General features: G+C 39.7%; 375 protein-coding genes, 9 tRNA genes and 3 rRNA genes (2 of these 387 running past the window's edge). 210 read left to right on the forward strand and 177 right to left on the reverse strand.

Annotated features, from left to right (window positions below; translation table 11 throughout):
- A protein-coding gene (locus OK025_RS07200) for a carboxy terminal-processing peptidase (protein WP_317668913.1) crosses the window boundary here: on the forward strand, nt 1–1,930 show its 3' portion. The gene continues 191 nt to the left of window position 1, outside the view; only the last 1,930 of its 2,121 coding nucleotides appear in the window; its start codon lies off the left edge, out of view; its stop codon occupies nt 1,928–1,930.
- A 247-nt stretch (nt 1,931–2,177) separates the two neighbouring features.
- Nucleotides 2,178–3,008: a universal stress protein gene (locus tag OK025_RS07205; protein WP_317668914.1), complete on the forward strand. Its 831-nt coding sequence runs from the start codon at nt 2,178–2,180 to the stop codon at nt 3,006–3,008.
- 171 nt (nt 3,009–3,179) lie between these two features.
- Here OK025_RS07205 and OK025_RS07210 read toward each other — a convergent pair whose 3' ends face one another.
- Nucleotides 3,180–3,587: a DoxX family protein gene (locus OK025_RS07210; protein ID WP_046673771.1), complete on the reverse strand. Its 408-nt coding sequence runs from the start codon at nt 3,585–3,587 to the stop codon at nt 3,180–3,182.
- A gap of 241 nt (nt 3,588–3,828) precedes the next feature.
- On the opposite strand from OK025_RS07210, the gene OK025_RS07215 reads away from it, so the two are divergent.
- Nucleotides 3,829–4,659, forward strand: a complete 831-nt coding sequence (locus tag OK025_RS07215) for a universal stress protein (protein ID WP_317668915.1) — start codon at nt 3,829–3,831, stop codon at nt 4,657–4,659.
- Between the two features lie 39 nt (nt 4,660–4,698).
- Here OK025_RS07215 and OK025_RS07220 read toward each other — a convergent pair whose 3' ends face one another.
- The gene (locus OK025_RS07220; protein WP_317668916.1) at nt 4,699–5,601 is read right to left on the reverse strand and encodes an LD-carboxypeptidase; all 903 of its coding nucleotides are present in this window, start codon (nt 5,599–5,601) and stop codon (nt 4,699–4,701) included.
- Nucleotides 5,602–5,924: 323 nt separating this feature from the next.
- Between OK025_RS07220 and metG the strand changes: the two genes are divergently transcribed.
- Nucleotides 5,925–7,994 (forward strand): methionine--tRNA ligase, encoded by a 2,070-nt coding sequence (metG, locus tag OK025_RS07225; protein ID WP_317668917.1) that lies wholly within the window; start codon nt 5,925–5,927, stop codon nt 7,992–7,994.
- A 76-nt stretch (nt 7,995–8,070) separates the two neighbouring features.
- Here metG and OK025_RS07230 read toward each other — a convergent pair whose 3' ends face one another.
- The 5 genes from OK025_RS07230 to uvrA form a co-directional block, all read right to left on the reverse strand.
- Complete coding sequence (locus OK025_RS07230; RefSeq protein ID WP_317668918.1) at nt 8,071–8,853, reverse strand: GLPGLI family protein; 783 nt, start codon at nt 8,851–8,853, stop codon at nt 8,071–8,073.
- An 8-nt stretch (nt 8,854–8,861) separates the two neighbouring features.
- Nucleotides 8,862–11,651 (reverse strand): outer membrane beta-barrel protein, encoded by a 2,790-nt coding sequence (locus tag OK025_RS07235; protein WP_317668919.1) that lies wholly within the window; start codon nt 11,649–11,651, stop codon nt 8,862–8,864.
- 217 nt (nt 11,652–11,868) lie between these two features.
- Nucleotides 11,869–12,309, reverse strand: coding sequence for an RrF2 family transcriptional regulator (locus OK025_RS07240; RefSeq protein ID WP_046673766.1), 441 nt, complete (start codon nt 12,307–12,309; stop codon nt 11,869–11,871).
- Nucleotides 12,310–12,399: 90 nt separating this feature from the next.
- Nucleotides 12,400–14,043, reverse strand: coding sequence for an alkaline phosphatase PafA (pafA, locus tag OK025_RS07245; protein ID WP_317668920.1), 1,644 nt, complete (start codon nt 14,041–14,043; stop codon nt 12,400–12,402).
- Nucleotides 14,044–14,184: 141 nt separating this feature from the next.
- Nucleotides 14,185–16,986, reverse strand: a complete 2,802-nt coding sequence (uvrA, locus tag OK025_RS07250; RefSeq protein WP_317668921.1) for an excinuclease ABC subunit UvrA — start codon at nt 16,984–16,986, stop codon at nt 14,185–14,187.
- 420 nt (nt 16,987–17,406) lie between these two features.
- On the opposite strand from uvrA, the gene OK025_RS07255 reads away from it, so the two are divergent.
- A complete protein-coding gene (locus OK025_RS07255; protein WP_317668922.1) occupies nt 17,407–17,913 on the forward strand; it encodes an ecotin family protein in 507 nt (168 codons plus the stop codon).
- 95 nt (nt 17,914–18,008) lie between these two features.
- On the opposite strand, the gene typA is transcribed toward OK025_RS07255, so the two are convergent.
- The 4 genes from typA to OK025_RS07275 form a co-directional block, all read right to left on the reverse strand.
- Nucleotides 18,009–19,814 carry a translational GTPase TypA gene (gene typA, locus OK025_RS07260; protein ID WP_317668923.1) on the reverse strand — a complete coding sequence of 602 codons (1,806 nt, stop codon included), beginning with the start codon at nt 19,812–19,814 and terminating at the stop codon, nt 18,009–18,011.
- A gap of 78 nt (nt 19,815–19,892) precedes the next feature.
- Nucleotides 19,893–21,083, reverse strand: coding sequence for a glycine C-acetyltransferase (gene kbl / locus OK025_RS07265; RefSeq protein ID WP_075990514.1), 1,191 nt, complete (start codon nt 21,081–21,083; stop codon nt 19,893–19,895).
- A 488-nt stretch (nt 21,084–21,571) separates the two neighbouring features.
- On the reverse strand, nt 21,572–22,819 hold the full coding sequence (locus OK025_RS07270; RefSeq protein WP_317668924.1) for an ABC transporter permease: 1,248 nt from the start codon (nt 22,817–22,819) through the stop codon (nt 21,572–21,574).
- A 154-nt stretch (nt 22,820–22,973) separates the two neighbouring features.
- Nucleotides 22,974–23,399 (reverse strand): DUF2147 domain-containing protein, encoded by a 426-nt coding sequence (locus OK025_RS07275; protein ID WP_317668925.1) that lies wholly within the window; start codon nt 23,397–23,399, stop codon nt 22,974–22,976.
- Between the two features lie 392 nt (nt 23,400–23,791).
- On the opposite strand from OK025_RS07275, the gene OK025_RS07280 reads away from it, so the two are divergent.
- On the forward strand, nt 23,792–24,133 hold the full coding sequence (locus OK025_RS07280) for a phage holin family protein (RefSeq protein ID WP_317668926.1): 342 nt from the start codon (nt 23,792–23,794) through the stop codon (nt 24,131–24,133).
- A gap of 62 nt (nt 24,134–24,195) precedes the next feature.
- On the opposite strand, the gene OK025_RS07285 is transcribed toward OK025_RS07280, so the two are convergent.
- Nucleotides 24,196–24,336 carry a hypothetical protein gene (locus OK025_RS07285; RefSeq protein ID WP_317668927.1) on the reverse strand — a complete coding sequence of 47 codons (141 nt, stop codon included), beginning with the start codon at nt 24,334–24,336 and terminating at the stop codon, nt 24,196–24,198.
- Between the two features lie 60 nt (nt 24,337–24,396).
- On the opposite strand from OK025_RS07285, the gene OK025_RS07290 reads away from it, so the two are divergent.
- Nucleotides 24,397–26,313 (forward strand): heavy metal translocating P-type ATPase, encoded by a 1,917-nt coding sequence (locus OK025_RS07290; RefSeq protein ID WP_317668928.1) that lies wholly within the window; start codon nt 24,397–24,399, stop codon nt 26,311–26,313.
- Between the two features lie 108 nt (nt 26,314–26,421).
- On the opposite strand, the gene pgi is transcribed toward OK025_RS07290, so the two are convergent.
- Complete coding sequence (gene pgi / locus OK025_RS07295) at nt 26,422–28,092, reverse strand: glucose-6-phosphate isomerase (protein WP_317668929.1); 1,671 nt, start codon at nt 28,090–28,092, stop codon at nt 26,422–26,424.
- A gap of 218 nt (nt 28,093–28,310) precedes the next feature.
- On the opposite strand from pgi, the gene prfB reads away from it, so the two are divergent.
- The 4 genes from prfB to OK025_RS07315 all read left to right on the forward strand — a co-directional run bounded on the left by prfB (nt 28,311) and on the right by OK025_RS07315 (nt 33,527).
- Nucleotides 28,311–29,394, forward strand: a protein-coding gene (gene prfB, locus OK025_RS07300; RefSeq protein ID WP_317668930.1) for a peptide chain release factor 2 whose coding sequence is annotated in 2 segments (ribosomal slippage) — nt 28,311–28,370 and nt 28,372–29,394 — 1,083 coding nt in all. Because the reading frame shifts where the segments join, the coding sequence is not laid out codon by codon here.
- A gap of 453 nt (nt 29,395–29,847) precedes the next feature.
- Nucleotides 29,848–31,293, forward strand: coding sequence for a glycosyltransferase (locus tag OK025_RS07305; protein ID WP_317668931.1), 1,446 nt, complete (start codon nt 29,848–29,850; stop codon nt 31,291–31,293).
- A 228-nt stretch (nt 31,294–31,521) separates the two neighbouring features.
- Complete coding sequence (locus OK025_RS07310; protein WP_317668932.1) at nt 31,522–31,887, forward strand: metallophosphoesterase family protein; 366 nt, start codon at nt 31,522–31,524, stop codon at nt 31,885–31,887.
- Nucleotides 31,884–33,527: a PQQ-binding-like beta-propeller repeat protein gene (locus OK025_RS07315; RefSeq protein WP_317668933.1), complete on the forward strand. Its 1,644-nt coding sequence runs from the start codon at nt 31,884–31,886 to the stop codon at nt 33,525–33,527. Before OK025_RS07310 ends, OK025_RS07315 begins: the two co-directional genes overlap by 4 nt.
- Before the next feature lie 197 nt (nt 33,528–33,724).
- Here OK025_RS07315 and OK025_RS07320 read toward each other — a convergent pair whose 3' ends face one another.
- Both OK025_RS07320 and OK025_RS07325 read right to left on the reverse strand, forming a co-directional pair.
- Nucleotides 33,725–34,360 (reverse strand): carbonic anhydrase family protein, encoded by a 636-nt coding sequence (locus OK025_RS07320; RefSeq protein WP_120335688.1) that lies wholly within the window; start codon nt 34,358–34,360, stop codon nt 33,725–33,727.
- Nucleotides 34,361–34,442: 82 nt separating this feature from the next.
- Nucleotides 34,443–35,429 carry a phosphotransferase gene (locus OK025_RS07325; RefSeq protein ID WP_317668934.1) on the reverse strand — a complete coding sequence of 329 codons (987 nt, stop codon included), beginning with the start codon at nt 35,427–35,429 and terminating at the stop codon, nt 34,443–34,445.
- Between the two features lie 1,310 nt (nt 35,430–36,739).
- Between OK025_RS07325 and OK025_RS07330 the strand changes: the two genes are divergently transcribed.
- The 4 genes from OK025_RS07330 (at nt 36,740) to OK025_RS07345 (ending at nt 44,978) form a co-directional block, all read left to right on the forward strand.
- Nucleotides 36,740–40,276: a DUF5977 domain-containing protein gene (locus tag OK025_RS07330; RefSeq protein WP_317668935.1), complete on the forward strand. Its 3,537-nt coding sequence runs from the start codon at nt 36,740–36,742 to the stop codon at nt 40,274–40,276.
- An 11-nt stretch (nt 40,277–40,287) separates the two neighbouring features.
- A complete protein-coding gene (locus tag OK025_RS07335) occupies nt 40,288–43,662 on the forward strand; it encodes a DUF6443 domain-containing protein (RefSeq protein ID WP_317668936.1) in 3,375 nt (1,124 codons plus the stop codon).
- 5 nt (nt 43,663–43,667) lie between these two features.
- A complete protein-coding gene (locus tag OK025_RS07340) occupies nt 43,668–44,282 on the forward strand; it encodes a hypothetical protein (protein ID WP_317668937.1) in 615 nt (204 codons plus the stop codon).
- Between the two features lie 117 nt (nt 44,283–44,399).
- The gene (locus OK025_RS07345; protein ID WP_317668938.1) at nt 44,400–44,978 is read left to right on the forward strand and encodes a transposase; all 579 of its coding nucleotides are present in this window, start codon (nt 44,400–44,402) and stop codon (nt 44,976–44,978) included.
- Nucleotides 44,979–45,116: 138 nt separating this feature from the next.
- On the opposite strand, the gene OK025_RS07350 is transcribed toward OK025_RS07345, so the two are convergent.
- Nucleotides 45,117–45,188, reverse strand: a tRNA-Glu gene (locus OK025_RS07350).
- A 140-nt stretch (nt 45,189–45,328) separates the two neighbouring features.
- Here OK025_RS07350 and OK025_RS07355 point away from each other — a divergent pair.
- Nucleotides 45,329–47,845, forward strand: coding sequence for a family 20 glycosylhydrolase (locus OK025_RS07355; protein ID WP_317668939.1), 2,517 nt, complete (start codon nt 45,329–45,331; stop codon nt 47,843–47,845).
- A 189-nt stretch (nt 47,846–48,034) separates the two neighbouring features.
- Here OK025_RS07355 and OK025_RS07360 read toward each other — a convergent pair whose 3' ends face one another.
- The 3 genes from OK025_RS07360 to OK025_RS07370 form a co-directional block, all read right to left on the reverse strand.
- Nucleotides 48,035–50,524, reverse strand: a complete 2,490-nt coding sequence (locus OK025_RS07360) for a TonB-dependent receptor (RefSeq protein ID WP_317668940.1) — start codon at nt 50,522–50,524, stop codon at nt 48,035–48,037.
- Nucleotides 50,525–50,686: 162 nt separating this feature from the next.
- The gene (gene nagB, locus OK025_RS07365) at nt 50,687–52,615 is read right to left on the reverse strand and encodes a glucosamine-6-phosphate deaminase (protein WP_201669845.1); all 1,929 of its coding nucleotides are present in this window, start codon (nt 52,613–52,615) and stop codon (nt 50,687–50,689) included.
- Nucleotides 52,616–52,756: 141 nt separating this feature from the next.
- On the reverse strand, nt 52,757–53,905 hold the full coding sequence (locus OK025_RS07370) for a methionine aminotransferase (RefSeq protein WP_317668941.1): 1,149 nt from the start codon (nt 53,903–53,905) through the stop codon (nt 52,757–52,759).
- A 72-nt stretch (nt 53,906–53,977) separates the two neighbouring features.
- On the opposite strand from OK025_RS07370, the gene OK025_RS07375 reads away from it, so the two are divergent.
- Complete coding sequence (locus OK025_RS07375; protein WP_317668942.1) at nt 53,978–54,661, forward strand: TlpA disulfide reductase family protein; 684 nt, start codon at nt 53,978–53,980, stop codon at nt 54,659–54,661.
- Between the two features lie 153 nt (nt 54,662–54,814).
- On the opposite strand, the gene radA is transcribed toward OK025_RS07375, so the two are convergent.
- The 3 genes from radA to OK025_RS07390 all read right to left on the reverse strand — a co-directional run bounded on the left by radA (nt 54,815) and on the right by OK025_RS07390 (nt 59,323).
- Nucleotides 54,815–56,200 (reverse strand): DNA repair protein RadA, encoded by a 1,386-nt coding sequence (radA, locus tag OK025_RS07380; RefSeq protein ID WP_317668943.1) that lies wholly within the window; start codon nt 56,198–56,200, stop codon nt 54,815–54,817.
- Nucleotides 56,201–56,441: 241 nt separating this feature from the next.
- Nucleotides 56,442–57,602 (reverse strand): dipeptidase, encoded by a 1,161-nt coding sequence (locus OK025_RS07385; RefSeq protein ID WP_317668944.1) that lies wholly within the window; start codon nt 57,600–57,602, stop codon nt 56,442–56,444.
- Nucleotides 57,599–59,323, reverse strand: a complete 1,725-nt coding sequence (locus OK025_RS07390) for a serine hydrolase domain-containing protein (RefSeq protein ID WP_317668945.1) — start codon at nt 59,321–59,323, stop codon at nt 57,599–57,601. Before OK025_RS07390 ends, OK025_RS07385 begins: the two co-directional genes overlap by 4 nt.
- A gap of 215 nt (nt 59,324–59,538) precedes the next feature.
- Between OK025_RS07390 and xseA the strand changes: the two genes are divergently transcribed.
- Entirely contained in the window at nt 59,539–60,825 is a 1,287-nt protein-coding gene (gene xseA / locus OK025_RS07395) for an exodeoxyribonuclease VII large subunit (RefSeq protein WP_317668946.1), read from the forward strand.
- Between the two features lie 42 nt (nt 60,826–60,867).
- Nucleotides 60,868–61,098, forward strand: a complete 231-nt coding sequence (gene xseB, locus OK025_RS07400; protein ID WP_317668947.1) for an exodeoxyribonuclease VII small subunit — start codon at nt 60,868–60,870, stop codon at nt 61,096–61,098.
- Here the strand turns inward: xseB and OK025_RS07405 are convergent.
- The 8 genes from OK025_RS07405 to OK025_RS07440 form a co-directional block, all read right to left on the reverse strand.
- Complete coding sequence (locus tag OK025_RS07405; RefSeq protein WP_153845333.1) at nt 61,090–61,467, reverse strand: hypothetical protein; 378 nt, start codon at nt 61,465–61,467, stop codon at nt 61,090–61,092. The two genes, xseB and OK025_RS07405, sit on opposite strands and share 9 nt — an antisense overlap.
- 47 nt (nt 61,468–61,514) lie before the next feature.
- Nucleotides 61,515–62,159: an MgtC/SapB family protein gene (locus OK025_RS07410; RefSeq protein ID WP_317668948.1), complete on the reverse strand. Its 645-nt coding sequence runs from the start codon at nt 62,157–62,159 to the stop codon at nt 61,515–61,517.
- Nucleotides 62,160–62,244: 85 nt separating this feature from the next.
- A complete protein-coding gene (locus OK025_RS07415; RefSeq protein ID WP_317668949.1) occupies nt 62,245–62,958 on the reverse strand; it encodes a pirin family protein in 714 nt (237 codons plus the stop codon).
- A gap of 99 nt (nt 62,959–63,057) precedes the next feature.
- On the reverse strand, nt 63,058–63,804 hold the full coding sequence (locus OK025_RS07420; RefSeq protein WP_317668950.1) for an aspartate/glutamate racemase family protein: 747 nt from the start codon (nt 63,802–63,804) through the stop codon (nt 63,058–63,060).
- A 55-nt stretch (nt 63,805–63,859) separates the two neighbouring features.
- Nucleotides 63,860–64,843: a DUF4973 domain-containing protein gene (locus tag OK025_RS07425; RefSeq protein WP_317668951.1), complete on the reverse strand. Its 984-nt coding sequence runs from the start codon at nt 64,841–64,843 to the stop codon at nt 63,860–63,862.
- A 15-nt stretch (nt 64,844–64,858) separates the two neighbouring features.
- Nucleotides 64,859–66,916, reverse strand: a complete 2,058-nt coding sequence (locus OK025_RS07430; protein ID WP_317668952.1) for a RagB/SusD family nutrient uptake outer membrane protein — start codon at nt 66,914–66,916, stop codon at nt 64,859–64,861.
- 10 nt (nt 66,917–66,926) lie between these two features.
- The gene (locus tag OK025_RS07435; protein ID WP_317668953.1) at nt 66,927–70,043 is read right to left on the reverse strand and encodes a TonB-dependent receptor; all 3,117 of its coding nucleotides are present in this window, start codon (nt 70,041–70,043) and stop codon (nt 66,927–66,929) included.
- 11 nt (nt 70,044–70,054) lie between these two features.
- Nucleotides 70,055–71,506 (reverse strand): IPT/TIG domain-containing protein, encoded by a 1,452-nt coding sequence (locus OK025_RS07440; protein WP_317668954.1) that lies wholly within the window; start codon nt 71,504–71,506, stop codon nt 70,055–70,057.
- A 644-nt stretch (nt 71,507–72,150) separates the two neighbouring features.
- Between OK025_RS07440 and OK025_RS07445 the strand changes: the two genes are divergently transcribed.
- From OK025_RS07445 to OK025_RS07455, 3 genes are read left to right on the forward strand one after another with little or no spacing between them, the layout of a single operon-like run.
- Entirely contained in the window at nt 72,151–73,908 is a 1,758-nt protein-coding gene (locus tag OK025_RS07445) for a sensor histidine kinase (protein ID WP_317668955.1), read from the forward strand.
- 4 nt (nt 73,909–73,912) lie between these two features.
- Nucleotides 73,913–74,680 carry a LytTR family DNA-binding domain-containing protein gene (locus OK025_RS07450; protein ID WP_317668956.1) on the forward strand — a complete coding sequence of 256 codons (768 nt, stop codon included), beginning with the start codon at nt 73,913–73,915 and terminating at the stop codon, nt 74,678–74,680.
- Nucleotides 74,670–76,199, forward strand: coding sequence for a TlpA family protein disulfide reductase (locus OK025_RS07455; protein ID WP_317668957.1), 1,530 nt, complete (start codon nt 74,670–74,672; stop codon nt 76,197–76,199). The genes OK025_RS07450 and OK025_RS07455 overlap by 11 nt, the downstream gene beginning before the upstream one ends.
- Before the next feature lie 65 nt (nt 76,200–76,264).
- On the opposite strand, the gene OK025_RS07460 is transcribed toward OK025_RS07455, so the two are convergent.
- Together OK025_RS07460 and purD are read right to left on the reverse strand one after the other, a co-directional pair.
- A tRNA-Glu gene (locus OK025_RS07460) sits at nt 76,265–76,336 on the reverse strand.
- Between the two features lie 88 nt (nt 76,337–76,424).
- Complete coding sequence (gene purD / locus OK025_RS07465) at nt 76,425–77,699, reverse strand: phosphoribosylamine--glycine ligase (RefSeq protein ID WP_317668958.1); 1,275 nt, start codon at nt 77,697–77,699, stop codon at nt 76,425–76,427.
- 123 nt (nt 77,700–77,822) lie between these two features.
- On the opposite strand from purD, the gene OK025_RS07470 reads away from it, so the two are divergent.
- From OK025_RS07470 to idi, 7 genes are all read left to right on the forward strand, one after another.
- On the forward strand, nt 77,823–80,507 hold the full coding sequence (locus tag OK025_RS07470) for a carboxypeptidase-like regulatory domain-containing protein (RefSeq protein WP_317668959.1): 2,685 nt from the start codon (nt 77,823–77,825) through the stop codon (nt 80,505–80,507).
- Nucleotides 80,508–80,543: 36 nt separating this feature from the next.
- Nucleotides 80,544–81,308 carry an enoyl-CoA hydratase/isomerase family protein gene (locus OK025_RS07475; RefSeq protein ID WP_317668960.1) on the forward strand — a complete coding sequence of 255 codons (765 nt, stop codon included), beginning with the start codon at nt 80,544–80,546 and terminating at the stop codon, nt 81,306–81,308.
- 17 nt (nt 81,309–81,325) lie between these two features.
- Nucleotides 81,326–82,009, forward strand: a complete 684-nt coding sequence (locus OK025_RS07480) for a hypothetical protein (protein ID WP_317668961.1) — start codon at nt 81,326–81,328, stop codon at nt 82,007–82,009.
- Nucleotides 82,010–82,041: 32 nt separating this feature from the next.
- Nucleotides 82,042–83,778 (forward strand): phospho-sugar mutase, encoded by a 1,737-nt coding sequence (locus tag OK025_RS07485; protein WP_317668962.1) that lies wholly within the window; start codon nt 82,042–82,044, stop codon nt 83,776–83,778.
- On the forward strand, nt 83,778–84,320 hold the full coding sequence (locus OK025_RS07490) for an NUDIX hydrolase (protein ID WP_317668963.1): 543 nt from the start codon (nt 83,778–83,780) through the stop codon (nt 84,318–84,320). Before OK025_RS07485 ends, OK025_RS07490 begins: the two co-directional genes overlap by 1 nt.
- Before the next feature lie 79 nt (nt 84,321–84,399).
- A complete protein-coding gene (locus tag OK025_RS07495) occupies nt 84,400–85,713 on the forward strand; it encodes a nicotinamide mononucleotide adenylyltransferase (RefSeq protein ID WP_201639933.1) in 1,314 nt (437 codons plus the stop codon).
- Nucleotides 85,714–85,789: 76 nt separating this feature from the next.
- Nucleotides 85,790–86,329: an isopentenyl-diphosphate Delta-isomerase gene (idi, locus tag OK025_RS07500; protein WP_317668964.1), complete on the forward strand. Its 540-nt coding sequence runs from the start codon at nt 85,790–85,792 to the stop codon at nt 86,327–86,329.
- A gap of 76 nt (nt 86,330–86,405) precedes the next feature.
- Here the strand turns inward: idi and OK025_RS07505 are convergent, their stop codons facing one another.
- The 3 genes from OK025_RS07505 to gcvP all read right to left on the reverse strand — a co-directional run bounded on the left by OK025_RS07505 (nt 86,406) and on the right by gcvP (nt 91,183).
- A complete protein-coding gene (locus OK025_RS07505; RefSeq protein WP_317668965.1) occupies nt 86,406–87,233 on the reverse strand; it encodes an N-acetylmuramoyl-L-alanine amidase in 828 nt (275 codons plus the stop codon).
- A 208-nt stretch (nt 87,234–87,441) separates the two neighbouring features.
- Nucleotides 87,442–88,098: a hypothetical protein gene (locus OK025_RS07510; protein WP_317668966.1), complete on the reverse strand. Its 657-nt coding sequence runs from the start codon at nt 88,096–88,098 to the stop codon at nt 87,442–87,444.
- Between the two features lie 211 nt (nt 88,099–88,309).
- On the reverse strand, nt 88,310–91,183 hold the full coding sequence (gcvP, locus tag OK025_RS07515; RefSeq protein ID WP_317668967.1) for an aminomethyl-transferring glycine dehydrogenase: 2,874 nt from the start codon (nt 91,181–91,183) through the stop codon (nt 88,310–88,312).
- A 575-nt stretch (nt 91,184–91,758) separates the two neighbouring features.
- Here gcvP and ctlX point away from each other — a divergent pair.
- Nucleotides 91,759–92,709, forward strand: a complete 951-nt coding sequence (ctlX, locus tag OK025_RS07520) for a citrulline utilization hydrolase CtlX (protein WP_317668968.1) — start codon at nt 91,759–91,761, stop codon at nt 92,707–92,709.
- A 141-nt stretch (nt 92,710–92,850) separates the two neighbouring features.
- On the opposite strand, the gene OK025_RS07525 is transcribed toward ctlX, so the two are convergent.
- From OK025_RS07525 to rpmB, 7 genes are all read right to left on the reverse strand, one after another.
- Nucleotides 92,851–96,030, reverse strand: coding sequence for a TonB-dependent receptor (locus tag OK025_RS07525; protein ID WP_317668969.1), 3,180 nt, complete (start codon nt 96,028–96,030; stop codon nt 92,851–92,853).
- Nucleotides 96,031–96,328: 298 nt separating this feature from the next.
- Nucleotides 96,329–97,918, reverse strand: coding sequence for a bacillithiol biosynthesis cysteine-adding enzyme BshC (gene bshC / locus OK025_RS07530; protein ID WP_317668970.1), 1,590 nt, complete (start codon nt 97,916–97,918; stop codon nt 96,329–96,331).
- Between the two features lie 363 nt (nt 97,919–98,281).
- Entirely contained in the window at nt 98,282–99,619 is a 1,338-nt protein-coding gene (gene rimO / locus OK025_RS07535) for a 30S ribosomal protein S12 methylthiotransferase RimO (protein ID WP_317668971.1), read from the reverse strand.
- Nucleotides 99,620–99,637: 18 nt separating this feature from the next.
- Nucleotides 99,638–100,600 carry a signal recognition particle-docking protein FtsY gene (ftsY, locus tag OK025_RS07540; RefSeq protein ID WP_317668972.1) on the reverse strand — a complete coding sequence of 321 codons (963 nt, stop codon included), beginning with the start codon at nt 100,598–100,600 and terminating at the stop codon, nt 99,638–99,640.
- A gap of 139 nt (nt 100,601–100,739) precedes the next feature.
- A complete protein-coding gene (locus OK025_RS07545; protein WP_075990464.1) occupies nt 100,740–100,901 on the reverse strand; it encodes a DUF4295 domain-containing protein in 162 nt (53 codons plus the stop codon).
- Nucleotides 100,902–100,952: 51 nt separating this feature from the next.
- Nucleotides 100,953–101,135, reverse strand: coding sequence for a 50S ribosomal protein L33 (gene rpmG, locus OK025_RS07550; protein ID WP_002998409.1), 183 nt, complete (start codon nt 101,133–101,135; stop codon nt 100,953–100,955).
- 75 nt (nt 101,136–101,210) lie between these two features.
- Entirely contained in the window at nt 101,211–101,444 is a 234-nt protein-coding gene (gene rpmB, locus OK025_RS07555) for a 50S ribosomal protein L28 (RefSeq protein ID WP_046672597.1), read from the reverse strand.
- A 217-nt stretch (nt 101,445–101,661) separates the two neighbouring features.
- Here rpmB and OK025_RS07560 point away from each other — a divergent pair, with 217 nt between their 5' ends.
- The 3 genes from OK025_RS07560 (at nt 101,662) to OK025_RS07570 (ending at nt 103,369) form a co-directional block, all read left to right on the forward strand.
- On the forward strand, nt 101,662–101,913 hold the full coding sequence (locus OK025_RS07560; protein ID WP_075990463.1) for a hypothetical protein: 252 nt from the start codon (nt 101,662–101,664) through the stop codon (nt 101,911–101,913).
- Nucleotides 101,897–102,619, forward strand: a complete 723-nt coding sequence (gene recO, locus OK025_RS07565) for a DNA repair protein RecO (protein WP_317668973.1) — start codon at nt 101,897–101,899, stop codon at nt 102,617–102,619. The genes OK025_RS07560 and recO overlap by 17 nt, the downstream gene beginning before the upstream one ends.
- Nucleotides 102,620–102,856: 237 nt before the next feature.
- Nucleotides 102,857–103,369 carry a DUF805 domain-containing protein gene (locus OK025_RS07570; RefSeq protein ID WP_317668974.1) on the forward strand — a complete coding sequence of 171 codons (513 nt, stop codon included), beginning with the start codon at nt 102,857–102,859 and terminating at the stop codon, nt 103,367–103,369.
- Nucleotides 103,370–103,912: 543 nt separating this feature from the next.
- On the opposite strand, the gene OK025_RS07575 is transcribed toward OK025_RS07570, so the two are convergent.
- Complete coding sequence (locus OK025_RS07575; RefSeq protein WP_046672593.1) at nt 103,913–104,104, reverse strand: cold-shock protein; 192 nt, start codon at nt 104,102–104,104, stop codon at nt 103,913–103,915.
- Between the two features lie 162 nt (nt 104,105–104,266).
- Here OK025_RS07575 and OK025_RS07580 point away from each other — a divergent pair, with 162 nt between their 5' ends.
- From OK025_RS07580 to gcvT, 6 genes are all read left to right on the forward strand, one after another.
- Nucleotides 104,267–104,983, forward strand: a complete 717-nt coding sequence (locus OK025_RS07580; RefSeq protein ID WP_075990460.1) for an SIMPL domain-containing protein — start codon at nt 104,267–104,269, stop codon at nt 104,981–104,983.
- Between the two features lie 2 nt (nt 104,984–104,985).
- A complete protein-coding gene (locus tag OK025_RS07585; RefSeq protein ID WP_075990459.1) occupies nt 104,986–105,477 on the forward strand; it encodes a DUF4112 domain-containing protein in 492 nt (163 codons plus the stop codon).
- 145 nt (nt 105,478–105,622) lie between these two features.
- On the forward strand, nt 105,623–105,991 hold the full coding sequence (locus tag OK025_RS07590) for a DUF4359 domain-containing protein (protein ID WP_317668975.1): 369 nt from the start codon (nt 105,623–105,625) through the stop codon (nt 105,989–105,991).
- Nucleotide 105,992: 1 nt separating this feature from the next.
- Nucleotides 105,993–106,685 (forward strand): pseudouridine synthase, encoded by a 693-nt coding sequence (locus OK025_RS07595; RefSeq protein ID WP_317668976.1) that lies wholly within the window; start codon nt 105,993–105,995, stop codon nt 106,683–106,685.
- Entirely contained in the window at nt 106,679–107,497 is an 819-nt protein-coding gene (locus tag OK025_RS07600) for a DUF6929 family protein (RefSeq protein WP_317668977.1), read from the forward strand. The genes OK025_RS07595 and OK025_RS07600 overlap by 7 nt, the downstream gene beginning before the upstream one ends.
- A gap of 80 nt (nt 107,498–107,577) precedes the next feature.
- Entirely contained in the window at nt 107,578–108,660 is a 1,083-nt protein-coding gene (gene gcvT / locus OK025_RS07605) for a glycine cleavage system aminomethyltransferase GcvT (RefSeq protein ID WP_075990455.1), read from the forward strand.
- Nucleotides 108,661–108,693: 33 nt separating this feature from the next.
- Here gcvT and OK025_RS07610 read toward each other — a convergent pair whose 3' ends face one another.
- Genes OK025_RS07610 through OK025_RS07620 form a run of 3 tightly spaced genes read right to left on the reverse strand, consistent with a single transcriptional unit; the run spans nt 108,694 to nt 109,541 of the window.
- Nucleotides 108,694–108,924, reverse strand: coding sequence for a DUF6358 family protein (locus OK025_RS07610; RefSeq protein ID WP_046672586.1), 231 nt, complete (start codon nt 108,922–108,924; stop codon nt 108,694–108,696).
- 1 nt (nt 108,925) lies between these two features.
- A complete protein-coding gene (locus OK025_RS07615) occupies nt 108,926–109,225 on the reverse strand; it encodes a hypothetical protein (RefSeq protein WP_046672585.1) in 300 nt (99 codons plus the stop codon).
- Nucleotide 109,226: 1 nt separating this feature from the next.
- Nucleotides 109,227–109,541: a rhodanese-like domain-containing protein gene (locus tag OK025_RS07620; protein ID WP_070562591.1), complete on the reverse strand. Its 315-nt coding sequence runs from the start codon at nt 109,539–109,541 to the stop codon at nt 109,227–109,229.
- A gap of 257 nt (nt 109,542–109,798) precedes the next feature.
- Between OK025_RS07620 and OK025_RS07625 the strand changes: the two genes are divergently transcribed.
- Nucleotides 109,799–111,103 carry a M20/M25/M40 family metallo-hydrolase gene (locus OK025_RS07625; protein ID WP_317668978.1) on the forward strand — a complete coding sequence of 435 codons (1,305 nt, stop codon included), beginning with the start codon at nt 109,799–109,801 and terminating at the stop codon, nt 111,101–111,103.
- On the opposite strand, the gene OK025_RS07630 is transcribed toward OK025_RS07625, so the two are convergent.
- The 8 genes from OK025_RS07630 to surE all read right to left on the reverse strand — a co-directional run bounded on the left by OK025_RS07630 (nt 111,100) and on the right by surE (nt 119,379).
- A complete protein-coding gene (locus OK025_RS07630) occupies nt 111,100–111,600 on the reverse strand; it encodes a GNAT family N-acetyltransferase (RefSeq protein ID WP_317668979.1) in 501 nt (166 codons plus the stop codon). The genes OK025_RS07625 and OK025_RS07630 overlap by 4 nt on opposite strands.
- Nucleotides 111,597–112,175 carry a thiamine diphosphokinase gene (locus OK025_RS07635; RefSeq protein WP_317668980.1) on the reverse strand — a complete coding sequence of 193 codons (579 nt, stop codon included), beginning with the start codon at nt 112,173–112,175 and terminating at the stop codon, nt 111,597–111,599. The genes OK025_RS07630 and OK025_RS07635 overlap by 4 nt, the downstream gene beginning before the upstream one ends.
- 7 nt (nt 112,176–112,182) lie before the next feature.
- Nucleotides 112,183–113,373 (reverse strand): M20 family metallopeptidase, encoded by a 1,191-nt coding sequence (locus OK025_RS07640; RefSeq protein ID WP_317668981.1) that lies wholly within the window; start codon nt 113,371–113,373, stop codon nt 112,183–112,185.
- A gap of 13 nt (nt 113,374–113,386) precedes the next feature.
- On the reverse strand, nt 113,387–113,845 hold the full coding sequence (locus OK025_RS07645; RefSeq protein ID WP_317668982.1) for an SPOR domain-containing protein: 459 nt from the start codon (nt 113,843–113,845) through the stop codon (nt 113,387–113,389).
- 20 nt (nt 113,846–113,865) lie between these two features.
- Nucleotides 113,866–117,153, reverse strand: coding sequence for a preprotein translocase subunit SecA (gene secA, locus OK025_RS07650; protein ID WP_317668983.1), 3,288 nt, complete (start codon nt 117,151–117,153; stop codon nt 113,866–113,868).
- A gap of 257 nt (nt 117,154–117,410) precedes the next feature.
- Nucleotides 117,411–118,280 (reverse strand): menaquinone biosynthesis family protein, encoded by an 870-nt coding sequence (locus OK025_RS07655; RefSeq protein ID WP_088159757.1) that lies wholly within the window; start codon nt 118,278–118,280, stop codon nt 117,411–117,413.
- A 48-nt stretch (nt 118,281–118,328) separates the two neighbouring features.
- Nucleotides 118,329–118,589 carry a hypothetical protein gene (locus OK025_RS07660; RefSeq protein ID WP_317668984.1) on the reverse strand — a complete coding sequence of 87 codons (261 nt, stop codon included), beginning with the start codon at nt 118,587–118,589 and terminating at the stop codon, nt 118,329–118,331.
- The gene (gene surE / locus OK025_RS07665) at nt 118,579–119,379 is read right to left on the reverse strand and encodes a 5'/3'-nucleotidase SurE (RefSeq protein WP_317668985.1); all 801 of its coding nucleotides are present in this window, start codon (nt 119,377–119,379) and stop codon (nt 118,579–118,581) included. The genes OK025_RS07660 and surE overlap by 11 nt, the downstream gene beginning before the upstream one ends.
- Before the next feature lie 539 nt (nt 119,380–119,918).
- Between surE and kduI the strand changes: the two genes are divergently transcribed.
- From kduI to OK025_RS07680, 3 genes are read left to right on the forward strand one after another with little or no spacing between them, the layout of a single operon-like run.
- Nucleotides 119,919–120,764: a 5-dehydro-4-deoxy-D-glucuronate isomerase gene (kduI, locus tag OK025_RS07670; RefSeq protein ID WP_120335649.1), complete on the forward strand. Its 846-nt coding sequence runs from the start codon at nt 119,919–119,921 to the stop codon at nt 120,762–120,764.
- A gap of 1 nt (nt 120,765) precedes the next feature.
- The gene (locus tag OK025_RS07675) at nt 120,766–121,887 is read left to right on the forward strand and encodes a DUF4861 family protein (RefSeq protein WP_317668987.1); all 1,122 of its coding nucleotides are present in this window, start codon (nt 120,766–120,768) and stop codon (nt 121,885–121,887) included.
- Between the two features lie 5 nt (nt 121,888–121,892).
- The gene (locus OK025_RS07680; protein WP_317669762.1) at nt 121,893–122,657 is read left to right on the forward strand and encodes an SDR family oxidoreductase; all 765 of its coding nucleotides are present in this window, start codon (nt 121,893–121,895) and stop codon (nt 122,655–122,657) included.
- 26 nt (nt 122,658–122,683) lie between these two features.
- Here OK025_RS07680 and OK025_RS07685 read toward each other — a convergent pair whose 3' ends face one another.
- The 9 genes from OK025_RS07685 to dnaN form a co-directional block, all read right to left on the reverse strand.
- Complete coding sequence (locus OK025_RS07685; RefSeq protein ID WP_317668988.1) at nt 122,684–123,523, reverse strand: formylglycine-generating enzyme family protein; 840 nt, start codon at nt 123,521–123,523, stop codon at nt 122,684–122,686.
- Nucleotides 123,524–123,583: 60 nt separating this feature from the next.
- Complete coding sequence (locus OK025_RS07690; RefSeq protein ID WP_317668989.1) at nt 123,584–124,339, reverse strand: hypothetical protein; 756 nt, start codon at nt 124,337–124,339, stop codon at nt 123,584–123,586.
- A gap of 222 nt (nt 124,340–124,561) precedes the next feature.
- Nucleotides 124,562–125,137, reverse strand: a complete 576-nt coding sequence (gene nadD, locus OK025_RS07695) for a nicotinate (nicotinamide) nucleotide adenylyltransferase (protein WP_075990440.1) — start codon at nt 125,135–125,137, stop codon at nt 124,562–124,564.
- A gap of 4 nt (nt 125,138–125,141) precedes the next feature.
- Entirely contained in the window at nt 125,142–125,711 is a 570-nt protein-coding gene (gene gmk, locus OK025_RS07700) for a guanylate kinase (protein WP_075990439.1), read from the reverse strand.
- 2 nt (nt 125,712–125,713) lie between these two features.
- The gene (locus OK025_RS07705; RefSeq protein ID WP_317668990.1) at nt 125,714–126,589 is read right to left on the reverse strand and encodes a YicC/YloC family endoribonuclease; all 876 of its coding nucleotides are present in this window, start codon (nt 126,587–126,589) and stop codon (nt 125,714–125,716) included.
- A gap of 85 nt (nt 126,590–126,674) precedes the next feature.
- The gene (locus tag OK025_RS07710) at nt 126,675–127,247 is read right to left on the reverse strand and encodes a CAP domain-containing protein (RefSeq protein ID WP_317668991.1); all 573 of its coding nucleotides are present in this window, start codon (nt 127,245–127,247) and stop codon (nt 126,675–126,677) included.
- 363 nt (nt 127,248–127,610) lie between these two features.
- Complete coding sequence (locus tag OK025_RS07715) at nt 127,611–128,066, reverse strand: VTT domain-containing protein (protein WP_317668992.1); 456 nt, start codon at nt 128,064–128,066, stop codon at nt 127,611–127,613.
- 27 nt (nt 128,067–128,093) lie between these two features.
- Nucleotides 128,094–128,756 carry a DedA family protein gene (locus tag OK025_RS07720; protein ID WP_317668993.1) on the reverse strand — a complete coding sequence of 221 codons (663 nt, stop codon included), beginning with the start codon at nt 128,754–128,756 and terminating at the stop codon, nt 128,094–128,096.
- Between the two features lie 13 nt (nt 128,757–128,769).
- Nucleotides 128,770–129,891, reverse strand: a complete 1,122-nt coding sequence (gene dnaN, locus OK025_RS07725; RefSeq protein ID WP_088159749.1) for a DNA polymerase III subunit beta — start codon at nt 129,889–129,891, stop codon at nt 128,770–128,772.
- Between the two features lie 209 nt (nt 129,892–130,100).
- Between dnaN and OK025_RS07730 the strand changes: the two genes are divergently transcribed.
- The 7 genes from OK025_RS07730 to OK025_RS07760 all read left to right on the forward strand — a co-directional run bounded on the left by OK025_RS07730 (nt 130,101) and on the right by OK025_RS07760 (nt 135,873).
- Entirely contained in the window at nt 130,101–131,246 is a 1,146-nt protein-coding gene (locus OK025_RS07730) for a hypothetical protein (protein ID WP_317668994.1), read from the forward strand.
- A 6-nt stretch (nt 131,247–131,252) separates the two neighbouring features.
- Nucleotides 131,253–132,629: a regulatory iron-sulfur-containing complex subunit RicT gene (locus OK025_RS07735; protein ID WP_317668995.1), complete on the forward strand. Its 1,377-nt coding sequence runs from the start codon at nt 131,253–131,255 to the stop codon at nt 132,627–132,629.
- Between the two features lie 51 nt (nt 132,630–132,680).
- Nucleotides 132,681–133,151, forward strand: coding sequence for a gliding motility lipoprotein GldH (locus OK025_RS07740; RefSeq protein WP_317668996.1), 471 nt, complete (start codon nt 132,681–132,683; stop codon nt 133,149–133,151).
- Complete coding sequence (gene lpxK / locus OK025_RS07745) at nt 133,148–134,197, forward strand: tetraacyldisaccharide 4'-kinase (RefSeq protein WP_317668997.1); 1,050 nt, start codon at nt 133,148–133,150, stop codon at nt 134,195–134,197. Before OK025_RS07740 ends, lpxK begins: the two co-directional genes overlap by 4 nt.
- Before the next feature lie 151 nt (nt 134,198–134,348).
- Nucleotides 134,349–134,717 (forward strand): hypothetical protein, encoded by a 369-nt coding sequence (locus OK025_RS07750; protein ID WP_317668998.1) that lies wholly within the window; start codon nt 134,349–134,351, stop codon nt 134,715–134,717.
- A gap of 306 nt (nt 134,718–135,023) precedes the next feature.
- Complete coding sequence (locus OK025_RS07755; RefSeq protein WP_317668999.1) at nt 135,024–135,407, forward strand: hypothetical protein; 384 nt, start codon at nt 135,024–135,026, stop codon at nt 135,405–135,407.
- A 64-nt stretch (nt 135,408–135,471) separates the two neighbouring features.
- A complete protein-coding gene (locus OK025_RS07760) occupies nt 135,472–135,873 on the forward strand; it encodes a hypothetical protein (RefSeq protein ID WP_317669000.1) in 402 nt (133 codons plus the stop codon).
- A 151-nt stretch (nt 135,874–136,024) separates the two neighbouring features.
- Here the strand turns inward: OK025_RS07760 and dnaA are convergent, their stop codons facing one another.
- The gene (gene dnaA, locus OK025_RS07765) at nt 136,025–137,449 is read right to left on the reverse strand and encodes a chromosomal replication initiator protein DnaA (RefSeq protein WP_046672557.1); all 1,425 of its coding nucleotides are present in this window, start codon (nt 137,447–137,449) and stop codon (nt 136,025–136,027) included.
- A 549-nt stretch (nt 137,450–137,998) separates the two neighbouring features.
- Entirely contained in the window at nt 137,999–139,927 is a 1,929-nt protein-coding gene (gene dxs / locus OK025_RS07770) for a 1-deoxy-D-xylulose-5-phosphate synthase (RefSeq protein WP_317669001.1), read from the reverse strand.
- A gap of 160 nt (nt 139,928–140,087) precedes the next feature.
- Between dxs and OK025_RS07775 the strand changes: the two genes are divergently transcribed.
- Nucleotides 140,088–140,876, forward strand: a complete 789-nt coding sequence (locus tag OK025_RS07775) for a segregation and condensation protein A (protein WP_286735536.1) — start codon at nt 140,088–140,090, stop codon at nt 140,874–140,876.
- A gap of 33 nt (nt 140,877–140,909) precedes the next feature.
- Here OK025_RS07775 and thiL read toward each other — a convergent pair whose 3' ends face one another.
- Nucleotides 140,910–141,962: a thiamine-phosphate kinase gene (gene thiL, locus OK025_RS07780; RefSeq protein ID WP_317669002.1), complete on the reverse strand. Its 1,053-nt coding sequence runs from the start codon at nt 141,960–141,962 to the stop codon at nt 140,910–140,912.
- A gap of 224 nt (nt 141,963–142,186) precedes the next feature.
- On the reverse strand, nt 142,187–143,182 hold the full coding sequence (gene nadA / locus OK025_RS07785; RefSeq protein ID WP_088163401.1) for a quinolinate synthase NadA: 996 nt from the start codon (nt 143,180–143,182) through the stop codon (nt 142,187–142,189).
- A 3,142-nt stretch (nt 143,183–146,324) separates the two neighbouring features.
- Between nadA and nadB the strand changes: the two genes are divergently transcribed.
- Nucleotides 146,325–147,917: an L-aspartate oxidase gene (nadB, locus tag OK025_RS07790; RefSeq protein WP_317669003.1), complete on the forward strand. Its 1,593-nt coding sequence runs from the start codon at nt 146,325–146,327 to the stop codon at nt 147,915–147,917.
- 5 nt (nt 147,918–147,922) lie between these two features.
- Nucleotides 147,923–148,429: a gamma carbonic anhydrase family protein gene (locus OK025_RS07795; protein WP_317669004.1), complete on the forward strand. Its 507-nt coding sequence runs from the start codon at nt 147,923–147,925 to the stop codon at nt 148,427–148,429.
- A gap of 49 nt (nt 148,430–148,478) precedes the next feature.
- Here the strand turns inward: OK025_RS07795 and OK025_RS07800 are convergent, their stop codons facing one another.
- The 4 genes from OK025_RS07800 to apaG form a co-directional block, all read right to left on the reverse strand.
- Nucleotides 148,479–150,068, reverse strand: coding sequence for an Ig-like domain-containing protein (locus OK025_RS07800; RefSeq protein ID WP_317669005.1), 1,590 nt, complete (start codon nt 150,066–150,068; stop codon nt 148,479–148,481).
- 168 nt (nt 150,069–150,236) lie between these two features.
- Nucleotides 150,237–152,096: a tRNA uridine-5-carboxymethylaminomethyl(34) synthesis enzyme MnmG gene (mnmG, locus tag OK025_RS07805; RefSeq protein WP_317669006.1), complete on the reverse strand. Its 1,860-nt coding sequence runs from the start codon at nt 152,094–152,096 to the stop codon at nt 150,237–150,239.
- A gap of 93 nt (nt 152,097–152,189) precedes the next feature.
- Nucleotides 152,190–154,055, reverse strand: coding sequence for an ABC-F family ATP-binding cassette domain-containing protein (locus OK025_RS07810; protein WP_317669007.1), 1,866 nt, complete (start codon nt 154,053–154,055; stop codon nt 152,190–152,192).
- 348 nt (nt 154,056–154,403) lie between these two features.
- Complete coding sequence (gene apaG / locus OK025_RS07815; protein WP_046673176.1) at nt 154,404–154,790, reverse strand: Co2+/Mg2+ efflux protein ApaG; 387 nt, start codon at nt 154,788–154,790, stop codon at nt 154,404–154,406.
- A 149-nt stretch (nt 154,791–154,939) separates the two neighbouring features.
- On the opposite strand from apaG, the gene OK025_RS07820 reads away from it, so the two are divergent.
- The 6 genes from OK025_RS07820 to OK025_RS07845 all read left to right on the forward strand — a co-directional run bounded on the left by OK025_RS07820 (nt 154,940) and on the right by OK025_RS07845 (nt 162,420).
- Nucleotides 154,940–155,650 carry an SAM-dependent methyltransferase gene (locus OK025_RS07820; RefSeq protein ID WP_317669008.1) on the forward strand — a complete coding sequence of 237 codons (711 nt, stop codon included), beginning with the start codon at nt 154,940–154,942 and terminating at the stop codon, nt 155,648–155,650.
- Between the two features lie 204 nt (nt 155,651–155,854).
- Complete coding sequence (locus tag OK025_RS07825) at nt 155,855–156,610, forward strand: alpha/beta hydrolase (protein WP_317669009.1); 756 nt, start codon at nt 155,855–155,857, stop codon at nt 156,608–156,610.
- Nucleotides 156,611–156,632: 22 nt separating this feature from the next.
- Nucleotides 156,633–157,118, forward strand: coding sequence for a hypothetical protein (locus OK025_RS07830; RefSeq protein WP_317669010.1), 486 nt, complete (start codon nt 156,633–156,635; stop codon nt 157,116–157,118).
- The gene (locus OK025_RS07835) at nt 157,108–158,208 is read left to right on the forward strand and encodes a Nif3-like dinuclear metal center hexameric protein (RefSeq protein WP_317669011.1); all 1,101 of its coding nucleotides are present in this window, start codon (nt 157,108–157,110) and stop codon (nt 158,206–158,208) included. The genes OK025_RS07830 and OK025_RS07835 overlap by 11 nt, the downstream gene beginning before the upstream one ends.
- Nucleotides 158,208–158,960: a zinc ribbon domain-containing protein gene (locus OK025_RS07840; protein ID WP_046673181.1), complete on the forward strand. Its 753-nt coding sequence runs from the start codon at nt 158,208–158,210 to the stop codon at nt 158,958–158,960. Before OK025_RS07835 ends, OK025_RS07840 begins: the two co-directional genes overlap by 1 nt.
- Before the next feature lie 142 nt (nt 158,961–159,102).
- Nucleotides 159,103–162,420 (forward strand): PDZ domain-containing protein, encoded by a 3,318-nt coding sequence (locus tag OK025_RS07845; RefSeq protein WP_317669012.1) that lies wholly within the window; start codon nt 159,103–159,105, stop codon nt 162,418–162,420.
- Between the two features lie 58 nt (nt 162,421–162,478).
- On the opposite strand, the gene OK025_RS07850 is transcribed toward OK025_RS07845, so the two are convergent.
- Together OK025_RS07850 and OK025_RS07855 are read right to left on the reverse strand one after the other, a co-directional pair.
- Nucleotides 162,479–163,327, reverse strand: a complete 849-nt coding sequence (locus OK025_RS07850; protein ID WP_317669013.1) for an IS3 family transposase — start codon at nt 163,325–163,327, stop codon at nt 162,479–162,481.
- 14 nt (nt 163,328–163,341) lie between these two features.
- The gene (locus OK025_RS07855; protein ID WP_289011629.1) at nt 163,342–163,770 is read right to left on the reverse strand and encodes a helix-turn-helix domain-containing protein; all 429 of its coding nucleotides are present in this window, start codon (nt 163,768–163,770) and stop codon (nt 163,342–163,344) included.
- A 277-nt stretch (nt 163,771–164,047) separates the two neighbouring features.
- Here OK025_RS07855 and OK025_RS07860 point away from each other — a divergent pair, with 277 nt between their 5' ends.
- Genes OK025_RS07860 through OK025_RS07875 form a run of 4 tightly spaced genes read left to right on the forward strand, consistent with a single transcriptional unit; the run spans nt 164,048 to nt 166,637 of the window.
- A complete protein-coding gene (locus OK025_RS07860; protein ID WP_317669014.1) occupies nt 164,048–164,971 on the forward strand; it encodes a CPBP family intramembrane glutamic endopeptidase in 924 nt (307 codons plus the stop codon).
- A complete protein-coding gene (locus OK025_RS07865; protein ID WP_083663420.1) occupies nt 164,946–165,161 on the forward strand; it encodes a DUF2007 domain-containing protein in 216 nt (71 codons plus the stop codon). The genes OK025_RS07860 and OK025_RS07865 overlap by 26 nt, the downstream gene beginning before the upstream one ends.
- Nucleotides 165,158–165,958, forward strand: coding sequence for a phosphatidate cytidylyltransferase (locus OK025_RS07870; RefSeq protein ID WP_317669015.1), 801 nt, complete (start codon nt 165,158–165,160; stop codon nt 165,956–165,958). Before OK025_RS07865 ends, OK025_RS07870 begins: the two co-directional genes overlap by 4 nt.
- A 7-nt stretch (nt 165,959–165,965) precedes the next feature.
- Nucleotides 165,966–166,637, forward strand: a complete 672-nt coding sequence (locus OK025_RS07875; RefSeq protein ID WP_317669016.1) for a DUF2461 domain-containing protein — start codon at nt 165,966–165,968, stop codon at nt 166,635–166,637.
- On the opposite strand, the gene OK025_RS07880 is transcribed toward OK025_RS07875, so the two are convergent.
- Complete coding sequence (locus OK025_RS07880; RefSeq protein WP_317669017.1) at nt 166,638–167,834, reverse strand: anhydro-N-acetylmuramic acid kinase; 1,197 nt, start codon at nt 167,832–167,834, stop codon at nt 166,638–166,640.
- A gap of 100 nt (nt 167,835–167,934) precedes the next feature.
- On the opposite strand from OK025_RS07880, the gene gcvH reads away from it, so the two are divergent.
- A complete protein-coding gene (gcvH, locus tag OK025_RS07885) occupies nt 167,935–168,315 on the forward strand; it encodes a glycine cleavage system protein GcvH (protein ID WP_317669018.1) in 381 nt (126 codons plus the stop codon).
- Nucleotides 168,316–168,373: 58 nt separating this feature from the next.
- Here the strand turns inward: gcvH and OK025_RS07890 are convergent, their stop codons facing one another.
- The 3 genes from OK025_RS07890 to mqnB all read right to left on the reverse strand — a co-directional run bounded on the left by OK025_RS07890 (nt 168,374) and on the right by mqnB (nt 170,991).
- Nucleotides 168,374–169,129, reverse strand: a complete 756-nt coding sequence (locus tag OK025_RS07890; RefSeq protein ID WP_317669019.1) for a DUF6263 family protein — start codon at nt 169,127–169,129, stop codon at nt 168,374–168,376.
- 110 nt (nt 169,130–169,239) lie between these two features.
- Entirely contained in the window at nt 169,240–170,226 is a 987-nt protein-coding gene (locus OK025_RS07895) for a pyruvate dehydrogenase complex E1 component subunit beta (RefSeq protein WP_112375156.1), read from the reverse strand.
- A gap of 123 nt (nt 170,227–170,349) precedes the next feature.
- A complete protein-coding gene (gene mqnB, locus OK025_RS07900) occupies nt 170,350–170,991 on the reverse strand; it encodes a futalosine hydrolase (protein ID WP_317669020.1) in 642 nt (213 codons plus the stop codon).
- Between the two features lie 591 nt (nt 170,992–171,582).
- Here mqnB and OK025_RS07905 point away from each other — a divergent pair.
- The 8 genes from OK025_RS07905 (at nt 171,583) to OK025_RS07940 (ending at nt 177,706) form a co-directional block, all read left to right on the forward strand.
- Complete coding sequence (locus OK025_RS07905) at nt 171,583–171,996, forward strand: 6-pyruvoyl trahydropterin synthase family protein (RefSeq protein ID WP_070562714.1); 414 nt, start codon at nt 171,583–171,585, stop codon at nt 171,994–171,996.
- Nucleotides 171,997–172,024: 28 nt separating this feature from the next.
- Nucleotides 172,025–172,654 carry a GTP cyclohydrolase I FolE gene (folE, locus tag OK025_RS07910; RefSeq protein WP_046673193.1) on the forward strand — a complete coding sequence of 210 codons (630 nt, stop codon included), beginning with the start codon at nt 172,025–172,027 and terminating at the stop codon, nt 172,652–172,654.
- Nucleotides 172,655–172,895: 241 nt separating this feature from the next.
- On the forward strand, nt 172,896–173,531 hold the full coding sequence (locus OK025_RS07915; protein WP_317669763.1) for an O-methyltransferase: 636 nt from the start codon (nt 172,896–172,898) through the stop codon (nt 173,529–173,531).
- 22 nt (nt 173,532–173,553) lie between these two features.
- The gene (locus tag OK025_RS07920) at nt 173,554–174,078 is read left to right on the forward strand and encodes a glucosaminidase domain-containing protein (protein WP_046673195.1); all 525 of its coding nucleotides are present in this window, start codon (nt 173,554–173,556) and stop codon (nt 174,076–174,078) included.
- Between the two features lie 15 nt (nt 174,079–174,093).
- Nucleotides 174,094–174,927 (forward strand): glucosaminidase domain-containing protein, encoded by an 834-nt coding sequence (locus OK025_RS07925; RefSeq protein WP_317669021.1) that lies wholly within the window; start codon nt 174,094–174,096, stop codon nt 174,925–174,927.
- A 70-nt stretch (nt 174,928–174,997) separates the two neighbouring features.
- Nucleotides 174,998–175,750, forward strand: a complete 753-nt coding sequence (locus OK025_RS07930; protein ID WP_317669022.1) for a hypothetical protein — start codon at nt 174,998–175,000, stop codon at nt 175,748–175,750.
- A gap of 22 nt (nt 175,751–175,772) precedes the next feature.
- Entirely contained in the window at nt 175,773–176,840 is a 1,068-nt protein-coding gene (locus OK025_RS07935) for a DUF3078 domain-containing protein (protein WP_317669023.1), read from the forward strand.
- A gap of 11 nt (nt 176,841–176,851) precedes the next feature.
- Entirely contained in the window at nt 176,852–177,706 is an 855-nt protein-coding gene (locus OK025_RS07940; RefSeq protein WP_232475646.1) for an N-acetylmuramoyl-L-alanine amidase, read from the forward strand.
- A 25-nt stretch (nt 177,707–177,731) separates the two neighbouring features.
- On the opposite strand, the gene OK025_RS07945 is transcribed toward OK025_RS07940, so the two are convergent.
- The 6 genes from OK025_RS07945 to OK025_RS07970 form a co-directional block, all read right to left on the reverse strand.
- Nucleotides 177,732–179,447 carry a sodium:solute symporter gene (locus tag OK025_RS07945; RefSeq protein ID WP_317669024.1) on the reverse strand — a complete coding sequence of 572 codons (1,716 nt, stop codon included), beginning with the start codon at nt 179,445–179,447 and terminating at the stop codon, nt 177,732–177,734.
- Between the two features lie 94 nt (nt 179,448–179,541).
- Nucleotides 179,542–179,751 carry a hypothetical protein gene (locus tag OK025_RS07950; protein ID WP_075990403.1) on the reverse strand — a complete coding sequence of 70 codons (210 nt, stop codon included), beginning with the start codon at nt 179,749–179,751 and terminating at the stop codon, nt 179,542–179,544.
- A 7-nt stretch (nt 179,752–179,758) separates the two neighbouring features.
- Entirely contained in the window at nt 179,759–182,212 is a 2,454-nt protein-coding gene (locus OK025_RS07955) for a PIG-L family deacetylase (protein WP_317669025.1), read from the reverse strand.
- A 642-nt stretch (nt 182,213–182,854) separates the two neighbouring features.
- Entirely contained in the window at nt 182,855–183,109 is a 255-nt protein-coding gene (locus OK025_RS07960) for a DUF6952 family protein (RefSeq protein WP_046673203.1), read from the reverse strand.
- Entirely contained in the window at nt 183,090–183,404 is a 315-nt protein-coding gene (locus OK025_RS07965; protein ID WP_046673204.1) for a thioredoxin family protein, read from the reverse strand. Before OK025_RS07965 ends, OK025_RS07960 begins: the two co-directional genes overlap by 20 nt.
- Nucleotides 183,405–183,488: 84 nt before the next feature.
- The gene (locus tag OK025_RS07970) at nt 183,489–184,121 is read right to left on the reverse strand and encodes a peroxiredoxin (RefSeq protein ID WP_317669026.1); all 633 of its coding nucleotides are present in this window, start codon (nt 184,119–184,121) and stop codon (nt 183,489–183,491) included.
- Between the two features lie 289 nt (nt 184,122–184,410).
- Here OK025_RS07970 and OK025_RS07975 point away from each other — a divergent pair.
- The 3 genes from OK025_RS07975 (at nt 184,411) to OK025_RS07985 (ending at nt 185,653) form a co-directional block, all read left to right on the forward strand.
- Nucleotides 184,411–184,494: transfer RNA gene (locus OK025_RS07975), tRNA-Tyr, on the forward strand.
- A gap of 234 nt (nt 184,495–184,728) precedes the next feature.
- Nucleotides 184,729–184,800: transfer RNA gene (locus tag OK025_RS07980), tRNA-Arg, on the forward strand.
- A 178-nt stretch (nt 184,801–184,978) separates the two neighbouring features.
- Nucleotides 184,979–185,653, forward strand: a complete 675-nt coding sequence (locus OK025_RS07985) for a phosphatase PAP2 family protein (RefSeq protein ID WP_317669027.1) — start codon at nt 184,979–184,981, stop codon at nt 185,651–185,653.
- 33 nt (nt 185,654–185,686) lie between these two features.
- Here OK025_RS07985 and OK025_RS07990 read toward each other — a convergent pair whose 3' ends face one another.
- Nucleotides 185,687–186,874 carry an MFS transporter gene (locus OK025_RS07990; protein ID WP_317669028.1) on the reverse strand — a complete coding sequence of 396 codons (1,188 nt, stop codon included), beginning with the start codon at nt 186,872–186,874 and terminating at the stop codon, nt 185,687–185,689.
- A 542-nt stretch (nt 186,875–187,416) separates the two neighbouring features.
- Between OK025_RS07990 and OK025_RS07995 the strand changes: the two genes are divergently transcribed.
- The 4 genes from OK025_RS07995 (at nt 187,417) to OK025_RS08010 (ending at nt 192,617) form a co-directional block, all read left to right on the forward strand.
- Nucleotides 187,417–190,620: a S41 family peptidase gene (locus OK025_RS07995; protein ID WP_317669029.1), complete on the forward strand. Its 3,204-nt coding sequence runs from the start codon at nt 187,417–187,419 to the stop codon at nt 190,618–190,620.
- 314 nt (nt 190,621–190,934) lie between these two features.
- Complete coding sequence (locus OK025_RS08000) at nt 190,935–191,696, forward strand: hypothetical protein (protein ID WP_317669030.1); 762 nt, start codon at nt 190,935–190,937, stop codon at nt 191,694–191,696.
- Nucleotides 191,697–191,830: 134 nt separating this feature from the next.
- Nucleotides 191,831–191,903, forward strand: a tRNA-Lys gene (locus OK025_RS08005).
- Between the two features lie 249 nt (nt 191,904–192,152).
- Nucleotides 192,153–192,617 (forward strand): response regulator, encoded by a 465-nt coding sequence (locus OK025_RS08010; RefSeq protein ID WP_046673283.1) that lies wholly within the window; start codon nt 192,153–192,155, stop codon nt 192,615–192,617.
- Between the two features lie 97 nt (nt 192,618–192,714).
- Here OK025_RS08010 and OK025_RS08015 read toward each other — a convergent pair whose 3' ends face one another.
- The 5 genes from OK025_RS08015 to OK025_RS08035 all read right to left on the reverse strand — a co-directional run bounded on the left by OK025_RS08015 (nt 192,715) and on the right by OK025_RS08035 (nt 199,191).
- Nucleotides 192,715–193,800 carry a hybrid sensor histidine kinase/response regulator gene (locus tag OK025_RS08015; RefSeq protein ID WP_317669031.1) on the reverse strand — a complete coding sequence of 362 codons (1,086 nt, stop codon included), beginning with the start codon at nt 193,798–193,800 and terminating at the stop codon, nt 192,715–192,717.
- 81 nt (nt 193,801–193,881) lie between these two features.
- Nucleotides 193,882–196,032 (reverse strand): 7TM diverse intracellular signaling domain-containing protein, encoded by a 2,151-nt coding sequence (locus OK025_RS08020; RefSeq protein ID WP_317669032.1) that lies wholly within the window; start codon nt 196,030–196,032, stop codon nt 193,882–193,884.
- A gap of 9 nt (nt 196,033–196,041) precedes the next feature.
- Nucleotides 196,042–196,806 carry a methyltransferase domain-containing protein gene (locus OK025_RS08025; protein WP_317669033.1) on the reverse strand — a complete coding sequence of 255 codons (765 nt, stop codon included), beginning with the start codon at nt 196,804–196,806 and terminating at the stop codon, nt 196,042–196,044.
- Nucleotides 196,806–197,615, reverse strand: a complete 810-nt coding sequence (locus OK025_RS08030; RefSeq protein WP_070562848.1) for a hypothetical protein — start codon at nt 197,613–197,615, stop codon at nt 196,806–196,808. The genes OK025_RS08025 and OK025_RS08030 overlap by 1 nt, the downstream gene beginning before the upstream one ends.
- A gap of 241 nt (nt 197,616–197,856) precedes the next feature.
- On the reverse strand, nt 197,857–199,191 hold the full coding sequence (locus OK025_RS08035; RefSeq protein WP_075990369.1) for an amidohydrolase family protein: 1,335 nt from the start codon (nt 199,189–199,191) through the stop codon (nt 197,857–197,859).
- A gap of 211 nt (nt 199,192–199,402) precedes the next feature.
- On the opposite strand from OK025_RS08035, the gene OK025_RS08040 reads away from it, so the two are divergent.
- The 6 genes from OK025_RS08040 (at nt 199,403) to OK025_RS08065 (ending at nt 203,551) form a co-directional block, all read left to right on the forward strand.
- Nucleotides 199,403–199,900: a hypothetical protein gene (locus OK025_RS08040; protein ID WP_317669034.1), complete on the forward strand. Its 498-nt coding sequence runs from the start codon at nt 199,403–199,405 to the stop codon at nt 199,898–199,900.
- Nucleotides 199,897–200,265, forward strand: coding sequence for a LytTR family DNA-binding domain-containing protein (locus OK025_RS08045; protein WP_317669035.1), 369 nt, complete (start codon nt 199,897–199,899; stop codon nt 200,263–200,265). Before OK025_RS08040 ends, OK025_RS08045 begins: the two co-directional genes overlap by 4 nt.
- Before the next feature lie 95 nt (nt 200,266–200,360).
- Nucleotides 200,361–201,143, forward strand: coding sequence for a CPBP family intramembrane glutamic endopeptidase (locus tag OK025_RS08050; RefSeq protein WP_317669036.1), 783 nt, complete (start codon nt 200,361–200,363; stop codon nt 201,141–201,143).
- 169 nt (nt 201,144–201,312) lie between these two features.
- A complete protein-coding gene (locus OK025_RS08055; protein ID WP_317669037.1) occupies nt 201,313–202,467 on the forward strand; it encodes an SH3 domain-containing protein in 1,155 nt (384 codons plus the stop codon).
- A 132-nt stretch (nt 202,468–202,599) separates the two neighbouring features.
- The gene (locus OK025_RS08060; RefSeq protein ID WP_317669038.1) at nt 202,600–203,076 is read left to right on the forward strand and encodes a hypothetical protein; all 477 of its coding nucleotides are present in this window, start codon (nt 202,600–202,602) and stop codon (nt 203,074–203,076) included.
- Between the two features lie 7 nt (nt 203,077–203,083).
- Nucleotides 203,084–203,551: a hypothetical protein gene (locus OK025_RS08065; protein WP_317669039.1), complete on the forward strand. Its 468-nt coding sequence runs from the start codon at nt 203,084–203,086 to the stop codon at nt 203,549–203,551.
- Between the two features lie 131 nt (nt 203,552–203,682).
- Here the strand turns inward: OK025_RS08065 and OK025_RS08070 are convergent, their stop codons facing one another.
- The 4 genes from OK025_RS08070 to OK025_RS08085 all read right to left on the reverse strand — a co-directional run bounded on the left by OK025_RS08070 (nt 203,683) and on the right by OK025_RS08085 (nt 208,544).
- Nucleotides 203,683–204,432, reverse strand: coding sequence for a LytTR family DNA-binding domain-containing protein (locus tag OK025_RS08070; RefSeq protein WP_317669040.1), 750 nt, complete (start codon nt 204,430–204,432; stop codon nt 203,683–203,685).
- 126 nt (nt 204,433–204,558) lie between these two features.
- On the reverse strand, nt 204,559–205,620 hold the full coding sequence (locus OK025_RS08075; RefSeq protein WP_317669041.1) for a histidine kinase: 1,062 nt from the start codon (nt 205,618–205,620) through the stop codon (nt 204,559–204,561).
- 8 nt (nt 205,621–205,628) lie between these two features.
- The gene (locus OK025_RS08080) at nt 205,629–206,243 is read right to left on the reverse strand and encodes a hypothetical protein (RefSeq protein ID WP_317669042.1); all 615 of its coding nucleotides are present in this window, start codon (nt 206,241–206,243) and stop codon (nt 205,629–205,631) included.
- A gap of 153 nt (nt 206,244–206,396) precedes the next feature.
- The gene (locus OK025_RS08085; protein WP_317669043.1) at nt 206,397–208,544 is read right to left on the reverse strand and encodes a carboxypeptidase-like regulatory domain-containing protein; all 2,148 of its coding nucleotides are present in this window, start codon (nt 208,542–208,544) and stop codon (nt 206,397–206,399) included.
- Between the two features lie 273 nt (nt 208,545–208,817).
- On the opposite strand from OK025_RS08085, the gene OK025_RS08090 reads away from it, so the two are divergent.
- The 5 genes from OK025_RS08090 (at nt 208,818) to OK025_RS08110 (ending at nt 214,101) form a co-directional block, all read left to right on the forward strand.
- Entirely contained in the window at nt 208,818–209,786 is a 969-nt protein-coding gene (locus OK025_RS08090; RefSeq protein WP_317669044.1) for a D-2-hydroxyacid dehydrogenase family protein, read from the forward strand.
- Nucleotides 209,787–209,809: 23 nt separating this feature from the next.
- Entirely contained in the window at nt 209,810–210,856 is a 1,047-nt protein-coding gene (locus OK025_RS08095) for an 8-amino-7-oxononanoate synthase (protein ID WP_317669045.1), read from the forward strand.
- Between the two features lie 247 nt (nt 210,857–211,103).
- Entirely contained in the window at nt 211,104–211,388 is a 285-nt protein-coding gene (locus tag OK025_RS08100; RefSeq protein ID WP_046673299.1) for an HU family DNA-binding protein, read from the forward strand.
- A gap of 18 nt (nt 211,389–211,406) precedes the next feature.
- Nucleotides 211,407–212,243 (forward strand): tetratricopeptide repeat protein, encoded by an 837-nt coding sequence (locus OK025_RS08105; protein WP_070562796.1) that lies wholly within the window; start codon nt 211,407–211,409, stop codon nt 212,241–212,243.
- A 304-nt stretch (nt 212,244–212,547) separates the two neighbouring features.
- A complete protein-coding gene (locus OK025_RS08110) occupies nt 212,548–214,101 on the forward strand; it encodes an Rne/Rng family ribonuclease (protein ID WP_317669046.1) in 1,554 nt (517 codons plus the stop codon).
- 69 nt (nt 214,102–214,170) lie between these two features.
- On the opposite strand, the gene miaA is transcribed toward OK025_RS08110, so the two are convergent.
- The 3 genes from miaA to OK025_RS08125 form a co-directional block, all read right to left on the reverse strand.
- Nucleotides 214,171–215,070, reverse strand: a complete 900-nt coding sequence (miaA, locus tag OK025_RS08115) for a tRNA (adenosine(37)-N6)-dimethylallyltransferase MiaA (RefSeq protein ID WP_317669047.1) — start codon at nt 215,068–215,070, stop codon at nt 214,171–214,173.
- Nucleotides 215,067–216,239, reverse strand: coding sequence for a Gfo/Idh/MocA family protein (locus OK025_RS08120; RefSeq protein ID WP_075990358.1), 1,173 nt, complete (start codon nt 216,237–216,239; stop codon nt 215,067–215,069). The genes miaA and OK025_RS08120 overlap by 4 nt, the downstream gene beginning before the upstream one ends.
- 64 nt (nt 216,240–216,303) lie before the next feature.
- Nucleotides 216,304–217,083 carry a hypothetical protein gene (locus OK025_RS08125; protein ID WP_317669048.1) on the reverse strand — a complete coding sequence of 260 codons (780 nt, stop codon included), beginning with the start codon at nt 217,081–217,083 and terminating at the stop codon, nt 216,304–216,306.
- Nucleotides 217,084–217,344: 261 nt separating this feature from the next.
- On the opposite strand from OK025_RS08125, the gene def (OK025_RS08130) reads away from it, so the two are divergent.
- Nucleotides 217,345–217,926, forward strand: a complete 582-nt coding sequence (gene def, locus OK025_RS08130; RefSeq protein ID WP_317669049.1) for a peptide deformylase — start codon at nt 217,345–217,347, stop codon at nt 217,924–217,926.
- A gap of 184 nt (nt 217,927–218,110) precedes the next feature.
- On the opposite strand, the gene OK025_RS08135 is transcribed toward def (OK025_RS08130), so the two are convergent.
- The 6 genes from OK025_RS08135 to OK025_RS08160 all read right to left on the reverse strand — a co-directional run bounded on the left by OK025_RS08135 (nt 218,111) and on the right by OK025_RS08160 (nt 228,194).
- On the reverse strand, nt 218,111–218,722 hold the full coding sequence (locus OK025_RS08135; protein ID WP_317669050.1) for a trimeric intracellular cation channel family protein: 612 nt from the start codon (nt 218,720–218,722) through the stop codon (nt 218,111–218,113).
- Nucleotides 218,723–218,821: 99 nt separating this feature from the next.
- Entirely contained in the window at nt 218,822–221,182 is a 2,361-nt protein-coding gene (locus OK025_RS08140; protein WP_317669051.1) for a GAF domain-containing protein, read from the reverse strand.
- Between the two features lie 12 nt (nt 221,183–221,194).
- Nucleotides 221,195–223,795 (reverse strand): hypothetical protein, encoded by a 2,601-nt coding sequence (locus tag OK025_RS08145; RefSeq protein WP_317669052.1) that lies wholly within the window; start codon nt 223,793–223,795, stop codon nt 221,195–221,197.
- 2 nt (nt 223,796–223,797) lie between these two features.
- Complete coding sequence (locus OK025_RS08150) at nt 223,798–224,694, reverse strand: hypothetical protein (RefSeq protein ID WP_317669053.1); 897 nt, start codon at nt 224,692–224,694, stop codon at nt 223,798–223,800.
- A gap of 119 nt (nt 224,695–224,813) precedes the next feature.
- Complete coding sequence (gene ppk1, locus OK025_RS08155; protein WP_317669054.1) at nt 224,814–226,835, reverse strand: polyphosphate kinase 1; 2,022 nt, start codon at nt 226,833–226,835, stop codon at nt 224,814–224,816.
- 174 nt (nt 226,836–227,009) lie between these two features.
- On the reverse strand, nt 227,010–228,194 hold the full coding sequence (locus OK025_RS08160) for a Pycsar system effector family protein (RefSeq protein WP_317669055.1): 1,185 nt from the start codon (nt 228,192–228,194) through the stop codon (nt 227,010–227,012).
- A gap of 1,271 nt (nt 228,195–229,465) precedes the next feature.
- On the opposite strand from OK025_RS08160, the gene OK025_RS08165 reads away from it, so the two are divergent.
- From OK025_RS08165 to rrf, 6 genes are all read left to right on the forward strand, one after another.
- Nucleotides 229,466–229,627, forward strand: a complete 162-nt coding sequence (locus OK025_RS08165) for a hypothetical protein (RefSeq protein WP_317667786.1) — start codon at nt 229,466–229,468, stop codon at nt 229,625–229,627.
- A 113-nt stretch (nt 229,628–229,740) separates the two neighbouring features.
- Nucleotides 229,741–231,270, forward strand: a 16S ribosomal RNA gene (locus tag OK025_RS08170).
- A gap of 120 nt (nt 231,271–231,390) precedes the next feature.
- Nucleotides 231,391–231,464: transfer RNA gene (locus OK025_RS08175), tRNA-Ile, on the forward strand.
- A gap of 11 nt (nt 231,465–231,475) precedes the next feature.
- Nucleotides 231,476–231,549, forward strand: a tRNA-Ala gene (locus OK025_RS08180).
- Nucleotides 231,550–231,777: 228 nt separating this feature from the next.
- A 23S ribosomal RNA gene (locus OK025_RS08185) occupies nt 231,778–234,658 on the forward strand.
- A 125-nt stretch (nt 234,659–234,783) separates the two neighbouring features.
- Nucleotides 234,784–234,895 (forward strand): 5S ribosomal RNA (rrf, locus tag OK025_RS08190).
- Together the 16S, 23S and 5S rRNA genes with 2 tRNA genes alongside form the textbook arrangement of a ribosomal RNA operon.
- A 768-nt stretch (nt 234,896–235,663) precedes the next feature.
- Here rrf and OK025_RS08195 read toward each other — a convergent pair.
- Nucleotides 235,664–236,050, reverse strand: coding sequence for an SRPBCC domain-containing protein (locus OK025_RS08195; RefSeq protein ID WP_317669056.1), 387 nt, complete (start codon nt 236,048–236,050; stop codon nt 235,664–235,666).
- 88 nt (nt 236,051–236,138) lie between these two features.
- Between OK025_RS08195 and OK025_RS08200 the strand changes: the two genes are divergently transcribed.
- Complete coding sequence (locus OK025_RS08200) at nt 236,139–237,506, forward strand: methyltransferase RsmF C-terminal domain-like protein (RefSeq protein ID WP_317669057.1); 1,368 nt, start codon at nt 236,139–236,141, stop codon at nt 237,504–237,506.
- Nucleotides 237,507–237,566: 60 nt separating this feature from the next.
- Here OK025_RS08200 and coaBC read toward each other — a convergent pair whose 3' ends face one another.
- From coaBC to OK025_RS08215, 3 genes are read right to left on the reverse strand one after another with little or no spacing between them, the layout of a single operon-like run.
- Complete coding sequence (coaBC, locus tag OK025_RS08205; RefSeq protein WP_317669058.1) at nt 237,567–238,763, reverse strand: bifunctional phosphopantothenoylcysteine decarboxylase/phosphopantothenate--cysteine ligase CoaBC; 1,197 nt, start codon at nt 238,761–238,763, stop codon at nt 237,567–237,569.
- A 10-nt stretch (nt 238,764–238,773) separates the two neighbouring features.
- Nucleotides 238,774–239,103, reverse strand: a complete 330-nt coding sequence (locus OK025_RS08210) for a DNA-directed RNA polymerase subunit omega (protein ID WP_075990346.1) — start codon at nt 239,101–239,103, stop codon at nt 238,774–238,776.
- Nucleotides 239,087–240,016 carry an outer membrane protein assembly factor BamD gene (locus OK025_RS08215; protein WP_317669059.1) on the reverse strand — a complete coding sequence of 310 codons (930 nt, stop codon included), beginning with the start codon at nt 240,014–240,016 and terminating at the stop codon, nt 239,087–239,089. The genes OK025_RS08210 and OK025_RS08215 overlap by 17 nt, the downstream gene beginning before the upstream one ends.
- A 242-nt stretch (nt 240,017–240,258) precedes the next feature.
- On the opposite strand from OK025_RS08215, the gene OK025_RS08220 reads away from it, so the two are divergent.
- Nucleotides 240,259–240,534, forward strand: coding sequence for a NifU family protein (locus tag OK025_RS08220; RefSeq protein ID WP_075990344.1), 276 nt, complete (start codon nt 240,259–240,261; stop codon nt 240,532–240,534).
- A 57-nt stretch (nt 240,535–240,591) separates the two neighbouring features.
- On the forward strand, nt 240,592–241,239 hold the full coding sequence (locus tag OK025_RS08225; protein ID WP_317669060.1) for a hypothetical protein: 648 nt from the start codon (nt 240,592–240,594) through the stop codon (nt 241,237–241,239).
- On the opposite strand, the gene OK025_RS08230 is transcribed toward OK025_RS08225, so the two are convergent.
- From OK025_RS08230 to polA, 11 genes are all read right to left on the reverse strand, one after another.
- Nucleotides 241,236–242,465 (reverse strand): FtsX-like permease family protein, encoded by a 1,230-nt coding sequence (locus tag OK025_RS08230; protein ID WP_317669061.1) that lies wholly within the window; start codon nt 242,463–242,465, stop codon nt 241,236–241,238. The genes OK025_RS08225 and OK025_RS08230 overlap by 4 nt on opposite strands.
- A 5-nt stretch (nt 242,466–242,470) precedes the next feature.
- Nucleotides 242,471–243,112, reverse strand: coding sequence for an MBL fold metallo-hydrolase (locus OK025_RS08235; RefSeq protein ID WP_317669062.1), 642 nt, complete (start codon nt 243,110–243,112; stop codon nt 242,471–242,473).
- Nucleotides 243,113–243,156: 44 nt separating this feature from the next.
- Nucleotides 243,157–243,903 (reverse strand): shikimate dehydrogenase, encoded by a 747-nt coding sequence (aroE, locus tag OK025_RS08240; RefSeq protein ID WP_317669063.1) that lies wholly within the window; start codon nt 243,901–243,903, stop codon nt 243,157–243,159.
- A gap of 97 nt (nt 243,904–244,000) precedes the next feature.
- Nucleotides 244,001–245,413, reverse strand: a complete 1,413-nt coding sequence (locus OK025_RS08245) for a tetratricopeptide repeat protein (RefSeq protein WP_317669064.1) — start codon at nt 245,411–245,413, stop codon at nt 244,001–244,003.
- 180 nt (nt 245,414–245,593) lie between these two features.
- Nucleotides 245,594–246,967 (reverse strand): OmpA family protein, encoded by a 1,374-nt coding sequence (locus OK025_RS08250; protein WP_317669764.1) that lies wholly within the window; start codon nt 246,965–246,967, stop codon nt 245,594–245,596.
- 240 nt (nt 246,968–247,207) lie between these two features.
- A complete protein-coding gene (locus tag OK025_RS08255) occupies nt 247,208–248,218 on the reverse strand; it encodes an inorganic phosphate transporter (protein WP_317669065.1) in 1,011 nt (336 codons plus the stop codon).
- A gap of 36 nt (nt 248,219–248,254) precedes the next feature.
- Complete coding sequence (locus tag OK025_RS08260) at nt 248,255–248,902, reverse strand: DUF47 domain-containing protein (protein WP_046671637.1); 648 nt, start codon at nt 248,900–248,902, stop codon at nt 248,255–248,257.
- Between the two features lie 90 nt (nt 248,903–248,992).
- Entirely contained in the window at nt 248,993–250,030 is a 1,038-nt protein-coding gene (locus OK025_RS08265; RefSeq protein WP_317669066.1) for a sensor histidine kinase, read from the reverse strand.
- Nucleotides 250,031–250,093: 63 nt separating this feature from the next.
- Nucleotides 250,094–250,747 (reverse strand): phosphatidylserine decarboxylase family protein, encoded by a 654-nt coding sequence (locus OK025_RS08270; protein ID WP_317669067.1) that lies wholly within the window; start codon nt 250,745–250,747, stop codon nt 250,094–250,096.
- Between the two features lie 24 nt (nt 250,748–250,771).
- Complete coding sequence (locus OK025_RS08275) at nt 250,772–251,902, reverse strand: hypothetical protein (protein WP_317669068.1); 1,131 nt, start codon at nt 251,900–251,902, stop codon at nt 250,772–250,774.
- Nucleotides 251,903–251,906: 4 nt separating this feature from the next.
- Nucleotides 251,907–254,705, reverse strand: a complete 2,799-nt coding sequence (gene polA, locus OK025_RS08280) for a DNA polymerase I (RefSeq protein WP_317669069.1) — start codon at nt 254,703–254,705, stop codon at nt 251,907–251,909.
- A gap of 107 nt (nt 254,706–254,812) precedes the next feature.
- Here polA and rsgA point away from each other — a divergent pair, with 107 nt between their 5' ends.
- On the forward strand, nt 254,813–255,733 hold the full coding sequence (gene rsgA, locus OK025_RS08285; RefSeq protein WP_317669070.1) for a ribosome small subunit-dependent GTPase A: 921 nt from the start codon (nt 254,813–254,815) through the stop codon (nt 255,731–255,733).
- Between the two features lie 69 nt (nt 255,734–255,802).
- Here rsgA and OK025_RS08290 read toward each other — a convergent pair whose 3' ends face one another.
- Complete coding sequence (locus OK025_RS08290; RefSeq protein ID WP_317669071.1) at nt 255,803–258,256, reverse strand: hypothetical protein; 2,454 nt, start codon at nt 258,254–258,256, stop codon at nt 255,803–255,805.
- On the reverse strand, nt 258,216–259,253 hold the full coding sequence (locus tag OK025_RS08295) for a hypothetical protein (protein ID WP_317669072.1): 1,038 nt from the start codon (nt 259,251–259,253) through the stop codon (nt 258,216–258,218). Before OK025_RS08295 ends, OK025_RS08290 begins: the two co-directional genes overlap by 41 nt.
- Before the next feature lie 95 nt (nt 259,254–259,348).
- Here OK025_RS08295 and OK025_RS08300 point away from each other — a divergent pair, with 95 nt between their 5' ends.
- The 5 genes from OK025_RS08300 (at nt 259,349) to OK025_RS08320 (ending at nt 267,163) form a co-directional block, all read left to right on the forward strand.
- Entirely contained in the window at nt 259,349–261,244 is a 1,896-nt protein-coding gene (locus tag OK025_RS08300; protein ID WP_317669073.1) for a hypothetical protein, read from the forward strand.
- A gap of 204 nt (nt 261,245–261,448) precedes the next feature.
- The gene (locus OK025_RS08305; RefSeq protein WP_317669074.1) at nt 261,449–263,239 is read left to right on the forward strand and encodes a TrkH family potassium uptake protein; all 1,791 of its coding nucleotides are present in this window, start codon (nt 261,449–261,451) and stop codon (nt 263,237–263,239) included.
- A gap of 110 nt (nt 263,240–263,349) precedes the next feature.
- Entirely contained in the window at nt 263,350–264,036 is a 687-nt protein-coding gene (locus OK025_RS08310; RefSeq protein ID WP_317669075.1) for a TrkA family potassium uptake protein, read from the forward strand.
- A 3-nt stretch (nt 264,037–264,039) separates the two neighbouring features.
- Nucleotides 264,040–264,360 (forward strand): YbjQ family protein, encoded by a 321-nt coding sequence (locus OK025_RS08315; RefSeq protein WP_046673052.1) that lies wholly within the window; start codon nt 264,040–264,042, stop codon nt 264,358–264,360.
- Nucleotides 264,361–264,682: 322 nt separating this feature from the next.
- Nucleotides 264,683–267,163: a YfhO family protein gene (locus OK025_RS08320; RefSeq protein ID WP_317669076.1), complete on the forward strand. Its 2,481-nt coding sequence runs from the start codon at nt 264,683–264,685 to the stop codon at nt 267,161–267,163.
- Nucleotides 267,164–267,193: 30 nt separating this feature from the next.
- Here the strand turns inward: OK025_RS08320 and OK025_RS08325 are convergent, their stop codons facing one another.
- Nucleotides 267,194–267,790 carry a ribonuclease HII gene (locus OK025_RS08325; RefSeq protein WP_075990330.1) on the reverse strand — a complete coding sequence of 199 codons (597 nt, stop codon included), beginning with the start codon at nt 267,788–267,790 and terminating at the stop codon, nt 267,194–267,196.
- 269 nt (nt 267,791–268,059) lie between these two features.
- Between OK025_RS08325 and OK025_RS08330 the strand changes: the two genes are divergently transcribed.
- The 3 genes from OK025_RS08330 (at nt 268,060) to fabD (ending at nt 273,463) form a co-directional block, all read left to right on the forward strand.
- Nucleotides 268,060–270,897 carry an outer membrane beta-barrel protein gene (locus OK025_RS08330; RefSeq protein WP_317669077.1) on the forward strand — a complete coding sequence of 946 codons (2,838 nt, stop codon included), beginning with the start codon at nt 268,060–268,062 and terminating at the stop codon, nt 270,895–270,897.
- Nucleotides 270,898–271,122: 225 nt separating this feature from the next.
- Nucleotides 271,123–272,352 carry a pitrilysin family protein gene (locus OK025_RS08335; RefSeq protein ID WP_317669078.1) on the forward strand — a complete coding sequence of 410 codons (1,230 nt, stop codon included), beginning with the start codon at nt 271,123–271,125 and terminating at the stop codon, nt 272,350–272,352.
- Nucleotides 272,353–272,572: 220 nt separating this feature from the next.
- On the forward strand, nt 272,573–273,463 hold the full coding sequence (gene fabD / locus OK025_RS08340) for an ACP S-malonyltransferase (RefSeq protein WP_317669079.1): 891 nt from the start codon (nt 272,573–272,575) through the stop codon (nt 273,461–273,463).
- 300 nt (nt 273,464–273,763) lie between these two features.
- Here the strand turns inward: fabD and OK025_RS08345 are convergent, their stop codons facing one another.
- Nucleotides 273,764–274,495 (reverse strand): RDD family protein, encoded by a 732-nt coding sequence (locus OK025_RS08345; RefSeq protein ID WP_317669080.1) that lies wholly within the window; start codon nt 274,493–274,495, stop codon nt 273,764–273,766.
- Nucleotides 274,496–274,609: 114 nt separating this feature from the next.
- Between OK025_RS08345 and OK025_RS08350 the strand changes: the two genes are divergently transcribed.
- The 6 genes from OK025_RS08350 to OK025_RS08375 are packed head-to-tail and all read left to right on the forward strand — an operon-like array spanning nt 274,610 to nt 280,849.
- Nucleotides 274,610–275,572 carry a stage II sporulation protein M gene (locus OK025_RS08350; RefSeq protein WP_317669081.1) on the forward strand — a complete coding sequence of 321 codons (963 nt, stop codon included), beginning with the start codon at nt 274,610–274,612 and terminating at the stop codon, nt 275,570–275,572.
- Nucleotides 275,563–276,474 carry an ABC transporter permease gene (locus OK025_RS08355; RefSeq protein ID WP_317669082.1) on the forward strand — a complete coding sequence of 304 codons (912 nt, stop codon included), beginning with the start codon at nt 275,563–275,565 and terminating at the stop codon, nt 276,472–276,474. The genes OK025_RS08350 and OK025_RS08355 overlap by 10 nt, the downstream gene beginning before the upstream one ends.
- Nucleotides 276,467–277,345, forward strand: a complete 879-nt coding sequence (locus OK025_RS08360) for a DUF4129 domain-containing protein (protein ID WP_317669083.1) — start codon at nt 276,467–276,469, stop codon at nt 277,343–277,345. Before OK025_RS08355 ends, OK025_RS08360 begins: the two co-directional genes overlap by 8 nt.
- Nucleotides 277,342–278,535, forward strand: a complete 1,194-nt coding sequence (locus OK025_RS08365; RefSeq protein WP_317669084.1) for a DUF4350 domain-containing protein — start codon at nt 277,342–277,344, stop codon at nt 278,533–278,535. The genes OK025_RS08360 and OK025_RS08365 overlap by 4 nt, the downstream gene beginning before the upstream one ends.
- A complete protein-coding gene (locus OK025_RS08370) occupies nt 278,532–279,521 on the forward strand; it encodes a MoxR family ATPase (protein WP_317669085.1) in 990 nt (329 codons plus the stop codon). Before OK025_RS08365 ends, OK025_RS08370 begins: the two co-directional genes overlap by 4 nt.
- On the forward strand, nt 279,521–280,849 hold the full coding sequence (locus OK025_RS08375; protein WP_317669086.1) for a DUF58 domain-containing protein: 1,329 nt from the start codon (nt 279,521–279,523) through the stop codon (nt 280,847–280,849). The genes OK025_RS08370 and OK025_RS08375 overlap by 1 nt, the downstream gene beginning before the upstream one ends.
- Here the strand turns inward: OK025_RS08375 and OK025_RS08380 are convergent.
- Entirely contained in the window at nt 280,842–281,246 is a 405-nt protein-coding gene (locus OK025_RS08380) for a Dabb family protein (RefSeq protein WP_317669087.1), read from the reverse strand. The two genes, OK025_RS08375 and OK025_RS08380, sit on opposite strands and share 8 nt — an antisense overlap.
- A 169-nt stretch (nt 281,247–281,415) precedes the next feature.
- On the reverse strand, nt 281,416–282,669 hold the full coding sequence (gene metK, locus OK025_RS08385) for a methionine adenosyltransferase (RefSeq protein WP_317669088.1): 1,254 nt from the start codon (nt 282,667–282,669) through the stop codon (nt 281,416–281,418).
- A 304-nt stretch (nt 282,670–282,973) separates the two neighbouring features.
- Here metK and OK025_RS08390 point away from each other — a divergent pair, with 304 nt between their 5' ends.
- The 24 genes from OK025_RS08390 to OK025_RS08505 all read left to right on the forward strand — a co-directional run bounded on the left by OK025_RS08390 (nt 282,974) and on the right by OK025_RS08505 (nt 307,251).
- Nucleotides 282,974–283,852, forward strand: a complete 879-nt coding sequence (locus OK025_RS08390) for a diacylglycerol kinase family lipid kinase (RefSeq protein ID WP_317669089.1) — start codon at nt 282,974–282,976, stop codon at nt 283,850–283,852.
- A 4-nt stretch (nt 283,853–283,856) separates the two neighbouring features.
- The gene (locus OK025_RS08395) at nt 283,857–284,207 is read left to right on the forward strand and encodes a translation initiation factor (RefSeq protein ID WP_317669090.1); all 351 of its coding nucleotides are present in this window, start codon (nt 283,857–283,859) and stop codon (nt 284,205–284,207) included.
- Nucleotides 284,208–284,639: 432 nt separating this feature from the next.
- Nucleotides 284,640–285,476 carry a MotA/TolQ/ExbB proton channel family protein gene (locus tag OK025_RS08400; protein WP_286843400.1) on the forward strand — a complete coding sequence of 279 codons (837 nt, stop codon included), beginning with the start codon at nt 284,640–284,642 and terminating at the stop codon, nt 285,474–285,476.
- A gap of 101 nt (nt 285,477–285,577) precedes the next feature.
- Nucleotides 285,578–286,240: a biopolymer transporter ExbD gene (locus OK025_RS08405; protein ID WP_317669091.1), complete on the forward strand. Its 663-nt coding sequence runs from the start codon at nt 285,578–285,580 to the stop codon at nt 286,238–286,240.
- Nucleotides 286,241–286,264: 24 nt separating this feature from the next.
- Complete coding sequence (locus OK025_RS08410) at nt 286,265–286,822, forward strand: biopolymer transporter ExbD (protein WP_312334938.1); 558 nt, start codon at nt 286,265–286,267, stop codon at nt 286,820–286,822.
- 31 nt (nt 286,823–286,853) lie between these two features.
- On the forward strand, nt 286,854–287,741 hold the full coding sequence (locus OK025_RS08415) for an energy transducer TonB (RefSeq protein WP_286843375.1): 888 nt from the start codon (nt 286,854–286,856) through the stop codon (nt 287,739–287,741).
- Between the two features lie 330 nt (nt 287,742–288,071).
- Nucleotides 288,072–288,998 (forward strand): substrate-binding domain-containing protein, encoded by a 927-nt coding sequence (locus OK025_RS08420; protein ID WP_317669092.1) that lies wholly within the window; start codon nt 288,072–288,074, stop codon nt 288,996–288,998.
- A 25-nt stretch (nt 288,999–289,023) separates the two neighbouring features.
- Nucleotides 289,024–290,823 (forward strand): tetratricopeptide repeat protein, encoded by a 1,800-nt coding sequence (locus tag OK025_RS08425; protein WP_317669093.1) that lies wholly within the window; start codon nt 289,024–289,026, stop codon nt 290,821–290,823.
- A 118-nt stretch (nt 290,824–290,941) separates the two neighbouring features.
- Complete coding sequence (locus tag OK025_RS08430) at nt 290,942–291,316, forward strand: NADH-quinone oxidoreductase subunit A (RefSeq protein ID WP_088163316.1); 375 nt, start codon at nt 290,942–290,944, stop codon at nt 291,314–291,316.
- A gap of 60 nt (nt 291,317–291,376) precedes the next feature.
- Nucleotides 291,377–291,928 carry an NADH-quinone oxidoreductase subunit B gene (locus OK025_RS08435; RefSeq protein ID WP_075990308.1) on the forward strand — a complete coding sequence of 184 codons (552 nt, stop codon included), beginning with the start codon at nt 291,377–291,379 and terminating at the stop codon, nt 291,926–291,928.
- The gene (locus tag OK025_RS08440) at nt 291,929–292,426 is read left to right on the forward strand and encodes an NADH-quinone oxidoreductase subunit C (protein ID WP_075990307.1); all 498 of its coding nucleotides are present in this window, start codon (nt 291,929–291,931) and stop codon (nt 292,424–292,426) included.
- 10 nt (nt 292,427–292,436) lie between these two features.
- Complete coding sequence (locus OK025_RS08445; RefSeq protein ID WP_317669094.1) at nt 292,437–293,672, forward strand: NADH-quinone oxidoreductase subunit D; 1,236 nt, start codon at nt 292,437–292,439, stop codon at nt 293,670–293,672.
- Nucleotides 293,665–294,186 carry a complex I 24 kDa subunit family protein gene (gene nuoE, locus OK025_RS08450; protein ID WP_075990305.1) on the forward strand — a complete coding sequence of 174 codons (522 nt, stop codon included), beginning with the start codon at nt 293,665–293,667 and terminating at the stop codon, nt 294,184–294,186. Before OK025_RS08445 ends, nuoE begins: the two co-directional genes overlap by 8 nt.
- Before the next feature lies 1 nt (nt 294,187).
- Nucleotides 294,188–295,543: an NADH-quinone oxidoreductase subunit NuoF gene (nuoF, locus tag OK025_RS08455; RefSeq protein WP_317669095.1), complete on the forward strand. Its 1,356-nt coding sequence runs from the start codon at nt 294,188–294,190 to the stop codon at nt 295,541–295,543.
- 30 nt (nt 295,544–295,573) lie between these two features.
- Complete coding sequence (locus OK025_RS08460) at nt 295,574–296,593, forward strand: 2Fe-2S iron-sulfur cluster-binding protein (RefSeq protein ID WP_317669096.1); 1,020 nt, start codon at nt 295,574–295,576, stop codon at nt 296,591–296,593.
- A gap of 8 nt (nt 296,594–296,601) precedes the next feature.
- Nucleotides 296,602–297,645, forward strand: coding sequence for an NADH-quinone oxidoreductase subunit NuoH (gene nuoH / locus OK025_RS08465; protein ID WP_317669097.1), 1,044 nt, complete (start codon nt 296,602–296,604; stop codon nt 297,643–297,645).
- A gap of 13 nt (nt 297,646–297,658) precedes the next feature.
- Nucleotides 297,659–298,168 carry a NuoI/complex I 23 kDa subunit family protein gene (locus OK025_RS08470; RefSeq protein ID WP_046673082.1) on the forward strand — a complete coding sequence of 170 codons (510 nt, stop codon included), beginning with the start codon at nt 297,659–297,661 and terminating at the stop codon, nt 298,166–298,168.
- 11 nt (nt 298,169–298,179) lie between these two features.
- Nucleotides 298,180–298,677, forward strand: a complete 498-nt coding sequence (locus tag OK025_RS08475; RefSeq protein WP_317669098.1) for an NADH-quinone oxidoreductase subunit J — start codon at nt 298,180–298,182, stop codon at nt 298,675–298,677.
- Nucleotides 298,677–299,006 (forward strand): NADH-quinone oxidoreductase subunit NuoK, encoded by a 330-nt coding sequence (gene nuoK, locus OK025_RS08480; RefSeq protein ID WP_046673084.1) that lies wholly within the window; start codon nt 298,677–298,679, stop codon nt 299,004–299,006. The genes OK025_RS08475 and nuoK overlap by 1 nt, the downstream gene beginning before the upstream one ends.
- 19 nt (nt 299,007–299,025) lie before the next feature.
- Nucleotides 299,026–300,948, forward strand: a complete 1,923-nt coding sequence (nuoL, locus tag OK025_RS08485) for an NADH-quinone oxidoreductase subunit L (RefSeq protein ID WP_317669099.1) — start codon at nt 299,026–299,028, stop codon at nt 300,946–300,948.
- A gap of 14 nt (nt 300,949–300,962) precedes the next feature.
- Entirely contained in the window at nt 300,963–302,405 is a 1,443-nt protein-coding gene (locus tag OK025_RS08490) for an NADH-quinone oxidoreductase subunit M (protein ID WP_317669100.1), read from the forward strand.
- A 17-nt stretch (nt 302,406–302,422) separates the two neighbouring features.
- Complete coding sequence (locus OK025_RS08495) at nt 302,423–303,799, forward strand: NADH-quinone oxidoreductase subunit N (RefSeq protein WP_317669101.1); 1,377 nt, start codon at nt 302,423–302,425, stop codon at nt 303,797–303,799.
- Nucleotides 303,800–303,925: 126 nt separating this feature from the next.
- Nucleotides 303,926–306,466, forward strand: a complete 2,541-nt coding sequence (locus OK025_RS08500) for a DUF5686 family protein (RefSeq protein WP_317669102.1) — start codon at nt 303,926–303,928, stop codon at nt 306,464–306,466.
- Nucleotides 306,467–306,471: 5 nt separating this feature from the next.
- Nucleotides 306,472–307,251, forward strand: a complete 780-nt coding sequence (locus tag OK025_RS08505; RefSeq protein WP_317669103.1) for an enoyl-CoA hydratase/isomerase family protein — start codon at nt 306,472–306,474, stop codon at nt 307,249–307,251.
- 173 nt (nt 307,252–307,424) lie between these two features.
- Here OK025_RS08505 and OK025_RS08510 read toward each other — a convergent pair whose 3' ends face one another.
- On the reverse strand, nt 307,425–308,318 hold the full coding sequence (locus tag OK025_RS08510; protein ID WP_317669104.1) for an AraC family transcriptional regulator: 894 nt from the start codon (nt 308,316–308,318) through the stop codon (nt 307,425–307,427).
- A 129-nt stretch (nt 308,319–308,447) separates the two neighbouring features.
- On the opposite strand from OK025_RS08510, the gene OK025_RS08515 reads away from it, so the two are divergent.
- The 8 genes from OK025_RS08515 to OK025_RS08550 all read left to right on the forward strand — a co-directional run bounded on the left by OK025_RS08515 (nt 308,448) and on the right by OK025_RS08550 (nt 324,856).
- On the forward strand, nt 308,448–309,824 hold the full coding sequence (locus tag OK025_RS08515) for a sugar porter family MFS transporter (RefSeq protein WP_317669105.1): 1,377 nt from the start codon (nt 308,448–308,450) through the stop codon (nt 309,822–309,824).
- A 54-nt stretch (nt 309,825–309,878) separates the two neighbouring features.
- Nucleotides 309,879–313,247, forward strand: a complete 3,369-nt coding sequence (locus tag OK025_RS08520; protein WP_317669106.1) for a DUF5107 domain-containing protein — start codon at nt 309,879–309,881, stop codon at nt 313,245–313,247.
- 6 nt (nt 313,248–313,253) lie between these two features.
- Nucleotides 313,254–316,037: a sugar-binding domain-containing protein gene (locus OK025_RS08525; RefSeq protein WP_317669107.1), complete on the forward strand. Its 2,784-nt coding sequence runs from the start codon at nt 313,254–313,256 to the stop codon at nt 316,035–316,037.
- 141 nt (nt 316,038–316,178) lie between these two features.
- A complete protein-coding gene (locus OK025_RS08530; protein WP_317669108.1) occupies nt 316,179–316,757 on the forward strand; it encodes an RNA polymerase sigma-70 factor in 579 nt (192 codons plus the stop codon).
- A 209-nt stretch (nt 316,758–316,966) separates the two neighbouring features.
- Nucleotides 316,967–318,139 (forward strand): FecR family protein, encoded by a 1,173-nt coding sequence (locus OK025_RS08535; protein WP_317669109.1) that lies wholly within the window; start codon nt 316,967–316,969, stop codon nt 318,137–318,139.
- Nucleotides 318,140–318,319: 180 nt separating this feature from the next.
- Nucleotides 318,320–321,637: a TonB-dependent receptor gene (locus tag OK025_RS08540; protein ID WP_317669110.1), complete on the forward strand. Its 3,318-nt coding sequence runs from the start codon at nt 318,320–318,322 to the stop codon at nt 321,635–321,637.
- A gap of 11 nt (nt 321,638–321,648) precedes the next feature.
- Entirely contained in the window at nt 321,649–323,487 is a 1,839-nt protein-coding gene (locus OK025_RS08545) for a RagB/SusD family nutrient uptake outer membrane protein (protein ID WP_317669111.1), read from the forward strand.
- Between the two features lie 22 nt (nt 323,488–323,509).
- Complete coding sequence (locus OK025_RS08550; protein WP_317669112.1) at nt 323,510–324,856, forward strand: BT_3987 domain-containing protein; 1,347 nt, start codon at nt 323,510–323,512, stop codon at nt 324,854–324,856.
- Between the two features lie 146 nt (nt 324,857–325,002).
- On the opposite strand, the gene OK025_RS08555 is transcribed toward OK025_RS08550, so the two are convergent.
- Both OK025_RS08555 and OK025_RS08560 read right to left on the reverse strand, forming a co-directional pair.
- Entirely contained in the window at nt 325,003–326,349 is a 1,347-nt protein-coding gene (locus OK025_RS08555; protein ID WP_317669113.1) for an ankyrin repeat domain-containing protein, read from the reverse strand.
- 19 nt (nt 326,350–326,368) lie between these two features.
- Entirely contained in the window at nt 326,369–327,565 is a 1,197-nt protein-coding gene (locus OK025_RS08560; RefSeq protein ID WP_317669114.1) for an ankyrin repeat domain-containing protein, read from the reverse strand.
- A 302-nt stretch (nt 327,566–327,867) separates the two neighbouring features.
- Between OK025_RS08560 and OK025_RS08565 the strand changes: the two genes are divergently transcribed.
- Complete coding sequence (locus OK025_RS08565; RefSeq protein WP_317669115.1) at nt 327,868–328,491, forward strand: hypothetical protein; 624 nt, start codon at nt 327,868–327,870, stop codon at nt 328,489–328,491.
- Between the two features lie 138 nt (nt 328,492–328,629).
- Here OK025_RS08565 and OK025_RS08570 read toward each other — a convergent pair.
- Nucleotides 328,630–328,701: transfer RNA gene (locus OK025_RS08570), tRNA-Glu, on the reverse strand.
- A gap of 110 nt (nt 328,702–328,811) precedes the next feature.
- A complete protein-coding gene (locus OK025_RS08575) occupies nt 328,812–329,453 on the reverse strand; it encodes a 4'-phosphopantetheinyl transferase family protein (protein WP_317669116.1) in 642 nt (213 codons plus the stop codon).
- Between the two features lie 119 nt (nt 329,454–329,572).
- Here OK025_RS08575 and dcd point away from each other — a divergent pair, with 119 nt between their 5' ends.
- Together dcd and OK025_RS08585 are read left to right on the forward strand one after the other, a co-directional pair.
- A complete protein-coding gene (gene dcd, locus OK025_RS08580; protein WP_046673098.1) occupies nt 329,573–330,109 on the forward strand; it encodes a dCTP deaminase in 537 nt (178 codons plus the stop codon).
- An 8-nt stretch (nt 330,110–330,117) separates the two neighbouring features.
- Entirely contained in the window at nt 330,118–331,218 is a 1,101-nt protein-coding gene (locus OK025_RS08585) for an MBL fold metallo-hydrolase (RefSeq protein WP_317669117.1), read from the forward strand.
- Nucleotides 331,219–331,222: 4 nt separating this feature from the next.
- Here OK025_RS08585 and OK025_RS08590 read toward each other — a convergent pair whose 3' ends face one another.
- Nucleotides 331,223–332,458, reverse strand: coding sequence for a glycosyltransferase family 4 protein (locus OK025_RS08590; protein WP_317669118.1), 1,236 nt, complete (start codon nt 332,456–332,458; stop codon nt 331,223–331,225).
- A 125-nt stretch (nt 332,459–332,583) separates the two neighbouring features.
- Here OK025_RS08590 and OK025_RS08595 point away from each other — a divergent pair, with 125 nt between their 5' ends.
- From OK025_RS08595 to OK025_RS08620, 6 genes are all read left to right on the forward strand, one after another.
- Nucleotides 332,584–335,178, forward strand: a complete 2,595-nt coding sequence (locus OK025_RS08595) for a phosphatidylglycerol lysyltransferase domain-containing protein (protein ID WP_317669119.1) — start codon at nt 332,584–332,586, stop codon at nt 335,176–335,178.
- 21 nt (nt 335,179–335,199) lie between these two features.
- Nucleotides 335,200–335,868, forward strand: a complete 669-nt coding sequence (locus tag OK025_RS08600; protein WP_317669120.1) for an AcvB/VirJ family lysyl-phosphatidylglycerol hydrolase — start codon at nt 335,200–335,202, stop codon at nt 335,866–335,868.
- 174 nt (nt 335,869–336,042) lie between these two features.
- Nucleotides 336,043–337,083, forward strand: coding sequence for an Atu2307/SP_0267 family LLM class monooxygenase (locus tag OK025_RS08605; protein WP_317669121.1), 1,041 nt, complete (start codon nt 336,043–336,045; stop codon nt 337,081–337,083).
- A 70-nt stretch (nt 337,084–337,153) separates the two neighbouring features.
- Complete coding sequence (locus OK025_RS08610) at nt 337,154–337,735, forward strand: tRNA-(ms[2]io[6]A)-hydroxylase (protein WP_317669122.1); 582 nt, start codon at nt 337,154–337,156, stop codon at nt 337,733–337,735.
- Nucleotides 337,736–337,809: 74 nt separating this feature from the next.
- Nucleotides 337,810–338,910, forward strand: a complete 1,101-nt coding sequence (gene rlmN / locus OK025_RS08615; RefSeq protein ID WP_411567691.1) for a 23S rRNA (adenine(2503)-C(2))-methyltransferase RlmN — start codon at nt 337,810–337,812, stop codon at nt 338,908–338,910.
- 41 nt (nt 338,911–338,951) lie between these two features.
- Complete coding sequence (locus OK025_RS08620; protein WP_317669123.1) at nt 338,952–339,650, forward strand: ComF family protein; 699 nt, start codon at nt 338,952–338,954, stop codon at nt 339,648–339,650.
- Between the two features lie 86 nt (nt 339,651–339,736).
- On the opposite strand, the gene OK025_RS08625 is transcribed toward OK025_RS08620, so the two are convergent.
- Nucleotides 339,737–340,117: a VanZ family protein gene (locus OK025_RS08625; RefSeq protein ID WP_317669124.1), complete on the reverse strand. Its 381-nt coding sequence runs from the start codon at nt 340,115–340,117 to the stop codon at nt 339,737–339,739.
- Between the two features lie 154 nt (nt 340,118–340,271).
- On the opposite strand from OK025_RS08625, the gene OK025_RS08630 reads away from it, so the two are divergent.
- The 3 genes from OK025_RS08630 (at nt 340,272) to OK025_RS08640 (ending at nt 344,852) form a co-directional block, all read left to right on the forward strand.
- Entirely contained in the window at nt 340,272–340,643 is a 372-nt protein-coding gene (locus OK025_RS08630) for a PadR family transcriptional regulator (RefSeq protein ID WP_317669125.1), read from the forward strand.
- Nucleotides 340,636–342,306, forward strand: coding sequence for a PspC domain-containing protein (locus OK025_RS08635; RefSeq protein ID WP_317669126.1), 1,671 nt, complete (start codon nt 340,636–340,638; stop codon nt 342,304–342,306). The genes OK025_RS08630 and OK025_RS08635 overlap by 8 nt, the downstream gene beginning before the upstream one ends.
- Before the next feature lie 137 nt (nt 342,307–342,443).
- Nucleotides 342,444–344,852, forward strand: coding sequence for a TonB-dependent receptor domain-containing protein (locus OK025_RS08640; RefSeq protein ID WP_317669127.1), 2,409 nt, complete (start codon nt 342,444–342,446; stop codon nt 344,850–344,852).
- A 60-nt stretch (nt 344,853–344,912) separates the two neighbouring features.
- Here the strand turns inward: OK025_RS08640 and OK025_RS08645 are convergent, their stop codons facing one another.
- Nucleotides 344,913–345,923 carry a LacI family DNA-binding transcriptional regulator gene (locus OK025_RS08645; protein ID WP_317669128.1) on the reverse strand — a complete coding sequence of 337 codons (1,011 nt, stop codon included), beginning with the start codon at nt 345,921–345,923 and terminating at the stop codon, nt 344,913–344,915.
- 23 nt (nt 345,924–345,946) lie between these two features.
- Complete coding sequence (locus OK025_RS08650; protein WP_317669129.1) at nt 345,947–346,120, reverse strand: hypothetical protein; 174 nt, start codon at nt 346,118–346,120, stop codon at nt 345,947–345,949.
- 21 nt (nt 346,121–346,141) lie between these two features.
- Between OK025_RS08650 and OK025_RS08655 the strand changes: the two genes are divergently transcribed.
- From OK025_RS08655 to OK025_RS08675, 5 genes are all read left to right on the forward strand, one after another.
- Entirely contained in the window at nt 346,142–347,143 is a 1,002-nt protein-coding gene (locus OK025_RS08655; RefSeq protein ID WP_317669130.1) for a TonB-dependent receptor plug domain-containing protein, read from the forward strand.
- Complete coding sequence (locus OK025_RS08660; protein ID WP_317669131.1) at nt 347,140–349,335, forward strand: SusC/RagA family TonB-linked outer membrane protein; 2,196 nt, start codon at nt 347,140–347,142, stop codon at nt 349,333–349,335. Before OK025_RS08655 ends, OK025_RS08660 begins: the two co-directional genes overlap by 4 nt.
- A 4-nt stretch (nt 349,336–349,339) precedes the next feature.
- Nucleotides 349,340–351,121 carry a RagB/SusD family nutrient uptake outer membrane protein gene (locus OK025_RS08665; RefSeq protein ID WP_317669132.1) on the forward strand — a complete coding sequence of 594 codons (1,782 nt, stop codon included), beginning with the start codon at nt 349,340–349,342 and terminating at the stop codon, nt 351,119–351,121.
- Between the two features lie 15 nt (nt 351,122–351,136).
- Nucleotides 351,137–352,693, forward strand: coding sequence for a DUF4957 domain-containing protein (locus OK025_RS08670; RefSeq protein WP_317669133.1), 1,557 nt, complete (start codon nt 351,137–351,139; stop codon nt 352,691–352,693).
- A gap of 67 nt (nt 352,694–352,760) precedes the next feature.
- A complete protein-coding gene (locus tag OK025_RS08675; RefSeq protein ID WP_317669134.1) occupies nt 352,761–353,528 on the forward strand; it encodes a rhamnogalacturonan acetylesterase in 768 nt (255 codons plus the stop codon).
- A 118-nt stretch (nt 353,529–353,646) separates the two neighbouring features.
- On the opposite strand, the gene OK025_RS08680 is transcribed toward OK025_RS08675, so the two are convergent.
- The 11 genes from OK025_RS08680 to OK025_RS08730 form a co-directional block, all read right to left on the reverse strand.
- A complete protein-coding gene (locus OK025_RS08680; RefSeq protein WP_317669135.1) occupies nt 353,647–355,266 on the reverse strand; it encodes an NADP-dependent glyceraldehyde-3-phosphate dehydrogenase in 1,620 nt (539 codons plus the stop codon).
- 71 nt (nt 355,267–355,337) lie between these two features.
- Nucleotides 355,338–356,774, reverse strand: a complete 1,437-nt coding sequence (locus OK025_RS08685; protein ID WP_411567692.1) for an MFS transporter — start codon at nt 356,772–356,774, stop codon at nt 355,338–355,340.
- Nucleotides 356,775–356,874: 100 nt separating this feature from the next.
- Nucleotides 356,875–357,519 carry a bifunctional 4-hydroxy-2-oxoglutarate aldolase/2-dehydro-3-deoxy-phosphogluconate aldolase gene (locus OK025_RS08690; protein ID WP_317669136.1) on the reverse strand — a complete coding sequence of 215 codons (645 nt, stop codon included), beginning with the start codon at nt 357,517–357,519 and terminating at the stop codon, nt 356,875–356,877.
- Complete coding sequence (locus OK025_RS08695) at nt 357,516–358,541, reverse strand: sugar kinase (RefSeq protein ID WP_317669137.1); 1,026 nt, start codon at nt 358,539–358,541, stop codon at nt 357,516–357,518. Before OK025_RS08695 ends, OK025_RS08690 begins: the two co-directional genes overlap by 4 nt.
- Before the next feature lie 5 nt (nt 358,542–358,546).
- Nucleotides 358,547–359,947 (reverse strand): glucuronate isomerase, encoded by a 1,401-nt coding sequence (uxaC, locus tag OK025_RS08700; RefSeq protein WP_317669138.1) that lies wholly within the window; start codon nt 359,945–359,947, stop codon nt 358,547–358,549.
- Nucleotides 359,948–359,960: 13 nt separating this feature from the next.
- On the reverse strand, nt 359,961–361,607 hold the full coding sequence (locus OK025_RS08705; RefSeq protein ID WP_317669139.1) for an altronate dehydratase family protein: 1,647 nt from the start codon (nt 361,605–361,607) through the stop codon (nt 359,961–359,963).
- A gap of 12 nt (nt 361,608–361,619) precedes the next feature.
- The gene (locus OK025_RS08710) at nt 361,620–363,137 is read right to left on the reverse strand and encodes a tagaturonate reductase (protein ID WP_317669140.1); all 1,518 of its coding nucleotides are present in this window, start codon (nt 363,135–363,137) and stop codon (nt 361,620–361,622) included.
- 12 nt (nt 363,138–363,149) lie between these two features.
- Nucleotides 363,150–364,187, reverse strand: coding sequence for a pectate lyase (gene pelA / locus OK025_RS08715; RefSeq protein WP_317669141.1), 1,038 nt, complete (start codon nt 364,185–364,187; stop codon nt 363,150–363,152).
- 5 nt (nt 364,188–364,192) lie between these two features.
- Entirely contained in the window at nt 364,193–366,109 is a 1,917-nt protein-coding gene (locus OK025_RS08720; protein WP_317669142.1) for a glycoside hydrolase family 88 protein, read from the reverse strand.
- 7 nt (nt 366,110–366,116) lie between these two features.
- Complete coding sequence (locus OK025_RS08725; protein ID WP_317669143.1) at nt 366,117–367,787, reverse strand: glycoside hydrolase family 28 protein; 1,671 nt, start codon at nt 367,785–367,787, stop codon at nt 366,117–366,119.
- 101 nt (nt 367,788–367,888) lie between these two features.
- Nucleotides 367,889–368,854 (reverse strand): pectinesterase family protein, encoded by a 966-nt coding sequence (locus OK025_RS08730; protein WP_317669144.1) that lies wholly within the window; start codon nt 368,852–368,854, stop codon nt 367,889–367,891.
- A gap of 316 nt (nt 368,855–369,170) precedes the next feature.
- Here OK025_RS08730 and OK025_RS08735 point away from each other — a divergent pair, with 316 nt between their 5' ends.
- The 3 genes from OK025_RS08735 (at nt 369,171) to OK025_RS08745 (ending at nt 373,347) form a co-directional block, all read left to right on the forward strand.
- Complete coding sequence (locus OK025_RS08735; protein ID WP_317669145.1) at nt 369,171–370,472, forward strand: UDP-N-acetylmuramoyl-tripeptide--D-alanyl-D-alanine ligase; 1,302 nt, start codon at nt 369,171–369,173, stop codon at nt 370,470–370,472.
- Between the two features lie 331 nt (nt 370,473–370,803).
- Nucleotides 370,804–371,559 carry a tRNA pseudouridine(38-40) synthase TruA gene (truA, locus tag OK025_RS08740; RefSeq protein WP_201669754.1) on the forward strand — a complete coding sequence of 252 codons (756 nt, stop codon included), beginning with the start codon at nt 370,804–370,806 and terminating at the stop codon, nt 371,557–371,559.
- A 24-nt stretch (nt 371,560–371,583) separates the two neighbouring features.
- A complete protein-coding gene (locus tag OK025_RS08745) occupies nt 371,584–373,347 on the forward strand; it encodes an ABC transporter ATP-binding protein (protein ID WP_317669146.1) in 1,764 nt (587 codons plus the stop codon).
- Here the strand turns inward: OK025_RS08745 and OK025_RS08750 are convergent, their stop codons facing one another.
- A complete protein-coding gene (locus OK025_RS08750; protein ID WP_317669147.1) occupies nt 373,348–373,869 on the reverse strand; it encodes a hypothetical protein in 522 nt (173 codons plus the stop codon). It abuts the gene before it with no gap.
- A 195-nt stretch (nt 373,870–374,064) separates the two neighbouring features.
- Between OK025_RS08750 and OK025_RS08755 the strand changes: the two genes are divergently transcribed.
- Together OK025_RS08755 and OK025_RS08760 are read left to right on the forward strand one after the other, a co-directional pair.
- A complete protein-coding gene (locus tag OK025_RS08755; RefSeq protein WP_317669148.1) occupies nt 374,065–374,547 on the forward strand; it encodes a DUF4293 domain-containing protein in 483 nt (160 codons plus the stop codon).
- A gap of 67 nt (nt 374,548–374,614) precedes the next feature.
- Complete coding sequence (locus tag OK025_RS08760; RefSeq protein ID WP_317669149.1) at nt 374,615–375,079, forward strand: hypothetical protein; 465 nt, start codon at nt 374,615–374,617, stop codon at nt 375,077–375,079.
- 72 nt (nt 375,080–375,151) lie between these two features.
- On the opposite strand, the gene OK025_RS08765 is transcribed toward OK025_RS08760, so the two are convergent.
- Nucleotides 375,152–375,691 (reverse strand): hypothetical protein, encoded by a 540-nt coding sequence (locus OK025_RS08765; RefSeq protein WP_075990263.1) that lies wholly within the window; start codon nt 375,689–375,691, stop codon nt 375,152–375,154.
- A 222-nt stretch (nt 375,692–375,913) separates the two neighbouring features.
- Here OK025_RS08765 and ung point away from each other — a divergent pair, with 222 nt between their 5' ends.
- Entirely contained in the window at nt 375,914–376,588 is a 675-nt protein-coding gene (gene ung / locus OK025_RS08770) for a uracil-DNA glycosylase (RefSeq protein ID WP_317669150.1), read from the forward strand.
- Nucleotides 376,589–376,697: 109 nt separating this feature from the next.
- Here ung and OK025_RS08775 read toward each other — a convergent pair whose 3' ends face one another.
- Entirely contained in the window at nt 376,698–377,168 is a 471-nt protein-coding gene (locus OK025_RS08775) for an Lrp/AsnC family transcriptional regulator (protein ID WP_046673117.1), read from the reverse strand.
- A gap of 332 nt (nt 377,169–377,500) precedes the next feature.
- On the opposite strand from OK025_RS08775, the gene sufB reads away from it, so the two are divergent.
- The 3 genes from sufB to sufD all read left to right on the forward strand — a co-directional run bounded on the left by sufB (nt 377,501) and on the right by sufD (nt 381,140).
- Nucleotides 377,501–378,952: a Fe-S cluster assembly protein SufB gene (sufB, locus tag OK025_RS08780; RefSeq protein WP_317669151.1), complete on the forward strand. Its 1,452-nt coding sequence runs from the start codon at nt 377,501–377,503 to the stop codon at nt 378,950–378,952.
- Nucleotides 378,953–379,014: 62 nt separating this feature from the next.
- On the forward strand, nt 379,015–379,773 hold the full coding sequence (gene sufC, locus OK025_RS08785) for a Fe-S cluster assembly ATPase SufC (RefSeq protein ID WP_317669152.1): 759 nt from the start codon (nt 379,015–379,017) through the stop codon (nt 379,771–379,773).
- Nucleotides 379,774–379,832: 59 nt separating this feature from the next.
- Nucleotides 379,833–381,140, forward strand: a complete 1,308-nt coding sequence (sufD, locus tag OK025_RS08790; RefSeq protein ID WP_317669153.1) for a Fe-S cluster assembly protein SufD — start codon at nt 379,833–379,835, stop codon at nt 381,138–381,140.
- Nucleotides 381,141–381,462: 322 nt separating this feature from the next.
- Here sufD and OK025_RS08795 read toward each other — a convergent pair.
- Together OK025_RS08795 and OK025_RS08800 are read right to left on the reverse strand one after the other, a co-directional pair.
- A tRNA-Gly gene (locus OK025_RS08795) sits at nt 381,463–381,535 on the reverse strand.
- A 59-nt stretch (nt 381,536–381,594) separates the two neighbouring features.
- Nucleotides 381,595–383,139, reverse strand: a complete 1,545-nt coding sequence (locus OK025_RS08800) for an NAD(P)/FAD-dependent oxidoreductase (protein WP_317669154.1) — start codon at nt 383,137–383,139, stop codon at nt 381,595–381,597.
- 165 nt (nt 383,140–383,304) lie between these two features.
- Here OK025_RS08800 and OK025_RS08805 point away from each other — a divergent pair, with 165 nt between their 5' ends.
- From OK025_RS08805 to OK025_RS08825, 5 genes are all read left to right on the forward strand, one after another.
- The gene (locus tag OK025_RS08805; protein ID WP_046673163.1) at nt 383,305–383,883 is read left to right on the forward strand and encodes a LemA family protein; all 579 of its coding nucleotides are present in this window, start codon (nt 383,305–383,307) and stop codon (nt 383,881–383,883) included.
- A 155-nt stretch (nt 383,884–384,038) separates the two neighbouring features.
- Nucleotides 384,039–384,467: a TPM domain-containing protein gene (locus OK025_RS08810; protein WP_317669155.1), complete on the forward strand. Its 429-nt coding sequence runs from the start codon at nt 384,039–384,041 to the stop codon at nt 384,465–384,467.
- A gap of 157 nt (nt 384,468–384,624) precedes the next feature.
- Nucleotides 384,625–385,431 carry a TPM domain-containing protein gene (locus OK025_RS08815; RefSeq protein ID WP_411567693.1) on the forward strand — a complete coding sequence of 269 codons (807 nt, stop codon included), beginning with the start codon at nt 384,625–384,627 and terminating at the stop codon, nt 385,429–385,431.
- 74 nt (nt 385,432–385,505) lie between these two features.
- Nucleotides 385,506–386,645 (forward strand): TlpA disulfide reductase family protein, encoded by a 1,140-nt coding sequence (locus OK025_RS08820; protein WP_317669156.1) that lies wholly within the window; start codon nt 385,506–385,508, stop codon nt 386,643–386,645.
- Nucleotides 386,646–386,949: 304 nt separating this feature from the next.
- Complete coding sequence (locus OK025_RS08825; RefSeq protein ID WP_317669158.1) at nt 386,950–387,396, forward strand: hypothetical protein; 447 nt, start codon at nt 386,950–386,952, stop codon at nt 387,394–387,396.
- A gap of 170 nt (nt 387,397–387,566) precedes the next feature.
- Here the strand turns inward: OK025_RS08825 and pfkA are convergent, their stop codons facing one another.
- The 4 genes from pfkA to OK025_RS08845 all read right to left on the reverse strand — a co-directional run bounded on the left by pfkA (nt 387,567) and on the right by OK025_RS08845 (nt 391,907).
- Nucleotides 387,567–388,541, reverse strand: a complete 975-nt coding sequence (pfkA, locus tag OK025_RS08830) for a 6-phosphofructokinase (protein WP_075990255.1) — start codon at nt 388,539–388,541, stop codon at nt 387,567–387,569.
- 197 nt (nt 388,542–388,738) lie between these two features.
- On the reverse strand, nt 388,739–390,445 hold the full coding sequence (locus OK025_RS08835) for a protein-disulfide reductase DsbD family protein (protein WP_317669159.1): 1,707 nt from the start codon (nt 390,443–390,445) through the stop codon (nt 388,739–388,741).
- A gap of 86 nt (nt 390,446–390,531) precedes the next feature.
- Complete coding sequence (locus OK025_RS08840) at nt 390,532–390,981, reverse strand: protein-disulfide reductase DsbD domain-containing protein (RefSeq protein ID WP_075990253.1); 450 nt, start codon at nt 390,979–390,981, stop codon at nt 390,532–390,534.
- A 155-nt stretch (nt 390,982–391,136) separates the two neighbouring features.
- Nucleotides 391,137–391,907, reverse strand: a complete 771-nt coding sequence (locus tag OK025_RS08845) for a biotin--[acetyl-CoA-carboxylase] ligase (RefSeq protein ID WP_317669160.1) — start codon at nt 391,905–391,907, stop codon at nt 391,137–391,139.
- Nucleotides 391,908–391,954: 47 nt separating this feature from the next.
- Here OK025_RS08845 and rsfS point away from each other — a divergent pair, with 47 nt between their 5' ends.
- Genes rsfS through OK025_RS08865 form a run of 4 tightly spaced genes read left to right on the forward strand, consistent with a single transcriptional unit; the run spans nt 391,955 to nt 395,792 of the window.
- On the forward strand, nt 391,955–392,329 hold the full coding sequence (gene rsfS, locus OK025_RS08850; protein ID WP_312335034.1) for a ribosome silencing factor: 375 nt from the start codon (nt 391,955–391,957) through the stop codon (nt 392,327–392,329).
- 46 nt (nt 392,330–392,375) lie between these two features.
- Nucleotides 392,376–394,457 carry an ATP-dependent zinc metalloprotease FtsH gene (gene ftsH / locus OK025_RS08855; protein ID WP_317669161.1) on the forward strand — a complete coding sequence of 694 codons (2,082 nt, stop codon included), beginning with the start codon at nt 392,376–392,378 and terminating at the stop codon, nt 394,455–394,457.
- Nucleotides 394,458–394,512: 55 nt separating this feature from the next.
- A complete protein-coding gene (locus OK025_RS08860; RefSeq protein ID WP_317669162.1) occupies nt 394,513–395,160 on the forward strand; it encodes a lactate utilization protein in 648 nt (215 codons plus the stop codon).
- A gap of 8 nt (nt 395,161–395,168) precedes the next feature.
- Nucleotides 395,169–395,792, forward strand: a complete 624-nt coding sequence (locus OK025_RS08865) for a rhomboid family intramembrane serine protease (protein ID WP_317669163.1) — start codon at nt 395,169–395,171, stop codon at nt 395,790–395,792.
- Here the strand turns inward: OK025_RS08865 and OK025_RS08870 are convergent.
- A complete protein-coding gene (locus OK025_RS08870) occupies nt 395,789–397,333 on the reverse strand; it encodes a YifB family Mg chelatase-like AAA ATPase (protein WP_317669164.1) in 1,545 nt (514 codons plus the stop codon). The genes OK025_RS08865 and OK025_RS08870 overlap by 4 nt on opposite strands.
- Before the next feature lie 234 nt (nt 397,334–397,567).
- Between OK025_RS08870 and OK025_RS08875 the strand changes: the two genes are divergently transcribed.
- From OK025_RS08875 to OK025_RS08885, 3 genes are all read left to right on the forward strand, one after another.
- Nucleotides 397,568–397,837: a YtxH domain-containing protein gene (locus tag OK025_RS08875; protein ID WP_075990249.1), complete on the forward strand. Its 270-nt coding sequence runs from the start codon at nt 397,568–397,570 to the stop codon at nt 397,835–397,837.
- A gap of 178 nt (nt 397,838–398,015) precedes the next feature.
- Nucleotides 398,016–398,435, forward strand: a complete 420-nt coding sequence (locus OK025_RS08880) for a hypothetical protein (RefSeq protein ID WP_120335171.1) — start codon at nt 398,016–398,018, stop codon at nt 398,433–398,435.
- The gene (locus OK025_RS08885; protein WP_317669165.1) at nt 398,425–398,925 is read left to right on the forward strand and encodes a hypothetical protein; all 501 of its coding nucleotides are present in this window, start codon (nt 398,425–398,427) and stop codon (nt 398,923–398,925) included. Before OK025_RS08880 ends, OK025_RS08885 begins: the two co-directional genes overlap by 11 nt.
- Nucleotides 398,926–398,934: 9 nt before the next feature.
- Here OK025_RS08885 and fcl read toward each other — a convergent pair whose 3' ends face one another.
- On the reverse strand, nt 398,935–399,876 hold the full coding sequence (gene fcl, locus OK025_RS08890; protein WP_317669166.1) for a GDP-L-fucose synthase: 942 nt from the start codon (nt 399,874–399,876) through the stop codon (nt 398,935–398,937).
- 203 nt (nt 399,877–400,079) lie between these two features.
- Between fcl and trmB the strand changes: the two genes are divergently transcribed.
- The 5 genes from trmB (at nt 400,080) to OK025_RS08915 (ending at nt 408,366) form a co-directional block, all read left to right on the forward strand.
- The gene (gene trmB / locus OK025_RS08895; protein ID WP_317669167.1) at nt 400,080–400,736 is read left to right on the forward strand and encodes a tRNA (guanosine(46)-N7)-methyltransferase TrmB; all 657 of its coding nucleotides are present in this window, start codon (nt 400,080–400,082) and stop codon (nt 400,734–400,736) included.
- Nucleotides 400,737–401,174: 438 nt separating this feature from the next.
- Nucleotides 401,175–404,441 carry a SusC/RagA family TonB-linked outer membrane protein gene (locus tag OK025_RS08900; protein ID WP_317669168.1) on the forward strand — a complete coding sequence of 1,089 codons (3,267 nt, stop codon included), beginning with the start codon at nt 401,175–401,177 and terminating at the stop codon, nt 404,439–404,441.
- An 11-nt stretch (nt 404,442–404,452) separates the two neighbouring features.
- Entirely contained in the window at nt 404,453–405,991 is a 1,539-nt protein-coding gene (locus tag OK025_RS08905) for a SusD/RagB family nutrient-binding outer membrane lipoprotein (RefSeq protein WP_317669169.1), read from the forward strand.
- Nucleotides 405,992–406,055: 64 nt separating this feature from the next.
- Entirely contained in the window at nt 406,056–407,546 is a 1,491-nt protein-coding gene (locus OK025_RS08910; RefSeq protein ID WP_317669170.1) for a DUF5689 domain-containing protein, read from the forward strand.
- 124 nt (nt 407,547–407,670) lie between these two features.
- The gene (locus OK025_RS08915) at nt 407,671–408,366 is read left to right on the forward strand and encodes a DUF937 domain-containing protein (protein WP_317669171.1); all 696 of its coding nucleotides are present in this window, start codon (nt 407,671–407,673) and stop codon (nt 408,364–408,366) included.
- Between the two features lie 128 nt (nt 408,367–408,494).
- On the opposite strand, the gene OK025_RS08920 is transcribed toward OK025_RS08915, so the two are convergent.
- The 10 genes from OK025_RS08920 to OK025_RS08965 all read right to left on the reverse strand — a co-directional run bounded on the left by OK025_RS08920 (nt 408,495) and on the right by OK025_RS08965 (nt 417,858).
- On the reverse strand, nt 408,495–409,481 hold the full coding sequence (locus tag OK025_RS08920; protein WP_317669768.1) for a rhodanese-related sulfurtransferase: 987 nt from the start codon (nt 409,479–409,481) through the stop codon (nt 408,495–408,497).
- A gap of 95 nt (nt 409,482–409,576) precedes the next feature.
- Nucleotides 409,577–409,792: a DUF3820 family protein gene (locus OK025_RS08925; protein ID WP_046673143.1), complete on the reverse strand. Its 216-nt coding sequence runs from the start codon at nt 409,790–409,792 to the stop codon at nt 409,577–409,579.
- The gene (locus OK025_RS08930) at nt 409,792–410,547 is read right to left on the reverse strand and encodes a glycosyltransferase family 2 protein (protein WP_317669172.1); all 756 of its coding nucleotides are present in this window, start codon (nt 410,545–410,547) and stop codon (nt 409,792–409,794) included. Before OK025_RS08930 ends, OK025_RS08925 begins: the two co-directional genes overlap by 1 nt.
- Nucleotides 410,548–410,552: 5 nt before the next feature.
- Nucleotides 410,553–411,467 carry a glycosyltransferase gene (locus tag OK025_RS08935; RefSeq protein ID WP_317669173.1) on the reverse strand — a complete coding sequence of 305 codons (915 nt, stop codon included), beginning with the start codon at nt 411,465–411,467 and terminating at the stop codon, nt 410,553–410,555.
- 3 nt (nt 411,468–411,470) lie between these two features.
- Nucleotides 411,471–412,343 carry a glycosyltransferase family 2 protein gene (locus OK025_RS08940; protein ID WP_317669174.1) on the reverse strand — a complete coding sequence of 291 codons (873 nt, stop codon included), beginning with the start codon at nt 412,341–412,343 and terminating at the stop codon, nt 411,471–411,473.
- A complete protein-coding gene (locus OK025_RS08945) occupies nt 412,344–413,804 on the reverse strand; it encodes a lipopolysaccharide biosynthesis protein (protein ID WP_317669175.1) in 1,461 nt (486 codons plus the stop codon). It lies immediately after the preceding gene.
- A gap of 23 nt (nt 413,805–413,827) precedes the next feature.
- Complete coding sequence (locus OK025_RS08950; RefSeq protein ID WP_046673148.1) at nt 413,828–414,571, reverse strand: DeoR/GlpR family DNA-binding transcription regulator; 744 nt, start codon at nt 414,569–414,571, stop codon at nt 413,828–413,830.
- 64 nt (nt 414,572–414,635) lie between these two features.
- Nucleotides 414,636–416,063, reverse strand: a complete 1,428-nt coding sequence (locus tag OK025_RS08955) for a hypothetical protein (RefSeq protein WP_317669176.1) — start codon at nt 416,061–416,063, stop codon at nt 414,636–414,638.
- Between the two features lie 119 nt (nt 416,064–416,182).
- Nucleotides 416,183–416,908: a YebC/PmpR family DNA-binding transcriptional regulator gene (locus OK025_RS08960; protein ID WP_317669177.1), complete on the reverse strand. Its 726-nt coding sequence runs from the start codon at nt 416,906–416,908 to the stop codon at nt 416,183–416,185.
- Nucleotides 416,909–416,910: 2 nt separating this feature from the next.
- Nucleotides 416,911–417,858, reverse strand: coding sequence for an NAD-dependent epimerase/dehydratase family protein (locus tag OK025_RS08965; RefSeq protein ID WP_317669178.1), 948 nt, complete (start codon nt 417,856–417,858; stop codon nt 416,911–416,913).
- 575 nt (nt 417,859–418,433) lie between these two features.
- On the opposite strand from OK025_RS08965, the gene OK025_RS08970 reads away from it, so the two are divergent.
- Complete coding sequence (locus tag OK025_RS08970; RefSeq protein WP_317669179.1) at nt 418,434–419,423, forward strand: aspartate-semialdehyde dehydrogenase; 990 nt, start codon at nt 418,434–418,436, stop codon at nt 419,421–419,423.
- 123 nt (nt 419,424–419,546) lie between these two features.
- On the opposite strand, the gene def (OK025_RS08975) is transcribed toward OK025_RS08970, so the two are convergent.
- Entirely contained in the window at nt 419,547–420,773 is a 1,227-nt protein-coding gene (gene def, locus OK025_RS08975) for a peptide deformylase (protein ID WP_317669180.1), read from the reverse strand.
- Between the two features lie 320 nt (nt 420,774–421,093).
- On the opposite strand from def (OK025_RS08975), the gene ruvX reads away from it, so the two are divergent.
- A complete protein-coding gene (ruvX, locus tag OK025_RS08980; RefSeq protein ID WP_070561409.1) occupies nt 421,094–421,507 on the forward strand; it encodes a Holliday junction resolvase RuvX in 414 nt (137 codons plus the stop codon).
- A gap of 49 nt (nt 421,508–421,556) precedes the next feature.
- Nucleotides 421,557–421,985: an rRNA maturation RNase YbeY gene (ybeY, locus tag OK025_RS08985; protein WP_317669181.1), complete on the forward strand. Its 429-nt coding sequence runs from the start codon at nt 421,557–421,559 to the stop codon at nt 421,983–421,985.
- 141 nt (nt 421,986–422,126) lie between these two features.
- On the opposite strand, the gene OK025_RS08990 is transcribed toward ybeY, so the two are convergent.
- Nucleotides 422,127–422,546, reverse strand: coding sequence for a nucleoside-diphosphate kinase (locus OK025_RS08990; RefSeq protein ID WP_075994543.1), 420 nt, complete (start codon nt 422,544–422,546; stop codon nt 422,127–422,129).
- Between the two features lie 285 nt (nt 422,547–422,831).
- Here OK025_RS08990 and OK025_RS08995 point away from each other — a divergent pair, with 285 nt between their 5' ends.
- The 5 genes from OK025_RS08995 (at nt 422,832) to galK (ending at nt 428,354) form a co-directional block, all read left to right on the forward strand.
- Nucleotides 422,832–423,680 carry a 4-hydroxy-3-methylbut-2-enyl diphosphate reductase gene (locus OK025_RS08995; protein WP_075994542.1) on the forward strand — a complete coding sequence of 283 codons (849 nt, stop codon included), beginning with the start codon at nt 422,832–422,834 and terminating at the stop codon, nt 423,678–423,680.
- 81 nt (nt 423,681–423,761) lie between these two features.
- Nucleotides 423,762–424,796: a ferrochelatase gene (hemH, locus tag OK025_RS09000; RefSeq protein ID WP_317669182.1), complete on the forward strand. Its 1,035-nt coding sequence runs from the start codon at nt 423,762–423,764 to the stop codon at nt 424,794–424,796.
- A gap of 12 nt (nt 424,797–424,808) precedes the next feature.
- A complete protein-coding gene (locus OK025_RS09005; RefSeq protein ID WP_317669183.1) occupies nt 424,809–426,083 on the forward strand; it encodes a metallophosphoesterase in 1,275 nt (424 codons plus the stop codon).
- 68 nt (nt 426,084–426,151) lie between these two features.
- Entirely contained in the window at nt 426,152–427,201 is a 1,050-nt protein-coding gene (locus tag OK025_RS09010; RefSeq protein ID WP_075994539.1) for a UDP-glucose--hexose-1-phosphate uridylyltransferase, read from the forward strand.
- 1 nt (nt 427,202) lies between these two features.
- Complete coding sequence (gene galK, locus OK025_RS09015; protein WP_317669184.1) at nt 427,203–428,354, forward strand: galactokinase; 1,152 nt, start codon at nt 427,203–427,205, stop codon at nt 428,352–428,354.
- Nucleotides 428,355–428,439: 85 nt separating this feature from the next.
- On the opposite strand, the gene OK025_RS09020 is transcribed toward galK, so the two are convergent.
- The 5 genes from OK025_RS09020 to OK025_RS09040 form a co-directional block, all read right to left on the reverse strand.
- Nucleotides 428,440–429,630, reverse strand: coding sequence for an aminotransferase class I/II-fold pyridoxal phosphate-dependent enzyme (locus OK025_RS09020; protein WP_317669185.1), 1,191 nt, complete (start codon nt 429,628–429,630; stop codon nt 428,440–428,442).
- A 201-nt stretch (nt 429,631–429,831) separates the two neighbouring features.
- Nucleotides 429,832–433,167 (reverse strand): transcription-repair coupling factor, encoded by a 3,336-nt coding sequence (mfd, locus tag OK025_RS09025; RefSeq protein ID WP_317669186.1) that lies wholly within the window; start codon nt 433,165–433,167, stop codon nt 429,832–429,834.
- Between the two features lie 291 nt (nt 433,168–433,458).
- On the reverse strand, nt 433,459–434,043 hold the full coding sequence (locus OK025_RS09030; protein WP_075994535.1) for a hypothetical protein: 585 nt from the start codon (nt 434,041–434,043) through the stop codon (nt 433,459–433,461).
- 138 nt (nt 434,044–434,181) lie between these two features.
- Nucleotides 434,182–435,474 carry an HAD-IB family phosphatase gene (locus OK025_RS09035; protein ID WP_317669187.1) on the reverse strand — a complete coding sequence of 431 codons (1,293 nt, stop codon included), beginning with the start codon at nt 435,472–435,474 and terminating at the stop codon, nt 434,182–434,184.
- A 196-nt stretch (nt 435,475–435,670) separates the two neighbouring features.
- Nucleotides 435,671–436,642: an NAD-dependent epimerase/dehydratase family protein gene (locus tag OK025_RS09040; protein WP_317669188.1), complete on the reverse strand. Its 972-nt coding sequence runs from the start codon at nt 436,640–436,642 to the stop codon at nt 435,671–435,673.
- Nucleotides 436,643–436,832: 190 nt separating this feature from the next.
- Here OK025_RS09040 and OK025_RS09045 point away from each other — a divergent pair, with 190 nt between their 5' ends.
- Nucleotides 436,833–438,020 (forward strand): formimidoylglutamase, encoded by a 1,188-nt coding sequence (locus OK025_RS09045; RefSeq protein ID WP_317669189.1) that lies wholly within the window; start codon nt 436,833–436,835, stop codon nt 438,018–438,020.
- Nucleotides 438,021–438,224: 204 nt separating this feature from the next.
- Entirely contained in the window at nt 438,225–439,547 is a 1,323-nt protein-coding gene (gene rmuC, locus OK025_RS09050) for a DNA recombination protein RmuC (protein ID WP_317669190.1), read from the forward strand.
- 90 nt (nt 439,548–439,637) lie between these two features.
- Here rmuC and OK025_RS09055 read toward each other — a convergent pair whose 3' ends face one another.
- Nucleotides 439,638–440,714 (reverse strand): DUF4407 domain-containing protein, encoded by a 1,077-nt coding sequence (locus OK025_RS09055; RefSeq protein ID WP_120335147.1) that lies wholly within the window; start codon nt 440,712–440,714, stop codon nt 439,638–439,640.
- A 174-nt stretch (nt 440,715–440,888) separates the two neighbouring features.
- On the opposite strand from OK025_RS09055, the gene OK025_RS09060 reads away from it, so the two are divergent.
- On the forward strand, nt 440,889–443,000 hold the full coding sequence (locus tag OK025_RS09060; protein WP_317669191.1) for a M3 family metallopeptidase: 2,112 nt from the start codon (nt 440,889–440,891) through the stop codon (nt 442,998–443,000).
- Between the two features lie 256 nt (nt 443,001–443,256).
- The gene (locus tag OK025_RS09065) at nt 443,257–443,448 is read left to right on the forward strand and encodes a hypothetical protein (RefSeq protein ID WP_228280105.1); all 192 of its coding nucleotides are present in this window, start codon (nt 443,257–443,259) and stop codon (nt 443,446–443,448) included.
- A gap of 139 nt (nt 443,449–443,587) precedes the next feature.
- On the opposite strand, the gene OK025_RS09070 is transcribed toward OK025_RS09065, so the two are convergent.
- Nucleotides 443,588–444,973: a nucleotide sugar dehydrogenase gene (locus OK025_RS09070; RefSeq protein WP_317669192.1), complete on the reverse strand. Its 1,386-nt coding sequence runs from the start codon at nt 444,971–444,973 to the stop codon at nt 443,588–443,590.
- Between the two features lie 226 nt (nt 444,974–445,199).
- Between OK025_RS09070 and dnaG the strand changes: the two genes are divergently transcribed.
- Genes dnaG through OK025_RS09085 form a run of 3 tightly spaced genes read left to right on the forward strand, consistent with a single transcriptional unit; the run spans nt 445,200 to nt 448,627 of the window.
- Nucleotides 445,200–447,203: a DNA primase gene (gene dnaG, locus OK025_RS09075; protein WP_317669193.1), complete on the forward strand. Its 2,004-nt coding sequence runs from the start codon at nt 445,200–445,202 to the stop codon at nt 447,201–447,203.
- Nucleotides 447,204–447,211: 8 nt separating this feature from the next.
- Nucleotides 447,212–447,568 (forward strand): YraN family protein, encoded by a 357-nt coding sequence (locus OK025_RS09080; RefSeq protein ID WP_317669194.1) that lies wholly within the window; start codon nt 447,212–447,214, stop codon nt 447,566–447,568.
- A gap of 30 nt (nt 447,569–447,598) precedes the next feature.
- Nucleotides 447,599–448,627 carry a glutaminyl-peptide cyclotransferase gene (locus tag OK025_RS09085; RefSeq protein WP_317669195.1) on the forward strand — a complete coding sequence of 343 codons (1,029 nt, stop codon included), beginning with the start codon at nt 447,599–447,601 and terminating at the stop codon, nt 448,625–448,627.
- A 497-nt stretch (nt 448,628–449,124) separates the two neighbouring features.
- Here the strand turns inward: OK025_RS09085 and OK025_RS09090 are convergent, their stop codons facing one another.
- Both OK025_RS09090 and OK025_RS09095 read right to left on the reverse strand, forming a co-directional pair.
- Nucleotides 449,125–450,147, reverse strand: coding sequence for a Kelch repeat-containing protein (locus OK025_RS09090; protein ID WP_317669196.1), 1,023 nt, complete (start codon nt 450,145–450,147; stop codon nt 449,125–449,127).
- Nucleotides 450,148–450,150: 3 nt separating this feature from the next.
- Nucleotides 450,151–451,518, reverse strand: a complete 1,368-nt coding sequence (locus OK025_RS09095; RefSeq protein WP_317669197.1) for a DUF4270 family protein — start codon at nt 451,516–451,518, stop codon at nt 450,151–450,153.
- A gap of 119 nt (nt 451,519–451,637) precedes the next feature.
- Here OK025_RS09095 and OK025_RS09100 point away from each other — a divergent pair, with 119 nt between their 5' ends.
- Nucleotides 451,638–453,074: a sensor histidine kinase gene (locus tag OK025_RS09100; RefSeq protein ID WP_317669198.1), complete on the forward strand. Its 1,437-nt coding sequence runs from the start codon at nt 451,638–451,640 to the stop codon at nt 453,072–453,074.
- Nucleotides 453,075–453,196: 122 nt separating this feature from the next.
- Entirely contained in the window at nt 453,197–453,871 is a 675-nt protein-coding gene (locus OK025_RS09105; protein WP_317669199.1) for a response regulator transcription factor, read from the forward strand.
- Nucleotides 453,872–453,911: 40 nt separating this feature from the next.
- Here the strand turns inward: OK025_RS09105 and OK025_RS09110 are convergent, their stop codons facing one another.
- Nucleotides 453,912–456,653, reverse strand: a complete 2,742-nt coding sequence (locus OK025_RS09110) for an outer membrane beta-barrel protein (RefSeq protein WP_317669200.1) — start codon at nt 456,651–456,653, stop codon at nt 453,912–453,914.
- A gap of 218 nt (nt 456,654–456,871) precedes the next feature.
- Between OK025_RS09110 and OK025_RS09115 the strand changes: the two genes are divergently transcribed.
- The gene (locus tag OK025_RS09115) at nt 456,872–457,414 is read left to right on the forward strand and encodes a TetR/AcrR family transcriptional regulator (protein WP_286851784.1); all 543 of its coding nucleotides are present in this window, start codon (nt 456,872–456,874) and stop codon (nt 457,412–457,414) included.
- A 304-nt stretch (nt 457,415–457,718) separates the two neighbouring features.
- The gene (locus OK025_RS09120) at nt 457,719–459,425 is read left to right on the forward strand and encodes a glycoside hydrolase family 3 protein (RefSeq protein WP_317669201.1); all 1,707 of its coding nucleotides are present in this window, start codon (nt 457,719–457,721) and stop codon (nt 459,423–459,425) included.
- 92 nt (nt 459,426–459,517) lie between these two features.
- Here OK025_RS09120 and OK025_RS09125 read toward each other — a convergent pair whose 3' ends face one another.
- Entirely contained in the window at nt 459,518–461,065 is a 1,548-nt protein-coding gene (locus tag OK025_RS09125; protein WP_317669202.1) for a glycoside hydrolase family 10 protein, read from the reverse strand.
- 215 nt (nt 461,066–461,280) lie between these two features.
- On the opposite strand from OK025_RS09125, the gene OK025_RS09130 reads away from it, so the two are divergent.
- Nucleotides 461,281–461,373 carry the beginning of an L-serine ammonia-lyase gene (locus OK025_RS09130; protein ID WP_317669203.1) on the forward strand. 1,335 nt of this gene lie beyond the right edge of the window, so only the first 93 of its 1,428 coding nucleotides appear in the window; its start codon is at nt 461,281–461,283; its stop codon lies beyond the right edge, outside the window.

Below are 461,373 nucleotides of genomic sequence, written 5' to 3' on the forward strand. Positions count from 1 at the left end.
CATCATATACGATAATCTGATCAAAAGTTTGGATCAAGGAAAAAATTACTTACTTCAATCGGATATTGATGAATTTCAAGCGTACAGAAACAATCTTGCGCAGGATATCAAAAATGGAGATCTTTCGGCCGCATTCCATATTTTTAATGTCTATTCAAAGAGATACCTGGACAGAATGCAATATGCGCTTTCAGAAATCGACAAGAAACAGGATTATACAAAAGATGAGTATTACCAACCTAATCGTGAAAAACTGGGCTGGTTTAAAACTGCTGATGAAGCGAACGACCAATGGCGTAAACGCGTAAAATACGACCTCCTGAACTTAGAAACTGCCAGTGGAAAATCTACGGATAGTGCGAAGACCAAACAGGTGGAAACACTAAAAAAACGTTATGTTAATTTGATCTCGCAGGCGAAGAAAACCAATGCCAACGATGCTTTTCAAGTGGTCATGCAAGCATTGACCGATGCTGTTGATCCACATACCTCCTATTTTAACCCATCCTTTGCCCAGGCATTCAATGAAGGAATGGCCAATACGTTTGAAGGCATCGGAGCAAGACTTGTCGTCGACAACGAAGCTGTAAGCATCTTCGAAATTATCCCGGGTGGCCCAATATTCAAAGACAAGAGCATTCACGTCAATGATAAGATCATTGCAGTGGCTCAAGGAAAAGATGGTGAATTTGAAGACATTATTGGTTGGAGACTTGATGCTGCGGTAGCAAAAATCAAGGGGCCAAAAGGAACCATTGTTCGCCTGAAAATTATACCTGCTGGTCAGCCAATGAACTCTCATCCGCGCATTGTCTCTTTAGTACGTGAGAAAATCGTCGTTGAAGAAGAGTCTGCAAAGAAAGAGATTATGAACGTCAAAGGCGCCGATGGAAAAACCTACAAAGTAGGTATCATCAATATTCCGAAGTTCTACATGGATTTTGAAGCGTACAGAAGACGCGATCCAAACTATAAGAGCACAACGAGAGACGTTAGATTAATCTTAGATACCTTGAAACAGGAGAAAGTAGATGCTGTTGTCATCGACTTGCGATTCAATGGTGGTGGATCCTTACCTGAAGCAATTGATCTAACTGGTTTATTTATCGATAAAGGCCCAGTTGTACAAGTAAGAGACACAAAAAATAACATCGATGTCGAAGAAGATAAAAATGCCGGCGTATCCTGGGATGGCCCATTAGGTATTATGATCAACCGCTTCTCGGCTTCGGCTTCTGAAATCTTTGCCGGTGCTATCCAAGATTACGGAAGAGGTATTATCTTAGGCTCTCAAAGTTATGGCAAAGGAACCGTGCAATCGGCGATCGACATGTCACGCGTTATCAGTCCGACCAGCCGCTTACTCCTAAAAGCCTCAGGTGAAAAAGATCCAGATACCCCAGAAGGTGCTCCTCAATATGGACAGATCAATATTACATTGGGTAAATTTTATCGTGTAAACGGTAGCAGTACACAACATAAAGGGGTTACACCTGATATCGTATTCCCTTCCCAGTTCTCCGCAGAGAAATTTGGCGAGAGCTCAGAAAAATCAGCACTCCCTTGGGATCAAATCCAATCGAGCAACTTCAAAAAAGTAGCTGACCTAAGTACTGTTGACAAAAAATTAGAAGCGATGCATGAAGCACGTATTAAAAACTCATTGGAATATAAGTATCTGAAAGAGGATATTGAAGAAGCTCAAAAAGATGAGGATGTTAAAATTCCATTGGAACTCAACAAATTCAAAAAAGAAAAAGATGACAACCTCAAGAAAAATAGAGACCGCATCAACGCTTTATTGAAATTGCAGGGTAAACCAGCATGGGAGGAAGGCAAGTCCCAACCTAAAATCGATCTTGACTTTGTGAAAGATGAAAGTGCCAAAGTGATGACCGATTATATCATCAATTTTGGAACTAAAAAATAGAAGATCGCTTCTTCTCAAAAAAGGCAACCGTAATCGCGGTTGCCTTTTTTTATGATACTCATCACAATAGGATGGGTTTAACATTAAATTCACGTTTTCTTTGTAACTTATCGCTACATTCATTGTTTTAGTAATATACCGGTACTGCTTGAAGTCCGAATGATTCCCATAGCTCATACGCTAAAGATTTTGCAGGACAGGATGCACCAACCAGGTTATAGAAGTTAAACGTATAAAAAAGAACATCATGAAACGTATCCTCCTGTTAACTGACTTTTCAGAAAATGCGCTACTAGCAGCAAAACAAGTTGCCCTATGTACAGAAGCCTGGAAAACGCAAAAGGTTATTGTCTACCATACTTACAATAGTGTCACCATTGTCAATAACGAACCTATTGTTATCGTCAATGATGAAGTGAAAGAGAGCAAAGAAAAGGAACTCATAGCATGGTTTGATCAAATTAGACTATTGTTTCCACCGCAAGTAGAATTATCTCATCAGATGGAAGATGTTGATCTGCCAATGGGAGTCAATGACATGTGTAAATCCCAGCATATTGACCTTGTCGCCTTGGGTATCACCGGACAAACAGGTTTCGCAAAGATCCTGGTCGGTAGCAATGCCATTACATTGATGGATATCTGCAATAAGCCTATGCTGATCGTTTCCCATAAGGTAAATCCTGCCGTCCCCAAAAATGTGTTGGCGACAACAGATCTCAAAGAAGTCGATCGAAAGCTTGATTTATTCAATTTAGATCAGGTGTTGGAAACCTTCGACGCACAACTTTATGTATTGAATGTCGCTAAAAAAGAGGGCTCTGCAGCCGATCTAGCACAGGAACTAAAGCACCTCCATGAACGCCTGGACAAATATCATCCGATTTATGACTACATCAGCCATGATGATATTGCACTAGGTATTGAAGAATATGCCAAAGAGAAACATATTGATCTCATACTTTCATTCCATAAAAAGCAAGGCCTATTAGCGAGCCTATTCAAAACGAGCATATCTAAGAAGATAGCCTGGAATGGCGCGGCCAACTTACTGGTTATTCCGATGGATAGATCGTAGAAACTTTTATGGTTTCGCAGGAGCGCTCCATTGATGTTGGTGAACCAAAGATCTATTTGAACGAATAGGAACAGACTAAGCAGAAAAAATAGCAAAGCCGCAATCTATCCTTAATTGCGGCTTTTTTGTGGTATCGTTCTTCCTCCTGGAAATCTCTTACCGGGAAGTCTTTTATTTCTTGTCAACCGAATGTTTACCCGGTCCAATAAGGATAAGTCCTAGAAACACAAAGCAAAGCTCAATTGCATGTGATGCTCCAGAGATACCGTCTCCTTTAGAAAGATGCATTAATCCAGCAATGACCATCGTAAAAGCAAGCAATAATGCCGCAGGTCGGAAAAAGAGTCCCAGCAGTAAAAATAGCCCCCCAACAGTTTCGGTTGCGGCAGCCATAAAACCCCAAAATGTAGGCATAAAATGAATACCAATATTACCCATTGATTTTCCGACACCTGCCCAGAGCTCAGGACCGCCCTGTAACTTGGGCAGACCATGCATGATCATCATCACCCCCAGTCCGACACGTAGTATCAACAGTCCTGTATCCCGATATTTACCCAATGAATTCCAAATTGCCATAAAAAACGTTTAATTTATTAAAACTTAAATTACCGATCTCCCTAAATTAATGAAATTATTTAGATTGAGCAGATATTAACAGCTTCGGTTTTCATAAAAACTATTGCATTTATAATACTTAATGTGTAATTTAAAGGCTATAGACCCGATTATAACGCGATGAATCTCAACATATATCCTGTCTAAGAACGTGTAAAAACACCTTAGCCAAGGGTTATGGACAAACAAATAACGAAAAAGGATGAAAAATCTACTCTTGTTAACAGACTTTTCGGACAATGCCTATGCTGCTGCGCGATATGCCGCGCAATTGGCTCCGCTCTGGGGAATTGAAAAGGTTGTCTTATACCATACATACGAAGTAATCCCTACCGTGGGAACCGAACCTGTTGTCATAAGCAATTCAGAAATCTTGGAAGAAAAGCAAAAGGATCTCAATACCTGGCAGCAGGAACTGATGTTACTTTTCCCTGATGGCATTGCCTGGAAATCAGTTCTTGAGGAATACGAGCTTAGCTACGGCGTAAACCGCACCTGTGCTGAGGAGGACATTGACCTTGTCATCGTCGGGACAGCTGGTAAAAGCGGCTTAAAAAAGCTACTCCTTGGTAGCAATACCCTCAAGCTGATCGAAAATTGTCACACACCATTGCTGGTGGTCCCCGCACGGGCAGAATTTCGGGTACCCAAAAAGATGTTGATCGCCACCAATCTCAAAGAGGTAAAACTGAAATTAAACCGTCTTTTGGTTAATGCCGCAGAAGTCTTACGTAAAAGTGAGGTCTATGTGGTTCATGTGACCAAAGAAGACCCTGCAAATAAGGCGGTAAATGCCGAAATAACAGCCATGCAAGATTTACTGGCGCCTTATCATCCCATCTATAGTTATATCCTCAATGCAGACATTGCTTCTGGAATCAACCAATACATCAACGAAAATCATATCGACATGATGGTCACTTTCCATCGGGACAAGGGCTTATTAAGCAGAATATTCAATACAAGTATAGCGCAGAAGATGGCTTGGAAAAGCCATGCTGCGATGATGGTCATCCCCGTACATTCGGGTTAATCAAGATATATGGTCTGGAAAAGTTCTGTTCAGTTTCCCCTACAAATAGGTTAACTGAACAGAATTATCGGTAGTTTCCAATGTTACTCTTCGGCCAAATACAAGGGCATGATTGTCATCAATATGCCCGGCAGGGTAGCCAAAAGCCACCGGAAAATCATATTCTTTCACTTTATCCCACACAATTTCTTCAACACTTTGCCCAAAAGTAGGATCATTGTCTTTCATGGCAGAGAACCCTCCCACAATCAGACCTTTTAATTTTTTTAGTTTTCCTGCGCGTTTCAACGCCCATAACATTCTGTCTATGGAATAATAGGCTTCACCGACGTCTTCAATAAATAAAATTTTATTCTTGTAATTGACATCCGAATCCGACGCAAGTACAGACAATAAAATCGCCAAATTTCCACCGACCAATTTGCCTTCGCCTTTACCCGCGCGGTTGGGAAATAAGGTTTGCTCATAGGTAAAGTCCATATTATGACCGAACAATGCATTTCTTAAGGTTTCAAGAGAGGCTTTTGTCCCGGTTTCAAAGGATTTGGGCATCTGTCCATGTATTGTTGCAATTTTATAGTTGCGTTGAATATGACTATGCAATACGGTAATATCACTAAAGCCCACCAACCATTTGGGATTCTTTTCAAAGCTTGAAAAATCTATCTGATCGACAATACGAACACAACCGTAACCCCCGCGCGCGGCAAAAACAGCTTTAATCGACGGATCATCCAGTGCCCACTGCAGATCTGCTGCCCGCAACTTGTCATCGCCGGCAAACTGATGGAACGATGTCCCGACGGTTTTCCCGACCACAACTTCCAGTCCCCAGCTCTCCAATGTTTTTATGCCTACATCAATAGATCCACGAATAAAACTCGCAGGGCATACAATAGCGACTTTATCGCCTTCTTTCAGAAAATCAGGTATTTTGGACATATTTTTTATTGCTAATGATCAAACAAAATCGCCTCCTCACGATAGAGTCCGATGATAAATTTACTTGATATATGGTGCTTATATGTACAAATAAACGTAAATTTATCTAAGTTTTCTACCGCTATTTTGAATAATATTTCTACGATAACAAGCAATTAAACAGTAGCGCATTTTGATCAGATTGCAACAACCCGAGGAATCGGCCGGCACAAGAATTCAAGAATAAATTGTTCGATATGACACGCATTTATATTGCATATAAACAGCAATTTATCTAAGTTTGCCAAAGAAAACATGTACACACTTTAATATACTTTCAAGCATTGAGTATTCTAGATAAAAAACGTTATACCATCACATCGGCATTACCATATGCCAATGGTCCTTTACATATCGGACACCTTGCCGGAGCTTATATCCCAGGGGATATTTTTGTCCGTTATTTACGTCTGAATCAAAAAGATGTAGTTTATGTATGTGGTTCAGATGAGCATGGTGCGGCGATTACCATCCGTGCAAAAAAAGAGGGCATCACCCCGCAACAAATCATTGACAAATACAACAAACAAATCAAAGAAAGCTTTGAGGAGTTTGGTATCTCTTTCGATATATATCACCGTACATCGGAGCCCATACATCACCAGTTATCGCAGGATTTCTTCTTAAACCTTTACAACAAAGGCGAATTTGTGGAGAAATTTTCCGAGCAGTACTACGATGAGGAATACCATCAGTTTTTGGCCGACCGCTACATTACGGGAACTTGCCCAAATTGTAAGTCCGAAGGTGCCTATGGGGACCAATGTGAAAAGTGTGGTACATCACTGAGTCCCACAGACCTGATCAACCCGATTTCAACATTAAGTGGAAAGACACCAGTGTTGAAAGAGACGAAACACTGGTATCTTCCTTTGGATAAATACCAACCTTGGCTTGAAAAATGGTTGATCGAAGGAAAGAAAAATATTCTTAAATCCAACGTCTTTGGCCAATGTCAATCCTGGCTTAAATCCGGTTTGCAACCACGTTCAATGACAAGAGATTTGGACTGGGGGGTTGATGTTCCTTTGGCTGAGGCTCAAGGTAAAAAGCTATATGTCTGGCTAGATGCACCTATCGGTTATATCTCTGCAACTAAACAGTGGGCCTTAGACCATGGTAAAAACTGGGAAGATTATTGGAAAACCCATGAGAACCCCGCAGACGACTCTACACTGATCCATTTTATCGGAAAAGATAATATTGTTTTTCACTGTATTATTTTCCCGGCAATTCTTCATGCACACGGCGGCTATATTTTACCAGAAAATATTCCGGCCAACGAATTCCTGAACTTAGAGGGTGATAAACTATCTACGTCTAGAAATCATGCGGTATGGTTACATGAGTATCTGCAAGAGTTTCCTGACAAACAGGATGAATTGCGCTATGTATTAACATCCATATTACCAGAGACTTCAGATGCAGAGTTCACCTGGAAAGATTTCCAGGCCAGAATCAACAATGAGCTCGTTGCTATCTTTGGAAATTTTGTCAACCGCGTGATGGTACTTTCGCATAAATATTTTGATGGTAAGGTATTAAAAGGTTCGGCACTGACAACGGTAGACCAAGCGGTATTGGATGAATTAAAAGCATACCCGGCTTCTATTAAATCGTCTTTAGAACAATTCCGCTTCCGCGAAGCTTTGGCAGAGTTCATGAATGTTGCTCGTCTTGGCAACAAATATCTTGCGGACGAGGAGCCATGGAAAATTATTAAAACGGATGAAGAACGCGTCAAAACCATTTTAAATGTAGCGGCACAGATTGTTGCTAACCTTGCTGTTCTTGCACAGCCGTTTTTACCGAAAACAGCGATCAAATTATTTGAAATGCTCAATTTCCCACAAGGGAACTGGAATGACGCAGGTTCAGATGCTTTAATTCAAGACAACCATCAATTGGGTGAAGTACAATTGTTATTTGACAAAATAACTGACGAACAAGTCGACTTCCAATTGAATAAGCTTGCCGAAGCAAAAGCAAAAAATCTAGCTGATAATGCAAAAGTTGCTCCTGCGAAAGAAAACATCAGTTTTGACGATTTTGTTAAAATGGATATCCGCGTCGGAACGATTACAGCAGCCGAAAAAGTTGCGAAAACAAAAAAATTGTTGAAATTAACAATCGATACTGGTATTGATACACGCACAGTCGTTTCGGGCATCGCAGAGTTCTTTAGTCCGGAAGAGATCGTAGGTCGTCAGGTATCCATCCTGGTCAATCTTGAGCCTCGCGAAATAAAAGGAATTATGTCACAGGGCATGATTCTTATGGCCGAAGATGCAGATGGTCGATTGGATTTCGTTAAACCCGACACCGCAATTAAAGTAGGAAGCACAGTACGTTAATAGAAAACGTGCATTCCTTTTATAAAAAAAAGCCTGTTCATACGAACAGGCTTTTTTGGTTTATCATTGTAACCGGCTAAAAGAATATGCTCTGCATACGCTTTTTAAATTCCTTATCATCCAGATAATCATAAACGGTCTCTTTCAATTTTTTGAGGACTTCTGTTCTCGATTCTGCCACAACTTTTTTCTTTTTGGTCAGCACATTTGAAACCGGGGCGTTTGTGATCTCGACCTTTGTCGCAAACATATTTACATTCATACTAGGAATGGATACCCCCATCACCAGGCCAGGGAGACCGTGTATAAGTTCAGGACCACCGGAGACAGGTATTTGTCCCGCAAAAAAGGCAACCACATAGACCGAATCTTGGATGATTCCATTGGCTCTTCTGCAGTCATATCCCGCGATATTGCGGTATTCGTCAGTATACTTCCACTTTACTGTAGGCAAAGAATCTTTGAGCAAGAGCTGATCATCTCCGAAAGGGAGTAGTTTTAGGAATTCCTGATTTTGAAAATTAATATATGTTTTTGAATCCGGAAGAATAGAATTATATCTGGTCACATTACGGTAAGTCGCAGGATAGTCTTCCTGAACTGTCTCAAACAAGGTTTCATTATCGTAAAATTTCAGAATATGATGGGTCACAACCTCCGTAGGACCATTTTTTACGGCATTGTCGACCATCAGCTTATCCCAGGTATCCAAGTCCGGCTTGCTCAGATAATTCCGTTTTAAAAAGTTCTGTACATGAAACTTCCGTTCATAAGTCACTATTCCACTACTGGGGAAATAGGCATGCTGTGCCTGTGCTGTACTCATGCACAGCAATAATACCCAAATCATCAACTTCATAGACTTACTCATTTGGCATCTCCTTTCATTGTTGTAAAATTGTAGATTACTTTTAGCATTCCATAACGACGTAATACAGTGTTGCTTGTCTGGATAAATGACGTTCCGTTTTGATAACGATATACGCCGTTATTTTTATTTAGGATATCATTGACAAATACCTGCGCTTCCAATGATTTATCCTTCAAGAATTTCTTAGAAATATATCCATTCATATTGATAATATTAATGGACTGTAATGTCTTTGTCGCAGCTTGATAATTTTGATCTGTAGACAACGAAATTTTGAAATCTTTTGGCAAATAATAAGTGAACTGCGAATAAGAACGGAATTTAAACGTTGTACGGTTCAATTCGGGCTGCAAAAACGAGCTCATTTGCTCGACGCCAGGCATCAACGAGATGTAAAAGTCCATCTTATTTGCTTTATATCTATTAAAGCCGATTTCTGGTGTTATACTCTTCGTCTGATTTCTATTAAGCTTTGGTTCTTCATTAAACGACGATAAATAACTAAACTGGCTATTGTATTGTCCGTTGAGACCGATATTCATTTTCAAACCCCATTTCTTCTGTAGCACAAAACTGTAAGATCCGCCACCATAAATACGCCAGTTGTCCTTATCAATATTGACATAGGAAATTTGTTGCGTCCCCTCGTCTAGATTATAGCGTACATTGGTGTTAATATTCTTCTTGCCCTGATCTGCACTGGCATAAAAATAGAATCCCTGATCTTTCAACTGCTTATAGCTGTTGTAATTGATCGAATAAGAGTTGTTAAAGCCCGCTTTTAAGTTTGGATTGTCCAAATATTCGATAAGCGGCTGTGCATTTTGCTTAAGGGGTTCGATTTGAGTCAAAGAAGGTTGAATGGTACGTCCACTATAGCGGAAACCGATATTTTTACTTTTTGAGATCTTGTAATTCACAGAGAGATTTGGGTTAACCGAAGTCTGATTACGCTGCAATGTTGTATTTAGATTATTATATGTTCTCTTCACATCCTCAAAATCGACCCTGTTGCTTAGATTGACCGTTAAGGTACTAGACTTGTAATTGAGGGAAGCATTGACGCCATTTTTCAAGCTGGTAAAATCGAAATCATTTAATAGATTTTGATCCAGTACAGTGTATTTACCTGTAACAGGATCTTTATCGAAGGACTGATTAAGGGTCTCCGATTTATTGCTATTGAATGCGTAGCCAATAGCAGCAGTCAGTCGTTTTGACAAAGGCTCAGAATAAGTTACCGATGCCCCGTACATATTGTTGCCCAACTTATCATTTTTATATTGATCGATCAGTGTCGTATCGCCCGAACTTTGGAAATAGTTCTGGGAAAAATATTGCGTTTTTGACCTATTTTGATCAGTATTTGCATTGATATTAAAGGTTACAGAGCGACGGTCCTTTTTGAAACGACGGGTAAGCATTGCATTTACATTGAACTTATCCTGATCGCTATTTTGATCAGTGGTAGATAAGGTCTGTGTAATCAATGTTCTATCCAATTTACGCTGGTCTGCTTCTGAATTGGATAAATTGTCGCGGCTAGATTTGGTGAATCCCATATTAATGGTCAAATCGGACAGTGAATCTAACTTCAGATCATATCGTAAATTTGCAATATTTGCCTGTGTTTCGGTTTCAGATGCTGTCACATTATTATCGACCTGTGCGCGTTCAGGAAGGTTATTCTGCGCGTTATACGTACTTGTATTGTTGACATTGATCTGATTGCGTTTGAAGTTTGCATTGATCTTATGCTTATCATCTTTGGATTTGTCGGAATAGCTAGCCCCCATATTTATTGCTTTGGGCACGCCACCACCATAGTATTTACCATCCCATCCCCCATCAGAACCATCACCACCGGAAATCATAATGCCACCACCGTCCATCATCTGCACATTGCTACTTCCGCCCACACCATATTTTTGGCTATCTTCAAATCCTAATCCGACCATTCCATCATTGGCCAGAATACCATAAGCGGCAATTTTTTGTGAGCCTTTAAACTTATTGAGCATGACTTTTCCGCCATAATATTTATCTGTACCAGCTCCTGCGACAGCCTGGCCGAACATTCCTTTTTTCTTATCTTCCTTGAGTTTGATATCAATCGTCTGTGTACGTTCACCGTCATCCACCCCAGTGCGTACAGCAAGGTCTGATTTCTTTTCATAAACCTGTACTTTGCTGACCATATCTGAACGGATGTTCTTGGTGATCAACGTTGGATCATCGCCAAAAAACTCTTCGCCATCGAGCAGCACTTTTTTCACTTCCTTGCCTTGCGCGATGATCTTACCTGATCCATCCATCGTAATACCCGGCAAAACCTTCAATAGGTCCTCTACTTTAGCATCCTTCTCGACTTTAAAACTAGCGGCATCATATTCGACGGTATCGCCTTTAATAACCACAGGAATTTTGCCGTTCACTTGGACCTCTTCCAATAGTAGAGCTGCTTTAGATAGTTTTACAATACCAATATCTAAATCTTCGGCGGCCACATGGATATCTTTTACCAAGTCAGCATACTGCGGATAGGAAACTACCATTTTATAGCTGCCTGTGTCGAGATTGGCAATTTGGAATGTCCCGTTTTCTTTCGTTCGACCAAATTTAATCAAAATCGAATCTTTGGGACTGAGCAGCGCGATTGAAGCCTGGTGTAGTTTTGCAAGATCTTTGATATCGGCCACCGATCCCACAAGTTTATGTTGCGCATAAGACTTGGAACTCAGTACGGATAATAAAAGAAACAAAACTAGGGAATAGGTTAGTTTCATAAATTTCGTTTATATATTGTCGGAGTAAATATATAAATGTTGCTACGGAAAATTCGTAAAATAATGTTAAATAATTATGCAATTAATAAATTAACCTTACTCCGCGCAAATAAAACCTGATAATTCACTCTATACCAGTAATTTTATCTCATAAAAAAAGAGGCGTAACTTATTTGTTACGCCTCCAATCTAAATAGAAAAATATATTTTATTTCCTTTAATCTACATTCAGGTTCAATTCTTTTTCCTTATTGATTAAATGGGCAATACTCGTATCATTTAAAATCTGCAACATGGCATTTCTCACCTCAACAAAAGTATCGCGTATGCCACAGGCATGCTCCTGTGTACACTCTTCGCAGGAGCGGTAGAAGTTCAAGCTCACGCATGGCAGCAAGGCTATGGGGCCATCAATCAGGCGCATCACCTGCGATAAAAAAACATCTTCGGGAGCCTTATTGAGGCTATAACCACCTCCAGCACCTTTTTTGCTATAGAGAATTCCGGCATTTCGCATTTCAAGTAGAATTTGTTCCAGGAATTTTTTTGGAATATTCTCCTCCTGCGCAATCTTCACGATCTGCATAGGCTCATTACCGTAATTACGACCAAGCACCATCAGTGCCTTTATTGCATATTTTGTCTTTTTGGAAAGCATATTTGTTAACCCCCTGTTGAATTGCAAATTTACGTTTTTTATTCAATAGAATAAAACCTTCATGATCTCACGCTTGCAGCAACAGTCTCCTTATTGCCCCAATACCGCCGTGATCGGTTTTCCGATGCTACCATTGGGCTCTGTAATGTGCAAGAGCGAGGAAATCGTCGGTGCTATATCCACAATATGCACCTCTGTATTCGATACACCCGGTTTAATTCCCCAGCCCATAAATACCAAAGGAATATGGGAATCATAGCCAGACCAGGTACCATGTGTCGTACCAGTCGAGCGCGGCGTACCATCGTACCATTGTGGCTCACAAACGATCTGAATAGCACCACTACGTTTAAAGTTGTAACCATTGATCATTTTTTCGCGAATAGGCGCCGGGATCATCAAACTTTCCCCTTTTTCCATATCAGCAACATAAGCGACACCTTCGGTATGGCGAAGCTCACGAATGATGGTCTCTTTTATTTTATCACGATCCAAGTTTAAAGAATCAATCAATTGATTATTTAAGTGCACCTGGTAATTCATCATGCTTTTAACAAGCTTCTCCTGTCCAAATTTTTCTTTAAGGGTTTTGTTAAGTCCTGTGATGATCTGACGGGAATAGAAATAACCACCATTTCCTTTCATATCCATAAAGAACCGAGAGTTGTAAGAAGCGCCATGATCTGCTGTCAGGAAGAACGTATAGTTACCCTTGCCCACCGTCTTATCGAGGTAGTTGAAGAAATCAGCAAGCTGTTTATCAAGCTGCAGATAGATATCTTCAATCTCCACTGCTGTCAATGAGTAACGGTGCCCCACATAGTCTGTCGCCGAAAGGCTCACACAAAGGAAGTCGGTATTTTTAGTCGGGTTATTTCCCATCTGCTCATTTTTAATTGCTTCCATAGCCAGATCCAACGTAAACTGATTTCCCATTGGTGTGGTTTTGATCAGCTCATAGCCTTCGTCTTTCATTAGCTTGGAAGTCGCACGCGGCAAAGTCGGTTTTTCTTCACCGGGGAATTTCCCTTCGTAGATGTTATCATCTGCAATACTGTTGGCAGCATAGGTGCTGATATCATACATTGGTTTCCAGTCGCCTTTCAGGTATTTTTCAGCCAATTTTTTCTTGTTGAAGTCTACCACCCATTTTGGCAGTTTATCCATGTAGAAATTAGAGGTGATCCAATCGCCTGATTTAGCTTCGAACCAATACGCTGCATCGGCAAAATGCCCCGCCGGTAGAATACCGCCACGGTCTTTGATCGCGATACCGATCACTTTGGATTTAAAGTTAGAGGCGAGCTTCAATTGGTCCGTTACGGTCGATGCAAGCAAATTACGTGGCGACTGCTGTCCTTCTTTGGCAGTGGTACCGACACCAACGACATTATCGTCCTGCGTACAGTACATATTCTTCCCTGTCTGTTCTTCAATCCAGTCATTGCCTGCAATTCCGTGTATGGAAGGAACGGATCCTGTATAGACCGAACTGTGTCCAATAGCGGTATATGTCGGAATATAATTAATCAACGTATTTTCACAGGAGAATCCTTCTTTCAAAAGTCGTTTGAAACCATCATTTCCATATCGATCTGCAAAACGATATAAATAATCCCAACGCATTTGATCCACCATCAGGCCGACAACCAATTTTGGTCTTTCCGGTTGTTGCGCCATGGACGAAAGCGCCGCTATTCCAAGGACGACACTTAAAAAAAATCTTTTAATCATAATCGTATTAAGTATTGAAATATTAGTTTTTTATTTACTGCATAGTATTCTATCATACCTTAACAACAGGAACAATAAATCGGAACTTATTGGCAGCCCAGTTGCCCTGATTCAGATTACTTCACTTTGCTAAAGTAGGGTTTAATCTTTTAAATGTGCTTTTAAAAATTGGCCTGTATAAGAATCTTTACAATGAATAAGTTCTTCCGGAAGCCCCGCAAAGACTAGCTTTCCACCTTTATTGCCGCCCTCAGGACCAATATCGATGACCCAATCTGCCGATTTGATCATATCCATATTGTGCTCGATCACCAAGATACTGTTTCCGAGGGCAATCAGTGCATCAAATGATTTCAATAACTTCTTAATATCCTGAAAGTGCAAGCCTGTCGTTGGCTCATCAAAGATAAAAAGTGTCTTCTTGCTGTTATTTCCCTTAATGAGGAAGGAGGCCAGTTTAATCCGCTGTGCTTCACCGCCAGACAATGTACTTGACGATTGCCCGAGCTTAACGTAGCCTAGTCCAACATCCTGTAAAGGCTGCAATTTTGCCAATATTTTAGGCTGGTCTGCAAAGAATACGATCGCTTCATCAACACTCAGCTCGAGTATGTCGGCCACCGACTTGTTCTTGTAGTGTACATCAAGCACAAATTGTTTAAATCGTTTGCCCCCACATGCCTCACATGGCAAAACGATATCGGCCATAAATTGCATTTCAATTTTAACTTCACCTTCGCCCTGACAGACATCACAACGTCCACCTTCAACATTAAATGAAAATGCGGCCGGCTTCAATCCAGCAGCCTTGGCAGGTGCCTGGTTGGCATATAAAGCCCTGATTTCATCCCAGGCTTTCACATAAGTCACCGGGTTGGATCGCGAAGAACGACCGATCGGGTTCTGATCCACCATTTCAACTTGTTCGACTTGGGCAATATCGCCTTCGATTGTATCGTAAACACCTGTTTGCTCGCCAGAGTAGTTTCCTATAGATTTCTGTAATGCGGGGTACAGGATACGTTTGACCAGAGAGGTCTTACCCGATCCCGAGACCCCAGTTACCACGGTAAACGTATTTAATGGAAATTGCACATCAATCCCTTTGAGGTTATTTTCATGTGCTCCTTTAATGGTCACACTATTGGACCATGGACGACGTTTTTGGGGTACCTCAATCTGGTCTTTTCCGCTAAGGTATCGGCCCGTAAGGCTTTTTGTATCTTTCAGAATCTGCTGGTATGTACCTGCGAAGACCATTTCGCCGCCATTGATCCCGGCTTCTGGCCCGATATCGATCAGGTAATCAGCCGCCTCCATCATCTCCTGCTCATGCTCGACCACTACAACCGTATTACCAACATCGCGCAGAGATTTCAGCACAGAAATGAGGCGCTGCGTATCACGTGGGTGGAGCCCAATACTTGGCTCGTCCAACACATAAATAGAGCCGACGAGCGAACTTCCTAATGAAGTTGCCAGATTGATCCGCTGTGATTCCCCTCCGGAAAGCGTATTCGATAGCCGGTTCAAGGTTAGGTAACTTAATCCAACATCGCACAAAAATTGCAATCTGTTATTAATTTCGGCAAGAAGTCTTTTGGCAATGACCAGTTCATTACCCACCAGTGGTAAAGTTTTAAAAAATTCCAAGGCTTCCTCAAGCGGCATCAAAACGATATCGGTGATAGACTTGCCCCCTACTTTCACGTAAGTGGCGTCTTTACGTAATCGGGTCCCACGGCAGTCCGGGCAATCTGTCTTCCCGCGATAGCGAGACAACATCACCCGATATTGAATTTTATAGGTCTGAGCTTCGAGCTCTTCAAAGAATTGGGTAAGACCCGCAAAATATTTATTTCCCGTCCACAGCAGCTCTTTCTGCGCCGCAGTCAGGTCCATGTAGGCACGATGTATGGGAAAATCAAATTTCAGTGAACTTTTAACAAGCACCTGTAACCACTCCCCCATTTTCTCCCCTCGCCAGGGAGCAATTGCACCATCGTAGACCGAACGGCTTTTGTCTGGAATAACAAGATCAGGGTCAATACCAATGATCTTTCCATAACCTTCACATCGGCGACAGGCACCATACGGATTATTAAAACTGAAGAAATTTGGTGTAGGTTCTTCAAATGTTATTCCATCAAGTTCAAATTTATGGGAGAAATGATGTCTTTGCCCATTTTCTTCCATATAGAGCTCTCCCTTACCCTCGAAAAAACCTGTTTGGACAGAATCAGAAAGCCGATTGACTGTATCATCGTCCTGTTCAATGCGAACCCGGTCGACGACAATAAGCACTTCCCCATCCTGGAGGTCTTTATTGGCGACGGCCTTATCATCAATAATAGCTTCGATTTTCTGCATGCTATCCCCATAGACGACACGCACAAAACCTTTCTGCAATAAAAGAGACAACTCTTCCTTGAGTTTACGCCCATGAGAAGGAATAAGTGGCGCGAGAAGTGTCACCGTTGTCCCCTCTTCTAAATTCAGCGCAAAATCCACCACTGAACTCACACTGTCTTTGGTCACCTCGCGACCAGATATAGGAGAAATTGTCTTTCCGATTCGGGCGTATAACAATTTCAGATAATCATAGATCTCGGTGGATGTTCCTACCGTCGAACGGGGGTTGGAAGTAATGACACGTTGCTCAATGGCAATTGCAGGGGCGATACCTTTGATGTAATCCACCTCCGGTTTATTCATCCGTCCCATAAATTGTCTAGCGTACGAAGAGAGACTTTCGACATAACGTCGCTGTCCTTCGGCATACAGCGTATCAAAAGCTAAGGAGGATTTTCCTGAGCCCGACATTCCAGTGATAACAACTAATTTATTTTTAGGGATATCAACGTCAATATTCTTTAAGTTATTAACTCTTGCGCCCTTTATCTGAATATATTCTTTCGGAGTGTGCTCCACCTGTTTACTCATAATAATCCTTATCTCACACAAAGTTACGTATTCTTGGCTGATTATATTCCTGCGAATTAAAAAGCAATTCGGTTTTCTATCACCTGAATTTCAAAAAAAGAGAAACTGTTCCAAAGTCGGCAAAATTTTGATGAAAGGCTTCATACACGGCAAACAGGCAAATCTAGGACCAGCTATAAAATGAAATACATCAAACAATTTAGTTTCCCAAACAATTATTTTTTAACATTTTGCGATTTACGATTAATCCTTCCAAAAACAATACAGTCCTATAGGTGTTATATCTGTTATAAGCGTGTAGCATTTTTTGCAGATAGCGCGTTTAAAAAACAAATAAAAATAAGAAAATGGGATATTCGAGTTTATAACACATACAAAACCGGAATATTTCATGGCCATTAAAATTAAATAATTACATATATGAAAAAAAATGTATTTCAAGTAATGATGCTATTGATGATCGCATTAGTATCCTCAACAACTATTAGTAAAGCGCAAATGGTTATCGACAAAATTGACTTAGGCATTTTTCCTAGCCCAGAAAAAGGGTATAAAAAAATGGTGATTGAAGTTCCCTATTCAGAAAGTGACAAAAACAAAAAAATAGAGTTTTCGGTAGGGAAATGGATGGAAGTAGACGGATGTAATACCTTTAATTTATCGGGCACTTTAGAGAAGAAGGATCTTCAAGGCTGGGGTTATGACTATTATGTATTCAAAACAAATGGCAATGTCGCCAGCGCCATGATGTCTTGCCCAGACAAAGAAAAAAGAAACCTTTTTGTTTCAGCTCAACCGGAGACTGTACGTTACAATGGCAGAATGCCGATTGTGATTTATGTACCAGAAGCTTACGATGTGCAATTCAAAATCTATACAACTGACGGTGACACCTACCGTGCAGCAGAGGTAAGAACAAAAAAATAAACTGCTAAGCTATTTGGCGCATCAAATAGCTAGGCAATAAAAAAGCCCTCGAACAATGTTCGAGGGCTTTTTTTTATATCGCGTTTCGCTATTGACTATTGAAATTTCTTCGCGTTAACTTTACGCTCGTTTTCCGTCAAATAGATTTTACGTAGACGCATTGATTGTGGTGTAACCTCAATATACTCGTCAGCTTGAATATACTCCATACATTCTTCCAATGAGAATTTGATTGCCGGTGCAATACGTGTGTTATCATCAGAACCAGAAGCACGCATATTTGTCAACTGTTTTCCTTTAGTAACGTTGATCGTTAAATCATTATCACGGATGTGCTCACCTAAAATTTGTCCTTCGTATACATCCACACCTGGATCTACGAAGAAACGACCACGGTCTTGTAATTTATCAATGGAGTACGCAGTTGTTGAACCTGTATCCAAAGAGATCAATACACCTGCCAAACGACCAGGAATTGTACCTTTCCAAGGCTCGTAACCTTTCAAACGATGCGCCATAACAGCTTCACCAGCTGTTGCTGTCAACACGTTGTTACGTAAACCGATGATACCACGAGAAGGAATAGAGAACTCAAGATGTTGCATATCTCCTCTAGCTTCCATAATCAACAACTCACCTTTACGTTGCGTAACCAACTCAATTACTTTTCCTGAGACATCAGAAGGAACATCAACAACAAGTTCTTCGATAGGTTCACATTTTTGACCATCGATTTCTTTGATGATAACTTGTGGCTGACCTACTTGCAATTCATAACCCTCACGACGCATTGTTTCGATCAATACGGACAAGTGAAGGATACCACGTCCGTATACCAACCAAGCATCTGGAGATTCTGTAGGAACTACACGTAGTGCCAAGTTTTTCTCCAACTCTTTTTGCAAACGATCGTAAATGTTACGTGATGTTACCAATTTACCTTCTTTACCGAAGAAAGGAGAGTTATTGATCGTGAACAACATGTTCATTGTTGGTTCATCAATGCTGATAACTTCCAATTGCTCAGGATTTTCGAAATCTGCGATTGTATCACCGATATCGAAACCTTCGATACCTACTACAGCACAGATATCACCTGCATGTACTTCAGATACTTTGATACGACCTAGGCCTTCAAATACCTGTAGCTCTTTAACTCTTGATTTCACAACTTTTCCGTCGCGTTTTACCAAAGAAACCGGTTGGTTTTCTTTGATTGTACCACGGGCAACACGACCGATAGCGATACGTCCTACGAAAGTTGAGTAATCCAACGATGTTACCTGCATTTGCAAAGTACCTTCAGATACTTGTGGTGCAGGGATATATTTGATGATAGCTTCCAATAAGTCAGTGAAGTCTTCAGTACGATTTTTCCAATCGGTAGACATCCAACCTTGTTTTGAAGAACCGTACAATACTGGGAAATCCAATTGCTCTTCAGTAGCGCCCAAGTTGAAGAATAAGTCAAAAACATGTTCGTAAACTTCCTCAGGACGACAGTTTTCTTTATCGACTTTATTGACAACGACAATAGGTTTGATACCTAAACCTAAAGCTTTACCTGTAACGAAACGTGTTTGAGGCATTGGGCCTTCAAAAGCATCGACCAATAGTACTACACCATCGGCCATCTTCAATACACGTTCAACCTCACCACCGAAATCGGCGTGACCTGGTGTATCGATGATGTTGATTTTAACACCTTTATATGTTACTGATACGTTCTTAGATACAATAGTGATCCCGCGTTCACGCTCTAAATCATTATTGTCTAGGATTAATTCACCAGCATTTTCATTTTCTCTGAATTGATTGGTAAAATATAAAATTTTGTCTACAAGCGTAGTTTTACCGTGGTCGACGTGAGCGATGATCGCAATGTTTCTAATGTTTTGCATTGAGCAAGAATATTTTTATAAAATTTTAGGGTGCAAAGATAAACATTTTGCACCATAAAATTTATAACTATGTGTATTTTATTTAATTACACCTAATTCTTTACCTACTTTGGTAAAGGCGGCGATTGCTTTATCCAGGTGAGCAACTTCATGTCCTGCCGAAATCTGCACACGGATACGGGCTTTTCCCTGAGGTACAACAGGATAGTAAAAACCGATCACATAAATTCCCTCGTCCAACATCTTGGCTGCGAACTCCTGCGCTAATTTCGCGTCATACAGCATCACAGGCACGATTGGATGGAAACCGGGTTTGATATCAAATCCAGCAGCGGTCATTTTTTCACGGAAGTAGATCGTATTGGATTCCAGTTTATCACGCAATGCAGTTGTCTCACTCAGCATGTCCAAGACCGCAACAGAAGCGCCTGCAATTGCGGGTGCTAGGGTATTCGAAAATAAATAAGGCCGTGAACGCTGACGTAACAAATCGATGATTTCTTTTTTACCAGAAGTAAAACCACCGGAAGCACCACCTAGCGCCTTACCCAAGGTACCTGTAATAATATCTACACGATCAATTACATTGAAAAGCTCGTGTGTACCACGTCCAGTTGCACCGATAAATCCTGTACAATGCGATTCATCGATCATCACTAACGCCTGGTATTTATCGGCTAGATCACAGATCTGGTCCAATGGAGCTACAGATCCATCCATCGAAAACGCTCCATCTGTAACAATGATTTTATGCCGAGCACCGGATGCAGCCTGCAATTGCGCTTCCAGATCAGCCATATCCGCATTTTTATAACGGAAACGTTGTGCTTTACATAAACGAACGCCATCTATGATAGAAGCATGATTTAATTCGTCGGAAATGATGGCATCTTCGGCACCAAATAATGGTTCAAACACCCCACCATTCGCGTCGAATGCTGCCGCATATAAAATAGTATCTTCTGTTCCGAGGAACGTAGATATTTTTGCTTCTAATTCTTTATGCACATCTTGGGTACCGCAGATGAAACGTACGGAAGACATTCCATAACCGTGTGTATCAATCGCTTTCTTAGCAGCTTCGATTACTTTTGGATGTGAGGAAAGTCCCAAATAATTGTTCGCACAAAAATTGACAACTTCCTGTCCTGTGCTCACTTTGATGTCTGCTCCTTGTGGAGTAACGATCACCCGCTCTTGTTTATACAATCCCGCTTCTTTGATTGCTTCCAATTCCTTTTCTAAAACTGGTTGTAATGTATTGTACATAATTCGATTTTATTTTTTTATACAATATTACAGTTTTTTCATTGGAATAAGTTGCTTTACCTTTCGAGAAAAGGGCTATTCACGGAGAATTCACCCCAAATCAATGATTTGGTAACATTAAACCGATTGCATAAAATTCCTTTTTTCAACCGATCTATTTTTCCTCTTGCTTTGATAGCGACCAACTGGGCGATAAGCCCTAGACATCTTCGCCCTGCAAGCAGGGTGCTTGCGCGGTGCCTCAATAGTAAATCCACCTGAAAAAGGTGGACTCAACGTGGACTCAAGGTGGACTCATTGTGCTTGCAGTCCGAAGTTGGTATAACCTTATCTCAACTTTGGGCTCTCGCATTTTAAATGAAAAGTGCCGGAATTTTAATAACAGATCGGAGCGAAAGCCAACGGACTCAAGCTATAGCCTAACAAAAGACTTTATCCACAAAAATTTCGTAAAGATGGCGCGATATAGCGAGATGCGCCAATAGGAACTACTCGTAACGAAGCGCATCGACCGGATCCAGTTTAGATGCTTTTGAGGCCGGGTAATAACCTGACAGCATTCCGACCAATCCACAGACGGCAAAACCAAGTATAATTGCCCCCCAAGGTATAATAAACGATGTCCCGAGCTGTAGCGCCAGAATATTACCAATCAGGATACCAATAAATATCCCTGCGATCCCCCCCATCATACAGATCACAATTGCTTCCATCAGAAATTGCTTGCGTATAACACTCGGCGTTGCACCGATTGCTTTGCGTATACCGATCTCTCGGGTACGTTCGGTAACAGAAACCAGCATAATATTCATCAATCCGATTGAGGCTCCCACAAGGGTTATAAAAGCGATCACGACTGCTCCCAAAGTAACCATAGCCATATTTTGCATCAGCATCTGGGCAACCGCATCTGATTTGGTGATTTCAAAATCATTTGACTGCCGTGATGACAGTCCGCGAATATTTCGAAATACGATTGTCGCTTCTCCGATTGCTGCCTCCAATCGCATTGGATCATTCGACGATACGGTTATTACATAAGAGGGCTCTGTACCCTGCATCACAGCCCGGGCCTTGACCAGCGGAATAAAGCAGGCTCTATCTCCACCCATACCCGCAGAAGAACCTTTACTTTTTAAGACTCCTATCACCAAATAGCGGATATTGTTAACAGTAATAAACTGTCCTATTGGATCAATAATTTCGTTGAAAAGCATTTTACTCACTTCACTACCGATGATGATCACGCCACTACCTGTTTCTACCTCTCGCGTAGAAAAATTACGACCTTCACTGACAACATACCCTGATGTCTGCAGATAATTTTCATCGGTTCCGATCAGGCCGATATTGGGGTTTGTCTTTTTGGATTGAAATTTTGCGGTTGTATTCCAGCTCACATTGGCACTAATTGATGTCAGTGCATTAAAGTGAAAATCCTGTCTGAATCTTGCAGATTGTGCGTAGGTGATATTAGCAAAGACTTTTGAGCGAGTGCCTTCATTGCCGATCCGAACATTCAACCCCCTGTTGCGGATGTTGAAGGAGTTTGATCCCATCGATGAAAAGGAATCTGTCAGTGAGTTTTTCATGGCATCGATGGAGGTCAACACCCCTATTAACGCCATCATCCCTATGGCAATGATCAGTGCTGTTAAAAATGTCCGCAGCTTATTCCCTACAATAGACTGTAGCGCAAGCTTGACATTTTCAACATAAGACATTTTTACGGCCATAGAGCTGGTATTTATAATTTGTAGGGATGAAAATACTGTAATTCCAGCACAAAACCAAAAAGGCAATTTACTTCGTAGAAATAAATTGCCTTTTTGGTGGAACTAGACCAATCCATGCAAGCGGACTATGCTAATTTTGCGGTCATTTTCCTTCTTAATTGATTCTTTTCCAGGTCTCGGTCCGTCCAAGCAAGCTCACACCGACATAGCCTCTTATGTCGAGTTTATCCCCTTTTAAGGTCATCTTACAGCTATACGTTTTGCCCGACTTCGGATCATAGATCTTTCCATCAGCATAGGTATTGCCATCTTTATCAAAATTAGTCAGGATTTCGAGTCCTTGTACATTTCTGCTTTGGAGCGCTTTATCTGGATTCTTTATATCTTTCTTGGGCTGACCGGCTTCGTTATTTGGAAATTTCAGCCAATAGAGCTTGCCAAAAAACTTATCTCCTTTTTTGTAAATTTCAACACGACCTTCACCGCTTGGGTTTTCCCACTTTCCGATGATAGGATCTGTTTGTGCAAATAATGCCACTGTGGTAAATAGCATTATAAATGACATCATAATTTTCTTCATGGGTCTATTATTTTATGAACTTAATTCTTTCCATTTTTCACGTTATTGTCTATCTGACCGTTCGTTCAAACGCCTCAGCAAGCACCTCTTGGCAACACTTCCCCGACAGCAGCAGTCGCCCTACTTAACAAGCATAATGACTGACAACCAAACGACAAGAGCAACATAACTTCTGAATAAATATACAAAATATTTACTATGCTTGCATATATTTTATTTCAAAATACTGGTCCTTCCCGATCAGACAGCCCCTAATAATTCACATTGAAGGCTGCTCCAAGCCCATTTTTCCAAAAGACTTAAATTCAAAATCTAAACAAAGTTTGGCATCGGGTTTGCACGATAGTTATTATATTATTACTTTATTTACTCTTTATAAATTAGCACATATTATGAAATTTATTATTAGTCTTTTACTTACTGGTGTGGTCGTCGCTGTTGCGTGCTGGATTGTCCCCGGCGCTCATGTTGCTGGATTCGGTTGGGCTATCGTTACAGGGCTCGTCATTGGATTTGTCAATGCGACTGTGGGATCGATTTTAAGGTTATTTACGTTCCCGTTGAATTGGCTTACCCTCGGCCTGGTTTCCTTTATTATTACCGTATTGATGGTCTTGTTGTCTGATTCGCTCCTCGGTTCGAAATTTGATGTCGATGGATTCTGGACTGCAGCGCTGTTTGCTATTGTTGTCGCCATATTGGAAATGATCATTGGCAGTACTTCAAAAGATTAGAAATACATTCATAAAATAGCAGCGGGCGTCCACATCAATACATGTGGACGCCTTTTCATTGCTCAGCGATTGTCCCCTTCCTTGCTGGCATCATCTTCCCTTGTTGACATCACCTGTCGTTTGAAAAATAGATTGTTTACTGTTCCAATTCCTTTAAAATAATCGTCTAAAATAATCGTCCTTATGGGTGATTTTCTCCTCATTTTCCTCGCTTTTCACAGCAGAATTCGCTAAATTTAATTCTTTAAAAGAACCGCTGATATATGTGTGAACACAACCACGAGCATAGCCATGACACACAGGAGCACTGTCATTCGACAAAGAATCGCCCTTGGTGGATCGCTCAAAGTAAGCTCATTATAGCTCTATTCATCCTACTTACGTTGCTCCTATTGAAATATGCTTTTAAGATCAGCCTTCCCTTTGGCATCAACTTGACCGTAAATAGCATCGCCTATCTTCTCGCCGGTATCCCCGTTATTCAAATGGCATTCCGTAAGGCAAGCCGTGGCGATATTTTCAATGAGTTCTTTTTGATGACGGTAGCGACCTTGGGTGCTTTCGCCATTGGAGAATTTGAAGAGGGCGTCGCTGTAATGGTGTTCTATCAAATCGGAGAATGGTTTCAGGATACTGCCGTCGACAATGCCAAGAAATCAATCAAATCCTTATTGGATATCCGCCCTGACACAGTAACGGTCATACGGAATGGGCAACAAGATCAGGTAAATCCAAAAACTGTCACAATTGGCGAAACTATCCTTGTAAAAGCTGGAGAAAAAGTGGCTTTGGACGGCAAACTTAAAACGGAGAAAGCGGCATTTAACACTGCTGCTTTGACTGGGGAGAGTAAACCCGATACAAAATATTCTGGTGATGCTGTTTTTGCAGGTATGATCAACTTGGAAACAGTTGTTGAAATCGAGGTATCCAGCGTATTTGAAGACAGCAAGTTGAGCAAAATTCTCGAAATGGTTCAGGACGCCACGGCACGAAAATCCAAAACACAATTGTTTATCGCCAGATTTGCTAAGATATATGTTCCTATTATTTTCGGCCTTGCGCTTTTAGTTCTTATTGTACCCCTATTTTTTGTTCATGACTATAGTTTTAAGGACTGGTTCTACCGGAGTTTAGTCTTCCTGGTGATCAGCTGCCCCTGCGCCCTGGTCGTTTCTATTCCCCTGGGTTATTTTGGTGGTATAGGCTTAGCGTCCCGAAATGGCATATTATTTAAGGGCGGGAACTTCCTCGATGCCATTACCACGGTCGATACCGTTGTTATGGATAAAACGGGCACGCTTACAGCCGGTGTCTTTGAGGTAACGGAAGTTTTTGCCGTCAATGGAGATCGAGAGGAATTACTGAACTATGCGAAAGCCATTGAGGCACATTCAACACACCCCATTGCAAAGGCGATCGCCAGTTATCATCCCGGCAGTGCCGCATTGCAAGCTGAGAAAATCCAGGAAATAGCAGGCCACGGACTTTTCGCCACTGTTAACGGAAAGCCCACACTCGCGGGCAACAGTAAATTACTGGACAAATTCGATATTGGCTATCCGGCAGATCTAAGGCAAATGGCCTACTCCATAGTATTACTTGCCATCGAAGGTCAATATGCGGGTTATATTACTGTTGCAGATCGAATTAAACCAGATGCCAGGACTGTGATCCAAGCCATGCATGCTCAAGGTTTGTATACAGTCATGTTATCTGGAGATAAAACAGCGGTGGTGGATGAAGTCGCCAAAGAACTTGGACTCGACAAAGCCTATGGCGATCTTCTTCCTGAGGATAAAGTAAGCCATGTACAGCAGCTGATTGACCAAGGACGCCGCGTTGCCTTTGCCGGCGATGGCGTAAACGATGCCCCTGTAGTTGCCTTAGCACATGTAGGTATTGCTATGGGTGGACTGGGAGCTGATGCAACCATTGAAACTGCTGATGTTGTGATCCAAAACGATGAGCCCCACAAGATCCTTTCTGCTATAAAAATCGGTAAAATAACCCGAAGCATTGTCTGGCAGAACGTCATCCTGGCGATGGGAATAAAAATCATTGTGTTGATCTTGGGCGCCGGAGGTATTGCAACACTATGGGAAGCAGTCATTGCTGATGTGGGGGTAGCTCTTCTGGCGATTTTAAATGCCATTCGGATCCAGCATAAAAAAGTCTGAATAAAGACGATTATTCAAACCCCAAAAAGCACTGCCCCCAAAAAGTGAGATACTTTCTGAGGGCAGTCCTGTTGTATAAAGGATCTCTTTTAGATCCTAGTTAGAAATTTAATCCCGCCAAGCTTTATACGCATTGATCAATCCATTGGTAGAAGAGTCATGACTCGTAACCGTATTCGCGTCACTTAATTCCGGAAGGATTTGATTGGCCAATTGTTTACCTAGCTCCACACCCCATTGATCAAAACTATAAATATTCCAGATCACACCCTGCACAAAAATCTTATGCTCATAAAATGCGATAAGTCGTCCTAAAGTACGTGGTGTCATTATTTTGAACAGGATGGAATTCGTCGGGCGATTGCCTTCAAAGACTTTATAGGCTTTAAGCGCTTCTATTTCTTGATCCGATTTGCCTGCTTTCTTGAATTCGGCAACTACTTCTTCCTCCGTTTTGCCATTCATCAAAGCCTCAGTCTGTGCAAAAAAGTTGGACAATAGCAATTGGTGGTGGTTTCCGATCGGATTAAGACTATTGGCAGGCGCAATGAAATCACAAGGAATCAATTTGGTTCCCTGGTGAATCAACTGATAGAAGGCATGCTGCCCATTCGTACCAGGTTCACCCCAGATAATCGGTCCGGTCTGATAGTCCACCTGTTGGCCATTACGGTCAACATATTTTCCATTACTCTCCATATCCCCTTGTTGGAAATATGCAGCAAAACGGTGCAGATATTGATCGTAAGGGAGAATTGCATGGCTCTCGGCCTGGAAAAAATTATTGTACCATACACCAAGCAAAGCTAATATCACGGGAATATTGGATTCGAAGGGCGTTTCCTTAAAATGAACGTCCGCATCGTAGGCACCTTTCAAAAGTTCCTCGAAATTATCAAAGCCTATTGCCAAGCTAATGGAAAGACCAATAGCAGACCACAGGGAATAACGTCCGCCTACCCAGTCCCAAAACTCAAACATATTTTGAGTATCTATGCCAAAGGCACGTACTGCCTCTGTATTCGTGCTCAATGCTGCAAAATGCTTAGCGACATCCTCCTGAAGGGCTCCACTCGCCAAAAACCAGTCTTTAGCTGTATGCGCATTGGCCATCGTTTCCTGCGTTGTGAAAGTTTTTGAAGCAATCAGAAACAAGGTTGTTTCAGGATCCACAGCTTTCAATGTTTCAGCAATGTGTGTACCGTCTACGTTGGAGACAAAATGTACATTTAAGCGCGTTTTATACGCTTTTAATGCTTCTGTTACCATCACAGGACCGAGGTCTGAACCACCGATACCGATATTCACCACATCTGTAATTTCTTTACCCGTATATCCTTTCCACTCACCAGATATAATCTTTTCCGTGAAGGCTTTCATTTGTGCCAGCACGCGTTTAACGTCGGGCATGACATCCTTTCCGTCCACATAAACGGGCTGATCGGATTGATTTCGCAAAGCGGTGTGTAACACCGGTCTGTTTTCGGTTACGTTGATGCGCTCGCCCGAGAACATCGCTGCCATCGCTTCTTCGAGGCCACATTCTTTCGCCAGCTGTACCAAGAGCGCCTTTGTTTCTGCAGTAATCCGATTTTTGGAGTAATCCAAAAGTATATCTTCAAAAGTGATCGAAAACTTCTCAAAACGTGCGGGATCTGCGGCAAAAAGTGCGCGTAGATCATTTTTTTCGCTATTGCTAGATAGACCTGAAAAAGAACCAAAATGCTGCGCTAGATTCTTATAGGCCTCAGTCTTTGTAAAATTAATTTTTGGGAACATACTGTTTTTACTGAAATTATTTGTTTTAAACATCAATAAGAGCCTTCAGTATTTCATTGTTACACATCGTGTAGCTCCTTAAATGAAGGTTTATTCCGTTGACAATACCAAAACTAAAAAAAAAAGGTCAAATTATCCCTATTGGGCAATCTATATTGGGCGCGAAGTTATTCGATAGAAGCACGAATTTGTTAATTAAAATTTCTACTTTAGCAGCTATGACAAAAGAACAAATTCAAGACTTGAGGGATCGTGTTACTTCCCTGAGGAGGCATCTTTGACATCGATGCACGCAAAGAAGAAATAGAAAGAGATCAAGCTATTACGCTTGAAGCAAGTTTTTGGGATGATTCCAAAACTGCAGAGAAAATACTCTTGGCCATAAAAAACCAAAAGGTATGGACAGACCACTTCGACGAAGTTGCAGCGGCGGTTGAAGACGCCTATGTCATGTATGAATTCTTCCAATCTGGCGACGCAAATGAAAAGGAAGTGGACGACCAATATAAACTAGCGCTAGAGAAAGTCGAAGAGCTCGAATTCAAAAACATGCTTAGCGCCGAAGAAGATCAGCTGGATGCAATTTTACAGATTACAGCTGGTGCCGGGGGGACTGAAAGTTGTGACTGGGCTGCCATGCTGATGCGTATGTATATTATGTGGGGCGAAAAAAATGGGTATAAAGTGACCGAACAAGATTCGCAGGAAGGTGATGTTGCAGGCATTAAGAGTGTAACTTTACAGATATCAGGCGATTTTGCTTATGGCTACCTTAAGGGAGAAAACGGTGTACACAGGCTCGTTCGGATTTCTCCGTTTGATTCCAATGCAAAACGCCATACCTCCTTCGCGTCTGTTTATGTCTATCCCTTGATTGATGATAATATTGAGATTGATGTGAAGGATTCCGAAATCGAGTGGGATACTTTCCGATCAGGTGGTGCAGGTGGTCAGAACGTAAATAAGGTGGAAACAGCTGTTCGATTACATCACAAACCTACTGGCATTATTATTAAAAATCAGGAATCCAGATCGCAATTACAAAACAAAGAAAATGCGATGCGCTTATTGAAATCGCAGTTATATGAGATTGAAATGCGTAAACGCCAGGAAGCTACCGCTGCTATTGAAGGAAACAAAAAGAAAATAGAATGGGGATCCCAAATTCGAAATTATGTCCTACATCCTTACAAGTTAATTAAAGATCTACGGACCAATTACGAAACATCCAATACACAAGCTGTCCTGGACGGTGATCTGAATGATTTTCTAAAAAATTATCTGATGGAATTTGGCGGATAAAGACGATTTAGAAACTCAATCATAGTGTAGACGCTCTCTTTTGGGAGCGTCTTTTTTTTTCTCCATCCCTTGCATTGTTTTATTTGGTTTCAGCCGAATTCTTCACCTGACCGATTGCCCCCTTTCCTACACAGTTTGTCACAAAAATTGTCAATTTCTCTTAACAATCAGCAGGCAAATGTTAAAAAACCTTAAAAGTCTACTGCCCATATCGTTATTATATTTTAATCGATTTTTATTACAAAATAAAATTAAAACGCTGAAAAAGAACAACTTACTTAGTATTAATTTGTATCAAGAACGTTACAATTTGAGCAATGGGGTCATTTTTGGCACAAAATAAAGGCATGTCTTTTGCGTTTATGCAATCGTAATATTTTCATTACAAATGATACCGATTGCGGTATCGATTAAATATAGAATGAACGAATGTATATCTAAAATAGAACGGTTATGAATTACATGAAAGAAAACTCGATCGTATCCAAGCAGATGACCAAACAATGGAAGCCTGCTGTATATGATGTAAATGCAGGAGAAAAGCGATCTGATCATACAGTGAGCAAAAACGAGGAAAGCAACTTTGGTCCAAAAGAATATGGTATTTTTGGAGCGACTTTTTTTATACTATTTGCGTCTGTTTTTGGCGTATACATGCTTCAGCCTGATTTTGATGCGTTACGTTTCCAACGTTTGGACAGCATCGGCGGAACATTTTTGATCGCCTTAGGTATATTTTTAGCGGCTATTGCCATCAGTTTTTTGATTTTTTTGATTGTACTTCACCGTAAATATAAGCCCATTGCTTCTGTATCGGACGATGAGTTACCTACTTGTACGATTATTGTTCCGGCATATAACGAAGGACAGTTAGTCTATGATACCTTACATAGTTTGGCTAGCAGCGATTATCCGGAGAAGAAACTTCAGATCATTGCTATTGACGACGGTAGTAAGGACAATACCTTTGCCTGGATACAACGTGCCAAAATGGAATTGGGCGATCGTGTTGAAATTTATCAGCAGCCCAAGAATATGGGTAAGAGACATGCTTTGTACCGTGGATTTAAATTAGGTACGGGAGAAATCTTTATTACGGTTGATAGTGATTCTATTGTACGGAAGGATACCATACGTAATATGGCGAGTCCTTTTGTAACAAACAAGGAATGTGGAGCAGTTGCGGGTAACGTGCGTGTTTTGAATACTAAAAAAGCGATTATACCCCGTATGTTGAATGTTAGCTTCGTATTCAGCTTTGAGTTTGTACGTTCTGCGCAAAGTATGTTGGGCACGGTCATGTGTACACCAGGAGCTTTGTCCGGCTATCGCAAAGAGGCTGTCATGAACTGTTTGGAGGATTGGATCAACCAGACTTTTATGGGGCAACCGTCTGATATCGGTGAAGATCGCGCGATGACCAATATGATCCTAAAACAAGGTTATCATGTGTTATTTCAATCCAATGCATACGTTTATACCGACACTCCTGTACGTTACAAAAATCTGTACAAGATGTTTATCCGTTGGGAACGGAGCAACGTGCGCGAAAATATCGCAATGAGTAAATTTGCGTTTAAGAATTTCCGTCAAGGACCTAAATGGGGAGCCCGTATCTTATTGCTTATGCAATGGAAAAAAGTATTATTGTCTTACCCAATGATGTTATTGATGCTATGGACAGTATTTCATTATCCATTGATGTTCTTAAGCTCAACGTTGGTCGGTATCTTAATATTTTCCAGCATTCAGGCCTATTTCTTTGCTTCGAAAAACTCCGACGCCAAAGAAGCTTTCTGGGCTTATAGTTACAGTATATTTTATGCCTTCAGTTTATTTTGGATTACACCTTATGCCATTGCAACAGCTGGACGCAGAGGTTGGTTGACAAGGGGTTAAAATGATAAGACCACGCGGCGGTTTTCATGTTACTTTCTATGATATGTAACAGGAAAACCGCCGTTTTTTTATATTAAAAATCCAATGCAATCGTTGATTAAAAAAACATTATCATATTTTTTGTTTTTAATACTAACTTAATACACACTACCTAATAACCCCAATGCCCGCTTTTTATCTGTCACTGTACCCAGTGGTTACAAGGCGACGAAAACACATTATATTCCATTGCGCGCGGATGCCAAAAATCTAGATTTCGCTTTAGTCAAAGATGCGGTTCAACAAAACGATTTTCTACGCTTTATCCAAATCACAGATACAGAAACGCCGTTGTATGGACCCTGGATTGATAATGTCAGAAACTACGCCAAGCAACAGCGTGCAAGTCTGATCATGCATACCGGAGACATCTGCTATGAACCGGGTATGCTTTTTCATGCCAAGCAGGTCAACAGTGAACTCATGGGCAGACCGACCTATTATACCGTCGGCAATCACGATCTTGTCAAAGGTGAATATGGCGAGAAGCTATTTGAGGATCTTTTTGGACCGACTTATTACTCGTTCGATGCCGGGCCGGCTCACTTTGTGTGATCTTTATTAACCATGACTACTTTGTAGGGCCTGACTTTGTCCTTAAAGGAGAAAAAGAACAGATCGATTTAAAGCCATATAACCTTAAGGCTTGGTTCTATGGACACTGGCACAACAATTTCGTCTTCAAACAAAATGGTGTCTATGTGGTTTGTTCCAATGCCCCTAACAAAGGTGGTATTGATAATTCTGCCGCACAGTTTGTTGTCGTCGATATTGACAAACAAGGTATCAAGAATATCAAGCCGATCTACACAAACTTACGTGATCACGTCCAGTTGGTACGGCCCATGGGCAATCAGTCGTTAAATGCTGACCAAACGCTGCCTATACTGGTCAACGCCTACGATAGTGAGCGACAAATACAGGGCGTAGACCTCACTGTATACGCACATGAGACCGGAAATCGCATAAGCTCGATTTCGCTGAAAGCCTCCGGAGATTGGACATGGCAAGCAAATGTTCCTTTCCAAAAACAAAATCACAAAGGACAATACGATGCGCTTATCACGATTCGCTACGAGAATGGCGAACAGACCTTAAAGAAAGAAACGTTTAGCCTCGCGCCAGCAGAACATGATAAGATCAAACTACAGTGGTCCACTTCAGTCAATGGAAATATCTGGAAAACAAGCCCTCTGGTAGTTGGCGATAAACTTTTTATAGCCACAATGGATGATGGCATAGGAACCAATCATGCAATCAAAGCCCTGGATAGACGGAGTGGAAAAGTATTGTGGTCTCTGCCAACGATAAATTCCATTAAGCATAAATTACGTTTCAGTGATGGTATATTGTTGGCCACCGATGTTGAAACCAATGTCTATGCGATAGATGCAAATACAGGTAAAATCCTGTGGACAAAGAAACCTTCGGCCCCAAGTCTCCCGACCTTTGTTTCTGGCGCTGCGCTTGACAACGGGATCTATTATACTGGATTAGGAAAACGAATGTCTGCGATTGATATCCATACAGGCAAACCGTTATGGGAAGGTGTAGAACCGTCAGGCGGAGAGGCTACTCCAGCAGAGCTATCGGTTGTCGGTCAAGTTCTTTTAGCTGGATACAACTGGAATGCACTCTGTGCTTATGATATCCATACCGGAAAACTGCTCTGGAAACGTCAGGAAGATGGTTTACGTTTTAGAAGTGGCGGGGTAACAGCTCAAAAGGATTACATCTATACGACCGGCCTCAATGGCATCTTTAAGATCGATCTAAAAACGGGAGAAATCTCACAGAAGAGCATTAAAACCGACGATTTTAAGGTGATGACTGCACCAAAGATCAGTGAAAACCTTTTGGTTATGCCAACTTCCACCAACGGAATAAAAGCCTATGATCTACAGACTCTGGAAGAGAAGTGGCATTTTCCCACTGGAGAAGCGCTAGTTTATTCTTCTGCATACAGTAGTCCTGATAACCATAAACTGGTCGGCACAGTTGAATCTGCAGTTATTGAAGTCAAAGACAAGTTAGTTTTTGGTGCTTCAGACGGCTATGTCTACGTCCTTAATAAAGCGGGTAAACTCCTATCAAAATTCAACCTGGGTTCGCCCATATTTTCAGACATCACAGTGGATGGCGATTTGATTTATGTGGCTGATTTCGCAGGAAATGTTTCGTGCTTTAAACTCTAGCATTTATACATAGAACAAAAAAGGGAGGTGCTAACTTTAAAATGAGTTAGCACCTCCCTTTTTCTTTTATTCTTAAAAAGTGTACACTCCCATTCGACTTATGATCAGCGAATCTTGGGATACCTAATCTTACCTAAAGTTAGCTACGGTTGTTCATCTTTTATAAGCGACAAAACCTGCTTGTCAGTTTCTACAACTTACAACCAACTTACGCTACCGGTCTCAACGTCATAGTTTGCACCAACAATCTTAATTTTACCCTCTTCTTCAAGTTTACGGAGCGTTGAACTTTGTCTGCGAATGTCACGGATCGCATGTTTAATGTTCTGTTGATTTAGTTTTTCAAGCAACACACTATTTTTAGAAGAACGTTCTTCCCCCTGATCGATCACCTCATTAATGATCGGGTCGAAATGATTAATCAAATGATTTAGGTTATCCATTCCCATGCCCTCGATCTGTGCCGCATCCAATCCTCCTTTTAATGCTCCACATTTGGTATGCCCTAGAACGACAACAAGTTTAGAACCGGCCACATTGCAACCAAACTCCATCGAACCTAAAATATCCTGGTTGACAAAATTTCCGGCAATCCGGATACTGAAGATGTCGCCCAATCCCTGATCAAATATAAGTTCAGCTGAAGTACGGCTATCGATGCAGCTTAGCACCACGGCAAATGGCCATTGTCCCTCACGCGTAGCGTTCACCTGTTCGAGTAGATCGCGGTTAGCTTTCAGATTATTAACAAAGCGCTGGTTTCCCTCCTTCAGGAAATCTAATGCTTTTTCAGGTGTAATCGTCGATTGTGTTTCGTACGTATGTGCCTTCATAAAATTTTATTATTTGGAATATTAAAGGTAAAATTAATACGTTACATTTTAATTACCAATAGGAGAAAATACCTGTAATTTCTTACATAGCCCCAGTGATTTCGTTCTTTGTGTAATAATCCATCCAAGCTTTAATTCTTCCAACAAACATTTTAAGATAGTTTTCTGTCAAAAATATGTTGGACCAATCAAATCTTTGTGCCTGTACGCCCAGATAAAAAATAAAAATAGAAGCGCCGGCTTTTGGTATTAAGCTGAGCTCTTTTTCAGATAAAAATCTAGTGCTCTGGTACCCCCGCAAGAAGCTTTGCATTTTTAATTCATACTGCGCTTTATCTGATTCTATGAAAAACAGTTGTTTACAGAAATATCCAACATCTAAAATTTGCCATCCATTTCCACAAAAGTCAAAGTCAAAAATCGTAATCTCCTTTTCGTCTGTAATGGCCATATTATCATACCATATATCCATATGTATAATTCCGGTTTTCGTATTATCGAAATCTGAATTTTGAAAATTTTCTCCAAACTCCCTAATGAATTCCATTTCTGGCAAGTTGTCTGAAAAGAATTGTCTTAAATACGCATAAGGTAGTTCTATAAGAGACGTCTTATGATAAGATACTCGGTTAATGTTCTTGTTTTCGGTATGGTTGTGCATATTCGCCATTAGAACACCTATTCGAAAACAAGTTTCCTTGTCCATAAATCGAATTTTCTCACCTTGAGCAAAGGAAAAAAGTACAACATATCGGATTCCTTCAGGTGCATTTATTTCTTGAATGAATGCTCCGTCTTTATCTTCAATTGGAAAAGAAACACTTAAATTTTTATTCTTCAATGACTTCAAAAGTTCAATCTCTTCAATAATTTCGATTTTTGACCTCCAATTATGACTATAAACGCGCAAAACATATTTCGTTTCGGTATTGGAAAGAAAATACGTGTGATTCATTCCTGTTCTGAATAGGGTACAATTGTATTTGTCGTCTAGGCCATATCTATCTTTCACAAAATCTCCTAATTGTTTGGCAGAAAGAGTAGAGGCTATAACCGGAAATGTTGTCATTTTTTTTTCTGGAAGTTAGTATTGGTTTTTTTAGATACTAAAAGACAAAAAAAGCTTGCAATTCATATTGCAAGCTTTTTTTAAGTTTTAATCTTTCGATCTGTAGCCCGTAGGGGAATCGAACCCTACTTGCATCAATCTATTTATCAGTATTTTACAAACCTTCTATTTCCCTACTCACCGAATAACTCACTGGTTTGATATACATTTTAGCTGCAAGTGATTATAAATAAAGATAACGCAAAAAACTAAGATATTCACCTTAAAAGATAAAAAATATAGCCTTTTGTTTCTTTCAGTAAGATATATTATTTGCTGGCTACGGAAGTTTCGCACTAATATAGATTTCTTATAGGTTTTGAACTGATTAAGATTATTGTTAGAATATATAAATCGCAGTAAGTCACATAAAAAGCCCCATAAATATGGATTTTGGTAGGAACAAAAAAACGAGAATCTTAATAAGAGTAGTTCTCATAAAATTCATTGAAGTTGAAGCACTATATTTGAATAGTATATACACAATATTATAAATGCCATATAGTTAGAAAAGTCCAATCCCAGCTTTCGAAAAAAATAGTGTACTTACTCAAGTTATAAAGCATACAGAATACCAAACTTCGGTTGCAAAGTATCTAGCTGATAATTATAATCTAAAATACTTTACTCTCTTATTACTGCCCGAAATAATTTCTGTTAAAAAAACTCGAATGCCAGAAGATGCCTTCCGTGCCTGAAAACTCTAAGAATAATACAGACGCGACACTAACATCAACGTAAAATTATTTATCTGTAACCTAGTTAATTAATTAAAGTAATGAGGTGGTATTGCAAGAAATATATTTAAACAATTTGAATTGCAAAATATATTTATTAAATTCAAATATGAATTTTGGTGTCAAGGTCTATTTATCATAATTGATATCCTTTAACCTTAATTATCAATCTATACGATTTAAAAAAGTAAGCCGTAACCTGTTTTTCCAGTTTTCACGTTCGTATCACCTGGTATTAGTATAATATCTCTATTGTTTCTTTTGTTTATCTGAAAAGAATATTAATTGAGATGAAAGTGATTTAAATCAGTTAATTATTGACTTTAATTTTCTTAAAATGATTAAATACACTTATTACTCAAACTTTTTGCTGTTAGTGTCCTCACGCCTGCAGTATTGTTTAATAATATCAAGGGGTAAAAAAGTAGAATATTTGACACTTTTCCTTTCAGGATAACAAACCCAGTTTCTTTTCGTCAACGATTATCTGTCAATTTCTTTAGATAAATAAATTCTCTAATCAACTAATTATTTATGAAAAAGACCATCAAACTTAGGTTAATGGGATTAAGGATATTTTTAAGAGCCAATTACATAATTGCAGGCTTTATTTTACTATTTTCCGGCCAGCTTTCAGCACAGCACAATAACCAATTGAATTTCGTAAATATTCCTCCTAATCCGATAGTCGCCAAATTACCGGTATTTGATAAATATGAACCGATTTTGTCTTCGGGAATGGTCAACGTTCCCATAGATATTTTTGACCTCAAGATTGGCGATTATGCTATGCCCATAAAACTTGTGTATAGCACAAAGGGTATTTCTATTGAAGATTCGCCCATACCTTATGGATATGGATGGGCGCTTAATCTCAATCCAAAAGTAACCAGACGCGTCGTTGGAAGGAAAGATGAAGGTTTTCCTTTTAAGGACACTTATAATTCTAGTAATAGTAACTGGGGAAGCCGGATTCCCGGTGGTGGTGGTGATTATGGAGACTTTTATGAACCTCTCAAAGGTATCGTTAGGCCGGAAGAAGGCCTTGCTTACTATCAAATGCAATACAGTGATTTTTACGATAGTCAGCGGGATATTTTCACGCTACAACTGCCAAATAAGAGCATTACATTTATTATTTTAAATATAAATGGAATTTTTGAGGCTAGAGCCTATGGTAATAATATCAAAATACAGATCACCACGACTTCAGGGCAATATTCCGATATTGTTGGATTTAAAGTCATCGATGAAGACGGAACTGAATATATCTTTGGAAACAATACTGGAGATACAACCAATACTTTCCTTGAGAATAATGACAATGTCAATGTTACCTGGCTATTGCGTGAAATCACCTTGATCAACAAACAGAAGATCAAATTTACCTGGGTGGAAAACAACGTCAGCTCCACGAAGCCATCAACTAATGTACCAGTAACATTAAACGATAACAAGAGTGAAGATAATGGAGACGGTACAGCAAGTTCTCCTTTTGTAGGTGATTACGGAGGCATTATAAATATTGCATCCTATGGCAATAATTATATAAAAATGTTGAAAACCATCGAGTTTAGCAATGGAGATGTGACATTCAATTATTTTACTGGTTTGGAAACGATGATCAGCTCCATTGAAATTAAGGATGCAACGAAAACTGTAATAAGCAAGGCTACGTTTACCTATGGCGCAAAGGATGGTACGATGGGGTATCTACTTTTGCAGTCGTTGAAAGTAAACACTGAAACCTATTCCTTTGTATATGATGCGAACCGCTTTGACAAATCGTCTCCAAAAATTGATTACTGGGGGTTTTACAATGGTAAAAATAATGTAAATCAGGTTCCAAAGGTTAACCTAAATACTTATACCAATTACTCCTATGTCAGTGAGAGTATTAGTCCCTATGGCATACCAATCGGTTACGCGGACAAAACCGTGGATACAGCCAAGATGAAAGCTTTTATGCTGCAACGGGTTAATTTGCCCACTGGTGGATATGTCAAATATGATTACGAGCCACATCAATTTAATTACACAGTTAGCTCTCCAGGTTTTTCAGATATCCCGTTGGTACCAAATACAGGTGGCGGACTCCGCGTAAAATCCATTAAATTCTATAATGCTAATGGCTCCCTTCAGTTCGATAAATCCTACAAATATGGAAAGAATGAAAGTGGACTAGCCAATATCAAACTCGTTCCAACCTTGGCCGATTTCATCGATGAACATTATATATTTAGTTATTATAGTAGTTATAATGGAAATATGCCTTTTATTAAGACTATAGCCAACAGAACCGTTGCTATAAAATCCCTTTCGGATCATAATGCCTATGATTTTGGCAATTCCGGATTTTGGTACGATCAGGTGACAGAGTACAGTGCAGGAGGCAAGAAAACAAGTTACTTTGAATTTAAGGATGATGATATCGGCAAGCTGGAAGCAACCAAACTCTTCAATAAAAGATTTACGACATCTGTTCATACTTTATTTCAAAATGGCCCCAAAATTAAGCGGGAAGAAATCTTTAAAGGAAATGGAGCTTCTTTTGACACTGTAAGTATCAAGGATTATCTCAACGAGGGCTATTACTATCAAGGTGACCTCCCAATAAAAAATATGCTTATTGATAGGAAAATTACTGCGATTTTTATATCTGGGACATCTGGGGGAAGAGATCCAATACATCCTTCGAATTCATCACTCTTCCCCATCGCATATGGTGGCAACTTTGGTTTTAATGTAGGTACTTATTACATCTATCCGTACATTAACAGATTGATCAAGGAAACGACTACTGATTTTACAGTTAACGGTAAAGTTATCAGCACTCAGTCTTACGAATATTCGTTAACTAAACCTAATACTGTCATAAAGACTACGAAAATTGCAAGCAAACTGAACGAGACTATTTTGACGACTTTTAAGTTTCCGTGGGATTTCTCAACCACAATAGCTCAGGCGATGGTCAGCCAGAATGTAATTTCATCGCCGTTGGAGACAGAAACAACGAAAAATACGTCAAAAGTGTTAGAGAGAAATACTTTTTCCAACACACTTTCTGTAACTAATGGTCTGCTCTTATTAAATAAAAAAGAACGTCTTATTAACAGTATACTTTCCGAACAAGTACAGGTCACAAAATTCGATTCTTATGGAAACCCGATGGAGGTAGTCGGACTTTCAGGTAAAAAAGACACATATCTCTGGGGATATAGCGGAAATTATCTCATAGCCAAGTTTGAGAATACCACTAATTCAGAACTTCAGACAGCTCTGGGAGTGAACTACCAATCTATTGTTGATAATCTCAACAAAGCAGCGGTGATGGACAATTATATCACAACTGTAGTCAGTGGTCTCCGTACTTCCCTGCCTTATAAACTCATTACTAGTTATACTTATCGTCTTTTGTATGGAGTGTCGAGTAAAACCGATCCTAGTGGTAAAACCGAATTTTATGAATACGATAATTATGGAAGACTGAGTACGATCAAGGATTATAATGGTTATATCATAAAAGCATTCTGTTATAATTATGCAGGTGAAAATGTAAATTGTCATCCAATATTAACGGTATATAAGAATGCTACATTAAGCAAATCGTTTACACGCGACTGCGGTGTTGGATACCAGGGAAGTACAGTCTCGTATAATGTGCCTGCAGGAAAATATTCATCAACAATATCGCAGCAGTATGCTGATCAAATGGCGCAAGATGATATAGATACAAACGGACAGAATTATGCTAATGCTAATGGTATTTGCAATGCGTTAGCAGTTAATTTCTATGCCTATAATTTTACAGTATATCCAGTAACTATAACTTTCAGTCCAACATTTTCTGGTGGAACTTATACACAGATTAGTGTTCCTGCCAACTCGAGCTACCAGGTACAGATCAAGGCGGGAAACTATTATCTCGACATGAACACGGCATACAATTTTAATGCGGCCTATATGATGAGCTGTGGATTCTATGCTTTTGGACCCTCCGCTTCCTTTCAAAATGTGAATATCTCAGATTCGGGCTGTTCCTCACTTGATGTTGATAATTATACACCTTAAAAGCCTGTACAATGAAAAAGATATATTTAAAAAAGTTGTTATCATGGGCAATAAACACCGGTAACAAACTTAAAGAGCGAAAGTGTTTTTCTGATCAGGTTATTGGAATAAAAGTAATTAGATACAAGGTGTTGATGCTTTTACTCTTATTGTTTTCATCGTTCCTTGCTCAGTTAGTTTATTCGCAGACACCTACTGGTACGGTCGCATATACCATGGAAATTGTACCAAGACAACCCTACAAAACTCTTGCTGCGATGGCTGGTAAACCTGTCGATTCAGTAAACCGTACAATCAGGTACTTAGATGGTCTTGGAAGGCCCTCTCAAATACTGGATTGGCGCGGAAGCCCTTCTGCGAAAGATTTTGTAACCCATATTGAGTACGATACAAAAGGAAGAGAGACTACGAAGTATCTACCCTATGCAGAGAAAACAGCTAACGACGGAAGTTTTAAAACCGCTGCAAAGGCGACTCAGCTTGCTTTTTATTTGCCAGGAGGAAGCGACACTACATTCAAGCAGACAAACAATCCATTTTCTTTGACTGTATTCGAAAATAGTATATCAAACCGGATTCAGGAACAGGGATTTCCGGGGGACGTTTGGCAGCCAGCTGCCAGCAGATCAACTAATGGACGTACAATTGTTACAGAATACGGGACAAATGTAGCCAATGAAGTGAGGGCTTGGACAATAAACGCATCTGGAGCTTCTAGCACAACTTTTTATCCAGCAGGTAAGCTTTTTAAGACTGTAACAAAAGACGAAAATTGGATAACAGATAGTGTTAAGGGCAGAACTGTGGAAGAATTTAAGGATTTTGAGGATCGAATTGTCCTCAAAAGAACCTGGGAAACTAAAACAAAGTCACAGAGTACCTATTATGTCTATAATGACTTTGGAGATCTTAAATATGTTCTTCCGCCCAATTTTACAGGGACGACTTTTCAGGATAATGTCGGTGATTTTAACGAACTCATTTACGCTTATCGTTATGATAATAGAAGGCGTCTTGCTGAGAAGAAGATTCCTGGAAGTGGATGGCAATATATGGTATACAATGAGGATAATTTAATGGTATTGATACAGGATGCAAATCAGCGAATTTTGAATCAATGGACCTTTATTAAATATGACTCTTTTGGACGTATCGCGATAACAGGCAAATTTATACAGAATTATGCGAGCCAGAAGGCTGCGCAGGATTCTGTCAATAAAGTACCTAAGTATTACGAGGAAAGGCTCGGTACAGGAGAATATACTAATAACGCTTTTCCAACTATTTCTGGGGTTACAAATGCTTATTTAACGAATTTTTATGATGATTATCTATTTACAGGAAATAATAATAGCGCTTTACAAGCTGTTGGAATCACTAAAAGCTTAAAGACGAAAGGTCTTGTAACAGCGGTTCGGAAAACAAGGGATGATGGAACTGCGCCGATGTTAGCAATATATTACTACGATGATTATGGTCGTATAATACAAAAGGCGACACAGAGTCATATAGGGGGTACAGATCTCGAAACGATTACTTACAATTTCATAGGGAATATCTTAATTAATAAAAGAGAGCACCGCACTACACCGACTGGAACGCCAACGACTATCCTGACAACAAATATTTATGACCATAGAGGTCGGCCTCTTATCGTGAAGAAAAAGATTGGTACGCAGGCAGAAATTATTCAAAGTAAATCAATATACAATGAACTTGGGCAATTATTGAGCAAAGGATTTCACAGTGAAGACAATGGAACAACATTTCTATCTACTACTAAATATAAATACACCGAGCGGGGATGGTTAAAAGGAATGTATTCCAATGAATTCAGTGAAACTCTTTTTTATGTAGATGGTGGCACAGTACAATATAATGGTAATATAGCTCAGCAACGTTACAAAAATGGTACACCTGCAGCTGGCATCATGGATTATCAATATGATGGATTGAACCGCTTGAAAAGTGGTTCAGGTACCGGAGCTATGTTAATAACTGAAAATTTAAAATATGATGACGTTGGGAATCTAACTAGTCTAAAAAGAGAGTCGGGAAGTGAAATAATTTATAAATATTTAAGTTCTGGAAAGAGTAATAAAATAGACAGCTTAAAAGGAGGCATTATCGCTAAATATAGCTATGATGCCAATGGCAATACATTGAAGGACAGAACTGGTCTCGATTTCACTTATAATTATCTAAATTTGACAAAAACAGCAAGTAAAACCGGAACCAATGTAACCTATCTATATGATGCCACAGGGATTAAACTTCGTAAAAATACTACTGTAAACTCGATTTCTTCCGAACGAAATTATGTTGACGGCATCGAATACAATATGAATGGAACTGGTTTAGGCTCGATTGAACGAATTTCGACGGAAGAAGGCTTTCTCTTAAATAGTTCAGGAACATTTAGCTATCATTATTACTTAAAAGATCATCTCGGCAATGTCAGAGTTGTGCTAAAAAAAGATGTCAGTCCAACTATTCCGGTAATTGTTCAAAGACAGAATTATTATCCTTTCGGTAAGACAAAATCAATTTTGGTTGGGACGAATAATAATTATCTTTACAATGGCAAGGAAATGCAGCAAGATGTTGGGAGCCAATTGGATTATGGAGCCCGTTTCTATGACGCGGAGATAGGTAGATGGAATGTAATTGACCCTTTGGCGGAGAAATATAGGAGATGGTCACCATATAATTATGCGATAGACAATCCAATAGTATATGTTGACCCAGACGGAAAAGATATTATTAATATTGCTGGAGGAGTTCAATTTACCCTAAATGACGCTCAAATAGCTCTTACTGCAATGCAACAGCAATCTAGTTCCAACGGCTCTTTAGATTTGAACAAAATTCATTTCGTTTACGAAAAACTAACTCCAAATATTTACAATCATACCTTAAGTTCTTTTAGAAAGGGAAAGCCAACTGTTTTGCATTATGACTCTGATAAATCACGACGAAATGACAGAAGAAAAGCGGCACTCAAAGGAAAAGATTATATGAGAGAGCCAGGCAAATCTTTAGATGAATATCCTTACGCTTCTACTTTCGAGGGCGGAGAAGGTGCTGAGGTTGCAGCTGTCCCTATCAGAGAGCAAAGTATACAAGGAGGGCAGCTTGGAGGATTTGGAGGTTTATATTCTAAATTGAAGCAAGGAGACGCCTTTACGGTAATTCCCATACCGAAAGATAGGGAACCTGAAGATGTAACAGTGCCCGCAACTCAACCTGTTTCTACCGCGCTTAAAGTTGGAACTGGCGTGGCAGCAGGTATAATATTATGGGAAGTGGTAAAATGGGGCGGGGCAATATTATTAGTACCGGAAACAGGAGGAGCATCTATTCCTGCTGCGATGGCATTACCATAATTTATATGATAAATATTCAGATGAAAGGTTTAATTTGGTTTGCAATCCTAAGTATGGTTGCTAATATTAGTTCTAGTAATATTAATACAAGCGCAATGAGAATTTATAGCTTTAAATTTAATACAGATTATCATCAGTTTTACATTGAAGATGGCAACGATGAGAATAAAGGAAGTGCTTCATCAGAGGAGTTTTGGGATGAAAAAGCTTTTAATGAGAGACTTGCAATAACAAATAAAGTTATCGGTGTAGGTGTAGAAAGTTTTGGCAACGATATCAAAGGTGATATAACACTATTAGAAGGACCTAGTAACAATATAGATTACGACAAATATGATCATATAGTAGAGGGAGGAATTGATATTCAATCCGGTGAGCTCCAGTTATTAGACTGTCCATATCACAAAATACAACTATCCATAAAGGTAATTCCGGGAAAATATAGAGTCCGAGTTTACTCTTCTAATTTGGGGAGTGTAAAGGATCCAGATATTGCTAATGAGACAGATAATGATTATTACCATATCGAAATTTGGAAAAATGAAGAAATGGAACGAAAAGTTTTAAAACAATACACGAGGAGAGATTTCGGCGATATTGACCGCCTGAGTTCGGAATAAGGTGACCAGTAGTCAACGTTTGTAAACCCATTCTGTACTACCAATAATAGGACGATACAATTACGACAAAGTTGTAAACCTATAATCGAACGATACAATAGAGCAAGCAGAAGGCGTGTGGTCGACCGGTTCCATGTTCAAAAGTTAGCTTACGATGCAGTGCAGGAACTTCGTATTAAGTATCGTTGGGAAGTATTGGATGCGGAAAGCAAGAAGATAATGGAATCGCGAAAGAGAGGAATCCCATATGAACCCGAGTTGTTGCCTAATGGAGACACGCTCAAACAGCTACTGGCTAGATCCAGACACCTCTTGTTCAAGCACCCAAGCCGATGGTCCGAAAACCAGAAACACCGAGCTGAATTGTTGTTCATGCGGTTTCCCAGGCTAAAGCTCGCTTATGACCTTGGAATTGCCCTGGGTGACATATTCAATAAATGCCAGGACAAAAAGATAGCATTTACCAAACTAGGACTGTGGCATAATCAGGTTGAAAATGCGGGCATCGCTTCATTTGAGAGCGTAGCAAGATCCATTCCAGCGCATCATCAATACATTCTACACTACTTCGACAATAGAAGCACCAATGCTTCAGCAGAATCTTTCAATGCAAAGCTCAAAGCGTTCAGGGGTGTCTTTCGCGGTGTAAGGGACACCACATTCTTCCTATATAGAGTAATGAAATTGTATGCTTAAAAACTTCTCCTCCCCCAAACTTTCGGTATGATCCACTTTTTTCTTTGGATTTATTATAGGTTTTGTAGATACTGAAAAACAAAAAAGCCTGCAAATGTTTAATTTGCAGGCTTTTGTACGTTTTGACTTTTAGATCTGTAGCCCGTAGGGGAATCGAACCCCTGTTTCAAGAATGAAAATCTTGCGTCCTAACCCCTAGACGAACGGGCCGTTTTCTGTTTCGGTGTGCAAATATAGAAATATTTATAAATGTGTCAAAATTTTTATCTTTTTTTTATTCATATTTTTTAAAATAGATCATAAAACCCTCTAGAATAGCTATATTTAGAGTCATTGAAAAAGTAACCAACATGACTAATTTTAAAAAAATCAAAAACCCGCTACTCTATGCCGGACTGGGCTTGGCTTTATTAAGCCAGGAAGCCTATGCTCAAAAGTCGAGTGCAATCGCGGATCAACTGCAACTTACCTGGAAGGTTAAAGACGGACAGAATATCCGTAAAAATCCGGTATCCACCCTAATTTTAAAAAACAAGGGGAAAAGTGCTGTTCAACTCAACGACTGGAGCCTCTGGTTTAATTTTATCCGATCTATTGATCCCGATAAGGTCGACAAACGTTTTGCGATAGACCACCGAAACGGAGATCTCTTTCAGGTTAGCTTTAAGAAAAATAACTTTTTATTAAATGCGCAAGATACAGTCCACATCGATTTTATCACGACTGGACTGGTCAATTATACGGATGGGCCAATTGGTCTATACCTAAAAAATAATAAGACTGGGCTTGCAACAAATATTTCGGATTATTCTGCGGTTAAAATTGCTCCCCAGTCGGACGCTGAAAAAATCGATTACTTTGCTTATAAATACGATCAAAACAAGCTGGTAGAGGGTGCAGTAGCACAGCATATCATCCCTTTACCAAGCAATATCAGCATCAATAATAACGAGAAATTCAACCTATCGACAGGTACAAAACTGTTTGTTGACCATGAATTTGCTAGCGAAGGAGGCTTTCTGACAGATTTCCTGACCAGCTATTCAGGCGTTAAGCTAGCAGCTTCATCCAGTCCACAAGGCGGCATTGAAATTGTCAAAACAAACAACTTAAAGCCCGAATCCTATCACTTGACGATTGGTGCTAAAGGTATACAAATAGAGGCTTCTGATAAAGCGGGTGCATTTTATGCCATACAGTCGTTAAAATCGTTGATCAATCACAGCCAATGGAATAAAGCCACAAAATCGATCACATTACCATTCGGTAACATTGAAGATAGCCCGCGCTATGGTTACCGTGGATTTATGCTGGATGCTGCCCGTAATTTCCATAGCAAAGCCGAGGTTTTAAGAATATTGGATCTCATGGCTTCCTACAAATTGAACAAGTTCCATTTCCACTTCATTGACGACGAAGGTTGGCGACTGGAAATCCCATCTTTACCCGAATTAACGGCTATCGGAGCCAACCGTTCCGCTAATTTTGAAGATGGAAAGGCAATACAGTCTGCTTATGGATCTGGCGCTACCGCTAAGCCGCATCAATTCTACAGTGTTGCTGACTATATCGAAATTTTAAAATATGCTCAGGCAAGACATATAGACGTCATACCAGAGGTAGAAACTCCTGGTCATGCCCGCGCAGCGATCAAAGCAATGCGCGCGCGTTTTGCACATTACTCAAAACTTGGCGATAAACAGAAGGCGGAGGAATTCCTGCTGGACGATGCAGAGGACAAATCCGTTTACAATTCTGCACAAAACTGGAATGACAATGTCATGAACCCTGCCCTACCTTCAACCTATCACTTCCTGAGCAAGGTGATCGATGAAATCAAAGCGATGCATGATCAAGCTGGAGTTCCGTTGAAAATTATCGATTTGGGAGGCGACGAGACGCCAAGTGGTGTTTGGGAAAAATCGCCAAAGGTATTAGCCTTTATGAAGGAAAATAATATCGCTAATGTACTCGATGTATGGCCACTGTATATTACCAAAATTAATACCCTTGTTCAAGAAAAAGGGTTGACGATGTCTGGATGGGAAGAAATGGGTATGCGCAATAAAGGAAAAGGCATGGTTGTCAATGCCGATCTAGGAAAATCCGGCATCCATTTGAATGTATGGAACAATCTCCCGGGCCAAGGACAGGAAGACCTCGCTTATCGATTGGCAAATGCAGGATATAAAGTTGTTTACACGAGCGCTGCAAACAACTACCTGGATATGTCTTGGGACCGTGATTTTGCTGATCCAGGACACAGTTGGGTCGGTACGGTTAATCTGAATAGAACATATTCATTTTCTCCTGAAAATTTCTTCATCAATCTGCGCAAGGATGACACCGGAAAAGATCTTAGACCAGAGGCATACACCAATAAAGAACAGCTTACAGCGGAAGGGAAGAAAAACCTCCTCGGTATCAAAGGTGCCTTATGGGCAGAAAAGGTATCTACTGACCAACGTCTTGAAGAAATGATATTTCCACGTTTAATAGCGATTGCTGATCGCGCGTGGGCACCCGAACAACCCTGGGAAAAAGGGAATTCTTTTGACGAGGCTACTTATCGTAAATCGTATACCTCCTTTATCAAAAAATTAGGTGAGGATGAATTGAGAAAACTGGATAGGATAAATGGAGGCTATACCTATCGACTTCCTAAAATTGGAATCAAGAAAGAGGGTAGCCAACTCCTTATCAATACCGATTATCCCGGTTTCAAAGTCTATTACAGCGACAACGGCACTACGCCAACATTGAAATCCAAAATAGTGAACGGTCCGATACCATTCCAGACTGGAAAGAAATACTTATTTAAAGTATTTGATGCAAAAGGACGATCAGGTGATGTAATCAGCTATTAATTCATTGGGACGCAAAATGATAAACGCTATTATCGTTGACAATAAAAAAAAGCTGCCTAAAATAACATCAGTCACTTCAAAAATCGACTGTTTGAACCGGCACTTAAGCTGATAAAGGCAAAATAGAATAAAAAAAGGGCTGTCCAAAGAAGTTGGACAGCCCTTCTGTTTTATATAGATATTGTATTCTTAAAACTTATAACTCAATGCAACAGCAGCATTTCTTGGATCGATCTGATTAATAAAACCACCTCGGAAGTATGAATTCAATCCAATCTCATTGGTGATATTATTCACAAAGACTTTCGCATCAAATTTGCGCCATTTGTATCCCACCTGTGCATTTAATGTGGTATAAGCTGGCATATTGAAAGGTTCTGTACCATAATATTCGCCATGTCCATTTGGCGTTAAGCTATATTCATTGACAGGTCGGTCTCCAACATAATAAACGCCCGCACTTAAACTCAGGTTCCGAAGAGCTCCTTGATCAAATACATATTGTATCCATGCATTTGCCGTATGTTTTGGCGCATTCATCGGTGCCGATCCATCCATATAAGATGGTGAATTTTTATATCGTGCATCTAAATAAGCATAGCCCAACATCACAGTCAAATTTTCCAATACGCGACCGTTCAACTCAGCCTCAATACCATCGCGTACCAAATCCCCAGCCTTAAAGTATAATCCTGTAGGATCATTGGTTCCGGCCTTATACTCCGCATTGGTCAAGTTAGAGGTATAAATATGGAAATAGGTTAAATTGAAACGTAACCGATTATTCAGCCAATCGGATTTAATTCCCCCCTCAAATTGTTCGGTTTTAGAAGCACCTGCTGCTGTACCATCGGTTAATGGATTCGCAGCATTCCTTAAATTCGTTGAGTTTGTATAAGACCCAAATACATTAAAATTCTCAAATGGCGTAACTATCACCCCCGCCATTGGATTCCATGCAGACTCCCTTTTATTACCGTTTGATGTGAAATCTTTTGTTGTAATTTCGGAATAACGTAAACCTAATACAGCCTTAATGTATTTATTAAATTCAATAACATCCTGCCCCATAAATCCGATAGAAGAATAATAACTTCGTACGGGAGTTCCTGCCGTATAAGCAATTTGCTTTCCTTTTCGCTGGTTACCCAATGAATCGACATAGACAACCTCGGATAGGTCATTTACCCAATCGCCGTGAATATCAATAATATCAATTACAGAACTATTTTGATCGGCTTTTTTCAAAAGAACATTTTTCTCCAGCGGACTTAATTTTCCTGTGAAAGAAGTTGTTGTCGCATCAGCAATACGATAGTCCACCCCGGCTTGAACCAAATGTTTTACTTTGCCCGTATAAAGATCTTTTCCGATCAAGTCAAATTGAAAAGTTTTATTCTTGTCATCGCGCAGGTTTTTGCTCATTGAGCGCGAGAATGTATTATATTGTTTTGCATCGTCTTTAATCAATGAGGAAGAAGATGATTGGTTATCAACCTGGTAAGATGATGTTGCAATAGAAGCTCTGATGCTCCAGCGATCGGTCAATTCATGATTGATCTGAGCCATAAAGCTCTTCATCTCTGTATTATTATTATCGGAATTGAAGCCCAAAAACTTATTGTTCGGGATAACATATAACGCATTCACGCCTTGCGAAGGATTTAAATTGACTGCGGAATTAACCGGCGTGCGATTATCGTTAAAATAATCACCCTCCAAAGTAATTGTCGTCTTATCCGTTGGTTTCCAAGCTAAGGATGGATTTAGATAAACACGGTTGGAAGATACACTTTTGCGGTAGCTATCGCTACGTTCATAAGCGCCATCCATTCGAAAAGCAACGGTCTCTTTCTTATCTAGTACCGTTTGGAAATCAAAGGTTGGGCGGAATTGCCCCCAGCTTCCTGCACGGACACCAACCTCTCCAGAATTCGTGAAATTAGGGGTTTTAGTGACCACATTAATTACCCCACCAGCATTACCAATATCCGTAATAACGCCCTGTGTAACCGCAGCAGACCCTTTAATCATTTGAATAGACTCCACACCTTGCATATCCACGACTCCAGATGCAGTCTGAAATTGAGAGTCCATCCGCACACCGTTCTTCAATACAGGTACCCCTCTGAAACCACGTGTTGACAAAGATTCTTTAACACCCCCATAAGAACCAAACAAGGTTACCCCCGGAATATTTCTTACAGCATCCGTCAACGTCAGAATACCCTGATCTTGAATGACCTTATTGGAGATGACAGAAATACTCTGAATTTGATCCGAAGGTTTCAATGGCATACGTGTAATCATTTCCAAGCCTTTTGGCTTTTTGTTGCGTTCACCAAACACTTCTACCTCATCAATTGCCTGCTCATTGCTCACTAGGGTGATTGGATCAATAATCACTTCAGGGCTCTTCGTGCTAAAAACATAATCAATAACGGTGGTTTGGTAGCCCATATAAGTGAATTTAATCACCGTATTTTGGTCGATGCCATGTAGTCTAAAATGACCTCTATGGTCTGTACGGACCTTTTTATCTCCGATTGAAACGGTTACTGAACTTAAGGGATTATTTTGTATATCGACGACTTTACCTTTGACGATTCCCGAGGTTTGACCATATACTGCACCTCCGATTAAAAATGTAGAAGCAAGAGCTAGTAAGTGTTTGTCCATGTTAATAATTTTGGGTAATTATTTTTAATTATTCTAAATAACACCGCAAAGGTATAAAAAATAACTTATTTAGAATGATTAAAAATAAAAAAGTCCCGAACCACCTCAGGTTCAGGACTTTTTTATGTCGTCAGACAGTTATTTTATAGTCAGACAATTATTCTAGTCAAATTTCCATCTTACGAACGCTTCAATAGCTTCATAATTTGCAAGACCTAATTGGTCATATAAAGCTGCGGTTTCGCTTGTACGGTCTTCAGCACGTACCCAGAATTCACGTGGATCATCTCCAGGGAATACAGGTAAATCTTTTTGAGATTGGTGTTTGAAGATGGCTAAACGTTTGCGATAAACTTCTTGTGGAGATAACGGAACGGCCATTTGGATCTCGTGGATCGGGTATTCATGCCATGCTCCTCTGTATAACCATAACCAACAATCTTTGGTCCACTCATCTGTCTTGCTCAATCTGCTCAATGCTTCAAACAAGATATCGAAACATACTTTATGCGTACCGTGTGGGTCAGCAAAGTCACCTGCAGCAAATACCTGGTGTGGTTTTACCTGACGCAACAATTCCATTGTTTGTTGAATATCATCTTCAAAAGATACATTTTTTGAAAACTTCTGTCTATCATAGAAGGGTAGATCCTGGAAATGGATATTTTCATCGGGCAAACCAACCAAACGAGCTCCTGCGATCGCCTCACCCTTACGGATCAATGCTTTGATTTTACGCACAAGTTCAGTATCGATCTGATTTGGTTTTTTTGTCGCAAAAATTGCTCTTTCCTCATCATAAATTCGACCGATCTGAGAAGCTTCCGCCTCTGCCCCTATTTGTTTAGCTAAATCTTCAGCAAACTCCAGATAACGTACCACGTCATCATCCCAAACAGCTGTATTACCACAAGTTTGGTAAGCAACATGGACATTGTGTCCTTGGTCTGCCAGACGAATAAATGTACCCCCCATCGAGATGACATCATCATCCGGGTGTGGAGAAAATACAATTACATTTTTCTTCGCCGGATTGGCACGCTCAGGACGTTGTGAATCGTCAACATTGGGTTTACCTCCTGGCCATCCCGTGATCGTATGTTGAAGTTCGTTGAATATACGGATGTTGATATTATATGCCGGACCGGTTTCTGTAACCAACTTGGCCATCCCGTGTGCATTATAATCCTCGTCGGTAAGTTTCAGGATTGGTTTTTTGATCTCTAACGCTAACCAAACGACTGCTTTTTTAATTAACGAAGGTGTCCAGGTAACATCTTCAGCCAACCAAGGAAGATCAAAACGTGTCAACAATGAAGCAGCAGCTTCATCAAGAATAAATTCAACGTTATCTGATAATTGAAGATAAGTTGCAGGAATCTCTGCGGAGATTTCACCCTCAACTGCTTTTTTAATGATCTCAGCCTTTGTCTCGGTCCAAGCCATCAAAATGATCTCTCTCGCTTTAAAAATTGTACCTACACCCATGGTAATCGCTTTTGTTGGTACATTTTCTTTTCCACCAAAAGCACGTGAAGCATCGCGACGGGTCAAATCGTCCAACGTTACGACACGTGTACCTGAGTTAGGTGCAGAACCTGGCTCATTGAAACCGATATGGCCGGTACGGCCAATACCTAATAATTGAATATCTAAACCTCCAGCAGCTGTAATTTTCTGTTCGTAAGCCTCACAGAATGCATTTACTTGGTCAGGAGCTAAGGTACCATCTGGAATATTTACATTGGCTGCATCAATATCTACGTGGTCGAACAGGTTTTTGTTCATAAAGGTCACATAGCTCTGATCAGCGTCAGGTTGCATCGGGTAGTATTCGTCAAGATTGAAGGTAATCACGTTCTTAAAGCTTAAACCTTCTTCTTTATGCAAACGAATCAATTCTTGATAGACTTTTACCGGTGTGGCACCAGTAGCAAGGCCCAGAACAGCTTTCTCACCTTTCTCTTGCTTTGCACGAATAATTTCAGCAATACGATTTGCAACGTTTTTCGAAGCTGAATTTTGATCTGGATAGACGCTCACAGGGACTTTTTCGAAGCGCGTTTCTTCCAATAAATTTAATCTAGCCATTTTATGGGTATGTTGATAAACGTGAATTACAAATTTATAAAATTAGTACCTCAAGTTGAAGTAAAATTTTAATAAAGTCGTTCTTTCTTAGCGATATTTTAAATAAAACCTTTTAGCTATTCTGTTAGCTCAATAATAGGGTTATACCTTATTCAAAATCTCGACGGCTTTTAATAGCGTTTCATCCTTTTTAGCGAAACAGACCCGCAAAACTTGTTGATTTGTAGCTTCTTTATAGAACGCCGAAAGTGGGATTGTTGCAATTTTGTGTTGTCTAGTTAACGAACAAGCAAATTCAAATTCCTTCTCCTGACTGATAGCACTATAATCTATATTAAGGAAATAAGTTCCTTCGCAAGGAAGAATCTTAAACCGGGATCCCTTTAATCCATCCTTCAACAAATTCCTTTTCCGCTCAAAAAAATCCGATAGGCCTTTGACATAGCTTATATCCTCCAGATATGCTGCGATAGCGAATTGCATGGGCGTATTTACGCTAAACACATTGAACTGATGTACTTTTCTAAATTCTTGCGTTAATTGCTCCGGGGCGATGCAATAACCAATTTTCCAACCTGTTGTATGCAATAACTTTCCAAAGGAAGCAATAACAAAACTTCGCTCCCGCAAGGTGGGTATCTCCAGTACCGATTGGGGCGAAACACCATCGAAAACAATATGCTCGTATACCTCATCGCTCAGCAACAACGCATGGGTACCTGATAACAAATCTCCAAGTTTAATCAATTCTTCTCTACCAAGTACTTTGCCTGTTGGATTATTCGGATTATTGATGATGATTAAACGGGTTTTGGAATTAATTAACGTAGCTACGTAATCCCAGTCAATCTGAAAATCCGGAGCTAATAATCGCACGGGAATAACTTTACCACCGAACAACTCGATCGTCGGCGCATAACAATCGTATGCCGGTTCAAAGATAATAACCTCATCTTGTGGCCTTACAACTGTGGCAATAGCTGTAAAAATTGCTTGTGTGCCGCCAGACGTCACAGTAAGCTCCGTTGTAGCATCAACCGACACGTCATAAACTTCACGATATTTTTTGGCGATAGTATCACGTAATGTCTGTGCCCCAATCATTGGCGCATACTGGTTATGCCCCTGTTCCATTGCCTTAGAAACCAATTGAACCAACTTCGGATCGGTCTCAAAGTCAGGAAAACCTTGCGACAGATTTAAGGCTTGCTGCTCATTGGCAAGCATCGTCATTTTGGTAAAGATCGTCGTACCGACATGTGGAAGTTTAGAAGTTAGGTTGAAGTTCATTTTTTGACATTTTATTAATCTACTAAATTAGTGGATTTTCTTATATTTGTAAATATATATAAGAATAATAACATGATAAAATACATCACACTACTTTTTTTAGTTCTGCCATTCTTTGGTTCTGCACAAAAAAAAGAACTTACCAAAGAGGAGTATATTGCACGCGTTAAGGCTGCTCCGGATTCTATATCGACATTGGTTGACTTGCGTAGAGTCGGCGGTTATGATCCAGTATATACCGAGCTTCAGGCGCTCTATAATACCTTGGGTAAAAATGTCAAGAATTCAAGTGAAGGGAAAGAGTTCCAAGACTACTTAAATACGTTGGAAACGGTTCAAATTGGGAAAATAGCACCCGCGTTTACGCAAAATGACACTACTGGTAACCCTGTAAAGCTTTCGGACTTTAAAGGAAAGTATGTTCTCCTTGATTTTTGGGCATCTTGGTGTCCCGATTGCCGTGTCGAAAGCCCAGATCTTGTAAAAACATATCAACAATTTAAAGGTGAAAACTTTGAAATATTGGGTATATCCTTTGACAAGGATCGCAATTCCTGGATTAAAGCCATCCATGCAGATAAATTGCACTGGCGTCATGTTTCGGATCTTAAACGTTGGCAAAATGACGTCGGAACATTATACGGCGTAAAATCTATTCCTCAGAATGTACTGATCGATCCCAATGGGAAAATCGTCGCCAAGAATTTACATGGTGATGCTTTACGCGCGAAATTGAAAGAAGTCCTGAAAAAGTAAACTATAGATGATCCATAAAAAAGACCATGCTTTAGTAAAAGCATGGTCTTTTTATTTTTATTCTTTGGAAAACCCCATTTTTCTGAAAAAATCTATTTTAAGATGATCCCGGTAAATTAGGATATTAAACCATTGATTGCCCCTTTTTCTCGCTTAGCCAAACAAAGCACTGAAGATGTCCTCCAATTTGGCAACCGGACGAATGGCAATATTATATTTTTTAGCATCCAATCCTTTGGTATTGAATTTAGAAATAAAAATACCATCAAAGCCCAACTTCTCGGCCTCCTGTATACGCTGTTCAATGCGATTTACGGCCCTTATCTCGCCCGATAAACCAACCTCACCGGCAAAAGTCAGATTGGATCGAATCGCGATATCTTGTTGTGAAGAAATAATTGCAACAACAACAGCCAAATCGATCGCAGGATCTTCAACACGCAAGCCACCCGCAATATTCAAAAACACATCCTGTGCACTTAACCTAAAACCAAAGCGTTTCTCCAAAACAGCCAACAGCATATTTAATCGCTTCGTATCGTAACCTGTAGAAGAGCGTTGGGCATTTCCAAACGCCGAGTTACTCACCAGTGCCTGTACTTCAATCATCATAGGGCGCATTCCTTCGAGCATCGCCGCAATGGAAACACCACTAACAGGTTCATCGCGCTGGGAAATCATAATCTCCGAAGGATTCGACACTTCCCTTAGCCCCGACCCCTGCATTTCATAAATACCGAGTTCTGAAGCAGATCCAAAGCGATTTTTTACAGCCCGTAAAATTCGGTATACATGATGACGATCACCCTCGAATTGAAGCACCGTATCCACCATATGCTCTAAAACCTTGGGGCCTGCTATAGACCCGTCCTTCGTAATATGCCCTACAATAAAAACAGGTGTACTGGTTTCCTTTGCAAACCGCAGCAATTCTGCGGTACATTCGCGTACCTGAGAAACCGACCCTGGCGCCGATTCAATTTGTGCGGAATGTAAAGTCTGTATAGAATCTATGACAATGACATTCGGCTGTACTGTCTCAATCTGCTTGAAAATATTTTGAGTCGATGTCTCGGTAAGGATATAACAATTTGCTTTAGAAGATTGTGACAATCGCTCGGCCCGCATCTTAATTTGCTGTTCGCTTTCTTCTCCAGATATATAAAGTGTCTTGACTTGGGGGATCGATAAAGCGAGCTGTAACATCAACGTAGACTTCCCAATACCGGGTTCGCCTCCGATAAGTACCAAGGATCCCGGAACGATACCACCACCAAGAACCCGGTTAAATTCCTGATCAGGAGTCAATATCCGTAATTCATCCTGATAGACAATTTCGTGGATGATCGCAGCTTTATTCGCTCTTTTCGTGCTTCCACCTGTGGTAGAACTGCGCCATTCGGGCACTTTTGAGCTCGTCTTTTCGACGACTTCCTCAACAAAACTATTCCATTGCTTACAAGAAGGGCATTGTCCCATCCATTTGGGAGACTCGTAGCCACAGTTTTGACAGAAGTATGCTGATTTTGATTTTGCCATGCTACGAAATTACAAATTTATAGCTGTTAAAAGCGTAATATCATGCCCCATACGTATTATATTACCCAGGATATTACGCAAGGACTGATCAACCTTTCCATAATGCTACTTCTATGGCGGCTTAAGTCAATATACAGTATATTACATATTACTAGCTACCACATCACTATTTTAACAATACGTGAACAATGCTGCGTGTATACTGAAACCTTACTGACAAACCTTAAAAAAAACGAAGTGTTTATTCTTCATTTTCTTTTAAGATGCGCAAGAAATTTTGTCCCATGATCTTCGCAACATCCGTTTTTGTATAACCTCTCTCCAACAGCGCTTTGGTCAGTAGTGGAAATTTAGAAACATCTTCCAGACCTTGCGGTGAGGATTCTATGCCATCGAAGTCCGAGCCTACAGCCACATGATCAATACCTACTTTTTTGACCAGATAGTCGATATGATCCAATAGTTTCGAAAGTGGAGCATCGGCTTGCCGTTGAAGTTCTTTTGGCAACTTTTCATACATGGACCAGGTACTCAATGTTGTATCCCCCTTATCACCAAATTTGCCTACATACAAATCCTTAAGTCTTGTTTCATAGGATGGATCCAAAAAACCTGAATAAAAATTGACACCAACAACGCCGCCATTTTTTTTCAATGCCTCCAATTGTGCATCTTTCAGATTGCGGAAATGTGGACATAATTCATAGGCGTTGCTATGGGAAACCAAGATCGGTTTCGTCGTTGTCGCCAGCACATCATAGAAAGTCTGCTCTCCGCCATGGGACAGATCAACCATCATCCCTAATGCGTTCATCTTCCGAATAATTGCTCGACCTTCTACTGTCAGCCCTTTATCCTTGGGATTCATACGCCCTGATTCCATTGCAGCGCAACTCGCCCAGGACAAATTGTAGTTCCAGGTTAAAGTGAGGTATCTGGCACCACGCGCATAGAGTCGCACGAGATTATCAATTTTTCCTTCAATCATATTTCCACCTTCCACACCGATTAAAGCAACTATTTTACCTGATTTCAATATAGCCTCAATGTCACGTGAAGATTTTGCCAAGCTTATTTTATCGGCATTTTCTGCAATCATCTTTTCCAATGCATCGATCTGGTCATTGGCGTGCTTAAATGCCCCGGATTTCCATTTCGCATCATCAGACCAAACAGCAAACACCTGTACATCGACACCTCCCTCCCGCAGTCGCGGTAAATCAGTAGCTCCTGTACTTATTCGCTGGCCGATATTTTTCCCGGGGAAAATGGATTCGTAAATCACATCATTGTGTCCGTCGACGACCACCAAATCTTGGTGTATCTGTTTATAGTCTTGACTATATCCAACATTGTTGAGTGTCGTCATTGCTAGTCCAAGTAATAGCAGGCTTTTTATCATTTTTGACTTTCATTGATCGTTTCATAAATAGCGTCCTGAATCCTGCTTCTGATATTCAGATCCAACAGCTTGGTACTCACCTGAGGATGTACTCGATTAGACAAGAAGATATAGATCAGTTGATTCTGCGGATCAATCCAGATGCACGTTCCTGTATAGCCAGTATGTCCAAAAACAGCGCTATTCGCTAACTTAGATGGATATTCATTTTTTGGGTTTGGATCCCAACGGTCAAAACCTAAGCCCCGGCGACTGCTTGTCGATTGCCTGGAGGTAAATAAATCTACTGTTTCCGTTTTAAAGTAGCGCTCCCCCCCGTACTCTCCTCTATTCAATAGCAATTGACCGTAGATTGCCAAATCGTTTGCGGTAGCAAATAATCCCGCATGCCCGGCAATACCGCCAGCCATTGCCGCACCCTGATCGTGGACATAGCCTTCTAGCAATGTTTTCCGAAAGGAGGTATCCTGCTCGGTAGGAACGATTTCATCCTTTGCAAAACGCTCTCGGGGAAGGTACCCCGCGCGCGTCATTCCCAATGGCCTATAAAAGTTCTCCTGCACATAATCTTGCAGAGGTTCAGCGGTCTGATGTTCTGCAACTTCCTTCATCACGTACATACTGATATCACTATACACATAATTTCCAGTGGGTTTTACAGGTGACTTTAGCATCTCGGGCCACATGACATCGCGGTAATAATTGTTGAGGATATAGCTATTGTCGGCCATTTTTACTTGATGGTTATCATCGCGGACTGAAACAACGTCTCCTGCTTTCAGATATTTATAGAAGGGAATAAAAGGTGTAAATCCAGCTTCATGCAACATGACCGAACGAAGCTTGATATCCTTTTTATTGGTATACTTTGCCTGCCATAGGTAATGTCCCATGGTACTATCCAAATTAATAATATTCCGCTCGGCAAGACGCATAATGACAGGAGTAGTGCCGGCAATCTTACTCACAGATGCGAGATCAAAAATATCAGTTGTTTTGGTAGGAATATCTTTGGAATATGTGTGAAATCCGTAAGATTTCTCCAAGAGCACCTGTCCGTCTTTCACGATCATCACAACAGCTCCCGGTGTTGCTTGCTTATCGATGGCTTCTTGTGCAATAGCATCAATTTTCTTCGTCAATTTGGTCAGGTTCAGATTAGAACTTGATGCAGCGCCATATTGCAGCCTTGTCTGTGTGGTTTTGACATGACCGGCGGTTATAGGAATCCCACCAAAAATAGACATTGCCATCTGACGCTGTCCCATTTCTGAAAAAGGAGCAAGTAATTCGATCAAATCAGACTGTGGGTGCTCCGATAAACTCTTTTTGTTCTTTTCGTTTTCAAAAAAATGACAAAGGATAACTTTTTTATTGTTTAATACGGCCTGCTTCAACTGTGCTAGACAATCTGCATCTAAGTCATCTTCCTTTCCAGCCACAATAATGGTGTTATAATATTTGATGTCCTCATCAAATTTATTAAAATCAAAGATTTTGGTGTTTGCATAGCGGGCCAACTGTTCTGTGAACATCGCATATTTTGCCGCATTAGGAACGACAACTGCAATGTGGTGTTGATCCAGATTCTTTAAAGGCAACACTTGATCGAGGTTATTAAACAGTATTGTTTCGTTTTTGATCGTCGACTTATATTGAGCAAACAGGGGGCTAATACAGAACAAACCTGCAAATAAAGCCCCAAAAAATCGTTTTTTCATTCTGCTTTTATCGTTTTTTAGGTTCTATCAAATAAAAATACGAATTAAATAACGAAGGAATATGACCACTCGAAAAAAAATCAATTTTGTTACTCAACTTTTGTTAATCTACTTAACGATTTGAATTAATACAATCCGTTCACCCTATTGGCCATAACTGCCGATTCAACTATCCCCGGATTGCATCATGAAGGTTTTTTCTGTAAGTTTGACTAATGCCAGAATTGATTCAAGATAAAACAATATTTTCCTTGCTGGAAGTCAGCCGCAGTATCCAAAAGACACTTGCAGAGCGGTATAAGAGCTTGTATTGGATCAAAGCCGAAATGAACAAGCTCAATCATTATACGCATTCTGGCCACTGTTATCCTGAACTGGTTGAAAAACAGGATGGTAAAATTGTCGCTGAAATTCGGTCTATCTTATGGAAAGCTGATTACAATCGTATCAACAACAATTTTCTTAAAGTCGCCCAAGAACCTTTGCGGGAAGGGATTACAATGTTATTTCAGGCAAGTATTTCCTATGACCCCATGTACGGATTAAGCTTGCGCATTGTTGATATTGATCCGACTTTTACCTTAGGTGAACTTGAAAAGGAGAAGTTAGACAGTATTCGAAAGCTGAAAGCAGAGGGCATATATGAGTCCAATAAATTATTGGGCTTTCCGGTGGTTCCCAAAAGATTGGCGATTATTTCAGTAGAAACAAGTAAGGGGCTTTCTGATTTTTACAAAATCATTAATCAAAACCCTTGGGGTTACCGCATAGAATGCACGCTCTTTCCGGCATTATTACAAGGAGACAAGTCAGTACCTTCTATTATCAATCAGCTTGCAGTTATTGCTGAAAAAATCGACACGTACGATGTCGTCGCCATCATACGTGGAGGGGGTGGCGAGGTTGGGCTTTCCAGTTATAACAATTACTTATTGGCACGTGCTATCGCTATCTTCCCCATCCCTGTGTTGACGGGCATTGGGCATTCGACGAATTACACGGTTAGCGAAATGGTCGCCTATAAAAACGCGATTACGCCCAGTGAGCTGGCCGATTTTCTGATCCAGAAGTTTCATAACTTTGCTATTCCGGTCGATAAGGCATCGGAAAGTATACAGCAACTTATTCATTCTCGGTTTAAAGAAGAGCGCAATGTACTCTCCCAGCTCGCAACGCATATACAATGGATCGGAAAAAGGGAAATTCAGACCTCGAGAACCACTGTTCAGCAATTTCAACGTGAGCTGAACTCCTTGATAAAATTGCGGTTTTACGAGCACAAAACAGCTTTGGCTCATACCGAACGAATTATTCAGCTGTCTGATCCAATTCGGTTATTGAAACAAGGTTTTTCAATTACTAAGGTTAACGGAAAACTACTGCAGTCGGTGACACAGGTATCACCGGGCGATGTGATACAGACGATACTCGAATATGGCGAACTTACCAGTACTGTAACGGATAAATCTCCGAAAGAAGGTTTGGATGCGGACCAAGCTTAATTTGGCCATCGGTACACAAAATTTTAAAGAAAGCATATCATAATGGAACAGAATTATACCTATACAGATGCCTTTAACGAGTTGCAAACAATCGTAAAGGAAATTGAGAATGGCACAACAAATATTGATGAGCTCGCTGGAAAAATCAGGAGAGCTTCAGACCTCATTCAAGTCTGCAAAGCCAAGTTAACAGCGACAGAGGACGAAGTAAACAGTTTATTACAGAAAATATCCCCTGCTCAGGAAACGGATGATGACGAATCGTTAAACTAAACGACAAGGCACATCAAGATCCTCGGTAAAATAATAACTGGCACATAAGCGGTGGTAACCATCTGCTATGATAAGTTTCCCATTTGCCCGAACCAACAGAATTGGAGATAGCTTTTCTTTCTTCTTGATCTTTCTTAGATTTTCCTTGACGTGGCGATTGGTATCAGGAAGCAGCGGAAGTGCACTAGCCCGCAAAATATCCTTGGATTTCTTTTTTATCGTAGTTGCCCGTCTAAGTTTGTCAACAAAGGCTTTACATTCTTCCGGAACAAATAAAAGCTCCAAATAATCGTAAGCTGCGGGGAAGTCATGTTCCTGGGGATCTGCTAACCAAAAAGCCTGTCCTTTTTCAATTTTAACTGTACTCATAATATAGCTATCATTTTCTAATACATTTCAGCTCATCCTAAAGCTTGCTAATATTGATAAGCCACGACCTGCCTATCACGGCGTACTGTTTCTACAAACTCTCGATGTTTGGTCACATTGCCCGTCAATCGCCAAATGGTATTCAAACTTTCTTTATTATAGCGTTGACTTACAATGACTGCCTTAAAACCCATCCGCCTGATTAACTGCTCGGTATGTTCAAAATCTGCCTCAGATGAGGTCTGCAGTTCATAGTCTTTTATTTTGTGACAATTGTCAATATAGGTCTGTAAATAAGTTAACAATGCCAAAATCGCCAAAACCAACCCTACACCAATAAACGCTAAAAATATATATCCTGCCCCCACACACATACCCAAAGAAGCTGCAGCCCAAATTGTCGTAGCAGTGGTTATACCACTTACCTTATTGTCTTCTTTAAAAATCACGCCTGCACCAAGAAATCCGATACCAGTAATAATATTTGCTGCCAATCGATCTGGATTTGCCAATCCAATTTTTAACGAAAGAATAGTAAAAAGACAAGATCCAAAGCTCACCAATATAAATGTCCTCAGACCTGCGGATTTATTGCGATATTCACGTTCAATCCCAATCAGCAGACCTATTAAGACTGATAACATAATCAGTAAGACGTCGCGCGATTGGAAGGGCTGTAATAGGTTATCCATGAGTTTATTTCTTCTTCATCCAATTTAAGAAAAATAGGGAGATCTATCAAATGACCTCCCTATTAAAGAATAGCTTTTCTTCGTCCTAATACATTGGTACTTCAATTAGCAGTAATGATGTATCATAGTAAGCTTCAATCGCTATTTTTTCTGTTTCGTATAAACCAATGGCATCCCTTCTTGAAAGCATTTCATTTGCTACAGCGATCTTTCCTTCCAAAACAAAAAGATAAAGCCCATTTTGCTCCGAATGAACAGTATATTCTATCTTTTTACCCGCCTCTATGTCTGCCAAATTAAAATATGCATCCTGATGTATGTGTACAGCATTGTGATCCATTTTATCCGGTGAAACAATCGTTGCAAATTTATTGTGCCGATCTAATTGAAGGTAGGATTTCTGATCGTATCTGGGCTCCAACCCTATTTCGTTGGGGATTACCCAAATTTGTAGAAATTTAACAAGATCCTTCTGATCGTTATTAAACTCGGCGTGCTGCACCCCGGTACCTGCAGACATGATCTGCACATCACCTGTTTGGATCGTACGGCCATTGCCCATACTATCCTGATGTGCCAGTGCCCCCTCCAGTGGTATGCTAACAATTTCCATATTGTCGTGTCCATGCCGATCAAAACCTTGACCACCTTCCACCTGATCATCATTCAATACCCTCAGGGCACCAAAATTCATCCTTTCGGGATCAAGATACTGTCCAAAACTGAATGAATGCGCACTTTTCAGCCAGCCGAAATCGACGTGGCCACGATCACTTTCCCGATGTATAATCTTTTGCATGTTGTCCTCCTTACTGCATAAGCTTCTAACTATCAGGAGACAAAACCCATACCAACAGGAATATAAACCCAAAATCTGACAATTTGTCAAAAGAGAAGACTACAGTGGCTTTAATTTATCTGGAGCAAGCGAATGAACGAGTGCACGCGCAAGAATTCTATTCGGATCAATAACAATCATACCATTATAATCCCGTTCCGGAATAGCTAAAGGCAACTCTGCACAACCCAAAATAATGATCTGTGCACCCTTTTTCTTCAGGTCATCGATGACCAACAATAAATCCTCCCTTGCTTTATTCGCGATCGGTACCGGCTGTGCTTTTATGCCATAGTCCGCATCATAGATTGCATTATTTACCTTTTCTTGCTGCGCCCCTTCTGGCTCGACAACAACGAAACCTTTTCGAATAAATGCTTCCCGATATAAACTGCAGATCTGCTCGCCAGCAGTAGACAAAATACCTACTGCCGTATCGGGATAGTTTTCGTCCACAAACCGGACCGTTTCATGAACGATATGCACTATTTTCAACGCACTCCCCATACGAGCCATCTCATCTTGAACAACAGAAAAAATAGGTTCTGCGTGTGCCGTATTGGACGGAATCGCCGCAATGGTCGCACCGGCCATTTCAAGCTGCCTTAAAATTGCAGCGATAGCTTTACCAGGGTTAACCTTGGATTTATCCAATAAATACGCCGTTCGGTCAGGGATTAAATTTGGACATGAGAATAACAATAGCGGCAAGTGTTCCTGATCGGATCTTGCCGCCGTCTCATCTATAATTTTCTTTGTAATATCCAAGCCGCCATAAGGGCCTAGTCCACCTACTATTCCAATCATAAAACTATTTTATATCATAGATATAACCAATAGCCTTACAAATGGTTTGTAGAAATTACCATTCTATGGACTGATCTTCGTCAGGAATCTGCGTGTTCAATTGCCGTTCCAAGATCAATGAGCCCGAAACCTTAAATTTAATGGCTGTCGTTGAAACCAAGGTATAATCCGTAAATTCATAATCCACATTATTTACCGTAATATAACGATGCAATAGGTATGGACGTACAGCATCCATCTGTTCAGAAACAGTATAACTTGCATCCTTTTTAACAGCAAATTTCATATTTGGATTTTCAGCCCGAAATGTAACCCCTCCTGTTTCATTAAACGTTGCAAATACTTTATAATTTTTCCTGTCTTTACGATCTTCATCAATGTTCCCTGCATAAAAGAAAATTGTGTTTTCATCAACCACGTAGCTTCTTATTTGACTCTTGACGATCGGAGTCTCACTTTCATGCCCATCCATCACAACTTTTAGGGCTGTCCCACTGTAAGTACCTGAATAATTATTGAAAGGATTTACACGCAGCAATGCTTTCTTATAGTATTTCCTGGGGTTTATTTTGTATTTGGCCGCCGGATCCTCTAAAATAGTCAGTGGCAGCACCCATTTTTCGGCCATATCAATCCCTTTAAGCGAAAAATCAATCGCCATTAATGCCGTGTTTTCTCCTGACTTAATATTCACGGTCTGGGGAATTGAAAAATAACTGTTATTCAGCTGTTTGTAGTAGAAGTCCTCTCTAGTCTGAAAACGCTCATAATTCAGTATGCCCAATGTGTCCGGATCTACCGCAACACGTACTGAAAGGTCCGTATTATTTGTGGTCGATCCACTTACTTCCAACGGCTGTAGAAATGTAGTTTTTTGCCCCTCTTTATAACGGACATAAATATTTGCTACACCCTCATTTTCCAGAGGGGCTTTAAATGAAACGTAATGTTCAAATTGTTCCTCTTTCCATTCATCGTTGCAAGCATTACAAACGAATAACACCATCAGGAACAAAAGCTGTATAGATGACTTTTTCATAAATTGCATAGTTGATTAATCGTTATAAGTCCAACCAGGGTTTTGTGTTAAATTCTTGTTGCGTTTAAGCTCCGTATGGCTAATCGGCCAGAACCACATTTTATCCGCAAAGGTCGTTTTCAATGTCCAGATCGCGACTGGTTGGTAGAAAAGATCACGTTCTTTTTCATTCATCAAGACATTACACCCATAAACCGGCAAAGCTTCTTCAACCGGAGCATCCATCCAACGACGCAAATCATAGTAGCGTTGTCCCTCACCCATAAGCTCTATAAACCGTTCACGCTTTATTGACTTACGTAATTCATTCTTACTTCCGTATACACTCGCGGAATAATCAGGAACTCCACCCCGAATGCGAACAGGCTGAATACCCTTTTTAATTTCAGCGATGTCGCGGTTTATCGTATAACTTCCACCTCGCCAGGACGGAATCGTAAAAGAACTACTTAATTCATTTAATGCTTCGGCATACATCAGTAGTATATCGGCATAACGTATCGCGGGTTCTGCTTTGGGGACGACACGCGATTCCACACCGCCCTCATAAGTATCACTTGGGTGAACAAATTTTTTAACCCCAAATCCTGTGCGTAACCAATATCCATTGGCCGAGTTAAAACCATTGCCTTTTGGATCTGCACTATAATAAAAAATTTGTTTATTGCGATTTTCTTCCTTGGTTTCATTGAGCAAAGTCCAAAAACTACCACTATACGAAACGGACGCATAAAACCTAGGCTCACGATTTGCATATTGCAGGGACACGCCAGGGCGTAATGGTCTATATCTTTTTGCATCATAATCCTCCTGGGTAACATATCCCATACTTCTGTTAGAGCCATTACCACGTCCTATCTCTTTATCTTTACCCGGTACATCAGTCCCATCATTCATATAATAGGCGTCGACCAGTTTCTGCGTAAGTCCATGTGTATTCCACCCTGTTGCAGAGCGTGGCAACTGATGGATAACCATTTGGTCAATCCCCTCATTGGGCTGATTACTACCACGTGTAAATATAAGCTCAGGATTACCCGAGGCAGATAATGTACCGTCAAAGACCTGTGCATAGGATTTCATTGGATCAATATTTGCCCATCCTTCCGGCCAGCTTTTATCGGAAAAATTATGATCCTCAGGTGGTTTTACTGTCGCATCGCCTCCTGTTTCCTGAAAAGGCGCTGTATAAAGTTTATACACTCCTAGTTCGATCACATCTCGGGCAGCAGCAGCGGCCTTGGCCCATTTCTCTTCCTTGAAGTCTGCTGAAAGTAATCGTTTACCCTGTTTATCTACCAACAGTGCCGCATACCCTGAATTATTGCCATTAGCTAATGGACTTGCCGCATACAGTAGTACTTTGGCACGTGCAGCCAATGCAGCACCAACAGTTGGCCGTGCAGAACCGTCCTGCCCACGCTTCATCCCCAAGGTTTCCATTTCTTTGGCCGCCTGTAACAGCTCATCGCTTATATAGGTTGCACATTCCTCATAGGTACTTCGCGGGATTGCCAGATCATCATAACTCTCGGTATAATCTAACCCTTCATCAGGCAATAAAGGAACCGGGCCGTATTTCCGGAGTAACAACCAGTAAAGATAAGCTCTTGCAAAACGCGCCTGTCCCCGATAGTCTGAGATCTCAGCTGCAGACATCTCGCCATTCATATAAATATTCTGAATAAAGGTTGATGCATTGCGAATTCCGCGATAAGATTGAGTCCATGTTCCTTGCTTATCATTTTCGGTGTACTGCCCCATTTTGAACATATTGTAGGACAATTCATTTTTTGAAGGATCGTAATCCCGATCCCGGTCACCATAATACATATCATCTGCGAAACAATGAGGCGTATTCCCCTTACTGGCAACATCTGCATTTTCGCCCCGGAATTCTTCAAAGACATGCGCCAACCATTCCTCTGAATATACTTTACTTTTAAAGGTCTTCTCTATGTTAAGCCGATCCTTAAAATATTGGTCGGACTTCAGATAATCCTTTTTACAGGACAAAGCAAAACTTGCTCCCAACACAAGCAGCATTGCAATGCATATTTTATTTCTTTGCATCTTTTTTAATTTAAAGGTTGACATTGATACCAAATGTAAACGACTTAGGCAATGGATAATCTTCGCCCCTTGGAGTCGCCAATTCCGGATCCCAAAGCTTGAATTTAGACCAGGTCAGCAAATTTGAACCAACTAAAAACAAACGAATGCTATTAATCTTAATCTGATTGGTTAATTGTTTTGGCAACGTATACCCAATATCTAAAGTTTTCAAACGAAGATATTGACCATTCTTCAACCAAAATGTTGACTCCCTAAAGTTATTAGGATTTGCGCCATAGCTTAATCTTGGATAAGAAGCATTGGGATCTTCTGTTGATGGGTCGCCAGATAGATCTGATGAAATCCAACGGTTATCGCCCATTACTCCTTTCAATACTTGTCCCCATTCCCCTTCGCTAAAAGCATAGACAGTCTTTCCATAAGTAAAGAAAGTCGATTTACCAGATCCTTGGAAATGAACACTGATATCAAGATTTTTCCAGCTCGCTGATGCCCCCACACCGTAAACCAGGTTAGGACGTCGCGTAGCACCTATAGCAACACGGTCACCGTCGTCTATGATACCATCGCCATTCACATCCTTATATTTGATGTCTCCCGGCTGATAAGTACCAAATGTTTGTTTGGGACTATTACGTATATCATCATAATCTTTAAACAATCCCAAAGCTATGAGCCCTTTCGCCTGATCCACCCGATATCCTTTTTGGTTTTGATAACCATACACGTTGTATTCCTCATCGATCTCTGTAATTTCATTTTTACTATAGATAATATTACTTCTGGCAGTTAAATTCACTTCCCCCAATTTCTGATTATACAATAGACGACCATCGAAACCTTTTGACTTTACCGCTCCCACATTCGCGCTTGGTACGGACTCCAATCCGACCAGCGCCGGCAGATAATTTCGTGCCATATATATGCCAGTACGTTTTTCATTAAAGAAATCCAAATTAGCAATGATCTTATCTTTAAAGAGTGCTAGGTCAAAACCCAGATTCTTCTTGGTTGCCATCTCCCAGGTCACATTTGATGAGGATACCTGACTGTATTTCATTCCCCCATAGTATCGATTGAAGCCGTAATCCGCCCATTGATAACCGCCTTCAGGAACCCAAATACCTTCATTGTTAAAATGTCCGATTTCACTAATTGTAGATAAATAAGGGAATCGTGCTCCTCCGGCTAATTGATCGTTACCTACCTTACCCCAGGAATACCGAATCTTAAACATGTTCATCCAGGAAATATTTTCCTTCACAAAGGGTTCTTCGCCAATATTCCAGGCTGCTGAAACCGCCGGGAAAAAACCATATTGTCGACCCGGAGCAAAGTTTTCCGAACCATTATATCCAAAGTTAAAATCGGCGATATAACGTGATTTCCAGTTATAGGTTAGGCGGCCGGCTAGGGCCTGATTTCTTTTTGCTATACCATTTTTTATATCATCGCCAAGATTAACTGTCCGAATAAGCGCATCGCGCGTAAAACGGGCAACTGCACCAATATTATGATTTCCTATACTGCGGTCATAGTTAAACATCATATCATAAAATTCGCGCCTTTCGCCACTTGCACTACTAGCCTGATACAACTCCTGCGGGTTGGAAATATGCGTGAAGATCAAATTTCCATTCTCATCCCTTGCTCGTTCAGCCCGCCATTGTTCAGGCCATTTTCGACGGGAAATACTATTATCATTATTTGTATCGTAACCAATAATTCCCCTAAATCGCAATCCTTTGGTTATAAAATCAAAATTTTGCTCAATAGAGATATTTGTCTGTATCTTGTTTTGCCAATTTTCATTATACCCGGTCTGCGTAGCAACGACCCAAGGATTGGTCTGATTTCCTGTACCGATTGCTGGAACATAACCATTCGAGTACATCACTGGCGTACGGATTGGCGAATAACCGAATAATACACCCCAAAAATCATTATCTCCCAACCCCGGACTGTTCCTTTTATCAAGGGAGCCGGCAACGCCTATTTTTAAGACCGTACTTTTGGTTACATTGATATCTGTATTCAGGCGGTAATTATACCTTTTGTAATTTGCATTCGTATTATAATCGTTCCGTAACGTTTCGTCCGTTTTGTACATCCCGCCTTCATCGATATAACTTCCAGACAGAAAATAACGCGCTGTCGCCCCACCACCTGTCATATTCAGATTGGCACGATAAGTCATCGCTCCATCTTTGAGCAATAAATCTTTCCAGTTGACATTGGGGTAAAGGTCAGGATCCAGTCCCAAGCGCAATATTTCCAATTCCTCAGGTTGGTAAATTGGAGCAAAATTCCGCGTAATACGCGCTTCATTCAGGAGATTGGCATAGGTAACACCGTCTTCAAATTCAGGTGTAATGGTACGTGTATTATAAATATTTTCATCTTTGAAATTAATATTGATTTTACCGTCTTTACCGCGCTTGGTTGTGATCAAAACGACACCATTTGCACCTTTCGAACCATAGATTGCCGTTACAGCGGCATCTTTAAGGATATTAATGGTCTCAATATCTTCAATATTTATATCATTAATATCGCGTTCAATGTTATCCACCAATACAAGAGCCGACGCTCCTCCACCAAAGGTAGAAATACCACGGATCCAGAACTCGGTAATATTCTTCCCCGGCTGGCCGGACTGCATCATCCCTAAAACTCCGGGTGCATTTCCAATCAATGCATTACTTATGCTCGACGTTGGATTTCCTTTCATAGTGCCGACATCAACACTACTGGTTGCAGCAGTAGATGTCAGTGTTCTTTGTGTGCCTGTACCCGTTACGACAACTTCATCGAGCACACTCGTCTCTGATTCTTTAAGTGTAACATCGATTATGCGATTATCTTTCACAAGTATTTCCTGCCTTTTATAACCGACTGAAGAGAACACGAGCGTCTTGTAACGCTCCACTTTGATCTTATAAGTTCCTTTATTATCAGTTGTTGTTCCCAAACCCGGCGCATCCTTAACAAAGATGCTGACACCAACAATTGGTGTTTTTTGCGCATCAACAATAACACCCGTTACTTCCAAAATATCCTGTGCCAGTGCACCGAAAGTGGCACAGAAGAGTAACATACAGGTAAGTACTATTTTATTCATCATCTTATCACAGGTTAATCTTGGTTATTTTCATCCATTTCTTCCAATGCTATTTTGCGGATACGTCGATTCTCGCGATCCCCAATATAAAAAGCACCTTCTTTCTCGTTGTATGCGATACCCGACGGTCGGTCAAACCTCGCCTCTTCTCTCAAGTCACCATTGACATAACCATAAGGGTTGTTGTTAAGACTTGAGCTTCCCCTACCAGCAAATGTTGTTACAGCCCCTTCCGGTGTAAGCACACGGATCGCATGATTCATGAGGTCTGTAAAATAGAAATCATACTGATCTGGCTTACCTGCTAATACATAGGCTTGATTTTTTACAAACACCCCCTGATAAGGTTGATTGACACGAGCGGAGGAACCAACACCATCTTTGTAACCCGATTCCCTTACTTTCCCACAAACAAGATAAGGCTGGTTAAACCTTTTTTTCTCCCAGTTGTAATCGGCACGCATAATATAGCCCTGGTTGATGACTAAAATATAAGCGTAATTTCCACTCGGATGAATTAATGCGCGGTACTCCCATTCCGGATCCTGAATAACGTAAAGAAACTCTGATTTAGTCGTTTTATCTACGAAATATTGATTCAAGTCAAAACGGTAAAACTCCCCTTTCGCATAACTATTAAAGTACATTTCACCATTGACCGGATGAATCGAAGCGCCATTACATTGTTTACTTCGTGTCAGGACTTCTTTATCCAGAAAATTTCTTGCGCGCGAAAATAATAAGGTAGATTCATCATTTTCTCCACCGCGATCTTGGGCCACAATCATATAATTGCCATCTAAAGAAAAGTCAACACTACGCGGACGATCAAAGTCAGAACGTTTTTTTGTGATTGTACTATCCTCGAAATTAATCAGATAAAGGCCATTATTATTATCAAAAGTGACCCAAAGATGCTTTGGATTAAGGGGATCAAACTTCATGAAAGAAGAAAGCCAAAAACCACTGGCCATTTTGTTTTGGTCATTATCTTTAAACTTTCCGTCTTTCCAAGGCTCATCACCACGTGAATTTCTATAACCAGCCAAGGTTGATACAACAAGTTTACGTTGATAATCAAAAGGTGCTTCCGCCTTGCCGATGACAGGTTTGGCCTCGCCCCCAACACGCACTTCAATATCACCTTTGAAAGCCTGTTTGGGCACAAGACAATAGAGCGACTCCCCTAGAGCATTAATGACAACAGCCTTTTTCCCGCCAATAAAAACAGCCACATTTTTGGGGTCGTTGCCGAAGTTTTTTCCATAGATTACAAGTCGTTGCCCCATGCCTCCTGATTTGGGAGCGAAATCAGAAACGATCACAGGTTGCGATGGATCAAAGGGCACACCTTCTGGAATACTGCCAAGATTGTCATTCTTACAGCCTCCAATGCCCAAAATAAGCACCATAACGGCCCAAATCATCCGATTTACAGACCAACTATTAGTCGCTATTTGTTTCATTATCATAAGGTTTATTTAATTGGTTAGAATTTATTCTATAAATGTTACTATATCACCGTCAGTGAATCCCAAACTCATTGATCGCGTGATATCCATTAAAATTTCGTCAGCATAACAGCAATTTCATCGGATAATTTTTAGGATGAACGAATTGACACCCGTCTCATCATAGAGCGAACGCTTGGTTTTAATTTCCACATAATTGGTTACTTTTATATATAGCTAAATGGTATTAGCTATCTTTAGCTAAAAAAAGACTTTAGGACAATTGCTTCAAAGTCTTCCGGTTTTAAAATTACTTTTCTACTTATTTTCTGTTTTAAACTCACAATAGCTGTCGACCTTAATCCTTTTTCATTTCGACGGTTTGTCTACTCTTCTTTTTACCGAGGAAATGAATGGATAAATTTTATCTTGACGTTCTAAATGCTTCTCTAAGGTTTTCTTTCTATAATTGATTACTCAAATTTAGGGATTGTAAAGATTCTGATACTATAAAATTATCTCAATAAACTGCTTATTTGTATCAATAAAGTGATGCTATTGAACTGTTTATTTTCCAAATACTCAGCAAATCATTCCAATCCCTCAATCTTATTCGCAGTTTCAATATATTTTGAGGACTTTCGGTTTATAAACTATAAATGATGAAAAGGTTGCTTTTAATATTTTTATTCATTCACATTTTCAGCGCTTCAGCACAAGACTCTCAGGGCAATGACTATTATTTTGGAGAAAATTTTCATTTTAATGGCTATTCTACAGATAAGCGGATGATGGTAAGAAGCGATATTGTCTTTGTAATATCTGATAAATATATATCGCATATCTTCGAGGACTTTGACAACAACAAAACACTGCCGGGCAAAGGCTTAAAGCAAATGCCTAATTCACCGATTCTTTTAGGCATAAAGCTAAACCCGAAGCTTAAAAACTTTATCTCGCCTAAGGTTCAAAATCTTTCTAAGACCTATCATAGCTATTTTATACCAGACAGTTCTGATGCTACAATCATAGCTATGGGTATCAACAAGGACAATTATAAGGATTTTCTTTATCGAGTTGTAGAAAATGATAGCATCGAACTCACACCTTGGACTCCTATCTCCACACTTTCTATGAAGTATGGCGCCAAAGTCCCCTATGGCTCAATTGGCACATTCAATTATCCGGGAAAGTTAATTTTAGTTGAGGTCAGACACAGGAAAATTTACGGCATTAGAGACGGCTACATCTTGGATTGGCGGAAAAACAAGCGCCCTATACTCGAGCAAATCATTGCTCGTGGACCGAGTGAATATGGTTATTTCAATCTGCTCGATCGATCATTTAATAAAGGTTATGTACATCAATACGACGAATATACCGGCGCGCCGTTAGATCTTACTTTCAATAAAGACAGTATTACTTCGCTGAATCTCGAATTTGAGAACCATGCTACGACTCCTTATTCTATCCAATTGATCAAAAAGATAAAAAACGGCGCTGACACCATTCAGCTTGAATGGTGGACACAAGCTAAAAATTTTGAAGTGTCCAATAAATATCTGAATGAAATAGGGGAATACGAATTGCTGATCCATAAAACAGGGGACATTAATACCTATAATACCAATGAGATTCTGAGAATACCCTATCATATTGTACAGGCTCCACAACAATTTTCCTCCACACTCTGGCCCGTCTTATGGCCGACAACTCTCATTAGCCTAACAGTCATTGCGATTGTTTTTTTTACACTTCGATATAGAACGCGTAAACGTCTTGCAAAGGTTGAACAAAAACGACAAACGCTTACTCTTCAAATCAAAAATATACAATCTCAACTAAATCCTCATTTTATGTTTAATGCCATTAACTCTATACAGAACTTAATCCAAAAAAATGACTTCAAAGGGACCAATCATTACCTGACTAAATTCTCTTCATTAACCAGGGCCACTTTAGAGAATGCCGAAAAAGAAATGAATACACTCAGCGAAGAGCTCCAATTACTAGATGACTACTTACAGATGGAGCAATTGAGATTTGGGTTCCAGTATGACATATTGAATAATTTAAAAATCCATAACGATTTGATTGACATTCCAAACTTATTACTTCAGCCAATTGTAGAAAATGCTGTAAAACATGGCATTTCAACGCTAGGTTCTAAGGGAAGAATTGTGATCACAATCGACCAACAAGGGCAGGATCTAGTACTCGGCGTAGCTGACAACGGAGCGAAATTTAATTCGGAGACCACCGAAGCCTCCGGTGGGTATGGCCTAAGATTAACAAAACAACGATTGGCTCTTTTGGAACAGCTTTATCCTGAAAACTCCTTCCAAATACAAATCACAGCAAGTTCAAACATTACAGAAATCTGTATTGTCATTTCCCATTGGATAACTAACATGTAATACCATGATTGACTATATAATTGTAGACGATGAGATCAACAACATCGAGATATTAAAAAGATACTTAGATAAATTTGAGGGTATTTTACATTTAGTAGGCACCGCAATAAACGCTGAAGAGGCAACTGTTTTGATTAATGATCAAAAACCTGAATTGGTTTTTCTTGATATCCAAATGCCAGATAAAAATGGCTTTGATTTATTACAAGCGCTAGAGAACAGAGATTTCGAAGTTATTTTCGTCACAGCTTATGACAAATTTGGTATTCAGGCAATTAAATTTTCAGCATTGGATTACCTCTTAAAGCCACTTAATTTTGTGGAGTTAGAAACTGCGTTAGATAAAGCCATATCGAAAATTAAATTAAAAAAATACAATTTAAGTCTAGAAAACCTGATTCAAAATCTTACGAACAAACAGCGAAAGACCCACAAAATAGCTCTGCCTTCAGGAAGAGAAACGCTATATGTTTCTATTTCGAATATCATCCGCTGTAAGGCAGACAATAATTACACAGAAATATATCTTATTGACCGTAGACCGATCATTATCAGTAAGACACTTAAAGAATATGATGATATGCTGTATGCATACGGTTTTATCCGTACACATCAAAGCCATCTTATAAATTCAGAACATATTTTATCGATCAACAAGGCGCAATCCGCCTATATTTTAATGAAAGATAATTCAATAGTGCCTATCGCAAGACAAAAGAAGGAATACGTATTTCGAACTTTAAGTAAATCAAAAACAAATTATGAAAATTAATCTATTTTACCTACTCATCTTTATTATCCCTTTAAGAACCTTAGGGCAAACGAAATCGGATGATTTTCCAATAACGGCCCCTAATTATAGTCAATATTCTTTGAAAAGGTCATACCCTCAAATTAAGGGTCGCGTAGTCAATTGGTCCGCTAATGATCTACAGGAAATAAAGATAAAGTACAGTCTTGTAAATATCGGAAATCCAATGCAATCATCCTATCACATCAAGCTAGATCAAGATGGATCCTTTCTTATTACATTACCCGATAAACTTCCAAATCGTCAGATCTGGTTTACATTTGGTGATTATGTATATACCTGCCTCTATAGTGATGAATACCTTGAAATCACTTTTGATCTAGATAAATTAAAGAAGAAACTTGTTTATATGACAGGTGATGGGCTAAAATTCGGAGGAAAAGATGGTGATAAAAATCGGATTATGAATGAGTATATCCTGTTCAATAAAAGATATAATGAAAATTTTTCCGGTAAAATAAGTTCACTCGCTACTGAAGATAATGACTATATAGCAAAATTAGACAGCATTTTTGCCTTTCAACAACAGATCAATAAGAAATTTTATACTGAATTTAGCAACACTTATCAAACATTGATTGATGGGGAAACAAAATCAAGCTACTACGCAAAGAAGCTTAAATATTTATTTCGGAATTCAATACAAGTAGATACAATCAGTGAATTGCTCACTCCTGTCTATTCCATATCAAATGATTCGCATGAATACTTCCAGTTTCTGAATTATTACATGCAAGGTGTAGGCTTTAAGAAAACAAAGAAAAAATTTAGTTTCATAAATCTAGCGTTATATTACGACGAAGTGCTGCCCTCCTTTTATGCAGATCTGCTAAAGTTACAATTTGAAGATAGAGATATCAAAGAACAATGTAAGCTCTATAAACAATTAAGACCGACGCTACATACTGATTGGAGCAAAGATTATTTAGATTCACAAATTAAGGCATTAGCAAGAAAAATCGCTCAAATTGATTCTATCAGTGCTGCATCTGCAATTCTTCAACCTAAGAATTCTACTTTGGGAAAATTAATTATAAAGACGGGCTCTGGCAGCAGTCTTTATATTGATCAACATAAGTCTGGAGAGGACCTTCTTAAGACATTAAAGGCTGTCTTCGCAGAAAAATTGGTTATTATTGATCTATGGGCGACTTGGTGTATTCCATGCATTCAAGCTATGCCCTCTAGTAAAAAATTACATGCTGAATCACAAGTCGCCGAATTACCAATTGAATTTGTATATCTATGTACCTCCTCGGGATCAAATGAACAAAAATGGCAAAATAAAGTATTGGAATTAAATCAGCCGGGCACACATATTTTTGTTGATTCAAAAGTTGTGACTGAGATCATGAATATCTTCGACAAAGGAGGGTTCCCCTCATATATCCTACTTACCCCTAGAGGTCAATATGACTACAAGTCGATTTCGAGCATACAGGGATTGAGTTTGGATCTGCTAAAGCAAAAGCTCTTATAGTGTAACCGCCAGCATTCATTAAAAACAAAAAAACCTGCAAAAATATTTGCAGGTTTTATCTTTAGTAGCCCGTAGGGGAATCGAACCCCTGTTTCAAGAATGAAAATCTTGCGTCCTAACCCCTAGACGAACGGGCCTTTTTATGCAACTCCAATAACATTGTTGTTTTTGGAGTTGCAAATATAGATCTTAAAATCAGTATTCCAAAAAAAAATTAAATATTTTTTAAATAAGGTCAAAACCGATATCTCTTCTGAAGTATTTTCCTTCAAAATAGATCCTCCCAGCATCTGCTGTGGCCTGTTGAAGGGCTTCAAACAGCGTATCTTGCAATGTGGTAACAGCAATTACACGTCCGCCTGCAGTAACAATCTTACCATCCACCTCCTTCGTACCTGCTTGAAATACGATGGATTCTTTAACATTTTCAATATTGGCGATCTCTTTTCCCGACTCGTAATCTCCGGGATAACCTCCAGCAACCAACATCACCGTCACGGCTGTTTTAGGAGATACTGTATAAGAACGTTGATCCAAATTGCCTTGTGCAACACCTTCCAGTAAATCCAACAGATCCGATTCAATACGTGGCAATACGGATTCAGTCTCCGGATCCCCCATACGAACATTATACTCGATGACATAAGGTTCCCCTTCCACATTCATCAAACCGATAAAAATAAATCCTTTATACGGAATACCATCTTTTTTAAGTCCTTCAACTGTTGGTCTGATAATACGCTCTTCTACTTTATTTAAAAATGTCTCATCGGCAAATGGAACCGGAGATATAGATCCCATACCACCCGTGTTTAGGCCTGTATCACCTTCCCCAATACGTTTATAATCTTTTGCAGAAGGAAGCACTTTATATGAATTACCATCTGTCAAAACAAAAACAGACAATTCAATTCCTTTTAAAAATTCTTCAACAACCACAACCCGGCTAGCTTCTCCAAACTTTGAATCTGCAATCATCGCTTTTAGCTCAGCTTTAGCATCTTCCAGCGTCTCGCAGATCAACACTCCTTTACCTGCTGCTAAGCCATCAGCTTTAAGCACAATCGGCAATTTTTGCGTTTCAAGGTAAGCCAATCCCTCTTCCAATGATGTCGCATCAAACGACCTTGAAGCGGCTGTAGGTACGCCATGGCGATCCATAAATTGCTTTGAAAAATCTTTCGAACCCTCCAATTGAGCGCCCTCCTGTTGTGGCCCTATTACGGGGATATGCTTTAAATCTTCCCGATTTAAAAAGTAATCATGAATACCTTTTACCAAAGGCTCTTCTGGACCAACGAGCACCATTTGCACGTTATTCTCCAAAACGAAGGTTGCAATAGCGGCAAAGTCGGTAACTTTAATATTTACATTCTGACCATACGCACCTGTTCCAGCATTTCCTGGAGCAATAAACAACTGATCTAAACGTGGACTTTTCGACAATTTATAGGCGAAGGCTGATTCACGACCTCCTGAACCGATTATTAGGATATTCATAAGACAAAGATATTTTTTTTATGCTAATTTTAAGGTATCAGATCGTTTAAAATGAGACTAATATTTTGATTTATAAATTGATTAAAGGAAAATATTTTCTAATTTTCATAAAACATTAGTCATATGTACCCTAAATTACTGCTTTTAGTAAACTGCCTCCTATTCGCTTTGTTGGCGTCGGCCCAGATCGATCAGACGTTGCAGAAACTGGATACTTACCATAGCCAGCACATTAAGGAAAAAATCTATCTCCATTTGGACAAAAATGATTATTCGGCTGGAGAAACCATCTGGTTTAAATTATACTGCAGCACCGCCCCTTTTAATTATTTGAGCAACATGAGTAAAATTGCGAATGTCGAATTGATTTCTCCAACCAATAAGATCATTAAAAGTATCAAAATTCCAATTACACTCGGTCTAAGTATTGGCGACTTCAATCTGCCGGACACCTTGGAAGAAGGCTCCTATCGCGTTAGATCATTTACCAGGTGGATGCAAAATGACTCTATAGCGAATTTTTATGAACGCGTTATTCCGATCACGAATGGCCGATCCGATAATATCATAACCAAAAGTGAACTGGTCAAAAACGGAACAGAAAACATGTTCCAGATTAATCTCAAAACCATTCAGGGAGCCCCGCTAATTAATAACAGCATCAATTATACCCTACAACCAAACAATAATAAAGAAAAATCCGGCCGATTAAAATCAAACGATAATGGAACAATAGCTTTGGAATTGAAAGATGACTTTAAAGGTGGAACACTGTCTTTACAATTTCTTTCTTTGGATAAAAGACGTATCCTAAAAAGTTTTGTTATCCCCGATCCAAAAAGCCAAAATAGCATTCAAATTTTCCCCGAAAGTGGCGAACTGATCAGCAACATATTATGCAAAACAGGTTTCAAAATCCTTACTCCTGCTGGATTGGGGAAAAAAGCCAAAATAATCGTGGTGGAAGAAAATCAAACGACTATTGCAGACTTTGAAACAAATTCACTGGGGATGGGAAGTATCCCGCTCGTCCTACAGGCAGGAAAAAAATACGTCGCTACAGCCCTTTTCGAAGACGGGTCTTCCACGAGCACAGCCTTACCGCCAGTGCTGAATTCCGGATATGTTCTTACGGTAAATTCCGGACTAAAGGATAAGATTGCAGCACAACTATCCGCGACAGCGGATCTGGTCAACGGCAAAGATATATATCTGGTAGCTCAATATAACGGCCTTGTATTCCATGCCGCAAAGCAGAAATTGAATGGCACAGACATCTTATTCAATATCCCCAAAAAAAACCTACCTTCTGGAGTTTTACAATTATCCATCTTAACAGATCAAATGGTTCCTATTGCGGAAAGATTGGTGTTTAACTACAATACGACATCGACCTTACTTCCTGTTTCCGTAGCACTCAACAAATCCAGCTTCACAACACGCGATAAAGTGATGGCAGATCTTTCCGTCAAATATGACGATAGTGACACGTCAAGATTTGCAGCCCTCTCGGCCTCTGTGGTAAACCTCAGCAAGGTTGATTCCACGACAGATCGTTATTATTCATCTATTGTCTCGGAGCTGCTATTGAAATCTGATCTTCGTGGCTTTATTGAACGGCCCAACTATTACTTTGAGGATTTAACGAACATTAAACTGACAGAACTGGACAATCTTATGTTGATCCAAGGTTGGCGCAAGTTGGACTGGAAGAATTACGCAATTACATCAACCACTTCGTTGCTTCCTGAAAAAGGACTTACCATAGCTGGGACAATCAAGAAAACGGCCCGAAAGGCTGTGGTGCCAAATGCCAAAGTAACGCTGATACCGACGAGCAATATGTTGCTGAGTGTGGATACACTGACAGACAATAATGGCCGATTTTCATTTGACGAACTTTTATTTGCAGATAGTGTCAAGTTTATTGTGACAGGTGATGGCCCCAAAGAGAAAAAAAGAGTTGATATCGTTATCGACAACGCACTCACTCCTCCTCCAAATCCGAGTAAAGATCAACCCTTGCTGGTTAACGACATCAATACCACGCTACTAACACAACTGAAAAATAGCCAAAAATTCCTTGGCGAATTGGAAGCTGCGGGCATAATCCAGAAGAGCATTCGATTGGAAGAGGTACAGGTCAATAGGGTACGAACAAATAAGGCAGACAAGAACTCCAGAAACCTCAACGGCCCAGGAAATGCCGATCAGGTGATTTCGGCCGAGGACCTTTCCACTTGTACGACACTGGAGCAGTGTCTTGCGGGTAGATTAGTTGGTGTCATGTTTCGAAATGGTGTCCCTTACAGCACAAGATCCATGGGGTTAAACGGCGGAAGTCCCATGCAAATTGTTCTTGATGGGATGTATATTGAAGCAGATCAAATAAGCATGATCAATGTAGCGGATATTTCTAGTATCGAGGTTCTTCGTAGTGCAAGCAATACGGCCATATATGGTATGTATGGGGGCAACGGTGTTATCGTGATTACCAGTAAATCGGGAGATGCCATCTCCTCATCTTATACCCCTACAGGAATACTAACGATCACGCCAAAAGGATTATATGTACCTCGAACCTTTTTCAAACCTCAATATGATGCCACAGTCCAACATAAGCTTACACACGATCTACGGACAACAATTGCATGGGAACCAAATCTGATCACGCAGAAAGAAGGAAAAACACATTTCGAATTCTTTACTTCTGACGAACCTGGGACCTACAAACTAACCGTTGAGGGAATAAGCATGGATGGAAAAATTGCTCATCTGGAGTATTTAATAGAGGTAAAATCACAATAGCAGCGCAAACAAATCGTTATATTTAAAGACAAGGTTATGGAACATATTAAAACCAAAATAGAAGATCATATTTTAAGTATTTTCCTCGACAGGGGGAAGTCAAATGCCATCGACACTCAGTTATTGAAGGAACTGATAGACACCCTGGAATCTTCCCAGCAAAATGAAGCTATTTACGGTGCAATATTGATTGGCAAAGAAAACTTCTTTAGCGCAGGGCTCGATCTAATTACCTTATTCCAATACGATGAAGATCAAATTCGGGAATTCTGGAATTTATTCCTGGAAGCGACATCATTACTCGCGGCTTTTCCAAAACCAATAGTCGCCGCAATATCTGGTCATAGCCCAGCTGGAGGCTGCGTACTAGCGCTCTGCTGCGATTATCGCATTATGGCCGAAGGGAATTTTGTGATCGGTCTTAACGAGATTCCAGTCGGACTCATCGTCCCTGAAAGTATATTTCAGCTTTATGCATTTTGGATCGGAAAACGGAATGCTTATCAGAATTTGCTCGAAGGTAAATTGCTTTCTCCTGTAGAAGCAAAAACACAGGGTCTTATCGATGACATTGTTCCCGCCAATATACTCTTCAATACCGCAACAAAAAAAATAAAACAGATCACGCAGTTCAACCAAAAGACCTGGCAGACATCCAAATTGAACTTCCGAAAGGAAATAATCCTTAAATTGCGCGAGAATAGGGAAGAGACAATCCAGCGCATCCTCGAACAATGGTGGCTTCCGTCAACACGCTCTATTTTAAAGTCAATCATTGAAAACTTGACTTCAAAGAAGTAATATTAAACAAAATCATCATGAGAAATCTCTTTTTCTTTATTCTTATTTGTCTCACTGCGAGCACGATCTCCTGTAGAAATAGCAAAAAAGAGGATAAGGCTGTAAAAATCATTCAGGATTCAATTCCTGTGGATACCCTTCAAAAACGTGACACGACTGAAAAGGAAGTAAAGAAAGAGAACTCCGAAACGCTGGAGGAGGTACTGGAGAAACTTGCCAAGGCATATGCAGAACAGGACAGTAAAACAATAAATTCCTATGTACAGCCCAAATTGGGAATTTATATTATCTATCGTCCCGGCGCGCTAGACTCTTATGTGCACCAAAATAGCTTTAATTTTTCTAAACCTGTGCCAGAGTACCATTCTTATGAAAAGTTAACGTACAAGGGCCCTTTGAAGTCCGGAAAACTACCTATTTTTGATTGTGGTACGATGAAGTGGGATAAAGCCGGATTCTATTATGATAAAAAGTCCCGCCCTAATGAACTATCGCAAACAGCAAAGTTCATGAATGAAATTCTTGATGCCAAAATTAGTAATACTGAATTACAGCGACTAAGAAATATAGAATCCAAAAGTTATAGAGCCATTATGACCTCCAATGAACATGAAGAACCCTTTGTTTTTCATGTGACAAAAGAGGGAGAAAAATGGTATATTACAGTTATAGACCGTGCTTATGCCGGATGTGACGCATAATATTTTGTACATTTTAGCCAAACTTAACGATAATGAAAAATTTAGATAAAGACATACAAAAGAAAATCGAAGATTGGTTAACCCCAAGTTATGATGAAGGAACTCGAAAGGCAGTTCAGGATTTAATCGACAATAATGAAGAGACAGAACTTACAGATTCTTTTTACAAGGATCTCGAGTTCGGAACTGGAGGCCTAAGGGGTATTATGGGCGTAGGCTCCAATCGGATGAATAAGTATACGATCGGCAAAGCCACGCAAGGATTAGCCAACTATCTAAAGAAACAGTTCCCAGATCAGGAGATTAAAGTAGCGGTATCTTATGATAGCCGCAACAATTCGCAGGCATTTGGCCAGCTGGTTGCCAACGTGTTTGCCGCCAACGGGATCAAGGTACATCTGTTCACCGCATTGCGCCCGACCCCAATGCTGTCGTTTGCCATCCGCCATTTCGGCTGTCAGAGCGGTGTTATGCTAACGGCTTCACACAACCCAAAGGAATACAATGGTTATAAGGCTTACTGGAACGATGGCTGCCAGCTGACTGCACCTCATGATAAAAATGTAATCGACGAAGTAAATGCAATCAGCTCAGTTAGCGCTATTAAATTTGACGGGAATACGCAAAATATCATTCCTGTCGGGGAAGAAATCGATCAGCTCTATATCAATGCCAATAAGACATTAAGTATTCATCCGGAAGCGGTAAGGGCTCAAAAAAACTTGAAAATTGTTTTTTCACCAATACATGGTACCGGAATTACCATTGTTCCTAAAATGCTAGCAGCATGGGGATTTGAAAATGTATCAGTCGTTGCTGAACAGGCCACGCCTGATGGCAACTTTCCAACGGTAATCTATCCAAACCCCGAAGAGGAAGATGCAATGGCTTTAGCAAAGAAAAAAGGGGAAGAAATTGATGCTGACCTTGTATTGGCGACAGACCCCGATGCCGATCGTGTAGGAATCGCCGTAAAAAATAATAAGGGACAGTTTCAACTACTCAATGGTAATCAGATCGGCAGTTTATTGATATACTATGTCCTCAGTGCAAAAAGTGAACTAAAACAACTCGGATCGAATCCATATATTGTAAAAACTATCGTAACCAGTAATTTACAAGCCGATATCGCAGATCGCTATGGTGTAACGCATTATGAAACACTTACAGGCTTCAAATATATTGGTGAATTGATTACTAGTTTAGGCGATTCAGCGCAATATCTGGCCGGCGGCGAAGAAAGTTATGGCTATCTTGTTGGTGATCTTGTGCGGGATAAGGACGCTCCAAACGCTTGTGCTTTCCTTGCCGAAATGACCGCCTATTTCAAAACAAAAGGAAAAACTGTTTACGAGGTTCTATTAGATATCTACAAAGAATTTGGCTGCTATCAAGAAAAGCTCATTTCCCTAACCAAAAAAGGAAAGGCTGGTGCCGAAGAAATTCAGGCCATGATGAATGGCTTACGTCATAATCTACCAACCACACTCGGTGGAATTAAAGTCAGAGAAATCAGGGATTATCAGCTTTCCCAAACCACAGATATGAGTACAGGAGAGCAAAGAGCGATTGCATTGCCTAAATCTGATGTTTTACAATTTATTACCGTAGATGGGGACGTGATTTCTGCCAGACCATCGGGAACGGAACCCAAGATTAAATTCTACTGTTCTGTAAAAGAAAGCTTAAAAGACACCGCTGATTATGTCGGTGTACAGGCTATTTTGGAAGAGAAAGTAGGCCGTATGATGAAAGATATTGTAAACTAATGGAAAAGTGGAAACGATTATCCTCTGAATATATCTGTAAAGAGCCTTGGGCTACCCTGCGTAGAGACACTTGTGAGCTTCCAGATGGACGCATCAATGACCATTATTACGTACTGGAGTATCCAGATTGGGTAAATATGGTTGGAATTACTGAACAGAACGAACTGCTGGTCATTAAGCAATACCGCCATGGAGCAGGCATTATTTCATTGGAGATTCCCGCAGGGACAACGGAACCAGGAGAAGATCCCAAACATGCTGCTGTGCGTGAAATGCTTGAAGAAACAGGCTATCAATTTGATCAGATTGAAGAAATCGCCACGCTTTATGCCAACCCGGCGACAAGTGGCAATATTACCTATACCTATCTGATGACGGGGGGTAAAAAAGTTCAGGAACAGGCTTTAGATGAACATGAAGAAATCGATGTTTATCGTATACCGCTTGAAGAAGCAAAAAGCATGTTGCTGGACAACAAATTCAGTCAGGCACTACATGCCAGTGCGCTATTCTATGCTTTCAACAAATTAGGCTTGTTATAAAACAAGCCTAATTTTATTCTGTTTTTTTCATTCATACTTTTAATTTTCACTAGCTTGCTGATTTTTGTACCTTTGCATCATGGCAAGAGAAATTTTTGAAACCAAGCGAAAGGCCCTGAAAATAAATCTAAACCCAGAGATTTATGGAACCTTTGCAGAGATCGGTGCTGGACAGGAAGTCGCACGTAACTTTTTCAACGCAGGTGCAGCATCAGGCACAATTGCTAAAACAATGTCAGCTTACGACATGGCTTTCAGTGATGCAATTTATGGTGAAGAAGCTGATGGTCGTTATGTCAGCAGAACACGTTTAAAGAAAATGCTCTCCCATGAATTCGATCTTCTTACCCAACGACTTCATGGCGATAAATACTGCAACAAAAAATTCTTCGCCTTTGCAGATACCGTAACAACCCTCAATTTCACCAAGACAAATGAACCGCACGGCTGGATCGGACTTCGCTTCCAACATGAAGTTGGAGGCCCTACAAATGATATCATTGTCCATGTAAGACTGCTAGACAGCGACAACCAATTGCAACAAAAGGTTTTAGGTATAATTGGTGTAAATCTATTATTTGCGGCTTATTATTATACAGACAATGTGCAGACCATGATCGAATCATTGGTCGATAACCTTTCTGTTGGTTCCGTTGAGATTGACCTGGTTAAACTAAACGGGCCTCTATTTGAAAACGTCAACCAACGCCTCATCAACTTATACCTGATTGCAAAAGGATTTGCTAAAGCCGCAATATTCCAGCCTGATGGTAAAGCGGTACAAATCAAAGATTATCTGTACAAAAAGAACATTATTTTACTTCGCACCAAATACCGTCAAAAATCCCTTCCAAACTTTGACCTCTTCAATCTTGCCGTTGAACAGTTCAAAAAAAATACAGGTGCAACTGACGCAGACACCATTGTATTAATTGAAGTCCTGATGGGAAATGTGTTGGAAGATACGCATGAAATTACAGGTGAAGACCTGCAAGAATTTGCTTCAAGAGCTGACGAGCTATGTGCAACAGGCAATAATATTATCGTCAGCAACTTTAGAAGAAATAATCATTTAGCAGAGTTTATTAGCAACTTTAAGCCTAAGAACATTGGTATTGCAACCAACGTTTACAATTTAAAGAACATTTTCAATTCAGATAATTATAATAAAGAGTTATACACCAATGAACTTCTTTCCTATATTTCGGGGATGTTCAATAAAAATGTGAAACTCTACGCATATCCTTATCTCTTGAAAAAAGAAAATAAGATTATTACAACGCACAATATGCCGGTTTCTGAAGAAGCCAAACCTTTATTTGAATTCTTAATTAAAAACGGCTATATCATAGATATTGAAAATTACGACGAAAAATTTGTAAAAACCGTATAAGCAGATCGTCTCCAAAATTTAAATTTATTATATAGCCCAATTTTCTTAAATTGGGCTATATTTATTTTTGTGCCTTATGAAGCAAGAGAATGTCATACTGGTTGACAGCAATGATAAGATGATTGGCAGCATGGAGAAATATGAAGCCCATGAAAAGGGGCTATTGCACCGTGCTTTTAGTGTATTTTTGTTCAATGACCAAGACGAATTGCTCCTGCAACAAAGAGCATTAAGTAAATACCACTGTGGCGGACTTTGGACCAATAGCTGCTGCTCGCATCAGCGTCTGGAAGAAAGTAACATAGAAGCCGCCAAAAGGCGCTTAATGGAAGAATTGGGAATTACTGCAACAGCCCTTCAAGATGTCTTCTCGTTCGTTTATAAAGCTCAATTTGATAACGGGCTTACGGAGCATGAATTCGATTATGTCTTATTCGGAAAATTTAATGGAACTCCAGAAATTAACGAAGAAGAGGTTGCCACAACAAAATATATGAATCAACAGGAAATTCAAGATGAAATACAACATTCACCCGAACAGTTTACCCCTTGGTTCAAACTAATCTATCAACGTGCTTTTGATACTTACTTTAGTATATATAAAAACAAATTATAACAATCTTGTACCGTGCAAAAAAAGATCCTGCCTTTTAAAAAGCAGGATCTTTTTTTGTCTTTGGTTTAGCGGATCGCTATAAGAATTTTTTATAGATGGAATACAGAATTTTAAGGTCATTCTCACTCATGAAGGCTGTATTTACGTCCTGCTGAATGTAGTGAATCTTAAAAGCTTTTATTGCCGCATCGAGATTACTCACATCGTAACCGATAATACGTAAGGCCATTTTTGGGTTAAAGTCTGCTGGAGGCGTCTCTAAATAGTCCTCATACCAAAAGCCGAATCCTTGATCAGCCAGTTTTTTCCAAGGAAAACGTGACGGATCATTTTTTCGGGTTGGTGCCAAATCCATATGTCCAATAAAATTTGCCTGTGGGATTCTATAGGTCGTTTTTAAATAAGTCAACAACTGCGTCAAGGCGTTGATCTGGGCATCAGTCCAAGGATCTGTAGTCCCATTATTGTCGAGCTCAATGCCAATGGAAGAAGAATTGAGGTCCGTATCATTGCCCCATTTCCCCAAGCCCGCATGATGTGCACGATAGAGGTCATTGACCATCTGCACGACTTTCCCATCTCTACCTACCACATAATGGGAACTTACACCTGCTTTCGCGGAATGAAATGTACGGATGGTCTGTCCCAAAGAATCCTGTGCAGTATGATGAATGACAACAAAATTTGGTTTACGGATGCCGAAATTAATCGAAGCAACCCATTGTTGTTCTTTGACATTCACCTGCTCCAATTGACCGGTGACAGGCGATTGTTTATAGAGTTTCGAAAATTCTTTTGCTTGCTTCTTATATACCTTTTCAGTCTTTGCGTATTTCCCTCCCGCACAGGAAGCCAATAATGCTGTTGCGACACAAAGATTGATGGAAAATTTGAGTATCTTCATATTGAAATGTTTCAGCACAAACTAAGGCAAATTTGCCAACAAAAGCAAATTTATTAGCTTCGTCCTATAGTTTGACATAATTTCCAAATATCCTTTTCGTATAGATTTCGGAACAACACCGTCTGCTTTAAAAAAAAGCCCAAACCAATGTTTGAGCTTTTCCATGTCAACTATGCATTTTCTGCTTGTGCTAAAATTACATGCTTTATTATTTCAGTGCGCTGAGGTTCAATTTTGCCAAAAAGCCTTTCAGCTCATCCAGGCTGTAGTCATTTCCCCGAAGGGTAATTAGATAGCGGTCTTTCTCGAGATAACTTATTTCAGAACTTTTTGTCGTTGAACCTTCCACTCCTTTGCTATCTGTTGTTTTTGCCCGTTTACCTTCAAATTCGCCAGTTTTCTCTATTTCAGTATCTGTAATTTTCTCTGAATCTACCATGAAGCCCATTTGCGCCAAACCCACGATTGCCGAAGCAGTTTCGCCCGCGCCATCAATGATATTGACTTTAATTTCCTTCTGGTTATCGACAGTATACGTAGCCTCGCCAGACACAACTTCTGCTCCATACATTGATCCAGCAGAATAAGAGGTTCTTTTTAAACCATCTAAGCTCTCTGGTAAAAAAGCCTTTAGCTCCTCCGAACTTAATGGTTTCTCGGATTTAAGTTTGGCTTGAAGCTCTTCCAATTTTTTTGCTCCATCACTCAGATTGCCCAAATTGGATACTCCTTTAACTACATCCGAAATCCCAGCCTCTTTCTCCTTAGCATCTTCACCCTCTTCACTGGATTTGCTGTTGCCGCAACTCGCGACCAAAAGGCCCAGTCCTAAAAGAACAGGCATTACTTTCCATTGTCTTTTCATGATTATCAGTTTTAATTAAAACGCTAAAAAGAACAAAATAATATAATTAATCTAAATTTTAAAATCTGTTTGCATACGATCTTTAGACCTTAAAGCGCGACTTAAATTTCTATCTGTTACCTGTATTACCGAGATACTGCCGAATGGGACTGCGCTACACAAAAAAAGGCCTCTATACGAGTATAGAGGCCTTTCATTATAGCTACCGAGATTATGCTTCGGCGTATTCTTCAATTGAAGGACACGAACAAATCAATGTACGGTCACCTTGAGAATCGTTCACACGACCTACTGAAGGCCAGAATTTACGTTCTCTTACATACTCCAATGGGTATGCGGCCGTTTGACGGCTGTAAGGTCTGTCCCACTCATCTGCAGTTACAACCGAAGCTGTATGTGGTGCATGTTTCAATACATTGTTAGCTTGGTCCACGTCTCCTGCTTCAACCGCAGCGATCTCTTCACGGATAGCAACTAATGCATCACAGAAACGATCCAATTCAGCCTTAGACTCCGATTCAGTAGGCTCAACCATCAATGTTCCTGCAACAGGGAAAGAAACCGTCGGCGCGTGGAAACCATAATCCATCAAACGTTTTGCAATATCTGCAACCTCGATACCGAAATTTTTGAATCCACGGCAATCTAAGATCATTTCGTGTGCACAACGTCCGTTAGTACCTGAATAAAGTACTGGATATGCATTTTCTAAACGTGCTTTAATATAGTTTGCATTTAATATTGCTGTTCTTGTCGCATTTGTCAAGCCTTCACCACCCATCATTGAAATATAAGCATGGGAAATAAGCAAAATTGACGCTGAACCAAATGGAGCAGCAGAAACAGCAGAGATACCTTCCGCACCGGAAGTAGAAACCACTTCGTGGTTAGGCAAGAAAGGAACTAAGTGTTTCGCAACACCGATAGGTCCCATACCTGGACCTCCACCACCGTGAGGAATACAGAATGTTTTATGGAGGTTCAAGTGACAAACATCGGCACCAATATGCCCTGGGCTTGTCAATCCAACCTGTGCATTCATGTTCGCACCGTCCATATAAACCTGACCACCATTTGCATGAACAATTTCACAGACTTCAATGATCGACTCTTCAAATACACCGTGTGTAGAAGGGTAAGTCACCATCAGTGAGTTCAAATTTGCAGCATGTTCAGTCGCTTTTGCTCTTAAATCCGGAATATCGATATTTCCTAATTCATCACATTTCACAACCACCACTTTTAAGCCTGCCATCGAAGCAGAAGCAGGGTTTGTTCCATGTGCAGAAGCAGGGATCAAACAGATATTACGTCCATGATCACCACGGCTCTCATGGTAAGCGCGGATAACCATCAGACCAGCGTACTCACCTTGTGCTCCTGAATTTGGTTGAAAACTCATCTTCGCAAAACCGGTAATTTCAGACAACCAATCATTCAATTCGCCAATCATCTGCATATATCCAGAAGTTTGATCTGCAGGAGCAAATGGATGCAAACCGCCAAATCTCGCCCAAGTAACCGGCACCATTTCAGCTGTAGCATTCAATTTCATCGTACATGAGCCCAATGGGATCATCGAGTGGCAAAGCGATAAATCTTTTGCTTCCAACGATTTGATATAGCGCAACATCTCATGTTCAGAATGATAGCTATTAAAGTTTGGATGTGTTAGGTAGGCAGAAGTACGTACTAAATCGGCAGGAATTGAAGAACTTAAATTCTCTTCTAAAGTATCAAAATCTACGTCATTCAATGTTTTACCTTGAATTTTAGCAAATACTTTGACGATTGTCTTAATATCTTCGTATGTGGTTGTTTCGTCGATAGCAATTGAAACTTCCGAACCATTATAATAGAAGTTTAATTCGTTATTTAATGCTTCAGATTTCAATGCACCAGCATGTGCACCTAAGTCTACACGTAGTGTATCAAAATAAGCTGCATTCAATTGCGTATAACCCAACGACTGTAATGCTTGATCCAACAGATTGGCCAATGCATTGATACGTGATGCTATATTCTTAATTCCTTCTGGGCCATGGTACACGGCATAGAAAGAAGCCATAATCGCTAAAAGAGCTTGTGCAGTACAAATATTTGAAGAAGCTTTGTCACGGCGGATATGTTGCTCACGAGTCTGCAAAGCCATGCGCAATGCATATTTACCATTTGAATCGGAAGTAACACCGATAATACGACCAGGGATATTACGTTTAAAGCTGTCGCGTGTTGCAAAATAGGCCGCGTGAGGACCACCAAAGCCCATCGGTACGCCAAAACGTTGTGAATTACCAACAACAACATCTGCACCCCATTCTCCTGGAGGCGTTAGTAATGCTAAACTCATCAAATCTGCCGCAGCACACACGGTAATATTTCTACTGTGCGCTGTAGCGGTAAATGATTTATAATCAACAATTGAACCATCAGCTGCAGGATATTGAACAAATGCCGCAAAAACATCATCTGTTAATTCTGATTCAGCAATAGCCGCAATTTTAAGTTCAATACCAAAAGACAAGGCACGGGTCTTCAATACATCAACCGTCTGCGCATAGGCGTTGTCCGACACCAAGAATACATTAGCATCTTTATTTTTCCGAGCTGAATAAAGCATAAACATGGCTTCAGCTGCAGCCGTAGCCTCATCCAACAAAGAAGCATTTGCAATTTCTAAACCTGTGAAATCACAAATTACAGTCTGGAAGTTCAATAAAGCTTGTAACCTACCTTGTGCAATCTCCGCCTGATAAGGTGTATACTGCGTATACCATCCTGGGTTTTCAAATACATTTCGTTGAATTACGCCCGGAAGGATTACATCGTAGTAACCTTGACCAATAAAAGATTTAAAAACTTTATTTTTCTCAGCGATTTCCGCAATACGCTTTAAATAGGCTACCTCAGACAATGCTTTAGGAAGATTTAAAGGTTTTGGAGCACGAATTTGAGAAGGGACCGTTTGGTCAATAAGTTGGTCAATTGACGAAACGCCTAATTTAGCCAACATTTCATTCGCTTCAACTGGACTTGGGCCATTGTGGCGACTTTCGAATTTTTCTTGGAAGTGTATATTGCTCATGTGTGCAAAAAGTTAACGCTTATAGATAGTTAGCGACATAATAATTAGGCAATTAACTCTCTTATAAACAGTCGTTTTTTGGATGAGCAAAGATAGCAAAATAAATGACTGAAAACGAAGCAAAAAAGTGGATAAAAAGTCAGTTTTACGGTGCTACCCAAATGCAATCGATTGTCTTTGTGAAATGAATTTTGGAATAAACTCAAACATACAGATTGTTCATTATAAATATAGTAAACAATACAATAATCCCTTGCTACAATTTTAAAAAAACACACTATTATCTGCTATCTCTTCCACACATTTCTTTCTTTACATCACTATTCTTTTTTGCAATGCCAATGAATTTTCAATAAATTAGTATATGTACCAATTGTAAAGTGACTTCGAAATAACGATATACACTTTTTTGCTAAGAACAACTGATATCAAGGGTATTTTGCTATCAGGAATCTTAACAAAGAAAACATTATCCAGCTAGGGAAGCATCTCTTTTGACAAATGTAAATTATCACAAAAAACGAATATCATTTCTTTTTAACGAATATAAAACAGCGAAGTAACGATTATAAACCATGAGAAAACAGGTAACAGACAGCGTTCTTTTAGTAAGACCCTCTGTCTTCCGTAAAAATGAACAGACTGCGGTCAACAATTTCTTCCAAAAGGATATCGAAAATCTCAGTATAGAAGAAGTCAACAAAGAAGCGCAAGGAGAGTTCGACGCACTAGTAAATGAATTGAAGTCACATGGAATTTTGGTGACTGTCATTCAGGACGACGAGAAATCAGAAAGTCCCGACAGTATATTCCCCAATAATATTGTCTCCTTTCATCAGGATGGAAAAATAATTTTTTATCCCATGTTTGCTCCCAATCGTCGAAAAGAACATTTATTGGATTTCGAAGGTCCATTGAAGCAAAACGGTTATTATGTAAAACTAACGAAGGATCTCAGTGAAGCCGAAAACAATAAACAATATTTGGAGGGCACTGGCGCACTTGTCTTGGACCGCGCTCACCGTATAGCCTATTGTGCCTTATCCGAAAGAGCAGACCGGGATATGCTCGACGAATACTGCAGGACTGAAAACTACACACCTGTTGTATTTCACGCCTTCCAAACTGTCCATGGAGAGCGGAGACCTATCTATCACACCAATGTGGTGCTAGCCGTAGGCGAAGACTTTGCCATCTTATGCCCACAGGCAATCGATAATCAGGCTGAACTCCAAACCCTGCTGAAGAGTCTAAAAGATACAGGCAAAGAGATCATTGAAATCAATGAGAACCAACTCGAATCTTTTGCAGCAAACTGCCTCCAGGTGAGAAATAAATATGGTAATCGTTTTATTGTCCTGAGCAATCAGGCGTTATCCTCACTGACTTTATACCAAACAGCACAATTAGAAAAGCATGGTAAAATCATCCATCAAGATCTACATGTTATCGAGACATGTGGCGGCGGAAGTGTGCGCCACATGATGGCCGAAGTTTTTCTTCCGAAAGAAAAAGTCCTTGTATAGCGATTAAAGATCTGCCTACAAATCCTATTGCAGGTAGATTTCCATAAGCTTAGATCTAATGACTGTAAAAGACGAATCCCCCAAAACTATTGCTTTTGGGGGATTCGCTATACAAAGTGTCTTTTACATCGTTTTATGCGATTAGAACGAATACCTTAATCCCAATTGGAATTGATAAGGGTTACCCGAAGGTGACACGATACCAGAGTTGTTTACATTATAATTAAACTGCTGTTTCGTAACATCAAAAGGCACTAATTTCTCTCCAGCGGCGTCCTTTCCGCCTAAAGCATATAGATTTTGATTACCCAAAGACTCATTTATGCCCCAAGTCTTCTTAAATAAGTTGGCAACATTGAAAAGATCTCCCGATAATTCCAATGCATGGTTTTTATATAAATTGAATTTTTTAGCAATTCTAAGGTCTATCAAACCGTAAAAACCATTCACTCCACCATTACGTTCAGCTATTTTACCTTGATATTTTTTAATAAAATCTTTAAGGCTCTGACTCGCTTCTGGATTATTCAACAAATTGTTCAATCCAGTAATCAACTGTTTTGATGTATTGGGATTATTGGGATCAAAGATAAAGGCCAGATCATTGTCTCCAGCAACAAAGTCTCCATTTATATTTCCTCCGGCAAGTAAACTGTATCGTGTACCACCAATCCCTGAGTAACGTACTCCAACACTCACACCATAAAATGTTGGCAAAGTACCATAGATCACAATCTTATTGCGGAATTGATTATTCGAATAACTCATCTTACTCAAATCGCGGGGATCGTCTTTCACAGCCAAAGATAAGGTCGCTGTGTTCGCCACGTTTCCGTTGAAAGAAGTATTATCTTTCGCATCATTCCACGTATAGCTAACGGATATAGATCCGTCTTTGTAATATTGATAACTCGCATCCAACACAACTGCAAACTGATTTACTTTCCCTTCCGAGTTCAATTCCAGCACGCGGCCAAATTTATCGGAAATTCGTCCTTTTTTCCAATCCGGAGCTCCGTCAACAATCGATGCCGCGGGAACGAAAACACCTCTGTTGTCCTCATTCACTAATCTGAAGAACGGATCTTTGACCATGTTACGATCAACATACATATAGTTATTACGCCCTAAATTCATATACCCTGAAAGACTGGCTTTCAATTTTTCGGTAAAGAAATGCGTGTAAGATACATTAGCCTTGTAAACCACTGGTATTTTCGCATCAGCTCCATAGGTGTTGATCGTTGGCACTTGAAATTGTGCCAGGGTTGGCGTTGTTGACGGATCTTTTCTGTATCCCACAAAATTAGGTGTAGGCACATCGTTACCACGAACATCTACTGTCGCAAAATGTTTTCCATCAAAAGTTAGGTTATTGATGGTCATATAATTGTTAATATCAGACGCAAAGATACCTGCTCCTACACGGAAAAAGTCCTTTCGTTCTTCATTCACATCCCAAGTCATCTGGAAACGCGGCTGTACAACAAACGATTTTAATTTGTGATCTGTACGCACCCCCACTTCTTTCAACAATTCTTCATTCAAAGGAGAGGTTGGATAATGACCATAATCCAAGCGTAGTCCCGCAACCAGATCTAATCCTTTCGCCAATTTGGTTTGCAATTGACCATATGCGCCGGCATTAAATATCTTACCTACCACAGCCGGATCACTTACCAAAGGAACTTCACGATAGTAAGCATACGGCTTCATGTCGTCAAAGTTTTGCATAGCAGTCTTTCCATCACTCGGTCTAAAGTGAAAGCGACCATTGACCTCACTTCCATAAATCGAATTTGCGTGGGTATACATCAAATCGACCCCAAAAGTATAATTGATATTATCAGTACTATAATAGATATTATCGACAAGCTGAAATACATTATTTTTAAATGATTCCTGCGCAAAACGATGTCCGCCCAACTGCAATGTGGTCTTTTTATCTTCTCCAGCAACCTTAGATACTGCATCTTCTACAATTGCACGGGGAATATTTTGACTAGGCAAAAGATCACCTGGACTACTTTTTTGATAGGTATAGAGATGTTGTACTTTCAATTCATTGGTTACCTTAGGGGAAATGGTCGTACGCAAAGTTGCCAATAAACTATTATCAATGTTTTTATCATTTCCATAAGACTCATATAGGGTAATTGGCTTATTATCCTGTAATCCCAACTTATTATTGTCACTTGTAAAGTTATTTCGGATAGTCAATAAATTTTTTTCATTAATTTGCCAGTCAATTCGCCCAAAAATCGCATCAGACCCTCGCTTCTTATCAAAAGTACCATATTGACGTTCATTGCCCAATCCATACTTGCTACGCCCAATATTGACAAACTCATCCAAGGTGGCATTAGTAACATTAAATCTCTTCTCGTCGGCTTCAGAATTAATATCCGCAATAATCAACGGACGTGCATCGCGTTGATGATCCCAAGCTACAAAATAATGCAACTTGTCTTTAATGATGGGACCGCCTAATGTAAATCCATATTGATAGGTAGAGAAATCATTACTTCGTTTGTTTCCTCTAATATCGTATGGGCTGGACAACCAATCGGCCCTTGAATAAAGCCATGCGCTTCCGTGCGTTTGATTTGTTCCTTGTTTGGTTACCGCACTAACTGTTCCTCCCCCTGCTCTTCCATAAGTCACATCATATTGGTTGGTAACCACTTTAAATTCACGAACGGCTTCTATCGAAATGGAGAACGGAGCACCACTACGACTGGTTGTTGAACCTGCAGAAGTCGGGTTTTTTGCATTCATACCATCAATCGTAAAATTAGTAGAGGAACCCAACTGACCACCGATATTATCGCCCTTACTCAAAGGAGACAGGTCCATCAGCGAAGTAAAATTCCGACCGTTGACAGGCAACTTCGCAATATCCTTGGCTGTAACCGCTGTAGCGGCACCTAGATTTTCAATTTTGTTCTTTAGGGTACTTACTCCTGTTAATTCAACCGTTTCTAATACATTTGAGGTATTTTGGATAGGAATCTTCAGGCGGACGATATCGCCTTGATTTAAATTAAATCCCGAACGCACTTGTTCGCCATAGCCTATATAAGTTACTTTGATCGTGTAGGGGCCGCCTAAAGGCAACTCCTTAAAGTTGAAATCACCATTTGCATTGGTCGAAGTCTTCGTTGTGAAACCCGTTGATTCATTACGTACTTCAATTGAAGCTCCGTGAACTCCTTTATCATTTTCGTCCGTAATTTTACCAGAAAATCCCGCTTGGGTCGTTTGGGCGTACAAACCTGTTCCAAGTGCAATGGCACATGTTGTGAGTAAAAATTCTTTCATTTAGTTGTTGGTTGTGATAATGAAAGCAAAACTACACCGGAACTGTTAACAGGAGCTAAACGAAATATTATGAAATTATAAACAAAGCATTTTAAAATATATATTAATAAAAATGAAAGCGCTTTTAAAAAACAAGGCAATATCGGAACATGCAACAAAAGTATTTTAAATAGGGATAGAAATAGACCGGTATCTGCAAAAAGCCTACATGATTCGTAAAACACCAACAGAGATGATCCGAACCGAAGGTCTTTCTTGCGAATAACATCACAAAAAAAAGTCAGCCGAAGCTGACTTGCTAATATAAAATTGTAAACTTAAAATCCAACGGATTAAAGTATTTGTAAAGATCCCTAAATAGGTTATCTCCGTATTTGACATAGAGTAATGCGAAATTTTCGGATCTTTCCTGTAGTCCTCCGCCAGGAAAGAGCTTTTCCTTCACATTATCAATATCGGTTAAAGCATGTTGATGATTTCGCTTTTCGGCTTTCATCAGCTTTTTCTCTAAATTATTGATCGCTTTTTTTAACCGCGCTTTTACCGCTTCCGTACTAGGGCCTAAACTTGGATCTATTTTGTGGGTTCGTAACCTTATCTTACCAAAAATAGCGTTCAGCTCCATCCATTCGTCATTGAGATTGAGACGTTCTTTGGTATGACGTCGAACATATTCTTTTTTCAGTACTTCTGCTGGACGAAAGATACTCTTAAAGGTTAGATCAACGCGAAATAATTTCGCCGCGACGTTGTCCTCAGTTATCATCGCTGAATTGCGCGGTATCAAAATTGGAAAATCTACCTGGTATTGGTCAAAGTTAGACTTCAATTGCATCCAATAGACCATTTCGGCGCCACCACCAATATAAGCAAGATTGGGAAGTATAATTTCCTGATACATCGGACGCATAACCACATTTGGACTGAAGCGTTCTGGATAATGATCAATCTCCTGTTCAAGCTCAGCCTTCGTAAAATAAATATTCTGGTGCAATACTTCGTATCGACCATCGGCAGCGAGCACCAAGCGCTCCCTAAAGTCATCCGTCAAATAAAAGAAATTAATCTCACGAGCATGCACTTGGGTAGAGAAACCATTTGATTCCAGCTCTTCCGATCGCGCTGTTATTGCCTTAAAGCTTTTTTCAGATAAGATATCTTCCTTAATAATTGCCTTGAACAGTTCCTTCAATTCCCGGTCATCCGCATCGACGATCAAAAGACCGTACGACTTAAACAACGCATTGACCATATACCGTGTTGCATCTGCTAATCGATCATGGTTCAAATAGGCTTCTTCCACAATGCGTGTAAGTTTAGTCGAATTTTCGGAAAGCCCTAAAATATTTGTGTACTGCTTCACAGCATCAACGATTGTTGCTGTATCCATTCGCCCGGTAGCAGAAACAGCAGGCGTATCCCAACTAATTTTCTTACCGAAGACTTTCGTATGGTTGATTTCTTCAAAATCATGATCTTCGGTCGCCATCCAATATACTGGAACAAAATTTTTATCGGGGTGTTTGCTCTTCAAATCTTCGGACAAACGTATTGCCGTCATGATTTTAAAAATAAAATACAAAGGTCCGGTAAAAATATTGAGCTGATGTCCCGTCGTGATGGTATAAGAATTCTGGTCGAGCAACAGCTCTATGTTGGCAGCTACAGCAGGAGAATCCTTTAATAGCTCGCCATATTGCTTTTTAAGACGCTCAACAAGAATCTCCCGGTGTTCAAATTTCTTCTTTTCGTTCAATTGCTTTTCAAAACCAGCCCAGGTAGGCCAGTTTCCTACAAAAGATTTTAAGGCTTCATCATGCGCCAAATAAGCCAATAAAGTCTTAGAGAAGCTATTTGTTTCACTATATTCAATATAAGTTGCCTTCATCTGCAAATTTTATTAATTATTCTCTATTCTTAATTGATAACGAAAATCCCCCAAAGCAAGCTGACATGGCAGTGCATCTTTTTCGCTAAATAGAACCTATTTTCAATTTTAATCAGAAGAATGATTCACCATAAGACCATAGGCTTTCTTGAATCTGATTTTAAACGGCTATAGATTGTTTAAAATGGGGATTGTACGCTTACAAATGTATCTAGTTTGCGTCGACAAAATAGTGAATTTTCACAAAAAGCTTGTCCCGCTTTTAAATTATATCATTTTACTGACAATTGTCTATAAACAAACGGGCCTCCTTTGAATAAAGGAGGCCCGTTTGTTTATATTATCATCTATAAGCTTTTAAGCTTATTTCCTTACAATCTCACCATATAGATCGAAATCTTCAGCTCGGTCGATTTTTACCTGAACAAAATCACCAATACGTGCATAAGAATCTGCAGCAGGAATCAAAACTTCATTGTCGACTTCTGGAGAATCGTATTCTGTGCGGCCAATAAAGTAATCGCCGTCTACCCGATCAACCAATACTTTATACGTATTGCCCACTTTGGACTGATTGATATCATACGAAATACCTTGCTGTACTTCCATAATAGCTTCCACGCGTTCTTCTTTTACTTCCTGTGGCACATTATCCTCTAGCGAATGTGCGTGCGTCTTTTCTTCATGAGAATAGGTAAAACAGCCTAACCTGTCAAAACGGGTCTCTTCAACCCAATCCAACATCTCCTGGAAATCCTGTTCAGTTTCACCTGGATAACCACAAATTAAAGTCGTACGCAAGGCGATATCTGGAACTCTGTCACGTATGGCATTGACAAGATCAATCTGTTTCTGTTTCGTTGTACCTCTTCGCATAGACTTCAACATCGGATCAGATATATGTTGCAATGGCATATCCAAGTAATTACAGATATTTGAACGTTCATTCATGGCGTCCAAAATATCCATTGGGAAACCCGAAGGATAGGCGTACTGCAATCTGATCCATTCGATACCGTCAACATCTGACAAATGGCGCATTAAATCAGAAAGATTGCGCTTTCCATAGATATCTAAGCCATAATAGGTCAGGTCTTGTGCAATCAGAATCAATTCTTTCGTGCCGTTCGACGCGAGAAATTTTGCTTCTTTCACAAGATCGTCAATGGATTTGGAAACGTGTTTACCACGCATCAAGGGAATTGCACAGAAAGAGCAGGGACGGTTACATCCTTCGGCAATCTTAAAGTAAGAAAAATGCGAAGGTGTTGTCAATAAGCGTTCACCCAACAATTCATGCCGATAATCAGCTCCAATGGATGACAACAGATCCGGCAAATCATTCGTACCGAAAAAGGCATCAACATTGGGAATTTCAGACTGTAACTCTGGCTTATATCGTTCAGAAAGACAACCTGTAACGATCACCTTATTGATTTTACCCTGATCTTTTAAATCCGAATATTGTAAGATCGCATCAATAGATTCCTGTTTGGCATTATCAATAAAACCGCAGGTATTGATGACGACGATATCATTCGCCTGTATATTGGATGCTTCATGCACGACTTCCATCTGATTGCCCTTTAACTGGCCCATCAGGACTTCACTATCGTGAATATTTTTCGAACAGCCCAAAGTCACCACATTGACACGTGGTTTATTGATCAAAGGCGCTGGTTTCGCGTATTTTGTCTTCATATGATTAGAAGGTAGACTCTATTTGAAAAGGGAGTCCACAAATTCCTTTTTGTTAAACAACTGAAGATCACCTATTTTCTCTCCTACACCAATGTATTTCACCGGGATCTTAAATTGATCAGATATACCAATAACCACCCCACCCTTAGCTGTTCCATCGAGTTTAGTCAATGCTAAGGCATTTACATCAGTCGCCTGCGTAAACTGCGTACATTGCTCAATGGCGTTTTGCCCTGTCGATGCATCCAAGACCAACAAGATTTCATGTGGCGCACCTGGAACAACCTTCTGCATCACATTTTTGATCTTCGTGAGCTCATTCATTAGGCCAACCTTATTGTGCAAACGGCCTGCGGTATCAATGATACACACGTCTTCACCATTTGCCACTGCCGATTTCACGGTATCATAGGCCACTGAAGCAGGATCCGAGCCCATTGCCTGAGCGACAACACGCACGCCAACACGCTCACCCCACAATTTAAGTTGATCAACAGCCGCGGCCCGAAAGGTATCCGCTGCCCCCAATACAACTTTGCTTCCAGCTTGTTTCAACTGATGAGCCAGTTTGCCAATGGTGGTTGTTTTGCCAACCCCATTAACACCTACAACCATAATAACGTATGGTTTATGATCGCCATAATTGAAATTCTCGAAATCAGCACTATTGTTCTCTGCCAGTAGCGTCTGAATCTCCTCTTTCAGGAGATTGTTTAGCTCAGAAGTAGAAACGTACTTATCGCGGGCAACACGGGCTTGTATGCGATCAATGATTTTTAAGGTAGTTGTAACCCCAACATCAGAAGTAACCAAAACTTCTTCCAGATTATCCATCACATCGTCATCTACTGTTGACTTACCAACGACAGCTTTTGTAATCTTGGAAAGAAAGCCTTCTTTTGTTTTTTCCAAACCTTTATCTAAGGCCTGTTCTTCTTCTTGTGTTTGTGGTTTTTTCTTAAAAAAATCAAATAATCCCATGGAGTGTAGTAGTGAAAATTGATGTTCAAATATAAACAAATGTCCTCAACAAAAAAAGCCCTTTCGGTAGGATACCAAAACGGCTATTTTTATCGAATTCTTTTTAAAGAAAAACTTTAAAAAAGGAAAATGCTACTAGTTATTTTTGAGCTGCTGCAACTACGTCTTTCACTTTATCGTTGTGAACCATACCTTCTTTGAAAGTATACGCGCCAGTTTTTGCAGATTTAGTAGTAACAATAACCTTTGTAAATTCTTTACCGCCACCTTTTTGTAACGATGCAACTGCTTTCTTTGCCATGGTATATTAATATTTTACTTAGCTTCTCTTTCAAGGGCTAAGATGTGTGACTTACTTAATTTCTTTATGAACAGTAACTTTTCTCAATACTGGGTTGAATTTTTTCAATTCCAAACGCTCAGTTGTGTTCTTTTTGTTTTTAGTAGTGATGTAACGAGACATTCCCGGAAGACCACTTTCTTTGTGTTCAGTACATTCTAAGATAACTTGTACTCTATTTCCTTTTTTAGCCATTGTTTTACTTTATTTTGATCCTATTATAGGATTGAAATTCATGAATAATCTTAATGTAACAGGCGCGACAATCAATTAGATTGACCCTTTAACGATAAATTTATTGATCGCTGCTGTAATCCCGTTCTTGTTGATAGTCTTGATAGCAGAAGTAGATACTTTTAACGTAATCCAACGATCTTCTTCTGGAATGTAAAAACGTTTAGTTTGTAAATTTGGATAGAATTTACGTTTAGTTTTAACGTTTGAGTGAGAAACGTTATTTCCTGTTAACGCCGCTTTGCCTGTTAAATCACAAATTCTTGACATGATATTATTTTTTTGTTGTCTTTATTACAATATGTTAATCCTTTGCACTCTCTGCAAAGAGTTTGCAAATATCTATATTTTTTTTGGGATAAGCAACAAGATAATTGGAATTATTTTTAAAAATAGTTCTACACAGGAATGGTAAGGGCAAAAATAAAGGATTTTATTGTATTATATTTGCTCTGTAAAGAAAAATAGTTTTCAACAATTCACATTTATGAACAAATATCTTCGCAAGGGCTTAAGGGAAATAATCATCGGTGTCGTACTTGTCATCTTGGGATATTACCTCATGGAACAGCGCTCCAATTGGTATAAACTAGCGATGCTTGTCGGAGTTATTGTATTTAGTATCGGTTTTCTAACTTTAATCTATCGCATGATTCGCAAGGTAGACCGAAATGCCATTATTGAGATGCGTGAAGAAGCGCATAAAAAAGATAAAGAAGGGAATGCTGAACAAAACTAGAGGTATCGTCTTAAAAACAACCAACTATTCGGAAAGTAGCCTTGTGGTACAGCTCTACACCGAACAGTTTGGCATGCAATCTTATCTCATTACCGGCGCAAGGAAGCCTAAAGCAAAGATCAAGGCCAATATCCTTCAACCTTTACATTTATTAGAGATTGTCGCTACTCATAAAGATAATGGATCATTACAGCGGATTGCCGAAGCTCGTCAGGTCCCTGTCCTGCAAGAAATCCCTTACGATATTGTCAAAAGCTCCCTCGCTCTTTTTCTGAATGAAATACTCTATAAAATTCTGAAGGAACAGGAAAACGACCCCTACCTTTTTGAATTCATCCACCAATCTATCCGTTGGCTGGATGAAACGCATTTAAATCTGGCCAATTTTCATCTTGTGTTTTTAATCAAGCTAACCCGTTTTCTCGGGTTTTATCCGGCTGAATCTAAGCAGGCCCACCCTTATTTTAATCTTCATGAAGCGACCTTCTCCAATAGCCTTCCTGAACATCCACTCGTATTACAAGAACCCCACACATCACTTTTTAGAAATTTAATCGAATCCGAATATTCGAATTGCGACCGCATCAAAATGAGCAGTTCTGATCGACAATTCCTACTGGAAAAAGTGCTCGACTTCTATCGTCTCCACCGCACAAATTTTAAAGAAATAAAATCGCTCTATATACTCGAAGAGATCTTTAGATAAATAATTTCAGCTTTCTGTTTAAAAGCTTCAACTGGAACCTTTGGATAACAGGAAACAAATATCTCCTCTGAAAGGGAAACACCCTAAACAAAAAACACGGCAACCACACATTGACAATCAACCACTTGCCAACATAAACTATCCTCTCAGATAAATTCTTGGTACATTTATTGTAACAAAATTGAAATAACATTTGGTTTACTAACATCATTTTTCACCTAAAAAACTCTTAAAGATATGGAACTTAAAGAAGCCTTTTTAAAAGTTGTCCGAGACAACTACGCAAATTTTGAGGGGCGAGCCCGCCGAAAAGAATATTGGATGTATGTGCTGGCCGAATTTGTATTAATCATAGGCCTCTGTATTGTGGGCGGGATTTTCTACATGATAAGCAGCACACTTGGAAGTTTAATTTTCGGGATCCTCAGCTTACTGAGTTTGGCCCTCATTATTCCTGGTCTAGCGGTCACCGTAAGAAGACTTCATGACACCAATAAATCAGGCTGGTTTATATTAGTTGCCCTGATACCCTTTGTTGGCGCACTGTATCTCCTTTATCTGGAAATTCTTGAAGGTGACAAAGGCCCAAATCAATACGGCCCTGATCCCAAAGCGCTGGAAAACGCAACAAATCATCCTTTTACCCAAAGCCAAGATCCATTCGGTTCTTCTCGGCCACAGGATCCATTCGGAAGTTCACAACCGTCAAATCCTACGCCACCAGCTCCGGATAAAGATCCCTTTGCTTAAGGATAGCCCATATAAAAAGCGCTTTCACAAAATTGTGAAAGCGCTTTTTATTTAAATTCTATTTTTGATCTTTCCCGATCAACTAACGAAAATTCACCGCCCCAAGAATGGTAACGGATTTGATTCTCTAGCATCCAACTAGAATTAATGTCTGTGTTTTTTCTTTTGTTGCCCGGGAGCAAAATCACGAGCAGACTGCTCTCCATAGTATTTCTTAGCCTGACCTGGCGGCATTTTTTTCGGACCTCGGCCATGGCTGTGCCCATGGTGGTGAGTGGAATAACATGCCGACATGGAAACCGCTATGACAATAGAAAGAACCAATAACAAAGTGCGTTTCATCTTAATCTCCATATTTTTAACACTTCATTACAATTATCAGTCCAAAATGTTTAACCGACCATAACAACCACCCCCGCACCTACTCTTTGGAATTGACAATGCTAAAGGATAATATTGATCCTGGATTATGAAATACAGCTGCATAAAAAAGCCCATGCTGTTCGCATAGGCCTTTTCACAATAAATATATCTTCAATCTAATTAGATAACTCTTACATTTACCGCATTAAGACCTTTACGGCCTTGTTCAACTTCGTAAGATACATTGTCATTCTCACGAACTTTGTCTACTAATCCCGAAACGTGAACAAAAATTTCGCTCTCGCCTGAGTTAGGGATGATGAAACCGAAACCTTTGGTCTCATTAAAGAATTTTACTTTACCTTCTTGCATGGCACTATATTATTAATTTCCCTAAAGGTATAGAAATAAAATCAAAAATCTTAACCTTTTTATTTTTTTTATCCGTTAAACTTTTTCATCAACTTTGGCTCCAATCTTGTAGCAAAGCGATAATAGCAATCGTATTATTATAAAAACTTTAAGACAAAAAACATGAAAAAAATACTTTTAGGACTTGCCTTTTTAGGTTTGATGACTCAATTAAACGCACAACAAATGGTTAATAAAGAATTTGTATCCACGGTAGGCCGTGCCGAAGAGGAAGTAACTCCCGATATCATCTACATTGATGTAACACTGAAAGAGTTTTATGAGAATGGCAACACCAAGAAAAAAGCTGCAATAGACAAATTAGAAAAGGATCTGTTTGATTCGGCAACAAAAGCTGGCGTTAAAAAAGAGGATTTTACCATCCAAAATATCTGGAGTTATAACGTCCCGGACAAAAAGAAAAAAGATACCGATATCTTACTGTCAAGACAGTACCGTATCAAGGTAACCAACTTGAATAATTTGGATCAATTACTAGATGGAGTCGACAAAGCGGGTATCCAAAGCACTTATATCAGTGAATATGACTATTCGAAGAAAAAAGAACTGGAAAAAAGTTTAAAAACCAAAGCAGTGTTGGATGCCAAAGCTAATGCACAGATTCTAGCAGAAGCAGCAGGTCAAAAAATTGGCAAAGCCATCGTATTATCTGAAACACCGCAACAAATTATATTTGGCGTTCAACCGATGATGCGTAACGCTATGTATAAAGGCGCCATGGCCGAAGCTGCAGATAGTGCTGCTGGCAATGGGCTTGATTTAAATATCAGACCGATGAAGGTAACGAGTGAGATCAGCGCTTCGTTCGAGTTATTGTAATCATGCACAGAGAAAAAACTCCAGCAGATAAATTAAAACAAATTGACCAAGATTTCGGTTGGATAGACCGAATATCTTGGTTAATGGATAACCAGTTTAAAATTGGAGGCTTTCGGTTTGGCTTAGATCCGCTGTTAAACCTTATTCCCTTGGGAGGAGCAATAGCGGGTTTTGGGACATCGCTAGTCTTAGTCATAGCCATGTGGCGTAATGGCGCCAGTCCCAAGCTCGTCATACGCATGCTCCTCAATATTTCCCTGGATGCAATTCTTGGGAGCATTCCTTTCCTCGGAAACCTGCTCGATTTTTTTAGCAAAGCCAACGAAAAGAATATCAAATTACTCAGACAACATTATTATGAAGGAAAACATACGGGTTCGGGTATCGGAATCGTCATCAGTATCCTGATTGTCTTTTTCCTCCTCATCGCTGTTACATTGTATCTTATCTGGACATTATTCTCCTGGGCTTTTTCGCTGCTGAATGGTATCTAATGCCAACAATTCCTGTCATTCTCCCACTAAGATGGAATCCTGGGTATTTCTGGGGAAACAATGCGCTATATCTAATATCTATTTAATAATTTTGATGTCGATAGTCATCCCGTTATGACATCCAGAACTTAATCTCGAATTTAAAATGAGTAAAAAAAGAATATTTGCACTGATTTTGATCGTCGTCATGCTGGCCGCAATTTTGACTAACCCCAGCAAAGAGGAGCATGAAAAGGTCGTACGTGCGAAAGCTGAACAGCTCCTGAAAAACCAGCTGCATGCCAAAGATCAAGAATTTTTCGGATTGGGGATGCAGCTTTTTGGAAATGACATCGTCGATAAATTTATCCAAAGTTCTGTTATTGTAGACAACTACTATTTGTTTTCTTTAACAAAAATAAAATGGCAGGGCACTGAACAGATCATAGGCGGAGGAGCTTTTAAACACATCTGGCTGAGCCCAAAAATTAATGAAAAAGCAGACGAAATTATTGCTGCATTGAAAAAGATCTAATATGCCTTTAGAAATACTTTACGAAGACGAATCTATCGTTGCTATCAATAAACCGCATGGACTATTGGTACACCGATCTTCTATCGCGCGCGATGCTTCAGAATTTGCGCTACAGCTCCTTCGGGATCAACTAGGAAAAACAGTTTATCCGGCACATCGTCTGGACAGGAAGACTGGAGGCATACTGCTATTTTCGCTAAATAAGGAGACTGACCAATATTTACAAAAAAGTTTTCAGGAGCGCAAGGTCGACAAAAAATACCTCGCTGTACTCAGGGGCTTCGCGCCAGCGGAAGGTCTGATTGATTATCCCTTAAAAAGGGACGATGGTACGGTTCAGGAAGCGCAAACATCTTTTCGTTTACTTGCTCAAGGCGAGCTTGCCGTTCCCTTTGGAAAATTTCCAACATCACGATACAGTCTCGTTGAAGCCAATCCAATTACAGGTCGTATGCATCAGTTACGCCGCCATTTCGCGCATATCTTCCATCCAATTATCGGCGATCGCCCACACGGATGCAACAAACAAAATAAGTTATGGAAAGAAACGTACCAGATGGATACCATGCTTTTGCATGCCTCGGAGCTGACCTTTAAACATCCGTTATCGGGCGAAGAGGTTCATATCAAAGCGCCCCTACAACCCGATTTCATCAGGGCATTGGAAATATTAAACCTCAATGAAGTATGTTAAAATTGATTCTCGAAGCTTTCATAAGCATATCCGGTATCACCGCAGCTTCTGGTATTGTCTATCAGGATAGGCAGATCCATATCGTTTCTGACAATAGCAATTACATCTACAGCTATCATATCGCAGACCAAAAGTTGTCTAAAACGGTACTACGCCAGTCTGATCCGATGGAAAACATTGCTAAAGCAGCTAAATTGGATTTGGAATCGATCACTTTCGATGGAAGCCGCTATTATCTTTATTGTTCTGGTTCTACCCCAAACAGAAACAATCGTTTTATTTGGGACGGCAAAACAGTCCTCGAGGAAGACGTCAGTAAAATCTATTCTTCCTTAATGGAAAAATTCAGTATTTCCAAAGAAGACTTCAATATTGAAGGCGTTGTTCATGTAAAAGATAAGATCTTATTTTTTAACCGCGGAAATGGTCCTAAAGGTGTAAATGCCATTTTGGAGTACCACCCGCTTTCTCCTGGCCAGTCGCGATGTATCCCGATTGAACTACCCAAGCTAAATGGTATCTCGACAGGCTTCTCAGATGCGACCCTCGTTGGAAATGAAATCTATTTTATCGCTACCGCCGAAGATGCAAAATCGACCTATCTGGATGGAGAAATCGGAGGTTCCCTTCTTGGAAAAATACCTTCAGATCTTTCTGGCAAACCCGAGACACTCGAAATTCCTGAAAAGCATAAATTTGAAGGAATCACGTTAAAAGAGAAGACGGCCCAAGGCCTTGTATTCCTGCTGTGTGAGGATACCGATAGCGAAGATGATCATATGACCATCTATTCGCTCCAGGTAAGCAATTAAATCGATTGTTCTAAAATGGATTCACCGTGAGGAATCACGTATATTTTATTAAATTTGTAGCTGATTAAAACTTAATTTTTATGTTAAAAAATACTGCCCTTTCGGAGACGCACATTGCTTTAGGAGCAAAGATGGTTCCCTTTGCAGGCTTCAACATGCCCGTACAATACACAGGCATCAATGATGAGCACGAAACAGTTCGCACAGGTGTAGGAGTTTTTGATGTAAGCCACATGGGTGAATTCATCCTAAAAGGGGAAAAAGCCCTGGATCTACTTCAAAAAATCTCTTCCAATGATGTGTCAAAATTATACGATGGCAAAGTTCAATATGCTTATATCCCCAATGAAACTGGCGGTGTAGTTGATGACTTCCTAACATACCGTATAGACGATAAGACATATTTTTTGGTTGTGAATGCGTCAAATATTGAGAAAGATTGGAACTGGATCTCCAAATACAATACAGATGGTGTGGAGATGAAGAATATCTCTGATCAAACCTCTTTATTTGCGGTACAAGGTCCTAAGGCTGCAGATGCACTTCAATCGCTTACAGATATCGAATTAGCTCCAATGGAATACTATACCTTTGCAAAAGGTACATTTGCGGGAGTAGAAAATGTGTTGGTTTCTGCAACAGGATATACAGGAGCTGGAGGTTTTGAAATCTATGTTGCCAATGAAGATGCCCAAAAAGTATGGGATGCTATTTTTGAAGCAGGTAAAGCTTATGGAATCAAACCAATTGGTTTAGGTGCCCGTGATACTTTACGTCTAGAAATGGGTTTCTGCCTTTACGGAAATGATATCGACGATAATACATCTCCTTTAGAAGGCGGTTTAGGCTGGGTAACGAAGTTTACAAAAGACTTTGTGAATTCTGCAGCGCTTAAAGCGGAAAAAGAAGCTGGTCTAAAGAAAAAGCTTGTTGGTTTCGAAATGATTGACAGAGGCATTCCTCGTCATGATTACGAAATTGTTGATGCTGATGGAAATGTAATTGGACGTGTTACTTCGGGAACGCAATCACCAACATTGAAAAAATCAATCGGTTTGGGTTATGTGGATACAGCCTTTTCAAAAGACGGCACCGAGATCTTTATTCTGATCCGCAATCAAAAAATAAAAGCAAAAGTAACAAAACCACCATTTGTGAAGTAATAAAAAAAGCCTGCTTAAAGCAGGCTTTTTTTATTACTTCTTCTTTTGTTTTGTAGTAGGTTGCTGTTTACCGCTTTCTTTTTGTTGAATAAGCGATCGAACGCGTTTGCTTAAAACAACGCGGAGGTAGATCAAAACCACCAAAAAGGCGATAGATAATCCGGTTACCAACATGTTGCCGGCCTTATACCCTTCAAAACCACTGTAAACTAAAAATACAATAGCCAAACTCAACACTATATTTAGAAAAAAATACTTTAACATATTACTTTTTTATTAATCCCAATACCCGTTGTCTCCATCCTCCAAAGAAATAGAATGCCCCCCCAACAATGTTTAATAAAACGATCGTCAAAGCCATCAGCATCCTTTCTGTGTTAGAAATTGTCCTCGAAAGCATGATTTCCCGTAGAACCAATATTACCCATAGGAGAGACAATAAAATGGAAAGGCTACCTAAAATAGGGAATATACCAAGGTTAAATAATCGCGCTAAAATAGCTACGCTATAAAAAGCAAGACTAAACAAGAAAGCTTGTTTAGTCTGATGCTCCAAATTCTTCATCTTAATAAACGTCTAACTCTGGATCGATTTCCTCTTTCCAAGCTAAAATTCCGCCTTTTAAGTTTGCAAGATTGTCAAAACCTTGTTGCTCCAATAACATAATCGCCTGTGCAGAACGTTTTCCCGAACGACATTGTACGATAACAGGTTTATCTTTCGCAATCTTATCCGCTTCGATCAATATACCTGAAAGTGGAATATTCAATCCATTTAAATTTGATACTTCATACTCAAAGGATTCACGAACGTCTATCAACTGAAAATCTTCGTTGTTATCGATTTTATTCTTTAATTCTTGTACAGATACTTCTTTCATTTTCAAACTATTTAATAGTCAAATATACTACATTTTTTCCGAAAGTGTTCGCTTTCATGGATGCTCAAATCAGTCATTGTTCGTGAGAATAGTATAAAATATACTTCAATTTTTAGTGTATTAACGGCGTTAGAAATGCTAGACGGGTTTTCCCTATCTCCACATCATTTTATCTGGATCATTTTAGGAAGTTTTTTGCATGCACAATTCGCTTGTAGAATTTTCCTTATCTTCACCCAGACTTTACTAAGCTTTATATGAATTCAATACCTAAAATTATACTGTCTATATCTTTACTAGCACTCTCGGCAGTAACTTATGGCCAGCAAGTCATTTCCGCACAGGAACGCCAAGATGTGAGCCGTATACTCAATACCTTAGCCGCCGATGATATGCGCGGTAGGTCTGCGCTGACAAAAGACATCGAACCTGCTGCAGATTTTATCGCTGCTGAAATGAAGAGAATAGGCCTTACCCCCTACGCAGAACAAAATTATAGGCAAACATTCCAATTGGATAAAATCTCTCCGATAAGCAAATCAGCAACCATCAATAAGCAGATTATTGCAGCTGACCATATTATTTCACTTGGAAATCACGTGGATTTACAGTGGGATAATCAAAGTAGCCTTAACATCGTCGAAATAAAATCGGGCGATGATTTTGCGAAGGTATTTAGAGAACATTCACTGGCCAAAGAAAATACACTTGTCTTGGTAGATCCTTCCTTCGAAAGCTATTTTGTACGTTTTGGTCAAATGCTCAACGCTCCAAAATTTATAGAGGAATCCACCAAACAAAAACCATCGATTGTCTACCTTTTGACAGCGGAAAAGCCCAAAACATTTCAAATTCATATTGAACGGAAACTTCAAAATTTCCCCTTGTTTAATGTGGCGGGAATTATTCCCGGCAAAAGTAAACCGAACGAATACGTCATCTTTTCGGGACATTACGATCATATTGGCATCCTTCCCGCAGTAGGCCAAGATTCTATTGCTAATGGCGCTGATGACGATGCCTCCGGTGTGACAGCAATGTTGACCCTGGCAGATTACTACAAAAAACAGAATAAGAATGAAAGGACCCTTATTTTTGTTGCCTTTACCGCTGAAGAGCTTGGCATGTATGGCTCAAAATATTTTTCCAACCATATCAATGCAGATCAGGTAGTCGCGATGATCAATATGGAAATGATCGGAAAAGATTCAAAATTCGGTCCCAATACGGTATATATCACGGGATATGATCAATCCAATCTGGGCGAATTGATGCAGGAGAATCTAAAAAATACAACCTTCAGATTCTACCCAGATCCTTATACCAAACAGAATCTGTTTTACCGTAGTGACAATGCAGTATTAGCGGCCAAGGGAGTTCCGGCACATTCGTTCTCAACCTCTCAAATGGACAAGGATGAATACTACCACACCGTAAAAGATGAGGTATCTACGCTAAACGTTCAGAACATTATTTCCAGTATAGAAGCTATTGCGATAGGTACCTCGGGAATTGTAGAAGGCAGACAAACACCTTCCCGCGTCGAAAAACTAAAAGATTAAGAAACAGCCGAAGCTTTGACGTCCTTTTGCATAACATAGTCGTTTAGCACATAATCATAATAAGGAATATCAATAGTTTCAACCACCTCAAAGCCCTGCTTTAAATAGAAATGGTAAGCAGGGTTATTTCTATTTACATTTAGTTCAAGAATACCTTTACCTTTTAGTCGTGTTTTTTCTGAAGCGAAGTCTATCAGTGCCTTTCCGAAACCTTTTCCTTGAACATTAGGCATTAAGTAGAGCTTTTCAATACGGACGCGATCTTCAAGAGTTCTCAAGGCAATAAATCCCTGTCCTATACCATCTTCTTTCAAAACATAAAAAAATTGGCCATTCACCATGCTTTCTGCAAGTCCTTCAACAGTATAACTTTTTTCTAGCATAAAGTCAATCTGATCCTGTGAAAGTATCTCTCCATAAGTAACTGGCCAAATAATATGCGCCATATTGGAAATGCTTCTGATATCGCTTTGCTCTGCCAATTCTATTGTTATCATGCAATCTTTTCTCCTATTAAAATGTATTTTACATGGGAAAATTCAAGAACAAATAAGCCATCATTTTCCATTTCGTATTCGTTGTCACCGATCTTAATCAGACCCTCGTATGTGTTTTTTTCATCCGTATCAAGCCCATCGATTCGGATTTTTTCGCCCGCAGGCTTCCATTTGGTGAATCCCGTTGTCACAAAACAATGGCGCACCCCCGTCGTGATAAGGACAATATTAATCTGCTCAAGATAGGGCTGGTAATAAGCCACATCAAGCTGATCAGTCAAGATATTCACCGCTTTGTATTGATGTGCTATAAGGTATTCTATAGCCGTCTTTAGAAAATCATTATCATAGGAAATTACCTTTAAATTTTCCTGTGAATCGTTAATGGATTTTTTTGTAAAAACGATATCGAACTTATAACCACGCGCATCCAATAAATCGATGGTTTCCGCCTCAATTACAATAGTTGGGCTCCATTCCAGCAGCTGTCCCAAGTCCTCTTCATCGATAAGGAAAAGATCTTCAATCAGTAATGCGGGTTCCTGATTTTCACGGACAATATGATGAGATGACATATATAATTTAATAACCGAGCCTACGCAAGGTAATGTATGCCATCAACCCCGTACTGATCTCCAACGAGCTTTCATCCACATCAAAGGTAGGCGTATGGACGGCTGAAGAAATTCCTCGTGCCGCATTACCTGTACCCAAACGATAGAAACAAGCATTAATTTCTTGTGAATAATAGGAAAAATCCTCCGCGGCAGGCCATAGATCTAAGTCTACAACATTTTCCTTACCAAGATATTCTTCTGCAAAAGTTCGTGCACTTTTAGTCAATTGAGGCTCGTTTATTAAAAAAGGATATCCTTTACGGACCTCAAATTCACAAGTTGCCCCCATACTTTCAGCAATGCCGACAGCAATTTTCACCATTCTCTCATGCGCCTCAGCACGCCATTCTTCGTCAAATGTGCGAAATGTACCTTCCAGATAAACCTGATCAGGAATAATATTTGTCGCTCCATTGGCTATAATCTTTCCGAAAGATAACACTGTTGGGGTACGAGGATCTGCAAATCGACTAGCGATCTGTTGCAAAGCAGTAATGATCTGTGCTGTAATAACAATTGGATCAATATTTTGATGCGGATGTGCGCCATGCCCGCCTCTGCCTTTGACTGTCATAAACAGTTCATCGCAGGAAGCCATGTATTTTCCCTCACGGAAGCCAACTTTTCCTACCTCAATAAAAGGCATCACATGCTGTCCTATTATAGCCGAAGGCGCTGGATTTTGCAGAGCCCCCTCTTTGATCATTAGGGAAGCTCCTCCTGGCAAGCGCTCCTCACCGGGCTGGAAGATCAATTTGATCGTTCCTCCAAATTCGGCTTTCAGGCTATTCAATATTTTAGCTGTCCCCAAAAGAGAAGAGGTATGTACATCATGGCCACAGGCATGCATCACTCCTGGATTTTTGGAACCATATGAACGGCCCTCCACTTCTTGGATTGGTAAAGCATCCATATCTGCGCGTAACGCAATAACTTCATCTGATGGTAGGTCACCTTTGATTAAAGCGACAATACCCGTATCGGCTTTAGCCTCATAAGGAATTCCCAATTCATCCAATTGCGCTTTTACAAATGCCGAGGTATTGTATTCTTCGAAGGAAAGTTCAGGATTCTGATGAAGATGTCTACGATTGGAAACCGTATCTTCAAAATATTGATGAGCTAAGGCCAGGACTTTTTCTTTCGTACTTGCCATAAGGTTGATTGATTTATTGATATACAAAAACGTTCTCTGAAAAAACAAAGACGTTGCTAAAATATTGACGCAACTCGCGCATGAAGGCATTTGCTTCAGAGCGGCTTCTAAAATCACCTACCTTAACGCGATAATTGGGTTCATCATAGGTGATATAGGTATCAATATCCTTATACATGCTTCGGAAACGTGTCTGCTCCGAAAATGCCTGATTGCGACTTGATCCAGCGAAGATCTGTACGCGGAATCCCCTTACTTTGACCCGCGTTGCCGCTGAGCGGACGACGGGTTTAGAAGGAACTACTGTCGTTTTGCTTTCGACAGGATTGATCCCCATAGCTGCCCTGAAATTTTGAAGCTGTGTAATCAACGAATCTTTGGTTACAATTACTCCACCTTTTTCTTGTGCGTTCACCTGAACTAGCGCAAACAACACAAGTGCATGTATGAAAATCAATCCTCTCTTCAGCATAGTTTAACCTTTCTTATCGATTAGTTATTTGCGCCGTGGCAATTTTTATATTTTTTTCCTGAACCACAAGGACATTCGTCATTGCGTCCCACAGTATTCTCATTACGGACAGGTTCTTTTGCACCCTCATTCACATCCTCTTCACTTACACCTGTAGGCGAAGCCAATTCAGCTTTGCTTTCAACAGTTTTCACTGGCGCCTGCTGTACTTGTCTCGCTTGCATAGAAGTCGGTTCTTGACCTGGAATCTCTCCTTTGAAAATAAAGCTAACGACATCTTTATTCATGGAAGCTAACATCGATTTAAACAAATCAAATGCCTCCATTTTATAAATGATAATCGGATCCTTTTGTTCATAAACAGCATTTTGAACGGATTGTTTCAAATCATCCATTTCACGCAAGTGCTCTTTCCAAGCCTCGTCGATTAATGCTAATACGATTCCTTTTTCAAAAGATTTGAAAACTTCTTTACCGTTGCTTTCGATCGCTTTTTTCAAATTCGCCGACACTTGAATGCCACGGATACCATCCGTAAATGGAATAACGACATTTTCGACAATTTGACCTCTTTCCGCATATACATTATTCAATACAGGAACTGTCAAAGCGCCAACGGCTTCAATTTTATGGTGGTAAGCATTAATTGCATGCTCAAATAGACGATCGGTCAAGCCTTCAATTTTGCCTTGCGCAAATTCTTCCGCAGTAATTTCTGGTGTAATCGCAAAAATACGGATTACTTCGATTTGGAAATCTTCATAGTTACCTTGCTCTTTTGCTTCAACGACAATTTCTTCAGCTACATCAAAAATCATGTTGTTCAAATCCACATCCAAACGTTCTCCAAACAATGCGTTTTTACGCTTCGAATAGATTACAGTACGTTGTGAATTCATGACATCATCGTATTCCAATAGACGTTTACGGATACCAAAGTTATTCTCCTCCACTTTACGTTGTGCACGTTCGATGGATTTAGTCAACATACTATGTTGCATCACTTCACCTTCTTCAACACCCATTTTCACCATGATGTTAGAGATTCGCTCTGAAGCAAATAAACGCATCAAGTTATCTTCCAAAGAAACGAAGAATTGCGAAGAACCTGGGTCTCCCTGACGACCTGCACGACCACGTAACTGACGGTCAACACGACGAGATTCGTGTCTTTCGGTACCGATAATTGCAAGACCGCCAGCATTTTTAACTTCTTCGGTCAATTTAATATCCGTACCACGACCAGCCATGTTCGTTGCGATGGTTACTTGTCCTGGGCGTCCAGCTTCAGCTACGATATCAGCTTCTTTTTGGTGTAACTTCGCATTTAATACATTATGTTTAATCTTACGCAATTGAAGCATACGGCTCAATAACTCCGAAATTTCAACCGATGTCGTACCAACCAATACCGGGCGTCCTTGCTCTGTCAACCGTTGGATTTCTTCAGCTACTGCATTGTACTTTTCACGTGCCGTACGATAAATCAGATCCTGACGGTCATCGCGTTGGATTCCACGGTTCGTCGGAATTTCAACAACATCAAGTTTATAAATTTCCCAAAGCTCACCGGCCTCTGTCGACGCTGTACCTGTCATACCCGAAAGCTTATGGTACATACGGAAGTAATTTTGCAGTGTAATCGTTGCGTAAGTTTGTGTTGCATCTTCTACTTTCACATTCTCTTTCGCTTCGATCGCCTGGTGCAAACCATCGGAGTAACGACGGCCGTCCATGATACGACCTGTTTGCTCATCAACAATTTTCACTTTACCTTCATCAACGATATATTCAACATCATTTTCAAACAAGGTATATGCTTTTAACAGCTGGTTAATCGAGTGAATACGCTCTGCTTTAATTGAATAATCGCGCAGCATGTCTTCTTTCTGAGCTGCCTTTTCTTCCAAAGTCAAAGCAGACTTTTCAATTTCGGCAATCTCAGTACCAACATCTGGTAAAATAAAGAATGAAGGATCTTCACCTGTTGCTGTAATCAACTCGATACCTTTTTCTGTTAATTCTACTTGATTATTCTTTTCATCAATCACAAAATAAAGTTCTGCATCTACTTTAGGCATATTTTTATTTTGCTCTTGCATATAGTAGTTTTCTACTTTTTGTAAGATAGAACGATTAGCACCTTCGCTTAAGAACTTGATTAATGCTTTATTTTTAGGTAAACCTCTATAAGCTCTTAATAATGCTAAACCTCCGCCTTCAACATCAGAATCTCCTGCCGCCAGCGCTTTTTTAGCATCATTCAAGACTGTATTGATGTAAGCTTTCTGTACATGTACCAAACGTTCGATACGCGGTTTTAATTGGTAGAATTCGTGTTGATCGCCACGAGGAATAGGACCTGAGATAATTAATGGTGTACGCGCATCATCAATCAATACAGAGTCAACCTCATCGACCATGGCAAAGTGTAATTTTCCTTGCACCAATGCGTCTGGCGTCTGAACCATATTATCACGTAGATAATCGAAGCCAAACTCATTATTCGTACCATATACGATATCCGATTGATAAGCTTTACGACGTTGCGGGGAATTTGGTTGATGTTTATCGATACAGTCAACAGATAGTCCGTGGAACTCAAATAACGGTGCATTCCACTCCGAGTCACGACGAGCAAGGTAATCATTCACCGTTACGATGTGTACTCCTTGGCCAGAAAGCGCATTTAGATATGTCGGTAATGTTCCTACCAACGTTTTACCCTCACCTGTAGCCATCTCGGCAATTTTACCGCTGTGCAATACAATACCACCGATTAACTGGACATCATAGTGTACCATGTTCCAAGTGACCTCCGTACCTGCAGCCATCCATTTGTTTTTCCAAATCGCCTTATCACCATTGATGATAACGTTTGATTTGTAAACAGCCAATTCTCTGTCAAAATCGTTGGCAGTAACTTCTAATTCTTCGTTTTCTGTCAAACGTCTTGAAGTTTCTTTTACCACAGCAAATGCCTCCGGTAAAATATCCTTCAATACCTCTTCCAACTTCTTGTCACGGTCTTTGGACAATTTGTCCACTTGCTCGTAAATAGAAGTTTTCTTTGCCATATCGTCCTCGTCTTGATCCGCTTCTTTTTTAAGCGTATCAATTTCTTGGTCAATATCTGCTAGGTAATTTTTAATTCTTTCTTTGAAATCAACGGTCTTGGCACGTAACTCGTCATTGGTTAGATTTGAAAGCTTCTCATATTCAGCTTTGATTTGGTCTACCACAGGCTGAATTCCCTTGATATCTCTCTCGGATTTACTTCCAAATAATTTACTTAAAAACTTTAACATAATTTTTTTTCTATCTCAACTTAAGATTTTGTACAATAATGACTCCAAAGTAAAATTGCAGACAATTTGACACTAATCGGGCAAATTTAGTTATTAGATATGATATCTAACAGCTTACATCCATTTTTTTTACGTTATTTTTATTGAAAATGTCAGTTCCTTTCAGCCAGCAAGAATCCGATATATATTTATCCCCTATTAGGCTACCTTTACGTGAAGTTTTTCTGGATAATATATGCCTCTAAACCGTCAGCTGATTATGATAAAAACAACTTTTGGTCTGATTGCGGAATGAATCCCAGTTCCTGAGCCTTTTCAAACATCTTCGTAATCGCATCACGTCCTTCAAGCCCCAACTCTACTGAATATTTATTGACGTAAAGTTCAATATGTTTGTACATCACCTCTTCACTCATTTCCTGTGCATGCGCACGAATAAATTCAAGTCCAGATTTCGGATTGGCAAATGCGAATTCTACACTTTCCTTTAAAATTGTATTCAATGTATCCTTCACCTCTTGTGGCAAACTACGTTTTACGACAATTCCGCCAAGAGGAATCGGAAATTTTGTCGTCTTCTCCCAGTACTCCCCCAGATCGACGACTTTATGCAGTCCTTTTTCGGCGTAGGTGAATCTATTTTCATGAATAATCAATCCCAAATCAATGGATCCATCAAGTAAGGCTCCCTCAATATCCGAAAAAACAAGCTCTACTTTATTTTTTAATTCGGGGAATGCCAAGCTTAATAAAAAGTTAGCAGTTGTATATTTTCCTGGATAACCCACTTTCAGTTGATCGAATCCCTCCAGGCTTTCAGCTCTTTCTAATTTTTGCTGAAGTAATTTCGCTAATTTCGGATCCTTCGTAATCAGCATAGGCCCTACACCAAATCCTAAAGCACTACCTGCATCGAGCAGTTCATAATCTTCAACCGCGTAGGCAAAGGCATGATAGCTCAGTTTGGTGATGTCAAGATCGCCTTGAAAAGCTTTCAGGTTCAAGGTCTCCACATCTTGATATTCCACCTCAAAATCCAGTCCTTTGGTATCTATCTTATGATGAATCAATGCATCAAAAATAAATGTATCGTTTGGACATGGAGAAAATCCTAATGTTAATTTCATGTTGTACAAAATTTTTCCCATCCGTCAGATGGGATTTATGAATTTTAATCAAACCGTAATTCTATGCGTGATCAGGTAAAGTATCATTGCCAAAAAAGTACTGGCAATAATTCCTTTTCCGAGATGATCATTCCCCGATCGATACGCAAAACGCAAAAGCACTAAATTAACCAATACGGCTATGGTATAGATAGCCATGGGTTTCTCGGGTAAAAAATGAAGTTCAAGATCCGTAAAACGTACTAAAATATGAGCCAATACTGGAGATACAGTACCGATACCCAATCCTATCCAGAGCTTATTTTTCACGGTTATCGTCTCCCCTTGTATTTCCCAGATGATCAAAGCTCCATGAATTCAATTCTGGGATAGCGTGATGTGCCGTCATATCGAACTGTGTCGGAACGACAGATACATAACCATTGGCCAATGCAAAACTATCGGTATCTTCGCCCCTGTCCTGCAAGACAAATTTACCCGTTGTCCAATAATAATCGCGATTGTGTGGATCAATACGTTCATCAAATTCTTCTACCCAATGCCCGCCAGCCTGTCTACAAATTTTAATACCTTTAAAACCTGCTGTTTGCGGAAAATTAACATTCAGCAATGTGTTTTTAGGAAGACCATTCGCCAGCACCTGCTCGGCAATAGAAATCACGTAAGGTCTGCAATAGCTAAAATCCGCATCATGGGAAAAGTTATCGAGCGAAAAACCAACAGAAGGAATCCCTTCAATAGCCCCTTCTACCGCAGCAGACATCGTACCGGAATACAACACATTGATTGAATTGTTGAGCCCATGATTGATCCCCGAGACGCATATATCTGGCTTTTGTCCTTTAAAAACTTTATTCACCGCAAGTTTCACACAATCTACCGGTGTTCCTGAACACTGATACATTTCAACCCCTTCATATAAATTGATTTTATCCAAACGTAGCGGTCTACCAAGTGTAATGGCATGCCCCATTCCAGATTGCGCCGAATCAGGAGCAACGACAACTACATTTCCTATTTTCTGCATCTCCTCCAATAGCACCTTAATCCCCGGCGCTGTGATACCATCGTCATTAACAACTAAAATATTGGGCTTCATATGTAAATAATTTCTTTTTTAAAGGTCTTCAGGAATCCTCAGTGCTCTCCATCTGTGTGTATGCTTTTAGAATATGAGGATTTCTTCTTTACCATATACGAAGTTAGTAAATCTGAAACCGAGATGTAAATAATATTGACACAACAGGCAATTATTATCTGTAAAGGTCGCTCATTAGGACATGACAACGGCTTAAGCGACTGTGAAAACAGGGGTTCACACGAACAAAGGAAGCTGCAAATGATCGATGAGTTTAGATGCAGCAAACGGAAATAAGATGGTAACCAAGTTATATGATTTAACAGTGCTTGTTCAGTGCTTGTTCAGTGCTCGTTCAGTGCTTGCTCAGTAACGACTGAATAAATACCGATTATTCACTGTCTAAACATTGGTTAAATATTGTTATTAGGTATATTTTGGTAGGGGTATGATTTACCACCGATCACTACGACATCGTTTGCGTAAGATTGTGTCGTTATTGACAAATATTAGCCCTAAATTTAGCATTCAAACAGACAAACAAAGATAATAATTCAGTTATGAGCATTAATTTTGAATCCCGTTATGCAATAGGGCCAAAGGAATACAAAACTTTAGATACACAAGGGTTAAGGGAGAATTTTCTAATTGAAACAGTTTTTGAAGCAGACAAAATTAATTTTGTCTATACCCACTATGATCGCTATATGGCTGGTGGAGCAATGCCTGTAAGCTCAAAAATCAAATTAGATACCATTCCCGCATTATTAAAAGAACCTTACTTCCTTTCGAGAAGAGAGTTGGGTATTATCAATGTCGGTGGGAACGGTCAAGTTGAAGTTGACGGCATTACTTATGATCTCAATACCAAAGAAGCCCTTTATATCGGCCAGGGTGCTCAAGAGGTTTATTTTTCAAGCAAGGACGCCGCACAGCCCGCAAAATTCTATTTAAACTCCACTCCTGCACATTGCAGCTACCCAACTAAAAAGGTAACGAAAGAAGATGCAAATAAAATAGAATTGGGTTCATTGGAAACAGCTAACCACCGTACGATCAACCAGATGTTATTGAACAAAGTGGTACAAACCTGCCAATTACAGATGGGAATGACCGAGTTAAAACCGGGTTCTGTATGGAATACAATGCCATCCCATACCCACGATCGTCGTATGGAAGTCTATTTTTATTTTGAATTACCAGAGGGACAGGCGGTATCACATTTTATGGGACCCATCGATGAGACCCGCCATATCTGGATGCACAACGATCAGGCTGTAATTTCTCCACCATGGTCAATTCACTCCGGAGCTGGAACTTCCAATTATACCTTTATATGGGGGATGGCGGGTGAAAATTTAGATTATGACGATATGGACAAATGTGCCATCACAGAATTGAAGTAATATGAAAAAAACACTCGTATTAAGTTTAGCGCTAGGACTTTCAACACTTGCTTTTGCGCAGAACAACAAAACCATTACTGTAAACAACTCTTCCGCTAGCGCAAGAACAGAGTTGATCAGTATCCCTTATGCAACATTCGAGAAACACTTCGAGTTAAAAAACAGTGTATTTACGATTGTGGATAAGGATAAAAAGGAACTCGCCTATCAGCTTGAGAAACTTGGAAAACCAACGGCACAAAATATTTTAATCCAAATAACCGTTGCTCCTAAAAGTTCAACAACCTTTGGTGTTAATGGGAATAAACCTACAGCTATTGCTTCCAAGACCTATGCAAGATACGTCCCCGAACGCAAAGATGACTTTGCATGGGAAAACGATATTGCGGCTTTTAGAGCCTATGGAAAGGCTTTAGAAGGCAGCTCAGAAGATGCACAGGGCTTTGACTTCTGGGCAAAACGTAGCAATGACCTTGTTGTTGACGAATGGTATAAAACTGGGGATTATCATGCCGATCATGGCAAAGGCTTAGATTATTATTCCGTTGGACAAACCTTGGGCGTTGGCGATGCAACTCCGTTTATTGACGAACAGGTTGTTTACCATAAGCATTATCGCCAATACGAGGTATTGGACAATGGTCCGCTACGCTCCACATTCAAACTTATCTATGAACCGGAGAATGTAAAGGGTCAGCAGCTACAGGTTGAAAAGACCGTTTCCTTAGATGCTGGGAGTCAATTGAACAAAATAAGCTATTCTATCAAAAACGCAACCTCTGCCTCTACGCCAATTGTTGTGGGGATAGCTAAAAGAAAAGAGGAAAAACCTCAAATTCTAAATGATGTAAAGAATGGCATTTTAGCGTATTGGGAACCTGCAGAAGGAGATAAAATTACAGGAACTGCGGTTATTCTACCAAAAGTAAAATATGTATTCAAAGATAGTCCAAAACAATTTTTACTGGCAACCACCGTCAAAAATGATAAACCACTGGTTTATTTTGCGGGGGCTGCGTTCAATAAAGCGGGTAAAATAGGTAGTTTTGAGCAATGGCAATCTTATGTAAAAACATTTAAAAATAATTTAGATCAACCATTAACAATAAAATATTCAAAATAATGTCCATACTGCAATCTTTTGACTTAAGTGGGAAAGTAGCCTTGGTAACAGGCTGCAAAAGAGGAATTGGCAAGGCAATTGCCGAAGCATTGGCTGAAGCCGGAGCAGATATTATCGGCGTTTCAGCGTCATTGGAAACTGAAGGCTCTGCAGTAGAAAAATCCGTAAAAGCATTAGGCAAAAATTTCTATGCCTATCAGTGTGATTTCTCTAAACGGACAGAACTTTACAAATTTATCGAAAAAGTAAAATCAGCGCATCCGACGATTGACATTCTGTTTAACAATGCCGGAAATATCCTTCGTAAACCTGCTGCCGAGCATCCAGATGAATATTGGGATGAAATTATCGAGATCAATCAAAATGCGCAATTTATATTAACACGTGAAATTGGAAAGGACATGATTTCACGTGGAACTGGAAAGATCGTATTTACAGCATCTTTGTTAACTTTCCAAGGTGGTATCAATGTTCCGGGATATGCCGCTTCAAAAGGTGCTGTAGGATCTATGGTAAAGGCTTTTGCGAATGAGTGGGCTTCCAAAGGTGTCAACGTAAACGGATTTGCTCCAGGATATATCGCCACGGATAATACCGAAGCACTTAGGGACGACCCTGAACGCTCTAAGTCCATTTTGGACCGTATACCTGCAGGTCGCTGGGGAACTCCAGAAGATTTTAAGGGGCCAGCCGTATTCCTCGCTTCAAAAGCTTCTGACTATGTACATGGAACCATCCTTACCGTGGATGGTGGTTGGATGGGAAGATAATAATCAACCTTTACGATAAGTTTGTTTTAAGAGTCTTTATCCGAAGGGGTAAAGACTTTTTTTACAATTCTAAACCCCAAATTACTAAAAGATGCATTGGGACTAACTGCACCTATATATATCGTATTAAAAGCAGCACAGCTATTTTTACTACACCACCAGGAGCCTCCTCGGGCATGGGCAATAGAGCGATCACCATCTCTTTCAAGCTTTCCGGTGCAAAATTCAAAGACATTTCCAAAGATGTCATAAAGCCCCCATGGATTGGGTTTGAATTTTCCAACAGGAGAAGTATACAGATAGCCATCAGAATAATCCGCTTTCAAATGATCTTTTCCATGCCATACATTTGCATATTCACCCATATTCTCTTTACTGAAACCTGCAAAATAATAGCCTTCGCTACCCGCTCTGGCCGCCACCTCCCATTCGTCAAAAGAGGGTAATCTACAGTTTGCCCAGGTACAATATGCCAGCGCATCCTTATAGGAGATACAGGTAACAGGATGATCCATCTTAGCCTCAATGCCGCCACGACTTACCCCATTCGGAAAGCGCCAATAGGCTGTACTATCCTGTAGCCAACGAAACTCTGCCAAGCCAGGCTCAAAGACCATGGCATTGTGATAGCGTTCTGCTAATGTTTTATAGCCTGTTGCTTGAACGAATTTCTCAAATTCAGCATTCGTTAGCTCAAACTTAGCGATCCAAAACGATTCAACTTTTACAACTCTTTTGGGATTGTCTAGACTACCTGTATCACCCAAAGGATAGTCTCCGGCCGGAATCTGGATATAGTTTCCAGCTTGGGCTTCACATTGAAGATGTAAAACAATCAATCCTATTAAATAGAGTAACTTCCTCATTCTCCTTGCCGTTTGTTATAATACAAATTTGAAGTTTCGAATACTAAAAATCCAACTGCGCTACTTGCTTTTTTTCTCTTCGTAATATTTTAGCGCCCGACTAAAGATCAGCGCCTCATTTTCTTTATTGTAATTTAGATAGGAGTAATAATTGCTATTTTCTCCATATAACTTTTTAAAAGACGTAGACTTTATAAATTCACTATATTCACCACGTTTCATCAGCAACATCAATAAGGTCAGGGCATCTTTGTCTTTCGGTGTCTTCTTGGCATAATCAATAATAAAAGGAATCATTTGCCAGCCGTTGAGCTCCACTAGGGCATGCTTATAATTTACCCCCATCCGTTTGCTTCGGATAACAGATTCCTGGATAAGTTTGATTACTGAATCCCTATTCTCCTGCAAAAAATCGGTCTGTCTTTGCGACCAGGACGACTCATTAAAACCGTCCAATAAGGTGCCAAAGATTTTTTTGTCGATCTGCGTTTGGTATTCAGGTATAGCGCAATTCTGTGCATATAATTCTGCGTGAATCATGGTATAGGTAAACTTTTCGCGCAGGGACAGCTTTTTGAAATCAGTAGCCGAAATTGCATTTGTTCCAGCATCGGTCGTTTCTTTATCTTCTTCGGGGATTATTTTTGCGATTAACGCCTTTACTTTGTCCAAACCATAGGGCGGGATGGTCATTTTGTTCCGCATTTCGATAGCAGCAGGATCCATAAAAAGACTCTCGTCATCCTCCGAATTCGTTTGTGCAAAAACACCTGCCCAACACAGGAAAGAAATAAAAAATAAAAGTCCCCTTTTCATATCGTATGATTTAATATCTTTTAAAAATAAAGAAATTACTGCTACAAAAATTATTCCTCTTTATTATATAGAACTCCCTTTCGCCCCGATCTGCCTTTTCCTAATTGCAATGATTTCTACATACAATAATTCCTTTTTGTAATGAATACCCTCTGCTCCTAACAAAAATCCCCAGATTTAATAAAACCCAGGGATACTATATTTCTTTTACTTTTGTCGATATCAAGAATATAAACCTTTCTTATCGATAAACTCTATCACCTTTTGCGGTACAAAAAATTGAATATTTTTATTTTCCTTGATTGCCTTTCGCAAAAAGGTAGAAGACAATTCCATCAGTGGTGTAGCTGTAATGGTGATTGAAGGATGATCCTTAAGCTTTCCACCATCATATCCAGGACGTGGGTAGACATAAATCTGGTAGTCACGTAAGATAATATCCGCATTTTTCCATTTTTCCAAAGATTCCAAACTATCTTCTCCCATGAGGAGCACAAATTCACGATTGGGATATTTTGCTTTTAAATGAGTGAGTGTATCTATCGTATATGACGGTATTGGTAAATGGAATTCAATATCTGTTACCCGCAGGTGTTCAGCACCTTCCAAAGCCAGATTTAACATCTCCAGACGATCATAGGGATCTGCCAATGTAGATTTCTTCTTAAATGGATTTTGAGGAGAGACCACAAACCAAACTTCATCCAATTCAGTGAAACTGGCCATATAATTAGCGATGATCAGGTGCCCTATGTGCACCGGATTAAAAGAACCAAAATACAAACCAATTTTTCGCATGGACTTATTTATTGATAAATCCCATAACAATTTCTTCAGCTTCGGCACATGCAGTAGCTAAATCAAAGTTATTCAATATGACATCAAATTTATTGGCATAGGTAAGTTCCAGTTCAGCTTTGGCAAAACGTTCTTTCAATTTTTCTTCTGAATCCGTTCCACGCCCTGTCAAACGCTCCTTAAGCACCTCCAATGATGGTGGCTGTACGAAAATAGAAATTGCCTGTTCTGGGAATTTTGATTTCAAACGTAGTCCACCAACCACATCGATATCAAAAATAACATGTTTACCTTCTTTCCAAATACGTTCAATTTCTGAACGCAACGTACCGTAAAATGTTCCTGAATATACTTCTTCAAACTCGATGAACTCCTGTTTAGCGACCTTATGTAGAAACTCCTCCTTTGACATAAAATAATAATCTTTTCCGTCTACTTCCTGTCCTCTAGGGTCACGTGTACTCGCCGAAATGGAAAACTCTATTTTATCGCCATGTTTGCTTAAAAGATCTCTTACTATGGTTGTTTTACCCGCTCCTGATGGGGCCGAGAATATAATTAATTTACCGCTCATCCTTATAATACGTTGAGCAATTGCTCTTTTATTTTTTCTAATTCTTCTTTCATTCTAATCACAATCTGTTGGATTCCGGCATGATTGGCTTTAGAACCAAGGGTATTGATTTCTCTACCCATTTCTTGTGAGATAAAACCTAATTTTTTACCATTTGAATCGGCTGAATCAAACGCTTTTAAAAAGTAGTTGCAATGGGCGCGCAATCTCACTTTCTCCTCAGTCACATCCAATTTGTCGATGTAGTAAACCAGTTCCTGCTCAAATCGATTTTGATCGACATTTTCTTTACCAACCGTATCATTCAAAAATTGCTCGATACGCTGTCTGATCAAAGGTATACGTTCTACTTCCAAAGCCTCTACCTCAGCAAGGTAAACTAAAATAAGCTCAGCCCGCTTTTTTAAGTCTCCAGCAAGTACAGTTCCCTCATCTTCACGAAATGTATTAAAACGTTTGACAGCATTATAAAAAGCATCCATCAATACCTTAGACTCCTCATCATCAACCGAATCATCATTGTTCGTGATTACCTCAGGCATATTTAATGCGAGTTCAAACAGGTTGACATTCGTATCGTTGAGCTCTACAGCAATCTGCTGCAATTGACTATAATATTTTTTGAGTAAATCAGCATTAATGGAAGACGCCTTCGCAGTTTGATCCGTGTATTCAACCGTTACATTCATGTTAACTTTACCACGTTCAATAAGTTTGCTGCTTTCAGTACGCAGGGTTAATTCTTTGTCCGAAACAACTTTGGGCAAACGAAGATTTAATTCAAGGAATTTTGAATTTAAGGACTTTATTTCGACACTATATTTAACTTTACCGTTATCAGCGGAGGCTGTGCCATATCCTGTCATGGATTTTATCATATGCAAAGGTATGACTTTTCAGTAAAAATTAAATACACTGTATCGATTAATTGCTGATACTCGCCAAATTACCTTTCTTTTTATTTTACCAATCGTGTTTGGCGATGATAACTACTAAGTAACTTTCATAAGGTTTGGCACCTTTGCATTCAACATAACCAATCCCAATATCATAGAGCGAAGCGTTCCACTGATCCATGCCCAATAAATGGGTACGATGATGATAACCCGGAGCTTCCTTTCCGATAATCAAGGCCTTAATGCCAGCGGTAGCACTGGATCGGTTGGCCGCAATGGACTCAAAATTGTTTGCATTTCGTTTGGACAGCCATGCCGGATTAAGCTGATATCCTGCCTCGTCAATGAAATAATTAGGTCCATAGCCCTCAGGTGAGACATGGTCAAAATAAGAACGTTTAGCCATATCTTTTGCACGATAAACCGCAACCTCGGCCAACTGTTTATTCCAATTGAGCTTGGTTCGTTTAATCTTCTGTAGATTAAAAAGCTTCAGTTCCTTCTTATACTTTTCGGGATTTGTACGAATTTTGTTCAATAGCTCATAGGCCTCGATGGCTTGACCATGATCAACAACCACACGTTGGGCGAAAATAGACTGTGTAAAAAGCAGGGTAAATGCTAAAACCAAATAGTTCATACGTAAAAAATCTCTTCTTCAATGACCTTACGAAATATCCAGACGATCTTGCCCACTTAACTCAATTTTATCGCCTCCAAACTACATTTGGGCAGAGTGCCTGTACTTTTTCAATAGGAATATTTCGTATCAATCCTTTAACCCTAAAAGACGATATTTAGTATGCAGCGTTTAATCTTTTTTTGATTTATTTGCAGTCAGAAACTGTATAAGCATGGGTATTAGGCTAATAAAGATAACGGCCAAAATAACAAGGGAGAAATTATGCTTAAAGAATGGCAGCTGTCCAAAAAAATAACCTGCAAGCATAAACAATGAAACCCATACTACACCGCCAACTATATTATATTTTCCGAAGACCCTCTAGGGCATTTTACCAATACCGGCTACAAATGGCGCAAAAGTTCGAACAATGGGCACAAATCGCGCATAAATAATGGTTTTTGTTCCATGTTTTGCATAAAAATCCTGTGTTCTTTGTAAGTAAGTCGGCTTAAATATCCTTGATCCCGGCTTAAAAACATGGATTCCAACATATTTGCCAATTTCATAATTCACAAAATCCCCGGAAATAGCAGCAAAAACTAAGATGACTATAAATAGTAGCAAAGAAAGCTGACAGTCAGGATGCGCAATTATCGCACCCAAGGCAAACAAAACTGAGTCACCAGGAAGGAATGGTGTAACAACAAATCCTGTTTCCGCAAAGATGATTAAAAACAAAATCAGATAAGTCCAGTTTTCATAACTATTGATCAGTTGCAAAAGATGCTGATCGATATGCACTATAAAATCAATAAACTGTGAAATGATTTCCATTTTTTTGATCTATAAAAAAAGGGAATCTTATTGGACTCCCTTTTTAGTTTTTATCTTTTCTTTAATAAGCTCGAAGATTATTGGTAATATCGATATAAAAATAATGACCAATACGACCTTCGAGAAATTATCTCTGATAATCGGAATATTTCCTAAAAAGTATCCTGCAAGGGTTATACCACCCACCCACAAGACAGCTCCTACGACATTATACGTAATGAAGGTACCATAATTCATCTTTCCAATCCCCCCAACGAAAGGCGCCAAGGTACGTACGATAGGTACAAATCGAGCGATAACGATTGTTTTACTGCCATATTTCTCATAAAAAGAATGAGTCTTGGCAATTTGCTCATCTTTGACTACCTGCTTACCAAAGAGCTTAAATTTCGTTAGGCGCATACCAAAATGCTTACCAATAGCATAATTTAAAGAATCCCCAGAAACCGCGGCTACCAATAAAATGAAAATCATCAACCATACGTTAAGATCATTTGGTTGTGCGGCTAGCATGCCCGCTGCGAACAACAATGAATCTCCTGGTAAAAAAGGCATCACAACCACTCCTGTTTCTACAAAAATAATAAGAAACAGAATAAGGTACGTCCAAGTCTGATAATCATTGACTATTTCAACCAAATGTTTATCAATATGGAGAATAAAGTCTATAAGATGCGTAATTAGTTCCAAACCCTGATGAAGATTAAGCGTTGTTTAACATAACAGGCATCACCAACATCAAAATATCTTCATGATCTTCAGATACGGCCGGAATCAATAAACCGGCACGATTTGGCGTACTCATCTCCAAAACAACTTCTTCACTCTCTAAGTTATTTAACATCTCCACAAGGAATTTGGCGTTAAAACCGATTTCCATATCATCCCCTTCAAATTGACAGGATAAGCGTTCATGCGCTTCATTAGAGAAATCTAAATCTTCTGCAGAGATATGCAATTCACTTCCTGAGATCTTCAGACGAACCTGATGGGTTGTTTTATTAGCAAAAATCACCACCCGTCTCAAGGTATTTAAAAACAATAATCGATCTACAGTTAACTTGTTAGGGTTGACTTGAGGGATTACAGCAGCATAATCTGGGTAACGTTCATCAATCAAACGACAGATCAAATTAATATTGCCAAAGCTAAAGAACGCATTGGTTTGATTATATTCTATCGATACTGTAACATCATCGGATGGTAGCGACGATTTGAGCAATGAAAGTGCCTTTTTCGGCAAAATAAGTGATGCTGGTTTTTCAGCACCAATATCAGTTCTCGAATAACGCACCAACTTGTGTGCATCGGTAGAGACAAAAGTCACATTCTTTTCAGCTAATTGCACCAAAACACCAGACATCGCCGGTCTCAATTCGTCGTTACTGACAGCAAAGATCGTTTTACTGATCGCTTCTGACAAAATAGGAGCTGGCATCTGAATAACTGACCCGTTATCGATTGAAGGAATTTTAGGAAAATCGTCGGCATTTTCTCCACTCAACTTATATTTTCCATCACCTGCACTGATCTCAATAGCCAAGGTATTCATATCTACTGAAAATGCTACTGGCTGATCTGGTAAGGTTTTTAACGTCTCGATCAAAATCTTCGAAGGCATGGCTACTCTTCCCTCTTCTTTTGCTTCGATCTGTAAAGAAGTAACCATACTTGTTTGCAGATCCGTAGCAGAAATAGTCAAGTTATTGTCTTTTATTTCAAAAAGAAAGTTTTCCAAGATAGGCAAAACAGTACTTGTACTGGATGCGCCATTGATAGCTTGTAACTGCTTTAATAAAATTGATGTTGATACAATGAATCTCATTTCCTGAATACTAATTATTATGTGCAATAATACACAAATTAATCAATATTTTTCAGTTTTACAGGCCGCTTTCTTTCCACATAAAGAGATTTCGATCGCTCAAATAAGCAATTGTATTTCAATTAATAAGCACAGCGCCAAAAGTATAGAAAGCAAATTCGGCCCGATAAATCACAATATTTATTACATTTGTATAATAGCAGTAGTGTATGCAGTTTAAAGAGATCATTGGGCACAAAGACATCAAAGAACATTTAGTTCGCACGGTTCATGAAAATCGTGTGAGTCATGCGCAATTATTTCTTGGTCCAGAGGGCTCCGGCAGCCTTGCATTAGCCTATGCTTATGCACAGTTTTTGAATTGTGAAAACCGACAGTCAACCGACAGTTGTGGCGAATGCCCCTCTTGTCGAAAATATAATAAGCTGATCCATCCCGATCTCCACATGTCCTATCCTTTCATAGCCAAACATAAGGAAGATACGGCATCCGATTATGCGGACAGCTGGAGAAAATCTTTTTTATCTAATCCGTATATGGGATTGGAATATTGGCGCAATCAATTGGATGCGGACAACAAACAGGTCAATATCAATATCGCTGAAGCCCATGCGATCATCAAGAAATTAAGCCTCAAATCCTTCGAAGCTGAATATAAGGTTTTAATTATGTGGCTTCCCGAATACCTGGACACACAAGGTAATGCGCTGTTAAAGTTAATCGAAGAACCACCCGAAAAAACGCTCTTTATTCTGGTTGCAGAAAATCAGGACAAAATATTAAATACAATCATATCACGTACGCAATTGGTCAAAATAAAGAAGCTGGATCATGGTGAGGTCACGCAGTACTTAAAAACGGCACATCAACTTTCGGATGAAGAGGCATCAGAGATTGCTTTTATTGCAGATGGAAATCTCCAGGAAGCAAATAACCTATTGCACGCGCAGACAAATAATCATTTTGGCATTTTGGTAAACTGGCTGCGCTTTATCGTTTCGGACGCAGGGACCAATATGATTTCCCTGGTAGAAGAAGAGCTCTCAAAAATGGGGCGAGAAAACCAAAAAAGCTTTCTTTTTTATGCAATTAATATGATGCGTCAGATTATATTAATCAAAGAAGGTCTTTCCAGCTTAGTGTTCTTACCGGCCAAAGAATTGGATTTTGTCCAAAAATTTGCCGTACACTATACCGTTGAACAAATTGAAGCAACAATAAATCTATTTGAGGAAACACATTATTTTGTAGAAAGAAATGCAAATCCCAAAATATTATTTTTAGATTTATCTTTGCAGTTAACATTAATATACAAGTACAAAACGTTTCCGAAAGGAACTCAATATATAATATAGAAAACTATGGGATGTGGCAGTTGCTCATCCGGCGGAGGTTGCGGTACTACCACGACAAATGGTACACCGGCAGGATGTCAGAACAATGGCTCTTGCATGACTAGCGGATGTAATAAATTAGATGTATATGACTGGCTTTCCGACATGGATATGCCTTCAAACTATAAACCATTTAATATCGTCGAAGTACGATTCAAGGGATCACGAAAAGATTTCTTTATTAATGTAGACAATACCTACCTTGAAATGGGGGAAATGGTCGTTGTAGAACCTTCTACTGGTGGCTATGATGTCGGACATGTCTCCTTAACGGGTGAATTGGTCAGACTACAATTAAAAAAGAACAATGTTACCCCAGAGATGGTAACTAAAAAAATCTATCGGAAGCCCAATGAAGTGGATGTAGAGAAGTATAACGCAGCAAAAGATCTCGAATGGGAAACGATGCACAAAGCACGTAAACTGGCTTTGGACCTAGGTTTGTCCATGAAGATTTCTGATGTTGACTACCAGGGTGATAAAACCAAGGCTACCTTCTACTACACTGCTGAGGGCCGCGTGGATTTCCGTGAGCTTATCAAAAAAATGGCCGAAGCTTTCAGAATACGCATTGAGATGCGCCAGATCGGTATGCGACAAGAAGCTAGCCGCCTCGGTGGAATCGGTTCCTGTGGCCGCGAACTCTGCTGTTCAACCTGGTTAACGGATTTCAAAACAGTATCCACGTCGGCAGCACGCTATCAAAATCTTTCTTTGAATACGTTAAAGCTAGCGGGACAATGCGGTAAATTAAAATGCTGTCTCAATTATGAATTAGATAGTTACATGGATGCTTTAAAAGACATCCCGAATAATATCGACCGCATCGAAACGCTAAAAGGGGTTGCTTATCTTCAAAAGACCGATATTTTCAAGAAAATGATGTGGTTCTCTTTTCCTGGAGCAGAAAACTGGATTGCATTGCCTGTTCAACAAGTTAAAGAGCTTGTCGATATGAATAAACAGGGGATCAAACCGGAAGCAATTTCGAGTGCAGTAGATAACGATGAAGTCAGAGAAGAGAAAAATATCAATTACGATTACGAAAATGTAGTCGGACAAGATAGCTTAACTCGACTTGATGACCGGAATAAACGAAAGAAAAAAAGAAAATCCAAAAGCAATACGGTCAAACCTGAAAGTAAGGATGGACAAAAAACTGAGAAGTCCGAACAAAGTACACCTAGACAAAGTACTAAACCTCAGATTTCGACCGATGCCGCAGCTTCGGCCGCGAATAAAGAGAATAAAGAAGGATCTAATAACAGACCCAAAAAGCGCTTCAATCGCCATCGGAATAAAAACAAAGGTAATAACAACAATGCTGCACCGAAAGCAGAATAAAAAAATATGCCTAATTTTAACCCATTAGGCATATTCTTTTTATAAATAAACATGAAACTCAAAAGCTCTCCTCTCCTGATTGGTTTGTTATGTATCGGCATAGGGTGTTCTTGTGACCAAACTTTTGTCATAAATGAAAATAAACCCATTGATAATAAAGCTTGGCTGAATACATCACCGCCTAGTTTTCAATTTCATATCGGCGACAATACCAAACGATATGATGTATTGATGGATGTCCGTCATACACCGGAATATGCTTTTTCCAATCTTTTTGTACTTATTTACCAACGAGGCCCAGGTAAAAAGCAATATACTTTTCGTAAAGAAATAAAAATGGCCCGATCGGATGGAAAATGGCTAGGAAAATCCTCTGGTAGCTTGTATAACAATCAATCCATCATTCATAAAGATTACCTATTTCCGGACACAGGAATTTACACAATTTCCATCGAACAGAACATGAAAGAAAATCCGTTGAAAGAAATCACAGACGTAGGGTTAACCATTGTTCCAAAATGATACGCTTATTACGATATCTATTATTTCCTTTTACCATCATCTACGCCCTTGTGGTGTGGATAAGAAATAGATTATATGATCTTAAGCTGCTTCCATCGCAGTCTTTTGACATTCCAACCGTAGTTATAGGAAATCTTGCCGTAGGTGGGACAGGAAAAAGCCCAATGACAGAATTTATTGTCTCAAGTCTTAAAGACCACTTTAAAACGGCAATACTCAGTCGAGGATATGGACGTAGCACCAAAGGTTTCTTTTTGGTACAGACGAATTCATCGGCCACGGACGTCGGTGACGAGCCCTTGCAGTTCAAAAATAAATTTCCGGCTGTCACTGTTGCAGTTTGTGAGGATCGTTGTACTGGAATTGAAAAACTTCAGTCAACTCATCAACTTATTATTCTGGATGACGCTTATCAACACCGAAAATTATCACCTCTTTTCAATATATTATTATTTGATTTTTTATCATTTTCTCAACCTATGCTCGTATTTCCCACAGGAAACTTTAGGGATCTCCTGATGGAGGCCAAACGAGCACAGATCATAGTAATTACGAAATGTCCTATTGATCTTTCGACCGAAGAAAAAAAACGGATAGAAAACAAAATCAGGTATTATAACAAAGAAGCTTTAATTGTATTTAGCTATATCGACTATCTTGAACCCATCAATAGTAAAGGAAGTCTAATCGATATCAAAGGCAAAGACATTATTTTGGTTACCGGTATTGCTAAACCTCAACCCTTAGTAGATTATCTCCAAAACAAAGCCAATTCAATCCAACACATTTCCTTTGGAGATCATCATTCTTTTACTGAATCGGATATCAATCAAATTGCAAAATCTTACCACAATCTGGCAAGTAGCAACAAGATCGTATTGACAACTGAAAAGGACTTTCAGCGATTAAAACCTTTTAAACAGAAATTTACAGCAATTGATTTGGCTTATCTACCGATCGGTCTTCAATTTCACGACCCTATCCAACAGGAAATATTCCATGAAAGGCTATATGATGCAGTGGTTCAAAGTGTTAATCAACCTTAAATTTTGTTAAGATCAGATACTATACTAAACTTTTTCATCAAATTTATATTCTATATGTAAACAGAGAATCTCAGAAGTTTTCGCTCTGTCTATCATGAACAAATTGAGTGTATACCCGATATTCGGCACTCATGATATAAACTATACAAAGATGAAAAAGAAAATTTTAATGGCAGTAGCTTGTCTATTTTTAAGTGCTACAGGAGTTTTTGCCCAACAACGTCAGCAACGTAGTCCTGAAGAACAAGCTAAAATGCGCGTAGAGCATTTAGACAAATTATTAAGCCTCAATCAAACGCAAAAAGATTCGATCTATAACCTTACCTTAAGTCAGGCTCAACAACGGGCTGCACTTCGAAATGAGGGGGGAGATCGAAAAGCGAACATGGAAAAATATAAACAGCTTCAGGAAATACAAACAACCAAAATCAAATCATGGCTTACCGCTGACCAAGCTAAGCTATTTGACGAACAACAGGAAAAAATGAAGGAAAGAATGTCTAAACGTTCCGACAATTAATTAAAACTACTTTAGAAAAGCCCTTGTATTATTTACAAGGGCTTTTCTATTTCCCCTTCAATTTGATTCTGGCGCTGTCATCAGCAGTTAGCTCATCTAACTTTATGGAGCTTATTAACAGCATAAATGTGAATAATAGCATCGAAGTTATTGCATTCACGCATCTATAAAAGCCCATATCCACATGAATAACAATTCGTTAATGTTAAAACTTTGTTAAAGTAACATAGTTGATACAATATAAACACCCTTTCCTTAGTTTTTATAGCAAGATCGTTTAATTGTAACTTTTTAAATACAATAGATATGAAAAAGCTAATTTTAACAGGAATCGGATTTTGTTTGGCACTCAGCCTGACATTTGCCCAACAGGGCACTCCAGAGGAAGTCGCAGCTAAAGCAACGACCGAACTTGTACAGAAACTACATCTGAATGATGAGCAAAAAACTGCGGTATCGACCATTCTATTGGATCAGGCAAAAGCAGAACAGACGATAGTAAAAGATAGTGGATCTTCTGCCCAAGCAAAAAGTGAAGCACTTCATAAGCTACAGACTGAAGTAGATACCAAAGTCAGTCAATTACTTACTGAAGATCAGAAATCGCTTTATCAAAAAGTCATCACTGAAAGACCAGCTAAAGCTGTGCCGACCGCAGCTGAGCCTACGAAAACTGAATCTGGTCAATAATCGACAACAACGTAAAATTAAGTAGCAAAAAAACATTGAATAATTTCATCTAAAATTGAACATCATGAAAAAGTTATTTTTAGCAGGCATAGGTTTCTTCCTAGCGATGAGCCTAACATTTGCACAACAAACAACACCGGAAGAAAATGCAACAAAGGTAGTGACTGAATTAGTTACAAAGCTGACATTAAATGACGAGCAGAAAACTGCGGTATCAACAATCGTATTGGATCAAGAAAAGGCTATTGCAGCCGTTATTCAGGACACGACAGCTACAGCAGATGCCAAAAAGGAAAGCATATCCAAAATTCAAGGTGAATCAGATACTAAAATAGCTCAGTTGCTAACAGATGAACAAAAGACAGCTTATCAGAAATATGTTACTGAGCGACCTCCGGTAAATATTCCGGCAACGCAAGAAACAACAGAACAAAAAGAATCCGGTAACGGACAGAGCAATCAATAACAATAATCATTCGAGAACGAATGAAAAGCCTCTGGACATGCAATGCATGCCCAGAGGCTTTTTTATGCCTTACAGGGCCTTAAATACATTAAAAAAGGCTGTCCAAGTGATATGGACAGCCCTTTTAGTGCTTTGCTTACGATAATTGACATTAAGATTTTAATTTTTTCATAATGTCACTTACATAAGTTTTAAATTTCTTGTCAGTTTCAATTAAATCCTCTACGGTTTGACAGGCATAAATGACTGTCGAGTGGTCTCTTCCTCCGAAGAATGCTCCGATCGATTTCAGTGAAGATTTGGTATGTGCTTTTGCTAAGTACATCGAAATTTGCCTGGCCTGCACGATTTCACGCTTTCTAACTTTCGATTTAACCATATCCACAGGAACTTCAAAATATTCACAGACTAATTTTTGAATAAAGTCCATTGAAATTTCCTTATGGGTATTCTTCACAAAATTCTTCAACATCGATTTTGCCAAGCCCAAATCGATCTCTTTTTTGTTCAAAGTAGACTGAGCCAATAATGAAACCATGGCTCCTTCCAATTCACGAACGCTGTTATCGATCTGTGTTGCGACGTATTCCACTACATTTTCAGGTAAATCAATACCATCGGAATACATCTTCTTCTTCAAAATTGCCATTCTCGTCTCAAGATCAGGAATCTGAATATCTGCAGATAATCCCCATTTAAAACGACTAAGCAAACGTTCCTCCAAACCAGCTAAATCCTTAGGTGCTTTGTCTGAAGTCAAAATAATTTGCTTTCCAGATTGATGCAAATGATTAAAAATATGGAAGAAAATATCCTGTGTTTTTTCTTTACCGGCAAAGTTATGTACATCATCCATAATGATGACATCCATTGCCTGATAAAAGTTAACGAAATCATTGATTGTATTATTTTTCAATGAATCCACAAACTGCTGACAGAATTTCTCACAAGACACATAAATGACCAGTTTATCGGGAAGATTTCTCTTGATTTCATTTCCGATTGCTTGGGCAAGGTGTGTCTTTCCCAAACCAACATCACCATAAATCATCAAAGGGTTGAATGAAGTACCACCTGGCTTATTCGCTACAGCATAACCTGCTGAACGAGCAAGACGATTACATTCACCTTCGATAAAATTTTCGAATGTGTAGTTTTGATTCAATTGCGGATCAACCTGCAATTTTTTCAATCCAGGAATAACAAATGGATTTTTGATATCTCTATTTAAAGATACCGGTACAGGGATAGATTGTCTTTTCCCTTCTGCTCCATTGCCATTCGATGGAAGATTAGTCGTATAGGGATGAGAAGCTGAAGACTTCTCCACTACAATATTGTATTCCAATCTACCTTGTTCTCCTAAAAATTTCTTTACGGTCTTACGAAGAATTCCTACATAGTGTTCTTCCAGCCACTCATAAAAAAATAAGCTAGGCACTTGAATAGTCAAAACGTCACCCTCCAAACGGACTGCTTTCACAGGTTCAAACCAGGTCTTGAAACTTTGCGCTGGTATATTATCTTTGATAATCGAAAGACAATTATTCCAGACACTTGAATACGTTTTTTCCATTCTAAAATTGTTAATAAGTTGATTTACAATACGCGACAAAAAATATGTTGATAACTTTCTCTGAGAACGAAGATGACAAAAAAAAATCAGCTAAAAAACTAAAATATAAAATAATTAATAAACCATTATATATCAGATGTTTACTATGTAAAATTGTGGAAAACTAGCGCTAAAATTGATCTCTAAAAATAATTATTAACATTCCAAATTTATTTGAAAAAAAAGAACAAAAAAAGTAGCAAACTAACTACGTCTCAGTCCTTAAGGTCTAAATCTAAATTAACCAAAATAATAGCTAATTACAATCTTTAGTTCATATATTTTTAATATTAAATTTATAAGAATTTAAAGCCAACTTAACATCCTTGCTAATGGACGATTCAACTTATTTATGTCCAACTGTAAAACAAAAATCTGTTTAATTTATCCGAAAGAAAAAAACACATTGTAACATATGAGATTAATTGTGAGCTCCAAAAATGCGATACTATAGAAACAAAAAAGGAGGTCCATAGGGATCTCCTTTTTTGTTTCTATAGTGTATAACTTTTATCCGACCATTGAACTGGTCAATTTTCCATTACAAAGTTTTTTAGCTTCTGCTACGATCGCATTCGCATCGTAGTGTGCATTCTTCCACTGTGCATTTTGTTCAGCATGCTCAATGATCTTATCCGGAATACCTAAACGAACCACTTGGCTATGATAACCATGATCTGCCATAAACTCCAATACAGCCGAACCTATGCCCCCTTGCAAACTTCCATCTTCAACCGTGATAATTTTATCAAACTTTTTAAAGACCTGATGGAGTAAGACTTCATCTAATGGTTTAGCAAATCGAAGATCATAATGTGCTGGGTGTATCCCCAATTCATTTAACTGCTGTACCGCTTTAACGGCTTCATTTCCTATAGCGCCAAAGCTCAATATAGCAAGCTCTTCCCCATCCGTTATAAGACGTCCTTTTCCAATTTCAATTTCCGTAAATGGACGACGCCAGTCTGGCATAACACCATTCCCTCTCGGATATCTAATAACAAATGGACCTTTATTGGGTAACTGAGCTGTATACATTAAATTTCGTAACTCTTCCTCATTCATCGGCGCAGAAACCGTCATATTTGGAACACAGCGCATAAAAGCGATATCGTAAGCTCCATGGTGTGTTGCACCATCTGCTCCTACCACGCCCGCACGGTCCAAACAGAAAACGACGTTCAGATTTTGCAATGCAACATCATGGATTACCTGATCATAGGCCCGTTGCATAAATGATGAATAAATATTACAAAATGGCAATAGTCCCTGAGTTGCAAGTCCAGCACTAAAAGTAACAGCATGTTGTTCGGCAATACCAACGTCAAATGCACGCTCAGGCATAGCTTTCATCATAATATTCATGGAAGAACCGGATGGCATTGCAGGTGTTATACCCACAATCTTATCATTCTCTTCTGCAAGCTCCACCAAGGTATGTCCAAAGACATCCTGAAATTTGGGAGCCACTGGTTTGTCACTTGATGATTTCTTGATCTCACCGGTAATTTTATCAAATAAACCTGGAGCGTGCCACTTCGTCTGGTCTTTCTCCGCCAATGCGAAGCCCTTTCCTTTGATAGTGACAGCATGTAATAATTTGGGACCTGGTATGTGTTTAAGATCTTCAAGCGTTTTCGCCAATTTTTTGACATCGTGCCCGTCAACTGGTCCAAAGTATCTAAAATTTAAAGATTCAAATAGATTAGCATTTTTCAGCAAAGTGCCCTTTATGCTTTTTTCAAGTTTTTTGGCAATGCCAAGTGCATTGGGACCAACTTCTGAAATCTTTGTCAATACTGCTGCTATATCGTCTCTAAATCTGTTGTATCGCTTAGAGGTGGTAATGCTTGTTAAATACTCCTTTAATGCACCAACATTCGGATCTATCGACATGCAGTTATCATTTAAGATCACCAAAAGATTTGATTTAGAAATTCCAGCATGATTCAATGCTTCAAATGCCATTCCTCCCGTCAATGCACCATCACCGATTACAGCAATATGCTGACGGTCTTTCTCACCTTTTATCTGAGAGGCAACAGCCATACCCAGCGCAGCAGAAATAGATGTTGACGAGTGACCAACACCAAATGCATCGTATTTAGATTCAAAACGGTTCGGAAAGCCCGAAATCCCGTTCTCAATTCGATTTGTATGAAATATATCGCGGCGACCTGTTAGGATTTTATGCCCATAAGCCTGATGACCCACATCCCAGATCAATTGATCGTATGGGGTATTCATTACGTAATGTAACGCCACCGTTAACTCGACGACTCCCAAACTTGCTGCAAAGTGACCACCATTAACCGAAACCTGATCAATAATAAATTGACGTAATTCCTGACTTAACTGTTCTAATTGGTCTTCCTTTAGCTTTTTAAGATCAGAGGGATCGTTTATTTTACTTAATAGTTCTCCAGCCTCAAACTGCATAGTACTGCTATTTACATGATATGTTCGTACAAAGTAACGACAATTTTATTTAATCTTTAAAATTAAATCGCATTTACATATTGAGGTACAACAAATAAAATAATGAATAGTTTGTCCCGAAGTTATTCCAAAAGATTTTATATGTAAATTTGTATAAGATATGCAAGTAGAAGAAGGCTACGAAATCAAGCTTCCTCAATTTGAGGGACCTTTTGATTTATTATTATTTTTTATCGAACGGGATGAATTAAATATCCACGATATACCGATTTCAAAGATTACAGATGATTTTTTATCGTATGTGAGCCAAATGCAAGCGCTTAATATGGAAATGGCAAGCGAGTTTATCTTTGTTGCTTCGACACTGATGCGTATTAAAGCTAAAATGCTCTTGCCTCGTCTAGATCTAGATGAAAATGAGAATGAAATCGATCTTAGAGAAGATCTTGTTCAAAAACTTATTCTCTATAAGCAATTTAAAGAGACCTGTGAAGATTTGAGAGTCTTGGAGGAGGATCGTCTCAAACTATACAATCGAGGCAACATACGCTATGATATCCAACAAAGACTAAAATTAGATTCTACCGGAGAAAATTTGGATAGCTTCGACCTTTATAGTCTAATGATGATTTACGAGCAAATGATGTATCAATTCCGTAATCGTCCCCCAGAAGTAACACATACAGTTGTCAAATATCCATACACCATTGAACAACAGAAGAAAGCAATAGCCGAACTGATTGAAATCAATAAAAAGTTGGATTTTCAAGAAATTCTTAAAAACTCAGAAAATAAAATACAGTTTGTCTATAACTTTTTAGCAATTCTTGAAATGCTGCAACAGAGATTATTACAGATCGAAGTGGGCTTAGGCTATAACAATTTCAATGTAGGTGAAAGAGATCCAAATGAGGTAGAGGAACTCCGGCTTGAGGAGCAAGAAGCATAAAAAAAGACCTGTTTTGAACAGGTCTTTTTCGTATTAATCTTTTTTCTTAAAAGCATTCCAACCCTGGGCTGTTATCGGATAAAGATTCCCTGATTTGGAAATCATTTCACAGCCTTCAGTACTTGGGGTCATATAACCAATAATGCTAATATCCGGTAAGTTTTTGATTTTATCATGATCAGCCTGAGCTATTGTGAACAGTAGTTCATAATCTTCACCACCATTTAGTGCAGCTACCGTTGGATCAATACCAAATTCCCGCCCCGTATCATAAGTCATCTGATCCAATGGAATCTTTTCCTCATATAATCTGCAACCTTTGTCAGATTGCCTACAAATATGTAGAATTTCCGATGCAAGCCCGTCTGAAATATCCATCATCGCTGTTGGCTTGATCCCTAGCTTGGCAAATAATTCAACAATGTCTTTCCGGGCTTCAGGTTTCAATTGACGTTCAACGATATAATCCTTTCCCTCTAAATCAGGCTGTACATTGGGATTTTCTAAATAGATATCCTTTTCGCGCTCCAAGAGCTGTAAGCCCATATAAGCTGCCCCTAGATCACCAGACACACACAAGAGATCACCTTCCTGAGCACCACTACGATAAACGATCTGATCTGCATCAGCATAACCTATGCTTGTCACAGAAATAACCAAGCCTTGGGCTGAAGCCGAAGTGTCTCCGCCAATTAAGTCAACATTATATTTCTTACAGGCAATCAATGCTCCCTGATAAATCTCTTCTACAGCTTCCAATGGAAATTTTGAGGACAGACCTATCGAAAAGGTAATTTGTGAAGCTATTCCATTCATCGCGTAAATATCGCTCAAATTGACCTGAACAGCTTTGTAACCTAAATGTTTTAACGGAACATATCTAAGATCAAAATGAATTCCTTCCAAAAGTAAATCTGTAGATATCAAGGTTTTCTTACCTCCAAAATCTAGAACAGCAGCATCATCGCCAATCCCTTTAATTGTAGATTTTTCTGTTAATTCTACAGCTTTATTTATATAATCAATCAAACCGAATTCACCCATTTCTTCCAAATTGGTTCGCTCGGTGTTATCAAAATCAAACATGCTAAAAAGTTTAAAAGTTTAATATAGATAATGCCAGCTGATAATCATCTCCCAGAGATATATCCGGATGGCATTACAAAATAAGTTTTACTATAAGACCAATGCCCCCTGCTTATACATTGGACTCTTTTCGTTAAGCTGTTTATATGCAGTTCAACGAAATCATTAGTGATCATTGAAAACCAATCAGTTATTATTCTGGTGATCAAAAATTATGCAGATTTCTATAAGCCTAAACTTGCCGATATTTCCAACATACGTTCAATAGGACGCTGGGCTCGGAGAATAACATCCTCTGGAAGGAGGATTTCGGGTGACTCATACTTTAGACAGTTGTATAGCTTCTCAAGCGTATTAAGCTTCATATGCGGGCAATCATTACATGCACAGGCATTATTAGGAGGTGCAGGAATAAAAGTCTTATGTGGACTTGCTTTTTGCATTTGGTAGAGAATACCTGATTCTGTAGCAACAATATAAGCTTGGGCCGTATCGGTCTGGGTAAATTTAAGCATGCCCGCAGTCGATCCCACATAATCGGCTATCGCCAGTATATGATCTTCACACTCCGGATGGGCAATAAACTTAGCATCGGGGTGCTCGCTTTTCAAACGATCAATTTTATCTTGAGAAAAAATTTCATGGACCATACATGCACCATTCCAAAGCACAAGATCTCGTCCTGTTTTCTTTTTAACGTATGCTCCGAGATTACGATCGGGGCCAAAAATGATCTTCTGATCCGCTGGCAGGCTCTCTACGATCTGAACAGCGTTACTAGAGGTACATACGATATCGGAAAGCGCTTTCAATTCCGCCGTACAGTTTACATAAGTGATGACCAAATGATCAGGATATTGTTCCTTAAATTTAGCGAAAAGATGCGGTGGGCAAGAATCTGATAGTGAACAACCTGCTTTGGCATCTGGCAGAAGAACCTTTTTCGTCGGTGAAAGTATTTTAGCCGTCTCAGCCATGAAATGTACTCCAGCAAAAACAATTACATCTGCATCAGTTTTCGCAGCTTCCTGGGATAAACCAAGGCTATCTCCTATATAATCCGCTATATCTTGAATTTCAGACTCTTGATAATAGTGAGCCAAGATGACAGCGTTCTTTTCTTTCTTTAATCGTTGGATCTCTTTAATCAAATCCAGTGAGGGATCAATCGGAGCATCGATATAACCTTTTGCTTGAAGCTCATAATTTACAATTTCCATGCGAGTAGTTTCAACTTTTATGAACAGCAAAAATAAGCATTGTTAGATATATAAAAGTCAATTAAAAGCAAATTAATCCGGTCGTAGTAATATACCGCTCGCCTGGATGTGATTCATTATTAGATAATAACAGATAAAACACTGATATAAAGCCTCTTATTAATCAATAATAGATTACAGCGGATCTTCCAAGCGCAGCTTATTGGATAATGTCAGTTTTCAAATTTGATCGAACAACTGCAACTGCTGCCCAATTCATGATCTTGCAGCACTGACAGCGAAATACCTATTAAAAAATACAAAACAAACGTTTATAAGTATTAATAGTTAAATTAATTTATATAAAGTTTAATTACAGAATATTACGCCCATATAAACTCTTTTAGACTTGAATATTTAGGAAACTATTCAAACTCTTTGTTTATACCAAAAGCTGAAGGGATTTATTTCACATTATTTCGATCTTCGAAAATCAGTTTCATACAGAGCCAACCTTCATAGCCTAAGGAACGTTTTTAGTCATATTACAAAACAATGAAAAATATAGCACAAAAGGAAGCTTTATTTATTAACATTTCAGATTAAAAAACGTTTTTAAGCTCATATAGGAGAGATTAATGGATTCTGGATTGATCTAAAATTTTATATCAAATTCTCAGCGGGTTTATTTTGTAAAATTGAAGCAAACTGTATCTGCCTGCAGCATTGAACGCCTATAAAATATCTTCGAAAACAAAATAAACGCTCTGAGAATCGTCTATAGCATATTGTATCATTACCTTCCCTAAATATGCCATTCTAATCGCAAATATTTGAAGTTTATATATTTTTTGTTTACCAACCACAAACAGCAACGAAGGCCAGAATTGGGCGAAAATCTATTTTCGGCAATAAAAATACGTCAGAGACAATCAATACAAAACAATAATTTCTGGAATAAGTGCTGTTACATTTGCGTATAAAAATACTAGCAGCTTGTAGAAATAAATATAGGAATGTAGCGAGGTAAATTTACGCTAATTCAGGGTCAATAGCGTTGAATCAAATAATTCAAATAAACCCTATAAGAATTGGATATTTATAAGAAAATCTAAAAGAGTCGAGTAGAAGCGAATCTAAAAGAGACTAATTCGCGGAAATTGAAATAAACAACTAAATGACACTTACAGCATCCAAAATAAAGTGGATGAGAATTAAATATTGGCCACAATAACCTAAGATTGTGCATTTATCTAATTCTAAGAGGGTTTGATAAAACTTTTACAATTTAATATTACAAAATTTAAGAATCAATGATGAATTCTGCCAAAATAAAATCAATTATACCTAGTATCCGGATAAAACCCAGTAAATAGCCCCCTCAAGAACTCAATATAACAAAATCGGAACGTATATCCGGTTAAACCGAGCATTTAGCGATAATTATCGCATAAATTACAAAAAAATCAGTAAATACAATTTAAAAGTAATTAATTTATATAAAAACGAAATATAAATTCTTTAAAAATATACATTCTCAAATTTATATTAAATTTGGTGAATTAAACCGATTCATACTCAAATAGATAAATAATATTAAAAGATAACACTAAATATGCGATTGACAAAGCACTTTCAAAGCATGTTAGTCGCTTAGAATTAAATATTCCAAACAAACAGCGAAAGAAGTCAATATATTCAATCTATAAGAGCTTTATTTTAGAAAAATACGCCCTGAGAATGATATAAAAAGATTCTTTATAACAATGATCCAGAATATTCGAATCTCACAGATCTAAATTTGGACAATTACTCCATCTAATGGATGGTGGGCTGCAAATATAGTAAGATTGTTTGTTCTACAATAAACTATTTGAAGAAATTATTTGCAATCCAAAATTATAAACAAGCTAATCTTAAAATTTCACTTAGATCGCAAACAGTTCACTATTTAAACGCATAGAATGCAATAAAAAGCACTGAAAACAAATTTTGTAAAAATATCCAATTTTGAGCGGGTTTATTTTTAAACAATAACCTTGAGATTCTGTTTAAAATTCAATTACGCCAAAACCAAACGGATATTATAGCCAATCCGAATACAATAACCCGATCCAGGAATAAGAAATTCCAATAAGCATTACCGTTCATTTTGAAAAATTTGCTGATAAAGTTATAAAAATTCAGCATTCAAATTTTAACTCGTTCACAAGACCATATTCAAATATTTTTTTTAAAAAAAAGCAAATAAGCAAACCTAAAGCGACTTAAAATCGAAATAGTAAAATCAACTAAATTACCTTTTTCAAAAAAATTTTTAAAGCAAAAATTAGTAGCTATTAGAATTGAATAAAAGAATTTATCTCGTTGAAAGCTAGAAATATTGAAATCTCATAGCACCAAAATGAGAGTTAAACCTTTTCTTTATCGATTTCCATCAGTTACAATCCCATAAAATTGAAATAAGATCCCATAAGAGAAAATATCCAAGTATAAAACGGCTTAAATCAATTTTTTCTTAAAAAAAATTATAAATAACGCGCTGAAACTACTTTAAATCCATATGTAAAAAAAAATAAAATAAATATCCGATCCTAAAGCGCTTTAAAAGCCAATAGGAAATTTAAAAAATAATATAAACTCAATTAGAATTAAATATTTCAATAGGGGACTCCATAATTCCCGGATATCGAAACCTAACGGACTCTAATCGAACTTGACAAAACTAAACAAAGATTTTCGAACGTATTCCACAATCTTTTTTTTCAATAAATACTAATTATTTAAAATAGAAAATCTCTTATTGTTTATTATGGTGTGGAAAAGTGGTATAAATTAGGTTATTTCAATTTTGATTTTAGGTTTTTAAAGAGTTTTCAACAATTTTTCAACAGGATTTATCTATTAAAGAGCTGATTTTTAAAATTCTAATTTATCGTATTTTTTATTTTCCATATATTTTTGTTGAATAGTTTTTGTTTAGAAAATGTGGAAATCTATGGATTTTTGTGCGGAAAAATTTTAGAAATAAGGCTTCAAAATAGGGGATTTGTGAATTGTTAAATACTTTTCATTTTTATTTAACCTTTTATTTACACGTTTTCCACATTTTTCGTTAATTTGAATCGTCACTTTTGGGGATAGTTTGTGAATTTTAATTTATATGGCAGATAGAAAGGTAGATTTTTTGGTCATTGGATCAGGTATTGCTGGATTGAGCTTTGCTTTAAAGGCATCGAAATTCGGTAAAGTATTGATAGTCACTAAGTCCAATGAGGATGAGTCTAATACAAAATATGCGCAAGGGGGAGTGGCTGCCGTTGTGGATAAGTCAGATAGCTTTGAAAAGCATATCATTGATACTCAGATTGCTGGGGATGGTTTATGCGATGTTGAAATTGTGGAAAACGTAGTAAGAGAAGCACCGGAACGGATAGCAGAACTTATTTCATATGGGACATCATTTGACAAGGAGGAATCGGGCTTGTATGACCTTGCAAAAGAGGGGGGACATTCAGCTCATCGTATTTTACATTATAAAGATATAACTGGCTACGAAATAGAGCGTGCATTATTGGCTCAAGCACATAGTGATCCTAATATTGAAATTGTAACACATTACTTTGCCATTGATTTGATTACACAGCATCATCTGGGTGAGTACGTGGATAAAAATAGGGAAGACATCACCTGTTATGGAATTTACGCTTTTAATACCTCATCACATTTAGTAGATCAGATTTTGAGTAAGGTCACCGTGATGGCCTCTGGCGGAGCCGGTCATGTTTATTCAAGTACAACAAATCCAACTATTGCGACTGGAGATGGTATAGCAATGGTGTATCGGGCAAAAGGTAAGGTGCGTAATATGGAGTTTATGCAATTTCACCCTACTTCTTTATATAATCCAAAGGATTCGCCTGCATTTTTGGTATCCGAAGCTGTACGTGGATTTGGGGGGATTTTAAGGAGGGTCAATGGTGAATCTTTTATGGAGGAGTACGATGAACGTGCTTCTTTGGCACCGAGAGACATCGTTGCTAGAGCGATTGATGCCGAGATGAAGAAATCAGGTATAGATTATGTTTACCTCGATATTACGCATCGGGATAAACAGGATATCATCAAGCATTTTCCAAATATTTATGAAAAGTGCCTGTCGATCGGACTGGATATGGCGAAGGATTTTATACCAGTTACGCCGGCGGCGCATTACCTCTGTGGCGGTATCTATGTAGATGATTTTGGACGCAGTAGCCTTGTTAATTTATATGCTTGCGGTGAGTGTTCTTCTACTGGACTACACGGTGCAAATCGATTGGCTTCTAATTCGCTTCTTGAAGCACTTGTTTATGCACATCGTATTTTCTTAGACGCCACAAAGTCGATAGGATTGATTAACCATGTGGTTGACGTCCCGGAATGGGATGACTCTAAAACCTCACTTTCAAATGAGGATATTTTAGTAAGTCATAATTTGCGCGAATGCCAAAAGATTATGAGTGACTATGTTGGTATTGTGCGTTCCGATTTTAGACTGGAAAGAGCCCTAAAGCGTTTACATTTATTGTATGAGGAGACAGAAGAATTCTATCGAAATACCAGGCTTTCTGTTAAATTGTGTGAATTGCGTAATGTTATTCAAGTAGCTTATATTGTGACAAAATCAGCTATGTTGAGGAAAGAAAGTAGGGGATTGCATTATACAACAGACTACCCGAAACATTCGAAAGTACTACAGGACACAATTTTTTAAGGAATATGGCACTTATTTTACCTGTTTTGGATAAATCTCCAGTGATAGCCGAAGAATGCTTCTTAGCACCTAATTCAACGATTGTAGGCGATGTAGAGATTGGGCATCACTGTTCGGTATGGTTTAACGCTGTAATACGTGGAGATGTCAATTATATTCGTATTGGTAATTATACGAATATTCAAGATGGTGCTGTTATACATTGTACCTATAAGAAATGCGGTACAACGATTGGAAATTATGTGAGTATAGGCCACCAGGCTATGGTACATGGATGTATTTTGGAAGACCATGTACTCATTGGTATGGGAGCTATCGTTATGGATAATGCTATTGTTGAATCGAATGTTATTGTAGCAGCTGGGGCAGTAGTTTTGGAAAATACACGTTGTGAATCGGGATTTTTATATGCTGGAGTACCTGCGAAAAAGATAAAGGCACTTACTGAAGAGCAGAAAGGTCTATTGCAGCAGCTACCACATAATTATGTTCTGTACAGCTCCTGGTTTTAGCTTAATCGAATTAGCAGTGCTTTAAATTATTATTTTAGAATGGCCTCAATTATTCTTTTTTGAGGCCACTCAATGAAAAACTGTCTTTTTGTTCCCAATTAGCACGTATAGTAAATACCTTATTTAAATATATAACAGGTTCCGGAAAGGTTTTCTTTTCGACATCTCCGGTATCCCAGATTCCATTATCGTTGTCGTCGCGAATTACACGTATGCTATACTTTCCTCCTGGATACTGTTTGTATACGACGGTCGGATTGTTCATGTTTATTTTGTCGACGCGATAGACTTTATCTTTTTTCTCATTGATTAGCTCTACCAAATATGTGGTATTGCTATCTAGATCTGTAAAATCAAATGTCAGATCCCCATAGTTTTCACTATCGTCATAGGTCAAATCCAGCTTTTTCTCTTTATTTTGCTCGCCAAAATAGCCTGTTATGGCGCCTTCTGTAAACTCAATTTGGTACTTTTTATCTTTTCTCCAATTATATCGAATATGGTAGATATTGGTATTCGCTGTATCAACGGCAAGTTGGTAATTGGTTCGGACCAATGAGTCTTCTTTGAATTTCAACTTGGTTTTATCGATATTCTTGATCGGTGTAAATGCAGATACCTGAAGGTGCGTAATCCGATCGACTCGCCCATTATTTGGGGTAAAAATTGGCTCAATTGTCTGCTCTATTTTTACATTCCCTTTTCTGATTAGAATGGTGTCCAATGGTCTTTCATTTTCTGTCAGAACTATCTTTAGGGAGTCTATTTTTAAATTTGGAATAAACAAAGTAGCGGAGTCTGATGTATTTGAAAAGCGTACTATTTTATCCTTGTTGTTTACTTCATCATTTAGGATATTGAGCTTGGGTTTGTCCACTCGCCTGTTAAAAATAAGAAGTATACTTCCATTTTTTTCAAATTTCTTCTCTTGCGTTCTAAACTTTTTTGGGGTTCCTTTGAATATCTCCAAATTGATATTGTTTAAGTCCCGCGCTAGCACGATAGAGTCTTTTAGGAAACCTATTTCTTCATCAGCGCCATTATAGATCCTGTCATTGTTCTTTTCTTGAAGTGCGTAAATGCGATAGGTTCCTTCTCTTAAATTGTTTAGTTTGTAATTGCCTGCAGTATCCGTTGTCGTAAATATATTCGCTTTCTTCTTCCCGAAAATGGAGTCTTGGCTAATGGGGATCAATAAGACTTTAACATCTTTTTGGACCTCTTTGGTCACAGCGCTTTTTACATTACCGGATATACTGAGTGAATCTATTTTGTCTCCTGTTGCGAATACATAAGCATAATTGACCAGTGCATTTCCTGCATTATAGTCGACTAGTCCTTTACCGAAATATATGCTGTAAGTTGTATTTTTTTCTAGGGAATCAGGTAAGGTAATTTCTAGATTTTTTTTCTTGACCTTGAATTCTGGGTTACTCCCCATGTCTGGTGTGATACTAAATTCTTTTTGTTGATTTGCCAGTTTGATATATTCGTCGAAGGTAATAACTATTTTTTTTGCTGTAAAATTCTTCGAAAAATTCGTAGGGCTTTCCAGTAGTATTTTCGGCGGAATGGAATCTTTTGGTCCTCCCGTAGGTTGCTGTATGCTTGCACATTGTATAGACAAGCCAATAAGCATAATAAACATGCTTAAAATAAGTAATCTTGTTTTTAAGCTACTTTTTAGCCTTTTTGAACCACTTTTATTTTCTCTTAAAGAAGTTGTCATAAAAAATAGAATATTGTCTTAAATCGCTTATTTTAAGCTATGTGATGTTTTGTGTGTAAATATTTGTATATCAGTTATTTAGCTCATGTGTACCATCAATACTGTGATATCAGAGGGTGAAACACCCGAGATTCTTGAAGCTTGCCCCAATGTACGTGGTTTAACCTTTGACAGCTTTTGTCTCGCCTCAATGGATAGTGATGTTAGCAAGCTGTAGTCGAAGTCGGGGTTTATTTCTCTATCTTCCATCTTCTTCATACGATTGACTATTTCCATTTCTTTATCGAAATAGCTTTCATATTTGAGATTGATCTCTGCTTGTTCGATGGTATCGTTATCAAATTGGGATACATAATGCGCAAAGCCTTCGTCTCCTTTCAGAATATCTTGGATACCAACTTGTGGTCTTGCAAGTACATTACTCAGCCTTGTTTTCTGAGGAAGTGCGCTCGAACCAACTTCCGCTAAAACAGTATTCATCTTTTCGACATTGGTTGAATTTTGTTTTAGATACTCGATTATTTTAGTTGAGTTATCAATTTTGTGTTGTACTTTTTTGAGTCTTTCTTCTCCTACTAATCCCAATTTGTAAGCTAATGGGGTTAGGCGAATATCAGCATTGTCCTGGCGTAAAAGTAGGCGATGTTCTGCTCTTGATGTAAACATACGGTACGGCTCTTCAGTTCCTTTTGTTACGAGATCGTCGACCAATACACCTATATAAGATTCGGATCTTTTTAGAATAAGTTCCTTATCATCGTTGATGCGTTGATGCGCATTAATCCCTGCTAGGAAGCCTTGAGCAGCGGCCTCTTCATAGCCAGTAGTCCCATTGATTTGTCCTGCAAAAAATAGATGCTTCACCAATTGGGTTTCTAGGGTTAGATCCAATTGCATTGGTGGAAAGTAGTCGTATTCTATGGCATAACCTGGTCGGTACATCTTCGCATTTTCGAAGCCAGGAATTAATTGCAAAGCTTTTAATTGTACATCTTCCGGCAATGAGGTCGAGAATCCATTGACATAGATTTCTACTGTTTTAAAACCTTCGGGCTCCACGAATATCTGATGTCTTTCACGCTCGGCAAAACGATTTATTTTATCTTCTATTGAAGGGCAATAACGCGGGCCCAATCCTTTGATACGTCCCGTAAACATAGGTGATTTTTCAAACCCAGTACGAAGCATTTCGTGAACTTTATCATTTGTGTAGGTAATCCAACAACAGCGTTGTTCAGTTGGTATTTCTACATCTGTATAAGAAAACCGCCCTCTTTTTTCGTCGCCCCACTGTTCTTCCATCAATGTATAGTTGAGGCTTCTTCCATCTATACGAGGTGGTGTACCTGTCTTCATTCTTCCTGATTCGAAACCAAGGGAAACAAGTTGTTCGGTTAAACCTGTGGCTGCCTTCTCTCCTGTTCTACCGCCTCCAAATTTCTTATCGCCAATGTGAATTACACCATTTAGAAAAGTTCCATTGGTTAGTACCACAGCGTCCGATTCTATTTTTATTCCCATCGAAGTGATGACACCGCAAGCTTTTCCATTTTTGACGATAACTTCTTTTACGGTATCTTGCCACATATCTAAATTTGGAAGAGACTCCAATTGTAACCTCCATTCTTCAGCAAAACGCATTCGGTCATTTTGTGTACGTGGACTCCACATAGCTGGACCTTTCGAAAGATTGAGCATTCGGAATTGAATGGTTGATTTATCTGCTATGATACCCGTATACCCGCCCATAGCATCAATTTCTCTTACAATTTGTCCTTTTGCTACACCACCGATAGCGGGGTTGCAACTCATTTGGGCTATCACCCCCATATTCATTGTGATGAGTAAAGTGGACGAACCTAAGTTGGCTGCTGCCGCCGCTGCCTCACATCCGGCATGCCCTGCACCAACGACAATTACATTATATTTTTTAAACATTGTTCTATTCTTGTTCCACGTGAAACGTGGCGTTTTTATTTCTTTGTAAATTTACGTTTTCTTTATGTTTCACGTGAAACCTCTGATGAAATTTTACATAAAATCAGCAAGATATAACCATCTTTCGGATTTGTCGTCTATCTGTTTTTGGATAGATTGAATTTCTTCCGCTAAGGAAGAAAGTTTCAGATGATCTGTTACCTGGTTTAGTTCCTCCGTTTTTAATATTACTTGTGTTTCCAGTTTTTCGATTTCTTCTTCTAGTTTATTATACTCCAATTGTTCCTTGTACGAGAGTTTTTTCTTTTCCTCTTTTACAATTGGCTTTACCTGTTCTTGGGTTATCCTTTTTTGTTTCTCCTTCTCTAATTTTTGGATTTCCTCCTGTTCAAGTTTAAAGTCGGCATAATTTCCATTGTATATCTGTACGCTCCCCTTTCCTTCAAAGATGAAAAGTTGATCGGTCAATTTATCTAATAGATACCTGTCGTGTGATACTAATATGAGTACCCCTTTGTAGTTGTCAAGAAAATCTTCCAGCACGTTTAATGTATCAATATCCAGATCATTGGATGGCTCATCCAGAATTAGGAAATTAGGATTCTTCATTAAAACTCGCATGAGCTGAAGTCTTTTTTTCTCTCCTCCGCTTAATTTGTTAACGAAACCAAATTGTTTTTCAGGAGGAAATAAAAAATGGGTTAGCAACTGTGAAGCCGTGATTACTTCCCCATTTGCCATTTCAATATAGTCTGCTATATTTTTTACAACATCTAATACTCGATCGTTTTCATTTACTTCCAATCCACCCTGTTTATAGTAGCCATATACTGTGGTTTCCCCTACCGCTATAGATCCTGTATCAGGTTTTTCTTCTCCCGTGATTAAATTAAGAAAGGTTGATTTTCCAGTGCCATTTTTTCCAGCTAGACCAATACGATCACCTTTTTTAAAAGTGTATGAAAAATCATGTATGATTTCTTTTGCTCCATAACGTTTGGCAACATGTTCTAGTTCGAGTATTTTTGAGCCCTGTCTGCTTACTTTTACACTGAGTTGTACCGACTCGTTTCCTTTAATTGCTTTAGATTTTTCTTCCAAGTCATAGTATGCTTCAATACGTGATTTGGATTTGGTACCACGTGCCTGTGGTTGACGACGCATCCACTCCAATTCACGGCGAAGTAGATTTCTGCTTTTCTCAACCATAACCGCATCAATAGTTTCGCGTTCGGACTTCTTTTCTAGAAAATAAGAATAGTTACCTTTATAGGTAAAGAGATTGCCCCTATCCAGCTCTCGAATCTCAGTACAGATATTATCCAAGAAGTAGCGATCGTGCGTTACTAAAAGAACGGTTTTGCTACCTGTTGTTAGTAGTTTTTCAAGCCATTCAATAGTCTCTATATCCAAATGGTTGGTGGGTTCATCTAATATATAAATATCCGGCTCGTCTATCAAAAGCTTGGCTAGCGCAAGGCGTTTTCGTTGGCCTCCTGATAGACTTTTGATGTCTTGATGGAAATCCATAATATTTAAACGATTAAGAATCGTCTTAATATTATGCTCATACTCCCAGGCATTCAATGAACTTATTTTTTCTGTAAGATCTTCTAATTTTTTCTGATCGATATCAGTCTCCAATAGCAGCTCCTCGTACTCTCGGATAAGACGCTGTTGATCGTTGTCTGTACTATAAATAAAATCATTGATTGATTTTAATCCTGTGAAATCAGGATCCTGTTCTAAGAAACCAATTTTTATACCTTTTTCTTTTACAACTTTTCCTGAGGTTGGTAAGATTCGCTCTGCTAAAATGGCGAGTAAGGTTGATTTACCTGTGCCATTGATTCCGACCAAGGCCACACGGTCACCCTTTTGGAGACCAAAATGTAAATCTTTAAAAAGCCATCGATCATGGAAGGAATGGCTTACTTGTTCTGTAGCTAAAATACTCACGTTATATCACCCTAAATTATATTCAGTCAATTTACACGTCAAAACACGACCAAGAGGTTTCTTCCCTTGGTTGCGCATACTGTGTTGATAATCAGTGCTTTAATACTTTATTGTTGATTATCAGTTATTTATATATTGAATCAATAATCGTTTTGATTGCTGACTAATTTAATCTATCGGGTGGCATACGATCAAATGCTAGCATTTGCCATCGGGTAAAATGATAATACCCCGAGGTTAGCTTGTTCATTTGGAATGCTCGCAAAAATAAAGAAATAGTTTCTTATTCGATGCGAAAAAAGCTTCGTTATTTGATTAATTGGCAATAATGATACTGCCTTGATAAAATTAATTCAATGCGTAATCAGCTATCAGATTGAAACGTGGTATTTCAACTTGAAAGCTGCCGTTGTCCAGTGTTCGGATCATATTGTAATATCCTTCCATGAATCCGAATTCGCTATTGAGATTGCAACCTGAGGTATACTGATGAGTCTGGCCAGGTTCTATAATAGGTTGTTCGCCTACTACCCCTTCTCCAGATACCTCTCTATAGTCTCCTTTTGCGTCAAAGATTTTCCAATAGCGACTTATCAATTGAACCGTGTAATCGCTGAGATTTTCTATGCTGATATGATAAGCAAACATGAAATGTTCACGGTCCGGATTCGAATACTCTGATTGATAGATGGTTTCAACCGAGATTTTTACGCCTTCTGTAATTTGTGTGATCATTTGAATGATGTTTATTGTTGCAATGAATATTTACGCTAAAATACTAATAATGAGTTTAAAAATCGAAATTATAATCATTTTAAAAGGTTAAATAATGCTAAGTTTAAAATTAGTATAGCCAAATGGACCTTAATTAGTAGGTTTGTATTATGGCAAATGGTATCTTATATTTAATTCCTGTTCCATTGAGTGATGACGCAGCTTTCCAATCGTTTACTGCATATTTAGTGGAAACAATTAATTCATTGGACGAGTATATTGTAGAAAATGAAAAAACGGCTCGTAAGTTTTTAAAACTTGCAGGTTTAAAGATTCCGCAGAGCGAACTAAAAATTCATGATTATGGAAAACATGTGCGGGATAAAGGAAATATAAATGATTTCTTTGGAGGCTTGAAACACGGCAAAAATGTTGGTTTAATGTCTGAGGCAGGATGTCCTGGCGTTGCTGACCCTGGAGCTTCTATTGTAGCACGGGCACATCAATTGGGTATTAAAGTCGTTCCTCTTGTTGGACCAAGCTCTATTTTACTAGCGCTTATGGCTTCTGGATTTAGCGGTCAGAAATTTGCTTTTCATGGGTATTTACCTATCGATAAAATTGATCGAGCTAAGGAAATTAAAAATCTCGAACAACAATCAGCACGCGAAAAGCAGACTCAGATTTTTATTGAAACTCCATTTAGAAATAATCAGCTTTTGGCTGATCTACTAAAAATATGTAAACCTTCCAGCTTACTCTGTGTTGCGTCAAATGTAACTGCGACCGATGAAAATATACAAAGTTTGACGGTTGCTGAGTGGAGAAAACGATCGTATGATTATCATAAAAAGCCTACTATTTTTTTACTTTATGCATGATGTTTTTATAGCTCTCCCCTACCCTATCTTCATTGATGAGGCTTAGATGAGAAGCTAAAAGCTGTTTTTAGCAGATTGAATCATATTTTAGTAAAGTAAGTAAGTGCTTACGTCTTGTTTTTGGATAAAAATGTAAACTGGGTTATCAATATATTTTCTCAACAGATTTTGTTAAGTGTAAAGGATGTTTTAAGATATAACACAATGAATTACTGTAAATTACTGTTTATTATATTTTTCTTTTCATTAGTTGGATTCGGTAAAGATGTTTCTGCGCAGTCTTCTACGTATGTGATCGTCCATGGAGCTTGGGGTGGAGCTTGGCAGTTTAAAAATACTGCTGTTGAGTTAGCGAAGAATGGAAATGAGGTTTACCGCCCTACACTAACAGGCTTGGGCGAGCGTTACCATTTAGCAGATACTTCTATTCGATTGCAAACTCATGTCAATGATGTTGTAAATACGATTCTGTTTGAAGATCTTCATGATATTATACTGGTGGGACATAGTTATGGTGGTATGGTAATTACGGCTGTGGCCGATAGTCTTCCGGATAGAATACGTAAATTGGTTTACTTGGATGCTATACTTCCGGAGGATCAGCAATCGGTCATAAACTTAATGGGGAAATCTACTGCAGCAAATGGACTGTTAAAATTAGAAAAGGATGGTTATATTTTTCCGTTCTGGGTGAAGGACGTTAAGAAGCTTCCTAGAGATGTCCCCCACCCGCTAAAAACAATGACAGATAAGATTAATTTAAAAAATCCGAAACGACTTAAGATCCCAAGTACATACATTTTGACTTATACGGATGGTACAGCAATTGAGGAGGACGATTTTTACCCGTTTTATAAGAAAGCTAAAACCATGGGTTTTAAAACAATTGAATTTGTTGGAGATCATAATCCACAAATAAAAAGGTTGAAAGAATTAGTAGATTTGTTGGAACAGGAATAATAAATAAGCAATAAATAGTTCAATGACGCAAGAGGAATTAATAAAAGAGTTAAGTAAGCCCGAAGTAATTTATACCGCTATGGCTATTGTGGCTATACGTATTATTGTATGGCTTTTATTTGCGAATACAATTCGAAAGACCTTAAAATTGGTCGCCAAAGAAAATAGATTAATGACGCCTAACCAATCCTGGTTAGTTGCCATTCCGCTGGTTAATATTTATTGGAATTTTCAGGTTGCGTCGCGTCTAAGGGATTCTTTGATCAATGAGTTTTATGATCGGAAAATAGCTGTGGAAGAAAACCCTACGTTTAGGAAAGGATCGCTATATGCATGGATTTACTTGGCCACAAATATTCCTCTCCCACTTTCCATTTCCGGTGTACTGATCATTATGCATTTTGTGACCTTGGCTAATTATTGGTTTGAAATTAACGCGAATAGAAGAATTTTGGAAGAACATAATAAATTTAGAGAAAAGGAGGTAATTGTAGACCATGAAAATTAAAGAAGTCATTGATTATTTGGAGCAATTGGCTCCTTTAGATCTGCAGGAGTCTTATGACAATGCTGGGCTTATTGTGGGCGACGCCAATAGAGAGATTACAAAAGTGCTCATTTCTTTGGACTGCACAGAAGCTGTTGTAAAAGAAGCCATTGATAAAGGATGTAATTTAATTATTTCGCATCATCCTATTGTGTTCAAGGGCCTAAAAAAATTTAATGGAAAAAATTATGTGGAGCGTACGGTTATTAAAGCAATTGAACATAAAGTTGCATTATATGCCATTCATACAAATCTCGACAATGTTACCGGTGGAGTGAACACGAAAATTGCCGATAAATTGGGATTAGAAAATCAGGCTATATTGGAATCTAAAACAGATATATTGCGGAAAATGGTCGTTTTTGTACCAAGGAGTCATGTTGAAGATGTCCGACAGGCATTGTTTGATGCGGGTGCAGGTAAAATCGGAAAACACTATGATCAATGTAGTTTTAATACGGCAGGTTATGGTAGTTTTAGACCTTTAAAAGGGGCCGATCCTACCATTGGAGAGATTGATGTTCAAGAGCGTGTAGAGGAAACACGAATTGAGGTTATCTACCTGAAATCTAATGAAAGGAAGCTACTTTTAGCACTCTATGAAGCTCATCCCTACGAGGAAGTAGCTTATGATTTGTTTGATATTCAAAATACGGCTACCGAAATTGGTGCTGGAATGATTGGAAATTTGGCTGAACCAATGGCTGAATTGGAATTTTTAGCTTATCTTAAGGACAAACTGAGGTTGAATGTCATTCGTCATACAGCCTTATTAGATAAAAAAGTTAGTCGTGTAGCTGTCTGTGGTGGCTCAGGTGGATTTTTACTTGGTGCAGCCAAACGTTCTGGCGCTGATTTTTTTGTTACAGCAGACTATAAATATCATGAATTTTTTGATGCTGAAGGTGAAATAGTGATTGCAGATACGGGACATTTTGAGAGCGAACAATTTACGCAAGAATTATTGTACGACATTATTACGAAAAAATTTCCTAACTTTGCAACCTTAACAACAGAAATAGATACAAATCCTATAAAATACTACAGTTGATGGAACAAACCGTAGAACAAAAATTGAAAGCATTATGGCTTTTACAAGCCATACATACTAAAATAGACAAAATTCGCCAAGTTCGTGGTGAATTGCCTATGGAAGTTGCAGATCTTGAAGATGAGATTGCGGGTTTAGAAACTCGTATTGAGAAGATCAGAATAGACTTAGACGATTTAGAAGATTCGATCGTTAAGCGTAAAAACATGATTAAGGATGCCCAAGCTGCTATCAAAAAATATGAGTCGCAGTTAAATGAGGTAAAAAATAATCGTGAATACGACGCTATTTCGAAAGAAATCGAAATTCAAGGTCTTGAGATTCAGGTTTGTGAAAAAAGAATTAAAGAAGCAGAATTCGAAATTCGCAACAAGACAGAAAACTACGATACTACTGTAGGTAATCTTGAGTATAGCAAAAACGAGCTTGAGGGAAAAAAGAAAGAATTGGAAACAATTACTTCTGAAACTCAAAAGGAAGAAGATGCATTATTGGCTAAAGCTGCTGAAGCTGAAGCTAATATCGAAGAACGTTTGGTAAAGGTATATTACCGTTTACGTAACTCGTTCAAAAACGGACTTGCTGTTGTGTCGATTGATCGCGATAGCTGTTCAGGGTGTCATAATAAGATTCCTGCTCAAATGCAATCAGAAATACGTCAACGTAAGAAAATCATCATTTGTGAGCACTGTGGTCGCGTTTTGGTCGATGAAGGAATTGTGTTAGAAATCGAACAAGAGTACGGTTTCTAATCTTCAATAGCTAAAGAAAAGTCCTGCTGAAAGCAGGACTTTTTTTTTATCATATTTTTTATGCAACTTTGTGGATATACTAACTAGGTCCACTTTACAAAAGTGTAGTTTTGTGTGTGGTAAATTTAACCGTTAAACGTTTATGAATAAAACTCATTTCAAGTTATTTGCTGCCTTTTTGCTCGGGACATCCTTTCTGCAAACAAAAGCGCAAGAAACCCTATTACTTCGAAACCCAAGTATCAGCGCCAACAATATCGCTTTTGTGTATGGTGGAGATATTTGGATTGCCGACAAAAGCGGAGCAAATCCGAGACGCCTTACAACAAATCCAGGGGTGGAACAGAATCCAATGTTTTCTCCAGACGGCAAGAAAGTAGCATTCACAGGAAATTATGATGGAAATACAGACGTATATGTAATCCCTGTAACGGGTGGAGAGCCAAAACGTATCACTTATCATCCCTCTTCGGATGTATTGCGCGGATGGCTCAATAATGATGAAGTATATTATACCACATCTCGTGATTTCACCTATGCTTTAAGTCCACGGTTATACAGTTCCAATATTCAAATGTCGGGAATGGACAAAGCGCTCATTATGCCTGAGGCTACTCAGGGAAGCCCTTCTGCCGATGGTCGTTATTGGGCTTACATCAAGAATACTGACCCTACTGAAAGGGATCGAGTAGCCTTTAAGCGTTACCGGGGTGGTGGTATGCCAACCATTTGGATCTTTGATACCAAAACAAAAGAAATCGAGACTATTCCGAATGTTAAAAGTAATGATGTTAAGCCATTATGGTTGGGAACGAAGGTTTATTTCCTATCTGACCGCGATAAAATTGTCAATATTTTTAGTTACGACACCAAAACTAAAAAGGTTGAAAAACTAACAGATTTCAAAGATTATGACGTACGTTCCTTGAATGGGAATGGTAACGACTTGATTTTTGAATATGCTGGAGTATTGAATATACTGAATCTAAACGGAAATAAAATTACTCCTTTGCACATCACTGTGAATACAGATGTCATGTACAAAAGACCTTATTATAAAGATATCAAGGACGATATACGTTATGCTACATTATCCCCTACGGGGCAGCGAGCGTTATTTGAAGCACGTGGGGAGATCTTTACCGTACCAAAGGAAAAAGGAGAAGCTCGAAATTTATCTAATTCACCAGGTTCGCATGAACGTTTTCCAGATTGGTCTCCTAATGGCAAATGGGTCTCCTATATTTCAGATAAGAATGGGACCTATCAGTTGGTACTGATGGATCAGTTCGGAAAAGATCAGCCCTTATACTTTAATTTAGGGGAAACCAATTTCTATTTTGAACCGACTTGGTCACCAGATTCAAAGAAGCTTTTTTACAATGATGCGCATCTTAATCTGTACTATATTGATATTGCCTCCAAGGCTGTTGTCAAAGTCGCTGATGACAAATTAAGTGGTCAAACCGGGCGTGTATCCAATCATTTCCAACCAAGTTGGTCTCCAGATTCAAAATGGATATCCTTTATACGTACACTGGAAAACGGGGCACCTGCTGTGTTCATGTATAACTTAGATACAAAGAAAACTCAGCAGATTACGGATGGTATGAGCTCTGCCCGCAGTACTGCATTTTCGCAAGATGGTAAATATTTATTTTTCACGGCGAGTACAAATACAGGTTTAACAAATTCTGGTTTACATATGTCCGCTGTACAGCGTAATGTAGATTATGCAGTCTATGCTTTTATCCTGTCGAGCAAAACACCATCATTCTTTAAAAACGATAGTGATGATGAGCAAATCCGTGAAGATAAACCTGATAAAAAGGAAGAGGGAGAGAATAATAAAAAGGAACGTGTAAAAGAGAATGATAAAAAAGCTCCTAAAAAGGATAAGAAGGAAGAGTCAGTTGCAAGCAAGCCGGTTGACAAATCTATTCAGGTAGATTTCGATCGTATCGAGAATCGAATTGTTGCCCTCCCTTTGCCAGCCGGTCCTTACTGGAATTTAAATGGTTTGGTTCCAAATCAATTGACTTATCAACGTGGTGGAACAATCGGTGCCTATGATTTTAAGGATCTTGAAAATAAAACCTTAGTGGAGAATGCACGTAGTTTTGTTATTAGTGCCGATGGTAAAAAGATGTTATATCAAACGGGAAATGGCTTCAATATTGTAACAGCTGGGCAAAAAGTAGCCTCTCCTACTGCTGGCGAAGTTAAGCTAGGTGGAATTCAGCAATTGGTGGATCCCGCAGCCGAATGGAAACAAGTTTTCAATGAAGTTTGGTCGATGCAAAAGGACTATTTCTATGTAGAAAATATGCATGGTGCTGACTGGAAAGCGATGAAAACCAAATATGAAAAATTCTTACCTTTTGTAAACCATCGTTCCGATCTTGGTTATTTATTGAACGAGATGATGGGAGAAATGGTCGTGGGACACAATTATATTTATCCAGGAGATCAACCTTCCACGCCATCAGTTTCGGTTGGTGTGTTGGGAGCAGATTATACACTAAAGAATGGTTACTATCAGATTGCGAAATTGTTTACGCGTCTTGAATGGAATCCATCGTTCAAAGCCCCATTGGCTGAACCGGGATTAAACATAAAAGAAGGAGACTATATTGTTGCTGTTAATGGTACTGAATTGACTGAGGATAAGGACATCTATAGTTTATTTGACAATACTGTTGGTAAACAAGTTACGTTGAAGGTCAATTCAAAACCTTCTTTGGTTGGCGCACGTGAAGTAATCGTTAAACCGATCTCGTTTAGTGATGAAATGAACTTGCGTAACATGGAATGGGTCGAAAGGAACCGTAAAAAAGTAAATGAATTGAGCAATGGACAAATAGCTTATGTGTACATGCCGAATACCGGTCCTGAAGGGTATACCTATTTCAATCGGTATTACTTCGCTCAGATGGATAAAAAGGCTCTTCTAATGGACGAAAGAAACAACGGTGGTGGCTGGGTTGCCGATTATGTGATCGACCTCTTATCTCGCGAGTTGATCGCTGGCTGGGGAATTCGTGATGGAAAAGGATTTACAACTCCGGGAAATGGCATTTATGGACCAAAAGCCATGATTATTAATGAAAATGCAGGCTCAGGTGGGGATATGATGCCTTATATGTTCCGTTTTAAAGGACTTGGTAAATTGGTCGGTCGTACAACAATGGGGATTTTGGTTGGCATAAGCGGTTACCCTCCTTTGTTGGATGGAGGCCGTATTACTTCACCAAACTTCGGTGTCTATGACCTAAAAGGAAATTGGATTATCGAAAATGAAGGAGTCGCTCCTGATGTATTTATCGAACAATTGCCTAAAGATCTTTTGGAAGGCCGAGATCCACAGCTTGAAAGAACGGTGAAAATATTGTTGGAAGAAATGAAAACATATCCGTATAAAAATCTGCAGAAACCTGCTGATCCAATTCGAGTGAATTAGGATAATTGACTAGTCCTGAAAAATCGATACAGGTTTTCAGTGATTAAAAATAAATAATTTAAACAGTAGTAGCCGATAGGTTGCTACTGTTTTTTGTTTTATAAGTTCTGAAGTTCATGTTTGATTTCATGTGCATCTGATTTGGAGTTAGCATATGATTAGACCAATGTGGTCTGTCATTATTATAGATATCGATTGCTTCAGCTACGATCTGCTTCATCAAATGTAGATCTAAATGATAGGTATCAATCATGAACTCTTGTTTGAGTATACCATTGATTCGTTCAGCGAAGGCATTTTCATAAGGATCAGAGTTTTCTGTCATACTGCAACTGAGCTGGTACTTGCTTAGGTAATATTGGTATTCTTCTGCACAATATTGTACTCCTCTGTCGGAATGATGGATTAACGGCTCGTTTGTTTTTCTTTGTTTTTGTGCCATTTTTAGTGCTTTTACAACATGCGGTGTGCACATGGTCTGTGAGACCTCAAAGCCAACAATTTTCTTCGAATAGGCATCTGTAACCAAACTCAGGTAACAGGGGCTTTCTCGCTTTCCTATATAAGTGATATCACTTACCCAAACCTGATTGGGACGGCAAACAGCCACTTCTTTAATAATATTCGGATATTTTCTAAATCTATGATGTGACATAGTGGTCGTATGATAGCTTCTTTTACGTGTAATTAACAAATGGTTGGCGCGTAAAATATCAAAGAATTTGTCTCTACCCACCTTTAATGCCCGTAGCTCCCTTGCCAACATATGGTAAAGTTTCCGTGTACCTATTCTTGGCTGGGTAGTGCGTATTTCATGAACTAAGTCCACAATTTTCCCGGCTATACCCTGGCTCCTGGCTATACGTTTGATCCTTCGATAATACACCTGCCTGTCTAACCCGAACAATCCACAAGTAAAACTTAGGCTTTCTTGTTTTTCTTGCCGGAAACGATTGATTGCGCGGGTTTCAAGTTTTTTCTTACGTCGATTTTATATTCTTTTTCTGCAATATCGATCATCATGTCAAAGATGATCGCTTTGGAATCAGCGATGTGATTCTGATGCTCAAGTTGAGCCTTTTGCTTCTCCAGCAGTCTGACTTTGGCTTCAAGTTCTAAAATGCGCTGTTCTGGTGACTTTGCCATATTGGATGGTATTTGATTCTCCCAATCAAAGTTACCATATTTTTTTAACCAATTGCGAATAGTGCTATCTCCCTGGATGCCATACTGTTTTTGTGCTTGGGAGAGTGTCAATTTCCCCGATTCAATCTCTTTAACGACATTCAGCTTCAATGTTAAAGTGTAATCACGCTGAGTCCGCTTTACATAATTTGTTCCTTCTTCCATAACGATTTTTTTTGTGTATCGATATTTCAGGACGAGACAAATCTATATTAAAAAAAGGCTTTGGATTTTTCCAAAGCCTTTTTTTTGATCATATATGCTGTGTCAAATGTATTCGTATTTGGGATGATCGAATACCTCTGTTGAAGTTTTTACTGTATTTGGATGATATCGCACGTTGCCATTCGGCTAGTACAAACTAGACGGCAGAATTTGAATGAATGCGACAATTTTAATAAATCTTGCTTTTATTGCTATCTTTAACTGATATTTAATAGCTATGTTTCCTGAACAAACACCCCATCCGTTTCAATCTTTGTTACGATTGATCTTAATGGTTATCGGTTTTACCATTCTTTCGCAGATTATTGCTATTCTGATTATTGCAAGTTATTATACATTCACCAGGCAGGTCTTCTCATTGGAATCCTTAATGAATGGATCGGCCAATGAGATGCGCTTTATGTTGTTAATGAGCAGCTTGGGATCTTTTGTTGTGCCAGCTTATCTGATGAATACACGCGAAGGATATGGCATTACATATTTTAAACTGAAAAAATGGCCTAGCGGAATGCAATTTGGCTATATATTTTTAGCAATGCTTTCTTTTATGCCTTTGATGAGTCTGATCGGTCACTGGAATGAATCCTTACAATTGCCCGATAGTATGCAATCGTTGCAGCGTTGGATGGAGCGTAGCGAAAAGGAATCGGGTGATTTAATTAAGGGCATAATTATGGAGTCGAGTATATCCGGCTTTTTGTACAATATTGTTGTACTGGCCTTAATCCCGGCCATAGGTGAAGAATTGCTGTTTCGTGGTATTTTGCAAAAAATAATAGGAAGATGGTTGAGCAATCAGCATGTGGTTATATGGCTCGTTGCTATTATCTTCAGTGCGATACACCTGCAATTTTTTGGTTTTGTTCCCCGCATGTTATTGGGGGCTTTTTTTGGCTATCTTTATGTATGGAGCAAGAACATCATATTGCCCATCTTTGGGCACTTTGTTAATAATGCCGGAGCCACAATTGGAGCATTTTATTACGTAAGACAGGGAAAGAGTTATGATGAACTCAATGCATTTGAGTTACAATCTTGGTGGATATATCTTGTAGCCTTCATTTTTACTCTTATTTTTGTATTCTTATTTTATCGATCAACGCAAAAAGAAAACAATGGAGAACGATTGGAAAAAAATTAAAACATATACAAATGCTATTCAAGCCGAGATAGTCAAACAAATGTTGGAAGAGAATGGTATTCCGGCTGTCGCGTTGAATAAACAAGATTCTTCTTATCTGTTTGGAAAAATTGAACTTTATGTCAGCGAAGGATCTATCGAAGCAGCCGAAAGGTTAATTGAGGAGTCGGAGGGGGATTTTAGTTTATGAAAACAAGAGCAATAACCGGAGTAATCTTTGTGGCTGTTATGATAGCGGCTACTCTTTTGGGAGCTTATGTTTATTCCATCTTTTTTACCTTGCTAAGTACATGGTGTCTTTATGAATTCTATGGAATCGTTTCATCCGAAGAACGCGCTCCAAATAAAGTGATTGGTATCGCCCTGGCCTTGGTACTGTTTGTTTTGGGATCCTTAATTTCGATGGATCTGCTTGCGGTAAAATTTTTAGCACTGATTATTCCGTTTATAAGTGCGACTTATATTATTTCACTTTTTCAGAAGAGAGCTTTTCCTTTTAATGATATTGCCTATACTTTTTTGGGAATAGCTTATGTTACATTACCTTTTTTCCTGTTTTCCAAATTAGGGTTTATGCAAGGTACTTTTAACTATGTGATGCCTTTAGGTTTTTTAATCTTATTGTGGACAAACGATACAGGGGCATATCTCGCTGGACGAAGCTTTGGAAAACGTAAACTATTCGAACGAATCTCACCAAAGAAAACATGGGAAGGTTTTTTCGGTGGATTGATTTTGGCAATTGTTGCTGCAGTGAATCTAGAGAAGTATTTTGGTTATCTACCGCTCTGGAAATGGGTAAGTATAGCGGCTATTATCAGTATTGTTGGAACATTGGGAGACTTAGTTGAGTCGATGTTAAAGCGTAGCTTGCACGTAAAAGATTCCGGAAATATATTGCCCGGACATGGTGGTTTTTTAGATAGATTTGATGGGTTGTTATTAGCGGCACCTATGGTCTATGTTTTCTTAATTTTAATCAATTGATTGTATTATGAGTCACATTCAAAAATCTACATTTGATTTTTTAACGGAATTGAAAGCCAATAATTCTCGGGAATGGTTTGCCGATAACAGAGCTAAATATGAAGCTGCATTGGTCGATGTGAGAAATTTTTTGACAGACTTAATTGCCGCTTTGAGCGAGTTTGACCCTAAAATCAATACTTCCATACAGGCAAGTAAATGTTTGTTTCGTATTTACCGTGATACCCGCTTTTCAAATGATAAAACACCTTATAAAAGTTGGTTTGGGGCAGGAATTTCAGTTGATGGAAGAAAGTTGCAGGGACCAGAGTACTATATTCATATTGGAGCAGAAAATTCATTTATTGCCTGTGGATATTGGCGTCCAGAAAAGCAACATTTGGAGGCAATAAGACAAGAAATTGATTACAGTGGTAATAAATTGGATGAAATTTTAAAAACAGTATTGACAGGCGTTAATATTGCACTTTTCAAAGAAGATTTACTGAAGCGTGCCCCTGCGGGCTATAGTGAGGATAATCCTTTTATTGACTTTATCAAATTGAAAAGTTTTGTGTTGGATAGATCTTTAAGTATTAAGGATTTATCTGCAAAAAATGCGTTAGATAATATCGTGGCTTCCTATAAAAGCATGCTTCCTTTTAAAGAGTTCTTACAAGAAGCCATCGATACGGACTAATTATTCCGGTAAGCTGATTTTGCCCATGCAGACAGCGGGCGAATCTTTAATTTGCGCTACATTGGATTTGTTGCCTACCAAAGTTTCATTTGCTAACAAAGCAAAGAGGACGGCCTCTTTTGCATCTGGATTGATACCTAATGTTGCAAAGCTTTCAACTTTACGGGTAGGTAAGCTCCTTTTGATGTAATCAAATAGCAAAGGATTGTGCAGTCCACCACCACTTATATATACAGCCACATTAGATAGTCCTTCTGACTGCTTTCGGATGCCGTTGACCATCGCAAGAGCCGCAAAGCGATTGAGGGTCGCCATGACGTTTTCATGTGGAATATGAATCGTTTTCGAACGCTCTTGCGCCTTTTCGAGATAAGCGAGATTAAATAGTTCGGGCCCGGTGGTTTTTGGAAAGGGCAATGTTAGAAATTCTTCTGTTAATAATTGATTTAATAGCGCATCATTTACTTGTCCCTTTTTGGCCATATAGGCATCTCTATCCATCTCCTGATTAAAATTAGCCTTCATGTATTGGTTCATCATCGTATTGCCTGGACCGAGATCTGTTGCATAGGCTTTCAATTTTGTTTGATGGCTTGGGATAAATGTGAAATTAGAAATACCGCCAATATTCAGTAAGAATCGATTCTCTGTTGCATGCGAGAAAAGTAGATAGTCGCCATACGCCGCTAAAGGTGCCCCTTCTCCGCTCGCAGCAACATGTTTCTGTCTAAAGTCAGACAGGGTTATGATACCGGTATTTACGGCAATATGATCTCCATCGCCGATCTGTAAGGTACTATTGGGCCAGTTGCGGTCTTTGGTCAATGATTGGGGAGCATGGTATACGGTTTGCCCATGGCTGGCTATACAATCAATTTCGCTGCTTGGTATATTCCATTGTTGTAATGCTGTATTGATTAATTTGGCATGCGTTATACCAATATAAGCATTAAGCCCCGAAAATAATTGTTGGTCGATATTTCGTTTTGCAAAGACTTCACGGACTCGTGCTCTAAAATCATCCTCATAATCCATTGTAGTAAAATGCTCTAGCTGTATTTTTGTTGTTTTACCTGCATTTTCTATTCGGCATACTGCGATATCAAGTCCATCCAGGGAGGTTCCAGACATCAGGCCAATAATACGACGATCTTTCTTTTGTGAAATTTGGTAAAGTCTTTCGATTTGAGGATTCATAGCTTAAAAATAAACACAAAAATGTTATGATGAATATCATTTTTGACAATTAAAGATATTTTGTAACTTCACGGCATTAAAAATCAAAAAATTAAATACAATGAATTTTCCAGCAGAATTGAAATACACCAAAGATCACGAATGGATTCGTGTTGAAGGTGATGAAGCAGTTGTAGGGATTACCGATTTCGCTCAACGTGAATTGGGTGACATCGTTTTTGTTGACATAAACACTGTAGGTGAGGAAGTTGCCGCTAATGAAGTTTTCGGTACAATTGAAGCTGTAAAAACAGTTTCTGATCTATTTTTACCTGTATCAGCTACGATTTTATCGGTTAATGAAGCTATTGATGCATCTCCTGAATTGGTCAATTCTGATCCTTATGGTGAAGGTTGGATTGTTCGTGTTAAATTGAACAATGTTGCTGATGTAGATGCTTTGTTATCTGCTGATCAATACAAAGAAGAGATCAACGCATAAATTTGATATATAACAAAAAAAATAGGGGCCTTTTGGCCCCTATTTTTTTTATAGTCGTTTATTGACTTTTTAATGTGGTCTTTATTTTTGCTTCAGGCATATCCACGGCACTTGTCATTTCTGTTATCTTGGTAAGGCAGGTTTTTTTATCCAAGACATAGAAACCCTGTACGTTGCCTACCTGATTTGCATCCGGTCCGAACATTTTTCCTTCAACATTTACTTTGTAGCCCAGTTCATTTGCTTCTATTAAAGTCATTGTGCTCTCCACCGAAATGCCTGAATCATCAGATTCCGTTTTGGAAGTCCACGAGTCACCGATTTTAACAGGCTGTTCAGGTAATACGGTACTTATATTTTCAAACATACTTTTATCAAACGGCATGTTAATACCCTCAGGTAACTTGATATCAGAAGATTTGCCAAGTTGATCAACATTAAAGCTAATGCTATTTTCTAGCAATTTGCCTAAGGTCGCATGCATCTGTTTGGAAAACTCATTGGCTTCGGGGTTTTTCGAGTCGTAGGACATGTCCATTCCCGCCATATTCATTTTCATGTTTATTCCGGTATATTTAAGGTCAAAGGCGAAGATATTGTCTTTGTTCGTTGTATTGGTGATATCAAAGCCCATATTAAGGTCTGTAACCATTTTTTGGCCAGCAGCGTCAATATCCATTGTCATCACAAGGTTTTGCGATATTTTTTTCCCTGAATCGGGATTTACACGTAGTGTGTATTTCTTTTGTGCGGAAGCAGATATCACTAGAAATACAAATACGGCCATCAAAGAGGCAATTCTTAATTTTTTCATATATGGAATTTTAATTTTTTTAATAAGCAACAATCGGCCAGCTTAAATATAAAAAAAAATCCCTTTTACAGGGTAAAAGGGATTTTAATTTTTTAAGAATGTAATTCGTATTACTTCTTGATATAAGATACTTCTTTCACAGCTTTAACAACTTTCTCAACGCTAGGTAAAGCAGCTTCGATCAATGTTGGAGCATAAGGAAGAGGTACATCTGCACAATTTACGCGGATAACAGGGGCATCTAAATAATCAAATGCGTTACGTTGTACATTGAATGCTAAATCCGTAGAAATAGACGCCAATGGCCATGCTTCTTCCACGATTACCAAACGGTTTGTTTTCTTAACAGACGCGATGATTGTAGGGTAATCGATAGGACGTACCGAACGCAAGTCAATTAATTCAACGCTGATACCTTCTTTTTTCAATTCTTCAACTGCAGGAATGACAACGCGAGGAAGCATTTTACCAAAAGATACAATAGTTACATCTGTACCTTCTTGGATAATATTAGCTTTTCCGATTTCTAAGTAATATTCTTCTTCAGGAACTTGTCCTTTATCACCATACATGACCTCAGATTCCATGAAGATAACAGGATCTGGATCGATAATAGCTGATTTCAATAAACCTTTAGCTTCATATGGGTTCGAAGGAACCACAACTTTTAAACCTGGTGTATTTGCAAACCAGTTCTCAAAGTTTTGAGAGTGTTGTGCTGCAAGCTGACCCGCATTTCCTGTAGGACCACGGAAGACCATCGGAATAGAGAACTGTCCACCACTCATCGAGTGGATTTTAGCTGCTGCATTGATTACTTGGTCAATTGCAACAAGTGAGAAGTTGAATGTCATGAATTCAACAATTGGCTTCAAACCATTCATTGCAGCACCAACAGCAATACCAGCAAAACCAAGTTCCGCAATAGGTGTATCAATGATACGCTTTGCACCGAATTCATCAAGCATACCCTGACTTACTTTGTAAGCTCCGTTATACTCAGCAACTTCTTCTCCTAATAAAAATATTTTGTCGTCTTTACGCATTTCTTCGTTCATTGCTTCACGAAGTGCTTCTCTGAATTGTATTTCTCTCATCAGTTGTAAAATAGTGTCAATTTTTAGATTACAAATCTACTATTTAAAATTGATATTTTGAAGATCTGAACCCGCTAATTCTATAGTTTTATGTCATTTTTTAATAAGTAAATGACTTTTGTATTAAATTTTTGAATATAAGTTGTTCAGATATTCTAATGTTTTTATAAGTGCCTTATTACTATTCATTATCGCTAACGGAATGTTCCACGTGGCACGGTTCCTTCTTTCCACGTAATTTGAAATACCGCGAATCTCAATCACGGGAATTGTCATTTTATCGGCGGCATAGAAAACCGCAGCTCCTTCCATACTTTCAATAAGGCTATTGGGATGTAGTTTTTTAATTTTTTCGATACTTTCTGTGCTACCATGGACTTTGTTTACGGTAATTCCTTCCCCCTGTTTTAGAAAAGGAAGCCTAAGCTCCTTGTCATTCAGTAAACACGAGGTAAATGTAGACCTTCCATAGCCCAATTGATCTATTGGAATAAAATTATGACCGTCTTCCGCGCCTAGTTCAACAAACGACTCTGAAACGACCTGAATAACCGAGCCTATTTCAATCGTACGATCCAAACATCCTCCTATACCGACATTAATAAGGAGATCATATTTTTTTTCGTGTAGCATTCTTCCCAGCTCAAAGGCTGTGGCGACCATGCCTACACCAGTTACTAGGGTATCGCATTGATCGTAATTTGATACCACTTCCAGAAAAGGCTGCAATTCAAATGAAGTAGCCGCAATAATTAATATTTGCATGACGAGCTCGTTTTGGATTGAAAATTACAAATTATCTTGCAAGCGCACCTCTTTTTAGCATAAAAATAGCATGCATGCAATGCGTCCTGCATAGAAACCCGAGCTTGATGTTAATAGGGCTAACTGTTTTTTTGCTACGATCTCCTCTTTTATAATGCTGTACGAACTGTATAGTTTTTGTCCTGATGCTATTGGAAACAGTACTAATCGGTCGATATAATCGCTTGAATTAGTTTAGATTTTATATACTCTTAGTTTAGGGTTTAGTTAGGGATACTTTAGGTAAAAGCTATATAAAACCTAAACTAACCCTAACTAAACCCTAAGTAAACCCTAACTAAAGGTAAAAGAAATTGGCCTTAAAAATCAGCCATCGTTGTCGTTCTTTTTAAACTGGGAGTGTTTACACTCCGCTACAAAATTTTATATCAAATCATTCTTGAAAGCGAGTTATGAGTAAGGAGAAAGTGCTTAGATTTTTGCCTGTTTGTTCAATAAGAGAGAAAGCACTTCATTATATTACTATATTCTGACGGCATTCCTTAAATTGAGATGTTTTAATTGCACTTAAAGCCTTATCTTTGTATCATTATGGTATTTATAACTCGTCGTGAACGTTTCTGTGCTGCGCACAAGCTCTATCGTGAAGACTGGAGTAAGGAGCAGAATGAACAGGTATTTGGTCTTTGCTCCAATCCAAATTGGCATGGACATAATTATGATCTTTATGTAACAGTTAAAGGAAAAGTAAACCCGGAGACTGGTTTTTTGATCGATTTAAAGATCATGAAAGAAATAATCAATCGTAGTATCATTGACAAAGTCGATCACCGTAATTTCAATTTAGATGTTGATTTTATGAAAGGAGTCATGGCTTCTACGGAGAATATCGCAATCGAAATATTTAAGATCTTAAAACCGTTATTTGATGAACAGGGTGTGATCTTGCATAGTGTCCGTTTGCATGAAACAGAAAATAATTACGTCGAATATTTTGGCGATTAATCTTTAATACATTTAAATAGTAGAAACTATGAGTCAACACTCATTTGACAACGAAGAGTTGGATGGATATATTAAGATCGACAAATACAATACTGAAAAGGTAGATCGCATCGCTGCTCATTATACAGATATATTGGAATGTCTGGGGGAAGATCCAAAACGCGAAGGTTTAGTGAAAACACCAGAACGTGTTGCAAAGGCACTGCAATTTCTGACACATGGCTATGATATCGATGCTGCGGAGGTATTACGTGGTGCTATGTTTGAGGAAGACTATAGTCAAATGGTCGTCGTTAAGGATATTGAAGTATATTCTCTTTGTGAGCACCATATGTTACCTTTCTTTGGTAAAGCCCATATTGCATATATTCCAAATGGCCATATTGTAGGTTTAAGCAAGATACCACGTGTCGTTGATATTTTTGCGCGTCGTCTGCAGGTTCAGGAACGTCTCACCAATGAGATCAGAGATTGTATTCAAGAAACTTTAGGCGCTCGTGGAGTAGCTGTGGTTATGGAATGCAAGCACATGTGTATGGCGATGCGCGGAGTTCAGAAACAGAATTCCGTAACGACTACCTCTGCATTTACTGGAGCATTCCAAAATGATGTGACAAGATCCGAATTTTTACGCTTGATCACTGCTGATCTTGCTTAGTATATTTGTTGTTTAATAATAAAAAAAGCCCCCCTAAAAGATCATCTCTTAGGGGGGGTTTTTTTTGATGAAATTTGGAAACAAAATAGAAAATCAAAAAATGGCAATATGGCTTTTTTATGCATCTGACGCGATTTCCGAAAAATGCTCTTTACAAAAGGATAATTGTATTTTACTGGTATTCAGCTTTTTGTAAAAAAAAGTTTTTATCATAAAAATGTTTTTTGGTACCTTTGTGGTTATGGAAATTGTTGCCGACGATTTAGAGTCCTATTTGGAACATACTACAGACGAGGAAAATTCGTTACTGAAAAGGGTAAATCGGGAGACATATTTGAAGGAAACAATGCCCCATATGTTATCTGGACATTACCAGGGAAGAGTTCTTTCTTTATTGAGTAAATTGGTTGCTCCGAAACGTATCTTGGAGATAGGAACGTTTACGGGATACGCAACGTTGTGTCTCGCAGAAGGGCTGCAGGAAGATGGGATATTACATACTATCGATATCAATGCAGAGCAACAGGAACGCGTCCAAGGTTATTTTGATGAATCGGCATTTGCTGATAAAATCAGATATCATATTGGAGATGCAGCGATAATACTACCTACATTAGATGAAACATTTGATCTGGTATTTATCGACGCGGACAAAAAGAGAAATTTATATTATTTCGAAACGATAATAAATCAAGTTCCGTCTGGGGGACTAATTTTGATTGACAATGTCTTATGGAAAGGTAAGGTGTTAGATTCAAAACCAGACAACCAAACAAAGCAGATCATTGATTTGAATGCACGTTTAGCTCAGGACAAGCGCGTAGAAAAGGTAATATTACCGATTCGAGACGGACTTTTTGCCTTACGCAAGAAGTAATTTGTGAACTAAAACATTCTTCATGAATTTAAAACAATTAAAAAGCTTTGTACTGTTACTAGCTTTGGGAACTTTTGGATTAACAAAAGTTTCAGCTCAAAGTAATGCGGCATATGTCGATAAGTACAGTCCAATAGCAAAAGAAATGATGGAGGAACACGGTGTTCCAGCATCGGTTATCTTAGCCATCGCTATGCATGAAAGCGGAAATGGTGGTAGCAGGGTAGCAAAAAATTTGAATAACCATTTTGGTGTCAAAGGAAAAAACAACAGTACCGTTATTCGGTCAGCTTACAAAGGTTATCGGTCTGTAATGGACTCGTATGATGATTTTGTAGGAATAGTAAAAAGAAAAAAGACTACTCAGAGTCTTTTTGAAAAACATCCTGGTGAAAAATACGAAGCTTGGGTGAAAGCGATTGCTCGTTCGGGTTACTCTACGAGTAAAGGTTGGACAGCAAAAGTACTCGCTACTATTAGACAATATCATTTGGATATGTTTGATAATGATGCTAAGCAAAATAGATTCTCGTCAACAAAAAAATAAGCGCGACATTATTGCATGAAGAAGTTTTTTTATGGCATGTTTGTATTCATGATGTTGATTACATCATGTTCAAGCCGGAGAGGCACAATATCTTCCTCTAAATCTGGCTCCAATTCAAAAACTTCTTCATCCTCTTCTGTGGGACGACCGACCATGGCTGGCAACGACTATATTGCTCATTACAAAGATGTGGCCGTTGCAGAAATGAATAAATATGGTATTCCTGCGAGCATTAAACTTGCTCAGGCTTTACTGGAATCCGGTAATGGTAACAGTTATCTTGCGCGTGAGGCTAATAATCATTTCGGTATTAAATGTGGCGGAGTTTGGAAAGGAAAATCCGTGACTCGTCCCGATGATAATATCAATGACTGCTTTCGTGTTTATGAAAATCCCGAACAATCTTTTCGGGATCACTCAGAGTTTCTGTTACGACCGCGATATGCGGCACTCTTTAAGTTGGATAAGAACGACTATAAAGGCTGGGCCAGAGGCTTGAAAGCGGCTGGATACGCCACCAATCCGCGTTATCCTGAATTGCTGATCGAAATGATCGAAAGATATCATCTTGATCAATACGATCGCGGTGAATCGCCACGTGAAAAGGTTGTACGTGAAGAGACTGTTCAGGTCGAGATCGTACAGAATGTACAAGAAACCCCTCCTACCGTCGTAAAGACAGAAGAAATCAAGAGCCCGGTAGCTATGCGTATTCATGAGGTTAAAGCTCAGGATACGTTATATTCGCTCAGTAAGCTGTACAATGTATCCGTTGATCAGATCAAATCCCTAAACGGTCTTACCGATGATGCCTTATCTTTAGGTCAGCTATTGGTTATATCTAAATAGTTACGCTTTAAAAGATGTTAAATATTTCGCTTTTGTACAGCGATATAGTAGTTTTACGAAAGTGATACTATTGCGATATATTTTTCTACTTATTGCCCTTACGGGCTTTACTTCTCCACTTTTTTGCCAAGATAAAAAAGTCGAGGGTATCGTTTTTGATAAAAATACCAAACAACGTATTGGAAATGTAAAGCTGGCCAACTTACGTACCGGAGAGGTCAATTATAATACTATTAAAGGCGAGTTTGTCTTTAATGCACAACTAGGAGATCATATTGTTGCGATATGTAAAGGCTATTTTCCAGATACTCTTCAGGTGGATAACCGTGGATTGTTGCTGTTTCATTTGGTACGTGAATCGTTTTATATTGATGAAGTTCAGGTTTTTGCACGCAAGACGCCAGAAGAAATTCTGAAAAAAGCAAAAGAGGATTATGAGAAAGCGTATCGTCTTGCGGGTTATGGAGACGTATTTTCTGTCGGCCCCAATGGCGCTGGATTAAGCATCAATTCAATTTATAGTTTATTTAGCAAGGAGGCTAAAAGAGCACGTCGACTAACTAAAACCATTGAAAACGATTATAAGGAAAATGTGATCGATTACAAATTTACAAAAGAGCTTATCAGTAAGATTACAGGATTAAATAGCGAAGAGGCTGAACGATTTAGAAGGATATTTAGACCCTCCTATTTCTTTGTTCTCTCAGCGAGTGATTATGAATTGGTGAATTATATCAAAGATTGTTATTCACGGTATCAATTGAACCCTTCGCAATATTTTATTGAGCCTTTTCCAACAATTAATTATAAATTAGTACCGTAAACAAAAAATAGACGTTTTCAGAATGAAGTTATTCAATTTTGTCGGCATGGCTCTGCTTTGCCTTTCTATTACCAGCTTAAAAGCACAGGATCTGAAAGATCTTCGAGCAAAACCAGATACCGTAATTTCTGTACAGAAAGAGCAACCATTAAATATTAAAACGATTCGTCCTATAGTTCCAAAACTAAACTTAGAGGTAGACTATTGGAAACATTGGACAAAATTCGGGATCAATTTAAACCAGGCGTCATTTAATGATAATTGGAAAGGTGGTGGTGTTGGTTCTATTGCTGTAGGATTGAATGCGAATCATAAATCGGATTATACGAAGGACAATTTCAATTTTGTGACCGAAGTTGATTTACGTTACGGAAAGATAAAGAATATGGGTAAAGGCAATATTGCAAAAAAAAATAACGACCGAATTTTTTGGGATAATAAGCTTTCTTATAAATTGTCAGCCAATTGGGCATTGTTTACGTCGGTGACATTTGAGTCGCAATTCGATGCAGGCTACAAATATAAGCCTGTTAATGGAAAAGATACAATTGACTATATTGAGAACGCTTTTATGGCGCCAGCTTATCTGACAGAATCTTTCGGTCTTGAGTATAAGCCGAGTAACGAATTTTCCCTACGTTTCGGTACAGGTACTGCACGCCAGACTTTTATCTTGGATGAGCGTGTTAAACCTCGTTCGGCAGAAAGTTTCTATCAGAAATATGGCTATTATCTTTTGCCTGATATGAGTAAGCCAGAATCTGAAAGCAATAAGCGAAAAGGTACTGGTGAGCGATTTGGTGTAAAGGAAGACCGTTCTTTTGCCAATGCACTAGCATTTCAGCTAACGGGTAACCTGGACAAAAACTTCACAGATAAACTGAATGTAAAGGCTCGTTATAACCTTTTTGCTGACTACGAGAAACTTTCCAACCCTACACACCGTTTGGATGTAACTGTAACGGCAAAAGTCACGAGAGTCATCAATGTGAACTTGAATGGTATCATGATCTATGATCCGGATGTCATTTCAAGAGTGCAGTTGAGCCAGTCATTGGCGATGGGTATAGTCTATAGTTTACCAAAATAATGTTTAGGCCTGTGTCAATAGGGATATTGCTTTGTTCATTGCTGTCTCTGGCAAGCTGCAAGTCGAAGATACAGCCGGTGGTTGCAAAACCGCTAGTTGCGTCATTTGCTTCTGCATTGGTTGTGGAAGAAAAGGTCGAAGCTAAGCCAGATACCAATTTATTGACACCGGAGGAAAGAAAGGTTGTTTTTTTACAGAAGTCTGGAAACCATCCTTATTGGCGCCAGGAGGAAGCCATACATTACGATGTTCGTAAACCTAACTATGTCATTATTCATCATACAGCACAAGATAGTATTGGGCAGACGATCAAAACCTTTCAGATTCCAAGAACTAAAGTGAGTTCACATTATGTTATTGGCCGGAATGGGGAGATTATACAAATGTTGAACGATTATGTTCGGTCTTGGCATGCAGGGGTGGCAAAATGGGGTTCAATTGTCGACATGAACTCCTGTTCTATAGGTATAGAATTGGATAATAATGGTAGGGAGCCTTTTCCTGAGGCACAAATTAATTCATTGATGACTGTGCTTGATACCTTGAAATCGCGTTATTTAATTCCAGCAAATAATTTTATTGGCCATGCCGATATAGCTCCATCACGCAAGAATGATCCAAGCGTTTTTTTCCCATGGAAAAAGCTTGCAGAACGGGGTTTTGGAATATGGTATGATGAAGGACAGCTTGTGGCCCCTCCTGATAGCTTTAATGCGATAGACGCGCTTAAAATTATTGGTTATGATACGTCCAATCTAAAAGCCGCTATCGTTGCCTTTAAACGAAAATTTGTCGTTCGGGATACAACCCCCGAATTGACCATATACGATAAGAGTGTATTGTACAATATCTATAAAAAATACTGAGCCTGAGCAATCAGGCTTTTTTATTTTATTCAAGATCTTTTTTGACCTCTATAGGGCGAGGTGTTTTCGTCCCCAGTTGCACGATATAGGCGATTAACATGACAGCTAGGCAGCCAATAAGATTTAGCCAGAGAAAAGGAATCTTATTCATCGTCCATACTGCTATCACGATAATTTCGGAAAGAATGGCTGCAAGAAAAACAGCTTTGCCTTGGATTTTCTTCATGTAGAAGGCAACGATAAAAATCCCTAGGATAGTACCATAGAATAGTGAGCCCAAGATATTGACCGCTTCGAGGAGATTACCCAATCTATTCGCATACAAAGCTACAATAACAGTAAATGTACCCCAGATCAACGTAAATAAACGCGACCACAAAAGGTCTTGTTTTTCAGATGAGTTAGGATTAATAAATCTTTTGTAGATATCAATGGTCGTTGTTGAGGCCAATGAGTTAATAGCACTCGCCGTAGACCCCATGGATGCGAGAAAAATGACCGCTATGAGTAGTCCAATTAGGCCCTTTGGAAAGACGCTTGTCACAAAAGAAAGAAAGACATAATTATTGTCATTCGTTTCCGCTGTTGGGTTGTTTTTTTTGATTAAGTCCACAGTCCCTTCTTTTACGACCTGCATTTTTGCATTAAGTTGACCGAGTGAGGATCGATAATCAGCAATTCTTTTTTCATCGCCGTGATCCAATGCTGTATTAAGCTGCTGAACAACAGATTCACGTGTTTTAAATAGCTCACTATGCTTTTGTTCGAGAAGCTGGTAGTCAGGAGCATATTTGCTTTCTTTGAGCTTCTTGATCTCGACTTGATTGAAAAAAATGGGCGGTTGATGGAATTGATAATAGGCAAATACAAGAACTCCAATCAACAGGATAGCAAATTGCATAGGGATTTTCAATAGACCATTCATAATTAATCCCATGCGACTTTCTTTGATCGAAGCCCCCGTCAAATAACGACCTACTTGACTTTGGTCGGTCCCGAAGTAGGAAAGCTGTAGGAAAAAACCACCGATTAGTCCTGTCCAAAGTGTATAGTTATTATTGAGGTCAAAAGTAAAATCCAATGCATTGGTTTTTCCTGATTTTCCTGCAATATGAAGTGCTTTTGATAATCCAATAGACTCTGGTAGCAGATGGATAACTAATATACCTGCTACGAGTAATGATCCAAAGATAATGCTCATTTGAAGCAACTGTGTATGAGACACGGCTTTGGTTCCTCCATAGGTGGTATAGATAACAACAAAACTTCCTATAGCCAATGTGGTCCATGTTAGATCAATATGAAGGATGGTCGATATAATTAAAGCCGGTGCAAAGATGGTAATACCCGTTGATATCCCCCGCTGTATCAAAAAAAGAATGGCAGTGAGCCCTCTGGTTTTGACATCAAACCGCTTTTCTAGAAATTCGTAGGCTGTAAATACTTTTAGCTTATGAAAAATAGGAACAAATGTAATGCAGAGCACAATCATGGCCAAAGGAAGACCAAAGTAGAATTGGACAAAACTCATTCCTGAGGAATAAGCTAAGCCGGGGGCAGATAAGAAAGTAATGGCGCTCGCTTGCGTCGCCATTACCGATAATCCGACGTGATACCAAAGTAAAGAACGATTACCTAGAAGATATCCGTCAATATTTTTTATACCTCTACTCTTATAAACGCCATAAATGACAATAACTAAGAGTGTCAGAAATAACACGATCCAATCTGCTGTACTCATGAATAGTGGTTCGTGAAAATGTACAGAAAAAGGATGAATACGAATAGCCAGATAACGACCAACCAGTAGAAACGCTTCCAGCTATTCATCTTTCTTATCTATCTGAAGGCTTTTGAGGATAGATAACGCTATTAAAAATAGCAGCGATAATCAATCCGACAGCGGCACCTCCAAAGATGCTTAAAAATGTCTCGTTTGCAGTGAATCCAATTAATGCACCAAATACTACAGCAACTAAAAGAATGATTCCTTTTGCTTTGCCAGCATCAATTGTTGTGCAGCTGTTGTCAATCTGATTTTCCATTATTATATTATTTTGATTTTGATAGCAAATTTACGAATAATCTGTAAGCTCCGGGAATTCCGGCAGGCAATTGTCTGAAAAAAGACAAAGATGTATAAACAAATTTACCTTTTCCATATTGAGCAATGAGTAATGAGCCATTATGTAACGGTTCGCCGGGATCTTGCATGGTGATCGGGGTGCGATATTTTTTATTAATATCTTCCGCAAAGTAGAGTCCACGCTCCTGCACCCAGTGTTCGAAGTCGGCGTCGCTGATCTTGTTCGGGTAATTAAAAATCGGGTCATTTTTATCGAAATGTACCGTTGCAAGTTCGTCTGTTACACGGCTTCTTCCGATGCTAAAAGGAAAAGGACCAAAGTTTTTTGAGAACAGTCCATTGTTTACATTGTACTGTTCCAGGACCGTTCCACCCATGTTCACATACGCAAGTAGTCTGTTTTGGAGCTGCGCAATTTGCTTGTTAACGTTGAAAATTCGTACACCCAAGATTACAGCATCGTAGCTAGAAAGGTCTGCTTTTAATGCCTGTTCGTTACTTAAAACATCGACTTTAACACCAATGGCTGCCAGCGACTCCGGAATTAGATCCCCTGCCCCATGGATGTATGCCACTTTCTTTACGTCGTTGATCAGGTTGATATTGCTCATTTTTATAGCGACATCTGGAAAATAAACAATATTAGGGATATGATTGTAATCGATGGATTTTATCTCTTTTAAACGTTCTTTGTTCGCCAAGAGGAACCCCAGGGTATCAATGGAAGATTTAGAATCATCTGATGGTTTTATGCTGATCTCTTTGGAAATTGTACGTTTGCCTTTGTCAAAAGATAGGTCAAAAGATGCCGGTGAAACTTCCCAGCCTTTAGGTACATGCGGTCTGACGTTAAATGTGGTTGTGTTTGCTTGTCCGTTTTTCTGAAAAGTCAGATTCACTTTGACAGTGTGGGCATTTTGTGTAAGTGCCAAAGGGCTGGAACTTTTTGCCGTCAACTGTGGGACGATCACAATGGGTTCGTAGATTTCGCCACGAACAGGATCGGTATATTTATATTTTATGGGCTGACTGAGTGTGATATTTTCACCATTGATCCGGAGTTGAAATGATACCTCTGGAGCATAGGGGTTTTCTGGATAGCCAGTCAGGTTAAAATCACTGACGTTAAATTTGCCTTTTCCATGTGGTTCAATCAACCAGTATGGTTGTGTCGTCCTGTCGGCATGTATAAGAACAGAGTCTCTTTGTAGCTTGTTTATTTTTAGTGTTTCATGAATGCTATTTCCATTTATTTGGGTCAGCTCAACGGTTACATTTGGACGCCGAACAATAATGGAATGTTCCACTTTGATCTGATCTTCCAAGGCGTAGGATGGATTTTTAGCGATACTTTCGAACCAAATTCCACCACAGGCAAGAATTAGTTTTTCAACCTCTTTTTTCTTTTCAGTTTTCCAGTATTCATCATCAATTTGATCCAGTGCTTTGTACAGTTGGATCAATTCAGCAATGATCAATTCGGGTTTATCAATTTGATATGTTTGATTGATGTGATCAATCAAGGATTCAACTTTACTGCCGTTTTGAATTCTTTTCCATGAGGTGTCAACACCATCCAAGAGTGTATTTTTGGCAGGTGCACCGTCTACATACTCAAAGTATTCGATTGATGAGCCACGTTGGCTTGCCGAACCAAAGCCTTGGCTTTTGTGTGATGAACGGCTGTGTGCGGCAATTTCTCCATAAGAGGCTCCTAGAAGAGAATTGTAATCCCCGATATCTATTTTTAACTGATCTTCACGTGTATTGTTTTGACCTCCGAAGTTAGCTGTATTCCAAAGCAAGCGTTTAGCTTTCCAGGGGCGTACAAATTGAAGTTGCTCTGGAAATTGATTCGGATCAGCAGCAGCTTTAAAGGCTTCATGTGCTAAAATTGCAGAGGCTTGATGATGACCATGTCCGCCTCTTGGATCTGGAGGGAAACGTGTGATGATGACATCGGGTCTAAATTTGCGGATAATCCATACGGCTTCGCGAAGAACACGCTGTTTATCCCAGAATTCGAAAGTTTCTTCTGGGGTCTTTGAGAATCCGAAATCATATGCCGAGGAAAAAAATTGCTCGCCCTTATCGATTTTTCGAGCAGCCAGTAATTCCTGCGTTCGAATCAATCCAAGTTCAATACCTTGTCCTGTTCCGATGAGGTTTTGTCCGCCGTCACCTCGAGTTAGGGATAAATAACCTGTTTTATATTTTTTTTCCTGAGCTAGCCAAGCGATTAGCCGGGTATTTTCATCATCCGGATGTGCCGCAAAATAAAGGACTGAGCCCAACACGTTCAGTTTTTCTAGATTAACTTTAATTTCAGCAGCATTCCACTGTGGATTCTGTGCTTTAACGATTGAAGTTGACAAGATACCAGCCAAAATAATAATAACAGAGAGAAAAGGTCTTCGCATGTTTAAAGATAAAGATTTTGATGAACAACGGATTGTTGGAGATTGTAATTTTATTGACAGTCTTTAGGTGGTGCGTTTTTTTGACGTTGGTTTATTACTTGGGCTTAAGGAAATCGTGCTGATTAAGCTTAGGAAATAAAAATAATCTGGATTTAGCTATGAAGTAAGAGATCGATCATTTAAAGGTAAAATATAGGTATAAATAAAAAACGGAAATCCCAATCAAGTTGGAATTTCCGTTTAACAATTAAAATATTTTTTCCTGAAACGAATTTTTAGAGAATAGTTATTTTGTCGCTTCGCTCCAAGTGGCAACCTTTAACATAGTAAATATATGCAGAAAATATTTAGTTCTGTCAGATTACTTTAATTAGTTTTCCACATTGCTAAATTTTGTCAACATTTTAGCTTTTGGAGAACATATAATATATAGGCGTTATGCGTTTAAGATGCTGCAATACAGCGATCTTTAGGATAAGATAGATACCCTCCTACCTCCAGAAAAAATCTGGATTGATCTAAATCCAATTGCTTAGTTGTTTGACAAATTTCAATTGATGTTAGTTTCTATGCATCAAATGCTCAAAAACGACAGGAACAACCTTTAAAGAAAGTTTCACACGAATGCTTTTTTTGCAAAGACTATTTATCAATAGCACCTAAAACACGCTTCATAAACATATTTAACGCGTCTTTTTTTGAGTTACCTTCTTTAATTAATTTATCAACCTCTACAGCTCCGTATAGGTTTGAAATCAATTCACCAAGAACGTCAAGTTCTTCATCTTTCAAAGGAGCTTCGGTTAATGCTTCCAGTGTCTCGATTGTTTCCAAGACATAATCTACATCATTCTGCTCGATGAACTCTGTCAAATGCTTAATTACTGGTAGTTTCATTGAATAATTCTACTAATGCGTCTAACTTATTTGTTTGTACCTGATTGACTAATTTACCGTTCTTAAAAGCGGCAAAAGTGGGTAGGTTATTGACATTTGCCAGTTTGCGGGATTCAGGAAATTTTTCTGCATCAGCAATAACAAAAGGTACGCTATCATTTTCGCCAGCCAGTTTTTTGAATTTTGGTTTCATGATTTTGCAGTTACCACACCAAGTGGCAGAGTACTGAACCATAACAATATCGTTATTGTTTACAATTTCTTGTAAATTATCGTTTTCTAATTCTTGTAACATGATTTTATTATTAAGGTGATTGTTGGAGAAATCAACAGGAGCCGGGAAAAGCTCCTGTTGATAAGACACTATGGTCTTGTATTGTTAGTGTTTCGCTAAATAATCAGCTACACCTTTTCTATCTGCGTTCATGGCATCTTTACCTTCTTCCCAGTTTGCAGGACACACTTCGCCAAATTTCTGTACGTGAGCGTAAGCGTCGATCAAACGTAAGTATTCTTTAACGTTACGGCCCAAAGGCATGTCGTTTACTGATTCATGGAATACACGGCCAGTTTCATCGATCAAGTAAGTTGCTCTATAAGTAACTGCAGAACCTTGCGCTAATATTCCGTATTCAGGGTGTTCAACTTCTTGAACATCTAAGATTCCCAATATACTTGATAAGTTGCGGTTGGTATCTGCCAAAATAGGATATTCAACACCTTCAATTCCACCGTTATCTTTTGCTGTGTTTAACCAGGCAAAGTGTACTTCATTTGTATCGCAAGAAGCGCCGATCAAGACTGTATTGCGTTTTTCAAACTCAGCAGCTGCTTCTTGGAAAGCGTGTAATTCAGTAGGACATACGAAAGTGAAATCTTTTGGATACCAAAACAAAAGCACTTTTTTACCTTCTTTAACTGCTTTTTCAAAAATGTTGATTTGTAAATTATCGCCTAAATAATCAATTGCATCTACTGTAATGCTTGGAAAACTTTTACCTGTGAAACTCATAATATATCTTTCTTTTTTTTTGTTGACACAAAGATACAGCAACTCGATCCAAAAAGCGAATTGATTTTACCAATACACTATCGTCAAAATCTATTATGACTAGATTATAACAATAAGTTTTTATTATAATAATGATAACTTGATCTGGCGAAGAACAGGCCATTTGAATATTTCTTGAAAATAAATGAATTCATACTGCGGTAGTTACAAATTTATGGTCTGAAATAATTGCAGTTTTGCATATCAAAAGCTACTTTTGCGACGTTCAATTCTAGAACAACACAATGCTGGAGGGGTTCCAGAGCGGTCAAATGGGACGGACTGTAAATCCGTTGCTTCGGCTTCGAAGGTTCGAATCCTTCTCCCTCCACCATTTTTCATTTTCTAAATCCAGTTTATCTTTCAGGTTCTAAATTTGCGTTTGTTCGGGACTATTCCATCGTACATGAAACGGCTTTAATATAGATTTTTTGCTATTGTGGATGTCAATGGCTTTAGTAAAACTAGTCTATACAGCGGTTACCTCTCTTTTTGAAAAAAATATAACAGGATTTTAGACTAGCTATTGACTTATATATAAAATAAACCTAAGTTTGGCTTCTGAAAAGGCCCCGTAGTTCAACGGATAGAATAGATGTTTCCTAAACATTTGATAGCAGTTCGATTCTGCTCGGGGCTACTGAGAAAAGCGATGGATTTCCATCGCTTTTTTTGTTTAGCGCTTAGTAGTTTTTCTTTTCTTATCAAAATAAATACGTAATAGAATTGTAAATTTTTAATATAATTTTTATTTTCGGATCATTATTTACACATACAGCAATTTTATTTTTGGCCTGTAATCCTGTAACATAGATTGAATGGGAAAATTTTTATTATACCAATTTAGAAAGGTATATGCAGCTAATCCTGCTTTTTTTGTTTGCTTTGCCATTTGGATGGCCTTAATGACAGCCATAGTTGTATTTATACCGAAGGGAGATGCATTCCATTTTGTGAATACACGTCATGCATTTTGGGCCGATATTCTTTTTACAATACAGACCTATTTTGGAGATGGTCTTTTTGTTATAGGTGTATTTATTGCTTACTGCTGTACACAGCAGTGGAATTTTGCTCGAGCTATCCTCGGGACATATATCTTTTCAGGGCTGATCTGTTGTGTATTGAAAAACCTCTTCGATGCCGATAGACCGGCAACGGTATTTCATGGAGACCCAACATTCCATGTTGTTTCTTGGTTGCGTGTAGCGCACTTTAACTCCTTTCCTTCTGGACATACAACGTCGGCCTTTGCAATGGCAGCTACCTTAGCCATTATCTCAAAAAATAGAGCTTTTGGTATAATTTTATTTGTTCTCGCTGTATTAACGGGTTACTCTCGGGTGTATTTGGGCCAGCATTTTGTGGAAGATGTATGGTTTGGCTCCATCTTAGGGACAGGTACAGCTTGTTTTTATCTATTGGCAATGCCTTATGTTTTAAGAAGTAAACGTATGTCATTTAGCCTGAGATTTCTTCAGGTCAAAATCTAAAGTGCAAATTCGGTAAAAATGTGCTTTGATAGATTAGGCTGCGCGTATTTCTTTAAATAAAGATAATCGCCCAACCATCACAAACATCAATAGGCCGAAACAGGCAAAAACACCGTAGGAATAGCGTAGGCTAAAAGCTTCAGCAATATATCCAATTAAAGGCGGTCCCATTAAAAAACCCAGGTAACTGATGCTTGAAACCATGGCTAAGGCTACTCCAGATGGTACATTTTTGTTCTGCCCAGCAATGCTGTAAATGGAAGGGACGTTGCAGGCCACACCTATACCTACTAACATAAAAGCGAGGGTGCAGATGATAAATTCAGGAAAAATAACCGATGTCATCATTCCGACAAACATCAACAGGCCACTGTATTGCAGGGTTCTTTTTCTCCCTAATTTGCGAATGACAGCATCACCAACAAAGCGTCCAGTGGCCATCATAATCATAAAAGAAGCGTAGCCAACGACAACAAATTTTTCTGGAGCTTGAACGATCTCCTTGAAATAGACCCCACTCCAGTCAAACATTGCCCCCTCTGTTGCCATGCTGAAAAAGCCGATAATGCCGAGTTGAAGTAGGCCACCTTCCGGTTTAGAGAAAAAACTACGCTTTTCCTTTTGAGGAGATTTGCCCGGAACCAAATACTTTTGGTTGATTAGTGTATTCGCTGTGACAATGACTAATATGATTAAAAAATGATAAAAGGTGTTCAGGCCCAAATTCATCGTTAACAAGCCGACTAGTGCACCTGTGAAGCCAGCGATGCTCCAGGCTCCATGAAAAGAAGTCATTATTGATTTTTTGAAAATCTGCTCAGTTGCAACGCCTTGCGTGTTAACGGAAATATTACACATATTACCAGTGACACCAAACAGAAATAATATGCCCCCCATCTGCCAGGCATTCTGTGCAAAGGGGATGGAGCACAGGACCAAGGTATAAGCGATGGGCACAATACGCAAGACACTTGAACTGCCATATTTTGTAACCAGCTTTCCTGAAAGAGCCATTGTTGCAAGTTGCCCAACAGGAAGCATTAATAAAATTGTACCCAATTGCCCTTCACTTAAATGGAGATGAGCTTTAATAACGGGAATTCGACTTGCCCAAGATGCAAACGCGATCCCTTGGCAAAAAAAGAAAAGCGATACCGCGATTCTTATGCGATTTCGTTTGTTATAAAGATCTTCTTCTGAGTGAGTTAACGTTGCGTCCATAGTTTCTGATTTGAGGGTGCAAAGTTAAGGATAAGTATCCCATTAAAAAATATAATGATTCAAAAAATACTTCAACTTTTAGGTTGCAATAGGAATACAGAAATATGTCCATATTTAAATTGCTCATCGGCTTGTTGATAATTATATGCGATTGAATTCGATAATTATCTTCTGTTTCAATCTTTCCGTAAGAAAATAGACGATGTCCTTTTTGAATTTTGCTAGAACATATGTATTCAATATGATATGTTTTGCATAACCATTCCTTGTATAAGAACCGGAAAGACACACATTTGTTTCAGTCTATTTTCAAGCATGGTTCAATTTAAAAACATATTAGATGTGGAAGTCAAAAATAGGCCGTGTGGGAGCTTCTACTTCTTTAGAAAATAAACACCAATGAATAAGTTGAATAGGTCTACGATTAAATGCTGAACTAGTGAAGAAATAAAAATATAAAATTCTTCACGCTTTCATATTGGTATTGTTCAATACCTATTCTACCTTTGTATTGGCAAACAATTATTAGCCTCCTAGATAAAATGATAAAAAAACTAATCTTAAGCACAGTACTAGCTTATGCTGGAACTACCTGTGTTATTGCGCAGCAACCCACATTTTTGTCCCATCCGACGTTGAGTCCCGATGGTAAGGAAATGGTTTTTAGCTACGAAGGTGACCTTTGGAAAGTAGGGAGCCAGGGCGGTGTTGCAGTTCGGCTGACAGGAATGGAAGGAAATGAGATCAATCCACGAATTTCCCCTGATGGAAAATGGTTGGCTTTCTCGGCCAATCAAAATGGTAACATGGACGTCTATGTGATGCCTTTGGCTGGTGGAGATATACGACAGCTTACATCGCACGATGCTTCGGATGAAGTAGACAGCTGGAGCTGGGATAGTAAGACGCTTTATTTTACGTCATCGCGTTACAATAGAATGAGTGCTTATCAAGTCGCTTTGGATGGCGGAACGGCAACAAGGTTGTTTCCTCATGTCTTTAATTATATCAGTAATGTGGTGCCAACACCTTCAGGAGAATTATTATTCAATGACAGCTGGGAAGGCTATAGCTCGGCCAACCGCAAGCGATATAAAGGTGCTTTCAATCCGGATATAAAGTCCTATAATCCCAAAACAAAAGCTTTTCAACAGTATACAGATTATATAGGTAAGGATTTTTGGCCGACAGTAGACCAGAAAGGAAACATATTCTATGTGTCCGACGAAAGCAATGGGGAATACAATCTTTATCAGATAGCTGGAAAAGCGAAAACCCAATTGACCTCTTTCCCAGAATCAATCAAACGTCCGTTTGTCGCGGCAGATGGTAGTAAGATCGCATTTGAAAAAGGGTACCAGCTTTATATTTACGATGTCAATGCAAAGAAAACCGTGCAGCCCAACATCGCACTTAACCGTAATCAGGTCCTAGGAAAGCTGAAGGAGTTCAATATTTCAGGTAACATCAGTAATTTCGACGTTTCACCGGACGGGAAAAAGATGGCATTTGTATCCCGTGGGGAATTGTTCGTTTCGGATATCGAAGGAAAGTTTGTTCGTCAGATGCCAAGTCAAGGTGAGCGCATCATGGAAGTTAAATGGCTTAAAGACAGTAAAACATTGCTCTATAGTCAAACGTATCAAGGGTATCAGAACTGGTTTTCACGCACAGCAGACGGTAAAGGAGAGGTAAAACAATTGACGCAAGATCTGCGTAACAATCGGGACATTACATTCAATGCAGATAAAACAAAAGCGGTATATCTCAGCGGACGTGATGAAGTTCGTCTATTGGATTTGACAAGTTTGAAGAGCCAAACAGTAGTTAGAGATGAAATATGGGCATTTCAAAATTCTTCACCCTCATTTTCTCCCGATGGAAATTATCTTTTATTCACGGCTATACGCAATTTTGAACAGGATATCTTTGTGTATAACCTGAAAAATGAGCAAACGACGAATTTGACAAATACAGGTGTTACAGAAGCAGCACCATATTGGTCTCCTGATGGTAAATACATTTATTTTGCGAGTAATAGAACTAAACCTTCTTACCCTACTGGTATGCAAAACTCAAGCATTTTCCGAATGGCATTGACCAACTTTGACCAACCTTATCGTAGCGCAAAGTTTGATGAATTATTTGTTACAGCTGAAAAGAAAGATACGACAGTAAATAAAACCGGTGCAACTAAGAAGGAAGATGCTGCTAAGGATAAGAAGAAGAATGATACCGACAAGGTAAAGTCAACCGCAACACCAGCAGCCGAAGCCAAGAAAGCTGTTTTGGTCCAATTGGATTTAGAAGGATTACGTGACCGAATTGAGCAAGTCAGTCCAGCATTTGGAACACAATCTGATCCTTTGGTGATACAAAAAGGGGATAAGTCCTATTTGTTCTATGCTTCCAATCATGAAGGAAAATATAGTACATATCGTACCATATATGAGTTATTTACACCAGCCAAAACCGAGAAAGTCACTGATGGAGGCATGGGGCAATTTGTAGAGTCTGCAGGCAAGTACTTTGTGTTGAGTCGAGGAACAATTCAGAAATATAATCTTGATTTGAATAAGCTTGATGCGGTCACCATGAGTTTTAAATTCAATCGGGATCTTGAGAAAGAGTTCAATCAGATGTTTTATGAGACATGGGCCAATCTGGAGGAGAATTTCTACGATAGCAATTTCCATGGTGTAGATTGGACCGCTGTTAAAAAGAAATATGAGCAGTATCTTCCAGGTATCAACGATAGGACAGATTTGCGCATCCTCTTAAATGATATGTTGGGCGAACTCAATTCGTCACATTTGGGTTTCAGTTCAATGGGGCAGGAAGAACGTAAGCCGTTTGGTTTTGTAACGAATGAAATCGGTGTCATATATGGTACAAGCAACCCTTATCGGATTAGCTATATTGTTCCGAATGGCCCCGCAGCAAAGAAAGAGGCTGATATTCAGGCGGGTGATATTCTCATAGCGATTAATGGAACAAAATTGAATACGCAGGCAGATCGCGATAGTTATTTTACTTGGCCTTCACTGGAAGAAGAAATCCAATTGACCTTGAATCGTAATGGCAAGGAAATTCAGACAAACATTCGTCCGGTATCAAGCGCCGTGTTTAGAGACCTACTCTACGACCAATGGATTAGAGATAATCGAAGTCGAGTTGATCAGTTGAGTAGCAATAAGATAGCGTATTCACATATGAAAAATATGTCGGACACTGAATTACAGCGGTTCTTGATCGACATGGCTGAACAGGAGAATAACAAACAAGGGATTATTTTAGATTTACGCTATAATACAGGCGGAAATGTGCACGACGAAGTTTTACGATTTCTGTCACAACGCCCTTACTTACAATGGCAATACCGAGGTGGTAAACGTGCACCACAAAGTAATTTTGCGCCATCTGCGAAGCCTATTGTTTTATTGATTAATGAGCAATCGCTGAGCGATGCTGAAATGACGGCTGCGGGCTTTAAAGCCCTTAAATTGGGGAAAATCATCGGTAATGAGACCTATCGTTGGATTATTTTTACTTCTGCTAAAGGCTTAGTCGACGGATCAAACTATCGACTTCCGTCTTGGGGATGTTATACACTTGATGGTCAGGATCTCGAACAAACCGGAGTTGCCCCAGATATTCTTGTAAAAAATACAGTACAAGATCGGATGGAAAATAAAGATCCGCAATTGGAAAGAGCGATAAAAGAAATTCTTGACAATATAAAATAGGGGAGTAACTGTTAGAATTACTTACTGTAAATAGGCTGTCTAATTTTGTTGGACAGCCTATTTTTTTTAACGTCTCATGTTTTTATGAATACGACCTTCTAATTTTTGCTATTTATCGCTCTTCAGCGTATAATTTGCCTCATTCGGTTCATTTACTCCATTTGGTCCCACCCTTTGCTCAGTGGAAGTTAATAGACGATTTTAAGTAGTTTGTTTTTTTTAAGTGCCTGTTTTTCAGTGTTTAGTTGTTTTTTGCGCTGTTTCATTATGAAATTGGCGATTTTTCTGCATCCCTTCTCAAAATATAAAGCAATATGGAAAAGATTATATTACAGGTAAAAGAATCTTGCTCTGCAGATTGGGGTAAGATGACGCCACAAGAACAAGGCCGTTTCTGTGGTCAATGTGAGAAGATGGTTGTTGATTTTTCACAGATGAATGATCAGGAAATTGTGGATCAAATAAAAAAAGCCAGTAGGGGGTTATGTGGTCGATTTTATGAAGATCAGTTGATGCGCGAATTGGATGCTACTATTTCTTTTTCTAAAAACCCTATTTGGCAAGGAAGATGGACAGAGATTGCTGCGGGCCTCCTATTGGTTGGGTCCTTGAGTTTTCATACTGCTCAAGCACAAAACAAACTGACTGGAGAAGTTGTCGTTGTCCAAACAAAAGCGAAAAATGATCAGATAAAGAAGCAAGATCAGGGCAACTCATCAACAAATGATATTTCAGCGTTAAAAGGGAGCCATGATAGTACTAAGGTAAGCATAAAAGGTAAAGTTGTTTGCGCTGGAAACGATGTGAGCATGGTGGGCACAGCAGTATCCTTAGGAAATTATCGTACGAAAGTGGATGAAAATGGAAATTTTCAACTTTGGGTACCGCAATCTTTGTTTCGAGTAGATCAAGAGCTCCGTGCACAGATGCTTGGCTATAAAACTGTTGTGATTCCATTCAAAAAAGGAAGTAAGATGCTACTGGATAAACCAATAGAAATGGAAGTTAAGCCAATGATTATGGGAAAGATCGCTGTGGTGGGAACACAAAGCAATATAGGGCGAAAGAATAAGTAGTTTAATTGGCTTATTTTGGTCTGTTTTTTTATCGAGCAGCTGCCAAAAATCTCGCTTGAATGTCATAAAAGTCAAAAAAATATTCTTTTCCACTTGACTTTTTCTACGGTGAACCTTACATTTGATTATCGAATGACTTCGTAGCTCAGTTGGTAGAGCAACAGACTCTTAATCTGTGGGTCCTGAGTTCGAGCCTCAGCGGGGTCACCTTAGAAAAAAGCCGTTTTACAAATGTAGGATGGCTTTTTTGTGTCTAATGCAAGTTGGATTATTACCGTTGTTGAGATATTAACTTTAAATCGTTTTTCCGGCGTCGACTGCTTTAATTTTCGGATAACTAATCCATTATTTTATCAGAGATCAGGTATTATTTCTGCTAGGAAAACATAAAACTCTTTAATCTGTTATTAATTCAGCGAATTTATTACGTAAATTTGTATTTCAGACGATAAGCTTATGGAAGACAAGAAGATTTCGATATTGTACGTTGACGACGAAGAAAACAATCTGTTTTCTTTTAAAGCGACATTTCGACTAAAGTATAAAGTGTTCACGGCAATTAGCGGTGCCGACGCAATCGATATTGTCAAAAACAACCAAATACATATTATTATTACTGATCAACGGATGCCGGAAATGACCGGTGTGGAGTTTTTGGAAGAGATTATTAAAATAAACGCAGCCCCAATGCGTATTCTTTTGACAGGATATACAGATATGGCAGCTGTTGTTGATGCCGTTAATAAAGGAAAAATCTTTCATTATCTCAACAAGCCGTGGAGTGAAGAGGAGCTCGATCAAACGATTCAACGCGCTTATGATGTCTATGCTGAGCGTCAAAAGATTGTGGAGACCAATTCTCAACTTGAGACTTCGAATGATCAGTTGGAGTTTTTGCTTCGCCAAAAGCTGCTTTCCTAAAAGAATGTTTTTTTAGGAAAGCAGTTTTTATTTAAAATGCCTGTTTGCGTTGTGATAACACTCGCTTCCATAGGATATGCTTGGCAGCGGTGAGGGCTTATTTGCTCGGTATAACGACTGTAAACGTGGTGCCCTGATCTGGTTGTGACTGCACGTCAATTTTTCCATGTAACTTCAAGAGCGCATTCTGGACATTATAAAGTCCAAATCCCATCCCCTTAGCTTGATCACTAGCCCTGAAAAATAATTTGAAGATATCTTCAACATACTCCGGAGATATCCCTATCCCGTTGTCACTCACAATAATTTTGGCTTTTCGTTCTGATACCAAAACCGAGAGTTTGACATACTGGTTCTCCTGCCCTTTGCGTTGGTATTTAAAGGCATTAGAGAGAAGGTTATGCAAAATGAGTTCTAGCAGTGCTTTGTCTCCATTAAAGATTTCCTTTTGGTCAACTGAGATTTCAAAAGCAACATCTTTATTTTGCGTATACATGCTGTAAAACTGGCGTATGTTGGCAAAGAGTTCTTCGAAATTTATCTCTGACAACATAAGTTCACCTCTTCGTAGGAGATAATAGTCCCGTAGACTGTCAATATAAGCATCTAAACTGACCAATGAGCTATCCATTAGGGCTAGTAACTCATGAATGCGGTCTATACTGTCAAACTCCAGTCCAAGTTTTACAGCAGAAAGAACACCTGTTAATGGATCACGAAGGTCATGACTGACACTATAAGCAAATTTATCCAATTCATCATAAGCTTTTTGTAGCTCTTGATTCTTAACTTCAAGCATAGAGTTGGCAATATAAAATTTATTTGCTTCTTCTATAGCGGAAACGATCTCTTCATTCATCCATGGTTTTCGGACAAATCGGAAGATATGGCCCTTATTGACTGCATCAATTACAGTTTCCATATTCGCATAAGCCGTTAAAAGAATACGAATCGGTTTCGGGAAGTCTTTTTTAATGCGATGCAAAAAATCGATGCCCATCTCATCAGGCATACGTTGGTCACAGAAGATAATACGGATATCAGGATGACTATGAAGTATCTTCTCAGCTTCGCCCGTGTTGGATGCTGTAAGGATAGCATAATCGTATCTAAAGTTTGCTTTAAAGCTAACCAAATTGTTTACTTCGTCATCGATATATAATATTTCAAGCTCCCTCTGCATAATTTTATTATATGGTTTATTCCCTTACAAAAGATATGAAAAAATAATAGTTAATTGAACTATTTTAAGTTTATAGTGGTACTAATTATTCTGTTGAATCGGAATGATGAGCGTAAAACTTGTTCCCGCTCCCACTTCTGAGTCTACAATAATCCGACCGTGATGTTTCGCAACGGTATTATAGGCAATGGACATCCCTAGACCGGTACCCTCACCAACGTCTTTCGTGGTAAAAAATGGTTCAAATATCCGTTCATGGATTTCTTTAGGAATGCCGATACCATTGTCGGCTATTTTGATAAACACTGATGTATTATCGCTATAAATTCCGGTCTCAATCCATATTTTGCCACCCACATCGTGATTAAATTTTTTATTTACAGCGTATATAGCATTGGTCACAATATTCAGGAAGACTTGATTTAGCTTTCCTGCATGGCATTCGACCTTTGGCATATCGCCATAGATCTTATCAACTTCAATCGTGTTATTCAATAAACTATTGAGAATAACCATGGTTGACTCCAGCCCTTCATTTAAATCGGCAAATTTTAATGTATCCTCATCTACGCGCGAGAAGATCCGCAAACTCTTTACTATTTCAGCGGTCCGGTGGGCTCCATCGTGCATCCCTTTTAATAGAAAATCTACCTCTGTTTTTAGATAGTCAATATCCAGATCATCTTTGAATTTTTTGATCTGAGACTGCTTTTCAGTATCGGATATCCCCTCTTTAAAAGCAATACGCTCTACTTCCTCCAGCGTTTCCCAGATCATCTTAATATCACGTTTTAACGGAGCGACATTAGACGTAACGAAGTTGATTGGGTTATTGATCTCATGCGCAACCCCAGCAGTCAATTGACCTAAGGAAGCCATCTTCTCGGCTTCAACAAGTTGAGACTGTGTTTCCTTCAAGTGAGTAAGTGTAGTTTGTAGAGACTCATTAGACTCTGTTAACTCACGTGTCCGCTCATCCACTTTCTGTTCCAGTACAATATTTTGCTCGCGTATCAATTTTTCGTTTTCTAGCGAGATCGCTAATTCCCTGACTTGTGATGCTTCTTTCTCTTCTTTTAAGATATTGATACTATAGGCTAGACCGAAGGACAATAAGGCCATTTCTATCACAGATGCAATTTGTACGGCATTGCTTGTGAAATCGTTATATTTTAAGATGCCATAGTCTTTCAGTAAAAACACGACAGAACCTAATAATAAAATTGTCCAACCGTAAACAAAATATTTAGCCGGTTTATAACCATTTATCATCACACGATAGGATAGGTAAAGGACAAATAAAGATCCGGCCCCTGTTGTTAGCTGCATCACCATGAACGCTGGTTGTGTCAGGTTGAGCAGTGTAAGAAGGCTGCCAATGACAAAAAAGATGATAAAAACAGTAATTACACGTCTTGACCGAGGTGCATTTTTCCGTAATTGAAGAAATGAATCTGCAAAAAGCAGGGCGCATAAGCCCGATAAACAGCCAAAGATAATAGGACCCTTTGTTGCGAAATAAGTCCAATTTGGCCACAAATATTGAAAACTGTAACCTTTAATACCCATTTGTGTTATTCCTGCACAAAGAACATAAAGGACATAATACAGATAGCCTCTTTCACGGACGGAAAAAAACAGGAATAAATTGTATATCGCCATAATGCCGACAATACCAATATAGATGCCGCTTAACAAACTGTCGTCATTCATCTCTTTTAAGAAACTGCGCTCGTTACTTAAATAGATCGGGAGAATAATCTGTTCCGTACTTTTTATGCGAAGAAAAAAGATGGTCTTCTCATTTCCAGGTAATTGAATGTCGAATGCATAATTAGGGACCTTATATTTTCTCGCCGAAAAAGATTGATGTTCGCCCAGCTTGATCGAGTTATAATGCCCGTTTGATGACGGTACAAAAAGTTCGACCTCATCCAAGAGGGGATAGGCGATTTCGAGCAAGAGTTCAAGCTTTTCTTTGCCCTTGTTTGTTACGGGCAATCGAAACCAGATGTCAGCGGGTGATATGCCCAAATTGGGGACCTTGCTTTCTAACGATTGAAAGGAGGAGGCCGAAGTATCTGCAAAGTTAGGCTCTCCTTTCCCGGTATAACGCTCCAGGCCGTATCCGATCAATACACGCTGTGTCGGTTTATCGATAATAACCTCTCCAAAACAAGTTGAACTGCACGTAAAAATAAATAAGAAGATCAAGTTAAGCCAGCATTTCATCACTATATGCTATTTTTTTGCTTCGGCAATAACTAAATTCATAGAAACAAGGAAACAACCCGCTTCATCAGCGTGGTCTAATGTATTTTGAAATTCCTCCATTTCAGCTGTACTCAATTTCTCTTTCTCAACCATCTCCAGAAGAATTTTATCTAAGAAAAGATAGCGATTGGCCTCTTCTTTCGAACGGGCTACCATACAGTATGTTTGCAATTGAACTTGTTTAAAGCCTTGAGTCAATAGGTCTGAAGTTAATTTATTCCCAGCCCAGCCATTCTTGACTTTCTCTTCGGTCAAATAATGACATATTTTCGCTTCAATGTCAACATGTTTGCTGTAGAATGTCAGGCTATTCCAGATCGTCTCAACAATTACCAAAGGTTGACCTTCGCGCAAAACACGATGAACCTCAGCAAACATTTTTGTTGCTTCCGATAGATGTTGTACAACGCGTTCCATTCTAATGCCAGAAATGGAATTATCTGTAAAGCTAAGTTGATAAACTTCACCCTGAACAAAGTCGACATTCTTTACCTCTACACTGCTTGTTTTAGCATGCTCGATTAAGGCCTTATCATGATCCAATCCAACGACAAGTACATTATGGCCCAGCATATTAGCCAAATTGATGGCATCCATTCCAGTTCCACAGCCAAGATCGACGACAACCCCCTCTTTAATCGTATTAAAAGGAGTATATGAATGTATTTTTAATTGTTTAAGAAAATCACCGGTATCCATTAAATAGCCGGCACCATAATGTTTAGTGTCCATTATAAGATATTTAAATTACGATCATCTGGTTTATGATCTAATGATGTATGTTTCAGATTTTTAATAATTTCATTTAAATCCCATTGATTGAGATTCGGAATATCGATTTGATAATGAATTTCAATCTCCTTATTCCGTAAAGTTTCTATGCGGACAATATTGGAATTATTACGAAGCGATAAGATAGCATCTTTGTTTTCCTGATCGGCTTCGGTCAAGGTGTCTAGATTGCGCATAATCATTACGGTAGCCAGTAGATCCAGCTTCGGATAATAGAATGTGCCATTATTTCCAACACTTGTATCAATACGGTAGCCAACACTTTCTGCTAATTTCACCGTGTAAGGAGCACATAGAGCAAAGAGCGATTTAATGCCAACCTGTGTACTGATGGCGGCACCAGCTCTCGTCAAAAATATGCTGCCAATGCCATATCCAGCAATCTCCCTGGAGTTCCAAAGGCCACAACCTTCACCTGTCCCCTGTTGCGCATAATCATAAACAAGGTCTAAGATTTTAGCGTCCATCGCTCCCGTGGCCTGTTCAATGGGAAGTGGTTCGCTCCCTCCAGATACGTGTATACGTACTCCTCCATAGACTTTATCGCCATCAAGGGATTCTACGATCAATACGAATGATGCGGGATTATACATCCAGTCATTTTTAGAAGAAGTTACTTTCTTTACGCCTATAGCAGTTAACACATGCGCGTGTCCTTCTATGAAACGCTCACAGGTTTGGGGATCGTCGATAGCCCGAAATGCTCTTAGTCTTACTACTGGACGCCCGTCGTTGAATAATAATGCCACCGGATGCTTTGATTTATCGTTTAAACGCAAAACTAATCAATTAAATGCAAAGGTGTTTACTCTTCAACTAAATTATACCGTAATGCAACCGCCTGCACCTAGTGATGGTAAAAAATTGTTTGATTCCTTTTTTCACCTTTAAGGGCCCAAATGGCCCCATTTAACTGATGTCATCGAAAATACATTTGATCATCTTAATATGTTGTATTTTCGATATACAATAAATTTGACCTTGGAAATATTAACGTTTCTGAAGGCTATTTTTATGAATCTGACCGTCTTTCATGATTAACAGAAAGTTTTTTTCTGGATCTGCCAATAGTTTTAAATTCTTAAGAGGATCTCCGTCTACAAGGATTAGATCTGCCAACGCTCCTTCTTCTACCGTTCCCAGCTTGCCAGGATAAGGACTTCTTAATCCCGAAAGCTGCAGAAGCTCGCCATTGTCTTGGGTAATCATTTTAATGATTTCGGCATTTGTAAACCACTTTTGAAGGCGCAAAATAAAAGTATTCTGCAATTTATTCAGGTCCGGTTCAAAAAGGAAATCTGTACCCCAAGCTAGTTTTACTCCATATTTCTTAGCCATAGGCCATACTTTTTCTTGACCTTCAATGACAGGCTTACGCTTGATTCTTCGTTGTGGATCCATATCGGGTGTATCTTCCACAAGATTCTGTAAACTAAGCCAGATATTTTTTTCTGCAATTAGCTGTAAAGTTTCTTCATCGAGCAATTGTCCATGCTCTATACATTTTACGCCAGCTTCGATCGCTCTTCGAATTGCTCTTGGCGTATAGGCATGTACGGTGACATAGGTTCCCCAGTCTTCGGCTGCATCTACTGCTGCTTTCATTTCGTCTAGCGTATATTGGGTGACATCCACAGGATCATATGCTGAAGAAGTTCCTCCGCCTGCCATGAGTTTAATTTGACTTGCCCCGAATCTTAGATTCTCTCTTACTGCAGTCAGGACCTCATCACGACCATCGGCGATGAAGGTTGCTCCATATCGCTCCGCACGAGAGACAACGCCGAAAAAACGACGCGATTTTTCCTCCGGTGTCCGAAAATCTCCGTGGCCTGCAGTTTGGCTTACAACGGCACCAGAAGGCCAGATTCTAGGCCCTAAAAGCTTGCCTTTGTCGATCGCTGCTTTTAATGGAAATATGGGGCCACCGACATCACGTACACTTGTAAAACCCCGCATTAACATCTGTTGAGCTGATAGCCCCACCGTCTTGATCAAGAATTCCTCGGATAGGTCATTTGTCATCATTTGAGGCATTGTCAAAGCTCCAAATACCAAATGGACATGTACATCAATCAATCCAGGTATCAGTGTTTTGCCTTTAGCGTCAATTCTGACGATATTCTTTCCTTGTGCGTCAATAGGGGATGTACTGATGGTCTGAATTGTATTTCCGTTTATTAAAACATGTTTTGGTGGAGTTAAGGTTTGAGTTGTATAGTCGAGCAGTTTGACATTTTCTATTAAAACTTGGCTTTCCTGTGCTTGGATAACATGTACAAAAGCCGAACAAAGAAATAAAGTAAGTAGTTGACCTAAACGCATAGCTTGGAGAATTACGTTAAAATATAATATGACAAATCAATTTTAATTCAAGCTAACTAATGCGCTTGAAAAAATATCTTCTAAGTTAAATTATAAATTCAATATATTTCAATTTCTTCACTATAAATTTTTGCTCTGCCAGCCTTTTTTGAAGAAGTCTTTGTGTAATGTACGCTGTTAATCACAAGAAAAATGCTAAATTTATCCAATCATGATATGTAAAAAATCTATTCTAAATTATTTAAATATCGTTATCCCCAAAATTGTCTCCATAAGAGAGCTGCTCACCTATGCCTTCTTACTTGGCTTATCAGCTTATGTATTCCTACTGGTTTTTCAGCCATTTGGAACGTATAATTTTGAGAATGCCTATAAATTTAGCTTGTTATCCGGATACGGGGCTATTTTATCCATTGCATATGCCTTAATTTCTATCGTCTTGCGTAAAAAAAGAGGAACAGTTGCGATAGAACTATTTCGTATTTTTCTTGTGTTCCTATTATCAAGTTTTTTAAATTTCGTCTATCATGGTTGGTTCATCAATCAGGCCCCGTTGCAATGGAATAACCTGCCCTATATCGGATGTTACACGCTTTCACTTTATAGCCCTATTGCAGCGATTTATTTTTTGCTTCGAGTTGATAGACGTCATTCGAATCATGAAAAGGATAACCCGTCGATGGAAAGTCTTTCAATAAGCCGGCTATGATATTGAGCCAAGCGAATGACTGCCATTTAGCCCTGGTCGATATTCCCAATGGTAATCAACCGTTAAAGTTGCTGCCAAGCGATTTTATTTTTGCAAAATCGATGGATAATTATTGCATGATCTACTTTAGGAAGGATGGTATGGTAAAGAAGCAGATGGTACGAATTACATTGAGTCGCTTATCTGAACTGTTGAATACAAGGTCTATTCACCGATGTCATCGGTCCTTTCTTGTCAATTTTGAAAAAATCCTTGTAAAGGAAGGGAATGCTCAAGGTTTTTTGTTACGTTTTGCAGATACTGAAGATTGTGCTGTTATTTCGAGGTCTGCTTTAGAATCAGTTAGACCCTATTTGTCGGACTGACCACCCACGTTTTGGTCAATCGTCCCTAAATCTTGCCATACGCCACATAACTTTGTATACCCGTCTTGGGTAGCATAATTTTGTTCAAAAAAAAGATGAACACAAAAAGTTTAAACCTGCTGGTATTATTTCTCTTCTTAGGAATATATTTTATCCTCGATTATTTGTTTTTTGCGCCCCTTCAATCCATGATAATCAACTATGTCCAAAGTAGATTTTTGGGGCATGTACTGACCTATTCAATTAGCCTTGTACCGTTGCTTTTGGGGGCAATGCTGCTTAAACCGAAAGGGCAGAATGAATTCTTGGAAAAATTTGGGTTGAAAGGCAATTTTTTACAGGGGCTTTCTTTTGGAATAATAGCTACTTTACCGATGTTCTTGGGTTATGCCTTTGTTTTTACCTTAAATCGGAAAATAGATCCAAACACCCTATTAATAAATAGTGTGTCATCAGGATTCTTTGAAGAAATGATCTTTCGTGCCTATTTTTTTGGTTTAGTTTTTCGCTATACCCGACTAGGTTTTATTCCATCCATTTTAGCTACATCACTCCTGTTTGCTTTACTACATCTTTATCAGAGTCAGGATTTGGGAGAATTGGTGCTGATTTTCGGTATGACTTTCTTCGGCTCTATCCTATTTTCGTGGTCGTATGCTGAGTGGAAGTTTAACCTTTGGATACCGGTAACACTTCATGTTTTGATGAATTCGGCTTGGATGATTTTTGATGTTTCGGACAATGCTGCTGGAAATGTATGGAGCAATTTTTTCCGCTTCTTGACCATCATTGTAGCAATCATAATGACCATTGTCCATTCAAGGAAGTCAAATGGCGGTCTACAAATTGAAAGGAAAAATTTGTGGCTAAAAGATTAGAAATCCGGCGGTTTTTTAATGAATCTTCATAGCTGTAGATATGTGTTCTTCAAATGATCTCGTCCACATTTGGAATGAGCGTTAGATTTTAGGTTGCTAAAACTATGAACCTTATTGATAATAGTATTGGTTCTCGAAGAACCCCTGAAAACCAGTATTTTTTTTTGGCATGGGAATCGCTACCTTGACCTTTATGAATAGACCGCTATTTTCACCCCTATTTTTATTCCTAGGAGCGACGTTATCCATGGCAATCTTGAGCTGTGGACACAATACAAAAGTCAACGGTGCGGATTTAAAGGATTCTGCTGAACTTAAAACAGTCGCTGTGAAGGATACGATGGCTGCTGCTAAATTTCCTCCTTTGCCAATTGACTTTGACAAGACGAAGGTTTTAAAAAATACCTATGTTGTTGATCGAGCTGGAGCCGAGCTTAGACAAGGCGCGGATAGGGCGGCCCCGCTATTAGGAAGATATCCCTATGGTACCAAGCTCGATGTGATCGGTGAAGAAGGAGAATGGATTGCCGTCATGGATCGTATCCAGCGCGATTATAGCGGGAACAATGGCGAAAAAGGTGATGTAACGCGATGGGAAAAGGTCTATGTAGCGAAGTCCAAGCTGGGGAAACAAGATAAAATTACAATCTCTCCCAAAGATTTAAATTCAATCGTTTCATTGACGATAAATGGTAAAGAAATGCATTACGAAAATGGGCATTCTTTAGATAAGTATCTCCAGCTAGAATTGATTGATGAGCAAACGTTCTTAGCCGCTCGGAATACGGCTAAAAACTACTTGATTAAGGATACCCTGTCTTATCCGAAAAATGGAAAGATTTTGGAATTGCCGTTGACAAATGGGAAAAAGCTAACATTTGAGGATAAGGATATCGATAATGAATTAGAAGCCAGCTATTCTTATAAAGGGCATTACGATTTTTTAAATGCTTTTGCTGTTGATGGGAATTATTGGGAAAGTGCTGATGTGCGGCTTTTTGATAAACAGGATGGTCATCTTATTGTGGAATGTGGGGATTATCCATTCTTCTCTGCCGATAAAAAATACCTAATGACCTTGCACGCCGACCCCTATGAATCGACGGGCGACCTGCAGCTCTTCCACGTGAAACAAGGAAAGGTGACTCCTTTCGTTTTTATCAGTTTTAAAGAGTGGATGCCAACCTGGAAAGAAGAGTTAATGTTCTGGGGCAAGGACGGTTGTATCTATACTGCTGCCAACCATGTAGACGGTTACTGGGGCGAAGAAGGATCGCTGAACGAAAGATCACAGTTTATCAGAATCAAGATATTACCCCATTAAACAGGCACAAACCATATTTTTATTGGTTTACTGCTGGCGTATATATTTATTGTTTTTCTGTTTTAAGTAAAACTATTCTGGCATGCACCTGTTGTATTCCATAAAATAGATTATAGTTTGTAATTTAGCTGGATGAAACTAAGAATATTATCGTTATTTATTATCCTTCTTCTCTTTTCCACGTTGTCTATGGCACAAGATAAGCCATGGAAACAGCATAATAAATGGATTTGGGGTCCTTCAGTAGGGTATCAGTATCAAAGTGGTAATTTCCTGAAAGTTTCGGGCTGGGGATTATTTGCACCGAATGATTTTCAATATATGAAAATTGATGCCGGAGCCAATTTCAGCTGGATGGAAGGTAAAACGACTGTTATTCCAGAGCTGGGGTTTACCTATTATCTAAATGATTTTGTTGTTTTTCCTTTTGTAAAAGCAGAATTAACACCTTATACCATAACGCCAAAAGTTGGTGCCAGTTTATTCTCTATTGTGGATCTGGGAATAGGTTATGGATTTGATTACAATACTAAGAAAAATTTTAATCCGATTGACGGAATTACCGTTTCAGTAGGGGTAAATATTCCGCTCAATTTTCATATTTATTAATTGAAAAATGCGCAGTAAGACGATTTATAAGCTCCTGGGGTCACTTGTTGTATTGTTAGCTATAGTTAGCAACCTAAAAGCACAAGACCACTTAATCGGTCCGACATTAAGCTACCAGTTTCAAAAAGGGAGTATTATAAAAACTGGTGCTTATTTCGCATTTCCTTTTACAGGAGATCATATTCTCCGAGCCGATGCCACAGCCAACTTTACTTGGACACAAAGGAAGTTTGCCGTGATACCTGAGGCTGCAGTAACGTATTATCCTCAAACATATGTCTTAACTCCCTTTGTTCGTGCAGAGCTTACTCCGTATACCTTTACGCCCAAAGTTGGAGTGAGTTTGGCCACGTTGGTGGATATCGACTTTGGTTATGGATTTTCCATCAATGAAAAAAAAGATTACAATCCGATAAAGGGGTTCGCGGTGTCTCTTCGATTTAGTATTCCGTTAAATTATCGAATCAATATGTAGCTTAGATTAATGGATCCAACATCTGCTTGGTTTACCTTCCAAAAGCTAAACTTGACAGGACCATTTTTTTATGATAGTCTATTTCGCTTGCAAAAGTAATTGTGCTAAAGCACTTTTAAGAAACGACTAGACTAATTGTCAAGCCAGTTTTTGAAGGCCGTGACTTTCTCCCTTGAAACAATAAGCTCATCCGATTCATAATGCTTAAGGTATATTTTCAACCGGGCATTAGAATGTACGGCAATATTCTTGATGGCATCAAATTGAACAATCGTGCTTCGGTTGATCCTAAAGAAATCTTTAGGAGATAGTTGTGGCATCAGCGCATCCAATGTTTGGTCCAAAAGATAATTCCCATTTTCATTCGTGTAGAGGTAGGTACCCTTATTTTCACTGTAAATGCATTCGATTTGATGCGTTGTCACAACTTTTAGGCTTTGGCCAATTTTGATGGTGAAGCGTTCCTTATATGTTTGGACAGTGTTTCTAAATAAAGCTTCAAAAGATGCCAGATCGAATTGTGGCTTTGGGTTCCTAAATTGGCGGAATTTTTCAATTGCGTTTTCCAATTCTTCATCTTCAATTGGCTTCAGGAGGTAATCGATGCTATTTTGTTTAAATGCCCGTAACATATATTCATCGTATGCGGTGGTAAAAATAATGGCCGAACTGGGCTTCACCTGCTCAAGGATGTCAAATGAAATCCCATCGGCGAGCTGAATATCCAAGAACAATAGGTCAGGTTCGGTATTTGACATAAACCATTCGATAGATTCTTCTACAGTCTGCAGTACAGCAACTACCGTGTAGCCGAGGTTCTCCAGTTTTCTTTGAAGTAGTCTAGCTGATGGGAGTTCGTCTTCTATAATTACTATTTTCATTGTTTTTTTGCATGCTTATCGATCATCAGACCGTTTTATTGTTTAATGTGTCGAGCATCGTTGTGCCTATGCTATTAGTTTTGCTGCGATTACCGCTCGTATGTTTATTTTAAGAACAAGTTACTTTTAAGAGACTATTTCATTGATGATGGGCAGTCCGACAGAAAATAATATATCGCTTTCCTGAATATGCACAGGTCGATTGGAGAGGATAGCATAACGTTCTTGAATATTTCTTAAACCAATTCCCGAGCGACCGTGGAGTACTTTCTTCTTTTGGAGGTTGTTTTCAACATAGAGATAATCGTTCTTTCGATAGATCTTCAATAAAAGAGGTTTTTTAAGCGAAATAACGTTGTGTTTGATCACGTTTTCAATAAGTAACTGAAGTGAAAGCGGTAAGATAAAGCCTATATGTTGCTCCGCATTAATCTGTAAATCGATCTGAATGCCCTCTTCGAATCGCAGACTCAAAAGATTTAAATAAGCTTTGGAAAACGCGAGCTCGTCCTGTAATGAAACAAGGCTTTTATCTTTCTGCTCCAGTACATAACGATAAATTTTAGAAAGATCAGTCGTAAACATGCTCGCCTTTTTGGGACTTTCATCAATTAATCCATTCAATACATTCAGGCTGTTAAACAAAAAGTGTGGATCTAATTGATTCTTCAGGGACTCAAATTGGGCCGTTATTTGTTCTTTCTCCTGTTGTGTCTCTTTTATCTGATAATCTCTAAACCGCTTGTAAAAGTGAAAGCCAAAAAACACGATAGAGATAAATAATGCGATAACAACGGTTTGGAAATAATAAGCAACATGTTGCTGAGATACAAAGTCATGAAATCTTACCATGAAACTTTTATTTCCATGGAATAAGCTGGAGAAAAATGCATTGACAGTAAATATCACCATGATAGTGAGTGTGATATTACAAGTAAAGAAAAGGACCATTTTCCTTCCTAAATCTTTTGCCTGTGGGTATTTTGCTGATACCCATTTTGCTAAATAATCATTGCCCAAAAAAAGGAAAAAACCATATAGTATTCCTTTTTGCATGCTTGGATGAAGGATAATTGCCTTCCAAGAAGTGTCTTTATATTCAAGTTTTGCGACGAGAACAAAATACATGCTAAGGGCTAGGCTTGAAAGAAATGCCCTGATAATGGATTTTAAATATGGTCCTTTCACGAAAACTATTATTTACATTCTTTTATCAACTGTTCTGCCCGATCTTTGCCCCATGAAGGTGCAAATGGTGTAGTAATTTTCTCTTCACCGAATAAAGATAGTGCTTTCTTGACATCCTCACATTCTTTGTTGGTATCCTGGTTGAAATATTTTTTTGCGTTTATTTGGAATTCCGCTAATCCCAATACCGCACGTGGATTATTTGGCGCAAGGGTGATGGCTTTTTTATATAGACCTATAATCTTAGGTGAAAGCTCTTTGGCTTTTGTCATCGGATCTGTAATCATCAATGCCGTTTGGTTCATCGCTCTCAGCACAAGCCATTCTGAATTATTGTCCTGGGCGCTATTGTTTAGTATTTCTTCTGCAGACTGTATATATTTTGCTTGTGCCTCTTTATTTTTCTCCCTGAAGGATGCTGTTGTCAGTACCATGGCCTGATAATAGGCAGGAATCCAATTGTCCTTTTCTGCCTGTGAAATACGTTCTAAAAGAGCGGCCGCTTTCTGCGTCTCACCCGATTGCCATAGGCTCATGGCTTGTCCCATACTTTTTTCAAAATTGCTTTGTGCAAATGTGCTGCCGCTTATAAGGCAGATGAGAGTGATAATAAATGATTTCATGATCTATCGTTTTTAGTAGTAAATATTTTTCTAAGTTATTGCTGTTGTGTTTGATGTATATGATATTGAATGTTATTGAAGTTGGTAATCCTTTTCTGCAAACAGAAATAATTCTGGATGGACCGACGTATTTCGATGATGAGTTGATGTTTATTATAGATTGTCCAATTGATTGTCTTTTTCATTTTTACTGATTGTCCAAAAATAGCCTAGAAATACAAAGCGTTTGGCAGTAGGGACAATCGGTCTACGGTCGTAGATTCCTTGTGAATTTGGCCGGTCTGCATATTGATACCCATAGATTGGGCTAGCGCCAAGAACACTACTGACGGAGAAATGGATAATTTTTTGCTGGCTGTAAAGAAATGACCAACTCATAGACAGGCTATTGTAGCCTTTTGTACGGCCATTCATGAATACTGTTTGGTTGGGATCATTGTAATTTCTGCCGGATACAAACGAATTTGTCAAACTGAGCTGTGAACGGAGGCTTGATAGCCAGTATTTTCCAACGATATAGAAACTGTGTTTGTAAACATAAGGGGGAGTGACTGTCGTCGGATAGTTCGCTTCATTTCTCTTACTGTCTGTATAGGAATATGAAATCCAGTATTGGAGGTTTTTGATGCTACTGCTGTTTTTATAAAATAAGTCAAAGCCTTTGACCTTACCGCTTCCGTTATTGTCATATTGGCTGTCATATTTTGGAGTTATACTGTTGTATTTTGCCAAATTGTTATATTTTTTGTGATAGGCTTCTAAGCGAAGTAAGTGCCCTCCACGCGAATAGAAATAATTTGCGATATAATGATTGGCCTCCATCCAGTCAAGTTGTGGAGCATATTTTAACAGCGTTGTTGGCGCCTGCTGATGGAAGTTCCCGTAAGCAAGTGATAGCTGCGTATATTTATTTAATGCATAGCCCAGCGAAGCCCTCGGTTCTAACGTGCTCTTCGCCTGCAAATTGGAGGAAGTTTCTCGTAAGCCGATCTTCCCGATTAAGTTCGGGAAGATGCCGAAGGTAGTTTCCGTAAATACAGCGGTCATCTTGCTATGATAACCATAGCTATAGCCAAGGGTTTGTCGGTGATATTCTTCTTGATAATTCGTGTCGAAATATTCTATTCCTCCGATACTTTTAATCTTATTGTTCCAGATCTTACTTAGCGTTCCTTTTACGTGAAGACTCTTTTCTTCATTAGGGAGGTAAACGTCATCGTAATGCAGCTTATCGGTCAGGTAGCCTAGGCCAATACCAGACTGGAGTGTCCATCGGTTCCCCAAATTCTGACTGTAGCTGATGTTGGCGTAGGCATTGTTGGATTTCTTTTTCAATGGGACGGGTTGCTCATAATTGATGTCCGTTTGGTAAAGTCCCATATTTTCGAAATTGTAAGCCCCATAAATATTTAGAAAACCTTCTTTAAACTGATGGCGATAGATCATTTCTCCAGAAGCGTTTTCATAGGGTTTCGTCCATTTTATATCTGGTGTAATAATTTTGGAATAGGGTTTTAAGTTTGTATAACTGCTGTTGAAGGTGAGGGAGTTTTTGCCCCATTGTACGGTATGTCCTAGCCCTAATCCAACGGAAGATAGCGAAAGCTCTGTTTTGGGCTGCTCTATGGTATTTTCGGTGTTTAGCGCTAGAATGCTGGACAGCGCATTACCAAATTCTGCAGAATAGCCGCCTGTAGAGAAATTCACGCCTTTAAAGAGCATGGGCGAAAACCTGCCCCTTACAGGAACCTCGTTTGGTGTTGCGGTGTAGGGTTGGGCTACTCTGATTCCATTGATGTAGGTCTGTGTTTCGGAAGCATCTCCACCGTGAACCATAAGACGTCCATTCTCTCCCCCAACCTGTGCTCCGGGCAATGTTGCCAGTGCGCTGATGATGTTTCCCATACTGCCTGCCGTAGTGACAATATCCAATGGACTCATTACCGTGTTTTTTCCGGAGCTATTGGCTTGTAGTACCCCTGCCTGAATCGTGACTTCCTGTAAGCGATTCTCACTTTCTTGCATTTGAATAATCAGCAATTCTTTTTGAGGTAGCTGGATAGGCCTGTGATATGTTGGGAGGCCCACAACAGATGCTTTAATGATTTTAGTACCTTGCTCACTGGTCTCAAACAAGAAATTTCCAAGCGAATCGGTGGTGCCACCATCATAGGTGCCTTCAATATAAACATTGGCTAAATATATAGGTTTGCCGTTTTTGCCCAGCACTTTCCCTTTCAAGATGGACTGCGCCGATACGATGGTAATACTTAAAAATAGTAAGGTTAATAACAGCTTCATTTTTCTTTAATTTTATTCAAATATCAGCGGCTGTAAGTGTTCCTGCGAAAAAGAGTGGATGGAATGTCAAAATATCATGACGAATTGCAGGATTCAAACTTTATGCTGTAAATTGATATCGAAAAACAAAATTTCCTCCATAAATAAGTTCCGCGATGGAAAGTGGAGAACGCGAAAAATTGCTTTTATATGCGATGTACTTATAGCGGATATAAAAGTCATTTTACTTTCGTTTGATATTGAAAATAAGAGTTTAAAATTAAGTCAGTAAAAATGCGAATAACCATTTTAGATGACTATCAAGACGCTGTCCGAAAGTTGGACTGTTTCAAAATTCTTGATGGTCACGATGTCCAAATATTGAAACAGTCCTATTCAGATCCGGCTTTACTGGCCGAAAAATTGAGCGATACGGAAGCGCTAGTGCTCATCAGAGAACGGACGCGAATTACAGAAGACCTGTTGTCTCAGCTTCCCAAACTAAAGTTAATTAGCCAGACGGGCAAAATTTCAAACCATTTGGATTTGGCTGTTTGTAGCCGTTTCCATGTGGCTGTTGCTGAAAGTATGGGCTCTCCTGTTGCTCCGGCTGAATTGACCTGGCTTTTGATCATGAATGCCCTCCGTGGTTTACCTAAGGCTCTTTCAGATATGGACAAAGGCCTCTGGCAAACGAACATAGGAGATTGTGTCGCCGGGAAAACAATAGGGATATGGAGCTATGGAAAAATAGGGAAGCGAATAGCGCAATATGCAAAGGCTTTTGGTGCACAAGTAATTGTTTGGGGAAGCGAAAATTCCCGAGAGGAAGCTGTAAGAGACGGCTTTTTAGCTGCTGTCAGTAAATCCGATTTTTTTCATTTTTCTGATGTTGTTACTTTACACCTTAGGTTAGTGCCTGAGACGCGAGGTGTCGTAAAGCTCGAAGATCTCCGGTCTATGAAGCCGACTGCGCTTTTTGTCAATACCTCTCGTGCTGAGTTGGTTGAAGAGGGGGCACTATTGACCGCGCTCGAGACCGGTGTTCCGGGGATGGCTGCGGTAGATGTCTATGAGTCCGAACCAATCTTTGACCCGAACTATCCATTATTGCAGTTGCCAAATGTACTTTGTACGCCACATATTGGCTATGTGGAGAAAAATGGTTACGAACAATTATTTAGACTTGCTTTTGAGAATATTGTAGCCTTTTCCGGGGGCGATCCACAGCATATCGCTAACCCCGAAGTTTTGACCCGCTAATTAAATGAATCGGCTATACATAGATGAATAATTTTACGCATTTAGAACAACCAACAGGTCGCGTTATTGTGGTCGGCGGTAAGGAATATCTTTTTTTTGGTGGAACTTCCTATCTAGGGCTGGCGACAGATAAAGCATATACTTCTATTTTCATAGAAGGTATACAGCGCTATGGTATCAACAACGGCACTTCACGAAATAATAATGTGCAACAGGCCATATTTGATCAAGCCGAAGAATATGCAGCAAAGCGTTTTGGTTTTGAAGCAAGCCTGTTGCTCTCCAGTGGATATCTGGCAACGCAATTTCTTGTAAGAACCTTGGCAACCGAAGGAGAAGTATTGTATGCTCCTGCTTGTCACCCTTCTTTATGGCTAGATAAGAAGCCCGTCGCAACTGGGCATTTTGTTGAGTGGGCCAATGCAACGATCGAGTATATCAATCATTCAGCCCAAACATCATTTATCATCGTTAGCAACAGCTTGGACAATATGCGGCCAGAATTGTACGATTTCACTGTTTTCAATCGTATTGATCCGGACAAAAAGATTATACTCCTCTTAGACGATTCTCACGGAATAGGAGTTTTGCGCAAGAATAGCATTTCATTGGATAAAAGTATTTTTCAGCAAACTAATATCGAACTGATCGTCGTCGCATCCTTGGCAAAAGGCCTGGCAACAGATGCTGGATTGATTTTGGCCGATGGGGAACGGATCAAGTATCTCAAGCGATCAAACTTTTATACAGGGGCTTCTCCAAGTTCACCAGCGAGCTTATATGCATTTGTTCATGGAGAGCTGATCTATCTACAGCAATTCGAAAAGCTGCAGGATAATATTGATTCCTTCAAAGCCCATATGGAGTCTGGATTAAACGCTGTTGCTGATTTTCCGGTCTTTTCTTCAATGGATACGGGCCTTTATGCGAGGCTGATGAATGCTGGAATACTGGTTTCAAGTTTTCCTTATCCCCTCGCTACAGACCCTCTATTAAATCGGATTGTGGTAAACGCGCACCATACCAAAGCAGATTTGGACCAGCTGAGTCATGCAATTGGCATATATTGATTTTTATATGACAAGTAATAAGTCAACATCTTGTAAATTAGATAATTGTTTTTATTTTTGAGGTCTATTTAATGGTTGGTTGGACGCAATGTCTCGTTAATTGATTGTAAATGTTTGGCTTTTGGAAGCTTATTTATCAAAAAAGTATTTAAATAATTTCCATTACTCATTTTAAAACAATACTTTTGCATCCCCAAACATTAGTTGGCTTAAGGGTTGAAAAATAAATAATTACAGTAAAATAGATATGACTAAAGCAGAAATTATTGCAGAAATCTCTACCAAAACTGGCTTAGAGAAGGTAGATGTTCAAGAAACCGTAGAGGCGTTCTTTAAAGTTGTCAAAAACGCAATGATCGGAGGAGAAAATGTATATGTAAGAGGTTTTGGTAGCTTCGTAGTCAAAAAAAGAGCTGAGAAGACTGCAAGAAACATTTCAAAAAATACAGCAATCATTATCCCTGAACACTTTGTTCCTAGTTTCAAGCCAGCTAAAATTTTCGTAGAGAAAGTAAAGAATGGCAATAAATAATCTTTAAAGTAGATTAAAATGGCAAAAACCAAACAGATAATAGTAATAGGATCAGTAGTAGCCTTGGTTGCTGTGCTTTTAGCACAGCCTATTAAAGGTTTGGTGAACAAAGAAAAACAAACTGCTGCAGCATCTGAGTCGAAGCCTTCCAATGAAGTAAATTTGGAAAATATATCTTCGATGACAAAACAAGGTTTAGATGCTAGTTTAGTCAAAGAAATTTCCGATATTGAGGGCCAAGTTGCAAAAGCTTCTGGAGAGGATAAGATAAAGCTGTTGCAACAGTTGGCAAATAAGTGGGATGATGTCGCAAAACCAGCCCCTCAGGCTTTCATCTATGAGGAAATGGCAAAGGTTTCACCGAAGTTTGAATATTGGTTGAAAGCAGGTAATGCTTATCGTGCCGCTTATACAAATTTGCAAGATTCTACTTTAGCCCAAGCGTTAAATCAAAATGCTATTCATGCATATGAGGCTGCGTTAAAAGCGAATACAAGTAGTTTGGATGCAAAAACAGGATTGGGTGCCGCAATGGTGTCAGGAACGAACAACCCTATGGCAGGTATTGCCTTATTGCGAGAAGTCGTTGCTGCCGATCCTAAAAACTTAGAAGCAAACAAAACTTTGGGATTGTTTTCATTACAATCCCGTCAGTTTGACAAAGCTATCGAGCGTTTTAAGACCGTTATCGATCAAAAACCCGATGCTGAGTCATACTTTTACTTAGCCACAGGCTATGAAAATATTGGGATGAAAAAGGAAGCCGTTACAGCTTTTCAAAAAAGTAAGGAACTGGCAGCCGATCCTTCCCTATCACAATTCATCGATCGAAAGATCGCGGAATTGAGCAAGTAATTAATTTATTATTTTATAATCATTAAAAAATTTAGCTATGCCAAGCGGAAAAAAAAGAAAAAGACACAAGATGGCTACTCACAAACGTAAAAAACGTTTAAGAAAAAATAGACACAAGAAAAAATAGTCTTGTGATAAGCTTTTAAACATCTTGGCCCATTTTGCTGAGATAGCTTTACGAAACGATCTACATGTCTGTGAAGGGGATGTAGATTGTTTTTTTCGTAACAACGTTCTTTAAATGTTTAATCGGATACCCAAGATTGCGATAGGATATTGCATAGGTATCAAAAATGAGTAGCTTTTGGTAAAGGAATTAATTATCGATTCAACTCCTGATAAAGGGGTAACTATTGCTTTACTACAAGATAAGCAGCTTGTTGAACTTAACCGCGAGCCCGCAAATAATAACTTCGCCGTTGGGGATATCTATCTCGGACGTATTAAGCGAATTATGCCGGGGCTTAATGCAGCTTTCGTAGATGTAGGCTACGAAAAGGATGCTTTTCTACATTATTTAGATCTGGGTCCTCAAGTTCAATCTTTGCTAAAGCTTACGCGTATAGTGAAGAATGGCAGTTATCAAGAGAAACTGCTCAATAGTTTAAAACTTGAAAAGGATATCGATAAAGCTGGTAAGATCTCTGATGTCTTAAGCAAAAATATGCTCGTGCCAGTACAAATCGCCAAAGAACCCATTTCAACAAAAGGACCGCGTCTGAGCTCAGACCTTTCGATAGCGGGTCGTTTTGTCGTTTTGGTACCTTTCTCAAGTACTGTTTCCATTTCCAAGCGTATCAAAGGTAGTAATGAACGCAATCGCCTAAAAAAGATTGTCGAAGGAATTAAGCCAGCTAATTTTGGCGTTATCATTCGCACAGTTTCCGAGGGTAAGGGTGTTGAAGAACTACAACGTGACTTATTGGACCTGATCTCAAAATGGGAGCTATTTACCAAACGTCTTCGTAATGCTGAACCGCCTCAAAAGGTTCTTGGCGAAATGGATCGTGCATCCACTATTCTACGAGATATTTTGACAGACGAGTTTTCGCATATTTATGTTAATGATCCTTCGATCTTCGAAGAAACAAAATCATATATACACGATATATCTCCAGACTTGGAGAAAATTGTCAAACTTTATAAACATAAAGAGCCAATTTTTGATCATTTTGGAGTTGAAAAGCAAATCAAGGCAGCTTTTGGCAAAACTGTAACATTGCCGGGCGGTGCGTACCTCGTTATAGAGCATACCGAAGCCTTGCATGTCATTGATGTCAACAGTGGTAACCGTTCTGCTAATAAGGAGAATCAGGAAGACAATGCATTGCTGGTCAATATGGAAGCAGCAAAAGAAATTGCGCGTCAGCTGCGTTTGCGTGATATGGGCGGAATTGTAGTCATCGATTTTATCGATATGCATAAACCCAATCATCGAAAAGAGTTGTATACATTCTTAAAAGAATGTATGGTAGCGGATAGAGCGAGACATACAATTTTGCCTCCAAGTAAATTTGGATTGGTTCAAATTACACGTCAGCGCGTTAGACCTGAAATGAATATCGTCACAAACGAAAAATGTCCGGCTTGTGATGGTACAGGTGAAATCCGATCAAGTATTGTCCTCATGGATGATATTGAAAATAATTTGAGCTTTATTCTTCAAGAACAGAACGAAAACAAGGTGACCTTATGTGTTCACCCTTATATAGACGCCTACATTAAGTCTGGTTTGATTTCTAAAAGAATGAAATGGTTCATGAAGTACGGAAAATGGATTAAAGTAAATCCAATGACGTCATATTATCTAACTGAATTCCATTTCTTCAATGCGAAGGATGAAGAAATCAAGTTATAATAGAAAGAGATTAACGAAAAGGGTTAGTAGTGATACTAGCCCTTTTTTGTTTTTATATCATTGTATTGTTTATACCCAATGGATAATTATGCCGTCTTTTTCCATTTTGCGGAAGTAAGTCATTTGTCTTTTGGCATAGCGATGTATTTCTGTCTCCAATTTTGTGGTAAAAGCAGGATAATCGAGCTGTCCAAGGAGATGGAGTGACGCATATTTATACTCCAAACCATAGTATTGAAGTTGCTCGTGTGTAATACCTTCTGTCAAGAGCCCGCACACTTCTTCTAAGAAGCCTTCATTCAATCGTTGTTTTAATCTTTGGCTAATGTGTTCGCGTCTGATTTCCAACGGGGGATTTAATCCGATAACTATGCTATCTACTGCTTGTTGCTGGACGATGTGATCGGGGTGATTCTCTAAAAACGCTAATATTTCTATTGCTCGGATGATACGTTTTTTGGTCGAAAGATCGATTTGAAAGTTCACAGGTAGTGTATATTCCTGAAGACGCGCTAACAGCTCCGTCTCTGGATATGCAAGTAATGACTCCTTGAAGCCTTCGATTGATGGGATCAGCGCATAGGGATTTTGTTGGATTACACTTTGAATATATAAACCAGTACCACCACATAGGATGGTATGTTTTCCCTTTTCTAGAATGGATTGTTGGGCTTTACGGAAGTCAGCAATAAAATTTCCGAGATTGTAGCGTTTTCCCGGTTCATGTATGTCGATAAGATGATAGGGAATATCTTGGTATTCCGATAGATCTTTTCCCGTACCGATGTCCATCCTTCGATAGATTTGGCGGGAATCAGCACTGATGATTTCAGCATCAATGTGTTGGGCCAGCTGGACGGCCAGTTTCGTTTTTCCAGAAGCTGTAGGCCCTAAGATAACGATAACTTTCTCTTTTGGAACGGTTTGCTGTTCCAAAAGAGAAAGTGTATATTTTAATCTGTCTATCACAGAACAAATTTAGTCCATTTTTCTGTTCCTTCGTTATTTTTTACGACAGTATCGATAAAAGCCATGCCTCTTACGCCATCGTAAACTGTTGGAAAATCCTGTTGTTCAGCTGTAGGAGTTTTTCCTTCACGTTTGGCTGTAACTGTTGCCGCAAAATTACGGTAGATATTCGCAAATGATTCTAATAGCCCTTCAGGGTGACCCGCTGGTACACGGGTATTATGTGTTGCAAACGAACTCAACGTATAAGGCGCTGCATAAGCATTGCCTGTGCGATAAAGCTGACGAGGTTGATCAAGCATTTTGATAATTAAATTGTTCGGGTCCTCATTCGCCCATTCCAATCCACCTTTTTCACCATAGATACGGATACGAACAGCATTTTCTTCTCCGGCCGAAATTTGCGAAGCCATCAATACACCTTTAGCACCATTTTCGAAACGTAAAAGCACCGACCCATCGTCATCCAATAGACGGCCTTCAACAAATGTTGTTAGGTCTGCACATAGTTCTTGGATTTTTAAGCCCGACACATATTCCGCTAAATGCGCAGCATGGGTACCGATATCACCCATAACCAACGATTTACCAGAGCGTTTCGGATCTGCACGCCAAGCGGCTCCAGCATTACCCTCGCGTTCCGTTAAACGACTTAACCAACCTTGTGGATACTCAACAACAATCTTTCTGATCTTACCGAAGTGACCTTCTTTGACCATTGCTTTGGCTTGTTTAACCATTGGATAGCCTGAATACGTATGGGTAAGGCACAGCGTACGACCAGTACGTTCTACCGTTTCTTGTAATTCTTTTGCTTCTTCAACAGATACTGTCATTGGTTTTTCAACGACAACATCAAAACCTTTTTCTAGCGCTAATTTAGCGGGAGCAAAATGTAAAAAATTGGGTGTTACGATCGTTACAAAATCCATGCGTTCGCCTTCGGGAAGCAAAGATTCTTTTTCGATCATCTCTTCATAGTTTAGATAGACACGCTCAGGAGCTACAAATAAGTCCTCTCCAGATTGTTTTGAAATCTGTGGATCAATACTAAATGCACCACAAACCAGTTCAATCTTGCCATCCATAAAAGCAGCAATACGGTGTACAGCGCCAATAAAGGCATCGTTTCCGCCTCCGACCATACCCATGCGAAGTTTTCTCTTCATAACATTATTATTTTTGATTATTTATTTTTCAAACTTTTACAGTGTACAATATACACAATTTAGCTTATTTTATGTATAAAATCATCTTGGTGCTACCCATATTTTCTTTGGGAAAGCCATGGGGGAGCTGCTCCCTAAGCACCTTTAATTCATCTGTATTTCGATACGTATACCGCTTTGTTCCTGTGATCCAAAAGTTAATCGGTGCCGTAATTTCTTTAGCAACAAACCCAATTTTTTCGAGCGAAGAGTGTTGGCTCCAATCACGATCGGTGAAAGTCATAATGTCTCCTGGCGAGAAATCGCTACAAAAGGCTTTAATTAATTTGCTTAGGCCTCCTATAACATTAATACCTGTTTTATTACAAAAGCGTAATAATTCAAATGAGCGATAGTCTTCATCTTTATCCAGCATTCGGCGTCCTCCAGAGAATACCGCGACGGCAACAAGCTCTCCCTGTTCATAAAGGCCATAACGATACTTGCCGGGAAGAGCGGTTTGTAAATGATGTTCCACGAGGAACTGTAAACTCGTTCTTTTGTCGATCCGGGCAACTACAGTATTACGTGCGTAGATGCGTTTGTCATTTTTTGTTCTAGAAACAATGCGCCTGACGATCAAATCAAACTTTGTTATTAATTGGTCCTCATCGATATGAATGCAGGGGTCGGAAGTATCACGTCTAACGGATTTGTTATGAGGGTATAGTAAAATGTTAATTGCTAATTCCGGAGAGGATATTTGTATAAATCCATCATCCTGGCAAAGCCCTAATGGGGCTTCAAGGGCTTGCTCGAGCCTAAGCTTGAACTGTGTTGACAAATTTATAAACGAAGGATCCATAAAACAAAAGTAACTTTTATGGAAGTTTTGACGAAATATTCACTTTTAATAATTATCCGTACCTTTGTACACGAAAATATAATGGTGCTATAGCATCTCCTTGTTATAAAAGCTAAGATCAGGGGTATAAATTAGTCTGATATGATCTAAAATTTAATTGTGCTAAAAATACAAGCGGGACTAAATAACCGTTAAAAACAAACAATGTGTAATGAACTCACATAACAATGAGTATCGGCACTTATAAATAATTATTTACATATGAAACTTCCGATAGTGGCGTATGGCGATCCTGTATTAAGAAAGGTCGCTGAAGAAATAGATGAAGACTATCCAGATTTAAAAAAATTGATTGATGATATGTTCGACACCATGTATGCAGCTCATGGTGTTGGGTTGGCGGCTCCGCAGGTAGGCTTGCCGATACGTATGTTCGTTATCGATGCAACTCCTTTTGCGGAAGATGATGAAGAAAACAAAGAAATGCTCCAATCGTTCAAAAAAGTTTTTATTAACCCGATCATGGTTGAAGAATCTGGTGAGAAGTGGGCTTTCGGAGAAGGCTGCCTGAGTATTCCAGATATTAATGAGGATGTATTGCGTCACCGAAATATTCGTATCAATTACCTGGACGAGAACTTTGAAGAACACGAAGTGGATCTAACAGGTTTGGCGGCTCGTGTGGTACAGCACGAATATGATCATATTGAAGGAAAGCTCTTTACCGATAAATTGAGTGCGTTGAAAAAGACGATGTTGAAAGGTCGTTTGGATGCCATCTCGAAAGGAAATATTCGCGTAAGTTATAAAATGAAATTTCCTCAACAAAAGAAAAAGCGTTAGTCCACACTAACGCTTTTTCTTTTTTAATGGTTTTCAGCATATTAATAATTCCAGTAAGGTTCAAACATCGTCGTTTTTTTAATCATTTTCAACTGCTTCTTCCAGGATATTGAAAACAAATCGAGTCTCATGCATTTTGACCGGTTTCAAAGGAACGTACGCTTCCCAAGGGACGTGCTTTCACTCAATCTAAACGAGGTAAATATAAACGATATTTAACGGCAGTCATCCGTATCAAAAATACAACAGCTGCTCCGATAAAAGCCGCCCAGGAAATATCGAGATCAAGATGTACCAGCAAGATATACATTAGGCCACCACCTAAACAGGCCGTAGCATATACTTCTTTTTTAAAGATGAGCGGTGTTTCATTAAGTAGGACATCGCGTGTCATCCCCCCACATACTGCGGTGAACATTCCAAAGATAATGGCAGCATAGGTGTTGCTTTCGTAGTTGAGTGATTTTTGTACCCCAAGGATAGTAAAAAAGCTAATTCCGATGGCATCAAAAAGGGTCAATGTACGATAATAGCCATACAATTGTTTATTGAAGATAATGGCAATTAAAATCCCGAGGAAAATAGCGATGAGGTAATTGCTGTCATTGACCCATACCGGGCGCAGATTCAAAAATACATCCCGCATCGATCCGCCGCCAATGGCTGTCACAAAGCCTAAAAAGGCTGCCCCAAAAATATCAATATCTTTACGTTTTGCCGATAGGGTTCCTGATATTGCAAAAAATAAGGTGCCAAGCAAATCGCTTAGATAAAAATAGTTGGCATCAGTAATCATGGTGATTTTATTTAAATACGTATATTATATCTTTTATGCTGATGAAAATGCACTACTGCCAACATCAATCATGAAAATTTTTCCCTTTCAATGACAAATTTAGGAGAAATCTTGATAGTTTAGATTCACCGAAAGGCGAATAGCTTTCAAACCCGCGATTCCCTGTACATCCTCCAATTTTAAATGTTCGATGGCATGCTCAATGATGCCCATGTCGTATATTGCCTTTATACTCAACATGAGGTCCTCCAGGATTTCATCCGATAAATAGACAATAGCAATTTTATTGACCTGGGTAAGTCGTTCTTTGGTTCGCTTTATCCGAATTTTGTCTATCCTTTTTTTGATTATTTCATAACGGATATTGAGTGATCCCTCTACATCAAACCTCCGTTCATCTTCCCGGAAGCTGATATCAATGCTATGTGGATTGATAAAAATCAATTGTGTTGTTTCTAAAGCCAGAGGCAGAATATCCTTCGCATGGTAAGCTTTCAGCGCAATTCTTGCCATAGAAATAATTTGCTGACGCCTAAATACATTGATAAATTCGTAGCTAAATGGCTGTTGTGGCGTAATGGATTCGCCGATATAAATGTCATATTCAATACCGTCTGTCCTGAATTTCTGAAAATACGATGGGTAATTCCCCTGGATAAAGCTATTGAAATGGTCTAGTTCCTTACCGATCAATTGATTGATCTGGCGTAAAGAAGTTTCAAATTCATTCCTATAAAATTCACCGGTTTCTCGATTGGTGAAAAAATGCTTCGCGTAATGTTCAATCACCTCTATTTTTGACGGAAATTGCTTTCTGGCTTCTTCTAAAAATGGCTGTACATCTTTTCTAAAAAACTCAATAATCTTGACCATAGACTCATCAAACGAAATACGGTCAAGAGATTCTGTAATTTGATCAACACGTGCTGAAAAAGTCATGATCAACTTGTGTTTTCCATCTAAAGAGAGTTCATCAATAAGCATTGCGAGCTGTTTGACCTTGAAGCTAAAGTCTTTCAGAATGGAGGCGTTTCTTATGATAGTGGAGTCTTTGACATCGACAGCACCATAGAGCGGATAGACTTCTTCAAATACAACCGCTTTGATATGTGCATCCGGGCTGTCGTTTTCCAGTTCCTGGATATACTGGGCCGCTATATGGTTAAATTTCCACTGAACCGAAGGCTGTATGGTCGTAAATCGGTTGATGATGATATCGTCGATACGTTTTTTAAATTCTAGCGTAATATCCTGAGATAATTGTGATAAAAGCGGGACCAAAGAACTTAAGGCTTGCATTGTCTCATTGTCGAGCTGATCTTGTTCACGGCTGTATATTTCCAATATGCCTGAGAGGGAATGATTATGGATAAGTGGAATACACAGATAGGTCGTTACGCCCGAGTGGCCAATCCGCTCGTCAAAAATGGATGTGGTATTTCGGAGGCCATTCGTTTCATTATTGGTATAAAAGATCACATGCGGATGTTTTAGGTAGCCCGCAAGTTCAGGATTGATCTTGAAGGGTTTATTTGCGGAATACGCTTCGGCAATCAAGATGCTCTTATTGTTGATTGAATAATCGAAAAATGGTACCCCATTTAATTGGAATAACGGAAATAAACTAAACACGGTATCAGCCCCTTTTAATAGCGGTGTAATGATTTTCTCTAAATCAGCTAAAAAGAGATGATAATTGTATGTCGGCAAGTCCAAAAGAATGGACTGAATACGGCGTAAAATATGTTCCGTACTGGTCTTTCTGAAGGTTACAATACTAAAGCCCGATAATTCAAAATCTTCCAGTTTAACAGTATTGATAACGGTGTTCCAATCAAAAAGCGAATCACTCGGATTTTCCGATAATCGTCCTATATCAAGGGCAGGCAATGTTTTTTTTGCCTTGATCTCCACAAATTTGAAATCGATGTCCAAATCGTAATAATCGACGATCTCCCCCTTATCATTGAGTTGATGGTAAACAATACTGCTGTTCTCATTGGAAGAAAAGCCATAGAGCCGCTCGAAGATGAGAGTATAAAAGAGCTTTTCTTGATTAGTAAGAAGGCTGCCGGTAGGCATCTTCCCTTGAATTTCTTGCTCCACAAGCTGATGACTAGCTAGGTCGAAAAAGGCTTCCGTGCCATAGAAGGCTTCTTCTGCTAGGGCTGTTGTGAGTGCCCAATATCTTTTTGGAGCAGTGTCAAGCAACGATACGGAGAGGCTATAAATCAATTGCAGAATATCTTTATAGGCATTGAGGTTATGCTTGCAGAGTTTACCGTTGAGATGCTCTATTTCTTTGATGCGTTCCAGCGCAAACAAAGGAATCATGTCATCCGATGAAGTGCCATTTTCAATAAAAGACTCCAGGTATTTGAAAAATGGTTCAAAGTCTAGCCTGCCATCATACGTATTGGCCGTTTTCGCCGTTGTGAGTTGTACTTTCTTTATCTCCATAGATCGAAAATTTTAAAAGCGGAAACCTGTGCTGAAATAGGGATACCAGCCTTCATTGGATTTCGTCATGACAAAATGCAAAGGAAGCGCATTGGCGACGATGTAATAAATGCCACCACCCACACCTTGATGAAACTTATCGCTGTTATAGCCCTTTGCCCACACTTTTCCAAGATCATACATACCCATTAGTCCGAATTCACCCGGAAGAACATAGCTTTTGACATCAATTACTTTGATACGAGCCTCTAGGTTATTGTAAAGCATCTGTTGCCCTGCAAATCGGTACTGGCGAAATCCTCTGAGATTTTCATGGCCGCCTAGAAATAGATATTGATAAAATGTAGGGTTCCCGACAACGGTGCCCCCTCCTGTTCTATTGGCAAATATAATACCTTCATTAAATGCACTAAAATAGCCCGTCATAGCAGCACTTAACTGCGCTGAGTTTTTTGAATACTGATTGAGTCCAAAATAAGAATTCAAAGCGGCTTCAATATATAGCCCTTTACTTGGGTTAATCTTTCGATTACGGGAATCTTGCGTTAAAAAGGCATTGATACCTGCAAAAGCTTTGTCTTTGGTAATCGATAAACTATCGTAAGAATGTAAAGCTTGGGGATTTAAAATAAATCGATCTTCATTTTCAATCGGATCTAAGTGGTAAAATTGGATATGCGGACCTACGGCAAAGTTTAATGTAGCTGAAGGTTTCCACCGTAACTGTGGATTGATATTGAAAATATTGAATCTACTTCTGTAATATTTTGCACCATACTGTTCCTTTAAGAAGAGCGAGTTATTACCTACGCCGAAGAAATTCTGGGTGTTGTCAGGAGCCTTTGCTAGTGCATCGACAACAAGATCCGCATCTCCGACAACAGCTATCCATTCGCCTCTATAGCGGATTTTATAAGCTCCGGTTCGGAAGGCTGTTGCTACAGTAAGTTGTTGCTTATACGTAAAAGGGCTTTTTCTAAATCCACGCTGATGTGTGTAAGCAGCCCCTAGCCCCAGCGAAAAACCGTCATCAGCATTATAGCCCGCAGTCACCAAGGGTAGCCAGGTGTTGTACAGGTTTACAGGAACAAATTGCGTGTTGGTACTATCTTGTGCATAATGAAGCTTTATTTTGTTCTTTTCACCCAGTAAAGTGGAATTTTTGGTGTTTTCGTAAAGCTGTATTTTCGATTTGCTTTGGTTGATCACATAAGTCTTTGGCGTGTTATCGCCAATAATTCGGAGTTTTATAGGAGAATTTGTGTTATCGATGACAACAGAGTCTTTACCTTCAGCCAAATAGAGGCGAATTTCTTTTGTCAGGGAATCTTTATAGGTTTTGTCCATCAATGCTTTGGTGACTTTACCATCTTTATTGATCTTCGAAACTTTGACTTTTAAGTTTTTATTTGCTGTGCTGTATATTTCTACTTTTTCGTTTTTGTCGCTAAGATGAATATCGACAATGTTATTAATGAAATTGTAATACTCTTCCATCGCCATGGGAAGTGCATCACGACGGCTTTGAAGTGTTTTAAAAATTTGCTCTCCACGAATAGTAATGGACGATTGCGGTAGGCTATGTACCGACTCCCATAATACCGAATCTGTGAGACGTGCTACAAATTGCTTGACCTCTTTGGTCCATTCCTTGTGAGGAAGCTGGTTGCTCGGATGAGCATTTAAAAAGCGTGATTTAAATAAAGAATAGCGAATATCGGGAATACCGGTCGTGAAACCTTGCATGACTGGGTTGACAAATTGCTGATAGATATCTTTCATTAGAAAACCTTGTGTGACACGCAGTGCCTGATCCCGATCGCGGGGAATAGGAATATAGTCTTTATCGTGATCTGCGCTATCCTGATTTTCATTGTACCAACGCCATTGATCCTCGTGTCGATCCCAGTCGCTTACCAGTACATCCAGCATTCTTGCGCGGAGATATGCCTTAGCCTTAAAGTTATCGTCGTTATCTTCCTGTAGTTTTCGTACAGCTTTTGGGCTGTTGTCTGAATCACCAAGAGGTTCGCGTTCTTCTAGTAAAGCCACCGTATGCTCAAAAAGCGGCGCATATTCACCCAATATGCTGTCTTGTGCAACAACGCCGATGATTGGATGGGCATGTGGGACGTTCACGGCATTTGCCAAAGCCGGGATCATAAGCGCGGAATAGGGATGCTGCGCGCTAGTGGCATCGTCCAAGACATCCTGTACAAAGGTGCCATGTAGCTCTTCTGGTATAAGGGATTCAGTCCTTTTATTGACTGATCGTAGGGCCCATTCCCGACCGCTTGAATCTGTAAGTCGTAGAGAAACCGATTGCATCCCGCCCCCTTGTTTGACAGGACGCAGTCCCCCGTATAAGGTTGAAAGTTGGAGCAAAGGTAAGGTGGTTTCTGCAGCCCATTCTTTGCGGTAGTTTTCGCCAAGGAAGAACTTTTTGAATTTACTGGCTTTACCATATTTTGCATTTGCAACGATACTTACACTGTCCTTGATGACGGTTTTAGCAAAGGACTTACCCTGGTGTGCAGGTGACTGTGTATGTTTTTGTTGTGAATAAACATGACTAGCAAGAAAAATAAGAAAGAATGGTACAACCTTTTGCATGCCTATTTTTGTTCAAATTTATAAATGATCCCTTTATCCTGATTACCGGCTTCGCTGCTGACGTAAAGATTGAATTTTGAATCAAAGTTAATGCCTTCAGGTTGAGGGAAGATCTTCGGATCTAATGGAGAGAGCGATTTTACACGAAAATTCTCATCGGTGACCACAAGGGTTTTGTCGACAGAAGATAAGATATACCATTCCTTACTGTCTGCTTTTTTAGCTAACGCGGAGGGTTTGAACGTTTTCTTAATTTTAGCATCAAATGCCTGAAGTTGATCAAGCTGGATGGCAAATTCTCCTTTCGGCTGGAATTGACCATGCTCGTCAATTGAAAAGACATAGCCAGAGGTTTGCGGTTGTTTTCTATCGACCTTGCATTCTTTGCATAATACGTATGCCTGGTTACTTTCGCGGTCAACAAAAAGTCCCTCGTACTCTCCTTTTGGGAGTAAATTTTTCTGTTCAACAACATTTTTTATATCGTCCTTTTCGGCAATCGGAAAGGAATAGATGCTGCCATTGCTCTTTAAGATAAAGAAATGTGTATTGCTTATCGAAATATCCTCATAGTCGCCATCTTTTCCGAAAGGGTTGAACGTGACTTTTTGTGTCGGTTGGTTAAACTTATAAAGAAAGCCCTGCTCGTCTTGGATGGCATAAATATCGTCATCCTGTCCCGCGAGGAAGGCTATTCCGGATATTTCTAACAATTCGTCTGGCAAACTCATTTTTATGCCCGAAGATAATGTATAGGGTATTTGTTGCGGTTTTTCAGCTTGAACATGAGCGAGCTTGTTGTTATTTTCCTTGGCTGTATTATTCGGGTTGCAGGCGAGAAAAATAGCGGAGGCTAAGCCTAATGCTATCGTTGTCAATATCGTCGGGTTTTTCATCATTATATGATTAAATTTAAATTGATGAAGTCATCAGATTTCTGAATGAGCTTACGTGCAATGATTATTTTGTTGGGCTTTCAGGCTGGTCATGCTTTTATGGGATGCCCTGCTGAATAGTCCTATTTTTTCATTTTACCTTTCAAATAATTAAAGATTTGTTGCTGAGAAACATTCTTCTGTTGTGTTTCTATTGCCTGATTTTGCCCATGTTCATCCAGGAAAGTTGCTTCGGTGTCGTCCGCAAACTGAATATCGAACAGCTCCTGTATTTGATATGCTAATGTCAGATCCAACAGCGGAAAGCAAGTTTCTATACGTCGGTAGATATTGCGGTTCATCCAGTCTGAAGAGCCTAGATACACGTTGCTTTGGGCTTGATATTGAAAAATAAATATTCTGCCATGTTCTAAATATCGTCCTACAATCCGTTTCACGACAATGTTGTCGCTCAATCCAGGTACTTGTGGTTTTAGTCTACAGATTCCTCTAACCAATAACTGCAGTTTTACCCCTGCCCGGCTTGCTTCATACAATTTATTGATTAACGATTCTTCTTCCAGATTGTTTAATTTAATTTTTATTGTAGCTGTGTCTCCGGCCTTAGCAGCTTGGATGGCCTGGTCGATCAGGGATAAAAATGTATGTTTGAGGTTGAACTGTGCAATCAGTAGATGACTAAAACGCAGCTCATTTGGACTATGGGGTTTTCTCCGGGCTGGTAAAAACTCGAATAGCATAGATAATTCGTTGGTTAATAGCTTATTTGAGGTGATGAGGAAGTAGTCTGTGTAGACCTTCGCCGTTTTTTCATTTAGATTTCCTGTACCTAGCAATGCACTTTCACGACCTTGTTTGCGTTTGACCAGCGCTATTTTGGCGTGTACTTTTAAATTGGGGATACTATAGGTAATTTTTACCCCCTGTTCTTTCATCAATCGAGCCCAATGTATATTATTTGCTTCATCAAAGCGCGCTTTCAATTCGACAAATACATTGACTTTTTTTCCATTTTTTGCTGCGGTAGCGAGTGCTTGTGCAATATGTGAATCACCGGCGATACGGTATAAGGTTGTGTAAATCTCGTCTACGGTTGGATCTATCGCCGCCTCGTTAAAAAAACGCAGTATGGGGTCGAACGATTCATAGGGAGTACAGATTAACAGATCCTCTCGGTCTATTTGGTCAAAGATAGATTCCTTAAAATTCTGATTCGTATTAATTTGCAGCTGTTTTGGATAAGAATGTTCCGCTATTTTAATCGGAAATGAAAATAGATCCTTGAGATTGTGGTAGTTTCCGCCTTCGACAATGCTACTTTTCCGCAGATCAAATAGTGTTGCCAGTGTTTCTATCAACTGTTTTGGCAGATTTGGCTGGAATAGAAAGCGTGTCGCATAGCCAAGGTCACGTTTATTGACTTCCGTCTCGATTTTTTGGGCAATATCACCCTCAAATTCATCTTGGAGATTTAATTCCGCATCCCTTGTGATTTTAAAGGAATAGAAATTTAATGATGTATTTCTTATGGCTTCAGGAAAAAATGCTTTGATAATATCATCTATGAGCAAGACATATTTATTCCCATTGGTCTCACAGGTGAAAAAGCGACCAATATGATTTGAAGGAACATTTAGAAAGTATACCGCTCCAGTATTGTCGTCTGTAACGGCGAAGTACAGCTGGTTGTTGACCGGAAAAAAAGAAGTATCCTCAATTGGGATAATTTGGAGGTAGGAGGCAATTGTACTAAAGAAGTATTGAGCTGCCAAATCTTCTATTTCCGTTGGAATAGCTTGATTGTAAATAAAGAGTATATCTTCTTTTGCTAATTCTTGGATAATATCAGCTAGTATTAGGCCAAATTTTCCCTGTTGTTTGTTGATGGTTTTTGATGCTTTTTTATACGTCCCAATATCTATGTTCGGAATGAGCTCTCCAGGAGTTTGCTTCATTATTTTTTTCCAAGCCATCAGTACAGGCATTCTAACCCGATAAAATTCATCCAGATTGGATGAGAAAATAGCGAGAAACTGTAGTTTTTCCAATAAAGGGACCTCCTGGCGACCAGCTTGGTCAAGTACCCTATCATTGAACGACAGCCAGCTGATGTCTCTGTTGATATAAAGATCTTTCTTCTTCATCCGTATAAATTTATGGTTATGGCAACATGCTTACAACAACATCAATTAAATGATGCAGTCTATTGGTCGCTAATGATTGATTTAAAGGCCGCATCTTTTTAAACAAAAGAAAGTATGGACATCATGACACCGGTATATTTCGCGTGTTTATAGGATCGCATTTAAAATATCATATTAAAATATGGTTGCGAAGACAAAAGAAACAACGGATATAACAAGGCCAAACATAAAAATTCCATATGCGTATCGTAGAAGTTTGTATTTTCGGCCTAATACCACACCTTGCGAATAAACATCCTTAGTGAGCATACCATATAGAAATTCCGAATCGACCATTACCTTCTGCATGCCCTCGTTGTAGTCGTCGAGTTTCATCTTGTAAAAGTTCCCAAAAAAGAGCAGATTGACGGATTTTTGTTTGATTTCCTCCTTTGAGAATTTGCCAGAGGGAATTTTGGGTATTGTTGATAGTATTGCCATGACCATGGTTGCTACCACGGCCGTTGTTAAGATAATTGTTGGGATAATAAGGTGCTCGTTGGCATCTAATTTCCGAAATAAGACAGCAATCACGACGGAAAGGATAATGGAATTGACCGTTAATAAGATGTTGGCCTTATTGTCTGCCATGTCGCTTAATCGCTGATTGTTTGAGGACGTAATCCGGAACATCGTTTCTATCCCACGTTCTGGCTTACCGCCTTTCTCCTTTTCTTTCTTGCCTTCTTTTTTACTTTCTTTATTTTTTGAGATGGATTTCTCCTGTTTTTTCTCCAGTTCTTCTAGATTCATCTCCTTTTTGGCATTAAGCTTTTGTTGCGCATATTCAGTATGGTAATGATGGCTCTTTAATAGTTTGATTGTGCCCGCCCGCCATACGTCTTTATCGATCTCCTTCCCGAGTACTGCTTCGGCTTCGGCTTTCATGAGTTTGTTTCTGTTAACGAAATCCTCATTCCCAAAATGAAATAGGTCCGCGTCACAGAGAATTTGTTCCAGCAGGTTTTTTGGATCCTGAGGCATTCTCGTTGCTAAAATGCAGCCTTTGATTTTTTCTTGTATGGCTTCCGGTATTCCTTTGTCCTGGAGAAAATTGAGCGCAATTTCAACACTGATCTTCTCATGACCGATGGCATTATCAGATTTAACGTAGCCAAGGTCATGAAAGTAGGCAGCACTAATAACGATAAAGTGATCCTCCTCTCCTAGTTTATAGTGCGATGATATCTCCTCCGCAGCACGGACAACAGAACGTGTGTGTATTGTATTGTGAAAACAATGGCAAACTGAAATATTTTCTGTAATATAAGTTTCAGCATATTCTTCTACCTGTTTTAAAAGCTGAGCATAATCTATCATGGACCAATATGGTTTTATGTGCAGTAAAAGTATTTAATATCTTTAATTTCTTAAAAATAAGGTCTTCTTTTTTGTTATTTATTAACCTAGATCAAATTTACTCAAAAAAGAATTATTCCAATAGTTGTAAAATTACCTGTTATATAAGTAGATAGTTGATTGTTAAAACAGATCGTTAATCGGATAAGATTTTTCAATATAAGCCATGACGCTCAGGCCGACTGGGTTTGGATCGTTTTATGATGAGAGAGACCTCATGGTTCCTCCCTAAGGGAGGAAGAATTCTGGATTGCTTATCATTTAGTTTAGTTTTTACCTAGAGTTAGTTTAGCCTTAAGTTAGGGTTCGTTTAGCTATTACCTAAGCTATACCTAAACAAACCCTAAGTAAACCCTAACTAAACCCTAAGTAAAGTGGTAAGAAAGTATAGCTAAAAAATGGGTAAATCAGGAGCTCTGTATGCTACCATCCTTTTATAAGCTGTGCTGCGGTATCCTTGGGTGCCATCTTTCCGGCGGCACAATTTTCCCGTCTTTCCGGTACGGATTCTATCCGAGGGGCCGCGCAGGCTTTTGGCAGAAGATCCCGACCGGATTATGCAGCCTGATATTTCTGTTGTCTTGTTGTTGTTCTTTGACCTTTTGGCTGCCATCTTCCCACCCTATCCCCGTCCGTCTGTTGTGCCCGGCTCCCTGTCGCGGGTATTGGCTGTGCTGGTATTCCCGGCCGTCACTTAGTACTCTTTTGCGCAAGCCCCCTCTTTTCGGTGTCCTGCGCGGTTGCGGTTCCTGATCACATCCTATCTCTATTATACCTATCCTATCCGGGGTATTAAACGCTGCATAGCTCTGTTGTTCTCTGTCGGCTACGTTTGCGGTTCCCAGTCTCCCTTTTCAATGCTGCGTCGGTGGGGGCAGTAGATCCGGCAGGAGCATTTCAGGATGTTTTTGCGGCCAGATGCCGCTATGTGGCCCAATCTGGCGGCCGGATCAGCCATTCCAGCCCTCCGATCACCTGTTTTACAAAAAGAATCTCGCACCGTTACAGGCAGTTAAGGACAAAATGAAATAAATAAGAACAAAAGGCTTGGAAGTTTGTTCCTAAACTCCCTATCTTTGCACCACTCCGCAAGGGAGGGACGGTTACCTCGAAAGAGGGAATCATGAAAAAAGAAGGGTTTAAGAGAAGTCTGGCAGGATCTAAAATCCCGCTCAGTTTATTTTAAACGCGGAAATCGAAAAAAGAGGAAAGAAAAAAAACTTAAAAAGTTTTTGGAAGTTCAGAAAAGATTTCTACCTTTGCAGTCCCAACGGAAACGAAGGGAAAAACAAAACGATAAAGAGTGGCGCAATGCCCATCGGAATAAAGCGGATACGGAAGTTGAAGCGACAGAGTTCTTTAAGAAAACACAATCATGTAAGCGTGACGAGTAGACAAACGAAAGTCATGAACAAATTCAAGTAATTCGTTCAATTCGATCCAAGATCAGAGATATAAAAAAAGAATTCTGATTATTATAAATAGTTGGAATCAAAAACTTCATTTTACAATGGAGAGTTTGATCCTGGCTCAGGATGAACGCTAGCGGCAGGCCTAATACATGCAAGTCGGACGGGATCCATCGGAGAGCTTGCTCGAAGATGGTGAGAGTGGCGCACGGGTGCGTAACGCGTGAGCAACCTACCTCTATCAGGGGGATAGCCTCTCGAAAGAGAGATTAACACCGCATAACATCAACAGTTCGCATGTTCAGTTGATTAAATATTTATAGGATAGAGATGGGCTCGCGTGACATTAGCTAGTTGGTAGGGTAACGGCTTACCAAGGCGACGATGTCTAGGGGCTCTGAGAGGAGAATCCCCCACACTGGTACTGAGACACGGACCAGACTCCTACGGGAGGCAGCAGTAAGGAATATTGGTCAATGGGCGGAAGCCTGAACCAGCCATGCCGCGTGCAGGATGACTGCCCTATGGGTTGTAAACTGCTTTTGTCCAGGAATAAACCTAGATACGTGTATCTAGCTGAATGTACTGGAAGAATAAGGATCGGCTAACTCCGTGCCAGCAGCCGCGGTAATACGGAGGATCCGAGCGTTATCCGGATTTATTGGGTTTAAAGGGTGCGTAGGCGGCCTATTAAGTCAGGGGTGAAATACGGTGGCTCAACCATCGCAGTGCCTTTGATACTGATGGGCTTGAATCCATTTGAAGTGGGCGGAATAAGACAAGTAGCGGTGAAATGCATAGATATGTCTTAGAACTCCGATTGCGAAGGCAGCTCACTAAGCTGGTATTGACGCTGATGCACGAAAGCGTGGGGATCGAACAGGATTAGATACCCTGGTAGTCCACGCCCTAAACGATGATAACTCGATGTTGGCGATAGACAGCCAGCGTCCAAGCGAAAGCGTTAAGTTATCCACCTGGGGAGTACGCCCGCAAGGGTGAAACTCAAAGGAATTGACGGGGGCCCGCACAAGCGGAGGAGCATGTGGTTTAATTCGATGATACGCGAGGAACCTTACCCGGGCTTGAAAGTTAGTGAAGAGTGCAGAGACGCACTCGTCCTTCGGGACACGAAACTAGGTGCTGCATGGCTGTCGTCAGCTCGTGCCGTGAGGTGTTGGGTTAAGTCCCGCAACGAGCGCAACCCCTATGTTTAGTTGCCAGCATGTAGTGGTGGGGACTCTAAACAGACTGCCTGTGCAAACAGAGAGGAAGGTGGGGACGACGTCAAGTCATCATGGCCCTTACGTCCGGGGCTACACACGTGCTACAATGGATGGTACAGCGGGCAGCTACATAGCAATATGATGCTAATCTCTAAAAGCCATTCACAGTTCGGATTGGGGTCTGCAACTCGACCCCATGAAGTTGGATTCGCTAGTAATCGCGTATCAGCAATGACGCGGTGAATACGTTCCCGGGCCTTGTACACACCGCCCGTCAAGCCATGAAAGTTGGGGGTACCTAAAGCATGTTACCGCAAGGAGCGTGTTAGGGTAAAACCGATAATTGGGGCTAAGTCGTAACAAGGTAGCCGTACCGGAAGGTGCGGCTGGAATACCTCCTTTCTAGAGTATCGAAGATCGGTGCTCGTCACGTTACATATGATTGCAGAAGAAAAAACATCAGAAGAAAGTGCCCGCCCCTAAGGGAGCAGGACCGAGAGAAAGAGATGAACAAGATAAGCTAGTCCCGTAGCTCAGTTGGTTAGAGCACTACACTGATAATGTAGGGGTCAGCAGTTCAAATCTGCTCGGGACTACGAAAACGTTTGGGGAATTAGCTCAGCTGGCTAGAGCACCTGCCTTGCACGCAGGGGGTCAACGGTTCGAATCCGTTATTCTCCACATCTCCGGGGAAGTATATAGCGATATACTTCATCTATACCGGAAAAAGAGTTCTTTGACATATTGAAAGAGAAAAAAAATTACAAGAGAAGACAACAGTATAGAGACAATACGTGTATGTGTTCGATGTAGAGAGGAGACCCTCGGTGAATGCCGAACGAATCTTTACGTAGCATACGGGTATATATATCAAAAGCAGCCGCATAGTAGCAAAAGGCTATGCCGGTGAAGAAAGTAAATAAGGGCACACGGGGGATGCCTAGGCTCTCAGAGGCGAAGAAGGACGTGATAAGCTGCGATAAGCTTTGGGGATTGGCAAATGCGACTTGATCCAGAGATTTCCGAATGGGGCAACCTGACTATTTGAAGAATAGTCGTATAAAACGCGAACGCGCTGAACTGAAACATCTAAGTAGGCGTAGGAGAAGAAAATAACAATGATTTCCCAAGTAGTGGCGAGCGAACGGGAAAGAGCCCAAACCGGTCATGTTACGGCATGACCGGGGTTGTAGGACCACGACATTGTACAGCGCTATGAACTGGAAGCAGGTGGGAAACTGCGCGACAAGGGTGAGAGCCCCGTACAGGTAAAGAATGTTGACATAGTGGTATCCTGAGTACCGCGGGACCGGAGAAATCCTGTGGGAATCCACCAGCACCATCTGGTAAGGCTAAATACTCCTGAGAGACCGATAGTGAACCAGTACCGTGAGGGAAAGGTGAAAAGAACCCCGAACAGGGGAGTGAAAAGAACCTGAAACCGTGTGCTTACAAGCGGTTGGAGCAGGCAGGTCCTGTGACAGCGTGCCTTTTGCATAATGAGCCTACGAGTTACTCTTGTCTGGCAAGGTTAAGTCCTTCAGGGACGCAGCCGAAGCGAAAGCGAGTCTTAATAGGGCGCATAGTCAGATGAGGTAGACGCGAAACCTTGTGATCTACCCTTGGGCAGGTTGAAGTTGCAGTAACATGTAATGGAGGACCGAACCGATAAACGTTGAAAAGTTTCCGGATGACCTGAGGGTAGGGGTGAAAGGCCAATCAAACTGGGAAATAGCTCGTACTCCCCGAAATGTTTTTAGGAACAGCGTCGGCGTAGAGTTTGATAGAGGTAGAGCTACCGATTGGGTGCGGGGGAGTCAAATCCTACCAAATCCAGACGAACTCCGAATGCTATCAAATATAGCCGGCAGTGAGGCTTTGGGTGCTAAGGTCCAAGGCCGAGAGGGAAAGAACCCAGACCATCAGCTAAGGTCCCCAAATTCGTTCTAAGTTGAACTAACGAGGTCCGGTTGCCCAGACAGCTAGGATGTTGGCTTGGAAGCAGCCATTCATTTAAAGAGTGCGTAACAGCTCACTAGTCGAGCGGCCGGGCGTGGATAATAAACGGGCATCAAGAACGGTACCGAAGCTATGGATTTGTACTGAAAGATGTACATCTGGTAGGGGAGCATTCCATCGCCGGAGAAGCAGTTTGGCAATGAACTGTGGAGGTTATGGAAAAGCAAATGTAGGCATAAGTAACGATAAGGCGGGTGAGAAACCCGCCCACCGAAAGACCAAGGTTTCCTGATCAACGTTAATCGGATCAGGGTCAGTCGGGACCTAAGGCGCACCCGAAGGGGGCAAGCCGATGGACAACTGGTTAATATTCCAGTACTCTTCATAACTGCGATGTGGTGACGGAGTAGTGACACTGCCGCGAACTGACGGAATAGTTCGTTGAAAGGCGTAGGTATAGGGACGGTAGGCAAATCCGCCGACCCTGCTGAAACCCAATAGTACAGCAAAGCTCCGGTGGCGCTGATAGAGCAGGTAAACAGACTTCCAAGAAAACCCGCTAAGCTTCAGGTTATGAAGACCCGTACCGCAAACCGACACAGGTGGTCGAGGAGAGAATCCTAAGGTGCTCGAGTGAGTCATGGCTAAGGAACTCGGCAAAATGGCCCTGTAACTTCGGGAGAAGGGGCGCTGTCTCGTAAGAGCAGCCGCAGTGAAAAGGCCCAGGCGACTGTTTAACAAAAACATATGGCTTTGCAAAATCGCAAGATGAAGTATAAGGCCTGACACCTGCCCGGTGCTGGAAGGTTAAGAGGGGATGTCATCGCAAGAGAAGCATTGAATCGAAGCCCCAGTAAACGGCGGCCGTAACTATAACGGTCCTAAGGTAGCGAAATTCCTTGTCGGGTAAGTTCCGACCTGCACGAATGGTGTAACGATCTGGGCGCTGTCTCAGCCATGAGCTCGGTGAAATTGTGGTATCGGTGAAGACGCCGATTACCCGCAACGGGACGGAAAGACCCCATGCACCTTCACTATAGCTTAACATTGAGATTGGGTACAGGATGTGTAGGATAGGCGGGAGATGTTGAAGTGGCTTCGCCAGGAGTCATGGAATCAACCTTGAAATACCGCCCTTTCTGTATTCGGTTTCTAACTCCCTATGGCGAGGACATTGTTTGGTGGGTAGTTTGACTGGGGTGGTCGCCTCCAAAAAGGTAACGGAGGCTTTCAAAGGTAAGCTCAGTACGCTTGGTAACCGTACGTGGAGTGCAATGGCATAAGCTTGCTTGACTGTGAGACCGACAAGTCGAACAGGGTCGAAAGACGGACATAGTGATCCGGTGGTTCTGTATGGAAGGGCCATCGCTCAAAGGATAAAAGGTACGCTGGGGATAACAGGCTGATCTCCCCCAAGAGCTCATATCGACGGGGAGGTTTGGCACCTCGATGTCGGCTCGTCACATCCTGGGGCTGGAGAAGGTCCCAAGGGTTGGGCTGTTCGCCCATTAAAGTGGCACGCGAGCTGGGTTCAGAACGTCGCGAGACAGTTCGGTCCCTATCTGTTGTGGGCGTTGGAAGTTTGAGTGGATCTGACCTTAGTACGAGAGGACCGGGTTGGACAGACCTCTGGTGAACCTGTTATGCCGCCAGGTGTACGGCAGGGTAGCTACGTCTGGAATAGATAAGCGCTGAAAGCATCTAAGTGCGAAACTAGCCACGAGATGAGACTTCCTTATAGGGTCGTAGAAGATGACTACGTTGATAGGCCATAGGTGTAAAGGTTGAGAGACCAAAGCCAAGTGGTACTAATAGCCCGAAGCTTTCTCAAGCAGACAGACACTGTTGTCTTCCTCTTTAATTTTTGAAACATACAGGAAACGAACCTCTTTCAATACATATGTCAGTTGGCATGATCACATGATATGAATGTCATAGATCATCCAATAAAGATTTTTAGGTGCCTATATCGGCGGTGTCTACCTCTTCCCATTCCGAACAGAGCAGTCAAGCCCGCCAGAGCCGATGGTATTGCCGTAACAGGTGGGAGAGTAGGTCGGTGCCTTTTTTTACACGGAAGCCCTTGCTGGAAACAGTCAAGGGCTTCTTTCGTTTAGATACTTCCATGGCCATAACACTTCCGCCACTGACCATCACTGCATATCCTCTATATATTGTTTATCGCAGCACTCTGAAAGATAGCAGCTATTTTACTCAGGAGCTGAAGGTCAGATACCGCTATAATACCTATCGGTGGGAATATGCCCCGCTCTCCTGCTATAAAATGATGGCTTTGAAATGGTTCCTGGCGTGAGTCTGTGGGCTTTGGACGACGAACTACCTATTTCGGTTATTTTTACAGTTACATATCGTTAGCCACCGACTTATACTATTAATTATTGTAACTATCTCCCCCATTTTATATTCGCTACAGGGATACGGTTTTTTCTAAAGATATAGTGCCTTTCGATCGTTGTAATTGCCTATTGTTTGTTATTATTAGTCTCTATTATCAAGCAGCTTATAAAAAGAGTAACTTGTCTGAGAGAATGTACGAATTATAGAGCTGGGGTTGTTGTCGGATATTTCATCAGGGTTAGCCGTAGAATTAAACGATGATGGAGAAATTGTAGTTACCTTAATTAACTTATTTTGACAGCAAAACTACTCCTAAGTTTAAGTGTGAATTATGAATGACTGTTGGCTATATGGGAAAGTAAATGCGGGAAGAAAAACTAAGAAAAAAGGTATCTGTATTGCCAACGGTCTATAAGGAATACAAATACCTCAATTTTTCGGTTATTATCGTATTCCTGTAAGGAATACTGGTATTGTTTTAGTCTTCTTCAGTATAAAAGTCGATCAACGATGAGACATAAGGATCTTCCCACCCATCCGAAATGTTTTCGAAGTCTTCATCGGGTATATTTGTCTGTCTAATTTCCAAGGATGTTCCTTTTTTATGTTCATGCAGTTTTAGTGTGACAATGGAAGGGGTGTCTGTTTCACCGAAATACCATTCCTGTACAATTTTTGTCGATGGTTCCAGTTCCAAGAATCGGCCAGTTATAGCACTATCCCACAAAGAGAATTCCCCATTGACAGTAGCGTCTATTGACACAAGGTCGCCTGTCCAAAGACGCGCGGTAATTTCGGTCGTTAATGCAAGATACAGCTCCTCTGGAGTTGCAGGAATAATAGCATATTTCTTGAATTCTTTCATGGTGTAAAGTTACGCTTTCTTGTAATTTACCACTTATTTTGACTTCATTTTTATTTATCTTAATTTTATCGCAAACTATTAGCGCAACATGAGTAATTTTCTGCCAAATTCTTTAGTGAAAAAGTTAGGAGTGAATCCGTTATTTGATACTGATGCATTTATTAAGATACATGAGGAAGGTATTCGGGCGACGGCAATACGCCTAAACCCTAATAAATTAGAAGATTGTCCGTTTCCTAATGCAGGGCGAGTTCCCTGGTGCAATATGGCTTATTATCTTCAGGATCGTCCAGTATTTACATTAGACCCTTTATTTCATGCCGGAGCTTATTATCCACAGGATGCTTCTTCCATGTTCATAGATCATATTATTCAGCATTTAAAGTTACATACAGATAGTATTCGGGCATTGGATTTATGTGGTGCTCCAGGAGGAAAATCAACATTATTAAACAGTAGCTTACATCCGGAATCGCTCTTGGTTGCGAATGAAATTATTAAGACTAGGGTTACAATCCTGCAAGATAACCTAATGAAATGGGGTAATGCTAACACAGTAACTACAAATAATGACCCAGCGGCGTTTAATCGCCTTCCTGGATATTTCGATTTGATAGTTGTTGATGCCCCTTGTTCTGGATCAGGCATGTTTAGAAAAGATACCGATGCCATAGAAGAATGGTCTGAGGCTAATGTTAAGCTTTGTAGTGAAAGACAACAGCGGATTTTGGCCGAAAGTTTGGCTACGTTGAAAAAGGGTGGATATTTGTTCTACTCAACCTGTTCTTACTCTCCAGAGGAAAATGAGGATATCGTCGATTGGCTATTGGATAGTGGTGATTTCGAATCTGTTGAGGTAGCTATTGAAGAGCATTGGGGAATTGACCATACAAATTCTAATAAGCATCGTGCACACGGTTATCGATTTTACCCGCATAAATTAGGTGGAGAGGGCTTTTTTATTGCTGTCCTTAAGAAGGTTGGTGAGCAGGAAACATTCAATAGAAAGCGAAATAAACCGGAGAAATCAGATGTACCCAAAGGAATTTTAGATAATTGGATTTCGGATAGTGCTAGTTTTCATACTTTTCTTCATCATGAGGATGTATATATTTTCCCAAAAATGTACGAGCATGATCTAAAGTACCTACAAAATGTACTTTATCTTAAGAACGCTGGAACAAATGTGGGAAAGCTCAACAGGAAAGAGTTAATACCAAGCCACGCACTGGCTTTGAGTAATCATTTGACCAAAGGCTTTCAATCGATGGAATTATCGCTTGAAGAAGCACGTAATTACCTTAGAAAGGAAAATGTAGTTGTGGATATGATCGGCGAAAGTCTCCAAGGATGGACAATAGCAAGTTTTAAAGATAAACCTTTGGGCTGGATGAAGGTGTTGACCAATCGAATCAATAACTATTACCCAAAAGAATTGAGGATTGTAAATTTGTAAAATTTATTTTTAGATATATTCGGGTTGAGCTTCGGAAGTACTGCTTATAAAAGTTTTTGCTTAAGAAAGGCTGATGATAATTGAACAGATATCTTTTGCAACTTCTTCTTTGGATTTTAGACTAAACTCATGGGTATTTCCCGATCGATCGATTATAGTGACTTTATTGGTATCGGTTGCAAATCCAGCTCCTTTATCCTGCATGGAATTAAGCACAATAAAATCCAGGTTTTTCCGAACTAATTTGTCTTTCGCATTCTCAAGCTCATTATTGGTTTCCAATGCAAATCCAACGAGCAATTGATTCTCTTTCTTTTTAGCGCCTAAAGTGGCCAAAATATCTGTTGTTTTCTTCAGTTCGATGGAAAATTCGCTTTCTTTCTTTTTTATTTTTTGGGTGGCGACCTTAACCGGTGTATAATCTGCCACAGCAGCGCTCATCACAACGATATCTGCCGCTTCAAAATGCGCTTCGCAGGCATTTAACATCTCTGCCGCCGAGGTTACTGAGATTGCATGTACACCTTCAGGTATTTTTAAGGCACTTGGCCCCGAAACTAAGGTCACATCTGCTCCAAGTACCTTAAGTTGTCCGGCGATAGCATAACCCATTTTTCCACTAGAATGATTACCAATGAAACGAACAGGGTCTATAGCTTCATAAGTTGGTCCTGCAGATACCAACGCTTTCTTTCCTGCTAAGGGCAAGTTTCCCTCCGAAAACTTAACTAAGAAATCCAGTATTTCTTCTGGTTCCGCCAAACGTCCCTCACCCACTAAGCCACTGGCCAGCTCCCCTTTTCCCGGAGGAATTAGGGTATTACCATAAGAAATAAGTTTATTGATATTGGATTGTGTAGAAGGGTGTTTCCACATATCTAAATCCATTGCTGGAGCGAACAGCACCGGACATTTAGCGGATAGATATACAGCAGTAAGGAGGTTGTCGCAAAATCCATTGGCCATCTTAGCAAGTGTATTTGCTGTCGCTGGTGCGACTAAAATGTAATCCGCTTTTAGTGCAATTTCGACATGATTATTCCATTCCCCCGTATTGGGCTGATAGTAATCTATTAAAACAGGATTTTTGGAGAGTGTAGAAAGCGTAAGCGGGGTGATAAAGGCTGTCGCTTCTTTTGACATGATTACGTTAACCTGGGCATCTGCTTTTACCAACAGCCGAATGAGGGTTGCAATCTTGTATGCGGCAATACTGCCGCATACAGCAATTACAATATTTTTCCCAGCTAAAGCCATTGTTTAAGGATTAGTCCTGCTCTTTTGAAGGATTTCTGTAGTACACTTTATCGTGTAAAAATTCATCAATTGCAACCAAAGTAGGCTTCGGCATGCGTTCGTAATGTTTTGAAATCTCTATTTGCTCACGATTTTCGAATACCTCTTCTAAGTTATCGTTGTTACTTGCAAATTCTGCAAGTTTTCCGTTCAATTCTTCTTTAATGTCTACTGCAATTTGGTTCGCGCGTTTAGAAATAACTACAATAGATTCATAGAGATTGTCTGTGCCTTTGTCCAATTGTCTCAAGTCACGTGTAACTGTAGAGTTTGGAATTGAATTGTTATTTTTTTGACTCATCTTTTTGGGTATTTTCTTTTTCTTTTTTCGCCTTTTGTTCTTTGATATAAACTTCCTGTTCTGCAAGGGCCTTATTATACTCCTTCACTTGAGAGAGAGCGGTTTTAATTCCTTTCTCAGAGTCTTCGCGAAGAGATTCGGCCTCTTTCATATGTTTGCTATTTGGAAAATTACTAGCGAAGTTACGGTAATAATCCAAGGCTTCATCAAATCTACTTTCTTGTTTCAGGAAGATACTTTTGGATGCATATATGTATTGTGCTTTTAAGGTTAAAAACTCAATCTCTTCTGCATATTTTGTATCAGGATATTCTTTTAATACATTCTGTAATGCAATGACAGCGGCCCTATAATCATCATTAAGCCCCATGTCATAATACAGTCTCGCATTGGCAAATGCTTTAAGCTCAAGCTTATCTCTTAATTTCTGAATAAGATCGGCGGCTTCTTTGGACCGTTCCGATTCGGGATAGAGATTGACAAAGAGCTGTAATGCATCTATTGCCTTTCTTGTATTTGCTTGATCTAACGTCGATCTCGGGGAATCCAAGTAATAACAATAGGCATGCATAAATCTACATTCCTCTGCTCTTGCACTATTTGGATAAACATCCGCAAAATCTTTAAAGTGAAATGCTGCAGATGTATAATCTTTTAGACGGTAATTGGCAAATGCCAAATAATAGTAAATATTTTCTGCTTCAGCTTGTCCACGGAACTTGGTCCGCAAGTCATCAAACAAAACTAACGCCTTTGTATATTTCTTTTTCTCATAAAGTTTTACGGCCTCTTCGTACTTTTGAGCGATGTTATTGCTTGCGCGCAATTTCTCAAATTTACTTTTACAACCAGTAAATACCAATAGAAACATCATGCCGGCACAGATAGCCGCTATACGCCTATTTAAAAACATTTTACAAAGATAAGTGAATTTGTTATACTAATCAATTAAATTTTACTGCGCAATATAGTTTAATAATTATTTGATCGCAAAAACAACATTTCTTATTAACATTCTTTAACTCGATTGGAGCTAAGAAAAGGATATATTGTCATCTACTTGTTGTTTTTCCATTGGTAGCGAGGCCCAAAAATATACAATTTAAAATATTTGATTATCTTTACATATTACAATCATTGAATAGCATTAAGAGTATGACTTTAAAAGAAAAAGTGGAGCAAGCATTAGATACCTTGAGACCATATTTGGAGACTGATGGCGGAAATGTGAGTGTTGAAGAGATTACAGCGGATAATGTCGTGCGTTTAAAACTATTGGGAGCTTGTGCTTCATGTTCAATGAGCATTATGACCTTTAAAGCTGGTTTGGAGCAGGCGATTAAGAAAGCTGTTCCTGAAATTACAGCAGTGGAGGCTATTAATTTGACGGATCCCGATTCCCCAGAAGCAACTTTACCCCCTGTTAATTAGTTGTTCTATTAACACAATTTAACGGCTAGTTCGGCTACTTTTGTTTAAATTTGTTCTATGAAGTTGCTGGTTTCTATATTATTTGCTGTATTCCTGTTTTTTTATACCTCTGCTTTACATGCTCAGGAAAGGAAGATTATTCAGTATTCCGGTATCGTAACAACGGTTGGGTCTGGATTTCCTGTCGGTTATGCGACTGCCACAAATTTATCTTTTCGGAATGAAGCATTTGCGGCAAATAACGAGGGCTATTTTTCTTTTGTAGCGCATGTTGGAGACACCATTCGTTTTACTTCCGTCGGTTTTGATCCTTTAATTGTCACTATTCCAGAAGTTCCTGGAGATAAATATACCGCAAATATCATTATGCAAAACCTGGTTACGGAACTCCCGATGGTAACACCCTATCCATGGGCAAGCATCGAAGAGTTTAACATTGCATTTATGAATCTGGACGTTTCTGAAGATAACATCGTAAGAGTAAGGAGGTCCCTATCTTATGAGTCTTTGGCAGCTATGGCTGCTGTGATGCCACGTGATGGAAATGAAATGCGTTCAATTAACAATGCGCAGAGCTTTAATACGATGAATAATAAAGTCATCAACCAACGTTACGCTAATCCATTGTTAAACCCTTTTGCATGGGGCAGTTTAATCCAACAGATTACAAAAGGTAGTCAGAGCAGAAAAAGCTCCAGTTATTAATCAGTCGCCTTTAATTTATTTAATTCTCTGACACTTAATTTTGCTGAGAAATAGGAAACTAAACCAGAGATACTGGTTACCGTTACAAACACCAAAATGTAGTCACTCCAACTACTTACCATAGGATAGCTATCAATAATTGTATTAGCTCCATCTTCTACACGGATAATTCCATAGGCCGACTGGATATAATTGAATATGCCACCTATTAGTAGGCCTAATACACACCCAATAATGCCGATCATAAGGCCTTCATAAAAGAAAATACGTTGAATTAGATCATTTCCGCCACCTAGTCCTTTGAGGATTGTCATATCCTTTTGTTTGTCTAGCACAAGCATGGTTAAAGAGCCGACAATATTAAAGATCGCAATCACACTTATCAAGGTAAGTATAAAAAAGACTACCCAGCGTTCGACACGTACATTTTTATATAAAGTAGGATTTTGTTTTTCTCTATTCTTTACGATATAATCTGGTCCAATTTTCTTCTGTAAGGCTTGCCCAAATGAATTAATATCTACACCATCTTTTAGATAAAATTCAATCGATGAAACGCGATCATATTCTCCAAGAACTTCTTTCGCAAATGAAATCGGTGTAATAATCAAATTATCAAAATCTTGTTGATAGCGTAATACCCCTCCTGGAGAAATGGATCGGATATTGAACTCCTCAGCTGGATTTGAAGAATTTTTTACTCCTTTTCTTGGGGAATACACTTGAATTTGTTCCGTGGAGTTCTGCATGGGAATTGCCAGATTTGCCTGGACGCTGGCTCCTAAAATGGCAAGGTTAGTAGAATCATGGCTAACTTCGTATTGGCCATCTACGATAATACTGTCTCCGGTCTTTCTACTTAACGATTCGGGTTCGATGCCTTTTATATTTGCAATAAATTGTCTATTTGCATATTGTAGCAAGACCTTTTCTTGTAACACTTCGGTGTAATGAATCACGTTGGTATCTCTTCGTAACTCGGTGAAGACATTCTGTTTGCTGTCAAAAAGTTTTCCTTTTTGGGGCTCAATCTTCAACTCAGGGGCAAACTTACTGTACATAGAAAGGATCAACTGTTCCATACCATTGAAAGAAGACAGCAAAATAATCAGTGCTGCACTACTTACCATTACGCCGATAACACTAATAGATGAGATGATGTTAATGGCGTTTACTGATTTCTTAGAAAACAGATATCTTTTAGCAAATAGAAATGGCAGATTCATGGCTCCTATCCTCGGATAAATGGATTAGAATTCTTTTCAAAGCCAATCGTTGTGGATGGCCCATGCCCAGGATAGACGATCGTGTCGTCGGGTAAGGTATAAAGTTTTGTTTTTATGCTATCTAAAAGCTGCTGGTGATTTCCACCAGGAAGATCGGTACGGCCAATGCTATTGCGAAATAGGACATCTCCCCCGATCAAGAATTTTTGATCAGCTGAATAAAAGCAGATATGTGCTGGAGAATGTCCAGGTGCAAGAATGACTTTTAGCTCATCATTATCCAAATAAACGGTATCATCGTCATTTAGAAATGTTTCTCCAATTGGTGAAATGTCGTATCGGATGCCCATTTGGGGAGCGTAATTCTGAACCGCTACTAAAATCGGTACTTCACCTTCGTGGAACTGTGGGAGCAAGCCAAATTTTTCATGGACAAAACTATTCCCTAAAACATGGTCAATATGGCAATGTGTATTTAATAGGAGTGTCGGCTTGAGGTTATTGTTTGCCATGAAAGCTAATAGTTCTTGCTGATCTTGCTCGCCATACATCCCTGGATCAATGATAATAGCATTTCCTGACTCGTTATAGAGCAGGTAAGTATTTTCCTGATATGGATTGAACGTGAATGTTTTTATCGTAAGCATAGTGGTAAAATTACAGTTTTTATTGATTTCTAACTATTGAAAAGTCAACTATTCCAGATTTCCCAATTCTTTTCCGCCTGTAGAACCAGCATTTCATATCCGTTTTTGGTTCTGGCGCCTTTTTCTTTGCTTTTACGTAAAAAAGCTGTTTCCTCTGGGTTGTAAATCAAATCATAACAAAGGTGCCGCTCATTTAAATACTCGTAGGGAATGTTCGGAGATTCAGCTGTATTGGGAAATGTGCCCACTGGAGAACAGTTGATAATCACTGTATAGTCTGCTAGGATAGAAGCATTAAGTTCATCATAAGTGAACTGGCCTGTCTGTTTGGTTCTGCTTACTAAAGTATGTGTTATTCCAAGTTGATTCAGGGCATAAATGACAGCCTTTGCAGCACCCCCATTACCTAAAATCAAAGCCTTTTTATCCACCAAGGGATTTAGTAGCGGCTTTAGCGATGCCTCAAAACCATAGGCATCAGTATTGTAGCCTTTTAGGTGTGTTGCGCCATCTGAGGTATGACTGATTCGAATACAGTTTACAGCTTGTATTGTCCGAGCTTCTTCCGAGAGCTCGTCCAAGTAATCCATAACCGCTATTTTGTAAGGAATAGTTACATTGACTCCATAGAAATCTTTATTGGAAGCAATAGTTGTAAAATCGGCTATTTGAGCAAGTGGATATAAATCGTAATCCACATCGATAATATGTTCTTGATGAAATTTTTCTAAATAATATTTTTTTGAAAAGGAATGCCCTAATGGGTATCCTATTAAGCCTAATTTTTTCATTTGAATTGCGAAAAGTGCATTGTGGGAACAGGAATATATCTTCAATTTAATAGCCGGTCGTTGCCACGCAATGACCGGATAGTGTGCCTATGCTGTGTTAATCTTTCGGCTTTGTATATTTTTTTACAATTTCAGTAATGATCTGATTTCCTTGTAGCTGCGGAAGGTAATCAAAAAGAATATGATGCTTATCGGGATCAGTCGCTAAGCCAAGCTCTAAAAAGTTAAGCGCTTCATTGTATTGTCCATTGGCAAACAGATAAGCAACCACACGATAGTACAGTTCTGCTGCATTTGGATTTTGTGTGATGGCATCGGATATTACATTAATAGCTTCTTCAATTTTACTTTGTTCAAATAGAATTGAGGAATAATCGAGCCACGCATCTATATCTGTTGGGTTTAAAGCGACGACCTTTTTATAGGCTTCTTCTGCAAGATCTATTTGTTGTAGTTTGTATCGGGCATCAGCAATCGCAAACCAGTAATCGGGGTTTGTATCCTCCAGTTCCAATGCTTTTTTATAAAAATGAAGTGATTCAAAATAGCGTTCTTCGAAATCTAAGGTCACCCCAATACCGAACCAGGCATCAGCAAGCTCCGCATCCAATTTTACTGCCTTTTTGTAATAATTGCGGGCTTCTTCCATCTGCTCAAGTTTTTCATAACATTCGCCTATCGCACAATAAGTATCAGCACTTGGTTGTTCATACTCAAATGTTTGTTTGTAAACATCCAATGCTTCTTGATAGCGGTCTAAATTGACAAGAGCGTTACCCTTATTGAAATAAGCTGAAGAAAAATCTTCCTTAATTAAGATAGCATAGTCGTATGCGTCTAAAGCTTCCTCAAACCGGCTGATTTTATGGTAAGAGTTTCCCAAATTGTACCAAGCATAGTAGGAGTATGGGTCTGAATCAATGTACTTTTTATAAAAGGAGATGCTTTCCTCTTGTCTATCCAATACATCATAACAGTAGGCCAATTCATAGAGTGCTTCCTGGTAATCCATGTTAAGCTTAAGTGCTTTCTTGAGATAAATTATTGCTTTGTCATAATTCATCTGCGCTTGAAAGATCATGGCGATATGGAAATAGACCTCATCTTTATTATCTAATAGCGGAAGTGCTTTGAAGAGCTGTTCCAAGGCATTATCAAACTGGCCGATGCTGCCTAATATGCCGCCACGGATCAAGAAAATGTCACCTTCAGACGCTTCTAATAATTCCGCTTTATCAAGCGCCGTGAGTGCATTCTGATATTGTTGAATCGATGAAAACAGCTGTGCCTGTTTCAACAGAAATGTAATATCAAAAGGGTGTTGGCTGATCGCAAATTCGGTAACCTGTAGAGCCTTAACAGGGTCATTTTTTTCAGCGTAGTAATCAATAATTCCTTCAAAAGCTTTGGAGTCAAAAAAATACTGATCCTCGTTTCGAAGCATTTCCTCATATCTGTCTACCGAGATTTTTCTTTCCTCGGGGTTTTCAAATTCAAAATCCTCTTCCATTCTCAAAAGTTTAAAACCAGTATTCTGTTCCTTAATTCAAAATACTAATTTCTTATCTAATTTGTTCGAACTAATTTTCCACAAATTGGATATCCTCTACAAAGTTAAGGATAAATACGGGTAAAATAAAAAAGCCGGCTTTAAAGCCGGCTCTTATTATAATGTATAAGTTATATACGATTATTTTTTGATCTCAACACGACGGTTTTGAACACGACCTTCTTCAGTAGCATTAGAAGCAACTGGGTTTTTCTCTCCGTAACCTTTAGCAGTGATGCTTGATGAAGAAACACCAGCGTTTACTAAATATTGTTTTACAGAGTTAGCACGGTCTTTAGATAAAGTTAAGTTATAAGCTTCAGAACCTTCAGCAGATGCATAACCATCTAATTGTACAGCAGAGTTGTTATCACGTAACTCTTTAGCCAATTTGTCTAATGTAGAGTAAGATGAAGTTTTCAATACTGAGCTATCAAATTCAAATTGAATTGGAGCGTAGTAACCGTTAGATGTAACGTTGTTAACAACTGGCTCTGGGAATTTGATTGGACATCCTGAACCATCTACTGGAGTACCAGCTGGAGTACCAGGACATTTGTCAAATTTATCAGAAACACCGTCACCATCAGCATCAGCGCTTAATGTGTTAACAGTACCTTCTAAAGTGCTTACACGTTGTTTCAATGCTTCAACTTCGTTTCTCAATGAAGGATCTTTCAACTCATCGTACAATGTAGCAACTGGGTTAGCAAAAGTCAAGTTTTGTTTGTCTTTCGAACCTAAAGTGAATTCTAAACCAGCCATAACTGTAGAGAATTTACCTTTGTAAGAAGATTGACGAGCTGGACCGTAGATTTGATCATCAGCAAAGTTCATTGTATAACCTAAGTTCAATGCTACTACTTCAGATAATTTGAATTTAGCACCAACACCTACAGGAACGAAAGCTGTCAATTTGTTGTCGCGGTCACCTTTTTTCTCGCGATCACCAACGATATCCTCTCCCCATTTACCTTTGTTATCATAAACAACTTTTCCGTTGAAGTCATTTCCATCGTATTGAACAGGGTTGTAAGCCATAGCTCCCAAACCTACTTTAGCATAGAAATTAACTGCATTTTCTCTTCTCAAGAAATCGATTGTACCCAATTGGAATACACCGTTTAAGCTAGCAGCCCAGTTTACGTCAGTTTTTACTGAGCGAGCGCCTAATGCGTTTTCTGCAGCAGGACCAGAAAGATCATGGTTGTAAGTTTTGATCTTACCACGGTTTGCTTCAACTTCTAAACCAAATAAGTGAGAGAATTGCTTACGTACTGTCAAACCATAGTACTCACCTACTTTATTTTGGAAGTAACCTACTTTTTGACCAAAAGCGTTACCACCACCGATTACGTTGTTCGGTGTAGTAATACCACCTTGCACTCCGATAGACCAAGTTCTGTATTGTGATCTACCACCGAATACTTGTTGAGCTTGTGCTGTACCAGCGAAACCTAAAGCGGCAACTAATGTAGCAGCAACAGCTGTTTTTTTAATTGTAGAATAGTTCATACTCTTGTTTTTAAGGTTATTATTAATTTTAATTGTTTTCAAATTTAATTATTGTATTAACACATGGAACAGTACAATTGCCGTGCCAAAGTCTTAAAATTATGTTAAAATTTTGTTTTTGCTATATTTTGTACTAAATTAAGTATTTAATGTGAAACAACAAAACAAAAATCCGCTACGAAAGTACCAAATTTTTGTTTTGTTTCAATAGGTTTAAGAAAAAAATTAAGGTTTTTTTTTCTAAAGCAAATAATGTACGATCAATAACGACAATCCACCCAATACCGCTGAAACTGGAATTGTCAATATCCAAGCCCATAATAAGCTGATTGTGACCCCCCAACGTACTGCCGAAACACGTTTGACGACCCCTACACCGATGATTGCACCGGTAATGGTGTGCGTTGTTGAAGCTGGGATCCCAAAATGTTCGGTGATACCTAATGTTACAGCTCCTGCGGATTCAGCACAAACACCCTCCAAAGGAGTTACTTTTGTGATTTTGGTTCCCATTGTTTTTACAATTTTCCATCCGCCACTCATTGTTCCAGCGGCTATTGCTGCGTAACAAGTCAATGGAATCCACTCTGGCATGTGTTCAGTCGTTGGGACATAACCACCGGCTACCATGGCTACAAGGATAATTCCCATTACTTTCTGTGCATCATTACCTCCATGCGCAAAGCTCAAGGCTGCTGATGAAACAAGTTGCAATACCTTGAACCATTTTTCGGCAACACTTGGACGGGAGTTTTTTGCTAGGTTGATTACAATCAATGTGATGATAACCGATATCGTCATACCTATAATAGGCGCAAGTACGATAAAAGCAATAATCTTTAAGGTCGCATCGATATTGATTGCATGAATCGGATCTGCGCCCAGAATAAAAGCGTAAGCCATACCTGATCCGGCAAAACCACCAATAAGTGTATGGGACGAACTTGATGGTACACCATAATACCATGTAAATAAGTTCCAGCCAATCGCTGCAAGTAACCCCGCAAAAATAACTTCCAAGGTAATGTATTCTTCCAATACCGTTTTTGCAATAGTATTGGCTACTTTATGATCGGTAAAGTAGAAGTAAGCTGCAAAGTTGAATATTGCAGCCCATAAAACCGCCATTGCTGGCGTTAAGACTTTTGTTGATACAACTGTCGCAATAGAGTTGGCTGCATCATGGAATCCATTGATGTAGTCAAAAGCAATTGCAAGGACAATCACAACAACGAGTAATGTTGACATCATAATCTCGTAGAATTTTTGTGCACTTAAATCGAATGATTATGCGTTTTTAACTAGAATGCTTTCTAATACGTTAGCAACATCCTCACATTTATCGGTTGCATCTTCCATTGCAGACAACACTTCTTTGTGTTTAATTAATGAAATTGCATCTTTTTCAAATTCAAAAAGGTCAGCTACAGCTTTATCGAAGATATAATCGGCTTTGTTTTCTACACTATTGATGCGAACACATGAATCCGTGATATTGCGAATATTTTTCAAGTCTCTAAGCTCATGAATAGCTTTTGATACATGTTCGGTAGCCTCAACCAATAAGTCCGCAATTTCAATCATGGGTTCGGTAGCCTTTTCAACCTTGTAAAGGTCCATTCTATTGGCGGCGCCGTGTATAAAATCTGCGACATCGTCCAATGAGCTTGCCAAAGAGTGTATATCTTCGCGGTCAAAAGGAGTGATAAAGTTCTTTCCCAGCTCCAAATGAATTTGATGCGTAATGTTGTCGCCTCTATGTTCCAAATCTTCCACTTTGCGTGTTAATTCCTTTTTCTTTTCAGGGTTGCTTGAGTTAACAATATCTTTTAACAACTTTGACATCTCGATCAAGTTGTTGCCGGCTTGTTCAAACAAAGGGAAGAATTTTTTATCCTTTGGAACGAAGTATTGAAAAATGCTATTTAAAGACATATCTTAAATTTATTTTTGCAAAAATAATACCTTAATGTTAAGTTAATGTTAACATTGATTTTGTTTAAACACAAAAGTGTCATCAATTGTTTAATTTCCCGCCTGCACTTTTTGTAAAGTAAAGCCAAATGTTGTCCCAATGCCTTCTGTACTACGGACATTGACGTTTTGCTGATGTGCTTCGACAATATGTTTTACGATAGCCAACCCTAATCCTGATCCTCCGATATCGCGTGATCGACTCTTATCAGTTCGGAAAAAGCGCTCGAATACACGGCTGAGATTTTTTTCCTCGATGCCATAACCATCGTCTGTAATCTCGATAAGAACCTGTTCAAACAGCGGAAAAATCTTGATTTTCGTTGTTCCGCTCTCTTTTCCATATTTCAGGGAATTGTCAATCAAATTGTATAATACCTGGTGGATTTTATTGCGGTCTGCTTTAACCCAATGTGGTGTGCCCGCTTTTGGCTTGAATTCTATTTTGATATTGTGCTGTTTAGCTTTGTCCTCAAGAGAGTAGGTCGTGTCTTTAATAAGATCAACGATATCGAATTTCTCTATATTCAGGACCATTTTTCCAGATTCCAGTTTGGATATCTCATCAAGATCCTGAATCAGGTAATTTAGCCGGTCCAGATTCCGGGCAGCCTTATCTAAGAAATTCTTGGCCATTTCCATATCTTCTTCCATAAGGCCATCTTGCAGGGTTTCAATGTAACCTTGGGTGGCAAATAGCGGCGTTTTGAATTCATGAGAAATGTTGGATAAAAATTCTCTGCGGAATTTTTCCTGAGATTTTAATTGCTCTATTTCATTTTTTTTATCTTTTGCCCAGGCTTTGACTTCGTTTTCGGCATCTGTTATAGGGTCTTCACTGACATGTTCTCCGATAGCGTCTTTCAAATCCTTGCCAAGTTTAAGATTATGGATGAGTTTATACATCGTATTGAGTCTACGGTATATATATTTTTCAAATAGATAGTTGAATAGGAGAAAGCTTGTTACCACAGCAACAAAGAAAATGATTAGCGCTGTTTGCAGGTCATGTTTGTAATAAAAGCTGATCGTGGATATTGCAATGCCGACCGCTGCGGAGTTTGCCAGTAATAATTGTCTAAAATTCATTTGTTGAATAAAAAAGGCCCCTGATTTGGAGCCTAAGTTACTTATAATGATATTAATAAATTGTTAAAATTTTCCGATAATCGTTTTCGCTCCGGTAACCTTGTCGCCAATGTTAACATTGATTTCGGTTCCTAAAGGAAGAAATAAATCTACGCGAGAACCGAATTTGATAAAACCAAACTCGTTACCTTGTATGACTTCATCTTTTTCTTTCACATACCATACAATACGGCGGGCTAAGGCTCCTGCAATCTGGCGGAAAAGAACCTCTCTTCCTGCTTTATCTTTGACAACGACTGTGGTGCGTTCGTTATCTGTGGATGATTTGGGATGCCAGGCCACTAAAAATTTCCCGGGATGATATTTAAAGAAAGTGACCAAACCACTGATTGGATTTCTGTTGACGTGTACGTTAACCGGGGACATAAAAATCGACACCTGGATACGTTTATCGTGGAAATACTCATTTTCTTCGGTTTCTTCGATAACCACAACTTTACCGTCAGCCGGGCAAAGGATTACGCCATCTTGAGCGGTAACCACTTTTTTAGGGCTTCTAAAAAACTGAACAACTGTAATGAATAAGAATGCTGATAACGCATAAATAAACCATTTGGCATATTGCGGAGCATCATAATAATCCGCAACGGCGTTGATAATGAAGATAAAAAGTACAGCGATTGCTAATGTGGTGTATCCTTCTTTATGAAATTTCATATCTATTTATTTCTGCAAAGATAGTTATTTACTCGAATTGTCTATTTGTCTTTCGATTTTAATTGAATGGGCATAGATTTTTCCATCATTTCCCTGGGCAAAACCTCCAGACACTTTAATGAGGTCATCCTGTGGCTGATTCCCTTTGTATGTAGGGAAATAGAAGTCGATGCTTTTTGCGATCCGGCTCAAAATACCATCGAAAGATTCGTTGCCGGAATCCGAAACGAGCTTGAGAGTTTTTAGATTCGCCATTCCGGTTTTCTTTACTTCCACGAGATAAGAGAAGTTGACTTGTTTGTTCACGTCGAGACCAGCTTTATTGAGGTTATCGTTGAAACGTTTTGCTAGGAAGGCATAAAAATTGGAATAATCATCGAAGCTACAGGACTTGCTATTAAACAATTCTGCACGAACAAAATAATCGTACGGTAAAATGCTCAATGATATGAAATCCTCATTATTTAAATCTCCGTCCTCATCGTAAGTGGTCGTAAGCGTGCCATTTGTAAAACGTTGTGTCATGGCGTAAACCGGTTGCTGGCCGACATTGTAAAAATAAGTATTCCAGTTTCCCTGTGGCCTACCATTTTTTACTTTTCCTTTGCGTAGATAGAAATCAAAGCCGAATTCGGTAAAGCCTTCAAAAGGAATGGAGAAGTCATAATTACCTTCACCATCTATTACCTCTTGCTTACCTCTGTTGTCCCAGTAATCTTTGATGAAATAACCGTTTTCACTGTAGGTAATTGTTAGTAGTGGTTTGCCGTCCGGATAGTAATATTTCCAATCGCCAATAGGGAAATTATTTTGAAAATTTACTTCCCATTTTAATACACCATTTGGATGGTAGGCTTGGAATACCCCTTCTTTCTTACCGTCTTTGTAAGCGCCAACGAGTATTCTGCTCCCATTGGGAGCAAAGTCGCGAAACTCTCCATCAAAGACCTGTTTGCTAAAGTCAAACCTGCTAACACGCTCAATTGTTTTAAACTCACAGTCTTTTGAAACCAGATAATAATATTTGTCAAAATAAAAGCGAATCATTCCCTGATCTAGTTTTTCGTAGAATACAGGTTTATCTTCCTGTGCATAAAGATTTGTAAAACCACACACAGAAATAAATAATAATAAATGGACGAGTTTTCTAATCATAGTATTAATGCGCTTCAAGCCAATTTCTGCCTTCTCCAATTTCGATCACCAAAGGAACAGTTGTTTTTATTGCATTTGTCATTTTGTCCTGAATGATTTCCTTAAAGGCTTCAACCTCCTGTTTAGGAACATCAAAAACCAATTCATCATGAACCTGCATAATCATTTTTCCAGCAAAACCTTGTTGCTCAATTTCCTTTTGGATGGCGATCATGGCAAGTTTAATTAAATCTGCTGCTGACCCTTGGATCGGAGCATTTATGGCATTTCGTTCTGCAAAGCCACGAACCGTCATATTTGCCGAATTTATATCTCTAAGATAACGTCTCCGTTTTAGAATTGTTTCAACATAGCCATTCTCTTTTGCAAATTCTACAGCATCACTCATGTATTTTTTTATTCCTGTATATTGGTTAAAATACTCATTGATAATATCAGAGGCTTCTTTACGTGATATGCCGAGATTTTGAGAAAGACCAAATGCCGATTGGCCATAAATAATTCCGAAGTTAACAGCCTTCGCATTGCGGCGTTGTTCGGAAGTAACAGCATCAAAATCCACATTATATACTTTCGCCGCTGTTGCCCGATGGATATCATGGCCTTGACTAAATGCTTCCATCATATTTTGATCTCTACTTAGCTCGGCAATCAGGCGCAGTTCAATCTGTGAATAATCGGCTGATAGGATCACATTCTCTTCAGATCGTGGAATAAAAGCTTTTCTGACTTCTCTGCCTCTTTCGGTACGTATCGGGATATTTTGTAAATTCGGGTTGGTCGAACTGAGGCGGCCAGTTGCAGCAACAGCCTGATTATAAGATGTATGAATTAAGCCTGTTTCGGGATTTATTAATTCTGGCAGCGCATCAACATAGGTTGATTTGAGTTTTTGCATTTGCCTAAAGTTTAAGATATCTTGGACGATGTCTGATTTATGAGCGAGCGCCAATAATACATCTTCACCAGTTTTGTACTGTCCCGTTTTGGTTTTTTTCGCTTTAGGATCCAGCTGGAGTTTGTCAAATAAAACTTCTCCCAGTTGTTTTGGTGAGGCGATATTGAAGTTTACACCTGCTTTTTCAAAGATAGAGGCTTCGAGATTTTTTATATCCTGTTCCAATGTTTTTGAAAATTCACCAAGTGCAGGAACATCTATTTTTACACCGTTTCGCTCAATTTCTGCAAGTATATAAACTAAGGGGAATTCCACCTCCTGAGCGAGCAACATGGTGTTGGTCTCAACAAGAAGAGGTTGAAATATATTTTTTAGTTGTAGGGTAATGTCGGCATCTTCAGCAGCATATTCTTTTATTTTGTCGATTTCGACGTCGCGCATATTACCTTGCTTTTTTCCCTTTTCACCGATAAGTTCGGTGATGGATACGGGACTATAATTCAGGTAATTTTCTGCAAGTACATCCATGCCGTGGCGGGTATCTGGATCAATCAGATAATGTGCAAGCATGGTGTCAAAAAGGCTACCTTGTACCTTTACACCATAGCGTGCTAATAACAAAATATCATATTTGATGTTTTGTCCTATTTTCTCAATGTTTGGGTTTTCTAAAGCTGTCTTGAAAATATCGACTATAGCCTGAGCACGCTCACGGTCTGCAGGTGTTGGGACATAATATGCTTTTGCGTTTTCAAAAGAAAATGATAATCCCACAATGTCGGCAAGGTTTGCATCCAAGCCTGTTGTTTCTGTATCGAAGCAGAAACTATTTAAGGAAGCTAGCTTTTGGGCAAGCTCCGTCTGTTTTTCTGTTGTGTCGGCTAGGATATAATCGTGTGCTGTATTGTGGATGTTGTTGATTGCCGCATTTTCGACGCTAATTTCAGTAACAATTTCGGTCGTGGTGATTGTCGTTGTTGTTGAAAATAGATCCATTTGTCCAGTGGTGGGAATGCTCTTGTCAAGAACAGAGAAATCTTCCCCAAAAACACGTTTTCCAAGCGTTCTAAATTCGAGCTCTGCAAAAAGGGGTTCTAGAAGGTCCTTATTAGGCTCTTCGAGTTCAAGCGATTTTTCATCCAAGTCAATTGGTACGTCCAATAAAATAGTCGCCAGTTTTTTAGAGATAAGTCCTTGTTCGGCGAAATTTTCTACGTTTTCGCGCATTTTTCCTTTTAGCTGATCAGCATTGGCGATAATACCTTCGACAGATCCATATTCCTGAACGAGTTTTTTTGCGGTTTTTTCACCGATACCGGGGATGCCGGGGATGTTATCGACAGCATCGCCCCAAAGCCCTAATATATCAATCACTTGACAAACATCGGAAACTTCCCATTTTTCGAGAATTTCTTTCACCCCCTGCACTTCAGCTCCATTGCCCATACGCGCGGGTTTATAGATAAAAATGTTTTCAGACACAAGTTGTCCAAAATCTTTATCCGGCGTCATGCAGTAAACTGTAAAGTTTTGTTTTTCAGCTTTCTTAGCCAGTGTTCCGATAATATCATCGGCTTCATAACCATCCATGGTAATGATGGGAATATTGAATCCTTCGATTAAACGATTGATATAAGGAATGGAGGCAGAAAGATCCTCCGGCATTTGCTCGCGATGCGCTTTATAAGCTTCAAATTCAATATGTCGAGCGGTAGGAGCTGCTGTGTCGAACACTACTGCTATGTGAGAAGGTTGTTGATTTTTCAATACGTCCAAAAGCGTATTGGTAAACCCCATGATTGCTCCTGTATTTAACCCTGTTGAGGTAATTCGGGGAGTTTTGCTCAACGCAAAATAAGCTCTATATATAAGAGCCATTCCATCTAGAAGAAATAGTTTTTTCACAAAATTGAATTTTAGTCTCTATTACAAAGGTAAGAAATTCATTAAAGGGTAAGTTTAATAAATTTTTCCGATTTTTGCAGCATGACACATTTAATGCAACAGGAGTTATGAGAGGATTGGTAACGAAATCCACGGGTAGTTGGTATCAAGTTTTGGGCGAAGATAATCAAAGATACGATTGTCGGATCAAAGGGAAATTTCGTACCAAAGGAATAAAAACAACAAATCCTGTTGCTGTGGGAGACTGGGTCCATTTTGACGTGGAGCCGGATCAGGAGAGTGCCGTCATTTATGAATTGGAGCCTCGCCGAAACTATATTATCCGTAAATCGGTCAATCTCTCCAAGCAAACTCAGATTATAGGAGCAAATTTAGATCAGGCATTTTTAGTGGTGACTTTGGCCTCGCCACCGACTTCTTTGGGATTTATCGATCGTTTTTTAGTTACCACAGAAGCATACGGTATTCCGGCAGTAATTATATTCAATAAATTGGATTTATTTAGTGATGAAGGATTAGAAATATTGGCAGATTATAAATCGATCTATGAAAGTATTGGATACCCCTGTTTCGAGGTTTCTGCATTAACAGGAAAAAATATAGACGTGGTTAAGCAATTACTTAAAGATAAAATAACGCTGGTCTCAGGCCATTCAGGAGTAGGGAAGTCAACCCTGATCAATGCGATTGTTCCTGCATATGGACTAAAGACCGGTGAGATATCAGATTGGTCCGACAAAGGAAAGCATACAACCACTTTTGCTGAAATGTTCGATCTGCCCTTCGGAGGCAAGCTGATTGATACACCTGGCATTCGTGAGTTGGGTATTGTTGACATAGAGAAGCAAGAACTGTCCCATTTTTTTCCGGAGATGCGTGCCATGATGAACCAATGTCGATTTAACAATTGCAGACATATCAATGAGCCTGGCTGTGTGATCATGGAGGCTGTGGAAGATGGGCGGATTGAAAGTTCGCGATACGACAGCTACCTCAGTATGTATCACAATGAAGATAGTAGAGCATAATAAATCTAAAAGGCTTCCCATGTAAAGGAAGCCTTTTAGGTTGAGGTGATTGAATCCTGGTATAAACCTCTAGCGTATCGCTTCTGTTAAATTTAAAAAATCGCGGAGATAGGTACACTCCCGCGAAGCGATTGTAAAGAAAGGCGTATCCTTATATTGTGTGCTCAATTCTTTGAAGTATTTATTTTGCATCGAAAAACGATAGAAAGGATTCTTTAATGGCGAGTCATAGTATTGCCAACGCGATTCATTGGTATAGACAAAATCTTTCTGTTCGCATTTGGCAAGCATAAAGGTACATTTCGCTTTGAACTCTTTGTCTGTGCTCAGCGAACGCGCTTTGCTGTACCATTCTTTTGCTGATTTTGTCTGTAGATAATTTCGTTGCCAGTGAAGTGTCGAAGCTGCGTGGTTGTCTGTGGACGACCAGTCATAGGACACCAGCGACCAAGCATTTCCATAGGTACTTGTTTGGTAGATTCCTGTTGCCATTTGGAAATAATACTCGGCTTTTTTCTGATTGTTCTTTTCCGTTTTTAGGGCACTTTCCAAGCGCGCCATGCGTTCAGCATATTTTAGCTTAGTGGTGGACTCTTTACCATATTTTTTGGGGTAATCATTTATAGTAACAATAAATGGATTCGGTGTTATATTGCTTTCATCCGCATCGTACCAATTTTTAATTTCTTTTATTTTGTGATCCTTAGGAAGTCCCGCTAAAGTTTTTGCTGCTTTTTGGAAATCCAGTTCACGCAGGTAGGTTGTACCCAGTAATTCTGTGAGATAATCTTTATTGAAATGTTTGATATCTTTCAATAAGAATTTAGATAGAGTATTCTGTTGCGAATTGTCCGACAGTAAATTTCTTATTTTTAACAGCGTTTTAGGTGTAAGGCTATTTTCCCAAAAATGCATTGTTGACCATTGCATATTATCTTCCAGCGAGTCTTTTACAAAGCCATAGTTGTAAAAAGCATCTGCCTTTACAGCAGCTAAGCTAGCCATGGCCGTATCTTGTGTATTCAAATAGTGCTTTACAACGAGATTTTGTAAAATGTTTCGACAGATTAGACTATAGTTGCTGTATTCAAAAGCATTATAACCCCAGCTTTGCTTCCTGGTATCCTCTTTGCCATCAAGTTTAGCCTTTTCTTCCAACCATGATAAGGTTTTGGCCAACTTAACCTCATCCAGTTGCTTACTGTTTTGCCAGTCAGTTAATTGCGTAAGCAGTCGGGTAATCTGAAGTTGGTCAATTAATTGGGGACTTAGGTCGGCCTCTTTTATTTCAGAAAGGTAGCCCTTTGCCAATGTATTTTCCTTATTTATCCAGCTTAGGTAGGCAGCGGTAATAAGCCCCAATTGAGGTTGCACATATTTTTTATCGCGATAAAGCTGCAAGGCGAACGTGCGAACAGAATCCAGGTATTGTTTGACGGTGCCTTTGTCCTCGTTTCTCGAATAATAGTTATAGCTATCACTGTTGAGGTAAAAAGACTCGTTCATTTCCGCTTCAATTTTATTGACCTCACGACCTAGTAATACTGCGTTTACGGTATTTGCTGGATCAAGCTGATAACAATCGCTTAGATATTTCAGCGCATGACCACTGTTGCCAAAACCTATGATTGCATTGATATTGAATTTATCGGCATCATTTTTAGCGTACTGAAAAATCTCGGCGTCACTTGCAGTGATATAATGAAAATTGGAGTAAGCTAGGATACGTCGTTCGGGGCTGGCGGTAAAGAGTTTCGAAAAGAGGTATGCAGCTTTTGCTCCATCACCATTCTTTCGGACAGCACCGGCATAATTGGAAAGTGCCCAATTAAGGATCGCATCATTCCCTTTTACATTCTGCAGATACTTTTCATAGATTGCGATACTTTTGGCGTACTCCTGCCCAAACAGGTATAGACGGGCAGCCTGATAAGCGTAGCGGATATATAAGAAGCTGTTCTTTGGATATTTAGCAATCTGTTGTTCGGCAAGTTCGGCAAATTGTGAAATTTCTTTAAAATTTCGTGTATCAGGATCCCAGTAGTTATGCTGAATATTGGTAATAGGTTCCTGTTTTTTTGTGAACATAAAATAAGCCCGCTCAGCCTCATGTTTTCCATCAATCAATGTATTCAGAAAGGTGTTTCCACGAACGGAATCGGGCAAGTTTCCCCAAGCAGATTTTTGTTTATTGCTCGCTAAATTGGCTGTTTCAGCATTACTGTTGTACATCAATTGTTCGACATCTTTAACTTTTACAGCTGATCCAAGATGCTTAACCCAAGCCTCCGCATTAATCAGGCTTTCTTTGATAGGCTCTTCATCGGTATAGAGAAATTGATAGGGTATAAATTGAAAGGCCGAAAATCCCTTGTCTTCCAAATTCGGCAAATAATAGGTTGTTTGATTGTCGTATGGGTCTATTTCTGGACCGCAGGCGATATTGGTTGCTATCTCTCCAAAGAAGAAAGCAAGTGTTGTGCTAGAAAGCAGCAATAATTTTTTGTAATTCGGCATTGCCATGGTTTGCTAGTGTGGCTTGATCTAAATGATAAAAAATAATCCGATGTTCTTTTCCTTTCAGTTCTCCCTTCAAAAATTTTGCCGTTTGTAAAAGATCTTCCTGATTTATGGACTCAAAACGGATAACATCGTCCTTTTTGAGGTTGGCTTTGGGAAGATCTCTTGTTAAAATATAGAGATTTGTGTTAGGGTTATGTGTGAATAGGGCGCTGTCTTTGATATCTTCTTCATTGATATGTTTTGAAATACCGATGTAATTATTGTTTCTAAAAACGACAAACCATTGAAATAAGGGCAAGGCAATATCCATCTCCATAGGATAGTTGCGGAGTGTTCCGCTGAGGTACGTTTTGAGGTCCTGTTGGTTTAAAATGGAATTCTGTGTTCCAAATTGCCTCAGATTTCCCATGTTATAACACATCAACATCGCCTTCTTTACAGGAGGGATTCCACTTGTGACGATATTCTTAACCTGATGCAATCTTAAGGTTGAACTGACTAGGATGTCTTTTAGTGCCGGTAATTCCTGTAAGTAAGTGAGTAAATAAAAGAATTTGTCTCGCGAAGTTTTTGTCCAATCGCAGTCCAATTGAAGTTCCGTGAAATTTTCTTTTCCTGCCTGTTGTATTTTGGCTGTAACAAATGGTACAATTTTATTGGCCAATCCACGAATCTGTAGGCTGTCCATTTCTGCAAAAACACGATGATTGACAAACACAACGGGGATTAACTGTTGCTCTTTTGGTACAGGTTGTGTAAATGTAACAGGACTAATAGGGACGGCCTGTACGCCGGATGCATCGAAATCAATATCCATTATTCGCACATACAGAGATTTTGTATTGATTTCTTTTAAAGCACGACTTTCTACTGTATCCAACTGGAATACTGTCTTCCAAAAGTAGAAGCCTGTTTCATGCTTTGTTTTACTGCAGGAGCCTAAAAAAAGTAGAGATAGTGGTATAAGAATTAAAAATAGTTGTGTTTTACGCAGCATATTCGCTTTATTTAGTCGTAATTCAAACAAAATGGGTTTAATTTTGTTTGTTATTCAATAAAATAAAGACGAAATTACAAAGAGATTGTGACTTTATGAAGCCTATTTTCAAATGGATTCTTGGTATTATAGCATTTATCCTGTTAGCATTGGCTGGCGGGATTTGGTATTTTAGTAATAAATGGAAGCCATTGTTGGACACCAAAATCAAACAGCTGGTATCACAGGCAACAGATGGTCTGTACTCGATTCACTACGATGATATTCACGTCAATTTAATTCTTGGAAATGTAACAATAGATAATTTACATCTCATTCCAGATAGCACAGTTTATAAAAAATTAGCACAGGCCAGAAAAGCACCGGACAATCGCTTTGAAATTGGGGTTAATAAGCTAAAGATAAAAAGCTTCGGGATTCGAAGAGTCCTGATGGATAAGGAACTTTTTTTACATGATATCACGGTTGAAACCCCAACCATTCATATCATCAATGAGGTACATAGTTATAACGATACGGTGAGTCGTGGACCTAAAAAGCCCTTGTATGAGAAGATCAAAGACAATCTTAAAAAAATCCAGGTACGCGCTGTTAACCTCAATGATATTGATTTCAAATATACGCAGGTTCAAAAAGGCGTTTATCAAGATTTCGAGATCAAAAAAGTTAAGGTAAGGATAGATGATGTTTTGATTGATTCGACCTCAGAACAGGACCGGCAACGATTCTATCATAGTAAAATGGTTGATATTGAAGTTCCTGGTTTTACGTATAAAACTCCGGATGGATTTTATAAAGTGAACTTCGATCAGTTGAAAATTAATAGTAAAAGTCGCAACGTTCTGTTGACGAAAGTCGCTTATCAGCCAACATTGAATAAAGCTGCCTATTATCGGAAAAAGGGTGAAGGCGGAAGTTATATGGTGTTAAAAATGGATACCCTTCTCCTGACAGGGTTCAATTTCGCAGAACTTTCCCGCGATAAAAAAATATATGCACAAAACGCGCGTCTAAAAAATGGGACACTTTCAATCTATAGTGATAAGCATTATAAGAGTGCGCCCAGCAGCCAAATTGGAAATGCTCCGCATATGAAGTTGATGAAAATGTCAACCCGGATGGGGATTGATTCGTTGATTTTGGATAATATCGGCATTTCGTATTCAGAAATGAGCGATGAATATAGCCAGATTGGAACGATTACGTTCGACCATACTTATGGGACAATATTGAACGTTACGAATGACTCCACAAAGCTGCAAAAACAGAAGCTGATGCGAGCAAATTTGAGCAGCAATTTTATGAATGTGGGAAAGCTATCGACCAACTTCGTCTTTGACATGACTTCCAAAGTTGGGGCATACACGTATAAAGGGACGCTTGGGAAAATGGATTTGACTGTTGTCAATAAGATGATTCGCCCATTGTTGAATGTCGAAGTCAAATCGGGAAATCTCAGTCAGATCAGCTTTGATATCTGGGCCAATGATTATCGCAGCAAAGGAACCTTCAAAATGGACTATGATGACCTTAAGGTCAATATGCTCACAGAGCCTGGCGAAGATGGGCGGCGCGAAAAGAAGGGACTGCTTTCCTTTATGATTAATCAGGTCTTATTTAATCCAGGTAATCCCGATTTATATGGTAAATATACGGTAGGGCATATTAATAAGCATCGAGATCCCAATCATCCATTTTTTAAAGCGTTGTGGCAGACCCTATTGGTTGGAATTAAACAATGTGTGGGGCTTGGTCCAGAACGTGAAGCTAAGTTGATGAATACAGCAGGAAAGGTTGAAAAGGTCGTTAGTGGTGTAAGTAAGGCTAAGAAAATGATTTCAAGTATATTTAAAAAGCATAAAACTCCCGAAGAGTTATTGAAGGAAGAAAAAGAAGACGAGGCCAAAGAGGCGGCAAAGATTGAGGAAAAAAGAAAACGCGACCGAGAGAAGGCTGAAAAGGAACTTGAAAAAGAAGGGCCGGGTAATTGATCATCGGTTTCACGTGGAAAGGTTCCCGAAGAGATACATTTGGCATGGTTTGAAGGATATTTATAGCGAGGTATTGTAATCCTATTTTCACGACGAGAAAAGAAGGATTATAGTGCTGGTTTGTTAATCAGTTTTTAGCGCGCTATGAAATGCATAAAAGATGAATTTGCATTTATTGGCAGATTTATCTTAGTTTGAGGTATCATGATAGAGTCGATTTTAAGTTTTATCCGATTTGTTTTCAAATATAAAAATGGTCTTGTGGACAAGATCATGTTCTATGTGAGCATGATTTGTGCTGCAATAGTCATCTTTAATGTGGGGTATGTCACAGATCCAAGTCTGGGCGAGATGCTGGGCAAAACCATTCATTATCTTTTTTTTGTGCTCTTTTTCATGATTGCTCTACGCGAATCGTCCTCTATTTATGCGCTTCGGAAAATTGCTGTGGAGCATTATTCGGGATTAGTCATTCTTTCTTATTTCATATTTATTCTAGTCGCACGTTTTGCTGGTTTAGACGCTCTATCTGTGTTTTCCAGAGAACAGTGGATTTATTTGGGAATCTATTTAATTTTCATTGCCGAACTGTCCAAAAGCACACTTTTCTTTGACAATTTTTATTTTAATCCAACCATATTATTTGTCATCAGCTTCTTGGTGCTTATCTTAATTGGAACAGTACTGCTCATGCTGCCGCGGACAACGGTAGAGGCACCATTGAGCTTTGTTGATGCATTATTTATGGCAACAAGTGCTGTTTGTATCACAGGCTTGTCTGTTGCTGATATTTCAACCAATTTTAGCATGTTCGGACAAACCGTGGTCATTGTTTTGATACAGGTTGGCGGATTGGGTATTATGACATTTACAGGTTTTTTTGGCTATTTTTTCTCTGGCGGATTTTCTTTTAAGAATCAATTGATGTTTGGTGAAATTCTTGGTGAAAATAAAGTAGCCTCTGTCATTAAAACTCTATTGACGATGATATTTATTACGCTGCTGTTTGAATTTTTGGGAGCTATACTGATCTTTAGTACCTTAGAAAGGGCTAATTTCCCAAATTTAGGGAGCATGGTTTTCTTTTCGATCTTTCATTCTATTTCTTCATTCTGTAATGCTGGATTTTCGATCTTATCTGGGGGTATTACCAATGAAGCCTATAAATTCAATTACCCATTCCAGTTGGCGTTATCTTCGCTTTTCATTCTTGGTGGTTTGGGTTTTGGAATTGTGTTGAATTTCTACACCTATATTAAAGAATCCATATTGCTTTATTACCACCGATGGATCACAAAGAAAAACTATAAGCATAAAGCATGGAGTTTTAGCTTTAATTCTAAATTGGTGCTGGCTTGTAATGCGATTATTATTGTAGGTGCAACATTGTTTTTCTACTTTTTGGAGCGGGGGAACACTCTTTCGCTTGAAAGAGGAATCGATGGAGAATGGGCAACTTCCTTCTTTATGGCCAATGCAGCGCGTTCAGCAGGTTACAATAGTGTCGATTTGAGTTTTGTCGGGCCACCAACAGTTTTTTTGATTATGATTCTGATGTGGGTCGGGGCTTCTCCCGGATCTACTGGTGGTGGTGTTAAGGTAACTACCGTTGCTGTTTCGCTGTTGAATATTGTTTCTCTGGCTAAGGGAAAAGAATATATTGAGATTTTTAAAAGGAGGATAGCCGGCGAATCTGTTAACAAGGCTTTTGCTATTATTCTGTTGTCGCTATTCGTCGTTGGATTCAGTTTTTTTGTGCTCATTTTTACAGATCCCGATAAGAGTATGAAAGCACTCCTCTTTGAATCGCTATCAGCTTATACAACATGTGGGTTAAGTTTGGGGATTACACCATCACTCAGTATGGGCGGAAAATTGATTATTGCCTTAACAATGCTCGTCGGGCGTGTAGGGATGTTAACGCTGTTGGTTGCTTTTATTAAAAATACGACACGGAGAAATATTGTATTTCCGGAAGAAAAAATCTTGTTTTAGGTATACCGGCGGGTGTTTTGACTACCTTTTGATGGCCTTATCACAGTATTGTGCGTATATAAATTGAAAGTGAGCTTGGAAATAAAAGTAAATTTATTTTAGTTTGATATATGAAGTATATTGTTTTAGGATTGGGGCATTTTGGACGTTCTTTAGGGGTACATCTTACTGAGCTCGGACATGAAGTGATTGGGGCAGATCGAAATCTCAGCATCGTTGAACAACTGAAGGACAAGATAACACATACGGTATGCCTAGACACAACCGACCGAGAGGCGGTTTCTTCATTACCGCTGAAAGATGCACATGCTGTCATTGTGGCTATCGGAGAAGATGAAGGAGCTTCACTCATGACTGTGGCGCTCTTAAAACAGTTGAAAGTCAAACGGATCATTGGGCGTATCGTTTCAGATTTACAAAAAACGGTTCTGGAGGCAATGGAAATCAACGAGTATATCATGCCCGAAGAAGAAGCTGCCGAACGGCTGGCCATGCGCTTGGACAATATTGATATTGTCGATTCGTTTAAGGTTTCGGATAAATATTCCATTGTGGAGACTAAAGTGCCCGTTCGTTATGTAGGCATGACATTACGTGAAGCGAACCTGACCAATTTATACAAGGTTATCGTATTGACAACCGTGAAGATTACGGAAACGATAAAGGACGGTGTGACCAAAGAACAAAAGGAAGCTTCTGGAATTGCTGCCTCGGAAACGATTATGGAAGAAGGCGATATTTTGGTTGTTTTTGGAGAATTATCCAATATTAATAAGTTAATTCAAAAAGGAGAATAAAATATGTTATTGACAACAACTGGTACTATTGAGGGGCATCAAATAGAACGTTATTTGGGAATAGTCTCTTCTGAGGTGGTTTTGGGAGCGAATGCAATCAAGGATATGATGGCGGGTTTTCGTGATTTTTTTGGCGGAAGATCCAATTCTTATGAACGTGCATTCCAGGAAACCCGTGAAGCAGCGCTACGCGAACTTGAAGACCGCGCCCGCGCATTGGGGGCTGATGCTGTCGTTGGCGTCCGACTGGACTTTCAAACGGTAGGAACAGGGGGTATGATGATGGTAGGCGCAACGGGAACGGCCGTAAAAATGAGATCTTAATTACTTAAAGCCCTAAATAACATAGGGCTTTTTTAGTGCTTAAAAGATGTGACATGGATCGATCAGATGGAATACCTGTTATAAACTTTCCACTAACAGCAATCTGAGCGATAATTATAATTGTATATAAAAACAAATTTATCTAAGTTTGGCTTTTAAGACTTTTAAACAACCTAAGAGGATAAATGAAATCATCGGAATTTATCAAAATCGTGTGTAATGCGTGCATAAATACAGCAAAAAGCCAGCTGTGAATGAACGATATAGCGTGAGTTGAATAAATGAGATAGCTTCATCACCTTTAAATGACAAATTTATACGGATGAAAAATTGGTTTAAAGCGAATTCGGCACATTTGATTGTTATAGCGATATTCATTGTGCTCGTGTTTTTTTATTTTACCCCTGTTTGGCAAGGAAAAACGCTTGCGCAGTCGGATGTGGTACAGGCGCAGGCAGCACAGAAGGAATTATTTGATTTTAAGGCAAAGGATGGCAAAGCCCCTTTATGGACCAACTCCATGTTTGGTGGAATGCCGACTTATCAAATTTGGCAGGAAAATGAAAATAACATTGGTACCTATTTCTTAAAAGCGGTTAAATTTGCTTTTCCAAGCCCAATGGATACGGTGCTATTTTATTTGCTGGGGGCTTATTTTCTTTTTAGTGTCTTACGGATCAAACCCTGGCTTGCTGCGGTAGGTGCAATCGCCTTCGCTTTTACCTCGTATAATTTTATCTATATTGAGGCTGGGCACATTACCCGGGCAAATGCAATTGCATTTATTCCACCCGTTATTGCTGCGGTTATTATGTGTTATCGGGGAAGTAAATTGTGGGGGCCTGTGTTATTAGCCTTGTTTCTTTCGTTGGAAATTCGTGTAAATCACTTGCAAACAACCTATTACCTGTTGATAGTTCTGATGGTATACGTGATTTTTACTTTCGTAGATGCAATTAAACAAAAACAATTAAAAGGTTTTTTTATTGCATCGGGTAGGCAGATTATCGCAGTGGTCATCGCTTTGATGGTAAATGCATCAATTTTATTACCAACTTGGGAATATAGTAAATTAAGTACGCGTGGACATGCCAATATTACGAAGGTTGATAATAACAACAGCAAAGAGAAAGGGCTTGATAAAGAATATGCCTATGAGTGGAGCCAAGGGATTGGTGAAACCATTACCTTTTTGATTCCAAATGCCTATGGTGGTTCAACTGGCGGACAATTGGACGAAAAATCACATGTCGCTAAATTCCTAATGGAACGGGGTGGGGCGTCGGAGATTCAAGCTGGTCAGATGGCACAAGGCATGCCAACCTATTGGGGCGACAAACGTTTCACTTCGGGACCATGGTATTTTGGGGCCGGAGTTTTCTTCCTATTTGTTTTAGGCCTTGTTATTGTCAAGGACCGCTTCAAGTGGTGGATTTTGGCAACAACCATTTTAGCATTGCTTTTGTCATTTGGAAAAAACTTTACACTTGTATCAGATCTGTTCTTTGACTATTTCCCAATGTACAATAAGTTTAGGGCTGTTGAATCCATTCTTGTTTTGGTTTCCATTACAGTACCTATGATGGCAATTTTGGCTGTCAACGAGCTTTTGACACGGGCGAAGGAGATTCCAAACTTAGATAAAAAAGTGCTGTATACTTTTATTGGTGTCGGTGGCGTCTGTCTGCTTATTGGCGTGATGCCCGATCTCTTTTTAAGTTTTAGGAATGCGGAGCATAGCAATTTAGTAGCAACTTTTGAGCACCAGATAGGCGACAAGGCCTTTGCGACGGAGTTGGCAAACCAGTTGGTTCTGGATCGTAAAGATATCGCAAGCGAAGATGCCTATCGTTCCTTTGTCATCGTTCTACTAACTTTTGGATTTGTTTGGGTCTTTTTAAAGAAGAAACTGAGCGAAGGTGCATTACTGGGAACATTGCTGGTCTTATTCTTGTTTGATTTATGGAGTGTAGATAAGCGCTTTTTGAATGACAAATCTTTTATGGAGAAAGGGGCTACAGCACAGCAAGTATTCCAACAACGTGAAGTGGATCAATTGATCTTAATGGATAAAGATCCAAGCTACCGCGTACTAGACTTGACTTCGGACCCGTTTTCGGATGCCCGTCCATCCTACTTCCATAAATCCCTAGGAGGATACCATGCGGCAAAATTAATGCGCTTCCAGGAAATTTTGGAAAATCAATTTAATGGTGCCCTCAATGAAGATGTGTTGGATATGTTTAATGTGCGTTACCTGATTACAACAGATCCTCAAAATCAATCACAGCGTATTGTGCGGAGAAGTACCGCGGCAGGAAATGCCTGGTTTGTGGATCGGGTAAGTTTTGTGAAAGGAAATGCCGAGGAGATGCAGGCTATCAGTTCGTTTGATCCGCATAAAGAAGCTTTTGTCAACCAGCAATATCAAAATGAAGTAAAAGCGAAGACTTCGAATGCGTCTACATCAGGCGAGATTAAGTTGACATCTTACCATCCGGATAAAATGCAATATGAATATACGGCTGCCAATGATGCCTTTGCTGTGTTTTCTGAAGTATTTTATGATAAAGGATGGAAAGCCTATGTGGATGGAAAGGAAACGCCAATTATCCGTGCGGATTATATCCTAAGAGCACTGCAGTTGCCAGCAGGTACACATAAGGTAGAATTTATCTTCGATCCTGAATCGCACAAAATGGGTAATCTATTGACTTTGATCTCCTCTATCATCCTCGTCGCAGGATTGGGAGCCGCTATATATTTCTCGTTTAAAAGAAATAAAAAAGAAACAGCGGCTTAAAGCTGTTTCTTTTCGAAGCATTTTAGAGCTTTAGAATAATTTGAGCTGCGGATCGGTTATTCTAAAGCTCTTTCTATGATGCGGAGTGGAACCGTGTGCCAATACGGCTGTTCGGTGCTTAACCGTCGGATACCCTTTGTTGTTGAGCCAGTCGTAGTCGGGATAATCCAAGGCGATGTTGTCCATGTATTCATCCCGGTAAGTTTTAGCCAGAATCGAAGCTGCGGCAATCGATAGATATTTCCCATCGCCCTTGATGATACATGTATGTGGTATTTGCTGATATGGAATAAACTTATTCCCATCAACAATAATGTACTCGGCTTTGGTCTTTAAGAGATCAAGTGCTTTGTGCATCGCCAAGTAGCTCGCATTGTGAATATTTATGCGATCTATTTCTTCTGCTGAAACGCTCGCAACGGCATAAGCAAGGGCTTCGCGCTCAATGATGGGGCGTAAAGCCATCCTCTTTTTTTCACTAAGTTGTTTGGAGTCATTAAGAAGTTCGTGATGATAGTCTGTCGGGAAAATCACTGCCGCAGCGAAAACCGGGCCTGCCAGACAACCCCTTCCGGCTTCGTCACAGCCGGCCTCTATCCACTGCTCCTGATAATATGATAATAGCATGTTCAGTTCTTTAAAATAGCCGAAAATACAAATAAATTTAGAGTTATCTATTGTAACTTCTGTGTGAATATCGCCCGTTTACATTAATTAACACTAATAATGTCTTCTTTTGTAAAGATTTAGAGCGCTAGACTATTAAACCGTGGGAATAATCTCCATTAACAAAATAAAAGTTTGTTCTTGTCTAGGCCACATTGTTTCAAATTAAACTTGAGCAATAGTTTTAGAGTCAAAGATTTATCAATTATAGAAATATAAAAATACGTATTATGAGAGGCTTTATGCTTTTTTTGTTTAGTATGTTGATGGGATGGACCGTTTACGGCCAGACGAAGAGCGTACAGGGAATGTTGAAGGACGACAAGAATCGAATTGTTGCTGGGGCAACGGTGAAATTAACGTCAAAATTGGATTCTATGACGACAGGATCCAATATGGCCGGGATCTTTATCTTTGATAAGGTCAAGGCCGATACCTTTAAAATTACGGTTTCAAACCTTGGATTCGAACGTTTTGAGCAAGAATTTAGTATCCCCAAAGGCGAATCAAAACACATTATTCCAAGTTTGACTTTGCAACAGAATTCACAGATGCTGGAGGAAGTCGTTGTTGATGGTGTGCCTACGGTGGTTGTCAAAAGTGATACCCTCGAATATACGATGAAAGATCTGAAGTTGCGTGATGGGGCAGTTGCCGAGGACGCTTTGAAAAAATTACAAGGGGTCGAAGTCGATAAAGACGGTAATGTAACGGCACAAGGGGAGTCTGTCAAGCGAGTTCGTATAAATGGAAAGGATTTCTTTGGTGGGGATGTCAAGACAGCAACACAGAATCTACCGGCAAATATTATCCAAAAAATGCAGGTGATTGATGATTATGGCGATATGGCCAATGTCACTGGCAATAAAACGGGTGATTCAGAAAAAGTATTAAATATTCAGATTGATCCAAAATACAATACAGGACACATGACTACCCTACGGGCTGGCGTGGGAACCGAAGATCGCTACCAGGCTACAGGGATGTGGATGGGAATGCGCGAAGGCGAACAGATTTCTGTATTGGGAAATTTAAACAATACCAATGCGCCTTTATTTGATTTTAGTACTGTAGGTGGCGGTGCGCGTCGTGGCCAAGGTGGCGGCGGTCGCCGTGGCGGCGGGATGTTTGGCGGTTCGGACGGTTTGACAAAAATTGGTTCCATAGGACTGAATTATCGCAAAGACTTTAGTGATAAACTGACCGTTTATGGTAGCTATAGTTTTAGCCATAGCAACAATACAACACTATCCCAACGTTTTCAGGAAAATACATTACCTAATATTATGCAGACGGACAGTGTGACATCCAATTCGAACACGGTTGGCGATAGCCATCGTTTTGAGGCAAATGTCGAATGGAAGCCTACAACAAAAGATTATATCAAAATTTCGCCCCAGTTTGGTTACGACAATAGTGATGTAACGACAGGAACCAATTCAATCACTTACCGCAGTGGAGTATTTAATAATTCACAAGTCCAAGATATTGTTGCAAATTCCTCCGCACCGAGATTTGGAATTAGTGGATTGTACAACCATAAGTTCAATGATAAAGGGCGGAATGTTTTTGTCAACATGAACTTCAACAATGCAAAAACAACGAAAGATCAAAACGCAATTTTAGACAGATTATTGGCAGATCCCAACAATGCGAATACTCCTTTAGATTCGATTTATGAAAGGACAATTCTGGAAGCAAATAATAAAAGTTGGAATGGCGGGGCTTCGGTGAATTATACAGAACCGGTTTCTGAAAAGGGAAAAGTCGAATTTACCTATGACTTTAACAAAAATAAGTATGACAATTCGAACAAACAACAAGGATTTGATCGTGATGGAAACCTTATAGCAGAAGATCCGAAGTTGAATTTTGATTACAATTATGATTACTCCTTTACGACACATAAGATAGGTGCAAACTATTTGTATAGCGACGATAAAATAACCTATTCCATTGGGGCAGCGGCCCAGCCTTCTCAATTGAGCGGCGATGCGATCAGTTCGGGATTAGTGGTTCCAATTCATCGGAACAACATGAACTGGATGCCTATTGCCCGGTTTGAGTATAAGTTCTCCCGACAATCCAATATCTCTGTCAATTATTCGGGAACACCAAATGAACCTTCAGTAACGCAGATCTTGCCATTTGATATGAGTACAAACCGGACCAGTATTGTGATCGGTAATGCAAACTTGAATCCAGAGTTCAGCCATCAATTGAATATACGGTTCCGTAAGAATGATTTCCAAAAAGGAAACAATTTTTTTGCGTTCGTTAATGCCGGTTTGACTAACAACAAGATTGTGAGCTTGAGCAAAAGCTATTTTGATGATTTAATGGATTATCAAACAGGACAGACAAACTCAACCTTAGTTTCTGAAACACGTTACTTAAATGAAAAAAGTGATAAACCTTTTAATGTGAATTCTTTTTACCACTATGGAAAATCATTGAAAGAAAAAACATATAATATTATGTTGATGGGGGGGATATCCTACAGCAAAACTATGGGTTATATATCTACTGAAAAGGACGATAACATCGGCCAAAAGAACGTAGCACGAAATATCGTGCTGAATCAAGGTTTGATGTTTAGATATAACCCTTCGGAAAACCTAGAAATTAATCCAGGAGTACGTTATCAATTTAATCATACGGAGAACTCATTGACTAATCGTAATACGAATGTTTCGTCCTGGACACCGACCTTAATTGGGTCGGTCAATATTACAAAAACAACCATTTTCGGAGCAGATTTATCCAAACAATTCAATAATGGTTATGGTGCCGGCATTAATGCAAATCCTTTTGTCATAAATACCTACCTCGAGCAGAAGTTCTTGAGTCAACAACGTGGTACTGTACGTTTACAGGCGTTTGATTTATTAAACCAGCAAACGAATGTTTCCAGAACATTCAATGAATCTATGATTACAGATAGCCGTACCAACCGTTTGGGACGATATTTTATGATTTTGTTTACCTATAAATTCCAGAAATTTGCGATGGGAAATCCAGAAGGAGAGAACAGATTTCCGGGCGGAATGAGACCTCCGCGTATGTAATCTGGTTTAGATAGCTATAAAAACGGTCATAGTGATTTCGCTATGACCGTTTTGCATTTAAAAATGCCTAGTTTTGTGACGGCTTCATGTGGCCTACGGTTTGAAGATTGAGCAAAGTGGTGAAAAATGTAAGATTTTATATTTTTTGTTTTAGGGGAGATCGTCAGGATTAATGGGCGCACAAAAATAGATAAACTAAAAGAAGCTACAGCAAGTTTGTACTGCATGGAATACGAAATTATTAGACTTTCAAACGGAATACGCGTAGTATTTCAATATCAAAATTTACCGGTTACACATGTCTGCATGGTCATCAACGCGGGGTCTCGGGACGAGTCTGCAGGAAAATATGGTGTAGCCCATTTTATTGAGCATCTTCTATTCAAACGAACAGAAAGACGCTCTACACAACAGATTATAAATCATTTGGAATCGGTTGGCGGGGATTTGAATGCTTACACGACAAAAGAATATACCTGTGTGCATGCCTCTATTCTTCAGCCATATTTAAGTCGTGCGTTAGATCTTTTTGAAGATATCTTTTTTCATTCCACTTTTCCTGAGATAGAATTGGATAAAGAAAAATCTGTCATTGTAGATGAAATGGCGTCTTACCTGGATAGCCCGGAAGAGTCTATTGTAGATGATTTTGAAGATCTGGTTTTTCAGGGGTCAGGTTTAGGACATAATATTTTGGGGCTAGAAGATCAGCTTCTTGCACTGCAAAAGGATGATATTGTTGATTTCATGCGGGCAAATTATGATACAAATGAAATGGTCATTGGTATCACGGGCAATTATACGCTTAAAGAAGTTGAGCGATTGTTACACAAAGTATTTGGGACGGTACCTTCAAATACAATAGCCCGTCTTCGTAATGATGTCAGACCGCTTATTGAACAGCATGTTGCCGTAGGTAAGCCAATTAATCAGGTGCATTATATGCTCGGTTCTTTAGCCTATAGCTATCGTGATGACCGTAAGACGGGGCTGCTGCTTTTAAATAATATGCTTGGTGGAATGGGGATGGGGTCAATCCTAAATCTTTCCATACGGGAGAAATATGGAATTGCCTATACCATTGAATCTAATTATACTATTTTTTCGGATACAGGGTTATTTAGTATTTACCTTGGTACGGACGAAGAAAAAGTTGAAAAGGCAAAAAAACTCGTCTTTAAAGAACTTACAAAGTTAAGTGAACAACCACTATCCGAAACTGCGGTAAAAAAGGCGAAGCAGAAATTTATTGGGCAGATAGCTTTGACGGAAGAGAACCGTATGAGCATGATTATCTCAGCGGCGAAAAACGTGATGGACTATGATCGTGTTATCTTATTGGATGAAGTAATTGAAAAGATCCAGCACTTGACGAGTAAAGAGCTGCTGGAAATAGCACAAGATGTATTTGATCCGAAGAAGATGTTGTCGCTTAGTTTTGTTCCCGAAGATTGAATTTAAGACCCTACATTATTCCTTAAGAGGCGATGAATGGTATTGGATCGATCGGCCGAGGATGGGAATAATAGCTGGCTGAAATGAATTTATATTGCATATAAAAAGCAATTTATCTAAGTTTGCGCTTAGGGGAATTCGTTCTCATCAACCATTGACTGCCAAAGGCAGATTCAATACCTATGGTAGCAGACAAATAAACGAATAAAAAATATAAGGGATGAAAACAGCATATGTATTTCCTGGTCAAGGTGCCCAATTTGTTGGAATGGGGCAGGACCTGTATAATTTAAATGACGAAACGAAAGCTTTGTTTGAACAGGCTAACGATATTTTGGGGTTCCGTATCACGGATATCATGTTTTCTGGTACAGATGAGGAATTGAAACAAACCAAAGTAACCCAACCGGCTATTTTCTTGCATTCGGTTATTTTGGCGAAAGCGTTGGGCGACTCTTTTCAGCCGGACATGGTTGCAGGTCACTCATTAGGTGAGTTTTCGGCTTTGGTAGCGGCCGGTGCATTGAGCTTTGAAGATGGCTTGAAATTGGTTGCACAGCGCGCTAATGCAATGCAAAAAGCATGTGAGCTTCAGCCTTCGACGATGGCTGCGATATTAGGTCTGGAAGACGCTATAGTGGAAAATATCTGTGCTCAGGTTGATGACGTCGTGGTAGCTGCAAATTATAACTGTCCCGGACAATTGGTTATTTCGGGATCTATTGAAGGGGTAGACAAGGCTTGTGCTTTGTTGACCGAGGCTGGTGCTAAGCGCGCATTAAAGCTAAATGTTGGTGGCGCATTTCACTCACCATTGATGGAATCTGCTAAGGTGGAATTGCAAGCAGCTATTGAAGCTGTAGATATTTTGTCGCCTAGCTGTCCGATCTATCAAAATGTTGATGCCAAGCCGCGGACAGATCCAGCGGTTATCAAGCAAAATCTTATTGCGCAGTTAACCGGTGCTGTTCGATGGACACAAACGGTACAAAATATGTTGGCAGATGGTGCAACGGCTTTTGTTGAGGTTGGTCCTGGAAATGTATTGCAGGGATTGGTTAAGAAGGTTGACCGTCAAGTTCAGACTTCAGCAGCATCAGTGACCGCGTAACAAAATATTCAGTATAAAAAGGATCTTTTTGCAGCCTCCAAAAGTGTTTAACTTTTTGGGGGCTTTTTTATGAACGAGAAATCGAAATCAACTGTAAAGTAAGAACCGTATTAGACCAAATGTAAACCTATTTCAGTATAAGACAACCATATCACTTTCGGACTTTGGTCGGTGCTTGTTCGGTGCTTGTTCGGTGCTCGTTCGGTACTTCTTCGGTTGCAACCGAAGAAACACCGAATGAGTTCCGATGAATATCCGTTTTTTGACCGAGAAAATATTGGATCAGGTAGAGGGTGAAACTTATTTATCCTTAAACATACTATAATGATCTTTCATGACCTGCAAGACAAAATCATTGGGAGTCATTTTTTCCGGATGTTTAACCTCCATCACCGTTTCAAGGCGTTGTACTAAAGCGGTTAAAATTCCGACATCCCTTCTGTCAAAAGCGGTTTGATAGATTTCTTTGACAGAGTTGGCATCTTTGTCACTCAGTTTGATTACTTGAGGAAATAGAATTGGGTGATTATCGAACGTTTCTTCGTAGATCGTGTCCCTCAATTTTAAATTAGGTTTGAGACTGATTACAGAGGTTTCTCCTGCAATATCTCCAATGCGCTGTCCGTTTTTGGATAAAACTATAGCGGTAATTGCAACCCCGCCCATCGTCATCCAGATGTCGATAATAGACAGGCTCCATCTCGACAAGTATTGATAGAAGTTGGCCCGGGAGCCGTCGAGTTTGACAACCTTTATTTTCATTATTTTCTTGCCTACAGTTTGGCCGCCAAAAGCGGTTTCAGTAATTAACGTATAAAAAAATGCCGGCAAAGTCAGGGCCATCATAACCCCATAGAAAAGATAGGGATCTCCTGCGTTCATGTTTATACTGTCCAAGAGAAAAAAGCAAAAGAAATAATAACAGACTATAATAAAATAATCTATTGCAAATGCGATCATTCTTGAGCCAAGACTGGCAAGATTATATTCGATTTTTACATTTTGCGCCGTATTTATCTCAAGCTTATTCATATGCAAATTAGTTGAATTTAATGTAATATAGCATATCCAGGTTATTTTAGCTCCAATTTGTGCTTTTCAATCATGGATATTTCCTATATTTGGTTCAGCCAGTTAAAAAAATTAATGAGAGAAGCATCCTTTGTAGAACGAAATAAAGAAAAATGGACGTTAATTGAAAATAATTTATCAATTAATATGCAGGTTGATCCAGATGAACTGGCCTCAAATTACATTGAGCTCACAAACGATCTGGCTTATGCACAAACTTTTTATCCTGAAAGTAAGGTAAAGGCTTATCTGAATGAATTGGCGGTGACTGTCCATCAGAAAATTTATAAAGATCAAAAAGCTTCCAATAATAAATTTAAATCTTTTATCACCGAAGAGATACCACAAGCAATTTGGGCTATCCGCAGACCGTTGTTGTACTCCTTCTTAATTTTTGTTTTGGCTTCGGTTATCGGTTTTTTATCCGCTATGTACGATATCGATTTTATTCGGCTTATTTTAGGGGACTACTATGTAGATTCGACGATAGAAAGTATAAAGGCCGGAGATCCTGCTGCGGTATATGGAAAGGGTAGTAACTTTGGGTCTGCAATTTGGATTACGATTAATAATGTGCGGGTTGCTTTTATGGCTTTTGCTGCCGGGCTATTTTTCAGTGTAGGAACAGGTTATGTCCTGTTTAGCAATGGCATTATGCTCGGTGCATTTCACCAGATGTTTTTCCAGTATGGCGTTATGGGGAAAGCCATGTCGGCAATTTGGATTCATGGCACTATTGAAATTTCGGTAATCATTGTGGCAGGGGGATGTGGATTGGCCCTAGGTAATAGCATTCTATTTCCCAAATCTTTCACGCGTTTAACATCTTTTGTTCGTACGGCAAAGATTGCGATGAAAGTTCTCGTCAGCACAATTCCTTTTTTTATTATTGCCGGTACATTGGAAGGCTTTGTAACGCGATATTATAACGTGTCAATTTGGTTATGCTTACTAATTATCATTTTATCCTTACTGGCCATCCTTTATTTTTATGTTATTAACCCATATCGACTAGCAAAACGATTTCAATGGAAATAGACTTTGAATTTCAAAAAGAACGGAAGGTAGGGGACTTTGTCCAAAGTTTTATAGATCTTTTTAAATTGATCTATAAGCACTTTGTTTCTACTATTTTTGGTTTATCTGCTGTGCCACTGGCGGGTATTGCATTGGTCTATTATTTTTTGTCTACAAAAATTACGTTCTCTGCCAATAGTGATTCTTTTGAGGATATCGATGCTTTTGCATGGGCCGGATTACTCATTTTAGCACTCCTAGCGTTGGGGCTGTACGTTTATGGTATTTCTATCGAATATTTTGTGCTGCTAAAAGAGCGCAAAAGCACAGCATTTTCGGGAGCGGAAGTGCTGAAGAATTTCAGATCAAACCTAGGGAAATACTTTATGTTTTTGATTGCCATGATATTGGCACTAATTGTCGTTTTTATTCCCCTGGCCATCGTCGCTGTAATTTGTGCATTTATCCCTTTCATCGGAAGTTTTGCGATCGGTATTTTAGGGTCCATGGTTGGCATTTGGTTATTTTGCTCATTTTTATTTTATCGGGAAGGTTATTCGGATCTAGGGAGCTGTTTTACAGATGCCTATGTCATGCTGAGCAAAAAATTGATTCAGTATGGTATTGCCACTTATATCGTGAATTTTATTTTCCAAATGGCTGTCATGATGATTTCCATTGTACCATTGATTATCATGGGGCTTTTGTCATTCAACTTCCTCGGTATAGATGCCGCCTTTTTTGACTCATCCTGGGGGAAATTGCTGATGACATTGGGCGGCTTATTTATCACGTTATTTACACTCTTTCTGTACATGTCTGGGGTTCTGGCCAATGGTATTATTTATGAAACAGCCAAGGATCTCAAATTTGGCGAACGTATTTATGGCATGATCGAAAAGATTGGAGGAAAAGATGAATAGACTCTTCGTTTTTTTTGGTATCGCCTTATTATCCGTTTTTTATGCCTGTGATCCAAAACCAAGGGAGGCAGATTCCAATAGTGATAGAATCGATTCGCTCAATGTGAGAATAGATTCTACCTTGGTGGGAACAGATTCTGTCCGCATTGACTCAATAGCCGTAAAAGCTCCTAATGGCCAACAGGAAAAAGACGAAATTGATCTGTGGGATCCAACATTATTTGATTCGATTCCAAAATACACCGAAGAGCGTTCGTTTAAAATGGATCCTTATCAGGATATTATCAAACGTTACGAGACCGATGATTTTGTTTATTCAGAAAATATTAAAGATCGCGTTGGTGTATTACAGCGCATTCTTGCCCGGCTCGCGGATTGGATTGGAAGCATCATGCCCGATAATCCTTATAAATTCCGGGAAGAGTTTGGTTATGTATTTGCCTTTTTAGCGGTCATCGCATTAGCCTTTATCCTCTATAAAGTGCTCTACAATAGGAAACAATATTTTATTAAACACGATGAAGAAGAGGGAGAGCTTGATGCTTTAGCGTATGTAGAGCGAAATCTAATGAATAGTAACCTAGAACCTTATATTCAGGAAGCTATTACAACTAAAAATTATGCATTGGGAATTCGGTACTTACAGCTGTTAAATATTCAAAAGTTGGCTCAGACCGATCATATCAAGTGGAAGCAGAGTAAGACAAATGCTGAGTTTGCACAAGAAATACGGAACGAAGAACTCCGTCGGGGATTTCTGGAGTGCACACGGATATTTGATTATGTCTGGTTTGGTCAGTTTGAATTAATGGAAGCTAATTTTGCCCAATACCAGCAATTGTTTACCCAATATCAAAATCAAATTAAATGAAGGGATCGGTAAAATTTGGATTGATATTATTGGCTGTTGTTTTAGTGCTCATTGCGCTTATCGATGCAACAAGTAAGAAGCCGATTATCTGGGATCGGACCTTTGATGCAAAAGATAAAAATCCCTTTGGAGCTTATGTGTTACGTCAAGAACTAAAACATATCATTGACCAGAAGAATACAACGATTGAACGGCCATTGTACGAGTATCTAGACAGCGCAAAGAAAACAGACGTTAACCTGTTTTTTTACACCTCTTATTTTTCAATGGGAGAAGCCGCGGAGGATAAATTATTGGATTATGTGAATCGGGGCGGGAAAGCAATGATTGTGGCCGAGGAAATTGATCGTTATTTTTTGGATTCTTTGGGTGTGGAAACGGATAGTTTTTATGGTTACAAAAAAGGTGTAAATATAAAAAGTCAGGTGCGCGTTCGACTGATGAATGATAACAATAAAATTCATTATGGTAAATCGGATCTTGGAGAAGTATTTAAAAAACTTCCTAAAAATACGACCATTTTGGGCGCGATTACCTATAAAGATTTTGCGTTACCTAACTTCGTGGCGGTTCAATTTGGTAAAGGGACAATCTATCTGCACCTGACTCCCGATTTATTTGGGAACTATTATTTGCTGAATTCTGCTTCGCAGTATGCTTATGTTGCGAAATCTTTATCTTATTTAAATGATAAGCCGCTCGCGTGGTATGATTTTAAAGCAAATATGGATCAATATCGTACGCCTTTGCGTGTGTTGCTTATGAATGATGGTCTTCGGCAAGCCTGGTATGTTTTGTTAGCGGGACTGGTGCTTTTACTCGTGTTTAGAAGTAGACGCGAACAGCGTGCAGTGGCGGTCGTGGCCCCGGAGCCGAATCTCTCGAAAGAATTCTGTGAGACGATTGCTACCTTATATTATGAAAATGGTGCGCCAGGGAACATGGTAGCCAAAAAAATAGATTACTTTCTTCACGACCTTCGGAGTCGTTTTCACTTAGATACACTAACGTTGCGGGAAAATGAGTTCAGTGAAGAATTGGCCGAACGGTCTGGCGTTTTTCTTGCGGAGACACAGGCTTTGGTCAGGTTGATTGTTCGTATGCAGGATGCGAAAGAACATGACCTAGCTGATCTTAAATTGATTAATGATACTATAGAAGAGTTTAAACATAAAGCAAAAATGATATGAGTGACTTCGATAAATATATATCTTTTGAAAACCGAATAGATGTATCGGTTTTGTTCGATAAAATGGCTCAGGTAAAGGCAGAAGTTAAAAAAGTAATCGTTGGGCAGGATCAATTGATCGATATGCTCTTGATTTCCATTTTAGCGTCGGGACATTCCCTGATTGAAGGATTGCCAGGGGTTGCAAAAACATTATCTGCAAAATTGATCGCCAAAACCATCAATAGCGAATTCAAACGTATTCAATTTACACCAGACCTAATGCCTTCGGATGTAACAGGATCTTCGATATTGGATCTGAAAAGCAATGAATTTGAGTTTCGCAAGGGGCCTATTTTTGCAAACATCGTGTTAATCGATGAAATTAACCGGGCTCCGGCAAAGACGCAGGCGGCGCTTTTTGAAAGCATGGCCGAACAGCAAGTATCAGTCGACGGAACTACCTATCGATTACCAGCTCCCTTTGTTGTTTTTGCGACACAAAATCCGATCGAACACGAAGGTACTTATCGATTGCCGGAAGCTCAGCTCGATCGTTTCTTGTTTAAGATCAATGTGAATTATCCTGAACTTGAACAGGAACTGGAGATATTAAAGGAGCATCATGCTCAAAAGGCACTCAATAAAGAGGATCAGGTTCAGGCGGTAGTTTCCGCAGCAGAAATTTTGGCATTCCAAAAATTGATCAAGTCTATTTTTGTTCATGAGGAGTTGCTGACGTATATTGCTCAAGTTATTATAAAAACACGCACTAACCCAAGTTTGACACTAGGAGCTTCACCAAGAGCTTCGATTGCTTTGTTGGAATCCGCAAAGGCTTCGGCTGCAGTGAGTGGCAGAGACTTTGTTACTCCTGAGGATATTCGGAGGGTAGCATCGGCTGTGTTAGGACATCGCGTTATGTTGACTCCAGAAAGAGAAATGGAAGGGTTTACCACTGCCTATGTCATCGACCAAATCATTAATTCTGTAGAAATTCCAAGATAATGAAGAAATTAAGCCAGCTCTTTCTAACGAATCAATTCTTCTATTCACTATTAGGTATAGCGACACTCTTTACATTGTCTTTTTTTGTTAAAGGATTGTTGATTGTGTCTTGGATTGTTTTTTGGCTATGGCTGGCAGTTTTGGCTTTTGATTTTATTGTCTTGTTTTCAGGAAAGGGGCGAATCGAAATCACAAGGGTCTATCCGGAAAAATTATCTAACGGGGATGAAAATCCGATGCGGCTGATAGTGAGTTCTTTTTATCCATTTAGTACGAAAGTGGATATTTTGGAGGAGTTTCCGATACAGCTTCAAATTCGGGATAAGGATTTTTTGACCCATCTGGCGGGTTTTCAGCAATCGGACATTTCTTTTTCACTTCGGCCAACCCAACGAGGGATCTATACCTTTGGCCGTTGCATGGCATTAGTGATGCGTTTTGGTTTTTTTAAAAGAAGGTTTGTTACCAATCAGGAACAAGAAATACCATGTTATCCGTCTTATATTCAACTCCGTAAATATCAGCTTTTGGCCACAAGCAACAGACTGAATGAACTCGGAATAAAGCGTATTCGACGGATTGGTTCGGCCATGGAATTTGACCACGTTCGAGACTATGTTCAGGGGGATGATTATCGGCATATGAATTGGAAAGCTTCTGCAAAAGTAAAAAAGTTGATGGTCAACCAATATGAAGAAGAGAAATCACAGCCCATCTATTCTTTTATTGATCTAGGGAGGGCGATGCGCATGCCCTTCAACGACCTGACCTTATTGGATTACTCCATTAATGCTGCGCTGGTGCTTTCGAATGCAACCATATTGAAGCAAGACCGTGCAGGCTTATTAACCTTTTCAAAGGATATCAATGCATTTATACCAGCTGAGAAAAGAAATAATCAGATGCTCAAAATTTCAGAGACGCTCTATCAGGTGTCGACCAAATTTGAAGAATCAGAATTTGGAAAATTATACAGTTATGCCAATGCACATATCAACAAACGTTCGCTTATCTTTCTTTATACCAATTTCGAGACCTTAGACTCCTTGAGGCGTCAGATGAATTATCTATCGATGCTCAATAGAAGTCACATTATAGTTGTTGTCGTCTTTAAAAATGTCGAGGTGGAGGATTTAGCCAAAAGCGCACCGAAAAAAACGATTGACATCTATAATCAAATCATTGCTGAAAAGTTCATCTATGAGAAGCAGCTTATTGTACAAGAACTGATTCGTCATGGATTTCAGACCATTTATACTGCACCGGAAAATCTAACCATCAATTCCATTAACAAATACCTTGAAATTAAGGCACGTGGCCTTATTTAATGATGGAGGTATCTTTGACCATTACTTTTGTCCAGAGATGTTGATATTTCTCGATCGCTTTTAAATGGATTGGATGCGTTTCGTAAATGGTAATATCGTTAAGATCTTTGAATGTCACAAGTAGCGTGTAATCAAAGCTGTTGTCTACGACAGGTCTCGGGTTTGTCTGCGCCGGAATGCCATAATTGAGTGTTTTAATGACGTCGATCTTACGAAGTTCTTCAAAGAATCCAACAAAATTCTTTTTTTCTTTTTCACTAAGATCCTTTTTTAGCCAAAAATTAACAACATGGACAATGGTGCTGGACTCGATATGCTCATCCGATTGAACTGTATTTGCCCATGTGGGAGCAGTTACGAGCACCATGGGTGCTAGAAGAAAGTTGCGTCTTTTCATGATTGAAACGGTTTAGAAGCTTTAAGATACAAAACCTTCGTGAATTCAACAATACCAATGACGCTGATCGTGGGCGAATGGTTTTTGTGGTTAACGAAAAATAGGCGTTTTCAGCCAACAAAAAGGGAGACGTTATGCCTCCCTTTTATATTTTGATGGATGTTGGATGCTATATTCCAAACTCTGCTTTTACCTTGTCAATATAATCTAGTTTTTCCCAAGTAAAAAGTTCAACCTCAATTTGCTTTTTCTCGCCTGTTGAACTTTCGAACTCTTTGGTTACTTTTCTTGGCGTTCTTCCCATGTGACCATAGGCTGCCGTTTCTGAATAAATTGGATTTCTCAGTCCCAAACGCGTTTCAATTCCGTATGGAGTCATGTCAAATAAATGGGCAATTTTTTCAGCAATCTGGCCATCGGTCAAATTTACTTTGCTCGTTCCATAGGTATTTACATAGATTCCCATTGGATCTTTTACACCGATTGCATAGGAAATCTGTACGAGAATTTCATCTGCAACACCTGCTGCCACTAAGTTTTTAGCAATATGGCGCGTTGCGTATGCTGCCGAGCGGTCTACTTTAGATGGGTCTTTTCCTGAGAAAGCACCACCACCATGGGCACCTCGACCGCCGTAGGTATCGACAATGATCTTCCGTCCGGTTAGTCCTGTATCTCCATGTGGTCCACCGATAACAAATTTGCCGGTGGGATTAATATGAAACTTAATTTCATCGTTAAATAACAACTGAAGTTCTGGTTTCAATTGTGCTTTAACACGTGGAATTAAGATCGTTTTGATGTCGTGTGTAATTTTATCCAACATGGCTTGCTCGGTATCAAACTCATCATGTTGTGTAGAGATGACGATTGCGTCAATTCTTTTTGGTTTGTGATCATCGCTATACTCAAGGGTTACCTGAGATTTTGCGTCGGGGCGCAAATACTTGATTTCGTTATTTTCGCGACGCAGCTCGGCCAGTTCATACAGTAAGCGATGCGATAGGTCCAATGCCAACGGCATGTAGTTTTCGGTTTCGTTGTTTGCATAACCGAACATGATACCTTGGTCACCCGCCCCCTGTTCCTGTCTTGTCTTGCGGTCTACACCTTGGTTGATATCAGCAGATTGCTCGTGAATCGCCGAAAGAACGCCACAGGAGTTTGCCTCGAACATATACTCAGATTTGGTATAGCCAATTTTCTGGATCACCGAACGGGCTATTTTCTGAACATCGAGGTATATGTTTGATTTAACTTCCCCCGCAAGGACAACCTGTCCTGTGGTTACTAGTGTTTCAATAGCGACGCGAGAGTCCTCGTCCCATGCTAAAAAATTGTCTATTAATGCATCTGAAATTTGATCCGCAATTTTGTCTGGATGCCCTTCAGAAACAGATTCTGACGTAAATAAATAAGCCATGCTTTACGTAATTTTTAATATTGGATTTGCGCTAGAATGAAATAACAGCAAAGTGATAAGAGCCGTGATAGCGAAGGGTTTTTAGCACTTTTTTACTGTGGTTGCAATCTCCTTGTCGTTGCCTTGTTATGCAACAGCACGCAAATCAGTCCACATTCTATTTTTTGTGCGACAAAGCTACAATACTTTAAGGATTATTTAAAATCAAATTTATATTTTAACTTTTAAAAGCTCAGCGAAATGCGTTAATAGGTATAAAGATTACATTATTTTAAGAAATTGGTAATTTCCGCTATCTTTGGATATGTCAGAACGTAAACAGATATTGTTTGTTATTAATCCTATTTCAGGAGGAAAAAATAAAACTTCCTTTAAAAAACAGGTGCTGGATGTACTTGATCTACAGAAGTTTGATCCGACCTTTCAACAAACTGCAAGGCCGAATCATGCGTATGAAATTGGACTGAAAGCGGTCAAGGAAGGCTATGATGCAGTTATAGCAGTCGGAGGTGATGGGACGATCAATGAACTGGGCTCCGCTTTGGTGGGATCTGGAATTCCATTGGGAATTATTCCTGAGGGCTCTGGCAACGGCCTAGCGCTCTATCTAGGGGTTCCTATGAATGAAGCGGCTGCTATCCGTCGGATTAATCGTTTTGAATCGATTGAGGTTGATTGTGGTTTAATTAACGATAGACGATTTTTTAATATCGCGGGTTTAGGTTTTGATGCTTCCGTGAGTGAAAATTTTGCGAATGAAAATATTCGCGGACCTCTGGGCTATATGAAATCGGTCTTTAATGTGCTCAGCAAGTATCAGCCTGCACATTATAAATTGACGATTGATGGAAAGGTGTACGAAAGACAAGCCTTTATGATCAGCGTAGCGAACTCTCCTCAATATGGGAACAATGCCTATATCGCACCACAGGCTTCGGTTAATGATGGTATTTTGGACGTATGTATCGTGCACAAATTTCCACTTTATATACTGCCAAAGATGATTTTTCATCTTTTTAATAAATCGGCAGATCAATCCAGTTATGTCGAGATTATTCCGGGAAAAAATATTCAGATCGAGGTCGATAAGGTTTCACCGGTCCATGTGGATGGAGAACCGATCGAGCTTGGCGATAAACTGGATATTTCCATTATACCAAAAGCACTAAAGATAATTTGTTAAGGTCATGAGCAAAAATAAAAAACAGTCCTACGAGGGCGTAGTATATTCAACAGATGACAGTTTCAGCTATCAGCTGGCTGATTTTTTTCAGGAAGCTGATACTTTACCGGTCAACCAGCAAAACTTGAAGGTACAACTGGATCGTAAAATGCGGAAGGGGAAAGTTGTTACGTTGGTTACGGGGTTTGTCGGAAAAGCGGAAGATCTAGAAAGCTTAGGTAAATTGTTGAAACAGAAGTGCGGAGTGGGCGGAACGGTAAAAGATGGAGAGATCATCATACAAGGAGAGTTCAAACAAAAGATCTATGAGTTGTTACTTAAAGAAGGGTATCGCGTAAAATTAGTCGGTGGTTAAACAAGTATAACGAGGATATTCGTATTAAATCTAATGAATTGTTTATTAGGCAAGTATGGTTTTGGTTAAGACTGTGCGATTGTTTGAAAACATGAGTAATCACTTACTTTTTGTCGTTTAAAATCCTTGATTTTTTTGCATATCAAAAAAAAAATGGCTTTCATTGTAAAATAATTATTGCGAATAAGCGATTTAGCATAGAGTAACAATGATTATATAACGGGAACTGCTGAGAAAAATAACACTGTTAATGGTGTATTCAGTTTTAAAAAACAAATTTGATTTTTTTTATATATTTAAGAGGAATATTTTAAATTTGACATTAAATATTAAATTTGCTTTGCAAAATTGGTTTCAAAAGCAAATAAGAGTGCATATAATTTAAACAACATTATATATTTAAACAACAGTAAAAAACTAAAAATTAGAAAAATGGCAAACGCACCTAAAACTGCTGCAAAACAAGAGAGCAACAACGGAGGATCTTTCTTCGCTCAAGCTGCAATCATCATCTGTTTCATCGTTGGTTTCTGTTTATGGAAATTTGTAATGGGTAACCCTGCAAACTTTGTTGATGGAAATCATGAAAATGCACCAATCCCAGGCGGAAGTTTAAGCTCTTACTTAGGAATGGTTTACCATGCTGGGGCTATCGTACCTGTTTTGCTTGGTTTATTCTTGATGGTATGGGTTTTCTCAGTAGAACGTTTTATCGTTATTAACAAAGCTTCTGGTAATGGTAACGTAGGAAACTTCGTTCGTAAAATTCAAACGTTAATTAATGGTGGAAACATCGATTCAGCTATCGCTGAGTGTGACAAACAAAAAGGTTCAGTAGCAAACGTAGTAAAAGCTGGTTTATTGAAATACAAATCAGTATCTGCAGATCCTGAAGTAAACACTGAAAAAGCTGCTATTGCAATTCAAAAAGAAATCGAAGAAACTACAGCATTAGAAATGCCAATGTTAGAGAAAAACTTAAATGTTATCGCTACATTAGTTTCTATCGGTACATTATGTGGTCTATTGGGTACAGTAACAGGTATGATCAAAGCCTTCTCGGCATTGGCAACAGGTGGTGCTCCAGATTCAGCTAAATTGGCAAACGGTATCTCTGAGGCCTTGATCAATACAGCAACTGGTATCGCGACTTCAACATTCGCTATCGTATTGTATAACATCTTTACTGCAAAAATCGATAAATTAACTTACTCTATCGACGAAGCTGGTTTCTCAATCGTACAAACATACGCTGCAAACCACAAATAAGAACTATGGTGAAAGTTTTTGATTTTATTTTATGGAAATCAAAAACCAAAAGCATCATAGGATAGAAGATTGAGTTTTTAATTTAAAAGGAAGAATTTAAAATGGGTAAAGCAAAAGTAAAAAGAGCCAGTACGTCGATCGACATGACAGCGATGTGTGACGTATCGTTCTTACTGCTTACGTTCTTCGTCTTAACGGCGACTGCGCGCCAACCAGAGGCTTTGCAAGTAGATACCCCAGCATCGACTACGAAAGATAAGTTACCTGATTCAAATGTAGGTATGATCACAATAGGCGATAAAGGTAAAGTTTTCTTCGGTACGACTGATCAACAGGTTCGTGTAAAAGCACTTGAAAGAATGTCAGCAAAGTATGGCGTTGGCTTTTCACAAGAAGATTACGATCGTTTCAAATTGATGGAAAACTTTGGTGTACCAATGTCTAAATTAAAAGGGTTATTGGCCTTGGATGGAAGTAAGCGTACAGAAAAAGGTCTGCAGACTGGTATCCCGGTTGATAGTACAGAGAATACTTCAAATGAGTTGTATTACTGGGTTCAAAATGCCCGTCTTGCAGCTGAAGAAGTAAATAAAGAAAAGGAAGCTACTGATAAGAACTTCGTGCACCCTGGACCTCTGAAGATGGCTATCAAAGCAGATGCGAATGAGAAATATCCTTCGGTTAATTTAGTTATTGAAACATTGCGTAATCAAAAGCAAAACAAGTTTAGTTTCATAACAGGCATGCGTGCTGAGGAGAAATAATTGACGATTTAATAAGAACAAACAATGGCAGAATTAAATCAGGATAGTGGTAAAAAAGGCAAAGGCGGGAAAGTAAGATCCAAGAAAAATGGTGGTAAGGTCGACCTTACAGCCATGGTGGATTTGGCGTTCTTGTTGATTACCTTCTTCATGTTGACCACGTCCTTAAATAAACCGCAGGCAATGGATGTGGCTATGCCAGACAAAAATAAAATTAAGGAGCAACAAAGCGATGAATTGCTTACAGCAGATAATCGCTCCCTGACAATTTTATTGGGTTCTGACAATAAAGTCTCTTGGGTATATGGTCAAGTTGCTCGTCCGATCGAAGGTCCTACTGTTGCCGGTTACGGTGCAGATGGGATTCGTAAGGTCTTGATGGAGAAAAAGGCTTATGTACCTCGCGTTTCAGGCGGCAAAGACATGATCGTAATCATACGTCCTAGTGAAAAATGTACACAACGTAATCTGGTTGATATTCTTGACGAGATGAAAATTGTAGACGTCAAACGCTATATGATCGGAAAGATTACACCTGAAGAAGTCGAAGTGTTAAAACGTGACAATATCTATAATGATTAGTTATTAGATTGACACAAAAAACTAAAATAAAATGATAGGGTCAAAATTAGATATTTTTAAGAAAGAATGGCTTGATGTCGTTTTCCAGGGCCGCAACAAGGAATATGGAGCTTACGAGCTTCGTAAACTTGCGCCTAAAGCGACTAACCGGGGGCTTCTTGTCGTTATCGGCATTGTAGCCATAGCTAGTTTCCTTAGTGTATTTGGAAGTAAGCTGTTCCCGAAGAAAGCTGTTGAGGCACCTCCGGCAGTAACCGAAGTTACTTTGGAAGACCTTGAAGAAATCAAACCACCAGAACCACCAGAAGAGGAGCCACTTCCACAAGAACCGGAAGAAAAACCTCAACAAGTGGCCATGGATGTACCAAAAGAGGATTTGGTTCGTTTCCCTGAGCCTAAAGTAGCTCCTGCAAACAAAGTTGTAGAAGAAGTTGCTTCTCAGGAAGAATTGAAAGATCCAAATAAAACTCCAGCGCGTATTACTTTGAAAGGTAGTCCGACAGGTACTTCTGTAGCACGTGGCGAATTTGGTTCGAAGAAACAAGATGGCGCTATTACTGGTGCTGCAAAAGGAGATCCAAATGGTAATGGAGATGAAATTCTTCCATTTAATGCCATCGAGGTTCAGCCAATGCCCGTAGGCGGTATGCAAGCATTTATGTCTTGGGTAGGTTCAAACTACGAGTATCCAGCTGCGGCAACTGAAAATGGTGTAAATGGTGTCGTTGAGGTATCCTTCGTCGTAGAAAAAGATGGTAGCTTGACAGACATCAATATTAAACGCGATTTGAAATATGGTACTGGTGATGCAGCCGTAAGGTTGCTTAAGAAAGCGAAGAAATGGAAGCCGGGTATTCAAAATGGCCGTCCAGTTCGTGTAGCGTACACTTTGCCAATTCGATTGAACCTTCAAAATTAGAATGACAAATTTTAATTCGAATAATAGTTCAAATTATAGACAGAAATCGCCTCTGAAGCGGTTTCTGTCTATTTTAGGACTTTTTATGTTTGGCTTTTATTTTGTTTTGGGCCTTTTGATTATATTCTGGGATAATTTTCCCATTGAGATTAATCCTACTTACAAAACAATCTTTGGTGTTGTATTGATTCTGTATTCTTTTATGCGGTTTGTACGGCTTTGGCAAAATAATTTTTAATTAACTGCCCTCTTCTTTTTGGCGACAACCAATTCTCTCTTCAAAAATTAAACTATTTTTTAATTAAACTGTCTTATTTTATGATGTATCATATGAGAAAATATAAAATGATTCTTGTGATGCTTGGCATCTGTATGGGCATTTTTGTTTCCTGCGAAAATAAAACAAAGCAAACGAAAGAGAGCGATGATATTCTAACGGGTAAGCTACCCGTTATTGTGGATCAAACTTTGTTGCCTATTATTCGGGAGTCTGCGGATGTTTTTGAAAGTTCTTATCCAAACTCGAGTTTGGAGCTCATGGCACGGCCCGAGATTAAAGCGGTGAATGCCTTATTGTCTGATTCTGCTTATGTGGTTGTGTTGACCCGACAGTTGACAGATGAAGAAGATAGCTACTTTAAAAAACGTGGCATTCAACCTAAAATATTCCAAATGGCTTCGGATGCCGTTGTATTGATTAATAATCGTAACAGTACTGATACTATAATGCAGCAAAAAGACGTTAAGTCTTTGTTGGAAGGTAACTTAGGGGGACAGCGATTGATCTTCGATAATGCCAATTCAAGTACACTGCGCTATTTGAAAGATTATTTCAAATTGAACAAAATTGATCCGAAAGCTGTTTCTGCTTTGAAAGATAGTGAAGATGTCATGAAATATGTCAGTGAAAATGCCAATGCAGTAGGCGTTATCGGATACAATTGGTATTTAAAAGCGATAGAAAAAAATTCGAATTTATTGGATAAAATTCGTACATTGAGCATCGAAAGTGTTGGTAAGGAGGGTGAAAAGGCGAGTTTTTTTCGGCCGTCCCAATCGACTATTGCTGATGGCTTATATCCTTTTGTAAGGCCTGTCTACATTATGAACTATCAGCCAAATATGGGCTTGGGTTTAGGCTTTAGTGCCTTCTTGACAGGGGATCGTGGACAGCGGATTGTATTAAAGGCTGGATTGGTTCCTGCTACAATGCCCGGACGAGAGATCATTATTAGAGATGAAAGTTATATTAAATAGATAATAAATAGTACAAAAATAGATTATGACAAACAGTAAATTATTATTTAGTCTTTTATTGGCTGGATCTGTGGGCACAGTGAGTGCACAAAGTTTGAAAGATGCTAGAGCAGCCATCGAGGCTGAAAATTATGGTAAAGCGAAAACTATCCTTCAACAGTTAGTGACTAAGCAACCTAAGAATGGAGATAATTATTTCTATTTGGGTCAAATTTATTTGGTAAACGACAGAGCGGATTCTGCCGCTGCGATTTTCAACCAAGGTTTGGCTGCTGATCCAAAGGCTACAATTAATAATGTAGGTTTGGGTTATGTTGACTTAATGAAAAAAGATAAAGCAAGCGCTGAATCTAAATTCGCTTTGGCAACAGCAAAATTAGGAAAAAAGGATTATGAGCCATTATTGGAAATCGGTCGTGCATATATTAATGCTCCAGAGCCTGATTATGCAAAAGCGTTGGAATACCTGACACAGGCGAAAGAGAAAAATAAAAAAGACGTAGCTGTTCCTATCGCGTTAGGTGATGCGTACCGCGGTTTGAAAGAAGGTTCATTGGCCTATACAAGCTATGGTGAGGCGACGGATATTGATCCAAATTCAGTACAGGCGAAAGTTGGACAAGCTGTGATTGTACGTGGCGCTCAAGCTTTTGATGAGGCTATCACACAATTGGAAGCTATCGCAGCAGAAACACCGGCATACGCACCTACTTACCGTGAGTTGGCTGAAACATATAACCAATGGTCTAGATTGCCGGGTACTTCTGACGAGAAATATGTCGAGTTAAATAAAAAGGGTGTTGAGCAATACAAAAAATACCTAGAAGTAGCGGGTGATAATTCATTGGAAGCTAAAATCCGTTATGCCGATTTCTTGGTTTACGCGCGTCAATATGACGATTTGAAGGTCGTTTCTGAGGAATTAGCGAAAAACCCTTCTGTAGATCCAAAAATCTACCGTTATTTGGGTTATATTGCCTTCCAAAAAGCTAAAGATTATCCGAAAGCCTTGGAGTACTTAAACCAGATGTTTAGCAAAATGGAAAAAGATCGTGTAATTCCGTTGGATTATATGTATCTAGGTATGTCTGAGATTGCTGCAAATAGCCCAAAACCAGCAGCTGCTGGTGCAGATAGTACGGCTACTGCGGCTCCGGTATTGACAGCAGAGAATACAGCGAATATTCAAAAGGGTATTGCCGATATTAAGAAAGCAATTGATTTAGACAAAGAATTGTTGGGAGAAACAGCTGAGTTAGCTTTTGCTAAATACCAAGAGCAAGAATTGCAAACAGCAGCCTCTTTATTCGAGCTAGTTGCTTCTTATAAAGATAACAAAACATATCTGTTTGATGCAAATTACTATGCTGGAGAAGCCTATTACCAAATCGGTGCTAAAGAAGATGCAGCTAGTAAAAATGAGGAACAAGTTGTGGTTAATCAAGAATTGAGAGACAAAGCAATTGCGGATTTACAAAAATCACAAACTTTCTTAACTGTGATCGAAACAACTGATAATAAAGAAGCACAAGATAAATATTTGATTAATGCGCTTTATTACAAGGCTTTTGCTGCATTGACGGCTGATAATTTGGAACAACCAAAAGGTGATTTCGTAGCATCCTTCCAAAAATTGATTGAAACAATCAATCAACGTGGTGCGCAAGAGAAAAATAAAAATTATTTAATCGATGCGAATACCTATATCGGTCTTTACTATTATGTAAAACAGGATCTTCCTAAAGCGAAAGAAAGCTTCCAGAAAGTATTGGCAATAGATCCAGCTAATGAAGCGGTTAAAGGCTATTTACAAGGTATTAAATAGGCTTAAGTAAAATCATTCTAAATTAGGCGTAGATAGTAATATCTACGCCTTTTTTGTTTTGTTTTTTACCTTGGAATCTCTATATTTAAAGACAGTTACCAATATAAATTTAATTGAGATGGAGCAAGCCAATAGTATGCCGATCGACTACTTGCCTATATTTATACAGCTTTTAGTAGCTGTAGGATTTGGAGTAGGTACCATAATTATTACACACCTTATCGGACCAAAAGTCCGCACAGAAAATAAGCTTGGAGCTTTTGAATCGGGAATTGAAGTTGTCGGAAATGCCAGGCAGCCTTTCTCCATAAAATATTTCTTGGTCGCTATCCTGTTTGTCATATTTGATGTTGAAGTTATTTTTATGTATCCATGGGCAGTCAACTTTCGGGAAATGGGACTACAGGGCTTGATCGAGATGTTTATTTTCATGGGACTGCTTTTGTTGGGCTTTATCTATGTGATCAAGAAAAAAGCATTGAGTTGGGATTAGATATTCCCGTGATGGTTGGCCTTTGGGCCAGCAATACTTAAACCTATAAATCGACTTTTCATGAGTGATATAAAATTGGCAGAAGCTCCTCCGGGAGTAGAAGGCGCAGGTTTTTTTGCGACAAGTTTGGACAAAGCCATTGGCTTGGCCCGAGCCAACTCGTTATGGCCTTTGCCTTTCGCCACATCCTGCTGTGGTATCGAGTTTATGGCAACGATGGGCTCTACTTACGATTTGGCTAGATTTGGTGCCGAACGCCCTAGTTTTTCGCCGCGTCAGGCAGATATGCTATTGGTGATGGGTACCATTGCTAAGAAAATGGCTCCGGTGTTAAAGCAGGTGTATGTGCAAATGGCCGAGCCGCGCTGGGTAATTGCTGTTGGGGCCTGTGCTTCTAGTGGTGGTATTTTCGATACGTATTCTGTCTTACAAGGAATAGATGAAATCATACCGGTTGACGTCTACGTACCTGGTTGTCCTCCCCGTCCAGAAGCAATTTTGGATGGCGTGTTGCGTCTACAGGATATTGTAAAGAATGAATCATTGAACCGGAGAAATACACCCGAATACAAAGCGCTGCTTGAGAAGTACGGAATACATACAAATAAATAGATGATGGAAAACAGTTTTTTATTGGATAAGCTCCAAGGAAATTTTCCGGCAAAGATTAACGAAATTCAAGATGCACACAATTTATTGACGATTGTCGTGGATACGGAAGATGTGATTGATGTACTTCGTTTCTTGAAATCGAATAAGGAGTTGCAGTTTATCCATCTGACCGATATTACGGCAGTGCACTATCCGCATTTAGAAAAGGAGTTTGCTGTGGTTTATCATATTCATAGTCTCGTTCATAATATCCGAATCCGGGTGAAGGTCTTTTTGTATGGACCGAATCCTGAGATTCCAACAGCAACCGTCGTTTGGAAAGGTGCGAACTGGATGGAGCGTGAAACTTTTGATTTTTTTGGTGTCAATTTTATAGGGCACCCCGATTTGAGAAGGATTCTGAATGTAGATGATATGGAGGTGTTTCCAATGCGTAAGGAATATCCTTTGGAAGATCCAAATCGCGTAGATAAGAAAGATTTGTATTTCGGCCGTTAATTTATACGATATGAGCGAATTTATAAGCAAGATAACATCTAATCAGCCTGTCTTCGAAGACAACGATCCGCAGGACGAGCTGATTACCCTAAATATTGGTCCCACGCATCCCGCTACGCATGGCGTATTTCAGAACGTGGTACAAATCGATGGCGAGCGTATTGTGAGTGGCGTGTCCACGATCGGTTATATTCACCGCGCATTTGAAAAAATTGCTGAACATCGACCTTTTTATCAAATAACGCCTTTGACTGATCGTCTAAATTATTGCTCGTCTCCAATCAATAATATGGGCTGGCATATGACCGTTGAGAAACTGCTCAAGATAGAAATTCCTAAGCGGGTGCAATATATGCGTGTTATCGTTATGGAGCTTGCCCGTATTGCGGACCATATTATTTGTAATGGTATTTTGGGGGTAGATACGGGTGCTTTTTCGGGCTTTTTGTATGTGATGCAGGAACGCGAGTTTATCTATGAAATCTTTGAAGAAATCTGTGGCGCTCGTCTGACAACGAACATTGGTCGTATTGGAGGCTTCGAGCGTGATTTCAATGCTATAGCCTTTGAGAAAATACGTGAATTTCTGAAACGCTATCCTCCGGTCTTGCGAGAGTTTGAAGAGTTGTTTGTTCGTAACCGCATTTTTATCGAACGAACGTCGGGTGTTGCTGCTGTAACAGCAGAAGATGCCCTGGATTATGGCTGGTCTGGTCCTATTTTACGGGCGACAGGTGTAGATTACGATGTGCGCGTACAGAATCCTTATTGCTCGTATGAAGAATTTGATTTCGATGTACCTGTTGGTACAACAGGGGATGTATACGATCGTTTCATGGTTCGGAATGCCGAAATGTGGCAATCACTTCGGATTATTGAACAGGCATTAGCGAAAATAGAGAAAGAACCTAAAGGCGTTTTCCACGCGGAGGTTCCTGATTTCTATTTACCTCCGAAAGAACAGGTGTATACCAATATGGAAGCTCTAATTTACCACTTTAAAATCGTCATGGGTGAGGTGGACACCCCTAAAGCCGAAGTTTATCATGCGGTCGAAGGGGCAAATGGTGAACTTGGTTTTTATTTGATTCATGATGGTGGACGGTCACCTTATCGTCTGCATTTCAGGAGACCTTCTTTTGTCAACTATCAGATGTTTGCGCCAATGAGTGCAGGAATGCTGATTTCAGATGCCATTATAAATATGAGTAGTCTTAACGTTATAGCTGGAGAATTAGATGCTTAGTGTAAAACAACATAATGAAAATGTAACGTTTTCTCCAGAATTGTTAGCCAAGTTTGGAGAAGTGGTAAGCCGTTACCCCGAAGGAAAGCAGAAATCGGGCTTATTGCCCATTTTACATTTGGTTCAGGCGGAATACGGCTGGGTCAGCGCAGATGCGATGGATAAGGTTGCTGTTTACCTGAATATATTACCGATTGAGGTGTATGAGGTGGCAACCTTCTATACCATGTTCCTGTTACAGCCTAAAGGAAAATATGTACTGGAGATTTGTCGTACCGGGCCTTGTTGTTTGGTCGGTGCAGAGCGTATTATGGGGCATTTAGAGCAAAAGCTCGGTGTAAAGGAGGGCCAGGTCACAAGCGATGGGCTTTTCTCTTGGCGTGGTGTAGAATGTTTGGCTGCCTGTGGTTTTGGACCCGTCTTACAGATCGGTCCTGAGTATACATTCTATGAGAATCTGACAGAAGATAAAGTCGACGAATTGATTGATAATTTAAAAGCTAAAACAGAATAATATGGCACGTAAACTTTTGTTGACTCATATCGATGTTCCGGGCATCAATACCTTTGAGGTCTATCGACAAAAAGGTGGTTATGTTGCTGTTGAAAAAGTATTAAAGACAATGTCCCCTGAGGACGTTGTCGAAGAGGTTAAGAAGTCTGGATTACGTGGTCGTGGGGGAGCTGGTTTTCCGACGGGGATGAAATGGTCCTTTTTGGCCAAACCTGAGGGGGTGCCGCGCTATTTGGTCTGCAATGCCGACGAGTCTGAACCAGGGACATTCAAAGACCGTTATTTAATGACACATATTCCGCACGCACTCATTGAGGGAATGATTGTATCCAGCTTTGCTTTGGGGGCTCATACCTCGTATATCTATGTGCGTGGAGAGATGATGCCACAGATCAGAATTCTGGAGCGTGCTATTGCTGAAGCCAAGGAAAAAGGGTTTTTGGGTAAAAATATTTTAGGTTCGGGGTATGATCTGGAGATCTATGTTCAACCGGGAGGTGGAGCGTATATCTGTGGAGAGGAAACGGCTTTATTAGAGTCCTTAGAAGGTAAACGCGGTAACCCACGTATTAAACCCCCTTTTCCAGCGATAGCGGGTTTATATAACTGCCCGACAGTGGTGAATAATGTGGAGTCTATTGCAACCACAGTTCCCATTATTAATTTGGGTGGTGAAGAGTATGCTAAAATCGGTGTAGAGCGTAGTACCGGAACAAAATTGATTTCCGCTAGCGGAAATATTGTAAAACCTGGTGTCTATGAGATCGAACTTGGTCTGCCCGTTGAAGAGTTCATTTACTCGGATGAATACTGTGGTGGTATTGCCAATGGGAAACGAATGAAAGCGGTCGTAGCCGGCGGCTCTTCGGTGCCTATTTTACCGGCTAATCTGATCTTGAAAACTGCTGCTGGAAATAGCCGGTTGATGACTTATGAGTCATTGGCTGATGGTGGCTTCCAAACCGGTACAATGCTTGGGTCAGGTGGTTTCATCGTATTTGATGAGGATCAATGCGTGGTGCGTAATACCTGGAACTTTGCGCGATTCTATCATCATGAAAGCTGTGGCCAATGCTCGCCTTGTCGTGAAGGAACAGGTTGGATGGAGAAGGTACTGCACAAGATCGAGAGCGGTCATGGTGCTATGGAGGATATTGATTTACTGTGGGACGTTCAACGAAAAATAGAAGGGAATACAATTTGCCCATTGGGGGATGCTGCGGCATGGCCTGTGGCAGCTGCAATACGACACTTTAGGGATGAATTTGAATGGCATATCCTGCATCCGGAAGAGTCACAAACAAAAAATTATGGACTGGCACATTATGCTGATCCTTTACAACCAATAGTATCATAATAGAAGCTGTAACGATAAATTAATCATATCATGGCAGAAGCGGAAGATATAAAGTTTAAGGTCACCATTGATGGTATACCGGTAGAGGTTGCTCCTGGGACAAGCATATTAAATGCAGCGAGACAGATCGGCGGCGATATAGTCCCTCCGGCAATGTGTTACTACTCCAAACTGGAGGGAAGTGGCGGTAAATGCCGTACCTGCTTGGTAAAAGTATCCAAGGGATCTGAAAAAGATCCGAGGCCTATGCCCAAACTGGTTGCTTCTTGCCGTACAACGGTGATGGACGGTATGGAGGTGCAGAATATCACTTCGCCGGAGGTGGTGGAAGCGAGAAAAGGGGTTGTTGAAATCTTATTGATTAACCATCCGTTGGATTGTCCTATCTGCGATCAGGCTGGTGAATGTAAATTGCAGGATCTTGGATATGAACACGGCAGTGCTCATACACGCTACGAATTCGATCGACGTACCTTCGAACGCATTGATCTGGGCGATAAGATCCAATTGCATATGAACCGTTGTATTCTCTGCTACCGTTGTGTTTATGTCGCAAATCAGTTGACCGATCAGCGTGTACACGGCATTTTAGGAAGAGGGGATCATGCTGAAATATCTACGTATATCGAAAATGTAATCGATAATGATTTTTCCGGAAACGTCATTGATGTATGTCCTGTGGGTGCTTTGACGGATAAAACCTTCCGTTTTAAGAATAGGGTATGGTTTACGAAGCCTGTCGATGCTCATCGCGATTGTCCGACATGTTCGGGTAAGGTAACCTTATGGTATAAAGGCGAAGAAGTTATTCGGGTGACTGCTCGAAAGGATGAATATGGTGAGGTGGAGGATTTTATCTGCAATACCTGTCGCTTTGATCAGAAAAAAACGAGCGATTGGGTGTTGGAAGAACCGACAGAAATAGATCGCCATTCCGTCATTTCTGCCAATCACTACGAGTTATTTAATCCGCCGAAAGTTGTTAAAGAGAATCCGATACTGCAGGAACAAAATCGCGAACAGTTGGCTAGAACAGAAAAATTGAAATAATCACAAACATGGAGTGGTCTTTTGTCATCGAAAAATTAATACTGGTGTCCATAGTTTTCGTTATCACCTTGGTGATCGCGATGTATTCGACACTTGCGGAACGTAAAATTGCAGGCTTTATGCAAGATCGATATGGGCCTGATCGGGCTGGTATCTTCGGGATCTTACAACCCTTGTGCGACGGGGGGAAGTTTTTCTTTAAAGAGGAAATTATCCCGGCAGGCGCACATAAGGTGCTCTTTATTTTGGGACCTACAATTGCGATTATAACGGCATGTATTAGTTCAGCCGTTATTCCATGGGGGCAGGAGCTACAGATTGGAGACCGAACGATTTCTTTGCAGGTTGCACAAGGAATCAATGTAGGGGTGTTGTATATGTTTGGTGTGATTGCACTGGGTGTATATGGTATCATGTTGGGCGGCTGGGCTTCCAATAATAAATTCTCACTTATGGGGGCAATTCGTGCAGCATCACAGAGTATCAGCTATGAGATTGCAATGGGATTATCACTTATTGCGCTATTGATGGTAACGCGCACTTTGACACTCGAAGAAATCGTTGCACAACAGTCGGGTTTTGTCAATTGGAATATCTGGTCACAGCCCTTGGGCTTTCTCATTTTTATGGTCTGTGCTTTCGCCGAATGTAATCGGGTTCCTTTTGATTTGCCAGAATGTGAAACGGAGCTTGTTGGTGGCTACCATACGGAGTACTCCTCCATGAAATTGGGGCTTTATATGTTTTCCGAATACATCAATATGTTTGTTTCCTCGGCGCTGATGGCATCTCTTTATTTTGGCGGATACAATTTCCCTTTTATGAATGATCTGGGATGGTCGGCCAATATGATCACGATCGTCGGGGTGGTTGCATTCTTCATTAAAATATTGCTGTTTATCTTTTTCTTTATGTGGGTGCGCTGGACTTTACCACGTTTCCGCTACGATCAATTGATGAATCTGGGCTGGAAGATGTTGATTCCATTGGCGATTGCCAATATTGTACTTACAGGTGTATTTACATTGATTAAAGATACTTATTTCTCATAAGAAAGGACATTTTATGCAACTAACCAATCGTAAAAAAGTAATTGAACAAAAACCGATGACATTTTCGGAAAGAATTTACTTTCCCGCTATTATCAAAGGTTTACGCATTACATTAAGGCATTTTTTTAAGAAAATTCCAACCATTAAATATCCGGAGGAAATAAGACCTTATTCGAAAAACTTCAGGGGCCAGCATTCGCTCAAACGTGACGAAGAAGGGCGTGAGCGTTGTACAGCCTGTGGATTATGTGCCTTATCCTGCCCTGCGGAGGCGATTACAATGACCGCTGCGGAGCGTAAAAAAGGGGAGGAGCATCTTTATCGCGAGGAAAAATATGCGTCAGTATATGAAATCAATATGTTGCGTTGTATTTTCTGTGGCTTGTGTGAAGAGGCTTGCCCGAAAGAAGCGATCTATTTGGATGGACCACATGTGACAGCAGATTATCTCCGTAAGGATTTTATCTATGGAAAAGACAAATTGGTCGAACCAACTTTTGATATTACCAAGTTAAAGAGCTAAACCAAGAAATTATGACAGTATTTTATTTTGTAGCCTTCTTGTCTATTTTCTTTGCGCTGATGACCATTTTTACAAAAAATCCTGTGCACAGTGTATTGTATCTGGTCATTACGTTTTTCACGTTTACCGTACATTATATTCTTTTGAATGCGCAGTTTTTGGCTGTGGTGAATTTCATCGTATACATGGGAGCCATCATGGTTTTGTTTTTATTTGTATTGATGCTGCTCAACCTGAATAAGGATATCGAACCCATGAAATCCAATTTGGTTAAGTTTATGGGCGTAATCGCCGGCTGTTGCCTATTGGTGACTTTCTTCGGTGTATACCGCGTATTTGATATTTCTAATCCCTTGACTGTTGTTAATCCAGAAATTGGGTTGGTTAAGAATCTGGGTAAGGTGTTGTTTAACGAATTTTTGCTTCCTTTTGAGTTATCATCATTATTGTTATTGACGGCAATGATTGGAGCAATATTATTAGCTAAGAAAGAACCTAAACAAATCTAATGGAAACAGTTGTTCAACAGTTGCAGGGGGTGCCAATAAATCATTATCTGATTTTTTGTGCGATTATTTTCGTTATTGGTGTTATTGGTGTTCTTATTCGCCGTAACGTCATTATTATTATGATGTCTATTGAATTGATGCTTAACGCGGTAAATCTTCTTTTGGCTGCTTTTTCAGTGCAGCATGGCGATTCATCCGGGCAGGTGTTTGTCTTCTTTATCATGGCATTGGCGGCGGCAGAAGTTGCCGTTGGCTTGGCGATTATTATTATGGTATATCGGAATACGAAGTCTGTGGATATCGATTCCTTAAATAAACTGCGTTGGTAGAACTTAAGAAATAAATACGATGAGTGAATTAGTCTGGTTGATTCCCCTTTTGCCCTTAATCGGGTTTATAGTGAACGGATTGGGTAGGAATACCTTTTCCAAAGGTATGATAGGCGCTGTTGGCAGCGCTGTAGTGCTTATTTCTTTTGTATGTAGCTGTCTTCTGTTCTCCGAAGTCTACCAAGCGAGACAAGCTGGACAAGCAGGCATCATTGAACAACATGTATTTGATTGGATTGCAGTGGGCAATCTCAAGGTTGGATTGTCTTTTTTGGTAGACCCGTTAAGTGCGATCATGCTCTTAATCGTTACGGGAATTGGTTTCCTTATCCATGTCTATTCCATTGGTTATATGCATCATGATAGTGGATTTGGTAAGTTCTTCGCTTATTTGAATCTCTTTATCTTTTTTATGTTGCTATTGGTATTGGGTTCCAATTACCTGGTCATGTTCATTGGCTGGGAAGGTGTAGGACTATGTTCTTACTTATTGATCGGCTTTTGGTACAAAAATAGTTCCTATGCAAATGCAGCGAAAAAAGCATTTGTGATGAATAGAATAGGTGATTTGGGTTTTCTACTTGCGGTATTTTTAATACTCGGAACCTTTGGGTCTTTAGAATTTTCAACTGTATTTCCAGCAGCTAAGAATTTCGCTGTCGGTGATATTACTGTCGTTAGCATTACCATTTTATTGTTTATTGCTGCGACAGGTAAATCTGCGCAGATACCTTTGTTTACCTGGTTGCCAGATGCCATGGCTGGCCCGACACCCGTGTCGGCCCTGATCCATGCGGCGACGATGGTTACAGCCGGTATTTATATGATTGCACGTTCCAATGTATTGTTTATTCTTTCACCGTTTACCTTACAACTCATTACAGTCATCGCTATTTGTACAGCACTACTGGCTGCTGCGATTGCACTGACGCAGAATGATATTAAGAAAGTATTGGCTTATTCAACCGTTTCACAACTTGGGTATATGTTCCTTGGCCTTGGTGTCGGAGCATTTACGGGAGCGTTTTTCCATGTATTGACTCATGCCTTCTTCAAAGCTTTACTATTCTTAGGGGCTGGATCTGTTATACATGGTATGAGTGAGGAACAGGATATGCGTAAAATGGGCGGCTTGAAGAAAGCAATGCCTATTACTTATCTGACGATGTTGATGGGGACAATTGCGATTGCGGGAATTCCGCCATTCTCAGGTTTCTTCTCCAAAGACGAAATATTGGCGGGCGCTTTTGCCGCTAGTCCGGTCTTATGGGGTTTAGGGTTTATTGGTGCATTAATGACGGCATTCTATATGTTTAGAATGTTGTTTATGACATTTTCTGGAACATTTCGTGGTACGGAAGAGCAAAAGCATCATTTGCATGAATCTCCGAAGAGTATGACCATGCCACTCATTGTATTGGCTATACTTTCTGTGGTTGGAGGTGTAATCAACTTACCAGCTGTTTTGGGCGGTAATCATTGGCTTGAGGATTTCCTGGCGCCAGTGTTCTCAGAGGGAAAAGCGATAATACCTGCAACTCATCATTTGGAACACAGTACTGAATATGTATTAATGGCCGTTTCTGTTGTTGGGGTATTGATTATGGTTGCTTTATCCTTTAATAAGTATGTTAAACGACAACAGTTACCTGAAGCGGGAGAAGGTACCAGAAGTTTCTTGGCGAATCTATCTTACAATAAGTTTTACGTGGATGAACTTTATGATAGCATCATTGTACGTCCAATCAATTGGCTCTCGGCTTTCTTTGGGAATGTTGTGGATCAACGTGGGATTGACGGTGTTGTTAACGGTGCCGGGAAAGCAACATTTGATACAGGAAAAGTATTGCGTTTGCTCCAGAATGGTAATGTTGGTTTTTATTTATTGATGATGGTAATTGGGGTGATTGCCATTTTCATCTATGGATTGTTGAGTCTTTAATTTTGGTATAATCGATGGATAACTTGTTTTTACTTATTTTATTGCCGTTAATAAGCGCATTGATTCTAACGTTCTTAAAGACCAATGCTGCAAAGTCTATTGCCTTGATTTTATCATTACTGTCTTTGGCCTTGACTATTCCTTTCCTTTGTACTTTTGACGCGAATGGCGGAATGCAATTTGAACAAAATTGGCTATGGATTTCTTCATTGCATATTCATTTTCATATCGGCGTTGATGGAATTAGCTTGCCGTTGATCTTATTGACGAATGGGCTGATGCCTTTAATTATTGCAACAACCTTTAAGAAGGATTATAAAGGAAACTTTTATGCATTAATGGCTTTTATGCAAGCGGGCTTATTGCTCGTATTTATGGCCTTGGATGCGTTTACTTTTTATGTGGGTTGGGAGATTGCCCTGATTCCGATTTATTTTATTTGTGCACTTTGGGGTGAAGGAGATCGTATCCGCGTAAATTTGAAATTCTTTATTTATACTTTTTTGGGTAGCCTTTTGATGTTGATCGGTATTCTTTATCTCTATCAACAAGTGCCCAATCGTGATTTTGAATGGACTTCATTTATTGCATTAGATTTGGGGGGAAATACACAGCGATGGTTGTTTTGGGCTTTTTTTGTTGCTTTCGCCATCAAAATACCAATTTTTCCTTTTCATACTTGGCAACCCAATACGTATACAAACGCACCTGCAGCAGGTACGATGTTGTTGGCGGGTATCATGCTCAAAATGGGGGTTTATGGTTTAATGCGTTGGCTATTGCCTATCGCACCAGCCGGTGTTGCTCTATACGGACATTTTGCAATGATCTTATGCGTTATTGGGATCGTTTATGCTTCCATTATTGCAATTAAACAAGATGATGTGAAGCGATTGATCGCCTATTCATCAATAGCCCACGTTGGCTTAATTAGTGCTGGTGTCTTCACATGGAATACGAATGGCCTGAGTGGAGCAACTATTCAAATGTTAAATCACGGTATTTCTGTGATAGGGCTTTTTTATGTGTTGGATATTATTCAGCAACGCACACAGACACGTAGTCTCACTGAGCTTGGTGGAATAGCAAGCAAGGCACCTCGGTTGGCCATCTTCTTTATGATTATTTGTATGGGAGCAGTGGGGTTACCATTAACGAATGGGTTTATTGGTGAGTTTTTATTATTGAAAGGCGTTTTTCAATATGGATTTTGGTTTGCTGTTTTTGCGGGTTTAACCTTAATTCTGGGTGCAGTTTATATCCTTAGGCTTTATCAAGGAACGATGCTGGGAGAAACGACCGAAAGAACTATACAATTTGAAGATGTAAAAGGAACGGAACTTATTGTATTGACAGTGGTCTCTGTCTTGATCCTTTATATTGGTATATTCCCTAATTTCCTATTGAACCTTTCTGCAGGTTCTGTGGAAGTTTTAAGTACATTTTTAGGCAGATAATAGATATATTTAATTGTATGGGTGCAATAATTACACTTTCGATATTAGCATTAGTCGTCCTTTACCTTGGCTTATTCAAGATGAAATCTATGCTGCTGCCTGTTTCTATTCTTGGCTTCTTGGTCGCAATTGGTTTCTTATGGAATGACTGGACTTCTACCAGCGGACCTCTCTATAGTGGGATGGTTCATTTTGATCATTATGCTATTGCTTTCTCGATCTTATGTATCGCAGTTACCTTGTGCATCTTTGTAATCTCAAAGGGATATTTTGATGAGGAGGGACAAATTGCGGAGTATTATTCATTATTGATTTTCTCGCTCACAGGTGCTGTTCTTGTCAATAGTTATCATAATTTTTCAATGCTTTTTTTAGGTATTGAAATTATGTCTGTAGCGCTTTATATTTTGGTCGGTATACGTAAAAGAGACAAAGCATCAAATGAAGCTGCATTAAAGTACTTTTTAATGGGAGCTTTCTCTACTGGGTTTCTGCTGTTTGGTATTGCCCTGTTATACGGTGCTACTGGATCATTTGATTTAAGTGAAATCAAAAACTATGTCGTCAATAACCCGCAGGCAATTTCACCTTTGTTTTATGGTGGAATATTGCTCCTCATTGTGGGATTGACGTTCAAGGTGGGCGCTGTTCCCTTTCATTTCTGGACACCTGATGTTTATGACGGGGCTCCGATACTGATTACGAGTTATATGAGTACGGTCGTTAAAGTTGCTTCTTTTGCTGGATTGTTACGTTTATTCAGTTATAGTCTATTGCCTTTACAAGATTTTTGGACGCCAGTTTTCTTAGTGATCGCCATTCTCACCTTATTTGTTGGAAATATTTCTGCATTAATGCAGTCTTCTTTCAAACGTATGCTTGCTTATTCAAGTGTTTCGCATGCTGGGTATATGTTATTTGCGATTGTTGCAGTTGGGGCTACTTCGGCTAATAGTATCTTTGCTTATGGCCTTGCCTACTCGCTGGCAACCATTGTTGCCTTTACAGGATTGATTCTTGTCAAGAAAACGACTGGATCTGAGCATTTTGAAGCTTTCAATGGTTTGGGTAAACGAAATCCTTTGCTTGCATTTGCCATTACAATAGCCATGCTTTCTCTTGCGGGAATACCGTTGACAGCTGGATTTATTGGTAAGTTTATGATGTTTTCTTCCGTTATGGAAAATTATCATATTGTTTTGCTGGTATTGGCAGTAATCAATGCGGGCATTGCTGTGTATTACTACTTGAAAGTTGTCGTTGCGATGTACTTTAGAGACAGCGACGAGTCTTGTGTTAATGTGCAATGGAACTATTCATTTGTCCTATTTCTTGCTGTTGTGCTTACAATTTTGATAGGGGTATACCCAGACTGCCTTTTAAAATTAATATAAAGTTTCTGTTAAAATACTTGTTGTTTATTAGAGCATGGCGATTTCGCCGTGCTTTTTTTATTTTTATTGGTATAACTCTTGCATACAAATTGTATATTGTAAAAAAGAAATCCTATCAAATTACAGATGGCGTTTAAAGTGTGTGTTAAATCTTTTTCGATTCGTGTTTTAAGTGTGTTACTTTTCCTCGTTATCTGCGGACAAGTAATTGCACAGGACTTTATTCGTGGAAAGGTCGTTGATGCGCAAACAGGCAAGGGTATTTCAAGGGTTTCAATTAACTGGCTTGGGGAAGATCGTGGTGGCACGAGCGATACCCTTGGATATTTTAAGATTCAGGATGCCAAGAAATTCCGACAGCTTGTATTTGGAGCAGTGGGCTATGAGCGGAGGACAGTGGATGTTCGTCGGTTACAAGATTCTATGCTGACGGTGCACTTAATTGCCTCGAATAATACATTAGAGGAAGTCATCGTCAATAGAAAAAACAAAAAGCCTAAAGATCCAGCTATTGCACTGATTGAACAGGTAATAGCACATCGACCACAAAATCATTATACCCGTATACCTGAAATTCGTTTTGACGAATACGAGAAGACGCAATTTGGTTTTGTCAATCCTGAAGATAAAGCGAAGAAATTTCCGAAACCATTCCGATTCCTCTTTGAAAATGTCGATTCTACAGCTTTTCGGGGACTGACGATTGCACCGTTTTATTTAGAAGAAAACTATGCTAATGTCTATTCATCCCATAATCCAGATCGTAGTAAGAAGATTGTCATCAGCCACAATCAGACCGAATTAAATCCACGCTTTTTTAACAATGATAATTGGCAGACGCGGTTTCAGACAATACTCCGCGATGTTGACCTCTACGATAATACGATTCAGGTCACAAACAAGGGTATCTTAAGCCCTATCGCTACCGGTGCCACGGCTTTTTATAAATACAAAATTCAAGATACGATAAAGATTGAAGGGAAGGATTATATTGAGCTCCATTTTGAAGGCAAATCGGCTATTGATTTGCTCTTTTACGGCGATCTACTCATCTCCGACGATACAAGGTTTGCTGTTCATCGCGCGACCTTGAATATAGGCCGTACAGCGAATATCAATTGGATAAATGACGTGCAGATAGAGCTCAGCTATAGCGAATTTAAAAACGGTAGTATGCTTCCCGTTCATGCAGACCTGAAAATGTTATTTGGCGGGAGTAAGTCGGATGTATTGTATGGACGTAGGGAAACGCAGTACCTCGGACATCGCACAGATTCTATTTCGAACGAAAATTTTGCTGGGGTACCTGTCGAAAAAAGATATCTCCTGCAATCTGCGTCAAATGTACCAATCGTCGGCGTCAGACCAAGCCCATTAAGCCATGCTGAATTAGGGGCATATCAAAAAGTTGATTCGGTGCAGAATATGCGGTCTTTTAATCAGTTGGTAGCATTGGGTTATTTATTGGCAAAGGGGTATTATAATGCCGGGAAGGTTGAGTTTGGACCACTGGAATATCTTTATAGCCGTAATAATTACGAAGGAAACCGTTTTAGGATGAGTGGTCGAACGACACGCTTGTTTTCGGAAAAGGCCTATATTGAGGGGTATACAGCCTATGGCGATAAGGACAAAGCGCTAAAATACTACTTGAGTACGGCATTTACATTAAATGGAGAGCGTATTGTTCAATTTCCCGCGAATTATTTGCGCTTTACCGTACAGCACGACGTTATGGAACCAGGGCGAGGTTTGGGTTTCTTAAAAGGAGATGGTTTTTTCCGTTCGTTTGGGAAGAACAGGCCTAATAAATGGCAGTTTAACGATATCTATCGTCTCGATCATTTGATTGAATTTGGGAATCATATTAGTGTAGGAACGGCATTTACACATACGCGCAGGCAACCTCGCGGTGATTTGTTTTATATCAATAGCCTACCTATACCGGATACAGTTCGTCAAGTAAATACCAATGATCTACAGTTGATTTTGCGCTGGGCTCCGAATGAAGAATTTACCTATCATAACCTAGATCGGGGAACGGTAGAGAATAAATATCCCATCTTTACATTGCAATATAATAAAGGTTTGAAAGGCTTTTGGGGGGCAGATTATAGTTATGATGCGCTGCGGTTCAGTGTATTCAAACGATTGTTCTTATCGCCAGCAGGACAAGCTGATTTTGAATTCTCCGGCGGGAGAATTTGGGGGAAACACCTGCCTTATACCTTATTGGAGCTTCCAGAGGTCAATAGAGATAAGCAGGGCCCCTTGGTGAATTTTGATTTGATGGCTACCTCCGAATTTGTTTCAGACCAGTTTTTGAAATTGACTTATTATCACAATTGGAACGGTTTCTTTTTTAATAGAATACCTTTGTTCAGAAGACTGAAGTGGCGTGAAGTGACGGGATTCAAAGCTTTTTATGGCAAATTAAGTGATGCCAATAATCCTTTTGTTACGCCCGAAAATATTCAGTTTGAGGCGGACAAAGATGGTATTATTCAAACAAAAGCCCTGCGTAACAAACCGTATGTCGAAGGACTTGTGGGGGTGGATAATATCTTTAAATTGATTAGATTAGAGTATAAAAAGAGATTAAGCTATAAAGGTGGTGAAGGAGTTCCTTCTGACACCTTTACGGCATCCTTACATTTTAATTTTTAGCAATTATGGTCCAATATTCAAATTTACAGTACGCTATTAAAGATAGCATTGGCTATGTCATCATTAATCGCGAGCCGCAGCTGAATGCCCTAAATCAGGAAACACTTGATGAATTGCAAGATATCTTTAAACATTTCAATTCCGACGATCATGTAAGGGGTATTATCCTGACTGGTGCTGGACACAAAGCATTTGCCGCAGGCGCAGATATTAAGGAATTTATGGATTTGTCTGTGATTCAGGCACGATGGCTTAGTGAAAGAGGACATATTATTTTTACGGATCTTATCGAAGCTTCCCCGAAGCCAGTTATTGCCGCTATAAATGGATATGCTTTAGGTGGAGGGCTCGAGGTGGCTTTAGCTTGCCATATCCGCATAGCTTCTGAAAATGCTAAGATGGGACTTCCGGAGGTTTCTCTGGGGCTGATTCCGGGTTACGGCGGTACGCAGCGTTTGCCCAAATTGATCGGAAAAGGACAGGCGATGCAAATGATTTTAACGGGCGATATGATTGATGCGCAGCAGGCTTATGAAATAGGACTGGTCAATGAGGTGATCGCACAGGATAAACTAATTGCCCGGGCGGAGGAAATACTCCAAAAGATATTTACGCGCTCGCGTGTTGCCATAACAAATGCCATTGCGGCCATTAACGCCGCTGAAGACAGACAACAGAATGGGAATAAGGTGGAAATGGACGCCTTCGGTCATTTGTTCGGAACAGAAGATTTCAAAGAAGGTGTGTCGGCGTTTTTAGGGAAAAGGACACCCAATTTTGAATAAGGCCGCAATACTTCGCTAAACGCTATACGTTGTGTATTGGCAGGTTTGAATGTCGATGAAGAGATGAGATAGCACCAAGAAAAGATGTTCGAATGGAGAGCCAATCGTTTATAACCAATTGTTTAGAGGTAACTGGTCTGGATGGCTTATGAATCTGAAGGGTTTAACCGACATTATTTTTGATATTTTTTGCGATATTCTTGGGGGGACATTTTCATTTCTCGTGTAAAGGCCTTTGAAAAATGAAAGGGATCATAAAATTGGAGCTTAAATGCGATTTCTTTAATCTTGAGTAGCGTAAATTGCAGGTAAGAGCAAGCTCTTTGCATCCGTAGTTGATTGTAATACACCATGGGGGGGTAAGACGTTTTCTGCTTGAACAAGTTAATAAGATGTGATTTAGAATAGTTGAAATGTGCGGCAATCTCTTCCAAATTGATATTGTTCTCCAGGTTGTCTTTCATAAATATGATGATGTCCTGTATAATATTGTCTACTTGAATTCGGTTACTTTCTCTAAACTGTGTCTGATATTGAATGGAAGCTAAAAAATATTGAAAGCAAAAACTCGTATACTCCAAATTTTCTGGGCTGTACCCCATTTCCAGATTTTTGTAGATGCTTTCGAAGAGCTGGATGCGGTTGGCATGTTTGTTTGAATCCGCGTCATCTATATGAATCACTTGGCCCATGATATGTTTAAAAAGAGCCGCATCCGTCCCGGCGAAATGAATCCAATAGATGCTCCAGGGATCATTTGATTTTGCGCCATAGCAATGGGCACTATCTCTCGGTATAATAAATACATCGTTTCTTTTAAGGTTGTGCGTTGTGTCATCCTGTTTTATCCAACCACTTCCTTTTTCGCAATAAATCAGAATATATTCCTTGCATCCTTCTGGACGATCACGGTAGTGTTTTTTTGCATTGGGATAATAGCCGATATGTGTGATGTGTAATTTTGTTGTGATGTTGTTGTCTGCCTGGTAGTTGCATACGGCATAGGGAAGGACAATCGCCTTTTCTCCTTTGAATCCTTCAGCGATGACATCTTGGTTTTGTTTCATAAATCGAGCTTGTTTTTGGTTATCCTTATAAAAATAGTAATATTTTACATGTTTATCGTGTTCACTTACATGATTCTCCCCAAGTAATCCATTACTTTTACCTAAGTAAATCTAAATATGTAAACTCTTATGCAAAAGACTGCGACAACCTATCTGCTATTGATCACTTTTGTGGCAGCTATTGGTGGATTTCTATTTGGATATGATTGGGTAGTTATTGGAGGTGCGAAACCATTTTACGAGGCTTATTTTCATTTGGAATCCGATCCTGCATTGCAGGGATGGGCCATGTCTTCGGCGATTGTGGGAAGCTTTGTTGGTGTACTGCTCTCGGGGGGACTGGCAGATCGCTATGGTAGAAAACCACTGATTTATACAGCCGCAATTTTATTTATAATTTCTGCATTGGGAACCGGCATGGCGTCCGAACTTGACACTTTTATTATTTATCGGATTTTGGGCGGGATAGGGATTGGTGTGGCCTCCAATTTGGCTCCGATGTATATCGCGGAAATTGCCCCCGCAGAAAGTCGGGGAAAATTTGTATCGGTCAATCAATTAACCATTGTACTGGGCATACTTGCAGCGCAAGTAGTCAATTGGCTCATTGCAAAGCCGGTTTTAGCTGGAGAATCTATTCTAGAAACCTGGAATGGGCAAGAGGGTTGGAGATGGATGTTTTGGGCAGGAGCGATCCCAGCGGTCGTTTTTTTGGTGCTGCTTTTCCTGATTCCCGAAAGCCCCCGTTGGTTGTATTCGAAAGGGAAGCACGAACAGGCAAAGCGTGTGTTTTTACGCATGGGCGGAGATGAATATGCAGCAGAAAATATTCAATCTATTGCCGAGGCGGCTGAACAAAGTCAGGGTAAAACCCGAAAAAGAAATTTATTTCAGGGCAAGTTGCTGCGGTTGTTGTTGCTAGGGAGCTTTATTGCGGTCTTTCAGCAGTGGTGTGGGATTAATGTTATTTTTAATTATGCCCAAGAGATTTTTACGGCTGCCGGATATACAGTTTCCGGGATGCTTTTCAATATTATTATCACTGGAGTGATCAATGTAATTTTTACATTCATTGGCATGTATCTGGTCGATCGAATTGGTCGTCGTGCATTGATGCTCTTCGGATCGGCAGGACTTTTTGTGATTTATATTGCCTTAGGAGCATGTTATTATTTCAATTGCAGTGGCATTTTTGTGCTTCTCCTTGTGCTCGCCGGAATTGCGGTGTATGCAATGACCTTGGCACCTGTTACTTGGGTAATTATCGCCGAAATATTCCCTACCGCTGTAAGGGCGCAGGCTATGGCGATTGCGACATCATTACTATGGATTGCATGTTTTGTGCTCACGTATACTTTTCCTTTACTGAATCAAAATCTGGGCGCAGCTGGTACATTCTGGCTGTATGGAGGAGTCTGTTTTATCGGTTATCTGTTTCTATGGAGCCGACTGAAAGAGACCAAAGGAAAAAGCTTAGAAGAAATTGAACAAGAACTGGAAGGATAATTGGCACTAGAATAATCAACTCGACCTATATAAACCTATTAGCGTATTAAGAAAATGACAGAATTGACTCGTTACCTTATAAAATCAACAGTTGACCAGAAAGGGATCGTAAAAGCATGGGAGGAGCAGGTTGCGATTCCAACATACGAGATTGGGACGATGGAGAAGAATCCCATATTTGCCGAAAAGCGCGTATACCAAGGTAGCTCGGGGGTAGTATATCCCTATCCGATCATAGAGAAAATTAGCGATCAGAAGCGAAACAAGATCTATCAGGCGCTATTTCTTGAAAATGAATATATCAAGGTAATGATTCTTCCAGCTTTAGGTGGACGGGTTCATATGGCTTATGATAAAGTTAGAGAACGACATTTCGTTTACTATAATGAAGTTATCAAGCCCGCTTTGGTTGGGCTCACTGGTCCTTGGATTTCTGGAGGGATTGAATTTAATTGGCCTCAGCATCATAGACCGACTACTTTTATGCCTACAGAGCATTTAATCGAACACAACAGCGATGGAAGTATTACGGTTTGGTGCAACGAAATCGAACGTATGTTTCGGATGAAGGCCATGCAGGGATTTACTTTGCATCCCGACAAAGCGTATCTGGAAATCAAGGTTCAGGTGTATAATCGGACAGCATTGCCACAAACTTTTCTGTGGTGGGCCAATCCGGCTGTTGTTGTGAATGACGACTATTATTCCGTGTTCCCTCCCGATGTCAATGCCGTTTTTGATCATGGAAAGCGAGAGGTTTCTTCTTTCCCGATTGCTACTGGGACCTATTATAAGTACGATTACTCGGCAGGTGTTGATATTGCACAATACAAAAATATTCCTGTTCCCACATCCTATATGGCCATTCAATCGAAATACAACTTCGTTGGCGGCTATGAGGCTGGTGCTACCAATGCGGGGATGTTGCATGTGGCCGACCATCACATTTCACCGGGGAAAAAACAGTGGACCTGGGGAAATGGTGACTTTGGTGTCGCTTGGGATAGAAACCTGACAGATGAAAATGGGCCATACATTGAATTGATGGCTGGTGTATATACAGATAATCAGCCTGATTTTGCTTGGTTACAACCTTACGAAGTGAAATCTTGGTGTCAGTATTTTATGCCTTACGCAGAAGTTGGACAGGTGAAAAATGCAACAAAAGATGCGGTGCTCAATATGGAGGTTAGGGAGCAGACCGCTCACATTGTTTTGTATACAACAGGGAGGCATGAAAATATACGTGTTTTGTTACGTAATACGGCCGGTAAAATCTATTTGGACGAACAAGTGACTTGTTCTCCTCGGAATATTTATACCCAACGTGTTGCTGGACTGGAGAGTGTACCAACCGAACTCATATTGACTGTGTATGATAAAAATAATCATGAAATATTGGTTTACCAGCAGGAGCAGGTGAAGGATGCTAAAGATGTACCCAAACCGGCACAGGCAGCATTGTTGCCCGAAGATATTTGTTCTATCGAAGAATTGTTTTTGACAGGGCAGCATCTGGAGCAGTACCGGCATGCAACTTATCATCCATTGGATTACTATAAAGAGGCGCTACGACGTGAACCGAACGACATCAGATGTAATAATGCAATGGGCGCTTTCTTGTTGCGGAATGGTAAGATAGAGGAGTCTATCACTTATTTTGAGACCGCTATCGCTCGCGCTACGGAGCGTAATCCCAATCCTTATGATGGAGAACCTTACTACAACCTTGGTGTAGCTCTGCAACTATCTGGGGATCTGAATGGGGCTTATGCAGCTTTCTACAAAGCAACATGGAATGCCGCATGGAAGGATTCTGGTTATTTTGGTTTGGCACAAATTGATGCGAAGAGAGGCAATTGGAAAGCTGCTTTAGAAAAAATAGATCAGTCATTGAGCAGAAACTGGTATCACCATAAAGGAAGACAACTGAAGGCCTCTATTTTAAGAAAAATCGGGGCAAAAGATGCTGCTTTAGCATGGATTCAAGAATCAATGGAATTGGATCCGTTTAATATGGGCTGTAGATTCGAATGGTACCTGTTAACAAAAGAAGAATCGATATTTTCTCCTATTCTCGATTTAGCGCGCGTTAATATTCATAGTGCGATAGAATATGCATTGGATTTTGCTCATGCCGGTCTGTATGAAGAAGCATCTTTACTCCTGGAGAAAACCATTGAAGACGTAACCTTAGTTTACCCTATGGTATATTATACACTAGGTTATTTTGCGACTCATTTGGGTCTGCATGACAGGGCAAAAACTTATTGTGATCAAGCTGCCGTTATGGATCCTAGCTGTTGTTTTCCAAATCGCTTGGAAGAGATTGCAATTCTCCAACATGCCATAGTTTTAAATAGTGCTGACGCAAAGGCATCGTATTATTTGGGCAATCTTTGGTATGGTAAAAGACAGCATCAGGATGCTGTAGACTGTTGGGAACGTTCTATTCAATTGGATGGACAGTTTCCTACTGTTCTTCGCAATTTGGCCTTAGCCTATTATAATCGGATCGATAAGCCAAAAGAAGCGGTAACGCTATTGGAACGAGCATTTTTACTGGATGAAACGGATGCCCGTCTACTCATGGAGCTTCATCAGCTCTACAAGAAAGAGGGACGCTCTTACAAAGAAAGGTTGGCTCTGCTCGATCGATATCCGGATTTGGTGACGCTTAGGGACGATCTATTCTTGGAGCGGATCACCCTATTTAATCTTTTGGGTGAACATGAGGTCGCGAAAACGTTGCTGGCTTCCAGACAGTTTAAACCCTGGGAAGGGGGTGAAGGTAAAGTTTCACGTCAATACACGATATGTCAGCTCGAATTGGCCAAAAAATCGATACTGCAAAATGAACTGCAGCAGGCGCTTTCCTTGCTGAAGGCGCTTGATTATTATCCACATAACCTGGGTGAAGGTAAGCTTATTACAATGGAAGAAAACGATGTTCACTATTATAAGGGACTCGTCTATCGTTTATTGGGGATGGATGAAGAAGCTAAAGTTTATTTCTATAAAGCAACAGAAGGTGCTGATGAACCCCAGCAGGCCCTTTTCTATAATGATCCACAACCAGATAAGATATTTTATCAAGGTTTAGCCTGGCATGAGCTTGGTGATCCAGTGCGAGCTGAACAACGTTTTCAATGTTTAATAGATCATGGAAAGTTATTTATTGACAAGCCTTTTAAAATAGATTATTTTGCAGTTTCCTTGCCTGATATGGATATTTGGGAGGAAGATCTGGATCATAAGAATAAAATACATTGTTTGTATGTCATGGGATTGGGGTATTTGGGGAATGGAGATCGTGCTTTGGCAATGGATTATTTAGCACAAGTCCAGCAGTTGGATCCCAATCACCAAGGGAGCCAGGCTATTATGTATTCTTTCTTAGGTGAAACTTCTTTAAAGAATTAATTCAGTATGTATCGCTATATCATTGTATTCGTCGTTCTATTTCAAAGTTATACGGTCTGGGCAGATGGATTAAATCGTCTTGACCTTGCAGGTGAGTGGAAGGTTCGGCTTGATCCCGAAGATGTCGGTATCGAGCATGGTTGGGCTGGTAAATCGTTCGAAACATCGATCAGATTACCAGGAACAACTGATGATGCGGGTTTAGGAACCGTAAATACGTTGACACCTGCTCTTGCCAAACCTCAGCTTTCGCATCTAACGCGAGCACATCGTTATGTGGGGGCAGCATGGTATACACGGGAAATTTCAATTCCGGCAGGTTGGACAGGTAAGGAGATCATTTTAAACCTCGAGCGGGTTCTTTGGGAGTCTAGGGTTTGGATCGATGGGATAGCGGTAGTACAAAAGCAACGTAGCCTTGTCAGTCCGCATGGGTTTGACTTAAGTGCGCTACTGAAAGCAGGAAAGAAACATCGGTTGACAATCCGCATAGATAACAGGAAGAAGCTCCCAATTAGCGTTGATGATATGGCACATGCTTATACCGATCACACCCAAATTATTTGGAATGGCATTCTTGGAAAGATAGCTATTCAGGCCTACGATGCGGTGCGTCTGAAGTCTGTGTATGCGAGTCCTAATCTAGCGAAAAAGGAAATCAATCTGCAGGTCAATCTCCGTAATAGACTTGCAAAGGCCGTTGTCGGTAAACTGAAAATAAAGGTAAAAGACAAAATGGGTTCGCTACCATCCGTTGAAAGAATCATTCAGCTGTCGCCAGGGGATTCAGCGATCAATCTAAACTACCTTCTTGGTGACAAACTGAAAGTTTGGAGCGAATTTTCACCGCATTTGTACGACATCAATCTGGAATTGAAAACCATAGATGCCGTATCAACATTGAGTACCTCAATAGGTATGCGTGAGCTTTCTACGGATGGGACCATGCTAAAAGTCAATGGTGAGCCTTTATTTTTGAGGGGAACATTGGAATGCAGTATCTTTCCGTTAACGGGACATCCGCCGATGGATAAGGCCGGTTGGAGAAAAGTCTTTGTGACAGCGCGCGAATGGGGGCTAAATCATCTGAGGTTTCATTCATGGTGTCCTCCTGAGGCGGCCTTTGCTGTTGCTGACGAATTGGGATTCTATCTTCAAATTGAGTTGCCAATCTGGGAGAATAATCTTGGTAAAGATGAGGGAGTGATGAATTTTCTCTATGAAGAGGCCGATCGAATAATGCAAACCTATGGAAACCATCCGTCCTTTTGTTTTTGGAGCATGGGTAACGAGTTGAGTGGTGATTTCAATGCGCTGAATGCGCTGGTAAAATACATAAAGGAAAAAGACAAACGGCATCTTTATACCGCAACTTCTTTTACATTCCAGCAAGGGCATGGTGTCAAGGAAGAACCCTATGATGATTATCTGATTACCCAGTGGACAGCCAAGGGCTGGGTACGGGGACAAGGTGTATTTAATAGCGAAACACCTACATTCAATAAAAACTACAGCAATTCTTTGGAAGGAATTTCGATTCCGGTCGTGACGCACGAAATTGGACAATATGCTGTCTATCCCAATCTCGCCGAAATCAAAAAATATAAAGGTGTTTTAAAACCGTTAAACTTCATTTCTGTAGCAGAAGATCTAAAACAAAAAGGATTATTACATAAGGCCAGCGCATATACGATGTCCTCGGGAAAATTGGCAGCTATTCTGTACAAAGAGGAGATGGAAAGAGCGTTGAAGACACCGGGTATCAGTGGTTATCAGCTCCTTGATCTTCACGATTTCCCTGGTCAGGGAACGGCATTGGTAGGCTTATTAGATGCTTTTTGGGACAGCAAACATATTCTCTCTGCGGCAGAATTTCGACAATTTAGTGCTCCAGTAGTGCCTTTGCTTCAGTTTGCGAAAGCTGTATATACCAACGATGAAACGTTCAAAGCTTCTATAGATGTGAGTAATTATGGACAGGAGATTTTGAAGAATCAGGGGATTAGTTGGTTCCTGAAAGATGCGGGAAAAATAGTCGCACAGGGACATTTTCAGTCAACCATTGGAAAAGGACATCAAGGCAATGTGGGGCATTTAGAAGTACCATTACAAACAATTGGACAGGCGAAGAAATTGACGATTCAACTTAAACTTGAGGGTACTTCATACGAAAATCATTGGAATATTTGGGTGTATCCTCAGAAGGTAGCCGTTAATTTTGGGGAAGTTAGCTATACGCGCGAATTGGAGGAAGCAATGCACTTGCTGAAAGAAGGGAAAAAAGTGCTTTTAAATCCCGATTGGAAGAAAATAAGCGGTATTGAAGGGAAGTTCGTTCCTGTTTTTTGGAGCCCGGTACACTTTCCAAAACAGGCTGGTACAATGGGCTTGCTTTGTGATCCTAAACATCCTGTATTTGCCGATTTCCCGACAGATAATCATACGGATTGGCAATGGTGGGATCTCCAAATTAAATCGACTACGATGATTACGGATCAGGTCAAAGGTGGACATGCAGTTGTAGAGCTCATTGATAACTTTGCCAATAATAGAAGATTAGCATCTCTTTTTGAAGGGACGGTAGGATCAGGTAAGCTGATGATCGCATCGTTCGATATGGAGGCGGATCTAGCCAATAGGCCCGTTGCAAGACAGCTGTTGAGCTCCATATTAGCGTATATGAACAGTACAAAGTTTAGGCCTAAAGTGATCGAAAATCCGGCAATTCTATCGCAGGTATTGCGCTACAAAGAAGCGCAAGAAAAGTCCGAACCCAAAGCGATCTATTAGTTAGAAGATCGCTTTGGAAAAATTTAATATGCTTGATTTTTTAAAATAAATATGTTGAAATAATTGTTAACTTGGCCTTGTAATCTAATTGTTACCTGAAAAGCACAAAGACCAATAAACTGAAGATTGGGAGCTTTAGTTATGAGAAAAGAAAACGATGAAGCCAATTTGATCCAGGCGCTCTCTATAGGAAAGCAGGCTGTTTTACCAAAACTTTACGAACGATATGCAGACCGCATTTTCGATGTATCTTTCCATTTGTTGAAAGATACAGGTTGGAGCGAGGATGTCGTGCAGGAAGTTTTCGTGAAACTGTGGACCAATAGAGAAAGTATAAAACAGGATGTGGATCTCTGGCCATTTCTCTATGTATTGACTAAAAGAGAGTGTTTTAATAAACTAAGAAGTATTAAGCGTTCTCATTCGGCCTTTGAGCTTCTATATTACCATATTGAACATCATTCGGATAGCGCCGACGGTTTAATAGAACGAAAGGAACTTGCTGGTGAAATAGAAAATTATCTTTCCCTACTTCCTGAACAACAAAAACTTGTTTTTACATTAAGCCGAATCGAAGGGATACCTCACAATCAAATTGCAGAAGAACTAAATCTTTCTAAGAATACTGTAAAAAACCATCTTGCCAGAGCATCGAAACATTTAAAACAAGTCCGTTCTGGACGAAATCCGCTATTAACCCTATTTTTTTATTTTTTCTAAAAAAGGATCTCATTTCTTAATGTATCCGTATTGACGAGCCGTTGTCATCCCCTTGGTTAGGACTTGGAGTCAATTAATAAATTTTTACGACGATAGGGGATCCAGTAGGTATAAAAAAAAATAAAAAAATATTTTTCGCTGTAGTCCTTTTCTGTTTTTGCGGTGTACTGTCTAAAATAAATACTTAGAAAGTACGAACCAATTTGACCATGCAAGAAGAAAGACTACGCTATTTGCTAACCCATTATTTTAGAAATACAATCTCTCGTTCGGAATTGAAAGAGATGCTCGATCAATTAGATCAGCTGGAAGAAGCTGAATTCTCTGATCTTTTTGAACGTATGGGCGAAAGAATTCCTGAACGCTCAGAGTTGTTTAACAGGGATCAGGTTTTAAATCAGATCTCAAGTCGAATAGGGGAACATCATGAAGAGATAGGAAATGAAAGAAAATCAAAGCTGCGCTACATCAAATGGGGGGGGATTGCTGCCGCAATTGTTGTCTTTTGTTTTTCAATTCTGTTTTTGGTCCAGCAAAGCGCGCAGGAAACAACGTCTCAACAAGCCATCTCGCCAAAGGAAATCGCCTTGCCGGAAAACGGTGCACCTATACTTAAACTTTCAAATGGTGATCAATATTCAATTTCAGAAGAGCATCCCGAGACCTTGGATAAAAACGATCTGAGCATCGTTAAAGCAACAGATGGCACAGTAGTGTATCAGATTAGAAATAATGGCAAAGGCAAATCCGAGATGAGAACTTTCCTTAGTCCAAAAGGTAGTTCATTGACCGTGAAGCTGATTGATGGCACACAGGTTCAACTAAACTCTGGCGCTAGCTTGACCTATCCCACGCATTTTGATGATCACACTCGCACAGTATCCTTGGATGGTGAAGCTTATTTTGATGTCACTCACGACAGTCGCAAACCTTTTGTAGTTCAGACCAAGCAAACCAAGATCAGTGTGTTGGGGACGCAATTTAATGTTGCTTCTGATTTAAGCAAAACTAAAATATTGACCACTTTAATCAAAGGTAAAGTCGCTGTAAGCGCCGGACAGAATCAACAGATTTTGAGCCCAGGGATGCAAGCACAAACTGATCTGCGTACGAAGCAAATTGTGCTGCAAGAAGCTGATCTAAAAGAGGTGCTTGCCTGGCGGGATGGTTTCTTTCGCTTTTCGGAAGACAATATTGAGACTGTTTTGAGAAAGGTGAGCGAATGGTACGATATTAAAGAAATTAAGGTGCAGTCGTCCTCAAGAGATACATTTACGGGGATGATAAAGAGAACTAAAAAGCTGTCGGATCTGTTCGGACAGCTGGAGAAAATATCTAATTATAAATTTAAAATTCAGGATGGGAGGGTCCTTGTTATGTAATGATGTGACCTTCAGCTAAAAGTAATCGGAAGTGCTCGCAACACTCCCGATCGTTGTTTAGCAATTAAATAGACCTAATTGAGTTATGAACCATTTAACACCAAACCTATACAAATGTATAAAAGGAATAGCAAAAGTTGCTTTTTTACACAAAAATTCTTTGTAAAAGCATTTATCAGGATGAAAGTATGCATACTAATCCTCATCATCTCCATGGTGCACGTCTATGCATCTAGCTTTGGTCAGCAAGTGACATTGGATATAAAAAACGGACGTTTGGTGGACGTCCTGGATGAGATTCAAAAACAAACGGGGTACGAGTTTTTGTATAATAACAGTTTGATTAATAAACAGAAAAGAGTAACCATTAAAGCGAACCACAAAAACTTTAAAGAGCTACTTCAGGAATTCTTATCGGAAAGAGGCCTGACCTATGAATTGACGTTGAATACCGTATTGATACGGGCGAAGCAAATTTCTTCGCCAATTGCGCCGGTCAATATCATTCAGATACAGCGAAGGAGGATTACCGGTGTTGTGTCGGATGTGAAGGGAATGCCATTGGAAAGTGTCACGGTTTCGGTTAAGGGGACAACTATTGGAACGAAGACCGATGCGCAGGGGCAATTTGCTTTGGAAATTGAAGATCAGCACAAGGTGCTACAGTTTTCTCTGGTAGGATTTCAGACGTTCGAGCGTAATATTAGTACGTCACATCAGCTGAATGTCACTTTGGAGCCCGCAGTAGCTGATCTGGAGGAGGCGGTAGTTGTTGCTTATGGAAAACAACGTAAAATTAGTGTGGTAGGAGCGATTAGCAGTGTTTCTCCACAGCAGTTAAAAACTCCCGTAGCTAAAATCAGTAGCGCATTGGCGGGGCAGATGGCGGGAGTTGTTACGGTTCAGGGCTCTGGCGAGCCGGGGTCGGCAACTTCATTCTGGATACGAGGGGTCAGTAGTTTTGCAGGAAGTAACAGTCCATTGATTTTAGTCGATGGAATCGAGCGTCCAATGGATCTAGTTGATCCTGAGGATGTGGAGTCTTTTTCAGTTTTGAAAGATGCAACTGCCACAGCCGTGTACGGAGTAAGGGGCGCCAATGGTATTGTGATCATCACGACAAAAAGAGGAAAGAAAAGTGCCAAACCAACAATTAATGCTCGTGTTGAGCGTGGTATGTTGGAACCTGTTGTCTTGCCTAAATTGGCAAATGCCGCTCAATGGTTAGATTATTATAACGATATCAATTTTGAAGCTTCTGGAAAAGCACCATTGACACAGGAAGAGATAAATAAATATGTGAATAAAGTGGACCCGGATGTATATCCAAATGTAGATTGGATGCAAGAAATCTTTAAAAAGAGAACATCAAATGAGCGTTTGAACGTGAATGTAACCGGAGGAGGTGATTTTATTAAGTATTATGTGTCGGGTTCCTACATGAAAGAGAATGGAATCTTTCAGCCTCGTAAAACATCTAACTACGATCCGTCGGTGAATTTCGATCGGATCAATTTCAGATCGAATGTCGATATCAGGCTTTCTAAATCGACAGAAGTAAATCTGAATCTCTCCAATCAATATGAAACAAAAAATCGATTGGGTGTCAATTTAAGCGATATGTATGAAATGGTGCTGCATACAACTCCGGTCGCAACGCCTATCCAGTTTTCCAATGGAGCTTATGCACAGCCCCAAGGCGGGAGAAACCCATATTATGCGCTCAATACCACAGGATTCTCGAAGGATTTTTGGAATAATGCACAGTCATTGATTGGTATAACGCAGGATTTTTCGGAGTTGATAACTCCCGGTTTGAAAGCGAATGTCAAATTCTCCTGGGATGCAAAGAACTCGTCGAGCTTAGATAAAAGAAAGGCACCAACGACCTATTATGTTGACAAAGCAAATCCACGAGACAGTGAAGGAAATCTTATTTTAAAAGATAATGGTAACGGAAGTGACTACCTATCATTAGAAGATTATCATTCTGGAGAGCGTGCGACCAATTTTGAAAGCTCTCTGATGTATGACCAATTGTTTGGTGAAAAACATCGTGTGGGCGGGTTGTTTTTATTTTCCATGCGTGAGCGGACAAATAATTTTCCAGAACGTGATTATATTGCAGCCTTCCCCTATCGTAATACAGGAATTGCTTCACGTCTGACTTACTCGTATCAGGATCGCTATTTTATAGAAGGTAACTTTGGCTATAATGGTTCGGAGAACTTTGCGCCAAAGAAACGCTTTGGTTTCTTTCCTTCCCTAGCTATGGGCTATGTTATTAGTAATGAGTCCTTCTTCAAGTCGCTTTTGCCTGTTGTAAACTTCTTGAAGATCCGGGGATCCATTGGTAAGATTGGCAGTGATAAAATCGGCGGTTCCCGTCGGTTTGCCTATAATTCCGAAATGAAACTCGATGGCGGTTATTCTTTCGGCATTGGCGGTAAAAATTATATTCAAGGTATAGCAACTGGTTATCCCGGTAACCCGTTGGTTGCCTGGGAAAGTGCATTAAAGCGTAATATTGGTCTTGAACTAAGTCTGTTTAATAAGCTGACTATACAAGCCGATTATTTCGCCGAAAAGCGCGATGGAATTTATATTCTTCAAGGTAGTGTCCCTTCAATCGTGGGAATTAATGTAAAACCTTACGTTAATATTGGGCAGATGCAGAATAAAGGAGCCGAAGGTTCATTGGAATTTAATCATCGTCAGGGGGAAGTGGGAATACAAATTCGTGGTAACCTGACCTATAACCGAAATAAAAAATTATTTGATGATAATCCAGTTCCGAGATGGGCTTACCAGTCTGAGATTGGACAGCGTTGGGGGCAACAGCGTGGCTTGATTGCTTTGGGACTGTTTCAGTCGGAAGAAGATATCGCACATAGCCCAATTCAGCGTTATGGCGACATTATACGCCCTGGAGATGTCAAATACCGTGATATCAATGGTGACGGTGAAATTACGGATGAAGACAAAGTGGCTATAGGAAACACAGAGATGCCACAATGGAATTATGGGTTTGGAACCAGTGTATCTTGGAAGGGATTTGATTTATCGGCCTTTTTCCATGGTGTTGGACAAATATCGCGGATTATTGCAGGTGGACCTTTATATGGTCAAACCGGAAATATTTGGGGTTATGGACAGATTTATTCGGATGTAGCTGATCATCGCTGGAGTGCAGACAATCCAGATCCAAATGCTATTTACCCACGATTGTCATTTAATATTGCCAATAACGCTCAGCCTTCAACCTTATGGCAGCGCGATATGAGTTTTATCCGTTTGAAGAATCTAGAACTAGGCTACACGTTGCCAAAGCTGTTGACCGAAAAATGGAAAATGTCCATCGTGCGTATTTATGCACAAGGCGTGAATGTATTCACGTTTAGTAAGTTCAAACTATGGGATCCCGAATTAGAGACGGTGTCGGGCAGCAGTTATCCCCAAATGCGTGTATTTAATGTTGGTTTAAGTGTGACACTCTAATCTGAATGAAAATGAAAAAGTATATATACTCGGTTTCTTGTCTTTTGTTGTTACTTTCCTTCGGGTCATGTAGCAAATACCTGGATGTAGATCTGGAAAATCAGATGACCTTGGAAGAGGTGTTCAATAAACGGAAAACCACTGAGCAATACTTAGCTCAGGTATATGGTTATTTGCCCATAGAACATGACATGTTTAGCGGAGAGGGTGGAAATGTGCCACTAAGTGATGAAGCCTTGTTTTCTTGGGTTGCCTGGGTTCCATGGCTCAACTTTACGAACGGTGCATGGGGGGTGACAACACAGGATTATACGACTTGGGAGCAGAATTATAAAGGGATTAATCAGGCAACCATTTTCATTGAAAATATTGATAGAAATGTAGAATTGACTGCTGCTACTAAAGATATTATGAAAGCTGAGGCCCGTTTTTTAAGAGCCTATTTTTATTATCTGCTTTTAAAAAGATATGGACCTGTATTTGTATGGGGCGATCGTGCGCCGGATAGTAAAATTGATCCAACAACAGTCGACCGTATGTCTTTGCAGACGAATGTAGATTTTATACTTTCTGAATTTGATAAAGCAAGTGCCGTATTGCCGCAGGAAATTACTGATCAAGCCTGGTATGGTCGTTTGACGAAAGGGGCTGTAATGGCCGCTAAATCTGAATTACTTCTGTATATGGCCCGACCGTTATTTAATGGGGCGAAACTTTATATAGGAATAAGAAATAAGAGCGGTGAATTCTTATTCCCACAAGCACCAGATCCCAATAAATGGGAGCTTGCGGCGAAATCAGCCAAAGCGCTAATTGATCTGAATGTGTATGCCCTTTACCAAGATAACAAGGAGACGAACGCTTTCCGACGTGCGATTAAATCCTATATGGGTATTTATTTTGATAAATGGAATTCGGAAGTTATTTGGGGAAGATGGTCCGATGACGGCTTCAATTATAACGTACGAACCGCACCACCACGAGTTGTAACAATGGGCTGGGGCGGTTATGCACCTTCTCTAAAACTGGTTGATACCTATCCGATGGCAAGCTCTGGACGCTACCCGATTACAGGTTATAGCAGCAATGGACAACCTATTATTGATGAAAAATCAGGGTATAAGGAAACAGGATTTACAGATAACTATGTACATCCACTGGATAATTTTGCTTCCTTTAAAGCACATAACAGTTGTGTCGGAAGGGATGCACGTTTCTACGCGTCTATTTTGGCAAATGGAATGTATTGGACCAACCCAAAACCTCAGCCTAGGCAGGTGACATTCTTTGATGGCGGAACATCTTCGTATACGAAAACAGGCGACTGTGTGAAATCAGGCTATTTGTGGCGGCGGATGAGTGATCCAACAAATGATATAGAATCTGGAAACTGGGGACAGTTTGCCTGGCCTTTTTTTCGTCTTGCAGAGATATACCTCAATTATGCAGAAGCATGTAATGAAAAACCAAGTCGAAATGAAGCTGAAGCATTGAAGTATGTGAATCTCGTGCGACAACGCAGCGGCTTGAATAAATTGGAGGAGGCTTACCCTGAAGTCTTGGGAAATAAAGAGTTGCTTCGAGAACTTCTTCGTAAGGAGCGCATGGTAGAAATGGCTTTTGAGGGGCATCGCTATCCAGATCTAAGAACATGGATGATTGCAGAACAGGAAATGAACGAGCCTTATTACACACGCAATGTCGCAGCTACAACTTATGAAGCTTCCTGGGAACGTACAAAAGATGTTTTTCCTGGAAAGAGAAGTTTTCAGGCAAAACATTACTTTTTCCCCATACAGCAAAAGCAACTGAGCGAGATGATAAACATAACACAAAATTATGGATGGTAGTACGTATTTATTAATACTGAAAATGATTAGAAATTATATATCCTGCTGTGTTGTCTTTTTGGGCCTATTTCTGTTGAATGGATGTCAAAAGGATGACCGGATGAATAACATGGTCGATGACACCATTTATTTCAGAGATTTCAAAGAGAATAAAATAACCGTATTTGACTGGGGAAAGTTTGATTATAATGTTACTGTTGTGAAAGCAGGTATCGGGCAACAGGCTGCGAAGGTCAACTTCAAGATTGACGAAGCTTATCTAGCAGCATATAATGCGCAAGAAGGGACAAACTATAAGCTGCTCCCCGCAGATTGCTACAAAATTGATCAAACAGCATTAGCATTTGAAAAAAAGGATTATCTACAAGATATTGCCGTTATTTTTGATAGCGAACGTATAAAAGCGTTGCAGGGAAAGTATAAGGAGTTGTATGTTATTCCTTGCCGTATTGAAGCTGAGGGCGGAATATTGCATGCGTTGAAACCTGAAATGGCAACTACATTGCTCATCCCCAACGTTAAAGATCCTTTTTTGGAGTTTACATCACCAGGACTGCAGCTGGATCAAATCAAATTAAGCCCCACAGGTGCTGAACAAGCAGTAGGCGAAGCAACATTAGGCACAAACTACCCTAACCAATGGGATCTTGACTATGAGATTGAAGTTGATCCAACCGTTTTAACTGTCTACAACGGAGCAGTCAGCGAGGATAAGAAGTTGAAATTGCTTCCAAAAGAAGCTTATCAACTCTTGCCTGAACCGTATAAAATTGCAGCAAAAAAGAATAAAACGAGCTTTTCCTATACAATTTTGAAAAAGGGGCTTATTGATGGAACAACCAATTTATTCGGAGAATATGCTTTGCCTTTACGAATTAAGTCGGTTTCAAAAAATGGGATTAACCCCGTTGCTTCGACAGTATTGGTTCCTGTTTCATTTCAACCTCCAGATATCCCACGTAGTGGCTGGAAAGTAATTACAGCGTCTTCCGAATGGATTGGCGGCGGTGAAAAGGAAAATATACTCGACGGTAACCCCGATACCTTCTGGCATAATATCTGGATGGGCGGAGAACCACCATTGCCACATTATGTGATTATAGATTTTGGCAAAGAATATAATGTGATGATGGTTGAATTGACAAGGCGACTTTGGAATAATGATTTAAAAGTTGTTGAATTTTCGACAAGTAATGATAACAAAACGTATGTTCCATTAGGAAAAATTGATTTTGGAACAAATAGTCCCAAATCAACGTTGGCGGTAAATGTCCCAACGACAAAAGCACGTTATTTAAAATGTACGGTTACCGAAAGTAATCGTCCTCCTTCATCCGCTATTGCCGAAGTATATGTCAAAGGATTATAATAGCATACATCCTATTTTAGGCATGATATAGCTTAACGTACAATCTGGTAGAGCTGAAAGTCACTCCGGAAAACGGAGTGACTTTTTTATCTAAATGCCAGTTTAGAAAACAAACTAACAGATTTAAGAAGGACTTGCAATAAAATTTAATTCTTTAAAATTTTCGCTTTTTCTGCGTCAAATTCCTCCTGATTAATGATTCCCGCGTCGAACAGATCTTTTAGATCAAATAGGGCCTTTTTCTTCATTCCCATATCCACGTTTGATAAGGGTTCAGTGAACATTTTTTTCTCTGGAAGGACGGGCGCATCTTTAAGGGGATCGGTCTGTGCTCCGAAATCAATCAACAATGCCGTTATTTCATTAAATCCTTGCATATTAGAATAATCTATTGCTTTCTGTTCCAATACATTCGTTATATCTGTAACTGAGCCGTTAGATAAGAGATACCGCAACACATCTTTTTTACCATAGGCAGCAGCATAATGAAGTGCAGTATTGCCGGCAGCATCCTGTTTATCAATCGTTGCACCACTATCTAAAAGCTGTTTGACCAAAGACAGATAACCCATTTTTGTAGCTGTATGCAGTAATGTTTCTCCAGCATAATGAGGCTCAAAACCCAGAATGAAGATACGTCGCCCTGTCCGTTCGATCAGCTTTTCTAAATATTTACCGTCCTTTCCATCAAATGAATCTACGGGACGAGCATAATCCGCAGAGAGGCCTCTTTCTAAAAATATAGCAAGAAGCTCTTTTTGATTGCTGTTACAAACATACCACACAGGAGAAATTCCTTCGGCAGATTCGGCAAAAATATCGCTCCCCTGCTCCAATAACTTTTGAGCAAGAATACGATTCCCATTTTTTACAGCGAGGAGCAAAGGCCCTTCGCTTAAATCATTCAGGATATTGACAGATGCACCGTTATCCAACAACATATTGACAATAGGAATGGAGCCCAAAGATACCGCCAAATTTAAGGCCGTATTGCCCTCCTTGTCGGTAATGTCTACACGAGCACCATTTTCAACGAACAATTGTACCACTGGCGGATATTTTGCCTGCACAGCCAATAGTAACGGTGATTCAGCACTATTATTCAATGCGTTTACATCTAAACCTTGTGCGATCAGCTTTTCAGCCATTTCATGTTGCCCGGTGCGAGCTGTAATATGGAGCAAGCTATTTCCCAAAAAGTCGTTGATCATAATATTGGCATTATTTTCCAATAGATAGACCGCTGTTTGTTTTTGCTTTTGTAACAGGGCAAAATATAATGGAGTTTCCCCCCGATGATCCTCGTAGTCCACTATGGCTCCAGCCTGAACCAACTTCCTCACCAGATCCAAATAACCTCGATGTGCAGCGTAATGCAATGCTGTTCGTCCCATTTCATCGGTGTAAGATATATCGACTTGATTTTTCTCTAGTAATATTTCCGCTATTTTACGTTTTCCGCTTTCACACGCAATTATAAATGACTGAGACATAAAGATTTTTTTTCTATTTTTATTGTTTTAATAACCATTCTACTGTCTTTACCTTGATATTTTCCTCCATGGCATAATCAACGGCCTTTTTGTCCATTATATTTTCCAATTGAGGATCGATGCCTTTACCTACAAGATATTTTGCTTTTTTATAAAGGTCTCGGGCCCTAGTTTCATCGTAATTGAGATTCACCTGGCAAATCTTATGCAAAAGCGTGTTACCCTCGTTATCTGCATAATTGTGATCTAGATATCCTTTGTCCATAATTTCTTGTACAACTAGGACCGATTTTTCTGCTAGCCAATCTATACCTGTTTTTTCTTTCTGATACCAAACTGAGGCGGCTGTCAGATCTGCACCGTGTTCCAAAAGCAAGATCAGAACGCTCAAATTAGTTGCACTATCGGTATGCATCATGCGAAGAAACGCATTGAGCAGATTTTCCCCCTGTTTGTTGACGCTATGAAAATCTGGCTTTCCATATTTGAGAAGAGACACCAGCAAATCTGGATTAGAATGCCTTACTGCCGCATAATAAAAGGCACTTTCCCCGTGCCAATCTTTTAGCCCTGGGTCTGCTCCTGCGTCCAGTAATCTAATCACAATGTCAGTTTTCAATGTGTCAACAGCCATATGCAGGGCTGTTTTTTGTTCAACATTGCCAATATTAGGATCTAGACCTTCAACTAATAGCCAGTCTACTAGCTCGTTAATACGCTCATTGGGCTGCATCCGAAGACTACAAACTTTAAAAAGCAATGTTTGTCCATACTGATCCATCCGTTGCAAGTCGGCACCCGACTCAAAAATAAGTTTTGCGAAAGGAATAGCTACATTCTCCTGTAATGCATATTCCAATAAAGTAATACCGCCTACTTCTTCGTTAATATCATCAATCATTGCTAAATAGCTTTTCATCCAAATTAAATGGGCTTCAAGCTGCACTTCGGATGCAATCTGAGGTTTGAATAGCGTATTAATAACGGATGTGCTAAAGCGATCGTAATCGTATAGATCAGTTGAGATTAGTCCTTTTTTTACAAAATGATCCAAGATTCCATACTGTTGAGCTGTAATCAATTGGTTCACTACACTATTCAATTCGTAATCATGAAAGTCAATTCTACTGTTCGCAGCGGCAACAATCTGCTCCATCTCCGCGATTTCACCTTTACGTGAAAATTCAGTAAGCCTTTTTAATTCGTTATTTGTCATTTTTTGCTTTTGTTAATCGAAAGAAAATAAATCAGCATGGTTAAATGAAAAACGATTTAACTAGGAAAATAGTATGCATTCCATTTCATAGAAACAACAGAACCACCCTAAGCCTGTAAGAATATAAAAAAGTCACTCCATTTTCAGTCGTGACTTTTTTGTTTTTTAATAATTGTTCTTATTTGATACTTTTGCACTGAATTGGGTAATGCTGAATAGCGTAAACCAGAAGTTTCGACTTCCCTGGTATATTTATTTGTCAAGTAGCTATCCTTTATACCGAGCTGTATTATTACATTATAATGAATAACTTTTTAGAACTCAATAAGCATAAATTCTTCTTCGCATTCAAGATAATATCGTTAAGTTTTACCCTACTCTTTGTTATCCTTCCCATGGCAATTTCTATTGCGAATGGAAATTATCCTACTTGGACTCTTTTCATCAGCGTTTTTCTGTTAGCGTCCGTTATATTCCCTCTTTTGTTAGTCGGAATGACTTACTTGGCCTGGCTGAATAAAATATGGGTTAAGAAGAAAGTACTTAATATACAGCCATTCGATGAATTGGATCGGATAGGATTTGCTACAGCCTATATTAATGAAAAATCGAAATGGAATTTAACCGAAGAAATCAAAGAGATTGTAATGGATGGTTATCGTATACAGTTCAATGTAATCATGGGATTTCCGAGTAATATTGAATTTAGGGCTTTAGTTAAGTATCCAATACTAGGAAAAGAACGATTTACGGCTTTCGTGGCAAGTTCCAAGCAGGATAACATATATTTAGACATTGATTCATTAATTAAAGTTTACCCGCCTAAAAAGGTCGACAATTTGACGATCGAACAATTAAAAGCTGAACTGATACAATTTGCACAGGTAATGCGGCTTGAAAATTTTGAACCTTTGGATAGGACGTAAAACAACTAGGTCATATGCTTTTGACTACGCTGGTAATAAATCTCCATTGAATTTTTTGAGAGGCAATATGCTTTTCAAAGGCACTAAATTGGTAACAACTTTAAATAAAAAAAGCGACTCTTTTGAAGTCGCTTTGTGTAGCCCGTAGGGGAATCGAACCCCTGTTTCAAGAATGAAAATCTTGCGTCCTAACCCCTAGACGAACGGGCCATATCGTTTTCGATGATGCAAATATAGAAGCTTTTTTAAAAAGCACAAAAAAAAAGTGCTGTCTGTGTGCTAATTCATTGAAATTGAGAAAAATTATTTTTTTAAAGGACCTATTCTACAGCGTATGCGAGCATATATTCATTGAACTTCTCGTAATGGACATCATAAATATGTTTGTCTTGATCGCTGTCGAGTTCAAGTTTTAATATGCCTTGTGTTTGATATTCGAATGGTTGTATGCTCATGTTATGCAGAAATGAGACACCTGCATTGCCTTGAAGTTTATAAATCGCTTCTTTGGCGCACCAACAAGCATATAGCTGCTCATAGCGGCTATCATCCTGAGCAATGAATGCAAGCTCTGTAGGTTTTAGAAACTTATGTTGGATGCGCTCTACTTTTGTTTTGATGATTTCCATGTCGATACCAACTTCACCTTTTGTACTGATCATTGCTGCAGCGTAATCAAAGGAGTGTGAAAGTGATATTTTTTGGGGAAAATTAGCGAGATAAGGCTTGCCATTTGCATCCGAAGGACATTCGATATAGTGGGATGTATTCAATAAGGTGCGCAACAGCACACGTGTGGCAAGCCAGTGCAACCGTCTTTTCCCTTTATTAAAGGACCCTAATTTTGCTTTTTCACGTTCATCCAATTGAAGTTTCGACAATAAATCGTCGTCCGATTCCTCAATTCGCCAAATTGCAAATTTGGTTTGGTTATCAATTTCACGTAGATACACTAGACTCATACCCAAATTTAAAAAACAAATCGCAGATTTTTGTTTTGAAAAATGAAGTAAAATTAGTGGGAGAACTGTATTTTTGAATTTGTATAGCATTGCCTGATGCTTTTGCTATTTTGATACACATGATTTTATCTGATAAAAGAATTCTCGAAGAGATTGAAAATGGCAGTATTGTCATTCAACCATTTGATCGTAAATGTTTGGGAACAAATTCCTACGATGTGCATTTGGGGAAATATTTGGCAACGTATGCAGACCGTGTACTGGATGCCAAGAAACACAATGAAATTCAGCATTTTGAAATCCCGGAAGAAGGTTTTGTATTGGAACCCAATACCCTTTATTTAGGCGTTACGCAGGAATACACCGAAACGCATAAGCATGTTCCTTTTTTAGAGGGCAAATCGAGTACTGGTCGCTTAGGGATAGATATCCATGCAACTGCAGGGAAGGGTGACGTCGGTTTCTGTAATACCTGGACCTTGGAAATTTCGGTTGCCCAACCTGTTCGGGTTTACGCGGGAATGCCTATTGGACAATTGATCTATTTTGCTGTAGAAGGCGATATCGAGACATTTTATAATACCAAAGGTAACGCAAAATACAATGGCAAGACCATCCGTCCGGTGGAATCCATGATGTGGAAGAATAATTTCTGATGCGGAATATGGGATGGATTATTTTAGGGGCTCTATTGATTGTTCTCATCAGTGGAGTACTCTATTATTTTGTTCATCCAATGTTTGGTGGAAATTTCAAAGGAGCTCGACTGGAGCGGATGAAACAGTCACCAAATTTTAAAAATGGTATTTTTCATAATCTCGAAGTAACGCCGTCGTTGAAAGGCGATGTCAATATGGCCTCTTTGCTGTGGGATTTCCTTTTCAACAAAAATCCCCACTTGAAACCGATCAACGTATTGCCTGCTATGGAATGCGATTTAGCACATCTTCCCGCAGATGACGTTCTGATTTGGTTTGGTCACTCCTCCTACCTGTTGAAGTTAGATGGGAAATTAATATTGGTTGATCCGGTGTTTAGCCAAAATGCTTCTCCTATCCCAGGGAGCAATAAAGCATTTAAGATGTCTGTCGACTATGCGACGATGGTTTTTCCGAAAATTGACTATTTGTTTATCTCTCATGATCATTACGATCATCTGGACTATGAGACTGTTTTGAAATTGAGGGATAAAGTCGGTCGGGTGATTTGTGGTCTTGGCGTGGGGGCGCATTTTGAATCTTGGGGATATAAGGCGGATCAGATCATCGAGGGTGATTGGTACGACCAGATAAAACTGGCGCCCGATTTTCAGGTAACCTTCACACCCGCAAGGCACTTTTCGGGACGAAGATTTACACGGAATAATACCTTGTGGACATCCTTTGTGCTAAAAACTTCCCAGTACACTATTTTCTTAGGTGGAGACAGCGGATATGGTAAGCACTTCAAAAAGATAGGTGACCAGTTCGGTCCATTTGATTTAGCAATCTTGGAAAATGGCCAGTATAACGATGCCTGGCATTATATCCATTCCTTACCTGACGAATGGGCTGCTGAAACGAAGGATCTGAAAGCTCAAGCTATTTTGCCCGTTCATTCTTCTAAGTTCGCGTTGGCTATGCACGACTGGAGAGAGCCAATGGAGAAATTTTACGAGACAGCGAACAAAGAACAGATCACTCTCCTTACGCCAAAAATAGGGGAAATGATCCATTTTAATAGATTAGATACAGTATACGCGCCTTGGTGGCGTGATGTCAACTAAAGATCTATTTATTTTTTTCCTCAATCCATAAAGACATATATTTTGTGCTCTGCATCGTGTGGTGCAACAATATCTGACTAATAAAGTTTTGTTGGCGGTGCCTGTCAATCTGCGCTTTTAACAAAGATAGATTCGTCATAAAGTCAGCCTGATACTTTCGTTTTTCATAACGCTCGTTGATAATACGGATACCATGTTCTTGGGCTGTTTTCCAAAGATCTTCGTTTTCGTAAAGCTCGACAGTCTTTCGGCAGAAAGTTTCGGGATTGTCTTCGATAAACCCATTCCAGTCCAAATTACCCTTCATGGCTTCTGCTCCAACTGTCGTGGTAACAGATGGTGTGCCGGTTTGCATGGCGTCGATAAACTTTCCTTTTACGCCGGCACCAAATTGAATTGGAGCGACCAGTACACGGTAGTTTTCCATGGTAAGGCGAGCAGATTCCGCCCGTCCCTTGATCAGGAAATTCTCTTTAGAGTTGTTTAACTGAAGTACTTTTTGGGTTGCATAGGCACCATAAATGTGCAATTCTACTTTGGGAAGCATCTTCCGTAATTGGGGCCAGATTTGTGTTTTTAGATATTGAACCGTATGCCAGTTCGGCTCATGGATAAAATTTCCGATAAATAGTAAGTTCTTCCGCTCTTCAAAGGGCTCCCATTGATTAATTTCAGTAGAACTGATCTCATTTTCCAGGAAAGGGAGGTAATAGAGGATGTCGGGTGAAATTCGAAATTCTTCGATAAGAATCTTCATTTCGGATTCGGAGATAATCAAGGACAGGTCACTTCGCAGAATAGAGGCAATTTCCCGTTTAGCGGTGTCTGTAAATAACTCTTGAAAGGAGAAATCGCCTTTATTTTTGACGGACGCCTGTCTCGCCTGGCGTAAAAAATGCAAGTCTTCCGTGTCGAGTATGCGGAGTGCATGGGGACAATACTGTGCGACACGCCAACCATATTGTTCTTCTACCATAAAACGATCGAAAACAACAATATCGGGCTTTAGTTGAGTAATAAAATCGTCAAAGCTATCGCTATTGAGCACGATTGCTTGCTCATGCACACCAAGAGACTGCAAAGGGGCACTATAAGGTGACTTCGCAGCAGCCGAAGCAAATGTAATGTGATAAGAGCGGGTCGTGAACGTTTCAATTAATTGCATCATGCGAAAGCCCGCTGCTGAAGATGTTGGCTCTGGCCACACAAGTCCGATGAACAAAACCTTTTTCTCTTTCATGCAGGAAAATTACTGATTAATGTGAAAAGAATTTACGAAAAATTAACAATTAGTCATTTTCAAACGATTAGCTTTATTTTAGTGTTTATACTATATTTAAAGGTTATTCATCATTAAACGATCATATGGCCAAAACTATTGCCCAACGGATTCGACATTTTTCGCCAAAGACCTATTGGAAGGAATTAATAGCTGTTTTGGTTATCTTATTGGCCTTCGTATTTTTTAGAAATGAGCGGAAGGAGCTTGCGGCAATTCTTCCGCAGTTGCGCGCAGCCAACTTAACCTGGGTTTCGGTAGGCGTTGGAATTACCATCGTCTATATTGTGCTTCAGGGATTGATGTATGTGCAGAGTTTTAAAGCGATCGGCCTTTCTATTAATCTGAGAATCGCCATTGATCTTTTCCTGAAGAGAAATTTACTCAGCGTGTTTCTACCTGCGGGCGGGATTAGTTCTTTGGCATATACAACAACGGAGTTGCGGAAAAGAAATTTGAATACAACGCAAATTCACCAAGCAGGGGCGCTGTATGGCTATGTCGGACTACTGACGGTCTTTATGATTGGTGTACCTGTTATATTGTATACGATCTGGCATAATAAAAATTTTGGTGATGCCTGGATCTCATTGGTGGTTTTGGGACTGCTCCTGGCTGTCGTATTTTGGCTTGTTTGGTCTTTTCGAACACACAAAGGCATTTATCGTTGGGTCGAATTAAAGTTTCCTGCTGTAGCCTCTAACATCGATGAAATATTTTCAGGGGAAGTCAAGCTAAAATATTTGTTGGGTACCATGTTGGCGTCCATGGTCGTCGAATGTTGCGGTATTGCCCATGCTTTTGTAAGTATGTATGCTCTTGGTTTGGACCACTCCTTCGAGGCTGCGGCTATTGCCTATACTGTTTCGGTCGTATTGATGATTGTTTCTCCTTTTCTACGGGGCCTTGGGGCTGTAGAGCTGACCATGCTGTATATTTTTAAAGCGTACGGCTACTCGCAGGCAGAAGGATTGGGCATTACAATTCTCTATCGGGCATTCGAATTTTGGCTTCCATTACTCTTGGGAATCCTTGCCTTTGCATGGCGTGGTAAGCAATTGCTGGCACGTATTGGACCGGCGTTGCTTATATTTTTCTTAGGCGTGGTAAATCTTGTTTCCGTATTGACACCACCATTGGCTGATCGTATGAAACTTGATCGTTTTTATTTACCGCTAGAAGCAATTCATGCTTCTAAATTTATGGTATTGGTTTTGGGCTTAGGACTATTGGTTACTTCAGCCTACTTGATTAAAGGTTTCCGTATTGCGTTCTGGATCGCCGTGGTGTTTAGTGCCTTGTCGCTGTTTGGACATGTGTTTAAGGCATTGGACTATGAAGAGGCATCGGTTGCTTTATCGACCTTGATTTTATTGGCAATGAGCTATAAACAATATCGCATCAAGAGTAATATTCGCTGGGTAAGAATTGGGTTTATCACATTTTTTGTCGCGCTGATAGCGATATGCCTGTTTGATGTGTTGAGTTTTTACTTCATTGATAAGCAACATTTCGGGCTAGACTTTACATGGGGACAATCAATATATCATACGGCACGGAGTTTTCTGTTGTTTGCAGACGATGAATTGATGCCACAAACAGCTTTTGGTCAGGAATTCCTACGCATTACTCAAGTGCTTGGGCTTTTTTGCTGGTTCCTCTTGATATATGCCCTCGCACGACCCCGTCTCATTGATGGTGAAGATTCCAGTAAATCTGAAATCGACCGTGCGGAACAATTATTGCTCGAATTTGGGCAGTCTCCGATGGATTTTTTTAAACTGGGAAAAGATAAGAGCCTATTTTTTTCGGAAATATCGGAAGGGTTTACGGCGTATCGCCTGGCTAACGAATTTGCTATTGTATTAGACGAACCTGTGTGTGAACAGGGAGATAAGGAAGAGTTGGTTCAGGAATTTGATGCATACTGTTATGCAAATGGATTAAAAGCTGTTTATTATCGTGTGGATGAGAATAGCTTGGTTCATTTTTCTTCCCTGCGCAAACAAAAGATTACCATTGGGCAGGAGGCAGTACTCGAGCTAGATACATTTAAGCTAGAGGGGAAAGACCGTAAGTCTTTGCGTAATGGCCTTAATGCAATTCAAAAGAAAGGTTTCACCACGGAAGTGTTGAAAGCACCTCAGAAGAAAGAAGTTATTGATGAATTGAAGGTAATCTCCGATGAGTGGTTGCGAGCGTTTGAGAAAAAAGAAATGGTTTTTTCTCAAGGCATGTTTGATGAAAATGAGCTTATTTCACAGGATATTATTGTGCTGAAAAATGAAGCAAACCATATCGTTGCCTTTCTGAATATTATTCCGGATTATGCGAAAGATGAATGCACTTATGATATGATCCGGAAATCTCTTGAAGCTCCGGGCGGAAGCATGGATGCCTTGATCGTTGAGCTCATCGCGTATGCTAAAACTCAAAAATATGTCTACTTAAATTTGGGAATGGTACCAATGACAGGTTTTGGTGCGACCGATAGTCCTGCAGAAAAGATTATGAAATTTGCTTCAACGCGGTTGGGCAACTTTAAACATTATCATAGCCTGCGCGACTTTAAAGAGAAGTATGCGACTTTTTGGGAAAATAAATACCTTATATTTGATAACGATTTTGATCTCTTACAACTTCCGGTAGCAATGGTCAAAGTGATGAAACCGAATGAATAGCTTCGTGTAGATCTCATACAGATGAAAAAATTAGCCACTTTATTTATAATTGGTAGCATAGCATTTCACGCTTTTGCTCAACAACGTTTAATTGACATGAAATACTGGAATAATAAAGCGGCACTCCCCCTGGTTCTCTATCTGAGTGGAGATGGAGGATTCAATTCGTTCTCAAATAAGCTCTGTGAGCTGATTGCTGGAGCAGGATATACGGTGGCAGCTATCGATTCTAAAAGCTATTTCTGGAAGAAGAAAAGCCCGAATGAGATCGCAGGAGATATTTCTAATACCTTGAAGACTTTGCTATCCTCACGGCAGAATATGCGTCTTTTCATCGTTGGGTATTCATTTGGAGCAGATGCGGTCCCTTTTATTATTAACCGCTTGGATCCAGTTGTTAAAAAAAATGTAAAGAGCGTTGTGCTTTTGGAACCATCCGTGTCTACAGATCTGGAGATCCATATCGCTGATATTTTAGGCCGTAGTAATACAAAGCGAAGTCTTGATGTCATCTCTGAAATCAATCGCATGGATGGAGTCAAAACGGGCGTCATTCTCGGTGACGACGAAGCCGATTTTCCTGTACAAAAAATAACACTTAAGAATTTTACAAAAAAATACCTCTCCGGGGGCCATCATTTTAGTGGGAATGCAGACCCGGTAGCGAAGAATACAGTCGCACTTTTCTAATCGGGCGGGGTTGTTGTCTGCTAGCTTTCCTTTATGGTGGTTATACAGTCGCGATAGTCCTTTTCCCGTATTAAGATCAGTGAAAGCTTTAATTCGATTCATATTTCTTGTCCTACATCAAGTGAATTAAATAAAGAAGATCTTAATTTTGATTTAGAATTTAAATAGACAATTATGGAATTAGGAATAGGAATGTTTGGTGACTCGAGGATAGATCCTGTTACAGGTCAGATCCAGGCGCCACAAGATCGAATGAAAGAAATCATTGAAGAGATTAAGCTTATGGATCAAGTAGGCTTAGATTTCTATGGAATAGGGGAGCATCACCGTGCAGATTATGCTGTTGCAGCACCCGAAATTATCTTGGCTGCAGCTTCTACAGTTACCAAAAATATTAAGTTGGGTAGCGCGGTCTCGGTATTAAGTTCTGCCGATCCCGTCAAATTATTCCAGGATTTTGCTACGGTCGATCTTTTATCCGATGGACGGGCTGAACTGATGGCCGGAAGAGGTTCTTTCATTGAGTCCTTTCCCTTATTTGGTTATGATCTGAAAGATTATTCCGAATTATTTGAGGAAAAACTTGAACTTTTGTTACTTTTAAACAAGCAAAATCCGATCACTTGGCGTGGTAAATTTAGAGCGCCGCTAATCAATCAAGAAGTCTTCCCACGGCCTAAAAATGGATCACTGCCAATTTGGGTTGCCGTAGGTGGTACGACCTCTTCTGTTATCCGTGCGGGAAAACTAGGTTTACCAGTCATGTTTGCTATCATCGGGGGTATGTACGAAAGCTTCGACCACTTATTTGATATGTACCGCCAAGCGTATGAAGATAATGGGCATGATATGGCTAATTTTCAAGTTGGCGTGCACATGCATGCGTTCTTTGGTGACAATAGTACCCAAATAGCCGATTATTATTATCCTGTTTACTCTTCTCAAATGGATCGCATAGGGGCGAGCCGCGGATGGCCTTCGTATCAGCGTACACAATATGACTTTGGCCGTTCTTCAAGGGGGCACCTCATTGTTGGGGATGCTAATTATGCCGTAGATAAAATCTTGCAAATACAGGAGAAATTCGGATTGACACGTTTCTCTGCACATATGGATGTTGGGGCTCCTGGGCATAAAGAAATGCTCCGTTCTATAGAGATCTACGGCGAAAAAATAGCGCCTGAAATTCGAAAAGCTTTACATAAAGATGCCTAAAGAGCGATTATCATTTTTTTAACGCTGAGATATTCGCTACCTTTGTGGCGTAAATCATTTTGAGAGTAAGATGCTTGGATTAAAGTTGTTGACAGATCCGCGATGGGCAAACATCGCAGAAGGAAATTTAGAAGAAATTTTGACTGATCATGCCTGGTGTGAACAGAAGGCTGCTTCGAATGCAATATCATTAATCACAAACAACTCAGAACACGAAGATTTAGTGCATGAACTGACAGCAATTGCCATCGAAGAGATGGAACATTTTAAGATGGTTATTGATATCATCAAAGAACGTGGCTATACCTTGGGGCGTGAACGGAAAGATGATTATGTTGGTCAATTGATGAAATTCTCTAAAAAAGACGGCAGTAGAAATATGGCTTTTATTGATCGTTTATTATTTGCGGCAATGATCGAAGCCCGTAGCTGCGAACGTTTTAGAGTGCTGTCACAAAATATTCAGGATAAAGAGCTTGCGAAGTTTTACCATGATTTAATGGTATCCGAAGCAAATCATTATACAACATTTTTGAATTTTGCACGCAAATATACCGTAGACGTTGATGTAGAAAAGCGTTGGAAGGAGTGGTTGGATTTTGAAGGGAAGCTGATTCAGTCGTACGGAAGTAAAGAAGCCATTCATGGCTAATTGGATCTTGCTCCTACCTATTTTAAAACACATACATAACAGTTGTCCCGTTCTATTTCTTAGAACGGGATTTTTTGTCACTTATTTATTCTTATCTTTGTACCGTGATTGAAAAAAGTAAAATAATAGATATCAGGAGTTTGTCTTTGGATCAGATCAAAGATCAACTTACAGCGTTGGGGGAGCAGGGCTTTCGTGCGAAGCAGATTTATGAATGGCTCTGGGTAAAGTCCTGTGTAGATTTTGATCAGATGAGTAATTTGAGTAAGCCCCTTCGTGAGAAGCTGAAAGCGAATTTTACGATCAATGCAGTTACAGTTAAAGAATCTCAGATCAGCTCAGATAAAACAATTAAAAGTAGTTTTTGGCTGTATGATAACAATATCATTGAAGGGGTGTTGATACCCGCTCCGGAGCGAATGACAGCTTGTGTCAGCTCACAGGTGGGTTGTAGCTTGACCTGTAAGTTCTGTGCAACAGGCTATATGGACCGTAAAAGGAACCTCAATGCCGATGAGATCTACGATCAAGTCGTTCTGATCAGCAAGCAAGCCGAAGAGAACTACGGGCAGCCGCTCACAAATATCGTTTATATGGGGATGGGTGAGCCTTTGTTAAATTATGCCAATATGATGAAGTCGGTTGAACGCATTACGGCCCCCGATGGATTAAATATGGCTGCCAAGCGGATCACTGTTTCCACTGCCGGTATCGCAAAAATGATCAAAAAATTGGGTGATGATCAGGTACGTTTTAATCTAGCACTTTCTTTGCACGCTGCAAATGATAAAAAGCGGAATGAAATTATGCCGATCAATGAGCAGAACTCACTAAAAGCTCTGGCAGAAGCCCTCAAATATTTTTATGCGAAGACAAAGAATCCAATCACATTTGAATATATTGTCTTTAACAATTTCAATGACGAATTGGAGGATGCAAAAGAACTTGCCAAGTTCTGTAAACACGTTCCTTGTAAGGTCAACCTGATTGAGTATAATCCTATCGCACTGGCCGATTTCCTAAATGCTGAAGCGGATAAAATCGAGGTATTCGCAAATTATCTAAAAAGTCAAGGTATCATTACGAATGTGCGACGTAGCCGTGGTAAAGATATTGATGCAGCCTGTGGGCAATTAGCAATCAAGGATGAAAAAAAGGAGGAATCCGAGGCATAATCTGGCGGAGAGTTCCTATCTTTAATAGGGGAATTAACCAGATGAAATCCGAATTAAATAAGCTTTTTGGCGATTTTCTAGCTATCTTTTTTCCAAGAGAATGTGGCTGTTGTGGCTGTGTGCTAAAATATCAGGAAAAGTTTATCTGTATAGCATGCGACTTCCACTTGCCTTATACTAACTTTCATGAATATTCAGATAATGATACGGCAAGACAGCTTTGGGGGAAAGCTCCAGTGGAAGAGGCCTGTTCTTTTTTATTCATGCAAAAGGATAGCCGTGTAGAGCACCTCATTTATCAGATTAAATACAATAATCAACCCTTTCTTGCGGAATATTTTGGCTATCTATACGGCTTAAAATTAATAGATGTAAAGGCCTATCAGGATATCGACTGTATTGTTCCTGTGCCGTTACACAGGAGCAAACTCCGAAAAAGAGGCTATAATCAATCCACTTACTTTGGAAGGGGGTTGTCTAGAGCGATGGAAATCCCACTGCGTGAAGATATTTTGGTAAGAAAGAAGGCGACAATTAGTCAAACAGGTAAGGGACGACTCGACCGTTACGAAAATGTAAGTGATATTTTCGATTGTCGGGCCACTGGGGTGCCGGCCAATGTACATATTCTATTGGTGGACGATGTGCTAACAACAGGCGCTACGATTGTTTCCGCGACATTAGCACTCTTAGATGCTATTGACTGTCGGATATCTATTGCCACTTTAGCGAGGGCCTAGACCAAATTTGCCCATAGCGTTTAGATTTATTTGGTAACACGCTCAATAAAAATGAAAAGGTCAAAACTAACGCAATACGGTGTTTACTACCGTCTGTTCACATAGTTTAGCAAATAGGCAAACCCGGCCATACCTATTCCGATTGTGTCTGCAAATAAATCCCACCAATCTCCACTGCGATAAGTAAAAATATAAAGTTGAAGCAATTCTGTCAGTCCGGCAAATAAAAATCCGAGGATAGAAACGATGAAGATGGGTAGCCAACGGGTTGGTTTACCGCTGAATTGCTGGATCACACCATTGTATAACAACGTACAGAAAACAAAAAACATACCGCAATGAACTAATTTATCCATACCCGGATAGGCGGGAACTGCGTCAAAATTATTGCCGGGGAGCGTGCATAAAATAATAACTATTATGGCCCAGATAAAAGACCACTTATAGTCTAATAAGATTTTAATCATGGCGTTAAATATCTAAAAATTTCCTGATAGAAATAAAAATATTATGAATTTAAAAATTATTCATCTGTAAATCAGCTTTTTAATAAAATTGTCTTGTCTTGTATGGTACTATGTATTGCATGGTACCATAAAATACATATATCTTTGTATTGTTATGATAGCTGAAAATACACAAATCCAAATGAGGAAGGGGATACTTGAATATTGTATCCTATCCATAATTTCTCGAGGAGAAATTTATGCCTCCGATATTATCAGCGAACTGAAGAAAGCTCAATTATTGGTTGTGGAAGGAACCTTATATCCGCTTTTAACACGTCTAAAAAACAATGGCCTGTTAAGCTATATATGGAAGGAGTCGACTTCAGGTCCGCCTAGAAAATATTATGAAATTACCCAAGAAGGGTTAGAAGTCCTTTTGCGACTAGATGTTACCTGGAATGAGCTTGTGTTTGCCGTAAACACGTCATTGGTGGGTAGAAACAATGATTCAACTAAACCAGTCAAAGATAACAACGATGAATAAGACAATAATTATCAACATAAATAGTATCGTCTTCCATATTGAAGAGGATGCTTATGAGGTGCTTCGCTCCTACATGATTGATATAAAGAAGCACTTTGGACAATCAGAAGATAGTAAGGAGATTTTAGAGGACATCGAAAATCGGATTTCAGAAATGTTTACTGAAAAGATTCAGGCCGGCAGTAAGGAAGTTCTTAATATGGATGATGTTAATGCCGTGATTGGGCAGATGGGGAGCGTTAGCGATTTTGAATCTGAAGATCAGGATGGTTACGGGGCTTTTCAGCGTCAGCCGAATGCAGATGGGTTTAAAGTAGGGAAGAAGCTGATGCGCGACCCTGATGACAAAGTTTTCAGTGGAGTATGTAGCGGACTGGGACATTTTTTTGGCATTGAGGCCAAATGGGTACGTTTACTCTTTGCTTTATTTGTTGTGATCGGTGGATCGGGCGTATTGGTCTATGTCATCCTATGGATCGTCATGCCGCTCGCTGTAACTCGTGCAGATAAGATGGAAATGCGTGGGGAGGCACCGAATATTCAGAACTTCAAACGTTCTTTCGATGAAGAAATGAGCGGGGTAAAGGATTCGTTTTCGAGGGGAATGGACCGTACAGGTGATAGTGTTACTAAATTATTGCAGGTCTTTGTGAAGGTCATCGGCGTGTTCTTTGTTATTATTGTTGGGTTGACGCTCATCGGGTTGATTATTGGACTTATCTTCTTTGCACTGGCTATTGTGAACGTAATTCCTGACGTCATGGACGATTCTGGTCCTTTTTATCTCATGAATCCGAGCGATGTACCTTTTGCTTTGATAGCGGGTTTCTTGGCCATTTTTATCCCTTTTGCCGGATTGTTCTATTTGCTTCTCCGCGTTCTCTTCGAGAAAAAGCCAATGAACAATTATTTAACTACCATTTTGTTTTTGGTTTGGTTGGCATCAATAGGTGCTATTATCTACTACGCTACATCGGTAGCGAAGGAGTTCAAAGAGTCCAGTACGATTGTTGAAGAGAAACCGCTGCAAAAACAAGCTGCTTATTACTTAAATGAAAATGATATTCGGGTAATTCGTTTAAAAAATGGCGTAAAAAGCGGTTTGGGTATAAGAAACGAAAACCTCTCTACTTATCTGAGACGTAATATTCGTATCCGTGTCGAACGTATCGATTCTCTACAGGAACCTTATGTACGTTATGAGTATTCGGCTAAAGGAAATTCCTATAAAGTTGCAACAGACAGAGCAGGTAAAATTAATTATGCGTTGAGACAAGATAGTACGTCATTAACATTTGACAATGCCTTCCAGTTGAATGAAGGTGAACTCTATCGGGATCAAGAGGTCAATATTACCTTGTTTCTCCCAGTAGGCACCAAATTGATCATCAATGATAATCTTAAAGATAAATTAAGAGATATTTCATTCTACGAATGTCGGGATCGTTATCGGGAAGATCTAGGGGATGTAAAAGATGTTGAGTTTGTGGTCACTTCACTCGGTTTGAAATGTGCATTGCCACCCAAAAAGTTAGATGACAGTGACGAAGCAGATGCTAAAGGCAATGAAGTAATCGCAAATGATACGTCTGTTGTCATCCGCAGAGATACCATTATCAATGTCAAAAAAGATGGTGTGACCATAGAGACAAAAAAGAAATAACATAAACCATGTCTTCCGCCTTCAGGCGGAAGACAAATTATTGAAGCTGTAACCAATCGAAAGTTATTACTTACTCTCGTGTAATAAGCGCTTTAATACCACCAAAAATAAATGCTATTGCACCTATTTATAAACGAATGAAAAGATATTTTTACCTCTTACTCTTAAATTTTTTGATAGTTACATTTGCCCATGCACAAGTAAAAATTACCGGTAAAGTGCAGTCGGCAGACAATTCCGCTTTGCCTTTGGCAACTGTATATCTAACGAAATCGAATACCACTGTTATTTTGAAAGCGGTGGTTACGGACGAAAATGGAGAATACGAATTTTCGGATGTGCGTGCCGGAAACTATCGTATTGACGTCAAAATGGTTGGATATACGGCCAATAAGAGCAACGTTTTTGATATCAGTAAATCAGATTATAAGGTCCCAACGATCCTGCTGAACACGGACACACGAAAATTGCAGGAGGTCGCCGTAGAGGGTAAGCGGCCGATGGTTGAGAGCAAGCCTGGTAAACTGGTTTTAAATGTGGAAAACTCTCCCTTGGCCGCAGGGAATAATGCCTTAGATATTGTACAGCGCGCTCCTGGTGTGAGTTTAGATAACAATAATAATCTACAGTTGATGGGTCAATCGGGTGTTTCAGTCACCATCGATGGGCGGCAGACCTATATGTCGGGTGAACAGTTGGTGAATTTTTTGAAGAGTACGGATGGCAACCAGATTAAGTCCGTCGAAGTTATCACTACCCGGGCAGCAAAAGATGATGCGGAGGGGGCCGTAGGGACTATAAATATCGTGCTCAAGAAAAATCGGATGGAAGGTTTTAACGGAACCTTTAACATGACGGCAGGTAGAGGAGAAAAATTTAGGGGGAATAGCTCTTTATCCTTAAACTATAAAAAGAACAACACGACAGTATTTGGATCGTATGCATATTCGGATGAGAAAAGTCACCGGAAGCTCCTGCTTGACCGTGTTATTCAGAATAAAGGGGAAAAGACCTATTTTAAACAAAGGTCGATATTGGATGAAAAAGAACAAAACCATTCCTATCGCTTCGGTGTTGAGCAAAGGACATCAGCCAGAAATACGTTAACCGTGCAGTTTAATGGTTCGAATAATATCGAATACAATGATAACGATAGTAAGACCAATGTCGGAAAGTCTTTTACAACATTGGATTCGCTTTTGATTTCGACATCGCAATTCAAAGAGTTATTTGATCGGTACTCTGCTAATTTAAACAATGAGTTTAGAATTGATTCCAATGGGAGAAAACTTACCCTTGATCTGGATTGGAGTAAATTCAAAAGCAGTAAGCGCGTGGGGTATAATAATCAATATTTTGATGGTCAGATGAATGCGATTACTCCTGAGGAGATCCAACGGAGTAGAATGCCGATCGGAATCGATATCTATGTTGCTAAATTGGATTATGAACAACCGCTATCTAAGGTATCCAAGCTTGAAATGGGAGCTAAATATTCTAATGTGACGTCGGATAACGACTTAACCTTTGAAGATTTTTTGGACAATACTTGGATGAATAACACAAAGCGTACAAATCATTTTGTGTATAAGGAACAGATCGCAGCTGGATATATAGACTATAATAATACGATAGGAAAATGGGGGCTGAAGATCGGAGCGAGAGGAGAATATACATTTTCTGACGGAAACTCATTGACCTTAAATAAGCAGGTGAAGCGGAACTACTTTAAACTTTTTCCGAATGCAAATCTGACATATACCCTCGATGAGAATCACATCCTTTCCCTAGGTTATGCAAGGAAAATCACCCGTCCTAATTACCGACAGTTGAATCCTTTTGATTATTTCATTGATAAACTAACCTTCGAACGTGGCAATCCTTATCTGAATCCGCAATTCTCCAATGAATTCACCCTAAATTATACGTTAATGCAACGTTATAATGTGACATTGGGTATTAACGATGTGCGGGATGCGATTGTAGAGAGTATGGGGCAAGATTCGGTACTGAAACAGACTTGGGTTATACGTGAAAATTTAGGTAAGAATTTGACAGCTTATCTGAATCTGAACATTCCGATTACGGTAACCAAAATTTGGAGCATGAATAACAATATTACGGGCATCCATTTTAACTTTAATGGCATGGTGGGCGGTCATCCACTTAAAAGGAAATCCTTTCTTTTGCAAGCGACATCGATGCACAATTTAAAGTTGGCGAAAAGTCTGTCGGCTAATGTGAATTTGAGGTATTTCTCTCCTTTCAAATATAATGTATACGATATGAGGGCCCGTTGGGATATGGAGGTTGGAGCGACAAAGACATTTAAGGATCAACGTAGTTCTTTGAAGCTGGCTGTGAGTGATTTGTTTAATACAGGGAATCAGAATCTGAAAACTAATTTTGGAGATTTTGACTCCAGTATCAGGCAATACCAAGATCGTCGTGTGGTTCGATTAACCTATTCGTATAAATTTGGAAATTTAAAAAATAACTATCGTAAGAAAGATACGAGTAACGAGGAAAAGGAAAGAGCACAATAGCTACTGACCATTATGTCGTTTCAAAAGGCCGTAGGAATATTTTTGCTTACGGCTTTTTATTTAGTCATTGATGACTAGCTCGGTAGGTAATACACGCGTTTCAAATTCTGTAATCGGATATTTGGCTTCTATTAATTTGATAAGAAGTTCCGTAGCGATTTTCCCCATTTCGAAAGCAGGTTGTCTTATGGCGGTTACTTTAGATGAAAATAGTTCGACAACATTAGAGTTTGTAAATCCGGCAATAGCAATATCGTTACAGGCTTCAAAATTTCTTTTTTTCACGACATGAAGATATCCTGTAGTTAACTTATCGCCAGAAATAAAAATAGCATCAAAACCAAGCCGGATAAGCTCTTCAATTGCACTTTCGATCTCTTCCAAATGTAGCCCTCCATATTGACAATATTTAACCAAATCTGGATCGAAATCAATATGATTAGCCATCAGAGCCTTTTTATAGCCAATTAATCTGTCCTTCGTTATAGACAACGATTTAGAGTTTGTAAGATGTGCAATTTTCTTATTTCCAAGTTTTATGAGGTGCTGGGTGGCATCATAGGCTCCTTGCTGATTGTTTACGATGACTTTGTATGTGTCGAACTGTTGTGGAATCCGATCAAAAAATACAATTGGAAATCCACGTTCTTTTAATTGGTGGAGATAAGAAATATCTTCGGTTTCTGAGGACAAGGCAATTAATAACCCATCTATGCCTCTGGATGTAAGATACTCGACATTCAGCCTTTCCCTTTCCGAAGACTCATGTGTCTGTGAAATGATGATATGAAAATTCTTGTCATAGGCAATAGATTCGACACCGTTTATGACTTGGGAAAAAAAATTATTGGCTATTTCGCTGACAATGATACCAATGGAGTGGCTTCGACGCTCCTTTAAACTCCTTGCAATGGGATTCGCACGATAATTGATTTTTTCGGCATATTCCAATACAATCTTTTTTGTTTCAGGACTTATTTCATAACTATCTCTTAATGCTCTGGAAATGGTGGACGTTGATAAGTTAAGTGCTTTAGCAATATCTTTGATTGTATAGTTTTCGAATCTCATAATTGGCAAAATAGAACCTAATATTAATCAAAAAAAATTACAAAACCTAATTCGCTCCCCTGTGCAAACGTTGCCGGCAACGTTTGCATAATTTTATTACTGATACTTGCATCAACAAGTGAAATATACTTTGTAAACTTGGTTATATGATAACCAGTTAAATTTCCCTGCATTTCCTGCAAGAGTGATTTAATCATTTTAATTAAATACCTAAAAATATGAGTAAAGCCTTAGTAATATCTACTGCTATTTGTGCTTCGTTATTCACATTAAATGTACACGCTCAAACCAGAAAAGTCCAAGGAACTGTCGTTGATAGCGATCAAAAAGGACTAATGGGGGTAAGTGTAACGGTGTCGGGGACTAAATTTGTCGCTGTGACGGACAAGAATGGAAAGTTTAATATCGAGATTCCCGGTAAAAACCAAGAGCTCCAATTTACGTATGTTGGGTTCCAGACTCGCAGGGTAAAACTTTCGGCAGATCAGGCAGTGATCCGTGTTGTTCTAGAAGAACAATCTAATGCTTTGGAAGAGGTAACTGTTAATATCGGATATGGAACTGTTAAGAAAAAAGATTTGACAGGAGCTGTAACTTCGGTAGGTGCAGAAACCATTTCTAAAGCTCCAGTATCTTCAGCTCTTGAGGCGATTGCGGGAAGAATGGCTGGGATTCAAATTTCTTCTACAGAAGGATCCCCAGATGCAGAAATGAAGGTCCGCGTCCGTGGCGGAGGCTCCGTTACAGGAGATAATGCCCCTTTATATATCGTGGATGGTTTTCCGATGTCTTCGATATCAGATATCGCGCCAGCAGATATTGAATCCATCGATGTGTTAAAAGATGCATCTTCGGCAGCCATATACGGCTCTCGGGGAGCAAATGGGGTTGTTATCGTAACCACCAAAAGTGCAAAGTCAGGAAAAACATCAATTAGTTATAACGCTTTTGGCGGAATTCGAAATTTGGCAAAAAAGCTCGATGTATTGTCTCCCTACGATTATGTAACCTGGCAGTACGAACAGGCATTGTTGCAAAATAAACTGGATACTTATGTCAAATACTTTGGTAATTTTCAAGATATTGACCTCTATAAAGACGTGCCTTCAAATGATTGGCAAGAGCTTATATTTGGAAGGACTGGTAATACTTTTAACCAAAATTTCAATTTGTCAGGGGGAGTGATAAGACGAAATATTCAATTTCTCATTCCTTTGTGAGAGATAAAGCGATTATGGAAATGTCTGGCTTTCGGAGACAAAATGTCAATTTTAAACTAAACCATAAACCATCAAAGAATACTTCCATAGATTTGGGGGCACGATTTTCGGATGTTCGCATTTCAGGTGGAGGCATGAATGAACAGAACGAAGCCTCTTCATCAGATTCCCGTTTAAAATTCGCCATGATTTATCCTCCCTTTCCTGTTGGGGGCCTAACAAATAGTGATGAAACCGATGATGAATTCAATCTGTATAATCCGTTAGAGTCCTTGGTCGATAATGATCAGTTACAGCGAAGGAGGACCTATAACCTAAATGCCGCATTTAGTTGGGACATTATTAAAAATCTACGATTCAGGACTGAATTTGGCTTTGATGATTATCATAACTATAATGATCGGTTTTATGGTCCAACGACGTATTATGTGCGTAATATTCCCGCTGCTTTAGATCAAAATAAGCCAGCTCTTATCTCATTGAATACGTCGACTCAGGGGATACGCTCCACAAATACATTAAACTATAACTTTCAAGATTTCCTTCCTAAAGGACATAGTTTAAGTGTGCTGGTTGGCCAGGAATATTTGTTTACACAAAAAACGTTAAATACCAATACGACACACGGCTTTCCGAACAGTTTTAAACTGGATGATACCCGAAAATTAACGCCGCAAGGTGCATCGAGTACGATAAACAATTACATGTTTGCTGACGAAAAATTACTTTCATTTTTTGGCCGGGTAAATTATGATCTTAACTCGAAGTATTTATTTAATGCAACTTTCCGGGCAGATGGTTCCTCCAAGTTCTCTGCAGACAATTATTGGGGGTATTTCCCATCCATGGCAGCTGCCTGGCGGATCTCATCAGAGCGATTTATGGACAAGACGCAATCTTGGCTTGATGACTTAAAACTTAGAGCAAGCTTGGGTACCTCGGGAAATAATAATATTCCATTAGAGCAGATATATCCAATATTTTCAGTTAAGAACACAGAATGGGTCAATGGGTATAATAATTATTGGGCTACGTCAAAAACGATGTCTAATCCGGATTTGAAATGGGAAACGACCATTTCAAAGAATATAGGTTTGGACTTTACTTTATTCAAGAAAAAGCTATCGGGAACGGTCGATGTGTATAAAAATAAAACAAAAGATCTCTTGATTCTTTTCCCAATTGCCGGATCAGGATATGACGATCAATATCGCAATTTGGGCGAAACCCAAAATAAAGGAATTGAGCTTACCTTAAACTGGTCTGTCATCAATAAAAAGAATTTTGATCTGAATTTTAGCGGTAATATTAGTTTCAATCAAACGAAAGTTAATTCTTTGGGAGGCCTAGCTTCGATTCCCATGGCTTCGGGGTGGGCCTCAACAGAAATTGGCCCAGATTATATCGTTGAAGCTGGGGGACGAGTTGGAAAAATGTATGGTTACATGAGTGATGGTCGCTATGAAGTCGCTGATTTTGCCGGTTATGATGAGGCTTCAAAAAAATGGATTTTGAAAGATGGTGTAGCTGATGCTTCTTCTATCGTTGGTACCATAAGACCCGGGACAATGAAGTTAAAAGATCTAATTGGTGATGATCATAAAATCAATGCAAGTGATCAGACGATTATTGGAGATGCAAACCCTTTACATACCGGTGGATTTTCAATCAATACACGTATCTATAACTTTGATATGACGGCATTATTTAATTGGAGCTATGGAAATGATATTTATAATGCGAATAAGATTGAATACACATCCACGAGTAAATATAATAGTCGGAACATGCTTACTGTGATGGAAGAAGGACAGCGCTGGACCAATTTGTTGCCAGATGGTACCATTAGCAATGACCCTAACCAATTGACGGATATGAATAAGAATACGAGCCTTTGGTCCCCGCTTACGAATAAATTCGTATTCAGCGATTGGGCGGTGGAGGATGGCTCTTTTTTGCGTCTAGGAACTGTTACAGTAGGTTATACGCTGCCTAAAGCATTTACGGATAGATTGAAGATCAAAAACTTTAGAGTATATATTTCTGGATATAATCTGGCGGTTTGGACCAATTATAGTGGCTTTGATCCGGAGGTATCTACGCGGAGAAAGACCAACCTCACACCGGGAGTGGATTATTCCGCTTATCCAAAAAGCAGAACTTTCGTGGCAGGTCTTAACTTAAATTTCTAGTCTTATGAAAAAAACATTATTGCATATAACCTTGGCTTTATTATTTGCAGGAACCGTATCATCTTGTAATAAAATATTGGAAGCACCGTCTAAATCTGCATTGGATGAGTCGGTTATATTTTCTAACCAAGATCTCGCGGAAGGGGCTGTTGCAGGAATTATTCAATCTTTTGGTGAAACAAACTCCTATCGGGGTAGATATTTGGTCTTCTATGGTATCAACACAGATGCAGAGGTCAATAATAGTCTGAAGAATCCTGGCGACGAAAAATCACGATTGTCAAATTATAATACTAACGTGAATAATACCCAAATGAATACCGATAACAATGCCTGGGCTAAATTTTATGAAGGTATTGAGCGGGCTAACTTAGCGATTAGGGGCCTGCGTAGTTATGGGAATATTGAGCAGCGCCCGGAGATGGCTTATATTCTAGGCGAAATCCTGACTTTGAGGGCTGTGGTATATAATGATCTGGTCAAAGCATGGGGTGATGTGCCTGCTCGCTTTGAACCATTGAGTACAGCGTCAATCTATATCGAGCGTAGCGATCGTGATGTAATTTACAAGCAGTTGCTGGCCGATCTGGAGGAAGCTCAAAACTATCTGCCTTGGCCGAACCAAAGTGCAAAGACATCCAATGTTGAACATATCAATAAAGCGTTTGCTAAGGGCTTGCGTGCTCGTTTGGCTTTGTCTGCCGGAGGTTATTCTCAACGAGCAGATGGGGTTCGTAAAAGTAATGATCCTGAATTGGAGTCGAAAAAGATGTATGAGCTGGCAAAAAAAGAATGTTTGGATATCATCAATAGTGGCGCCGCAAAGCTTCTCGGTTTTGAAGAAGTTTTTAAGACACTATGCCAAGAGAAAGGACAGGCTGGATTAGAATCACTATGGGAAATTCCCTTTAGTGAAGGTCGTGGTCGCGTTATATTTGATCTGGGTGTCAAGCACACCACAACAGATAAGTATACTGGCCAAAATAAGGGCGGAACAAATGGGCCTAATCCAATTATGTTCTACGAATTTGAGAAAGAAGATGTACGGCGGGATGTGAGTTGTGTGCCTTACGAATGGACGGGTGGTGTACAGGTACCAACAAATCTCGGTAAGTGGTATTTTGGGAAATATCGCTATGAGTGGATGTCGAGGGTGGTTACTTCGACCAATGATGATGGTTTGAATTGGATGTATATGCGCTATGCTGATGTTCTTTTAATGGCAGCAGAGGCAATAAATGAATTGGATGGCCCAAATGCTGCGGCACCTTATTTTAAAATGATCCGCGAACGGGCTTATCCAAACAATCCGGAGAAAGTAACGGCTTATATGCAGCAAATCACCACAAGTAAGGATGTTTTCTTTCATGCCCTCGTCAACGAACGTGCATTGGAGTTTACGGGAGAAATGTTGCGTAAGGGTGATTTGATCCGCTGGAATCTTCTAGGGGTCAAGTTGGCTGAAGCTAAACAAAAGTTACAGCAGCTGGAGAATAGACAGGGTAAATATGCGGCATTGCCTGCCAATATCTACTACAAGACAGCAGCTGATGGTGAAAAAGTGGAAATATATGGCTTAAATTTTGGCGACACAGATGCAGTGGGCGCTGCGGCAGGATATACTTCCTCAAAAAAATGGACGATGGTAGCAAGTAGTGATCAGGCAACCTTCTGGGATGCTTTATACCTCCGCGATCCCAATACACAGCAATTTTGGCCTATTTGGCAGTATTTTTTGGATAATAGCAACGGTAAGTTGAATAATAATGGTTTTAGTTTTCAATAGAAAATAAGCATACGAATGAAAAGAATCAATATAATGCTATATCTCGGTCTTGGACTTATATTCGCAAATATAAGCTGTTCTGACGACCGAATAAGGGAACTAACAGAACTGACAACAGATCGTTATTTTTCTCCTACAGGAGTGAGTGCTCGAATAATTAATCAAACAGGAGTTCAATTGACCTGGAAGAAAAATGCCACAGCGAAAGGTTATACAATAGAACTGTTTGCTAATGGAGAACTAAATTTTGAGGGTAGCCCTGTCAAGAAAATTGAAGGTATTACAAATGATCAGATTCCCTATACGATTATTGGGTTGGATGGAGCAACGAATTATTCTGCCCGTATCAAGGCTATAGGAGTTGAAGTGGCTGATTCCAAATGGAGTACCATTACCTTTAAGACCAACGAAGAACAGATTATGAAGCCTGTCAGTCCGGAGGGAATCCAGGCAACTTCTGTTCGTCTGAATTGGGCCGCAGGTGAAGAGGTAACAACGATAACCCTTAACCCTGGGAATATTGTCCATCCCGTGACCCCGCAAGAAATTGCAGCGGGCGAAGCAACAGTCACTGGTCTGGTAGGAGAAACAGCCTACACCGCGACACTATTGAAAGCAAACAAGATCCGTGGATCAGTCACATTCACAACATTGATAGATTTGGGGGATGCAGTTGTTGTACAGCCCACAGACGACCTCGCCGCTGTAATCGGAACCGCCAAAGCGGGGGATGTACTTGCCTTAATGCCAGGAACCTATTCACTTGCTGCAGATATACTGATCGATAAAGCGATATCCATCAAAGGTGCAAAACCGGCCGATCGTCCGTTGGTAAAATCTGCTTATTTTAATTTGGATAAGGGCGCATCACTGTCATTAAAAGATCTTATGCTTGATGGAGAAAATAAGTCGGGCGGAAACTGTTTCATTACATTGCAGGCAGGCGCTTTCGGAAATATTCGTTTGGAAGATAGCAAATTGATAAATTATCCGAAAGGACTCGTGTATGGCAGTTTTAATGCATCGATAGAAACATTTATCGTTAACAATAATACCTTCGATAACTTTGTTGGTAATGGAAATGAGTTTATCGATTTTAGAAATGCTATTGCGAAAAACTTTGAATTTACCAATAATACCGTTTCTAATGCCGTCTTGAACCGGGAATTTATCCGGATGGATGCTGGAGGATCTACCGCTTATCCGGCTATTACAAGTATGATCAAAGTGAACAACAATACCTTTTATAATGTTATACAAGATGCTGCTAAGCGTTTCTTCTATGTGCGTTTAGCGAAGAATGAAATTACGTTCTCCAAAAATTTAATTGTGAAGTCACTGGCAATGACAGCTAATCAGTCTGCAACGAATCTGGTCGAGCGCAAAAGTAATAATTACTTCGATGCGGTAAACTTCTATAACAGTTCTGCCTCCGGGGTGAAAAATGATGCCATCGCTAATGGCTATACACTACTGGATCCCGGATTCAAGGACGCTCTCAAAGGAGACTTTACACTAACAAACCAAACATTAAAAGATAATGGTATTGGTGATCCAAGATGGGGTCAATAGTATTTTTTATGTTATTACTGCACGCCTTCTGCTTAATTAAGAAGGCGTGTGTCTTTTTATAAGTTCAATGAAAAAAATTAGTATACTTATTTTGGGCTTTGTGATGGTAATTTCCCTTCTTGCTTTACAGCAGGATCAAACTCTCACAATTTATATCATTGGCGATTCAACAGCTGCAAATAAGGACAAGCGCAATTTTCCAGAAACTGGTTGGGGAATGGCTTTTGCAAAGATGTTTAATCAACAAGTGAAGGTAGATAATCGCGCATTAAATGGCCGCAGTTCTAAATCCTTTAAACAAGATATGGATAAGGCCGGGGGCATTGTTAATCATTGGGAACCTATTTTTGAAAACCTCCGTCGCGGAGATTATGTTTTTATCCAGTTTGGACATAATGACGAAAAGGTCGATAAACCCAATGTTGGAACTTCGTTGGGAGAGTTTGAACGGAATTTGACTTTTTATATCAATCAGACAAAGGAGAAAGGGGCAATCCCAGTTCTTTTGACACCAATAGCACGACGTAAATTTGATAATGGCGTTCTGATCATGACCCATGGACAATATCCGGCTGTTATCCGCAGGATTGCCCGAGATATGCAAATACCTTGTATTGACATGGAAGATCAGACAACAGTACTTATCAGGTCTTACGGAGAAGATGGAAGTAAGAAATTATTTTTGCATGTAGACAGTGGCGATATGAATTATCCACAGGGAAAGAAAGATGACACCCATTTGAATACCTTTGGAGCCAATGAAGTGGCGGGGCTAGTTGCCAAGGGGATTCGCGAATTGCAGTTACCTATTCAGAAAAATTTGATTGTGAAGTAACTATAGCGTGCTACAATGAAAGCGAACTGAAGGTTATTTCTAGCCAATAAAATCTGACAATTTCAGAAAAAAAGCGACATCGATTATTTCGATGTCGCTTTTTGATATCAGCCGTATACTAGAAAATGTATTTCGTACTTAAGAAATTTGATTCATTTTCACTCACGATTTCATTTAATAATTTCTTGTTTTCCTCTGTGAATTTTGTAGCCACTAGAGAACGTATAGAGAATGACCGTAAAGCATCGACTACTGACAATGTTCCTTCAGCACTGTCCTTTCTGCCTGTAAAAGGGAAAGTATCTGGGCCGCGTTGGCATTGACAATTGATGTTTACGCGGCTCACTTGATTGACCAGTGGATCAATAAGCGAAGAAACAACAGCTGCGTTATTACTGAAAATACTTACTTGTTGTCCGTGCGAAGATCCGATTAGGTACTCGATAGGTTCTTCAAGGTCATCAAAAGGAACGACAGGAATAACAGGACCGAATTGTTCCTCCCGGTAAAGTTTCATCTGTGAATTGACAGGGTAGACAATTGCCGGGTAGAAAAATGATTCTGCAACTTGACCACCATTCTCATTGACGACTTTTGCACCATATGCTTTTGCATCTTCAATGCATTCAGTCAGATAGGCCGGTTTATTGACTTCAGGAAGCGGGGTCAATGATACACCCTTTTCCCAAGGCATTCCATATTTCAATTTTGCGACTTCAGCAGAGAGACGTTTTAGGAACTCTTGCGCCAAGCTGCGATGCACATAGATAATTTTTAATGCGGTACATCGCTGGCCATTGAAAGAAAGTGATCCCAATACGGTTTCAGAAACTGCGAGGTTCAAATCTGCGTCTTTTGTAATAATTGCTGCGTTTTTTGCGTCCAAGCCAAGAATAGCGCGAAGGCGATTCACTTTTGGATGCAATTTTTTAAGTTCATCAGCAACGCGGCTTGAACCGATTAACGTCAAGACATTGATCTTTCCTGATTGCATTAAGCTAGGTACAATCTTATTGCCACGGCCATAGATTGTATTGACAACCCCCTTAGGGAAGCTGGTTCTAAAAGCTTCTAATAAAGGATAATGTAATAAAGTACCATGTTTAGGTGGTTTGAATAACATGGTATTCCCCATGATCAACGCTGGAATCAATGTTGTGAATGTCTCATTCAATGGGTAGTTGAATGGTCCCATACAAAGGACTACGCCTAATGGAGATCTTCTGATTTGGGCGACGATACCTTGTTCGATTTGAAAACGTGAAGAATCGCGGTCTATATCTTTCAATGCATCGATCGTTGCATAGATGTATTCTACAGTACGATCAAACTCTTTTACGGAGTCTGCGTAGGATTTGCCAATTTCCCACATAATAAGCTTGACAACAATGTCCTTTTTGGCAATCATCTTTTGTGTGAAATTTTCGACACAGGTAATACGATCGGCAACGCTCATTGTCGGCCATTCTCCACGGCCATTGTCGTATGCTTTTACAGCAGCTTCCAAGGCTTCCATGGACTCTTTTTCAGTACAAACAGGAAAGCTACCGATGCGCTTACGTTTCAAGCCATCCTTAGTCTTCACACAGATTGGTGAAAAAACCTCGTTTACTTGACCCGTCCAAGAAATCATTTCTCCATTGGAAAGGAACTCTCTTTGATCGACCTGTTCGTCTAGTGTAAATTCTGCGGGAATGTCTTGCTCCTCGTAGAAAATACTTTCTAAGTTTAAGCTCATTGTTTTTAAAAATGGTTTAGATTGATATTTATAAAGATATTGCTAATATACTATAAATTTTGCAATATATGTTAGTTTTTTATTAAAATAAGTTTAGGTACTAGTGTTTTCATTACAACCCATGCAATTAAATATGCTATGGCGCAGAAAGAAAAGATAATGAAATATCCTGCCTCTTCTCCTTTGAAGCCCATAAAGACCAGCTGAGTTTCTTTTGCAAAATCAAATAACCAGCCGGACGTTTTGTTGATGATAAAGGCTCCTACCCCCCCGGCAAGTCCTCCGATTCCTGTAACAGTCGCAATGGCACGTTTGGGAAAAGAATCACCAATAGTGGAAAAAATATTCGCAGACCAAGATTGGTGTGCAGCTCCGGCAAAACCGATCAAAATGACAGGTATCCAATAGGAAATATGACCTAGGGGTTGGGCGAGAAGTACAACCAAGGGTACAAAGGCAAATAACAACATTGCTTTCATACGGCCCTCATAAGCATTCATTCCTTTTTTGTCAACAAAATAGGTTGGTAGCCATCCGCCATAAATAGACAACATGGTAATGCCATATAAAACAAAGATAGCCAACTGCCCTTCGGTATCTGATGATTTGATATCGTATACAGCAGAGAGATAGGCCGGCATCCAAAATAAGAAGAACCACCAAACACCATCAGTCATGAATTTACCAAATACGAAAGCCCATGTTTGCTTGTATTTTAAACATTCCGATATGGTAGTTCGCGGTTGTTTGGTTACTTCGGTCTGTTCTGTCTCATGATCATCTTGATGAATGTAAGCCAATTCAGCAGCATTTACTTTCGGGTTTTCGTGTGGCTTTTTATAAAGAAAAATCCAAAAGCCCATCCAGACAAATCCTAGAGCACCGATAATGATAAAGGACATCTCCCAGCCCCAGTGTGCTGCGATGACAGGAATGGTCAATGGGGCGGCTAATGCGCCAATGGTTGCTCCTGAATTGAAAATACTGGTAGATAGGGCACGGTCTTTCTTTGGGAAATACTCTGCCGTAGCCTTAATCGCGGCAGGGAAGTTACCGGCCTCGCCGACAGCTAGAACGAAGCGGGCAAAAATAAATAGATTGACGCTAACACTCATGACTAAACCCACGTTGTTAACATGAGAAATTGCCTCTTTTGCCCCTTCGAAACCAACAAACCATTCACCGGCAACGATACCTGAAGTGGCTATACCACAGAATGCATGTAATATCGCGCCAATCGACCAGATTCCGATCGCCCATAAAAAGCCTTTTTTGGTATCCATCCAATCTACAAAGCGACCTGCAAAAAGCATACTGATGGCATAAAAGATCGAAAATAAAGCTGTGATGTTGCCATAGTCCGTATTTGTCCAATGAAATTCAGGACTTATAAAATCCTTCCAAGTTAAGGATAGCACCTGACGATCCAGGTAATTGATGGTAGTAGCAAAAAATAGTAGCGAGCATATCACCCAACGGTAATTACCCTTTTTCTCCGTGTTTATCATAATGGGTTTATAGTTATTTTTAGTGTACGTGTCTGTTTTGTATGCCAATAATATTCCCCTTCAAATGTTTGCCTTCTATGCAGTATCGAAAGGGGAATGGTTACCGTGCCTTTGAGACAAAGTCAAGAGCCTTTTTGGTGTTCTCGAATAAATTGCTTGTGTCTTTGGGGTCAATTAACTTACTGCCTATACCTACGGCACATACACCTGATTTGAACCATGTTTTTAGATTTTCCATTTCGATCTCTACGCCCCCCGTCGGCATAAATTTCTGACCTTTAAAGAGATCTCGTATCGACGACATAAATGCCGGTCCCAGAATGTTTGCAGGAAACAATTTTATAAGCGCTGCCTCTTGCTGCTGCGCAGTATAGATTTCTGTGGGTGTCATGCAGCCCGGGATCCATAGCTTATGTTGTTCATGCACAAGTGAACCGACCAGAGGGTTTACAATGGGAGAAACAATAAAGTCCGCCCCAATTTGTAGAAATTGTTGGGCTTCGTCAACTGACTTGATGGTGCCAATACCTAAATAAAGATCAGGCATTTCACGGTCTCTGGTGTCAATTAAGCTTTCAAAAACACTCAATGCTTCGGGGCCTCGATTTGTAAATTCAAAAACACGTATACCTGCCTGGTATAGGGTTCGCAGAATCTCGATACTTTCTGCTTTATCGTGATGGAAGAACAAAGGAAGTGTCCCTTGCTCAATAATTTTATCTAATACAATCTCTTTCAAATTCATGCTATCATTCTATTTTTTATGTCTTCCACAGTACTTGTTGTTGCATCGCTGGCGATGAATAATTTATCGAACGCTGCGAGCGTTGCAAACTCTAGGGTTTCTTTTGGAGAAAGGTTGGAGTATAATCCATAAATCAAGCCTGCCATAAAGCAATCTCCACTACCGACTTTATCCAAAATTTCTTCGGAAGTATATTCTGTTGATTTAATTAAACTGTCTTTGTCAAACAGGGTGGTGTAATACTTGATTCCCTTGCTTCTATAGTCAAAACGAAAGGTATTGGCCACATATTGACAAACCGGATTCGCGGAAATAATTTCCTTGCTTGTGCGATCGGCCTGTGCCAGTAGATCTTCTTCCTGATATCCAAAAGAAGAAGTTAAGAACTGTTCTTCTAGTTGGGTTCCGAGCATTTGATGAGCAGCCCATATATTGCCCATAATTAAATTGCAATACTGCGCAATTTCGGGCATAATCTCCTTCGGTTCCTTTCCATATTTCCACAGCTTAGCGCGGTAATTAAGGTCCAATGATACGAAGATTGACTTCTCTTGTGCTTTTTTTACAGCTTCCAGACATAGATCTGCAATATCTTGGCTAATTGCGGGACAGATGGCTGAAAAATGAAACCATTTGACATCGGCAAAAATTTCTTCCCAGTCAATGCTGCCCACTTTAAGGTTTGCAAAAGACGAGTTCGCACGATCATAAATAACACCTGCATTTTTTAGATCTTTTCCTTTTGGGAGATAGTAAATACCTAACCTCTCGCCAGTCCACTGCATTGCTGATGTGTCTATATTTCTGCGCTGCAGATAGCTATCAATCCCTTCACAGATCGTATTTTTGGGAATTGCAGATAGATAGGATGACGGTACATTCCACAGCGCTAATGCTGTGGCTACATTCAGCTCCGCCCCGCCGATGTAGAAAGGCAGCTGATGTTGTTCAATCCAATTCTGTTCGATGTCGGGACAGATCCGCAACAACAATTCTCCAAAGCTTAAAACTTTCCCCTGCATGTTCATTAAAATTCAAAATATTCTTTTGCGTTATTATAGCTGATATCCTGTATGATTTTTCCTACCCATTGAATATCATTTGGTATTTCCCCATTCTCGATATCTTCTCCAAAGATGTCACAAATTAATCTTCGGAAATATTCATGTCTTGGAAATGAAAGGAAGCTTCTAGAATCTGTCAACATACCAACGAGACGGCTCAATAAACCCATATTTGAAAGCGTATTTAGCTGCTTTGTCATACCATCTTTTTGGTCTAGAAACCACCAAGCCGAGCCAAACTGAATTTTTCCCTTGATTGAGCCATCATTGAAATTCCCGATCATAGTGGCAATAAGTTCATTGTCGGCAGGATTGAGATTATATAAGATGGTCTTGGTTAGCTTATCTTGATCGTCTAATTTATTCAAAAATTTTGATAATGCACGTGCCTGGCTAAAATCTCCGATCGAATCCCAACCTGTATCGGGCCCAATCAAACGATGCATACGGGCATTGTTATTGCGCAATGCTCCTAAGTGATATTGTTGAACCCAGCCTTTTTCATGATCCCATTCTGCAAAATAAATGAGCATGGCGGATTTGAATTTTAGATTTTCGGTCAAGGAGATTTCCTTTTTTGTTCTAATCTTTTCAAAGATTGTCACGATTTCCTGTTCGGTATAATCTTCTGCATAGATTTGTTCCAATCCGTGATCTGATACTTTGCATCCGTTGGCAGCAAAGAAATCATGTCTTGCTTTTAACGCATTTAAATAATCTCCAAGGCTATGGATCTGCATGTCGCTGACCGCTTCGAGTTTATCGATATATTGATTCAATGCAATGATATCATCCGAGTTCATCGCTTTATCCGGACGAAATGCGGGAAGCATCTTGAACGATTCTTTTTCCTTTGCGAATTGTTGGTGAAATTCCAGGCTATCGATAGGATCGTCAGTGGTACAAACGACTTCAACATTCATCATTTTAAGCAGGCCACGTACGGAATAGTTGTCCTGGCTTAATTTGGAAGCCGTATCAGCATATATTTTAGAAGCTGTTTTTGGAGAAAGTAGGTCGGTGATCCCAAAATAGCGTTGTAGTTCTAAGTGTGTCCAATGGTAAAGTGGATTGCGAAGGGTATAAGGAACAGTTTCTGCCCATTTCGCAAATTTTTCCTCATCTGATGCATGCCCTGTAATAAAATGCTCATTGATACCATTGGCTCGCATGGCCCGCCATTTGTAATGATCACCATGTAACCACACCTGACTAATATTGTCAAATTTTACATCATTTGCGATCTGCTCCGGAATCAGATGATTATGATAATCAATGATGGGCAGGTGTTTTGAATAATTGTGATACAGATCGATAGCTGTATTGGTGTTCAATAAAAAATTGTCGTCTAAAAAAGTTTTCATACTCTATGCTGATTTATAAGCTTACACCTCTTTTCCAAGGTATAAAATCATCCTGATTTAATAAAACTGCTTTGGGAGTTATTTCTCCACTCGCAGCCTTGATACAATATTCTAATATATCTTCACCCATATTTTGGATGGATTTCTCTCCGTCGATAATAGCGCCAGTATTGATATCGATAATGTCTGCCATTTTGGTTGCCAGGACATTGTTCGTCGCTACTTTGATCACTGGGCATATCGGGTTACCAGTGGGCGTACCTAAACCCGTCGTGAACAAAATAAGTGTTGCGCCTGCGGCAGCTTTCCCTGTGGTCGCTTCCACATCATTTCCTGGCGTGCAGACGAGGTTAAGCCCAGGCTTCGTTGCTTCTTCTGTGTAGTCCAAGACATCAACAACAGGGGAGGTTCCGCCTTTTTTTGCTGCTCCATTGCTTTTTATCGCATCCGTAATAAGTCCATCACGAATATTTCCTGGAGATGGATTCATGTAGAACCCAGAACCGACAGCTTCCGCGGCATTACTATAGGCGGTCATCAGGTCAATGAATTTATTGGCAGCTTTAGGGTCGATTGTACGGTCTATTAAGTTTTGCTCGGCACCACACAATTCTGGAAATTCAGCTAAAAGTACTTTTCCGCCTAGGGCAACCAAAAGATCGGCGGTATAACCAACTGCAGGATTGGCGGAGATCCCACTGAATCCATCACTGCCACCGCATTTTACACCCAAGGTTAATTTGCTCAATGGTACGGGTTGCCGCCCTAGTTTGTTAATTTTTGTCAGCCCGATAAAAGTTTGTAGTATCGCTTCTTTCAGCAGTTGCTCCTCACTTTTTGATTGTTGCTGTTCAAATAAGTACAAGGGTTTGTCAAATCCCGGATTACGCAGTTTGATGTCATTGACGAGATCGTTCAGCTGCAGATTTTGGCAACCCAGACTCAATACCGTAATACCTGCGACATTGGGATGGTCAGCATAGGCGGCAAGTAGCTTACTCAATATGGCTGCATCTTGTCGGATTCCGCCACAACCACCCTGATGATTCAAAAATTTGATCCCATCTACGTTTCTGAATACACGATCCGATTGCTCCGTAATTGTATTTAGCTGCCCAAGTGAGGATAGGTCTAGCGTTTCACCCTTTTCATAGGCTTTTAACAGCTGATGGGTGAAGTTCTTGTATTTTCCAGTGACTGAATAGCCAAGCTCATTGTATAATGCCTCTTTGATAACATCAAGATTTCGGTTTTCGCAGAAAACGGTTGGGATAAATAACCAGTAATTTGCGGTGCCGACACGGCCGTCCGGACGGATGTAACCATTGAAAGTTCTTCCTTCAAACTTTGCAACATCAGGCTTTTCCCAGTGGTAATGTGAAGGCCTGAAATAGTAAGGTTCGGCTGCATGTTTAGTGTTGTCGGTATTCATGATGCTTCCCTGTGGGATATCAAATTGCGCTTTTCCTACGAGAACACCATACATATAGATTTCGTCACCAAAGTGCATATCCTGCATAAAAAATTTATGCTTGGCCGGAATATCTTCCTGTAGCATATAATGTGCACCCTCAAACGAAATGGCATCACCTTTTTTGAGATCTTGTAAGGCGACTAAAACATTGTCTTTAGGATGTATCTTTAATACGTTGTTTTTCATCTTTAGTGCTATTTATACCGTTTTATTGTCAGGAAACGATGAGATTTCGAGGGCCTTTAATGCCCCTTTTTCAATGATCTGTTGCAATTTTTGGTTCACTGTTTCTTCAAAATGAGGAAACTCCGTTAAATTGATCCCCCATAAGCCCGTATCTGAAAGCACGGTATGGACGAGTGTATCTGGATTGCACCAAGCGGTATGTAATATTGGTGCAGACTCATCCTGAAGTACAACTGTTCGTCCATGAATCAATTGCTCATACTGATCACCGTTCAGCTTGGATTTTAATAGATAGAGGTAAGCCGCAAATCCAAGCGCGAAGAGCTGTGGCGCTTTATTGTGCGTTGTATACCATTTTCTTAGCAGCGGTATATTGCGCATTGCCATTTTTGAGCTATAGTTTAAAGCGATGGATTCCCATTTGTGTTCCAGATATGGATTGGCAAAGCGGTCGATGACTTTGGATGAGAAATCGTTTATATCCGCAACAGAAATGCTGTCGCTTAAAATGGCGGGACCAATTTCGTCTTGCATTAAAAGACGTATAAATTGATTGAATGCTGTATTGTGCATCGCCTCCTTTACTGTTTCGAAGCCGGCAAGAAGGGCAAGGGCACAACTTAAGGAATGTGTTCCATTGAGGAGCCTTAATTTGATTTCCTTGTACTTTTCAATTGATGGAACCAACATGACATTCGGATCTGCCAATGCAAAGGAAAGGCGTTGTTGCACACGTTCAGAATTGGCTTCTATCGCCCATAAGCGAAAGGGTTCGGCCATCATCATCAATTGATCTTCGTAGCCCAATAAAGCGCAGGTTTTCGTGTATTCCGCTAAAGGCAATGCTCCGGGGACGATACGATCGACTAGCGTGTTACAAAAATCATTAGCGATATCAAGCCAGTCTATAAACTTTTCTGGGAGTTCATTCAGCTTAGCCAAGGCTGTGACGATTGATTTCAGTTTAGTTCCATTGTCGGGAATCAATTCGGTCGGGACGACGGTTAAGCCCTTATTTTTGTCCGCATTGAAGTAAACAAATCTCCGATAGAGGATCGCTAAAAGTTTTCCAGGAAAAGAAGCAGGGGGGGCGTCATTGATGGTGTCTTCGCTCATCACAATGCCAACTTCGGTCGTGTTGGAGAAAACAATTTCCAGATCCGGATTTTCAGCGCTTTTTAATATGTCTGACCAATGTTGGTTGGCTGCCAATACACGAGAAATCGAATTGTTGATTTCGTAATGTGAAATTTCTTCACCGTCTTCTACGCCTTTAATAGCTAGTGTGTATAGGTTGTCCTGTTGTTCGAAAGCATCAGCGCCGGACGAACTTGTTGACTTAACAACTAGGATTCTACCGCAAAACAAATTTTTTTGATTGGCTTTATTGACGAAATAATCTGGTAGGCCTCTGAGCAATACACCAGTGCCAAATTGAAGAATCTTTTCCGGATAAAGGAAGGAGGATTCTGTCGGCTTGCTGATGAGATCAGAAGTGATTGTATGTATAGTATGTCGTGTCAGTAACATCTGCTCGTTTTATTATTGAATTTTGTATTGTTTTTTCCATTTTGGATAGTCCTTTTGGATCAGCTTTTCCGGCCAGTTGCCGAACCAAGCATAGCCATTTCTACGCTCCTCTGAAACCTCCTCAAAGTTGTATTTGATTGTATTGTCCCGATCTCCAAACAATGGACGGTTGTCTTCGAGATTATAAAATCGCGCCCAAATCGTGGAAGTCCGATCAGCGACAAGCTGCCGTTGATATTTTCCAGTCACCCTATCTTGTATGCGGTCGAAACGGTAACCCTCAATATCATGCTGTTCGAACCATTGTATTGCATGTTCGATCGCTTGCTTAATTTCAGTGGTTGCAGGCTGTAGCATGAGAAAGCGAACGATGGAAACAGATTCACTAGTGCTCAATGAAGCTGGTTCAAACTTTCTTGCCTGAGCAGGTTGTAAAGTGTTCTGATCGTATTGCGCAGCCCAAATACTCCTTTTTCCGTCTTGTATGACCTGTGTTTTTAGGATACAGGTTATACCCTTTTCAACTGCTTTTTGCGCTTTTGACACAAATATGGGATTGATAGCCTCAAACCCCTCTCGCTTATTGGCTACTTTGTAAAGCACTAGTAATGCATTGATCATCGCATCATCGTTGTATGTTATCTCAGCTCTATAGTGTAATTTATTTGGGTAGTATTGTGGAAATCCGCCATTCTCATATTGAGCCGATAAAATATATGCAATCCCCTTTTCTGCAGCAGTCAAATATGCCTTATTTTTAGTGTCCTTAAAAGCCTTGATCAATTCAGTTATTTCCCGGGTTGTCGCACTGTTGTCGAGCGTAGCATGATCAATATCTGTTTTCTTGATCTGCTGTAGGCGCTCTTTCGTTAATGGAAGACTGTAATCAACGACACTTTTGTCTACCAACTGTTTGGGCCAGGCGCCATTTGACAACTGGTACTGAAGCATCTTTTCGGCCACTGAATTTTTGGTGGACGCAGTCTGCCCTGTACAGTAATTATGAAACACTGATACCGCGATGAAACTTAACATAATTATTTTTCTCATGGTCTCTAGTTGTTGATCTGTTTGAATAACCAGTGAACTAAATCATTCGCTGCAGTAAAGTTCTCATATTCCTTAGGTAGCTTTCTTCCATCGGTATATTCATTATATAACCAAGGGTCCCCAATGGCAAATACGGTACCTTTTCCATATTTTGCCGTAGCAATAATGGTATCACCATGGTCTTGAATCAATGCTTGGGCCGGAGCCTTCGCCTGTAATGTTGAAATTTCCTTGATGTATATTTGGGTTGCATTCGGAAAGATAGCATTCCCTTTTGGAATAGCAATTGCTCCTGTCTGAAAGTCATTTCCTTTCACCCGATTGCGACTATCCTCATTGAATGTGATGCCAAACTTCTGTGCAAGGGTATTGAATTTGTTGATTTCGCAGTTGCCACTATCATTTAAGAAAAGAACGAGTACACCGCCCTGTTTAACCCACTGTGAAATCTGTTGGGCGTCGGTTTCATTCATAAAATGGGGATGCTCAGTTTCTTTTTCTGTATCGGGGTCTACGATGATGTAGATATTAGATTTTGAGAGATTCTGTAATGTTGGTGCTGTTTTTAATGTGTTTAATTGACCACCATTTTTTTCAAATACCCTACCCAACAAGGAAAATCCGTTGTTGTCGTCACCATCCCAAAGATAGTGGTAGGGTTTAAGTTGTCCGGATGCAGTCTTTTTATATTCGTTGTTGAAATAATTGTCCAATGTAACAGTGCGTCTTTTTTTGCCCTTTTGTTCTTTCGCAAATTCAACTTCGGATGCTGCAAGGATAAAAGCACCGACTCCTTTGGGATCATTGGTAACGACTGGTTCGCTCATATAATACGCAAAGCTGCCATCGCGATAATTTTTCCCTCCCAAACCAGAAACTTGAACAGTCTTTGTAAGATTAACACGGTTTTCTCCAGCAGGGACGATGAATTCTTTTACAAGCCCTTGGTAGCCCCGATCCAGATTTTTCTGAAATGAAACCGGAATATAACCTTTGCGTAGTGATTTTGCCAATGCAAATACAAACATGCTTGAGGCCGAAGATTCTAAGTAATTCCCTTTTCTTGTTCCTAAATCCACGATGTCGTACCAAACACCGGTTTTGACATCTTGATACGTGACAATTGCGGATAACGTTCTGTTTAAGATGGCAAGGAGTTCTGGTCTTCGTGGATGCTCTTCTGGGAAATAGTCCAATACATCGACAAGTGCCATTACATACCAGCCCATACCCCTAGCCCAAAAGTGCGGCGATAAACCTGTTTTCGGGTTTGACCAGCGTTCCTTTCTTGATTCGTCCCAGCCATGATACAACAGACCAGTTTTCTTGTCACGGGCGTTTTTTTCCATGTAGCTAAACTGGTTGGCGATATCGTCAAAAGCAGCAGGAATATCCATTAGGCTTGCATATTCTGCGTAGAAAGGTTGTCCCATGTACAAACCATCTAGCCACATTTGGTAAGGATAAATTTTCTTATGCCAAAATCCACCTTCATGTGTACGAGGCTGCTTTTGAAGCTGTGCATATAATTGGTGGCAGGCCTTTAGATATTTTTCTTTACCGGTTACTTTGTAGAGCGTTAATAGTGCTGTTCCATTTTTGATATTGTCGATATTGAAGTCGTATGCATCATAGTTTTTAATGGAATCCGGAATGCTGAGATAAGCATCCATTCGCGATTGCATATAATTAAAATAGGTAGCGTTTGCCGTATTGCGCCATACATCTGTTAGGCCTTCAAAAATAACCCCCATATCGTATGACCATTTTGGAAATTTGTCGGTCCTGTTGAATAATGAATCAGGATAGAGCTGTTCAAGTACAGTGTTAGCCATCTGCTCAGAGAAAGGTTTTTGTTGTCCAAATCCTGAAAATGGAACAAATACTACAAGGTTTATAAGAATTAAAAATAATTTTCTCATCGCGTTCCTAATTTTTGATCGTTAAGGATTTGTCTGTACTTCCGGCTATAAATTGACTGACCGTCTTGGCAGTCCTTGTGTTGGATTTCGATAAATTGATATTACTGCTTTTATCACCCGCAACCTCAATATACAGTTCGGGAGTGTCTAATGCTTGGATATTATCTAGATTTATCGCAGTGCTATTATTGATGGCGATCAGCGGATTATTTTTCGTTGTTTTTAATGTGATATTTTTCAGATTAACCCGAGAAGCTTCAATGATTTCAATACCATTACATGCTTTCAATGTTGCATTTTCTATCCATATATGCTGAATATGCATTTCAGGGAGACCACGTAAGAAAATTCCTTTTGAAGCTCCTTTCGCCACGATATTTTTGATATAGAAGTTTTTGAATTGCGGCGTTTCTTCCGTAACTGGAAGTGTAACTGTTTTTACTGGAGACCTCTTCTCTCCAGCCAAAGCGACCGGATCTACAGCCGCGTAATACATATCAAAAAGAATCGCTTCGCCTGGGATATCAACCATATTGATATTATTGATGAAGATGTTTTCTACAACTCCTCCACGACCTCTTGTTGTTTTGAAACGAAGTCCGATATCAGTTCCAATAAACGAACAGTCTTCCACCCAAATATTGCGGGCGCCACCGCTCATCTCGCTTCCGATTACAAATCCACCATGTGCATGATAAACAACATTATTGCGGATAATTACATTCTCGGTTGGCCTGCCACGGTCACGCCCAGCTTTATCACGGCCAGACTTAATACATATGCCGTCATCGCCAACATCAAATGTACAGTCTTCAATGAGGACATTTTTGCAAGACTCCACATCTACACCATCGCCATTTTGGCCATACCAGGGGTTACGAACCGAAAGCTTGCGTAAGGTTAGATCTTCACATAGCAAGGGGTGTATATTCCAGGCGGGAGAGTTTTGTATCGTTACTCCTTCCAACAATATTTTTTTACAGTTTGTAAATACCAAAAGATTTGGTCTTAAAAAATCTTTGACATCTTTGAAATTCTCAACTGTTGTGCCGGGACGAATAACCCCGGCTTTCTTTTCTTGCGAACCTTTCAGGGAACTTGTGGAGGGGTACCAGATCTCATTGGTGGTGTCGACAGTGCCGCCCGATGAAACGAGATTTTTCCATTGCGATGCGGTTAGTTTGTTTTTTTTAACCATCCTCCAGGCATTTCCATTGCCATCGATAATGCCATCGCCTGTAATGGCGATATTATATAGGTTCTTGCCCGATATCGGATTTTGATTACGCCAAGCCGGCTCACCTTCCCAATTAGATTCAACAAGCTTATATTGATTAAAGTCCTTGGTGAAAAGCAGTACGGCATCTCGTTTGAGGTGCAGGTTTACATTGCTCTGCATTTCAATAGGCCCCGTCAACCAAATTCCCGGAGGGATCAGTACCACACCGCCGCCACGTTCGCTACACGTGCGGATCGTTTGGTTGATTGACGTTGTATTAAGAAATTGACCGTCACCTTTAGCGCCATAATTGCCAATATTTAACGTGTCTTTCTTAAATTCGACCTGTTGTACGATAGGACGGGCAGGCTCTTGGGCGATACTCAGCTGTGGTAGCACGAGAAGCAATCCAAGAACGGATTTCAATGTACGTGAATAGTGCTTTTTAAACGAATTCATTTTTTACATTTTGGTTTAAAAATGGTTATTTGTAAAAGCAATTGTACATTCTTTGTCCCTAACTTGGATGAAAAACTTATGCAATCGTTACCAGTCATTACTTATCTATCAAATGCAAGGCTTGGTACCCAATCCTTGAATACACGTTGAAAATTAAGGCTATCGGCCTCTCTATCTGTTAACAGGCGACTCCATTTGACACGATTTTGTGACACTGAGCCTGCGCCTTTGTTTTTATATTCTGCGAAATAAGCTGTTTTTTCATTTGACTCTTTGCCCCAGTTGTGCCAACCTTTATCTTCAATAAATTGGGGAAGGTTGCAATGCATGAAGATTACTTTAGCATAAGGTCGCCAAGGGCGTCCCAGATAGAATGTTTTTGTGTCTTTATTTCCTGTGATGTTGCAGTTATTAAAGATATAGCCAAAATCTACGTGCTCGGGTGTAGATGCTGCGGTAATATAGCCCTTGTTTTTGCAGTGCAGTTCACAATTCTCAAACCAGGCCGTGGAAGCGCCAAAGATAAAATCTACAGTACCTTCGATATAGCACTGATAATACAGTTGTCTTGTCCCCTTCCCGAAAGTGTATAGGGTGTCTTGAAATCCTAAGAAGCGACAATTGAGAAACAAATTACGGTCTCCGGAGATCCATGCCGCCACTGCCTGGCCCACTGGGCCGGATCCATTTTCAAAAGAAAGGTTTATGGCCGTAAAGTCGTCCCCATAGCAATAAAAACTTGCGGAGCCGGAAGTACCCATTTCTTCACCAAAACGATTTTTCTTTTGCGCATAATCGTCATAACTGATAATCGTTTTAAATTTATCTTCACCGACTAATGTAACAAACTGCTTGCTCCGCGGGAGGATGATTTTTTCGCGGTATGTGCCGTTTTTGATATATATTTTTGTTTCCTTTTTTCGATAATCAGGGACAGCATCAATGGCATCTTGAATTGTTGTGAAGTGTCCCGTACCATCTTTGGCCACGACAAAATCATAACTCTTTACTTCCGCAGCAAAAAGAAAAAAAGGAATTAAAAAAAGAGAAAGTATGATCGTCCGCATTCCAAAGTGTTTAATTGGTCAATGAAATTACCAATATTAAAGCCTTCCTTAAAGGAAATCCACCAAAATAAATGCGCAAACGTTATCGGTCACGTTTGCGTGAGCCGATTGAAACGACAATTCTAGCATGCTACCATGGCGTGTAAAGTATGTTTGTATCTTGAAATATTGCCTGTATTGGATATATTTGATTGAGTTGATATAGCCATAAGGGGATAGTCAGAACGAAATAAGGTTCCTAAATTGTCTATATGGAGTTTAATTGTATTGCATATAAAAAGCAATTTCTCTAAGTTTGTTCAACAAATTTCTCAACATGGACATCCAATCGCTTTATCAGATTTATAAACAGTATCCGAATATCACCACTGATACACGTAAAATTGAAAAGGATAGTATATTCTTCGCTCTCAAAGGGGCCAATTTCAATGGAAATGCTTTTGCAGAGAAAGCACTTGAAATGGGCGCTAAATATGTTGTTATTGATGAAGAGATTTTCCAAAAAGGAGAACAGTATATTCTTGTTGATGATGTTTTAAAAGCATTACAGCAACTGGCAAATTATCACAGACAGCAGTTGCATATTCCAATTATTGGTGTGACGGGTACAAATGGAAAAACGACTACGAAGGAACTGTTGTATGCTGTTGTTTCGCAGAAGTATAAGGCATATGCGACAAAAGGAAATTTGAATAATCATATTGGTGTTCCCATAACATTATTGGCGATAGATGATTCCGTTGAGCTCGCAATCATCGAAATGGGGGCAAACCATTTGGAAGAAATTGCTTTTTTGTGTGGGATTGCCGAACCGACACATGGTTTGATTTCTAATGTTGGTAAAGCACATCTAGAAGGTTTTGGGTCTTTTGAAGGAGTGAAGAAAACCAAAGGTGAGCTATACGATTGGCTGCAGGACCATCAAGGTGTATTATTTTTGCAGGCCGATAACCCACATCTCAAAGAGATGGCTTCCGCTCGTAAGATAGCTAACATCATTACTTATGGTTTTTCGGAAGATAATGACGTGATTGGAAAGCTTCTTAAAGCAAATCCCCTTTTACAAATTGAGTGGCAAAAGAAAGGGGCGGCCGAATCTTATGTAGTTGATACGCAGTTAACAGGCTCTTATAATACCGAAAACTTTCTTGCGGCAATTGCAGTGGGTTTGCATTTTGGCGTTCCTTCTGCGTCGATCAATCGGGGTATTGAAGGATACACACCTACCAACAATCGCTCGCAGATTATGAAAACGGCCCACAATACGCTGATCTGCGATTATTATAATGCCAATGCAACGAGCATGGCCGCTGCACTGGATAATATCCGGATTATTGAAGCGGATAAGAAGGCTATTGTATTGGGTGATATGTTTGAATTGGGAGCCGAATCCTTTGAAGAGCATAAAAAAATTGTTGAAAACGTAAGAGCTATTCCTGCAGATCGCAAAATTTTTGTCGGCAAAGAATTTTTCGCACATCGGTATGAAGGTGGGGAGTTTTATGAAACTACTGCCGAAGCAAAACAAGCAATCAGTGCAAAGCCGATAACTGATGCCACCGTTTTATTGAAAGCATCACGTGGCATGGCTTTTGAAAATCTGGTCGATTTACTATAGCCTTTTTAGCTTTGTGTTATGCACAACTAGGGGATAAGTTCGGGGTGCGACCATATTGCGACCATGGTGCTCCCGCATTGAATGTACTTAAAAAGGTGGACTCAACGTGGACTCACGGTGGACTTACCGTGGTCGCAGGGCGAAGATAGTAGGTGTTTGCTGTTGCTTTGGTGCCGCTGAATACCAAATTACCCATCAGGCAGGTTCGAGTAAAAAGGAAGGGCAAAACAAACAGTTTTGTCATGTAAGGATTAAATAATGAGTAAAATGAGCAAATTCGTTCCGCGAAGAAATGATGCTCATTTGGAAAAACGTACCTTTGTTGCATATAATGGATAAAAGACGTTTTTTTTTGGAAATAGCCTATTTTGGACAGGCTTATCATGGTTGGCAAATTCAGAATAATGCAATTTCCGTGCAGGAAGTGCTGAATAAAGCGCTTGAAACCCTGTTGCGGGAGCCCATTGAAACAACTGGAGCTGGCCGTACAGATACGGGTGTTCATGCCAAGCAATTGTATGCACATTTCGATGCAGCCCCCGTGGGTATTCTACAGAAAGCTGATCGTTTTATTCATTCGCTCAATGCCTTATTGCCCTTTGATGTGGCCGTGAAGCGCTTGATCGAAGTGGAACCCGAAGCACATGCTCGCTTCGATGCAACGCAAAGATCATATGAATACCATCTTCATTTTCATAAAGATCCTTTTATCTATCCCTATTCATGTTTTATGCGCGATCGTCCGGATGTCGAAAAGATGAATGAAGCTGCGCAGTTTTTATTGGGTAAACAAGATTTCGAATGCTTTAGTAAGTCTCATACGCAGGTGTTTACAAATATTTGCGATATTCGTAGAGCCGAGTGGGTATGGCATACTGAGCAACATCTGGTTTTTCACATAACTGCAGATCGTTTTTTGCGCAATATGGTGCGTGCCATTGTAGGGACATCGTTGGAAATAGGGATAAAAGGCAAGCCGGTTTCATTTATGCAAGATGTTATTCAAAGTAAAAACCGCGGAAAAGCGGGTGTTTCTGTTCCTGCACATGGTTTATATTTAACAGAAGTAGCATATCCTTATATATAGAATTTAATAGATATAGAATTTAACGTGAGTCAAGATAAAATAACTGGTAAAACCTACGATATCAATTTAGTGAAACGCATGAGTCGCTATATGCGGCCTTACCATGTGTCATTTTGGATATCGGTCGTTCTAACGATATTGTTGGCCGCTGTGGCGCCCGCTTTGCCTATGCTAATTCAGCATACATTAGATAACTATATTTTAAATTTCGATACCAACGGGTTGTCCCTCATGCTGATAGCGATGTTGGCATTGGTCATCCTGCAGACCTTGATTCGTTATTATCATACCTTAATGACAAATACCCTGGGGCAGTCGGTCATTCGCGATATCCGGATTCAGGTATTTAACCACATTGTTCAACTCCGGCTTAAGTATTTTGATCGTACGGCGTTGGGAAAACTAATTACACGTACCATTTCTGATCTGGAGACTCTTTCCAATATTTTTTCTGAGGGCTTGATCCAGATTATCGGTGATTTATTGCAGCTGGTAGTTATTCTGGTTGTGATGTTTTACTCCGATTGGAAGCTAACATTGATTGTTTTAATTCCCATGCCTTTGATGGTGGCAGCAACTTATGTGTTTAAAGAGGCGATGAAATCTGCTTTTATTGATGTGAGGAAATGGGTTTCCAATTTAAATACCTTTTTGCAGGAACACATTACGGGAGTCGGGATTATCCAATATTTTGCGCGTGAAAAGCAGGAAATGGATAAGTTTAAAGAAATTAATGCGCAACATCGAAATGCACATATTCGAACCAATTGGTACTTCTCCATCTTTTTCCCTGTTTTGGAAATTATCATGGCTATTGCTTTGGGATTATTGGTGTGGTTTGGTTCCAAACAAATTATGGGTGATGTGATCTCTCCGGGTGTAGTTGTAGCCTTCATCATGTATATTAATATGATCTTTAGGCCCATTCGGGAACTTATTGACAAGTTCAATACACTTCAAATGGGTATGGTCAGTGCTGAACGAATTTTTGAAGTCTTGGATACCGATGAAAAGACGCCTAATTTGGGGACTTTGAAACCCGCACATATCAAAGGAGAGGTTGCGTTTCGCGATGTTTGGTTTGCTTACAATGAGGAAAATTGGGTTCTGAAAGATGTTAACTTCAATGTTAATCCGGGCGAGACTTTAGCTTTAGTTGGGGCTACTGGTGCCGGAAAATCTTCTACCATCAATATTCTAAGCCGGTTTTATGAAATCAATAAGGGTGAAATTCTATTGGATGGCCGTAATATCCGGGATTATGACCTTGATTATCTGAGAAATACCATTTCGACAGTATTGCAGGATGTATTTCTCTTTTCGGATAGTGTCATCAATAACATTACATTAGGTGATCCTGCAATATCTAGAGAGCAGGTGATCGAAGCGGCAAAGGAGGTGGGCGCGCATGATTTTATTATGCGACTGCCTGGGGGCTATGATTATGATGTGAAAGAGCGGGGAGCAACCTTATCTGCGGGGCAGGCACAATTGATTTCTTTTATACGGGCTTTGGTACACGATCCTCGGATTCTTATTTTGGACGAAGCGACTTCTTCGGTAGATACCGAAACGGAAGAAATGATCCAACATGCAATTGATAACCTCATGAGAGGAAGAACATCGATTGTTATTGCCCACCGCTTGTCCACCATTCAGAAGGCGGACAAGATTATTGTGTTGGATAAAGGCGAAATCAAGGAAATCGGAACGCATCAGGAATTGCTATCTTTCGATGGTTATTATAAAAAACTATACGACTTACAGTTTCATTCCGCAGGGATTTAATTAAGCGATAATACTCTCTTTGGGGATAGTTTCTTCGTCTTCGATACGTGTATTTGCTTTGATTTCGGAACCTCGACCAACTAGAACGTTTGCTCCGATTGAGACATTTGGACCGATGTTGACAAAATCTTCAATAATGGTGTTGCTCTCGATAACGGCGGAACCGGCAATAACGCAGTGGTTGCCTATTTGTACATCTGGAGCGATCGAAGCGCCAGGGAGAATAATGGTGCCTTCACCAATTTCGGCTCTTTTTGATACGTAGGCTTTAGGATGGATGAGGGTCTGGAAGTTCCAATTTGCGTTTTCTGACACAATCCTTTGGCGAAGACCAGGATTCTTGACTGCGACAAAGAAATTTTCTTCCGTGCCTTTTGCTTCATGATGAAGTTGAACCTCGTAATCGAATACATCTTCAATTAGTAGCGATTTGTCGATAAGACCACCAATTTCAATCGCTAAATCTTCTGCTACATCTACCGCAGTTTTAGCATGTGCGGTTGCTCCGTATATATATAACATGGTATTTTTTTTTTCGCAAAGATAAAGCTTTCTAAAAAAGAAGCCCTTTGGTGGGATGTAAAAAAATACAACAAAATGTCAGGTTTGATTGTTTTGGTGTTTATAGAGCTGTAAGGTTGGTTGTTTTTTCGGTCGCAATTATATTGCATATGAAAATCAATTTATCTAAGTTTGTTGATATACAAAAATTAAACTATGATTCAACGTATCCAAACTGTTTATTTGCTGATAGCAGGATTAGTCATATTTGGCTTGTTTCTATTTCCCTATGTTAATTATAGTGATTTAGTTGGCTTAGGGAAGAATGTGAAGGTAACCGGTGTGTATAGTGTTGCTGCAGGTCAGCCAGTACACGAGGGAGGATTTGGCTATATTCTCCAGACCGTGGCCACTGTAATATTAGGAGGACTTCCCTTATTCACGATATTTAAATTTAAAAAACGTAAAGTTCAACTTTTGCTTATTTGGATAGAGATTGTGGCGATTATCTTATTTGCGGTATGGCTATACTCTTCTGCTAGTGCTCATCTCGCTACGGTGAGCCAATTTTTGGGCGCAGGGAATATCGGTGTAGGATTCTTTTTGTTACCAATTTCAATTATATTCTGTGCGTTAGCTATGGGCGGAGTGCGTAAAGATGAAAAATTGATCCGGTCTGCCGATCGATTGCGGGCATAATGTTGAGACAATAAAACAATACGAGTTAAAGCCACGATCTTCGTGGCTTTTTTAAATATAATATAATATGAATGTTTTTTTTCGATATGTTGTCCTCTTGATGTTCTTTCTTGGAGGTGGGCTTGTAAAGGCTCAGTCAGCAGATTCATTGCTGGTTGTTGACGATATTCAATTCGATGTGCGGGAATTTCACTTCGATGAGCGTAAGAATGAGCTGGTGATTAATCTGTTTGCGATATCTTATAGTACCGATCCCCGTGAGTATAAAATGAATACCTTTTCCACGCAAGTGTTGGATCAGAAGAAACAACCCCATTTTTTTTCAACGATTCAGATGGGAAATGTTTTGGTTAAATTTGAAGATAAGCAGAATTATCTGCATTATTTGTTAGAAGAAGATAAGCCTGTGGATATACAGGTCGTTGTCAAGGATTGGAAAAAAGCGGATAAGCCGGATCTGATTAAACTGGTGTTTGAGAGCAGTACGGAAGAGGGTGAGTTTTTGGAAGTTCCTATTCCGTTAAAGAAATAATAGATTTTGGGGCTTGATCAAAAAAAAAGCTTCGGTGCGATAGCGCCGAAGCTTTTTTTTGATTGGTCAATATTATCGATTGTATCTGATCTGTTGTTTGTCCATCATGCCCATCTGATCTTTCATCATTTTGATCTGATCGGCCAATAATTTGTTTTTATCTGCTTTTTTCGCTTCCTGAAGAAGTTTTTCGGCTTCACGCTTGTTGCGTTTTGCCATTGCTACACCAGCCAGGCTTAATTTTGCTAAAGCGATATTATGATCCATATGTAAGCCCAACGCTAATGCCTTCTTAAAATATTTTTCGGATTGCATAGGTGCGCGTTGTGATTCGATCAGTCCGATCAGCATATTGTAGTAACCGTGCTGTTGTGGGATCAATTGCTTTTCGTAGTTGGTGATTTTACGTAGCCATTTTTCAGCTGCGGCCATATTTTGTTTACGCATATACCATTGCGCAATCAGCATATATTCGTGGAAAAATACAGTAACAAAGCCTAAGATCGTGATCAGGATGCCTAAGATTCCCCATCCCCAATTTCCAGTCCAGAATAAGGCAACTGTTCCGATCAGCAATGCACTGCAAATAATGATTCTAACGAGATTTGACATAAATCTTTGTTTAAAATATTTGTATTCAATTTAATTCTGCAAATATCCGTTAATTTCACCGTTTAAGCAACTCGTTCAGGTGGTTATTTTGTAAAAATGTGTTTTTCCCCTGAAGAGGATATGGATAAACGAGATGTGCTCGTGTTTTTTTGCTGTAGTCCCTTGAAAAGAGCTTATGTGGATAAATTTGCCTTTATATGCAACTTTATCTATGTTTGGGGTATGGAAAAGCAATACGATGATTCTTGGGCTCCTGTGCTAAAGCCTTTGTTTGGTCAGCCTTATATGAAACAGCTGTCTACTTTTGTGCAAGAAGAGCGGCAGAAAACGAAAGTGTTTCCACCGGCAGATCTGGTGATGAATGCTTTTAAGCTGACGCCATTGGACCAGGTAAAAGTAGTTATCTTAGGGCAGGATCCTTACCATAATGATGGGCAGGCGCACGGCTTGTCTTTCTCTGTGCCAGAAGGGATTGCTTTGCCGCCATCCTTAAAAAATATCTTTAAGGAATTACAAGACGATATACCCGGTTTTGTTGAACCACGTGCTGGCGATTTGACCTATTGGGCCAAACAGGGTGTACTCTTGTTAAATGCGACATTGACAGTACAGGCGCATTTAGCAGGCTCCCATCAGAAGAAAGGTTGGGAGATTTTTACAGATAGTATTATTCATGCCATTTCGGAGCGTTGTGAACATGTGGTATTTCTGTTGTGGGGAAGTTATGCCCAAAAGAAAAGTGTGCTTATTGATGCGAAGAAGCATCTTATACTAATGGCGGTGCATCCATCACCGTTGTCTGTCTATCGTGGTTTTTTTGGTAGTAAACATTTTTCACGCGCAAACCAATATTTGATGGAACATGGTAAAGCCCCAATTGATTGGCGCCTGGTTTAAGTTTTGTCTTGCGTTAAATAAACATCATTGCCGGTGATCGTCGCATGGAGCAAATACGTCCAAAAGCGAGATTCCGGTAATGATATTTTTGATCGACTTATTCCTTCGTTTAATATTCTAAAGGAATAATTGGTTCTTTTTTGCTGGTTGACATAATCATCATGGTTTGGAATGTCTTTACAAAAGGTATTTTGGAGATTTTTTCCATGATGACACCTTCATAAGCTTTAATATCTTTTACGTAAACCTTGAGGATGAAATCACAATTGCCTGTAACGTGGTGGCATTCGGTTACCTCAGGTATCATTTTGACGGCAGCAACAAACTCAGGGATAGCGTTATGTGTATGGAAATCGAGTGAGATCTGGATAAACGATTTGATTCCTAGTCCCAATTTCTCCTCGTCTACAAAAGCATGGTAACTTTTGATGAAGCCAGAGTTTTCCAGTTTTCGCACACGCTCTAAAGTTGGTGCGGGAGATAGTCCGATGCTAGATGCGAGTTGCAAATTAGTTATACGACCATTCTCTTGTAATAGTTTAAGAATTTTTAAATCTGTTTTATCCGGTGCAAAGGGCATATCTTAAGTCTTAATAATCAATAGTATTTGTAAATATACAAAATTATATTTGGAAATTTAAAAATATACAAAATTATTGATGATTAATAGATTTTAGCTATATTAAGATTGCTTAGTTATAATTTTAATCGATGTAAAATCATTTGACTGTCATAATCGATTGAAATGTGCTCATTTTAATGAAATGGAGTGATAAATGTCATTTTTTTATTAAAAATGCCTTCGTAAGGTGCTATTAAATGCTGTTTTATTGGCTTTGAAATTGTAACTTTGCAGTTCGATAGGTGCGGAGGTGAAGCCCTCCCAAATTAGTTAAACCGTGAGAGCGCAATATGAGTACTAAAGACGACGATTTGTTAAAAGAGCTGGAGCTCGAAGAATATAAATACGGGTTCACGACAGATATCGAAATGGAAATTGCAGCCAAAGGCCTTACTGAGGATACGGTTCGTTTTATTTCGGCAAAAAAGAATGAACCTGAATGGCTATTGGAATGGAGGTTAAAAGCTTTCCGTCATTTCTTGACGTTAAGAATGCCTACTTGGCAGAATTTCAAAGCTCCTGAAATTGATTTTCAAGAGATTTCCTACTATGCAGCCCCAAAAGCAAAACCACAGCTTAATTCGATGGATGAAGTTGACCCTGAGTTGATTGCTACCTTTGAAAAATTGGGGATTCCTTTGGATGAGCAAAAAGTATTGGCAGGAGTTGTGGCGGTAGATGCTGTCTTTGACTCGGTATCTGTCAAAACAACGTTTCGTGAGAAATTAAAAGAACAAGGTGTTATTTTCTGTTCATTTGGTGAGGCCGTGCAAGAGCATCCTGACCTGGTGAAAAAATATTTGGGTACAGTGGTTCCACAGACGGATAACATTTATGCGGCGTTGAATTCTGCAGTATTTTCGGATGGATCCTTTGTTTATGTTCCAAAAGGTGTTAGATGTCCAATGGAATTATCGACCTACTTCCGTATCAATGCACAGAATACCGGACAATTTGAACGCACGTTGATCATTGCCGATGAGGGAGCTTATGTTTCTTATTTGGAGGGATGTACTGCACCTATGCGTGATGAAAACCAGCTGCATGCTGCGGTAGTTGAATTGATTGCCGAACGCGATGCTGATATTAAATATTCTACCGTGCAAAACTGGTACCCTGGTGATAAAGATGGAAAAGGTGGTATTTATAACTTTGTAACCAAGCGTGGAATCTGTAAGGGTGATAACAGTAAAATCTCTTGGACACAGGTAGAAACTGGTTCTGCAATTACATGGAAATACCCTGGTGTGATTTTAAAGGGTGATAACTCTATTGGCGAGTTTTACTCTGTAGCCATGACGCGTAATCATCAGGTAGCTGATACAGGAACGAAGATGGTTCATTTGGGTAAAAACACGAAATCTAAAATTATTTCTAAAGGTATTTCTGCCGGTAAGAGCCACAACAGTTATAGAGGTTTGGTGAAAATCGGTCCAAAAGCAGACAACTCACGTAACTTTACCCAATGTGACTCCTTATTGATCGGTGATAAATGTGGGGCACATACATTCCCTTATATCGAAAATAGAAATAAGACAGCCAAATTAGAGCATGAGGCGACTACTTCCAAAATCGGTGAGGACCAAGTATTCTATTTGAATCAACGTGGTATCGATTCTGAGAAAGCTGTTGGTTTAATTGTCAACGGGTATGCAAAGGAAGTATTAAATCAATTGCCGATGGAGTTTGCTGTAGAGGCTCAAAAATTATTGGCAATTTCATTAGAAGGTTCAGTAGGATAGATAAAAAATCATTGGGAATGTAGTTTATAACGCTACATTACACCATACTCAATACGAATAAAATGTTAAGCATTAAAAATTTACATGCGTCTGTAGAAGACAAACAAATATTAAAAGGGTTAAACCTAGAAGTAAAAGCTGGAGAAGTTCATGCGATTATGGGACCAAATGGTGCTGGTAAAAGTACATTAGGTAATGTATTAGCCGGACGTGAATCCTATGAAGTAAGTGAAGGTTCTGCACAATTGGACGGTGTAGATTTATTGGATCTTTCACCTGAGGACCGCGCACGTGAAGGGCTGTTTTTGGCTTTTCAATATCCTGTTGAGATTCCGGGCGTATCGAATATCAATTTCTTGAAAACAGCTGTAAATGATATTCGTGAGTATAAAGGCCTTCCTCCAATGGAAGCGAAGGAATTTTTACAAATGGTAAAAGATAAGCAAAAATTGGTTGAATTTTCGGCTAATTTGGCTAACCGCTCTTTAAATGAAGGATTTTCCGGTGGTGAGAAAAAGCGTAACGAAATTTTTCAATTAGCGATGTTGAACCCGAAGTTATCTATTTTGGATGAGACAGATTCTGGTTTGGATATCGATGCCCTTCGTATCGTTGCAAATGGCGTGAATCAATTGCGCTCTAAAGACAATGCTTTTATTGTTATTACACACTACCAACGTTTGTTGGATTATATCGTTCCAGATTTTGTTCACGTATTGTACAATGGCCGTATCGTGAAATCGGGACCTAAAGAATTGGCTTTGGAGCTCGAAGAAAAAGGATACGATTGGTTAAAAGAATATGATACACAAAACGCCTAATCTTTTACCTGAGTAAATAGGATTGGAAGAGAATTTTGGCGATTTGATTAAAAAATAACATGAGTACATTAGTTTCAGAATCATTACTTCAACAAGTGTTGGGAGCTTTCAAAGAGCAAGGCGTTTCAGACGAACCTTCGTTTTTCGTGGCGGCCCGCCAACTTGCATTCGACCGTTTCGAAGCAGCAGGCTTTCCCACCGTTAAGAATGAAGAATGGAAATATACAAACATCCACAGTATTATCAATAAGCCATATGCGCTTGATGTCGATGTGGATATCGAAGGCTTAGACTTTAGTGCAGGAGAGATTCCTCAGTTGGATGCTTACCGCATTATCTTGGTGAATGGTCAGTATGTTTTAGCAGTAAGTGAATTAGAAAATGTGAAGGGACTGTCGGTTATTCCAATGGATGAAGCCACTTCAGAGCCTGCATTCGAGAGCCATTTTGCGAAATATGCGGACAAGTCAGACAATATTATGGTCGCATTGAATACGGCTGCTTTTACAAATGGTGTTTTTATCCATTTGAAAAAGGGAGTTGTACTTGATAAACCAATACAGATTATTCATGTCGCTACAGGGAAAGAGGATTTCTTTGCACAAACACGTAATTTGATCGTTGTCGAACCAAATGCAGAACTTGAATTGATCGAAAGCTTTATCACTGCAGAAGGTACCGCAAATAATGTGCACAATAAGGTCTCTGAGATTATCGTCAAAGAGAACGCTAAAGTACAACATTATTATTTGCAGCTCGCAGAATCTGTAAGCCGTTACTTTAATCATACAGAGGTATATCAAGAAAAAGATAGTCTTTATAATAATTACAACTGTAATTTTCCTGGCGCCTCGTTTATCCGTAACAATATCAATGTTCGCTTGGATGCAGCGCATGTGGAGAGCCATTTATATGGAATCAATTTAACAGCAGGTGATCAATTGGTCGATAATCATACCATCGTAGACCACCTTAAGCCACATTGTGAGTCTTACGAATGGTATAAAAATATTACACAGGACAAATCCGTTGCAGTTTTCAATGGAAAAATCTTTGTGCGTGAGGATGCTCAAAAAACAAATGCTTTTCAGCAGAACAATAATATGTTGATGTCAGACAATTCGGCGGTTTATACCAAACCGCAATTGGAGATCTTTGCAGATGACGTAAAATGTTCACACGGATGTACCATCGGCCAGTTTGATAATGAAGCCTTATTTTATTTGAGAGCAAGAGGAATTGGTGAAGAGTCTGCCCGCATCCTGTTGGTACATGCATTTGCATTTGACGTAACTACACGTTTCTCTAATGAGGTTGTTCGCAAATATGTGGAAGAGCTTGTAGAAGAAAGCCTGAGAACAAATTAAATCCATTTAGGATTATATAGCTTTTAAAATGGCGTTTACCGATGCGGTGAACGCCATTTTTTTATAGAAACAATTGTATCTTTTGTACGACCATGTACATGTCTTTATATACAACTTACGCTTATAAACCTTGGGTTTTATAGCGTGTTCGCTTTTTTTTCTTGTTAAGACCTCTATCGATGAATAGATAGGAGGGCCTCTTTATATTAGGATATTGGGGTATTATCTTTTTTCAATGGTCCAATTAGAAGGCTGGCAAGAAAGAAAGTATAAATTATGCTATAAAACAGAAAAAGCTTCCAAATTTTGGAAGCTTTTTTAGAGCGAAAGACGAGATTCGAACTCGCGACCCCAACCTTGGCAAGGTTGTGCTCTACCAACTGAGCTACTTTCGCGTTGATGTTACAAAAGTAAGGCATTTATTCGTATTCTGCAAGAGAAAAAACAAAAAATGTTAACTTAAATTGATTGCATCAACACAATTAATACCGTCTATAGCCGCTGAAATGATGCCTCCGGCATAACCTGCACCCTCACCACAAGGGTAAAGTCCTTTGACCTGAGGGTGTTGTAAATCTTCTTTATTTCGAGGAATCCGAATTGGTGAAGATGTCCGTGATTCTACACCAACCAAAATTGCTTCATTGGTATAATACCCTTTCATCTTTTTGCCAAAGATGGGCAGTGCACCGCGTAATGCTTCATGAACGAAAGCAGGTAGCACTTCGGTGAGATCTGCAGAAGCTGTTCCGGGTTTGTAGGAGTTTTCTGGCAGATCCATCGATACACGCCCTTCGACAAAGTCGACCATACGTTGTGCGGGAGCAACAAGTTTACCACCACCTACAGCAAAAGCCTTTCGCTCGATCTCTTTTTGAAAATTAAGTAATGCAAAAGGATCCTTATGTGCATTGGCAACGTCTTCAAGGTTAATCTGAATGACGGTACCTGAATTGGCGTGCGGATTATTTCGTTTGGATGGGGACCATCCGTTGACAACGATTTCATCCACATCTGTTGCACAGGGAGCAATAACGCCACCTGGGCACATGCAGAATGAAAATACCCCACGGTCATTAACCTGTTCAACCAAACTATAATATGCAGGGGGTAAATGCTCGCTTCTAACCTGACAATGGTATTGCGCTTGATCAATGATTGACTGCGGATGTTCGATGCGAACACCCAATGCAAAGGCTTTGGCCTCGATCAGCCAATTATTACGGTGAAAAAGCTCAAAGATGTCCCGTGCAGAGTGTCCTGTTGCTACGATGACATGATCGGCCTTAATTTCTTCGCCACTGGCTAACTTGACACCGCGCACATGACCGAAAGATTCTAAAATGTCGTCGACACGTTGGTCAAAATGAAATTCACCCCCAAATTCAAGAACACTCTCACGCATTGCTTCAATAATATGCGGTAGTTTATTTGTACCAATATGTGGCCGTGCATTGACTAGAATATCTGTCGTAGCACCATGGGAGACAAAAAGATTGAGCACTTTGTCTACATCACCTCTTTTATTGGAACGTGTATATAGTTTCCCGTCGGAGTAAGTTCCGGCTCCACCTTCACCAAAACAGTAGTTTGATTCGGGATTTACGATGCCTTCCCGGTTCAGCTTTGCGAGATCGCGTCTACGGTCCTGTACTTTCTTACCGCGTTCGATTACAATTGGTTTGAGCCCACGCTCAATGCAGCGGATAGCCGCAAATATGCCGGCAGGGCCTGCACCAATAATAATCACTGGTTTTCCGTCTTTAACGGATTTGAAATTATTCGAATAGATTTCAGGAACAGGCAGTTCATCGATATAGTAGATAACCCTTGCCCGGTAGACCACCTGTTTGCTTCGGGCATCAATCGAACGTTTCCGGATTTTATAACCTTTGATTTGCTGGGGTTGAACGCGTAAAGCTTTTATGCCCTGCTGTATAATGTACTGTTCGTCCTCGATCCTTTCTGGAAGTATCGCAATTTCGATTTCTTTTTGCATAGTATGAGGGCTGGGTTTTTATCCCAAAACCGACACAAAGTTAATGAATATTGGCTATTTGGAGATTTGGAAATAAAAATATTCTTATCTTAGTAAGAGCTTGGTATATGCTTTGATAGTGTAACCGTATAATTTGAATAGTATTTAATTCTTTGAACAATGAAAATTAAAAGATTTTTGGTCGCCCTATGTGGTTTATTTGCATTAGTATCATTAAACTCCTGTGGCTACAATACGATGGTCTCACAAGATGAGAATGTGAAAGGAAAATGGGCACAAGTTGAAAATGCGTATCAACGTCGTGCGGATCTAGTTCCAAATTTGGTTAATACGGTAAAAGGAGCGGCAAAACACGAAGAAAGTACATTGACGGCCGTTGTAGAGGCAAGAGCTAAAGCAACTTCGGTGACGATTAATGCCGACGATTTGTCTGAGGAGAATATTGCCAAGTTTCAAAAAGTTCAGGATGAATTCAGCGGTTCGTTGAGCCGTCTTTTGGCGTCGGTTGAAGCTTATCCTGATTTGAAGGCGAATCAGAACTTCCTGGAATTACAGGCGCAGTTGGAAGGTACTGAAAATCGTATTTCAACAGAACGTAGATCTTACAATGAAGCGGTACAGCAATATAATACCACCGTACGTAGTTTCCCGAATAATTTAATGGCGGGTATGTTCGGATTTAAGGCGAAAGGTACATTTACTGCAGCCCCAGGTTCGGATAAAGCGCCAACGGTATCATTCTAATAGTAAATTGTTAGTAATGAACAGGACGATGGATGATGCGGCTTTCGTAGAAGCACATCATCCATTTTTTTATCGTGTTTTAACTAGTTTTAGATACTTTGAATCTGGAATAACCGTCTGGTAATCTGGTCTTGGAGTGCAAACGTATACAGACTATGGCATTAAATTCTGAAGAACAAGAGAAGATCGTTCACGCCATTAATGTGGCTGAAAACGAGACTTCTGGTGAGATTCGTGTAGTGGTAGAAAATCATTGCCCCGATGAGATACATGATCGTGCAACCTATTATTTTTCCAAATTGGGCATGCATAAGACCACGTTGAAAAACGGTGTTCTTATCTATATCGCGCTTGAGGATCATAAATTTTCCATTATCGGCGATAAGGGAATCCACCAACGTGTAGAAAGTGATTTTTGGAACAGTACCAAAGATCTTATGGTGGCGGAGTTTCGGGTGAACCGTATTGTTGAGGGCTTGGTCAAGGGGATCGAGCATGCGGGTAAACAATTGGCAAAATTCTTTCCGCGTGAACACGATGACATCAATGAGCTTCCAAATGATATTGTTTTTGGAGACCGTTAATTGTTAAGTGAACAGCAAGAACCCCGAGCTGCTATTGCCTGTCTCGCAAATAGATTGATAAAAATTGTGATAAACCCGACTTCGGGATTCACGGAACGCCATTAGGAGCATGAAGACTGCTTAAGGCAAATAAAAATGAATAAAAGAGAATAATAGGATGAAATTTGTATCGAGATTATTTTCCCGGATTCGAATCCCTGCTATGGCTATGTTGCTTTTTATGCTGTCGATAGCCACAGTATTGGGTCAAGATTTCCCAGAAACATCAAACAGACTTGTCAATGATTATACAAACACATTGACAGCAAGTCAGAAGGAATTATTGGAGCAGAAGCTATTGGCATTTGAGGATTCCGCATCTACGCAAATTGCTGTGGTTATGATGAATTCTACCGGCGGCTATGATATTTCTGATTATGCAGTCCGTTTAGCGAAAAAATGGGGTATTGGGAATAAAAAGTATAATAACGGTATTCTGTTGTTGGTAGCCCTGGGAGATCGTGCGGTAACTATTCAAACAGGTTATGGTATAGAAGGGGCTGTCCCCGATGCTATTGCCTATCGTATTATTGAAAATGATATCAAGCCGGCTTTTCGTCAGGGAGATTACTACAAGGGAGTCGACGATGCGACAAGTTCCTTAATTTCCTACACAAAAGGCGAATACAAAGCGGATCCAAAACAACCGAAAGGAAAGGGATCAGGCTCGGTGATGTTTGTGATTATTATTGTGATATTCTTGATTGTTATTTTCTCCAATCGTGGTGGCCGCGGTGGCGGTGGTGGCGGTCGTGTGATGAATGGACGTGGCGCTTCTGATATCTTTTGGTGGACATTGCTGAATGGTCTTGGCGGCGGTGGCGGCCGAGGTGGCGGCGGTGGCTTCGGCGGCGGCTCAGGTGGCGGTTTTGGCGGTTTCGGTGGCGGTGATTTTGGCGGTGGCGGTGCTTCAGGACGTTGGTAACAACTTTGCTAAATAATGTTAAATAGGACGACAGTGAAACGGAAATGTTTTACATTTATGGGAAGTATATAATTATGAAAAAGGGAATATTAATGGGTTTAAGCTTTTTACCAGCCTTGTTAATGGCACAAGAAAGCTACACAGTTACAGGAAAGGTAAACACGACGTCAGACAAAGCGAAAGTGTTTATGCAATATCCGGCTAACGGAACTCGTCAGACAGATTCTGCAATGGTCGTAAAAGGTGAGTTTAAATTCAATGGACAAGTGGCTTCGCCAACCAAGGGTATGATGATCTATTCACCGGAAGGCTTATCTTTCGCTGAACTTAGAAATAGTCAAAAGCAGCCTGAAACAGCACAGCTGTATCTTTCGAAAGGAGTGATCAAAGTCGATGCAACCAAAGGATTCAAAAATGCAACCGTCTCGGGTACAGCGCTCAATGATGATCTGACGCAGTACAAGGCTTTTGTGAAACCTCATACAGATGCGTTCGAGGCGTTGAACCAACAATATTACGCGGCTTCGGAGACTCAAAAACAGGATCCTAAATTCATCGAAGGTTTGCAAAAACAGGCTGGTGAGATTTCCGAAAAAATGGAAAAAGCAGATGCTGAATTTATTAACAAAAATCCAAAAAGCTGGTCCACGTTGGATTTGCTATCTGAGAATGTCAACGGTGAGAACGTCAATGAATATGTGACTTCTTTTGAGAAATTGTCTCCTGAATTGAAAAATTCTGAAAAAGGGAAGGAATTGGCTGAGCGTATCCAGAAATTGAAAGCAGTGGCAGTTGGTTCTGTTGCGCCTGACTTTACATTGCCTGATACAACAGGAAAAAATATTTCATTGTCTTCATTAAGAGGTAAATATGTCCTGTTGGATTTTTGGGCAAGCTGGTGTAGTCCTTGTCGCCACGAAAACCCGAATGTCGTTGCGGCTTTCAATAAATTTAAGGAGAAAGGATTTACCGTATTTGGTGTTTCTTTAGACAATCCAGGTAAAAAAGAGGCATGGCTAAAAGCAATCCATGATGATAATTTACAACAATGGCCACACGTTTCGGACCTACAGGGCTGGAAATCGGCTCCGGTCAAACTATATGAGGTGCGAGGTATTCCGCAAAACTTCTTAATCGATCCTTCAGGTAAAATTGTCGCATCAAATTTAAGAGGTGAGGCTTTGGAAGCTAAGTTAGCTGAATTGCTGAAATAAATTGATCATTTATTGCCATTAGGCATTTAAAATAGACCCCTAATTGTTAAACTCATGTAAGGTGAGTGTGCAATTAGGGGGTTCTTTTTTAGCGCCGCTACCAATTGATAACTCTGAAAGGCAAATAGCGTGACGACTGCTAGACATTGAATGAATTTGCTAACTTCGCCTGCTGCGATGGCAAATGAGCGCATGAAATTACTATATCCTCATATACAGCTGGACTAGGGGATATTGGGTAATGGGGTTTTAAAAAAGGTTAATTAATGGAACGCGCGCTATGATGGTTTTAAAAATTATAAAGATGAAGAAAGTAGCAATTTTGGGTATGTTTTTGGGAACGGTGGTTGCTTCCTGTAGTGGCGACCAAGATAAGGGGATTCCCGTTGTCAATTTAGAGGCTTTGCATGCCATTCCTTTAGATCATGCTATTGATCAATTGGCTAAAGACACGACATTTATCGATGTTAAGTTGCCGCCTAATGCCCGGATCGATCAGTTGTCGCAACAGGAGCTGGGCCAACTAAAAGCTGCAGCATATCGTTTTTATGAGCACGTTACACTGGAAAATAATCAATACCGAGTTGATCTCAAAGATCCTAAAGTGTTGCACTTATCGGAACAGGTTGTTAAGGCGTATGAACAGGCGATCAGCAACACGAATCACTTTGCTGACTCGATGGCGAAGGCAGGCCAAGCCATTCAGCTGCCTCCGGTATCTGAAGAGTACCTCAATAATTTGCTTAAATAGGATCTTGCGGGATAAGGTGCTATTAAGCCTTTTATCTAGCGAGGCAGATTAGCTCTCTGGTTTTGATTAGAAAATTTTGGGAAGTCAAGAAAAGGAAGACATAAAAAAACGAGTATACTTCACCGTGTATACTCGTTTTTTATTTTTAAACTAAGACTACGCTCTATCAATTACAAAGAAAGGATCTCAATAATACGAAGCAGATCTTCATTCATTTTTACGTTATGTTTGATCGCGCTCTTAAAAGGAGTGAATCTTACTTCACTGCAAATCAGTCCGGCCATTTCACCTCTGCGACCTTGTAATAAGGCCTCCACAGATGCAACTCCAAGCCTGCTGGCTAGCACGCGGTCCATGCATGTTGGGCTTCCGCCACGTTGAATATGTCCTAAAATTGATAATCTAACATCGTAATGTGGGAAATTTTCCTTGATTTTTTCCGAAACTACCATTCCGCCTTCTTTGTCACCTTCCGCGACGATAATAATGCGGGATGATTTATTTTTACGGCTTTTGTCAAGCCTTTTCATGATTGCATCATAGTCTACCTCGAACTCAGGAACCAGAACTGCTTCAGCACCGGTACTGATACCAGAACGAACAGCGATAAGACCAGAGTCGCGCCCCATCACTTCGATCACAAAAAGTCTATCATGAGACTCAGCAGTATCGCGAATTTTGTCTACAGCTTGAATAACGGTATTAATGGCTGTATCATAACCAATCGTAAAGTCTGTGCCGGCCAAATCATTATCAATTGTGCCTGGAAGCCCAATGATAGGAAAATCGAATTCTTCTATAAATTTGGATGCTCCGGTAAAAGTACCGTCGCCGCCAATGACAACCATGGCATCAATGCCATGACTACGCAAATTCTCATACGCCTGTTTGCGTCCTTCAATAGTTTTGAAGGCCTCGCTACGCGCAGTTTTTAGAATAGTACCACCACGTTGTATGATATTGGCTACAGATTTAGCATCCATAGGGATAATCTCACCATTAACGAGACCATCATACCCTCTGCGTACGCCAAATACTTCAAGATTATTGTAGATTCCCGCTCTAACAACAGCGCGGATACCAGCATTCATTCCTGGAGCATCTCCTCCAGATGTCAAAACAGCAATTTTTTTAATGTTACTCATACGTACTCAAACTTAGCTATTTTTAAGCGTATATACAATTATATTTCCTTTATTAGAAGCCACTAATGACGCTATTAAGAACAAACAATAGCTTTTTTTACTGCAATTCATCTAAGCGTGAGCTAAAGATAATGCAAATTTAATAATTGCTTGTTCTTCGTTGTCATTTTAGGTAGATACCTTCCGCTGTATACAGATTATTTTTGTGCCTTAAAGGCGTCAATTCCGCTCTGTAAAAACGCAGTATATTCCGCGACATTATAGTTTGCGCCCGTTTTTGGAACTAATACTGTTCCTGATGCATCGACGATAACATAGAGTGGTTGCGAATTACTGTCGAAAGCTGATGCTTGGAAATCACTGTTTTTATTACCTATAGTTTTAATTTTTTTGCCACTATATTTTGAAACGAATTGTTCGTTTGCCGGTAATTCTGTTTTATCATCGACAAACAATTCGGCCATAATAAATTCTTCCTTCAGTAGTTTGGCAACCGCGGGATCAGTCCAGACATTTGCCTCCATTTTTCGGCAATTGACACAATTCCAGCCCGTAAAATCAATTAATACCGGTTTATTCTGTTCTTTTGAAGCTGCGAGAGCCTCTTCATAATCATAATAAGGATCAAATCCTTTTGGTGTACCACGTTCGTGAAAAATCTCCGCGTATTTTTTAACCTTGCCATCATTGTGTGTAGGAGCGGCTGCTATTCCTGCCGACAGGTCAAAGTCCTGTGTTGCCGAAGGTGGCAAGAAGGCTGAAATTGATTTTAGCGGAGCTCCCCATAGGCCCGGTACCATATAGATAACGAAGGAAAATACAATGATAGCGAGAATAGTTCTCGGTACAGAGAGGAATTTTAATTCGCTGTCATGTGAAAACTTGATCTTTCCAATAAGATATAAGCCCATCATACTAAAGATAGCAATCCATAGCGATAAGAACACTTCTCGATCTAGCCAATTCCAATGGTAAGCCAAATCTACATTTGATAAGAATTTCAGCGCTAGTGCGAGCTCTAAGAAGCCAAGTACAACCTTCACCGAATTTAGCCAGCCACCTGATTTTGGTAGGGATTTTAACATCGAAGGGAACATCGCAAATAAGCCAAAAGGAATTGCAAGAGCTATAGAAAAACCAAGCATACCGACTGCTGGACCTAAGCGTTCTCCTTTCGAGGCCGCTTCGACCAATAAGGTGCCAATAATGGGGCCAGTACAGGAGAAAGAGACCAGTGAAAGGCTGAATGCCATAAAGAAAAGTCCCACAAGACCACCTTTGTCGGATTTGGCATCCATTTTATTGACGAAAGAACTTGGTAACGTGATTTCAAAAGCACCAAAAAAGGACGCGGCAAAAACAACCAATAAGAGGAAGAATAGGAAATTAAATACCCCGTTTGTCGATAAAGCATTCAAGGCATCCGAACCGAAGGAAATCGTAATAATCATTCCTAAAGCGACGTAGATCACAATAATGAAGAGACCATATAGGAGTGCCTTGCTGATACCGCTTGCGCGGCTTCCGGCCTGTTTTGTAAAATAACTTACGGTAAGAGGGAGCATTGGGAATATACAAGGCATGAGTAGCGCTGCGAAGCCGCCAACTAATCCGGCGATAAAGATACTCCAAAGTGATTTTTTTCCTGATTCTTGATTCCCGGAGGAAGCGTTTGCCTTAGCTGGAGCGATTTTACTGCTATCCTGACTAACCATTGTGTCAGGTGAAGCTGTAAAATTTAGATCCTCAGGTACCGCTTCAACAGTGGTACCTGTATCCGGTGATGATTCAAATTGAAGCCCTTCTGTACTTGTTAAACTATCTTGTGCTGAGGCAAAAGTTGCTGTAGTTAGAGAAAGGCTGAAAAAAGCAATTAAAAGTAGAATGAATGTGTTTTTTAACATGCGTATGAATTTCTGATGTTATGGTCAAAAATAAAAAAAGGCGATGAGAATCGCCTTATTAATTTATCCGTGTAGAATCATTTTTACTATTTGATTGTCACAGCAAAAGCATATTCGTCTGGAGGAAGACATTGTGATGCATCACATGCTTGCCATTCGACAGTACCTTTAACTGTGGCAGTTCCTTTGTTTAAAGTTACTTTTTGTTGGAAAATTACCTCGTTTGTAAAATAACCAACATCCATCTTGAATACATCCTCATGTTTTACTTTTGGTTTTGGCTCTGCAGTTTTACCTACCAGTGCATAATCAGCAGCTTTAGCGAAGGTGAAGGAAGTTGGAATTGGCCCGCCATCTTTCACATTTTGTGAATAAATGTGCCATCCATTTTGGATTGTAGCTTTTACATAAACTACAGCTTCTTTATTATTTAACTTTTTGCTGGCCACAGTCCATTTTACAGGTTTGTGAATCTGAGCGAATGCTCCCGTAACTGCAAAAATTACTGCAGTCATTAACAGTATTAACTTTTTCATCCGAATTTAATTTGTTCTTTTCCTTTTCTGCTACAATGATTGCAGTGTGTTATTGTCTTTGATGCTTCGTGTGAATAAAGGTTTAATCACGCTATTGACAAATTTAGAACAAAGGTTTGACAATTCTAAAATGGGCTATCCTTTTTTTGTAAAGATTAGGTAATAAGATGTGTAATTTCTTTGATATCAAATTCGCGAAGGGTGTCTTCCAGGAGAACGCATAGTTTCCCCTCGCCAGATACCCGTTGAATGATACCGGTTTTCTTGATGCCATCGATAAGAAATGGCTTTTCTTCGCCTTTCCAGAACAATAATTCGTTGTATCGGCTTAGCTGATGTTTTGGGCCTTGATCGTGAAGTATCTGATACTCTTGTTGGATAGCCTGAAACAATTCATGCGCGAGGTCCCTAATGTTGTAGTCTTCTCTGCCGGTTAAGCTCGCAAGCGAGGTTATTGTTGTTGCTGTGTCAAAATTAATTTGATTAATATTGACGCCGATGCCTATAATCGATGCCTCGATTTTACTGCCTTTTAATTTATTTTCTATTAAAATGCCTGTGATTTTCTTTGAGTTGACGTAAATATCATTTGGCCATTTCACTGTTACGGCTTGCTCTGTTTTGCGTTTTAACCAATTGACTGTCGCGATGGCGATTGTGGCTGAAAGTGCGAATTGCTGCGCTAACGGAAGGAAATGAGGCTTTAACAGGATCGATGTTGTTAGGTTTTTTCCTCGTTCACTCACCCAGGAACTTCCTCGCTGCCCCTTGCCTTGGAATTGTTCTTCTGCTAAAATGGCAGTTCCTTCTGCTAGTGGCTTGAAATTTGACAATAATTCCCTGAGATAATCGTTTGTAGAGGCGACTTTGTCAAGATATATTGTATTTTGACCGATGATAAGTCCCGAAATATTGTTATTTTGCAAACTGAAAGTATTAAATAAATATTAAGTCAAAACTATCATATTTTTTAATGAGTAAAAATAAAAGTTCAGAATTGTCCCAACGTCTATCAGAAATTATCGTTTACGGTATGCAAGAAAAGAAAGCAAACGAGATCGTTCGCTTGGATTTAAGAGATCTTCACAGTTCTGTTTCTGATTATTTTGTGATTTGTCATGCCGATTCTAATATTCAGGTCAATGCGATAGCAAAGAGTGTAGAGGAAGAGGTCTATAAGGCATTTGGTCAAGAACCCCAATTTAAAGAAGGACAATCAAATGGAGAATGGTTGATTTTGGATTTTGTGGATGTGGTTGTACATATCTTTAAGACCGAAAAAAGAGCGCATTATGGTATCGAAGATTTATGGGGAGATGCAGAGATCCAGCATTTCCAAAGCGCTTAATTGCCTTCAATAAAATAATTTATAAAGAAAATATAATTACGATATAATGAAAAAAATCCCGAGTAGTAAGGTGACCCCAAAACCACCAAAATTCAATTTTGTGTGGCTTATGATTGCCGTGTTGTTAGGTTTTTTTGCCTTACAATATGTTATAGGAGAGAACCCGGCTAAGGAAGTTAGCTATAGCGATTTTGAGACACGCATGTTAAATAAGGGCTCTGTTGAGCGCCTTGTTGCCTACAAGAAGAATGATCTTGTGGAGGTTGAGGTGTATCTGAAAAAGGGCTGGAAAGATAATCCAAGTTTTAAGGATGCTACAAAAACTGCTGATCCACTTCCAAGTTTATCCGGTCAAGAAGATAAGGGACCACAATATATTTTTAAGGATGCCTCTCCCGATGTTTTGGAGAAAAAGCTAGCTGCTTCGCAAGCGGATTTGGCGCCTGGTACACCGAAGGTCCAATTAACTTATGACGATCGTTCCAACCCTTGGGCAAGCTGGTTTGTTACGTTTATGTTGCCATTGTTGGTGTTGGCTGCGATCTGGATTTTCTTGATGCGCCGTATGGGTGGCGGTGCCGGCGGTGGTGGTGGCGCTATCTTCAATATTGGTAAGTCAAAGGCTCAGCTATTTGATAAAGAGTCTCAGATCAATATTACATTCAATGATGTTGCTGGTCTTGAAGAGGCAAAACAAGAAGTGATGGAAATTGTGGATTTCTTAAAAAATCCACGGAAGTATACGAATCTTGGTGGTAAAATTCCAAAAGGAGCTTTACTTGTAGGGCCTCCGGGGACTGGTAAGACTTTATTAGCCAAAGCTGTAGCCGGAGAGGCTCAAGTGCCATTTTTCTCACTTTCGGGATCCGACTTTGTTGAAATGTTTGTGGGGGTTGGTGCATCACGTGTTCGTGACTTGTTTAAACAGGCGAAAGAGAAAGCTCCTTGTATTATCTTTATCGATGAGATTGACGCTATTGGTCGTGCTCGTGGTAAAAACTCGATGATGGGAGGTAATGACGAACGTGAAAATACATTGAACCAATTATTGGTGGAGATGGATGGTTTTGGTACTGATTCGGGGGTTATTATTTTAGCCGCGACGAACCGTATTGATGTACTGGATACAGCTTTGTTGCGTCCCGGACGTTTTGACCGTCAAATTTCGATCGATAAACCAGATTTGATTGGGCGCGAGCAAATTTTTAAAGTGCATTTAAAGCCGTTGAAGTTATCGGCTGAGGTCGATGCAAAAAAATTATCGGCACAGACACCAGGTTTTGCCGGTGCTGAAATTGCCAATGTATGTAATGAGGCAGCGCTTATCGCTGCCCGTAAAAATAAGCCCGAGATTGACATGCAAGATTTTCAAGATGCAGTTGATCGTGTGATCGGGGGGCTGGAGAAGAAGAATAAAATCATTTCCCCTGAGGAAAAACGCATTGTTGCTTATCACGAGGCTGGGCACGCTATTGCAGGCTGGTTTTTAGAGCACGCCGATCCTTTGGTGAAAGTGTCTATTGTACCTCGTGGTGTTGCTGCTTTGGGTTATGCACAATATCTTCCCCGTGAGCAGTTCTTATATACGACAGAGCAACTGATAGACAGTTTATGTATGACTATGGGGGGGCGTGTCGCTGAGGATATTACTTTTGGAAGAATTTCAACAGGTGCTCAGAATGACTTAGAACGCATCACGCAGCTTTCTTATGCAATGATCGCGATCTACGGTATGAATGATAAAGTTGGAAATGTTTCTTTCAGAGATAGCTCAGAAGCATCTTTCCAAAAACCATATTCTGACAAAACGGCAGAATTGATTGATGCGGAGGTGCGCAACTTGATTAATGACGTCTATGCACGTACCAAGCAATTATTGTTGGACAAACGTGAAGGTCTGATCAAAATCGCGGAGAAGCTATTGGAAAAAGAAATTCTTTTTCAGTCCGATCTAGAAGAGATTTTAGGCAAACGTCCATTTGAAACCAAAACTACGTACGAGGAGTTTGTGAATGGTGCTGATGGAGGCGGAGTACCTCAGACTGATTTACCGTTGGATGTTCATCCAGATGAAGCCAGATCCAACGAAGCGAGTAGTTCGGAAACTCCGTCAAATAACTTGAATTAATTTGAATATTGCAGCGCTGGAGCCATCTAGCGCTGCATTTATATCTTACTGCGCCATGAACGTGAAGAACGCAACTGCGAAGGAAGTAATGTTAAAACGGATACGTCAGGCATTACTACAAAAAAACGATAATCCACATCCAAATTTTAAGGAAACAGCACTTTATAAAGAAGAGGATGAGCTGGTTGATATTGTTTTTGTGCGTGAATTGACCGCTGCGGGGGGTAAGTTTCTGTATTGTGATGGTGAGATCGGCCTCATTGAAAACCTGATTTCTTTGACCGAAGTGAATGAGATTAAAAATATATATGCCTGGGAACAAGGGATTCAAAATCTACTCAGCCCTTATGGTTTTCCTTTTTTGAAAACGGAGAAAGATTTTGAATTGGCAAATGCCAGTATCACATCTTGTGAGGCCCTAATTGCGCGTAATGGTAGCGTTATGGTCAGTAATGCAAATGCTTCTGGGCGCAGGTTGAGTATATATCCCCCAATTCATATTGTTATAGCCAAAGCTTCACAATTGGTTTGGGATTTGAAAGATGCTTTGGCTTATATGCAGAAGCGTTACGGTCAGGAAATACCCACGATGATATCTACCGTGACCGGGCCCTCCAGGACGGCTGATATAGAAAAAAGATTGGTATTGGGAGCACACGGGCCAAAAGAACTTTACGTTTTACTTTTAGAGGATCGATTCTAGGAATTACTATGCTATTATTTTATTTAACAGAGATGCCTGTTGCGAGTATTATTTTCTTTTTTACAATCGCTACCAGTATCTATACATTTTCACATGAGCAGCTTTACGGCAAGCTGATGCTACATCCATATAGTATCGCACGTAATCAAAATGTGTATACTATTCTGACAAGTGGTTTTATCCATAAAGACTGGGGGCATTTGTTGTTTAATATGCTCACCTTTTATTATTTTGGTTTTGGTTTAGAACGTATACTTGCAGACGCTAGTCCTTATGGACATCTTTTATTTGCTGTAATCTATATCGGTAGTTTAATCCTGAGTGATATCCCAACGATCATTCAGCAAAAAAATAATCGGGGTTACCATAGTTTGGGAGCTTCAGGTGCTATCTGTGCGGTCCTGTTCAGCTACATTCTTTTTGATCCGAAAGTGACCATTGGTGTGATGATGATTATACCTATGCCGGCTTACTTATTTGCGTTTTTGTTTTTGGCTTACTGCGTGTGGGCATCAAAAAAAGGGCAGGATGGTATCAATCATGATGCCCATTTCTTTGGTGCATTGTCCGGGCTGATTCTGACAATTCTCTGTTTTCCCTGGGTTATTAAACATTGTCTGGCCCAGTTCTAAAATTTTCCGCCCCAGGTTTCCCGGTCTAAATTTCTGTATTGGATCGCTTCAGCCAGATGATGGTTCTCGATCGTTTCGCTGCGTTCCATATCAGCAATTGTGCGTGCAACTTTCAGTATTCTATCGTATGCTCTCGCCGATAGGCTAAGACGTTCAATCGCAGTTTTCAGCAATTTTCTCCCGGACTCATCAATTTGACATATTTCTCGCGTTAATTGGGTGCTCATTTGTGCATTACAATGGATGTCGGAAAAGTCACTAAAACGTTGTTTCTGGATTTCACGTGTTTGAATGACCCGATTTCGTACAGTACGGCTGTCTTCGGTGGCACGGGTCGTGCTCAGTTCGTCAAATAATACCGGTGTAACCTCGATATGCAGGTCGATCCGGTCTAAAAGTGGTCCGGATATTTTACTTAGGTAGCGTTGAACAGTGTTTGTGCCACATATGCACTCCTTTTCGGGATGATTGAAATAACCACAGGGACAGGGATTCATAGCGGCAATCAGCATAAAACTCGCCGGATAATCCACGGTCAGCTTAGCTCTTGATATGGTGATCTGACGTGATTCAAGAGGCTGTCGCATGACCTCGAGTACACTGCGTTTAAATTCAGGTAATTCATCCAGAAACAGTACGCCATGATGCGATAAAGAAATCTCCCCTGGTAATGGATTGGAGCCTCCTCCTACCATAGCCACATCGGATATTGTATGATGCGGAGAACGAAAAGGTCGTGCCGTCAAAAGAGCGTCCTTGGCTTTTAGGTGTCCGGATACAGAGTGTATTTTGGTGGTTTCCAACGATTCATTTATAGTAAGCGGGGGAAGAACCGTCGGTAGTCTTTTTGCCAACATTGTTTTTCCGGCACCGGGCGGACCTATTAAAATAAGATTATGGCCACCTGCCGCTGCAATTTCCAGTGCTCTTTTGATATTTTCCTGCCCTTGAACATCTGAAAAATCGACATCATAATTCGTTGTATTGGCCTGAAAGAAAGTTTGAATATCAACTTTTGTTGGTGCAATTTTCAGTTTATTATTTAGGAATTCAACCACCTGGGTGAGGTTTTCGACTCCGATTACGTCAATCCCCGTAACAATAGCGGCTTCTTTAGCGTTCGCTTGTGGCAATATGAGGCCCTTAAAGCCTTCTTTTCGGGCTTGTAATGCGATGGGTAAAACACCGCGGATGGGCTTAATGCTACCGTCTAAGGATAATTCCCCTAAAATAAGATAATCTTCCAGAAGATTATTTATAATTTGTCCGGAGGAAGCTAATATGCCGACTGCTATGGATAAGTCATAACTAGAGCCTTCTTTGCGGATGTCTGCAGGTGCCAAGTTGACAACAATCTTTTGGCGCGGCATGTGAAGTTGACAGGAAGTAATGGCACTTTCGATACGTCTTAAGCTTTCTTTGACGGCATTGTCAGGAAGCCCTACAATATAATAATGCAGGCCCGTAGATACGATTACCTCAACGGTAATTGTGCAGGCATTGATGCCATATACAGCACTGCAATAGGTTTTATTTAGCATAATTTTTATAATGGGTTGATTTAAAGATACTAAAAAAGTAAACGCGTTAATAATTGTTTGGGGAATTATTGAGAGTCAATCGAAATTTATCAAAAATTGATTATATTGGAAAAGGTAGATTCTTGTAAATAATGGATTAAATGCAGGGTTTGGCAAACGATTTGCTTTGTTAATTGTATTATTATCGAGGACTAGATTCATCGTAATAGAATTAGAACTTTAAACGAAAAAGAAATGAATGACACAAGTAAAGTAGCTTTGGCGTTGTTAGCAGGTCTTGCTGCGGGTGCAGCTTTGGGAGTTTTGTTTGCTCCGGACAAGGGATCGGATACGAGAGATAAAATCAATGATTCGTTGAGCGATTTAAGTGATGCTATTCGTGAGAGAGCGGAAGAACAATTTGATCAATTGAATGATTTTAAAGAAAAGATTGTTTCTACATTGAAAGGGAAATTAAATCAGACCGAAGAAGTGCTGGATGATGATATCATCGAACATGCATAGTTCGCAGATTATTCGTATGGATAATTGCTTTAGAATACATATCATCAGGCTATTTCTAGGATAGATTTTACGACAACACCTTTCTTTTAGGATAGAGGATTGAAGTTGCCGGCGTTGAGCCGAACAGGATTCGTTTTGTAAACTAGACACTGAAATAGCCTGAATAATTTTAAGATGCATGGAAGAAGAAAAATTTTCACTTAGCGGTACTTTTCAAAAAACCAAAGAGTACATTGACTCCCAGTTTAAGCTTGTCAAATTAAAGACAATTGAGCGTTCTTCTCGATTGATAGCTAGCCTTGTGGTTGATGCGACAAAGCTGATATTCACGTTATTTGTCCTGTTTTTTTTATGCTTGGCACTAGGTTTTTGGCTGGGAGAACTACTGGGAAGTTATTCCTTGGGTTTTTTGGCTACGGCGGGTATTTTCTTAGTGATTATTGTCGTAATACGGGTTTTTGAGCCGATGTTAGAGTCCAAATTTATGGATCTTTCTATCCGCCGTTTTTTGGCTAAATGGAACGATGAGATTGAGGAGGAGGAAGAAGATTTACATAAGGAAAAACTTGATAGAGAAAGGGCTACAAATGAGCAATAAACATACTAAAATACGTAATCTACACGAGCTTAAAGCTGAGATTTCCCGTTTGAAAGCCTTAAAGAATGAGCAAGAAGTCTATCTTAAGACTCAATTTACCTTGCTCAACAATAAAATAGAGGCTCCAATACGTTTTTTCAATACACTAAAAGATAATATACCGGGGGTAAATATTGTCCAGCAGCTGTTCTCTAAAAGTAGCAATCCAGATTCCGATTGGTTAACAAAGACCTTACGTATCGGCGTGCCTTTTGTTATGAATAGGTTGTTCCTAAAAAATACCGGTGTTTTCAAGAAAGCATTGATGTTGCTGTTGTCAGAGCGTGCTGTAGGCCAGATCAATCAAGATAAAATCAGTGGTCTCCTCAGCAAGTTAACAAAATTTATCCGTCCCAAAAAGAAGAAAAATAAAGCTGCTCAAGCAGAAAATACGATCATCAAGGATGAGGTCAACGAGTACGGAATTCCTTCGTATAGCGAAACCTACTAATGCGATCGCTTATTCGGAAGCATTTGCTTCTTTTTTCAAAAAATCCGCATAAGCTAGTTGGATGCCTTTCCGAAGGTTAATTTGGTGTTTCCAACCCAGAGCATGTAGTTTTGAGACATCCATGAGCTTTCGTGGTGTTCCGTCAGGTTTTGAACTGTCGAAGGAAATAGTTCCCTTGTATCCAATAACGTCTTTAATCAATTCGGCGAGGTCCTTAATGCTTAGATCTTCGCCAATGCCAATGTTGACAAATTGTTTTTCGTCGTAATTATTCATTAAGAAAACGCAGGCATCTGCCAGGTCATCGGAAAAGAGAAATTCCCGTAAGGGGGTTCCTGTTCCCCAGATAATAACTTCAGGGAGCTTATTGATCTTAGCTTCATGAAATCTTCTGATCAAGGCCGGTAACACATGTGAATTCTGTGGATGATAGTTGTCGTTAATTCCGTAAAGGTTTGTTGGCATAACGGAGATATAATTACAACCATATTGATCCCGAAAAGCTTCTACCATTTTTATTCCCGCGATTTTAGCGATTGCGTAGGGCTCATTTGTAGGTTCCAGTGTGCCCGTAAGTAGCATATCTTCGTTCAAAGGTTGTGGTGCCATTTTTGGATAGATACAGCTTGAGCCTAAGAACATTAATTTTTTAACCTTATTATCGTAGGAAGATTTGATGACGTTATTCTGTATAGCCATATTCTCGTAGATAAAATCTGCGCGATAGGTGTTGTTCGCCATGATCCCGCCAACTTTGGCTGCAGCTAAGAAAACATAGTCCGGTTTTTCCTGATCGAAAAAATCAGCGACCGCTTGCTGGTTGCGCAAATCTAATTCGGAAGATGTTCGTGTGACAATATTGTTGTACCCAAGCTCCGATAATTTGCGATGAATTGCCGATCCGACCATGCCGCGATGGCCTGCTATATAAATTTTAGCGTCTTTTTCCACGATAAGTTATTGATTCCTGCAAACTTAGATAAATTGCTTTTTATATGCAATATAATTCGCCCTTATGAAGTCGATTTGTCCGTGCATATTTCTTTAGTCTATTGGTTTCTTGAACATTCACGAGTATTGGTATCTGCTCAAGGATAAGTTTTATTTTTTTAAGCGGGAATATAAGGTTATTTTTGCGGGATATTTATTAAAAAATGGGAAAGGACAAACTACGTAAATTTGCTGAAGTTGCTACTTTTGAAAATGTAATCCAACTCGACGCAGGCAAGGAATATAAAGGAAAATGGGCTGAGAAGCAATTTGGTAACAATAATCCAGTTGTTTTGGAGCTTGCTTGTGGTAAAGGAGAGTATACTGTTAATCTAGCGAGATTGTTTCCGGAGAAAAATTTCATCGGTATCGATTTTAAAGGTAATCGTATTTGGCGTGGGGCCAAGACAGCTTTGGAAGATGGAATTCGGAATGTTGCTTTTCTTCGGATACAAATTGAGACTATCCTTGAACATTTTGCTGAAAATGAAATTGATGAAATCTGGATTACCTTTCCAGATCCGCAACCGCAAGATAGTCGTGAAAAGAAACGGTTGACAGGGCCAAAGTTTTTGGATCGTTATAAATTCATTATGAAACCTGAGGGGATGATGAATTTGAAAACAGATAACGATGGTTTCTATGCTTACACATTGGAGCAGATCGATTTACAGCATTTGAAAAAATATAAAGAGACGGTAGATCTTTATCATTCAGATTTGGTTGATAACGTTTTATCCATTAAAACATACTACGAACGGAAGTATTTGGCGCATGACAAGAACATTAACTATGTGAAGTGGAGTTTTGAAAAACGATAACGAATAAATTTACTTTAAAATAGAAAGTCTAAACGAAAGTTTAGGCTTTTTTTGTTTTTATGAGGTTTTACTGTTTTTTAATTGTATTCTATTAGTTTTCAGTTGATTCAAGGTTATTTTTTTCGGCTATATTTTTGTTTACTCCGATGTTTAAATAATTTCGATTTATTTCGTTTTTTAAGTATTATTAATTATTTTCGATTTGAAAATAAAAGATAACCAAGGAAACAATGCTTCAAAAGCGTGCCTAATGCGTGAAAATCCTTTTTTAATGGACTTCAAGGCATTTTAGTAAAATTTTAAATCGTAATAGTGCTGTTAAAAGAAATGCTATTCGAAATAATTGTTAACAAAAAGAAAACATTAAGTTAAAGCAAACTTTTTGTTAGGGATATATTTTTGTGCCAAATTGAAAATTAACAATTTACACCAATAACTATGTTTAGTATTAACCCTATCCAAATTAATCTGAGGCACTCCTCCTCGAAAGTGCTATTTGCAGCATTAGCAATTGCCTGCAATATGGATGTAGCTGGGGCAGCGGTTCCGTTAGAACAGGGCCACGGCGTTTTTCATTATTTTAATCAAGGAAAGATTAAAATCAAAGGAAAAGTTGTCGATAATAAAACCAAGGAGCCACTGGCTTCAGTATCGATACTTTCAGGTGGAGTGACGAAGGGTTCTACGGATCGAAATGGTAATTTTGAGGTAGATATAGAAGTAGGGGGGAAAATCCGTTTTCAGATGATCGGTTATGAGGCCCAAACGCGTACTTACGAGGCTGCTCAAGGCAATGTCCATATCGGATTAAATCCAACATCTGAAGCACTTGATGAGGTTGTGGTCACTGCATTGGGGATTAAAAGACAAGAGAGAGAGTTAGGGTATGCGACAACAGTCGTGAAAGGCGAACAATTAACTGATGCGCTTTCCAATAACTGGAGTGACGCGTTGTCGGGAAAAGTGGCTGGATTGAATTTAATGCGTTCAAATGCTGGTCCTACTGGGTCTACCAAAATTATTTTGAGGGGTGAAACGAATTTGAATGGTGACCCTGGGGCATTGATCGTTGTTGATGGTGTCGTTGTAAATGAAGGAAGCGGACGTAAGACGGCAAATTTGGGCGAAAGTGCTTATGGTACAGGATCCGATAATATGCCTGCTGACTACGGGTCAGGTATAGATGATCTCAATCCGGAGGACATAGAAAATATAACGGTGCTAAAAGGTGCCAGTGCTGCGGCCTTGTATGGACAACGTGGTGCAAATGGGGCTATTATGATCACAACTAAGTCTGGTGCAAAAGGTAAAAAAGGTATCGGGGTTACAGTAAATTCCAATACTTCGCTTGAAGCCATTAACCGTATGCCTGATTTACAGTATGAATATGGACAGGGATTGGATGGTGCTGATTATTATTCTTATGGTACAACAGAAGATGGTACAAGCACTTCGGGGACAAGTTCCTCCTACGGGCCGAAATTTGATGGTCAATATTTTTATCAATATGATCCGGTTACACAAAAAGTCGGAACGGAACGAACGCTTTGGCGTCCATATAATAACTTGAAGTCTTTTTTTGATGTCGGAAAAACATTCACCAATTCGGTGAGTATAGACGGTGGAACAGATAAAACATCAGCCCGGTTTTCAGCGACCAATGTAAATAATACCTGGATCGTTCCGAATACGGGTTATAAAAGGAACACCGTAGCGTTGTCGGTGAATTCAAAAGTAAGTGATAAGCTTCAGATCAATGCTAAGGTAAATTATACGAATAAATGGTCTGACAATCTGCCGGGAGCTGGATATGGAAACCAATCTTTGATGTATTGGTTTATTTTCTGGCAGCCAAATGCGGATATGAATTGGTTGAAGGATTATTGGGTACAAGGGGCAGAGGGACAGAAAATCAAGTATCCATTTTCTTCCTATCCCGAAAATCCGTATGCTATATCTCGAGAGTTTATCAATGGTACTGATCGCCACGGTGTAACGGGGAATGTTCAAGCCAATTATCAGTTTAATAAGCATTGGAATTTGATGTTGCGGAGTTCTTTGGATATGGCTTATGAGAATAGAGAACAAAAAAGGCCTTACGATGCGGGGGCGAAAATGCCCTATGGTAGTTACCGAACCCAGTCCATTTCATCGCGGGAAACCAATTTGGATTTCTTATTAAAATATGAAAATGAGATAAACAAAGATTGGAAAGTGTCTGGGACAGTTGGTGGTAGTACGAATGATAATCGTTATCATAAAGATGAAATGCGTGCAGACTCTCTCACTTATCCAGGAGTTTATGTGATGGCCAATGCAAAAGGACCTATTCTTAACTTACCTTATAAAAGTCATGTGCAAAGAAATGGTGTCTATGGACTTTTTACCGCAGCTTATAAGAACTTTTTATATTTAGACGGGACTTATCGTATTGACTGGGCAAGTACATTGGCGTCTGCAATGGCACCAGATAAGAAAAAATATTTTACTTACCCATCCTTAAATGCAAGTTTAATCGCTTCAGAATTATGGAAATTACCAAAGGCTATTAATTATGCGAAACTGCGGGGTTCAATTTCAGGTGTGGGAAGTGGTGGCAATGATCCTTATATAATTGATTTTTCTTATGAAAATGCTGGTGGCCAATATCCTGGCGGGCTACAGGTTCCAACATTGATTGTAAATCCTTACTTACAACCGTTGCGTACACAATCCATCGAATTTGGTACAGAGGTGCGTATGTTTAAGGATAGATTTGGTTTTGATGTTGCTGTTTATCAGAGTAATACACGGGATCAACAATTGAAAAGAACTATTGATGCTTCTACCGGTGGTAGGCAGAAAGTTGTCAATGCAGGGGAGGTTAGAAATAAAGGGATAGAATTGGCCATGGATGGTACTCCAATTAAAATTAAAGATGGGTTTAATTGGAAAGTGTTCGCGACATTCTCTATGAATCAGAATAAAATTATGTCATTGGCCGACTCGGCTATGATTCTTCAGACAGGACCTGTAGCTGGTGGCCAGTTAGTGGCGAAAGTAGGTGGGTCAATGGGCGATTTATATGGTATTGGTTATAAAAGATCCCCAGATGGACAAATTATTTATGATAGTAAAAGCGGTGTAGCTTTGTTGACCGATGATGTGGTTTACTTAGGGAATACGATTCCTAAAGGAAAAGTAAGTTTAGGTAATGAATTTAGATATAAAGGTTTCCGACTAAATTTATTGTTTGATGCACAATTTGGTGGGGTTGCCCATTCCTTGACGCATTATAAATTGGCCGAACAAGGAAAAACAAAAAATACCCTACCTGGACGTTATAGTGGAATTATCGGAAATGGTGTCGTGCAAAATCCGGACGGTACTTATCGCAAGAATGATATCATTGCAACCAATGTGGATGAATATTACCGCTCTCATTACGGGCAGGATAATGCGGAAGGAAGTACTTTTTCTACAAACTTTATCAAGTTTAGGGAAGCTCGATTTGATTACTCCTTTTCAAAAGCTTTTGTTAATCGCTTGAAATTACAAAAAGCCTCAGTTGGTGTTTATGGAAGAAATCTTGTGATTTGGTCAAACTGGCCGAACTTTGATCCGGAATTTGGTACGTTGTCGGGGACAGATATTGTCAAAGGATTTGAAATTGCTCAATTCCCTTCTACGAGAACTTACGGTTTTAACTTAGTTGTAGGCTTTTAATATTATAGACAATGAAACAATCTTTCAATTTCATAGGCATGATCATAATCGCCCTTGCAACGTTTTTGCAATCGTGCGATAAAAATTTCGAAGACATTAATACAAACCCAAATAACAGTGTGAACGCTTATCCATATCAATTAATGCAGCCTGCATTTAGGGATCTCGTTGCATCTAATATGTCTCGTAATCGCTCATTAAATAATGAGTTGATGCAGATAACGGTCAGTATAAGCGATGGTGAGTACCGCATATTCCGTTATGATATACGTAATACAGTTTCTGATGGTCCCTGGAATTCCATCTATCCAGAACTAAAAAATGTAAAAGAAATTTACAGATTAGCGGATGGTGGAATCAATGATAATGCGTCCTACCGTGGGATATCTTTAATTATGCAGACTTGGGGATTTTCTATTTTGACCGATACTTATGGCGATATCCCTTACTCGGAATCCTTAAGGGGATTGGGCGAAGACATCTTAGAGCCTAAGTTCGATACGCAAAAGGAAATTTATTTAGATTTCTTTAATAAATTAGATTCTGCCAATGTATTGTTGTCAAAAAATATGGCAATCAAAGGAGAATATGATCCCATTTATAATGGAAATGTTAGCAAATGGCGCAAGTTTGGAAATTCGTTATTTTTACGATTATTACTCAGGGTCTCCGGACAATCAGATCCGGCAGTTGCTACATTTGTCCGTTCAAAAATTAAAGATATTCTAGTTGATAATGCATCTTCTTATCCTGTTATGTCAAGTAACGATGATTCGGCTATTCTGCGCTGGACGGGTATGTCTCCCTTGATTTCTCCATTCATGGATGTCAGAGCACAGGACTTTCGCCAAGCATCTTTAGCAAATTATTTTATTGATCATCTGGTTGCTTGGAATGATCCACGGATTAACATTCCTACATACGGTTCAAACGGAGTGAATCGATTGGGAATAGCACCGGTGAGTGGAAATTTTGTCGGTATTCCAAGTGGTTATGCTGCGGGTGAGGGGTGGGAACGTCAGTCCTATTTCTATTCGTATGATCAAACGGTGAATAACCTTCCAGTAAAGACCATGATGAATGATCCGTTGACAGGAATGATTATGAATTGTGCAGAATTGCAGTTTATCAAAGCGGAACTCGCATTGAAAGGATTCTATACGGATAAGGCGGGCGATCTTTACAAAGACGGTGTTATGAAAGGTATTACGACTTGGCTTCCCACTTATACCGAATCTATCGAGGATTACTTAAATAATGGCGATATAAATTGGGACGAAAGCTACAGTTTTGAGAAAAAAATGGAAATGATTCATCTACAAAAGTATTATGCCCTATTATTTGTAGACTGTCAGCAATGGTTTGAATTTCGGAGGACAGGCTATCCTTTGTTACCAAAGGGAACTGGCTTAAAAAATGGCGGGGAGATGCCTGCCCGTTTGAAGTATCCAATTTATGTCCAATCGGCAAATCCAACAAACTATAAGCTAGCTATCGCACAGCAAGGTGCTGATGAGATTAATACGAAAGTATGGTGGCAGAGACGATAATAGCTTTTATAATTTTAATGCGTAGATAATGAAAAAATATATTTTTTACATAATAACGGGATTCATGAGCGCGCTAGCTCTCGGCTCTTGTAGCAAAGACGGAAATTATCCAGGTGGGGTAGTTAGTTCGTATATCGGTATTTTTGACGTCAGGAACATTTATAAAGGACAACCTGTACGGATCAATCAAGATAATTTGGATGGATCTACAACAATTGCAGGTGTTGTTGTTTCCGATCATCGAGAGGGAAACTTTCCTGATGGCTACCTGGTTATACAGGACCGTAGACGCTTGCGCCAATTGCGGGGTATAACGATCCCCTTAGGGAAGGCTGCGGAAAATTATGTGATAGGAGATTCCTTGGAAATTAATATCGTTGGTAGTGAACTGACAAGGGAAAATGGCATTCTTCAGTTAAAAAACGTTGCGGAATCAAATATTGTAAAGATCGCTTCGGATCTGCCAATTCCCAACAATCGCGTAACAGCAAAAGATATTTTGGCAAATCCAGATAAATATGAAAGTACGTGTGTTGCGATCGTAAAGGGCGGTTTTAACCCATTGCCTGCCGCCGGAGATATTCTAGAAGGGCAGAAAACCCTGAATGATGGGTTTGGTAATTTAAATTTGGAGACCAAATCATCGGCAAAATTTGCTAAAAGGAATTTAAGTGTTTTGGCGAATTATTTTGGCGTGATCTTTAATAAACAGGATGCTGAAGGTAAACTCATTCCTTATGAGGTTTTGCGTAAAGAATCGGATATTCAGGAGCTGAGTTCGGTGATTGAACATACCCCTGTGGCTATCTCTGGTTTTGCCAGCGATGTAAAAGGTGGCGATGGAAATTATGAGTATGTTCAGCTTTTAGCAATAGAAGATATTGACTTCTCGAAGACGCCCTATGCTGTCATTGTTAGTAATAATGCGAATGCATCCACGCCGACAGGTGTTCCTGCCAAAGGCTGGGCAACTGGAGGAATGCGGACGTACAAACTGAATATTACTTCTGGAACTGTGACAAAGGGTCAATATTTCTATGTAGGCGGGAAATATAAATTGATCAATGGCTCAAGCTCAACGGATATTTCTAATGCAAAATGGGTCGTCAATTATGATTATGTTGCAAAAGATGGTTTTGATGGTATAGGAACCAAAACCGGTGGACTTATGGCGAATAGTGGTAACGCATTTGGTATCGCCGTATTTAATACCACAACGGTGACGGAAGCAACAAAACCGGTAGATGTGATGTATATCTCAGGGGGCGGTGCATTGACGGATGGAACGAAAGGTTATCGTATTACAAATAATGATTTTTACGATGTTATCGATCCACTATCTTTAAAGTCCCAACCTTTTTTTATGGCGGGAACCAATAATATCTTTCTAAAATATAATACAGCTGATGTGGGTTATTTTGTGAGTTTGGGAGGGGTATATAATACGTCATTAGCGAGATGGACATCTGCACGGTCTCAGAATAATATAGAGATGACCAAGGCTTCCACATTGAGTGAAATCGAAAATGAATTGTCAACTAAAATTGAACAATAAACGATATAAAAAAAGGGGCTGCGGCCCCTTTTTTTATGGTATAGATGGCATGCCGTTAGCTAAATATTGGAAGAGCTAAAACATATTTTTATTATCTTCATTATATAACTATAAACGAAGACTTATGAACTTAACAGATTTAGTTACAGGTGGAGTAGGCTCTAAAGCGATAGAGACTATTTCAAAAATTACTGGTGTCAGTGAATCTAAAGCAAAATGGATCGTAGCGGCGGCAGTTCCTTTGATGATTGCAGCATTGAATTACAATGCGAAAAACAAAGGCCAGGCGGAAAATATTGACAATGCCATTGATCAGCATAGCAATAGCGGGATACTCGATAAAATTGGCGATCTATTCGGACAGGGAGGAGCGGAGGAGAATGGATCTGAAGATGGCAATAAAATTGTCAACCATATGTTTGGCCAAAATACTGAAGTCGTGACACAGAATATTGCGGATAAAGCAGGCTTGAGCTCTTCTCAGGTGACAGGGGTACTGGCCACACTTGCTCCAATCGTAATGGGGTATCTAGGACAACAAAAGCAGGCTTCGAGTGGCGGAGGGATTGGTGATCTAATCGGTTCTGTATTAGGTGGCGGAAGTCAGCAAAGTGCTGGTGGTGGTATGTTGGGCGGTATTTTGGGGTCTTTTTTAGGCGGTGGGCAAGAAGAACAGACTCAAACAACAGCGCAGCCAGCAGCAGGGAGTAATATTACGGACATGTTGGGCGGATTGGCAGGCAGTTTTTTTGATAAAAATAACGATGGACAGGCGAAGGGAAATATTCTTGATTCGATCGCCGGTATGTTTGGAAAATAAGCTGTGTTAGGATATTATTTGTCTTGATAAAAAGCTCGTATGGGATTAAGCTAAGATGACGCAGATCCTAAAAGTGATGAGGTCGGAAGTATGTAACTTCCGACCTCATTCTTTTTGTCCAATTCGTATTAATCTTCGACCGATACTTTCGGTGGGAAATTTTTATGTTTTCTTTTGCTGATTTTGTCAATATTGACGGGTTGAGGTACTTTTACATAATATCCTGTTCCGTCATATTCACGTTTGTTGGGGTTTTCTTTACATGCTGTCGAGCAGCATCCGTCCATCTCCCAGCCGCACTCATCACATTGTGTGAAATGTTCATTACAAGTCGGGTTGGCACAGTTGATCATTTTAGTGGTTTGCTTACCGCAATTAAAACAGGTCGATACCACGGAAGGGTTGACAGAGTTTACATCAACTGTAACACGATTGTCAAAGACGTAGCATTGGCCTTCGAAATCTTCGCCACCAGCTTCCTTCCCGTATTTGATAATTCCGCCATGTAATTGATAAACATCCTCGAAGCCTTCTTTTAACAAAAGAGCAGATGCCTTCTCACATTTGATACCCCCTGTGCAGTATGTCAATATTTTTTTTCCTTTATATTGTTCAAGCTCTTTGATTTTCTCAGGGAACTCGCGGAAATTGTCAATATCTAAGGTAACAGCATTTTTAAAATGACCAACGTTGTGCTCGTAATTTGAACGTACATCCAATACAACCACATCCTCTTGGTCCTTCATGGCTAAGAAATCTTTCGGTTCAAGGTGAATACCGGTTTGACGGTTTGGATCAATTTCTTTCGGATCACGCAAACCGGAGTGAACGATTTCGGCTTTATAGCGGCAGTGCATTTTAATGAACGACGGTTCATCAACATGGTCAATTTTGAATTCTGTTTTATTGAAACGACCGTCGGCATAGATGGCATCCATATAGCTTTTACATGCTTCTACAGTTCCGGAAACAGTCCCATTAAGACCTTCATCAGCTACGATGATACGACCGACCAGGCCCAGTGATTTACAAAATTCTAAGTGATCTGATGCAAATTTTTCGGCATCCTCGATAGGGCTGTAACAATAGTACAGCAAAGTTTGATATTGTGTCATGATATTCATTGATACCGCTGCAAACGGCGTTTAATGCTAAAAATAAATTTAGTGCAAAGCTACAAAAAATAATAAGTGGAATAAAATGACCGTCGTCACCTTTTCTTTAAAGGTTCGAGCAGGTATTCCAAGCCATTAAGCTTTATTTCATAGAGTGTCGCTAACTGCTGGCCTAGCTTTCCCTTTGGAAAGCCTTTTTGGTTATACCAGACTAGATAGGGCTCAGGAAGGTTACATAAAGTGTAGCCCTGATATTTACCAAAGGGCATCTTTACTGTAACAAGCTCGGTTAAAATTTCAGGATTTAACATTAGTCTTGAGGTTTTCCATAATTAAGACGGTACCAAATAGCTTTTAGTGCAATGATGCCATGATTAAATAAATTGGGAATGGTCCCATAGTAGTGTTTGAAGATAGCAAAGCGCTCTTTCAAGGATTCCTTATGTCTTTGCTTTGACATTCCGCCCACGAGATATCGGGCTACATATTGCTGTGCATTGATTGATTTTTTCGCCTTTTTGGCACAACGAATAACCCAGTCAATATCAGCACATAATTTATAATTGAGATCGTATGGCTCGGCGATGTTCCGCTTGATATAGATGGCCTGATGGCATATATTCATACCATATCGAAAGCTTTTCCAGTCGAAATGAGCCGGAACTTTATGCCTCCGTTCACCGATAATATTTCGATTGTCATCTACGAGGATAGTTTCACCGTAAAGAATATCCGCATCATCGCTCAGTTTGGCAAGATTCTCAATGCTGTTGAGATCATAGATCTCATCGCCGGAATTTAGAAAAAGAACATAATCGCCTGTTGCTAATGCTAATCCCTTATTCATTGCATCATAGATCCCCTTATCTTTTTCGGAAAGGAGAACGCTGATTTTATCCCTGTATTTTTGGATGATCTCTAAGGTTCCATCGGTTGATTGTCCATCAATGACAATATACTCTATATGATCATAGCTCTGATTGACAACAGATTTCAGGGTGTGTTCTATGTCACGCACATTGTTGTAAACGACAGTTATAATCGAAAATTTAGGATGAGCAGACATGTTTTTTATGTATTGAATTTATTCATTTTCTTCTTCAGGAATCGGATGCCACGGTTGAATAAAGATCCTTTCCGATGTGCATAGAAATACTTGATGGCCTCATAAGCTTGCTTGTTTTCTGAAATTTCCGTCGGAAAATACCGTACAGGGCTTTCTGCTAGTGTAACCTGATAAGTTGCTTCCGCAGCTGTATGTGTACCCGAACCATCGTTGCCAATATTCTGTGTCATCGAATTCCTTGGATACAAAACTAACCCATTTTTTTTGAATACAGAAGCATACCAGCGTATCGCCCAAGAGTTGATCTTTCCGGCCTTAAATTCCTGCACTTGTTTCCAGAAGTTTTCTTTACCCTCGATACTGAATTGATGTATCTGCTCGGCCGTAAAATCCGATACAAGTTCATCAATATTCGGATTGAAATGTTGCCAGGCGCGGTCCCAGGTTGCCCAGCCCCAACTATTGGCGACCCGAAAAAAGAAGGTCTCAGGCAGTTTATTTAAATCTTTTAGCGGATAACCATAACCGCTGATCTCCATGACCTGATCTTGATCTTTATAGCGCTCCAGTGCCTGATTGAAATAATCTAGGGCAAACACAGCAGTTTCCAGATCATCTTCCAAAACAATAATCTTTCCATGTGCATTAACCACTTTTGTAACTCCGTCGATTACATTGGCTGCCAAACCCCAATTTTCTGTTCGTTCGACAATAATAACTTCTTTGAAGTTCCAGGACTCATTGATAATCTTTCGGACTTCAGTAACAGCTTGAACAGATTTTTCGTTTTTTGCAGCATCCGAATAGATGTAAAGTGTAGTCTGGTCCGCAAGTTTATTCTTTTCTAAAGCTGAGAGCGTTCTTATCGTATGATCAGGACGATTGTACACAAAAAGTATGACTGGAGCAATACTGTTCATTTATCAATAGATTTTGTTGTATGCTTTTTTGTTGCTAAGACGAGTACGATAAACTGCTCCCGATTTGCCCAGCAATCTAAAAGCAATGTTTAAGTAGCTTTTTGCTTCAAAAATATGCCCTTTAAAAATTGAAGCTCCCATTTTCTTCAGACTCGCCAATACGGCCATCGAAAAAGATCTTACAAAGGTATAATTGATATTGCAATACTCTGTCAAATGATAGACAAATTCGCTTTTCAGAAAGGTTTTTCGGTCTGTTTTACGCTGTTGTCTATCGTGATAGGCTCTGGCTCCTTCGGCAAGAACAATGCTTAATCCGTAGTACTTGATGCGGTTGGCATAATCCTTATCTTCTCCATAATGGAAAAAGATCGGCGCGAAACCACCGACTTTTCTGATCACCGGATTAGGGATAAACCAAAATGCAGCGTTGACGAAAGAGCAAATGCGATGTGAATTTTCGGTAGTAGCATTTTTTGTATATACAGCAAAACCATGGTCCAGCGTTTTTTCGGTTCCATCGTAGTGAATAGGCGAGATAATTCCGATATCGTCTGTGTTTATCTTCACTAAGTTGGCAATACAGTCCCGATCCAGCCAGGCGTCCTGATTAACCAAAAATGCATAATCATATTCTTCCTTCAAAACAATGTCAAGTCCGATGTTGTTGGCCTTTCCAAAACCCAGATTTTCGGAACTTTCTATTAGTCTTATTGTCGGATACGTTTCTTTTATGATCTGTGTGGTATTGTCTACCGAATTGTTGTCGACAACTAAAATATCTGTAGGGTAGCTCGAATCCAATAGACTGGGTAAGCACTTGTGGATCCAAGGCTCAAAATTATAAGAGACGATTATGGTGAGAATCCTGGCCATCTATTTTTTTCGGATAACTGTTAGGAAATAGTGGAATAATTCCAACAAAATGCTGGGTTTAAAGATTCTATTGACAATGATATATGCACATACGGCCACTCCAATTGTGCTTGCAAACCTAAGATAGAGATTGGCGATAGCTGCGGTGGCATAATGAGCTGTAATACAACTGGCAGCTGCCAATAATGCATAAGCAAAAATATCTGCCAGAAGATAACGAAATGAATAACTCATATAAGGTTTAGCAGAAGCATACCATACGAATATCCAGAGCGCATTTAATGCTGAGGTTAATCCAATGAGCAATTCAAGACCTAATGATTTGCCGAAGAACAGAATAGCGATTTGGAGCAGACCAAACACGATGATATTCCGCATATAAACTTCGGGTTTTCCCTTGCTAATGATAAGGTTGGAAAAAACATTGCTTACAGAATCAAATGCCGCGCCAATACAAAATATTTGGAGAAATATGGCACTTTGTGCCCATTTATCGGTGATCGCAATAGTAATGAAATCTTGTGCTACAGTTGTTAAACCAAATAACATTGGAAAGGCTAAAAAGGCCGTAAAGGAAATTAGCTTGCGAAAAACCCGAACTTGTCTATCCTTATCATCTTCTATTTCCTTTAAAATAGGCTGTGTCACATTATTAACCATATTGGTCAATATATTCTGGGCCATGATGCTCCAACGATTAGGATTCACGGTATATCCCAGTTCTTCAGCGGTATAATGCCGGCCTAAGATCGCGGCATATATATTTTTGTTGATGTTGATGAAAATATTGGTGACTAGTATTTTACTGCTAAATCCTAAAATGTCGCGAATAGGTCGGAAATCGAACTGGAAAGTAGGTCTGAATTTGGAAAAATACCAGAATCCGAGCATATTGAAACCACTATAGGAGACAATTTGGATGGCGTATGCCCAATAGGCATAGTCCTTATAGGCTAAATAAACCCCGACTATATTTGATGCAATAAGCGCAAAGGTGCCTGTGATGACTCTTTCTTTGATTTTTAAATTCCGGAAGAGGTAAGCATTGTGCGCAATACCAAAGCTACCTAGCCAAAAGGATAAAAAGGTAAATCTACTAAGTTCTACAAGTACTGGTTGATTATAGTATAAGGCGATAAGAGGAGCCGCAAAAAATAAAACAATATAAATAAATGTTCCAATTCCTACACTTGTCCAGAATACCGCGTTATAATCTTTATGTTCGACTTCTTTTTTATTGACAATTCCATAGACAAATCCACTTTCTTGAAAAGCAGAGGCGAGAACAGAAAAGATGGTGATCATAGCTACTAAGCCATAATCTTCTGCTGTTAGCTTACGGTTTAGTAGGATGCCGAAGCCGAAGCCCAAAAACTGCTGGATGATACTGGCCATACCACCCCATAGCAGTCCTTTTGTTGTTTTTGATTTTAAAGAGTCATTTTTCGTTTGCGATGACATGCTAAATTAAATGAGCGGCAATATTAAAGTATTGCAATTGTATTCGCAAATTCTTTTAGGGAAACATCAGTTGGATTAACATCGGTAATCAAATAAGAAATATCACGTAGCGGCACAACTTTCATTTTTTGAACTGAATTTAGTTTCTCAGCAATACTTAAAATAGCCACTTTTTTTGAGCATTTAATCATCGCACGTTTGATTTGTACCACCTCCCAGTCAGAGTCGGTCACTCCGTCTTCTACGGAAAGAGAATTTGTCCCCAACAAACAAAGATCGACTTTAAGATCCGCCAATTCATTAGCTACCTGGGCTCCGGAAACAATGTTTGTATTGCGTGAAAGTTTTCCGCCAACTAAAATGACTTCAAGATTTGGCTTTTCGGCCAATTCTAGTGCAACTAATGGACTTATAGTAAAAAATGTACACTGAAGATGATCGGGTATTGTTCTCGCTAATTCAATTAAGGTTGTCCCGCCGCCGACTAAAACAGTCATTCCATTGGAGATTAAAGTGCTTGCTTTCTTGGCAATTTCTTTTTTTGCCTCCTTGGCATATACGTTTCCATCTTGAAAAGGGAATTGAAAAGATTTTGATAATGCCCCACCATAGACTTTTAGAACTTTTCCATTCTCGGCGAGTTCGTTTAAGTCACGTCTAATTGTATCTTCAGACACATTCAGTTGAACACTTAGATCTGACGATAAAACTTTGTTATGTAGGTTAATCTGATGTATAATGAATGCTTGTCTTTCTTCCTTTAACATTGGTCTTTGGTTTTTAATCGGAATTTAAAAATAATTAAAAAAATCAGTCTAAATGTAGTGAAAATTATTCTTCCTTTTTGTCAATTTTTGTTACGCCAGCTTTGAACCTCGGTTTGAAGCCTGTGGGTTTACTGGCAGCGGGTTCCTGTGTTTCTGTGCTGCTGTTTTCAGGTTCAGTTTTTACGCTGTTATCTAACTTAATTTCGTCTTTCGTATCGGGCAGCTGTGCCTGTTCAGAAGATTCCGTTTTTGTTACGCCAGCTTTGAACCTTGGTTTGAAGCCTGTGGGTTTACTGGCAGCGGGTTCCTGTGTTTCTGTGCTGCTGTTTTCAGGTTCAGCTTTTACGCTGTTATCTAACTTAATTTCGTCTTTCGTATCGGGCAATTGTGCCTTTTCAGAAGATTCCGTCTTAGTTACGCCAGCTTTGAACCTTGGTTTGAAGCCTGTGGGTTTACTGGCAGTGGGTTCCTGTGTTTCTGTGCTGCTGTTTTCAGGTTCAGCCTTTACGTTGGTATCTAACTTAATTTCATCTTTCGTATCGGGCAGCTGTGCCTGTTCAGAAGTTTCCGTTTTGGTTACGCCAGCTTTGAACCTCGGTTTGAAGCCTGTGGGTTTACTGGCAGCGGGTTCCTGTGTTTCTGTACTGCTGTTTTCAGGTTCAGTTTTTACGCTGTTATCTAACTTAATTTCGTCTTTCGTATCGGGCAGCTGTGCCTGTTCAGAAGTTTCCGTTTTGGTTACGCCAGCTTTGAACCTCGGTTTGAAGCCTGTAGGTTTTGGAGCGGAGTTTGTTGTCTCGTCCGTCGTTTCTTCGGATGCAGATGTGCTTGCGGCTGCGTCAGGAGCTTTTGTTACTCCAGCTTTGAACCTTGGTTTGAAGCCTGTAGGTTTTGGAGCGGCTGTTATTGCCTCGTCGGTTTTTTCTTTTGGTACAGATGTGCTTGCCGCTGCGTCAGGAGCTTTGGTGATTCCAGCTTTGAACCTCGGTTTGAAGCCTGTAGGTTTTGGAGCGGCTGTTATTGCCTCGTCGGTTTTTTCTTTTGGTACAGATGTGCTTGCCGCTGCGTCAGGAGCTTTGGTGATTCCAGCTTTGAACCTCGGTTTGAAGCCTGTCGGTATTGAATCAGGGGTGGATTCAGCTGAATCAGTTATTTCCTTTTTGGTTATTGCCTCGACTTCATCTTCTACGACTGTAGGCGGAGCCTTGAATCGCGGTTTAAAGCCTGCTGGTTTTGCCGTATGAATACTGGAGGTCTCGGATGCTGTATCAGTGATAACCTGCTTTACAATAGGTTTTGCAATGACAGTTTCCTCCTCTGCTAGATGGAAACTTTTTCGGAGCTTGTTGAACCAAAACTTTTTGCTGTGGTCAAAACTCTTTTCTCCCATAGCAGAATAATGTGCTTTGAACTCTTCAAATAAAGGTCCATCTGCAGCTTGTAAAGCTTTTAAATCAATTTTCTTTTTTATGAAAAATTCTTCAAAAGTCATCCTGTTATGAGTTTAATATAGTCTATTACAAATGTAGTAATTTTTCTGACGCAGCTGGGAGGCCTAAAATAAAAAAGAGCGACTAGCGCTCTTTTTTATTGTTTTATAGGTTCAATAGCTTAAACCATGTTATGGTAAACTGCTTGAACATCGTCATCTTCTTCGATTTTATCGATCATCTTCAACACATCAGCAGCTTGTTCTTCCGTAATATCTGAATGCGATAAAGCAATACGTTCCAATTTCGCAGATGTTACTTCAATTCCCTTTTCTTCAAGTAATTTTTGCATATTACCAAAGTCTTCGAAGGAAGTTTGAACGACAGCAATATCATTGCCTTCTTCATCAGCTTCTACGTACAATTCTTCTAAGCCTCCATCGATCAACTCTAATTCAAGCTCTTCTAGGTCCAGTTCGTCTGTTGCAGCAAAACGGAAAATGGATTTACGATTGAAAATAAAATCCAATGATCCTGTTTTTCCCAATGAACCACCTGCTTTTGTAAAATAGCTACGGATGTTTCCTACGGTGCGGTTGGTGTTATCTGTTGCAGTTTCAATTAAAACAGGTACACCATGCGGGCCATAGCCTTCGTATACATACTCTTCGTAACCTTTTGAATCTTTTTCTGAAGCACGTTTGATTGCGGCTTCGATACGATCCTTGGGCATATTTACTGCCTTGGCATTGTGTATTGCTGTACGAAGTCTCGAGTTGGTTTCAGGGTGAGGGCCGCTTTCTTTAACCGCCATGGCGATTTCTTTACCTAAACGTGTAAATTGAACGGCCATTTTGGCCCAGCGTTTGAATTTCCGCTCTTTTCTGAATTCGAAAGCTCTTCCCATTGTTATATTTTGTTTTTAAGATTTTCAATCATGTCGACTGTCATCTTCTGGATGTCAAATTCCGGCGTCCAGTTCCAGTCTTTTCTTGCATAAGAATCGTCTAGACTAGCAGGCCATGAATCGGCAATCTGTTGTCTTGGATCGTTCTCGATGTAAGAGATTGCAAAATTAGGAAGAATTTTTTTAATTTCTTGTGCAAGTTCTTTTGGCGTAAAAGTAATACCACCAAGATTATAACTGTGACGAATGCTTAGACTTTCTTTCGGTGCGTCCATTAATTCGAGTGTACCACGGATGGCATCCTCCATATATAACATGGGTAATGCTGTGTTTTCAGATAAGAAACAGGCATAAGTCCCGGTTTTCAATGCTTCATAAAAAATATCTACAGCATAATCTGTCGTTCCACCTCCTGGTTCAGTTTTCCAGGAAATGATGCCCGGATAACGGACACTGCGAATATCCAGGCCACGGTGTTCTTGATACCATTCGATGAGGCGCTCACCTGCAAGTTTGCTGATGCCATAAATCGTGTTGGGATCCATGACGCAATATTGTTCGGTATTTGTTTTCGGAGAATGCGGTCCAAAAACAGCGATTGAGCTTGGCCAGAATATCTTGGAGACTTTATAGTTCACGGCTAGATCAAGAACATTCAATAGACCATTCATATTCAATTCCCAAGCCTTTTCAGGGTATTTCTCACCTGTAGCCGAAAGCATGGCAGCTAATAGATATACTTGAGTAGGTTTGTATTTTTGAAATAATGTCTCGAGTCCGTTTTTGTCAAGAACATTAGCGATTTCGAAATTTTCGTCAGGGCTTTTAATCTGTGGTTCTCTAATGTCAGTGGTTACAACATTGTCTGCACCAAATTTTTTGCGCAAGGCGATAGCTAATTCTGTGCCGATCTGGCCATTTGCACCAATGATAATAATGCTTTCTTTCATTTGTAAGTTTTATTTTATGAAGCTTCCGCTTTCACTATAATGAGTGTCCATGCTCAAGAATATAAATGAATCGCTTCGCTCGTTTCTTCCTATCGATATAATAGGATCTAGCCTGACATAATTTACGTTTCATCATGTAATGAAAAATGAAATTTCAACCATGGCGGTTTATGATGCAAATATAAAGGCTTTTCAGTATCTATCAACTTTGATGGCTTTAGGGGGGAAGGGAAAAAATGCTAATTTATAGACTCTCTTGGCTGTTTTTATGAGATTTTAAACTGTTTCAATCGTTTGTTCTTTTTTTTGAATAAGCAGCGAAAATTTTTATTTTTTTTGAATTGTTTTAATTCTGATTTCTAGCAATAGTTATGGGGTGCAGGGATTTCTTTTTTAGCAATTATGGCGGAAAAAATCTTAATGTTGTGATATTTTTAGCAGAGGGAGTAATATTTTGTTATTTTAATAGTGGAATTAGGGAATATTTTTTAAATTTGAAGAATTCATTCTTCGAGAATCAACTAAAAACAAAATCAAATAACAATTTTATATACACAATTTAAACACAGACAAAAATGAAAGTGGCAGTAGTCGGCGCAACAGGCCTTGTAGGTACTGAGATGCTAACCGTGTTGGCGGCGCGAAATTTCCCAGTAACAGAATTAATTCCAGTAGCTTCAGAGCGTAGTAAGGGTAAGGAAATTGAATTCAAGGGAAAGAAGTATAAGGTGGTTACACCATCTGAGGCTATTGCTTTGAAACCTGATGTTGCGTTATTTTCTGCTGGTGGTGATACCTCGAAAGAATTCGCACCTAAATTTGCTGAAGCTGGAATTACAGTGATCGACAATTCTTCGGCATGGCGTATGGACCCAACAAAAAAGTTGGTTGTTCCAGAAGTAAATGGCGATGTGTTATCTGCTGATGATAAGATTATTGCAAACCCGAATTGTTCAACCATACAAATGGTGGTGGCTTTAAAGCCATTGCATGATAAATATAAAATCAAACGTGTTGTAGTGTCTACCTACCAATCTGTAACAGGTACTGGTGTTAAGGCCGTTAACCAGTTAATGAATGAGCGTGCTGGAAAAGATGGTGAAAAAGCTTACCCTTATCAGATTGATCTGAACGTTATTCCGCATATTGATGTTTTCCAAGAAAATGGATACACCAAAGAGGAGATGAAGATGATTTTGGAAACAAATAAAATCATGCGTGATGATTCTATTAAAGTAACTGCAACGACAGTGCGTATCCCGGTTATGGGCGGGCACTCTGAATCATTGAATATCGAATTTGAAAATGACTTTGATTTGAATGATGTACGTGCAGCTTTAGCGGCGCAAAGTGGCTGTATTGTTGTTGACGATCCTGCGTCACTACAATATCCAATGCCAAAGGATGCGCACGGCAGAGATGAGGTTTTTGTAGGACGTATCCGTCGTGATGAATCTCAGCCAAATACCCTTAACATGTGGGTAGTAGCAGATAACTTACGTAAAGGCGCTGCAACAAATGCAGTTCAGGTAGCGGAGTTATTGGCCGAAAAAGGATTGATCTAACTCAAGTAGATTCCATAATAAATATGGAGCCCCCACGAATTCATTCATGGGGGCTCTTTTTGTTCTATCGTAAAATCATCAATTTATAACTGATGATTTGGCCCTTGATACAGGAGCTAGAAATTATGGCGTCAATGTTTTGGGTTGAATAGAAAATTCAATTTTGTCATTCAATGGCGCGTAAGCTTCTTTGCTTTGCTCTTCCAGCCGATCTGGAAATAGAATGCCGAAAAGATGATCCGTTTCGTGCTGAAAAATAACAGCAGTAAAACCCTCGATATTTTCTTCGATCACTTTACCTTCTTTATTGATGTATTGTAGGCGGATAGCATAACTCCGTAATACATCCTCTTTACGATTAGGGATAGAAAGACAGCCTTCGGCGCCTTTGCGTTTCAGTTTGGAGCGCCATAGAATTTTAGGATTTACATAAAATTCAAATGGTTGATCTGGTTTGTCAAATCGCTGTACCCAGATTAGATTTTTATTTATGCCGATTTGTGGTGCTGCGATGCCTACACCGGGGTGATTGGGATCACGTACAGTCGCGAACATTCTTTTGGAAAGTGATTCAATCAATGGGTCGTTGTATTTGACATCACTGCTTGTCGCTTTTAAAACTTTCAGATCTTTATCGTCTGTTGTTTGCAATACGCGAAGAATTGCATTTTCATCTCCTGATAAAATGATTTTCTTGTCGGCAGCACTGAACTCCTGTCCTGCGTTAAGGTTGACTGGTCTTTCATTCTTTGACTTATGAAATGCTTTTTCTCCGGCCATAATTTTTGTTTCTAAATTGTTCTCAACTGGGGGGACTGGGCAGCGGTAGCCATTGCTATAAGCGCAATACGGATTATAGGCTTTGTTAAAGTCTATCTCAACATTGTTTCCTTTAATGTCGTCTGTTGATAAATCGATATACCGGCCCCCACTATAGCTTTCCTGACCATTTGTTAAATCTAAAAATGGTAAAAATAAATGGTTTTTGTATGCAGGATTTTGAAATAATGCGACACTTTGGTAGATATTCAACGTATGTTGTTTTCCATGAAGAGTAAAGGTTATGATGGCGTAACGTTTGTACTCGTTGCTTGTGCCATCGTAGGTTGGCATCCGGAATACCGGTTCGTTAAATAAAACATCAATTTTGGCGTTGACTTTATACCCCGCATCTATAGGAAAGTAATCCAAAAACGCTACTTGATCTGATTTCAATGGACCATATTGTTCTTTCGCTAATTCAGAGGCTTTTTTTTCACGAAGAGCCGTAATTTGTTGCTCATATTTACTTTGAGCATGCGTATTTAAGCATAAGGCCAAAAGGAAACTGGCAATAAGTGTTTTTTTCATTTGTGTAAATATTTATTCTTCCGATTTCGCACAGCCAAATGCTGCATCGCCTTGGTGTTGCCTTGATCAGTGTGCCTATAGGGCAAGTCTATTGGCCCGCAATAACCGGATTGAATTCGGTGATCTATTGCCTCAAAAAGCAAGTTAGCTTGTTGTCGTTAAATAGTCTATCAAAGTTATAGTTTTTTTGGTTAAAAAATCAAAATTAAAAGATCAAAAACGAGAAGAGGATGTATTAGAAAGCGTAGTCCAGCTGAAATATTAAATCTTCCTGTGTAATACTCAGGACTACTTTGTATTTTTGTGAAAAATATATATCCATGAGATTGATGGCCTTTGATTACGGTACAAAACGAATAGGGGTTGCGGTGACCGATCCAATGCAAATTATCGCTACAGCATTGACGACAGTACATCCGCAAGATATCTGGACATACTTAGCCGATTATTTACAGACAGAACAGGTGGAAACTTTTGTTGTAGGCAAACCACGGCAGCTGGATGGGACTGACTCTGAATCCGCACAACATGTTGTCGGTTTTATTCGGAAGCTGAAGAAGACTTACCCCACGATTGCTGTCGCCGAAATAGATGAGCGTTTTACTTCTAAAATGGCTTCTGCAGCGATTGCACAAAGTGGAAAAAAAAAGAAGGACCGTCAACAAAAAGGACTGATTGATACCGTGTCTGCAACGATCATTTTGCAAAGCTACATGGATAGCCGTAATTTTTAGATACACAACGACTGATAAGTCAAACAAAAATGAATAAAAAGATAGAAGGATGAAGAGCATATTATTTTTTACCGAGGATACGGATTTCAAATTAAAAGAAAAGGGAAAGATTCGTCAATGGATTGCTGATGCTATCAAATCCGAAGGATTTAAACGTGTTGGCGAATTGAGCTTTATCCTTTGCTCGGATGCTTACTTACTAGAAATCAATAAGCAGTATTTAAATCACGATACCTATACTGATATCGTGACCTTTGATTCTTCCGAAGATGACGACACCATCGCTGGTGATATTTTTATCAGCGTGGAACGTATTCAGGAGAATGCTGCGAAATTTAAGGTTGATGTGCGTGACGAGCTTCATCGGGTTATTATTCATGGTGTAATGCACCTGTGTGGCTATCCGGATAAAAAGCCGGCAGATAAAGCCAAGATGACCGCCAAGGAAGATGAGTATCTAGGTAAAAGAAACTTTTAACATACTCCATCGTACGTTTATTAAGGCCAACAGTTCGGTGAACCGGTTGAGGGTTCTATTTTCCTCGAGAGTGAGAAGGCAACAACATAAAAAAAGCGCTTTACAATTTGTAAAGCGCTTTTTTTATGTTGTTTCTAACGACTAGAATCTTTCAAATTGAGAGAAGAAGAAGTTTCCTTCGATAGCAGCATTCTCATCTGAATCCGATCCATGGATAGCGTTTGCGTCAATAGATTTAGCATATTTGTTACGGATTGTACCTTCCGCTGCATCAGCAGGATTAGTCGCGCCGATCAATGTACGGAAATCTTCAACAGCATTATCTTTTTCCAAGATTGCAGCAACGATAGGACCTGAAGTCATAAATTTTACCAACTCACCATAGAAAGGACGCTCTTTGTGTACTGCATAGAATGCACCAGCTGTCTCTTGAGAAAGTTGGATGTATTTCATTGCAATGATTTTAAAACCACCAGCAATGATATCGTTTAAGATTGCACCGATGTGACCATTCGCTACTGCGTCAGGTTTGATCATCGTAAAAGTTCTGTTAGTTGCCATTATTTTAATTTTTTTGCAAAATTAGATAAATTGCTTTTCATATGCAATATCATTAGGCTTCATATAGACACAATTATTGAAAATCCAACCGGCTGATGCAACCCTTGTTGCTAAGTTATTGCCTTCTCGTCCCAAATCTATGCCTATTCTGAAATAGATGTTTCCCTATGTTCCTGGTCCAATGTTTTTTGACGATATGTAACAGGGCATTGTGTCCGACCGTTTATAGAAAAGTAAAAAAACAATTGATCTAAGTTCAATACGAATATGTAACTTTGTGATATTATGGCATTAAATCTAACAGTAGACATCGATAAAGACTCAGGCTTTTGCTTTGGGGTGGTATACGCTATTGATATGGCGGAGGAGATCTTGGAGGAGGATGGATATCTTTATTGTTTGGGGGATATCGTTCATAATGATGAGGAAGTTGCTCGATTGAAAGCAAAAGGCTTACGTATTATCGATCATGCCGCTCTGCCGACCTTGCGTAATGAAAAGGTATTGATCCGTGCTCATGGTGAAGCTCCCGAAACTTATCGTGTTGCTTTGGAAAACAACATTACCCTGATAGATGCCTCTTGTCCAGTGGTGCTCAAGCTGCAGAACCGTATAAAAACATCGTTCGATCAAGAGGAGAAAATTCTAATCTTTGGGAAGCATGGACATGCTGAAGTGATCGGTTTACAGGGGCAGACAAATAATGAAGCCTTAGTTTTTCAGGATATTGCCGAATTGGATCAAGTCGAATTGCCGGCCTCATTTACCCTATACAGCCAAACAACAAAAAGCGTGGATAAATTTTATGCCATCAAAGACGAACTGATTAAGCGCGGGTATGAAGTGAAGGCCAATGATACCATCTGTCGACAAGTTTCCAATCGATACGAGGATCTTGGCGCTTTTGCCAGACAATACGATAAGATAGTCTTTGTATCGGGCAAGAAATCCTCCAATGGAAAGGTGCTGTTTGAAGTTTGTCAAAACGCCAATCCCGCGAGTTATTTTATTTCTGATCCAGCTGAATTAGATGCATCGGTCTTTGCTGAAAACGATCGTATAGGTATCTGTGGCGCTACTTCTACGCCAATGTGGTTGATGAAGGACGTAAAAGCAAGTTTAGAAGCATTATAGGCACAATTACCCGTCACAGATATTTCATAATTCCGCGGTTTAGATCCCGAGTGCATTCTTTTTTGCTTAGCTTTGTAAGCTATGAGCAATAAAGGTAAAAAAGGTATTCTTTTAGTACAATTGGGTACACCTGATAGTCCCACTACTCCAGATGTAAAAAAGTATTTAACGGAGTTTTTAATGGATCCACGTGTCATTGATATTCCCTATTTTCAACGAACCTTATTGGTGAAGGGAATTATTGCACGTACACGTGCTCCCAAATCTGCAAAAGTATATGCAACGATCTGGGATAAAGAAACGGGATCACCTTTGATGCATTACAGTATTTTGCAACGTGATCTGCTTCAAGAAGCATTGGGGGAAGAATACCATGTTGAATTAGCGATGCGTTACCAAAACCCATCGATTGAGGCTGCATTGAAAAATATGGAAGGCTTATTTTTGGAGTCCATTCGCGTAATCCCTTTATTTCCACAGTACGCTTCGGCAACATCGGGCTCGGTCATTGATCGTGTCATGGAACTAATCCGCAAATGGAATTATCTGCCGGAAATCAGTTTCGTAAGCAATTTCTGCACAGACGATTTGATGGCAGAAACTTATGCAGATCATGCCCGCAGGCACGATCTGGAAAGTTTTGACCATTTTGTCTTTAGCTATCATGGCCTTCCTGTGCGACAGCTTGGCAAAGTGGATCCGACAGGTCAGCTCAAATGCCCCGAATCAGGTTGTGATTCCTGTAAAACAACTGCCAATTCATACTGTTATCTCTCGCAATGCTATGCAACAACACGGGCGATAGCTGCCAAGCTTGGGTTAAAAAAAGAACAATATTCGCTTTGCTTTCAATCCAGGTTAGGTAAAGAGCCCTGGATACAGCCATATACCTCGGATTTGTTGCACGACCTTGCCGCGAAAGGTTATAAGAAGTTATTAATTTTCAGTCCTGCTTTTGTGGCGGATTGTATCGAGACCATTGATGAAATTGGCGTGGAATATGCTAATGAATTTAAGCAGTTGGGTGGAGAAGAGGTTTGTTTGGTAGAAAGTCTTAATGATGATCCCAAATGGATCGAGTCTTTAAAACAATTGGCACTCAATGCCAAAAATTAAAATAGGTAAAAGATGTTGTTGATAAACGCGTGTGTATTACTCATATTGGATTTTTATATTTTCTTTGCGCTCCGCGCAACGAAAATTAAATTTCCCAAAACAAAAGTATTTTCCATCCTCTGGTGGTCTTATTCTGTTTTACTGCTATTGGGAGTTTTTATTTCAGCACAATATAGCATTCCCTTAATCGTACGGTCGGTTATTTTAGTTGCCTTTTTTCTGACTGCCGCATCAAAGATATTTTTCTTTTTGATTTTGTTGATTGATGATATCAGACGCGGTGGTGTGTGGTTAAAACGGCTATTCACAAAAAAGAGATCTATTGAGGACTTAGTTGAAGATGCCGGAGACCCTTTACCGGAAAATCCGGTTAAAGGAATTAGCCGATCCGAGTTTTTGACCAAAGCTGGTATTCTAGTTGGTGCCTCACCCTTGATACCATTGAGCTGGGGTATTATTTCAGGAGCCTATGACTATCGTGTAAGGAGAGTGCCGTTGTATTTGCCAAATTTGCCCAAAGCATTCCATGGAATGACCATCGCGCAGATTTCAGATGTGCACTCGGGATCTTTCTACAATAAAAAAGCTGTCAACGGCGGTATTGATATGCTTTTAAAGGAAAAAGCTGATGTGACATTTTTTACCGGTGATATTGTGAACGCCCAAGCTTCTGAAATGCGGGGCTATCAAGATATTTTTGCTCGTGTGAAATCTGATTTAGGCGTGTTTTCTACATTAGGTAACCACGACTATGGTGACTACTATTATGGTAAAGAAGATTCTCCTGCAAAACGCAAGAACCTCAAGGATGTAATCGATGTTCATAAAATTATGGGCTGGGATCTTTTAATGGATGAAAATCGCAAGATTAAGGTCGACGGCGAAGAGCTTTGTATTGTTGGGGTGCAGAATTGGGGGACAGGTCGTTTTCCGAAACATGGTGATATCAAGAAAGCGTTAATGGGTACCGAAGAGCAGCCTGTCAAGTTGCTGTTGTCTCACGATCCTTCGCATTGGCGGGCACAGGTATTGGATACCGATGTGGATGTGATGTTTGCCGGACATACACATGGTATGCAATTTGGTGTACGATCCGAGATGTTGCAATGGAGTCCGGTACAATATATTTATAAAGAATGGGCAGGGCTTTATCGTGCACAACAGAACAAACGATTATACGTGAATGTAGGCTATGGCTTTTTGGGTTATCCAGGACGCGTTGGAATTCTACCTGAAATTACCATATTCGAATTGTTAAAAGCGCAAGACCCAAAGTTTAAAGCCTAAAAAATCTGCTTTGACTTTTGAGTTAATATAGCTATAATTGTGTATTCTGTACACCAGTTATACATAACATGCAATCAACTTTAAACTTTGGGGACTCTCCCCACACACGTGTTAATATTCTTACCGGGGAAAAAGTACTTGTCTCTCCGCATCGTAGTAAAAGACCATGGCAAGGACAGGTAGAGGATCTTCCGGGAGATAATAGACCGGAATATGATCCGCAATGCTATTTGTGTCCAACCAATAAACGGGCAGATGGTGATGTCAATCCAGATTATAAAGAAAGTTTTGTCTTCGTGAACGATTTCTCGGCTTTATTAAAAGATACAAGCCAACAGGAATTTAATGAGGATGAATTATTTGTCGCAGAGACCGAAAGAGGGATCTGTAAGGTAATTGCGTTCACGCCACGCCACGATCTTACACTACCTGAAATGGATCAGGCCGCAATCAAATCGGTGGTTGATCTTTGGCAAAAGGAATTTGTCGAACTCTCCAAGGTTGACTGGATCAAATACATTCAAATTTTCGAAAATAAAGGTGCGATTATGGGCTGTAGTAACCCACATCCACACGGACAGATCTGGTCACAAAATCATTTGCCAGTAGAAATCCAAAAAGAATGCGTTCAGCAACAGCAATATTTCAATAAATATCAACGTACAATCCTGTCAGACTATGTTAAAGCGGAGTTGAGAAAAGAGGAGCGCATTATTGACGAAAATGATTCTTTTGTTTCTCTAGTTCCTTTTTGGGCCGCATGGCCTTACGAAACGATGATTGTCAGCAAACGATCTATCCAAAACATTGCCGGATTTGACGAGAAGGAAAAGACGGATTTTGCCGCTATCCTCAAGTTATTGACGACGCGATATGACAATCTCTTCAAAACATCCTTCCCCTATTCTGCAGGAATGCATCAGGCCCCGGTAAATGATGGTGACCACCCCGAGTGGCATTGGCATATGCATTTTTATCCACCATTACTGCGTTCTGCGACGGTTAAGAAGTTTATGGTCGGCTACGAGATGTTAGCAAATCCGCAACGTGATATTACACCGGAAGTTGCCGCAGAACAACTGCGAAATTGTTCGACAGTTCATTATAAAGCTAAATAAGATGATAACAAAAGATACAATTGTAAATAAATTTAAAGAACACTATCAAGAAGAACCTCTTGTGGTTTCTTCCCCCGGACGGATTAATATTATTGGAGAACATACGGATTATAATGATGGATTTGTATTGCCTGCTGCAATTGACAAAGCAATATACGTTGCTGTAAGTAAGCGATCGGATGATAACATTGTACTATATGCAGAAGATTATCAGGAACGTCATGAGGTAAAACTAACAGATATTGCTATCTCAGAAAAACATTGGCCAAATTATATTCTCGGAGTTGTGGATCAATATCAGAAACGTGGTGCAACTTTAGGTGGATTCAACCTTTATATCGATGGTGATGTGCCACTGGGGGCCGGATTATCGTCTTCAGCAGCCGTTGAATGCGCGGTTACTTTAGCGCTTAGTGAGCTTTTTGAGCTACATGTAGAGCGACTTGATATTCCACAGATTGCACAAAAAGCTGAACATACCTACGCTGGTGTGATGTGTGGTATCATGGATCAGTTTGCATCAGCCTTTGGTAAAGAGAAAAATGTCATTAAACTGGATTGCCGTACTTTAGGATTTGAGTATGTTCCGCTTGATCTTAAGGGGTACGAAGTTGTGTTATTGAATACAAACGTAAAACACTCATTAGCTTCTACGGCTTACAATACACGTCGTGAACAGTGTGAGCAAGCTTCTGCATGGGTTCGGGAAAAATACCCGGAAGTCAAAAATCTGCGTGATGTAACAGTGGCAATGTTGGATGAATTGGTGAAAGACAAAGATGCCGATATTTATGCGAAAGCTAGTTTTGTGGTCCGTGAGAATGAACGCGTAGAGAAATCGTGTGATGCACTACGTTCAGGAGATGTTGTTCAGCTTGGACAGTATATTTTCCAAAGTCATGAGGGATTAAGTAAAGTGTATGAAGTCAGTTGTCCAGAACTGGATTATCTAGTGGATTACGTCAAGCAATTTCCTGAGGTGATCGGTGCCCGAATGATGGGGGGCGGTTTCGGTGGCTGTACGATCAATATCGTCAAAGAAGGTGTATTACCTTCAATTTTGCCAACACTCGAAAAAGAATACAAACAGAAATTTGATAAAGAACTTTCGGTCATTCAGGTCAGGATTGCCGACGGTACCCACGTACTTTGATGAAAAATAAATAAGGGGAATAACATATTCATGTTATTCCCCTTATTTTTTGTCTTTTTTTTGATAACAACTTACCACACAAGTCCTAGTTAAGCTGGTCTAATGCCTGTTTTAAGTCGGCGATTAGATCATCGGCATGTTCGATTCCAATAGAGATGCGCAACATCCCTAGCGTGATTCCGGAAGCTTCTTTCTGTTCCTTCGTATGATGACCGCCCCACATACTCGCGGGGTGTACAATAAGCGATTCGACCCCGCCCAAACTGGCCGCATTGATAAATATATGCAGCCCATTGATGAGTTTCTGCGCATTTAAAAATGCCTCCTCTTCGTCTTTACCGTTGACATCGATGCAAAGCATACCCGAGAAACCGTTCATTTGCTGGGTAGCGAGCTCATGTTGTGGGTGATTGGGTAATCCGGGATAACTGACTTTTTTGATTTTTGGATGTTGATCCAGAAATTCGGCCAGCTTTAGCGCATTTGTATTGATTTGTTTGACGCGTAGACTTAATGTTTTCAATCCCCGTAATAGTAACCAGGAATCAAGCGGTGCGAGTGATGCTCCCAAAGCAACGGATCGTTTCCATACGCTGGCGATATAGTCCTGCGTACCACAGACGATACCTGCAGTGAGGTCGCTGTGTCCGCCTAAATATTTCGTGGCGCTGTGGACAACGACGGTTATTCCAAAATCTGTCGGTGTCTGGTTGATAGGGGAGGCAAATGTATTATCGACCATACTCTGAATCCCATGCTGTTTGGCGAGTTCACCGATCGCTTTTAGGTCTGTGATATGGAGATTTGGATTCGATGGGGTCTCTATATAAATCAATTTGGTATTTGTTTGAATCGCCTTTTCAAAAGCTGAAACATCGGTTTGGTCCACAGCTGTCACTGTTATTCCATAATCCGTTAGGAACTCTTTAAAGAAAATAGCTGTTCCGGAATAATGTGCATGTTGGGCGACAATATGATCCCCCGATTTAACGATGGCCAATATGGCTGTACTGATGGCAGCCATGCCTGTTGCAAATACCAGTGCATCCTCCGTTTTTTCCAGTTTTGCTAGGATGGACGCTACCTGGCTATTCGTTGGATTACCATGGCGATGATAAAAATAAGGGTGTTTTGGTTCGGTAGCAGCTTTGATATATTCCGTTGGGTCAGGATCTGCAATGTAGGTGGATGTCTGATAGATTGGAGTAGTTACTGCAGATGTCTGGTTGAATTGCTGTCCTTCATGGACGAGTATCGTTTCGGTATTGGTAGCCATACTAATAATATTGATTGATGCTTGTATCGCCTTAAGTATCTATAACTCGATCTTGTCGAATCTTTGATCGTAAGGAACCCTTAGCTCGTTTGAAAGCACTCTTGGTACTAACAGCTCGAAGAAGGTTTGTCTTGTATATCAAATATAAATAAAATCTACTCAATATGTAGATTTTATTTATATCGGATGCATCAATATGTCTTACAGCATTTCTTTCAGAAGACTCAACGCATAACCAATGGTATTCACATTGTTTAACGCTAAACGAAGCTGGCCTTTGACTTCTTTGAGGTTGCTGATCTCCGGATGGCTTTGCACAAAGGACAGTACACGGCCGAATTGATCAGATTCAAAGTAGCTCGACTTGGGGTTGTTGACAAAATAACCTTTCAGTGTATGCTTTTTATACGCTATTTTTTCGAATCCTATCGTTTTACCAAACCACTGTAAACGGAGTGTATTAAATAATTCAAATACTTCTCGTGGGATAGGGCCAAAGCGATCTTCAAGTTCTTTTTCAAAAGCTGCCAATTGCTGCTCATTCTCTAATTTAGAGAGCTCTGTATACAGATTATATCGTTCAGTGATATTGGTTACATATTCATCCGGGATCAATACCTCGAGGTCGGTGTCAATCTGTGTAAAGGAGACATATTTGTGTTCCTTCTCATCAGCGAATACCGCTGAAAACTCATCCTCTTTCAGTTCCTGAATAGCTTCGTCCAAGATTTTGTGATACATTTCGAAACCGATCTCGGCAATAAAGCCCGATTGTTCGCCTCCCAAGAGGTTTCCTGATCCACGTATATCCAAATCGCGCATGGCAACGTTAAATCCAGAGCCCAGTTCCGAGAATTCTTCTATCGCAGAAAGTCGTTTATAGGCTTCCGAAGTTAAAGTCGACAATGGCGGACTCAGTAAATAACAGAAAGCCTTTTTATTGGAGCGACCGACCCGACCCCGCATTTGGTGCAGGTCACTCAGTCCGAACATATGTGCATGATTAATAATAATCGTATTTGCATTTGGAATATCAAGACCCGCTTCAATAATCGTAGTTGCAATTAAGACATCGAAATCGTGATTGATAAACTTGAGCATCACATCTTCGAGCTCATCACCCTCCAATTGGCCATGTGCAACACCGACCCGTGCTCCCGGAACCAGCTTGCGAATCAAATTACCCAGCTGTGGAAGATCTGCAACACGATTATGGATAAAGAATACCTGTCCACCACGATCAAGTTCGTAACTGACGGCCTCTCCAATCAGTGTTTCATTGAAAACGTGGAGTTCGGTCTGTACAGGCTGGCGGTTGGGCGGCGGAGTCGAGATGATACTCAGATCGCGGGCTCCCATCAATGAAAAGTGTAATGTTCTTGGAATTGGCGTTGCTGTCAATGTCAGCGAATCTACATTCGCACGCATGACTTTCAATTTTTCCTTTACAGCGACCCCAAATTTTTGTTCCTCATCAATAATCATTAGACCAAGATCTTTGAATTTGACATCTTTGCTAACAAGGCGGTGTGTGCCGATGATAATGTCTATTTTTCCTTCAGCGAGCCTGGCTAAGGTATCTTTGATCTGTTTGCTCGTTTTGAAACGATTGATATAGTCGATCGTGCATGGAAGGCCCTTTAGACGCTCCGAAAATGTCCGGTAGTGCTGTAATGCAAGAATGGTCGTCGGTACCAGGACAGCAACTTGTTTACTGTCTGCTACAGCTTTGAAGGCTGCGCGGATGGCAACCTCCGTTTTTCCGAAGCCAACATCCCCACAGATCAATCGATCCATCGGATGTGGCGATTCCATATCCTTTTTTACATCGGCAGTAGCCTTTTCCTGATCGGGTGTATCCTCATAGATAAAGGAGGCCTCCAGTTCATTCTGTAAGTAGCTATCCGGTGAGAACGCATTTCCATGCTGAGCCTTTCTTTTGGCATAAAGCATGATCAGGTCGCGCGCAATATCCTTGACTTTTTTCTTGGTCGTCTTTTTGAGTTTGTCCCAGGCGTCGGTGCCCAATTTATTCATTTTGGGAACAGTACCCTCTTTGCCGGAATATTTGGAAATGCGGTTTAAGGAGTTGATGTTTACATACAAAAGATCATTGTCCGCATAGATCAAGCGGATCATTTCCTGAGATTTACCGTTGACGTCCACTTTTTCCAAGCCACCGTAGCGGCCGACACCATGGTCAATGTGGGTAATGAAATCGCCCGGTTTAAGATCCCGTAAATCTTTGAGCGTAATTGCCTGCGAACGCTCGTAAGCCTTCTTGCGTTTATATTTATAATAGCGGTCAAATATCTGATGATCCGTGTAACAGGCCAACTTTAAACTGTCGTCTCTAAAACCTTCGCGTAAAGCTTTATGAATTGGAATAAAGGTCGCTGATTTATCGAGATCTTCTAGAATCGTATAGATACGTTCGACCTGTTTGGTTGAATCTGAAAAGATCAGATTCTGGATCCGCTGGCCCTCATTCTCCTTGAAATTATGGATTAAGAGATTAAAATCCTTATTGAACGAAGGTTGCGGATGGATATCGAACTTGAGTGTTACTTCAGCTTTATAAAAGAACTGCTTGCCGAATTCGACGATCGGGAAATCAAAGAATAAGGCATTGAGGTTTTTCTCATCTGTAAACTCATGGGCTGGGTTATGCCATTCGGGATTATCCTTTTTTTGCTTATCTGTTAGCCCCGCCCATAACTTTTCCGCTTTTTTTAACCCATCTTTTACAATATCTAACGTAAATTGAGCGTCTTTGATCCAGATCGTAGCGTCCTGATCTACATATTCCAATAAGGAAATGTGTTGGGATGTTAGGAATTTCGCTTGGACATTCGGTACAATGGTTACTTTGTGGATTTTTTTGACAGACAGCTGGGACTCAATGTCAAATGTACGTATGCTTTCGATGTCATCGCCAAAGAATTCAATACGGTATGGGAGGTCATTCGAAAAGGAAAAGATATCTACAATGCCACCGCGTATCGCAAATTGCCCAGGTTCATACACAAAGTCGACACGTTCGAAATCATATTCGATCAAGAATTCGTTGATGAAATCAATACTTAGAGCGGTGTTTTCTGTTATTTCCAACGTATTTTTATCCAGATCGTTGCGGTTGATCACTTTCTCAGCAATAGCCTCCGGATAAGTCACAACCATTTTCGGTAATTCCGAAGTATGGTTGAGTGAACTTAACGTCTCCGCACGTTGCAATACATTGGCAGAGTCAGTTTGTGTAAAATCAAAAGCTTTGCGATAAGACGAAGGGAAAAAAAGAACCTGCTTATCCAACAGGCTTTCCAGATCACTTAAAAAATAAGAAGCGTCTTCATGAGTCGGTAAGATAAAGACCATTGGACGTTCCTGTAAGTTGTAAGAAGATACGGCTATGAACGCATCCGAAGATCCGATAAGCCCTTTCAGCTGAATCTTTGGGTTTTTGGATTGCATAGCCTTGGTAAGCGACTGGACGGATTCGCTTTGGCTGTATTTTTCTAATATTTCTTGAATTCCCACGAGCAAAAATTTCGAATAATTGCGAATTTAACGAAATAGTATCAAGTATTAGGTATGATGTACTAAATTTTTTGGTAAAAAAATGGCTGAATCCCTCGTTAAGAAGGCATGACTTTAGCAAGCTCAAAAGCTATAACAGATTGATCTGTGCAGGACTTTATTTCGCGAGGTAAAAGGTGTAGGCAAAAGCGAGCAACACCAACAATGTGGCCAAGTAAATTAATTTATATTGCTCGTAAGCTGTAACATGAAAGGATCCAATTTTAACGCGGTTTTTGCTATTTCTCATGACTAATTTAGGTCGAGGTCAATCTTCTGTTCACTAATATAGCTTTTAAGTGTTGTATTACCAAAAGCATCCAGTGTATTTTGAAAATCTTCCCGGTAGTCAAACTGAAAGTCCTCATGAAGTTTACTGTATTTACCCACCGCATGCTTTATACGCCCTGTTATATATTTATGCAATTTGTGGGCGGCAGACTGATAAGAGGAGTCGAAAAGTCTGTCGTAATCAGCAATGGTTCTCTTCAGGATATAGCATCTAAATTCTACTTCACTGATTTTGTCCTTGGTGACTTTTTCGTGTTCATTCACTAAACCGCTTGCTTGTTTCACCAGCTTGCTAAGTGCAATAAAGTGACTGTGTTGTGGCGTATTGCCAATTTGACTTAAACCAATATCGAACAATTGTGCCAGTTGCTTTCGTAGTTTTTCAATACGTTCCTCTAAATCGTCTGCATTTTCAAGTAATTGGAAATGCAATTGTTTGATCAGCATTTTGTCCTTGCTTATCAGGCGTACAAGGAGTTTGTCTTTTTCCTTCTGCGGTAGGTCAAGGACAGCTTTCTTTAATTCGGCATCTTGATGTAAGGACATAATCTGTGTTTTTAGTGTAAAAAGAGTTGTTGAGCGAAAAGTCAGGCACACTTTCAGCGTGCCTGAATAAATTCCTCGTTTCATAAGCCGGAATTGAAGCAGGCAATAGCTGCCGCCCCTATTTACGGCTGTTTGCTATTAATACAATATTCTGAACTTAATCGTATTGTCGATCTGTTTGAGTTGTTTCAATAGATCTTTATCATATTCACCTTGTATATCGGTTACCGCATAGCCGATGTCACTTTTGGTCATTAGAAATTGGGCAACAATATTGATGTTATTTTGGGCATAGACCTTATTGATCTGCGCCATAATTCCGGGAACGTTTTGGTGGATATGCAGTAATCTCGTTACCTGTTTTACTTTTGGTAAAATCAGATTTGGGAAGTTGCGACTTAAATAAGTATCACCATTGTTGATAAAATCGGCCATCCGCCGAGGTATAAACTCGGAATTTTTCTTTTTATTTTTCTTATCATCGAAAACGACAATACCTTTAGCATTGCAGATATCCTTATTGATATGCCCTCTGATATCACCCAAATATCCAATCGTTTTTAATTTGTCAGCATGTTGGAGTTGCTCATCACTGATATCGATATTGTCCCCCAATAGAAGCATCCCTACATCTTTCGCATACTTTTCTTCGAACGTATCTTTTGTGCGGATTGAAAAACCGTCTCTTTTTAGGATATGAGCCGCTATTTCTGGTACATCACCCACGATCAAACAAAGGATACGGTTTTTAGGATAGGATATTGCACGGGGCAGATCATTTACATATAAGAACTCATCAAAACTAGGTGTGATGAAGTCTGCTTTCTCAGTGACACTTTTACGTTGGATATTCTCTGTAAATGCAAAGAATTTTTCAATCAATCCCGATTCTTTCAGTTGAAAATCTGAATAACCGTCGCCAATGCCAAATAGTCTACCTTCAATATTCAACTGTTTTAATAATTGCACTTTTCCACCTTCATTTGATAATGGATTCTCTTCATCAAAACCGATGATATTACCTTCTTCATCAAATCTGAATGTATTGGCATAGATATTTTCAGTCTTGATATGATACGGTGTCACAACAGGAGTAATAAACTCCTTAAAACCTCCTGAAACAATCCATGCGGTGTCGGCGTGTTTCTTGAAGAATTCACGATTTCGGGAAAAAGAGGTTGAAACCTTTTTCTTAAGATGTGAAACTAGTTTATCCAGATGAGATTTATTGGCATTTAAGAGTTTTACGCGACCAGCCAATGCTTCGCGAAAGGATAGTTTACCCTCCATGGCAAGATTGGTGTACCGCTCAATTTCGTGGTAGATAGCCTCTCGGTCCGGATGGTTCTCAAGGGAGATTCGTGCAAGTTCATCAAGTGCCTCTACTTGCGTAAATGTACTATCAAAATCAATGATGTAATAGTTTTTCATCTTATTCTTTTTTATGAAACTATCATGAGTCATACATCTGAATGCTGCTTACTGGTACAAGGTCTGTTTCTTCCACTTCTTCTTCCAAACATATATTGATTAGAGGAGACGAAACTAGCCTCGGGATCGAGCTTTATTTAAGGATTGAAGTTACTCACGATGAGATCAAGGTTTGGTTGTTAATTATGTTATAGTTTTACTGTTTGTTATATAAGTCTGCAATTTCTTTTAATGTTTGTTCCAAAGGCCGATAACTGTGGTTTAGAAGTCCCTGGATTTTAGCGTTGGAATACTGTAATTTGGCACTTGACGCTGCCGCTGTTTCCTTCGTTAATGTCGCGTCTGATTTTTTAAATACAGCAAGCATACTTGAAACTGTGGAAGCAATTTGGAGTAAGGTCTCAGAAACTTCAATTTTGGGTTCAGGCCTATTCATTAATACACTTGCTACGCTCAGCAGATCCTTGTTGCTTATATTGAGATGATTGATGATATAGCGCTCAGCCGTGATATCATCTCTTTCCATCAATTGAATCATGATCGCAGCAACATCTTCAACGTCAACAACGCCAACACTTCCTTTCGGGTAAAATCGTAGACCTTTATTGATCATCGAAAAAATAGCGCCAGAGCCTTTATCGTTTGCAGCAGCACCTAAAATTACCGAGGGGTTGACAATAATTGCACTTAAGCCTTCGGTAATACCCCGCCAAACCTCCATCTCTGCCTGATATTTTGAAAGCGAATAATTGGATGTTAGTGAATTGTGTTCCCAATGGTCTTTCTCGGATACCGGCAGGTTTTCTCTATTTGTTCCTAAGGCTGCGATCGAACTGACATGGAGCAGGCGAATACCTTTTTCAAGGCAAAGATTGACCACATTTGTCGTCCCTTCCACGTTCACTTTAAAGAGTGCCTTAGCGTCTTTCTTTTGGTAGGAAACCAATGCTGCACAATGGAATACTTTAGTAACACCTTCAAGAGCATCTTCTAGTTCAAAATAGTTGTTGATATCAGCGTCGATCCATTGAACCAACGAAGAAGATAACAACGAGGCCGGAATAGTCGATTGAGCTCTTTTTATGGCAATGACGTCAATTCCTTGGTCTATCAACTGTCTGATTAGTGTAGACCCTAAAAAACCTGTTCCTCCAGTTATTAATATCACTTGATAAAGATACTGTTAAAAATAATGTTTTCAAAAGTTAGTTAATAAATGGATATTTGTGTGAATTGCATCCTGAAAAAACTTCATGTTTTCGGTGGTACCAAACGCTATCGAAGCTAAGGAAGCTTTTTTCTGTCCAATTAAAACAGGCATTTTCAGAAAAAATAAGAGATTTTACAAATTATAGCTTATGTCATCACTGTCCGTATTCTTTAGCCCCATTTCAATTACAGGTTTTGCACCAGAACATGGGTTCTTGAGTTCTCAACTAGGAAACGTTATTCAAGCCTATGAAACAGATTTTCCGAGCTGGGAAGCGGATAAACAGCCTCAATTGGCTATTGTCGGTGTGGAGGAAGATCGTGCATCCATAAATAATAATGGGACAGATAAAGCGCCAGATGCTGTGCGTAAGCATCTCTATGCACTATATCAGGGCGATTATAAGATGAATATCGTTGATTTGGGAAATATCAAAGCAGGTAATACAATTCAAGATACCTATATCGCTTTAAAATCTGTCGTAGAGGAACTGATCAAAGAAAATATTCTTCCGATTATCATTGGCGGTGGGCAGGACCTGACCTATGCACAATATTTAGGGTATCAAAATTTAGAACGAAAAATAGAGCTAGCGATTATAGATGCACGTTTTGACCTTGATCAGGAAAATGCTGACAATGTAAGCTTGACATCTCGCTCTTATGTGAATCATATCATCTTGCATCAGCCAGACTATCTGTTCAATTTAAATGCAATAGCTTATCAAACGTATCTTGTAAGTAAAGAGTCTATCAATATGTATGATAAACTATTTTTTAATGCGACACGAGTCGGTATGATTGCCGGTAAAATGGACCAATCAGAGCCTTTGATCCGAGCTGCAGATTTAATTAGTTTTGATATCGGAGCCATTCGAGCGTCTGAAGCACCCGGAAATGCCAATGCAATGCCCAATGGCTTATTTGGCGATGAAGCTTGTCAACTTGCCCGTTACGCCGGGATGTCGGATAAATGCTCTTCCATCGGTTTTTATGAATTCAATCCAACATTTGATCCGATGGAGCAGACGGCTATGCTGGTCTCCCAAATGATCTGGTGCTTTATTGATGGTTACTATAACCGTAAACAAGATACGCCGCTGTACCCCAAATCATCTTATATCATTTATCGCACGACACTGGAAAATGAAGAGCATGAATTGGTCTTTGTGAAAAGTAAAAAATCAGACCGCTGGTGGATTCAAGTGCCTTATTTTGGATCTAAATCAGTCAATGAGCGCTATTATCTCGTGCCTTGCCGTTATGAAGATTACCAATTGGCTGTTTCAGGTGAAATGCCTGATCTATGGTGGAAAACACACCAAAAGTTACAATAATGTACCAGTAAGCCGGACATTGGTATTACACCTTATCATAAAGAAGTGTATAATATACCAAGCAAACTAATAACAGATTGGTTTTATCTGTTTTTTTGTTGTGCAGATCCATTAAGTTTGAGATGTTATAGGTTTAATTAAATGCAATGATGGCAAAATAGACCTGCTCAGGTAAGCATAGACCATCTTCAGAAAATACAAATCATGGAAATATTTTTCTTTGCGGGAATCGTGCTGTTATTGGTCATTTTGATCGTATTGGTACTAAAAAAGAATACCGATACCAGTGTTGGTCCTGCGTACAATAAAGAAGTTGAAACACTAAAAATTGAACTCGCTAGATCGCAACAGCGGGAACAAAGTTTGTTGGAAGAACGTCTTATGCTAAAAAATGAATTGGATAAAGAACGGGAGAATCTTCTGGTCGCCGAGCGGTCTTTAGAGAGTACACGTTCTTTTTATGAGGCGCAGCTCGATAAATTTCAGGAACAGAAAAATGAAATCGCCGAGATTAAACGACAATTCAACAACGAGTTTCAGGTAATTGCCAATAAAATATTGGAAGAGAAGACACAAAAGTTTACAGAGACCAATCACCGTTCCCTGGGCTTGATCTTGGATCCATTGAAAGAAAAAATCAAATTGTTTGAAGAGAAAGTCGATAAAAATTACAATCAAGAGGCAGCGGAAAGAAATTCTTTAAAGGGAGTTGTCCTTCAGCTGGTCGAACAGAGTCTTAAAATTAAAGACGAAGCCAATAGCTTAACCAAGGCGTTAAAAGGGGATACCAAAAAACAGGGCAATTGGGGCGAGGTAATTTTAGAGCGGGTTTTGGAGCGTTCGGGACTTATGCGCGATCGCGAATTTAGGTTACAGGTCTCTCTGATGGATGCCGATGGAAGAAGAATGCAACCCGACGCGATTATCGACCTTCCTGAAGATAAACATCTGATTGTGGATTCAAAAGTTTCGCTGATTGCCTACGAACGTTGGGTCAATGCGGAGACAGACGAGGACCGCGCAATTTTCGCAAAACAACACGTACAGTCCGTGGAGAATCACGTGAAGGAACTTTCCGCAAAAAACTACCATGAGTTATATGGTATCGAATCGCCGGAATTTGTCCTGCTGTTTATGCCGATTGAATCTGCATTGAGTATGTCCGTCGCTGAAAAACCGGATCTATTCAGCGATGCCTGGGATCGTAAGGTTGTCATCGTTAGTCCTTCGACACTATTGGCTACCCTTCGTACCATTGCCAGCATCTGGAAGCAGGAACGCCAGACTAGGAATGTGATTGAAATCGCCAAGGAAGCAGGGAGCCTTTACGATAAATTTGTGAGCTTTCTGAACGATATGGAACAGGTGCAAAATCAGTTGGAGCGCGCATTAAAAAGCCATGAAGATGCAACTAAAAAGCTCTCCACGGGCGCTGGGAACGTGATCGGAAAAGTGGAGAAATTAAAACGTTTAGGAGCCAAAGCAAATAAACAGATCGATTCCAAATTTTTAGATGAGGAAGATTAACAAAAACGGGCTTGCCGAAAGGTAAGCCCGTTTATAATTTTTAACCGTGCAAAGCAAAGCCTGCTCTGCTAACTTATGCTAGAGGTTCTACTAAAGCTCTTTCATCCGTTTATTGATGGAAACATCCACATAGGTATCCTTTAAACGATCTACAGCTTCTTTTTGAACAGTGACATTGGTGTCTGATTCGTAATCATGAATAGTCCTTTGGTTTTGGACTTCGTTGTCATAAGGATCCTTTCCTGCCAAGAGCTTGACGATTACCGGAAGACACTCGAGGAAGACAAAAAGCAACGCAATAAAAAACACAGCATTTGCATTGGATTCGTTGACCTTTCCATTGGCATCGTACCTTAGATTACCCAGCGCAGAATTGCGGTCTGCAAAACCAGCGACATTGACAGCGCTGTCCAACGAAGCGTTGGATAAGACTTTTTGGTCCAATATCCCCTCAAATTTCTGTTTCTGACGTATTGCGTTTTGCTGGGTCGTTATCTTGTTCCGTAAAGTATCCAAATAACCTTCTTTTTTCTTCAACTCTTCTTCTTTCATTTTGGCATAAGGGCCATACCCCATGACACCTGATGTTTCAGTTGTTTTGTTCCCGAATATCTCGTAATTCAATTTTGTACGGTCATTTTTAATACTGGCTTCTAATGAATCACGTTCGACCGTAATCGCTTTTAAAAGCGAAACCTCATTGGCATATTTCTTATTGAAAGTACTGTTGAGCGTGTCGATTTTAGCGCGTTGATCTGCGAGAAAACGTACACGGAGGTTTTCTCGAATCTCTTTATCGAAGATTTTTAACTCCAACGGCCTAGAGATAACCAAACCAATCAAAATTGCCAATAAAATTCGAGGAAGAGCCTGCAGAAGCTGCATAAGGCCACTTTTTGATTTATTTATACTGAGTACAATATAGCGATCCATATTGAATATCGCTAAACCCCAAATGATGCCAAATACAATGGCCAAGAGCCAGTCAAATGCCCCACCACTAAATACGAAATACATGGCATAGCCACCCGAAAGGCTGGCAAACAATCCCGTAAAAAAAATAGTAGCACCTATGGCTGTGTACTTACTATGCTCTTCCGGATATTTTTCAAGAGTTTCTTGATGTACCCCCGCACATCTCCAAAAGAAACGGTTAATATCGCTCATTAAAATATTTTTACCCAAATTGACAGATTATTTTTAACAAGGTTTATGAATAAGTTTTTGTTTTACAATACGATGACTGTTTTTTAGGTTCCTCTGCAACCCCCTCTCCAAGAAGGCCGACCATTTGCCTAATTTTATTATCTTTGAAAAAAAAATCAGGAATAATCAGATAATATGAAGAAAAGACAACTTTTGCCATTTTTTGCGATAGTGGCAACTGCATTTGTTGGTTGTGAGGAAAAAAAAGTGATGACAGATAATCCTCTTTTATTGGCTTACGAAACCCCATTTAATGTACCACCTTTTGACAAGATCAAAACAGAGCATTTTAGGCCGGCTTTTGATGAAGCAATAAAAGTACACAATTTGGAAATTGACACGATAGTCAACAATCCGGATAAAGCAACATTTCAAAATACGATAGTCGCCCTAGAAAATGCAGGTGGATTATTGAATAATGTATCTACTGTATTTTATAATCTAAATAGTGCCAATACAAATGACAGTATTCAGGCGATAGCAAAAGATTTGGCCCCGATCTTATCGAGTCATTCTGATGAAATCTCGATGAATACCAAACTATTTGACCGTATCAAAACAGTTTGGAGCAGTCGAAATACACTTGGATTAGATGAACAGGACAATAAACTGTTGGAAGAAACTTATAAGAGTTTTGTACGTTCCGGAGCGAATTTAAAGGATGCTGATAAGGAAAAAATGAAAAAAATTAATGCTGAGCTTTCAACATTAACAACGCAATTCGGACAAAATTTGCTTGCTGAAACCAATGCTTATACATTGGTCGTTGATTCTGCTAGCCAATTGGAAGGCTTACCAGAATCGCTGAAAACAGCAGCAGCTGAAGAAGCCGTAGCAAAAGGAAAGAAGGATAAGTGGGTGTTTACCTTACAGAATCCTTCCATTATGCCCTTTCTTCAATATGCAAAAAATCGTGAATTGAGAAAGCAACTTTGGGAGGCTTATCAGCTACGCGGTAATCAAGATAACACCAACGATAACAAGGCGATCATTCAAAAAATTGTAAACCTTCGCCTTCAAAAAGCAAAATTATTAGGTTATTCTTCACATGCGGCCTATGTACTCGAGGAATCAATGGCGAAGAATCCAACCAATGTCTATGCACTCTTAAATAAACTTTGGACTCCAGCACTCGCTAAAGCAAAAGGTGAAGAGGCAGATATAGCAAAGGAAATTAAGGCTGAAGGAGGTAATTTTGCCGTGGCTCCTTACGATTGGAGATATTATACAGAGATTATTCGTAAAAAACGCTTCGCATTGAATGAGGACGAAATTAAACCTTATTTGAGCCTTCCTGCAGTTCGTGAAGGAGCGTTTGCTGTCGCTAATAAATTATATGGTTTGACATTCGTAGCCTTAAACAATGTCCCAACTTACCATAAAGATGTAGAAGTGTATGAAGTTAAAGACAAAGACGGTTCGCATTTAGGTCTGCTATATGCCGATTTCTTCCCACGTGAGTCAAAACGAGGGGGAGCCTGGATGACTTCTTACCGTAACCAGTCGACAAAAGATGGCAAACGTGTTGCTCCAGTAATTTCCATCGTATGCAATTTCACAAAACCAGTGGGAAAAAATCCTGCCTTGTTGACATTTGATGAAGCGACTACCTTGTTCCATGAGTTTGGACATGCTCTGCATGGTCTTCTTTCCAATGTGAGATACCGCTCAATGGCCGGAACTTCTGTGCCCCGTGACTTTGTTGAACTACCTTCACAAGTGATGGAAAATTGGGCAGCTGACCCAGAGGTGTTAAAAACATATGCTAAGCATTATAAGACCAAAGAAGCAATGCCAGATTCATTGATTCAAAAAATGGAAAAGGCAGGTACCTTTGATCAAGGATTTGCAACCGTTGAATACCTTTCTGCTGCGTTGTTAGACATGGATTATCATGCTACCACAAAAGAAATTTCAAAAGACATTAATGGCTTTGAAAAAACAGCAATGAAAAAAATAGGTATTATTGATGCTATTATTCCGCGCTATAGAAGTACATATTTTCAACATATCTTCGCTGGTGGATATTCTGCAGGTTATTATGCCTATATCTGGTCTGAAGTATTGGATTCAGATGCTTTCGCAGCTTTCAAGGAAAAATCATTGTACGATCAAGTAACCGCTGATTCTTTCCGTAAAAATATCCTTGAAAAAGGAGGTACTGATGATCCTGCTAAAATGTACCGTACATTTAGAGGTGCAGATCCAGATCCAAAATATCTATTGAAAAAGAGAGGTTTGAACTAATGCTCTCTAATTAAAAAAAGGCGATATAGAAATATATCGCCTTTTTTTTGTTCAGGTACTTGTTATTCTAAAAACTATTCTTACATTTGAATATTATTTATAATGAGTCTAAATAAATGTAGATAGTATGTGTGATACAAAAATTCTAAGCCAAAGAGGAGATACCCATATTAGTGTTTGCCATAAGTGTCAAACATATTATATCTGGCAACAAAGTTTTGTACTGACATTTACGAGGAATAAATTCTTCGATTTCTTGAATATTACGAAAAGTAATGGTGATGAGCTCTTTTTTAGCACATTCCCAGATGGTGAATTTCGGTTGATTATGAAAACACCTTATCCAGATATCGTATTTTCATTTGATGAAGAACAATGGCAGAATTTCAGAGATGCACTCCAAGAATCTTATTACATGAATGAGTTTTATGGAATGCTGAATAATTAAGATAAAAAGTCCTGTTGCATCGCTTGTGTTTCATCTCTCTTTCCTTACGCGTTGACAACAGGCACAAACAAAACCCTCAGTTATAGTTGCATACACTTATGCGACTATATGCTGAGGGTTCTTTCTATCTATATATTGATTACTCGCCTATCGCGTAATATTTAAAATCAAGGTCTTCAAGTTCCTTACGGTTCAATAGTTTACGGCCATCGAACACAAATGCAGGCTTTTTCATGTGCTCCTTAATTTTAGCCCAGTCATAACGTTTAAATTCATCCCATTCAGTCAATACTGCAATTGCATGTGCATCATTGCAAGCCTCATAGGCGGTATTGACAACCTTTACCAAGGCTCGGTTTTCTTCCGAAGAGCGTGTATTCAGATAATCGAGGTCGGCATAGATGCGTTCGGCAGAAACTTTAGGATCATAGACCGTGATTTCAGCTTGTTCACTCAATAGATAATCTGCAACATAGATCGCTGCAGATTCACGCGTATCATTGGTGTCTTTTTTGAATGCCCAGCCTAAGAATGCAATCTTTTTACCCGATACAGTATTGTACAGTGTCTGGATAATGTTGTCCGCAAATCGCTGTTTTTGATAATCATTCATCAAAATCACTTGATCCCAATACTCGGCAACCTCTGTGAGACCGTAACTTCGTGCGATATAAACCAGATTGAGGATATCTTTTTGAAAACAAGAGCCTCCAAAACCTACAGAAGCTTTCAGAAATTTGGATCCAATCCTGGAGTCCATACCAATCGCCTTGGAAACTTCATCTACGTTTGCCCCTGTTTTCTCGCATAGTGCCGAAATGGAGTTAATGGAGGAGACACGTTGTGCTAAAAAGGCATTTGCTGTTAGTTTTGAAAGTTCAGATGACCAGAGGTTTGTTGTGAGAATTTTGTCGCGACTTACCCAATGCGCATAAATGTCTACCAATGCACCGATGGCTTCGTCATTTTCTCCACCGATAAGTACACGATCGGGATTGATTAGATCCTGTATTGCTGTACCTTCAGCCAAAAATTCAGGATTGGAAAGAATATGGAAATTAACGCCATTACCCGTGTTATCAAGGATACTTTTTAAAGCTGCCGCAGTGCGAACAGGTAAAGTCGATTTTTCAACAACAATTTTGTCATTTTTGGCAACCGCTGCGATCTGCCGTGCACAAAGTTCAATATACTTTAAGTCTGCAGCCATTCCCTTGCCTTTTCCATAATTCTTAGTCGGTGTATTGACCGAAATAAAAATCATGTCGGCCTCGTCGATAGCTTTTTCGATATCGGTTGAGAAAAACAAATTACGATTACGTGCTTCTGCAACAATCTCTTGTAAGCCTGGTTCGTATACAGGAAGGTTGTCTAGATTCTCATCGTTCCAAGCCGCGATACGGGCGGCATTGACATCGACGATCGTAATCTCAATATGTGGACATTGCTTTGCAACAACTGACATGGTAGGTCCACCGACATAACCAGCACCGATACAGCATATTTTCTTGATTGTTTTGCTCATTTTGATTATCTTAATCAGCTATAAATTGAAGAACAAACTTAGATAAATTGCTTTTGATATGCAATACAAAGCACAGCATATCAAAACAATTTATTTAGGGGAACTGGCTCATCCATTGTTTTTCCCTCTATTTGTTTCATGGCGCTTCTGCAATGCCATTAAAGAAGTCATTTCCTAGTGGAGATGCAAAAGATTTATTCTAATTTTACATTAAAAAAGAAACGGTTTGATAAAGCAGGAAGTTATTGATAAGGTACTGGAAACAGCACGGATAGAAGAGGTGGTGGGAGACTTCGTTGATTTAAAGAAACGGGGAACTTCTCTGATTGGAAATTGTCCTTTTCACCATGAAAAGACGCCTTCCTTCCACGTTTCTGTGTCAAAGGGTATCTATAAGTGTTTTGGTTGTGGTGTTGGTGGAGATTCCCTTAAATTCGTCATGGAACTGGAAAAGTTCTCTTACCCGGAAGCCATCCGTTATTTAGCCGATAAGTATTCGATTCAAATTGAAGAAATCGAGCGTTCTCCGGCCCAGCTTGCTGCGCAGGATAAACGGGAAAGTCTATATGTCCTAAGTGCTTGGGCCAGTAAATTCTTTGCCGAACAACTCTGGAAAACTGAAATGGGTCAGGTTATCGGACTCAACTATTTCAAGGAGCGTGGCTACCGAGAAGATATCATCAAAAAATTTGAATTGGGTTATTCGCCGGAGGAATGGACTGCATTGGTCGATAAAGCACAGGTAGCGGGTTTTCACCCAGATTATTTGGCCGCGAGTGGTTTGGCTATTGAACGCGATGATAAATCTTTATATGATCGTTTCCGCGGCCGGGTCATGTTTCCGATCCATAACCTGACAGGACGTGTTATTGGCTTTGGTGGTCGGACACTAAAGACGGATAAGAAGGTCGCCAAATATGTAAACTCTCCCGAAAGCGAAATCTACCATAAATCCGATGTGTTGTATGGATTGAATTTTGCCAAAAAAGCAATTATGGAAGAGGATAATTGCTACTTGGTAGAGGGCTATGCCGATGTTCTTTCGGTACATCAAGCTGGAGTCGAAAATGTTGTTTCCTCCTCGGGAACGTCTTTGACAACAGGTCAGATCAAGCTTATTTCCAGATTCACAAAGAATGTGACCATACTTTATGATGGGGATGAAGCAGGGATCAAAGCCTCCCTACGCGGTACAGATATGCTGCTCGAAGAAGGTTTAAACGTTAAAGTACTGCTTTTTCCCGACGGTAATGACCCCGACTCTTACGTGCAAAAGTTTGGTGCCACGGTTTTTAAAGATTATGTCAAATCCAATCAGCAGGACTTTATTTTCTACAAAACGAATATCCTGCTTCGCGATGCCAATAATGATCCAATAAAAAGGGCTTCGGTAATCCGTGATGTCGTCGAAAGTATTGCATTGATTCCCGATGAAATTAAGGTTTCTGTTTTTATCAGGGAATGTAGTAGCCTTCTGGATATCGAAGAGCGCATTTTATTGGCTGAACTCAACAAGATTAGGCTCAATCGGGCAAAGAAGGCGGATAAGGATGCTGCTCGTAAACCCCAGAGCCCAGCACCAAATGCAGGAATGCCACCTTTTGGGATGGACGGTCCTCCTCCGGATTTCTTCATGACAGACGATGAAAGAGGGGGAGTAGCTCCTATGGAGAATGTCGAACAACCGGTACAACTGACTTCCGAAATTCTTCAGGAACGGGAGATTGTCCGTATTTTAATCAACTATGGGGATTATCTGGCAACCTGGGAAGGTGACGGGGATATTCCCGTAGCAGGAGTACTCCTAGGAAATATCAGCGACATCGAATTTAAGGATAAAGCTGCGGCCTATATTTTAAAAGTCTATAGAGATGCTGCAGAAAATTACGAAATTCCAGATGCCAAGCAGTTTTATTCGAATTCGGATGCGTCAATATCCGAATTGGCGATTAATAGCGTTGCCAGTAAATATTCGCTCAGCGAAAATTGGAATGACGATAAGCGTAAAATTTATGTAACGCAAGAATATGAGCATTTAAAACAACTTGTTGTTACAGCGATCTATCGGATCAAGAAGCGTAAGATTGAGGCAGAAATGCATCATATTCGTGAAGAAATGAAACATGAACAAGATGTGGCAAACCTAGAAGTCCTTATTTTTAAATATCAGAAACTTAAAGAGGCCGAACGGCTCTTGGGAGGCTTTCTGGGAAATACGATTGTTAAATAGTACTGGATATGGCCAAGCATCTTAAAACGGGCGAATGGGGTGAGCAAATGGCTATGGAATACCTCATGGAACAAGGCTATAAAATAGTGTTAAGAAATTGGCGATTTAAGAATTTAGAAGTAGATTTGATTGTCGTGGACAGGGATACCTTGGTATTCGTTGAAGTAAAAACACGGTCAGGAACGGATTTCGGCGAACCCTACGAATTTGTAGATCGCAAAAAACAGCGACTATTGATTCGTGCAGCACAGGCTTATATTCTTAAAACAGGTTATGTCGGTGAAGTCAGATTTGATGTTGTCGCAATAACAAGATCCCCCAAAACAGTACTCAACCATATCAAAGATGCGTTTTGGGATAGCTAAGGATACGTACTTATAAATAATTATACATAGATGAGAAAAATCACTTATTTTATGGCAATTGCAGCGCTAGCTTTTGCTTCTTGTAAGTCAAAAAAATCAAGTTTGGAATTTGCTTCCCCCGGAGCAAATCAAGCTGTTTTAAAAGGTGCTCAAGTCCAGTTGAAATTGAAATTTGAATCAGTATCAATGGATTCTGTGGCTTATTTTGTCGATGATAAACATGTGGGGTCATCAACTGATACTACGGCAATTACGGTAGATACCAAAGACATGGCCTATGGTACACGTAATATTTCCGCCTTGGTATACAATGCTGGAAAACCCGATTCTGTTTCAAGTACATTTTATGTGGTACCTGAAAATGCGAAGAACTATGGTTTTGAGGTTGTCAACAAATACCCGCACGATACGACAGCTTTTACTCAAGGGCTACAGTTTGCTGATGGTATTCTCTACGAATCTAATGGCCGTTATGGTGAGTCAAACTTGAGAAAGATCGACCTAAAAACAGGTAAAGTACTCAAGGAAATTAAATTTGATGAAAAGACTTTTGCCGAAGGAATGACATTGGTCGGTAATAAGTTATTTATGTTAACGTGGCAACAGGGAGAGGGATATGTCTTTGATAAAAACTCTTTTGTAAAGGAAAGTTCCTTTAAATATGAAAATAGTAAAGAAGGTTGGGGCTTGACCTACGACGGGCAACATTTGATAAAGTCTGATGGATCCAATAAATTGTTCTTTTTAGATGCAACGACCGGTAAGGAACTAAATGCTATCGGAGTTTACGATGAAGCTGGACCAGTGGATGAACTTAATGAACTGGAATATATAGACGGCAAAGTCTACGCAAATGTCTATCAAAAAGATGTTATTGTTATAATCAACCCGCAAACAGGAGCGGTAGAAGGACGGATTAATCTTGTAGGTATTTATGAGCATACTTCCGCTTATGACAATGAATTGAATGGAATTGCTTACGACCAGACTGGAAAGCGTCTCTTTATAACAGGTAAGTTGTGGAATACATTATTTGAGATCAAGACCGTTGAAAAGTAAACGAACTTCAGATCTTGATCCTTCTTTGTGAGGGAGACAGTATTTGCACATTCGAATAAAATGGAAACCTTGTCAGAATTATCTGACAAGGTTTTTTATTGCGCCCCCATTTTTCTTTGAAGTATGGCTGTTATTGTGTGAGGTTTTCAATTCCATCTTTTTTATAATGACGACCTGTTTATAATGACGGTCTGGGGCTGAGACAGATCACTTTTAAAACTGTATCGGAAGCCTTTAAAACTGCATGGAGAGCATGAAACATTATGACGAGCAGATCTCTCGTCAGGTGCACTTTAATTAATGAAGAACAAGAGAGTTGTCCTATATTGGTAAATAACAGCCGGATGTGAGCTATTGTTGATGACTGATTTCACTCAACGGACAGCCCTAAAAGGGAACTAGAAATCCTTTTTAGCCAATAGAAACTAAATGTTTTAAACAAAAAAAGGAATGAAGCTCAAAACTTCATTCCTTTTTTTATATTGATTTTATTTCGATTAATAAATCGGAGTAAACATCCAAGTATCGTCAAAACGGGATGAACCGTTAAGTCCAGTAGTGATGTAACCGTTGTTTCCTACAGCGAAACCAACAGCATCTTGGCGTGCTGAACCAGCGAAAGCACCGTTATCATTTGTCCAGTAGTCACCAGAAATATTATATTTCCATGTGCTGTTGATTACTGCATTTTTGTAACCACCAACAACGAATGGAGTACCATTGATTGCGAAAGCAGAAGCATTTGAACGAGTCAAATCGTAAGTATATGAATCATCTGCTCTATTTAGATCGTTCAATTTAGTCCATTTGCTACCATCAAATTTATAGAAATCTTTTGGGTAAGAACCGTTAGAGATACCACCACCTACATAAGCGACATTATTGACAACAAAAGAGAAAGCTGCTTTTCTTTTCGCTGAAAAAGGAGCATCACTGATTGCTTGCCAAGTATTAGCAGCTGGGTCATATTTGTAAAACTCATTTGTATTCGTTGTTCCACCGTTAACAACAGTTTCACCTGTTCCAACATAAGCAGCACCATTTAAAGTAAAAGCTACTGCATTTGATAAAGCGATAGGAAGTGGAGCAATGCTTGACCAAGCACCTTTTCCGCCGTTAGCTGTAGGATCAAATTTGTAGAAATCTGTTAGGTTGTTTGTTCCGTCATTTCCACCACCAACATAACCGATATTACCAATGGAAAAACCGATGGCACCGTTTCTTTCAACACCCGTGAAAGGTGCCTTTTCAGCCCAAGTATCTGATGCTGCGTCATACGCATACGTATCTTTCACACGGAAAGGCTTACCGCCAGCATTACTCGCTAGACCAGTAGTGACATATGCAACATTATTTATCAAAAAGCTAGCAGCAGATGAAGTTTGTGGGCCTTTAAAAGCAGCTTTTGCAAACCATTCGTCTGATTTGGTTGAGCTGTCGTCACTTTTTTTACAAGAAGAGAAAGTTGTAACTGTAAATACAAAAGCTAATAAAACGAGTAGCCAATTTTTCTTGTTCATAAATTATTGAAATTTAGTATAAAGGATGTTTAATTTAATTTTCGGATCATTCTCATTATCTTTTGCCAATATTAACCTATTTCCAGTTGAAAACAAACCCGATGTCGGTAAAGATAGATATAATGAAGTATTATTGTATGCTGTTGTTTTAATTTTTGTTAAATATTCAATCAGATTGAATGTATATGTTCCATTCGAGCCAAAATCGTTTCCACGCACTAAGGTTGCTTGTTGCGTTGTTGTCGAATAAGGTGAAGTTAACAAGCTAATCGGATTTCCATTATTACTTGCCACCATTAAGACTAAACTTTGGGGCTGATCAAAAATACTGGAAGCTCCGTTAGGGACTTCAATGACAAGTTCAGCCTTATTAATCGCAATTGATGGATTGTTCACCAATTCTAATAACGTAGGGAACTCAATTTTTGCTACAACGCCGGTTGAGCCTTCTAAAAACACATTTCCATCCGTTTGTTGACTCGCGATTTGAGGGTTTTTTAAGGTCATAGGGGCAAACTTTGTTGCCGAGCGATCCGCTTCAATTTGATTGTACTGGTAAGCCTTGTTGTCAATGGAAAAATATTGTTTGCCAACAGATTTTGTTCCTTCATTATTCAGGAATGAATAGTGCACCTGTAAGAAAACAGTATCCTTGAATCCGATAACAGCTGTGTTGCTGTTGTCAGGAACAAGCGCCAATCCTTTGAAATATTCCTGAAAACTTGTGCTGTTCTGAATCCGGTTGTCATTATTTTTGATCATTGTAAATAGCTCATTGCTGATGGTACTGTTGAATCTAAAAAATAAAGAATCTGCCGATTGTATACGTGGTTTAAAGGAAAGGTCTGCCAATGGTGTATTTTCATAGGCAAACTTTTGTTTACTGAAGATCGCTGCCGAAGTGACAAAAACAGGACGTTCATCTACAGGTTTGGTTAAATCAATCTGTGTTTGTGTAATTTCCTCCGTAACACGGTGTACCGATATCTTTTGTACTTTCGTTGTATCACCGTAAAAGTATTTGTTTGGCGTTAATACCAAGGTCACCGAATCCAATACCGCATCATCTGGTATAGAAGCATTGCTTATTGTTCCCACTCCTAGGCGCATATAAGCCGTAGACTTCATGCTGCCCGTGACAGCATTGCTATTCTTTCCGACAAGCATTGTTCCTGTAGCGGAAGTCGGAATATCGTCCAATTGATAAGTCGAAACTTTGGCGGAAACAGTATCAATTGGTACTAAACCGATTGTTTCATCTCTTGAACTATCCAATGAGAGCGAAATGTCTTTATTACAACCAACGAAAGCGGCCAATGTAAAAAGTGGAAGTAAAAATTGAATACTACGTCTCTTAAAGTCTTTAATCATATTAATTTTTGAATAGTGCAAAAGTAATCAATGCCAACTGTTAATCAGTGTTATATTTTGTTAAATATGGTTAATTACCACAGCGATTGCAAATCTAGTAATTTAAATTTGTTTTAGTTATGGGTAGAAGATTTAAATTATTGATCAGTTTGATCGTTGTAATTGGGGCAGGAATTACCGTAGTGCTAGGCTTTTGGCTCTATGGAAGTTACACCAATCGTCGTGACCTGTTTCTATCTACCGCTGAGCGCTCGCTCTTCAATGCTGTTCAGGAAGCCTACCAAGCGCGTAATGGTGATCGGCAGTTAGATGGCCCGGAGGCTGATCGGAATCGACTCCTGCAAGATGTAAAACGCGAGCTTTCAACCTTACTGCCCGCTGCTGAACTAGATAAGGCTTTACAACGTGTGAACGTCGAACGGCCTAAAACCGAGCGATTTGATCGCGAGGGCCACGGTAGACGAGAGAAAATGTTTCCCAAAGATCGCGAAGGGCAAGGCGCAATTATCCCGCCCTTTCTGTTCCGGGACTTTGAGATGAACAAAGCCAATCTGGAGTTAATCGAAAGAAAGTTTAAAGAATCTCTGAGCAATAAAAGTATATCAGTACCATTTGAAATGGCTATTGTCACGATTCCACACGATCAAATCAAAGATGTGCGCCGCAAATACCGTGAAGCAAATCTTGCTTGGACCAGACCCATGATGGTCAATCCCTCAAAAAATGAATTTCTTGTGGTCAAGTTTCAGGAGGATTGGAAGTATCTGCTGTATAGCTTAAGCTGGCAGCTGCTCATCTCACTGCTCTTGATTGGACTGCTGCTCGGGACGTTCTTCTATTTGATGAAAACCATTCTCAACCAAAATAAGATGGCCGAGCTGCGTAAGAACTTCGTCGATAATATGACGCATGAACTTAAAACACCGGTATCTACGGTTATGGCAGCCATAGAAGCGATACAGTTGTATGGTGTACAGGATGACAGGGAAAAGATGAATCGCTATCTGAATATCTCCAAAAAAGAACTGGAACACCTGTCCAATATGATTGAAAAGGTACTCCAGATGGATATTGATGCAACAAGAGGAATTGTATTACAGCGTACTGACTTCGATCTTGTCGCCATGGTGAAGGGCGCCATTGAAGTTGCTCAGTTGAATAAAACTAAGCAAGTGGACTTTAAGCTTATTGCTGTTCCAAGTGAAATAAGGATCAATGGCGATGAAGCCCATCTAAAGAACGTGATCAATAATTTGTTGGAAAATGCGATAAAATACGCTGGACAGCAGGTTTATATTGAAGTGGAAGTGAAGGAAATGAAAGAAAATGTCCATATTCGTATTACAGATAATGGTAAGGGAATTTCTTCAGAATACCATAATCAGATTTTTGACATGTTCTTTCGGGTTCCTTCCGGTAATCTACACGATGTAAAGGGTTTCGGTTTGGGGCTTGCTTATGTGAAGCAGGTGGTAAAAAGGCACGATGGCAAGATTACCGTCGATAGCGTGCTGGAAAAAGGAAGTACCTTTAGTATCCGATTGCCGTACGAATAAACGGCATTATTTATTTTTCTGACAGCAAATAGGACCTTTTGTCGGTCAGCAATTAGGCTGACTTTATCCGAAAGATGCCTTTGAAACAAAGGCGAAATATATTTTGATTGAATCAAAACATTATGATTGAAATTTTATATGTAGAAGATGAGCCGAGTCTCGGAATGATCGTTGCCGATAGCCTTGAGGCCAATGGATTTCGTGTCACCCATTGCAGTAATGGTTACGAAGCCTTGGAAGCATTTACAGCGGCTCGGCCGGATATTTTGGTCGTCGATGTCATGATGCCGGTGATGGATGGCTTTACATTAGCGACAAAAATACGCGAATCAGATACGCAGGTGCCCATTATCTTCTTGACCGCCAAAGTGCAGACAGAGGATGTTGTGCGGGGATTTCGTTTGGGCGGGGATGATTATGTCAAAAAGCCGTTTAAGATTGAAGAGCTCGTTGTGCGGATAGAATCCTTGTTGAAAAATAGTCCTAAGATGTTATTCGGTCAGAAGCTGATGATAGGAGACTATAGCCTCGATAGCTTAAAACATCAGTTGACTTATCAGGGTGAGGTACTTAAGCTGTCTTTCCGCGAAAGTGAACTGCTGCGGAAGCTGTATGAACAAAAAGATAAAGTCATACCGCGGGAGGATATCATGCGGGCCTATTGGAGCCATGATAAATATTTTACGGGGCGAAGCTTGGACGTGTTTATCAGCCGTATACGGAAATACCTCAGCCAGGATGAGCGCATCAAGATTACCAATGTCAGAGGAGTGGGGTATATGCTTACAGTCGATTGATTGACGTGTTCCACGTGGACAGACATTAAGGGCGCTGTGGTTAACGATGATTTTTCATGCCCGATTTTCTGCCAAGCCCACGAATATGGTAGGTAAAACTTAATATCGCGTAGCGCGTTATTGCATTTGATTGGGATACACGTACCCAAAGATCGTTTACCTGCTGATTGATATTTTTATTGTCATTAAAGATATCAAATACCGTAAGATTGATTTCGGCATTCCTGCGTTTGAATAATTTCTTACCGATAGAGACATTCCATAACAAACTTGTTGTACTTGGTGAATTCAGGATGCTACCATTGTAAAGGTAATTGAAAGTCGAATTGAGTGTCCATGTTTTTAGTAGCGTCAACGCGATAGAATTGCCTATGGTATGTCTATAAACCGAGTAATTTGATTTTTCCGTTGCTGAGTTCTTGGAGAATGCTATATTTCCATTGTAATCCAAACCGATGATAACATCTTTGCTGAATGCTGTATTTACGCCGACGCGTTGACTCATCCCATAGGTCTGCGCATCGACCTTTTCCAGATTCAATAAGGTGTAATTCTGGTTGAAATACATATTGTTGTTGAGGTTGAAGTTAAGTTTCAATGGCTCAAATCGATATCCAAGGCTATTTTGCCATTTGAGGTTATAGACACCATCGAAATTTTCGGGCCTAATATATTGCCCCCCGGGGCCCAGTACAACGTCCTCGGTGATTGTAAAGGCTGAATCTGTGGTGAAAATGGTATTTGATATTTTATGTTCAATAAAATCTGCTGTAAGCTCAGAGGTGAAGCTTCTACCTGTTCCTTTATTGATCGATCTAAACTGAACCACGACGTTGTGGTCATATTCTTGCTTAAGATCCGGATTTCCCGAGCTAATGCGCAGTGGATTTTGATTGTCTATAAAATCCTGCAGTTGCTCAATAGAAGGAGTATTGGTCTTTGCATTATACCGAAACTCGACGCGTGTATCCTTATTAAAATTATATTGGAAATTTAGATTGGGCAACAGACTGTTAAAGTGGCTCTTTGTGGTCAGTATATTGGGGAATAATTTGTCATTTACCTGGGCAGCTGTCTGATAATCTAAGCCAATCTGAAATCTAATGCTGTCTTTTTTGTTAAATAAGTAGGAGACACCACCGCTATGGTAAACAAAGTCATTTCGGAATTCATTGGAAAGGCGGTTTTTTAATTCCCCTAACTGACCTGTTTCGGCCAGAAATTCGTAGGTTTTGCGGTCCGAATAGCGTGCCGTATTTCGAAAAGTATAGTTCCCCTGTAAGCGGGAGTATTTACCCAGCATCTCTGTATAGGCCACTTTGGAACGAAAACCGTTATTATCACCAATGGAATAATTCCTATTGTTGACAGTGTCGACGCGGTTAAATAGTCCATCTTTATAGTAGGAATTTAGTGCAAAATTCTCCGCATGGCTCTTGTTGCTGCTAAAAGAGCCATTCATATTAAAACTGATTGTGCGGCCAGGTTTATTGAGTCTCCGCATGTAAGTAAGGTCTCCGCCCCAGTTAAAATTTTCTCCAAAACTGTTATTTTTACGGTCAGAGCTATTGAGTATCTCGGCAAGATTTAATAAGGTATTGCCTTTGGAACTTGTATTTCTGTCGTTACTCTGATAGGAAAAATTAGGTTGAAAGTCCAGTTTCTGTATGGAATCTATTTTCCAGTTCGCGCGGATAGAGAGAGCATGATTGTTGCTGTAGATGCTGTTTATTTGATCCTGATTGTTGGTTTGGTTGGCCCGATTACCCGCAGTATATTCTGTTTTGCTTTGGCTGAGGATAGTATTGTCCGTATAGTTGTAGGTATAATTCGCATTGAAGTCCATCTGGTTATCAAAAAACCGATCCAAATAGTTGAACCCCGCATTAAAGCGCGTTGTCACTCCCTGTCCGGTACGTCCTCTTGTATTTCCCCGGGTGGCGAAACCGTTGGGCTGGTTGACGTTGTTGGTATTGATGTCGATCGAGTACTGACGTTTGGGATTCATTTTGGTCACCTGAGTATTTATGGCATACTTCTGGTCAGGACCGACTCCACCGGAGAGCTTGCCAAAATATGACTTTCTTTTATCGGGTTTGGTGACGATATTGATCACCTTCATGCGTTTTCCATCATCAAAGCCACTAAATTTGGCCTGCTCGGTTTTGTCATCGATAATCTGGATTTTGGCAATAACATCAGCCGGAAGGTTTTTTAAGGCGACCTTAGGATCTGTACTAAAGAACTCACGACCGTCAATAATAATTTTATTGACTGACTCACCCTGTGCTTTGACGTTGCCATCATCATCAATTTCAACGCCAGGAATCTGCTTTACCAATTCGTCGGCATCGGCAAAATCCTGTGTAATATATTTCTTGGTGTCAAATTCAAGGGTATCTCCTTTAACTTGTATACTGCTCGAGGAAATATTGATCTCATCCAATACAATTTCTGCATTGCTGAGTTTAAAAATTAGGTCGACGGTCTTGCCTATGAGCTTTACCCGACGGAGATCCATGGTATAGCCCATCGGTTGTACTGTGACCAGATAATCACCATTGGAAAGTGCTGCGCTGCTGAACTTGCCCAATATGTCTGTAGGTACCTGAGATTTACTGGAATCTTTTACCGCGATAATGGTGATGCTTGCACCCCTAATGGGCTGTGAAGTTGTCTGATCAAGCAATTTGCCTGTAATATACTGTTGTGCAAGCACGTTTGTTCCCAATAAGGATAAGCTAATAAATAGGAGCAAGACAGTCCATAGATTGATCTTCATTGGTAGCGATGGAAATATGTATTAATGTACAGTTGACGGTTATATAATTTTATTTTTCAAAAATAGGGTACTATTTGTTACGAATTATTATCATTTTAGTTACAATACCCCCAAGGGAACGGAAAGATTAGATATATTTGCAGTAGAATTAAAAAATCAACTGAACAAAACCGTGTAAGGATCTGATGCTATACGGGGATAGATTAAAAAAATAAAAGATGAAAGAAAGTGTTTTGAGTAGAAAAGAGCGTATTATGAAAGAAGCATTGTTGCTTTTTTCAGAGCAAGGCTATACGAATACCTCTACCAAAACGATTGCCCAAAATGCCGGGGTCTCTGAAGCATTGATCTTTAAACATTTTGGAAATAAAGATGCCTTGCTCGTCTATTTAATTAAATCGGGCTATCGCAAAGTTCTTACGCATCACCGCGGAATGATGACCTATCGTGAACCAAAGGAATTCCTGCGTACAATGATCAATCTACCCAACAAATTGGTTACCGCCGAACCCTTATTTTGGAAATTGCAGGAACGTTTGTCTCATCACCCTTTTTCCAAACAGCAGCACGAACAGTTTATGAAACCCGTGCAGCCTATTATCCATCGTGCTTTTGAAGATCTGAACTATGAAAATCCAGATCTTGAAACACAATTTCTCTTACTAGTTATCGACAAGCTATGGAAAAAGGAAGCGATAGGTGAATTGGAGAATGTGATGGAGTTGACGCTCTTTCTAGAGAAAAAATATAACCTGATTTAGCTTTCAAAGCTAAATTAGAGGATTTTTCTAACCATCTTTTTTTTGTAAAGTTCTTTATTACTCGCCGAACCGGCAATTGGGTTGCAATCGTTGGATGGTCGGGGCGTTCCAAAGCTGTTATTTTTCCATATATCGAATGTTCTATTGCTTCCAATATTTACATGCCGCATTTTTCTGCTTTGCTACCTAATATAATGCTGTTTTGTGCGTTTTTATATTAAATTGTTGCAAAAACAATTTCATATTGTCCAAAATAATAACGTTCTTAGTATTTCTATTTTAAATACATTATACAAACTAATTTATGTTCAAAAAACTCGGTCTGGGAATATTGGCATTAGTCGGCACAATTTCTTTTTTAAAAGCTCAGGATAAAAAAGATTTTGTGAAATACATCAACTCCCAACATGAATGGGTCGATGCAGTATTCAATACTTTGACACCAAAAGAAAAAGTAGCGCAGTTATTTCTGGTTAGGGCACACACCAATTTAGGGCAGAAATATATTGACTCCGTAGCTCAGGTTATACAAGACCAACATTTAGGCGGTCTCGTTGTTTTTCAGGGTGGTCCTGTTCGTCATGTCGATATGTTCAATCGCTACCAGTCCTTGTCTAAAGTACCTCTGATGGTGACTTTTGATGGCGAGTGGGGATTAGGCATGCGTATGCCCGATTCTACCTTGTCGTTTCCTTATCAGATGACTTTAGGAGCCGTTCAAGATAATCAGTTGATCTATCGCATGGGACGTGAGGTTGCCTTAGATTTCCAACGTATAGGTATGCATTTCAATTTTGCTCCCGACGTGGATATCAACAATAATCCTAAAAATCCAGTAATCGGTATCCGTTCCTTTGGTGATAATAAATATAATGTAACCCAAAAAGCCAAAGCGTATATGGATGGTATGGTGGATGGTGGTATTTTGGCTTCCATTAAACACTTTCCAGGTCATGGAGATACAGATGTGGATTCTCATTATGATCTGCCGCAACTTCCTTTTGACAAAAAACGCCTGGATACCCTGGAAATGTATCCGTTCAAAGAACTTATTAAAGCTGGAGCACCCGCTGTCATGGTGGCACACATGAATATCCCGAGTTTGGACGATACACCTAATATGCCATCTTCCATCTCTAAAAAGGTAGTTACGGATCTTTTGCGCAATGAACTTGGTTTTAAAGGACTAACAGTCACTGACGCCATGGACATGAAAGGTGTAAAGAAGTTTTTCCCAAATGGGGAAGCAGACGTACAGGCTATTATCGCGGGTCATGATTTACTTGAAGTGTCAGAAAACAGTAAACGTGCAATCGATTTGATCGTAAAAGCCATTGAAGAGGGACGTATCGCACAGGCAGATATTGATGCGCGTGTTAAAAGAGTGCTGGCAGCCAAATTATGGCTTGGTTTAGATAAGTATCAGGCTACAGCACAACAGAATCTATACAATGATTTACATCGTGCCTCGGCGGTTCAGCTCATTGACGAGCTGTCAGATGCAGCGATCACCGCATTAAATTCTACCGAAAAAATAAAATCATTCAAGAAAGATTTACCTACCGCTATTATCAATATCGGAATTACGGCTAATCAGACTTTCCAGAATGAATTAGCGAGTGCGCTGACGAATGAAACACAGTATTTCATCACAGACAGCATGAGTAAGGATGATATCAAACGTATTACCAAGGAAATCAAGAAAAATAAACAATTTATTATCGCCGTGTATGACACGAGACTTCGTCCGCGTCCTACCATGGTATTGAATAAAGATGTTCAGGGCCTGATGAAGAAATTTGCGAAAAAATCGATCTTGACCTTATTTACCAATGCCTATGCTTTGGACGGTTTTGAAGCGACGAAAAAAGCAAAGACAATTTTGTTGGCTTATCAAAATGATGCCTTCATGCAGAAAGCAGCAGTAAAAACGATTTTGGGGCAAAATACGCCGAAAGGAAAACTTCCGGTTACGATCAACAAAAAATTTAAATACGGACAGGGGAAATAACGCATTATAAAATCACACAAACAGGATACCTCTTCTGAAATGGTCTCTTGCGCGAGCAAGAGACCATTTCAGAAGAGGTATTTTTTTAAGCCTTAAGTTTCTTCGTTTGTGGCTCTGCTATCTGATGGCTTACTTTCATTTTTTATACGATCAATAGCAGTAACGACATATTTGTACTGTTGATGCTGCTTGATATCGTCATCCGTATATTGAAGCTTATCGCCATCAAAGGTGATAAAGATGATTTTTCCTGGATCCTTAATGTTCACTTTTTCATCGAGATTGAACCGATAGATCACATAGCCATAAGCAGACTCCCCATCAGTGGCCACATCTGGTTTTTGCCAAAATAAGGTGTTCATTTTACCATTGGCCGAATTTTTAACCAGAAGACCGAAAGGTGCATTGGGTGGGATACTATCTAACCACGGCATTGTAGGGGGTAATGCTGGTGTACGATACAGGTCATTCCGCATCGAGTCTTGCAATCCAACAAGATTGTCCGTGAGTGATTTGGAGCTAAAATAAATGCTTCCCTCCACATCGTGCTCCTCTCTTAAGTGGCGTACCTGTCGGGGAATTTGGCTGCGGTCTGTCCAGCCGATTTTATTTTCGGTAACACGATAAGCCCCATGCCCCACATAAAAGTGACGGCCATAGGTGTGTTTCTGCCACCAGTCAACTAAGATCTCATATGCTGCAGCGCGATTTTTAAAAGGAAAGTAGATCTGGGGATTGATGTAGTCTATCCAGCCTTCCTGCATCCATTTTACACCATCAGCATATAGTTCCCGGTAAGCACTCAGACCACGGGTATCTGAGCCAGCAGTATTATTTTCTTTGTTGTCCCATACGCCACAGGGGCTAATGCCATATTTGACATAAGGTTTTATCTTTTTAATGGCAACACCAAGATCGTGTACCAGTACGTTGACGTTGTTGCGTCGCCAGTCGTCAATTTTCTCGATCCCGTTGTTATATTGACCAAAGGTAATCTGATCCGGTACCGGTGTGTTTCTGCTGTCAGGATAGGGGTAAAAGTAATCATCGAAATGAATGCCATCTACATCGTAGTTTTTGACTACATCCATAATCACATCAATGATATATTTACGAACTTCCGGAATACCTGGGTTGAAAAGCTTCTTGCCAGCATAGGTGAAGAACCATTCGGGGTGGCGCTTGGTAATATGGTCATCCGAAAAATGGGCCGGATTTAATGTTGTCGAAGCACGATACGGATTGAACCAGGCATGTAGCTCCATCCCTCTTTTGTGTGCCTCGGTGATCGCAAATTCTAAGGGGTCATAAAATGGCGACGGAGGCAGGCCTTGTTTTCCGGTCAGGTATCTACTCCAGGGTTCTCTGCCCTTCGCGTAGAAAGCGTCGGCAGCAGGACGTACCTGCAAAATAATTGCATTCAGCCCCGCGCTGCGGTGCTGGTCCAATAAATCAATAAACTCCTGCTTTTGCTGAGCGACATTATTGCCCGCCTTCACGGAGGGCCAGTCTATATTACCTATGGTTGCTACCCATACACCGCGAAACTCCCGCTTAGGTAGTTGCTGGGGATACGTTCTAATCGAAAATAAACAAATAACAATGGTAAAAAAAGAATATAAATATGTTTTTCCCGTCATTCTATAAATTATAGCCAACAAAGATAGGGAAGCATTTCTTACTTTTTCGCTAAAAAATGTAAGATGTTTGTTGGATACTTGTTAAAAGAACCTGAGCTTGGTTTTCAAATTGATAATAATGCAAATACAGGTAACAATGTACTTTATTTGTGCTAATTTAGATGCGGTTTTCACAAAAGCAGTGGCTTAATCAGCTAACCGCAATAAAAAAGATTATGAGCAAAGAACAAATATCCGTTTTTGATATGTTTAAGATTGGTATCGGACCTTCGAGTTCGCATACCTTAGGCCCTTGGCGCGCAGCCCAG

The sequence above is a fragment of the Sphingobacterium sp. UGAL515B_05 genome (genome assembly GCF_033097525.1).
Classification (GTDB): domain Bacteria; phylum Bacteroidota; class Bacteroidia; order Sphingobacteriales; family Sphingobacteriaceae; genus Sphingobacterium.

Coding starts and splice junctions, on each gene's coding strand:
- rsgA (WP_317669070.1), top strand. CDS start 254,813: ATGAGAGGATTGGTAACGAAATCCACGGGTAGTTGGTATCAAGTTTTG.
- OK025_RS08720 (WP_317669142.1), bottom strand. CDS start 366,109: ATGAGAAAATTATTTTTAATTCTTATAAACCTTGTAGTATTTGTTCCA.
- OK025_RS07600 (WP_317668977.1), top strand. CDS start 106,679: ATGTTAAAATTGATTCTCGAAGCTTTCATAAGCATATCCGGTATCACC.
- OK025_RS07755 (WP_317668999.1), top strand. CDS start 135,024: ATGAAAAAGCTAATTTTAACAGGAATCGGATTTTGTTTGGCACTCAGC.
- OK025_RS08090 (WP_317669044.1), top strand. CDS start 208,818: ATGCGAATAACCATTTTAGATGACTATCAAGACGCTGTCCGAAAGTTG.
- OK025_RS09115 (WP_286851784.1), top strand. CDS start 456,872: ATGAAAGAAAGTGTTTTGAGTAGAAAAGAGCGTATTATGAAAGAAGCA.
- OK025_RS07435 (WP_317668953.1), bottom strand. CDS start 70,043: ATGATGAATAAAATAGTACTTACCTGTATGTTACTCTTCTGTGCCACT.
- OK025_RS08685 (WP_411567692.1), bottom strand. CDS start 356,774: ATGATAAACACGGAGAAAAAGGGTAATTACCGTTGGGTGATATGCTCG.
- OK025_RS08315 (WP_046673052.1), top strand. CDS start 264,040: ATGTTATTGACAACAACTGGTACTATTGAGGGGCATCAAATAGAACGT.
- sufB (WP_317669151.1), top strand. CDS start 377,501: ATGAGTACTAAAGACGACGATTTGTTAAAAGAGCTGGAGCTCGAAGAA.
- OK025_RS07865 (WP_083663420.1), top strand. CDS start 164,946: ATGGAGAACGATTGGAAAAAAATTAAAACATATACAAATGCTATTCAA.
- OK025_RS08875 (WP_075990249.1), top strand. CDS start 397,568: ATGAATGACACAAGTAAAGTAGCTTTGGCGTTGTTAGCAGGTCTTGCT.
- OK025_RS08820 (WP_317669156.1), top strand. CDS start 385,506: ATGAAAAAGGGAATATTAATGGGTTTAAGCTTTTTACCAGCCTTGTTA.
- nagB (WP_201669845.1), bottom strand. CDS start 52,615: ATGGCTAGATTAAATTTATTGGAAGAAACGCGCTTCGAAAAAGTCCCT.
- OK025_RS07640 (WP_317668981.1), bottom strand. CDS start 113,373: ATGGCAAGTACGAAAGAAAAAGTCCTGGCCTTAGCTCATCAATATTTT.
- OK025_RS08500 (WP_317669102.1), top strand. CDS start 303,926: ATGGCGTTTAAAGTGTGTGTTAAATCTTTTTCGATTCGTGTTTTAAGT.
- OK025_RS07800 (WP_317669005.1), bottom strand. CDS start 150,068: ATGCTTATTGGCTTGTCTATACAATGTGCAAGCATACAGCAACCTACG.
- rimO (WP_317668971.1), bottom strand. CDS start 99,619: ATGAAGACAAAATACGCGAAACCAGCGCCTTTGATCAATAAACCACGT.
- OK025_RS08125 (WP_317669048.1), bottom strand. CDS start 217,083: ATGGATCCTTCGTTTATAAATTTGTCAACACAGTTCAAGCTTAGGCTC.
- OK025_RS08210 (WP_075990346.1), bottom strand. CDS start 239,103: ATGAGTCAAAAAAATAACAATTCAATTCCAAACTCTACAGTTACACGT.
- nuoE (WP_075990305.1), top strand. CDS start 293,665: ATGCTTAGTGTAAAACAACATAATGAAAATGTAACGTTTTCTCCAGAA.
- OK025_RS09105 (WP_317669199.1), top strand. CDS start 453,197: ATGATTGAAATTTTATATGTAGAAGATGAGCCGAGTCTCGGAATGATC.
- OK025_RS09030 (WP_075994535.1), bottom strand. CDS start 434,043: ATGTCCTTACATCAAGATGCCGAATTAAAGAAAGCTGTCCTTGACCTA.
- OK025_RS08055 (WP_317669037.1), top strand. CDS start 201,313: ATGGGAATCGCTACCTTGACCTTTATGAATAGACCGCTATTTTCACCC.
- OK025_RS09120 (WP_317669201.1), top strand. CDS start 457,719: ATGTTCAAAAAACTCGGTCTGGGAATATTGGCATTAGTCGGCACAATT.
- sufD (WP_317669153.1), top strand. CDS start 379,833: ATGAGTACATTAGTTTCAGAATCATTACTTCAACAAGTGTTGGGAGCT.
- OK025_RS07360 (WP_317668940.1), bottom strand. CDS start 50,524: ATGGACAAACACTTACTAGCTCTTGCTTCTACATTTTTAATCGGAGGT.
- pelA (WP_317669141.1), bottom strand. CDS start 364,187: ATGAGAAAAATAATTATGTTAAGTTTCATCGCGGTATCAGTGTTTCAT.
- OK025_RS07820 (WP_317669008.1), top strand. CDS start 154,940: ATGGCAAATGGTATCTTATATTTAATTCCTGTTCCATTGAGTGATGAC.
- OK025_RS07905 (WP_070562714.1), top strand. CDS start 171,583: ATGGTATTTATAACTCGTCGTGAACGTTTCTGTGCTGCGCACAAGCTC.
- OK025_RS07955 (WP_317669025.1), bottom strand. CDS start 182,212: ATGCGAAGACCTTTTCTCTCTGTTATTATTATTTTGGCTGGTATCTTG.
- OK025_RS07935 (WP_317669023.1), top strand. CDS start 175,773: ATGAAGTTATTCAATTTTGTCGGCATGGCTCTGCTTTGCCTTTCTATT.
- OK025_RS08605 (WP_317669121.1), top strand. CDS start 336,043: ATGGAATTAGGAATAGGAATGTTTGGTGACTCGAGGATAGATCCTGTT.
- OK025_RS07740 (WP_317668996.1), top strand. CDS start 132,681: ATGAAACTCAAAAGCTCTCCTCTCCTGATTGGTTTGTTATGTATCGGC.
- OK025_RS07630 (WP_317668979.1), bottom strand. CDS start 111,600: ATGATAACAATAGAATTGGCAGAGCAAAGCGATATCAGAAGCATTTCC.
- OK025_RS08295 (WP_317669072.1), bottom strand. CDS start 259,253: ATGCTGCGTAAAACACAACTATTTTTAATTCTTATACCACTATCTCTA.
- OK025_RS08610 (WP_317669122.1), top strand. CDS start 337,154: ATGCTTGGATTAAAGTTGTTGACAGATCCGCGATGGGCAAACATCGCA.
- OK025_RS07880 (WP_317669017.1), bottom strand. CDS start 167,834: ATGAATCCTCAAATCGAAAGACTTTACCAAATTTCACAAAAGAAAGAT.
- OK025_RS08335 (WP_317669078.1), top strand. CDS start 271,123: ATGGAATACGAAATTATTAGACTTTCAAACGGAATACGCGTAGTATTT.
- OK025_RS08515 (WP_317669105.1), top strand. CDS start 308,448: ATGCAAAAGACTGCGACAACCTATCTGCTATTGATCACTTTTGTGGCA.
- OK025_RS08815 (WP_411567693.1), top strand. CDS start 384,625: ATGAAATTTGTATCGAGATTATTTTCCCGGATTCGAATCCCTGCTATG.
- nadB (WP_317669003.1), top strand. CDS start 146,325: ATGGCAGATAGAAAGGTAGATTTTTTGGTCATTGGATCAGGTATTGCT.
- recO (WP_317668973.1), top strand. CDS start 101,897: ATGCTGAACAAAACTAGAGGTATCGTCTTAAAAACAACCAACTATTCG.
- OK025_RS07645 (WP_317668982.1), bottom strand. CDS start 113,845: ATGCTGAAGAGAGGATTGATTTTCATACATGCACTTGTGTTGTTTGCG.
- OK025_RS08840 (WP_075990253.1), bottom strand. CDS start 390,981: ATGAAAAAGTTAATACTGTTAATGACTGCAGTAATTTTTGCAGTTACG.
- OK025_RS08970 (WP_317669179.1), top strand. CDS start 418,434: ATGAAAGTGGCAGTAGTCGGCGCAACAGGCCTTGTAGGTACTGAGATG.
- OK025_RS07420 (WP_317668950.1), bottom strand. CDS start 63,804: ATGATTGGAATAGTAGGTGGACTAGGCCCTTATGGCGGCTTGGATATT.
- OK025_RS08510 (WP_317669104.1), bottom strand. CDS start 308,318: ATGAAACAAAACCAAGATGTCATCGCTGAAGGATTCAAAGGAGAAAAG.
- OK025_RS08575 (WP_317669116.1), bottom strand. CDS start 329,453: ATGAGTCTAGTGTATCTACGTGAAATTGATAACCAAACCAAATTTGCA.
- OK025_RS08095 (WP_317669045.1), top strand. CDS start 209,810: ATGAATAATTTTACGCATTTAGAACAACCAACAGGTCGCGTTATTGTG.
- OK025_RS08160 (WP_317669055.1), bottom strand. CDS start 228,194: ATGATAGATTATGCTCAGCTTTTAAAACAGGTAGAAGAATATGCTGAA.
- OK025_RS07330 (WP_317668935.1), top strand. CDS start 36,740: ATGAAAAAGACCATCAAACTTAGGTTAATGGGATTAAGGATATTTTTA.
- OK025_RS08345 (WP_317669080.1), bottom strand. CDS start 274,495: ATGAATAAGCTTGAGATAAATACGGCGCAAAATGTAAAAATCGAATAT.
- trmB (WP_317669167.1), top strand. CDS start 400,080: ATGGGAAAGGACAAACTACGTAAATTTGCTGAAGTTGCTACTTTTGAA.
- coaBC (WP_317669058.1), bottom strand. CDS start 238,763: ATGGCTTTAGCTGGGAAAAATATTGTAATTGCTGTATGCGGCAGTATT.
- OK025_RS07925 (WP_317669021.1), top strand. CDS start 174,094: ATGAAGAAGTTTTTTTATGGCATGTTTGTATTCATGATGTTGATTACA.
- OK025_RS08880 (WP_120335171.1), top strand. CDS start 398,016: ATGGAAGAAGAAAAATTTTCACTTAGCGGTACTTTTCAAAAAACCAAA.
- OK025_RS08560 (WP_317669114.1), bottom strand. CDS start 327,565: ATGACAAATAACGAATTAAAAAGGCTTACTGAATTTTCACGTAAAGGT.
- OK025_RS07970 (WP_317669026.1), bottom strand. CDS start 184,121: ATGAGTTTCACAGGTAAAAGTTTTCCAAGCATTACAGTAGATGCAATT.
- apaG (WP_046673176.1), bottom strand. CDS start 154,790: ATGATCACACAAATTACAGAAGGCGTAAAAATCTCGGTTGAAACCATC.
- OK025_RS07340 (WP_317668937.1), top strand. CDS start 43,668: ATGATAAATATTCAGATGAAAGGTTTAATTTGGTTTGCAATCCTAAGT.
- OK025_RS07760 (WP_317669000.1), top strand. CDS start 135,472: ATGAAAAAGTTATTTTTAGCAGGCATAGGTTTCTTCCTAGCGATGAGC.
- OK025_RS07440 (WP_317668954.1), bottom strand. CDS start 71,506: ATGAAACAAATAGCGACTAATAGTTGGTCTGTAAATCGGATGATTTGG.
- OK025_RS07490 (WP_317668963.1), top strand. CDS start 83,778: ATGGAAAAGTGGAAACGATTATCCTCTGAATATATCTGTAAAGAGCCT.
- OK025_RS08565 (WP_317669115.1), top strand. CDS start 327,868: ATGAATAACTTTTTAGAACTCAATAAGCATAAATTCTTCTTCGCATTC.
- OK025_RS08540 (WP_317669110.1), top strand. CDS start 318,320: ATGAAAGTATGCATACTAATCCTCATCATCTCCATGGTGCACGTCTAT.
- OK025_RS08555 (WP_317669113.1), bottom strand. CDS start 326,349: ATGTCTCAGTCATTTATAATTGCGTGTGAAAGCGGAAAACGTAAAATA.
- OK025_RS08420 (WP_317669092.1), top strand. CDS start 288,072: ATGAGAAAATATAAAATGATTCTTGTGATGCTTGGCATCTGTATGGGC.
- OK025_RS09020 (WP_317669185.1), bottom strand. CDS start 429,630: ATGGCTACCAATACCGAAACGATACTCGTCCATGAAGGACAGCAATTC.
- OK025_RS07750 (WP_317668998.1), top strand. CDS start 134,349: ATGAAAAAGAAAATTTTAATGGCAGTAGCTTGTCTATTTTTAAGTGCT.
- OK025_RS08725 (WP_317669143.1), bottom strand. CDS start 367,787: ATGAATTCGTTTAAAAAGCACTATTCACGTACATTGAAATCCGTTCTT.
- OK025_RS08440 (WP_075990307.1), top strand. CDS start 291,929: ATGATGGAAAACAGTTTTTTATTGGATAAGCTCCAAGGAAATTTTCCG.
- OK025_RS08050 (WP_317669036.1), top strand. CDS start 200,361: ATGAACACAAAAAGTTTAAACCTGCTGGTATTATTTCTCTTCTTAGGA.
- OK025_RS07965 (WP_046673204.1), bottom strand. CDS start 183,404: ATGTTACAAGAATTAGAAAACGATAATTTACAAGAAATTGTAAACAAT.
- OK025_RS07730 (WP_317668994.1), top strand. CDS start 130,101: ATGCAGTTTAAAGAGATCATTGGGCACAAAGACATCAAAGAACATTTA.
- OK025_RS09080 (WP_317669194.1), top strand. CDS start 447,212: ATGGCCAAGCATCTTAAAACGGGCGAATGGGGTGAGCAAATGGCTATG.
- OK025_RS07795 (WP_317669004.1), top strand. CDS start 147,923: ATGGCACTTATTTTACCTGTTTTGGATAAATCTCCAGTGATAGCCGAA.
- thiL (WP_317669002.1), bottom strand. CDS start 141,962: ATGTTTGATTTTGATAACACCGAGCGAACCAATTTGGAAGAAATGGGT.
- OK025_RS07590 (WP_317668975.1), top strand. CDS start 105,623: ATGAGTAAAAAAAGAATATTTGCACTGATTTTGATCGTCGTCATGCTG.
- OK025_RS08410 (WP_312334938.1), top strand. CDS start 286,265: ATGGCAGAATTAAATCAGGATAGTGGTAAAAAAGGCAAAGGCGGGAAA.
- OK025_RS07230 (WP_317668918.1), bottom strand. CDS start 8,853: ATGAAGTTGATGATTTGGGTATTATTGCTGTGCATGAGTACAGCACAG.
- lpxK (WP_317668997.1), top strand. CDS start 133,148: ATGATACGCTTATTACGATATCTATTATTTCCTTTTACCATCATCTAC.
- OK025_RS07275 (WP_317668925.1), bottom strand. CDS start 23,399: ATGAAGAAAATTATGATGTCATTTATAATGCTATTTACCACAGTGGCA.
- OK025_RS08990 (WP_075994543.1), bottom strand. CDS start 422,546: ATGGCAACTAACAGAACTTTTACGATGATCAAACCTGACGCAGTAGCG.
- OK025_RS07835 (WP_317669011.1), top strand. CDS start 157,108: ATGAAAATTAAAGAAGTCATTGATTATTTGGAGCAATTGGCTCCTTTA.
- kduI (WP_120335649.1), top strand. CDS start 119,919: ATGAGCATTAATTTTGAATCCCGTTATGCAATAGGGCCAAAGGAATAC.
- OK025_RS08140 (WP_317669051.1), bottom strand. CDS start 221,182: ATGGAGATAAAGAAAGTACAACTCACAACGGCGAAAACGGCCAATACG.
- OK025_RS08955 (WP_317669176.1), bottom strand. CDS start 416,063: ATGACTTTTGAAGAATTTTTCATAAAAAAGAAAATTGATTTAAAAGCT.
- ppk1 (WP_317669054.1), bottom strand. CDS start 226,835: ATGAAGAAGAAAGATCTTTATATCAACAGAGACATCAGCTGGCTGTCG.
- OK025_RS08080 (WP_317669042.1), bottom strand. CDS start 206,243: ATGAAATCATTTATTATCACTCTCATCTGCCTTATAAGCGGCAGCACA.
- OK025_RS08230 (WP_317669061.1), bottom strand. CDS start 242,465: ATGAATCTGCCATTTCTATTTGCTAAAAGATATCTGTTTTCTAAGAAA.
- OK025_RS08620 (WP_317669123.1), top strand. CDS start 338,952: ATGAAATCCGAATTAAATAAGCTTTTTGGCGATTTTCTAGCTATCTTT.
- OK025_RS07385 (WP_317668944.1), bottom strand. CDS start 57,602: ATGATAAAAAGCCTGCTATTACTTGGACTAGCAATGACGACACTCAAC.
- OK025_RS07220 (WP_317668916.1), bottom strand. CDS start 5,601: ATGTCCAAAATACCTGATTTTCTGAAAGAAGGCGATAAAGTCGCTATT.
- OK025_RS09035 (WP_317669187.1), bottom strand. CDS start 435,474: ATGAAAAACTATTACATCATTGATTTTGATAGTACATTTACGCAAGTA.
- OK025_RS08045 (WP_317669035.1), top strand. CDS start 199,897: ATGATATTGAGCCAAGCGAATGACTGCCATTTAGCCCTGGTCGATATT.
- OK025_RS07475 (WP_317668960.1), top strand. CDS start 80,544: ATGGAACATATTAAAACCAAAATAGAAGATCATATTTTAAGTATTTTC.
- OK025_RS07915 (WP_317669763.1), top strand. CDS start 172,896: ATGGAAATTGTTGCCGACGATTTAGAGTCCTATTTGGAACATACTACA.
- OK025_RS09100 (WP_317669198.1), top strand. CDS start 451,638: ATGGGTAGAAGATTTAAATTATTGATCAGTTTGATCGTTGTAATTGGG.
- OK025_RS08695 (WP_317669137.1), bottom strand. CDS start 358,541: ATGCAGGGGAAAGTTTTAAGCTTTGGAGAATTGTTGTTGCGGATCTGT.
- OK025_RS07950 (WP_075990403.1), bottom strand. CDS start 179,751: ATGGAAAATCAGATTGACAACAGCTGCACAACAATTGATGCTGGCAAA.
- OK025_RS08370 (WP_317669085.1), top strand. CDS start 278,532: ATGAGTGACTTCGATAAATATATATCTTTTGAAAACCGAATAGATGTA.
- OK025_RS07825 (WP_317669009.1), top strand. CDS start 155,855: ATGAATTACTGTAAATTACTGTTTATTATATTTTTCTTTTCATTAGTT.
- OK025_RS08585 (WP_317669117.1), top strand. CDS start 330,118: ATGGGATGGATTATTTTAGGGGCTCTATTGATTGTTCTCATCAGTGGA.
- OK025_RS07615 (WP_046672585.1), bottom strand. CDS start 109,225: ATGAAGAATTTGGAGCATCAGACTAAACAAGCTTTCTTGTTTAGTCTT.
- OK025_RS08950 (WP_046673148.1), bottom strand. CDS start 414,571: ATGTTAAAGGAAGAAAGACAAGCATTCATTATACATCAGATTAACCTA.
- OK025_RS07845 (WP_317669012.1), top strand. CDS start 159,103: ATGAATAAAACTCATTTCAAGTTATTTGCTGCCTTTTTGCTCGGGACA.
- OK025_RS08290 (WP_317669071.1), bottom strand. CDS start 258,256: ATGGCAATGCCGAATTACAAAAAATTATTGCTGCTTTCTAGCACAACA.
- OK025_RS07270 (WP_317668924.1), bottom strand. CDS start 22,819: ATGGCCGTAAAAATGTCTTATGTTGAAAATGTCAAGCTTGCGCTACAG.
- OK025_RS08065 (WP_317669039.1), top strand. CDS start 203,084: ATGCGCAGTAAGACGATTTATAAGCTCCTGGGGTCACTTGTTGTATTG.
- OK025_RS08735 (WP_317669145.1), top strand. CDS start 369,171: ATGGACATCCAATCGCTTTATCAGATTTATAAACAGTATCCGAATATC.
- OK025_RS08220 (WP_075990344.1), top strand. CDS start 240,259: ATGACTTTAAAAGAAAAAGTGGAGCAAGCATTAGATACCTTGAGACCA.
- OK025_RS07510 (WP_317668966.1), bottom strand. CDS start 88,098: ATGAAAAGACAATGGAAAGTAATGCCTGTTCTTTTAGGACTGGGCCTT.
- OK025_RS08945 (WP_317669175.1), bottom strand. CDS start 413,804: ATGTCATCGCAAACGAAAAATGACTCTTTAAAATCAAAAACAACAAAA.
- OK025_RS07775 (WP_286735536.1), top strand. CDS start 140,088: ATGCAAGTAGAAGAAGGCTACGAAATCAAGCTTCCTCAATTTGAGGGA.
- OK025_RS08435 (WP_075990308.1), top strand. CDS start 291,377: ATGAGTGATATAAAATTGGCAGAAGCTCCTCCGGGAGTAGAAGGCGCA.
- OK025_RS09085 (WP_317669195.1), top strand. CDS start 447,599: ATGAGAAAAATCACTTATTTTATGGCAATTGCAGCGCTAGCTTTTGCT.
- OK025_RS07390 (WP_317668945.1), bottom strand. CDS start 59,323: ATGAAAAAACGATTTTTTGGGGCTTTATTTGCAGGTTTGTTCTGTATT.
- OK025_RS08930 (WP_317669172.1), bottom strand. CDS start 410,547: ATGTCTGCTCATCCTAAATTTTCGATTATAACTGTCGTTTACAACAAT.
- OK025_RS09125 (WP_317669202.1), bottom strand. CDS start 461,065: ATGACGGGAAAAACATATTTATATTCTTTTTTTACCATTGTTATTTGT.
- OK025_RS08535 (WP_317669109.1), top strand. CDS start 316,967: ATGCAAGAAGAAAGACTACGCTATTTGCTAACCCATTATTTTAGAAAT.
- OK025_RS08475 (WP_317669098.1), top strand. CDS start 298,180: ATGACAGTATTTTATTTTGTAGCCTTCTTGTCTATTTTCTTTGCGCTG.
- OK025_RS08680 (WP_317669135.1), bottom strand. CDS start 355,266: ATGAGCTTAAACTTAGAAAGTATTTTCTACGAGGAGCAAGACATTCCC.
- mqnB (WP_317669020.1), bottom strand. CDS start 170,991: ATGCAAATATTAATTATTGCGGCTACTTCATTTGAATTGCAGCCTTTT.
- OK025_RS07485 (WP_317668962.1), top strand. CDS start 82,042: ATGAAAAATTTAGATAAAGACATACAAAAGAAAATCGAAGATTGGTTA.
- OK025_RS07995 (WP_317669029.1), top strand. CDS start 187,417: ATGATAAAAAAACTAATCTTAAGCACAGTACTAGCTTATGCTGGAACT.
- truA (WP_201669754.1), top strand. CDS start 370,804: ATGGATAAAAGACGTTTTTTTTTGGAAATAGCCTATTTTGGACAGGCT.
- OK025_RS07410 (WP_317668948.1), bottom strand. CDS start 62,159: ATGGATAACCTATTACAGCCCTTCCAATCGCGCGACGTCTTACTGATT.
- OK025_RS09110 (WP_317669200.1), bottom strand. CDS start 456,653: ATGAAGATCAATCTATGGACTGTCTTGCTCCTATTTATTAGCTTATCC.
- OK025_RS07335 (WP_317668936.1), top strand. CDS start 40,288: ATGAAAAAGATATATTTAAAAAAGTTGTTATCATGGGCAATAAACACC.
- OK025_RS08200 (WP_317669057.1), top strand. CDS start 236,139: ATGAGTAATTTTCTGCCAAATTCTTTAGTGAAAAAGTTAGGAGTGAAT.
- OK025_RS08235 (WP_317669062.1), bottom strand. CDS start 243,112: ATGCTTACGATAAAAACATTCACGTTCAATCCATATCAGGAAAATACT.
- OK025_RS08675 (WP_317669134.1), top strand. CDS start 352,761: ATGAAAAAAATTAGTATACTTATTTTGGGCTTTGTGATGGTAATTTCC.
- OK025_RS08835 (WP_317669159.1), bottom strand. CDS start 390,445: ATGTTAAAAAACACATTCATTCTACTTTTAATTGCTTTTTTCAGCCTT.
- OK025_RS07545 (WP_075990464.1), bottom strand. CDS start 100,901: ATGGCAAAGAAAGCAGTTGCATCGTTACAAAAAGGTGGCGGTAAAGAA.
- OK025_RS08905 (WP_317669169.1), top strand. CDS start 404,453: ATGAAACAATCTTTCAATTTCATAGGCATGATCATAATCGCCCTTGCA.
- nadA (WP_088163401.1), bottom strand. CDS start 143,182: ATGGAAATTGTAAATTATGAGCTTCAAGCAAAAGGTTATATCGATGCT.
- pfkA (WP_075990255.1), bottom strand. CDS start 388,541: ATGAGTAACATTAAAAAAATTGCTGTTTTGACATCTGGAGGAGATGCT.
- rpmG (WP_002998409.1), bottom strand. CDS start 101,135: ATGGCTAAAAAAGGAAATAGAGTACAAGTTATCTTAGAATGTACTGAA.
- OK025_RS08525 (WP_317669107.1), top strand. CDS start 313,254: ATGTATCGCTATATCATTGTATTCGTCGTTCTATTTCAAAGTTATACG.
- OK025_RS07870 (WP_317669015.1), top strand. CDS start 165,158: ATGAAAACAAGAGCAATAACCGGAGTAATCTTTGTGGCTGTTATGATA.
- OK025_RS07635 (WP_317668980.1), bottom strand. CDS start 112,175: ATGTCATCTCATCATATTGTCCGTGAAAATCAGGAACCCGCATTACTG.
- OK025_RS08460 (WP_317669096.1), top strand. CDS start 295,574: ATGGCAGAAGCGGAAGATATAAAGTTTAAGGTCACCATTGATGGTATA.
- aroE (WP_317669063.1), bottom strand. CDS start 243,903: ATGAAAAAATTAGGCTTAATAGGATACCCATTAGGGCATTCCTTTTCA.
- OK025_RS07595 (WP_317668976.1), top strand. CDS start 105,993: ATGCCTTTAGAAATACTTTACGAAGACGAATCTATCGTTGCTATCAAT.
- OK025_RS08775 (WP_046673117.1), bottom strand. CDS start 377,168: ATGCCCTTTGCACCGGATAAAACAGATTTAAAAATTCTTAAACTATTA.
- OK025_RS07875 (WP_317669016.1), top strand. CDS start 165,966: ATGAGTCACATTCAAAAATCTACATTTGATTTTTTAACGGAATTGAAA.
- galK (WP_317669184.1), top strand. CDS start 427,203: ATGATAACAAAAGATACAATTGTAAATAAATTTAAAGAACACTATCAA.
- ftsH (WP_317669161.1), top strand. CDS start 392,376: ATGAAAAAAATCCCGAGTAGTAAGGTGACCCCAAAACCACCAAAATTC.
- pafA (WP_317668920.1), bottom strand. CDS start 14,043: ATGATTAAAAGATTTTTTTTAAGTGTCGTCCTTGGAATAGCGGCGCTT.
- OK025_RS08255 (WP_317669065.1), bottom strand. CDS start 248,218: ATGATGTCAACATTACTCGTTGTTGTGATTGTCCTTGCAATTGCTTTT.
- ybeY (WP_317669181.1), top strand. CDS start 421,557: ATGAAGAGCATATTATTTTTTACCGAGGATACGGATTTCAAATTAAAA.
- OK025_RS07945 (WP_317669024.1), bottom strand. CDS start 179,447: ATGAGTACAGCAGATTGGATCGTGTTATTTCTGACACTCTTAGTTATT.
- OK025_RS07445 (WP_317668955.1), top strand. CDS start 72,151: ATGATGAAAAGGTTGCTTTTAATATTTTTATTCATTCACATTTTCAGC.
- OK025_RS08300 (WP_317669073.1), top strand. CDS start 259,349: ATGAAGCCTATTTTCAAATGGATTCTTGGTATTATAGCATTTATCCTG.
- OK025_RS08530 (WP_317669108.1), top strand. CDS start 316,179: ATGAGAAAAGAAAACGATGAAGCCAATTTGATCCAGGCGCTCTCTATA.
- OK025_RS07705 (WP_317668990.1), bottom strand. CDS start 126,589: ATGATAAAATCCATGACAGGATATGGCACAGCCTCCGCTGATAACGGT.
- OK025_RS07585 (WP_075990459.1), top strand. CDS start 104,986: ATGCACAGAGAAAAAACTCCAGCAGATAAATTAAAACAAATTGACCAA.
- hemH (WP_317669182.1), top strand. CDS start 423,762: ATGAGCAATAAAGGTAAAAAAGGTATTCTTTTAGTACAATTGGGTACA.
- OK025_RS08760 (WP_317669149.1), top strand. CDS start 374,615: ATGAATGTTTTTTTTCGATATGTTGTCCTCTTGATGTTCTTTCTTGGA.
- OK025_RS08380 (WP_317669087.1), bottom strand. CDS start 281,246: ATGAAAAGACGCAACTTTCTTCTAGCACCCATGGTGCTCGTAACTGCT.
- OK025_RS07575 (WP_046672593.1), bottom strand. CDS start 104,104: ATGCAAGAAGGTAAAGTAAAATTCTTTAATGAGACCAAAGGTTTCGGT.
- ruvX (WP_070561409.1), top strand. CDS start 421,094: ATGAGATTGATGGCCTTTGATTACGGTACAAAACGAATAGGGGTTGCG.
- OK025_RS08330 (WP_317669077.1), top strand. CDS start 268,060: ATGAGAGGCTTTATGCTTTTTTTGTTTAGTATGTTGATGGGATGGACC.
- OK025_RS08595 (WP_317669119.1), top strand. CDS start 332,584: ATGGCCAAAACTATTGCCCAACGGATTCGACATTTTTCGCCAAAGACC.
- OK025_RS08650 (WP_317669129.1), bottom strand. CDS start 346,120: ATGATTAAATCACTCTTGCAGGAAATGCAGGGAAATTTAACTGGTTAT.
- OK025_RS08765 (WP_075990263.1), bottom strand. CDS start 375,691: ATGTCAAATCTCGTTAGAATCATTATTTGCAGTGCATTGCTGATCGGA.
- radA (WP_317668943.1), bottom strand. CDS start 56,200: ATGGCAAAATCAAAATCAGCATACTTCTGTCAAAACTGTGGCTACGAG.
- OK025_RS07325 (WP_317668934.1), bottom strand. CDS start 35,429: ATGACAACATTTCCGGTTATAGCCTCTACTCTTTCTGCCAAACAATTA.
- gcvH (WP_317669018.1), top strand. CDS start 167,935: ATGAATTTTCCAGCAGAATTGAAATACACCAAAGATCACGAATGGATT.
- OK025_RS07470 (WP_317668959.1), top strand. CDS start 77,823: ATGTACCCTAAATTACTGCTTTTAGTAAACTGCCTCCTATTCGCTTTG.
- OK025_RS07610 (WP_046672586.1), bottom strand. CDS start 108,924: ATGTTAAAGTATTTTTTTCTAAATATAGTGTTGAGTTTGGCTATTGTA.
- nuoL (WP_317669099.1), top strand. CDS start 299,026: ATGAGTGAATTAGTCTGGTTGATTCCCCTTTTGCCCTTAATCGGGTTT.
- OK025_RS07235 (WP_317668919.1), bottom strand. CDS start 11,651: ATGAAACTAACCTATTCCCTAGTTTTGTTTCTTTTATTATCCGTACTG.
- OK025_RS07525 (WP_317668969.1), bottom strand. CDS start 96,030: ATGAAAGAATTTTTACTCACAACATGTGCCATTGCACTTGGAACAGGT.
- ftsY (WP_317668972.1), bottom strand. CDS start 100,600: ATGGGATTATTTGATTTTTTTAAGAAAAAACCACAAACACAAGAAGAA.
- OK025_RS08755 (WP_317669148.1), top strand. CDS start 374,065: ATGATTCAACGTATCCAAACTGTTTATTTGCTGATAGCAGGATTAGTC.
- OK025_RS08670 (WP_317669133.1), top strand. CDS start 351,137: ATGAAAAGAATCAATATAATGCTATATCTCGGTCTTGGACTTATATTC.
- OK025_RS08390 (WP_317669089.1), top strand. CDS start 282,974: ATGTCAGAACGTAAACAGATATTGTTTGTTATTAATCCTATTTCAGGA.
- OK025_RS08920 (WP_317669768.1), bottom strand. CDS start 409,481: ATGACACAATATCAAACTTTGCTGTACTATTGTTACAGCCCTATCGAG.
- OK025_RS08020 (WP_317669032.1), bottom strand. CDS start 196,032: ATGAAATGCTGGCTTAACTTGATCTTCTTATTTATTTTTACGTGCAGT.
- OK025_RS07860 (WP_317669014.1), top strand. CDS start 164,048: ATGTTTCCTGAACAAACACCCCATCCGTTTCAATCTTTGTTACGATTG.
- OK025_RS07715 (WP_317668992.1), bottom strand. CDS start 128,066: ATGGAAATCATTTCACAGTTTATTGATTTTATAGTGCATATCGATCAG.
- purD (WP_317668958.1), bottom strand. CDS start 77,699: ATGAATATCCTAATAATCGGTTCAGGAGGTCGTGAATCAGCCTTCGCC.
- OK025_RS08490 (WP_317669100.1), top strand. CDS start 300,963: ATGGATAACTTGTTTTTACTTATTTTATTGCCGTTAATAAGCGCATTG.
- OK025_RS08925 (WP_046673143.1), bottom strand. CDS start 409,792: ATGTTAAATCCTGAAATTTTAACCGAGCTTGTTACAGTAAAGATGCCC.
- OK025_RS08885 (WP_317669165.1), top strand. CDS start 398,425: ATGAGCAATAAACATACTAAAATACGTAATCTACACGAGCTTAAAGCT.
- pgi (WP_317668929.1), bottom strand. CDS start 28,092: ATGTTCCCAAAAATTAATTTTACAAAGACTGAGGCCTATAAGAATCTA.
- OK025_RS08710 (WP_317669140.1), bottom strand. CDS start 363,137: ATGTTACTGACACGACATACTATACATACAATCACTTCTGATCTCATC.
- def (WP_317669049.1), top strand. CDS start 217,345: ATGAAACTTCCGATAGTGGCGTATGGCGATCCTGTATTAAGAAAGGTC.
- OK025_RS08360 (WP_317669083.1), top strand. CDS start 276,467: ATGAATAGACTCTTCGTTTTTTTTGGTATCGCCTTATTATCCGTTTTT.
- kbl (WP_075990514.1), bottom strand. CDS start 21,083: ATGTACAATACATTACAACCAGTTTTAGAAAAGGAATTGGAAGCAATC.
- OK025_RS08430 (WP_088163316.1), top strand. CDS start 290,942: ATGGAGCAAGCCAATAGTATGCCGATCGACTACTTGCCTATATTTATA.
- OK025_RS08195 (WP_317669056.1), bottom strand. CDS start 236,050: ATGAAAGAATTCAAGAAATATGCTATTATTCCTGCAACTCCAGAGGAG.
- OK025_RS07895 (WP_112375156.1), bottom strand. CDS start 170,226: ATGAGAGAAATACAATTCAGAGAAGCACTTCGTGAAGCAATGAACGAA.
- OK025_RS08995 (WP_075994542.1), top strand. CDS start 422,832: ATGGCATTAAATCTAACAGTAGACATCGATAAAGACTCAGGCTTTTGC.
- OK025_RS08135 (WP_317669050.1), bottom strand. CDS start 218,722: ATGATTACTGATGCCAACTATTTTTATCTAAGCGATTTGCTTGGCACC.
- ctlX (WP_317668968.1), top strand. CDS start 91,759: ATGAGAAAACAGGTAACAGACAGCGTTCTTTTAGTAAGACCCTCTGTC.
- OK025_RS08590 (WP_317669118.1), bottom strand. CDS start 332,458: ATGAAAGAGAAAAAGGTTTTGTTCATCGGACTTGTGTGGCCAGAGCCA.
- OK025_RS08645 (WP_317669128.1), bottom strand. CDS start 345,923: ATGAGATTCGAAAACTATACAATCAAAGATATTGCTAAAGCACTTAAC.
- OK025_RS07735 (WP_317668995.1), top strand. CDS start 131,253: ATGGGATGTGGCAGTTGCTCATCCGGCGGAGGTTGCGGTACTACCACG.
- OK025_RS08690 (WP_317669136.1), bottom strand. CDS start 357,519: ATGAATTTGAAAGAGATTGTATTAGATAAAATTATTGAGCAAGGGACA.
- idi (WP_317668964.1), top strand. CDS start 85,790: ATGAAGCAAGAGAATGTCATACTGGTTGACAGCAATGATAAGATGATT.
- OK025_RS07450 (WP_317668956.1), top strand. CDS start 73,913: ATGATTGACTATATAATTGTAGACGATGAGATCAACAACATCGAGATA.
- OK025_RS07685 (WP_317668988.1), bottom strand. CDS start 123,523: ATGAGGAAGTTACTCTATTTAATAGGATTGATTGTTTTACATCTTCAA.
- OK025_RS08150 (WP_317669053.1), bottom strand. CDS start 224,694: ATGATGAAAAACCCGACGATATTGACAACGATAGCATTAGGCTTAGCC.
- nadD (WP_075990440.1), bottom strand. CDS start 125,137: ATGCGAAAAATTGGTTTGTATTTTGGTTCTTTTAATCCGGTGCACATA.
- OK025_RS08865 (WP_317669163.1), top strand. CDS start 395,169: ATGCTATTATTTTATTTAACAGAGATGCCTGTTGCGAGTATTATTTTC.
- OK025_RS08035 (WP_075990369.1), bottom strand. CDS start 199,191: ATGCGTTTAGGTCAACTACTTACTTTATTTCTTTGTTCGGCTTTTGTA.
- xseA (WP_317668946.1), top strand. CDS start 59,539: ATGCCAGAATTGATTCAAGATAAAACAATATTTTCCTTGCTGGAAGTC.
- OK025_RS08245 (WP_317669064.1), bottom strand. CDS start 245,413: ATGGAAGAGGATTTTGAATTTGAAAACCCCGAGGAAAGAAAAATCTCG.
- OK025_RS08375 (WP_317669086.1), top strand. CDS start 279,521: ATGAAGAAATTAAGCCAGCTCTTTCTAACGAATCAATTCTTCTATTCA.
- OK025_RS08550 (WP_317669112.1), top strand. CDS start 323,510: ATGATTAGAAATTATATATCCTGCTGTGTTGTCTTTTTGGGCCTATTT.
- OK025_RS08640 (WP_317669127.1), top strand. CDS start 342,444: ATGAAAAGATATTTTTACCTCTTACTCTTAAATTTTTTGATAGTTACA.
- OK025_RS08810 (WP_317669155.1), top strand. CDS start 384,039: ATGGCATTAAATTCTGAAGAACAAGAGAAGATCGTTCACGCCATTAAT.
- OK025_RS08070 (WP_317669040.1), bottom strand. CDS start 204,432: ATGAAAATAGTAATTATAGAAGACGAACTCCCATCAGCTAGACTACTT.
- OK025_RS07480 (WP_317668961.1), top strand. CDS start 81,326: ATGAGAAATCTCTTTTTCTTTATTCTTATTTGTCTCACTGCGAGCACG.
- OK025_RS07455 (WP_317668957.1), top strand. CDS start 74,670: ATGAAAATTAATCTATTTTACCTACTCATCTTTATTATCCCTTTAAGA.
- OK025_RS09005 (WP_317669183.1), top strand. CDS start 424,809: ATGTTGTTGATAAACGCGTGTGTATTACTCATATTGGATTTTTATATT.
- OK025_RS07425 (WP_317668951.1), bottom strand. CDS start 64,843: ATGAAAAAGTCATCTATACAGCTTTTGTTCCTGATGGTGTTATTCGTT.
- OK025_RS08355 (WP_317669082.1), top strand. CDS start 275,563: ATGGAAATAGACTTTGAATTTCAAAAAGAACGGAAGGTAGGGGACTTT.
- OK025_RS07415 (WP_317668949.1), bottom strand. CDS start 62,958: ATGCAAAAGATTATACATCGGGAAAGTGATCGTGGCCACGTCGATTTC.
- OK025_RS08625 (WP_317669124.1), bottom strand. CDS start 340,117: ATGATTAAAATCTTATTAGACTATAAGTGGTCTTTTATCTGGGCCATA.
- OK025_RS07255 (WP_317668922.1), top strand. CDS start 17,407: ATGAAAAAAAATGTATTTCAAGTAATGATGCTATTGATGATCGCATTA.
- OK025_RS07355 (WP_317668939.1), top strand. CDS start 45,329: ATGACTAATTTTAAAAAAATCAAAAACCCGCTACTCTATGCCGGACTG.
- OK025_RS07620 (WP_070562591.1), bottom strand. CDS start 109,541: ATGAAAGAAGTATCTGTACAAGAATTAAAGAATAAAATCGATAACAAC.
- OK025_RS07505 (WP_317668965.1), bottom strand. CDS start 87,233: ATGAAGATACTCAAATTTTCCATCAATCTTTGTGTCGCAACAGCATTA.
- OK025_RS08260 (WP_046671637.1), bottom strand. CDS start 248,902: ATGTCTTTAAATAGCATTTTTCAATACTTCGTTCCAAAGGATAAAAAA.
- OK025_RS08405 (WP_317669091.1), top strand. CDS start 285,578: ATGGGTAAAGCAAAAGTAAAAAGAGCCAGTACGTCGATCGACATGACA.
- rmuC (WP_317669190.1), top strand. CDS start 438,225: ATGGAAATATTTTTCTTTGCGGGAATCGTGCTGTTATTGGTCATTTTG.
- OK025_RS08145 (WP_317669052.1), bottom strand. CDS start 223,795: ATGCAAAAGGTTGTACCATTCTTTCTTATTTTTCTTGCTAGTCATGTT.
- OK025_RS08910 (WP_317669170.1), top strand. CDS start 406,056: ATGAGCGCGCTAGCTCTCGGCTCTTGTAGCAAAGACGGAAATTATCCA.
- OK025_RS08060 (WP_317669038.1), top strand. CDS start 202,600: ATGAAACTAAGAATATTATCGTTATTTATTATCCTTCTTCTCTTTTCC.
- OK025_RS08870 (WP_317669164.1), bottom strand. CDS start 397,333: ATGCTAAATAAAACCTATTGCAGTGCTGTATATGGCATCAATGCCTGC.
- fabD (WP_317669079.1), top strand. CDS start 272,573: ATGAAAACAGCATATGTATTTCCTGGTCAAGGTGCCCAATTTGTTGGA.
- nuoK (WP_046673084.1), top strand. CDS start 298,677: ATGGAAACAGTTGTTCAACAGTTGCAGGGGGTGCCAATAAATCATTAT.
- OK025_RS07960 (WP_046673203.1), bottom strand. CDS start 183,109: ATGAAACTACCAGTAATTAAGCATTTGACAGAGTTCATCGAGCAGAAT.
- OK025_RS08630 (WP_317669125.1), top strand. CDS start 340,272: ATGATAGCTGAAAATACACAAATCCAAATGAGGAAGGGGATACTTGAA.
- OK025_RS07990 (WP_317669028.1), bottom strand. CDS start 186,874: ATGGACGCAACGTTAACTCACTCAGAAGAAGATCTTTATAACAAACGA.
- OK025_RS07855 (WP_289011629.1), bottom strand. CDS start 163,770: ATGGAAGAAGGAACAAATTATGTAAAGCGGACTCAGCGTGATTACACT.
- OK025_RS09070 (WP_317669192.1), bottom strand. CDS start 444,973: ATGAGCAAAACAATCAAGAAAATATGCTGTATCGGTGCTGGTTATGTC.
- OK025_RS08025 (WP_317669033.1), bottom strand. CDS start 196,806: ATGGACACTAAACATTATGGTGCCGGCTATTTAATGGATACCGGTGAT.
- OK025_RS07430 (WP_317668952.1), bottom strand. CDS start 66,916: ATGCAAAGAAATAAAATATGCATTGCAATGCTGCTTGTGTTGGGAGCA.
- OK025_RS08935 (WP_317669173.1), bottom strand. CDS start 411,467: ATGAACAGTATTGCTCCAGTCATACTTTTTGTGTACAATCGTCCTGAT.
- OK025_RS09010 (WP_075994539.1), top strand. CDS start 426,152: ATGCAATCAACTTTAAACTTTGGGGACTCTCCCCACACACGTGTTAAT.
- dcd (WP_046673098.1), top strand. CDS start 329,573: ATGATTTTATCTGATAAAAGAATTCTCGAAGAGATTGAAAATGGCAGT.
- OK025_RS08225 (WP_317669060.1), top strand. CDS start 240,592: ATGAAGTTGCTGGTTTCTATATTATTTGCTGTATTCCTGTTTTTTTAT.
- bshC (WP_317668970.1), bottom strand. CDS start 97,918: ATGAAGGCAACTTATATTGAATATAGTGAAACAAATAGCTTCTCTAAG.
- mnmG (WP_317669006.1), bottom strand. CDS start 152,096: ATGTTTAAAAAATATAATGTAATTGTCGTTGGTGCAGGGCATGCCGGA.
- OK025_RS07495 (WP_201639933.1), top strand. CDS start 84,400: ATGGCAAGAGAAATTTTTGAAACCAAGCGAAAGGCCCTGAAAATAAAT.
- OK025_RS07210 (WP_046673771.1), bottom strand. CDS start 3,587: ATGGCAATTTGGAATTCATTGGGTAAATATCGGGATACAGGACTGTTG.
- OK025_RS08105 (WP_070562796.1), top strand. CDS start 211,407: ATGGCAAAAACCAAACAGATAATAGTAATAGGATCAGTAGTAGCCTTG.
- OK025_RS08395 (WP_317669090.1), top strand. CDS start 283,857: ATGAGCAAAAATAAAAAACAGTCCTACGAGGGCGTAGTATATTCAACA.
- OK025_RS08015 (WP_317669031.1), bottom strand. CDS start 193,800: ATGCAGAGGGAGCTTGAAATATTATATATCGATGACGAAGTAAACAAT.
- OK025_RS09060 (WP_317669191.1), top strand. CDS start 440,889: ATGAAGAAAAGACAACTTTTGCCATTTTTTGCGATAGTGGCAACTGCA.
- OK025_RS08665 (WP_317669132.1), top strand. CDS start 349,340: ATGAAAAAAACATTATTGCATATAACCTTGGCTTTATTATTTGCAGGA.
- def (WP_317669180.1), bottom strand. CDS start 420,773: ATGAAAAAAACACTTATTGCCAGTTTCCTTTTGGCCTTATGCTTAAAT.
- OK025_RS08305 (WP_317669074.1), top strand. CDS start 261,449: ATGATAGAGTCGATTTTAAGTTTTATCCGATTTGTTTTCAAATATAAA.
- OK025_RS08635 (WP_317669126.1), top strand. CDS start 340,636: ATGAATAAGACAATAATTATCAACATAAATAGTATCGTCTTCCATATT.
- OK025_RS08120 (WP_075990358.1), bottom strand. CDS start 216,239: ATGAAGAGAAAACTTCGCATGGGTATGGTCGGAGGCGGAAACGATGCC.
- OK025_RS08085 (WP_317669043.1), bottom strand. CDS start 208,544: ATGAAGCTGTTATTAACCTTACTATTTTTAAGTATTACCATCGTATCG.
- OK025_RS09090 (WP_317669196.1), bottom strand. CDS start 450,147: ATGAACAAGAAAAATTGGCTACTCGTTTTATTAGCTTTTGTATTTACA.
- OK025_RS07370 (WP_317668941.1), bottom strand. CDS start 53,905: ATGAACTTCAACCTAACTTCTAAACTTCCACATGTCGGTACGACGATC.
- secA (WP_317668983.1), bottom strand. CDS start 117,153: ATGTTAAAGTTTTTAAGTAAATTATTTGGAAGTAAATCCGAGAGAGAT.
- gcvP (WP_317668967.1), bottom strand. CDS start 91,183: ATGAGCAATATACACTTCCAAGAAAAATTCGAAAGTCGCCACAATGGC.
- OK025_RS09045 (WP_317669189.1), top strand. CDS start 436,833: ATGTCATCACTGTCCGTATTCTTTAGCCCCATTTCAATTACAGGTTTT.
- OK025_RS08705 (WP_317669139.1), bottom strand. CDS start 361,607: ATGAAAAACAACGTATTAAAGATACATCCTAAAGACAATGTTTTAGTC.
- OK025_RS08860 (WP_317669162.1), top strand. CDS start 394,513: ATGAACGTGAAGAACGCAACTGCGAAGGAAGTAATGTTAAAACGGATA.
- xseB (WP_317668947.1), top strand. CDS start 60,868: ATGGAACAGAATTATACCTATACAGATGCCTTTAACGAGTTGCAAACA.
- OK025_RS07690 (WP_317668989.1), bottom strand. CDS start 124,339: ATGAAAAGGGGACTTTTATTTTTTATTTCTTTCCTGTGTTGGGCAGGT.
- OK025_RS08445 (WP_317669094.1), top strand. CDS start 292,437: ATGAGCGAATTTATAAGCAAGATAACATCTAATCAGCCTGTCTTCGAA.
- uxaC (WP_317669138.1), bottom strand. CDS start 359,947: ATGAAAACTTTTTTAGACGACAATTTTTTATTGAACACCAATACAGCT.
- OK025_RS08215 (WP_317669059.1), bottom strand. CDS start 240,016: ATGTTTTTAAATAGGCGTATAGCGGCTATCTGTGCCGGCATGATGTTT.
- OK025_RS09095 (WP_317669197.1), bottom strand. CDS start 451,518: ATGATTAAAGACTTTAAGAGACGTAGTATTCAATTTTTACTTCCACTT.
- OK025_RS08320 (WP_317669076.1), top strand. CDS start 264,683: ATGAAAAATTGGTTTAAAGCGAATTCGGCACATTTGATTGTTATAGCG.
- OK025_RS07305 (WP_317668931.1), top strand. CDS start 29,848: ATGAATTACATGAAAGAAAACTCGATCGTATCCAAGCAGATGACCAAA.
- OK025_RS07280 (WP_317668926.1), top strand. CDS start 23,792: ATGAAATTTATTATTAGTCTTTTACTTACTGGTGTGGTCGTCGCTGTT.
- gcvT (WP_075990455.1), top strand. CDS start 107,578: ATGTTAAAAAATACTGCCCTTTCGGAGACGCACATTGCTTTAGGAGCA.
- OK025_RS08275 (WP_317669068.1), bottom strand. CDS start 251,902: ATGATTAGAAAACTCGTCCATTTATTATTATTTATTTCTGTGTGTGGT.
- OK025_RS08100 (WP_046673299.1), top strand. CDS start 211,104: ATGACTAAAGCAGAAATTATTGCAGAAATCTCTACCAAAACTGGCTTA.
- OK025_RS07840 (WP_046673181.1), top strand. CDS start 158,208: ATGGAACAAACCGTAGAACAAAAATTGAAAGCATTATGGCTTTTACAA.
- OK025_RS07985 (WP_317669027.1), top strand. CDS start 184,979: ATGGGAAAATTTTTATTATACCAATTTAGAAAGGTATATGCAGCTAAT.
- OK025_RS07580 (WP_075990460.1), top strand. CDS start 104,267: ATGAAAAAAATACTTTTAGGACTTGCCTTTTTAGGTTTGATGACTCAA.
- OK025_RS09055 (WP_120335147.1), bottom strand. CDS start 440,714: ATGAGCGATATTAACCGTTTCTTTTGGAGATGTGCGGGGGTACATCAA.
- uvrA (WP_317668921.1), bottom strand. CDS start 16,986: ATGAGTAAACAGGTGGAGCACACTCCGAAAGAATATATTCAGATAAAG.
- OK025_RS08915 (WP_317669171.1), top strand. CDS start 407,671: ATGAACTTAACAGATTTAGTTACAGGTGGAGTAGGCTCTAAAGCGATA.
- OK025_RS08325 (WP_075990330.1), bottom strand. CDS start 267,790: ATGCTATTATCATATTATCAGGAGCAGTGGATAGAGGCCGGCTGTGAC.
- OK025_RS08415 (WP_286843375.1), top strand. CDS start 286,854: ATGATAGGGTCAAAATTAGATATTTTTAAGAAAGAATGGCTTGATGTC.
- OK025_RS08600 (WP_317669120.1), top strand. CDS start 335,200: ATGAAAAAATTAGCCACTTTATTTATAATTGGTAGCATAGCATTTCAC.
- metK (WP_317669088.1), bottom strand. CDS start 282,669: ATGGCTTATTTATTTACGTCAGAATCTGTTTCTGAAGGGCATCCAGAC.
- OK025_RS08800 (WP_317669154.1), bottom strand. CDS start 383,139: ATGCAAAAAGAAATCGAAATTGCGATACTTCCAGAAAGGATCGAGGAC.
- OK025_RS08470 (WP_046673082.1), top strand. CDS start 297,659: ATGCAACTAACCAATCGTAAAAAAGTAATTGAACAAAAACCGATGACA.
- OK025_RS08270 (WP_317669067.1), bottom strand. CDS start 250,747: ATGAAATTTCATAAAGAAGGATACACCACATTAGCAATCGCTGTACTT.
- OK025_RS08040 (WP_317669034.1), top strand. CDS start 199,403: ATGATATGTAAAAAATCTATTCTAAATTATTTAAATATCGTTATCCCC.
- OK025_RS08250 (WP_317669764.1), bottom strand. CDS start 246,967: ATGAACTATTCTACAATTAAAAAAACAGCTGTTGCTGCTACATTAGTT.
- OK025_RS07405 (WP_153845333.1), bottom strand. CDS start 61,467: ATGAGTACAGTTAAAATTGAAAAAGGACAGGCTTTTTGGTTAGCAGAT.
- OK025_RS08940 (WP_317669174.1), bottom strand. CDS start 412,343: ATGGCCAGGATTCTCACCATAATCGTCTCTTATAATTTTGAGCCTTGG.
- folE (WP_046673193.1), top strand. CDS start 172,025: ATGAGTCAACACTCATTTGACAACGAAGAGTTGGATGGATATATTAAG.
- OK025_RS07285 (WP_317668927.1), bottom strand. CDS start 24,336: ATGAGGAGAAAATCACCCATAAGGACGATTATTTTAGACGATTATTTT.
- OK025_RS07240 (WP_046673766.1), bottom strand. CDS start 12,309: ATGCTTTCCAAAAAGACAAAATATGCAATAAAGGCACTGATGGTGCTT.
- dxs (WP_317669001.1), bottom strand. CDS start 139,927: ATGCAGTTTGAGGCTGGAGAACTATTAAGTAAAATAAACGATCCCTCT.
- OK025_RS08750 (WP_317669147.1), bottom strand. CDS start 373,869: ATGTTATATATATACGGAGCAACCGCACATGCTAAAACTGCGGTAGAT.
- OK025_RS08310 (WP_317669075.1), top strand. CDS start 263,350: ATGAAGTATATTGTTTTAGGATTGGGGCATTTTGGACGTTCTTTAGGG.
- OK025_RS08965 (WP_317669178.1), bottom strand. CDS start 417,858: ATGAAAGAAAGCATTATTATCATTGGTGCAAATGGCCAGATCGGCACA.
- OK025_RS08520 (WP_317669106.1), top strand. CDS start 309,879: ATGACAGAATTGACTCGTTACCTTATAAAATCAACAGTTGACCAGAAA.
- OK025_RS07655 (WP_088159757.1), bottom strand. CDS start 118,280: ATGAAATTAACATTAGGATTTTCTCCATGTCCAAACGATACATTTATT.
- OK025_RS07675 (WP_317668987.1), top strand. CDS start 120,766: ATGAAAAAAACACTCGTATTAAGTTTAGCGCTAGGACTTTCAACACTT.
- OK025_RS07320 (WP_120335688.1), bottom strand. CDS start 34,360: ATGAAGGCACATACGTACGAAACACAATCGACGATTACACCTGAAAAA.
- OK025_RS07625 (WP_317668978.1), top strand. CDS start 109,799: ATGAATTCAATACCTAAAATTATACTGTCTATATCTTTACTAGCACTC.
- sufC (WP_317669152.1), top strand. CDS start 379,015: ATGTTAAGCATTAAAAATTTACATGCGTCTGTAGAAGACAAACAAATA.
- surE (WP_317668985.1), bottom strand. CDS start 119,379: ATGAAGCCCAATATTTTAGTTGTTAATGACGATGGTATCACAGCGCCG.
- OK025_RS07375 (WP_317668942.1), top strand. CDS start 53,978: ATGATAAAATACATCACACTACTTTTTTTAGTTCTGCCATTCTTTGGT.
- OK025_RS07830 (WP_317669010.1), top strand. CDS start 156,633: ATGACGCAAGAGGAATTAATAAAAGAGTTAAGTAAGCCCGAAGTAATT.
- OK025_RS08545 (WP_317669111.1), top strand. CDS start 321,649: ATGAAAAAGTATATATACTCGGTTTCTTGTCTTTTGTTGTTACTTTCC.
- dnaN (WP_088159749.1), bottom strand. CDS start 129,891: ATGAGATTCATTGTATCAACATCAATTTTATTAAAGCAGTTACAAGCT.
- typA (WP_317668923.1), bottom strand. CDS start 19,814: ATGCAAAACATTAGAAACATTGCGATCATCGCTCACGTCGACCACGGT.
- OK025_RS08000 (WP_317669030.1), top strand. CDS start 190,935: ATGGAAAAGATTATATTACAGGTAAAAGAATCTTGCTCTGCAGATTGG.
- rsfS (WP_312335034.1), top strand. CDS start 391,955: ATGAGTAAAAATAAAAGTTCAGAATTGTCCCAACGTCTATCAGAAATT.
- ung (WP_317669150.1), top strand. CDS start 375,914: ATGGAAAAGCAATACGATGATTCTTGGGCTCCTGTGCTAAAGCCTTTG.
- nuoF (WP_317669095.1), top strand. CDS start 294,188: ATGGCACGTAAACTTTTGTTGACTCATATCGATGTTCCGGGCATCAAT.
- OK025_RS07560 (WP_075990463.1), top strand. CDS start 101,662: ATGAACAAATATCTTCGCAAGGGCTTAAGGGAAATAATCATCGGTGTC.
- OK025_RS07570 (WP_317668974.1), top strand. CDS start 102,857: ATGGAACTTAAAGAAGCCTTTTTAAAAGTTGTCCGAGACAACTACGCA.
- OK025_RS08010 (WP_046673283.1), top strand. CDS start 192,153: ATGGAAGACAAGAAGATTTCGATATTGTACGTTGACGACGAAGAAAAC.
- OK025_RS08825 (WP_317669158.1), top strand. CDS start 386,950: ATGAAGAAAGTAGCAATTTTGGGTATGTTTTTGGGAACGGTGGTTGCT.
- OK025_RS07205 (WP_317668914.1), top strand. CDS start 2,178: ATGAAACGTATCCTCCTGTTAACTGACTTTTCAGAAAATGCGCTACTA.
- dnaA (WP_046672557.1), bottom strand. CDS start 137,449: ATGGAAAAAACGTATTCAAGTGTCTGGAATAATTGTCTTTCGATTATC.
- OK025_RS08265 (WP_317669066.1), bottom strand. CDS start 250,030: ATGAATTTTAGACAATTATTACTGGCAAACTCCGCAGCGGTCGGCATT.
- OK025_RS07290 (WP_317668928.1), top strand. CDS start 24,397: ATGTGTGAACACAACCACGAGCATAGCCATGACACACAGGAGCACTGT.
- OK025_RS08425 (WP_317669093.1), top strand. CDS start 289,024: ATGACAAACAGTAAATTATTATTTAGTCTTTTATTGGCTGGATCTGTG.
- OK025_RS08730 (WP_317669144.1), bottom strand. CDS start 368,854: ATGCGGACGATCATACTTTCTCTTTTTTTAATTCCTTTTTTTCTTTTT.
- OK025_RS08400 (WP_286843400.1), top strand. CDS start 284,640: ATGGCAAACGCACCTAAAACTGCTGCAAAACAAGAGAGCAACAACGGA.
- OK025_RS08960 (WP_317669177.1), bottom strand. CDS start 416,908: ATGGGAAGAGCTTTCGAATTCAGAAAAGAGCGGAAATTCAAACGCTGG.
- nuoH (WP_317669097.1), top strand. CDS start 296,602: ATGGAGTGGTCTTTTGTCATCGAAAAATTAATACTGGTGTCCATAGTT.
- OK025_RS08900 (WP_317669168.1), top strand. CDS start 401,175: ATGTTTAGTATTAACCCTATCCAAATTAATCTGAGGCACTCCTCCTCG.
- OK025_RS07890 (WP_317669019.1), bottom strand. CDS start 169,129: ATGAAAAAATTAAGAATTGCCTCTTTGATGGCCGTATTTGTATTTCTA.
- OK025_RS07215 (WP_317668915.1), top strand. CDS start 3,829: ATGAAAAATCTACTCTTGTTAACAGACTTTTCGGACAATGCCTATGCT.
- OK025_RS08655 (WP_317669130.1), top strand. CDS start 346,142: ATGAGTAAAGCCTTAGTAATATCTACTGCTATTTGTGCTTCGTTATTC.
- rpmB (WP_046672597.1), bottom strand. CDS start 101,444: ATGTCAAGAATTTGTGATTTAACAGGCAAAGCGGCGTTAACAGGAAAT.
- OK025_RS08505 (WP_317669103.1), top strand. CDS start 306,472: ATGGTCCAATATTCAAATTTACAGTACGCTATTAAAGATAGCATTGGC.
- OK025_RS07920 (WP_046673195.1), top strand. CDS start 173,554: ATGAATTTAAAACAATTAAAAAGCTTTGTACTGTTACTAGCTTTGGGA.
- OK025_RS08350 (WP_317669081.1), top strand. CDS start 274,610: ATGAGAGAAGCATCCTTTGTAGAACGAAATAAAGAAAAATGGACGTTA.
- OK025_RS08365 (WP_317669084.1), top strand. CDS start 277,342: ATGAAGGGATCGGTAAAATTTGGATTGATATTATTGGCTGTTGTTTTA.
- OK025_RS07710 (WP_317668991.1), bottom strand. CDS start 127,247: ATGAACTATTTGGTTTTAGCATTTACCCTGCTTTTTACACAGTCTATT.
- OK025_RS08495 (WP_317669101.1), top strand. CDS start 302,423: ATGGGTGCAATAATTACACTTTCGATATTAGCATTAGTCGTCCTTTAC.
- gmk (WP_075990439.1), bottom strand. CDS start 125,711: ATGAGCGGTAAATTAATTATATTCTCGGCCCCATCAGGAGCGGGTAAA.